This is a genomic window from Geobacter sp. AOG1, assembly GCF_019972315.1.
In the GTDB taxonomy this organism is placed as follows: Bacteria; Desulfobacterota; Desulfuromonadia; order Geobacterales; family Geobacteraceae; genus Geomobilimonas.
This window is the reverse complement of the sequence record NZ_BLIZ01000001.1, coordinates 1,148,298-1,609,670: the sequence shown is the minus strand read 5'-3', so window position 1 is coordinate 1,609,670 and position 461,373 is coordinate 1,148,298. Positions and strand designations below refer to the sequence as shown.

417 protein-coding genes, 4 tRNA genes, 1 other RNA gene, 3 pseudogenes and 1 CRISPR repeat array (2 of these 426 running past the window's edge) are annotated in these 461,373 nt (G+C 58.4%); of the genes and pseudogenes, 158 read left to right on the top strand and 267 right to left on the bottom strand.

Annotation, left to right across the window (positions count from 1 at the left end; genetic code table 11):
* A protein-coding gene (locus LDN04_RS07400; RefSeq protein WP_223908486.1) for a DUF11 domain-containing protein crosses the window boundary here: on the top strand, positions 1 to 877 show its final stretch. The gene continues 4,052 nt to the left of window position 1, outside the view; 877 of the gene's 4,929 nt are visible here — the last part of the coding sequence; its start codon lies off the left edge, out of view; its stop codon occupies positions 875 to 877.
* Positions 878 to 955: 78 nt separating this feature from the next.
* On the opposite strand, the gene LDN04_RS07395 is transcribed toward LDN04_RS07400, so the two are convergent.
* Positions 956 to 2,425: a B12-binding domain-containing radical SAM protein gene (locus tag LDN04_RS07395; protein WP_223908483.1), complete on the bottom strand. Its 1,470-nt coding sequence runs from the start codon at positions 2,423 to 2,425 to the stop codon at positions 956 to 958.
* 219 nt (positions 2,426 to 2,644) lie between these two features.
* Here LDN04_RS07395 and LDN04_RS07390 point away from each other — a divergent pair, with 219 nt between their 5' ends.
* Together LDN04_RS07390 and LDN04_RS07385 are read left to right on the top strand one after the other, a co-directional pair.
* Positions 2,645 to 3,268 (top strand): hypothetical protein, encoded by a 624-nt coding sequence (locus LDN04_RS07390; protein ID WP_223908481.1) that lies wholly within the window; start codon positions 2,645 to 2,647, stop codon positions 3,266 to 3,268.
* A 454-nt stretch (positions 3,269 to 3,722) separates the two neighbouring features.
* The gene (locus LDN04_RS07385; protein WP_223908480.1) at positions 3,723 to 4,286 is read left to right on the top strand and encodes a DUF2269 family protein; all 564 of its coding nucleotides are present in this window, start codon (positions 3,723 to 3,725) and stop codon (positions 4,284 to 4,286) included.
* On the opposite strand, the gene LDN04_RS07380 is transcribed toward LDN04_RS07385, so the two are convergent.
* Positions 4,214 to 4,678, bottom strand: a complete 465-nt coding sequence (locus tag LDN04_RS07380) for a hypothetical protein (protein WP_223908479.1) — start codon at positions 4,676 to 4,678, stop codon at positions 4,214 to 4,216. The two genes, LDN04_RS07385 and LDN04_RS07380, sit on opposite strands and share 73 nt — an antisense overlap.
* A 371-nt stretch (positions 4,679 to 5,049) precedes the next feature.
* On the opposite strand from LDN04_RS07380, the gene LDN04_RS07375 reads away from it, so the two are divergent.
* From LDN04_RS07375 to LDN04_RS07365, 3 genes are all read left to right on the top strand, one after another.
* Positions 5,050 to 6,678, top strand: a complete 1,629-nt coding sequence (locus tag LDN04_RS07375) for an ABC-F family ATP-binding cassette domain-containing protein (RefSeq protein WP_223908478.1) — start codon at positions 5,050 to 5,052, stop codon at positions 6,676 to 6,678.
* A 147-nt stretch (positions 6,679 to 6,825) separates the two neighbouring features.
* Positions 6,826 to 7,146 carry a hypothetical protein gene (locus LDN04_RS07370; RefSeq protein ID WP_223908477.1) on the top strand — a complete coding sequence of 107 codons (321 nt, stop codon included), beginning with the start codon at positions 6,826 to 6,828 and terminating at the stop codon, positions 7,144 to 7,146.
* A gap of 62 nt (positions 7,147 to 7,208) precedes the next feature.
* A complete protein-coding gene (locus tag LDN04_RS07365) occupies positions 7,209 to 7,472 on the top strand; it encodes a hypothetical protein (protein ID WP_223908474.1) in 264 nt (87 codons plus the stop codon).
* A 101-nt stretch (positions 7,473 to 7,573) separates the two neighbouring features.
* On the opposite strand, the gene LDN04_RS07360 is transcribed toward LDN04_RS07365, so the two are convergent.
* The 6 genes from LDN04_RS07360 to LDN04_RS07335 form a co-directional block, all read right to left on the bottom strand.
* Positions 7,574 to 8,305, bottom strand: a complete 732-nt coding sequence (locus tag LDN04_RS07360; protein WP_223908471.1) for an amino acid ABC transporter ATP-binding protein — start codon at positions 8,303 to 8,305, stop codon at positions 7,574 to 7,576.
* Positions 8,306 to 8,387: 82 nt separating this feature from the next.
* The gene (gene chrA / locus LDN04_RS07355; protein ID WP_223908468.1) at positions 8,388 to 9,518 is read right to left on the bottom strand and encodes a chromate efflux transporter; all 1,131 of its coding nucleotides are present in this window, start codon (positions 9,516 to 9,518) and stop codon (positions 8,388 to 8,390) included.
* On the bottom strand, positions 9,515 to 10,411 hold the full coding sequence (locus LDN04_RS07350; protein ID WP_223908465.1) for a DUF1259 domain-containing protein: 897 nt from the start codon (positions 10,409 to 10,411) through the stop codon (positions 9,515 to 9,517). The genes chrA and LDN04_RS07350 overlap by 4 nt, the downstream gene beginning before the upstream one ends.
* 45 nt (positions 10,412 to 10,456) lie before the next feature.
* Positions 10,457 to 11,071, bottom strand: coding sequence for a family 16 glycoside hydrolase (locus LDN04_RS07345; protein ID WP_223908462.1), 615 nt, complete (start codon positions 11,069 to 11,071; stop codon positions 10,457 to 10,459).
* 151 nt (positions 11,072 to 11,222) lie between these two features.
* Positions 11,223 to 12,470 carry an outer membrane beta-barrel protein gene (locus tag LDN04_RS07340; protein WP_223908459.1) on the bottom strand — a complete coding sequence of 416 codons (1,248 nt, stop codon included), beginning with the start codon at positions 12,468 to 12,470 and terminating at the stop codon, positions 11,223 to 11,225.
* Positions 12,471 to 12,576: 106 nt separating this feature from the next.
* Positions 12,577 to 13,221: a DUF3793 family protein gene (locus LDN04_RS07335; protein ID WP_223908456.1), complete on the bottom strand. Its 645-nt coding sequence runs from the start codon at positions 13,219 to 13,221 to the stop codon at positions 12,577 to 12,579.
* Positions 13,222 to 13,498: 277 nt separating this feature from the next.
* Between LDN04_RS07335 and LDN04_RS07330 the strand changes: the two genes are divergently transcribed.
* Positions 13,499 to 13,639: a hypothetical protein gene (locus LDN04_RS07330; RefSeq protein WP_223908453.1), complete on the top strand. Its 141-nt coding sequence runs from the start codon at positions 13,499 to 13,501 to the stop codon at positions 13,637 to 13,639.
* Between the two features lie 67 nt (positions 13,640 to 13,706).
* Here LDN04_RS07330 and LDN04_RS07325 read toward each other — a convergent pair whose 3' ends face one another.
* The 3 genes from LDN04_RS07325 to LDN04_RS07315 all read right to left on the bottom strand — a co-directional run bounded on the left by LDN04_RS07325 (position 13,707) and on the right by LDN04_RS07315 (position 16,428).
* Complete coding sequence (locus LDN04_RS07325) at positions 13,707 to 14,507, bottom strand: amino acid ABC transporter permease (RefSeq protein WP_223908450.1); 801 nt, start codon at positions 14,505 to 14,507, stop codon at positions 13,707 to 13,709.
* Positions 14,508 to 14,603: 96 nt separating this feature from the next.
* Positions 14,604 to 15,419 carry a transporter substrate-binding domain-containing protein gene (locus LDN04_RS07320; RefSeq protein ID WP_223908447.1) on the bottom strand — a complete coding sequence of 272 codons (816 nt, stop codon included), beginning with the start codon at positions 15,417 to 15,419 and terminating at the stop codon, positions 14,604 to 14,606.
* 136 nt (positions 15,420 to 15,555) lie between these two features.
* Positions 15,556 to 16,428: a diacylglycerol kinase family protein gene (locus LDN04_RS07315; RefSeq protein ID WP_223908443.1), complete on the bottom strand. Its 873-nt coding sequence runs from the start codon at positions 16,426 to 16,428 to the stop codon at positions 15,556 to 15,558.
* Between the two features lie 289 nt (positions 16,429 to 16,717).
* On the opposite strand from LDN04_RS07315, the gene LDN04_RS07310 reads away from it, so the two are divergent.
* On the top strand, positions 16,718 to 18,628 hold the full coding sequence (locus LDN04_RS07310; RefSeq protein WP_223908440.1) for an LTA synthase family protein: 1,911 nt from the start codon (positions 16,718 to 16,720) through the stop codon (positions 18,626 to 18,628).
* A gap of 93 nt (positions 18,629 to 18,721) precedes the next feature.
* Here the strand turns inward: LDN04_RS07310 and LDN04_RS07305 are convergent, their stop codons facing one another.
* The 3 genes from LDN04_RS07305 to xerC form a co-directional block, all read right to left on the bottom strand.
* A complete protein-coding gene (locus LDN04_RS07305; RefSeq protein WP_214175282.1) occupies positions 18,722 to 18,922 on the bottom strand; it encodes a cold-shock protein in 201 nt (66 codons plus the stop codon).
* Positions 18,923 to 19,043: 121 nt separating this feature from the next.
* Positions 19,044 to 19,502: a YaiI/YqxD family protein gene (locus LDN04_RS07300; RefSeq protein ID WP_223908437.1), complete on the bottom strand. Its 459-nt coding sequence runs from the start codon at positions 19,500 to 19,502 to the stop codon at positions 19,044 to 19,046.
* Positions 19,503 to 19,572: 70 nt separating this feature from the next.
* Positions 19,573 to 20,457 (bottom strand): tyrosine recombinase XerC, encoded by an 885-nt coding sequence (gene xerC / locus LDN04_RS07295; RefSeq protein ID WP_223908434.1) that lies wholly within the window; start codon positions 20,455 to 20,457, stop codon positions 19,573 to 19,575.
* 97 nt (positions 20,458 to 20,554) lie between these two features.
* On the opposite strand from xerC, the gene LDN04_RS07290 reads away from it, so the two are divergent.
* From LDN04_RS07290 to LDN04_RS07275, 4 genes are all read left to right on the top strand, one after another.
* On the top strand, positions 20,555 to 21,682 hold the full coding sequence (locus LDN04_RS07290; RefSeq protein WP_223908431.1) for a DUF362 domain-containing protein: 1,128 nt from the start codon (positions 20,555 to 20,557) through the stop codon (positions 21,680 to 21,682).
* A gap of 384 nt (positions 21,683 to 22,066) precedes the next feature.
* Positions 22,067 to 23,290 (top strand): efflux RND transporter periplasmic adaptor subunit, encoded by a 1,224-nt coding sequence (locus tag LDN04_RS07285; RefSeq protein ID WP_223908428.1) that lies wholly within the window; start codon positions 22,067 to 22,069, stop codon positions 23,288 to 23,290.
* Positions 23,290 to 24,015, top strand: coding sequence for an ABC transporter ATP-binding protein (locus tag LDN04_RS07280; protein WP_223908425.1), 726 nt, complete (start codon positions 23,290 to 23,292; stop codon positions 24,013 to 24,015). Before LDN04_RS07285 ends, LDN04_RS07280 begins: the two co-directional genes overlap by 1 nt.
* Positions 24,012 to 25,241 carry an ABC transporter permease gene (locus LDN04_RS07275; protein ID WP_223908423.1) on the top strand — a complete coding sequence of 410 codons (1,230 nt, stop codon included), beginning with the start codon at positions 24,012 to 24,014 and terminating at the stop codon, positions 25,239 to 25,241. Before LDN04_RS07280 ends, LDN04_RS07275 begins: the two co-directional genes overlap by 4 nt.
* A gap of 74 nt (positions 25,242 to 25,315) precedes the next feature.
* Here LDN04_RS07275 and LDN04_RS07270 read toward each other — a convergent pair whose 3' ends face one another.
* The 7 genes from LDN04_RS07270 to LDN04_RS07240 form a co-directional block, all read right to left on the bottom strand.
* Positions 25,316 to 26,506 carry a phosphatidylserine/phosphatidylglycerophosphate/cardiolipin synthase family protein gene (locus LDN04_RS07270; RefSeq protein WP_223908420.1) on the bottom strand — a complete coding sequence of 397 codons (1,191 nt, stop codon included), beginning with the start codon at positions 26,504 to 26,506 and terminating at the stop codon, positions 25,316 to 25,318.
* A 175-nt stretch (positions 26,507 to 26,681) separates the two neighbouring features.
* Complete coding sequence (locus LDN04_RS07265) at positions 26,682 to 26,882, bottom strand: hypothetical protein (protein ID WP_223908417.1); 201 nt, start codon at positions 26,880 to 26,882, stop codon at positions 26,682 to 26,684.
* A gap of 45 nt (positions 26,883 to 26,927) precedes the next feature.
* The gene (locus LDN04_RS07260; protein WP_223908414.1) at positions 26,928 to 27,149 is read right to left on the bottom strand and encodes a NifU family protein; all 222 of its coding nucleotides are present in this window, start codon (positions 27,147 to 27,149) and stop codon (positions 26,928 to 26,930) included.
* Positions 27,150 to 27,223: 74 nt separating this feature from the next.
* Positions 27,224 to 28,627, bottom strand: a complete 1,404-nt coding sequence (locus LDN04_RS07255; protein WP_223908411.1) for an aspartate ammonia-lyase — start codon at positions 28,625 to 28,627, stop codon at positions 27,224 to 27,226.
* A gap of 13 nt (positions 28,628 to 28,640) precedes the next feature.
* On the bottom strand, positions 28,641 to 29,096 hold the full coding sequence (locus tag LDN04_RS07250) for a ferritin family protein (RefSeq protein ID WP_223908408.1): 456 nt from the start codon (positions 29,094 to 29,096) through the stop codon (positions 28,641 to 28,643).
* Positions 29,096 to 29,731: an HAD family hydrolase gene (locus tag LDN04_RS07245; RefSeq protein WP_223908405.1), complete on the bottom strand. Its 636-nt coding sequence runs from the start codon at positions 29,729 to 29,731 to the stop codon at positions 29,096 to 29,098. The genes LDN04_RS07250 and LDN04_RS07245 overlap by 1 nt, the downstream gene beginning before the upstream one ends.
* A gap of 128 nt (positions 29,732 to 29,859) precedes the next feature.
* Positions 29,860 to 31,017, bottom strand: coding sequence for a class I SAM-dependent methyltransferase (locus LDN04_RS07240; RefSeq protein ID WP_223908403.1), 1,158 nt, complete (start codon positions 31,015 to 31,017; stop codon positions 29,860 to 29,862).
* A gap of 218 nt (positions 31,018 to 31,235) precedes the next feature.
* On the opposite strand from LDN04_RS07240, the gene LDN04_RS07235 reads away from it, so the two are divergent.
* The 3 genes from LDN04_RS07235 to LDN04_RS07225 all read left to right on the top strand — a co-directional run bounded on the left by LDN04_RS07235 (position 31,236) and on the right by LDN04_RS07225 (position 34,257).
* Positions 31,236 to 32,318 carry a hypothetical protein gene (locus LDN04_RS07235; RefSeq protein ID WP_223908401.1) on the top strand — a complete coding sequence of 361 codons (1,083 nt, stop codon included), beginning with the start codon at positions 31,236 to 31,238 and terminating at the stop codon, positions 32,316 to 32,318.
* A gap of 285 nt (positions 32,319 to 32,603) precedes the next feature.
* Complete coding sequence (locus LDN04_RS07230) at positions 32,604 to 33,842, top strand: hypothetical protein (RefSeq protein ID WP_223908398.1); 1,239 nt, start codon at positions 32,604 to 32,606, stop codon at positions 33,840 to 33,842.
* Positions 33,832 to 34,257: a hypothetical protein gene (locus LDN04_RS07225; RefSeq protein ID WP_223908395.1), complete on the top strand. Its 426-nt coding sequence runs from the start codon at positions 33,832 to 33,834 to the stop codon at positions 34,255 to 34,257. Before LDN04_RS07230 ends, LDN04_RS07225 begins: the two co-directional genes overlap by 11 nt.
* Positions 34,258 to 34,400: 143 nt before the next feature.
* On the opposite strand, the gene LDN04_RS07220 is transcribed toward LDN04_RS07225, so the two are convergent.
* Both LDN04_RS07220 and LDN04_RS07215 read right to left on the bottom strand, forming a co-directional pair.
* Positions 34,401 to 35,399: a YafY family protein gene (locus LDN04_RS07220; RefSeq protein WP_223908392.1), complete on the bottom strand. Its 999-nt coding sequence runs from the start codon at positions 35,397 to 35,399 to the stop codon at positions 34,401 to 34,403.
* A 131-nt stretch (positions 35,400 to 35,530) separates the two neighbouring features.
* Positions 35,531 to 36,064 carry a YbhB/YbcL family Raf kinase inhibitor-like protein gene (locus LDN04_RS07215; RefSeq protein ID WP_223908390.1) on the bottom strand — a complete coding sequence of 178 codons (534 nt, stop codon included), beginning with the start codon at positions 36,062 to 36,064 and terminating at the stop codon, positions 35,531 to 35,533.
* Positions 36,065 to 36,210: 146 nt separating this feature from the next.
* Here LDN04_RS07215 and LDN04_RS07210 point away from each other — a divergent pair, with 146 nt between their 5' ends.
* The 5 genes from LDN04_RS07210 to LDN04_RS07190 all read left to right on the top strand — a co-directional run bounded on the left by LDN04_RS07210 (position 36,211) and on the right by LDN04_RS07190 (position 41,353).
* Entirely contained in the window at positions 36,211 to 36,657 is a 447-nt protein-coding gene (locus tag LDN04_RS07210) for a hypothetical protein (RefSeq protein ID WP_223908388.1), read from the top strand.
* Positions 36,658 to 36,661: 4 nt separating this feature from the next.
* Positions 36,662 to 37,429: an NRDE family protein gene (locus tag LDN04_RS07205; RefSeq protein WP_223908386.1), complete on the top strand. Its 768-nt coding sequence runs from the start codon at positions 36,662 to 36,664 to the stop codon at positions 37,427 to 37,429.
* 96 nt (positions 37,430 to 37,525) lie between these two features.
* On the top strand, positions 37,526 to 38,896 hold the full coding sequence (locus LDN04_RS07200) for a cytochrome c3 family protein (RefSeq protein ID WP_223908382.1): 1,371 nt from the start codon (positions 37,526 to 37,528) through the stop codon (positions 38,894 to 38,896).
* A 181-nt stretch (positions 38,897 to 39,077) separates the two neighbouring features.
* On the top strand, positions 39,078 to 39,836 hold the full coding sequence (locus LDN04_RS07195; RefSeq protein ID WP_223908379.1) for a TSUP family transporter: 759 nt from the start codon (positions 39,078 to 39,080) through the stop codon (positions 39,834 to 39,836).
* A 254-nt stretch (positions 39,837 to 40,090) separates the two neighbouring features.
* Positions 40,091 to 41,353, top strand: coding sequence for a thioredoxin family protein (locus LDN04_RS07190; protein ID WP_223908378.1), 1,263 nt, complete (start codon positions 40,091 to 40,093; stop codon positions 41,351 to 41,353).
* Positions 41,354 to 41,369: 16 nt separating this feature from the next.
* On the opposite strand, the gene LDN04_RS07185 is transcribed toward LDN04_RS07190, so the two are convergent.
* From LDN04_RS07185 to rho, 46 genes are all read right to left on the bottom strand, one after another.
* On the bottom strand, positions 41,370 to 43,046 hold the full coding sequence (locus LDN04_RS07185) for a radical SAM protein (protein ID WP_223908377.1): 1,677 nt from the start codon (positions 43,044 to 43,046) through the stop codon (positions 41,370 to 41,372).
* Positions 43,047 to 43,373: 327 nt separating this feature from the next.
* The gene (gene ftsZ / locus LDN04_RS07180) at positions 43,374 to 44,531 is read right to left on the bottom strand and encodes a cell division protein FtsZ (protein WP_223908374.1); all 1,158 of its coding nucleotides are present in this window, start codon (positions 44,529 to 44,531) and stop codon (positions 43,374 to 43,376) included.
* 90 nt (positions 44,532 to 44,621) lie between these two features.
* Positions 44,622 to 45,860 carry a cell division protein FtsA gene (gene ftsA, locus LDN04_RS07175; RefSeq protein WP_223908371.1) on the bottom strand — a complete coding sequence of 413 codons (1,239 nt, stop codon included), beginning with the start codon at positions 45,858 to 45,860 and terminating at the stop codon, positions 44,622 to 44,624.
* An 11-nt stretch (positions 45,861 to 45,871) separates the two neighbouring features.
* Positions 45,872 to 46,693, bottom strand: a complete 822-nt coding sequence (locus LDN04_RS07170; protein WP_223908368.1) for a cell division protein FtsQ/DivIB — start codon at positions 46,691 to 46,693, stop codon at positions 45,872 to 45,874.
* A gap of 24 nt (positions 46,694 to 46,717) precedes the next feature.
* Complete coding sequence (locus tag LDN04_RS07165; protein WP_223908365.1) at positions 46,718 to 47,653, bottom strand: D-alanine--D-alanine ligase; 936 nt, start codon at positions 47,651 to 47,653, stop codon at positions 46,718 to 46,720.
* 22 nt (positions 47,654 to 47,675) lie between these two features.
* Positions 47,676 to 48,584: a UDP-N-acetylmuramate dehydrogenase gene (murB, locus tag LDN04_RS07160; RefSeq protein ID WP_223908362.1), complete on the bottom strand. Its 909-nt coding sequence runs from the start codon at positions 48,582 to 48,584 to the stop codon at positions 47,676 to 47,678.
* Entirely contained in the window at positions 48,581 to 49,960 is a 1,380-nt protein-coding gene (gene murC, locus LDN04_RS07155) for a UDP-N-acetylmuramate--L-alanine ligase (RefSeq protein ID WP_223908359.1), read from the bottom strand. The genes murB and murC overlap by 4 nt, the downstream gene beginning before the upstream one ends.
* Before the next feature lie 31 nt (positions 49,961 to 49,991).
* Positions 49,992 to 51,077: an undecaprenyldiphospho-muramoylpentapeptide beta-N-acetylglucosaminyltransferase gene (murG, locus tag LDN04_RS07150; RefSeq protein ID WP_223908356.1), complete on the bottom strand. Its 1,086-nt coding sequence runs from the start codon at positions 51,075 to 51,077 to the stop codon at positions 49,992 to 49,994.
* Positions 51,074 to 52,168, bottom strand: a complete 1,095-nt coding sequence (gene ftsW, locus LDN04_RS07145; RefSeq protein WP_223913350.1) for a putative lipid II flippase FtsW — start codon at positions 52,166 to 52,168, stop codon at positions 51,074 to 51,076. Before ftsW ends, murG begins: the two co-directional genes overlap by 4 nt.
* A 5-nt stretch (positions 52,169 to 52,173) precedes the next feature.
* On the bottom strand, positions 52,174 to 53,547 hold the full coding sequence (murD, locus tag LDN04_RS07140) for a UDP-N-acetylmuramoyl-L-alanine--D-glutamate ligase (protein WP_223908353.1): 1,374 nt from the start codon (positions 53,545 to 53,547) through the stop codon (positions 52,174 to 52,176).
* 4 nt (positions 53,548 to 53,551) lie between these two features.
* Entirely contained in the window at positions 53,552 to 54,628 is a 1,077-nt protein-coding gene (gene mraY, locus LDN04_RS07135; protein WP_223908350.1) for a phospho-N-acetylmuramoyl-pentapeptide-transferase, read from the bottom strand.
* Positions 54,628 to 56,031 (bottom strand): UDP-N-acetylmuramoyl-tripeptide--D-alanyl-D-alanine ligase, encoded by a 1,404-nt coding sequence (murF, locus tag LDN04_RS07130; RefSeq protein WP_223908347.1) that lies wholly within the window; start codon positions 56,029 to 56,031, stop codon positions 54,628 to 54,630. The genes mraY and murF overlap by 1 nt, the downstream gene beginning before the upstream one ends.
* 2 nt (positions 56,032 to 56,033) lie before the next feature.
* On the bottom strand, positions 56,034 to 57,557 hold the full coding sequence (locus tag LDN04_RS07125; RefSeq protein ID WP_223908343.1) for a UDP-N-acetylmuramoyl-L-alanyl-D-glutamate--2,6-diaminopimelate ligase: 1,524 nt from the start codon (positions 57,555 to 57,557) through the stop codon (positions 56,034 to 56,036).
* 51 nt (positions 57,558 to 57,608) lie between these two features.
* Complete coding sequence (locus tag LDN04_RS07120; protein WP_223908340.1) at positions 57,609 to 59,582, bottom strand: penicillin-binding protein; 1,974 nt, start codon at positions 59,580 to 59,582, stop codon at positions 57,609 to 57,611.
* Positions 59,579 to 59,914 (bottom strand): cell division protein FtsL, encoded by a 336-nt coding sequence (gene ftsL / locus LDN04_RS07115; protein WP_223908337.1) that lies wholly within the window; start codon positions 59,912 to 59,914, stop codon positions 59,579 to 59,581. The genes LDN04_RS07120 and ftsL overlap by 4 nt, the downstream gene beginning before the upstream one ends.
* Before the next feature lie 21 nt (positions 59,915 to 59,935).
* A complete protein-coding gene (gene rsmH / locus LDN04_RS07110; RefSeq protein WP_223908334.1) occupies positions 59,936 to 60,874 on the bottom strand; it encodes a 16S rRNA (cytosine(1402)-N(4))-methyltransferase RsmH in 939 nt (312 codons plus the stop codon).
* Positions 60,875 to 61,342 (bottom strand): division/cell wall cluster transcriptional repressor MraZ, encoded by a 468-nt coding sequence (mraZ, locus tag LDN04_RS07105; protein ID WP_223908331.1) that lies wholly within the window; start codon positions 61,340 to 61,342, stop codon positions 60,875 to 60,877.
* A gap of 319 nt (positions 61,343 to 61,661) precedes the next feature.
* Positions 61,662 to 62,009 carry a hypothetical protein gene (locus LDN04_RS07100; protein WP_223908329.1) on the bottom strand — a complete coding sequence of 116 codons (348 nt, stop codon included), beginning with the start codon at positions 62,007 to 62,009 and terminating at the stop codon, positions 61,662 to 61,664.
* Positions 62,009 to 62,572: a hypothetical protein gene (locus LDN04_RS07095; protein ID WP_223908327.1), complete on the bottom strand. Its 564-nt coding sequence runs from the start codon at positions 62,570 to 62,572 to the stop codon at positions 62,009 to 62,011. Before LDN04_RS07095 ends, LDN04_RS07100 begins: the two co-directional genes overlap by 1 nt.
* A 58-nt stretch (positions 62,573 to 62,630) precedes the next feature.
* Positions 62,631 to 62,999: RNase P RNA component class A (gene rnpB, locus LDN04_RS07090), an RNA gene on the bottom strand.
* A 150-nt stretch (positions 63,000 to 63,149) separates the two neighbouring features.
* Positions 63,150 to 63,869, bottom strand: coding sequence for a zinc ribbon domain-containing protein (locus LDN04_RS07085; RefSeq protein WP_223908324.1), 720 nt, complete (start codon positions 63,867 to 63,869; stop codon positions 63,150 to 63,152).
* A gap of 59 nt (positions 63,870 to 63,928) precedes the next feature.
* A complete protein-coding gene (locus LDN04_RS07080) occupies positions 63,929 to 65,047 on the bottom strand; it encodes a Nif3-like dinuclear metal center hexameric protein (protein ID WP_223908321.1) in 1,119 nt (372 codons plus the stop codon).
* 121 nt (positions 65,048 to 65,168) lie between these two features.
* Positions 65,169 to 65,245, bottom strand: a tRNA-Ile gene (locus LDN04_RS07075).
* Between the two features lie 70 nt (positions 65,246 to 65,315).
* Complete coding sequence (locus LDN04_RS07070; protein ID WP_223908319.1) at positions 65,316 to 66,488, bottom strand: class I SAM-dependent RNA methyltransferase; 1,173 nt, start codon at positions 66,486 to 66,488, stop codon at positions 65,316 to 65,318.
* Entirely contained in the window at positions 66,485 to 67,315 is an 831-nt protein-coding gene (locus LDN04_RS07065; RefSeq protein WP_223908317.1) for a Sir2 family NAD-dependent protein deacetylase, read from the bottom strand. Before LDN04_RS07065 ends, LDN04_RS07070 begins: the two co-directional genes overlap by 4 nt.
* An 11-nt stretch (positions 67,316 to 67,326) precedes the next feature.
* The gene (gene ybaK / locus LDN04_RS07060) at positions 67,327 to 67,809 is read right to left on the bottom strand and encodes a Cys-tRNA(Pro) deacylase (RefSeq protein ID WP_223908315.1); all 483 of its coding nucleotides are present in this window, start codon (positions 67,807 to 67,809) and stop codon (positions 67,327 to 67,329) included.
* Positions 67,810 to 67,822: 13 nt separating this feature from the next.
* Positions 67,823 to 68,107, bottom strand: coding sequence for a hypothetical protein (locus tag LDN04_RS07055; RefSeq protein ID WP_223908312.1), 285 nt, complete (start codon positions 68,105 to 68,107; stop codon positions 67,823 to 67,825).
* A gap of 112 nt (positions 68,108 to 68,219) precedes the next feature.
* A complete protein-coding gene (rpoD, locus tag LDN04_RS07050; protein ID WP_223908310.1) occupies positions 68,220 to 69,983 on the bottom strand; it encodes an RNA polymerase sigma factor RpoD in 1,764 nt (587 codons plus the stop codon).
* Between the two features lie 28 nt (positions 69,984 to 70,011).
* Positions 70,012 to 71,769, bottom strand: a complete 1,758-nt coding sequence (gene dnaG, locus LDN04_RS07045) for a DNA primase (protein WP_223908308.1) — start codon at positions 71,767 to 71,769, stop codon at positions 70,012 to 70,014.
* 83 nt (positions 71,770 to 71,852) lie between these two features.
* Positions 71,853 to 72,359, bottom strand: coding sequence for a CvpA family protein (locus LDN04_RS07040; protein ID WP_223908306.1), 507 nt, complete (start codon positions 72,357 to 72,359; stop codon positions 71,853 to 71,855).
* A 103-nt stretch (positions 72,360 to 72,462) separates the two neighbouring features.
* On the bottom strand, positions 72,463 to 72,912 hold the full coding sequence (locus LDN04_RS07035; protein WP_223908303.1) for a GatB/YqeY domain-containing protein: 450 nt from the start codon (positions 72,910 to 72,912) through the stop codon (positions 72,463 to 72,465).
* A gap of 11 nt (positions 72,913 to 72,923) precedes the next feature.
* Entirely contained in the window at positions 72,924 to 73,121 is a 198-nt protein-coding gene (rpsU, locus tag LDN04_RS07030) for a 30S ribosomal protein S21 (protein ID WP_214175336.1), read from the bottom strand.
* Positions 73,122 to 73,283: 162 nt separating this feature from the next.
* Positions 73,284 to 73,619, bottom strand: coding sequence for a phosphoribosyl-ATP diphosphatase (locus LDN04_RS07025; RefSeq protein WP_223908301.1), 336 nt, complete (start codon positions 73,617 to 73,619; stop codon positions 73,284 to 73,286).
* 35 nt (positions 73,620 to 73,654) lie between these two features.
* On the bottom strand, positions 73,655 to 74,416 hold the full coding sequence (hisF, locus tag LDN04_RS07020) for an imidazole glycerol phosphate synthase subunit HisF (protein ID WP_223908298.1): 762 nt from the start codon (positions 74,414 to 74,416) through the stop codon (positions 73,655 to 73,657).
* Positions 74,417 to 74,501: 85 nt separating this feature from the next.
* Complete coding sequence (hisA, locus tag LDN04_RS07015; protein ID WP_223908295.1) at positions 74,502 to 75,239, bottom strand: 1-(5-phosphoribosyl)-5-[(5-phosphoribosylamino)methylideneamino]imidazole-4-carboxamide isomerase; 738 nt, start codon at positions 75,237 to 75,239, stop codon at positions 74,502 to 74,504.
* On the bottom strand, positions 75,233 to 75,859 hold the full coding sequence (hisH, locus tag LDN04_RS07010; RefSeq protein WP_223908292.1) for an imidazole glycerol phosphate synthase subunit HisH: 627 nt from the start codon (positions 75,857 to 75,859) through the stop codon (positions 75,233 to 75,235). The genes hisA and hisH overlap by 7 nt, the downstream gene beginning before the upstream one ends.
* 93 nt (positions 75,860 to 75,952) lie before the next feature.
* Positions 75,953 to 76,540: an imidazoleglycerol-phosphate dehydratase HisB gene (gene hisB, locus LDN04_RS07005; protein WP_223908290.1), complete on the bottom strand. Its 588-nt coding sequence runs from the start codon at positions 76,538 to 76,540 to the stop codon at positions 75,953 to 75,955.
* A 15-nt stretch (positions 76,541 to 76,555) separates the two neighbouring features.
* Positions 76,556 to 77,845 carry a histidinol dehydrogenase gene (gene hisD / locus LDN04_RS07000; RefSeq protein WP_223908288.1) on the bottom strand — a complete coding sequence of 430 codons (1,290 nt, stop codon included), beginning with the start codon at positions 77,843 to 77,845 and terminating at the stop codon, positions 76,556 to 76,558.
* A 161-nt stretch (positions 77,846 to 78,006) separates the two neighbouring features.
* A complete protein-coding gene (hisG, locus tag LDN04_RS06995) occupies positions 78,007 to 78,645 on the bottom strand; it encodes an ATP phosphoribosyltransferase (RefSeq protein ID WP_223908286.1) in 639 nt (212 codons plus the stop codon).
* 147 nt (positions 78,646 to 78,792) lie between these two features.
* Positions 78,793 to 80,046, bottom strand: coding sequence for a UDP-N-acetylglucosamine 1-carboxyvinyltransferase (murA, locus tag LDN04_RS06990; protein WP_223908284.1), 1,254 nt, complete (start codon positions 80,044 to 80,046; stop codon positions 78,793 to 78,795).
* A 62-nt stretch (positions 80,047 to 80,108) separates the two neighbouring features.
* Entirely contained in the window at positions 80,109 to 80,966 is an 858-nt protein-coding gene (prmC, locus tag LDN04_RS06985) for a peptide chain release factor N(5)-glutamine methyltransferase (RefSeq protein WP_223908282.1), read from the bottom strand.
* Between the two features lie 61 nt (positions 80,967 to 81,027).
* Positions 81,028 to 82,095, bottom strand: a complete 1,068-nt coding sequence (prfA, locus tag LDN04_RS06980) for a peptide chain release factor 1 (protein WP_223908279.1) — start codon at positions 82,093 to 82,095, stop codon at positions 81,028 to 81,030.
* 74 nt (positions 82,096 to 82,169) lie between these two features.
* Positions 82,170 to 83,087, bottom strand: a complete 918-nt coding sequence (locus LDN04_RS06975) for a DUF1385 domain-containing protein (protein ID WP_223908277.1) — start codon at positions 83,085 to 83,087, stop codon at positions 82,170 to 82,172.
* Between the two features lie 184 nt (positions 83,088 to 83,271).
* The gene (thyX, locus tag LDN04_RS06970; protein ID WP_223908268.1) at positions 83,272 to 83,961 is read right to left on the bottom strand and encodes an FAD-dependent thymidylate synthase; all 690 of its coding nucleotides are present in this window, start codon (positions 83,959 to 83,961) and stop codon (positions 83,272 to 83,274) included.
* A gap of 163 nt (positions 83,962 to 84,124) precedes the next feature.
* Positions 84,125 to 84,322, bottom strand: coding sequence for a 50S ribosomal protein L31 (gene rpmE, locus LDN04_RS06965; protein WP_223908255.1), 198 nt, complete (start codon positions 84,320 to 84,322; stop codon positions 84,125 to 84,127).
* A 319-nt stretch (positions 84,323 to 84,641) separates the two neighbouring features.
* Positions 84,642 to 85,889, bottom strand: coding sequence for a transcription termination factor Rho (rho, locus tag LDN04_RS06960; RefSeq protein ID WP_214175350.1), 1,248 nt, complete (start codon positions 85,887 to 85,889; stop codon positions 84,642 to 84,644).
* Between the two features lie 507 nt (positions 85,890 to 86,396).
* Here rho and LDN04_RS06955 point away from each other — a divergent pair.
* The 17 genes from LDN04_RS06955 to nrfD all read left to right on the top strand — a co-directional run bounded on the left by LDN04_RS06955 (position 86,397) and on the right by nrfD (position 104,360).
* On the top strand, positions 86,397 to 87,086 hold the full coding sequence (locus LDN04_RS06955) for a PTS sugar transporter subunit IIA (protein ID WP_223908251.1): 690 nt from the start codon (positions 86,397 to 86,399) through the stop codon (positions 87,084 to 87,086).
* Entirely contained in the window at positions 87,083 to 89,065 is a 1,983-nt protein-coding gene (locus LDN04_RS06950; protein WP_223908247.1) for a proton-conducting transporter membrane subunit, read from the top strand. The genes LDN04_RS06955 and LDN04_RS06950 overlap by 4 nt, the downstream gene beginning before the upstream one ends.
* A 90-nt stretch (positions 89,066 to 89,155) precedes the next feature.
* Positions 89,156 to 90,064 (top strand): respiratory chain complex I subunit 1 family protein, encoded by a 909-nt coding sequence (locus LDN04_RS06945; protein WP_223908245.1) that lies wholly within the window; start codon positions 89,156 to 89,158, stop codon positions 90,062 to 90,064.
* A gap of 6 nt (positions 90,065 to 90,070) precedes the next feature.
* Positions 90,071 to 90,709 carry a hydrogenase gene (locus tag LDN04_RS06940; RefSeq protein ID WP_223908243.1) on the top strand — a complete coding sequence of 213 codons (639 nt, stop codon included), beginning with the start codon at positions 90,071 to 90,073 and terminating at the stop codon, positions 90,707 to 90,709.
* Between the two features lie 151 nt (positions 90,710 to 90,860).
* The gene (locus LDN04_RS06935; RefSeq protein ID WP_223908241.1) at positions 90,861 to 92,294 is read left to right on the top strand and encodes a proton-conducting transporter membrane subunit; all 1,434 of its coding nucleotides are present in this window, start codon (positions 90,861 to 90,863) and stop codon (positions 92,292 to 92,294) included.
* Entirely contained in the window at positions 92,291 to 93,811 is a 1,521-nt protein-coding gene (locus tag LDN04_RS06930; protein WP_223908239.1) for an NADH-quinone oxidoreductase subunit C, read from the top strand. Before LDN04_RS06935 ends, LDN04_RS06930 begins: the two co-directional genes overlap by 4 nt.
* A gap of 197 nt (positions 93,812 to 94,008) precedes the next feature.
* The gene (locus tag LDN04_RS06925; RefSeq protein WP_223908236.1) at positions 94,009 to 94,653 is read left to right on the top strand and encodes a DUF4145 domain-containing protein; all 645 of its coding nucleotides are present in this window, start codon (positions 94,009 to 94,011) and stop codon (positions 94,651 to 94,653) included.
* A 160-nt stretch (positions 94,654 to 94,813) separates the two neighbouring features.
* On the top strand, positions 94,814 to 95,725 hold the full coding sequence (locus LDN04_RS06920; protein ID WP_223908229.1) for an alpha/beta fold hydrolase: 912 nt from the start codon (positions 94,814 to 94,816) through the stop codon (positions 95,723 to 95,725).
* 135 nt (positions 95,726 to 95,860) lie between these two features.
* Positions 95,861 to 96,316 carry a putative signal transducing protein gene (locus tag LDN04_RS06915; protein ID WP_223908227.1) on the top strand — a complete coding sequence of 152 codons (456 nt, stop codon included), beginning with the start codon at positions 95,861 to 95,863 and terminating at the stop codon, positions 96,314 to 96,316.
* Positions 96,317 to 96,476: 160 nt separating this feature from the next.
* The gene (locus LDN04_RS06910; protein WP_223908225.1) at positions 96,477 to 97,295 is read left to right on the top strand and encodes an acetoacetate decarboxylase family protein; all 819 of its coding nucleotides are present in this window, start codon (positions 96,477 to 96,479) and stop codon (positions 97,293 to 97,295) included.
* Positions 97,296 to 97,380: 85 nt separating this feature from the next.
* Entirely contained in the window at positions 97,381 to 98,205 is an 825-nt protein-coding gene (gene nuoB / locus LDN04_RS06905) for an NADH-quinone oxidoreductase subunit NuoB (RefSeq protein WP_223908223.1), read from the top strand.
* Positions 98,206 to 98,350: 145 nt separating this feature from the next.
* Positions 98,351 to 98,641 (top strand): Dabb family protein, encoded by a 291-nt coding sequence (locus LDN04_RS06900; protein WP_223908221.1) that lies wholly within the window; start codon positions 98,351 to 98,353, stop codon positions 98,639 to 98,641.
* A gap of 167 nt (positions 98,642 to 98,808) precedes the next feature.
* On the top strand, positions 98,809 to 99,408 hold the full coding sequence (locus tag LDN04_RS06895; protein ID WP_223908218.1) for a carbonic anhydrase: 600 nt from the start codon (positions 98,809 to 98,811) through the stop codon (positions 99,406 to 99,408).
* Between the two features lie 354 nt (positions 99,409 to 99,762).
* The gene (locus tag LDN04_RS06890; protein WP_223908215.1) at positions 99,763 to 101,607 is read left to right on the top strand and encodes a DUF2339 domain-containing protein; all 1,845 of its coding nucleotides are present in this window, start codon (positions 99,763 to 99,765) and stop codon (positions 101,605 to 101,607) included.
* 241 nt (positions 101,608 to 101,848) lie between these two features.
* Entirely contained in the window at positions 101,849 to 102,322 is a 474-nt protein-coding gene (locus LDN04_RS06885; RefSeq protein WP_223908213.1) for a cytochrome C, read from the top strand.
* Complete coding sequence (locus tag LDN04_RS06880) at positions 102,319 to 103,104, top strand: 4Fe-4S dicluster domain-containing protein (protein WP_223908209.1); 786 nt, start codon at positions 102,319 to 102,321, stop codon at positions 103,102 to 103,104. The genes LDN04_RS06885 and LDN04_RS06880 overlap by 4 nt, the downstream gene beginning before the upstream one ends.
* Before the next feature lie 2 nt (positions 103,105 to 103,106).
* Positions 103,107 to 104,360 (top strand): NrfD/PsrC family molybdoenzyme membrane anchor subunit, encoded by a 1,254-nt coding sequence (gene nrfD / locus LDN04_RS06875; RefSeq protein ID WP_223908206.1) that lies wholly within the window; start codon positions 103,107 to 103,109, stop codon positions 104,358 to 104,360.
* A gap of 89 nt (positions 104,361 to 104,449) precedes the next feature.
* Here the strand turns inward: nrfD and LDN04_RS06870 are convergent, their stop codons facing one another.
* The 4 genes from LDN04_RS06870 to LDN04_RS06855 all read right to left on the bottom strand — a co-directional run bounded on the left by LDN04_RS06870 (position 104,450) and on the right by LDN04_RS06855 (position 107,674).
* On the bottom strand, positions 104,450 to 104,887 hold the full coding sequence (locus LDN04_RS06870) for a GSU0071 family protein (protein WP_223908197.1): 438 nt from the start codon (positions 104,885 to 104,887) through the stop codon (positions 104,450 to 104,452).
* Between the two features lie 420 nt (positions 104,888 to 105,307).
* Positions 105,308 to 105,907, bottom strand: a complete 600-nt coding sequence (locus LDN04_RS06865) for an outer membrane beta-barrel protein (RefSeq protein WP_223908194.1) — start codon at positions 105,905 to 105,907, stop codon at positions 105,308 to 105,310.
* Between the two features lie 145 nt (positions 105,908 to 106,052).
* On the bottom strand, positions 106,053 to 106,709 hold the full coding sequence (elbB, locus tag LDN04_RS06860) for an isoprenoid biosynthesis glyoxalase ElbB (protein ID WP_223908191.1): 657 nt from the start codon (positions 106,707 to 106,709) through the stop codon (positions 106,053 to 106,055).
* Positions 106,710 to 106,762: 53 nt separating this feature from the next.
* A complete protein-coding gene (locus LDN04_RS06855) occupies positions 106,763 to 107,674 on the bottom strand; it encodes an NAD(P)H-binding protein (RefSeq protein WP_223908188.1) in 912 nt (303 codons plus the stop codon).
* A 229-nt stretch (positions 107,675 to 107,903) separates the two neighbouring features.
* Between LDN04_RS06855 and LDN04_RS06850 the strand changes: the two genes are divergently transcribed.
* From LDN04_RS06850 to LDN04_RS06840, 3 genes are all read left to right on the top strand, one after another.
* Positions 107,904 to 109,415, top strand: coding sequence for an SDR family oxidoreductase (locus LDN04_RS06850; protein ID WP_223908186.1), 1,512 nt, complete (start codon positions 107,904 to 107,906; stop codon positions 109,413 to 109,415).
* Between the two features lie 137 nt (positions 109,416 to 109,552).
* Entirely contained in the window at positions 109,553 to 109,744 is a 192-nt protein-coding gene (locus LDN04_RS06845; protein WP_223908183.1) for a hypothetical protein, read from the top strand.
* Positions 109,745 to 109,780: 36 nt separating this feature from the next.
* Positions 109,781 to 110,104, top strand: a complete 324-nt coding sequence (locus tag LDN04_RS06840; RefSeq protein WP_223908181.1) for a PilZ domain-containing protein — start codon at positions 109,781 to 109,783, stop codon at positions 110,102 to 110,104.
* Between the two features lie 96 nt (positions 110,105 to 110,200).
* Here LDN04_RS06840 and LDN04_RS06835 read toward each other — a convergent pair whose 3' ends face one another.
* Positions 110,201 to 110,791: a helix-turn-helix domain-containing protein gene (locus LDN04_RS06835; protein ID WP_223908178.1), complete on the bottom strand. Its 591-nt coding sequence runs from the start codon at positions 110,789 to 110,791 to the stop codon at positions 110,201 to 110,203.
* A gap of 169 nt (positions 110,792 to 110,960) precedes the next feature.
* Between LDN04_RS06835 and LDN04_RS06830 the strand changes: the two genes are divergently transcribed.
* From LDN04_RS06830 to LDN04_RS06810, 5 genes are all read left to right on the top strand, one after another.
* Positions 110,961 to 112,388 carry a DegQ family serine endoprotease gene (locus tag LDN04_RS06830; protein ID WP_223908175.1) on the top strand — a complete coding sequence of 476 codons (1,428 nt, stop codon included), beginning with the start codon at positions 110,961 to 110,963 and terminating at the stop codon, positions 112,386 to 112,388.
* A 119-nt stretch (positions 112,389 to 112,507) separates the two neighbouring features.
* Positions 112,508 to 112,771, top strand: coding sequence for a hypothetical protein (locus LDN04_RS06825; protein WP_223908172.1), 264 nt, complete (start codon positions 112,508 to 112,510; stop codon positions 112,769 to 112,771).
* A 78-nt stretch (positions 112,772 to 112,849) separates the two neighbouring features.
* Positions 112,850 to 113,839: an RluA family pseudouridine synthase gene (locus LDN04_RS06820; RefSeq protein ID WP_223908161.1), complete on the top strand. Its 990-nt coding sequence runs from the start codon at positions 112,850 to 112,852 to the stop codon at positions 113,837 to 113,839.
* A 32-nt stretch (positions 113,840 to 113,871) separates the two neighbouring features.
* Positions 113,872 to 114,678, top strand: a complete 807-nt coding sequence (gene pgeF / locus LDN04_RS06815) for a peptidoglycan editing factor PgeF (RefSeq protein ID WP_223908158.1) — start codon at positions 113,872 to 113,874, stop codon at positions 114,676 to 114,678.
* A 3-nt stretch (positions 114,679 to 114,681) separates the two neighbouring features.
* The gene (locus LDN04_RS06810) at positions 114,682 to 115,821 is read left to right on the top strand and encodes a hypothetical protein (RefSeq protein ID WP_223908156.1); all 1,140 of its coding nucleotides are present in this window, start codon (positions 114,682 to 114,684) and stop codon (positions 115,819 to 115,821) included.
* A 100-nt stretch (positions 115,822 to 115,921) separates the two neighbouring features.
* On the opposite strand, the gene LDN04_RS06805 is transcribed toward LDN04_RS06810, so the two are convergent.
* From LDN04_RS06805 to LDN04_RS06760, 10 genes are all read right to left on the bottom strand, one after another.
* Entirely contained in the window at positions 115,922 to 116,494 is a 573-nt protein-coding gene (locus LDN04_RS06805; protein WP_223908154.1) for a hemerythrin domain-containing protein, read from the bottom strand.
* 2 nt (positions 116,495 to 116,496) lie between these two features.
* Complete coding sequence (locus tag LDN04_RS06800; protein WP_223908152.1) at positions 116,497 to 116,955, bottom strand: iron-sulfur cluster-binding oxidoreductase; 459 nt, start codon at positions 116,953 to 116,955, stop codon at positions 116,497 to 116,499.
* Positions 116,952 to 117,185, bottom strand: a complete 234-nt coding sequence (locus tag LDN04_RS06795; protein ID WP_223908150.1) for a hypothetical protein — start codon at positions 117,183 to 117,185, stop codon at positions 116,952 to 116,954. The genes LDN04_RS06800 and LDN04_RS06795 overlap by 4 nt, the downstream gene beginning before the upstream one ends.
* A 198-nt stretch (positions 117,186 to 117,383) precedes the next feature.
* Positions 117,384 to 118,616: a diguanylate cyclase gene (locus LDN04_RS06790; protein WP_223908149.1), complete on the bottom strand. Its 1,233-nt coding sequence runs from the start codon at positions 118,614 to 118,616 to the stop codon at positions 117,384 to 117,386.
* Between the two features lie 30 nt (positions 118,617 to 118,646).
* Positions 118,647 to 118,838 (bottom strand): hypothetical protein, encoded by a 192-nt coding sequence (locus LDN04_RS06785; RefSeq protein WP_223908141.1) that lies wholly within the window; start codon positions 118,836 to 118,838, stop codon positions 118,647 to 118,649.
* Positions 118,839 to 119,014: 176 nt separating this feature from the next.
* A complete protein-coding gene (locus tag LDN04_RS06780) occupies positions 119,015 to 119,497 on the bottom strand; it encodes a HyaD/HybD family hydrogenase maturation endopeptidase (protein WP_223908139.1) in 483 nt (160 codons plus the stop codon).
* 3 nt (positions 119,498 to 119,500) lie between these two features.
* A complete protein-coding gene (cybH, locus tag LDN04_RS06775; RefSeq protein ID WP_223908132.1) occupies positions 119,501 to 120,157 on the bottom strand; it encodes a Ni/Fe-hydrogenase, b-type cytochrome subunit in 657 nt (218 codons plus the stop codon).
* Positions 120,158 to 120,167: 10 nt separating this feature from the next.
* The gene (locus LDN04_RS06770; protein ID WP_223908130.1) at positions 120,168 to 121,868 is read right to left on the bottom strand and encodes a nickel-dependent hydrogenase large subunit; all 1,701 of its coding nucleotides are present in this window, start codon (positions 121,866 to 121,868) and stop codon (positions 120,168 to 120,170) included.
* Positions 121,869 to 121,870: 2 nt separating this feature from the next.
* Entirely contained in the window at positions 121,871 to 122,992 is a 1,122-nt protein-coding gene (locus LDN04_RS06765) for a hydrogenase small subunit (protein WP_223908127.1), read from the bottom strand.
* A gap of 457 nt (positions 122,993 to 123,449) precedes the next feature.
* Positions 123,450 to 125,306 (bottom strand): phosphoenolpyruvate carboxykinase (GTP), encoded by a 1,857-nt coding sequence (locus LDN04_RS06760; RefSeq protein WP_223908124.1) that lies wholly within the window; start codon positions 125,304 to 125,306, stop codon positions 123,450 to 123,452.
* Between the two features lie 317 nt (positions 125,307 to 125,623).
* Between LDN04_RS06760 and rd the strand changes: the two genes are divergently transcribed.
* A complete protein-coding gene (gene rd / locus LDN04_RS06755) occupies positions 125,624 to 125,782 on the top strand; it encodes a rubredoxin (protein ID WP_223908121.1) in 159 nt (52 codons plus the stop codon).
* Between the two features lie 30 nt (positions 125,783 to 125,812).
* On the opposite strand, the gene LDN04_RS06750 is transcribed toward rd, so the two are convergent.
* Complete coding sequence (locus LDN04_RS06750) at positions 125,813 to 125,986, bottom strand: TFIIB-type zinc ribbon-containing protein (RefSeq protein WP_223908119.1); 174 nt, start codon at positions 125,984 to 125,986, stop codon at positions 125,813 to 125,815.
* Between the two features lie 154 nt (positions 125,987 to 126,140).
* Positions 126,141 to 127,211 carry an alanine--glyoxylate aminotransferase family protein gene (locus LDN04_RS06745; protein WP_223908118.1) on the bottom strand — a complete coding sequence of 357 codons (1,071 nt, stop codon included), beginning with the start codon at positions 127,209 to 127,211 and terminating at the stop codon, positions 126,141 to 126,143.
* A gap of 336 nt (positions 127,212 to 127,547) precedes the next feature.
* On the opposite strand from LDN04_RS06745, the gene LDN04_RS06740 reads away from it, so the two are divergent.
* The gene (locus tag LDN04_RS06740; RefSeq protein ID WP_223908115.1) at positions 127,548 to 129,101 is read left to right on the top strand and encodes a NapC/NirT family cytochrome c; all 1,554 of its coding nucleotides are present in this window, start codon (positions 127,548 to 127,550) and stop codon (positions 129,099 to 129,101) included.
* 75 nt (positions 129,102 to 129,176) lie between these two features.
* Here the strand turns inward: LDN04_RS06740 and LDN04_RS06735 are convergent, their stop codons facing one another.
* The 8 genes from LDN04_RS06735 to LDN04_RS06700 all read right to left on the bottom strand — a co-directional run bounded on the left by LDN04_RS06735 (position 129,177) and on the right by LDN04_RS06700 (position 139,371).
* Entirely contained in the window at positions 129,177 to 129,332 is a 156-nt protein-coding gene (locus LDN04_RS06735; protein WP_223908113.1) for a hypothetical protein, read from the bottom strand.
* A gap of 3 nt (positions 129,333 to 129,335) precedes the next feature.
* Positions 129,336 to 130,793: a glycogen synthase GlgA gene (gene glgA / locus LDN04_RS06730; protein WP_223908110.1), complete on the bottom strand. Its 1,458-nt coding sequence runs from the start codon at positions 130,791 to 130,793 to the stop codon at positions 129,336 to 129,338.
* 75 nt (positions 130,794 to 130,868) lie between these two features.
* Entirely contained in the window at positions 130,869 to 131,894 is a 1,026-nt protein-coding gene (locus LDN04_RS06725) for a galactose-1-phosphate uridylyltransferase (protein ID WP_223908107.1), read from the bottom strand.
* Positions 131,895 to 131,905: 11 nt separating this feature from the next.
* Complete coding sequence (locus LDN04_RS06720; protein ID WP_223908104.1) at positions 131,906 to 134,110, bottom strand: glycoside hydrolase family 57 protein; 2,205 nt, start codon at positions 134,108 to 134,110, stop codon at positions 131,906 to 131,908.
* Between the two features lie 96 nt (positions 134,111 to 134,206).
* Complete coding sequence (locus LDN04_RS06715; protein ID WP_223908102.1) at positions 134,207 to 136,711, bottom strand: mannose-1-phosphate guanyltransferase; 2,505 nt, start codon at positions 136,709 to 136,711, stop codon at positions 134,207 to 134,209.
* A gap of 97 nt (positions 136,712 to 136,808) precedes the next feature.
* A complete protein-coding gene (locus tag LDN04_RS06710) occupies positions 136,809 to 137,171 on the bottom strand; it encodes a response regulator (RefSeq protein ID WP_223908099.1) in 363 nt (120 codons plus the stop codon).
* Position 137,172: 1 nt separating this feature from the next.
* Positions 137,173 to 138,792: a sensor histidine kinase gene (locus tag LDN04_RS06705; RefSeq protein WP_223908096.1), complete on the bottom strand. Its 1,620-nt coding sequence runs from the start codon at positions 138,790 to 138,792 to the stop codon at positions 137,173 to 137,175.
* A 387-nt stretch (positions 138,793 to 139,179) separates the two neighbouring features.
* The gene (locus LDN04_RS06700; protein ID WP_223908093.1) at positions 139,180 to 139,371 is read right to left on the bottom strand and encodes a twin-arginine translocase TatA/TatE family subunit; all 192 of its coding nucleotides are present in this window, start codon (positions 139,369 to 139,371) and stop codon (positions 139,180 to 139,182) included.
* A 153-nt stretch (positions 139,372 to 139,524) separates the two neighbouring features.
* On the opposite strand from LDN04_RS06700, the gene uvrB reads away from it, so the two are divergent.
* The 5 genes from uvrB to LDN04_RS06675 all read left to right on the top strand — a co-directional run bounded on the left by uvrB (position 139,525) and on the right by LDN04_RS06675 (position 144,330).
* The gene (gene uvrB / locus LDN04_RS06695; protein ID WP_223913349.1) at positions 139,525 to 141,519 is read left to right on the top strand and encodes an excinuclease ABC subunit UvrB; all 1,995 of its coding nucleotides are present in this window, start codon (positions 139,525 to 139,527) and stop codon (positions 141,517 to 141,519) included.
* A 262-nt stretch (positions 141,520 to 141,781) separates the two neighbouring features.
* Positions 141,782 to 142,000, top strand: coding sequence for a hypothetical protein (locus tag LDN04_RS06690; protein ID WP_223908091.1), 219 nt, complete (start codon positions 141,782 to 141,784; stop codon positions 141,998 to 142,000).
* 11 nt (positions 142,001 to 142,011) lie between these two features.
* Positions 142,012 to 142,311, top strand: a complete 300-nt coding sequence (locus tag LDN04_RS06685) for an MTH1187 family thiamine-binding protein (protein ID WP_223908088.1) — start codon at positions 142,012 to 142,014, stop codon at positions 142,309 to 142,311.
* Between the two features lie 38 nt (positions 142,312 to 142,349).
* Positions 142,350 to 143,585 (top strand): MFS transporter, encoded by a 1,236-nt coding sequence (locus tag LDN04_RS06680; RefSeq protein ID WP_223908085.1) that lies wholly within the window; start codon positions 142,350 to 142,352, stop codon positions 143,583 to 143,585.
* 73 nt (positions 143,586 to 143,658) lie between these two features.
* Entirely contained in the window at positions 143,659 to 144,330 is a 672-nt protein-coding gene (locus LDN04_RS06675) for an NAD(P)/FAD-dependent oxidoreductase (RefSeq protein ID WP_223908082.1), read from the top strand.
* Between the two features lie 87 nt (positions 144,331 to 144,417).
* Here LDN04_RS06675 and LDN04_RS06670 read toward each other — a convergent pair whose 3' ends face one another.
* Both LDN04_RS06670 and LDN04_RS06665 read right to left on the bottom strand, forming a co-directional pair.
* On the bottom strand, positions 144,418 to 145,083 hold the full coding sequence (locus tag LDN04_RS06670) for a LysM peptidoglycan-binding domain-containing protein (protein ID WP_223908079.1): 666 nt from the start codon (positions 145,081 to 145,083) through the stop codon (positions 144,418 to 144,420).
* 23 nt (positions 145,084 to 145,106) lie between these two features.
* On the bottom strand, positions 145,107 to 147,728 hold the full coding sequence (locus tag LDN04_RS06665) for a tetratricopeptide repeat protein (RefSeq protein WP_223908075.1): 2,622 nt from the start codon (positions 147,726 to 147,728) through the stop codon (positions 145,107 to 145,109).
* Positions 147,729 to 148,007: 279 nt separating this feature from the next.
* Between LDN04_RS06665 and uvrC the strand changes: the two genes are divergently transcribed.
* Positions 148,008 to 149,849 carry an excinuclease ABC subunit UvrC gene (gene uvrC, locus LDN04_RS06660; protein WP_223908072.1) on the top strand — a complete coding sequence of 614 codons (1,842 nt, stop codon included), beginning with the start codon at positions 148,008 to 148,010 and terminating at the stop codon, positions 149,847 to 149,849.
* Between the two features lie 46 nt (positions 149,850 to 149,895).
* Here uvrC and LDN04_RS06655 read toward each other — a convergent pair whose 3' ends face one another.
* Positions 149,896 to 150,405, bottom strand: a complete 510-nt coding sequence (locus LDN04_RS06655; protein ID WP_223908060.1) for a TlpA disulfide reductase family protein — start codon at positions 150,403 to 150,405, stop codon at positions 149,896 to 149,898.
* Positions 150,406 to 150,421: 16 nt separating this feature from the next.
* Positions 150,422 to 150,751, bottom strand: coding sequence for a thioredoxin (trxA, locus tag LDN04_RS06650; RefSeq protein WP_223908057.1), 330 nt, complete (start codon positions 150,749 to 150,751; stop codon positions 150,422 to 150,424).
* A 224-nt stretch (positions 150,752 to 150,975) separates the two neighbouring features.
* Between trxA and LDN04_RS06645 the strand changes: the two genes are divergently transcribed.
* The 7 genes from LDN04_RS06645 (at position 150,976) to LDN04_RS06615 (ending at position 159,072) form a co-directional block, all read left to right on the top strand.
* Positions 150,976 to 151,650, top strand: coding sequence for a bifunctional precorrin-2 dehydrogenase/sirohydrochlorin ferrochelatase (locus LDN04_RS06645; protein ID WP_223908054.1), 675 nt, complete (start codon positions 150,976 to 150,978; stop codon positions 151,648 to 151,650).
* A complete protein-coding gene (gene ccsB, locus LDN04_RS06640; protein ID WP_223908050.1) occupies positions 151,647 to 152,462 on the top strand; it encodes a c-type cytochrome biogenesis protein CcsB in 816 nt (271 codons plus the stop codon). The genes LDN04_RS06645 and ccsB overlap by 4 nt, the downstream gene beginning before the upstream one ends.
* Positions 152,463 to 152,475: 13 nt before the next feature.
* Positions 152,476 to 153,786 carry a glutamyl-tRNA reductase gene (gene hemA / locus LDN04_RS06635; RefSeq protein ID WP_223908047.1) on the top strand — a complete coding sequence of 437 codons (1,311 nt, stop codon included), beginning with the start codon at positions 152,476 to 152,478 and terminating at the stop codon, positions 153,784 to 153,786.
* Between the two features lie 88 nt (positions 153,787 to 153,874).
* Positions 153,875 to 154,831: a hydroxymethylbilane synthase gene (hemC, locus tag LDN04_RS06630; protein WP_223908044.1), complete on the top strand. Its 957-nt coding sequence runs from the start codon at positions 153,875 to 153,877 to the stop codon at positions 154,829 to 154,831.
* 223 nt (positions 154,832 to 155,054) lie between these two features.
* The gene (cobA, locus tag LDN04_RS06625; protein ID WP_223908041.1) at positions 155,055 to 156,596 is read left to right on the top strand and encodes a uroporphyrinogen-III C-methyltransferase; all 1,542 of its coding nucleotides are present in this window, start codon (positions 155,055 to 155,057) and stop codon (positions 156,594 to 156,596) included.
* Between the two features lie 36 nt (positions 156,597 to 156,632).
* Positions 156,633 to 157,646, top strand: a complete 1,014-nt coding sequence (gene hemB, locus LDN04_RS06620) for a porphobilinogen synthase (RefSeq protein ID WP_223908039.1) — start codon at positions 156,633 to 156,635, stop codon at positions 157,644 to 157,646.
* Positions 157,647 to 157,893: 247 nt separating this feature from the next.
* The gene (locus LDN04_RS06615; protein WP_223908036.1) at positions 157,894 to 159,072 is read left to right on the top strand and encodes an aminotransferase; all 1,179 of its coding nucleotides are present in this window, start codon (positions 157,894 to 157,896) and stop codon (positions 159,070 to 159,072) included.
* A gap of 95 nt (positions 159,073 to 159,167) precedes the next feature.
* Here LDN04_RS06615 and rdgC read toward each other — a convergent pair whose 3' ends face one another.
* A complete protein-coding gene (gene rdgC, locus LDN04_RS06610; protein ID WP_223908033.1) occupies positions 159,168 to 160,334 on the bottom strand; it encodes a recombination-associated protein RdgC in 1,167 nt (388 codons plus the stop codon).
* A gap of 201 nt (positions 160,335 to 160,535) precedes the next feature.
* Between rdgC and LDN04_RS06605 the strand changes: the two genes are divergently transcribed.
* Both LDN04_RS06605 and LDN04_RS06600 read left to right on the top strand, forming a co-directional pair.
* Positions 160,536 to 160,799: a DUF3553 domain-containing protein gene (locus tag LDN04_RS06605; RefSeq protein ID WP_223908030.1), complete on the top strand. Its 264-nt coding sequence runs from the start codon at positions 160,536 to 160,538 to the stop codon at positions 160,797 to 160,799.
* Between the two features lie 46 nt (positions 160,800 to 160,845).
* On the top strand, positions 160,846 to 161,334 hold the full coding sequence (locus LDN04_RS06600) for an adenosine-specific kinase (protein WP_223908028.1): 489 nt from the start codon (positions 160,846 to 160,848) through the stop codon (positions 161,332 to 161,334).
* Between the two features lie 158 nt (positions 161,335 to 161,492).
* Here LDN04_RS06600 and LDN04_RS06595 read toward each other — a convergent pair whose 3' ends face one another.
* Positions 161,493 to 162,053: a nitroreductase family protein gene (locus LDN04_RS06595; protein ID WP_223908025.1), complete on the bottom strand. Its 561-nt coding sequence runs from the start codon at positions 162,051 to 162,053 to the stop codon at positions 161,493 to 161,495.
* 209 nt (positions 162,054 to 162,262) lie between these two features.
* Here LDN04_RS06595 and LDN04_RS06590 point away from each other — a divergent pair, with 209 nt between their 5' ends.
* Genes LDN04_RS06590 through LDN04_RS06580 form a run of 3 tightly spaced genes read left to right on the top strand, consistent with a single transcriptional unit; the run spans position 162,263 to position 164,718 of the window.
* Positions 162,263 to 162,982, top strand: a complete 720-nt coding sequence (locus tag LDN04_RS06590) for a hypothetical protein (RefSeq protein ID WP_223908022.1) — start codon at positions 162,263 to 162,265, stop codon at positions 162,980 to 162,982.
* Positions 162,979 to 164,139 carry a M48 family metallopeptidase gene (locus LDN04_RS06585; RefSeq protein ID WP_223908018.1) on the top strand — a complete coding sequence of 387 codons (1,161 nt, stop codon included), beginning with the start codon at positions 162,979 to 162,981 and terminating at the stop codon, positions 164,137 to 164,139. Before LDN04_RS06590 ends, LDN04_RS06585 begins: the two co-directional genes overlap by 4 nt.
* A gap of 30 nt (positions 164,140 to 164,169) precedes the next feature.
* A complete protein-coding gene (locus LDN04_RS06580) occupies positions 164,170 to 164,718 on the top strand; it encodes a hypothetical protein (RefSeq protein WP_223908007.1) in 549 nt (182 codons plus the stop codon).
* A gap of 128 nt (positions 164,719 to 164,846) precedes the next feature.
* On the opposite strand, the gene LDN04_RS06575 is transcribed toward LDN04_RS06580, so the two are convergent.
* The 8 genes from LDN04_RS06575 to LDN04_RS06540 form a co-directional block, all read right to left on the bottom strand.
* The gene (locus tag LDN04_RS06575; RefSeq protein ID WP_223908005.1) at positions 164,847 to 165,167 is read right to left on the bottom strand and encodes a hypothetical protein; all 321 of its coding nucleotides are present in this window, start codon (positions 165,165 to 165,167) and stop codon (positions 164,847 to 164,849) included.
* A 32-nt stretch (positions 165,168 to 165,199) separates the two neighbouring features.
* Positions 165,200 to 165,865: a hypothetical protein gene (locus LDN04_RS06570; RefSeq protein ID WP_223908003.1), complete on the bottom strand. Its 666-nt coding sequence runs from the start codon at positions 165,863 to 165,865 to the stop codon at positions 165,200 to 165,202.
* Between the two features lie 125 nt (positions 165,866 to 165,990).
* A complete protein-coding gene (locus tag LDN04_RS06565; protein WP_223908000.1) occupies positions 165,991 to 167,691 on the bottom strand; it encodes a PAS domain S-box protein in 1,701 nt (566 codons plus the stop codon).
* 285 nt (positions 167,692 to 167,976) lie between these two features.
* The gene (locus LDN04_RS06560) at positions 167,977 to 168,561 is read right to left on the bottom strand and encodes a CAP domain-containing protein (RefSeq protein ID WP_223907997.1); all 585 of its coding nucleotides are present in this window, start codon (positions 168,559 to 168,561) and stop codon (positions 167,977 to 167,979) included.
* Positions 168,562 to 168,624: 63 nt separating this feature from the next.
* Positions 168,625 to 168,822, bottom strand: coding sequence for a hypothetical protein (locus LDN04_RS06555; RefSeq protein ID WP_223907994.1), 198 nt, complete (start codon positions 168,820 to 168,822; stop codon positions 168,625 to 168,627).
* Positions 168,823 to 168,965: 143 nt separating this feature from the next.
* Positions 168,966 to 170,297 carry a dicarboxylate/amino acid:cation symporter gene (locus LDN04_RS06550; RefSeq protein ID WP_223907990.1) on the bottom strand — a complete coding sequence of 444 codons (1,332 nt, stop codon included), beginning with the start codon at positions 170,295 to 170,297 and terminating at the stop codon, positions 168,966 to 168,968.
* A 355-nt stretch (positions 170,298 to 170,652) separates the two neighbouring features.
* A complete protein-coding gene (locus LDN04_RS06545; protein WP_223907987.1) occupies positions 170,653 to 171,363 on the bottom strand; it encodes a uracil-DNA glycosylase family protein in 711 nt (236 codons plus the stop codon).
* A gap of 7 nt (positions 171,364 to 171,370) precedes the next feature.
* Positions 171,371 to 171,568 carry an RNA-binding S4 domain-containing protein gene (locus LDN04_RS06540; protein ID WP_223907984.1) on the bottom strand — a complete coding sequence of 66 codons (198 nt, stop codon included), beginning with the start codon at positions 171,566 to 171,568 and terminating at the stop codon, positions 171,371 to 171,373.
* Positions 171,569 to 171,657: 89 nt separating this feature from the next.
* Between LDN04_RS06540 and LDN04_RS06535 the strand changes: the two genes are divergently transcribed.
* The 9 genes from LDN04_RS06535 (at position 171,658) to LDN04_RS06495 (ending at position 182,066) form a co-directional block, all read left to right on the top strand.
* Positions 171,658 to 172,221: an elongation factor P gene (locus LDN04_RS06535; RefSeq protein WP_223907982.1), complete on the top strand. Its 564-nt coding sequence runs from the start codon at positions 171,658 to 171,660 to the stop codon at positions 172,219 to 172,221.
* Positions 172,222 to 172,292: 71 nt separating this feature from the next.
* Positions 172,293 to 172,368 (top strand) — tRNA-Phe (locus tag LDN04_RS06530).
* Positions 172,369 to 173,706: 1,338 nt separating this feature from the next.
* Positions 173,707 to 174,960 carry a hypothetical protein gene (locus LDN04_RS06525; RefSeq protein WP_223907979.1) on the top strand — a complete coding sequence of 418 codons (1,254 nt, stop codon included), beginning with the start codon at positions 173,707 to 173,709 and terminating at the stop codon, positions 174,958 to 174,960.
* A 359-nt stretch (positions 174,961 to 175,319) separates the two neighbouring features.
* Complete coding sequence (locus tag LDN04_RS06520; RefSeq protein WP_223907976.1) at positions 175,320 to 175,517, top strand: hypothetical protein; 198 nt, start codon at positions 175,320 to 175,322, stop codon at positions 175,515 to 175,517.
* A gap of 229 nt (positions 175,518 to 175,746) precedes the next feature.
* Positions 175,747 to 175,971, top strand: coding sequence for an AlpA family transcriptional regulator (locus LDN04_RS06515; RefSeq protein ID WP_223907973.1), 225 nt, complete (start codon positions 175,747 to 175,749; stop codon positions 175,969 to 175,971).
* Between the two features lie 121 nt (positions 175,972 to 176,092).
* The gene (locus LDN04_RS06510) at positions 176,093 to 178,114 is read left to right on the top strand and encodes a bifunctional DNA primase/polymerase (protein WP_223907970.1); all 2,022 of its coding nucleotides are present in this window, start codon (positions 176,093 to 176,095) and stop codon (positions 178,112 to 178,114) included.
* 61 nt (positions 178,115 to 178,175) lie between these two features.
* Complete coding sequence (locus tag LDN04_RS16960) at positions 178,176 to 178,556, top strand: Bro-N domain-containing protein (protein ID WP_223907967.1); 381 nt, start codon at positions 178,176 to 178,178, stop codon at positions 178,554 to 178,556.
* Positions 178,557 to 179,764: 1,208 nt separating this feature from the next.
* On the top strand, positions 179,765 to 180,934 hold the full coding sequence (locus LDN04_RS06500) for a hypothetical protein (RefSeq protein ID WP_223907957.1): 1,170 nt from the start codon (positions 179,765 to 179,767) through the stop codon (positions 180,932 to 180,934).
* Positions 180,912 to 182,066 (top strand): hypothetical protein, encoded by a 1,155-nt coding sequence (locus LDN04_RS06495; protein WP_223907954.1) that lies wholly within the window; start codon positions 180,912 to 180,914, stop codon positions 182,064 to 182,066. The genes LDN04_RS06500 and LDN04_RS06495 overlap by 23 nt, the downstream gene beginning before the upstream one ends.
* Before the next feature lie 3 nt (positions 182,067 to 182,069).
* Here LDN04_RS06495 and LDN04_RS06490 read toward each other — a convergent pair whose 3' ends face one another.
* Genes LDN04_RS06490 through LDN04_RS06480 form a run of 3 tightly spaced genes read right to left on the bottom strand, consistent with a single transcriptional unit; the run spans position 182,070 to position 184,080 of the window.
* Positions 182,070 to 182,546 (bottom strand): hypothetical protein, encoded by a 477-nt coding sequence (locus LDN04_RS06490; protein ID WP_223907951.1) that lies wholly within the window; start codon positions 182,544 to 182,546, stop codon positions 182,070 to 182,072.
* A 2-nt stretch (positions 182,547 to 182,548) separates the two neighbouring features.
* On the bottom strand, positions 182,549 to 183,844 hold the full coding sequence (locus tag LDN04_RS06485; RefSeq protein WP_223907949.1) for a hypothetical protein: 1,296 nt from the start codon (positions 183,842 to 183,844) through the stop codon (positions 182,549 to 182,551).
* A gap of 14 nt (positions 183,845 to 183,858) precedes the next feature.
* Positions 183,859 to 184,080, bottom strand: coding sequence for a helix-turn-helix domain-containing protein (locus tag LDN04_RS06480; RefSeq protein ID WP_223907937.1), 222 nt, complete (start codon positions 184,078 to 184,080; stop codon positions 183,859 to 183,861).
* A 481-nt stretch (positions 184,081 to 184,561) separates the two neighbouring features.
* Here LDN04_RS06480 and LDN04_RS06475 point away from each other — a divergent pair, with 481 nt between their 5' ends.
* The 4 genes from LDN04_RS06475 (at position 184,562) to LDN04_RS06460 (ending at position 188,486) form a co-directional block, all read left to right on the top strand.
* A complete protein-coding gene (locus tag LDN04_RS06475) occupies positions 184,562 to 185,452 on the top strand; it encodes an ArdC family protein (protein ID WP_223907934.1) in 891 nt (296 codons plus the stop codon).
* 407 nt (positions 185,453 to 185,859) lie between these two features.
* Positions 185,860 to 186,207, top strand: a complete 348-nt coding sequence (locus LDN04_RS06470) for a hypothetical protein (RefSeq protein WP_223907922.1) — start codon at positions 185,860 to 185,862, stop codon at positions 186,205 to 186,207.
* A 445-nt stretch (positions 186,208 to 186,652) separates the two neighbouring features.
* On the top strand, positions 186,653 to 187,153 hold the full coding sequence (gene radC / locus LDN04_RS06465) for a DNA repair protein RadC (protein ID WP_223907919.1): 501 nt from the start codon (positions 186,653 to 186,655) through the stop codon (positions 187,151 to 187,153).
* 334 nt (positions 187,154 to 187,487) lie between these two features.
* Positions 187,488 to 188,486, top strand: coding sequence for a site-specific integrase (locus LDN04_RS06460; RefSeq protein ID WP_223907916.1), 999 nt, complete (start codon positions 187,488 to 187,490; stop codon positions 188,484 to 188,486).
* 321 nt (positions 188,487 to 188,807) lie between these two features.
* Here LDN04_RS06460 and LDN04_RS06455 read toward each other — a convergent pair whose 3' ends face one another.
* Together LDN04_RS06455 and LDN04_RS06450 are read right to left on the bottom strand one after the other, a co-directional pair.
* Positions 188,808 to 189,740 (bottom strand): hypothetical protein, encoded by a 933-nt coding sequence (locus LDN04_RS06455; RefSeq protein WP_223907914.1) that lies wholly within the window; start codon positions 189,738 to 189,740, stop codon positions 188,808 to 188,810.
* Positions 189,724 to 190,287, bottom strand: coding sequence for a hypothetical protein (locus LDN04_RS06450; RefSeq protein WP_223907912.1), 564 nt, complete (start codon positions 190,285 to 190,287; stop codon positions 189,724 to 189,726). Before LDN04_RS06450 ends, LDN04_RS06455 begins: the two co-directional genes overlap by 17 nt.
* A gap of 153 nt (positions 190,288 to 190,440) precedes the next feature.
* On the opposite strand from LDN04_RS06450, the gene LDN04_RS06445 reads away from it, so the two are divergent.
* Positions 190,441 to 191,109: a tetratricopeptide repeat protein gene (locus LDN04_RS06445; RefSeq protein WP_223907909.1), complete on the top strand. Its 669-nt coding sequence runs from the start codon at positions 190,441 to 190,443 to the stop codon at positions 191,107 to 191,109.
* Here LDN04_RS06445 and LDN04_RS06440 read toward each other — a convergent pair whose 3' ends face one another.
* The 4 genes from LDN04_RS06440 to LDN04_RS06425 all read right to left on the bottom strand — a co-directional run bounded on the left by LDN04_RS06440 (position 191,110) and on the right by LDN04_RS06425 (position 201,048).
* Positions 191,110 to 192,429: a rhodanese-like domain-containing protein gene (locus LDN04_RS06440; protein WP_223907906.1), complete on the bottom strand. Its 1,320-nt coding sequence runs from the start codon at positions 192,427 to 192,429 to the stop codon at positions 191,110 to 191,112.
* A 72-nt stretch (positions 192,430 to 192,501) separates the two neighbouring features.
* Positions 192,502 to 195,960 carry a CxxxxCH/CxxCH domain-containing protein gene (locus LDN04_RS06435; protein ID WP_223907904.1) on the bottom strand — a complete coding sequence of 1,153 codons (3,459 nt, stop codon included), beginning with the start codon at positions 195,958 to 195,960 and terminating at the stop codon, positions 192,502 to 192,504.
* A 28-nt stretch (positions 195,961 to 195,988) separates the two neighbouring features.
* The gene (locus LDN04_RS06430) at positions 195,989 to 200,704 is read right to left on the bottom strand and encodes a CxxxxCH/CxxCH domain-containing protein (protein WP_223907901.1); all 4,716 of its coding nucleotides are present in this window, start codon (positions 200,702 to 200,704) and stop codon (positions 195,989 to 195,991) included.
* Between the two features lie 23 nt (positions 200,705 to 200,727).
* Positions 200,728 to 201,048: a hypothetical protein gene (locus LDN04_RS06425; protein ID WP_223907898.1), complete on the bottom strand. Its 321-nt coding sequence runs from the start codon at positions 201,046 to 201,048 to the stop codon at positions 200,728 to 200,730.
* 498 nt (positions 201,049 to 201,546) lie between these two features.
* Between LDN04_RS06425 and LDN04_RS06420 the strand changes: the two genes are divergently transcribed.
* On the top strand, positions 201,547 to 202,011 hold the full coding sequence (locus tag LDN04_RS06420; RefSeq protein ID WP_223907895.1) for a pyridoxamine 5'-phosphate oxidase family protein: 465 nt from the start codon (positions 201,547 to 201,549) through the stop codon (positions 202,009 to 202,011).
* Positions 202,012 to 202,137: 126 nt separating this feature from the next.
* Here LDN04_RS06420 and LDN04_RS06415 read toward each other — a convergent pair whose 3' ends face one another.
* The 35 genes from LDN04_RS06415 to LDN04_RS06245 form a co-directional block, all read right to left on the bottom strand.
* A complete protein-coding gene (locus LDN04_RS06415; protein ID WP_223907892.1) occupies positions 202,138 to 202,950 on the bottom strand; it encodes a universal stress protein in 813 nt (270 codons plus the stop codon).
* Between the two features lie 69 nt (positions 202,951 to 203,019).
* Positions 203,020 to 204,171 carry an ABC transporter substrate-binding protein gene (locus LDN04_RS06410; RefSeq protein WP_223907888.1) on the bottom strand — a complete coding sequence of 384 codons (1,152 nt, stop codon included), beginning with the start codon at positions 204,169 to 204,171 and terminating at the stop codon, positions 203,020 to 203,022.
* 162 nt (positions 204,172 to 204,333) lie between these two features.
* A complete protein-coding gene (locus LDN04_RS06405) occupies positions 204,334 to 205,488 on the bottom strand; it encodes an ABC transporter substrate-binding protein (protein ID WP_223907885.1) in 1,155 nt (384 codons plus the stop codon).
* 51 nt (positions 205,489 to 205,539) lie between these two features.
* Positions 205,540 to 206,289 carry an ABC transporter ATP-binding protein gene (locus LDN04_RS06400; RefSeq protein WP_308464657.1) on the bottom strand — a complete coding sequence of 250 codons (750 nt, stop codon included), beginning with the start codon at positions 206,287 to 206,289 and terminating at the stop codon, positions 205,540 to 205,542.
* Positions 206,289 to 208,109 carry an ATP-binding cassette domain-containing protein gene (locus tag LDN04_RS06395; protein ID WP_223907883.1) on the bottom strand — a complete coding sequence of 607 codons (1,821 nt, stop codon included), beginning with the start codon at positions 208,107 to 208,109 and terminating at the stop codon, positions 206,289 to 206,291. The genes LDN04_RS06400 and LDN04_RS06395 overlap by 1 nt, the downstream gene beginning before the upstream one ends.
* A gap of 3 nt (positions 208,110 to 208,112) precedes the next feature.
* Positions 208,113 to 209,150 (bottom strand): branched-chain amino acid ABC transporter permease, encoded by a 1,038-nt coding sequence (locus LDN04_RS06390; RefSeq protein WP_223907881.1) that lies wholly within the window; start codon positions 209,148 to 209,150, stop codon positions 208,113 to 208,115.
* A gap of 410 nt (positions 209,151 to 209,560) precedes the next feature.
* A complete protein-coding gene (locus LDN04_RS06385) occupies positions 209,561 to 210,004 on the bottom strand; it encodes an MOSC domain-containing protein (RefSeq protein ID WP_223907878.1) in 444 nt (147 codons plus the stop codon).
* A gap of 41 nt (positions 210,005 to 210,045) precedes the next feature.
* Positions 210,046 to 211,026: a GTP 3',8-cyclase MoaA gene (moaA, locus tag LDN04_RS06380; RefSeq protein WP_223907876.1), complete on the bottom strand. Its 981-nt coding sequence runs from the start codon at positions 211,024 to 211,026 to the stop codon at positions 210,046 to 210,048.
* Positions 211,013 to 212,233: a gephyrin-like molybdotransferase Glp gene (gene glp / locus LDN04_RS06375; protein ID WP_223907874.1), complete on the bottom strand. Its 1,221-nt coding sequence runs from the start codon at positions 212,231 to 212,233 to the stop codon at positions 211,013 to 211,015. Before glp ends, moaA begins: the two co-directional genes overlap by 14 nt.
* 16 nt (positions 212,234 to 212,249) lie before the next feature.
* The gene (locus LDN04_RS06370; protein ID WP_223907872.1) at positions 212,250 to 212,792 is read right to left on the bottom strand and encodes a hypothetical protein; all 543 of its coding nucleotides are present in this window, start codon (positions 212,790 to 212,792) and stop codon (positions 212,250 to 212,252) included.
* A 337-nt stretch (positions 212,793 to 213,129) separates the two neighbouring features.
* Positions 213,130 to 215,091 (bottom strand): (Fe-S)-binding protein, encoded by a 1,962-nt coding sequence (locus tag LDN04_RS06365; protein ID WP_223907870.1) that lies wholly within the window; start codon positions 215,089 to 215,091, stop codon positions 213,130 to 213,132.
* Positions 215,092 to 215,185: 94 nt separating this feature from the next.
* On the bottom strand, positions 215,186 to 216,514 hold the full coding sequence (locus LDN04_RS06360) for an electron transfer flavoprotein subunit alpha (RefSeq protein WP_223907868.1): 1,329 nt from the start codon (positions 216,512 to 216,514) through the stop codon (positions 215,186 to 215,188).
* A gap of 12 nt (positions 216,515 to 216,526) precedes the next feature.
* A complete protein-coding gene (locus LDN04_RS06355; protein WP_223907865.1) occupies positions 216,527 to 217,342 on the bottom strand; it encodes an electron transfer flavoprotein subunit beta/FixA family protein in 816 nt (271 codons plus the stop codon).
* Positions 217,343 to 217,449: 107 nt separating this feature from the next.
* Complete coding sequence (locus LDN04_RS06350) at positions 217,450 to 218,601, bottom strand: acyl-CoA dehydrogenase family protein (RefSeq protein WP_223907862.1); 1,152 nt, start codon at positions 218,599 to 218,601, stop codon at positions 217,450 to 217,452.
* Between the two features lie 183 nt (positions 218,602 to 218,784).
* Entirely contained in the window at positions 218,785 to 219,690 is a 906-nt protein-coding gene (locus LDN04_RS06345) for an electron transfer flavoprotein subunit alpha/FixB family protein (protein WP_223907859.1), read from the bottom strand.
* A gap of 9 nt (positions 219,691 to 219,699) precedes the next feature.
* Entirely contained in the window at positions 219,700 to 220,476 is a 777-nt protein-coding gene (locus LDN04_RS06340) for an electron transfer flavoprotein subunit beta/FixA family protein (RefSeq protein WP_223907856.1), read from the bottom strand.
* 78 nt (positions 220,477 to 220,554) lie between these two features.
* Positions 220,555 to 221,010, bottom strand: coding sequence for a PaaI family thioesterase (locus LDN04_RS06335; RefSeq protein ID WP_223907853.1), 456 nt, complete (start codon positions 221,008 to 221,010; stop codon positions 220,555 to 220,557).
* Between the two features lie 20 nt (positions 221,011 to 221,030).
* Positions 221,031 to 223,022 carry a heterodisulfide reductase-related iron-sulfur binding cluster gene (locus tag LDN04_RS06330; protein WP_223907850.1) on the bottom strand — a complete coding sequence of 664 codons (1,992 nt, stop codon included), beginning with the start codon at positions 223,020 to 223,022 and terminating at the stop codon, positions 221,031 to 221,033.
* 25 nt (positions 223,023 to 223,047) lie between these two features.
* Positions 223,048 to 224,259 carry a 3-oxoadipyl-CoA thiolase gene (locus LDN04_RS06325; RefSeq protein WP_223907847.1) on the bottom strand — a complete coding sequence of 404 codons (1,212 nt, stop codon included), beginning with the start codon at positions 224,257 to 224,259 and terminating at the stop codon, positions 223,048 to 223,050.
* 18 nt (positions 224,260 to 224,277) lie between these two features.
* Entirely contained in the window at positions 224,278 to 225,804 is a 1,527-nt protein-coding gene (locus LDN04_RS06320; protein ID WP_223907844.1) for a 3-hydroxyacyl-CoA dehydrogenase, read from the bottom strand.
* Positions 225,805 to 225,806: 2 nt separating this feature from the next.
* Positions 225,807 to 226,577: an enoyl-CoA hydratase gene (locus tag LDN04_RS06315; RefSeq protein ID WP_223907840.1), complete on the bottom strand. Its 771-nt coding sequence runs from the start codon at positions 226,575 to 226,577 to the stop codon at positions 225,807 to 225,809.
* A gap of 164 nt (positions 226,578 to 226,741) precedes the next feature.
* A complete protein-coding gene (locus LDN04_RS06310) occupies positions 226,742 to 227,194 on the bottom strand; it encodes a MarR family winged helix-turn-helix transcriptional regulator (protein WP_223907837.1) in 453 nt (150 codons plus the stop codon).
* A 78-nt stretch (positions 227,195 to 227,272) separates the two neighbouring features.
* On the bottom strand, positions 227,273 to 227,467 hold the full coding sequence (locus tag LDN04_RS06305; RefSeq protein WP_223907833.1) for a DUF6290 family protein: 195 nt from the start codon (positions 227,465 to 227,467) through the stop codon (positions 227,273 to 227,275).
* Positions 227,468 to 227,536: 69 nt separating this feature from the next.
* Positions 227,537 to 228,412: a succinate--CoA ligase subunit alpha gene (gene sucD, locus LDN04_RS06300; RefSeq protein ID WP_223907830.1), complete on the bottom strand. Its 876-nt coding sequence runs from the start codon at positions 228,410 to 228,412 to the stop codon at positions 227,537 to 227,539.
* A gap of 11 nt (positions 228,413 to 228,423) precedes the next feature.
* Positions 228,424 to 229,590 (bottom strand): ADP-forming succinate--CoA ligase subunit beta, encoded by a 1,167-nt coding sequence (gene sucC / locus LDN04_RS06295; protein ID WP_223907827.1) that lies wholly within the window; start codon positions 229,588 to 229,590, stop codon positions 228,424 to 228,426.
* A gap of 152 nt (positions 229,591 to 229,742) precedes the next feature.
* The gene (locus LDN04_RS06290) at positions 229,743 to 230,579 is read right to left on the bottom strand and encodes a 4Fe-4S dicluster domain-containing protein (protein WP_223907824.1); all 837 of its coding nucleotides are present in this window, start codon (positions 230,577 to 230,579) and stop codon (positions 229,743 to 229,745) included.
* A 1-nt stretch (position 230,580) separates the two neighbouring features.
* Positions 230,581 to 233,169: a molybdopterin-dependent oxidoreductase gene (locus LDN04_RS06285; protein ID WP_223907821.1), complete on the bottom strand. Its 2,589-nt coding sequence runs from the start codon at positions 233,167 to 233,169 to the stop codon at positions 230,581 to 230,583.
* A gap of 92 nt (positions 233,170 to 233,261) precedes the next feature.
* The gene (locus LDN04_RS06280) at positions 233,262 to 235,301 is read right to left on the bottom strand and encodes an FAD-dependent oxidoreductase (protein ID WP_223907819.1); all 2,040 of its coding nucleotides are present in this window, start codon (positions 235,299 to 235,301) and stop codon (positions 233,262 to 233,264) included.
* 216 nt (positions 235,302 to 235,517) lie between these two features.
* A complete protein-coding gene (locus LDN04_RS06275; protein WP_223907816.1) occupies positions 235,518 to 236,762 on the bottom strand; it encodes a CaiB/BaiF CoA-transferase family protein in 1,245 nt (414 codons plus the stop codon).
* 67 nt (positions 236,763 to 236,829) lie between these two features.
* Positions 236,830 to 237,993 carry a thiolase family protein gene (locus tag LDN04_RS06270; RefSeq protein ID WP_223907810.1) on the bottom strand — a complete coding sequence of 388 codons (1,164 nt, stop codon included), beginning with the start codon at positions 237,991 to 237,993 and terminating at the stop codon, positions 236,830 to 236,832.
* Between the two features lie 17 nt (positions 237,994 to 238,010).
* Positions 238,011 to 238,820 carry a cobalamin-dependent protein gene (locus LDN04_RS06265; RefSeq protein ID WP_223907802.1) on the bottom strand — a complete coding sequence of 270 codons (810 nt, stop codon included), beginning with the start codon at positions 238,818 to 238,820 and terminating at the stop codon, positions 238,011 to 238,013.
* Positions 238,811 to 240,469 carry a methylmalonyl-CoA mutase gene (locus tag LDN04_RS06260; RefSeq protein ID WP_223907790.1) on the bottom strand — a complete coding sequence of 553 codons (1,659 nt, stop codon included), beginning with the start codon at positions 240,467 to 240,469 and terminating at the stop codon, positions 238,811 to 238,813. Before LDN04_RS06260 ends, LDN04_RS06265 begins: the two co-directional genes overlap by 10 nt.
* Positions 240,470 to 240,519: 50 nt before the next feature.
* Positions 240,520 to 241,866, bottom strand: coding sequence for an MmgE/PrpD family protein (locus LDN04_RS06255; RefSeq protein ID WP_223907787.1), 1,347 nt, complete (start codon positions 241,864 to 241,866; stop codon positions 240,520 to 240,522).
* 14 nt (positions 241,867 to 241,880) lie between these two features.
* Positions 241,881 to 242,522, bottom strand: coding sequence for a GntR family transcriptional regulator (locus tag LDN04_RS06250; RefSeq protein WP_223907775.1), 642 nt, complete (start codon positions 242,520 to 242,522; stop codon positions 241,881 to 241,883).
* A gap of 72 nt (positions 242,523 to 242,594) precedes the next feature.
* Complete coding sequence (locus LDN04_RS06245; protein WP_223907773.1) at positions 242,595 to 243,593, bottom strand: amidohydrolase family protein; 999 nt, start codon at positions 243,591 to 243,593, stop codon at positions 242,595 to 242,597.
* Positions 243,594 to 243,829: 236 nt separating this feature from the next.
* Here LDN04_RS06245 and LDN04_RS06240 point away from each other — a divergent pair, with 236 nt between their 5' ends.
* From LDN04_RS06240 to LDN04_RS06220, 5 genes are all read left to right on the top strand, one after another.
* Positions 243,830 to 244,114 carry a DUF6516 family protein gene (locus tag LDN04_RS06240; protein WP_223907770.1) on the top strand — a complete coding sequence of 95 codons (285 nt, stop codon included), beginning with the start codon at positions 243,830 to 243,832 and terminating at the stop codon, positions 244,112 to 244,114.
* Positions 244,115 to 244,116: 2 nt separating this feature from the next.
* Positions 244,117 to 244,479, top strand: coding sequence for a MarR family transcriptional regulator (locus LDN04_RS06235; protein ID WP_223907767.1), 363 nt, complete (start codon positions 244,117 to 244,119; stop codon positions 244,477 to 244,479).
* Positions 244,480 to 245,039: 560 nt separating this feature from the next.
* Positions 245,040 to 245,633, top strand: coding sequence for a hypothetical protein (locus LDN04_RS06230; protein ID WP_223907765.1), 594 nt, complete (start codon positions 245,040 to 245,042; stop codon positions 245,631 to 245,633).
* Positions 245,634 to 245,741: 108 nt separating this feature from the next.
* Complete coding sequence (locus LDN04_RS06225; protein WP_223907763.1) at positions 245,742 to 248,630, top strand: toll/interleukin-1 receptor domain-containing protein; 2,889 nt, start codon at positions 245,742 to 245,744, stop codon at positions 248,628 to 248,630.
* 555 nt (positions 248,631 to 249,185) lie between these two features.
* Positions 249,186 to 249,959 (top strand): hypothetical protein, encoded by a 774-nt coding sequence (locus tag LDN04_RS06220; protein WP_223907761.1) that lies wholly within the window; start codon positions 249,186 to 249,188, stop codon positions 249,957 to 249,959.
* 162 nt (positions 249,960 to 250,121) lie between these two features.
* On the opposite strand, the gene LDN04_RS06215 is transcribed toward LDN04_RS06220, so the two are convergent.
* The 18 genes from LDN04_RS06215 to LDN04_RS06130 all read right to left on the bottom strand — a co-directional run bounded on the left by LDN04_RS06215 (position 250,122) and on the right by LDN04_RS06130 (position 270,057).
* The gene (locus LDN04_RS06215) at positions 250,122 to 251,756 is read right to left on the bottom strand and encodes a B12-binding domain-containing radical SAM protein (protein WP_223907759.1); all 1,635 of its coding nucleotides are present in this window, start codon (positions 251,754 to 251,756) and stop codon (positions 250,122 to 250,124) included.
* A 129-nt stretch (positions 251,757 to 251,885) separates the two neighbouring features.
* Entirely contained in the window at positions 251,886 to 252,701 is an 816-nt protein-coding gene (locus tag LDN04_RS06210) for a 4Fe-4S dicluster domain-containing protein (protein ID WP_223907757.1), read from the bottom strand.
* A 3-nt stretch (positions 252,702 to 252,704) separates the two neighbouring features.
* Positions 252,705 to 255,317: a molybdopterin-dependent oxidoreductase gene (locus tag LDN04_RS06205; RefSeq protein ID WP_223907753.1), complete on the bottom strand. Its 2,613-nt coding sequence runs from the start codon at positions 255,315 to 255,317 to the stop codon at positions 252,705 to 252,707.
* A 159-nt stretch (positions 255,318 to 255,476) separates the two neighbouring features.
* On the bottom strand, positions 255,477 to 256,235 hold the full coding sequence (locus LDN04_RS06200; RefSeq protein ID WP_223907748.1) for an IclR family transcriptional regulator: 759 nt from the start codon (positions 256,233 to 256,235) through the stop codon (positions 255,477 to 255,479).
* A 209-nt stretch (positions 256,236 to 256,444) separates the two neighbouring features.
* Complete coding sequence (locus LDN04_RS06195; protein WP_223907744.1) at positions 256,445 to 257,644, bottom strand: aminotransferase class V-fold PLP-dependent enzyme; 1,200 nt, start codon at positions 257,642 to 257,644, stop codon at positions 256,445 to 256,447.
* 41 nt (positions 257,645 to 257,685) lie between these two features.
* A complete protein-coding gene (gene dsrP, locus LDN04_RS06190) occupies positions 257,686 to 258,837 on the bottom strand; it encodes a sulfate reduction electron transfer complex DsrMKJOP subunit DsrP (RefSeq protein ID WP_374045164.1) in 1,152 nt (383 codons plus the stop codon).
* 13 nt (positions 258,838 to 258,850) lie between these two features.
* Positions 258,851 to 259,615, bottom strand: a complete 765-nt coding sequence (dsrO, locus tag LDN04_RS06185) for a sulfate reduction electron transfer complex DsrMKJOP subunit DsrO (protein WP_223907738.1) — start codon at positions 259,613 to 259,615, stop codon at positions 258,851 to 258,853.
* Positions 259,612 to 260,037 (bottom strand): sulfate reduction electron transfer complex DsrMKJOP subunit DsrJ, encoded by a 426-nt coding sequence (gene dsrJ / locus LDN04_RS06180; RefSeq protein ID WP_223907735.1) that lies wholly within the window; start codon positions 260,035 to 260,037, stop codon positions 259,612 to 259,614. The genes dsrO and dsrJ overlap by 4 nt, the downstream gene beginning before the upstream one ends.
* Positions 260,030 to 261,649, bottom strand: coding sequence for a sulfate reduction electron transfer complex DsrMKJOP subunit DsrK (gene dsrK / locus LDN04_RS06175; protein ID WP_223907733.1), 1,620 nt, complete (start codon positions 261,647 to 261,649; stop codon positions 260,030 to 260,032). Before dsrK ends, dsrJ begins: the two co-directional genes overlap by 8 nt.
* On the bottom strand, positions 261,642 to 262,640 hold the full coding sequence (gene dsrM / locus LDN04_RS06170; protein WP_374045141.1) for a sulfate reduction electron transfer complex DsrMKJOP subunit DsrM: 999 nt from the start codon (positions 262,638 to 262,640) through the stop codon (positions 261,642 to 261,644). Before dsrM ends, dsrK begins: the two co-directional genes overlap by 8 nt.
* A 3-nt stretch (positions 262,641 to 262,643) precedes the next feature.
* Positions 262,644 to 263,099 (bottom strand): RsbRD N-terminal domain-containing protein, encoded by a 456-nt coding sequence (locus LDN04_RS06165; protein ID WP_223907727.1) that lies wholly within the window; start codon positions 263,097 to 263,099, stop codon positions 262,644 to 262,646.
* A 6-nt stretch (positions 263,100 to 263,105) separates the two neighbouring features.
* Positions 263,106 to 263,423, bottom strand: coding sequence for a TusE/DsrC/DsvC family sulfur relay protein (locus tag LDN04_RS06160; RefSeq protein WP_214173460.1), 318 nt, complete (start codon positions 263,421 to 263,423; stop codon positions 263,106 to 263,108).
* A gap of 129 nt (positions 263,424 to 263,552) precedes the next feature.
* Entirely contained in the window at positions 263,553 to 263,852 is a 300-nt protein-coding gene (locus LDN04_RS06155; RefSeq protein ID WP_223907724.1) for a hypothetical protein, read from the bottom strand.
* Between the two features lie 141 nt (positions 263,853 to 263,993).
* Positions 263,994 to 265,211 (bottom strand): multidrug effflux MFS transporter, encoded by a 1,218-nt coding sequence (locus LDN04_RS06150; RefSeq protein ID WP_223907721.1) that lies wholly within the window; start codon positions 265,209 to 265,211, stop codon positions 263,994 to 263,996.
* A gap of 185 nt (positions 265,212 to 265,396) precedes the next feature.
* Positions 265,397 to 266,746 carry a class II 3-deoxy-7-phosphoheptulonate synthase gene (locus tag LDN04_RS06145; RefSeq protein ID WP_223907718.1) on the bottom strand — a complete coding sequence of 450 codons (1,350 nt, stop codon included), beginning with the start codon at positions 266,744 to 266,746 and terminating at the stop codon, positions 265,397 to 265,399.
* A 37-nt stretch (positions 266,747 to 266,783) separates the two neighbouring features.
* Complete coding sequence (locus LDN04_RS06140; RefSeq protein WP_223907716.1) at positions 266,784 to 267,596, bottom strand: cytidylate kinase family protein; 813 nt, start codon at positions 267,594 to 267,596, stop codon at positions 266,784 to 266,786.
* Positions 267,597 to 267,598: 2 nt separating this feature from the next.
* Complete coding sequence (locus LDN04_RS06135; protein ID WP_223907714.1) at positions 267,599 to 268,891, bottom strand: OFA family MFS transporter; 1,293 nt, start codon at positions 268,889 to 268,891, stop codon at positions 267,599 to 267,601.
* Between the two features lie 5 nt (positions 268,892 to 268,896).
* Positions 268,897 to 270,057: a hypothetical protein gene (locus LDN04_RS06130; RefSeq protein WP_223907711.1), complete on the bottom strand. Its 1,161-nt coding sequence runs from the start codon at positions 270,055 to 270,057 to the stop codon at positions 268,897 to 268,899.
* 307 nt (positions 270,058 to 270,364) lie between these two features.
* On the opposite strand from LDN04_RS06130, the gene moaC reads away from it, so the two are divergent.
* The 5 genes and pseudogenes from moaC (at position 270,365) to LDN04_RS06105 (ending at position 273,577) form a co-directional block, all read left to right on the top strand.
* Positions 270,365 to 270,847 (top strand): cyclic pyranopterin monophosphate synthase MoaC, encoded by a 483-nt coding sequence (gene moaC / locus LDN04_RS06125; protein ID WP_223907706.1) that lies wholly within the window; start codon positions 270,365 to 270,367, stop codon positions 270,845 to 270,847.
* Positions 270,844 to 271,323: pseudogene (locus LDN04_RS06120) on the top strand (molybdenum cofactor biosynthesis protein B); the annotation flags it as partial. The gene moaC and the pseudogene LDN04_RS06120, both read left to right, overlap by 4 nt.
* Positions 271,324 to 271,344: 21 nt before the next feature.
* A complete protein-coding gene (mobB, locus tag LDN04_RS06115) occupies positions 271,345 to 271,869 on the top strand; it encodes a molybdopterin-guanine dinucleotide biosynthesis protein B (RefSeq protein WP_223913347.1) in 525 nt (174 codons plus the stop codon).
* 27 nt (positions 271,870 to 271,896) lie between these two features.
* Positions 271,897 to 272,301, top strand: coding sequence for a PaaI family thioesterase (locus tag LDN04_RS06110; protein WP_223907703.1), 405 nt, complete (start codon positions 271,897 to 271,899; stop codon positions 272,299 to 272,301).
* A gap of 13 nt (positions 272,302 to 272,314) precedes the next feature.
* On the top strand, positions 272,315 to 273,577 hold the full coding sequence (locus tag LDN04_RS06105; protein WP_223907700.1) for an MFS transporter: 1,263 nt from the start codon (positions 272,315 to 272,317) through the stop codon (positions 273,575 to 273,577).
* 85 nt (positions 273,578 to 273,662) lie between these two features.
* Here the strand turns inward: LDN04_RS06105 and LDN04_RS06100 are convergent, their stop codons facing one another.
* Together LDN04_RS06100 and cimA are read right to left on the bottom strand one after the other, a co-directional pair.
* Positions 273,663 to 274,580: a DMT family transporter gene (locus LDN04_RS06100; RefSeq protein WP_374045140.1), complete on the bottom strand. Its 918-nt coding sequence runs from the start codon at positions 274,578 to 274,580 to the stop codon at positions 273,663 to 273,665.
* Positions 274,580 to 276,148, bottom strand: a complete 1,569-nt coding sequence (gene cimA / locus LDN04_RS06095; RefSeq protein WP_223907694.1) for a citramalate synthase — start codon at positions 276,146 to 276,148, stop codon at positions 274,580 to 274,582. The genes LDN04_RS06100 and cimA overlap by 1 nt, the downstream gene beginning before the upstream one ends.
* A 278-nt stretch (positions 276,149 to 276,426) precedes the next feature.
* Between cimA and LDN04_RS06090 the strand changes: the two genes are divergently transcribed.
* From LDN04_RS06090 to LDN04_RS06080, 3 genes are all read left to right on the top strand, one after another.
* Positions 276,427 to 276,627, top strand: coding sequence for a hypothetical protein (locus LDN04_RS06090; protein ID WP_223907690.1), 201 nt, complete (start codon positions 276,427 to 276,429; stop codon positions 276,625 to 276,627).
* A gap of 51 nt (positions 276,628 to 276,678) precedes the next feature.
* Positions 276,679 to 276,960 (top strand): integration host factor subunit alpha, encoded by a 282-nt coding sequence (locus tag LDN04_RS06085; protein ID WP_223907687.1) that lies wholly within the window; start codon positions 276,679 to 276,681, stop codon positions 276,958 to 276,960.
* Positions 276,961 to 277,033: 73 nt separating this feature from the next.
* Positions 277,034 to 278,983 (top strand): sensor histidine kinase, encoded by a 1,950-nt coding sequence (locus tag LDN04_RS06080; protein WP_223907685.1) that lies wholly within the window; start codon positions 277,034 to 277,036, stop codon positions 278,981 to 278,983.
* A gap of 33 nt (positions 278,984 to 279,016) precedes the next feature.
* On the opposite strand, the gene LDN04_RS06075 is transcribed toward LDN04_RS06080, so the two are convergent.
* The 5 genes and pseudogenes from LDN04_RS06075 to LDN04_RS06050 all read right to left on the bottom strand — a co-directional run bounded on the left by LDN04_RS06075 (position 279,017) and on the right by LDN04_RS06050 (position 286,981).
* The gene (locus LDN04_RS06075; RefSeq protein ID WP_223907683.1) at positions 279,017 to 280,165 is read right to left on the bottom strand and encodes a Na+/H+ antiporter NhaA; all 1,149 of its coding nucleotides are present in this window, start codon (positions 280,163 to 280,165) and stop codon (positions 279,017 to 279,019) included.
* 93 nt (positions 280,166 to 280,258) lie between these two features.
* A pseudogene (locus LDN04_RS06065) lies at positions 280,259 to 284,682 on the bottom strand (efflux RND transporter permease subunit).
* 72 nt (positions 284,683 to 284,754) lie between these two features.
* Positions 284,755 to 285,192, bottom strand: a complete 438-nt coding sequence (locus LDN04_RS06060) for a DMT family transporter (protein ID WP_223907677.1) — start codon at positions 285,190 to 285,192, stop codon at positions 284,755 to 284,757.
* A complete protein-coding gene (locus tag LDN04_RS06055; protein ID WP_223907675.1) occupies positions 285,189 to 286,370 on the bottom strand; it encodes an efflux RND transporter periplasmic adaptor subunit in 1,182 nt (393 codons plus the stop codon). The genes LDN04_RS06060 and LDN04_RS06055 overlap by 4 nt, the downstream gene beginning before the upstream one ends.
* The gene (locus LDN04_RS06050; protein ID WP_223907662.1) at positions 286,367 to 286,981 is read right to left on the bottom strand and encodes a TetR/AcrR family transcriptional regulator; all 615 of its coding nucleotides are present in this window, start codon (positions 286,979 to 286,981) and stop codon (positions 286,367 to 286,369) included. Before LDN04_RS06050 ends, LDN04_RS06055 begins: the two co-directional genes overlap by 4 nt.
* 200 nt (positions 286,982 to 287,181) lie before the next feature.
* On the opposite strand from LDN04_RS06050, the gene def reads away from it, so the two are divergent.
* From def to LDN04_RS06030, 4 genes are read left to right on the top strand one after another with little or no spacing between them, the layout of a single operon-like run.
* The gene (gene def, locus LDN04_RS06045) at positions 287,182 to 287,688 is read left to right on the top strand and encodes a peptide deformylase (RefSeq protein WP_223907660.1); all 507 of its coding nucleotides are present in this window, start codon (positions 287,182 to 287,184) and stop codon (positions 287,686 to 287,688) included.
* A gap of 2 nt (positions 287,689 to 287,690) precedes the next feature.
* Positions 287,691 to 288,641 carry a methionyl-tRNA formyltransferase gene (gene fmt / locus LDN04_RS06040; RefSeq protein ID WP_374045139.1) on the top strand — a complete coding sequence of 317 codons (951 nt, stop codon included), beginning with the start codon at positions 287,691 to 287,693 and terminating at the stop codon, positions 288,639 to 288,641.
* A gap of 1 nt (position 288,642) precedes the next feature.
* A complete protein-coding gene (locus tag LDN04_RS06035) occupies positions 288,643 to 289,410 on the top strand; it encodes a DUF116 domain-containing protein (protein ID WP_223913345.1) in 768 nt (255 codons plus the stop codon).
* Positions 289,403 to 290,431: a polysaccharide deacetylase gene (locus tag LDN04_RS06030; RefSeq protein WP_223907658.1), complete on the top strand. Its 1,029-nt coding sequence runs from the start codon at positions 289,403 to 289,405 to the stop codon at positions 290,429 to 290,431. Before LDN04_RS06035 ends, LDN04_RS06030 begins: the two co-directional genes overlap by 8 nt.
* 13 nt (positions 290,432 to 290,444) lie before the next feature.
* Here the strand turns inward: LDN04_RS06030 and LDN04_RS06025 are convergent, their stop codons facing one another.
* On the bottom strand, positions 290,445 to 290,909 hold the full coding sequence (locus LDN04_RS06025; RefSeq protein ID WP_223907655.1) for a Mut7-C RNAse domain-containing protein: 465 nt from the start codon (positions 290,907 to 290,909) through the stop codon (positions 290,445 to 290,447).
* 98 nt (positions 290,910 to 291,007) lie between these two features.
* Here LDN04_RS06025 and LDN04_RS06020 point away from each other — a divergent pair, with 98 nt between their 5' ends.
* The gene (locus tag LDN04_RS06020) at positions 291,008 to 291,340 is read left to right on the top strand and encodes a DUF3147 family protein (RefSeq protein WP_223907652.1); all 333 of its coding nucleotides are present in this window, start codon (positions 291,008 to 291,010) and stop codon (positions 291,338 to 291,340) included.
* Positions 291,337 to 292,227, top strand: a complete 891-nt coding sequence (locus LDN04_RS06015) for a C40 family peptidase (protein ID WP_223907649.1) — start codon at positions 291,337 to 291,339, stop codon at positions 292,225 to 292,227. Before LDN04_RS06020 ends, LDN04_RS06015 begins: the two co-directional genes overlap by 4 nt.
* A 3-nt stretch (positions 292,228 to 292,230) precedes the next feature.
* On the opposite strand, the gene LDN04_RS06010 is transcribed toward LDN04_RS06015, so the two are convergent.
* Positions 292,231 to 293,028: a hypothetical protein gene (locus LDN04_RS06010; RefSeq protein WP_223907646.1), complete on the bottom strand. Its 798-nt coding sequence runs from the start codon at positions 293,026 to 293,028 to the stop codon at positions 292,231 to 292,233.
* Between the two features lie 103 nt (positions 293,029 to 293,131).
* A complete protein-coding gene (gene merA, locus LDN04_RS06005; RefSeq protein WP_223907643.1) occupies positions 293,132 to 294,538 on the bottom strand; it encodes a mercury(II) reductase in 1,407 nt (468 codons plus the stop codon).
* 65 nt (positions 294,539 to 294,603) lie between these two features.
* Between merA and tkt the strand changes: the two genes are divergently transcribed.
* The 3 genes from tkt to LDN04_RS05990 all read left to right on the top strand — a co-directional run bounded on the left by tkt (position 294,604) and on the right by LDN04_RS05990 (position 297,811).
* Positions 294,604 to 296,631 carry a transketolase gene (gene tkt / locus LDN04_RS06000; RefSeq protein WP_223907641.1) on the top strand — a complete coding sequence of 676 codons (2,028 nt, stop codon included), beginning with the start codon at positions 294,604 to 294,606 and terminating at the stop codon, positions 296,629 to 296,631.
* 72 nt (positions 296,632 to 296,703) lie between these two features.
* Positions 296,704 to 297,417 (top strand): Crp/Fnr family transcriptional regulator, encoded by a 714-nt coding sequence (locus tag LDN04_RS05995; protein ID WP_223907638.1) that lies wholly within the window; start codon positions 296,704 to 296,706, stop codon positions 297,415 to 297,417.
* 145 nt (positions 297,418 to 297,562) lie between these two features.
* On the top strand, positions 297,563 to 297,811 hold the full coding sequence (locus LDN04_RS05990) for a hypothetical protein (RefSeq protein ID WP_223907635.1): 249 nt from the start codon (positions 297,563 to 297,565) through the stop codon (positions 297,809 to 297,811).
* Between the two features lie 79 nt (positions 297,812 to 297,890).
* On the opposite strand, the gene LDN04_RS05985 is transcribed toward LDN04_RS05990, so the two are convergent.
* The 7 genes from LDN04_RS05985 to pcnB all read right to left on the bottom strand — a co-directional run bounded on the left by LDN04_RS05985 (position 297,891) and on the right by pcnB (position 306,599).
* Positions 297,891 to 298,964 (bottom strand): zinc-ribbon domain-containing protein, encoded by a 1,074-nt coding sequence (locus tag LDN04_RS05985; RefSeq protein ID WP_223907632.1) that lies wholly within the window; start codon positions 298,962 to 298,964, stop codon positions 297,891 to 297,893.
* Positions 298,965 to 299,048: 84 nt separating this feature from the next.
* Positions 299,049 to 299,228 carry an SAP domain-containing protein gene (locus LDN04_RS05980; RefSeq protein WP_223907628.1) on the bottom strand — a complete coding sequence of 60 codons (180 nt, stop codon included), beginning with the start codon at positions 299,226 to 299,228 and terminating at the stop codon, positions 299,049 to 299,051.
* Between the two features lie 150 nt (positions 299,229 to 299,378).
* Complete coding sequence (locus LDN04_RS05975) at positions 299,379 to 300,533, bottom strand: diguanylate cyclase (RefSeq protein WP_223907625.1); 1,155 nt, start codon at positions 300,531 to 300,533, stop codon at positions 299,379 to 299,381.
* Between the two features lie 119 nt (positions 300,534 to 300,652).
* The gene (locus LDN04_RS05970; protein WP_223907622.1) at positions 300,653 to 301,852 is read right to left on the bottom strand and encodes an HD-GYP domain-containing protein; all 1,200 of its coding nucleotides are present in this window, start codon (positions 301,850 to 301,852) and stop codon (positions 300,653 to 300,655) included.
* Positions 301,849 to 304,029 (bottom strand): HEAT repeat domain-containing protein, encoded by a 2,181-nt coding sequence (locus LDN04_RS05965; protein ID WP_223907619.1) that lies wholly within the window; start codon positions 304,027 to 304,029, stop codon positions 301,849 to 301,851. Before LDN04_RS05965 ends, LDN04_RS05970 begins: the two co-directional genes overlap by 4 nt.
* Before the next feature lie 237 nt (positions 304,030 to 304,266).
* Positions 304,267 to 305,190, bottom strand: a complete 924-nt coding sequence (locus LDN04_RS05960) for a PLP-dependent cysteine synthase family protein (protein WP_223907617.1) — start codon at positions 305,188 to 305,190, stop codon at positions 304,267 to 304,269.
* Between the two features lie 23 nt (positions 305,191 to 305,213).
* Entirely contained in the window at positions 305,214 to 306,599 is a 1,386-nt protein-coding gene (pcnB, locus tag LDN04_RS05955; protein ID WP_223907614.1) for a polynucleotide adenylyltransferase PcnB, read from the bottom strand.
* 104 nt (positions 306,600 to 306,703) lie between these two features.
* Here pcnB and LDN04_RS05950 point away from each other — a divergent pair, with 104 nt between their 5' ends.
* The 7 genes from LDN04_RS05950 (at position 306,704) to LDN04_RS05920 (ending at position 312,538) form a co-directional block, all read left to right on the top strand.
* Positions 306,704 to 307,126 (top strand): hypothetical protein, encoded by a 423-nt coding sequence (locus LDN04_RS05950; protein WP_223907611.1) that lies wholly within the window; start codon positions 306,704 to 306,706, stop codon positions 307,124 to 307,126.
* Positions 307,127 to 307,214: 88 nt separating this feature from the next.
* Positions 307,215 to 307,565, top strand: a complete 351-nt coding sequence (locus LDN04_RS05945) for a nitrous oxide-stimulated promoter family protein (protein ID WP_223907608.1) — start codon at positions 307,215 to 307,217, stop codon at positions 307,563 to 307,565.
* Between the two features lie 154 nt (positions 307,566 to 307,719).
* Complete coding sequence (locus tag LDN04_RS05940; RefSeq protein ID WP_223907605.1) at positions 307,720 to 308,457, top strand: ATP-binding protein; 738 nt, start codon at positions 307,720 to 307,722, stop codon at positions 308,455 to 308,457.
* A 168-nt stretch (positions 308,458 to 308,625) separates the two neighbouring features.
* Positions 308,626 to 309,228, top strand: a complete 603-nt coding sequence (locus tag LDN04_RS05935) for a peroxiredoxin (RefSeq protein ID WP_223907595.1) — start codon at positions 308,626 to 308,628, stop codon at positions 309,226 to 309,228.
* A gap of 69 nt (positions 309,229 to 309,297) precedes the next feature.
* A complete protein-coding gene (locus LDN04_RS05930; protein ID WP_223907592.1) occupies positions 309,298 to 311,529 on the top strand; it encodes a DNA polymerase domain-containing protein in 2,232 nt (743 codons plus the stop codon).
* 207 nt (positions 311,530 to 311,736) lie between these two features.
* The gene (locus tag LDN04_RS05925; protein ID WP_223907589.1) at positions 311,737 to 312,144 is read left to right on the top strand and encodes an exosortase system-associated protein, TIGR04073 family; all 408 of its coding nucleotides are present in this window, start codon (positions 311,737 to 311,739) and stop codon (positions 312,142 to 312,144) included.
* Position 312,145: 1 nt separating this feature from the next.
* On the top strand, positions 312,146 to 312,538 hold the full coding sequence (locus LDN04_RS05920; protein WP_223907586.1) for an exosortase system-associated protein, TIGR04073 family: 393 nt from the start codon (positions 312,146 to 312,148) through the stop codon (positions 312,536 to 312,538).
* 96 nt (positions 312,539 to 312,634) lie between these two features.
* On the opposite strand, the gene LDN04_RS05915 is transcribed toward LDN04_RS05920, so the two are convergent.
* Positions 312,635 to 312,880, bottom strand: coding sequence for a hypothetical protein (locus LDN04_RS05915; RefSeq protein ID WP_223907583.1), 246 nt, complete (start codon positions 312,878 to 312,880; stop codon positions 312,635 to 312,637).
* Between the two features lie 346 nt (positions 312,881 to 313,226).
* Between LDN04_RS05915 and LDN04_RS05910 the strand changes: the two genes are divergently transcribed.
* From LDN04_RS05910 to gpmI, 12 genes are all read left to right on the top strand, one after another.
* Entirely contained in the window at positions 313,227 to 315,740 is a 2,514-nt protein-coding gene (locus LDN04_RS05910; RefSeq protein ID WP_223907581.1) for a TIGR03960 family B12-binding radical SAM protein, read from the top strand.
* A 215-nt stretch (positions 315,741 to 315,955) separates the two neighbouring features.
* The gene (locus LDN04_RS05905; protein ID WP_223907578.1) at positions 315,956 to 317,473 is read left to right on the top strand and encodes an Rne/Rng family ribonuclease; all 1,518 of its coding nucleotides are present in this window, start codon (positions 315,956 to 315,958) and stop codon (positions 317,471 to 317,473) included.
* A 125-nt stretch (positions 317,474 to 317,598) separates the two neighbouring features.
* Positions 317,599 to 317,898 carry a Rieske (2Fe-2S) protein gene (locus LDN04_RS05900; protein ID WP_223907575.1) on the top strand — a complete coding sequence of 100 codons (300 nt, stop codon included), beginning with the start codon at positions 317,599 to 317,601 and terminating at the stop codon, positions 317,896 to 317,898.
* 89 nt (positions 317,899 to 317,987) lie between these two features.
* A complete protein-coding gene (gene rplU / locus LDN04_RS05895) occupies positions 317,988 to 318,296 on the top strand; it encodes a 50S ribosomal protein L21 (RefSeq protein ID WP_223907573.1) in 309 nt (102 codons plus the stop codon).
* Positions 318,297 to 318,325: 29 nt separating this feature from the next.
* Positions 318,326 to 318,583, top strand: a complete 258-nt coding sequence (gene rpmA / locus LDN04_RS05890) for a 50S ribosomal protein L27 (protein WP_223907571.1) — start codon at positions 318,326 to 318,328, stop codon at positions 318,581 to 318,583.
* A 107-nt stretch (positions 318,584 to 318,690) separates the two neighbouring features.
* Positions 318,691 to 319,710 carry a GTPase ObgE gene (obgE, locus tag LDN04_RS05885; protein WP_223907569.1) on the top strand — a complete coding sequence of 340 codons (1,020 nt, stop codon included), beginning with the start codon at positions 318,691 to 318,693 and terminating at the stop codon, positions 319,708 to 319,710.
* Between the two features lie 128 nt (positions 319,711 to 319,838).
* Positions 319,839 to 320,960 (top strand): glutamate 5-kinase, encoded by a 1,122-nt coding sequence (proB, locus tag LDN04_RS05880; protein WP_223907567.1) that lies wholly within the window; start codon positions 319,839 to 319,841, stop codon positions 320,958 to 320,960.
* 41 nt (positions 320,961 to 321,001) lie between these two features.
* Positions 321,002 to 322,258 carry a glutamate-5-semialdehyde dehydrogenase gene (locus tag LDN04_RS05875; RefSeq protein ID WP_223907564.1) on the top strand — a complete coding sequence of 419 codons (1,257 nt, stop codon included), beginning with the start codon at positions 321,002 to 321,004 and terminating at the stop codon, positions 322,256 to 322,258.
* Between the two features lie 188 nt (positions 322,259 to 322,446).
* Positions 322,447 to 323,088 carry a nicotinate-nucleotide adenylyltransferase gene (gene nadD, locus LDN04_RS05870; RefSeq protein ID WP_223907561.1) on the top strand — a complete coding sequence of 214 codons (642 nt, stop codon included), beginning with the start codon at positions 322,447 to 322,449 and terminating at the stop codon, positions 323,086 to 323,088.
* Positions 323,085 to 323,471 carry a ribosome silencing factor gene (gene rsfS, locus LDN04_RS05865; protein WP_223907558.1) on the top strand — a complete coding sequence of 129 codons (387 nt, stop codon included), beginning with the start codon at positions 323,085 to 323,087 and terminating at the stop codon, positions 323,469 to 323,471. Before nadD ends, rsfS begins: the two co-directional genes overlap by 4 nt.
* Complete coding sequence (locus tag LDN04_RS05860; RefSeq protein WP_223907555.1) at positions 323,468 to 323,929, top strand: 23S rRNA (pseudouridine(1915)-N(3))-methyltransferase RlmH; 462 nt, start codon at positions 323,468 to 323,470, stop codon at positions 323,927 to 323,929. Before rsfS ends, LDN04_RS05860 begins: the two co-directional genes overlap by 4 nt.
* Positions 323,930 to 323,962: 33 nt before the next feature.
* Positions 323,963 to 325,498: a 2,3-bisphosphoglycerate-independent phosphoglycerate mutase gene (gene gpmI / locus LDN04_RS05855; RefSeq protein WP_223907553.1), complete on the top strand. Its 1,536-nt coding sequence runs from the start codon at positions 323,963 to 323,965 to the stop codon at positions 325,496 to 325,498.
* Between the two features lie 124 nt (positions 325,499 to 325,622).
* On the opposite strand, the gene LDN04_RS05850 is transcribed toward gpmI, so the two are convergent.
* The 14 genes from LDN04_RS05850 to lon all read right to left on the bottom strand — a co-directional run bounded on the left by LDN04_RS05850 (position 325,623) and on the right by lon (position 339,240).
* Positions 325,623 to 326,042: a TraR/DksA family transcriptional regulator gene (locus tag LDN04_RS05850; RefSeq protein WP_223907550.1), complete on the bottom strand. Its 420-nt coding sequence runs from the start codon at positions 326,040 to 326,042 to the stop codon at positions 325,623 to 325,625.
* A 110-nt stretch (positions 326,043 to 326,152) separates the two neighbouring features.
* Positions 326,153 to 327,496: a 30S ribosomal protein S12 methylthiotransferase RimO gene (rimO, locus tag LDN04_RS05845; protein WP_223907547.1), complete on the bottom strand. Its 1,344-nt coding sequence runs from the start codon at positions 327,494 to 327,496 to the stop codon at positions 326,153 to 326,155.
* Between the two features lie 49 nt (positions 327,497 to 327,545).
* Positions 327,546 to 328,031, bottom strand: a complete 486-nt coding sequence (locus tag LDN04_RS05840) for a YajQ family cyclic di-GMP-binding protein (RefSeq protein ID WP_223907545.1) — start codon at positions 328,029 to 328,031, stop codon at positions 327,546 to 327,548.
* Positions 328,032 to 328,082: 51 nt separating this feature from the next.
* Positions 328,083 to 328,796 carry an outer membrane lipoprotein carrier protein LolA gene (locus LDN04_RS05835; protein ID WP_223907542.1) on the bottom strand — a complete coding sequence of 238 codons (714 nt, stop codon included), beginning with the start codon at positions 328,794 to 328,796 and terminating at the stop codon, positions 328,083 to 328,085.
* Between the two features lie 108 nt (positions 328,797 to 328,904).
* Positions 328,905 to 329,696, bottom strand: a complete 792-nt coding sequence (locus LDN04_RS05830; RefSeq protein ID WP_223907540.1) for an outer membrane lipoprotein carrier protein LolA — start codon at positions 329,694 to 329,696, stop codon at positions 328,905 to 328,907.
* 244 nt (positions 329,697 to 329,940) lie between these two features.
* A complete protein-coding gene (locus LDN04_RS05825; protein ID WP_223907537.1) occupies positions 329,941 to 330,429 on the bottom strand; it encodes a chemotaxis protein CheD in 489 nt (162 codons plus the stop codon).
* Positions 330,422 to 331,039 (bottom strand): chemotaxis protein CheC, encoded by a 618-nt coding sequence (locus tag LDN04_RS05820; RefSeq protein ID WP_223907534.1) that lies wholly within the window; start codon positions 331,037 to 331,039, stop codon positions 330,422 to 330,424. Before LDN04_RS05820 ends, LDN04_RS05825 begins: the two co-directional genes overlap by 8 nt.
* A 37-nt stretch (positions 331,040 to 331,076) precedes the next feature.
* Positions 331,077 to 332,705, bottom strand: a complete 1,629-nt coding sequence (locus LDN04_RS05815) for a chemotaxis protein CheA (protein ID WP_223907531.1) — start codon at positions 332,703 to 332,705, stop codon at positions 331,077 to 331,079.
* A gap of 3 nt (positions 332,706 to 332,708) precedes the next feature.
* Entirely contained in the window at positions 332,709 to 333,074 is a 366-nt protein-coding gene (locus tag LDN04_RS05810; protein WP_223907528.1) for a response regulator, read from the bottom strand.
* A 62-nt stretch (positions 333,075 to 333,136) separates the two neighbouring features.
* Positions 333,137 to 333,562: a chemotaxis protein CheW gene (locus LDN04_RS05805; protein ID WP_223907526.1), complete on the bottom strand. Its 426-nt coding sequence runs from the start codon at positions 333,560 to 333,562 to the stop codon at positions 333,137 to 333,139.
* Positions 333,559 to 334,839, bottom strand: a complete 1,281-nt coding sequence (locus LDN04_RS05800) for a methyl-accepting chemotaxis protein (protein WP_223907523.1) — start codon at positions 334,837 to 334,839, stop codon at positions 333,559 to 333,561. The genes LDN04_RS05805 and LDN04_RS05800 overlap by 4 nt, the downstream gene beginning before the upstream one ends.
* A gap of 34 nt (positions 334,840 to 334,873) precedes the next feature.
* Positions 334,874 to 335,779, bottom strand: a complete 906-nt coding sequence (locus tag LDN04_RS05795; protein WP_223907521.1) for a protein-glutamate O-methyltransferase CheR — start codon at positions 335,777 to 335,779, stop codon at positions 334,874 to 334,876.
* 6 nt (positions 335,780 to 335,785) lie between these two features.
* On the bottom strand, positions 335,786 to 336,802 hold the full coding sequence (gene thiL / locus LDN04_RS05790) for a thiamine-phosphate kinase (protein ID WP_223907519.1): 1,017 nt from the start codon (positions 336,800 to 336,802) through the stop codon (positions 335,786 to 335,788).
* Positions 336,799 to 339,240, bottom strand: a complete 2,442-nt coding sequence (lon, locus tag LDN04_RS05785) for an endopeptidase La (protein WP_223907517.1) — start codon at positions 339,238 to 339,240, stop codon at positions 336,799 to 336,801. The genes thiL and lon overlap by 4 nt, the downstream gene beginning before the upstream one ends.
* A gap of 287 nt (positions 339,241 to 339,527) precedes the next feature.
* On the opposite strand from lon, the gene LDN04_RS05780 reads away from it, so the two are divergent.
* On the top strand, positions 339,528 to 341,435 hold the full coding sequence (locus LDN04_RS05780; protein WP_223907515.1) for a tetratricopeptide repeat protein: 1,908 nt from the start codon (positions 339,528 to 339,530) through the stop codon (positions 341,433 to 341,435).
* Between the two features lie 132 nt (positions 341,436 to 341,567).
* Here LDN04_RS05780 and LDN04_RS05775 read toward each other — a convergent pair whose 3' ends face one another.
* The 3 genes from LDN04_RS05775 to mqnB form a co-directional block, all read right to left on the bottom strand.
* Positions 341,568 to 342,029 (bottom strand): septal ring lytic transglycosylase RlpA family protein, encoded by a 462-nt coding sequence (locus tag LDN04_RS05775; protein ID WP_223907512.1) that lies wholly within the window; start codon positions 342,027 to 342,029, stop codon positions 341,568 to 341,570.
* Between the two features lie 134 nt (positions 342,030 to 342,163).
* Positions 342,164 to 342,988, bottom strand: a complete 825-nt coding sequence (locus tag LDN04_RS05770; RefSeq protein ID WP_223913344.1) for a 1,4-dihydroxy-6-naphthoate synthase — start codon at positions 342,986 to 342,988, stop codon at positions 342,164 to 342,166.
* Positions 342,989 to 343,043: 55 nt separating this feature from the next.
* Complete coding sequence (mqnB, locus tag LDN04_RS05765) at positions 343,044 to 343,814, bottom strand: futalosine hydrolase (protein ID WP_223907509.1); 771 nt, start codon at positions 343,812 to 343,814, stop codon at positions 343,044 to 343,046.
* A gap of 276 nt (positions 343,815 to 344,090) precedes the next feature.
* On the opposite strand from mqnB, the gene LDN04_RS05760 reads away from it, so the two are divergent.
* The 18 genes and pseudogenes from LDN04_RS05760 (at position 344,091) to LDN04_RS05675 (ending at position 361,981) form a co-directional block, all read left to right on the top strand.
* A complete protein-coding gene (locus LDN04_RS05760) occupies positions 344,091 to 344,957 on the top strand; it encodes a type II secretion system protein N (protein WP_223907506.1) in 867 nt (288 codons plus the stop codon).
* A 73-nt stretch (positions 344,958 to 345,030) separates the two neighbouring features.
* Positions 345,031 to 346,983: a type II secretion system secretin GspD gene (gene gspD, locus LDN04_RS05755; RefSeq protein ID WP_374045138.1), complete on the top strand. Its 1,953-nt coding sequence runs from the start codon at positions 345,031 to 345,033 to the stop codon at positions 346,981 to 346,983.
* Positions 346,980 to 348,542 (top strand): type II secretion system ATPase GspE, encoded by a 1,563-nt coding sequence (gene gspE, locus LDN04_RS05750; RefSeq protein WP_223907503.1) that lies wholly within the window; start codon positions 346,980 to 346,982, stop codon positions 348,540 to 348,542. The genes gspD and gspE overlap by 4 nt, the downstream gene beginning before the upstream one ends.
* Entirely contained in the window at positions 348,523 to 349,734 is a 1,212-nt protein-coding gene (gene gspF / locus LDN04_RS05745) for a type II secretion system inner membrane protein GspF (protein ID WP_223907501.1), read from the top strand. The genes gspE and gspF overlap by 20 nt, the downstream gene beginning before the upstream one ends.
* A 69-nt stretch (positions 349,735 to 349,803) precedes the next feature.
* Positions 349,804 to 350,247 (top strand): type II secretion system major pseudopilin GspG, encoded by a 444-nt coding sequence (gspG, locus tag LDN04_RS05740; RefSeq protein WP_223907498.1) that lies wholly within the window; start codon positions 349,804 to 349,806, stop codon positions 350,245 to 350,247.
* Positions 350,248 to 350,382: 135 nt separating this feature from the next.
* Entirely contained in the window at positions 350,383 to 350,970 is a 588-nt protein-coding gene (locus LDN04_RS05735) for a prepilin-type N-terminal cleavage/methylation domain-containing protein (RefSeq protein ID WP_223907495.1), read from the top strand.
* Entirely contained in the window at positions 350,967 to 351,308 is a 342-nt protein-coding gene (locus LDN04_RS05730) for a prepilin-type N-terminal cleavage/methylation domain-containing protein (RefSeq protein ID WP_223907492.1), read from the top strand. The genes LDN04_RS05735 and LDN04_RS05730 overlap by 4 nt, the downstream gene beginning before the upstream one ends.
* 19 nt (positions 351,309 to 351,327) lie before the next feature.
* Positions 351,328 to 351,996, top strand: a complete 669-nt coding sequence (locus LDN04_RS05725) for a type II secretion system protein GspJ (RefSeq protein ID WP_223907489.1) — start codon at positions 351,328 to 351,330, stop codon at positions 351,994 to 351,996.
* Positions 351,993 to 352,919, top strand: a complete 927-nt coding sequence (gene gspK / locus LDN04_RS05720) for a type II secretion system minor pseudopilin GspK (protein ID WP_223907486.1) — start codon at positions 351,993 to 351,995, stop codon at positions 352,917 to 352,919. Before LDN04_RS05725 ends, gspK begins: the two co-directional genes overlap by 4 nt.
* Positions 352,919 to 354,244: a type II secretion system protein GspL gene (gene gspL, locus LDN04_RS05715; RefSeq protein WP_223907483.1), complete on the top strand. Its 1,326-nt coding sequence runs from the start codon at positions 352,919 to 352,921 to the stop codon at positions 354,242 to 354,244. The genes gspK and gspL overlap by 1 nt, the downstream gene beginning before the upstream one ends.
* Entirely contained in the window at positions 354,241 to 354,789 is a 549-nt protein-coding gene (locus LDN04_RS05710; protein WP_223907481.1) for a general secretion pathway protein GspM, read from the top strand. The genes gspL and LDN04_RS05710 overlap by 4 nt, the downstream gene beginning before the upstream one ends.
* The gene (gene gspN, locus LDN04_RS05705; protein ID WP_223907478.1) at positions 354,786 to 355,622 is read left to right on the top strand and encodes a type II secretion system protein GspN; all 837 of its coding nucleotides are present in this window, start codon (positions 354,786 to 354,788) and stop codon (positions 355,620 to 355,622) included. The genes LDN04_RS05710 and gspN overlap by 4 nt, the downstream gene beginning before the upstream one ends.
* A gap of 141 nt (positions 355,623 to 355,763) precedes the next feature.
* On the top strand, positions 355,764 to 356,498 hold the full coding sequence (locus LDN04_RS05700) for an amino acid ABC transporter ATP-binding protein (RefSeq protein ID WP_223907475.1): 735 nt from the start codon (positions 355,764 to 355,766) through the stop codon (positions 356,496 to 356,498).
* A 119-nt stretch (positions 356,499 to 356,617) separates the two neighbouring features.
* Entirely contained in the window at positions 356,618 to 357,442 is an 825-nt protein-coding gene (locus LDN04_RS05695) for an ABC transporter substrate-binding protein (RefSeq protein WP_223907472.1), read from the top strand.
* Between the two features lie 69 nt (positions 357,443 to 357,511).
* Positions 357,512 to 358,219 carry an amino acid ABC transporter permease gene (locus LDN04_RS05690; RefSeq protein WP_223907469.1) on the top strand — a complete coding sequence of 236 codons (708 nt, stop codon included), beginning with the start codon at positions 357,512 to 357,514 and terminating at the stop codon, positions 358,217 to 358,219.
* Between the two features lies 1 nt (position 358,220).
* Complete coding sequence (locus LDN04_RS05685) at positions 358,221 to 358,922, top strand: amino acid ABC transporter permease (RefSeq protein WP_223907466.1); 702 nt, start codon at positions 358,221 to 358,223, stop codon at positions 358,920 to 358,922.
* A 173-nt stretch (positions 358,923 to 359,095) separates the two neighbouring features.
* Positions 359,096 to 359,173: pseudogene (locus LDN04_RS16955) on the top strand (ATP-binding protein); the annotation flags it as partial.
* A 189-nt stretch (positions 359,174 to 359,362) separates the two neighbouring features.
* A complete protein-coding gene (locus LDN04_RS05675) occupies positions 359,363 to 361,981 on the top strand; it encodes a PAS domain S-box protein (protein ID WP_223907463.1) in 2,619 nt (872 codons plus the stop codon).
* A gap of 414 nt (positions 361,982 to 362,395) precedes the next feature.
* Here LDN04_RS05675 and LDN04_RS05670 read toward each other — a convergent pair whose 3' ends face one another.
* The 5 genes from LDN04_RS05670 to LDN04_RS05650 all read right to left on the bottom strand — a co-directional run bounded on the left by LDN04_RS05670 (position 362,396) and on the right by LDN04_RS05650 (position 368,337).
* Positions 362,396 to 363,643: a M48 family metallopeptidase gene (locus tag LDN04_RS05670; protein WP_223907460.1), complete on the bottom strand. Its 1,248-nt coding sequence runs from the start codon at positions 363,641 to 363,643 to the stop codon at positions 362,396 to 362,398.
* Positions 363,644 to 363,814: 171 nt separating this feature from the next.
* Positions 363,815 to 364,192, bottom strand: a complete 378-nt coding sequence (locus LDN04_RS05665) for a hypothetical protein (protein ID WP_223907457.1) — start codon at positions 364,190 to 364,192, stop codon at positions 363,815 to 363,817.
* A gap of 417 nt (positions 364,193 to 364,609) precedes the next feature.
* The gene (locus LDN04_RS05660) at positions 364,610 to 365,971 is read right to left on the bottom strand and encodes a DEAD/DEAH box helicase (RefSeq protein WP_223907454.1); all 1,362 of its coding nucleotides are present in this window, start codon (positions 365,969 to 365,971) and stop codon (positions 364,610 to 364,612) included.
* A gap of 308 nt (positions 365,972 to 366,279) precedes the next feature.
* A complete protein-coding gene (locus LDN04_RS05655) occupies positions 366,280 to 367,449 on the bottom strand; it encodes an ATP-binding protein (RefSeq protein ID WP_223907451.1) in 1,170 nt (389 codons plus the stop codon).
* Positions 367,450 to 367,542: 93 nt separating this feature from the next.
* The gene (locus LDN04_RS05650) at positions 367,543 to 368,337 is read right to left on the bottom strand and encodes a DNA-binding protein (protein ID WP_223907449.1); all 795 of its coding nucleotides are present in this window, start codon (positions 368,335 to 368,337) and stop codon (positions 367,543 to 367,545) included.
* Positions 368,338 to 368,706: 369 nt separating this feature from the next.
* On the opposite strand from LDN04_RS05650, the gene LDN04_RS05645 reads away from it, so the two are divergent.
* Entirely contained in the window at positions 368,707 to 368,973 is a 267-nt protein-coding gene (locus tag LDN04_RS05645; RefSeq protein ID WP_223907447.1) for a hypothetical protein, read from the top strand.
* Positions 368,974 to 369,039: 66 nt separating this feature from the next.
* Here LDN04_RS05645 and LDN04_RS05640 read toward each other — a convergent pair whose 3' ends face one another.
* From LDN04_RS05640 to nifV, 9 genes are all read right to left on the bottom strand, one after another.
* Positions 369,040 to 369,837, bottom strand: a complete 798-nt coding sequence (locus tag LDN04_RS05640) for an NAD(+)--dinitrogen-reductase ADP-D-ribosyltransferase (RefSeq protein WP_223907444.1) — start codon at positions 369,835 to 369,837, stop codon at positions 369,040 to 369,042.
* 73 nt (positions 369,838 to 369,910) lie between these two features.
* Positions 369,911 to 370,240, bottom strand: a complete 330-nt coding sequence (locus LDN04_RS05635) for a NifB/NifX family molybdenum-iron cluster-binding protein (RefSeq protein WP_223907440.1) — start codon at positions 370,238 to 370,240, stop codon at positions 369,911 to 369,913.
* 77 nt (positions 370,241 to 370,317) lie between these two features.
* The gene (fdxB, locus tag LDN04_RS05630; protein WP_214173572.1) at positions 370,318 to 370,581 is read right to left on the bottom strand and encodes a ferredoxin III, nif-specific; all 264 of its coding nucleotides are present in this window, start codon (positions 370,579 to 370,581) and stop codon (positions 370,318 to 370,320) included.
* A gap of 72 nt (positions 370,582 to 370,653) precedes the next feature.
* A complete protein-coding gene (nifX, locus tag LDN04_RS05625) occupies positions 370,654 to 371,043 on the bottom strand; it encodes a nitrogen fixation protein NifX (protein WP_223907435.1) in 390 nt (129 codons plus the stop codon).
* Positions 371,044 to 371,228: 185 nt separating this feature from the next.
* Positions 371,229 to 373,985, bottom strand: coding sequence for a bifunctional nitrogenase iron-molybdenum cofactor biosynthesis protein NifEN (locus LDN04_RS05620; protein WP_223907432.1), 2,757 nt, complete (start codon positions 373,983 to 373,985; stop codon positions 371,229 to 371,231).
* Positions 373,986 to 374,142: 157 nt separating this feature from the next.
* Complete coding sequence (nifK, locus tag LDN04_RS05615) at positions 374,143 to 375,612, bottom strand: nitrogenase molybdenum-iron protein subunit beta (RefSeq protein WP_223907430.1); 1,470 nt, start codon at positions 375,610 to 375,612, stop codon at positions 374,143 to 374,145.
* 183 nt (positions 375,613 to 375,795) lie between these two features.
* Positions 375,796 to 377,235 carry a nitrogenase molybdenum-iron protein alpha chain gene (gene nifD, locus LDN04_RS05610; RefSeq protein ID WP_223907428.1) on the bottom strand — a complete coding sequence of 480 codons (1,440 nt, stop codon included), beginning with the start codon at positions 377,233 to 377,235 and terminating at the stop codon, positions 375,796 to 375,798.
* Positions 377,236 to 377,308: 73 nt separating this feature from the next.
* Entirely contained in the window at positions 377,309 to 378,178 is an 870-nt protein-coding gene (gene nifH, locus LDN04_RS05605) for a nitrogenase iron protein (RefSeq protein ID WP_223907426.1), read from the bottom strand.
* A 169-nt stretch (positions 378,179 to 378,347) separates the two neighbouring features.
* A complete protein-coding gene (gene nifV / locus LDN04_RS05600) occupies positions 378,348 to 379,493 on the bottom strand; it encodes a homocitrate synthase (protein ID WP_223907424.1) in 1,146 nt (381 codons plus the stop codon).
* A gap of 830 nt (positions 379,494 to 380,323) precedes the next feature.
* Here nifV and LDN04_RS05595 point away from each other — a divergent pair.
* Complete coding sequence (locus LDN04_RS05595; RefSeq protein ID WP_223907422.1) at positions 380,324 to 381,070, top strand: DUF932 domain-containing protein; 747 nt, start codon at positions 380,324 to 380,326, stop codon at positions 381,068 to 381,070.
* A 401-nt stretch (positions 381,071 to 381,471) separates the two neighbouring features.
* Positions 381,472 to 388,279: a CRISPR direct-repeat array (repeat unit 29 nt; unit sequence CGGTTCATCCCCGCTCGTGCGGGGAACAC).
* 91 nt (positions 388,280 to 388,370) lie between these two features.
* Here LDN04_RS05595 and cas2e read toward each other — a convergent pair.
* From cas2e to larA, 27 genes are all read right to left on the bottom strand, one after another.
* Positions 388,371 to 388,679: a type I-E CRISPR-associated endoribonuclease Cas2e gene (cas2e, locus tag LDN04_RS05590; RefSeq protein ID WP_223907420.1), complete on the bottom strand. Its 309-nt coding sequence runs from the start codon at positions 388,677 to 388,679 to the stop codon at positions 388,371 to 388,373.
* On the bottom strand, positions 388,660 to 389,583 hold the full coding sequence (gene cas1e / locus LDN04_RS05585; protein ID WP_223907418.1) for a type I-E CRISPR-associated endonuclease Cas1e: 924 nt from the start codon (positions 389,581 to 389,583) through the stop codon (positions 388,660 to 388,662). Before cas1e ends, cas2e begins: the two co-directional genes overlap by 20 nt.
* Positions 389,584 to 389,791: 208 nt before the next feature.
* A complete protein-coding gene (cas6e, locus tag LDN04_RS05580; RefSeq protein WP_223907415.1) occupies positions 389,792 to 390,544 on the bottom strand; it encodes a type I-E CRISPR-associated protein Cas6/Cse3/CasE in 753 nt (250 codons plus the stop codon).
* Positions 390,529 to 391,269: a type I-E CRISPR-associated protein Cas5/CasD gene (gene cas5e, locus LDN04_RS05575; protein WP_223907411.1), complete on the bottom strand. Its 741-nt coding sequence runs from the start codon at positions 391,267 to 391,269 to the stop codon at positions 390,529 to 390,531. The genes cas6e and cas5e overlap by 16 nt, the downstream gene beginning before the upstream one ends.
* A 5-nt stretch (positions 391,270 to 391,274) precedes the next feature.
* Positions 391,275 to 392,327, bottom strand: coding sequence for a type I-E CRISPR-associated protein Cas7/Cse4/CasC (gene cas7e / locus LDN04_RS05570; RefSeq protein ID WP_223907408.1), 1,053 nt, complete (start codon positions 392,325 to 392,327; stop codon positions 391,275 to 391,277).
* A gap of 25 nt (positions 392,328 to 392,352) precedes the next feature.
* Complete coding sequence (gene casB, locus LDN04_RS05565; protein WP_223907406.1) at positions 392,353 to 392,853, bottom strand: type I-E CRISPR-associated protein Cse2/CasB; 501 nt, start codon at positions 392,851 to 392,853, stop codon at positions 392,353 to 392,355.
* Positions 392,854 to 392,877: 24 nt separating this feature from the next.
* Complete coding sequence (casA, locus tag LDN04_RS05560; RefSeq protein WP_223907403.1) at positions 392,878 to 394,488, bottom strand: type I-E CRISPR-associated protein Cse1/CasA; 1,611 nt, start codon at positions 394,486 to 394,488, stop codon at positions 392,878 to 392,880.
* Entirely contained in the window at positions 394,489 to 397,245 is a 2,757-nt protein-coding gene (gene cas3 / locus LDN04_RS05555) for a CRISPR-associated helicase Cas3' (protein WP_223907400.1), read from the bottom strand.
* A 10-nt stretch (positions 397,246 to 397,255) separates the two neighbouring features.
* Complete coding sequence (locus tag LDN04_RS05550) at positions 397,256 to 397,792, bottom strand: PolC-type DNA polymerase III (RefSeq protein ID WP_223907398.1); 537 nt, start codon at positions 397,790 to 397,792, stop codon at positions 397,256 to 397,258.
* 747 nt (positions 397,793 to 398,539) lie between these two features.
* The gene (locus LDN04_RS05545; protein ID WP_223907396.1) at positions 398,540 to 399,496 is read right to left on the bottom strand and encodes a replication initiation factor domain-containing protein; all 957 of its coding nucleotides are present in this window, start codon (positions 399,494 to 399,496) and stop codon (positions 398,540 to 398,542) included.
* A 327-nt stretch (positions 399,497 to 399,823) separates the two neighbouring features.
* Positions 399,824 to 400,732: a hypothetical protein gene (locus tag LDN04_RS05540; RefSeq protein WP_223907393.1), complete on the bottom strand. Its 909-nt coding sequence runs from the start codon at positions 400,730 to 400,732 to the stop codon at positions 399,824 to 399,826.
* Positions 400,733 to 400,829: 97 nt separating this feature from the next.
* Positions 400,830 to 402,065, bottom strand: coding sequence for an integrase arm-type DNA-binding domain-containing protein (locus tag LDN04_RS05535; RefSeq protein WP_223907390.1), 1,236 nt, complete (start codon positions 402,063 to 402,065; stop codon positions 400,830 to 400,832).
* Between the two features lie 179 nt (positions 402,066 to 402,244).
* A tRNA-Glu gene (locus LDN04_RS05530) sits at positions 402,245 to 402,322 on the bottom strand.
* A gap of 1 nt (position 402,323) precedes the next feature.
* Positions 402,324 to 402,399: transfer RNA gene (locus LDN04_RS05525), tRNA-Lys, on the bottom strand.
* A gap of 68 nt (positions 402,400 to 402,467) precedes the next feature.
* Positions 402,468 to 403,760, bottom strand: a complete 1,293-nt coding sequence (locus tag LDN04_RS05520; protein WP_223907387.1) for an adenylosuccinate synthase — start codon at positions 403,758 to 403,760, stop codon at positions 402,468 to 402,470.
* Positions 403,761 to 403,773: 13 nt separating this feature from the next.
* Positions 403,774 to 405,093 carry an ATP phosphoribosyltransferase regulatory subunit gene (locus LDN04_RS05515; protein WP_223907384.1) on the bottom strand — a complete coding sequence of 440 codons (1,320 nt, stop codon included), beginning with the start codon at positions 405,091 to 405,093 and terminating at the stop codon, positions 403,774 to 403,776.
* A gap of 184 nt (positions 405,094 to 405,277) precedes the next feature.
* The gene (locus tag LDN04_RS05510) at positions 405,278 to 406,819 is read right to left on the bottom strand and encodes a VCBS repeat-containing protein (RefSeq protein WP_223907381.1); all 1,542 of its coding nucleotides are present in this window, start codon (positions 406,817 to 406,819) and stop codon (positions 405,278 to 405,280) included.
* A gap of 175 nt (positions 406,820 to 406,994) precedes the next feature.
* Positions 406,995 to 407,264 (bottom strand): hypothetical protein, encoded by a 270-nt coding sequence (locus LDN04_RS05505; RefSeq protein ID WP_223907378.1) that lies wholly within the window; start codon positions 407,262 to 407,264, stop codon positions 406,995 to 406,997.
* Between the two features lie 110 nt (positions 407,265 to 407,374).
* Positions 407,375 to 408,808: a histidine kinase gene (locus LDN04_RS05500; RefSeq protein WP_223907374.1), complete on the bottom strand. Its 1,434-nt coding sequence runs from the start codon at positions 408,806 to 408,808 to the stop codon at positions 407,375 to 407,377.
* Positions 408,809 to 409,394: 586 nt separating this feature from the next.
* The gene (gene mce, locus LDN04_RS05495) at positions 409,395 to 409,799 is read right to left on the bottom strand and encodes a methylmalonyl-CoA epimerase (RefSeq protein ID WP_223907371.1); all 405 of its coding nucleotides are present in this window, start codon (positions 409,797 to 409,799) and stop codon (positions 409,395 to 409,397) included.
* A gap of 76 nt (positions 409,800 to 409,875) precedes the next feature.
* Complete coding sequence (locus LDN04_RS05490; RefSeq protein WP_223907368.1) at positions 409,876 to 411,528, bottom strand: methylmalonyl-CoA mutase; 1,653 nt, start codon at positions 411,526 to 411,528, stop codon at positions 409,876 to 409,878.
* Between the two features lie 80 nt (positions 411,529 to 411,608).
* Complete coding sequence (locus LDN04_RS05485) at positions 411,609 to 414,509, bottom strand: biotin carboxylase N-terminal domain-containing protein (RefSeq protein WP_223907366.1); 2,901 nt, start codon at positions 414,507 to 414,509, stop codon at positions 411,609 to 411,611.
* A 39-nt stretch (positions 414,510 to 414,548) separates the two neighbouring features.
* Complete coding sequence (locus tag LDN04_RS05480) at positions 414,549 to 416,273, bottom strand: acyl-CoA carboxylase subunit beta (protein WP_223907363.1); 1,725 nt, start codon at positions 416,271 to 416,273, stop codon at positions 414,549 to 414,551.
* A 176-nt stretch (positions 416,274 to 416,449) separates the two neighbouring features.
* Positions 416,450 to 417,013: a helix-turn-helix domain-containing protein gene (locus tag LDN04_RS05475; RefSeq protein ID WP_223907360.1), complete on the bottom strand. Its 564-nt coding sequence runs from the start codon at positions 417,011 to 417,013 to the stop codon at positions 416,450 to 416,452.
* Positions 417,014 to 417,251: 238 nt separating this feature from the next.
* Complete coding sequence (locus tag LDN04_RS05470) at positions 417,252 to 418,514, bottom strand: (Fe-S)-binding protein (protein ID WP_223907358.1); 1,263 nt, start codon at positions 418,512 to 418,514, stop codon at positions 417,252 to 417,254.
* 102 nt (positions 418,515 to 418,616) lie between these two features.
* Positions 418,617 to 419,999: an FAD-binding oxidoreductase gene (locus LDN04_RS05465; RefSeq protein ID WP_223907355.1), complete on the bottom strand. Its 1,383-nt coding sequence runs from the start codon at positions 419,997 to 419,999 to the stop codon at positions 418,617 to 418,619.
* 130 nt (positions 420,000 to 420,129) lie between these two features.
* Positions 420,130 to 421,395, bottom strand: coding sequence for a nickel-dependent lactate racemase (larA, locus tag LDN04_RS05460; RefSeq protein ID WP_223907352.1), 1,266 nt, complete (start codon positions 421,393 to 421,395; stop codon positions 420,130 to 420,132).
* A gap of 213 nt (positions 421,396 to 421,608) precedes the next feature.
* Between larA and LDN04_RS05455 the strand changes: the two genes are divergently transcribed.
* On the top strand, positions 421,609 to 423,645 hold the full coding sequence (locus tag LDN04_RS05455; protein WP_223907349.1) for a sodium-translocating pyrophosphatase: 2,037 nt from the start codon (positions 421,609 to 421,611) through the stop codon (positions 423,643 to 423,645).
* 189 nt (positions 423,646 to 423,834) lie between these two features.
* A complete protein-coding gene (locus LDN04_RS05450) occupies positions 423,835 to 424,710 on the top strand; it encodes a hypothetical protein (protein WP_223907346.1) in 876 nt (291 codons plus the stop codon).
* Positions 424,711 to 424,858: 148 nt separating this feature from the next.
* Here LDN04_RS05450 and glgA (LDN04_RS05445) read toward each other — a convergent pair whose 3' ends face one another.
* The 7 genes from glgA (LDN04_RS05445) to hypA all read right to left on the bottom strand — a co-directional run bounded on the left by glgA (LDN04_RS05445) (position 424,859) and on the right by hypA (position 432,817).
* Positions 424,859 to 426,343, bottom strand: coding sequence for a glycogen synthase GlgA (glgA, locus tag LDN04_RS05445; protein WP_223907343.1), 1,485 nt, complete (start codon positions 426,341 to 426,343; stop codon positions 424,859 to 424,861).
* Positions 426,344 to 426,413: 70 nt separating this feature from the next.
* Positions 426,414 to 427,424 carry a hydrogenase expression/formation protein HypE gene (hypE, locus tag LDN04_RS05440; protein ID WP_223907341.1) on the bottom strand — a complete coding sequence of 337 codons (1,011 nt, stop codon included), beginning with the start codon at positions 427,422 to 427,424 and terminating at the stop codon, positions 426,414 to 426,416.
* Between the two features lie 293 nt (positions 427,425 to 427,717).
* Positions 427,718 to 428,809 (bottom strand): hydrogenase formation protein HypD, encoded by a 1,092-nt coding sequence (gene hypD, locus LDN04_RS05435; protein ID WP_223907337.1) that lies wholly within the window; start codon positions 428,807 to 428,809, stop codon positions 427,718 to 427,720.
* A gap of 133 nt (positions 428,810 to 428,942) precedes the next feature.
* Positions 428,943 to 429,173, bottom strand: a complete 231-nt coding sequence (locus tag LDN04_RS05430; protein ID WP_223907334.1) for a HypC/HybG/HupF family hydrogenase formation chaperone — start codon at positions 429,171 to 429,173, stop codon at positions 428,943 to 428,945.
* Positions 429,174 to 429,322: 149 nt separating this feature from the next.
* Positions 429,323 to 431,623, bottom strand: coding sequence for a carbamoyltransferase HypF (gene hypF / locus LDN04_RS05425; RefSeq protein ID WP_223907332.1), 2,301 nt, complete (start codon positions 431,621 to 431,623; stop codon positions 429,323 to 429,325).
* A 99-nt stretch (positions 431,624 to 431,722) separates the two neighbouring features.
* Positions 431,723 to 432,481 carry a hydrogenase nickel incorporation protein HypB gene (gene hypB / locus LDN04_RS05420; protein WP_223907329.1) on the bottom strand — a complete coding sequence of 253 codons (759 nt, stop codon included), beginning with the start codon at positions 432,479 to 432,481 and terminating at the stop codon, positions 431,723 to 431,725.
* A gap of 3 nt (positions 432,482 to 432,484) precedes the next feature.
* Entirely contained in the window at positions 432,485 to 432,817 is a 333-nt protein-coding gene (hypA, locus tag LDN04_RS05415; protein WP_223913342.1) for a hydrogenase maturation nickel metallochaperone HypA, read from the bottom strand.
* Positions 432,818 to 433,013: 196 nt separating this feature from the next.
* On the opposite strand from hypA, the gene LDN04_RS05410 reads away from it, so the two are divergent.
* From LDN04_RS05410 to LDN04_RS05350, 13 genes are all read left to right on the top strand, one after another.
* Positions 433,014 to 434,432, top strand: a complete 1,419-nt coding sequence (locus LDN04_RS05410; protein ID WP_223907326.1) for an ATP-binding protein — start codon at positions 433,014 to 433,016, stop codon at positions 434,430 to 434,432.
* Positions 434,433 to 434,459: 27 nt separating this feature from the next.
* The gene (locus LDN04_RS05405) at positions 434,460 to 435,824 is read left to right on the top strand and encodes a sigma-54 dependent transcriptional regulator (protein WP_223907323.1); all 1,365 of its coding nucleotides are present in this window, start codon (positions 434,460 to 434,462) and stop codon (positions 435,822 to 435,824) included.
* A gap of 150 nt (positions 435,825 to 435,974) precedes the next feature.
* The gene (locus LDN04_RS05400; RefSeq protein WP_223907320.1) at positions 435,975 to 438,536 is read left to right on the top strand and encodes a glycosyltransferase family 1 protein; all 2,562 of its coding nucleotides are present in this window, start codon (positions 435,975 to 435,977) and stop codon (positions 438,534 to 438,536) included.
* Positions 438,537 to 438,637: 101 nt separating this feature from the next.
* The gene (locus tag LDN04_RS05395; RefSeq protein WP_223907316.1) at positions 438,638 to 439,873 is read left to right on the top strand and encodes a BamA/TamA family outer membrane protein; all 1,236 of its coding nucleotides are present in this window, start codon (positions 438,638 to 438,640) and stop codon (positions 439,871 to 439,873) included.
* 66 nt (positions 439,874 to 439,939) lie between these two features.
* Positions 439,940 to 440,944, top strand: coding sequence for an acetylserotonin O-methyltransferase (locus LDN04_RS05390; RefSeq protein WP_223907313.1), 1,005 nt, complete (start codon positions 439,940 to 439,942; stop codon positions 440,942 to 440,944).
* Between the two features lie 9 nt (positions 440,945 to 440,953).
* Positions 440,954 to 441,553, top strand: coding sequence for an arylesterase (locus LDN04_RS05385; protein ID WP_223907311.1), 600 nt, complete (start codon positions 440,954 to 440,956; stop codon positions 441,551 to 441,553).
* Positions 441,553 to 442,329, top strand: coding sequence for an acyl-[acyl-carrier-protein] thioesterase (locus LDN04_RS05380; RefSeq protein ID WP_223907308.1), 777 nt, complete (start codon positions 441,553 to 441,555; stop codon positions 442,327 to 442,329). The genes LDN04_RS05385 and LDN04_RS05380 overlap by 1 nt, the downstream gene beginning before the upstream one ends.
* 2 nt (positions 442,330 to 442,331) lie before the next feature.
* On the top strand, positions 442,332 to 443,123 hold the full coding sequence (locus LDN04_RS05375) for a zinc-dependent peptidase (protein WP_223907305.1): 792 nt from the start codon (positions 442,332 to 442,334) through the stop codon (positions 443,121 to 443,123).
* On the top strand, positions 443,120 to 443,773 hold the full coding sequence (locus LDN04_RS05370; protein ID WP_223907302.1) for a lactate utilization protein: 654 nt from the start codon (positions 443,120 to 443,122) through the stop codon (positions 443,771 to 443,773). The genes LDN04_RS05375 and LDN04_RS05370 overlap by 4 nt, the downstream gene beginning before the upstream one ends.
* Positions 443,774 to 443,781: 8 nt before the next feature.
* Entirely contained in the window at positions 443,782 to 444,498 is a 717-nt protein-coding gene (locus LDN04_RS05365) for a ComF family protein (RefSeq protein ID WP_223907300.1), read from the top strand.
* Positions 444,499 to 444,577: 79 nt separating this feature from the next.
* Entirely contained in the window at positions 444,578 to 444,844 is a 267-nt protein-coding gene (locus LDN04_RS05360) for a cytochrome c3 family protein (protein ID WP_223907298.1), read from the top strand.
* Positions 444,845 to 444,930: 86 nt separating this feature from the next.
* A complete protein-coding gene (locus LDN04_RS05355; RefSeq protein ID WP_223907295.1) occupies positions 444,931 to 445,200 on the top strand; it encodes a cytochrome c3 family protein in 270 nt (89 codons plus the stop codon).
* A 231-nt stretch (positions 445,201 to 445,431) separates the two neighbouring features.
* Positions 445,432 to 445,899: a hypothetical protein gene (locus LDN04_RS05350; RefSeq protein WP_223907292.1), complete on the top strand. Its 468-nt coding sequence runs from the start codon at positions 445,432 to 445,434 to the stop codon at positions 445,897 to 445,899.
* Here the strand turns inward: LDN04_RS05350 and LDN04_RS05345 are convergent.
* Both LDN04_RS05345 and LDN04_RS05340 read right to left on the bottom strand, forming a co-directional pair.
* The gene (locus LDN04_RS05345) at positions 445,871 to 448,396 is read right to left on the bottom strand and encodes a helicase C-terminal domain-containing protein (protein ID WP_223907289.1); all 2,526 of its coding nucleotides are present in this window, start codon (positions 448,394 to 448,396) and stop codon (positions 445,871 to 445,873) included. The two genes, LDN04_RS05350 and LDN04_RS05345, sit on opposite strands and share 29 nt — an antisense overlap.
* Positions 448,397 to 448,619: 223 nt before the next feature.
* On the bottom strand, positions 448,620 to 448,892 hold the full coding sequence (locus LDN04_RS05340; protein WP_223907286.1) for a cytochrome c7: 273 nt from the start codon (positions 448,890 to 448,892) through the stop codon (positions 448,620 to 448,622).
* Positions 448,893 to 449,071: 179 nt separating this feature from the next.
* Between LDN04_RS05340 and LDN04_RS05335 the strand changes: the two genes are divergently transcribed.
* Positions 449,072 to 449,989: a helix-turn-helix transcriptional regulator gene (locus LDN04_RS05335; protein WP_223907283.1), complete on the top strand. Its 918-nt coding sequence runs from the start codon at positions 449,072 to 449,074 to the stop codon at positions 449,987 to 449,989.
* 136 nt (positions 449,990 to 450,125) lie between these two features.
* On the opposite strand, the gene LDN04_RS05330 is transcribed toward LDN04_RS05335, so the two are convergent.
* The 12 genes from LDN04_RS05330 to LDN04_RS05275 all read right to left on the bottom strand — a co-directional run.
* On the bottom strand, positions 450,126 to 451,535 hold the full coding sequence (locus LDN04_RS05330; protein ID WP_223907280.1) for an NADH-quinone oxidoreductase subunit N: 1,410 nt from the start codon (positions 451,533 to 451,535) through the stop codon (positions 450,126 to 450,128).
* Entirely contained in the window at positions 451,532 to 453,025 is a 1,494-nt protein-coding gene (locus tag LDN04_RS05325; RefSeq protein ID WP_223907277.1) for a NuoM family protein, read from the bottom strand. The genes LDN04_RS05330 and LDN04_RS05325 overlap by 4 nt, the downstream gene beginning before the upstream one ends.
* Positions 453,026 to 453,059: 34 nt before the next feature.
* Complete coding sequence (locus LDN04_RS05320) at positions 453,060 to 453,734, bottom strand: hypothetical protein (protein WP_223907274.1); 675 nt, start codon at positions 453,732 to 453,734, stop codon at positions 453,060 to 453,062.
* Positions 453,735 to 453,875: 141 nt separating this feature from the next.
* Positions 453,876 to 455,747, bottom strand: a complete 1,872-nt coding sequence (nuoL, locus tag LDN04_RS05315) for an NADH-quinone oxidoreductase subunit L (protein WP_223907271.1) — start codon at positions 455,745 to 455,747, stop codon at positions 453,876 to 453,878.
* A complete protein-coding gene (gene nuoK / locus LDN04_RS05310) occupies positions 455,744 to 456,052 on the bottom strand; it encodes an NADH-quinone oxidoreductase subunit NuoK (protein ID WP_223907269.1) in 309 nt (102 codons plus the stop codon). Before nuoK ends, nuoL begins: the two co-directional genes overlap by 4 nt.
* Positions 456,049 to 456,534 carry an NADH-quinone oxidoreductase subunit J gene (locus LDN04_RS05305; RefSeq protein WP_223907267.1) on the bottom strand — a complete coding sequence of 162 codons (486 nt, stop codon included), beginning with the start codon at positions 456,532 to 456,534 and terminating at the stop codon, positions 456,049 to 456,051. The genes nuoK and LDN04_RS05305 overlap by 4 nt, the downstream gene beginning before the upstream one ends.
* A 95-nt stretch (positions 456,535 to 456,629) precedes the next feature.
* Positions 456,630 to 457,160, bottom strand: coding sequence for an NADH-quinone oxidoreductase subunit NuoI (nuoI, locus tag LDN04_RS05300; protein WP_223907264.1), 531 nt, complete (start codon positions 457,158 to 457,160; stop codon positions 456,630 to 456,632).
* A gap of 67 nt (positions 457,161 to 457,227) precedes the next feature.
* Positions 457,228 to 457,698 carry an ankyrin repeat domain-containing protein gene (locus LDN04_RS05295; protein WP_223907261.1) on the bottom strand — a complete coding sequence of 157 codons (471 nt, stop codon included), beginning with the start codon at positions 457,696 to 457,698 and terminating at the stop codon, positions 457,228 to 457,230.
* A 51-nt stretch (positions 457,699 to 457,749) separates the two neighbouring features.
* Positions 457,750 to 458,739 carry an NADH-quinone oxidoreductase subunit NuoH gene (gene nuoH / locus LDN04_RS05290; protein ID WP_223907258.1) on the bottom strand — a complete coding sequence of 330 codons (990 nt, stop codon included), beginning with the start codon at positions 458,737 to 458,739 and terminating at the stop codon, positions 457,750 to 457,752.
* Positions 458,732 to 460,630: a 2Fe-2S iron-sulfur cluster-binding protein gene (locus LDN04_RS05285; protein ID WP_223907255.1), complete on the bottom strand. Its 1,899-nt coding sequence runs from the start codon at positions 460,628 to 460,630 to the stop codon at positions 458,732 to 458,734. Before LDN04_RS05285 ends, nuoH begins: the two co-directional genes overlap by 8 nt.
* Positions 460,631 to 460,639: 9 nt before the next feature.
* Positions 460,640 to 461,203 carry a zinc ribbon domain-containing protein gene (locus tag LDN04_RS05280; RefSeq protein WP_223907252.1) on the bottom strand — a complete coding sequence of 188 codons (564 nt, stop codon included), beginning with the start codon at positions 461,201 to 461,203 and terminating at the stop codon, positions 460,640 to 460,642.
* Positions 461,204 to 461,228: 25 nt separating this feature from the next.
* Positions 461,229 to 461,373: the 3' end of a GGDEF domain-containing protein gene (locus LDN04_RS05275; protein WP_223907250.1), read on the bottom strand. It continues 515 nt past the right edge of the window; the window shows 145 of its 660 coding nt (coding positions 516–660); its start codon lies beyond the right edge, outside the window — the gene reads right to left on this strand; it ends in the stop codon at positions 461,229 to 461,231.

Here is a 461,373-nt window from a genome sequence, read left to right as displayed (position 1 = left end):
CACGTTAAGCACAAACGCCATCACCTCGACCAACGCGAACCCCACACCGTCCGCCCCCGTCTCTTCGAGCACCACCGCCTACCTGCCGCCGACCGTCACCAAGAGTTTCTCACCCGCCACCATCGGGATGGGAGGGAACTCCTCCCTGGTCATTACGGTGGCCAATCCCGCGGCCAACCCGGCCAACCTTACCGGTGTCAGCATTAACGATGCGTACACCGGTACACTGGCAAACAATGCCGCAGGGGGGGTGGTCTGCTCCGCCGGCAGCGGTGCAACCCTCACCGGCGGCATCAACGGGGGGACCAGCGTGGGGTTCAGCGGGGGGACCATCACGCCGGGGGGCAGCTGTACCATTACCCAGAGCGTGACCGCAACAAGCACCGTCAGCAATACCACCACGGCACCCGTGGCGACTGGTCCGGCAAATCCCTTGACAGGTACGGCCGCCTCCGCCACGCTGACCGTCTTCTCGCTGCCGAGCCTGGTCTTCGTGAAACAGGCCAGCACGGCCGCCGCCGCACCGGGACAGATAATCACCTACACCCTGCTGACCACCAACTCGGGACTCGGGATCGCCACCTCCGTGGTACTGAGTGATGCCATGAGTCCCTATATTGCCTGGGGAGTGAATTCGTTCGGGGCAAATGTGCCGTTCCAGATGATTGACGGCTCCCCGGCGGCGGGGCTCACCCTCGGTACGCCGGTCTACTCAAACGACAACGGAGCCACCTGGACCTATGTCCCCTCCTCCGGTGCAGGAGGCGCACCGGTAGGCTACGACGGCAATGTCACCAACTGGCGGATACCCATGACCGGCACCATGAACGGCAACGGGGCAAATTTCACGCTGCAGTACAAGGTCATGGTCAAGTGACCTGACGGTACCCGACGCTATGACACAAAAAAAGCCCGCGAATGCGGGCTTTTTTCATGAACGTAGGTCAAGGCAAGATTAGGAATGGGGCGGCGATTCCGCAATACCGGGAACAGAGATTGAAGCACCGCAGGGAGCGACGGCCCCGCGGGTCGCCTCGTACTCCTCCAGATAGGCCGACGGCTTCATCATCTGCTGGGTACGCCAAAGGACCCGGGCAATGTAAGGTATCTGCGACGGCCGGACCTGGCGCATCCAGTCGAGCATGCTCTTTTCACCGGAGGTATTGAGGATGGAACGGCGCCAGGTCTCGGTGTAGAGCTCGAAAAAACGCCTGACACCCAGTCGTGGCTCCCAGAGAAGGTGGTGCATGTCGAAATTCGACCAGGGCTGGGGCGCAATGCGGGATGCGACCTGATTGTAATACTCCGTCCCGGGCAGAGGGGTGCGGATGGTGAAGCCGGCCCGCTGTAGGCCATGACAGGCGATGAACTCCCACAACTCATGGAATTCGCTTTCCGTCCAGTCGGGGTCGATGAGGAAGTTGCCGTTGATCCCGTAACCATGCTCCCGGGCAATTCGCACCCCTTCGATGGTTTCCGCAACTCCCGAATCCTTGGCCAGATCAGTAAGGCCATGGTCACTGGCCGCTTCCAGGCCGAGGAAGATGTCGAAATCCTTGGCCAGCGGACGCCAGGCTGCCAGCAGTTCACTGCTCCGACAGAGGAGATCGGTGCGGGTCTGGACGAGAATCCAGCGCTTGAAGACGCCGCGTTTTTTGAGAGCCGCGGCGAGCTCCAGGCTGCGGGCGGGGTTGTGCCAGAACAGGTCGTCGGCGACGAAGATGGCGTCCCCCGCCGTGGCAAAATCCTCCACCACCGCACCGATGCTCCGTTCCCGGCAGGAGCGGTCGTAGAGCTGCCATACTGAGCAGAAAGAGCAGCGGTGGGGGCACCCCCGGGCCGTTTCGACAAGCCAGACCGGCTTGAACAGGAGGCAGTGGTAGCCGGAACGATGGTGTGCGACCAGTTCCCGCGCCGGCAATGGAACGAGGTCGAGCGAAGTCCGTTCGGCCAGGGGGGGTGTGGTCACCCAGCCGTCTCTCGTACGGAGCCGAAGCGCCGGCACATCCACAAGGGGCCTCCCCTTGTCGAGCGCTTCCGCCAGTTGGGCAACGACCTCCTCGCCGTCATCGAGACAGATGGCATCAATGTCATCACATTCCAGCGGTCCCGGAAATGCCGCCGCCGCATGGCCACCGACATGAATGAAGGCATCGGGGCTCACCCGGCGCACCTCGCGGGCCGTTTCCCGGATCCGCTCGTATTCCAGGGCATGGGGACAGGAGATGCCGACGAGTTGCGGCCGGCTACGCCTGACCCACGCGGCGGTACCGGGACGGAAGCGAAGATCGGCGATCGTCACGCGGTATCCCTTAGACAGGAGGGCCGCACCTATGTATTCGAGACCGAGGGGTTCGACGCGAAAAAACGGGCCGAGCCCGAATTTGTCGCTCCCCGGATGGGGGCGGATAAGGAGAATGTTCACGGGATTGCACCTTGGGGTTAGTCTGAAAATTCAGCCACGGAGTTCTGGAATCGGTGTGACTGCTCCCCATAGTAGCAAGTTTCACCGTCCTTTGGCCAGATTTTTCACTTCTCCCGACTCCGGTGGAAGCAAGGAAAACCTTGCACACCATTCGCCTTATTGCCATCTCCTGCTATAGTTGGTAACAGATGGCAACTACTCCACCGGGGGTACGGACGGATGGGAAAATTTATCATGATTTCTGCCTGCGCACTGGCGTTCGCCGCTGCTTCCTTTGCCACGGACGGGAAAACCACGTGGAATTTTGACAAGGACCGCGTCGGCACGGTCCCGCCGGGCTTTGCCCGTGCTGCGGGGGGGTGGAGAATTGCAGCCGATCCTACCGCCCCGTCACAACCGAATGTGCTGGCCCAGCGGGCAAAAAACACGGACCGGACCCTGAACCTTATCCAGGTCGCCGGCACCAGCTACCGGAACCTGGATATCAGCGTGAAGATTCGCGTCATTGAGGGGAAAAGTTGGCAGGGGGGCGGCCTTGTCTGGCGGGCAGTGGACGCGGGGAACTATTATGCCGCCCTCGTCAACCCGCTCGACAACAGTATCCGGCTGTACAGGGTCGCCAACAGCTGGCCGACCGAACTGGTCACCGGAGAACTGAAGCAAGTGCCAGGCTGGCACACGCTGCGGATCGTCATGACCGAAGAGCGGATGGAATGCTACTACGACGGCAAGAAGTACCTGGACCGGCGGGACGCCACCTATGGTAAAGCCGGCACCATCGGCCTCTGGACCAGGGGGGATGCGGAGACCTATTTTGACGATCTAACTGTCCTTGCCCGTTGACGTCGTCCGATATCTGCAGGGGGAAAGCCTGCTTCGGCAGGCTTTTTTCATTCCGACAAGAAGCGAGAGGAGTGCTGGCGGTGCCACGTCCGTTTCGGTCGATTCCCCGCTGCGGACCTTGACCAGCTTCCGCTCTGAGCAACTGTTACAGAGCTTCCGGCTCAAACTCCATAAGGGCTTCCGGCAGGTGTCCGCTGCCGCGCGGCCTCTTCCCTCAACTCCCGTGTCACCGCCAGCACTCCCGATCCCTCAACATGGCACGACACTGTGCCGGCCAAGACACATAATGTGTCACACATGGCCCATATTTATGGTTTTTCTCACCTCTCGTAAATCTGTATAATTGCCACTGTAGCTGTTTAACACAGAACCATCGGGTACATCGTATACGGGAACCGGAATTGCAGGGGTAATGGCAAGCGCCTCCACGGAACGGAGGCCGGGAGGTACCGCCATGCTGCAACACGCCCATCCCACAACCCGCCAGATACTTAAGTGCATCCATCTCACCGCCGCCTGCATCTGGATCGGCGGCGGACTTACCGTCCTGGTCCTGCTCCACAACGACCGCCTCACCAGGAACGGCGACGAACTGTTTGCCTTCAACCACGCCATCCGGTCTGTCGACGACTGCCTCATCAAGCCCGCCGCCGTGGTCTCCTCCGCCAGCGGGCTACTGCTCTGCGTCCTCACCAGCTGGGGACTGGCAAGACACCGCTGGATAGTCGTCAAGGGGTTCCTCACCCTGGGCGCCATCCTGTTCGGTGCCTTCTACCTCGGTCCGTGGCTGCGGGAACTCTCCGACATGACCGCCGCCAATCGTCTCGCCATTTTCGACGACGGGGACTACGCCCGCACCTACCTGCTCGGGGCAATCTCCTCCATCCTCCAGACCCTGCTCCTTTTTGGGCTCATGCTCATTTCCATCTTCAAGCCGTCATTCGATCAGAAGCGGAGCTTCTCGCGCCGGAAGACGTGGGACTCCTGCTTCGCCTTCATCTCCCGGGCGAAGTCGTAAAACAGGTTCCAATAGACTTCGTCGAGGGTAAGGTTCGCCCAGAAATCCTTGCTCTCCAGACATTTTACGGTGTAATAGCCGAACATGTAGTGGGCCAGTTCCGGCCGGATCAGCCCCGAGTTCACCTGCAGCGCCACCTCTTCCAGGAGGCCGATAAAATCCCGCTTGTCCTGAGGACTGAAATCGGCCAGTCGCGGGTCATCGTCGAACATTAGGGCACATATCTCCTTGAACACCGGATTTTCCTTCAGCCGCCGGCGGAGCATGGTGAAATGCTCGACCCGTTTCTGCGCACCCTGACGCCGGTATTCCAGCAGACCGTTGACAAAGGCGAAAATCGTCACCAGCCCCCCCACGACAATAGCGAAATCCTTCAATGCGGTGATATTCATGACCCCTCCGTTGCGTTGCAGTCCCTCCATCTCTTGTAATACCAATTTCAGATCGAGGATGAAATCAAGGCGGCGAGGATTGAGGCGACGCAAGCGTACAGACAGTACGTTGAGGAGCCGAAGACGAGCCAACGCAGATAGCGCCTTGATGTGGAATTGGTATAACCTCAAACGGTCCCCATGGCAACATAATGTTTGCGCAGGAATCAGCTGAAGAAACTGCCCCGGAGAATGGGGGAGGACTTCACGTGCCCGAGCCCCCTTGTTCGTTTGTTGGCAAAAATTATGTTGTCAATCGGGGGGTTGGCGTGCTATCAGGTTCAGTTCTCAATTATAAAGAATGTCATGTTTCAATGCCTGGAGCAGAGATTATGATTCACCTGTCGAACATCGCCAAGCAGCACGGTTCCCAGATCCTCTTCCGCGACGCCAGCTTCCAGATTCTCACCGGCAGCCGAACCGGGCTGGTAGGGCCCAACGGGGCGGGCAAGACGACCATATTCCGGATCATCACCGGCGAAGAGGAGGTGGACGCCGGCGAAATCACCTGCGCAAAAAAGACCACCATCGGCTACTTCTCCCAGGACGTGGGGGATATGGCGGGTCGTTCGGCCCTCGAGGAGGTGATGGCCGGCTCGGCGGAGACCGTCAGGCTCGCCGCCGCCTTGAAAGAGATGGAAGCGGCCATGTGCGAGCCCCAGTCCGACGACGACATGGCTGCCCTGCTGGAGCGTTACGGCGTCGCCCAGGAAGAGTTCGAGCACCGGGGGGGATACGACCTGGACACCCGCGCCCAGACGGTGCTGACCGGCCTCGGCATCGGCCCCGACCGGTTCAACCATCCTGTGGAGTCCTTCAGCGGCGGCTGGAAGATGCGCATCGCCCTGGCAAAGATCCTGACCCTGAAGCCGGATGTACTGCTCCTGGACGAGCCGACCAACCACCTGGACGTGGAGTCGATCATCTGGCTGGAGGAGTGGCTGGCGGGGGATTTCGACGGGGCGCTTCTCATGACGAGCCATGACCGGGATTTCATGAACCGCATCGTCACCCGGATCGTCGAGGTGGCCAACAGGACAGCCACCACCTACGGCGGCAACTACGACTTCTACGAACGGGAGCGGGACATCCGCAGGGAACAGCTTCTCGCGAGCCACAAGCGGCAGCAGGATATGCTCGCCAAGGAAGAGGAGTTCATCGCCCGCTTCGCCGCCCGGGCCTCCCATGCCGCCCAGGTTCAGTCACGGGTGAAGAAGCTGGACAAGATCGACCGGATCGAGATCCCCCCCGAAGAACGGACCGTACGTTTCGAGTTCAACGAACCGCCCCGGAGTGGCGATGACGTGGTAGTGATGGAGAATCTGGGAAAGGTCTGGCTCACCCCCGACGGGCAGGAAAAACCGGTATTCAGCGGCGTCTCCGGCATCATCCGCCGCCAGGAGAAGATCGCGGTGGTCGGGGTGAACGGTGCAGGAAAATCCACCTTCCTCAAGGTGCTCGCCGGCCAGACCGCCCCGACCGCTGGAAGATCAGCCCTCGGGGCCAATGTCGAGCTGGGATACTTCAGCCAGCACGCCATGGAAATACTGGATCCGCGCAAGACGGTGTTCGAGACGGTGCAGGATGTCATGCCCCTCGCCACCATCGGCGTCATCCGCAACCTCCTGGCCGCGTTCCTCTTCAGCGGAGATGCGGTGGAAAAGCGGATCGAGAACCTCTCCGGCGGAGAAAAGAGCCGGGTGGTGCTCGCCACGCTCCTGGGGCGACCGGTCAACTTTCTCGTGCTGGACGAGCCGACCAACCATCTGGACATCCGCTCCCGGGAAATCCTCCTGGATGCCCTGCAAAATTTTGCCGGTACCGTCGTGCTGGTGAGCCATGACCGCCACTTCCTCCGTTCACTTGTGAACCGGGTGTTCGAGATCGATCATGGCGAAATGCGCGTTTACGAGGGAAATTACGGTTATTACCTGCACAAGGTCCACGGCGAAGACCATTAGGGGGTTTCCGTCCCCCTCCAGTCGCTCCCGTCAGTTGGCGGCATACCGACCAGCCTTTCCTGCGTTGAAAAACGTTGACAATTTCCTGCCGTTACCGTACAAATGCGGACTGTTTGCCATACATCTCTCGAAGCGGAGCAAGAAATAATGAAAATGCTGATCATTTTACTCCTGGTGATAGCCCCCTTCGGATACGCGTACTACAACAAGCCGCTTTTACCGGCCCACAAGGAAAAAATCTATCTCGTCGCCACGGGCAGTGACAAAGTCACGGACCAGGAGATCTATTCCCAGCCCCAGTGGGACGGACTCGAATTTCGCGACTGGCTCATCGTGACGGCGACCCAGGACAAGGAGAAGCAGTCACTGGTTTCCTGGGGCTTCGTCGGCTACCTCAAGATCGTCGACACCGACTGGGCGCTCAAGGCATTCGACCTCAAGCCAAAGGATGCCGAGGGAAGCAAGTAGGCCATAAACCAGCAGAGGATGCCACGGGATCGTGTGGATGGCGTCCGAACAGAGGAGACGACATGCTCAACGATGTGGGTGCGGAAGTTTACCAGACCTGGAGTTACGAGCAACGCCACGAAGAGATCGGCAAACTGGTCCAGGGATTCCGAAATGGCCTGCCGATCGAGTTTCTCTGCCTGATGGCGACCTCAATCGCCGGCAGCGAGTCCCTCGCCAAAGAGCATCTTACCGCGCTCATCCCCTCGAAAGAACGGCAAGCCATCGTGGCAGCGGCGCAGGGTGACCGGAAAGCCCGTTCCCGGATCAAATCTTTTTTCATCTAATCACGACAAACGCCATCCCCCCAGTGTCAGCAGACCACCAGCACTCGAAAGCCCGCAAATGCGGGCTTTTTTTGTTGCAACTCCATCGGTCTGCTTTATCGCTAGTATTTCAGGATTTTCGCCAGAAATTTCCGAAGGGATTCGCTCCGGGGGTTGCCGAACATTTCCGCTGCCGGCCCCGATTCCGTCATCTTGCCGTCGCAGACGAAAAGGCATTGGTCGGCAACGGAACGGGCGAACCCCATGTGGTGAGTGGCCATGATCAGGTCACGCCCCTCCACGCGCAGCTCCTGGATGATGTCGAGCACCTCGGCGGTCATTTCCGGGTCCAGAGCGGAGGTCGGCTCGTCGAGGAGAATAAACCGGGGCTTGATGGCAAGGGCCCGGGCAAGTGCGACTCGCTGCTGCTGTCCCCCCGAAAGCTGGGCCGGCTTTTTCCGTGCATGGGGGGTGAGCTGGAAGCGCTCCAGGAGCGCATGGGCCGTCTCCCGCGCCTCGGCCGGAGAATTGCCATGGACCTTTTCCAAGGGGAGAGTGATGTTGTCCAGGGCAGAAAGATGGGGAAACAGATTGAAGGACTGGAAGACCGTCCCGATGCTCCGCCGGTGCCGAAGCAGGCTCTCCTCGGCAAAGTCGACCGTTTCGCCGTCGATCGATAGCCCCCCCGCGTCGGGGACCGCCAGTCCACCCATGACCCGGAGCAGGGTGGTCTTCCCCCCGCCGGAGGGGCCAATGATGACAAGGGCATGGAACTCCGGCAACTGCAGGGTGACGTCATCCAGGGCCGTCTGCGGGCCAAACCGCTTGGTGATGCCGGTCAACTCAAGTCGCATGGCAAATGTAATCTCCGTTACTGTTATTTACACGTTAGGTCGCTTGTGCGCTTCAATAAACCTGCTGGGACATAATGTGCTATCAAAAAAAACCCTTAGCCCATAGTCCGACAAGTGCCCCGGCAGCAACGATGGCAGGTTCAGGAACCTTCAACACCAACAAGATGAAGCTCCCAGCAGCCGTTGCAACGGTAACGGCATCGTATATGGATTGCTCTCCCAAGATGACAGAAGCACCCGCTATGGCGCCGGAGGCTGCGGCAGTGGCCCCTCGTATAAACCCCTGCAGCCTCGTATTGCCCCGATGCCTGATGATGTGCCGCCCAATGAAGAGCACGAAGAAATAGACCGGCAGAAATACTGCGGCGGCGGCAACGATGGATCCCCAGAACCCCGCCGTCAGATAGCCGACGAAGGCTGCGGTAATAACCACCGGGCCGGGAGTGATGATCCCGACGGCCACGGCATCGAGGAATTGTTGTTCCGTCAGCCAGTGATGCCCCAGCACGACCCCTTGATGAAGGAACGGCACTATCGCCAGCCCGCTGCCGAAGGTGAATGCCCCCGCCTTGAGAAAGAAGAAAAGCAGGCCGGAAAGTTTTGGTGCCGAAGCTGCGGCGCCTATCGGAAGAACTGCAGCAAGCGGTGGGAGCTGCGTTGTGTTACCTGGTTTCGACAGGAGATACCCAATAACTCCGGCGACAAGGAACAGGGCGGCGATTTCAGTGCGCGCTGCAACCGTCACCACTGCGGTAGCCGCGAAAATCATCCACATCGAAATCTGACGGTGCACCGTCTTCCATGCAAGCCGTGCGGCCGACATCGCCACAATCGCTATCACTGCCGGACCGATGCCGTAAAATAGCGCCTGTACGACCTGAAGCCCCCGGAATCGGACATAGAGCACCGATATCGCAAGAACGATGAGAAACGCAGGCAGAATGAACAGAATGCCGACGAGGGATGCACCAAGGGTGCCGTGACGTAGGAAGCCGATCCACATCGCCAACTGCGCCGCCAGCGGTCCCGGCATCATCTGGGAGAATGCCAGCCCCTCCGCGTATTCCTGGTCGGTCAGCCAACCTTTGGGGACCAGGTCCCGCTGCATGTATGCGGCAAGGGCAATGGGGCCTCCGAAACCGGTAGCTCCCAGCCGCAGAAAATAGAGTGACAGTGCGCGCAGGGTGCACTCATCGCCGTATTCACTGCTCATCGTTTACCGGCTGCCGTTTTTGCAAGCGCCCCTTTTATACCGTTTGCCAGCAGTTCTGCATTGCCGGTCCCCCAAAAATGCAGGAACATGATCCGCGGCTCCTCGTGTGTCATATGATTATGAATCGCCACGATGCCGATGCCGGCTCTGCGCAGGGTCTTCAGCACCTCCTGCAATTCCGGTTCAAGCATGGCGAAATCCCCGTCCACCACCGCTTTGCTGTCGGTCCCGGCAAAGGCAGCCCAGGTATTTATCCCCATCTCCTTTCCCACATCGTGGCCATGCATCTTTGTCGTCCTACCGATCGTGACCTTGAAGACACCGTTCTTGAATTCTCCCTTGCCGAGTATCTCTTCAAGCTTGTTCGTGGACAGTTTCGACTGTGCCGGGTCGATATCGGTCGTGGGAACCTTCCCCTTGCCACCCGCAGTATCCCGAACGGCGGCAAAGACCCTTCCCACGGCGGCAGCCAGATCCTCGTCCCTGCCGACACCTCCAATGTGCATGAACATGATGCGGGGCGTGTCGAACGTGAAGTGGTTGTGCAGTGCCGTCACCTCAAGGCCGTTATGCAACGCCGCGTCCATGACGGCATCTATCTGATCTTCGAGGAGAACAATGTCCCCCATCACCATTGTTGCATCCCCGGCCTTTATAAATGCCGCCCAGCAGGTGAGTCCCATGGGAGGAGTGATCTTCGCGCCCGCCACCTTCGCGGAAAGGTCTGACCGGGGCATCAGCACCTTGAATACCCCTTCGTTCTCGTTTGCCGTTCCCTTCAGGCCGGTAAGTTTCTCTATCACTGCCCCATCGGGAAGCCCCGCCGCCGTTGCGGATGCCGTTGCTGCAATCAGCAATACGAGCACCATACCGGCAATCCTGAGTTTTACCATTGCCGAACTCCTTTCACGGGACACGGTCAGCTAGCCCCATCGGCTTTACTCGGCAGTAACCTCGACATTGTCAAAACAGGTCACCGAATCGGCTTTGGTCCACAGCCCCACCTTGCCTGCTTTGAATACATCGTCGTTCGCCTCCACTGCCAGTTCGCCATTGAGATAACCGCGTATCCTGTTACCCTTCACTTCCACCCGCAATTCCTGCCATTGCCCGGAAAATACGGTCTTTGAGCTTTCCTTGATGACGCTACGACTTCCCCCCTGGTACCGGTAAATATTGACATTGTTCTCCAGGGCATTTGCCCGGAGAATGTAGTAGTTATCCTTGTCCTGGATACGGAAGATGATTCCCGCAGCCTGATCTTCTGTGCCGGAAATAGGCTTGAAACGGGTTGATATCATCACATCTCGGTACACCTTGTCGCTTAGAGCAAGGGCGGGATAGTGCGCCGATCCCGTCTGACAGAGGGCGTTTGGCTTGCTCGGCGCATTTGCCTCCGCGCGCACGAGCCATTTCCCGCTGAAACCATGCATCCCCGCCGGCAGTCCGCCCACGGGATCGGCATCGAATGTCCAGTAGGCCCGGCCCGTACCTGCCGATGCGACCGCAGCGAAAAGAAGAATAAACCCCGAAAAAACCAGAATATGCCGCATTTATAACCCCTTAATGTTGATTTTGAGGCTGGTGCCATTGATTTCCGTCTGGTCTTCGTTGAATGACCGGTCGTTGTAGCTGTTTGAGGTCAGAGAACCGGAAGCTTGCCTCGCCGAACAGTCTGTTCAGCGCCATGGCATTCCCGCACGGTTAGAACACAAATCCAAGAGTGACCTGAAATTTGTCGTTGTCAAGCGGGATCTCTCCGGCACTCCGATGATCGCTGTATATCTGGTAATCGGCCTTGACCACCATGGTCGGTACCGGTTTGAATGCGATGCCGAAGGTGGTGTACGTGCGATCGAACCTGCCGCTTACCAGGGAAGGGTCCATTGCGCCGCCATCCTGGGTGTTGAAAGCCGAGTAGCGGGTGAACAGTACCGCGTCCGCTTCGGACAATTTCCCCTGTTTCAGGCTCTTCGGCAAGACATGGTACGCTCCCTCTACCCAGTAGCCTGACATGTTATGACCGATGTCGGTAACGCCGAGTGCCACAGGGTTGTCCTGGTAGACACGGGCGTATTCCCCCATGATGTCGAAATCGCCGATACGGTATTTGCCGTCAAAGGCTGCGACGGTAGTATAGGCTGCAGGTTTTCCCGATGGAGCAGAATTGCCGGTATAGAAAGAGATATTGGTGTAGAGATTGGTGAATGGGCGCAGTTCGACACGACCGGTAATCGACTGATTGCGGTTGCTGTCTTTGCCGAAATTCTGACGCCCTTCCCTGATGCCGTTTTCCGCAGAAAACTGGCTGCCGTCGAGACCGGTCATGGCCAGAAGTTGGTAATCGACCCTGTCGCCAAGTTGACCATGGATGCCGGCCCCCATCTCCTGCCAGGTGCTGGGAATTATGATCTGGTCAAGCTGGGGACGGGTGGTGGAGTTGTAGTTGGTCGGCTCGTGGTAAAGGTTGACCGCTCCCACCGGTACCAGCATGACACCGGCCTTGACATTGAAAGCCCTGGTGAGCTTGAAGTCGAGGAAAGCCTGCTCGACCGACACGCCGCCGTCGGGGCCACCATCGGGAACCCCGCCATGTTCCCACTCGAGCTCGGTGTTCAGGGTGAGCCAGTCCGCCAGCCCGGAATTGACGTAGAGGACCATTCGTCGTGGTTCAAAGGTATTGCCGCCGTTGCCGTTGCCATTTTCTTTCCGGAACAGATAATCAAGTTCCCCGTACCCTCCAATCCTGGTTCTGTCCCAGGTTTTCTTCAGATAGCCATCTTCTGCTTTTGGCTCCGTGGCCTTTGTCTCCTCTTTCTCCTTCATGGTCTGCATCTGCTTATTCAGGTCGTCCACCTGTTGTTGCAGCTCTTCAAGCGAGCTGGCGTGGGCCAGGGGGACCGTGGCAGATAAGAGTGTCGTGACGGCCAGCGTGGTGAAAAGTTTTTTCATGAAACCGATTCCTCCTTTGGTTTGGCCTTGCCGGGGCAAGGAGTGTGATGTGGCAGGGATATCCCCTGTGGTTGTGGTGTACGATTAAAGAAATTGATAGTCATTTTCATATGTGGGGTAAAAAAAGAGAACGCCCGGGATACGAATTACCCGAAAGACACTCATAGGGGGACGAGCAGCACGCCAGGTCCGTTGCCATCCGGGCGCGGCAACTGCGAAAGGTTTCCGCAAGGCGGAGGCTGTTTCGGGGGTCGCCATACATCTTCCAGGGCCCCTGGCAGGTAAAGGGAATCCTTGCCAGCCCCATGAATCCGGCAACGTCCTTGAGGGGGTAGCCGAGAAACATGCCTATTTCGTGGGGGAAGACCCCAGCAGCCAGACTTTCCGTGAGTTTGTCCAAGACCCCGGTCAGGCAGAGGTCGTCGGCATACCCCTCCCGATGAAGGATGGCACGGATAGCCGGGGAGAGAAGAAGATTTTTCAGCGCCTCGGGTTGGTAGAGAAGTACCAGCACAGAATGTCCACGATCTGCCAGTTCATGCGCCTGCAAGGGAGTTGCATCCAGCACCTGCTTACCCCATGCCTTCCAGAGGCGGTACGGATTCCTGCCGCACGAATTCGTGCGGTCAGAAATGGAGAGCAGGTTGGCGGGCTTGACTCCAGCAAGCACTTCAGCTGACTCAAGGGCCACATAGGAAGCAAGGCAGTCCCGAGGGTCGCAAAAGCGCTTTGCGATGTCTTTCCAGGCCAAGCGACGTGCTCTGTCCCGCCTGTCCAAGCCGGGAACATCCGTAGCATCACTGTTGTGCGTCGACTTCAGATCTCCAGTTTTCCGTAGCGGTTGACAAGAAAATTGAGATTGGGCCATATATTTCTCTCTCCATGCATTTTTTATGAACTTATAGAAAATGATATTCATTGTCAACATTATTTTTTTAAGTCGCCGCACACGTTCGTCAGTTCTCAACCAGTACCCGACACGCAACGAAAGTGTTCGCCGCGCAGATTAAGACACTGCTGTCCACCATATGACGCAGTTAGACGCGCTGGCCGAGAAAAACTTCGCGAGCGAAGCCAAGGTCTGGGATGACATGAAAACCCACAGGCACGTCATTGCCGATGCTCTGGCGGACGGGCTTGCGAAGCAGTTCCCGAAAACGATCCGTTAAGTGGACTTGACCAGGAGAGAGGGGAAAGGGACCGGCAGCTTATTCATGAAGCAGCCCGTCACTTTTTTTACGTTTCATAGCGGAAGCTCTTCTCTAGCCACCGGGAAAGAAGCGAAATGGGGAACGTCAGGGCCATGTACCCAACCGCCAGGGGAAGGTAACTCTCCAGCGTACTGTAAGTGAAGGCGTTCACCTCCTGGGCGTTGAGGGTGAACTCGCTCACGGCGATGATGGAGAGGAGGGACGAATCCTTGATGAGGGAGGCGAACTGCCCGGCCAGGGGGGGGAGCGTTCGACGGAACGCCTGGGGAAAGACCACGTAGCGGTATATCTGCACCCGGCTAAGGCCGATGGCCTTTGCAGACTCCAGCTGGGATTCCCCGACGCTTTCGATCCCCGCCCGGATTATTTCGCAGATATAGGCTCCGGCAAAGAACGAGAGAGTAAGGATCCCCACGGCATAGCGATTGCCAACCCCGAACGCATCGGCCACCACGTAGAAAAAAACGAGTATCTGCACAAGAAGTGGGGTTCCACGGATCGCTTCGATATAGATTTTACTGAAATAGCGGAGGGGAAGAAAGCGGCTTTTCTGGGCCAGGGCAAAGAAGAGGCCGATCAGGAGGCTGAGGGAGAGGGAGGCCGCCGAGATGGCAACGGTCACGAGCCAGCCGTTGAGGAACTTCTGCCGGTAGCCATAGACTGACTCCCAACCCCACTGGTACTGAAGCTGGTGGAAGGCAAAGGAAAAAATGAGCGCCACCAGGAGGAAGGCGCTCAGAAAGCCCATCAGCCGTGCGGCACGGGAGATCGACTCTCCCGAACCGGCACGGGTGGCGAAGAAAAGACTCGTAATTTCCCTACTCATAACGGTTCCGGGAGCGGGGGACAGGCGTACGGGAAGATGCGTCGAGCACCCGCTCCCGCAGGGCAACGCAGAGATTGCGAAAAAGCCACGCTCCTCTCATAGGAAGAAGGGATATCCCAGCTTCTTGAACGCCTCCTTCTCTTCCTTCAGGTAGGTGTCCCCCAGCTTCTCGAAACCGCCCCGGGCGCGAAAATCCTTGAGGAATCCGTTTACCTGCTCCTTCAGCCGGTCATTCCCCTTGCGAATCCCCACTGCCCACGATTCCTTCTGGAATGGCACAAGCAGTGCGCGCGTCGTGTCCTGGTTCTTCCGCCAGTTCTGGTAGGTGGACATCTGGTCATAGATGAAGGCATCGGCCTTCCCCTGCACCACCTCCAAGACCGCTGCCGCCTCCTTGTCCAGGACGAGCACCTTTGCCCTGGTTATGTGCTTCTCCGCATAAACATGGCCGGTCGTCCCCTTTTTCACCGCCACGACCCGCCCCGGCTGGTCCAGATCCTTGATGGAGGTGATGGGGGATGTTTTCTTAACCAGGAGACAGAGGCCGGTTTCCAGATAGGGGGCGGAGAAATCTATGGATTTGGCCCGCTCGGTGGTGGCGGTCATGGAAGAGATAATGAGATCTATCTTGCCGGTCTTCAGGGACGGTATCAGGCCGTCGAAAGCGGTGTTCCGGATGACGACCTTCCTGCCGAGCGCCTTCCCCAGTTCGTGGGCGAGGTCGACGCTCACGCCGGTCGGCGTACCGGCCTTGTCGGTCATCTCGAAGGGGGGATAGGCCAGTTCCATGCCGACGACCAGCGTATCGTTGGCACCCGCCTGAACCGGTGTCGATGCAAAGGGTGACAAAAGTATCGCCAGCAGCGAGAGGATCGGCCACCACCACATTTTCCCCCAGTATCGTTTCATCATAATTACCCCCTTTGCATTGGCTGCAGTGGATTCGGACAGACCGAAGAACATTCTAACCCCCATCGGGCTATTGTCAACGGCCAGGGACAGGGCCAGGATGCAGGGGAACATCATCTACTGTATGCCGGTATACCGGTCAGACAAGGACCTTTACGAATTTTTCCACCGCCGTTATGCGCAGCGGCGAGCGGCCGGCATAATCGCCATCCACCTGGACCGCCTTGGGGACGGAAATCTCCAGGAGCCGCGCGGGAAACGTGATAACTCCGGGCTCCGTCGGCACCAACCCCCGGAGCAGTTCCAGGGTGAGCCTTGCGTAGGTCCGCCTCGTACACCCCTTGATGCAGACCAGCTGAAATCCCGGCGTGAAAATGTCGGCCCCCGGAGCCAGCACGAAATCACCCCCGTATCTGGCGCCGTTGCAGATGACAGCGCTGTGGCATTCCACCTCTCTTCCGTCTGCCCGTATCCGCAAGGGCTCCCGGTCCCACGCCGCCAGCCGTCTCATGGCAGAAAGGACATACGCCCCTTTGCCAACGACCCTCTTTTCCCCGAGGCGCACGTCTTCGACCACGGCACCGTCAAAACCGATGCCGGCCATGAGTGAAAAATACCTTTTCTCTTCCTGAGCTTCCAGCAGGCCGACCGCCATAGAGCGCGCCTCGCCGCCTGTGATCTTTCGGATCGCGTCCTCCAGCGACCTGATTCCCAGCTCCTTGGCCAGCACATTTGCCGTGCCGAGGGGGAGGATCGCCAGGGTGGCTTTCCCCGGTGCGAGCCCGTTCAAAACGCCGTTGATAGTCCCGTCACCACCACCGACAACGATGAACGGCTCCGCCGCCTCCGTGCAGATGCGCCGGGCGAAGAGGCTGGCATCCGCGGCACTGCCCGTGAGCAAAAGCTCGGGGACTTTTCCCCGTCGCCGCAGGGTGGCTACGATCTCTTCTATTCTCCGCGGGGAATAGCCACCCGACGTGGGGTTTACAATGAGAAAACATCGATTATTCACCAGAACGTCCCCTCCACGAAATAATCACCGCCAACAACGTCAAATCCTTTTATAGTGCAGTTACCGGCAGCATTCAATTAAGAACTTGTCCGCACATAAGCTTTCCATCCTTGCCCGACACGTTCCCCTCCGTCCTGCCTGCCACCTCCTGTCACCTGCAGTTCGCGTGTATTGTCCTCTGCTCATAACCCCTCGTTAACACGAATAATCTGTACTTCCGGCAGGTTAATACGGTATTCTGCTTGGAGTTTCAGCATACAAATCCTGGCCCTAGACGGGAAACACCACCATGTCGGCAATCAAGCGCTACCATTCATTATTCGTATTATTTTCCATCGTCATCCTATTTTCGACGGTCACCAGGACCATTCTCCTTGTCAAGGCCCTGCCGAATCTGGACTTAAATCCCCTTCTGCTCCTGAAAATATACGGCGTCGGCTTCTTCTTCGACTGTGTCACCTACTCCTATTTCGCCATCCCCTTTGCCCTTGTTGCCACCCTCCTCCCGGACAAGGTCTTCAACAGTGGATGGTTCAGGCCGGTCGTGTGGCTGGTAGGTTTCGTTCTCACCTACCTGATGTTGTTCAATGTCGTTTCGGAGTTTGTCTTTTTCGACGAATTCGGCACCAGGTACAATTTCATCGCCATAGATTACCTCATCTACACTACCGAGGTGGTGCGAAACATCCGCGAGTCCTATCCGGTCAGCTGGATTCTGGTCGCCCTGTTCCTTCTGAACATCGGGATATTCATCCTGGTGAAAAAACGGCTGAACCACTCCTTTTCCTCAACCACCACACTGGGCAAACGGCTCCGGGCCGGCCTCATCTTCGCGATACTGCCGGTTATGTCGTATCTTTGCGTCGACCTTTCCCTCTCCAGCATCTCGCCGAACAATTACGCCAATGAATTGGCGGGGAACGGTATCTACAACCTTGCGGCCGCCTTCCGAAACAACGAACTGGACTACAACCGGTTTTACGTCAGCAGAGACGACAAGCTGGTCCTGGCCCGGCTCAGAGGGCTCCTCACAGAAAAGAACAATCATCTGGCAAGCAACGATGCCCGTGACATAACACGCGTCATCCAGCATGCCGGTCAGGAACGGCACCCTAACATCATCGTTATTGTCGAAGAGAGCCTGAGCGCCGAATACCTCGGCGCATTCGGCAACACGAAAAGACTCACCCCCAACCTCGACAATCTTGCCGACAAATCGCTCTTCTTTACCCATCTCTACGCCACCGGGACGCGGACCGTCCGCGGTCTTGAAGCCATAACCCTCTCCATCCCCCCCCTCCCCGGCACCTCCATCGTGAAACGCCCCGACAATGAAAATTTTTTCTCCTGGGGTTCGGTGATGAAGGCCAAGGGGTACGATAACAAGTTCATCTATGCCGGTCATGGCTATTTCGACAACATGAACTACTTTTTCGCCAACAACGGCTTCGCGACCGTCGACCGTCTGAACTTCGCCAAGGACGAGGTGACATTTTCCAACGCGTGGGGGGTCTGCGACGAGGACCTCTTCGGCAAGGTCATCAGCGAAGCGGATAAATCCCACAAGGAGCGCCGACCCTTTTTCAGCATGGTGATGACCACGTCCAACCACCGCCCCTTTACGTATCCGGACGGCAAGATCGACATCCCCTCCAAAGCCGGCCGCGACGGCGGAGTCAAGTATGCGGATTATGCCATCGGCAGGTTACTGGCGGAAGCCAGGAAGCACCCCTGGTTCGACGACACCGTCTTCGTCATAGTTGCTGACCACTGCGCCGGAAGCGCCCGCAAAATTGCGCTCCCGGTAAAAAACTACGAAATACCCCTGTTCATCTATGCCCCAGCCCTTATCAAGCCGCAAAAAATAGACAGGATGCTTAGCCAGATCGATATAGCGCCGACAGTCCTTGGACTTCTGAACTTCAGCTACACCACCAGGTTTGCCGGCAAAGACATCATGAACATGGCTGACGGAGAGGAGCGTGCCTTTATCTCCACCTACCAGAAACTCGGTTTCATAAAGGGGGACAAACTCCTCGTCCTCGGTCCACAAAAAGAAACCGGTTTCTACAGCTTTTCCCGGCATGATGGCACGACAACCCAAATACCCCCGCAGGAAGAGCTCTTGCTGGATGGGCTCGGCTATTTTCAGGGGATGAACTACGTCTACAAAAACCGGTTGAACCGTCTGAACAACTGACCGGGCAATCCCGTTCCCAATCCTTTTTCCTGTTCACGACAAAAAAAAGCCCCGGATTTCTCCGGGGCTTTTTCCAGCTATCGAGTGTTATCGTTACACTCTGGTTACGTTAGCCGCCTGCAGGCCTTTCGGACCCTTGACCACGTCGAACGTTACCCGGTCGCCTTCGGTCAGGGATTTGAAACCGTCACCCGTAATGGCGGAGAAATGTACAAATACGTCTTCACCATTCTCTTGCTCAAGAAAACCAAACCCCTTGCCATCGTTAAACCACTTCACTGTTCCGTTTGCCATGTACCTTTTCCTCTACTTCTTGGTTATTTCATCCGGGAAAACCGCGGATGTTTTCACACCGTATCAGGTATGGTTGCGCGATGTCAAGGAATAATTAGGCGGCAGATCACCAATTTCGTAATCACAGCCGTTCCCTCAACATACGGGTAAGCATCCGGTCCAGGGAGGAGGCAAACCGCTGCCGGTCAGTGAGACTGAACTGGGCCGGCCCCCCCTGCACGAGTCCCGCGCCACGCAGCTCCTGCATCAGATCGCGCATGGAAAGACGATCCCCCACATTGTCCTCCGTATAAAGTTCCCCCCGCGGGTCGAGGGCCACGCCCCCTTTGGCAACGATGCGGGCGGCCAGAGGGATATCGGCGGTGATGACCAGGTCCTCCGGAGCAGCATTCTCGGCGATATGGTCATCCGCTGCATCGGGCCCCTCTTCAACCAGCACGGATGTTACAAGCCGGGAGTGGGCCTTTGCCATACTCTTGTTCGCTACCAGGCAGACCGGCACCTGCAGCCGCTCCGAAGCACGAAACACGATCTCCTTGATGATACGGGGACAGGCGTCTGCATCAATCCATAGTTTCATCGCACCCCTCTGTCTCCTTTCGAACATGCTTTCAATGGTTTCATTTCGTCCCGTAACCGCAGCGCGCCAATCACTTCCGCGCCTTGGGATGGGCCTTGTCGTAGACTTCCATCAAACGGTCGATGCTGACATGGGTGTACTTCTGGGTGGTGGACAGGGAGGAGTGGCCCAGCAATTCCTGGATCGCACGGAGGTCCGCCCCCCCCTCCAGCAGGTGGGTGGCAAAGGTATGGCGCAGGGTGTGGGGAGAGACCTTCTTCATGGTGGCGATGCGAATGACGTATTTATCGACGATACGGGCAACGCTTCGCCGGGTGAGCCTCCCCCCCCGGGCGTTGACGAAGAGTGGGTCCGCAGCCGCCGGGTGGTTACGGGCCGCCATGTATTCCGCCAGGGCGGATCGGGCCTTGCTGCCGAGGGGAACGATCCGCTCCTTTCCCCCCTTCCCCAGGACCCTCGCAAGCCCCTCGTCCAGGTCGATGCCCCCGACGTCGAGGCCGGTCAGTTCCGAAACACGGATGCCACAGGAGTAAAGGGTCTCCAGGATCGCCCGGTCCCGCAGGGGAAGGAGTTCCCCCTCCCGGGGAGCCTCAACCAGTGCGGTCACCTCGTCGATGGAGAGGTGGAACGGTACCTTTTTCTCACGCTTCGGTGTCGCCACCAGTTCGGCCGGATTGCGCGCCACCTCCCCTTCCCGCACCAGATAGGCAAAGAAGGCGCGCAGGGCCGCCAGCTTGCGTCCGATGGAACTCTTGCGGCACTCCTTGTGGAGAAGTGCAAGGTAGCGACGGATCATGATATGGTCAATATCCGCCACCGCCGCGTCATCCCCCCGCTCCCCCCGGACAAAAGCATGAAATTGCTCGATATCCCGCCGGTAGGCCTCAAGGGTGTGGGGAGAGACGTTGCGTTCGGTACCGAGATACCGGGTAAAATGGGCGATCTGGTCGTTCATGGGCAACATTAAATTACCAGAATACAGGCCGGTTTGCCATGGAAAACGTGCTCAAAACACTTTGACAAGCTGGCCGGAAACACCCTATAGTCGAACCATGCACACCGTTACCATCGAACGGGCGGCAAGCTATGACCGCCTCCTCGTCAAAGACGCCCTCATCCGTCTCCTGGAACCTCTGGGGGGGATGGAGACCTTCGTCCGTACCGGCGACCGGGTTCTCCTCAAGGCAAACCTCCTCACCGGCAAGGCACCGGAGAAAGCGGTCACCACCCACCCCGAAGTGGTGCGGGGGGTCATCGAACTGGTGCAGGCTGCCGGCGGTATTCCGCTCGTGGGAGATTCCCCCGGCATCGGAGGACTGAACTGGGTAGCGGAGAAAACCGGCATCCTCGCCGTTGTCGAGGCAACGGGCGCACAGTTGGTGGAGTTCGCCAACCCGCAGGAGGTGCCGGGATCCGGCATGTTCAAACGGTTTGCCGTGGCGGAGGCCTATCTGGCAGCCGACAAGGTCATCAATCTCCCCAAGCTCAAGACCCACGAAATGATGACCATGACCTGCGCCGTGAAGAACCTGTTCGGGACAGTGGTCGGAACCGCAAAGGCGGGCTGGCACCTGAAGGCGGGGGCCGACCGGGACATGTTCGCCCGCATGCTCCTGGAAATCTACCTGCTGCGACCGCCCGAACTGACCATTGTGGATGCGATCACCGCCATGGAGGGAGACGGTCCGTCATCCGGCGATCCGCTCCACGTCGGCCTGCTGCTGGCAGGAACCAACCCGGTGGCGGTGGACGTGATCGCCGCCGAAATTGCCGGTATCCCCAACAAACTCCTTTACGTGGAACGGGCTGCCCACACACTCGGTCTGGACGGCGTCGACCGCACCACCATAACCACCCGCGGCCTCCCCCTTGCGGAGGCACGGGTCAAGGCGTTCCGGCTCCCCCACATTTCCGACGTCCAGTTCGGCCTCCCCCCTTTCCTCAAGAACCGGCTTCGTCACTACCTCACCTCCCGCCCCTGCGCAATCCCCGACAAATGCCGTCTCTGCGGCATCTGCGCAGGCGCCTGTCCCCCCCACGCCATCTCCATCAAGGACGGCAAGCTCGTCTTCGACTACCACGCCTGCATCCGCTGCTTCTGCTGCCGCGAGCTCTGCCCCGACGGAGCGCTCGACGTACAGGAAGGGGCTCTGCTGGCTTTTATAAAGAAATTTCTATAAGCATATTTAATCGGCAGCCCCGTTGACAAGGAAAGGGGCAAGGATTATCATAAGTACATCCTCCGGGAATTAAAGGCGAGGGAAGGAACTTCACAGCGAAAGGAGACCTACTGAGTTATGTGGACTACAATCTATATGCTTCGCCCGGTAACCCGCTGCAAAGAAGGTTGCCCTAGTTGGCCCGCCGGCAGTTGACGGCGGGCGTCAGAAACCGGCCCCCTGCGTACGAAATGCAGGGGGCTTTTTTGTTTCGGACGGCATGAAGAGGGTGTATAGTAGCGCTTGACGCATGATTCAGACACTGAACGCCGCCTGGTACGCTACGGGTAACATGGGGAAACCAGGCCGGCGGGATCACCCAAAAAACCTGAACCGAGGTCGTGAATGAAGAAAATCCTCATCCCGACGGCCGTCATACTTGTGCTGGCGGCCGGCATCGCTTTTTTCACCCTGAAAAAGAAACCCGAGGTGACCTACAAAACCGCCAAGGTGGAACGTGGTGACATTGTTTCCACGGTCGCTGCCACCGGTAACCTGGCCGCCGTGGTGACGGTGCAGGTGGGAACCCAGGTCTCCGGCACCATCCAGAAACTTTTCGTCGATTTCAACTCCCCCGTGAAAAAGGGACAAGTCATCGCCCAGATAGACCCAGCCCTCTTCGCCGCCCAGGTGGAACAGACGCGGGGGAACTTTCTCGCCGCCCAGGCCAACCTGCTCAAGGCAAAGGCGGACCTGAACGATGCCAAACGGAGCCTGGAGAGAAACCGTCAGCTCCTTAAGGACGGCATCGTTGCCCAGAGCGATTTCGACACGGCGGAGAACCGGTATGAGCAGGCAGTTGCCACCGTCAAGGCGGCCGATGGGACCGTAGCCCAGACCCGCGGTACCTTCAGCCAGTCCGAGACCAACCTCCGCTACGCCACCATCCGCTCGCCGGTGGACGGCATCGTCGTCTCCCGCAACGTGGACGTGGGGCAGACCGTGGCTGCATCATTCCAGACCCCCACCCTTTTCACCATCGCCCAGGACCTGACCAAGATGGAAATCGACACCAGCGTGGACGAGGCCGACATCAGCCGCATCAAGGTGGGACAGCCGGTCACCTTCACCGTCGATTCCTATCCGGAAAACCGCTTCAGCGGGAAAGTTTTTCAGATCAGGAACGCCCCGGTTGTGACCCAGAACGTGGTGACGTATGTGGTGGTGGTAAGCGTCGATAACAGGGAAATGAAGCTGAAGCCGGGGATGACCGCCAACGTCAGTGTCGAGACGGCTCACAAGGAAAATGTTCTCAAGATCCCGGCAGCAGCCCTCCGGTTCAAACCAAAGGGGGACAAAGGGTCGAAATGGGCAAAGAACGCCACAGGTGCGGCTGAAAAACCGTCGAGCGGCGACCAACGCAAGAAGAAGGCCGGCGGCCAACAGGTCTATATTCTGGGCCAGGACAACAAACCGGTGCCGGTGCAGGTCACTACCGGGGTCAGCAATGATGGGCAGGTAGAACTCGCAGGGGGAGACCTCAAGGAAGGCGACGAGGTGATTGTCGAACAGATAACGACCCAGAAGAAATCGGGGGGGATGGGCGGACCCATGGGGCCGAGGTTCTGATGGATGACGTAGTAAAGGTCACGGACGTCACCAAGGTCTACACCATGGGGGACCAGCGGGTGGAAGCACTGAAGGGGATATCCTTCAGCGTCCGGCGGGGGGAGTTTGTCGCCATCATGGGGGCATCGGGAAGCGGCAAATCGACCTGCATGAACATGCTCGGCTGCCTCGACGTCCCGACCAGCGGCGAATACCGTCTTGAGGACGTCAATGTGGGGAAGCTTGCCGGTAACGAACTTGCGGAAATCAGGAACCGGAAGATCGGCTTCGTCTTCCAGGGGTTCAATCTGCTGGCCCGTACCACCGCCCGGGAAAACGTGGAACTCCCCCTGGTTTACGCCCGCATACCGGCGGCGGAACGGCGGGAAAAGGCGATAGCCGCACTGGCGCAGGTTGGACTCGCAGGCCGGGAGGACCACTACTCGAACCAGCTCTCCGGCGGCCAGCAGCAGCGGGTGGCCATCGCCCGGGCGCTGGTCAACGACCCGGCCATCATCATGGCCGACGAACCGACCGGCAACCTGGATTCGAAAACATCCGTTGAAATAATGTCCATCTTCCAGCAGCTGAACCGGCGCGGCATTACCATCCTCATGGTCACCCACGAACCGGACATTGCGGCCTATACGGGGCGGCACCTCATCTTCCGCGACGGGCTGATCATCTCCGATACCCCGAATGCCAACCCGCAAGTGGCAGAAGCTTCCCGTGAGGAGAGAATATGACGACCCTCTGGCAAAGCATGCTGATAGCATTGCGGGCGCTTCGCGTCAACAAGATGCGGGCGCTTCTGACCATGCTCGGCATTATCATCGGTATCGCCGCGGTCATCGCCATGGTTGCCATTGGTTCCGGCGCAAGCAAGATGATCTCAGACCAGATCGCCAGCATCGGAAGCAACCTGCTCCTCGTCATCCCCGGCTCCACCACCAGCGGTGGTCTTCGCACCGGTTCCGGCGGGACGCCGACCCTTACCTACGACGATGCCAAGGCAATCAGGGCCGAATGCCCCTCCGTGGCCGAGGTTGCACCAACGGTAAGGGGATCGGCCCAAGTGGTTTTCGGCAATCAGAACTGGTCGACCATCGTCATGGGGACAACGTCGGACATGCTCACCGTCCGAGACTGGCCACTGGTTTCGGGGAGAAACATCTCCCCGTCCGACGTGGATGGGGCAATCAAGAATTGCATCATCGGCCAGACCGTTGCCGAGAACCTCTTCGGCAGCGCCGACCCCATCGGCAAGATCATCCGGATCAAGAAAATACCCTTTACGGTCATCGGCATGCTGGAGCACAAGGGGCAATCCCCCCAAGGGCAGGACCAGGATGACGTCATCTACATCCCCCTGACCACCGCGCAGCGCAAAGTGTTCGGCAGCCAGTTCCCCAACTCTGTCGGCGCCATGATGATCCAGGCAAAGGATGCGGACGTGCTGAAGAAAGCCGAAGAGGAAGTGACCGCGCTCCTCGACCAGCGCCACCGCATCGGTCCTTCCCGGGAACGGGATTTCACGGTGCGCAACCTCTCCGAGATCCTCGCCGTCTCCGAGCAGTCGTCCAAGGTGATGTCGATCCTCCTCGGTGCCGTCGCCTCCATCTCCCTCATCGTCGGCGGCATCGGCATCATGAACATCATGCTCGTGTCGGTAACGGAGCGGACCCGGGAAATCGGCATCCGGATGGCCATCGGCGCCAAGCAGCGGGACATCCTCCTCCAGTTCCTCACCGAGGCGGTGCTCCTCACCACCGTCGGCGGGATCATCGGCATGGGGGTCGGGGTGATCGGTGCCATGGTGGTGTCGAAACTGATGAACTGGCCAACCCTCATCTCGTCAACGGCAATCGTCATCGCCTTTGCCTTCTCCGCCGGCGTTGGCGTCTTCTTCGGCTTTTACCCCGCCCGGAAGGCCGCCTCCCTCAACCCGATCGACGCCCTCAGATACGAATAGGAACCCAACTGTAATCAGGGTTGTTGCCTCACAACCTTGAACTTTGAACCTTGAACTACGAACGTTGAACAGGTTCAAAGAAACCAGCTGACCGGCGCACAGAGCCTTTCCATGAACTGCACCAGCCATCCCCGCCGCTCGTGCTCCGCCAACACCACCCGCCGGGAGAATGCCAGGTCGTGCTGAAACATGGCGGCGACCTGGGTGCCGAAATCGGGGCTATCAACGATGACGTTAACCTCGTAGTTGCGGTGGAAGCTCCGCTGGTCCAGGTTGGCAGAACCGATGACCGCCCAGCAGTCATCGATGAGCATCACCTTGGCGTGCAGCACCGCTCCCTGTCGTTCGTATATCTCCACCCCACCCCTGAGCAACGGGGCGTAATAGCTCCGGCTCACCAGCCTGACCAGCGGCATATCGCTCACCGCCGGGAGGATGAGCTGCACCCGCGCCCCCCGCCCTGCGGCACGCAGCAGTGACCGGACGATGCGGGGTCCCGGAATGAAGTAGGGGTTCATCACCTTCACGTTCCCGGCGGCTCCGGCAATGGCCATCCGGAAGGCGTTGTGGATGAGGGAGCGGCTGTGATGGGGACCACCGTTCACGATCATCACCTGGGCACCCCCCGCCTCGGCGTCCCAGCAGCTGAAACCGGCCAGTTCTTCGCCGCCACTTCCCCGTTCCGATTGCCAGTTTTCCCGAAAGAGGCTGAACAGTTCGCAGACGGCCGGCCCTTCGAGACCGAGCCCCACGTCCCGCCAGCGCCCGGCATCCTCCCCGTTCCCGCCGTATTCGTCACCGATGTTGAGCCCCGCGACGAAGGCGACCCGGCCATCGATGATGGCCATCTTGCGATGATCCCGCCGGTCGAACCATCCCAGCCCTCGCCGGAACGGGGGGGGGTTGAAGGGACGACAGCGCACCCCCCCCTTTTCCAGCCGTCGGAAATACGCCCCCGGGGTATCGAAACAGCCGATATAGTCGTAGAGGAGAAAGACCTTCACCCCACGGGCCGCGGCGGCCAGCAGAATGTCGGCGAAGACGCCGCCGGTTGCATCGTCGTGGATGATGTAGAACTCCAGGAAGATGGTCTGCTCGGCCTGGCGCAGGGAGTGGAAAAACGGGGGGAAAAACTCGCCACCATCCTGGTAGAACTCCAGGCGATTGCCGTGGGAGAAAACGGCATCGGTGTTGTGCCGGAACCAGCGGAAAAACCGCGGGGTCCGCACCAGATGGTATGCTCTTTTACGCCTCAGCAACGACATGTCATCCGCCCGTTCCGTCTGCGGGTGAAGCTCTCCACCCTTTTATCTTTATATTACAGTATAGCAAAAAATAAAGGCGCGGTGATATCCCGCGCCTTCGTAATGTGCTATCAATCAATGTACGACGGATGCCTGCCGTCTCCGCTCCCCGTCGCAGTGGTTTTACTGCTCACGGCTACTCTTCGTACGCGATGACCCGCACCAGTCCAATCGTCTCCCCCTTGTCGTCGGTGGTGGAGGAGTCGGCAACGGAGATCAGTTTCCTGATGCCGTTCCGGGCAACGAACTCGTTAACCATCGCGTCAAGTTGCTCAAGCTCCTGCATGGTTTTCAGCGGCCGAATTTCCATTCCGAACGATTTCACCTTGAGAGCCATAGCGCCACCTCCTTCGCCGCCTGCCGGCAGCCATTCAGAGCCCGGTTATACCGACACCACTTCCTTGACTCCCGGCACCTTCTCCTTGAGGGTCCTCTCGATCCCCATCTTCAGGGTCATGGTGGACATGGGACAGTGGCCGCACGCTCCCACCAGTTTGACCTTGACCACTCCGTCATCGGTCACTTCCACCAGTTCCACATCCCCGCCGTCCGCCTGCAGGGCAGGCCGGACCATCTCAAGCACCTTCTTCACCTCTTCGATCATGTAAAGATCCTCCTTTTATTTGTTCGACGCCACTATTTTCTGCCCGACGTTGAACCTTGAACTTTGAACCGCTTTTAAACTTTCTTACCCGGCACCCCCGGACTCGTCAGGGGGTAGGGCTCCATGATGGCTGCCAGTCGCTCCGGCTCCAGGAGCCCACGGGCCAGCACGATCTCCCTGATACTCTCGCCGGTCCGGGCGGACTCCTTGGCCACCTCGGCCGCCGCCGCGTACCCTATGTAAGGAGCCAGCACCGTAACCAGGCCAAGGGAATCGTCCAGATAGCGCCGACACCGCTCGGCATTGGCGGTGACCCCCTCGATGCACCCCTCGGCCAGCCGAAGAACCGTGTTCCGGAGGATATCCATGGCAAAGAGGAGGTTGTGGGCGATCACCGGCATCATGACATTGAGCTCCAGCTGACCCGCCTGGGCCGCCAGGGTGATGACCGTGTCGGCGCCGATGACCTGGAACCCCACCATGTCGGTCACCTCCGGCAACACCGGATTCACCTTCCCCGGCATGATGGAGGAGCCGGGCTGCAGCGCGGGAAGGGCGATCTCGTTGAAGCCGGTGCGGGGGCCGGAGGCGAGCAGGCGCAGGTCGTTGGCGATCCGCACCAGGTTGATCGCCGTCCCCTTGAGGGCCGCGCTGCAGGCCACGAAGGGGTCCATGTTCTGGGTCGTTTCCACCAGGTTTGCCGTTCCCCGCAGGGGAAACCCCGTTTCCCGGACCAGTTCCGCCACCACCAGCTCGATGTAGCGGGGTTCGGCGTTGAGACCGGTGCCGACGGCGGTGCCGCCGAGCCCTAGCTCGCACAGGCCGGGGAGCGCCCGCTCCAGTCCCGCCAGGTTCTTCTCCAGCGCCACCGCGTAGGCCTCGAACTCCTGACCGAGGCGAAGGGGCACCGCATCCTGGAGGTGGGTGCGTCCCGACTTCAGGATCGTGTCGAACTCTTTCCCTTTCTTGCGCAAAGAGGCAACCAGTCCCGCCAGGGCCGGCGCGAGGCCGGCATGGAGGCGCAGGGCGGCCAGCCGCAGGGAAGTGGGAAAGACATCGTTGGTGGACTGGGCCATGTTGACGTGGTCGTTAGGGTTCACCCGGCCATAGACGCCACGTGTTCCCCCGAGAAGCTCTTCGGCCCGGTTGGCGAGCACCTCGTTGACGTTCATGTTGTGGGAGGTGCCGGCCCCCGCCTGGAAGGGGTCCACCACGAAATCGGCATCGAACCGGCCGGCCAGGGCCTCGTCGGCGGCCTGGACGATGGCGTCGCCGATCTCCCCGGGCAGCCGCCCCGTGGCCATGTTGGCCTTGGCGGCGCACTTCTTGATGGCCAGGGTTCCCCAGACCAGCGCGGGGTGGGGACGAAGTCCGGAAATGGGGAAATTGGCCACCGCCCGCGCCGTCTGCGCCCCGTAGTAGGCATCCGCCGGCACCTCGACCGTCCCGAGGGTATCCTTTTCCGTCCGCGTGGTCATGGCATATCCCTATTTATTTCAGCTGGCTCAACTTCTCCGTGATAACCCGCAAATGCTCCCGCTCCTCGTCCAGCAAGGTCTGCAGCATCCCCTTGCCGTCCGGGTCGGTGGTCTTCCCGATGAGTTCGCCGTAGTAGGCGATCCCCTTTTTCTCGATCTCCTGGGCGATCTCCAGCGCCTCCCGGTCACCCGTATCGAATCCGACGTGCTTCTCTCCCGGCCCGTCCGGCTCCAGTTCGATGGTGGAACCGCCGTAGAACACCCAGCGTCCCCCTTCGTGAAGGGAAGTATAGAGCTCGTTGAGCTTCAGGTAATGCTCTTCCTCGGTCCGTGCCAGCCAGTGGAACACCTTCTTCCCCCCGGGGTTGAAGGTCTTCTGCTCGGCCTTCGTATAGTAGTCGAAGGTCTCCTTCTCGATCTCCATGGCCCGCATGATCGCGTCCAGCACCGCTTTCCTCTCCTCGCTCATCAGCTCTCCTCACAGGTGAATTTTATCAGGTTCAGCAGTTCTTCCACGTTCTTCGCCAGGAAGACCGCACTTCCGAGCGACGCGGGGAGGCGCAGGTCGATGTCGTAGCGGTCGCCAACGAAGAGGCACTCGATCGGCTTGCGGCCAATGGCCTGGAGTATCCCGTCCAGGGTGGGCCGGTCCGGCTTGGGACGCCAGGAATCCTCGATGGTGAAAACGTGGTTGAACATCCCGCCGACCCCGAGGGCCTTCATGATCCGGGTCGTCAGCAGCACATTGTTGTTGGTGTAAATGGCGAGCTCGAAACTCTCCCCCAGCAACCGAAGGAGTTCCACCACCCGCTCGTCCCGCTTCAGGTAGAGTTCCGGCTCGATCTCCGTCGAAAACCGCCGGTGCAGTTCGCGGACATCCCCCCCGAGCTCGATGATGGCCATGGTGAGGGGGGTATCGATGCCGCTCGCAGCAGAGAGCATCTTCTTGGTGGCCCGGATGAGCGCCGCCGCCCCCACCAGATCGATCCGCTTCAGTTCGGCGATATAGCGGCTGGCGGCCAGGTTGATTTCGCGGCCGAGGTCATTGCTGACATAGAGGGTACCATCGAGGTCGAATACAATTGCTCGCAGATCGTTCAGCACGTCGAAGCGTCCTTTCGGTTCCCCGCGGGGGGATCGGCCGGGTTTCGCGGAGAACCGGCCTGCATGAGAAAACTATCCACGACAAGCTTCGCGGATAATTTTCAAGTCTAACAGCTGGCGGGTAACTGTCAAAAGCTTTTACCCCAGTCCCGCATGCAGAGGAGCCGGGGATTCTCTACTCCCCTGGACTGAATGAGGACCTTGAAGGTGTCACCCATGCCGCCGTCGGGAAGAAGCAGCTTCTTCAGGGCCAGCCGGTGCCTGATCCGCGCCGGCTCGGTGGTGGCCTTAGCCTCCAGGGCCAGGAGCTCCTCCATCATGCCGGCCCCCATGAGAAAGCGGTACTGCTCGCCGAACCAGACCTCCTGGAGTCCCAGCTCGGCGCCTCGCAGCCCCAGGCTGGTGAAGTCCACGTGGCTCGTGATGTCCTGCGCGCCGGGGCGGATGTAGGGGTTTTCCTCGATGGTGTGGCGATGGTAGCAGAGGAGGGTGCCGTTGAGGCGATGGGAAGAGTAGAGTTCCGCGGCCGGATAGCCGTAGTCGATGGTCATGACGAAGCCGCTGACCAGAGAGCGGGCGACCCCGGCCAGCCAGTCGCCGGCCGCCAGGTTGATCTCGGCCCGCTGCCCCTCGACCAGCCGGATGCCGATCCTGGCCAGGTAGGCCTGAAGCTCCGGCGTAGAAGGGACGTCCAGCGCTTCCGCCAGTTCGCCGTCTCGGACGGTCACGTACACCTCCCGCAGGCCGTCGGCGGTCATCTCCACCAGATGGGTCGGCAGGGCGTCGATAAGTTCATTGGAAAGGATGCAGCCGGTGATGGCGAGGTTGCCGGCGGCCAGGTCGGCCGGGGTGCTCCAGGCACCCTTGGCGGCGTGCTCACCCAGCATGAGGCGCTGGGCATCGGCCAGGGACGGTTCTGCCTCGATGAATCGGTAGGTGAGACCGGCATAGAGGGTCGGGGCAAGCTCGGCGATGGCGCCAACGATATCGCTGGCCAGGCGGCCGTTCCCCGCACCGACTTCGACGATCTGGAAGCCGGCGGGGTGCCCCATAACCTCCCACATGCGGGAGATCTCCCGGCCGATCAGCCGGCCGAACACCTCGTGGACGTTGCTGCTCGTGTAGAAATCCCCCTCCGCCCCCACCTTGCGCCCCGGCGAGGTATAGTAACCGAGACCCGGCTCGTAGAGGCAGGCGGCCATGTAGTCGGCAAAGGTAAGGGGTCCCCGGGCCCCGATACGGTCGAGAATGATCTTCAACAAAGGTGTGGTCTGGTTTTCTTCCACGGCATACCCCCGAAAGTCTTATTGTATAGAGCATTAAGGGGGGTTTGTCAATGTGCGGGGGCGGGAGGAAGGGTGATTGGGGAAGTCCGTGTCATAAAGCACACCAGCTGCAAATTGCGCATGAGTAGTGGAACGGAGAATACATTTGACATTTATAACTAAATAATGCTAATCGATTTTCCCACAATAAATTGAGTATTGGAGAGGAGAATCATTGCATGAAAAAACTTATCTGCTGGTTAGTCGTCTGTACGCTTTTCCCCTTGTCCGCCCTGGCCGGGCAGTCTGTCCTGTGGTTCAAGAGCCCCTCGGGAGACTATATCGGGCAAGGCAGAGAATATTTTTTCACCCATGGTGTCGATGCAACCATAACGGCAAGCCCTTATGGCATGGCTTATTCGTTCAACGTGAACAATCAAGCCTATGTGCCGCTGCAGGATGCCAGCTGGTGGACCCTGCTTCTGGAGGCACCGAAAGGACAGCTGCTACAAGTGGGCGCCTACGAAAACGCCATGCGTTCCCCCTTTAACGATACGACTCACCCTGGAATCAGTCTCTTTGGTGACGGCCGCGGCTGCAACCAGGCAGCCGGGCGGTTCGATGTGATCGAGGTCAAGCGGGATACAAATGGTAACCTGCTGCAGTTCGCTGCCGATTTCGAACAGCGGTGCGAAATAACAGGGCCGCCCCTGTACGGTTCTATCCGCTACAACAGTGACATCCCGGTTTCGGCGCAGATACCGCCGAAGATCGAGATATCCAATGTGCTGAATGCCGACAAGTGCGTCGAGGCCTCGGGGCCAGAAGGTGCATTGGTGACATTGAATGGAGTGAGCGGACAGGCCGGAGCTCTCACGTGGTCAACAACAACCGGCTTGACCGGTACCGGCCCGGTGTTTACCATCCCGGTCAGCATGGGAAGTACGGTCGGTGCCATGTTAAGCCTCACTGATAGCAACGGCAACGTGGTTACAGCATCAAAATCCATCTGCGTTTCAGATACCACACCGCCGTCGATTCGCATTCTTTCCCCTGCAGCGGGTGAGACCTTCTTCGGCAGCAACATGCAACTTGCAGTGGAAATAACCGACACTGTTGACAAAAACATAACCAGTTATGACGTTTTCGTGGGAAATTCTCTCACGGGCAAGCTGGTTGATGGAGTGGGCAAAACGGTATTGTCCAAGCCGGTCAACGGCGATACGATTACGACAGAAATTACCGTAAAAGCCAAGGATGCCTCAGGCAACAACGCCACGAAAAGCGTGCTCGTCTACCAGGCTCGCAACAACACAAAGTAATACCTGCTACACATAAGCACAGTCCCCTGCCTCTTGTAATGGGAGGCAGGGGGCCATTTCACGCTCCTACATTCCCGCTAGTCCCCACAATTTCCCCCTGCCGGCTCCAGCAAAAGGTCCAGGTGTTACGTTAATCCATTGCAATGGCATAAAAATTGCGATATACCCCAATGCATCCACTTTAATTATTCTATTATCATGGCCTCTCAAGTTGAGGCAACAGAGCGGGCATTGAGTTTTTATCAACAAACTAAATACTCTATTTTACTTGTGGGGAGTTAAATCATGGTGAAATCGTTGTGCAAGGCAGCAGGGACAATCGTCCGTCTCTTGTTTGTAATCTGTGCATTTCATTTCAGCATCTTCTTTGCTGTCTCTGCAAACGCTGGCTTGGAGCCTATCAACTGTGGTGCAGGTCCCTGCCCGGAAGTCTTGGCCAGCGGCCAATTGTCTGGAGCAGCCATCAACTCCCTGGGCGAGGTGGTCTGGAGCCAGCAGGATGGCCAGAATCCTGATCAGATCTTTTCCTCGACCCGTGGTCAGTTGACCAACGAACCGAAGTGGCACTTTTCTCCAGCCATCAACAACCTGGGTGACATGGTCTGGGTGGAATACAGCAACGGTACCCCCTACGGCTATACCCTGCGGGGGATCATCGCCGGCCAGCCGGTCACATTGGCAGCAAGTGAGACAAACTGGATCGGCGACCCGGACATCAACGACCGCGGAGAAGTGGTATGGATTCAGCAGGACAGCCAGAATTACTACCAGCTATACTCAAATACCCGCGGGCAACTGACGAGTGGTGCTTACTACTGCGCAACTCCGCACATCAACAACCAAGGAGACGTGGTCTTCACCCGGTCTGACGGGAACGTCGGGCCCATTTCGAATCAGGTTTACAAGATTTCCGCAGGGAGCACGACGGCGGTGGCGGTGACGAGTGATGTTCTTGACTATCGAAGCACGGCCATCAACGATAGCGGCGAGATCGTCTGGTCCGAGCGGGATATAAGCAACCCCGCATCTTTCTCCCGGGTGGTCTCGAGTGTCCGTGGGGTGCTCGTGCCGCCGACAACCGAGCTCTGGGGGGTTGACCTTAACAACTGCGGTGACGTGGTGTACGTCACCAACGAAAACGGCCTGAACAAGCTCTACCGCCTGGGAAGCAGCGCACCGTGCGCGACGGCCCATCTTGGCGTTTTCCACGGTAACGGCGTGTGGTACATTGACTCGAACGGCAACGGGGCATGGGACGGCACGTCAACCGACGGCCTGTATACTTACGGCACCGGTCTCACGGGAGCCGTGCCGGTCATCGGAGACTGGACGGGCCACGGAACCAGTAAGCTCGGAGTGTACGATAACGGAGTATGGTATCTCGACTTGAGCGGCAACGGCGCATGGGACGGCACACCAACCGACGGTCGGTTTGTACATTTACGGCACCGGCCTTACGGGTGCTGTACCGGTTACCGGAGACTGGACGGGAACCGGAACCACGAAAATCGGAGTGTACCATGACGGGACATGGTATCTCGACCTGAACGGCAACGGCGTATGGGACGGCACACCAACCGACGGTTTGTACATTTACGGCACCGGCCTTACGGGTGCTGTACCGGTTACCGGAGACTGGACGGGAACCGGAACCACGAAAATCGGAGTGTACCATGACGGGACATGGTATCTCGACCTGAACGGCAACAGCGCATGGGACGGCACACCAACCGACGGTTTGTACGCTTACGGCACCGGCCTTTCGGGTGCTGTACCGGTAACAGTAGATTGGAACGGTAGCGGCACTAGTAAGATCGGAGTGTTTGCAGACGGGACATGGTATCTTAACATGGATGACAATGGAACCTGGGATTCGGCAACCAATGTCATGTTTACCTTTGGCACTCCAGGAGATAAGCCTGTGACCGGAAAATGGTAGCCGCAAGTCGCTACCCAATGACTGATTAAGGGCGCGATGATTTCCAGACACCCAGCCCTATTATGAAGTATTCCATGAACAACAATGGCGCCGTTTTTCAAACCGGCGCCATTGTTGTTTCACATCTCTACCCAGCCTGATTGTTACGCCTTGCCGTACACCCCCGCCAGCTCCGCCGCGATACTCCCCATCTCCTCCCGCAGTTCCGCCGGTTCCAGCAGTTCTGCATGGCGACCGTAGGAAAGGACCCAGGCGATGATCTCCATCCGTCCCCCCGCCTGAAAGGAGAGGGTCACGCTCCCGTCCTTTTCCTCCACCAGCCGCTGGGTCGGGTGCCAGAGCCGGTCCCGCACCATGTGGGCCACCGTGGCGTCGAACCGGACCCGGACCGGTAGCGCCGCCTCCTCCACGATGCCGAAGGCGGTCTTGAGCTGCTCCTCCGGCCGGAAATCCTCGGGCATCTCGAAGCGCTCCCGCGTCACCTCCACCTTGGTCAGCCGCTCCACGGCAAAAGTCCGGAACGCCTTGCGGTTGTGGGCATAGCCGAGGAGGTAGAGCCCCCCCTTGTAGAAGAGAAGAGTGTAGGGGTCCACCTGGTAGGAGACCGGCCGCCCCTCCCCCTTGGCCCGGTAGCCGATGGTGACCCGGTACTGGTAGAGGAGGGCATCGCGCAGGAGTTTCAGCTCTTCCGCCACCCGCCCGTAGTCCCGCGCACCCTGCAAGAGCGGCAGGGACACCCGGGCGATCCGTTCCATGTGGGCCGCGTAACGGGGGGGGAGGACGGAATTGACCTTGCGGAATACCGCCTCCATATCCTCCCGGAAAGGAGTCCCCTTGAGGAAGTCCAGCTGGGAACGGAGGAAGGAGAGGGTGAGGAGCTCCTGGAGGGTGAAGTTTATGGGGGGGACGTCCTTGAAGCGGGTGAGGAAGCGGTAGACCTTGCGCCCCTCCTCCCATTCGGAGACGAGGGGGTACCCCGCCTCCTCGATGGCGTTCAGGTCCCGGTGGATGGTGCGCCGGTTCACCCCCCCCTCTTCCGCCAGTTCCTCGATGGTGATACCGTGGCGCGCCTCGATGAGGCGGATGATGTCGTGCACCCGTCCCGCCTGGGAATACTTTTTCGCCGGTTTCCCCTTCTTCATTGTACCTCCCCGTCAACGCTGCAATTCCGTATGTTTGCGACAGAATACTACCCTGTTTCCCTCCCCGACGGAAGCAAAAAGGCCGGCAATCCTGCCGGCCTCTCCTTTTCCTGCAATGCATGTCGATGCGGTCACTTGCGCCTGTACGTCCCCATCAATTCCCCCTTGCCGATGACATGCCCCTCCATGGCCCGCTCCAGCTCGGCCTTGGTGGTGCCGGAACCGAGTTTGAGGATGGTATCGAGCGCGTAGAGCTTGAAAAAATAGCGGTGGGTACCGGAGGGAGGACAGGGACCGCCGTAACTGGTGCGTCCCCAGCTGTTCCTTCCCTGGGTAGCACCCGCTGGCACGCTGTTCTCGCCGATCTGGCCGGTGCGGGGATGGATGTTCCAGAGCACCCAGTGCACCCAGAGCCCCACCGGCGCGTCCGGGTCGTCCACAACGAGCGCCAGGGATTTCGCCCCTGCCGGCACTCTGTCGACGGCGAGCGGCGGATTCACATCTCTTCCGTCGCAGCTGTAGGTGGCGGGTATGGCGCCGCCGTTGGCAAACACGGTGCTGGTCAGTTGCAGTTCATCCATCTTGCGTACCTCCTTCGCCGGCGCGGCGCTCCATGGCAAAACCACGCAGGCCGCCAGAACCACGAGCCATTTCCCTGATTTCATGTGCACTTCCTTTCGGTCCGCAGGACGACGCCATGGATTCCATCCCTTCATGGTGTATACTAGTGTAACACCGTCGGGAATTTACGCCAGAAGGGTGTCCTTGGGTGCCTCAGCACACGGGGCGTCTCCTTCCCGGGAGGAACCAGATGTTCTATCGATTCATGGTGCTCGCCGTAACCGGTTTGCTGCTGGCTTCCTGCCACGGGTATGCGCAAACCCGCTTCGACCCGGCCCATTATCCCCGCACCTATAAGCAGTTCGACCTGACCCTCTCCTGGCGGGTGGATCGGTCCGCCACGGCATACACCGTCGAGGGGTTCGCCCGGAACACCCGCTTTGCCTCCATGCACGACCTGGAGATTACCGGCACGCTTCTGGACGGGGCGGGGAAAACACTCTCCGAGGCGACCTTTTTCTTCTTCCCCAACCAGTTGCCGATGGACGAGGCCGCCCCCTTCACCCTCAACCTGCCGCTCGCTTCGGGGGGAACTCCGGAAAAGCTCCGGTTTTTCTACCGCTACCGGGCCGTAGAGGGGGGAGATAGGGACCACAAGATCCCCTACTTCCAGTCCTTCGAGGTGGAGCCCCGCTGACACCATGTGCCTGATTCTCTTCGCCCGCGACTCCCACCCGGATTACCGGCTGGTCCTGGCCGCCAACCGGGACGAATTCCATGACCGACCCACGGCACCTGCCGCCTTCTGGGAAGACGATCCGCGCATACTGGCGGGACGGGACCTGAAGGTGGGAGGGACCTGGTTCGGCATCACCGCCACCGGCCGGCTCGCCGCCATCACCAACTACCGGGACCCCGCCGCGCACCGGCCGAATGCGCCCTCCCGCGGCCTTCTGGTGAGCGGCTTCCTGCGGGGAGCCATGCCGGCCGACGCCTACCTGGCAGAGGTGGCGGCACATGGCCCGGCCTACAACGGCTTCAATCTCATCTGCGGCACCCCGGAGGGACTCTGGCACTATTCCAACCGCGGAGGACCGCCGACCCCCATCTCCCCCGGCATCCACGGCCTGAGCAACCGGCTGCTGGACACCCCCTGGCCCAAGGTGAGCCAAGGCACGGCAGCCCTGGCGGAACTCCTGCAACATGACCGGATCGACCCGGCAGAACTGTTCGCCATCCTCGCCGACCGCACTCCGGCACCGGATCACCTCCTCCCCGATACCGGCGTCGGCCTGGAACGGGAACGGATCCTCTCTCCCCTCCATATCGCCAGCCCCGACTACGGCACCCGTTCCGCCACCGTTCTTCTCGTCGGACGGGACGGCTGGGTGGAGTTCACCGAGCAGACCTTCAATGGTGGAGCCGAACCGGTCGCAACGGTGCAGCAGCGGTTCCCGTACACTCCCTGACCAGATTCCCCCACATGCAACCGTAGATTGACCCGCCCGTATTTCATGCTAAAGTTAGTGCACATTACTCATTCGACTCTTCCCCGAGGTGTCCCTATGAAACAGCTATTCACAACAGTCACCAAAGCGTTATGCACGGCGAGCCTGTTCGTCATGACCGCCTGTGGCGGAGGTTCCTCCTCCGGCTCCGGCTCCGGCTCCGACCCCGGCACCACAGCCATTCCGGCTACCAACGCCCAGTACGTGGTATTCGCCTGGAACGATCTAGGGATGCACTGCCTGAACCCGTCCTACGACACGGCCGTCATCCTTCCCCCCTACAATACCGTCTGGGCCCAGGTGGTAAAACGGGGTAATCCTCCCCAGGTGGCAACTGCCGGCCTTACGGTGGAGTACCGCATCGTCAACAACAGCTCGTCCGCCACGAAGCGGAACTTTGGCCAGTTCTGGGACAACGTCATGGCACTGTTCGGCATCTCCCTGGCCCCGAATACGGGGCTTAACCTGGAAGACCCGACAATCCACAACGGCCTGACCGGCAGCATGGTCCTGAAGTCGGATCATTTCCAGGCGAACGGCATACCGGTTACGCCGGTGGACGACAACGGGGTCTGGAACCCCTACCAGGTTGCGGAAATCACCGTCAAGGACGCCAGTGGCAACATCCTTGCCCAGACGCGCACGACAGTCCCCACTTCCGACGAAATCAACTGCGCCAAATGCCACCTGCCAAGCGCCGCCAACAACAACAATCCGTTTCTCGACATCCTGCAGAAGCACGACAAGCTCCACCAGCCACCTGACGGGCTGCTTGTCCCCAAACAGCCGGTCCTCTGCGCCGGCTGCCACGGCTCACCCGCCCTCGGGACCACCGGCCCCGGCGACTCCGGCAAATACCTCTCCGCAGCCATCCACCGTGCCCATGCCGACCGGTTGGCACCCGACGGTTCACCGGCCGCCTGCTTCGACTGCCATCCGGGAGCCAGCACCAAGTGCAACCGCAGCTTGGCCCATACCGCCGTCACCGGTAACTGCACCAGCTGTCACGGCACCCTGCGCCAGGTAGCCTACTCCATCATCTCCAGCGCCCGGGTGCCATGGCAGAGCGAACCGAAATGCGCCTCCTGCCATGGCGCGATTGCGGGTGTCGACACCGGCACTATCCTCTACCGCAACGCCAAGGAGCATGGCGGCATCTACTGCGCCGGCTGCCATGGTAGCCCCCACGCTATGGTGCCGTCACGGGAGGCAACGGATAACTACCAGGCCCTGCAGTACCAGGGCAAGGCAAAATCCATGGGCAGCTGCGGCGTCTGCCATGCAGGCTCACGGGGCGCAGGAGCGGAAGGATTCATGGAAAAACATGGCCCCGGCGGCCAGCCAACCGCCTGCAACGTCTGCCACACCGCCGTCACGAATGCCGCCCCCGGCAGCTGGCCCCACCAGTTCCAGTGGCAGAATCGTTGATCTTACGCACCACAAGGGCGGCCGACTGGTCGCCCTTGTGGTCTCCTGCGGGCTAACGCTGCCCGCATAACTCTCCAGTCGGCGCAACCACGGCCGATGGCCAATCTCTGCTTATCAAGCCCGCACCGCTGTGCTATAGTGCCATCCGGCACTACTCCATCTCCTTCCCGGACAAGCACTCATGACTATCTCCTACTGGCTTCTGCCGCTCCTCTTCGCCACCGGCCTGGTCGCAGGGCTGGTGGATGCCATTGCCGGCGGCGGCGGACTGATCACCGTCCCGGTGCTCCTCTGGACCGGCATTCCCCCCCAGTACGCCCTCGGCACCAACAAGCTCCAGTCGACCTTCGGCTCGGGGAGCGCCATGTACCACTTCGCCGGCGCCGGCACCATCACCCTCAAGGAGAGCCTGGAAGGGATCGCCTTCACCGCCATCGGCGCCGCCGCCGGAGCGCTGACGGTGCAGCGGCTCGATCCCACGTTCCTCCGTGGCATTATCCCCTTCCTCCTCCTCGCCATCGCCCTCTATACCCTGATGACCCCCCGCCTCGGGCTGGAGGACATCCATCCCCGCCTGACCAAGCTCCCCTTCTACCTCTGCTGCGGACTTGCCCTCGGCTTCTACGACGGCTTCTTCGGCCCCGGCACCGGCTCCTTCTGGGTCATCGCCCTCATGCTCGGCCTCGGCTACAACATGACGACCGCCACCGGCTACACCAAGGTGATGAACTTCACGAGCAACATCGTCTCCCTCGCCATGTTCATCCTCGGCGGGCACGTTTATTACACCGCCGGACTGACGATGGGGGTGGGACAGCTTCTCGGCGCCCGGGTCGGCGCCGGACTCGTCCTCTCCCGGGGGGCACGGTTTGTCCGGCCGATCTTCATCACCATGTCCCTCGCCATCACCGCCAAGCTCCTCTTCGATTACTACCGGTAACGCCGCCCCTATTCCATTCCCCTTCCCGCCAGGCTGCACATTCAAGTCCCGCAAGTTCCCCTGCAGATGATACGAACCGCAGTATACTTGTTTTGGCTAACAAAAAACTGACGCACAATCCGCGCGCATCGGATTTGGCCAGCGTTTACATGCTTTTTCGGGTTGATTTTCTTTGCGTCTCCGCGCCTCTGCGTCAATAGCCTGCTCTTGTTGAATCCGCCCATTTCACACTGCTCCGGACGGGAAAGGCCTCCATGAAACGGTTGGCGTTGACAGTCGCGACGACGGTTCTGGTTCTACTGGGGTGTTTTTCTGCTGCCGGCTCCGCGGAACACGAAGCGGCGGGAAAGAATGGAGGAAAGGTCGTTCTCTCTTTTTTCTGGGGAGAGGGGTGCCCCCACTGCGCCCGGGCCAAACCGTTCCTGGCCGAACTGCAGCGCCGTTACCCGGCTCTCGTGGTAAGAGATTACGAGGTGATGGAGCACCGGGAAAACCTGCCGCTCCTGGAGGAAATGGCGAAACGTCATGGGGTAGAGGCGACCGGCGTCCCGATGATCTTCGTCGGCCACCGGGCAATTGCCGGATTTTCGAAGGAAAAGGGGGCCGAAGTGGAGGCCGCCGTGCAGGGGGAGCTGGCAGAACGAGCCACGGCAGGAGGAGCAACCGCCGGAACAGGCAGTTCGATAGACCTGCCGCTTATCGGTCGACTGGAGGGGGGCAGCATCTCCCTACCCCTCTTCACCTTCATCATCGCCGGGGCGGACAGCTTCAACCCCTGCGCCTTCTTCGTCCTCTTCTTCCTCTTAAGCCTCCTGGTCCACGCCCGCTCCCGTAGCAGGATGCTCCTCATCGGCGGGACCTTCGTCCTCTGCTCGGGGGTGGTCTATTTCCTCTTCATGGCGGCCTGGCTCAACCTCTTTCTCCTCATTGGCCAGTTGACCGCGGTGACCGTCGCGGCCGGGGTAATCGCCGTCGTCATCGCCCTCATCAACATCAAGGATTTTTTTCTGTTCCACAAAGGGGTATCCCTCACCATCCCCGATGAGGCGAAACCGAAGCTGTTCGCACGGATGCGCGCCCTCCTGCGGGCCAGTGCCCTTCCTGCCATGCTCACCGGGACGGTGGTGCTGGCACTCGCCGCCAACAGCTACGAGCTTCTCTGCACCGCCGGCTTCCCCATGGTCTACACCCGGGTCCTCACCCTCAACCCGCTTTCACCGCTCCAGCACTACCTCTATCTGGCCCTCTACAACGGGATTTATATGGTGCCCCTGGCGGTCATCGTGGCACTGTTCGTCGTGACCCTGGGGGGGAGAAAGCTCACCGAGTGGCAGGGGCGGATCCTCAAGCTCATCTCCGGCACCATGATGCTCTCCCTCGGCACCATGCTCCTTACCGCCCCGCACCTCCTCAATAACGCCCTCGCCTCCATCGCGCTCCTCATCGTCGCGATGGCAGTCGCCGGGGTGGTCATCTTCGTGACGAAACGGGTACGCCCGGACCTGGTGAGAAACTGATTCCCTGCCGGGACGGTTATGGTTCGCCGGCAAACGCGAGCCGGTACTCCCCCACGAGCCGCTCCCTGCTGCCGCCGGCGATGAAATCCCAGGGGAGCGTCTCGTCCAGAGGAATGGAGCGATGCACCCAGGTATCCGTATCGAGTTGCAGCGCCTTGGCAGCCCGCTTCCAGCTCCCCATTTCGTCCGCCTTGAGTAATAGCGCCGCCAGCCGTCGGTCCCCCCGGGAGAGGAGCGCCTGGAGATATGCTTCCCGCGGGCTTTCCATCTGCAACCGGACGTTGGAAAGCCGGTTGAATGCCTGGTGCAGGTACTTTGCCTTCTGTTCCAACGACTTCATATCTTCCATGCCGCACCACTGGAAGGGAGTGAACGGCTTGGGGACAAAGGGGTTGACGGAGAGGACCACCTCCCCCAGGCGCCGGTTTGCCTTTGCCGCGGCGATGACCCGGGTCCGGATCTTCTCCACCAGGGACACCAGCTCCTCCAGATCGGCCATGGTCTCAGTCGGAAGGCCGATGATGAAATAGAGCTTCAGGTTAAGAATGTCGCTCCCGATGAGGAGGTCGCAGGCGGCAAGTATCTGATCTTCGGTGATATCCTTCTTCACCAGGTCGCGCAGCCGCTGTGAACCTCCTTCCGGAGCCAGGGCCACGGTCTTGTGGCCGCTCGCCTTCAGGACCGCAATCATCTCCCCATCAAGTTGGTCGAGGCGCAGGGACGACACCGATACCTTCCCCCCCTCCTGGAGGATGAAGCGGCAGAGTTCGCCGATCCCCCTGAAATCGGAAACCGCCGCCCCGACGAGCCCCAGTTTGTGGCGCTCCCGGAGCCCTTTGCGTACCTGGCTCTTGATCTCCTCCAGCGAGCGCTGCCGATAGGGGTGGTAGATGAAGCCGGCGGCGCAGAAGCGGCAGCCGCGCGGACAGCCCCGGGAGAGCTCGATGAGGTACATATCGGCAAACTCGGTCTGGGGGGTGAGTATCTCGGAGGTGGTGGCGTGTCGGTCCAGATGCCGGGACCACTGCCGCTCCACCAGGAGGGGCGCATCGTTAACAGCGCGCCGCGCCCCGATCCGCAGCCCGTCATACTCAACCTCATGGAGGGAAGGGACGTAGACGCCGGGGAGCCTTGCCGCCCGACCCAGGAGCTCGCCCCTTCCCTCGCCGGAACCGCTACGGAGCAGGTCGAGAAGTGACGGCAGGAGTGGCTCCGCCTCGCCGATGCAGACCAGGTCGAGGAAATCGGCCACCGGTTCCGGATTGAGGAACAGCGCCGCCCCCCCCGCCATCACCAGGGGAAAGGAGTCGCTCCGCTCCGCCGAAAGGGGGGGAATCCCCGCCAGGCGAAAGATAGCCGGCATATTGAGGTAGTCGCTCTCGAAGGAAACGGAAAAGGCAATGATGTGGAAATCGGTGAGAGGGCGCTGGGATTCCAGGGAAAGGAGGGGCGTGCGAGACTTTTCGTACTCCTTGAGGTCGTCGGGATCGGGGAGAAAGGCCCGTTCGCAGACCACATCCGGATAGGCGTTCAGCTGGGCATGAACAGTCTGCAGGCCGAGATTGCTCATCCCCACGGCGTAGCGGTTCGGGTAGACCAGGCAGACCGTCAACTTCCCTCCCCAGCCGCGAGTCGATATGCCCTCTTCCCCGGCCAGGAGCCGGCGGTATTTTTCGATTATTTTCCAGGACATGGGAAAAACGTACCACGAATCGGAAGGGGAACAAAGGGGAAAAAGACCCGGCCCCCCATGGAGGGGGAAAAACGGAGGGCCGGGTAGGGAAAGCCTCGCCGGCGGCAGGGGGACCACCGCCGGTCAGAACGCATGGTAATTAATTACCATTTCTTACTTAACAAAGTATTACATCTTCATACAGATTTTGGGATGAACCTAAGGAACGTCAATTTTTCGTCCTGGCAAGGCTGCCAAGGGAACGCGCGGAGGCGTAGCGCGGCTACGCCGCACAAGTGTTCCCGAAGGCTTACGCAGCCAGGGCGGAAAAGTGGCGTTCCCGCTCCTTTAATCCACCGATTTCCTCAAGAATGTCGGTATATCGTACTGCTCCTCCTCATCCATGAAGAAACTGTTCTGCCGCGCAATCCCCTGCCGCTGGTGCTTCTCGCGGATGAAGGTCGGGATCTCCCGGTTGATTTCACTGACCCGGGGGGTCATGGTCGCCACATTCTCCTTCAGTTCCTGGCGGCTCTTCTGCATGTCGAACCGGTCACCGAAGCCGGTGGCGATGGCGGTCACCTTGATGGTATCGGTCAGTGACTCGTCGATGACCACACCGATGATGATGTTGGCATCCTCGTGGACCTTCTCGTGGATGATCCGGTTGACGGCATCGAAATCGTCCATAGTCATGGAGGAGGAACCGGAGATGTTGACGAGCACCCCCTTGGCGCCGGAGATATCGATATCTTCGAGGAGCGGGCTGGAGATCGCCTTGGTGGCCGCTTCCGCGGCCCGGTTGTCGCCGGTGGCAAGACCGATACCCATCATGGCCATGCCGCGCTCGCTCATGATCGCCTTGACGTCGGCAAAGTCGACGTTGATGAAGCCGGAGGCGGTGATGAGGTCGGAGATCCCCTGTACCGCCTGACGCAGCACGTCGTCGGACGGCTTGAAGGCATCGAGAATGGTCATGGACTTGCCGGCGAGCCCCAGAAGCCGGTCATTGGGGATGACAATGAGGGAGTCCACGTGCTTCTTCAGCTCCCTGATCCCCTCTTCCGCCTTGGCAAGACGCTGCTTTCCTTCACGTGAGAACGGCTTGGTCACCACGCCGACGGTCAGCGCGCCGACTTCACGGGCCACCTCGGCGATGACCGGCGCTGCGCCGGTACCGGTACCGCCACCCATGCCGGCGGCGATGAAGATCATGTCCGCCCCCTTGAGTGCTTCCACCATCCGCTCCCGGTCTTCCAGGGCCGCGTCACGCCCTACGTTGGGATTGGCGCCGGCGCCGAGCCCCTTGGTCAGCTGGCCGCCGAGCTGGATCTTGGAAGGCGCCTTGGCGTTTCTGAGCGACTGGGCGTCGGTGTTGGCGACAATGAAATCCACGCCGTTCATGCTGCAGTTGATCATGGTGTTGATTGCGTTCCCCCCGCCACCACCAATCCCGATTACCTTGATCTTCGCGCTCTGGTCAATGCTCTCATCGAATTCAAACATGTACTTCCCCCTTTCTTGTGGTGCTCCCCATTTAGATTATGATTGATAACAAAGCCGCCATGGAAACGTCGATTTTCGAGGCGTTTCCCCCTAGAAAAATTCTCCGAACCACTCCTTCATCCTCCTGCTCACCCTCCTGAACAGGTTCTCATCGGTCTGGGAGGTGGGGAACTCGCGGATCCCTATGTTCTTGCTGCCGTAGACCACGAGCCCGACGCCGGTGGCATAGACCGGCGAGTTCACCACATCCACCAGGCCGCCGATCTGCTGGGGAACGCCACGGCGCACCGGCAGGTTGAAGACCTGTTCCGCCAGTTCAGGCATCCCCTGAAGAATGGTGCTGCCGCCGGTGATCACGACGCCGGAGGCGATCAGATCCTCGAAGCCACTCTTCACGAGTTCCCGGTTGACCAGGGTGAAGATCTCCTCCACCCGCGGCTCCAGGATCTCGGACAGGAGTTGCCGCGACAGTATCCGTGGCTTGCGGCCACCCACGCTCGGCACCTCGATGGTTTCGTCCTTCCCCACGAGAGAGGCGAGGCAGCAACCGTACTTCTGCTTGATCTTCTCCGCCTCAGCCATGGGGGTTCTGAGCCCCACCGCGATGTCGTTGGTGAGGTGGTTCCCGCCCAGGGAGAGGACCGACGTATGCTTGATGGCGCCGTCCACGAAGATGGCGATGTCGGTGGTGCCACCGCCGATGTCCACCAGCGCCACCCCCAGTTCTTTTTCGTCGGCGGAGAGGACCGCCTCGGAAGAGGCGAGTTGCTCCAGGACGATGTCGGCCACGTCAAGGCCGGCCCGGTTGCATGACTTGATGATGTTCTGGGCGCTGGCCACCGCGCCGGTGACGATGTGCACCTTGGCCTCCAGCCGGACCCCGCTCATGCCGAGGGGCTCGCGGATGCCGTCCTGGTCGTCGATGATGAACTCCTGGGGGAGGATGTGGATCACTTCCCGGTCCATGGGAATGGCGATCGCCTTGGCGGCGTCGATGACCCGCTTCACGTCCTCCGGCGACACCTCGCGGTTCTTGATGGCGATGATTCCCTGGGAGTTGAACCCCTTGATGTGTCCTCCGGCGATACCGGCATACACCGACTTGATCTCGCAGCCAGCCATGAGTTCCGCTTCTTCCACCGCTTTCCTGATGGAGGCCACGGTACTCTCGATGTTGATGACCACTCCCTTGCGCAATCCCCGCGACGGACTCGTGCCGATACCGATGATGTCGAGTCCGTCCTCCGACAGGTTGCCGACGATGGCACAGATCTTGGTAGTCCCGATGTCGAGGCCTACGATAATGTTGTCCCGTCTCCCTGATGTCATATCCACCCCCCTTATCCCTTTTTCACGATGATCTTGTCGTTGTAGTCCAGGTCTATGTACTGCAGGCCGGGCAGCTGGGCCCGAAGGTCTCCGTAAATTCTCGCCAGCCGTGCCAGCTTCTCCCCGTGGGAACCATTTCCCAGCCGGACCGGCACCCCACCCTGGGCCGTGAAGAGGGTATACCCGAATCCCTTGTCGAAATGGATCTCCGACACGTCCGTCAGCCGGAACACCGACCCCTTGGCGAGCACCCCCATCAATTCGATGGCCCCCTGAAGTGCGGCCTTGCTCCCTGCGGGGTCCTTGCTCAGATCGTCCTCCGTAACACCGGTAACGACGGGATAATCCAGGCGGTCACCGACAGTGAGGGGTTTGAAGACATCGCCTCGCTTGTCCAGGTAGTAGAGAAACCCCATGTTGACCACCGCCACCGGCTCCCGCTCAACAACCTCGATGGCCAGAGTGTGGGGGAAATAGCGCCGGACCTTGACCTTCTCGACCCAGGGGTTTTTCGCCAGCATCTCACCGATGCGCCGCAACCGCAGCCCGAGCATTCCGTCGCCCGGTTTCACCCCGGCCTGGTCGATGACCTCCTCCCGTGTCAGCCGGGTGAGGGGGGAAACTTCAATCCGCTCCAGGCGGAGAAAGGTGGTCCGGGACACCACGCCGTGAACCTGGTAGACGATTACCACGACCAGCGCACCCGCCAGCACGATACCGCCGGCCCGGGACACCTTCTTGAAGATGGCCCGGAAGTTTATGGGGGGCCGGGGCGGCTTCTTCAGCCGGTTCTTCGGCGCCACCCTCGGTTTTTTTTTGTGCAGGTCACGCATAGTTTGTCACTGTAGGGGCTGTTTCTACCCGTTTATTTTCAGAGCGGCGCCGCAGGCTATCCGCTCAACCAGTTCTCCGAAAGCGATCCCTGCCTCTTTCTGGGCAATTTCCGGCAGAAGGGAGAGTGCAGTCATCCCCGGCAGGGTGTTGACTTCCAGGAGATAACACGCCCCCTCCTCGGTCACCAGGAAATCGACCCGGCTGTACCCGGAACAGCCGAGGGCACGGTGGGCCGTCTCCCCCTGTGCCAGCAGGTTACGGTATACCTCCCGGGAAAGGACCGGCGGGCAGATATGTTCCGCCATCCCCTCCGTGTACTTGGCCTCGAAATCGTAAAACTCGTTCTTCGGCACGATCTCGATGGCCCCCATGGCATGGTCGTCCAGGATGCCGACCTGGATCTCCCGCCCCTTGATGAACTGTTCCAGGAGGATTTCCCCGTCGTAGCGAAACGCCTCGGCAAGGGCCGCCGGCATGCTTTCCGCGTTTTTAACGATGCTTACCCCAACCGACGACCCCTCCTGGGAGGGCTTAACCACGAGGGGGAAGCCGAATCCAAGCCCCGCGAGGTCCGCTTTCTCCCCACGCCGCAGAACCTGGTACGAGGCCACGGTCAGGCCGCTTGCGGCAAAGACCTGCTTGGCGAATATCTTGTTCATGGCCAGGGCGCTCGCCAGGACACCGGAACCGGTATAGGGAATCCCCATCAGCTCCAGCAGACCCTGCACCGCCCCATCCTCGCCATAACGGCCGTGAAGACAGATAAACGCCACCTCCACCCGCTCCCGCTCCAGCGCCTGGGCCAGATCGCGTCCGACGTCGATGGTGACGGCATGGTACCCCCGGGACTGAAGCGCGCCATGGACGGCGGCACCGCTTTTCAGGGACACCTCACGCTCTGCGGAGAGCCCGCCGAAGAGGACGCCGATTTTCTTTGTTTTTAATTCTTCCACAGTCATAGGTTGTACCATTCCCCAGTCCCTAGTCCCCGTTTTGTCCGACGATTCGCACTTCTTCTGCAAGCTCCACCCCGCACTGTTCCTTGACCCGCACCTTGATGATCCGTGCCAGTTCGAGGAAATCTGCGGCCGTCGCCCCGCCGGTGTTGACGAGGAAATTGGTGTGGACTTCGGACACCTGCGCTCCCCCCACCCGGTACCCTCGCAATCCTGCCTGCTCGATGAGGCGCCAGGCCTGCTCGCCGGGAGGATTCTTGAAGAACGACCCCGCATTGGGAAAGCCGACGTTCTGGTGCTGGCGGCGATGGGCCAGGTAACCGTCCATCCGCTCGGCAAGGGCAGCCGGGTCTCCGGTCGCCAGTTGCAGCATTGCCCCGAGGATGATCTCGCCGGGGGCCAGTTCCAGATGGCGGTATCCGTAATTGAGGTCGGTCCGCCCCCTGGTGACGACCTTCCCCTGGCACAGGGTTGTCAGACTCACTACCAGTTCCAGGATCGCCCCGCCGTGGGCCCCCGCGTTCATGGCGAGGGCGCCGCCGACGGTCCCCGGAATGCCGGCGAGAAACTCCGCTCCGGCCAGTCCCCGTTCCCGGCAGAAGCTCACTAGCTGCCGGTTGGTAACCCCTGCCTCCACGTCGAGACGGTTGCCGGGGAGCGGTTCGAGGGCCGTCAGCCGAGCCAGGGAGATGACCACCCCGCGGATGCCGCCATCCCGCACCAGCAGGTTGTACCCACCGCCGATGAGCAGGTATGGGGTTTTCCGCTCCGAGAGGATTGCCAGCAGTGCCTGGAGGTCGTCGCGGTCCGCCGGAACGGCGAAAATATCGGCCGTCCCTCCCACCTTCAGGGAGGTATGCCGCGCCAGAAGCTCGTTTTCGAGCACCTGGCCGCGCAGCCTCTCCCGCAGGAGGCTCGCCAGCCCGCTTGTCAAAGATCTTCCTGCAACCGCTTGAGGAGCTTTTCTCCCACCTGCCAGAGATTGCCGGCACCAAGGGTGAGACAGAGGTCTCCCGGCTTCAGAACCTGCAGCAGGTGATCGCACAGCGCTTCCCGATCGGCGATATAGGTGACATCCTTCTGGCCGTGCTTTTTGATGTTAGCAACCAGCCCCTCTGCCGTAACCCCCGGGATCGGTTGCTCGCCCGCCGGATAGATGTCGGTCAGAACCAGCACGTCCGCATCGTAAAACGCCTTGACGAAATCGTCGAACAGCTCCTTGGTCCGGGTATAGCGGTGGGGCTGAAAAGCCACCACGAGGCGCCGCTCCCCCCATCCACCCTTGGCCGCCGCCAGGGTGGCACGGATCTCGGTAGGATGATGGCCGTAATCGTCCACCACCATGATCCCCTTCCCTTCCCCCTTGATCTGGAAACGCCGTCCCACCCCGCCGAAATCCCGGAACCCCTCCCGGATCACCTCGAAGGGGACGTTGAGCTCCATGGCCACGGCAATGCAGGCCAGGGCGTTGAGCACGTTGTGGGCGCCGGGCATCTTGAAGGACACTTCACCCAGCCGCTCCCCCCGGTAGTGGGCGACGAAGGAGGTGCTGTTCCCCGCCAGCCGGATGTCGCTGGCCCGGAAGTCGGCCTGACTGGAAAGCCCGTAGGTGGAGAATCGCTTCTTCACTTTGGGGATGATGTCCGCCACGTTGGTGCTGTCGAGACAGAGCACCGCCAGACCATAGAAAGGAATCTTGTTGATGAATTCCACGAAGGTATCTTTTATCTCGCCGATGCCGCTGTAAAAATCCAGATGGTCGGCATCGATATTGGTCACCACGGCGATGGTGGGGGAGAGCTTCAAAAACGAGCCGTCCGACTCGTCCGCCTCGGCCACCAGAAACTTTCCCTGTCCCAGCTTGGCGTTGCTCCCGATGGAATCGAGCCGTCCGCCGATGACGATGGTTGGATCGATCCCGGCAAAGCCGAGGATGGTGGAGACCATGGAGGTGGTGGTGGTTTTGCCGTGGGTGCCGGCGATGGCAATGCCGTACTTCATCCGCATCAGCTCGGCAAGCATCTCCGCCCGGGGAATGACCGGGATGAGCCGCTCCCGCGCTTCAACCACCTCGGGATTGTCGTCGTGGACCGCGCTGGAGATCACCACTACGTCCACGTTGGCCACGTTCTCCCGGGCATGGCCCGTGAAGATCTCGCCGCCGAGGGAGACGAGCCGGTCGGTAATCTCCGACTGCCGGAGGTCCGAGCCTGACACCTTGTACCCCAAGTTGAGGAGCACTTCGGCGATGCCGCTCATGCCGATGCCGCCGATGCCGACGAAGTGGATTTTCTCTATTTTGCCGTACATACAGAACCTCTCGTTTAACAGGGTATCCCTGTTAATTCGCCGTTGCCTTCAGCATCTCATCCACTATCACCTTCGCCGCATCGAGGCGGCTGAGGCTGCGGGCGTTTCTGCCGATTGCCGCCAGTCGTTCCCGGTCTTTGACCAGCCCGCTGATCTCCTGTGCCAGTCGCTCACCAGTGAGCTCATGCTCCAGCAACATGAAGCAGGCCCCCTCCTTGAGAAGCGCCTCGGCATTTCTGCGCTGGTGGTCGTCCGTGGCGTGGGGAAACGGTATGAAGAGACACGCTTTGCCGCAGGCCGTCACCTCGGCGATGGTGGTCGCCCCGGCCCGGCAGACAATCAGGTCCGCCCGATGATAGGCGGCGGACATGTTGTCGATGAACGGAACCACTTCGGCTGAAAACCCCGCCCTTTCATAACCTTCCTGCACCTCGACCAAATCGTTCTCGCCGGTCTGGTGAGTTATGGCCAGCTCCCCACGGAGTGCCTCCAGGTAGGGAAGGGCTGCGACGAGCGCCCGGTTGATGCTGCGAGCCCCCTGGCTCCCTCCGAACACCAGCAGGTTGAACCGTTCATCCGCGACAGCCGGTTGCTCAGATGCCACTTCGTCCAGAATCTGGCGCCGCAGGGGATTGCCGGTCAGGAGGGTCTTCCCCTCGGGGAAGAATTTCCGTGCCTCCTCCAGGGAGATGAAGGTCTTTTCGGCGACCCGGGCCAGGGCCTTGTTGGTCAATCCCGGGATGGCGTTCTGCTCGTGAATGAACCGGCGTAGCTGCATTCCCCGGGCGGCCAGGACCATGGGGGCCGAAGCGTAGCCGCCGACGCCGAGCACCAGGTCGGGGCGGTAGCTCTTGAGCAGTTGCCGCGACTGGGAATAGCCGTGCATGAACTTGGCAAGGCCGACCAGCTGGGCAATGCCGCTCTTTCCCCGCACACCGGCAGCAGAGATCAGTTCCAGCCGGTAGCCGAGACGGGGAAGCACCCGGGCCTCGATCCCCCGCTCGGTGCCGACGAACAGCACTTCGTTCGAACTATCCCGGGCCAGGAACTCCTCCGCCACCGCTATGCCGGGGAACAGATGCCCGCCGGTCCCGCCGCCGGCAATGATCAGTTTCATGGCGTCCCCCGCATCCGCGACGATACATTGAGGAGAATCCCCACCGCGAACAGGGTGACCAGCAGCGAGCTGCCGCCGTAGCTCAGGAACGGCAGCGCCAGCCCCTTGGTCGGAAGGAGTCCGGTCACCACTCCCATGTTCACGAACGCCTCGATACCCAGCAGGGTGACAATGCCGAACGCCAGATACCGGCCGAAATTGTTGTCGGTCTGAAGCGCGACCCGTACCCCCCTGCTGACGAGGAGCAGGAACATGGCGGCGATGATGAGCACGCCGATGAGCCCCAGCTCCTCCCCCACCACGGACAGGATGAAGTCGGTATGGGCTTCGGGCAGATAGAAGAGCTTCTGCTTCCCCTCGCCGAGACCCTGTCCCAGGATGCCGCCGTTGCCGAAGGCGAGCCACGACTGGATGATCTGGAAGCCGGAATCGGTGGGGTCTTCCCAGGGGTTGAGATACGCAAGTATCCTGCGGCGCCGATAGTCTACGTTCATGACGAGAAAGTAGAGGAACGGCAGCGCCAGCACCACCATGCCGAGGATGTAACGGGGCCGCGTGCCTGCGGCAAACAGCATGACAATCGCCACCATGCCGAGAGTCAGTGCCGCCCCCAGGTCGTGCTGCTTCAGGAGCAGGAGGAGCAGTCCGGCCAGGAGGACCATGTAGGGGAGGAAGCCGGCGGCAAAGAACTTTACCTTCTCCTGCCGTTTGTCCAAGGAATAGGCCATGTAGACGATGAGGGCAATCTTGGCCAGTTCCGATGGCTGGAAGTTGAAGCCCGGGAGCCGGATCCAACGCGAAGCCCCCTTGGCGGTCCCGCCGATTCCCGGTACGAATACCAGCACCAGCAGCACCAGGCACCCCAGCAGTCCCGGCACCGCCCAGCGACGCCATTTTTCATAGTCCACGGTCATCGTAAAGGCCATGATGCCGAATCCGACCAGGGCGTAAAGCCCCTGCCGCTTGAGGAAAAAGAAGCCATCGTGGAATTTTTTCGCCGCCATGATGGATGACGCGGAATAGACCATGACCACGCCGAAGCAGGTGAGGGCAACCGCCATCAGCAGGATCACCAGGTCGTAGCGCTCCATCTGCTTCAGCACCGTTTCTCCTCCAGCGCGCGAACCAGCGCCTTGTACCGCTCGGCCCGCTCCTCGTAGTCACGGAACATGTCGAAACTGGAACAGGCGGGGGAAAAGAGGACGACCCCTCCCCGTTCAGTCAACGACGCAGCCGCCTGTACCGCCTCTTCAAGGGATGACGCCATGTGCGTGTCGGTCAGGTCCCCCAGTTCCCGGGCAATCCGCTCCTTTGCCTCGCCGATCAGCACCATGTGCCGCACCCGGGACCGGACGAGTTCCGCCAGGGGCGCATAGGAGCCCCCCTTGTCCTTTCCCCCCGCGATGAGGGTGATGTTCTCGAAGCTGGCCAGCGCCTTCTCCACGCTCCCCACATTGGTCGCCTTGCTGTCTTCGTACCAGGGAACCCCGTTCACCGTCCGGACCAGTTCCATTCGGTGGGGAAGGCCGCGGAATGCGGTGATTGCAGTCTGGCAGGTAGCGGCGTCGCACCCCATGAGGAGCGCCGTCGCCAGCGCGGCCATGATATTCTCGATGTTGTGGACCCCTTGGAGAAGATAGCCAGCGGTGGGAAACCGCTCTTCCCGTCCCTCCCAGCGGAAGGTTATGACACCGTCCCGGTGGAAGAGCCCTTCCGGCAGTTCCCGCCGCTGACTCGTCGGCACCACCCGCGCCGCCAGACGATCTGCGCAGGCAGCGACCAGCGGGTCGTCCACATTGAGCACCGCAAAATCTTCGCCAGTCTGATTCATGAATATCCGCACCTTGGCGTCGATGTACTCCTGGAACGTGGCGTAGCGGTCCAGGTGGTCCTCGGTGATATTGAGAAGCACCGCCACCCGCGGCCGGAACCGCTCGATCCCCTCCAGCTGGAAGGAGGAGAGTTCCACCACCACCCGCTCATACGTATTTGTCTCTGCTTCAGGGGATGCAGGTTCCACCGCTTCGATAAGGGGGTTGCCGATGTTGCCGCCGACGAAGGTGGCAAAGCCGGCCGCCTTGAATATCTCCCCCGTCAGGGTCGTGGTGGTGGTCTTGCCGTTGGTACCGGTAATGGCCGCGATGGGAGCAGTGATGAACCGGCTCGCCAGTTCCACTTCGCTCACGATCGCCCTTCCCGCGTCACGGGCAAGCAGGAGCGGCTTGATATCCATCGGCACCCCCGGGCTCACCACGATCAGGTCGGCCGTGCGGAAACTCTCCTCGTCATGCTTACCCAGTTCCAGCACCACCGGCAGGCCGGCAAGCTTCTCCAGCCAGGAAGAGAGTTCCGCCTCTCCCTTCATGTCGGTAACGGTCACCCGTGCGCCCTGGCGGACCAGGAAGCGGACTACCGCAACACCTGTGCGGGCCAAACCGACAACAAGGATGTTTTTGCCTCTCAGATCCATAACGTTACCGCATTTTCAAGGTAGATATTGCCACCAGCGCCAGTATAATCGTGATGATCCAGAACCGGACGATGATCTTCGGCTCCGCCACCCCCTTCAGCTCGAAGTGGTGGTGGATCGGCGCCATCCGGAAAATCCGCTTGCCTCGGTATTTGTACGAACCTACCTGAAAGATGACCGACAGCGCCTCGATCACGAATACGCCGCCGACGATGACCAGGAGGATCTCCTGCTTGGTGATGACCGCCAGGGTCCCCAGGGCCCCACCCAGCGGCAGGGAACCCACGTCCCCCATGAAGACCTCGGCAGGATAGGAGTTGTACCAGAGGAACCCGAGGCCGGCCCCGACCATCGCCCCGCATAGTACCGCCAGTTCCCCGCTTCCCGCTACATAGGGGATTTGCAGATAATTGGAAAGTCGCGCGTTGCCGGCGATGTAGCAGAAGAGCATATAGGTTCCGGCATTAAGCGCCACCGGTCCAATGGCCAGGCCGTCCAATCCGTCGGTCAGGTTGACCGCATTGCTCGCCCCGACGATGACGATGGTGGCGAATGCGATGTACACTATCCCCAGGTCGGGATGGAGTCGCTTGAAGAACGGGAAATAGACCTCGCTGGAGAATCCGGGGAGCATATAGAGGATGATCCCCACTGCACCGGCAATGAGTATCTGCCAGAACATCTTCTGGCGCGGTGACAGCCCTTTCGGGTCCTTTTCCACCACCTTTTTGTAGTCGTCGACGAAACCGATCAGGCCGTAGCCGACAATAACCAGCAGGGTCAGCCAGATGAAAACGTTCCGCAGGTCTGCCCAGAGCAACGTGGGAACGATGATTGCCGTCAGGATGAGCGCCCCCCCCATGGTAGGGGTCCCTGCCTTCTTGAGGTGGGACTCGGGACCGTCGGTCCGGATTACCTGACGGGCCTGCAACGCCTCCAGCTTTCGTATGATCCATGGCCCGATGATGAAGGAGACGATCAGGGCGGTGATCATGGCGTAGATGGTCCGGAAGGTGAGGTATTTGAACACGTTGAACAGCTTGACACTGGAGGCCAGCGGATAGAGCAGATGGTAAAGCATCAGGTTGTCCCCTTCCCGTCTGCAGTTTCGAAGCTGTTCCTGATGGCGTCGGCTACCCGCTCCATGCGCATGCCGCGTGACCCCTTGACCAAAATGACATCACCGGGAAGCGTTCTCCGCGCAAGGTCGGCAATGAGCTTGTCATGGGTGGGAGCTACGATGATCTGCTCCTCGGCAAGACCTGCTGCTATGGCTCCCGACGCAACAACCTCGGCCATCCCCCCCACCAGATACAGGCGGTCGACACAACCGGCTGCCAGGCGCCCCACATCCTGATGGGACTGACCGGTATCCGTTCCAAGTTCCAGCATGTCGCCGAGCACCGCCACGGCACGCCCCTCTTCCTTCAACTCCTGCAAGGTCACGAGTGCCGCGGCCATGGAAGCAGGATTGGCATTGTAGCTGTCATCGATGAGGACGACGCCATCGACCTCTTCCACCTTGAAGCGTTTGTCGTAGGGGGTGAAGGTCTCGAGCCCTTCGCGGATCAGCGCCGGGCCGATACCCAGGGCAACGGCCGCTGCCGCTGCCGCAAGGGCATTATAAATGTTATGCCGGCCGTAAGCCCTCAGGGTGACCGTCATGGATGCTTCGGGTAGCTGGAGGACGAACTGCTGGCCATGCCGGCCGCGCCCCTCGATCTGGACGGCAGTCACGTCCGCCCCGTGCAGACCGAAGGACAGACGCGTTACGCCGGCAGGGACCGGCAGTGCGGCAATGCGGGCATCATCGGCGTTGTAAACGGCAACTGAGCCCTCCGCCAAGCCCATGAACAGCTCTCCCTTGGCGCGAGCCACCGCATCGACGCTTCCCATGGTTTCCAGGTGGGCGGGAAACGCGTTGGTAATAACCCCGACATGCGGGGCCGTGATCTCCGCCAGCCGGGCAATCTCTCCCGGCTCGCTCATCCCCATCTCCAGTACCCCCCAGCGATGGGCGGGGGTCAGCTGCAGGAGCATCTGAGGGAGGCCGATCAGGTTGTTCAGGTTGCCACTCGTCTTGAGACCTTCACCGGTAAGGGAAAGGATGGCTGCCAGCATCTCCTTTGTAGTGGTCTTGCCATTACTCCCGGTCACGCCGACCAGCGGGACGGAGAAACGCCGCCGGTAAAACGCTGCCAAATCGCCAAGAGCGCGCAGGGTATCAGCCACGGCGATGCAGCAGACTCCCGCAGGCAGCGGGTGCTCTGCCAGCCACGTCGTGTCGGCCAGCAGCACCGAACATCCCCGCTCGACCGCCGCATCCATATAATCGTGGCCGTCAAACCGTTCACCACGCAGGGGGATGAACAACTCGCCGGCCTTTACCGTCCGCGAATCGGTGGAAACGCCGAAGACTTCGACCGGCATCGATCCGTTGATGGTGCCGCCGGTAGCCCGGGCTATTTCCTCGACCTTGAACATCCCTAGTTCCCTATCTCGGCGAAGGCGTGTGCGGCCTCTTCCCGGTCATCGAAGTGGTGTTTCTTCGTACCGATGATCTGGTAATCCTCATGCCCCTTGCCCGCCAGAAGGACGATATCACGGGGACGGGCAAGCCGGACCGCCAGCTTGATAGCTTCACGGCGGTTTTCGACGGTGCAGAAGCCCTTTTCCGTAATCCCCCCCGCTACCTCGGACGGTGCGTATTCCCGCAGACCGAGCGGCAGGATTCCCTGACGCACCTCGGCAAGGATGGCAGCCGGCTCTTCGGTACGGGGATTATCGGAGGTAACGATGGCAAGATCACTGTACCGCCCGGCGATCTCCCCCATTACTGGCCGTTTCCCGCGGTCACGGTCCCCGCCGCAGCCGAAGACCGTTATGATCCGCCCTTCGGCCAGCTCCGTTATCGTGCGAAGCACGTTCTCAAGGGCGTCACCGGTATGAGCGTAATCCACGAGCAAGGCAACACCCCGGTCGTTGGCGACCCGCTCCAGTCTTCCTGGAACGCTGGCGTGCCGTTCGATGCCGTTCCTGATGGCGGTCAGCGGAAGATCGAGGGCCACCCCGGCGCCAACCGCCGCCAGGATGTTGTAGAGATTGAAGCGACCGAGCAGCGCGGACCGGAAGGTAATTTCCCCGGCCGGCGTCACGAGCGTGCCGCTGATGCCGTCGACGGTAAAGGAGATATCCCTGGCCGTCACCTGCGCAGCGGCGCCAAGACCGTAGCCGATTACCGGGCAGGCAGTCACCGCTGCCACCTGGCTGCCATAGCTGTCATCGAGGTTGACAACCGCCCGCCGTTTCGGTTTCACCTGGTCGGGAACGAGCAACTCGCCAAAGAGGCGCTGCTTGCTCGCCAGATAGGATTCCATGGTGCGATGATAATCCAGGTGATCCCGGGTAAGGTTGGTGAAGACCCCGACATCGAACCGGCATCCGTCTACCCGGCGTTGCTCCAAGGCATGGGACGAAACCTCCATCACCACGCTTTTCGCCCCCATATCCGCCACATCCCGGAGCATCCGTTGCAGGTCCACCGATTCCGGTGTCGTGTGGGAGGAAGGGATGATCCGCTCCCGGAACCGGTAGCTGATGGTGCCAAGCACGGCGGCAGGAATGTCTGCCTCGGCAAGAATCGCCTCCACCAGGTAGGTGGTGGTGGTTTTGCCGTTGGTGCCGGTGATACCTATGAGGGGAACGGCATCGGTCGGGTTGCCGTAAAAAACGGCTGCCATTCTGGCCATGGCCAGCCGGGCATCGGCCACTTTTACCCAACTCGCCCCTGCCGGTGCGAACGCTTCGTCTTCCAGCACCACAGCCGCCGCACCTGCACGCAGTGCGGTATCTATGAAGCGATGACCGTCGGATGCCACCCCCTTTAATGCGAAAAAGAGACCCCCGGGCTTTACCTGACGGGAATCATAGCACAGCCCCTGGATCTCCAGTGCCACGGTGCCGCCCGTTGCGAGCGGTGTGGTCGATGTAAGCAATTCACTCAGCAGCATTGTGGCCTCTTTCGATAACTGTTGGTACGGTTTTTCATCGTCAGCAACTCCTCAAGCCGCCGGGGCGAACTTGATCCAGACCGGTTCACTTGGCCCGACCCGGCGTCCCGGCGGTGGATTCTGCTCGGTGGCCCGGCCGCTCCCCAGCAGCTTTACGTTCAACCCCCGCTTCTCCATGGTCTGCATCACCTGCCGCATGCTCATTCCCCTGAAATTGGGCATGACCGCACCTTCGCCCGCCTCCGCGATGGTCCCTTCGGCCGCCATGGCTTGCTGCTCTTCGACAGCCGGGCTCTTCACCTCGATGCGCTCCGGCTTGTTCTTCAGCTCTTTTTCAGGCGGAATCCTCAGGTAGCAAAGAGATTGCTGCGCTATGGCCCGGAATGCCGGAGCTGCGACCACCCCACCGTAGGGGCTGGTTTTCGGCTCGTCCACGACAACCAGGATGGTCAGGCGCGGATTATCGACGGGAACGAAGCCGACAAAGGAAGCGGTCCGCTTGTCAACCGAGTAGCCGTGGGTGACGGGATCGACTTTCTGGGCGGTGCCGGTCTTCCCTGCGACGCCGTAACCGTCCACTGCCGCATTTGTGCCGGTCCCTCCGGGGAGGGTGACCCCTTCCAGCATCTTGGCAACGGTACGAGCCACTTCCGGCGATACGACCCGTTGCCGGACCTGAGGGGTCATCTGCTGGAGCACTGTGCCGTTATCGTCGCTGATCTTTTCCACTACGTACGGCTTCATCAGGACCCCGCCATTGGCGATCGCCGAGATGGCTGTGGCAATCTGCACCGCATTGGCCGAAACTCCCTGACCGAAGGAGATGGTCGCAAGGTCCACCCCAAACCACTGGGTACGGCCTCGCAGGTAGCCACTCGCCTCGCCGGGGAGGTCAAGACCACTTCGCTCGCCAAAGCCGAAATTTCGCAGGTAGTTGTAGAGACGCTCCGGACCGAGGCGCGCCCCGATCTTGGCAGCGCCGATATTACTCGAGTACTTGAGCACCTCAGCCACACTGAGCCGTCCATAACGATGGGTGTCGTGGATGGTGCGCCCGCCGATGTTGTAACTGCCGTTTTCGCAGTTGAAGCCATCACGGGGGGTAACGACCTTCTCTTCCAGGGCGGCGGCAACAAGGAAAACCTTGAAGGTGGAACCCGGCTCGAAGCTGTCGGCGACGGCCCGGTCGCGCAGTTGCTGCGGACCGAATTTAGAGTACGAGTTCGGATTGAAATTGGGGTAGTTGGCCAACGCCAGTATCTTGCCGGTCTGCGGTTCCATCACCAGGGCGATCCCCGCCTTGGCGCGGCTTTCCAGAACCGCCTTGGCCAGCTCCTTTTCCGCCAGATACTGGATGTTCTTGTCCAGGGTCAGGGTAACATTCTGCCCCTTGGACGCCTTCTTCACAACCATCCCCTTGAGCGCCACATCACGCCCCAGCGCATCCCGCTCGGTCACGAGATAGCCGGTATTGCCGAGGATGGTGGAATTGTATTTCAGTTCGACCCCCTCCAGCCCGGCGGGATCCATGCCGGTAAAGCCGATGACATGGGCGGCAATCTCCGCGTTGGGGTAAAAGCGCTTGCTCTCCTTGACGAAACCGATCCCCTCGATCTCGAGGTCGCGGACCTTCTGGGCCGTTTCCGGTGTCACCTGACGCTGCAACCAGGCAAAATTCTTGCTCCCCCGCATCTTTTTCAGCAGTTCGTCGCGACTGACTCCGAGAATGGGGGCCAGATGGGCAGCCGCAGCGGGAATATCCTCGATGCTGCGCGGTTCCGCAAAACAGGAGTCCATCTCCACCGATACCGCCAGGGGGGCCTTGTTGCGATCGTAGATATCCCCCCTACCCGGAGTAAGCTGGACAATTTTCTGGTGCTGCTTCTCCGCCAGCTTCAGAAGCTGGTCTTTCTTGACCACTTGCAGGTAGACTGCACGCGCCGAGACGATGGCAAAGGCGCCGACAAACAGGCTCCCGATGAGCCTGATGCGGACCTTTGTCCATTTTTCCCGGCGGTCCATCATTTAACGACCACCACCTGCTGTTCCGTTGGCAGCGCCATCCCCAGTTCACCCTTGGCCAGCACCTCGACCCGTGCCGGGTTTTTCAGGGAGGCGACCTCCAGCGTGAGCCGGTTCTGCTCCTGCTGCTGCTCCTTCAGGGTGCGGCTCGACTCGGCCAGCTGCAGGTTGAGGTCGATCACCTTGACCCGTGACCAGACGTGGAAGATGGCAACCAGCGTAAGGAGCACCATCACCACCATGAGGTAGGGGAAAAGGTCCCAGCGATGCGCATAGACCGCCTCCAGCTTGCGAGGGGCCGCCACCTTGCTGTAAACTGCCCGTGCGTTCGACATGAAAATTCTCCTGGGTATCTATTACAGCTTTTCCGCCGCCCTCAGCCTTGCGCTGCGGGCACGGGGATTATGGTCGACTTCCTTGTCGCCGGCCATGACCGGCTTAGTAGTCAGGATACGCAGCTGCGGGGTATGGCCGCAAACGCAAAGGGGAAGGTTTTTCGGGCAGATGCACCCCTGGGCCAGACGGCGGAAACCCTGCTTGACGATCCGGTCTTCCAGGGAATGAAACGAAATCACCACGCAACGCCCTCCGGGGTTCAGCATTTGCAGGCCGGCGGCAAGCCCCTGTTCGAGACTCGCCAGCTCTTCGTTGACGGCAATCCGCAGTGCCTGGAACGTCCGGGTGGCCGGATGAAGACGCTCCTCCCATTTGGCTTTCGGTATTGCCCCCTTGATGACATCCACCAAGTGCAGGGTCGTTTCGATGGGGGCAGCGGCGCGGGCCGTGACGATGAATTGGGCGATCCGCCGTGCCCAGCGCTCTTCCCCGTATTCCTTGATGATCCGCTCCAGTTCCCGCTCCGGCAGACCGTTCACCAGGTCGGCGGCCGTCTCCCCTGCCGTGGTGTCCATCCGCATATCCAGGGGGGCGTCCTGCTGGAAGCTGAATCCCCGCTCCGCCGTATCGAGCTGGTGGGAGGATACACCCAGGTCGAGGAGCAGACCGTCGATGCCGGTTATCTCCAACTCGGCGAGGGAGATCGCCATGTCGGAGAAATTGCGATTGACCAGATGGACCCGTTCGCCGAATCCCGCCAACCGTTCGGAAGCAACCTTCAGCGCCGCGGGATCCCGGTCGAACCCGACCAAGATGCCATCCGGCGCGGAAGCTTCCAGTATCTGCCGGGCATGGCCGGCACCACCCAGCGTGCCATCCACATATATCCCGCCGGGACGGGGGGTTAGATAGCGGAGCACCTCGATGGGCATGACCGAAATGTGCTCGAAGTCATCCACCTAAATCCCCAGCGCATTGTCAACGGGGAAGTTCTTCTCGTCCTGCTCCAGAACGCGGCGGTAGATTTCCCTGCTCCAGATATCGAAGCGGTTCCCCATGCCGACAAACAGAATCTCGCGCTCCAGCCCCGCATGGAGACGAAGGGCGGGGGTCAACAGCACCCGTCCGAGCTTGTCCGTGGCGGACTCTTCCTTTGCCCCCAGTATCTGGCGCTTGAGAATATTCAACTGGGAGGTGGGAAGCCCTCCTTCGTTGGCGTTGATCTTTCGCTCCAGTTCATTCCACTCGGAAACGGGATAAACCGATAGGCCGCGGCCGTAGGTGCCATCACCCAGATCGACGGGGGTCGCCTTGGTAATGACAAAACGCTCGTCACCAAAGACAGAAACAAGCACTTCCCTGAATTTCGCGGGAATGCTCGTTCGCCCTTTACCGTCAATCGTGCTTGGATTTTCGCCCCAGAACATGGCTCTCCCGGCACTTCTTGCCACAATTTACCACAATTTACCACCAAGTGGTCAAACTATACAAAGCAACAAGGGAGATGTCAAGGTAAAATTCGTCTAAAGAAAAAGATTTTTTCGACGTCTTTTTAAGGAGTTACCTGAACGGAGGGAGGTTGTGGGAACACCGGAAAAGGGGGTGCAAAAACGGCAGTAAAATTAGACGTCTTTATTCAACAAAAGGGGTACGTCTAAAGGGATTCCACGAGAACGCAAACGTCCCGCACCGACTCGCGTGATCATTCACGTCAAAACACAACCTACCGTAATATACCAGATTGTTTCAATTCTTCTTCCGCTCCGCCAGCGACACCACCTTGGCACCACCACCCTTTTTCGGCGACTTGCCGACAACAGCAGGGCTCGGCCTAGCGGGTGACGTCTCCTTATCCGGCGCAGCAGGCGCTACCACCTTTTCCAGGCGGACCGGCGTTCCCCCCATGGTGTAGGGAGCGCCGCTCACCTGGCTTTCGTCCAGAATCCAGGTAAAAACCTGGATCGGGACGGTGAGCACCAGCAGGCGGACCTGCCACCATCCCGGTTTCACGTCCGGAACGATATCCTCGATGCGGGCATAGAAGCCCGGCTTGTTGTCAATGTGAACCAGCACCAGATCGTTTACGGTCGCCATCAGTTCTCCCTTGCTTCCCCATTCCCCACGCCGAGAAGCGTGGCTCCCTGCCGTACCAGATCCCGCTCGCAGATGATGAGCAGACCGGCCATGAATCGCTTACCGAACAGTTTTTCGAACTCGCCGTACAGCGCGCGGAGTCGGCGCTCGGCCCCGTAGAGCCGCTCCTTCTCCGACGGTTCCATGAGTCCTTCCACCCGGTCGCAGTTGAAGATGATGCAGGCGAAGGGACGGTAGGGAGGAGCCATCTGACAGCCGTTCTCACCAAGGTAGGGGCAGAGATCATGGTCGAAACGGGGGACGACCAGTTCCCTCCCCTCCACCAGGCAGACCAGGAGGTCAACGACGGTGACGTGGTTCTTCCCCCGGGCGCAACACTCTCCCCGGCAGTCGGCGCAAATGGCGCCGACATTGACGGCGGTCACGCAGTCGTGGATTGCCAGTTTGTTCTCCCTGACTTGCGCCGCCAGTTCCGCAATCCGCTCCCGCAAAGCTGGCGGCAATGCTCCATATTCCCGCGCCAGCGCTGCAATTCCGGTGCGCCAGAGTTCCTCGTCGGTCACGTACGCTCCAAATAGTGCGGGGCGCCCGGAAGCGCCCCATCGTTACCGCAGAATTAATTGGCCGAAGCAGCCCATAAGCCGGGTTCTGTTCCCGATGCCGGTTACCCGGCGCCGGGCGATGGCCATTCCTCTAGGGCCGCCGTTGCCGACGGCCTCAAGCAGCCAACCCGGAAGCACGGACGGGCCGTCCTTAGCGCTTCCCTATTAGGCCTTGCTCCTGGTGGGGTTTACCTGGCATCCGACGTCACCGCCGGACCCGGTGAGCTCTTACCTCACCCTTTCACCCTTACCCGCCGAAACGGGCGGACTTCTCTCTGTGGCACTTTCCCTGGGGTTACCCCCGCTGGACGTTATCCAGCACCATGCCCTGTGGAGCCCGGACTTTCCTCTCCCTGTAAAACAGGCAGCGGCCATCTGGTCTACTTCGGCCAAACTCAGTGAAGCGGCCCTTTTCCGCCATCTCGGCGTTGGCCTTCAGGATTCCTTGTGCGGCGTAGCAATGCTACGCCTCCGCGTCATCCTTCGACCGCCTTGACCTGACGAAAAATTGCTCGCTTCAATTCAAAACAACCGTGTATCACCCGTTGGCGATTTCCGGGGACAGCACCAGCATACGCTGGCAATGGGGACAGGTGATGAGCTCGTCGCCGCGGAACAGCATATTGTAGAGCTGGGGAGGAAGGTTCATGTTGCAGCCGAGGCAGGAGCCGTCCTTGGCCTCCACCACCGCCAATCCTCGCCGTTGCTCCCGAACCCTGGCATAGCGGCGTACGACAGATACGGGGAGCCCTTTCACAATCGCTTCACGGGTAGCCATGTCCTTTACCATTCCCGAATCCAGGCCGGAAATCCGCTCCTCGACCTCACCCTTCTGGGCTGCAATATTCTGCTCGAGCGCCTGGAGGTTCTCCTGTTGACTGGCAATTTCTGCCTGCAACTCCTCGGCCTGGGCTCCCTTCTGCAGGATCTGCTCTTCCAGTTCGGTCGTGAGCTTTTTGGCAGTGCTGATCTCCTTGGATACGGCCTGATATTCCTTCTGGGTCTTGATTTCTTTCAGCCGCGCCTCGGAACGGGTGATGTTCTCGGTTTCCGTCACCAGGTTCTCATCCAGCGTGGTCCGTTCAGCCTCCAACGCCGCAAACTCCTCGTTCTTTACGGCAATCGCCGCCTGCGCACCGGCCACCTTCGCCTCCAGCGCGACGATCTCGGCCAGCATCGCCTCTTTCTCCCCCTGCAGTCCGTCAAGCTTCAGATCAATCCTCTGCAGTTCCCCAAGCAGTTGTAAATTCTTTTGCAAAATCCGCCTCCCCTTTCTTCCCGTTTAATATGGACTGTAATAAAAAGGGAGAGGTCCTTTCAGATGAAACTGAACGGTTCCCTCTCCCCCTCGTAAGCCATTACCGTGGACGTAAATCCTTTTTTCCCCAGCTCGATTCCCAGCAGTTCTTTGACCCCCTCCACCATGAGGCGCTCGGTGGCAAAATGACCGGCGTCCAGCAGGGCTATACCCAGATCCTCCGCCTCTCTCGCCTCATGGTACTTGACATCTCCGGTCACAAGCAGATCAGCTCCCCGGAAATGGGCCTCCCGCAGCAGTGATGCACCACTACCGCCACAGACGGCGACCTTTTTCACCGCGTGATCGGCTGCCCCGACCATCCTGACACCGGCCGCCGCCAGTCGCTCCTTGACCGCCACGGCGAATTCCCGCAGGGATATGGGTGACGCAAGCTCCCCGATCCGCCCGAGCCCATGGGATTCCCCCCTGTTGAGGAGCGGATAGAGGTCGAATGCGGGCTCTTCGTAGGGATGCGCCTTCACAAGCGCATTGAGGGCGGATGCCAGGTCTCCCTTCCGCAGCAGCACCTCCAGCCGGACTTCTTCCACCTGCTGCCGCGTCCCTATTTCGCCGATGAACGGCTTGGCCCCCTCCAGGGGACGGAAGGTGCCGGTTCCGGGCGCCTGAAACGAGCAGTCCCGGTAATTGCCGATGACGCTGCTGAACCGGGACAGGGCATCCAGCACCCGTTCCTCGTGCCCCCGGGGGACAAAAACCGCGAGTTTCACCAGTTCTTCCGTGCCGGTAACCTTGAGCGGCTGGCAGCTTACGAGTCCGAGCCGCCGTGCCAGCAGGTCGTTGACCCCGCCGGCGGCAATATCCAGGTTGGTATGCAGGGAGACCACCGCCAGGTCGTGCTTGATTGTGTGGGAAATGAGGCTGCCGAGGTGATCGTTCAGGGTGATACGCTTGAGGGGCTTGAAAATGAAGGGGTGGTGGGTGAGGAGAAGCCGGCACTGCTGGTGGATTGCAGCCTCTATCGCCTCCCGGCACGGATCGAGGGACACCATGATCCGCTCCGTCGGGGCGGTGGAGTCCCCCACCTGGAGACCGACGTTGTCCCACTCTTCCGCCGTCGCAAAAGGGGCAAATTTATTAATGATTCCGACAACATCTGATACTTTTGGGATATTCATCACGATCCAAAGAAAAAGAGTGCAACCTTACGGTGTGCACTCTTTGTTCTTTCCCTTACGGGTATTTTTGCATCTGCGCAAGCGCTTTATGGGCATCCCCACATCATCCCGATAAATTAGGTGGTGGGCCCACCAGGACTCGAACCTGGGACCGACCGGTTATGAGCCGGTAGCTCTAGCCAACTGAGCTATAGGCCCGCAAAGCGAAAGTTAACAATATGTTATTGGGCTGTGCGTGTCAAGATTTTTTTTAAGCAGTCGCGTCCCGTCAGTACAGGTCGTACTTGAGGAGGCGGCATTCCAGGGGGCCGTTGAACAGAACGATCCGTCGCGTGGCCCTGAGTCCCACGCACTTGGCGAGTTCCGCGCTCCCGGTGAAAATATAGGCGGTGTACCCTTTGCAGCGTTGCTTCATGACATCACCGAGCTGCCGGTAGAGGGGCTTGAGCGCTTCCTCTTCCCCCAGTCGCTGTCCGTAGGGGGGATTGACGAGGAGGATGCCCGGCGCCGGCGGCGGAGTGAAATCTGCCAATTCCCGCTGGGCCAGCTGGACCAGGCCGGCAACCCCGGCTCGTTCGCAGTTCTCACGGGCGGTGGCAACGGCACGTGCCGATATGTCGGATCCGACGATCGGCACCGGCAGCGTGACGAGAGCCTCATCCCGCGCCTCCCCCAGCAACCGTTGCCAGAGGGTCCGATCGAAGGTCGGCCAGCGCTCGAAACCGAACTGGCGAAAAAGCCCCGGCGCCCGCCGGCCCGCCTTGAGGGCCGCCTCGATGGGGATTGTGCCGGAGCCACACATGGGATCCACGAGAGGGACCGTGCCGTCCCACTCGGTCAGCTCCAGCAGTGCCGCCGCCAGGGTTTCCCGCAGCGGCGCCTCGGTGCGCGCCAGCCGGTAGCCGCGCCGGTCGAGCGGCGCACCAGAGGTGTCAAGACTTATGGTACAGCGGTTCTTCACTAGGTGGACGTTGACCCGCAGGTCCGGGTCCTTCGTGTCCACGCTGGGACGGCGGCCGAAATGGTCGCGTAGCCGGTCGACCATGGCATCCTTGGTCTTGAGCGCCACGAAGCCGGAGTGGGTCATGGCCGAATCCCGCAGGTTGCAGTCCACCGCCAGGGTAAGATCCGGCGTCAGCCACCGCTCCCAGGCAATGGTGCGCACCCCCTCGTAGAGCTCCTGCGGGTTCTGACAGGCAAACTCGGTCAGCGGCAGAAGAACGCGATTGGCGGTCCGGAGCCAGAGGTTGGCGCGATAGCAAGCGTCGATCCCCCCCCGGAAACGGACGCCGCCGGCCTCCTGGCTGACGTTTCCCATGCCGAGCATTACCAGCTCGCGCGCCAGCACCCCCTCCACCCCCTTGCCGGTAGTGGCAAAAAACTGCAGCTCTTCCGCCGGTGGCGACACCACCCTCTCCCTGCGCCGGATGATGACCGTCATGACGCCAGCACCCCGTCGATGCCGCGCACCCCTTCGAGGGCGCCGCAGGAAAGGGAGATGAACGGCGGGGGAACCTGGGCTTCGCGGGGGTTGATGCGGATGACCGCTCCGCCGTACCGGTTACCGAGCCGCTCGCTGAGGCTGCGGATAGTGGGGATTGCAGTGCCTGCCCCCAGTTCGACAACCGCCAGTGGTACTTCCCGGTTGTCGGTGAGGAATTCATCGAAGTGCCGCTCCTGCTGCCGGGTCCGGCCGGAAAGCCAGCTCCAGTCTCCGAACATGAGGATATTGGGACGGGCCACCCCCCCGCAGTGGATGCAGGCGGGAATGTGGCGCGCCCTCATGGTGTCGATATCGATGGGAATTGTCTCCTTGTTGTCCCAGATAGCCTCGCAGCAGGGGCGGGTGCACTGGAGATGGTGAATTGAACCGTGCACCTCCAGTACCCGCTCCTCGGCAAAGCCCGCCTTCTGGAACTGGCCGTCAACGTTGGAGGTGACGACAAAATAATCGAGACCGAACCGGTCGATCCACCCCCGAAGGAGGCCGAAGCCGGCATGGGGAACGGTCTCCCGGTAGAGGTTGGTGCGGTGGCCGTAGAACCCCCAGCCGAAGGCGGGATCGCGTTCAAAGTGTTCAGGATTGGCCGCTTCGACAAAGCTCAGGCCGAGCCGCTCGTACATTGGGTAGGCGTTCCAGAATCCCCGGTCACCGCGGAAATCGGGGAGTCCCGAATCCACCCCCATCCCGGCGCCTGCCGTTATGACCAGTGCGCGGGCTTTTCTGATCGCGGCGGCAGCCGCTTCAAGCCTTTCATCCCTTGGCACCCGAATCCTCCTTAAATCGCTACCCGTACCACTATCGACTTCAAGAGCCTTACGATCTCCCGTGGGTCGATCCCCACCAGATACCCCCGCTTCCCCCCGTTCAGGTAGATCGTGGGAAGCCCGAGGATCGTCTCCTCCAGATAAACTGGCATGGAGCGCCGGGTACCGAAGGGAGAGGTCCCCCCCACCAGATACCCGGAATGTTTCTGGGCAGTTTCCGGCGTACAGGGTGAAACACTCCTGGTCCCTATCTGCCGGGCCAGTTCACGGGTGGAAACCTGCCGGTCGCCATGCATCAGCACAATGAGCGGCTGCCTGGCATCGTCTTCCATAATGAGGGTCTTGACCACGCAGTGCTCGTCAACCCCCAGTTCCCGGGCGGAAACAGCAGTCCCCCCCTTTTCCTCATAGTGATACAGGTGATCGGTAAAGACAACGCCGGCGGCACGCAAAGCGCGGACAGCAGGAGTGACGGGGGTCTTCTCCTTCGCCATTGCACATATTCTCCTAGCGTGATGAAGGCCCGAACATGAGCCTGTCATACATGAACTCGTAATCCTGCAGCATGGCGTTCAGCCGGCGGAGTTCCTGCTCCGTGTAGACGCTCGACCCCTTGGCAATCTCCGCCTTGATCCGCCGAATTCTCTGCTGAAGGGTATCCTGTTGCGGGCCACAGTTCTCCTGGGAGAGGAGACAAAGGTCCTTCTCCCGGGAGGTGTCTTTCTGTTCCCCCCACGCCCCGAGGGGAAGAGACAATGCCAACGTAGTCAGCAGCACAATGAGTGTTCTCATGGCGTTCCTCCTTGAAAGAGACGCTGGTTGCCGTTATATAGAACGGTCACTGAAGAGAAGAAAAAGGCCGCACCGGTTGCCCGGGGCGGCCTTGTGCAATGCATGGCGGGTGCTATTCCACGAAACTCTTGAGCTTCTTGCTCCTGCTCGGATGCCGGAGCTTACGGAGCGCTTTCGCCTCGATCTGGCGAATCCTCTCGCGGGTGACCTCGAAATCCTGTCCCACCTCTTCCAGGGTGTGGTCACTTTTTTCGCCGATGCCGAACCGCATACGCAGAACCTTCTCTTCGCGGGGAGTGAGGGTGGCAAGTACCCGGGAAGTCTGCTCGGAGAGGTTGGCCTTGATGACCGCCTCCAGGGGCGACACCACCCCCTTGTCCTCGATGAAGTCGCCGAGGTGGGAATCCTCTTCCTCGCCGATGGGAGTTTCAAGTGAAATAGGTTCCTTGGCGATCTTGAGGACCTTGCGTACCTTGTCCAGCGGCAGGCTCATCCGTTCGGCAATCTCCTCCGGCGAGGGCTCCCGGCCGATCTCCTGTACCAGCTGCCGGCTGGTGCGGATCAGCTTGTTGATGGTCTCGATCATGTGGACCGGAATCCGGATGGTGCGGGCCTGATCGGCAATGGCACGGGTAATGGCCTGGCGGATCCACCAGGTGGCATAGGTGGAGAATTTGTAGCCACGCTGGTACTCGAACTTGTCCACCGCCTTCATCAGGCCGATGTTCCCCTCCTGGATCAGGTCAAGAAACTGAAGCCCCCTGTTGGTATACTTCTTGGCGATGGAGACCACGAGCCGCAGGTTCGCCTCCACCAGTTCGGACTTGGCCAGCTTGGCCTTCTCCTCACCCCGCTCGATCGCCTTGAGCGCCGTGGAAAGGTCCGTTGCCCGGAAACCGGACTCCTGCTCCACCTTCTTCAGTTTCTTTTCGGCTGCGTGCAGCCGCTTCTCCAGCTTGTTGGCATCATCCAGGGAAACACCGCCGAGCTTTTTGAGGGAGCGCTTTTCCTCGGTGGCGTTCTTGTGGAGCTTCTCGAAAACCGCCACCAACTCCGCGTGGGGCAGCTGAGTCTCCTGCTCAAGTTCGGCGATTTCAGCCATGACCTTGTCAACTTTCCAGGACAGCTCCTTGAGCCGCTGGGCAATCTTTTCGATATGGCGGTCCTTGAGGCGGAGGGATTTCAGCAATTCGGCAAGTTTCGCCTTCATCTCCTGCTGTTCGGCCGCAAGCCGGTCCCGCTCCTTTGCGGCAAGGGAGCCGCTTTCGAGGGAGTTCTGGAGCTGGTCCGCCTGGGCGTCCAGTGTGGCAATCTCGTCGATTACCGCAAGCAGGCGGATCTTCTGGACATCCTCTTCATCCTCTTCCAGCTCTTCCTCTTCGACTTCCTTGCTGATCTCAGCGGCGCTGATCTGGAATTTCTTCAGTTTGTCACCGAGAGCGATCACTTCCTTGACGGTGATCGGGGTGTTGAGGATGACGCTCGCCATGTCCCGTTCCCCATCCTCGATCCGCTTGGCGATCTCCACTTCCCCTTCGCGGGTAAGAAGCGACACCGACCCCATCTCCCGCAGATACATGCGCACCGGGTCGCTGGTCCGGCCGAGGGCTCCCGGCTCGAACTCCATGTCCTCCTGCTCCCCTTCCATTTCCTCTTCTTCCTCAAGGTCGAGCTTGACCTTGGGAATCTTGACCTTCTGGGCAGAATCGACGATTTCTATATCCATTTCGCCAAACATGCTCATTACGTCATCGATCTGCTCCGACGAGACGATATCGGGAGGAAGCAGGTCGTTCACCTCATCGTAGGTGAGAAACCCCTTTTCCTTGCCCAGGTCGATCAGCTGTTTGACTTCATCCATATTTTTTTTGGCCATTCACTTCACCCCTGAAAAATCCGTATATCTATAATAATTGCGATTTTCTATTTCGCAAGCTTTCCATTTGCTCCAGCAGCTCACGGTAGCGCGGTGAATCGGGATCCAGCTGTGACAGCTCCCGAGCCAGGGATTTCAGACCCTTGAGGGAATCCCGCTCCCGTGCCTGCAGGCACTGGTCGAATGCCTTATGGGGGTCGATCTCCTCGAGATGGGCATCGGCGACAAAGAGAGCCGCCAGTCTGCTCCGCTCCTCGGGCGACCCGATCTGCTCCAGGATACATCCCCAGTCAACGGCATTGCCCGTTTCCTGCTGGGCAAGGATGGTCTCGGCAATCGGCAAATGTGCCGGGGAAAAAAGTCCCGCCGGACCGTATTCGCTCACCCGGCCGGCAACCTCCGGGAATTTTGCCATCAGTGCCAGGAGCATTTCCTCGCTTCCGAGGCTTCCCCGCTGCTGTCCCCGAACCGGCGTCATGTCGGCCGTGGTGACCGGCCCCCTCCCGAGCTTGCGCAGGAGTGCCCGTTCTTCGATCCCGAGCACCCGGGCAATCTCCCGTACGTAGAGATCGCGCTCCACCGGATTGGAAATCTTCGCCAAAAAGGGAGTCAACTGGTCGATTACCGCCACCTTGCCCGCTACCGAGCCGGTATCGGTGTGCTGCACCAGATCGCGAAAAAAATACTCGAAGATCGGCCGCGCCGCCTTGAGTCGGCCGGCAAAGGCTTCCGCCCCCTCTTTCTTCAGGAAGCTGTCCGGATCTTCGCCTGCCGTCAGCTCAACTACGCTGGCGGGGACATTCTCGCCGAGAAAGAGCTCCATCGCCCGAAAGGTCGCCTTCTTGCCGGCGCTGTCCGAATCGAAAAGCGTGTAGAAGCGACCAGCATAGCGCTGCAGCAGCTTGAGGTGCCCCGGTGTCAGCGCAGTACCGCAGGTGGCGACCACGTTCTTCACCCCCGCCTGGAAGAGGGCCAGATGGTCAAAATACCCTTCAACGATGATCGCCGTCCCCTCGCCACGCATGGGCTGGCGGGCCAGGTCAACACCGAACAGCACCTCGCTCTTGTGGTAGATGGGCGATTCCGGTGAATTGATGTATTTCGGCAGGGAATCATCCAGCACCCGGCCGCCAAACCCGATGGGGCGCCCCTGGGGATCGGCTATGGTGAAAATGAGGCGGTTCCGAAAGATATCGTAATAGCCCCCACCCTCCCGTTGCCGGATAATGCCGAGCTTTTCAGCCTGGAGGAGGGGCACCCGCTGCTGTTGCAGGAAATGGGCCAGACCGTCCCACCGATCGGGAGCGAAACCGAGCCGGTATGCCTCGGAGGTGGCTGCGTCAACGCCACGCCGTTCCAGGTAACGCCTTCCCGCCTCACCAGCTCCATCCTCCAGCAGCACACGACGGTAAAAGCGCGCCGCCAGTTCGTTGATCCGGTAAAGCTGTTCCCGCTCGTCCTGCCGTTTCTGCTCCGGCACCGTAAGGGGACGGTCCTCGATCACCACGCCGACCCGCTTGGCCACAAATTTGACCGCTTCGGGAAAGGTGAGCCCCTCAATCTTCATAATGAAGGTGAAGACGTTTCCACCGACGCCGCAACCGAAACAGTGAAATATTTCCCGGGCCGGATTGACGTTGAATGACGGTGTTTTTTCGCCATGAAACGGGCAAATCCCCTGGAAATTCGCTCCTGACTTGCGTAGATTCACGTAGTCCGAGATCACATCGAGAATGGCGGCACGCTCACGCACCTCCCTCACCTTATCGTCTGGGATCATCGACATCGCGAATCTTATCTCCCCGCCCTGTACCACCTGTCCACAAACAGGGCGCTAAACCGTACGTTCAGCAGCTCCGGAAACGCTGGCTATTTGACGCGCCCTTGAGGTACCGCATGCCTGGAACTGTCCCAGCCTGCTACGATCTCGCGCCCCGACGCAATGAACGACTGGGCGGTCCGGGAATGCTGGAGGTACCCCTTCACCCGTTCCGGTACCGGCTTGGTGGTCGCCAGATAGAGAAGCATGCAGAGGAGAAAGGCCCCCTCCAGCAGGCCAAACAGCACCCCGCCTACCCGGTTTACCCCCCCAAGCAGCATGATCTTGAAAACAACGGTGAGGAGGTGGCCAAACAGGTAAAAGAGCAGCCCCAGGACCAGAAAAACGAGGAGGAAGGAAAGAACCAGCGCAATGTGCTGGGGAACGCGGATGACCGACCGCAACGATTCGGCAAGGTACGGATAGTATTTGAAGGCGGCCCAGCCGCCGAGCACCAGACCGAGAAGAGAACAGACTTCGCGCACCAGGCCTTTCATGAACCCTTTGATCACAAAGACCAGCAAAACAACCCAGATAAGGATGTCAATGAGGTTCATGTACCGTGCCCGATTGCAACCGTAAAGTAAAAGTAGGGGCATTCCCGTGAAATGCCCCTACTCCGCACTGCAAAAAACGACTGTCGTCAAACGAGATGCGTGGCTACACCTGGGCCAGTTTCTCCCTGACGACTTCGCTGACCATCTTCCCGTCAGCACGTCCGGCGACCTGGGATTGCAGGGCCTTCATCACCAGCCCCATATCCTTCGGCCCCTGTGCACCGCTTGCGGCGATGGCCTTGGCGACCAGTTCCCCGACTTCTTCGCGATCGAGCTGCCGGGGAAGGAATGCCAGGAGGACCTGCAACTCCTGCTCCTCCTTGGCCACCAGATCGGCCCTGCCAGCTTCGCCGAACATCCGGATCGATTCCCGGCGCTGTTTGACCAGCGAGGCGATAACCTCGTTGATCCCCTGGTCGTCCAATTCCCGCTTCTGGTCTATTTCACGGTTCTTCACCGCGGAGCGGACCAGGCGGATGACCGAGAGCCTGAGTTCATCCCTGGCCTTCATGGCCAGTTTCATCTCTTCGGTCAATTGATCCTTGAGCGACATGCCAACCTCGATTAATCCATCATTTTACGCTGCTTCTTGAGCGCACGCTTCCGTGCGGCGATCGCCTTCTTCTTCCGCTTGATACTCGGTTTCTCGAAATGCTCACGCTTACGGACTTCGGAAAGGATTCCCGCTTTTTCGCACTGCTTCTTGAATTTCTTCAGTGCAAGCTCAAAGGATTCAGTTTCTTTTACCTTTACTCCCGGCATTCATATTCCCCTCCCCCCTCTAGCAAATTTATAACAAGTGAATCAAAAGGTCAGGCCGGTATGTAATTTTTTCGGAATACGCATAGTAGCATCGCTACCCGTAAAGTCAAGAAAAATTTGCCCTTTTGGGGCTGGGTTCCATCCGGAATCGGGGCGGGCAGGCTATTTTACCGGAACGCGGGCCGCCTTTTCCGCAAGGCCGGAGAGGCCGAAGCGGCGGCGCAACTCGGCATAGATTTCATCGGGGGGGATATCGTAGTGGCCAAGAAGCACCAGGGTGTGGAAGATCAGGTCAGCGGTCTCGTAGACGATCTCGTCCCTGACGCCCCCCTTGCCGGCGATGACCAGTTCGGTCGCCTCCTCACCCAGCTTCTTGAGGATCGTATCGATTCCCTTGGCCATGAGTGACGCGGTATACGACTTCTCCGAAGGATTAGCCTTTCGCTCCTGGATAACCTGGTACACGTTCTGGATGATATCGTCGCGTGACTCGTTCATGGCATGTTCCTATCGTTTGCCGGGTGGGGGCCGAGCTACAGCCTGACAGGCACCCCTCTCCCCTTGAGATACTCTTTCGCTTCGTGGATGGTGTACTCCCGGTAGTGGAAGATGGAGGCCGCCAGACAGGCACTCGCCCCCCCCTGGGTGAAACCGTCGTAGAGATGGTCCAGATTGCCGACGCCGCCGGAGGCGATGACCGGAATGCTGACCGCATCGGCCACCGCCCGGGTCAGGGGAAGGTCGTAGCCATCCTTGGTCCCGTCCCGGTCCATACTCGTGAGGAGAATTTCACCGGAGCCGTACTCCTCCATGCGCCGGGCCCATTCCACGGCATCGATCCCGGTGGCATTGCGGCCACCGTGGGTATAGACTTCCCAGCGTTCTTCTCCCGGCACCCGGCGCGCGTCGATAGCCACCACCGTACACTGGGAACCGAACCGCTCCGCCGCCTCTCTCACGAAGTCGGGCCGGTGTATCGCCGCCGTATTGATGGAGACCTTGTCCGCTCCGGCATTAAGAAGCCGGCGGATGTCGTCCACCGACCGCACTCCACCCCCCACGGTAAGCGGCATGAAGACCCGCTCGGCGGTGCGGCGCACCACGTCGATGATGATATCCCGGGCATCGGAGGAAGCGGTGATGTCGAGGAAGGTCAGCTCGTCCGCACCCTGCCGGTCGTACATCTCGGCAATCTCCACCGGATCGCCGGCGTCCCGAAGTTCCAGGAACTGGACCCCCTTGACGACCCGGCCACCTTTCACGTCGAGACAGGGGATAATACGCTTGGTCAACATAAAGACCTCTAAAGGCAATTAACAAGAATGAGCTGGATATGCAGGATAAATCCGAATCAACCAGTCTACCCTTTGATTATCCCTGTTAATTCGGTTTATAGTTTTTGGTCAGCGCCACCGCCTCGGTCAGCCTGATGGCGCCGGTATAGATGGCCTTGCCGGTGATAACCCCGGTGACGCCGGCCGGTTCGATGGCCATGAGGTTCTCGATATCTTTGAGGGATGAAACGCCGCCGGACGCGATGACCGGAATGGTGATCGCCTCGGCCAGCGCCTTGGTGGCTTCCAGGTTCGGCCCCTGCATCATCCCGTCCCGGCTGATGTCGGTGTAGATGATGGCGGCCACGCCGTACCCCTCGAAACGTTTCGCCAGATCCACCGCGGTGACACCGGTCACTTCGGCCCACCCCTGCACCGCCACCATCCCGTTCTTTGCATCGATACCGACCACAATCCGGCCGGGGAAAAGCCTGCATGCCTCCTCCACGAGCTGAGGATTGCGCTGGGCGGCCGTGCCGAGGATCACCCGGGAGAGACCGAGGTCGAGGTACGCCCCGATGGTCTCGATGTCACGGATCCCGCCCCCAAGCTGGGTCGGAATGGAAACCGCCGAGATGATCGAAGCGATGGCGGCCCTGTTTTTCGGCACGCCGGCAAATGCCCCGTCAAGATCGACGATATGGAGCAGCTCCCCACCCTGCCGCTCCCATTCCCTGGCCTGCTCCGCCGGGTTGTCGCAGAAGACGGTGTCCTTTTCCATGAGTCCCTGTTCCAGGCGGACGCATTTCCCTTCTTTCAGATCAATGGCTGGTATGACTAGCACGTAAACTCTCCAAAATTTTTGAGCATGCGCAGCCCGGCTTCCTGGGATTTCTCCGGGTGGAACTGGGTGGCGACGATGTTGTCTTTCCAGATGGAGGCGCAGAACTCGATGCCGTACACGGAGGTTGCGGACACGACCGACTCATCGTCCGGTTTTTCGTAGTAGGAGTGGACGAAATAGACGTTGGTCCCCTCCTCGATTCCGGTGAAAATCGGTGACCGGCGACGGATGGCGAGCTGGTTCCATCCCATGTGGGGGACCTTCAACTCCTCGCCGCTCTCCACCATCCCTTCCGGAAAACGGAGCACATGCCCCGGTATGACGTTCAGTCCCTGGTAGAGGCCGAATTCGACGCTGTCTGTCATCAGGAGCTGCATGCCGACACAGATGCCGAGGAAGGGGCGCCCCTCCCGGATTACCTTGAGGATCGGCTCGACGAACCCCCCCTGCTCCAGGTTTCGCATGCAGTCGCGAAACGCTCCGACACCGGGGAGGACCACCTTCTCCGCCTCCAGCACCACCTTGGGGTCGGCGGTAACGACCGCCTCGAAACCGACCTTCTCGAACCCCTTCTGCACGGAACGGAGGTTCCCCATGCCGTAGTCTATGATTGCAATCATCTGAGAACCTCGGGGACCGGGAACCGGGAACCGGGGATCGAGCAAACTTATGAGCCTTTACTGATCCCTGGCCCCTGGTCACTGGTCCCGCCGTTATAATTTCCCTTTGGTCGACATGACCCCCGCGATCCGGGGGTCCACCTGGGTTGCCTGGTCAAGCGCCCGGGCCAGGGCCTTGAAGCAGGCTTCCAGAATGTGGTGGACATTGTCGCCGTACATGACGTTGATATGGATATTGGCCGCCAGGTGGTTAGTCAGGGCCTGGAAGAACTCCTTGGCCAGTTCCACGTCGAACTCGCCGATCTTCACCTTGGGGAGCCGCACGTTGTAAACCAGGCAGGGGCGCCCCGACAGGTCGACCGCCACGCTCGCCAGGGTCTCGTCCATGGGGACCGTTGCCTGGCCGTAGCGACGGATTCCCTGCTTGTCGCCGAGGGCCTCTTTCAGCGCCTCGCCAAGGACGATGCCGATGTCCTCCACCGTGTGGTGGAAGTCAATGTCGATGTCCCCCTTCGCCTCGACCGCCAGGTCGAACAGGCCGTGGCGGGCGAACAGGTTGAGCATGTGGTCGAGAAACGGCACCGACGTGCAGACTTTCGCTTCCCCCGTGCCGTCAAGGTCGAGGGTGAGCTTTATCTGGGTTTCCCTGGTGATGCGCTCGATGGTGGCTTTGCGGGACATGGGCACCTCCTGAAATTATTTCAAACGAATGCTGACAGATTTTCCGTGGGCTTCCAGTCCTTCCAGTTCGGCGATCCGGACGATGTCTTTCCCCAGCCGGTTGAGCCCCCCCTGGCTGAAATAGACGATGGAAGACTTCTTCACGAAATCGTCCACCGACAGGGGGGAGAAGAAGCGGGCGGTGCCACCGGTGGGGAGGGTGTGATTGGGTCCGGCCAGATAGTCACCCGCCGCCTCGGGGGTGAAGTGTCCGAGGAATATGGCTCCGGCATTCTTTATCCGGGGGAGGATGGCAAAGGGGTCGGCCACCGCCAGTTCCAGGTGCTCCGGGGCGATCCGGTTGGAAAAGGCGATTGCCTCGTCCAGACCCCCGGCAATGATGATCGCGCCAAAGCTTTCCCACGACTTCCGGGCAATGCTCTCCCGGGACAGTTCCTTCAGCTGCCGCTCCACCTCCGCTGCCACCCGCTCGCCGAAACCACGATCGGTGGTGATGAGGATGGAGGAGGCGAGTTCGTCGTGCTCCGCCTGGGAGAGGAGATCGGCGGCGATGTGGGCCGGCGTGCCGCTCCCGTCGTTGATGACCAGGATTTCGGAAGGGCCGGCGATCATGTCGATCCCCACCTGGCCGAACACCAGCTTCTTGGCGGTCGCCACGTAGATGTTGCCGGGGCCGGTGACCTTGTCCACCCGGGGAACCGTCGCCGTGCCGTAGGCCAGAGCCGCCACCGCCTGGGCCCCGCCAAGGCGGAAGACCCGGTCGACGCCGGAGAGCCGGGCCGCCACCAGGACGTGGGGATTTATCTCCCCCCCCGGAGTCGGGGCAACCATGATCACCTCGCCGACGCCGGCCACCCTGGCCGGCACCGCATTCATGATGACGCTCGACGGATAGCTCGCCTTACCGCCGGGGACGTAGATGCCGACCCGCTCCAGCGGCGTCACCATCTGGCCGAGGAGGACATCGGTCTCTTCCGTGGAGAGCCAGGTCTCCTGCTTCTGCTTTTCGTGGAAGCGTGCCACCCGCTCCACCGCCAGTTTGAGGGCCGCGATGTCGGCGACGTCGACCCGGGCGAATGCCTCGTTGAACTCGTCCTCCGTAACCTCCAGTTCAGCAACGGAACCCGCCTCCAGCCGGTCGAAACGCCGGGTGTAGTCGAGGAGCGCCCCGTCACCCTGTGCCCGGACGGCAGCGATGATGTCGAGGACGACCTGCTCCACCTCCCGCCCGGTCTCTTCCCCCCGGGCCAGGATGGCGGCAAACTGGGCGTCAAAATCGGCATCGTGAATATGGAGAAATTTCATGCCTTATCCTTTGCTGGGTTAAGAATCTCGGAATTCCAGGTTGCTCAAAAGCGGCCAGATCGTCGCACCCGCAGAAAGCCCGGAGGAGGCGTAGCAGCGCTACGCCGCACGACGCGGCGTTCGAGGACGGCGGCGAGATGGCTGCTTTTCAGCAACCTGCGTCAGACCTGCTTCTCCAGACCGTCAATGATCTCCGTGATCCGCTGGTATTTCGTCTTCATGCTCGCCCGATTGACGATGAGGCGGGTGGTGATTTCGGCGATGGTCTCCACCTCCACCAGGCCGTTCTGCTTCAGGGTCTCGCCGGTGGAAACCAGGTCGACGATCCGCTCCGAGAGCCCCACCAGGGGGGCCAGTTCGATAGAGCCGTACAGCTTTATGATCTCCACCTGCACCCCCTTGCGGGTGAAGTATTTTTCCGTGAAGTTGGGATACTTGGTGGCGATCCGGATGTTGGTCCAGCCGGCAGGATCGTCATGGCGGGAAAGCTCCGCCGGTTCCGCCACCATCATCCGGCAGTAGCCGAACTTGAGGTCGAGGGGCTCGTAGAGGTCCTTGTCCTGCTCCAGAAGCGTATCCTTGCCGACGATCCCCAGGTCGGCGCAGCCGTACTCCACGTAGGTGGGAACGTCGGTGGCCCGGACGATCATGTAGCGCATCTTCTGCACCGGATTCTCGAAGATGAGCTTGCGGGTGTCGGAGAGGAGCTCCTCGCAGTCGATCCCGATCTTCTTGAAGAGGGCCACGGATTCTTGCAGGATCCGCCCCTTGGGAATGGCAATGGTAATGTAATCGGTCATATATCCTCGTAGAGACGGACGCGGCCTTCCGACCAGATCGCCGCCGTGTCCTCGAAGCCCCGCTTCGACGTCGCGCTGCTACGCCTCAGCAAACCTTCTGCGGGCCGGCGACGATCTGGCCAAAATCTCGCTCCCGGTCGGTAAAAACTATTCTTTCACCCTCACGATATCCGCGCCGAGCCCCGCCAGCTTCTTCTCGATAGACTCATACCCCCGGTCCAGGTGGTAGATGCGGGAAACCTCGGTGGTGTTGTCCGCCGCCAGTCCCGCCAGGATGAGACAGGCAGAGGCGCGCAGGTCGGTGGCCATGACCGGGGCGCCGGAAAGCTTCTTTATCCCTTTTACCGTTGCGGTGTTCCCTTCGACGGTGATGTCGGCACCAAAGCGCATCAGCTCGGAGACGTGCATGAACCGGTTCTCGAAGATGTTTTCGCTGATGACGCTTGCGCCGTCGGCCAGGCACATGAGCGCCATAAATTGGGCCTGCATGTCGGTGGGGAAACCCGGATAGGGACGGGTCTTGATGTTGACCCCCCTGATCTTCCGCGGCCCCTTGACCCGCACCACGTTGTCCTTGTTGATGATCTCCACGCCGGCGTCCTGCAGCTTGAAGACCAGCGCATCCAGGTGCTCCAGCTGCATGTTGCGGATCCTGATGTCGCCGCCCGTGATAGCCGCCGCGATCATGAACGTCCCCGCCTCGATCCGGTCCGGCATCACCCGGTGGCTGACCGGCCCCAGTTCGTTCACCCCGGTGATCCTGATAGTGTCGGTCCCCGCCCCTTCGATCTTTGCCCCCATGTTGTTCAGGACAAGGGCCAGGTCGACGATCTCCGGTTCGCGGGCCGCATTCTCCAGGATCGTCTCCCCCTTGGCGGTGGCGGCCGCCATCATGAGGTGCTCGGTACCGCCGACCGTGGAGATGTCGAAATTGATCCGCGCCCCCTTGAGACGCTTCGCCTTTGCCTCCACGTATCCGTGGGTAAGGTTGATGTCCGCCCCCAGGGCGGCCAGCCCTTTCAGGTGGAGGTTAATCGGTCGGGCGCCGATAGCACAGCCGCCGGGAAGCGACACACGCGCCTTACCGAGCCGGGCGAGGAGAGGGCCGAGAACCAGCACGGATGCGCGCATGGTCTTGACCAGCTCGTAGGTGGCCTCGTGGTTGTTTACGTTGGTGGTGTCGATCCCGACCACGTTGCCGTTCCCTTCAACCACCGCTCCGAGGGTCTCCAGCACCTTTATGGTGGTGTTGATGTCCCGCAGGAACGGCACGTTGCTGATTTCGTTACGGCCGGGAGCCAGAATGGTGGAGACGAAAATGGGGAGCGAGGCGTTCTTCGAACCGCTCACGGTAACCTCACCGGAGAGTTTCTTGCCGCCTTTAATGATTAATTTGTCCACTGCAATACCTCTGTTTTGTTGATTCGGTGGGGTACCCCCCCGTGCGACCACGCGGGCCGCCCTTACATTAGCCTTCCCCCCACCACCCGTTCGATGTCATTCGGGTCTTTGGCGGTGAAGATATCGGTGAATGATCCGGTCTTCTGCAACAGCCCCTGTACCTGCTCCGACTGGCCAATCCCCACCTCAAGGAGGAGCCAGCCGCCGGGATTGAGGTGACTCGGCGCGGCCGGGATGATGATGCGGTAGAAATCCAGACCGTCAGTCCCGCCGTCCAGGGCCTGGCGGGGTTCGAAATCACGCACCTCCGGTTGCAGGGTCTCCAGGTCGGCAGTCGGGATATAGGGGGGATTGGAGACGATCAGGTCGAAGCGCTCCCCCGGGAACGGCTCGAACAGCGACCCTTCGAAGAGCGTCACCCGGACACCGTGGGTCTCGGCGTTCTTCTCGGCCAGGGACAGCGCCTCCGGCGACGCCTCCACCCCGATGACCTCCGCTCGGGGAAGCGCCCTGGCCAGGGCAATGGCGATACAGCCGCTCCCGACACCGATATCGAGAATCCGGCTCCCTTCACCGGCCCGTTGCATCGTCTCCGTCACCAGCACCTCGGTATCATGGCGGGGGATCAGCACCGCAGGTGTTACCGCAAAATCGATCCCCATGAACTCCTGGCTGCCGAGAATGTACTGGAGCGGTTCGCGGCGTGCCCGCCGCGCCACCATTCCCCGAAACCGGGCCAGTTCGGGCTCGGTCAGCGGTTTGTCGAAATTAAGATAGAGCCCCACCCGATCCAGGTCGAGCACCCCGCAGAGGAGCCACTCCGCCTCCAGGCGGGCGTTCTCCACCCCTTTCTCCGCCAGATACCCCTTGGTCCAGGTCAGGACCTTCAGGACCGTCCAGGTTTCGTTTTGACTTGTCATCAGGAGCTCGGAAGCGCGGAAGAACGGAAGGAAAAGTCTTTCAAGACTCCGCGCTGGGTTATTAGGCTGCTTCGCTCTGCTGTTTGAGCGCCTCCATCTGGTAGTATGCCCTGAGCCCATCGACAATTTCGCCGATATCCCCTGCCATGATGGCATCGAGCCGGTAGAGGGTCAGGCCGATGCGATGATCGGTCATTCTCCCTTGGGGGAAGTTGTAGGTGCGAATCCGCTCGCTCCGGTCACCGGACCCCACCTGCTGTTTCCGTTCGGCGGCAAGTTTGGCGTTCTGCTCCTGGCTCATGGTGTCCAGGATACGGGTCTTGAGGACCTTCATCGCTTTAGCCCGGTTCTTTATCTGGCTCCGCTCTTCCTGGCAGGCCACCACCGTTCCGGTGGGAAGGTGGGTGATACGGACCGCCGAGTCGGTGGTATTGACGTGCTGGCCGCCGGCGCCGGAGGAGCGATAGACGTCGATTTTCAGGTCGGCGGGATTGATGTCGATGTCCACATCCTCCGCTTCGGCCATGATGGCCACTGTGCAGGCGCTGGTATGGATGCGCCCCTGGGCCTCTGTTTCCGGAACCCGCTGGACCCGGTGGGTCCCCGATTCGTATTTGAGCTTGGAGTAGACGCCGTCCCCCTCCACCGAGGCGATGACCTCCTTGAAGCCCCCCTTCTCCGATTCGGATGCGGAAATCACCTCGACCCGCCAGCGGTTCGTTTCGGCAAAACGGCTGTACATGCGGAACAGGTCGCCGGCGAACAGGGCCGCCTCGTCGCCACCGGTACCGGCGCGGATTTCCAGGATGACCCCTTTGCTGTCGTTCGGATCCTTGGGGAGGAGTAGCAGCCTGATCTCCCCTTCGAGCCGTTCCCGTTCTTCCTGGAGAGAGGCCATCTCTTCCTCGGCCATCCCCTTCATGTCCGGGTCGGACAGCAGTTCACGGTTCTCGCCCAGCTCGGCCAGCACCTTCCGATAGCGACGGTAGGCCGCCACCAACTCGGTGAGGTCGGCGTGTTCCCGGGAGAACTTGCGAAACTCAGGCTGGTTGGCGATGACCGCCGGGTCGGAGAGAAGCGCTTCCAGTTCCTGGTAGCGCCGTTCCAGTTCTTCTATTTTGTCAAACATCATGAAATCCTTAACAATAACTGTAACATCGATAGGACTCATGGGACCTACGCGTCCTATGAGTCACATGATTTTCAGATCACCAGCCGGTCATCCTTGAATCCCGCATTCACCGCCAGCGCCTCTTCCATGGAGCGGATCGCCACTTCCAGCTGGCTGTCGTCCGGTTCGCGGGTGGTGAGTCGCTGCAGCCCCAACCCCGGGGCGATAAGAAGCCTGACGATGGGAGACTGGTCGTTTTTGGCGCTCCATTTCAAGAGTTCATAGGAAAGCCCCGCGATGAGGGGGAGGAGCACGATCCGGGAGCCGGCCTTAAGGTAGAAGGGCCAGAGCTTGGGAATCAGGGAAAAGACCACGATGCTCACCAGCATGACGATCAGGAGAAAGCTCGTTCCGCAGCGAGGGTGGAGGCAGCTGTACTTGCGCACATTCTCCACCGTCAGTGCATCCCCCGCTTCGAAGGCGAAGATCGATTTGTGCTCCGCACCGTGGTACTGGAAGACCCGCTGGATGTCGTTCATCCGGGAAATGGCAAAGATGTAGAGGAGGAATACCGCCACCCGGATGACGCCGTCCACAAGGTTGAAGACGATGTTGGAGGTGCCGATGATGGGGGTGAGGAGCTTGGTCACGTAGAGGGGGAGAATGAAGAAGAGAAGGATACCGAAGCCGAACGCTACCGCCATGGTCCCCGCCATGGCCCAGGACGAAAGCTCCTGCTTCTCTTCCCCCTCCTTCTCCTCTTCGACCATCGCCTCATTGGCGGAGAAGTTGAGCGCCTTGATCCCGGTTATGAGTGACGAAAAAAGGGCCACCGCCCCCCGCACGACGGGAAGCTTCACGATGGGAAAACGCTCCGACAAGGGGATGACTTCTTCCCTCTTGACGACAATGTCGCCGGTGGGGCGACGGACGGCGATGGCCAAGGAGCGGGGGGCGCGCATCATGACCCCTTCTATGACAGCCTGACCGCCGATGTTAATTTTGGACATGTCTTCCTCATGGGCACCGAGAAACGCAGCTTTTCCGCAATCTCTGCGTAAGTCTTCGGCCCTGCGTGTGCGGCGTAGCGCTGTTTATGCCCGATTTGCGGGTACTACGCCTCCGTGCAAGCCCTCGACAGCCTTGAGCTTGCGAAAAATCTACGTTTCCGTTCTAATACACTGCGATTACACGTCAAAGGGAGCGAAACCTATCTCGGACTTCCTTAATCTTCCCGCAGGTCATGGTCCCCTCCGGGCAGGGGGCCGTGAGGCAGCCGGGGCCTGCATCCCGGAAGATGGTCGGCGCAACGGCCTTCACCAGTTTTAGCATCTCCACCGCCATGGCCCGGATCTCCCACTGTGCCCGCTCGCAGCAGCGAAGCTCGAAGAAATGGAGCAGTTCCCGCCCGTTCATGGTGACCAGTATCTTGGTTTCCGTGGCGTTGGGAAGGAGGTAACGGGCGTCCTCCGCGGGGATTCCCGCCTCAACCATTTCGCCGTAAGCCTGGTGGAGCGCCTGCAGTTGGGCTTCGAACCGGATCAGCAGTTCCGGACGTTCGGCGATGGTGGGGGGGATGACCGCGCAGAATCGCTCCTTGTGGGAGACATAACGTTGCGACTGCTGGGAGTAGGAGGCGACCCGGTGGCGCACCAACTGGTGGGACGTGACACGGGATATCCCCTCGATGCCGAAGGTGAATGACGCATGCTCCAGCACCGACTGGTGGCCGAGAGACATGATCTTGTCGAGAAATGCCTCGATGTCGGCACTCCCCAGCTTCTGCTTCAGTTCGTCGATGTCCGCGGGGGAATAGCAGAGCCGGGCCGCCAGGGCCACCGTCAGTTCCGGCTCGGGGGTATGCTGCAGAAGGGCAACTTTCACGCCGACTCCTCGAAAGGATTAATGGGGCAGTATCGCATATCCTGCGGGGTCAAGACAACAGCCAAAATGGCATCCCGCCGCAAACAAGGGGGCAGAAAAAACAATAAGGGGATTTCGCCAGCGACAAAATCCCCTTACCAAACCTGTCACCCCACGGGGGTGCTTACATTCCGTAGCGCTTCTTGAATCTCTCGACGCGGCCGGCGGTGTCGATCAGCTTCTGCTTGCCGGTAAAGAACGGATGGCAGGCCGAGCAGATCTCGGTGCTGATCTCCGGCTTGGTGGAACGGGTCTGGAACGTGTTGCCGCACAGGCACTTGACGGTCACTTCTTCATACTTGGGGTGAATTCCTTCTTTCATCTCTGCCTCCTTACACCGGGCAAGTGCCGGCGGTATCATTATTCGGTCATTCGAAAGGTCTAAAAGTAGCACTATCGACTTATTTTTTCAAGACATTTTTCGCCCGTCACACCCTTGGCGGGAAATGCTCACCAGCGGGCTATTGTGCCCATCCGGAAACTCCGGATGAGACATATCGGTTTCCAATTCGGAAACGAGGAGTTTTTCGTCCTGGCAAGGAAAACGAGGGGTTGCGCGGAGGCGTACGTCGGTACGCCGCACAAGCAAACCCGATGGTTGACACCGCCAGGGCGGAAAAAAAACCGTTTCCGGATGGAAACTATTTGCTCATGGAATCGAGGAAGTCCTGGTTCCCCTTGGTCTCCGCCAGCTTGGAAAGGAGGAATTCCATACTGTCCACAACGTTCATTGGGTGGAGCACCTTGCGGAGGATCCAGATACGGTTGAGGGAGCTCTTCTCGATGAGGAGCTCTTCCTTGCGGGTACCGGACTTGTTGATATCGATTGCCGGGAAGGTCCGCTTCTCCACCAGCTTCCGATCCAGATGGACCTCCATGTTGCCGGTCCCCTTGAACTCCTCGAAGATGACCTCGTCCATCTTGCTCCCCGTGTCGATGAGGGCGGTAGCGATGATGGTGAGGGACCCCCCCTCTTCGATGTTACGGGCCGCGCCGAAGAAGCGCTTCGGCTTGTGGAGGGCGTTGGAATCGACCCCACCGGAGAGTATCTTGCCGGAAGGGGGGATAACGGTATTGTAGGCCCTGGCCAAGCGGGTGATGGAGTCGAGCAGGATCACCACGTCCCGTTTGTGCTCCACGAGCCGTTTCGCCTTCTCGATGACCATCTCCGCCACCTGCACGTGACGGGTTGCCGGTTCGTCGAAGGTGGAGGAAACCACCTCACCCTTCACCGACCGCTGCATGTCGGTCACCTCTTCCGGCCGCTCGTCGATGAGGAGGACGATGAGGTAGACTTCCGGATGGTTTTCGGCGATGGAGTTGGCAATGTTCTGAATCAGCATGGTCTTGCCGGTTCGGGGAGGAGCGACGATGAGTCCGCGCTGTCCCTTGCCGATGGGGGAGATCAGTTCCATGACCCGCATCGGCATGTTATCGGGAGCGGTTTCCAGTTTCAGCTTCTCATCGGGATAGAGCGGGGTGAGGTTATCGAAGAGAATCTTGTCCCGCGCCACCTCGGGCGGTTCGAAATTGACCGTCTCCACTTTGAGGAGGGCAAAATAGCGCTCCCCCTCCTTGGGTGGGCGTATCTGGCCGGAGACGGTGTCGCCCGTATGGAGGTTGAAGCGGCGAATCTGGCTGGGAGATACGTAGATGTCATCGGGGCCGGGAAGATAGTTATAGTCCGGCGCCCGGAGGAAACCAAAACCGTCGGGAAGGGTTTCCAGCACCCCCTCGCCGAAGATCATCCCGTTCTTCTCGGTCTGGGCATTGAGGATGGCGAAGATCATGTCCTGCTTGCGCAGACTGGATGCCCCTTCGATGTTGAGCCCTTTGGCAATTGCAGTAAGCTCGCTGATCTTCTTGTTTTTCAGTTCCTGTAGGTTCATCGGTTCTCCTGGTTGATGCAGTTGGGGCAATCTATGCTGGAAATGGGGGAAGTGGCAGTTTTTTGGATGGGCACGGCATGGCGTCCGAGGGGATATATCCTGGCATGAATGTTCACTGAAATTGTATCGTACGAAGTTCTTGGGCTCGGGTACCGTTAAAAAGGGTCGGGATGGCGATAGAATTGAATAGAAACAGCCGACATGATTTTTGCGAGGATAGTTAATCTATTAACCGCTCTTGTGTGGTTTGTCAACAGAATTTATGCGGCACAGTCCCACCGGGGGGAGCCATATGACCGGCTCCGACGAAAAGCCCCGATGACGTGTGAACTTCTAGAACTAGTGAAAAACCTTGCCATGGCATATCCGGATTAATCAGTTGACGGATGCAATGCGTCGGCATATAATCCCGTTCTATCGCGACCCTGCACTGTTCCCGCCACCCTGTTAAGCGCTGACGGGAAAATGTCTCCGTCAGACCGCACCAGTTAACCATGGGGGTTCCCAATGCTCCTCTCCGTAGCAGAAGCAGCCAGACTGCTCCAGGTGGATGAAAAAACCGTCCACAACTGGATACGGAAGGAAGGGCTCACCGCCAGCAAGATGAGCGATCAACTCCGTCTCAACCGGGTGGACCTCCTGGAATGGGCGACGGAGCACAACATCAAGGTCTCCCCCGAGATATTCGCCGCCACACTGGAAGAGGAGGGAGAGCCACTCCCCACCCTCTCCGAAGCCCTCGAGGCGGGGGGAATCCACTACGATGTTCCGGGAGGAGATCCACCGAACGTCCTCAGGGAAGTCGTCGCCCTCCTCAAACTCCCCCCCCAGGTCGATCCCGACTTTCTCCTCCAGGTCCTGCTGGCCAGGGAAGCACTCGGCACCACCGCCATCGGCAACGGCATCGCCATCCCCCATGTCCGCAACCCGATCCTTCTCCACGTAACGGCTCCCCTCGTCACCCTCTGTTTTCTTGCCCAGCCGATCGATTTCAAAGCCCTCGACTCCCTGCCGGTCCAGACCCTCTTCACCCTGGTGAGCCCCACGGTCAAGACCCACCTCCATCTCCTGGCGAAGCTCGCCTATGCCTTGCGGGACGAGCGGTTTCAGGATGTTCTGCGGCGGCGGGCCGATGCGGCCGAGATCATGGCAACTATCGCAGGGATCGAAGCCGACTTGCCGAAGGGGAACCGATGACCGCCGGCAACCTCATCATCGCCGCCATCCTGATGACCGCCCTGTCGGGGATACCGGCACTGTTTCTCCGCAACCGTACCCTTGGGCAGAACTTGGCCACCGCCATCCTTGTCCTCGGCAGCCTGATCGGCCTGGCCGGTGCCATTACCACCCTCGGCTCCGGACGTACCGAGATATACGGTATCGCCTGGAGCCTCCCCTTCGGCCCTTGCGAGATCGGCGTCGACCCCCTTGGAGCGATATTCCTCCTTGTGGTGTTCGCCATTTCCGGCTGCTGCGCCGTCTACGCCACCGGCTACTGGCCGGCGGCCGACAACCCTGCGACCGTGCACCGGATCACCTTCTTTTTCGGCCTGCTGACCGCCGCCATGGCCCTCCTCGTCACGGCCCGAAACGGCGTGCTGTTCCTCATGGCCTGGGAGGTGATGGCCCTTTCCTGCTACTTCCTGCTCAGCACGGAGGACGAAAAAGCCGACGTACGCGAAGCGGCCACCCTGTATCTGATCACCACCCATCTCGGCACCCTCTCCCTGTTCGCCATGTTTTCGCTCCTGCAGGGCGCCGCCGGTTCGTTTCTCTTCCCTCCCGCCGGTTCTCTCAATGCCGCAACCCCCCTGGCCACCGGGATATTCGTCACCGCCCTCCTCGGCTTCGGCCTCAAGGCGGGGCTCATGCCGCTCCACATCTGGCTCCCGTCGGCCCACGCCAATGCCCCGAGCCACATCTCTGCCTTCATGTCGGGGGTCCTGATCAAGATGGGCATCTACGGCCTGGTCAGGAGCCTCTCCCTGTTCCATAACATCCCGCTCTGGTGGGGAATAACCGTGCTCGTCATAGGGATCATTTCCGGCGTGGCGGGAGTCGCCTTCGCCATAGGCCAGCATGACCTGAAGCGTCTCCTTGCCTACCACAGCATCGAGAATATCGGTATCATCGCCATGGGGATCGGCGTGGCACTCATCGGCCAGGCCGTGGGAAATACGATCCTGATTCTCCTCGGCATGGCCGGGGCGCTCCTGCACGTGCTCAATCACGCGACCTTCAAGGCGCTTCTCTTTCTTGCCGCCGGCGCGGTAATCCATGCCACGGGAACCCGTGAGATTGACCTGATGGGGGGGCTTGCCCGGCGCATGCCCTACACCGCCGCCTTTTTCCTCGTGGGAGCGGTGGCGATCTGCGGGCTTCCCCCCCTGAACGGTTTTGTCAGCGAATTTCTCATCTACGTCGGGCTGTTCTCCGGTATCCTGGGTGAAGGGGGTACCGCCGTGGCGTTCCTGGCGCTGTCAGCTCCGGCCCTCGCTCTGATCGGGGGGCTGGCGGTGGCATGCTTCATCAAGGTTTACGGGGTGGCATTTCTCGGGGTACCCCGGGCGGAGGAGGCTGCCCACGGCCACGAGGCGGTGAGGGTCATGCTGGCCCCCATGGCCCTCCTGGCAACCATCTGTATGGGGATAGGGATCTTCCCCCGGATGATGGCCGGCCCGCTGGCCGGGGCGGTGCACTCATGGCAACCGGCCGTCGGCATGACGGGACCGGCTCTCACCGCCGCCGCACCTCTCGGCTGGATCACCATCATGGGACTGGTTCAGATCTGCCTTGCCGGCGGCGTTGCGGCACACTTCATCGGCCGTCTCAAGGCGGAGCCGGTCTCCGCCGGCGTCACCTGGGGTTGCGGCTACCTCCGCCCCACGCCCCGCATGCAGTACACCGCATCCTCCTTTGCGGAACTGCTGGTCAAGACCTTTGCAGGCATCCTCCACCCCCACGTGACCTCCCCGGCCATGAAAGAACCGCTCCCCGGCCCGGCCCGCTTTGCCAGCCACGTGCCGGAGACCATGCTGGAACATGTGTTCATGCCGGTCCTGCGCCTCGCCAACGACCGGCTTGCCCAACTCAGGAGGCTGCAGCATGGACAACTCCACCTCTACATCCTCTACACCTTCGTCACCCTGGTAGTGCTACTTATATGGGCGTATTAACAGCAGTCATGAGTTTTGAATTATGAATTTCGAGTTAACTGCACGACAAACTCCGTGCCTCATAAACGGCAAACGAGATGTGAGCGCTTCATGACCGACATCGTCGTCCACCTGCTCCTCATTATCCTCATGCCGCCGCTCCTGCTCGGGATCATCGCCCGGACCAAGGCGGTGTTCGCCGGGCGGACCGGTGCGCCCTACCTGCAGCCCTATTACGACATCCTTCGGCTGCTGCGCAAGGGGTCGGTGTTCAGCGGCACCACCACCTGGGTATTCCGGGCCGGGCCGGTCGTCACCCTTGCCGCAATTGCAACGGCAGCGCTTCTCATCCCCCTCGGCAACCACCCCGCCCCGCTCGCCTTCACCGGCGACATGATCCTGTTCGCTTACCTTTTCGGACTGGCACGTTTCTTCACCATGGCAGCAGCGCTGGACACCGGCTCCAGCTTCGAGGGGATGGGGGCGGCCCGGGAGGCAACCTTCTCCTGCCTGGCCGAACCGACCCTTTTCTTCGCCTTGGTTGTGTTAGCCCGGCTCACCGGCTCCCTCTCCCTCACCAACATGCTCACCCGGGCCGCCGCTGGCAACTGGCTCGGCACCGGCGCGGCCATGCTTCTGTTGACCGGCGGGTTGTTCATCATCCTGCTGGCGGAGAACTGCCGCATACCCTTCGACGACCCGAACACCCACCTGGAGCTGACCATGGTCCACGAGGTGATGGTGCTGGACCATAGCGGTCCCGCCTTCGGCTATATTCTCTATGGCGCGGCCCTCAAGCTGTTCGTACTCGGGGCCTTTTTCATCCAGGTAGCGCTACCCTTCAAGACCGGTGTCAGTCCTGTGGACTGGGTGGTCTTCATCGGTACGATGATACTTCTCGCTATAGTCATCGGAGTCGTGGAGTCGATCATGGCGCGTCTCAAGCTGATCCGCATCCCGCAGATGCTCGTGGCCGCCACTATCCTTTCCGCCTTCGCCATGCTCCTGATGTTGAGGTAAGAATTCATGAGTTCCTTTGCCGACCAACTCCTCGTGCTCGTCATGCTCATCAACTTTGCCGTCCTCGGTTCGAGTCGGATAGCCCTCGCCATCCGCGCCGTCGCGGCCCAGGGGGTGGTCCTCGGCCTCCTTCCGTGGCTTATCCACCCCTTCTCCTGGCACCTTTTGGCCATCATGGTCGGCATCATCCTCGCCAAAGGGCTTCTCATCCCCTGGCTCCTCACCGGCGCCGTCCGCAAGGCAGAGATCCGCCGGGAAACGGAGCCGTTTGTCGGCTACGTCACAACCCTCATAATTGGCGCGCTCCTGACGGCATTCGCCTTCGTTTTCGCGGAGAAGCTGCCGCTGGCGCCGGCGCACCAAGGGCTCCTGTTCGTTCCCGCATCCGTAGCCACAGTGCTGACCGGATTTCTCGTTCTCACCACCCGGCGCAAGGCAATCACCCAGGTTATCGGCTACCTTGTCCTGGAAAACGGCATCTTCATATTCGGTCTGCTCCTGACCGAAGCAATGCCGGTCATGGTGGAAGCGGGGGCGCTCCTCGACCTGCTGGTCGGCATTTTCGTCATGGGAATCATCATCAACCACATCAGCCGTGAGTTTTCGTCTATCGACACATCGCGCCTGACTACGCTGAAAGAATAGTGAAATGCGGCTTTTCCGCAATCTCTGCGTTGATCTTCGGGATTCCTTGTGCGACGTAGCGCTGCTACGTCTCCGTGTCATCCCTTGATCGCCTTGACCTTGCAAAAAATCCACATTTCAAGTAAGCACCTGAGAAATCAAGGATAAGTCAATGTTGTATTCTCTCATAATGTTACCTCTTGCAGGCGCCCTCATCGCCTGGCTCATCCCCGGCGACCGGCTGCGGCCGTTGCTGTTGCCGCTGTTCGGTGTGCTCCATACCGCCCTGACCGTCGACGCGCTGCTCCTCACTCCGCCCCCCTCACCCAACGACTGGATACACCTGGATGCGCTGGGAAAGGTGGTACTTCTCGGCATCAGTGTTCTGTTCCTGGTCTGCGCAGTCTACGCCGTCGGCTATCTTGGCTACCGCCGGGAGCGGAGCAACCGCGTGCTCTGCGCGGGGCTCCTCATCTGCCTTTCCGCCATGTCACTCGTCTGCGCGGCCCACCACCTGGGGCTCCTCTGGGTGGCCATAGAAACCACCACCGTCTCCATGGCCCCCCTCATCTACTTCAACCGGAACGCCCGTTCCATCGAGGCTACCTGGAAGTACATGCTCATCTGCTCCGTGGGGATCGCCCTCGCCCTCATGGGGCTCTTCTTTCTTGCCTACTCCACCATCGTCGCCGGCCAGGAACCGACCCTGCTCCTGGAGCCGCTCATCTCCTCGGCCCGCAAGCTCTCACCCGACTGGCTCAAGGCAGCCTTTATTTTCCTGCTGGTCGGCTTCGGCACCAAGATGGGGCTGGCGCCGCTCCATACCTGGAAGCCTGACGCCTACGGCGAGGCACCGGGACTCGTGGGAGCGCTTCTGGCGGGAGGGCTCGTGAACTGCGCCTTCATCGGCATCGCCCGGATCTACCAGATCTGCACTGCCTCCGGTAATGCCGGTTTCTTCCTCGATACCCTTCTGATCATGGGGCTCATTTCCATGGGATTCGCCGCCGTCTTCATGGTAAACCAGTCCGATTTCAAACGGATGCTCGCCTATTCCAGTGTCGAGCACGTGGGGATACTGGCCGTTGCCCTGGGATTGGGGAAGGGGGCCCTGTTCGGCGCCCTGTTCCACGTCATCAACAACGGTCTCACCAAGGGAGTGCTCTTCCTCTCGTCGGGCAACATCCACCGCTCCTACAACAGCAAGAACACCAGCCAGGTAAAAGGGGTCCTGCGGCGGCTCCCCTGGTCAGGGGGGCTGTTCCTCGCCGGATTCTTCGCCATCACCGGCTCGCCGCCGTTTTCACCGTTCCTCAGTGAATTTTCCATCGTCAGCAGCGCCTTCATCCAGGGAAGAAACGTGAGCGGCGGGTTGTTCCTCCTCTTCCTGGCGGTAATCTTCATCGGTATGGCCTCCACCGTCCTCCCTCTCGTTTCCGGAGAAGAACCTGCGGAGACGGTCCGGACCCCCTACCGGGACCGGCTCCTCACCGTTGGCCCCCCGCTGGCCACCATGCTCCTCGTGCTCATGCTCGGGCTCTGGCTCCCCGAACCGCTTCGACGACTTCTCATGGATGCCGCGGCGCTCCTGGAACTGCGGCCATGACCGAGTCCCTGCGCACCTTCCATAACGGCCAGGCCTTTCCCCTAACGGAAATTCCCTTCCTTGCCACCGACGATTTTCTGCAGAAGCTCGTCGACGCCGTCGACGGCGGCTGGCGGGTCTCCTCCTACTTCGGGGCTTCGGCCGGCGAGACGGTCAATCTCTATGCCATTCTCGCCTACAAGAAGAAAGGGCTCCTGGGGATCATGGCGACCACGGTCAAGGGCAACGCCGTCCCCTCCCTCACCCGACTCATCCCCCAACTCCACCTGTTCGAGCGGGAGATCGCCGAAGAGACAGGGCTTCTCCCCGACGGCCACCCCGGGCTCAAGCCGGTCCGTTTCCACCGCTCTTTCCGGCCGGGGCACGATGCGTGGGGACGGGAAGAGGGGGAACCGATTCTCCCGGGCGTCATGGATTTCTACCGGGTGGAGGGGGAGGAGGTCCACGAGGTGGCGGTCGGCCCGGTCCACGCCGGCATCATCGAGCCGGGACATTTTCGCTTCCAGTGCCACGGCGAGGAGGTCTTCAACCTGGAGATATCCCTCGGCTACCAGCACCGGGGAATCGAGGCGGGACTCGCGGGCGGCCCCCACCCCCGCACCCTCTACCGGATGGAAACCGTCGCCGGGGACACCACCGTCGGCCACACCCAGGCTTACTGCATGGTACTTGAAGCCCTCGGCGGCATGCCGGTGCCGGCCCGGGCCGAGGTGCTGCGCGGCATCGCTCTGGAACTGGAGCGGCTCGCCAACCACACCGGCGACCTGGGGGCGCTGGCCGGCGACGTCGGCTACCTCCCCACCGCATCCTACTGCGGCCGTATCCGGGGAGACTTCCTGAACATGAGCGCGGTCCTCTGCGGCAGCCGCTTCGGCCGGGGGCTCATCCGTCCCGGCGGGGTCGGCTTCGACTGCAGCCACACACAACAGGACGACCTTCTTGCCCGCCTCGACGCGGCCAGGAAAGATCTCACCGGCGCCGTGGATCTCCTCTGGAATTCGCCGTCGGTCATGGCCAGGTTCGAAGGGACCGGCCGGGTGGATACCGAAACGGCACGGGAGATCGGGCTGGTGGGTCCGGCCGCCCGGGCCTGTGGCCTCAACCGCGACGTGCGCCGCGACCACCCCTTCGGCATCTTCCGGATGAGCCAGATACCGGTGGTGACCGCCCCCACCGGCGACGTGTACGCCCGCACCCTGGTCCGCTGGATGGAGGCGGAAAAATCCCTTGAATTCCTCGCCGAACAGCTGCGCCAGCTCCCCGGCAAGGATATCCGCACCGACCTGAAGCCGCCGGGCGGTGGCATGGTGGCAGTGGCCCTGACCGAAGGGTGGCGGGGCGAGATCTGCCACGTCGCCATCACCGACGCGGCGGGGCGCTTCGCCCGCTACAAGGTCACCGACCCGTCGTTCCACAACTGGACCGGCCTCTCCCTGGCCCTCAGAAACGAGCAGATATCCGACTTCCCCCTCTGCAACAAGAGCTTCAACCTGTCGTACTGCGGGTTCGATCTGTAGCAGCAACGTGGCAACTGCTGGCGAAGATGTGCTGGGGGCGAGAATTCCTGCTGAATTTCTGGATGCAGAAATTACTCATATAAGTAATCAATCAGGTTACCTATAAAAGGGATAAATTACCTATAAAAGAAACAAGTTACTTTTATAGGGAAACCTACTAACAACTAGTTGGAAGTCCAAATAACACGAGGTAACAGATGAAATTTATAGCTCCAAGCATTCACCACAAGTCTTTTACGTGTCCACACTGCGGTGTACTTGCCCGCCAATACAAATGGGGCTACGAACTCGATAAGGCCAGCCAAGGCGTCTACCCCGAATCACATGTCGAAATAGCACCTTTGAGAGTTACTCGATGCGAAAACTGTGGGAGCAACTGTCTATGGGTCGGCGACACATATATTTTCCCTGACAGAGGAAATGCTCCAAGACCGAATCCTGATATGCCCGCGGAAGTACAATCAGATTATGAAGAAGCGGCTCGAATCTATACAAAGTCACCCCGTGGCGCTGCAGCCCTGCTTCGGCTTGCTATTCAAAAACTCATGGTTCATTTAGGACAAACCGGTAAAAACATCAACGAGGATATAGCTGGGCTCGTTGCTTTAGGGCTACCACAACAGATTCAGCAAGCGCTAGATGTTGTCCGCGTAACGGGAAACAACGCCGTACACCCAGGACAACTTGATGCGAACGACACTCAGGTAGCAGAGCAACTCTTCCCGTTAGTGAATGTGATTGTTGAGTACAGAATTTCCCTTCCGGCTCGGATTCAAGAGATGTATGACGCGTTGCCGGGTGGTGCCAAAACGGCTATCGAAAAACGTGATGGTGCTAAGTGAGGGAGAAGGAAGAGTTCAAAGCTCCAAATTTCAAAAAGGAAGACGATGGTTCCAACAAGACACATCGACGCCGACCGCCCGAAAAACTGGGCGGGCGGGTCATGTGCCGAGCCGTTGGGCATGAAGAATGGCGATTGGTCTATCAACAATGGGAGAGAAGATGCTCAAATTCCTTCTAGGCACGCTAGGCATACTGGTCCTGACATCGCCGGTGGCAGCACAGGTTAAGCCGTATCCACCCTCGTTCCGAACACAGGAAATCCAGACCGATGGCGCGACGCTTCACGTGCGCGTCGGCGGTAAAGGCCCAGCCGTAGTCCTTCTACACGGGTTCGGCGATACAGGCGACATGTGGGTACTGCTTGCGGCAGACCTCGCACGTGACCACACGGTTGTCGTGCCCGATTTGCGTGGCATGGGGCTCTCGTCGCTGCCAGCCGGCGGCTATGACAAGCGCACACAGGCCGCTGATATCCGCTCTGTGCTGACCACACTCGGACTCGACCGAGCTGCGATTGTCGGGCACGACATCGGCACGATGGTCGCCTACGCCTATGCGGTGCGCTACCCTGAAAAGACCGAGAAACTCGTAGTGATGGACGCACCGGTTCCCGGCATTCCACCTTGGGACTCCATCGTGCGTCTGCCTGCTTTGTGGCATTTTGATTTCGGCGGCCCGGACGCGGAGCGGCTCGTTGCCGGTCGCGAGCGCATCTATCTCGACCGCTTCTGGAACGAATTCGCGGGCGATCGCACGAAAATAGACGAAGCCACTCGGGCACACTACGCGAAGCTTTATGCGCGTGCAGGTGCCATGCATGCGGCCTTCGCTCAGTTCAACACTATCCGGCAGGATGCCGAGGACAATAAGGTCGCAATGAAAACGAAGCTCACCATCCCCGTGTTGGCTGTTGGCGGCGAAAAGTCGTTCGGCGCTAATGAAGCCGTGGTGATGCGCAACGCTGCCACGGATGTGACCGAAGTCGTTGTCAAGAATGCCGGGCACTGGTTGATGGAGGAAGCGCCATCGGCCACGATCACAGCCGTTCGAGCTTTTTTGTCGAGGCCGTAAGCGTCGAGCGGGTTTGCCCTTTGGGCTATGCTTGGCGAAAGGGATGGAGGAGAATTGACACCCAACAATCCTCCAGAGGCAACGCGGCTTCGCCGCGTGCCTCAGCTTGAACGTTGGAAGAAAAGGTAAATCGAGATGTTTTGCCCAAGATGTGGAACTGAATATCGTGACGGCTTTTCAAAATGCTCTGACTGCGACAGCAATCTTGTACATGAGCCGCCTCCACCAGAGAATGACGAGAAACCGGAGGAGCCACCAATAGCCCTCTATTCTCCTAATGATGAACTTGAGCTCTCAATGATTCGCGGCCTACTGGATGCGGACGAGATTCGCTACTTTGTGTTAAACGATTATTTTGGCTCCATGCGCGTTGGTCCGCAGATCGATCTAGTCAACAAGAAAACGATTATGGTTGCACCGGAAGATCATGATCGCACGAAAGAAATCATTTCGAATTTTCTTGAAAGCAGCATCGACGACGAGGGAGTCGAGATGCAATATACAGCAGGTCAAAAGCTGAGGATGATCATAGAGGCGCTACTATTCACATGGTTTATACCAGGGCGAAAAAGAGGAATAATCAAGAGCTGACAGGATCATCCAGCTGGAAGGAACATAGAGGGGTCAGGTCTCAACCATTAACAAGAGACAGATTCAGTCAGTATGTGTTGAGAGTTGAGCCCTGACCCCCTTATTCATGTGACCGCCCGCTGGTCAGGCTTGTGACGTTGAAACAAAAGGAGAACATAATATGCTAAGAAGACTTTTGGCCAATCTGGTTGGATTTTTCCTCTTCTCAGCCGCAACCCAGGCATGTTGTGCTGCCGATTTCAGCATGCCGCTGTTCGCGCCGGAATACGGCACTCCGCCGCGCACATACCACGATTCAAAACTGGTATCAATTACCTTCAAGACCACAGCCGAGGCTCTGCAGAAATTGGTCCCCAAGCCGTTGACGCCGAACAAGGACAATCTCGTATCACTTTACATTGGCCGCTTCAATACCCCGGACTACCAGAACGGCGAGCTACTTTTCAAGGGCGAATCGTACCTGGAGGCCGGTTTTGTCGTGCCGGTGAACTTCGAAAAACGGTCTGGCGGTTATTCGCTCGTTCTCTACCTCAACAAGACCGCGCCAGCCATCAGCGGCCGGGAGATCTGGGGCTTCCCGAAGAAGGAGGCCGACATTGCCATGGTGGAAGACCAGAGCAAGATAACGGTAACCATGGAGCGGCTTGGCGTAATGCTGCTGCAAGCGACTTTCCAAAAAGGCGAGAAGGTTGAGCCGGTTGTCCAACGCCCCCCGAGGGCCAGGTATAACCTCAAGTACATTCCGTCTGTCAGGAAGAATGACCCGCCCGATGTCATGCAGCTGACGTCGTTTATGCAGAAAACCACGCTGAAGGAGCTATACAAGGGGAAAGCAACATTGCAACTGGGCGGGTCTAGTGTCGATCCGCTGAGCAGCATTCCCGTAGTGGAGATTATGAAGGCGGAATATATGGTCATAGACGGAGCGGTGGATTATGGCGAAGTTATCTATGACTATCTGAAACAAGGGAAAAAGTAAGTTTCAACCAGGGCGGCGGCACACAGACGCTGACGCGCTGGGGCGCCCCTACGACGTCAAACACACGTATCAACAGGAACACACCATGTTCAAAGCCATCCTCGCCCGCATCCACCAGAAACACCGGACAATCAAGTACCCGGCGGAGCCGGCGGTGCTGCCGGAGATGTTCCGGGGGTATCCGCTCCTTGCGCCGGAACGCTGTCCCCCCGACTGCCGGCTCTGTGTTGATGCCTGCCCTTATGGGGCGGTAACTTCCGGGACTCGGGACTCGGGACCTGGGACCCGGAACCGGGAAGGCAATAATAACCAGGAAGGCACTCTGTCTCTGGACATGGGGAAGTGTCTGTTCTGCCCCGAATGCGCCACGGCGTGCCCCCATGGGGCGGTCTCGTTCAGCAATGAAGCCCGGCTGGCCGCCAGCCGGCGGGAGGATCTGATTGTCGCGGCAGGGATGGAGCGGAAGCTGGCCCAGAAGCTGGACGCCAAGATGCGGGGGCTCTTCGGACGGTCGCTGAAGCTGCGGGAGGTGTCGGCCGGGGGGTGCAACGCCTGCGAAGCGGATACCAACGTGCTCAGCACGGTCGGCTTCGACCTGGGACGCTTCGGCATCCAGTTCGTCGCCAGTCCGCGTCACGCCGACGGAATTTTCGTCACCGGGCCGGTTTCGGCAAACATGCGGGAGGCGCTCTTGACAACATATGCGGCGGTTCCGGAGCCGAAGCTGGTCATCGCCTGCGGCGCCTGTGCCATCAACGGCGGTCCGTTCATGGATTCACCCGAAGTTCATAACGGCGTGGATAGCCTCTTGCCGGTGGACCTCTACATCCCCGGCTGCCCACCCCACCCCATCACTATCCTCGATGGCCTGCTCCGGATGCTCGGACGACTGGAAGATAACCTTCCGTAAGGGGTGAGTGTTTCGTGGAGCGAATGTGCCCGCGTGTCCCTTACGGATTCAGGAGAAACAGCCCCATACATCGCTTGACAGTGCCGCCCCGGCCGGGGTATGGTGCGCCCGTCATACGACCAAACCAACCGTAAAGGAGTTTCCCATGATTACCCACATCGTCTTCTTCCGCCTCAAGGACCAGTCCGCCGCCAACCTGGCCGCAACGAAAGAGAAGCTTCTCAGCATGAACGGCAAGGTTCCCCAGTTGCGCCACCTGGAGGTGGGGATTGACGTCATCCGCTCGGAACGCTCCTACGACCTGGCCCTCGTGACCCGCTTCGACTCCCTGGAGGACCTGCAGGCCTACCAGGTCCACCCCTACCACGAAGGGGAAATCCTCCCCTACATGAAGAGCGTCACGGCAGCATCCGCGGCAGTCGACTACGCCGGCTGACCACAACGCCCTATTTCAGCGCCCATTTCGTAGACTCTTCGTCGGCTGGTGATTATCTGAAACCCGATTTCCTTTAAAACAACGTGCTAAATTATTGGCACCTCCCCTTGCCGCGCCTTCGTGGTGTAGTACACTTCCTTCATCACGGGCGCGCAAGGGGGTATGCCATGATTACTACCCTGCTGGAAGGGAACAAGCGGTTCGTCGCCGAGACGTTCGAGAAGGAAAAGGCATTCTTCGCCTCCCTCGCCAAGGACCAGAAGCCGACCGTCCTCTGGATCGGCTGTTCCGATTCGCGGGTGCCGGTCAACACCATCACCCAGACCAGGGCCGGAGAGGTGTTCACCCACAGAAACGTGGGGAACATCGTCGCCACCAACGATTGGAACCTGTCAGCGGTTCTGGAATTCTCCATCAATCACCTGAAGATCCCCGATATCGTCATCTGCGGCCACTATGGCTGCGGCGGGATCGCCGCCCTCGACGAAGATAACGGCGACGACAAGTACATCCCCATCTGGCTGATCAATGCCTACAAGGCCAAGGAGAGGGTGGACGAAAAACTGCGCGCCCTCCACATCGAGATACCTACGGAGAAGCGGATGGAACTGATAGTAGAAGAAAATGTCCGCCTCCAGCTGGAGCACCTCCAGGAGTATCCCTTCGTCAGAAACGCCATGAAGGGGAAAAATCTCAACCTCCACGGCTGGGTGTATGACATGCAGACGGGGGAGATCAAGATCGTCAAAACCGAGAAAAACCGTTAACGCCTGCCAGCCACAGGTAGTGACCACCACACCTCAACCCCGTCACCGGCGGCAACCACTCGCTCCGGATCGTTTCATCTCCTGCACCCCCCTCTTTTTTCCCCAACCTAAGATCCCGACCGTTCTACCCAAAATCGACATAAAACGATTTCCTAGTAGTCAAAGCAATAAAAAGATGTTATATAATAAACATGTTTAATTACGGATTGTTATGATTTTATTAATGTTAAAAACAACATATTAAATATAATAATAGATTGTGTTTTATTGCTAAAGAATTTGACAATGTAACACCACCCAGCCACAGCGACCCCCTCGTCCACTCCACGGACGGTGCACATGGAGGGAAACCAGATGGCAGACGACACGCTCGAAAAAAGGGTCGAACAGCTGGCCGCCCAGGTGCATGCTCTGACGGCAACGGTGGAGCAGTTGGCCGCCCGGTTGGCCGTGACGCCAACAACGACTCCGGTCGTTCACCCGCCCTCCTTGAAACCCGCCACCGTGACCACCCAGCCGGTCGGGCATTCGGCTGACGCCCCCGACGAAGTGACCGAGGAGATTCTCAGCTGGGCCGGCAAGACCGCTCTCCTCCCCCGCCTCTCCACACTCTGCTTCCTCCTCGTGGTGGCGCTCATCCTCCGGACCATCACCGACAACAACATCATCAACACCCTGCTCGGCTCGATTCTCGGCATGGCATACGCGACTATCCTCATGATGGTCGGCTGGTACAAATACGGCAAGGGAAGCCCACTGGCACCGGTGTTCGCCGCCTGCGGCGCAGCGCTCATGGCGCTGATCGTGGTGGAAACCCATACCCGCTTCCAGTCCCTCCCCCTGGTGCCCGCCTACCTGACACTCATGGCAACCGGCATGGCCATGGCGGTGATCAGCTACCGCTACACCGCCTTCGTCCCTATCTCGGTGGGGACCCTCGGCATGTGCCTGGCCGGCGCCGCAATCGACTACCCCAACCCGTTTTTCCCCTACCTGGCCATGATTCTCTGGACCGCCAACCTGCTCGGCTTCTTTGCCACCAGCCTGAAACGCTGCTCCTGGCTCCGCTGGATCGTTCTTGCGGTGAGCATGCTGATGCTCTATCTCTGGTCGTTCAAGCTCACGCTCCCCTTGGCACGCCACGACCAGATGCCGGAAGCACTGGCGCTCTCCTGGTTCTTCCCGGTGCTCGCCATTTTAACCGTCACCTTCGCCGGGATCGCGCTGACGGGAATCGTTCGCGCCGGTAGTGAAAAGATATCCCGATTCGATTTCTTTCTTCCCCTGATCAATGTGACACTCATGTATGCCAACTCATACTACGTGGTAAACGCGTGGGGGGGAAGCAAGCATCTGCTCGGATGGGTGGGAATCGCCACGGCGGTCGTCCAATTCTCGCTGGCGGCATGGCTGGTCAGACGGCACACGGCCGGGGGAAGGGGGGAAAACGCGTTCATTCTTGCCGGTGCGACCCTTCTGGCGTTCGCCCTTCCCGCTGCATCCGGCAGCTTTCCCTTGTCATTGCCGGCACTATCGATAGCGGGCTTCTTCCTCATGATCATTTCGGGCAAATGGCAGAATGGGGGGACCCGGGTCATTTCTTACCTGCTGCAGATCTACCCCGCCGTGGCGTTGACCATTTTCCTGACCGGCAGCCGTCCGGCAGGTGTCGATTTTCTGCTGGCCATCCCCGCAGGTCTGGCCGCCGTCTGTAGCCTGTTCCATTACCAGCTGGCCCGCAGGTCGGCTCCCTCCGCGACAGTCCCTTTCTTCTCACGCTTCGACCAACGGGACCACAGCGCGGTCGCGCTTCTGCTCGCGGCCCTGGCTACCGGATTCTTCATGCTGAGGGACGTCATCTACCAGATTATCGTCATGCTTCCGGGGGAGGTGAACAATTCATTCCGCTGCGCCCAGTCCATCCTTATTACCAGCGCGGCCGCCGGCCTCATGCTGTTTGCCGTGCGTCGCAACAACAGGGAAATCCGCAACGTCGCCATCCTGGTAACCGTCATCGGCGCGGTGAAAGTTTTCCTCTACGACCTTCTCGGCACGCACGGCATGCCGTTGGTGCTGAGCGTCTTCGCCTTCGGCCTGGCAGCGGCCATCGAATCCATCGCCCTGGGACGCTGGCAGAAGGGGGCCGCGCGGAGCGACACAACAACCACCAACGGTGGGAAAGCGGGGCAAGGAATATAACACCAATTTCAGATCAAGGATGAAATCAAGGCGGCGAGGATTGAGGCGACGCAGGCGTACGGACAGTACGTTGAGGAGCCGAAGACGAGCCAGCGCAGATAGCGCCTTGATCTGAAATTGGTATAAGATTTCCCGCAGCCGTTGTAATTGCGGCTTTAGCTGATAGATTTGTTACACCTCCTGGCTCCCGACCGGCTTTTGGGCGCGCGCACCAGGATATCTTTACAGGGGAGGTACATGCGTGAAGAGTCATGTCTGGCGGCCGCTCTACATCGTACTCGGGGTCATCGTTTTGGTAATGTTGGCCAAAGCCATCCTCGTACCAAAGGATTTCGGCATTGGCGAGCGGGGCTATATGTACGGGTGGCACCGCAAGGGGAACGAAGCCGACTGGAAAGCGGTCAAGGTAAAGTATAAGACCATGGATTACTGCAAGGAGTGCCACCAGGACAAGTATGATGACCTCCGGCAATCCCCCCACGCCGCCATCCAGTGTGAAAACTGTCATGGCCCGGCGCTGGACCATCCGGACGACCCGCCGACCCTTACTATCGACCGCCATCGGGATCTCTGCATCCGCTGTCATGCCCGCCTCCCGTACAATGGCAGCGGCAGGGGCGCAATTCGCGGCATAACCCCAGAAACCCACCACCCGGAAGCGGAATGTGTCCTCTGCCACTATCCCCACAACCCCAAACTGGAGGCGAAACGATGATCGACCGGCGCGATTTCTGTAAAAAAGCCCTCCTCATTGCGGGAGGGATGGCCATTCCCCTGTCGGCCCTGGAACTGTTCGACCCCAAAAGGCTTCTGGCGGAAAAGAACGATCCGTCTCCGACCCGTTGGGCCTTCCTGGTTGACACCCACAAATGCGTCGGATGCGGCTTCTGCGTCAAGGCGTGCAAGATCGAGAACGAAATCCCCTACGACGCCAACGTTACCCGTACCTGGGTGGAACGCTACATCGTAGCCCGGGACGGCAAGACCTACATCGATTCCCCCAAGGGGGGACGGGACGGGTTTACCACGCCGAAGATCGACCAAGGCGTGGAACACCAGACTGAGGTCCGCAACGAGGATATCGAGAAAGCCTTCTTCGTACCCAAGCTCTGCAACCAGTGCGACAATCCCCCCTGCGTCCAGGTCTGTCCGGTGGGGGCCACCTACCAGACCGCCGACGGCGTGGTACTCGTCGACCGCTCCTGGTGCATCGGCTGCGGCTATTGCATCATGGGGTGCCCCTACGGCGTCCGCTTCTTCCATCCTGTGTATCATGTGGCGGAAAAGTGCAACTTCTGTTATCACCGCATTTCCAAGGGGATGAAAACCGCCTGCGTGGATGCCTGTCCCTTCGGCGCGCGGCGTATCGGCAATCTGAAAAACCCCAATGACCCGGTGACCAAGGTCATCATGACCGAACGGGTCGGAGTCCTCAAGGAAGAGTACGGAACCAAGCCCCAGGTATTCTATGTCGGTCTTTCCAGGGAGGTGAAATAGTCATGGTGCATGGTGAAGCCTGGACCATCAAGGAGTTTTTCTGCTATCCCAACGAGTACATCTACTGGACCATCCAGATCGTCATGTACCCCTTCATGACCGGTCTCGTTGCGGGGGCCTTCGTCCTCTCCTCTCTCTATCACGTGTTCGGCGTCAAGCAGCTGAAGGAGATCGCCCGCTTTTCCCTGGTCTTTTCCTTCGCCCTCCTGCCGGTGGCGATGATGCCCCTCATGCTCCACCTCCAGCAGCCCCAGCGGGGTATCGAAGTCATGATGACCCCCCATTTCACCTCGGCTATTGCCGCCTTCGGCATCGTCTTCACCACCTACGCCCTGATCGTCGCGTCGGAGATCTGGTTCGTCTATCGTGCCTACTTCGTGGAAACCGCTACGACTCTCGGCGAAAAAAGGGAACGTGGCCTCTGGGAAGGGATTCTCTATCTCATCTACCGCATCCTCATCATGGGGGCCTGGGATATCAGTCATGAAGCCCGGGAAAAGGACGAAAAGGCGGTGAAGATCCTGGCCGGGATTGGCATCCCCGTCGCCTGCTTCCTCCACGGCTACGCCGGCTTCATCTTTGGCTCGGTCAAGGCAAACGCCCTCTGGATGACGCCGCTCATGCCGGTGATCTTCATCTGCTCGGCAGTCGTTTCCGGCATTGCCCTCTGCATCGTCACCTATACCGTCACCATGGAACTGCGGAAAATGATATCCGCCCGAAAGCGCCAGCAGAAACCCTGGCTCCCGTCTACGGACGAACTGAAGAGCGCCGAGGTTCAGGTCGTCACCATGACCAGCAAGTACCTCCTCATGTTTCTGGTCCTCGCCATTACCCTGGAAATCCTCGACCTCGTCTTCCGCGGCTATACGGCACTGAAGTCCTGGGACATCCTCCGAAGCGTCATTTACGACAAGGATTTCTTCAAGATATTCGTCCTTCAGTACGGCTGCGGCAATGCCTTGCCGTTCGTCCTGCTGCTCCTCCCCCGCCTCTCGCTCAAGAGAGTGGTGTTCTGCTCCCTGCTGGTCCTGATGGGGGTCTTCATGATGCGCTGGAACGTGGTCATCGGCGGGCAGGCATTCTCTTCATCCTTCGCCGGCTTCATGGAGTACCGTCTCCCCATCTGGCCCGAGACCATGGAACTTTTCAAGGAAGGGTTGTTCGGCGCCATGTTCGTGGCCATCACACCGTTCGTTCTCTTCTTCGGTATCACCCGAATCCTGCCGGTCTTCAACCTGAAGGATTCCCATTGACCATGTCTCTGCGGTAATGCCGGCGAGGCGACAAAAAAAGGCGGCCAGATGGTCGCCTTTTTTCCTGTTCTGCCTGTATTATTTTCCCGTCAAGCCGGAGTGGAAGCCTCGCTGTCCGCGATCTCCGCGATCTCCCGGTAGATGGCGATCATCACCCCGACATCGCTCCACTTCTTCGCCACCAGACGGATCAGCGCCCCGCCATGCACGATGGTTCCCGCAAATACGCATATTCCCAGCAACTGTTCATCATCAACACTCATGAGGTAGCAGCTGAATGCGCCTATAACCAGCATGGAAGCAAGCCACGCCATCTCCGGCCCGCGAAAGGGGTTCTCCATCACCCTGAGGAAGTCCATGTAGTAGCGGGAAAGACCGCCAACCTTTTTCATGAACTCGCGAAATTCATCCCCCCCGTGCCGCAGGTAGGCGTACGCGAGAAACCGTTCGCTCGCCTTCTGCTTCCCCTTCTCCATCCGTTCATGAACATACTTGTCAATGGCTTCGTCAATTGTCCGGGTGTCCATACCATTCACCTCGCTGTCAGCTTGTCGCTCCCTTCGCCACCTGCGAAAAAAACGTAGAGATATTTTCTCTTGTACATAAATCGTGCCGACTGAGAACAGGGGGTCACCGGTGCTTGATGCACATAATAATTATACTGCACATAAAGATTATGCACAGCACGTTGCAGCTGTTTTTCACCGACAGCAGCTCCTCGCTCCCGAAGTTACAGTCCCACGTCAACCTGTGCACAGGTTTGCACACATGCAAAACTCTGGTCAATCTTTATGCATTTCTGCAAAAGATTCATGCAGGATATTCAGGACTGCGGGATGTGCCGCGGTAAACTACGGACAATAGTCCCCCTGGATGTCATTGCAAGAGTCTCGAATATAAAAAAAGGCGGCCATGGAGGCCGCCTTGGGTGAAGGGACACAGTAGGCTCAGTTGAAGAAAAAGCGGACCCCGAAGGTGGTGGAAAAGTTCGTGGTACTGAACCGTCCCACCCGCCGGCCATTTAGATCGATATCCGCTTCCGGACCGGCGACTATTTTCGCCTCCGCGTTGAGGGCAAGGTTCTTGAGGAGGAAGTAGTCAACACCGCCGGCAACGTGGCCCGCCGCTATCGTATCCACATCGTAGCCGTCCAGATCGTTGAGCAGGACATCGAGTCCAAACCCGATGTAGGGAACGAGCTTTTCCTGGGGGATGAAGCGGTACTGTGTCCCCAGACTGATGTTGACGATGCTTGCCGAGGGGTTGCCTCCCTGGAAATGGTCCACGTCGAAACGAGTATTGGTGATGTCGAGTTCGGCAGCCCAGTTCTGGTCAAGCCCGTAGAGAAAGCCGCCACCGAAGATGACCCCGGCATTTGCCCGGTAATCGTTCAAGGTGGAATTTTGCGAAAACACCCCATCGCCCGGTATGTCAAAGCCGAGTCGTCCGGTAACCCCTACCTTCCCCTTGATGACATCGGCCATGGCAGTACCGGAGACCATCGTGAAAACAAAGACCAGGCACGCCAGCAAACAGATTTTCTTCATAGTGTAGTCCTCCTGAATTATTGAACTTTAGCTGCATGCGTTGGAAAACTTTAAACCAGTACCCTTCGTTTGACAAGTCCTAGTTCACAACCAGCCGAAATAGAAAAGGAAAAAAAGCCCTCCCTTTACCGCATCCTCGAACCCCTCAGATGAGCCCGATCACCGCCTTGACCGTCTTCTCGATCCCCTCGGCCGTCTCGGAAATCCGTTCAGCCAGCATATAGGCAGGGGTCGAAACAATTTTGTTCGCCGTGTCCACTACAAACTCGGTGACCGGACACTGCACGTGCTCGCTCCCCGTCTGCTGGATAGCCGCGGCGGTGCCGGCATCGGTGCCGATGGTCACCTTCGGCTTATACTCCTTCCCCAGGGTGGCCGCCACCAGGGCAGGGGCAATGCAGATGGCCCCGATCGGCTTCTTCGCCGCCGCCATCTCCCGCAGCAGCCGGGCCACCTCGGGGTGGATGGTCGCTTCTGCTCCCTTCATGGCAAAGTTGCAGAGGTTCTTGGCCGCCCCGAACCCGCCGGGGAATATGACCGCGTCCAGGTCGCCAGCCTTGACCTCGCCGATATTGCGGATCTTGCCGCGGGCGATCCGGGCCGATTCCACCAGCACGTTGCGCTTGGCGCCGGTCGCTTCCCCCGTCAGGTGGTTCACCTCGTCCAGCGCAAGATCGGGAGCCATGCAGACCGCCTCCGCGCCGTTCCTGTCGATGGCGAGCAGGGTAAAGACCGCCTCATGGATCTCGCTGCCGTCATACACCCCGCACCCCGAAAGCACCACACCGATCTTTTTCTTCATACGCTCCTCCTGTTCGATTGAAAGAGTGACTGGACTGATTAAGTGGAGTAATTCTAAGCGGTTTTCGCCTCTTCCGCAAGGGCAATCCTCACCGCTTCGTCGTAGGAGGTGAGCGGAAGGGGAAGAAGCTCCCTGATCCGCTCTTCCCGACAGACGACCTCGTTGCGTACCCCCTCGATGAGCGGCATGGAGATGGACGGCCTGACCGGGGTAACCAGTCCCACCCAGTAGGAGGAGAGCTTGGGGGTGAGAAAGGGGACCGGCACGATGAAACATGGTCGACCTTCGATCCGGGCAAACCGCTCCATCATCTCCCGGTAGGAGAGGATTTCCGGACCGCCGATCTCGAACGTCCCCCCGGCAGTCCGCTCATCCTTGAGGCAGCCGACCAGGTAGGCGATCACGTCCCCCACCCCAATGGGCTGGCAGAGGGTGGAGACCCAGCGCGGCGTGATCATGACCGGCAGGCGTTCCACCAGCCCCTTCACCATTTCATAGGAAGCCCCGCCAGCACCGATGATGACGGCGGCCCGGAGGAAGGTGGTCCTGAACCGTCCAGCCTGCAGGATCTGCGCAACCTCCAGACGGCTCGCCAGGTGCTCAGAAAGATTCTCTCCCCTCTCCCCCAGACCGCCGAGAAAGATGACCCGGCGCACACCGGCCCGTTCCGCGGCCGTCACGAAATTCCCCGCCGCCTCCCGGTCCCGCCGCTCGAAGCCGGCCCTGCCGCCGGCCATGGAATGAACCAGGTAGTAGACCGTGTCAATGCCTGCCAGCACAGGGCCGAGGGTCCGCCGCTCCAGCAGGTCCCCCGTCACGAGCTCGACTCCATCCGGCAGGTCCGCATCGGGACGACGCACCAGGCAGCGCACCCTGAACCCTTCGGCGACGAGTCTCCGGACCAACCGCCGGCCGATGAATCCCGTTGCGCCGGTAACGAGAACGATCCCTTCGTCTCGCTCCATCTCCCCTCCCGTAACAGCCTACCGATAATTGTACACCATCTGGCAATAACACAAGAGGGGAGGCAGGAAGCAACCGTTTCATTGCCTCTGCCATGTACTATCCCGACAAGGTGACTCATGAAGTTAGCGATTTCCCCTAATAATCGGTTACAATGTTTTTGTCGAAACAATTTGTAAATTGCGTCACACGTGACGTCAGAGTGACATTCCACTCCCACAAGGACCTTCCATGACCCTCATTGACACCCCCCCCATCATCCTGGTTACCGGAGCCACCGGCTACATCGGCGCCCGACTGATTCCCCGTCTGCTGGAGGAGGGCTACCGGGTCAGAGCTCTTGCCCGCACCCCGGCCAAAATTGACAGCCGGCCCTGGGCCGGGCATCCGCATCTGGAGATCGTGAAGGGTGACGTTCTCGACCGGGATTCCCTGGTAGCAGCGTGCCGGGGATGCAACGCGGCCTACTACCTCGTCCACTCCATGAACCACACGAACGGGGACTTTGTCCTGGCCGACCGGGAAGCCGCCTCCAACATGGCCGCCGCGGCCGAAGCCTGTGCGCTCACCCAGATCATCTATCTCGGCGGACTGGGCGAGGAAGGTGAAGCCCTGAGCGAACATCTCGGCTCACGGACGGAGGTCGCCGCCATCCTGCGCAGCGGCAAGGTGCCGGTAACGGTCCTTCGGGCCGCCATGATCATCGGTTCGGGGAGCGCCTCTTTCGAAATTCTCCGGTATATCGTGGAACGACTGCCGATAATCGTCACCCCACGCTGGGTCGATGTCCCCTGCCAGCCCATCGGCGTCCGCAACGCCCTCCGCTACCTCACCGGCTGCCTCCAATGTGAACAGGCCATCGGCGAAACCTTCGATATCGGCCAGGATCAGGTCGTTACCTACCGGCAGCTCATGGAGATCTTCGCCGAGGAGGCCGGTCTGCCGAAACGGCTGATTATTGCGCTCCCCATCCTCACCCCGCGGCTGAGTTCATTCTGGATAAACCTGCTGACGCCGGTGCCAGCGGTCCTAGCAAGGCCCTTGACCGAAGGGCTGCGCAACAAGGTTGTCTGCCAGGACTTCCGTATCCGCGAACTCATCCCGCAGGAACTGTTTGACTGCCGGCTTGCTATCCGGCTGGCACTGGAACGGGTCCGGCAACATCAGATCGAAAGCTCCTGGACCGATGCGGGGGAGGTCCCCCCCGCCGAATGGAGCACCCCCGGCGACCCGAACTGGGCGGGGGGAACCTTTTACAATGACTCCCGGCAGATACTCCTGGCCGCCTCACCGGGAGAAGTCTGGAAGGCAGTCATGAGTATCGGCGGGGAATCGGGCTGGTACTATGCCGACTGGCTCTGGAAGCTGCGCGGCTTTCTCGATCATCTTGTCGGCGGCGTGGGTTTGCACCGGGGACGACGCTGCCCCCTCGAGGTCTCTCCGGGGGATGCCCTGGATTTCTGGCGGGTGGTGAAAGTCACCAGGCTCCAGCGGCTGTTGCTCGTCGCCGAGATGAAGCTCCCCGGGGAGGCGACACTTGAATTTCGCATTGAGGAGATCGCCCCCGGGAAGACCATGCTGCAACAGGTCGCCCATTTCCTTCCACGAGGGCTCTTGGGGCTCATGTACTGGTATGCGGTCACCCCTTTCCATAACTTCATATTCGACGGCATGCTACGGGGATTTGGGAAAGCGATCTCCAAACCGGTCATCCGCGGCCCTGAACGCATGCTGGCACCATAGGATGCCCCTAAACAGCAAAGGGAGGCTCTGGTGCCAGACCATTCCCTCCAGGGGGTGAAGGCCGAAGCCATCGCCTGACTTGCATCCCCCCGGCTCCGTGCTACTATTTCTGGTGAAACGGTCCACAGGAGGCAGCCATGAAAGAATCCGAGCACATTGCCGTATGCAACCGGACTGAGCGTAAGGACGAACCGGTCCGCCTGAAAAACCTTAAGACCGGCGAAATAGGCCTTTCCTTCGGCTGCACCCTGGAAGGTGGCACTATCCAGGTGAAGCTGGAAAACGGCCAGTTGGACAGTTGGGACCCGGCCGACTGCGAAGAGCTTTAAGTCAGAGGCCAACGCTGACACAGAGGGACGGACTGCTTGGAAGAACGGACATGCAAGCGAAAGACGGTGGAAGTTGGATGCTGGCTGGTGGAGTTGGACGGCGCCTCCTGTTTCCATACCTTCGACCTGTCTGAGGGGGGAGTCTGCGTCAATACCGACGAACCGCTCCCCGTCGGACGGATCGTCACGCTCCAGTTCTTTACCCCCAAGGGGGCAGCCCCGGTCAGCATTTCGGCCGAAGTGGTCTGGAGCCGGCTGGAACCCACCGCCGGGATGGGACTCCGCTTCACTGACCTCGACCCGAAAGCCCTGCAGGTCATCAAGGAATTCACCGCCATCCTCGAACAGCGCAGGAAATAAAAAAGGGGGTGACCCACAGGCCACCCCCCTTCTGACTTTTCCAGCCCATAAAATCCCGAGTACCGGAGCACACGTCCCGGATTCCGGATCCCGGCCTCACCCCTTCGTATAGAGTACCGCCACCGCCTTCGCCCGTGTCTCACCCACCGACACATAGCCATGGGGCTCCGACGAATCGTAATAGACACTGTCCCCCGGCAGAAGGCGCATGACTTCTTTGCCAAAATGGAACTCCAGTTCGCCCTCCACGATATAGAGGAATTCCTCACCTTCGTGACGGTAAAAGTGGCTGTCATCCCAGGCAGTAAGCTCGAACTCCACGAGGAACGGCTCCATATGTTTCTGGCGGATGCCGGGGGCGAGGGTACGGTACAAGTAGCCACCGGTGACGTCGCTGTTGGGGCGGCGCGGTGTTGCAACCACCTGCTCTCCGCGGATAAGGACGTACTTCTGCCGGTCCCCCTCCTCCTCGAAGAAATAATGGATCCCCACCTTGAGCCCCTTGGCGATCCGCAGGAGAGTCGCGAGGGGAGGCATCACCTGGTCGTTTTCGATCTGGGACAGGAGCGGCTTGGAAAGTCCCGAAAGGTCGGACAGTTCCTGCAGCGTGAAGCGCCGCTCCTGGCGGAGTTTCCGGATTTTCTCCCCCAGCCTCAAATCCTTCAGTTCCGTTTTTATATCCGTCACAGCCGACTCCTTGTCTTAGGGCTTGTAGGTAGTATAGATTTTTTATATGCAAAAGGTCACGCCGCGTCAAGGGCGATTTTCGTTTCGGCAAATGCGGATTGACATCGGGACGGATTTTGGCTAACCTTGCCGACATCAACGTAACACAACGTATTCACGAGGTTTTGCCATGAATTGGTCCGGCATCCCGATCTGTCTCCTGTTGCTCGTTCTCCCCCTGTCTGCCTGCAAGAAGAAGGAGACTCCCCTCTTTTCCGAATCGTCCCGTCAGGCCGAGGCGCCGGTCAAGGAGGTACCCAAGGACATCCTGGCCTCCCAGCAGGCGTTCTCCAATGTGGTCAAGGCGGTCAATCCGGCGGTGGTCAACATCTCCACCGTCAGCAAAAAGAAGCTGGTCCAGCCTTTCTTCGAATTTTCCCCCTTCTTCGACGATTTCTTCGACGGACGCCAGCCCAAGCCCCAGTACCGCCGGGAAAACAGCCTCGGCTCCGGCTTCATCATCAACAAAGAGGGGTATATCATCACCAATGACCACGTGGTGCGCGACGCGGAAAGCATCCAGGTCAAGCTCTCCAACGAGGAGGAATACAGCGGCAAGGTCGTGGGGAGCGATCCCAAGACCGATATAGCCGTCATCAAGATCAACGCCAAGGACCCACTGCCGGCGGCAGTGCTGGGCGACTCGAGCAAGCTCCAGGTGGGGCAGTGGGCCATCGCCATCGGCAACCCGTTCGGGCTTGATCGGACCGTCACCGTCGGGGTGGTCTCCGCCACCGGCCGGTCCAACATGGGAATCGAGACCTACGAAGATTTCATCCAGACCGATGCATCCATCAATCCGGGCAATTCGGGAGGCCCCCTCCTCAACATCTACGGCGAAGTAATCGGCATCAACACCGCAATCGTGGCCGCGGGACAGGGGATCGGCTTCGCCATACCGGTCAACATGGCAAAGCAGGTGGTGGCCCAGCTCATCAAGAAGGGAAACGTGACGCGCGGCTGGCTCGGAGTGGCGATTCAGCCGGTAACCCAGGAGATCGCCCGGTCGTTCAATCTCGACAAGCCCCGCGGGGCGCTGGTCAGCGACATCATGGCCGGGAGCCCGGCCGAAAAGGCGGGGCTGCGCCGGGGCGACATCATTCTCAGCTTCGCCGGCAAGGAGATCAAGGATTCCCGCCAGCTCCAGCTGGTCGTGGCCGAGACGCCGGTCGGTCAGCAGGTGGCGGTGGAGATTTTCCGCGACGGCAAAATCGTAAAGCTCTCCCTGGCTACGGGGAATGCCGACAGTGCCGCGGCGAGCAAGCCCCGTTCGACCGAGCCTCAGGCCAGCCTGTTCGGCCTCGCGGTTGATGAACTCCCCCGCAACAGGCTGGGCAGCGGACTCAGTGGCGTCATCGTCAGCGATGTGGAAGAAGATGGCGCGGCAGCCGAGGCGGGTATCCGGCCGGGAGACATCATCACCTCCGTCAACCAGAAGAAAATCGGCAACCTTGCCGATTACGGGCGGGCCATGAAAGAGGCGGTGCAGCGCGGGAGCGCGGTTTTCCTGGTTCGCCGGGGGGATGCGAGCATATTCTTTGCCCTTCGCATCCGCTGACCGCACAGCTGGCAGGAAAAAAACTGGCGTACAGCGACGGACTTGGTGTATAATCCCCCGAACCGCCCGTTACGGGACTGATTCGAGCGCGGCTGACGTCAGCCGGGGAAAGGATGTCCATGAGTCTCATCGATAATCCGGAACAGGCACGACGCCTTGCCCGGGCCATCATCTCCGATGTCGCCATCTACAACCGGGACAAGGTGGAACAGGGGATCAAGAACGACAACATCTTCGATGTCCTGACCGATGAACTGGAAGAGGGACGTCAGCACTTCGTTTCCCGTGTCGCCCCCCAACTGGCTTCCTCCAATATTTTCGAGATCGCCGTGGTGGACGTCCTGATCAAGCGGGCTGGCAAGATCGAATCGTCCATCTGGTAATCCCCCAATAACATCCATTTCAGGGAAGGCGCGGTTAAGGGAATCGCGCCTTCTTTCATTTCAAGCCGGGACGGACCCATGGAAAAACACGAATTCATCTATCCACCGGACAGCGAGCCGGCCCGTCTCGACCAGGTGGTGGCACGACTGATCGGCGGGCTCACCCGGGCCGCGGTACAGCGGCTCATCGAGGCCGGCATGGTGACCGTTGAGGGGCTCCCCCAGAAACCCTCCGTCAAACTGAAGGGGGGCGAACGGATCGTCGTCACCATTCCCCCACCGTTGCCTGCCACCCCTGTCCCCGAAGCGATCCCCCTCACCATTCTCTACGAAGACCGGGACCTGGTGGTCGTCGACAAACCGGCCGGCATGGTGGTCCATCCCGGTGCGGGAACCAGCGGTGGCACCCTTGTCAACGCCCTCCTCGCCCATTGCAATGACCTGTCCGGCATCGGCGGGGAACTACGGCCGGGAATCGTACACCGGATCGACAAGGACACTTCGGGGGTCGTCGTCGTGGCCAAGCATGATGCGTCCCACCAGTCCCTGGCCCACCAGTTCAAGGAACACACCATCAAACGGATATATCTGGCCTTGGTCTTCGGCTCTCCCAAGACGGACAAGGGACGGATCGAATCGGTCATCGGCCGGCACCCGACGGACCGGAAAAAGATGTCCGGCAAGGCGCGCCACGGCAAGCACGCGGTGACCCACTGGCAGGTTCTGGGCCGCTACAGCGGCGTAACCCTGCTCAAGCTCCGGCTGGAGACCGGCCGAACCCACCAGATCCGGGTCCACCTCTCCGAAGCGGGCCATCCGCTGCTGGGAGACGACACCTACGGCGGTGGCGGCCGGCTCGCCGGCATCCGTGATCCACAGTTGCGGGCGCTCATTCGGGATATGGGGCGCCAGGCGCTCCATGCCAAGACTCTCGGCTTCCTCCACCCCACCAGCGGAGAATACCTGGAGTTCGATACCGATCTGCCCGAGGACATGGGCAGGATAATAGAGTATCTGGAAAATCAGGGACCAGACCCCAAAAACGGGCCTGCAGGGGGCAGGGATTAAGCCGCCCCGAGCACTTACAAGGAGTCATTCGTATGGACATGAAAAAAATCGGCAAGGTCCACTACCTGGAGCCGCTGAATCTTGCAAAAACAGGCATGGCGGTCCAGGGCTTTACTACCCGCCATGAAGGTCTTTCGCGCCCCCCCTACAACTCATTCAACCTGGGGACCAACACCCTCGACTCCCCCCACAGCGTGCAGGGAAACAGGAGCCTGCTGGCCCGGGCCTTCGGCACCCGACTGGAGCGACTGGTGACCGTTAACCAGGTCCATGGTGTGGACCTTCTGGTACTCGACACCCCCAATCCGGATTACGGCCACTTCCTCAAGCTGGAAGCGGACGGCATCATCACCAACCAGCCCGGCGTTATGATCGGCATTTGCGTTGCCGATTGTGTGCCGCTCCTTCTCCTCGATCCGGTACAGAAGGTTGTCGCGGCGCTCCATGCCGGCTGGAAGGGGACCGCCGGGCTCATCGCCCACAAGGGGGTCGAGGGGCTCGTGAAGATATTCGGCAGCCGCCCTGCCGACATCCTGGCGGCAGTCGGCCCCGGCATCGGTCCCTGCTGCTACCAGGTTGACGGACCGGTCATGGAGACCTTCAAAAAGAGTGGCGCCGGTTGGGACCTGTTCGCCACGGAGCATGAGAAGGGAAAGTGGGGGCTCGATCTGGGGGCGGCCAACCGGCGCCACCTTCTGGAGTCCGGCCTCGTCGAAGAGAACATCAGCACAGCGGCGCAGTGCGTCAGCTGCAATCACGATCTGTTCTTCTCCTACCGACGGGACGGAGGCGATACGGGGAGACAGATGGGGTTCATCATGCTGCAGGACAAGGATTAATCCATGGCCATTTCGCGCCATTTCTGGTATAAACGGCACATCAACGCCCCGGTTACCACCGCGACACTCTCCTCAGGAGGCCTGGCTGTGAACAGGATGCTGAAACTACTCCCCGTCGTTCTCATTTCCATCTTTACCTTTGGCTGTTCCCACAATTACTACAATGTCCCGAAGGACGCCTACGCGAGCAAGGTGAGAGTGCTCGGGGTGGCCCCGCTGCTGGTGGACGCCGACTCCGACATCCGCTATCCGGACAAGGGTGCCCTCGTCGATCTCGTCAGGGATGCCAACCGCAGGAGCGAAAAGGAACTGGTGGCCATGCTGAAGGATACCGGCGCCTATTTCTCGGTAAAACTCCTCCCCGACGACCCCGACCAGCTTGTCGGGAACCTGGTCTATCGCCGCGAGCGACGGGACGACGCTGGTGTGATCTATAACAAGTATTTCTTCAAGGTGCAGGAACTTCGCGATTACATCACCAGAAACGGTGTGGACGCGGTCATGGTCGTCGTGGTAAGCGGCATTACCAAAAAGGATTCGATCCGCTCCAGCAACCTTCTGTCCTATCTCGACAGCAGCTACGACTACCTGATCATGACTGCCCAGATACTGGATGCAGACGGCACTGTGCTCTGGGAGTACCCCAATTTCCGCCAGCGGCTATTATCCTTCCCTCCCCTGCTCCCCCTTCAGTATCCTGCCTTTGACGAGGCGGAGGCCAATGCCAGCGACAAGGTGGAGGTCAAATTCAAGACCATCGAGGGCATAGGCCGGGCTTTCGGCAAGATGCAAACATCCAGCCTCTCGTCCAAGACAAAAATTTCCATTCTGTACGCCGACCAGTTCGAAAAAATGGTTTCGCTTCTCACTCCCGATTCCCAGCTATTGGGCAACGGCAGCAACGGGGAGAAAAAGTCCGCAGCGCCACAACCAGAACCGCAGCCGACCTCGCGGCAATCCGCGCCGGCCGCACCCCAGCCGGCCGCTGTACAGCCGGTCACGGAAACTCCGGCACCAGCGGCATCCCAACCGGTGTCCGAACCGGTGATTGCCGTGCCCGCACCTCTGGTGGTCGAATCGGCCTCGCCGGTGGCAGCGCCGATTAAGCCGATAGGGCCGGCTGTACCGCATTCGGATAGATAGGACCTATAGGTCATATAGGACGTATAGGTCCTATTGAACGAAAAAAAGGGGAGGTCGACTGACCTCCCCTTTTGCGTTTATCATGTAATGCAGTCGCTAATTATGCCGCCCGGTCGACCACCTTCCCTTCGCAGCTGTTCACGAGTTCCTCGTACCGCGCCGCGAAACCGGTCGGCGTCCTGGCTTCCGCCGCATTGTAGGCAGCGATGATGCCATCCCGCAGGGTATCGGGAATGAGACGTTCTGCAAGTGGATAGAGGATGTCGTCCTCCTTGGCAATGTGTTCCCTGAGCAGTTCCAGGTAGCCGAGAGCATTGGCGGCGATGGCGTTGTCCTGTCCCTGTTCTCCTCGCAATGCCGCCTGGGCGGCTTCTTCCATGGCGCGGACGAATGCCCGTCCCTGGTCATGCTCCAGCAGCATCGCCGCAACCGGACTGTTCTGCCGCGGCATGCCGTTTGCCACCAGCGCCTCGAACAGCACATCCTCTTCCTTGGCGTGGTGGAAACGGTCCGCGTAATTCCTGATGAAGTCCACCGCATCGAGATAGAACCGGTAGTCCGTATACTTCCCCTCCCTCGTCAGGCTGGCGTTCCGTTCCAGGACCTCCAGCATCCGCAGAATCAGCTTGTGCTCGTTGACCAGGGTGGTCGTGATGTCCCGTTTCGTTCCCATGGTCAGTTCCTCCTCTCGCCATCCACCCCGATGATGAACGTTTCCAGGGGGATATCCTTGCCGGAAAGTCCGAGCGCCTGCTTGACCATGACATCGAGGCCGCGGCAGCAGGGGACCTCCATGATGGCAACGGTGATGCTCTTTACGCCGTTCTCCCGGAAGATAGTCGCGAGTTTCTCCACGTAACTCCCCGTTTCATCCAGCTTAGGGCAGGCGATGGCAAGTGCCTTTCCCTTCAGCAGGTCGCAGTGAAAACTTCCCAGCGCAAACGCAACACAGTCGGCCGCGACGAGGATGTCGGCCTCCCGGAAGTACGGTGCCGTTGGGGGAACAAGGTGGAGTTGGACCGGCCACTGCCGCAGTTCGGACGGCGTCTGTGCCGCGGTTTCGTTATCGTTCGTTTCGCTTCTTTCGATGACCCGCGCCATGCTGCCGGGGCAGCCGCAACCAAGATGACTCATTGTTGTTCTCCTTTTCCGTTGTCTGCCAGATACGTGTTGATTTCCGCCTCTATGTTCGCTTCATCCTCTTTGGAAAGGCCGTGGATGGAAACCACATCCTTGAGGAGACATATCCCCACCTTGCAGGTGACGCAGCCGATGTCGTAGCGGTTGAGAATGTCACCGATCGGTGGGTGGGTGGCGATGACGTCCTGGATCGCCTGATTGCCGAGATTCTGCTTGAATTCCATGGTTTCCTCCTCTGTTGATGATGTCAGCATAACGCGGCAGAGGAAAAAAGATTATGACGTGGGTCAAAAATCGGCAGGTTATAACCGAAGCAGAGTAACGCGGGGAACAGCGGATACATGTCCCCCCTCCCTTGATGGAAGGACCCGGAAGTGGGCCTAAAGGGGGAGGGTGAATGAATCCGGAGATTCGGGTGAGAGTTACGTGCAGACCTGGTTGCGCCCTTTGTGCTTGGCCCGGTAGAGGGCCTGATCGGCAGCCTTTATGACTGCTTCGGGAGTAGCAGAGCCGTCAGAGCTCTCGGCCACACCGATGCTGATGGTGACCGATACCGTCTGGTCGCCGTTGCCGGCGCCACGCTGTTTCTTCCCCTCCTGACCATCTTTGGGGCGATCGGCACTACGGATTTTCATCTGGTAGTCGGCAATACTCTTGCGCACCTCCTCCAGGTGAGGAGTGGCATCTGTCACACACCGGTGCGGGAAAAGGATGGTGAACTCCTCGCCGCCATAACGGAACGCCCTGCCCCCTCCCTTGACCCCCTGCATCCTGCTCGCCACCATCCGGAGGACCTGGTCACCCACATCGTGGCCATAGGTGTCGTTGAACCGCTTGAAATGGTCGACGTCGAGCATGGCGATAGAGTACTGCCGCCCCAGCCCCATCAGCTGTTCGTTGAGGGCACGGCGCGACGGCAATCCGGTGAGGTCGTCCCGATACGCCATGTTGTGGGAGTCCTGGACGACGCTGATGATGAGGAGCAGACCGGCTGTGCCCATGAACAGCGGCACGATGTGCTCGGTGGTAAGCCAGTTGCAGACCACAGCCGCAGCGAGCAGGGCACCGAACATGCCACTCTCGAGGGGGGCGGGGCGAACGAGCAGTTTCCCGGCGATGAGGAGCCCTCCGGCGAGGAAGAGAAACAGCGCCACCTGGGGGATGAGGAACCGCTCAAGAAAGGGGTTGACTACCAGTTCCTTGCCGACGAACTGCTGGATCTCCACATAGTTGTAGCGGACGAACCAGGCCACCATGGACGCCTGGCCGGCCAGGAAAGCGAGACGCAGCCGTCCGGCGGTCGTCAGGACTCCCCGTTCCCGGAGAAAACAGAAGAGAGTGATATTTACCGGAAGAAGGACCGCCAGGGACTGGTAGATCATGCCGGTGCGAAAGTCCACCAGCCCTTGCTGCAGGAAGGCGCGGCAGCTCCAGTAGGCAACACCGAGCAGCAGGGCGACGCAGAATACCCGGCCGCGGTTGAAGTGGAAGCTGAGGAGAAGGAGAGTGGCGAAGATGAGATAAGGAGCGGAAACCAGGTGCACCTGCCATTCGGGAGGGAACGCGGCAATACGGGGAAGGGACATGGACGCGACCGCCAGAAAGATGACCGGCAGGGCAAAAGAGACGAAGTTTTTCAGCAGAGGATGGCGCACGACGGTCTGAACTCCCTGAGCGCTGAAGTGCTAGGAGCGCTTTTGCCAGACGGTAAGGAAAAACCAGTAGATAACCAGCAGGGGGAAGGTGGACATCGCCGCCGCAAAATTGCCGAGGAAGAGCTGCATGGTGGCAAAACCGACAATCACGACAACGATCAGAATCTGCAGCACAGCGGCAATCCGTCCTAACGACCCGATCGGTTTCCGTTCCTCTACCATCCATCCCTCTCCCGTCACGCGTTCCCGACACTCCCCGGCTCTGTGTTATACACCCGCGGTATTCGGTGCGTCAACCGATATTCGCCGCAGCAGAGTCCGCTCTTCACCCAAAAAAACGCCCGGCCGGCAATCCGGCACGGGCACATAACAACCGTGGAACTATTGGGACCGGAGAACTAACCGACGATCGGCTGCCCCCCCACCCCCCATGCCGCAAGCTCGGCCAGCACCCGCTCGACGAGTTCATCGAGCTGGGCCGCCACAGGCAAGGAAAGCTCCATTCCCATCTCCAGCACCGCCGGCTGGACCCCCCAGAGAACCATCTCCCGTGGTGAAAACCCTTGCAGTTCCGCCACCGCCAGGAGATCCTGCAATCCCATCTGGTGGGGAGAGAGCTTGGTCTTGAGGGCAATGGGAAGCTCCTCCCCCACGAGCCGCACCACCGTCCCCGGCTCCCAGCCGGTTTCGACGGCATCCACCATCAGAAGCTGCCCAACCCCTTCCAGCCACGGCAAGAGGTCCAGCCCCAGAGTTCCCCCATCCAATATCTTCACCTCGGGGGGAAACCGGTACTCCCGCTGGAGGCGCTGGACAACCCGGACACCGACGCCGTCATCGGTCATGATCAGATTGCCTATGCCGAGCACGAGCGTCGACACGTGTCAATTCCTATCCCGGACCGACTTGTAGCCGCCGAACATCCCCGACATCACCCCACCCTTTTCCTTCACGTCCATGAGCCAGGCGCTGTAGACGTGATGGATCGCAAAGGCGATCAGCAGCCACATGGTCAGGTGGTGGGTCTGCCGTATCCCCTGGTTGGAAAAGAGGGCGAACATCCACCCCAGTAGCGCGTGCAGCGTCCCTTGGGGTGCATGCTCCGAATAGAGCGTGAAGCCGGTGAGAATCATGACCAGGTAGAGGAGAAAGACTACCGAGTATGCTGTGCCGGCCAGGGCGTTATGACCCGTCACATGGGGGACCTGGCGGCTCAGAAAGGTGTAGTAGCGAAAGGTATCGAACATGTGCCGGCGTCCGTCCCTGGTCAGAATGGGAAAGAATTCCTGCCAGCGGGCATAACGATTCCCCCTGAACGCCCAGTAGATGCGGCTCGCAACACTGATGGCGAAAGTATAGGCGGCGACGAAGTGGACAAAACGGATCCACCCCATGACATACCGGGAGGGGGTAAGCGCCAGGGTCTCGGGAGAACCGATATAGAAGCCTGTCAGGGACAAGGTCAGGATACAGACCACGTTCACCCAGTGGCTGGCCCGCACCGGCACTTCCCATACGTACTTTTCAGAGAGGTTTCCCATGGTCAGCCTCCTAAACCACCTTTATCTGCACCATTTCGTCCCCCTCGGCATCCATCACATGGACCGCACAGGCGAGACACGGGTCAAAGGAGTGGATGGTCCGGAGAATCTCCAGGGGCTTGCTCGGGTCAGCCAGTGGAGTCCCCACCAGCGCCGCCTCGTAGGGACCCCGCTGCCCCTTTTCGTCCCGGGGAGAGGCGTTCCAGGTGGAGGGAACCACCGCCTGGTAGTTCTCGATCTTCTGATCCTTTATCCTGATCCAGTGACTCAGGGCACCACGGGGGGCGTTATGCCAACCGGAGCCGGCGGCCTCGCGCGGCCAGCTCGAAGGGTCCCACTTCTCGCCGTTGTGGATGGCCAGGTCACCCCCTTTTACGTTGGCAACGAGCATGTCGAGCCATTTGGGGAGTTCCTGGGCCACCAGCAGGGTCTCGATCCCCCGGGCCGCCGTGCGTCCCAGGGTGGAGAAGAGCGCTTCGGGGCCGACACCGAGCTTTTTGAGCACCATGTCTACGGCACCCTTCGCCCCTGCATGTCCCGAAGCATAGGCGACGAGGATGGTGGCAAGGGGACCGGTCTCCATGGACGTGCCGTCGTAGCGGGGAGACTTGACCCAGGAGTATTTTCCGGTCGTATCGATCATGTCGTAGGGTGGCTTGGGCCCCGTGTACTTCGGCTCGGTCTGCCCATCATAGGGGTGGACGCCGGCGTCGCTCCCTTCGTACCATGAATGGGCAACGCTCTCGGTGATCTTCTTCTGGTCGATGGGATAGACCTTGGTAAGGTCCCTGTTAAGTATGATCCCGGCGGGAAACCAGAGTTTTTCCCTCTTGCCGCTGTTGTCCAGGGGATATTCGCCGCAGCTCAGATAATTTCCCACGCCGGCGCCGATCCCGGCCCATTCTTTGTAGAAGGAGGCAACGGCGAGGAGGTCGGGGATATATACCTTCTCCACGAAATCTTTCGCCTTCTTGAGCAGCTCCCCGATCTCGGCGATCTTATCGGCGTTCAGCGCATTCTGGGAAGTGGGATCGATGGGAATCGCCATCCCCCCCACCAGGAAGGTCTGGGGATGGGGGTTCTTGCTGCCGAGGATGGCGTGGATCTTGATCACCTCCCGCTGCCAGTCCAGGGCTTCCAGGTAGTGGGCCGTGGCCATGAGATTGGCTTCCGGCGGCAGCTTGTAGGCCGGGTGCCCCCAGTAGGCGTTGGCGAAGGGGCCAAGCCGCCCCTTGGCGACAAAGGCCTTGAGTTTCTCCTGGACACCTTTGAAATAGGTGGATGAGTTGAGTGGCCAATCGGAGAGGGACGCGGCCAGGGCGGCCGTCTTTACCGGGTCGGCCTTGAGCCCCGACACCACATCTACCCAGTCGAGGGCATGGAGATGATAAAAGTGGATGACGTGGTCCTGCACCACCTGGATTCCAATGATGAGGTTGCGGATCAACTCCGCGTTCAGGGGGATTCTGATGTTGAGGGCATTTTCCACCGCCCGGATGGAGGCGATAGAGTGGACCGTGGTGCAAACTCCGCAGAAACGCTGGGTGAAATACCAGGCGTCGCGCGGGTCGCGCCCCTTGAGTATCTTCTCGATCCCCCGAAACATGGTACTTGAACTCCAGGCATCGGTGATGGCACCCCCGTCCACTTCCGCCTGGATACGGAGATGCCCCTCTATTCTCGTAATCGGATCAACGACAATTTTAGCCACGGTTACCCCTCCTTTCCCCCATCGGATTCATCATCATGCCGGAACCCACTCACCACCCCGTGGGCTGCGAAGGCCGCTGCTGTCGCCACCGCCAGGCCAGTACCGATCTTGTCGGCGGTCGTCTCGATGCCGAACCCCGGCACATTGGGAAGTCGTCGGTAGAAGGGGGTCATGGTGTCCCAGAACTGGGGTTCCGAACACCCCGCACAGCCATGGCCAGACCCCACCGGCCAGTTGGTCTTCTCATTGTAGCGCTGGATGGGGCAATTGTGGAAGGTCTCCGGACCCTTGCACCCCATCTTGTAAAGGCAGTGACCGCTTCGATGGGCCTCACTACCCCACGACTCCACATACTGTCCGGCGTCGAAGTGGGGGCGACGCTCGCAGTTGTCATGAATCCGCTTGCCATAGGCAAACAGCGGACGTCCCTTACCGTCGACGGCAGGGAGCTTGCCGAAGGTGAGGAAATGAACGACAGTGGCCACCAGGTTATCGGTGTTCACGGGACAACCGGGGAGATTGATCACCGTAGCGCCCGGCACCGCTTCCTTGACGCCGACCGCGCCGGTCGGGTTGGGGGCCGCCGCCGGAATCCCCCCATAGGACGCACAGGTGCCGACCGTGATGGTGGCCAGAGCACCGCCGCACACCTCCCGGGCGATATCGAGGGCCGACTTGCCGGCAACGCAGCAGTAGATACCACCATCCTTCATGGGAATCGATCCCTCGACGACGGCGATGTACTTCCCTTTCAGCTCCTTCAGGGTCTTCATCCTGGCTTCTTCGGCCTGGTGGCCGGCGGCCGCCATGATCGTCTCGGCATAGTCGACGGAGAGCACATCGAGGACGATTTCCCCGACAGTGGGGCTGGCAGCCCGCAGCAACGCTTCCGTGTCGCCGGTACAGCTCTGGAACTCCAGCCAGATAATGGACGGACGACCGTCGCTCTCCAGCGCCTCAGCGATCCTCGGCACCAGCGTCAGCGGAAGCGCCAGGGCCGCCGACATGGCGGTACAGAACTTCATGAAGTCGCGGCGTGAGATCCCTCTTTCGGCAAAAACCCGTGGCAGGTCCGAACACTGTTCTACTAATCCTGGCTCATCCTCTTTTCCTCTGTGGGTCATGCAATAACCCTCCTTGTCCCATGGAACGTGTTAGGTCCGACCAATTAACCCTTTCAAATACAACTATCTGCAATAACAATACAACTTGCAATACCAGTACAATTAAACATTGTTTTACAAAATACCGCTGTTTTGTCAAGCAGTAAATACGCACGGCACGAAATAATCCTTACCACCACCACGATTCGATGAATATCAGCCATCAACTCCCTGACAGACATCCCCATTTTACGGTGCCGGGTCATACACCAAGCAAGATTCGGTTTTTCAAACAGTTATCAAGAGTATAGCACTGCATCACGACGCAGCAATGGGGTGAGAATGCCGCCGATTGTCCGGACACTCACCACAAAAAAACTGGGCGACATTTCCAAAATGTCGCCCAGCTCTTGTTGCATTAATGATGTGTACAACTGCCGATGCTCACCAGATGGACATCAGGCCGCAGCGTTTGTTGTTACTCGTTCCACCCCTCGGGATGGGCATCGCCGATCTGCTCCCAGTGCTCCGGCGAACGCCAGAGGCCGGACAAGATCAGTTCACGGATATGGAGAAACTCCTTGGGAAGCCGATCGTACATCTTGACAAACAACTCCTCGTGGGATAGCACCTCGTTCTGCCAGACATCCCTGTCAACGGACATAAGTTCATTGAACTTCTCACGGCTCATCTCCAGCCCTTCCCAGTCCATATCCTCGTAACGCGGCATCCAACCCAATGGCGACTCGACGGAACCGGCCTTACCCTGAACACGCTCTACGATCCACTTAAGTACCCGCATGTTGTCGCCATAACCAGGCCAGATGAACTTGCCATTGGCATCCTTGCGGAACCAGTTGACGCTGAAGATGCGGGGAGGCTTGGCGATGGAACGGCCAAACTGAAGCCAGTGGGCGAAGTAGTCGGCCATGTGATAACCGCAGAAAGGAAGCATGGCAAAGGGGTCTCGGCGGACATTGCCAGTAGCCCCGACAGCGGCGGCCGTGGTCTCGGAACCGAGGGTGGAGGCCAGATAGACACCGTAATTCCAGTTGAATGCCTGGTAGACCAGCGGCACGGTATCCTTGCGACGACCACCGAAAATAAAGGCGCTCATCGGCACCCCTTTGGGGTTTTCCCAATCCGGGTCGATACTGGGGCACTGTGATGCCGGCGAGGTAAAGCGGGCATTGGGATGGGCAGCCGGCCGGCCACAGCCGGGGGTCCACTCCTGCCCCTGCCAGTCGGTCAGCTTGGCGGGAACTTCCCCGTCAATCCCCTCCCACCAGACATCGCCGTCTTGAGTAAGGGCGACGTTAGTGAAGATGGAGTTCTTCTCGCAGGAGATCATGGCATTGGGGTTGGTCTTATAGTTGGTACCGGGAGCGACACCGAAGTAACCGTATTCCGGGTTGATGGCATAGACCTGACCATCGGCAGCAGGTTTGATCCAGGCGATGTCATCGCCGATGGTGGTGACTTTCCACCCCTTCTCCAGGAATGGTTTGGGAGGAATCAGCATGGCGAAGTTGGTCTTGCCACAGGCACTGGGGAACGCAGCCCCCACATAGGTCTTCTCGCCGGTGGGGGACTCAACGCCGAGGATCAACATGTGCTCTGCCAACCATCCCTCGTCTTTCCCCTGCTTGGAGGCAATGCGCAGGGCAAGACACTTCTTCCCGAGGAGGGCATTGCCGCCGTAACCCGAACCGTAAGACCAAATCGCCCGCTCTTCCGGGAAGTGAACGATGTATTTTTCCTTGTTACAGGGCCAGGGAACGTCTTTCTGGCCGGGCTGCAGCGGTGCACCAACGGAATGGAGACAGGGAACGAATTCGCCTTCTTTCCCGAGAACATCGAGAACGGCTTTTCCCATACGGGTCATGATCCGCATGTTAACGACAACATAGGGTGAGTCGGATATCTCCACGCCGATTTTGGCAATATTGGAACCGAGAGGTCCCATGCTGAAGGGGATGATGTACATGGTCCGCCCCTTCATGCACCCTTTGAACAGGCCGTGGAGTTTCTCCTTCATCTGCTTGGGATGCATCCAGTTGTTGGTCGGGCCGGCATCGTCTTTGGAAATACTGCAGATGAACGTACGGTCTTCAACGCGCGCAACATCGATGGGATCTGACCAAGCCAGATAGCTGTTGGGGCGCTTTTCCGGATTCAGCTGCCGGAAGGTCCCGCTTTGCACCAGCTGGTTGCACAGGCTGTCATACTCTTCCTGCGACCCGTCACACCAGTGAATCCGCTCCGGCTCACAAAGAGCCGCAACTTCCTCGACCCATTTCAGCAGTTGCTCGTTTTTCGGAACTTCGTAACTCATGCCTCGTATCCCTTCTCTATGAAAGTAATGATGCCGGTTTTTAGGCTTGCTAAAATAGCACAACATTCTGTAAATTCAAAGTAAAATTTAATATCGACTTGCCCGGCGGTTGACACGGCGCCTCCGGGTGTTACAGTGAACAAACTGATCAGTTACCTTCCCCGCAAACATGAGTCGTTCTAAGGGTGCAGAGCGAAAGCATGGGACGCAAGCATTGATTACACCACTGTTCTACTTGAGTTCGGGGAGAGGGGCAGGCGTTTGTCGCCCACCCGTTCCGAGCTAGCTAGGGACGATTTTTCACAGGGAGGAAAGGGATGCAAAGTTGGCGTTGTACCATATGTCAGTACGTGTATGACCCGGCGGCAGGAGACCCGGACAATGGCGTGGAGCCTAACGCCAGCTTCGACAACCTGCCCGCAGACTGGGTCTGCCCGGTCTGCGGTGCCGGGAAGGAGCTGTTTGAACCGATCTAAAAACGCGAGATACCGCCGGCAACCCCGTTTTTATTTCTTGGCAGGTTTGATGATGTCAATCTCGGACTTGTCACCGACCATCTTTATGCGCCAGACAAGACCGCATTTACCGCATTCTTTCACCGGTGATGCCTCGGCAGAGAATCCTCCCGAGTGAATGTCGATCTCAATGGCCTTTCTCCCTCCGCAGTTGGGGCACTTCATGGTAACCTCCTCAGCTTGACATTAAATGGTCACGGCGTACGCAGGACTCTGTCCAGCATTCGTCCATCTCGTAACTACTATAGCATCTAAATCAGAAAAAACAGGAACACCGAACACAATCAGGTCGGCAGAACTTTCTTTTCAATTAATTCAGTCAAACCGGAGAGAGGAGTTCATCTAGGACGGAAAGGAAATCCTCAAGATCGGCAAGCTGCATGTCTCCCATATGGGGGATACGAAACGTCTTCCCCTTGATTTTTCCATAACCGTCGTCAAAGGCATACCCACGCTCCCCCATCCTCTTTTTGAGTGCACCCAGGTCGTCACCACGGGTATTGGCAGCACAGGTGAGAGTCACGGAGCGGTAGGGGTTCGCCGGAAAGAACGCATATCCCCGCTTCATCACCCATCCCCGGACGTAGTCGGCCATCGCCTGGTGCCGCTCCCAGCGCGCGTCAAGCCCTTCGGCAAACATGCGGTCCAGTTGCAGGTCCATGGCATAGATCTGGGAAATGCAGGGGGTGGATGGGGTATTGTCTTTCTCATCGGCGGCGGCGAATTCGAGGAAATCGAAATAATACCCGCGCCCTTCGATCGTCCCACAGCGTTCCAGCGCCTTGTCGCTGGCGGTGAAGACCGCCAGGCCGGGGGGGAGCGCAAAAGCCTTCTGCACACCGAAGATGCAGCAGTCGATACCCAGCTCGTCCACCGGAATCCGGAAGGCACTCATGGACGAAACGGTATCGATGATCGACACCACCTCCGGATAACGGCGCAGTACGGCGGCAATCTCGGGGAGCGGCGACATGACACCGGTTGAGGTCTCGTTATGGATCAGGGTGATGGCGTCGTACCGGCCAGTGGCCAGGGTCGCATCCACCAGTTCCGGGGTAATGGGCTCTCCCCACGCCACCTTGATCGCATCCGCATCCTTGCCACAGCGGCGGGTAACGTCATGCCACTTGTCGGAAAAGGCCCCATTGCAGAAATTGGCGCAACGTTTCCCCACCAGGTTGCGGACAGCCCCCTCCATAACGCCAAAAGCACTCGATGTGGCAAGGAATACTCTCGAATCAGTCTCAAGGAGCCGCTTCAACTTCTCCTTCACCCCCCTGTGGAGGACGGCATATTCTGCCATGCGGTGGCCAACCATGGGGGTCGCCATGGCCTGCAGGATTTCCGGTGCAACCTCAACCGGACCGGGGATGAAGAGCTTTTTCCTCATGAAGGGAACTCCTTTGCGTACGTTGCCTGTGTTGCCGCGAAGCTAGCAAAAAGCGGGTGGAATGTCAAGGCGGAGAGGATGGCGGACGGTGGTATATAAGGGCGAATTATCAGAAAAACGAGGGGCAGGGACAAATTGAATGTAGCAGGTAAAATTAAAAGTTGTGAATATTAACAAATTTTTTGGTGTGAAGGCAAGAGTATTTTATCGCCGTTCAGATTTTTATGTTTGACAAAATCTGAAACAGCGTTGTAAATTGTACCAGTTTTTCGACACAATTTAGATAGTTATGGCGCGCTACTGCCAGACTGTTTTTCCACAAAGGAGACCCACTCTATGGCCATCAGAAAAACCGCAGGCTACGCCTGGAACATCATAAGCCTGATCGGCATGATCCTGGCGGTTACCGCCACCTGTGCGATCATCGTCTTTCTCTCCTATGAGGCCATTACCGGCGTCGAGAAACCGTACCTGGGACTGTTGACGTATTTCCTCTTCCCCGGGATGCTCATCTTCGGCCTTATTCTCGTGCCGATCGGTGCCTGGCGGGTCCGCAACCAGCGGCGCAAAGCGGTCATCGAAGGTATGGCGTCTCTGGATGAGGAGATCCCCCAGTATCCGCGCCTCGACCTGAACGAACCCTCACGGCGCCACCTGTTCATCTTCTTCATCGTCGCGTCCATAGTCTTTGTCCTCATCGTTTCCATCGCATCCCTCAAAGGGTTCGAGTTCACCGAATCCACTTCCTTCTGCGGCGAGCTTTGCCATACGGTCATGGAACCGGAGCATACCGCCTGGAGTAACTCCCCCCACGCCAAGGTCAAATGCGTCGAGTGCCACGTCGGCCCCGGTGCCGCCTGGTACGTAAAAGCCAAGATTTCCGGCATGCGTCAGCTCTTTGCCGTTGCCTTCCACACCTACCCGGCCCCCATCGAAACCCCCATCGAAAACCTCCGTCCAGCGCGGGACACCTGCGAACACTGCCACTGGCCGGAAAAATTCTACTCTGGACGGCAGAAGGTCTTCTACCATTATGCTCCCAACGAAACCAACATGCCGCGTGAGATCAACATGCTGATCAACATCGGCGGAACACCCAAAACACCCCATGCCAAGGGCATTCACTGGCATATCGGCACTGAGGTTAACTATATCGCCCGCGACAAGAAGCGCTTCGATATCCCCTATATCGCAGTCATGGGGAAAGATGGCAAGATCACCGAGTTCATGGACACTGAGAAGCCCCTGACCAAGGACGAAATCGCCAAAGGGGAAAAGCGTCGGATGGACTGCACCGACTGCCACAACAGGCCGACCCATATCTACCGCTCGCCGAGTCAGGAAATGGACGAAAACTTCGTCTCCGGCCACATCGACCAGTCGCTCCCCTACATCAAGAAGATTGCCGTGGAGTTATTGAGCAAACCCTACAAGACTTCCAGCGAGGCGATGACTTCCATCTCCAAGGGTATCCCCGAGTATTACGAGAAGAACTATCCTGCCGTTGCCAAGGGAAAGGCAGCAGCCGTAAAGAAAGCGACTGTCGAGGTCCAGGAAATCTACAACCGGAACTTCTTCCCCGCCATGAAGGTATCCTGGAGCACCTATCCGAACAACATCGGCCACTTCTATGCGCCGGGATGCTTCCGTTGCCATGACGGTAAACACAAGTCAGCAGAAGGCCGAATCATCTCCAAGGACTGCAACCTCTGCCACACCGTCCTTGGCCAGAAACAGGAAAACATCCCGGCCGGCACCCAGGTCAAAGAGTTCGTTCACCCGGTGGATATCGGTGACGAGCTGTATAAGACCAACTGCAGCGACTGCCACATGGCAGGTGGTCACGACGTCACGGGCGAAGGGGCCGGGGAAAGCATCCCGAAACACTGATCCCCATTGCAGACGCTGAACGCAAGAAAGCCCCCGGTCTGAATTCCGGGGGCTTTCTTTTTGATACCTTTGGCGCTACAACTCCTCCGTCACCTCCGGCCCCTCATCTTCTGCCGCCTCGTCCGGCTCGAAATCATCGTCGAGCACCCGTTCAAGAAATTTCCGGTTGTCATCGAGGAGCTTTCTGACTTCCTTCTCAAGTTCCGCAAGGTCATCCCTTACCATCGTCATGTCTCATAACCTCTTTTTTCCCAGCGCAACACGGTAGAGCCGCTCGTACTCACCAGCCGACTGCTGCCAGGAGTAATCCCTGCTCATTCCGCGCCGGACCAGTTTTTTCCAGGCATCCCGTTGCCGGTATGATTGCAACGCCCGTTGCAGTGCTTCCCACAGGGCGTCTGCCGTAAAGTCATCAAAGGTAAAGCCGTTGGGCTCCCGCGACCCGTCCCTTCCATCGAACACCGTATCCGCGAGGCCGCCGGTTTTCCTCACTACCGGCACCGCCCCATAGCGGAGAGCTATCAGCTGGCCAAGGCCGCATGGCTCATAGTGCGACGGCATGAGAAAGATATCGCTTCCGGCATAAATCTGCCGGGCGCATACGGAATCGTAACCGATGTTAAGCGAGATATTGCCGACACCTCGCGCATTGAAATCTTCAAACAGCTGATGATAGGCTTCGTCGCCGGCACCGAGCAGCACGAGCTGCACGTTCTCATCACCCTCGAGACGGGGAAGGATAGCGGTCAACAGGTCAATCCCTTTCTGGGACGCCAGCCGGGTCACCATGCCGACAAGCGGAATGTCCGGCGCCACTTCCAGCCCGAGCCGCTTTTGCAACCCTCTCTTGTTGACCGCCTTTCCCGCCGGCGCCGCTGGCGTATAGGTCTTGAAGATATGCCGATCAGTGGCAGGATCCCATTCCTCGGGGTCCAGCCCGTTAAGGACACCGTACAGGTCGTCACGACGCTGCGCCAGCACCCCCTCCAGTCCGCACCCCTGTTCAACGGACAGAATCTCGTTACAATAGGAGGGTGAGACGGTCGTGACCAAGTCAGCCGTGAGAATCCCCCCCTTCATAAGATTAACCTGGTCGTAGTACTCCAACCGGTCAATGGTGAAATATGACCAGTCGAACCCCATTTCCCCAAGTGAGGTCTTGGGAAACAACCCCTGGTAGGCAAGGTTATGAATGGTGAACAGGGTCGCCGTGCTCATAAAAAACGGGTCCTCCCGGTGCGCATACCGGAGCAGGACGGGAACCAGCGCAGTCTGCCAGTCGTGGCAATGGAGTATATCAGGACGAAAATCCATCCGTTTCAGCAGGTCGAGTACCCCCCGGCAAAAAAAGGCAAAGCGTTGATGATTGTCCGGGTAATCGCCAGCCGGCGTTCCGTACAGATGGTCGCGATGGAAAAAAAACCTGTTTTCCAAGAGGTAGACCGGTATGTCGGCGGACGTGCTCTGCCGCAGGAACCCCTTGCGGAGAGTTTCTCCCAGCGGGATTTCCACGCTCTTGCGCCCTTTGTGGATGGGAAACGGTCCTTCGCCAACGGTTTTGTAGAGGGGGAGAATAATGCGGACGTCGTGCCCCAGACGCTTGAGCGCAACGGGGAGCGAACCGGTGACATCCGCCAGCCCGCCGGTTTTGGCAAAAGGAGCCACTTCGGAAGCAACAAACAGTATCTTCATCGCACTGCCTCACATACCTGCGGGCAAGGGTCAACGTGAACTCTCCGGGGATCACCCGCATCGGGACGCCACATTTCAGACCTCTGCCTCCCGGAGAAAAGTCGCCGCATCTTCCGGAGACGTCGGATTGATGAAAAAGCCAGTCCCCCACTCGAAGCCGGCAATCTGGGTAAGCCGCGGCACCAGTTCGATGTGCCAGTGATAGTCATACTCGATGGACCCCCAGTATTCCGGCTTCCCCAGCCGGTCCTGGGTCGGAGGGGCCGTATGGAGAATGAAGTTGTATGGGGGATCCTTGAGGACCGTTTTGAGCCGGAAAAGCATCTCTTTCATGGCCACCGCCAACTCCGCCAGGTCCCCCTCTCCCAGCAGGGCGAAATCATGGGAATGGCGCTTCGGGTAAAGCCTGAGTTCGAAGGGAAAACAGGAGGCATAGGGGGTCATTATGACGTAATTTGCGAACTCCCGCACGATCCGGTCGCCACAGGAGATCTCGAAATCGATGAGGTCGCAGAAGATGCAGCGTTCCTTGGAGGCATAAAACTCCCGGCAGATCCGGAGCTCGGTCGCCGCGACCGGCGGCGTGAGTGGCACGGCGATGAGTTGGCTGTGGGCATGGGAAAGTGTCGCACCGGCTCGGGTGCCGTGATTTTTGAACAGCACCATGTAGCGAAGCCGCCTGTCCTGGCGCAAATCGAGAAGGCGGGCACGGTAAGCCTGGAGCACACCGGTGATCTCGGCGGGAGTAAGGTCCGCCAGTCCCCGGTCATGATCCGGCGTCTCGATGATGATCTCGTGGGCACCGATGCCATCCATGACGTCGTAGAGGCCGTAACCGCGACTCTTCAACTCACCCTCGACCCGCAGCGCCGGATACTTGTTCGGGACAACCCGCACCTGCCAGTTGACCGTGTTGGGTGGCCCGGAGGGACGGATAGCAAAGATTTCCCGGGGGGTCTTGTCCTCGTTTCCGTAGCAGAAGGGACAGCTGGTTTGGACGCCGGTTTCTGCCTCCACGGCGAAGTCGCGGGGGCGGCGTCCCCGTTCCGTAGCGATAATCACCCAGTGAAGCTTGAGGGGGTCCCAGCGCAGTTCTGACATTCAGCCTCCATTCATATCAGCCAATTTTCCAACTCGATATCCGGGCCCGCATACTTCAGCACCATGGGGGCGTCGGTCGGCCAGCGTCCCACCTCTTCCTGGCCCCGGACCAGGGTGAGATAGGCGAACAGTTTCCCCGCCGGCACCAGGTTGATGGCATCGATGGGGACTGCAACCTCGCAGACCCGGGCAATTTTCCAGGGGCAGGCGACGCCGGCATCTGACCATCCCGTTTCTCCCTTGCACTGCAACCTCGCTTCACCAGCTCCCATATCCATAGTGACCCGCCATTCCCGTTCGGTGAGGAGGTGGACACCGAGGCTGTCTCCGGGCTGGAGGGAACGGTCGAGGGAGGAAACCCCGTCAATCCTGAAATAGAGGTTTTTGCGGTCAAAGCCGTAGAAAAAGGACTGCAGGAGGCTTTCCGCTGCATGCATGGCCGACGCCTGCTTGGTCAGGTCGTAGAGACCGGCGGCCAGCCACTCGAAATAGTCCGTCACCAACCCGTTGATGGTGGGGGTTATGAGAGCGGCCGGCTCCCGCACGAAGCCCGCCGGGCTTTTCTGCTTGATCGGCTGGTACAGTTCACGCGGGACTTCCTTGCCAAGCAATGTGTAGACGTGGATCAGGTACTTGCGGAACAGGGCATCGAAACGGTCGCTGTGGGGAGAAAAGTGGTCATCGCCGTACCACCAGAACCAGTCGCTCCCCTCGGCGGCATAAAGAGCCCGGCAAAGCTGTTGTCGCCGGTCGTCGATCGTCGCGGTCGGGTCGAGGCCCATTGTCCCAGAGGACAAAAGGTTCGCAACTTCGCCATCCCACTCTACAACCGCTGCCCGCGCCCGTGCAAGGTAATCCCACCCCAGGTTCTCCTCCGGATGACCGACCCAGATGCCGTAGTTTGCATTGATCCAGGAGCCGGGATGAACGTGCTGCAGCACCTGCCGGGGCGCCGACCGATCGAGAGTCTCGCTGAAGGTTGCCAGCCGTAGTCCCTTTTCGCTGGCAATTGCCCCGTACAGACGGGAAAGGAACGTATGGCCGTTGTCGGGGTAGTACTCCCATGCGTTCTCGCCGTCCAGGATAACCGGCACAACCTTGGCATTGGGAGTCCGCCGATGCAAGTCCAGCAGTCTGCCGACGAAATCCTCCACCGCCCGCACGGCATCCCACTGGGAGTAGGTAAAGCCGATCAGATCGGAGAGGGCGTGGTCGCGAAAGAACAGTCCCAGCCGCCGCTCTCCCGACTGGAAGGCATAGGGATGATAGAGGTTCTCCCGTCCCGGACCAAGTCCACCGGCAAGCGTATGCACGAGCACACCTTCATCGGTGGCAGCCCACTTCAGACCGCTTTCGGCGATGATGGACAGTGCCTCGTCACTCACCGACCCTTCCGAGGGCCACATGCCAACCGGTTCGAACCCGAAGGTATCTTTGAAGTAGGCGATCCCCCCGGTCACCTGGGCACGGGCATCTTCGGGATGGCGGAAGCGTAGTGCGGGGAGGGTCGCCTTAGGCATGGCCGTCTGGGCGCTTTTCATGTCGCAGAGAAGCGGCAGGATCGGATGGAAATAGGGAGAAACCGCAAGTTCGGCTTTCCCCTCCTCGTGCAGGCGCCGGTAGAGGGGGATGATCTCGTTGAGAATCTCCCGGTGGGTCGTAAACAAGAGCGCCTTGTCCGCGGGGCTGAAATGCCTCCCCTTGTCCACCAGTCTTTGCAGGGCCGGGTAACGGCGCCGGGCGGCCTCGCCGGTCCAGGAAAGGAAAAACCAGACTTGCAGATCGAGGAGTTCCTGTTCCCGGAAATGGCGCAGTCGGTCAGAAAGCTTCGTTGCCGCGCCATCTCCCGCCAGATAGAGGAGTTCCAGATAACGCGGATAGGGTTCGATCATCCGCTGGCGATTGGCTGAAAAGAAATTTTCCAGGAGGAAGAGCCGGTCCTCGTCGGTCATATCGGCGGGAGCCATCTTTCCCCGCACCAAAAATGGGTCCACAGCAGTTCCGCCGGCATAATCCCGGATCTGCTCCAGAAGCGACGGCACCAGGTTGAACACGACTTTTGCCCCCGGCGTCTCTGCCACGATGGCGGCCATGTCGTAGTAGTCCTTGACCGCATGGAGGTAGGTCCAGGGAAGGAGATACTCCCCCCGGACCGGCTCCTTGTAGTAAGGCTGGTGCATGTGCCAGAGGAAAACTATGGAAAGGGGCTCGGCCATGACAATCCCGTTCAAGGTTCAAGGTTTAACGTTCGAGGTTCAAGGTCAGCCCGGGAAAAGGACTTGTAACGTTGAACCCGGAACATTGAACTGCGGTTAAAGTTCCTTCTTCCACTTCTCAACCTTTTTCTTGTATTCATCCAGAAGTTTCTGCGCCGCCTTCGGTTCCTTGGCCTCGACGACTATGTGCACCACCGGCAGATACTGGTCCGGCAGTACCAGTGCCCAGTCCTGTCCGAAATGCACCTTGATGCCGTCGATGAAGGAGGCCTCCTTGTCCAGGCTGTCCTCGCTCATCTTGCGCATGATCCCCCCCTTCAGTTCGAAGACGCAGGGGACGGAGGTTTGGAGGAAGGCTCGCCGGGGGACATCGGCCAGGATATGGGAAAGGGGTTTGCCAACCGCCGCCAGGAGTTCGATCGCCTTGCCGATGGCGAACATGCCGTCGAAGGCGGCCTGGAACTTGGGAAAGGCGAACCGTCCATCCATGGACCCGGCCATGACCGCTTCGGGCGAAAGGGTCGCCTCTATCATGGCCCGCTCGCTGCTCTTGGTCCTGACCACAGCGCACCCGCGCTCCTGGGCCATGATTTCCACGGTGGAAGGGGCATGAACGGGCACCGCAAAGGTCCCCTTCTCACCCGCCTTGAGCATCAGGGCAACGAACAGCTCCAACAACCCGGACCCCTCATAAATGGCGCCCTGCTCGTCAACCATGGTAATCATCTCCGCACAGGGACTGAGCCAGATGCCCGCATTTGCCTCCAGGGTGGCAACGATCTTGGCCAGCTGCTGCAGACCCAGCGGGCGCTCCTCGGTGGTCTTGGACCCCCGCTCCTCGTCGATATAGGCATTGAGGCTGATGACGTCGATCCCCAGATCGTTGAGAATAGGAGGGAACACCTGACCGGCCGGCGAGTGGTTGAAGTCGATGACGATCTTGAATTTGCCCTTGCGGATGCCTGCCTGGTCGAGCCCGCGGGTTATCCCTTCGCGGTAGAAGTCGACGACCTGCGGCAGTTCGGTGATCCGCCCCGGCTCCGTATGGTGGGCACGGCGGAAGTTTTCCTTGAAAAAGACCCGTTCGGTGTTTTTCCCCATGGAACTCGAGAAATCGAGGCCATCACTGTCGAGAAAGATGATCTCGGTGGATGCCGGGTCGTCTGCGGCCTGCCGGAAGTAGACCCCCCCCAGCTCGCCGAAAGTCTTCAGCTTGTAGCGGACGATGGGCAACGGCGTCATCAGCAGGTCCCGCACATTGACACCGGCGGAAAGGATGCCACCGATGAAGCTCCGCTTGAGCATCCGCGAGGCGAGGTAGGCATCGCGGCCGGCCAGCACGAATCCCCCCTTGGGAAACGACGTGCCGTAGGCGCATCCGAGTTTGGCCACGAACTCCGGCGTCAGCTCCACGTTGGTGAGCCCTTTGATCATCGCCCCCTCGAAAAGGGACTTCTTCCATTTCTCCCCCCAGATGAGGTTGGCGGTGACGATGGCCCCTGCCTCGATCACCTTGCGCGGCCAGACCTTGACGTCTTGCTTGATATACACTTCTTCACCGATTGAGGTCTCTTCGGCGATGATGACCCCCTCGTCGATGACGACCCCCTGGCCAATCCGGACGTTGTTGCAGATGACGCAGTCATTCAGGCGTGTCCCCTTCTTGATGTACACGTTGTCCCAGATCACGCAACGGTTCAGCTTGGCCCCCGGCTCGATGGTGCAGTTGCGGCCGATCACCGAATCCTTGATATGGGCCTCACCGAGAATCTGGGAGTTGTCGCCGATGACCACGGTCCCCTGCAGGTGGGACGGATCGGCCAGGCGGACATCCGCCCCCAGGCGCAGGTCGCGGCCGACGAAATCCTGCTTCGGCTCATCGATCCTGACATTGATCCTCCCCTTGAAGATGTCGTGATGTGCCTCGCGGTAGGAATCGGTGTTGCCGATGTCCCGCCAGTACCCCTTGGCGGTGAAGCCGAACAGGGGTTCACTGTTCTCCAGCAGTTTCGGAAAGAGGTCCTGGGAAAAGTCGAAGTTCTCCCCCGCGGGGATGTACTTGAAAATCTCCGGCTCCAGCACATAGATGCCGGTGTTGATGGTGTCGGAAATCACCTCTCCCCACCCCGGCTTTTCGAGAAACTGGGTAATACGGTGCTCCTTGTTGGTGACGACGACGCCAAACTGCAGGGGATCTTTCACCGATGTGAGGGTGATGGTCGCCAGCGCCTTGTTGTGCTCATGGAAATCCATCACCTTCTGCAGGTTGAAGTCGGTCAGCAGGTCGCCGCTGATGATGAGGAACCGGTCATCCAGGTACTTTTCGGCGCATTTAACCGCCCCGGCCGTCCCCATGTCCTCCAGGGGGGTGACGTAGGTTATCTTGACGCCGAAATCCGTACCGTCCCGGAAGAAATTCTTGATTATGTGGGGCTGGTGGTAGAGGAGCATTACCAGGTCCGTGATCTCGTACTTCTTCAGCAGTTCCACGATATGAAGCATCATGGGGCGATTGATCAGGGGGACCATGGGCTTCGGCAGGCTGTTGGTCAGGGGCTGGATGCGGGTGCCGAAGCCCCCCGCCATAATCACGGCTTTCATAGCATGTACTCCTTTGTCATATGAATATCAGGTAAAGGTATGCGTCCGCTTCGCTCACAGGTAGAGGTAAAGCAGCAAACTTGCCATTTCTTTACCTTTACCTGCTTTTCTTGGCCAGCACCTTCCTGATTTCTTCTTTCAGCTCCTGCAGGTCGCTCGATTTGACCACATAACCGTCGGCAAGCCAGGCGGAGAAATCGTCCTTGTAACAGGAAAAAGCGGTACAGAGTATGACCGGCATCTCGTGCCGCTCCTTGACGATCTTTTGCAGCAGGTCGAGGCCGCTTTCGTTCTTCAGCTTGATGTCGAGCACCACCAGATCGAACTCTCCCCCTTCCAGTTGCGCCACCGCCTCGGCGGCGTTGCCTGCGGTCACCACGTCGTACCCCGCATCGGCCAGTTCCTGGGAGTAGAGCAGCCGGATGCTGCTTTCGTCGTCCACTACGAGTAAACGTGCCATGTCACATCCCCTCCTTGATCGGCAGTCTGATGATATACTGTGTCCCCCCCTCGGGGGAACTTTCGATGATAAACGGCGACCCGTGCTTTTCCAGGATGGTTTTGCAGAGCGGCAGACCGGCGCCCGTCCCCAGATTCTGGGTTACCATGAATGGTGTGGTAAGGGTTTCCACCATCTCCGGAGAAAGCGGAGTACCGTTGTCGGAAATCTTCACTGCCACGACTCCGTCATCACGCCAGGTCCGGATGACGATCTCTCCCTCGCCGGTGATGGTTTCCAGGGAACTTGTAATGATGGTTTTTATGCAGTATGCGATCTTCCGGTAGTCGATGGATACCTTGGGAAGTTCCGGCGCCAGTTCCAGGACACAGGTGACGCCGCGCTGGGCCAGCTGTCCGGCCAGTTCATCCCTGACCCCGCTGATCAGCTGATTGATGTCCCAGGTATCCAGGGCGGGATAGAGGGATTCCGAATAGGAGAGAACCTCCTCAAGCACCCCTTCCAGTTGTTTCGCCTCGTGGACGATGGTTTCCAGGTAGTCCCGCTTGCTGTCATCCTGCTCCATGTTCTTGAGAAGCGACCTGGCGAAACCGCCGATAATCATGAGCGGATTGCGGATGGAATGGGCGATGCTGGAGGTAATCCGCCCCACCAGGGCCATCTTCTCCATCTTGACGATCAGTTCCTGCTGTTCCTTGAGCTTGATGTTGGCGACGGTAAGCTTGTCGATCTCAACTTGCAGCCGCTCATACAGCGAAGCGCGTTCCAGGGCGAAGGCCACGGGGAAGGCGAAGGTTTCCATCGACTGCAGGTCCTGATTCGTAATCGGTTTCCGGGTGATGCAGTTATCGGCGAGGATGAGTCCTATGCGGCGGTGCCGGGAGATGAGCGGCATGATGAGAAAGCTGTCCACCCCCAGGAGCTGGGCCAGGGCCGGGTCGATGTCCGGGTTGGAAAAAGCGTTCTCCACGAGGATCGGTTTCCGTTCCCGCAACGCCCGGTTGAAGACGTGCTGTTGATCGCGGAGGGGGACGCTCAGCCGTTCGAGAATGTCGTTGAACTTCACCTTCTCCGACGACAGCTTGTTCTTCTGGAACAGGCGGGCCATATCCCGCAGGGTCAGGTTGGACCGGTTGACATCCTCCCAGATATGCCACGCCTCCTCCATGGTACGCGGCCCGACCCCCAGGTAGCCGCACAGCGCCTGCCGCTCCTTGTCGGTCATCAGGAGAAAGGCCCGGTTCATGCCGAACCCCTTGCCGGCAGTAATGGCGGTCATGGCCACCGACAGCACTTCATCCAGGTCGACGGATGTCTGCAGCACCAGGCTCAATTCGTGGAGGAACTTGATCTCCCGGGTCTTGCTGGTGAGGAACCCACCCAATGACTGGAGTTGGGACTTCTGGTCGAGGAATTCGCTGACGACGATGGAAAAAATTTCGGACAGGGGGTGACCGGACTCCTTGAAGCGGAGCAGGTCATTGGCAAACAGGGGGCAATCAATGCACTTTTCCACAACCCGTCGCCGGTAGACGCTGTACAGTTCCTCTTCCCCCTCGGCAATATTGGGGCACTCCTCCGGGGCGAGTTCCTTTTTCGTCCAGCAGCACGCGAACTCCACGCAGACCTCCAGCAGCCACGGTATCGGACATCTTCCCCGGAAACGCCACCAGTACCCGGGCGTGGGGGACGAATTGTTAATTAAATTACTGCCGGCAAAACGGAAACGGGATGACGGCAGAGCGCCGTCGACAGGGACAACAAGGCAAGTATATCAGTCGCGGACAGTTTTTCAAGGCAATTCGCCAGCGCCGATGCGACGTCAGGCGCTTTCCGCGGCATTCCCCAGTCGTGCAGCCGCCTGACGGCGGGGTCGGCAGGGAACTAAATTCACATCATTTGTTAATTAATAAAATCGTCGAGGTTCCCCCACCATGGCAACCGGGGGGAATTGGGGAGAGAGAAGGGACGGGAGAAAAAATTGCAGCGAAAATGCCGGAAAAGGGAGTTACTCCTCTTTTTTCGTCTCGCCATCCTTCTTCGGCTTGATCTCGATCTCGTCCTTGCCATCCGAGGCCCGTTTGAAATTCCGGATACTCTTTCCCAACGCACCACCGATTTCCGGAAGACGCCCCGCACCAAAAACGACCAGGACAATAACAAGGATGATAATCAGTTCCGGCATCCCGAAGCCAAACATACAACCTCCGCACAACGTTCTGAATTTGCCCAGAGTATCGCACCGGTGGTGGAAAAAATCAAGCATTCCCGCACTGCAAACTATCGCCTGCACCTGCGCGAGGGAGAATATTTCCCCATGCAAAGGACCGCGGGGCATGGTACTATCCATCCCATGGACACCTTCTCACTGGTCAGTGACCATACCCCCCGTGGCGACCAGCCCCGGGCCATCGACGAACTCGTGGCCGGCATTCTCCGCGAGGATCAGCACCAGGTACTTCTTGGTGTCACCGGGTCGGGGAAAACCTTCACCATGGCCAACGTCATCGCCCGGACCAACCGCCCTGCCCTCGTCCTCGCCCCCAACAAGACCCTGGCGGCCCAGCTCTACGGGGAATTCAAGGAGCTCTTCCCCGACAACGCCGTGGAGTACTTCGTCTCCTACTACGACTACTACCAGCCCGAGGCGTACCTTCCCACCACCGACACGTTCATCGAGAAGGACTCCTCCATCAACGACGAGATCGACAAGCTCCGCCATTCCGCCACGCGCAGCCTCCTTACCCGCCGGGACGTGATCATCGTCGCGTCGGTCTCCTGCATCTACGGCATCGGCTCCCCCGCTGCATACCAGGAGATGCACATCTTCTTCCACCAGGGGGCAGACGTGGGGCGGGACGACCTGCTCAGGAAGCTCGTGGAGATTCAGTACGAGCGGAACGACATCGACTTCCACCGCGGCACCTTCCGGGTCCGGGGGGATAGTGTGGAGATCTTTCCGGCCCATGACGACGAGCGGGCGCTCCGCATCGAGTTCTTCGGCGACACGGTGGAGGCGATCAGCGAGATCGATCCCCTGCGTGGTCTGGTAATGCAACGACTCCCCAAATGCGCCATCTACCCCGCTTCGCACTACGTGGCAACCAGGGAAACCCTGGAACGGGCCATTGGGCAGATCCGCATCGAACTGGAAGAGCGGATCCGCTGGTTCAAGTCGCAAAACATGCTGATTGAGGCACAGCGCATCGAGCAGCGGACCTTCTTCGATATCGAGATGATGGAAGAGATGGGGTTCTGTCAGGGGATCGAAAACTACTCCCGCCACTTCGACGGCCGGAATGAAGGTGAGCCCCCCTACACCCTCATCGATTACTTTCCGCGGGACTTCCTCCTCTTCATCGACGAGTCCCACATCACCGTCCCCCAGGTTGGAGGCATGTACCGGGGTGACCGCTCCCGCAAGGAAACCCTCGTCAACTACGGTTTCCGCCTCCCCTCAGCCCTCGACAACCGTCCCCTCAATTTCCAGGAGTTCACCGCCAAACTCAACCAGACGGTTTACGTCTCCGCCACCCCCGCCGACTTCGAACTCAGACAGGCTGAGGGGGCCATTGTGGAGCAGGTTATTCGTCCTACCGGCTTAGTGGATCCGGAGATGGAGATCCGCCCCGCCTCCGGACAGGTGGACGACCTCCTCCATGAAGTACGTGAGACAGTGGCCAAGGGTGAACGGATCCTCGTCACTACCCTCACGAAACGGATGGCGGAAGAGCTCACCGACTACTACCGGGAGTTGGGCGTCAAGGTGAAGTACCTCCATTCCGACATCGACACTATCCAGCGAATGCAGATCATCCGCGATCTGCGGCTCGGGGAGTTTGACGTCCTGGTGGGGATAAACCTGCTCCGGGAAGGGCTCGACATCCCCGAAGTATCGCTCGTGGCGATCCTCGATGCGGACAAGGAAGGATTCCTCCGTTCCGCCCGCTCTCTCATCCAGACCTGCGGTCGGGCCGCCCGCAACGTCGCCGGCCGGGTCATCATGTACGCCGATACCACCACCGACTCCATGAAGAAATGCATCGGCGAAACAGCCAGGCGCCGCGAACTGCAACTGGCATTCAACCAGGAGCACGGCATCACCCCCCAGAGCATCAGGAAGGGCTTCAGTTCCATCCTGGAATCCCTGGAGGAACAGGACTACTACACCATTCCCGTCGCCGCTGACCCCCGGACGGAGTACGTACCCCTGCAGGACATCCCGAAACTGGTTAAGAAACTGCGTAAGGAGATGCTGGCCGCCGCGAAGGAGCTGAACTTCGAAACGGCAGCGGAACTAAGGGACCGGATCAAGAAACTGGAGGACCAGGAACTGGCCCTGCGCTAGCACCACTTCACCAGAATGGAGAGCGGGGGCTCTCCTGGAGGAAAGAATCCCGCAAGAAAATGCCATTCGTGGGTTCAAGGGAAAACCCTTGCACAAAGGTTTGGTTCATTTGGATGATGGACGGTACACTTGACTCTTTGCGGAGGGAGAGTCCCCGCTCTTCCCTTATGCTTCAATTTGGTTACGTACCCAGTTTTTGCATGGAAAACTGTACCTGATTCTGGTACTACAGAGATGATCGAATCCGGAGCGGGAGGCACTCATGGACAAGAAACGCCAGCAGGCAGCCGTGACCATCGGCAGCCACCCCGAGGTGGCGGAAAAGCTCGACCAGCTTCTCACCCGTCCCGCCGACCGTGCCTACCTGGTCTGCACGTTCCTGGCGTGCATCCAGAACGATCAGGGGGTCTGCACCATTTATACTGTTACCAACCCACCGTCGGGGTCACGGACAGGACCTTGCGAGAAATACCGCCAGTAAAGGAGGCCGACATGGCTGTTGTCGAAGTAAGCATAACCCCCCTCGGGACTGCCGATACCGGGGTCTCCCGCTACGTGGCAGGGTGCATCAGGATCGTCCGCGCGGCGGGAATCAGCCACCAGCTCACCCCCATGGGGACCATACTCGAAGGGGACCTGGACGAGATTTTTCGGGTCATCCGACAGATGCAGGAGTCGGTCTTCGCCGCCGGCGCGGTACGGGTTTCAACCCTCATCAAGATCGACGACCGGCGCGACAAGTCGCCCCATACCATGGCCGGAAAAGTCCGGTCGGTGGAGGATAAGCTGTAGGGGACGGCGCGCTGCCTCTCCTGCGGAACTAACCTTCCATGACCCGACAACAGCCAACCACCTCCCCGCGCTTTGCCCTGGCACTGCTCCTGGCAGTAAACCTCCTCAACTACATCGACCGGCAGGTGCTCTATGCCGTTTTCCCCCTGATCAAGGCCGACCTGAACCTCTCCGATACCGCTCTCGGCCTCTTGGGAAGCGCCTTCATGGTCTGCTACATGGTGGCGGCACCACTCATGGGATGGATGGGGGACCGGTGGAACCGGGTCCGGCTTGCCGCCGGAGGGCTGGCCATCTGGAGCATCGCCACCGTCGGAGCCGGTGTAGCCATCGGTTACCGGACCCTGCTGGCCGCACGCACTGCCGTGGGTATAGGAGAAGCGAGCTTCGGGACCGTATCCCCCGGACTGCTTGCCGACTACTTTCCCCGGGAGCGGCGCGGCCGGATACTTTCCTACTTCTACCTCGCAATCCCGGTCGGAAGCGCCCTCGGCTATCTCCTCGGCGGTCTCATTGGTCAGCATCTCGGGTGGAAAACCGCTTTCCTCCTCGTGGGGGTGCCGGGGATCATGCTTGCCCTGCCGGTCTGGTTCCTCAACGAGCCGGTTCGCGGCGCTACTACCACCACGCCAGGCACCGCAACCTTCGTTGAGCGGAACTACGCGGTCCTCTTTACCAACCACTCCTTTGTCACCAACACCCTGGCCATGGCAGCCATGACCTTTGCCCTCGGAGGCCTCGCCCAGTGGCTCCCCACCTTTCTCTGCCGCATGCACAACCTGGATGTGGCAAAGGCAAACACCCTCTTCGGCGGGATCACCGTCCTGGCCGGCATTACCGGGACCTTGGGGGGTGGCTGGCTCGGCGATCGCTGCCAGTCGAGAACCCCAAAAGGTTATCTGCTCGTGTCGGGATGGGGTTTCCTGCTCGGCACCCCTGTCGCCGCCTACGCCATTCTCACCCCTTCCCTCACCAGCTGCCTGGCCGCCACATTCTGCGCCGAGTTCTTCCTCTTTCTCAACACCGGCCCCCTCAACACGGTTATCGTCAATGTTACGCCCCACCCAATCCGCGCCATGGCCTTCGCCGTCAACATCTTCTTTATCCACGCTTTGGGAGACGCAGTGTCACCAACCCTGCTCGGATGGCTGTCGGACCGGTGGGGCCTGCGTAACGCCCTGCTGGTGACGCCGGCAGCGATCGCACTGGCTGCAGGTTTCTGCTTTCTCTGCACCCGTTTCATAACCACCGATACGAGCCGGATAGAAGACTGACGACTGCACATTTCCCACTAACCAACCGTCCCATTAACAGAGGCACATTACAAGAGTTTGAAAAGGAACAACCATGAAAAAGGATAGTATCGCCAAGGGGGCAATACTGCAGCGCGACCGTGAAACCTACGCCATTGCCCCCCATATCCCGGGAGGGATTACCACAACCGACGCCCTGCGCAAGATCTGCGACGTAGCCGACAAGTACGGCGTGAAGGAACTGAAGCTCACCTCGGCCCAGCGCATCGCTCTGTTCGGAGTCCGCGAGGAGGATCTCGACTCCATCTGGTCCGAACTTGACCAGCAGCCGGGGGCCGCCATCGGCCTTTGTGTCCGGAGTATAAGGATCTGCCCCGGCACCACCTGGTGCAAGCGGGGTGTCCAGGATTCCGTCTCGTTGGGGCTGAAAATCGACGCCATCTACCATGCCATGCAACTCCCCAACAAGATGAAAATGGGGGTTTCCGGCTGCATGGTTTCCTGCGCCGAAACGGCAGTCAAGGACATCGGCGTAATGGGCACCCCCAAGGGGTGGCGTATCATGGTGGGGGGTAATGCCGGCGCGCGCCCCCGTCTGGGGGATCTACTCGTAGACAACGTGCCGGGAGAGGAAGCGGTGCTGGCAATCATCGCCCGCATCATTGAGCTTTACAGGAATTGGCCGCAGGAGCAGCGTCTGGGACGGATTGTCGAGGAGATTGGCATCGAGCGGTTCCGGCTGGAGGTGCTGGGAACAGCTGGGTAAACCGGGGGTGGGCTGGTTAAGAGGAGATGCAATGACGGTGGGGCTACGGTGAAACCGCCATGACCGCCGCGGAAAGATCGGCGGACGTCAGCGTTCTGAGAGCTTCATGTAGCAGTCCGCCCGGTAAAGTGTTGCGTCGGGAGCAAGGGGAGAATCGGGATGCCGGGCCAGGAACAAGTCAAAGGCGTCCAGGGCCTCCCGGTACTCTCCCTTCTTGTAAACGGTGACAGCGCGCTGGTAGTCCGCCTGGCTCCCGGCAGTGGGAGCGGCAGCAGGAGAACCCGTGCCGGTAGCGGTAACGGCCGGCGCTGCGGTAACAGGGGTATGACGAGGAGCGGCTGCCGCCCTGTCGACTCTCTTGCGCTGCTTCTCCCTGTGTGACGTGGCCGTATGCCCGGCCTTCGTCGCTTTCGTTCCCTTCGGCGGTTGTACTGCCTTAACCGGTTTGGCAGCTGCATCGGCAGACGTCCCCCGCGCAACAGGAACCTGCAGGCTGGCCCCGGCATAGATGAGATCGGGGTTGTCGATCGTGTTAAAGGGAAGTATCTGGGGGAAATAGGAGCCCATGCCGGTATATTTCCGGGAGAGCCCCCAGAGGGTATCGCCACGCTTGATGGTGATGGTCCTGGTCAGGACACCTTCAGCCGGTGAGGAGGGAGCCTGCCCCGAGGCAACCTTGTGAGGGGTATAGAGATTATACTCGTCCGCCGCCATGGCCAGTGCCGGCGTCCCCGCCAGCAGCAACATCAGCATGAACACTCTGCGATTGGTTTCCATTAGTACCCGTTCCCCAGTGGATCTTCATAGGTTATGGTGTTCTTCACCTGGATGCTGGTACCGACCGCAATCCCCTGCTTCACCTTGAACGTCACCTTCACCACCTTCTTCTCTCCTGCACCCAGCTCCGCGAATCTCCAGAGGTAGTTCCCGTCCTGTCCCCCCGAAACGGGGGGCTCGGACGTGACCAGTTCGAGGTTTGCCGGCATGGAGCTCCGCATCTCCACCACTCGGGCCAGCAGCGACCCTCGGTTGACGCCGGTCAGTTCGAAGGACGACACATCCCCCGGCTTCAGCTTCCCACCCTTGCCCGACATGACCATTTCCACCACTGGCCGGGTAAATACCACGAGCGCATTCAGAACCGCCTGCTTGCTCCGCTCACTCTCCGGCACGAACACCAGGCCGAGGCGCGCCTCGGAACCGTCGTTCACGGTCGACGGAGTCGCCACTTCCAGGAGCAGGTAGGCCTCTTCCTTGGGAGAGAGTGAGGGAGTCCGGGTAATGGCAGGCTCATTGACCTGCCGGATCCCGTCCCGGTTCAGATCGTGAAAGAGTGTTCCCCGCAGATTCGCCGGAAGATCGAGCTTCACTTCGATATTTTCCGTAAGATTCCCTGTATTGGTCACCACCAGAGGGATGGTAACCGTCTGGCCCGGTATGGCCGCCACCTTGCCCGCCGTGGTGCGCACGGCAACGCCGCTCACTCCCTGGACGAGGGCCGCCGTGGAAATGAATGAATCCCGGGTATCGAGTTCATTGTTAACCGTGTCGCACCTGAGGAACAGTTCCTGCCTGGCTATGGCTTCATCCTTCAGCTTGAATACCAGGTTGAATTCCTTGCTCTCGCCGGAATTGATCCGCAGCGGGTCGTGCTCCAGTACACCATTGACATCCTTGCGGAAGCCGGCCCCGGCAAAATCCACCGGTTCGTACTGGGGAGGATAGTTAAGCCGCATGGTCACACTGGCTGCCGCCGAGGTGCCGATATTGAGAAGGGCAATTCGGTACGTGACTTTTTCGCCAGGAAGAACCAGCCCCTTGTCTCCCTTGATGACCGCCCGCAGGAGCGGCGCGGAAGCAACCAGCGAGACCTGGCGTGTCTGGGATACTTCCGGGGTAGCCTGCGAGTTGAGGCGGATCGGATAAGAGATCTTCTGCCCGTCTATGGCTCCCTGCGGAATGGTAATTCCCACAACGCCCCGGAAACTTTCCCCTGGCGCTAGTTGGGGGGTGCTGCCGAGGGGGACGTTCATCTCGGCGGCAGAAGCGAACTGGGCCTTGAATTCGGCAGGGAAGCCCGACTCGAATGCGAAATTGTCCACCCCGTTACCCCTGTTCGACACTTCGAACGGAATGATAACTCGTTTCCCCACCACGGAACTCTGCTCCATGGGAAGAAGGTTGAAGGTCATGGCGGACGACTGGTCTACTTCGAGGGTGAGTATCTGGGCCTTTTCTCCCGGCCGAACCGCAGGCGACGCAACGGCCGATACCGGCGGATAGACGATCCCGAAGGTTTTCAGCTTTGTTGCGGCCGAAACGGCTGCCGTGGTGCCGGGATAGCGGTCGATCACGTTCTTGTACTCGGCGATCGCCTTTTCACGCATAGCATCGGAATGTGGCGCGGGCACAACGGCCGGAGTGGTAGCTATCGGAGACACCGGTGCCGGGGGCACCGTCAGGGCAACCTTCTCGGCAGACGCCTGCGCAGCTGTCACTTGTTCAGCCGCTAGCCGATCGGCTTCTGCCTTTTGTGCCGCCAGCCGCTCCAGTTCCGTCTTCCTCGCCACCTGGCGCTCTGCCTCGGCCTTCTCTGCAGCCAACTTCTCAGCGGCTGCCTGTTCTGCAATCAGCCGGTCCGCCTCGGCCTTCTCCTGGGCAGCTTTCGCGACTACCTGGTCTGCAGCCAGCTTCGCGGCAGCCGCCTGTGCCGCTGCCGCTTGCTCAGCCGCCAGCCGGTCAGATTCAGCCTTTTGTGCCGCCAGCCGCGCCGCCTGGCGCTCTGCCTCGGCCTTCTCTGCAGCCAGTTTCTGGGCGGCTGCCTGTTCTGCAATCAGCCGGTCCGCCGCAGCCTTCTGCTGGGCAGCCTTTGCTGCTACCTGGTCCGCAGCGAGCTTTGCCGCTGCCGCCTGTGCAGTCGCAGCCTGCTCAGCCGCCAGCCGGTCGGCCTCGGCTTTCTGGGCCGTCAATCGTTCCAGTTCCGTCTTCTTCGCCGCCTGGCGCTCTGCCTCGGCCTTCTCCGCCACCAGCTTCTCGGCCGCGGCTTTATCCTGTCCCGCCGCAAGGACCGGTTCCCCCTTCTCATAACGGGCCGCGCTCTGCAGCAAAGTGTCTTCCACGGTCCCCTTGAGAGGGCTGTCGGGATATTCGCGCAGGAACTGGGCCATATACCGGGCGGCGTCCTTCTCGTTACCGGCCTTGTAATTGGCCCGCGCAAGCCAGAAGATGGCCATGTCGCGCAGCGGCGTGTCGGGGTATTTCTGGAGCACGAGGGACATCTTGTCAATGGCTCCCTGGTAATCCCTTTTCTGATACGCGTTGAAGCCAGTGATGAAAATCTGGGAATCTTCCGAATCAAGGGCGAAGACGGGATTGGCAAACAGCGAGGTTACGAGCATAACCCCCACGAGGCATCTGCAGACTGCAGCGCGGAAAATATTTAAGAAATCCACGGGGTTAACCTTTCCAATCCGGTATGGGACGAGTGGGTAGAAAATTGTTATGGATACATACCATCATAAACAGGGCTTGTCAACGGTGAATACAGGCGTGGGCGCCCCCTAACCCCACGTAAAATCACCTGAAAAACCCACCGACGGCGGGCAAGAGTCCGCCGGTGCCCGTCCTGACCAGGAAAACCCTTTGCAGCAGAAGGCTAATGCCGCTATACTTGGCAGATGCTGGACAGCGCCAGAATCAACAACCTGCCATCCGCACCCGGTGTCTACCTGATGAAGGGAAAAGACGGCCAGGTGCTCTACGTCGGCAAGGCCCGGGAACTGAAAAAGCGGGTTCGCTCCTACTTCACCGCCGCCCGCGATGCCCGGTACCACATACGTTTTCTCATGGAGCGGGTAGCGGACATCCAGGTAATCGTTACCGACACCGAAAAAGAAGCGCTTATCCTTGAAAACACCCTCATCAAGCAGTACCGCCCCCGCTACAACTTCAACCTGCGGGACGACAAGACCTACTTCTCCCTCCGCCTTGATCCGACCGAGGAATTCCCCCGCCTTGGCATCGTGCGCAAAGTCCCTCGGGATGGCGCCCGTTATTTCGGCCCCTACGCATCGGCCGCCGCTGCCCGCGAGGTACTGAAGCAGCTCTACAAGATATTCCCCCTGCGCCACTATCCGCTGGAGACATGCCGGCGGCGCCGGCGCCCCTGCCTCTTTTACCAGATCAGACAATGTTCTGCCCCCTGCCACGGGCTCATCTCTCCTCAGGATTACGCAGCGCTCGTGGACGGGGCAACGCTCTTCCTATCGGGGAGAAGTAGCGAACTGGTCCGACTGTTCCAACAAAGGATGGCGACAGCGGCGGGCAAGGAGGAATACGAGACAGCGGCTCGCTATCGCGACCTGCTCCAGGCCATCCGGGTGACCGTGGAAAAGCAGAAGATGGTTAGCCACGTCGGCGATGCGGACGTCGTGGGCTTTCACCGGGAAGGGAACCGGATGGAACTCTCTCTCCTCTTCATCCGCGGTGGCAGCCTCATCGGCAGTCGGAGCTACTCCCTTGCCTGGGAACTGGACGACGCCGAAGGGATCGCTTCCTTTCTCCGTGAGTACTACAGCGGCGAGGTCATGATTCCCGATGAACTACTCGTCCCCCTCCCCCTGCCGGAAAGCGACGCTTTTGCGGAATTCCTAGGGGAAAAGCGGGGGAAACGGGTAGCGGTCACCCACCCCCTCCGCGGCACCAAGCTGGAACTGGTGAGACTTGCGGAGAAGAACGCCATCACCTCCGCCCGGGATAAGGAGCAGCGCGCCGCCGATTCTCACACAATTCTCGCTGAGCTGCAGGAACGTCTCCATCTACCCTGCCTGCCCCGACGGATCGAATGCTATGACATATCCAATCTCCAGGGGGGGGAAGCGGTAGGAAGCGGTGTCGCCTTCGCGGACGGGAAACCGGACAAGGCAAATTACCGCCGGTATCGCATCAGAAGCGTCTCCGGTGCCGATGACTTCGCCATGCTCCATGAAGTCCTTCACCGCCGGTTCCGGCATATGCCGGAAAAGGGAGAACTCCCTGACCTCATTATCATCGACGGGGGACGCGGCCAGCTCAGCGTACTGACTGCGGTCCTTCGTGAACTCGGGATCGACGATGTGGCAGCAGCCTCGCTGGCCAAAAGCAGGGTTACCCGGGAAATGGCAGCCGCGGAGATCAGCAAGAGCGATGAGCGGGTCTTTCTCCCCGGCAGAAAGAACCCCGTTGTACTCCGCCAGAACTCCCCCACACTGCTGCTCCTGGCCCGTATCCGGGACGAAGCCCACCGTTTCGCCATCACGTACCACAAGACACTCCGCAGCAAAACATCCCTGACGTCTGAACTCGACAACATTCCGGGCATAGGTCCCGTCCGCAAAAAGTCGCTCCTCAAGCATTTCGGCAGCCTGAAGCGGATGGGAGAGGCGACGATGGAAGAACTCGCCGGCGTTCCGGGCATCACCGGCGAACTGGCACGGGCTATCCATCTCCAACTTGTGAACAACAAAAAAGGCGGCGCCTGATTCGGCACCGCCTTTTCCTTTCTTCCCGTTCCGGTATCCCCGGAACCTATTCCGCAAGCAACTTCACGATTACAGCATCCATCTTCCGGGAGATGTCCTCGTTGAATCCCTGGAAGCGTTCCGCAACAACCCCCTTCTTGCTGATGATGAAAATGGTGGGTACGGAGCGAAGGCCATACTCGATCTGCAGGTCCTCGTCGACCAAAGCGACAGGATAGTTGAGTCGTTTGCTGACGACGAACTCCTTCACGATCTTGTCTCCACCATCGTCCACACTCATGCCGAGGATCTGAAGCCCCTGCTTGCCGAATTTGCGGTTGAGTTCCACGAGATGGGGAATGGAATCGCGGCAGGGTACGCACCAGGTGGCAAAGAAATCCATGACCAGTACGTGCCCCCGGTAATTGGCGAGGGTCACCTGCTGGCCGGACGTCGTCGTTACCTTTATGGGCGGAGCCGGATCCCCCTTCTGCAGGACGGCGTTCGCCCCAACGGGCGAAAGAAGAGACGCCGTTACAAGGGCCAAGAAGAGGCTGAAAAGCTTGGGAAATTTCACGCTTACGGCCTTTCCCCTAGAGGGCTTTCTTGATGAGCGCTTCCAGTTGGGCCTTGGGGACGGCCCCCACCACCTGGTCGACCACCTTGCCATCCTTGAACAGGATCACCGTCGGGATGCCGCGGACCCCGTACTTGCCAGGAGTTGCAGGGTTGTCATCCACGTTCACCTTGCCGACCTTCACCTTCCCGTCATATTCGTCGGCAATGGCGTCGACCAAGGGTGCGATCGCCTTGCAGGGTGCGCACCAGGTCGCCCAGAAATCAACCAGAACCGGCACTCCGGCCTGGAGCACGTCAGTCTCAAAATTATCATCCCCGAACGTACACACCTTTTCGCTGGCCATGCGCTGTTTCTCCTTTAATCTCATAATATGGATTGTCTCAATATTAACCATACGGGGGAAAAATGCAAGTGGTAATTCCCCGCCACCGGCGTATGAAGAGGGCTCTACCACCCCCCGCAGCAACGGTGATAATCGGTTGACATCCCCGCACCCAAGGGTGCTATAAATGATCCAGTACCGGACCAAGAAGCAGCAGTATAACGATACCTTCAAGGAGGCTATGAATGCGGCACTATCCGGTCAATCTCGTCCTCGCCGGCCGGCGGACCGCCATCATCGGCGGAGGTGCAGTTGCCGCCCGCAAATGCGAGGGGCTCCTGGCGGCTGGAGCACGGGTGACCGTCATCGCACCTGACCTCGACCCCACACTGGAAGGCCTTTGCAGGGAAGGGCGGATCGATCATCGGTCCCGTGCATACCGTCCCGGCGACTTGGACGGCGTCCACCTGGCGTTTGCCGCCACCGGCGACGCCTCTGTCAACCGGGCCGTCGCAGAGGAGGCCGCAACCCGCGGCATTCTGGCCAACATCGTGGACGCACCTGAGCTTTCCACCTTCGCTACGCCGGCCGTGGTCCGTCGGGGCGACCTCCTCATCGCCATCTCCACGGGCGGCAAAAGCCCCGCCCTGGCCGCCCGGCTCCGGACAGAGCTGACTGAGCGATTCGGCTGGGAATACGGTGCCGCTCTGGAACTCCTTGGGGCAATCCGCGAAAAGCTATTGACGGAAAAGGGTAACACCGCATACAATAAAGAGCTTTTCAATGCCTTGCTCGACCACGACCTGCCACTACTCCTGAAAAGCCAGCCCCCAGCCGCACTGGATACCATCCTGGCGGACATCTTCGGGCCGGGCTTCACCCTGGCCGAGCTCGGGATACGGGAACGGGAGACTTCATGAACGCCTTGCTCTTCAACCTGACTATGGGGGCCTACTTTCTGGCCACCCTGACGTACCTCTTCTATCTCTTCAAGCCTCGCCCGACCCTCGGTCGCATTTCCCACTGGGTCATCTCCGGCGGATTCATCATTCACTGCATGTTCACCCTCGATCGCTACCTGGAGGCGGGGCACACCCCCATCACCAACCTCCACGAGTCCCTTTCTTTCTTCAGTCTGGCCATCGTCGGCATCTTCATCGCCTTCGAACGCAAATACAAGGTATCCATCCTCGGCTCCTTCGTCACCCCCCTGGCACTGGTCATCCTGCTCATCTCGGCCCTCTTTCCGAGCGCCATCGCGCCCCTCAACCCGGCGCTCAAGAGCAAGTGGCTGGCGGTTCACACCACCATGGCCTTTTTCGGTTATGCCACCTTTGCCGTGGCTTTTGGTGCCGCCATCATGTACCTGATCCAGGAGCATTTCCTGAAGAACAAGCGGCTCGGCCCACTGTACCAGAAGCTCCCCTCCCTTGATACCCTGGACGAGATCAACTACCGCTGCCTCACCTTCGGCTTTCCGCTCCTCACGTTCGCCATCATCTCCGGCGCCATCTGGGCCGAAACCGCGTGGGGAACCTACTGGAGCTGGGACCCCAAGGAAACATGGTCCCTCATAACCTGGTTCATCTATGCAGCCCTGCTCCACGGCCGACTCACCACCGGCTGGCGCGGCCGTCGGGCTGCCATCCTGGCAATAATTGGCTTTTTCGTCATGCTGTTCACCTTCCTCGGGGTCAATCTCCTCCTCCCCGGGCTGCACAGCTATAAGTAGAGGCAACCAACTCATGAATATCGTTGTCGTGGGACTGTCCCACAAGACCGCCACCGTCGAAATACGGGAAAAGGTGGCATTCGCTCCGACCCACATGGACAAGCCGCTTCGGGAACTGGTGGCGCTGGAAGACATCACCGAAGGGATCATCGTCTCTACCTGCAACCGGGTGGAGATCTACGCCACCACCCGGGACATCGCCGGCGGGATAGCCCGCATCAAGCGTTTCCTGACCGATTATCACCACATCCCCATGGAGGCCCTGGAACCGCACCTTTACAGTTATCACGGCGAAACGGCCATCCGTCACGTCTTTCGGGTCGCCGCCAGCCTCGATTCCATGGTCGTGGGCGAGCCCCAGATCCTGGGACAGATCAAGACTGCCTACGGCTACGCTGCCGAGTATAAGAGTTCCGGCATCATCCTCAACCGTTTCCTCCACAAGGCCTTTTCCGTGGCGAAGCGGGTCCGCACCGAAACTAAAATCGCCTCCTCCGCCGTGTCAGTATCCTTCGCCGCCGTGGAACTGGCCAAAAAGATCTTCGGCGACCTGTCGGACAAGACCGTCATGCTCATCGGCGCCGGCGAAATGTGCGAACTGGCCGCCAAGCACTTCCTCAACAACGGCGTCCGCGGCGTCATGGTTACCAACCGGACCTACGAGCGGGCCGTGAAGTTGGCCGAAGAATTCGACGGCAAGGCGGTCAACTTCGAGGAACTGTTCGACCAGCTCCACAAGGCGGATATCATCCTCTCCTCCACCGGCGCCCCCCACCACATCATCGGCCCGAAGGACGTGGAAGAGGTGATTCGCCGCCGCCGGCAGAAACCGATGTTCTTCATCGACATCGCGGTGCCGCGGGACATCGATTCCCGGGTCAACAAGGTACCCAACGTCTACCTCTACGACATGGACGACCTCCAGGGGGTGGTGGCCACCAACCTGGAGCAGCGGAACAGGGAAGCCCAGAAGGCCGAGGCCATCATCGACCAGGAGATCGGCCAGTTCTTCAAATGGCTCTCCACCCTGGACGCCACCCCGACCATCGTGGCGCTCCGGGGCAAGTTCGAGGAGGTACGCCAGGTAGAACTGGGGAAGACCCTTGCCAACTGGAAGGATATCGAACCGGAAGAGCAAAAGAGACTGGAGGCGTGCACCGCCGCCATCATCAACAAGCTCCTCCACCAGCCGACCAGCCTCCTCAAGCGGGCTGGACAGGGGGGCCGCACCGACCTTTACGTGGATGCCCTCCGCAACCTGTTCGACCTGGAAATGGCGGCACAGCAACCAGAAACTGAAGAGCTGGGAGAACTGGAAGAATAATATCGGGCACTAGACAATGGGCTATGGGCTATGGGGTTTCCCCCGAGCCTATTGTCCATTGCCTAGTGCCCTCATAAAAGGAGTTGTTATGGCACCGAAGCAGTTACGCATAGGAACCCGCGCCAGTCAGCTGGCGCTCTGGCAGGCAAACTGGGTGAAGTCCGAGCTGGAGAAACGCTACCCGGGAATGACGGTGGAATTGGTGAAGATCAAGACCATAGGAGATAAGATTCTTGACGTCCCCCTGGCCCAGGTCGGCGGCAAGGGACTGTTCGTCAAGGAGATCGAGGAGGCGATGCTGCGTGGTGACATCGACATCGCGGTCCACAGCATGAAGGACGTGCCGACCGAATTCCCCGAGGGGCTCGGCCTTTACTGCATCACCGAACGGGAAGACCCGCGCGACGCCGTGATTTCCCGCGGCGTGAAGTTCGCCGATCTGCCGAAGGGTGCGCGTATCGGCACCTCCGCGCTGCGGCGCCAGGCACAGCTTCTCAAGGTCCGACCCGACATGGAGATGGTCATCATCCGGGGAAACGTGGAAACCCGCATCAGGAAGCTGGAAGAGGACAAGCTCGATGCGGTCATCCTCGCCGCAGCGGGACTCAAGCGTCTCGGCTACACCGACAAGGTGGCCGAGTACCTGGATACCGACCTCTCCATCCCGGCCATCGGCCAGGGTGCCCTTGGCATCGAGTGCCGGCTCGACGATGAAGAGATCAAGGCGACCATCGCATTCTTCAACCATCCGGACACCAGCCACGCGGTGCGGGCCGAACGGGCACTCCTCTGGCGCTGCGAGGGGGGATGCCAGGTCCCCATCGCCGCCCACGGCGTAGTGAGCGATGGAGAACTGGTCCTGACCGGTTTCGTCGCGTCAGTGGACGGCGCGCAATCGGTGCGGGGAACCATCAGCGGCCCGGTGGAGCAGTGCGAAAAACTGGGAATCACCCTCGCCGAACAGCTCCTGAAGGACGGCGCCCACGCCATCCTGGCCGAGGTGTATCAGAGGGAAGTGTCGCGGGACAAGGAAATCCCGGTCTAGGGGAACGCCGCTTTTGCGCAACCTCGGCGTCAGGCTTCGCAGCTTCTTGTGACTCGGCCTGCTGGCCGCCCCCTGCGGGGCGCCTCCGCGGTCCAATTTTGCACGCAAAATTGTGCGACGTAGCGCTGTTTATGCCCGATGTATGGGTACTACGTCTCCGCGTCACGCCTTGCCTTCCTTGACCTTGCACAAAATCGACGTTCCCCCTGGGAAATAGCTTTACATGCAAAAATATCCTCAAACAAACGGTTTCGTCTACCTCATCGGCGCCGGTCCCGGCGATCCGGGGCTCATCACCGTCCGGGGGCGGGAGTGCATCGGCCGGGCCGAAGTAATTCTCTACGACTACCTGGCCAACGAGGAACTGCTTCGCCATGCCCGGCAAGATGCAGAGCTTATCTATGCCGGCAAAGTGGGCGGTGCGCACAACCGGGAACAGTCGCAGATTAACGATCTCCTTGTCCAGAAAGCACTGGAAGGGAAGATTGTGGCCCGCCTCAAGGGGGGGGACCCCTTCGTCTTCGGCCGCGGAGGTGAAGAGTGTGAGGCGCTGGTCGCCCATCAAATCCCCTTCGAGATCGTCCCCGGCGTCACCGCCGGCATCGGGGCCGCCGCCTACGCCGGCATCCCACTCACCCACCGCGACTTCACCACCTCCGTCGCCTTCGTCACCGGCCACGAAGGGCACGACAAGGACGTTTCCACCATAGATTGGGAACGGCTCTCCGTCGGAAGCGGCACCATCGTCTTCTATATGGGGATCAAGAACCTGCCCCAGATCACCGCAAGCCTCATGGCCCACGGCCGCCCTCCGGAGACGCCGGTGGCGCTCATTCGCTGGGGGACCAGACCGGACCAGGAGGTCCTCACCGGCACCTTGGCCGACATCGCCGAGACGGCGCGCAAAACCGGCTTCAAGGCACCGGCGATTACCGTCGTGGGAGAAGTGGTAACCCTGCGGAAGAAACTCCGTTGGTTCGACAACCGTCCCCTCTTCGGCAGGACGATTCTGGTCACCCGGGCCGCCGACCAGGCGGGGGAATTTTCCCGTTTCCTGGAAGCGCAAGGGGCACGTGTGCTGGAATGCCCAACCATCCGGATCGCTCCGCCGGAAAGCTTTGCCGGACTTGACGACGCCATTGCCCGCCTGGCGGATTTCCACTGGCTGATCTTCAGCTCCGCCAATGCGGTCGGCGCCTTTTTCAGCCGTCTCCACGCGCTGGAGCTCGACAGTCGGGCCATCGGCCCCTGTAAGGTCTGTGCCGTCGGGCCGAAAACCGCCGAACTGCTCCAGCACCACGGCATCAGGGCCGACCTGATACCGGACGACTACAAGGGAGAAGGGGTCGTTGCCGCCTTTGCAGCCCGCAATATCCGCGGTCAGCAGATCCTTTTCCCCAAAGGAGACCGGGCCCGTGAGGTGATTCCTGCCGGTCTGGCGCAGCGGGGAGCAGAAGTTACCGCGCCGGTCGCCTACCGCAATCTGGCACCGGACGCCGTCCCGCCGTCGGTGCTCACGGCACTGGAGGAGCGCCGGGTTGACTGTGTCACCTTTACCGCCTCCTCAACCGCCAGCAATCTGGCCGACCTTCTGGGAGAAAACCGCTTCCTGAACCTGCTGGAAGGAGTGACGGTTGCCTCCATCGGCCCCATAACCTCCCGTACCTGCCGCGATCTCGGTCTGGAGGTCCATATCGAGCCCCGCGAATATACCCTTGCAGCGTTGACCGCAGACATTGTAAACTACTATCGTTCCAGGATGTAACTCGCAGAATACAAGCCGTGCACAAGGAGAATCAGCATGTTCTATCCCCAGTTTCGTGCCCGCCGCATCAGGGGCAAAGAAGTGTTCCGCCGGATGGTCAGCGAGACCACCCTCTCCGCCAACGATCTGATCTATCCCATGTTCTCCGCCTTCGGCAAAGGAATCAGGAAAGAGATATCCTCCATGCCCGGCATCTACCAGCAGTCCATCGAGCACATCGTCGCCGAGGCCCAGGAGGTGCATGAACTGGGAGTGCCCGCGGTGATTCTCTTCGGCATCCCTGAAACGAAGGACGCGGTGGGAAGCGACGCCTACGCCGAGCACGGCATCATCCAGGAAACCATCCGGGCGCTGAAGAAAGAGGTACCGGGGCTGGCGGTCATCACCGACGTCTGCATGTGCGAGTACACCGACCACGGCCACTGTGGCATCATCAAGGACGGCGACGTGGACAACGACGCCACCCTGGAGCTTCTGGCAAAGGAAGCCCTGTCCCACGCCCGGGCCGGCGCCGACATGGTCGCCCCGTCTGATATGATGGACGGCCGGGTCATGGCGATCCGGGAGATTCTGGACGAGAGCGGCTTCGGCAATCTGCCGATCATGAGCTACGCCGTCAAATACGCCTCCGGCTACTACGGCCCGTTCCGCGAGGCGGCAGAATCCACCCCCGCGTTCGGCGACCGCCGCTCCTACCAGATGGACCCGGCCAATCGCCGCGAAGCGATCCGGGAGGCCCAGATGGACATCGAAGAAGGGGCCGACATCATTATGGTCAAGCCGGGGCTCCCCTACCTGGACATCGTCCGCGATCTCCGGAACGAGTTCGACCTCCCCCTGGCGGTCTACAACGTCTCCGGCGAATACAGCATGATCAAGGCTGCCGCCAACATGGGCTGGATCGACGAGGAGCGAGTGGTAATGGAGACCATGCTCGGCTTCAAGCGGGCCGGTGCCGACATCATCCTTACCTACCACGCCAAGGATGTGGCGCGGCTCGTCCGCAAGGGGTACGAGCTCGCCCTCTCCACCGGCTGCGGCTGCCCGTAGCTGGTTACCACCACAGAGACGGAAGCCCCTCTCCTCCTGCAGTTCCATCGGCAGGAGGAGAGGGGCTTTTCTGTTCCACCAGAACATCTTGTAAAATCCCCCACTATTCCCTCCCCCCTTGTGGGGGAGGGCTGGGGAGAGGGGGAATTGCCCTCATTTTTACAAAACTCTCGGCCGGATGCCGATTGACGCAGGAACGGGAATGCACTAGTCTTGAGTAAAAGATCATCCCCAACACGGAGCCGCCATGAAATTCCCCATCTCACCTCAGATCAGGAGTGTCCACTTTCCCCCCATCACCGAGGTGAAGGGGTGGCTCGCCGAGCGGCCGGCCGACCCGGATCGCCCTCTCGTCGACCTCTGCCAGGCGATTCCCGACTACCCACCGGCACGGGAGTTGACGGAGCACCTGAAGGGACTCCTCGACGACCCGCTGGTAGCGAAATACTCGCCCGACGAAGGGCTGCCCGAGGTACGGGAGGCTGTCTGTGCCCGCTACCGAAGGATCTATGGCGCCGGCCCTGTTCCGGGCCAGCTCTGCCTCACCGTCGGTGCCAGTCAGGCCTTCTGGCTCGCCATGGTGACCCTCTGCCGGGCTGGTGACGAAGTGATCGTCCAGTTGCCGGCCTACTTCGATCACCCCATGGCCCTCCAGACCCTGGGAATTACCCCGGTATACGCCCCCTTCATCGAGGCCAGGGAAGGGGTTCCGTCGGTGGAGGGAATCGCCGCCCTCATCACCCAGCGGACCCGCGCCATCCTCATCGTCTCCCCATCCAATCCGACCGGCGCGGTCACTCCCCCCGAAACGATCGAGAAGCTCCACCGCCTCGCCGCCCGGCGCGGCATCGCGCTGGTACTCGACGAGACTTACAGCGACTTCATCGCCGGTGGTACCGCGCCCCACAACCTGTTCGCCGACCCGCACTGGTGCGATCATTTCGTCCAGATCATGTCCTTCGGCAAGACCTATGCCCTGACGGGCTATCGGGCCGGGCTTCTGACCGCATCGGAGGAATTCATCCACCATGCCCTCAAGGCCCAGGATACCATGGTGGTCTGCCAACCCCGATTGACTCAGCTTGCAGTACAGTACGGCGTGGATAACCTGGACGACTGGGTCGCCGCCAACCGGCACATGATGGAACGTCGCCACGACCTGTTCCGATCCGAATTCGCCCGCCCGGGGAACCCGTTCCAGCTCGTCGCCAGCGGCACTTTCTTCGGCTGGGTGCGCCACCCTTTCCCGGGACGGACCGGCCGCGAGATAGCGCGACGCCTTGTCCGGGAAGCGGGTATCCTCTGCCTCCCCGGGGAGGTGTTCGGTCCCGAACTGGAGGGGTATCTGCGGCTCGCCTTCGGCAACATCCGGGCAGAGGAGATTCCCGGGGCGGTGGAACGGTTCCGGCAATTCCCCATCGACTGAGTCCCGACGACAAGAATACAAAAAAGCCTGCAAAAGCAGGCTTTTTTGTAGAGAGCGTCACCTCCCCTTAACGGCCGAACGCAGATCTTTTGCCCTCACTCCCCCGCCAGCCATTCCTGAATGCGGGCAGCCTCGCTCCCCCACCCCTGCGAGAGCCTGTCGGCGAGAAAGGTGGCGTAGAGGCTGTCGAACAGCTGCAAACCCTCCTCCAGGATATGCATCCGCTCGAAGAAGACCGCCTCCCGCTCGCTCGCGGCATCCACCGTGTTGTCCTTCTCGATCTGCACCGCCGGGCCCTTCAGGGAGGCAAACTGGAACATCTCCCCTTTCAGGGTGAGCCGCCAGACGTGCTCTTCCCGCTCCAGGTAGAGGGTCGCCTCCGTAATCACCTTCCCGTTCTTGAGGGCGGTGCGGACCTCGCTGAAATGGTCCTGGGGACCCGCCACCGTGATCTTCTGCACCCCGTTCTCGCCGGCGTTCTGGAGCACCAGCCGGTCGTTCAGGTAGGCGACGAAGGGGTCGTTCTCCCCCGCCGGACCGGGGCGACAAACCCTGTACTCGGAGGACTCCTCCATGGTCTTGTGGAGGAGCCAGAGGAGGAAGTCGGTTCCGAGCCACCGGTTGCTCCGGATCAGGTCGAGGGCCGCCTCGGAGGTTGCCTGGTTGGCCTTTTCCAGGACTGGCTGCAGGTCATCGCTTACCACTTCGGCCGCACGGGCATAGGGGTGGACCGCCACCAGCCGCAGTCCCTCGAAGGTTTTCTTGAACTGGGCCTCGAACAGCTCGATTATCGCCGGAGACAGAGCCGTGAAGGTCACCAGGCCGGTCCGGGTATCCCAGACAGCATCCCACGCAGTCGGCACGGGGAGGGTCCTGGAAAGGAGGGCAGCACGCACCGCTTCCCGGAGTTCCTCCCGCTTCTGCTTCGGCACCCGGGAGAGGCCCGGATTGGCGGCCAGGTGCTCGTGCTCGGCCACCTGCAGGTAGGCCTTGAGCAGGACCGCCGGGAGCTTCCGCTGGTCGCGGCGCAGGGTGAAGGTCAGGTAATGGTCGCGCCAGAAGGCGGCGGGAACGGCGAAGTCGCTCTGCCGGTTGTCGTCCAGGTGAACCCAGCCGACGGAAAGCTCCGCCGAACTCCCCTCGATGGACTGGAACCCCTGGCGGGCGAGCCGTTCGGACGCCCAGGTGAACAGGTCGCCAGGGGGGATATCCCCCGCGACCCGGAACTGGCAGATACTGGCGGTGTTGGACAGAATACCCATGGTGTATCTCCTTCTCTGAAAATTTGGACCATCACGGATACACCTTTTACGGCGCCGGCGCAAGGAAATTTTCCCGCTGGTAGTGGGCGCGCACCGGCACTAGTCAAACGGCAAAAACCCCCTTGCAAATCATAGAGAGGGGGATAAAATTAATCGCCTATAATCTTTTTTTGGTGCGGCAAGATTTGCCGGGAGAGGACAATGATTGCAAAGGGAGATCTGGTAAGGCATCCCGTACTGCCCGCGTGGGGTATCGGCAAGGTGATGAAGACATTCCAGGGAGGAAACCTGCTAGTCCGTTTCGAGGGGGCGGGAGAAAAACTCCTCCATCCCGGTTTCGCAGGGTTGGAAAAAATCGCCGACGACAACATTCTCTACCTGGTGGTCAGGGGGATCAAGGTAAGACGCGGCCGGACCGTCCCGACCGTCAGCTACATCCCGCTGGTGAAACGGGACCTGCACTGACCGGAAACCTCGACAGGGGCTGCACCTGCACAGACAAGGAGGGGACATGAACCTGGAAATCCACCCGGTGAAGATCGATATCCCCGAGGGATGCAACATCATCCTCGGCCAGACCCATTTCATAAAAACCGCCGAAGACCTCTATGAAATAATCGCCACCACCGTCCCCACCGCACGCTTCGGCATTGCGTTCACCGAGGCGTCGGGGCCGTGTCTCATCCGGACCGAAGGAAACGACGACGAACTGATCAAAGGGTGCATCACCGCACTCCAGGCCATCGGTGCGGGACACGTCTTCTGCATCCTGCTCCGGGACGCTTACCCCATTAATATCCTCAACCAGGTGAAGAGCTGCCCCGAGGTCTGCCGCGTCTTCTGCGCCACCGCCAATCCGCTCCAGGTAATCGTCGCCTCGACCAGCCAGGGATGGGGCATTCTCGGCGTAATCGACGGCTTCCCTCCCAAGGGAATTGAAACGGAGACGGACCAGAAGGAGAGGCGGGAGCTGCTCCGGAGAATCGGTTACAAGCGGTGAGTAGCGGGCAGTGACAGAGCTCGCCGACATACCGTTCACAAGACAGGAAGTCCGCGTGAGCTTTGCCCAGCGACCCAAATACTCTTGAACATAACAGTAGAGACGAAAAAGCCCGCTCGATGCGGGCTTTTTCGTGCGTTTCTGCAGGGGATTGGGGGTTATCCCTTCCATTTTCCGTAATTGACGATCTCGTCCAACGGTTTTCGCGGCGGTCCGGACTTCGGCTCCTCCTGGGAATATCCCAGGGGGAAGAGGCCGACGATGCGAACCTCCGGCGGGATATTCAGCAGGTAGCCAAGATTCCCCTCGTCGAACACCCCCACGAATACGGTCCCCAGCCCCACCGCATGGGCGGCGAGCATGAGGTTCTCCGTGGCAATCCCCACATCGGCCAGATAGTACTGCTGCCCCCGCAGATCCCCCGACTCGGTCGGCACACCGCAGGCGACGATCACCACCGGCGCTTCGGCGAGTGCCTTCCGGGAAGGATTGGACTTATATCCCTTTGGGGCGAAGTACGCCTCCACGTAGGAGAGTTCACTGATTTTCGCCTTCATCTCCGGGTCGTCCACCACGATAAACCGCCAGCACTGCATGTTCGCCCAGGAGGGGGCCATCTGTACCGCTTCCAGCACCGTCTGGAGCTTTTCCGGCTCCACCGGACGGTCCGAGAATTTGCGCACGCTTCGTCTGGTCCTGATCGCTTCGAGGGTATCCACGGTTGTACCTCCTCTTCCGTATGGTTCTGTCTACACTACCACAATTATGGTCATTCCGCTTTCCCTTCGAAGAAAAAACTTGTTGTGCATCTTACTGAAATCATAAGAAACACGAAAATATATATTGAATACATCATATTACGTTGTGCTATATAGTCGGACAGGGTACGTCTAAAGGCGTATGACATTGTTATGATCACGGAGGGGACATGACGAGAAGAGTTGCAGGAATGCTGGTGGTGCTGGTTGTTGCAATGACCGGTTGTGCGCCGACCTTGCAGAGCAATCGGGAAGAACTGGACGCCCGCGCCCATAAGATCAGGAACGTCCTGATGCTTCCCCCCGACACGAAGATCTGCGAATTGAGCGCCGGAGGGGTAAGGGAGCAGCGGGACGACTGGTGCGCAACCGGGCGAAAGAACGTGGAAAAGGCCATCATCGAAAACCTGTCCCGGTGGAACATCAATGTCAAGGTCCTTCAGGTATCTGCAGACCTGCAGAACGAAGTTGACGATATCAAGGCTCTCTACGAGGCGGTCAAGGACAGCATGTACACCCATGCCTATTACTGGAAGGGGCAGAACCCCAATTTTTTCCCCGACCGGCTGAAAAATTTCGATTACACGGTCGGCTCTCTGGAAAAACTTCTGAAGAAACAGAAAGCGGAGGGTCTTTTGCTGGTCCAGGCGGAAGACGAGATATCCTCTTCGGGGCGGAAGGCGTTACGGGTGGTACAGGCGCTCAACCCCTTCGGCACGGCGCAGAGATCGGGGACAACGGAGATCGAAATAGCCCTGACCGACCGGAAAGGGGACATCCTCTGGAACTATTACGTGTACGACAGCGGCGGCTATGACCTGCGCGACCAGGACAGCACCAGGGCGTTCGTGAAGGAGCTCCTGAACGAATTTCCACGGGAGGGCAAATGATCCGTATCATTTTTGCACTTGTTCTCCTGGCATCCCTTTCCGGTTGCGCCACCACAAGCCTGCCGCCGGTGACCTCAAAGGACTTTGTCTTTGAGGAAGATGAAAAACGGCTCTGGAATCGCTCCGAAGAGGAGGAGCAGCTCATTGCCAGGAGCGGCATGCTTTACCAGGACCGGGAACTGGATGCCTATCTCAACGGCATTGCCAGAAAACTCCAGCCTCCCGAAGCCTATCAACGGATACCGTTTCAGATTCATGTCCTGAAAAATCCCTACTGCAACGCCTTTGCCTACCCTAACGGCCAGATTTACGTCCATACCGGCTTCCTGGCCCGGATGGACAACGAGGCCCAGCTCGCAACCCTCCTCGCCCATGAAATGACCCATGCCACCCATCGCCACCAGGTGAGGGAGTTCCGGGGGATGCTCAACAAGTCGGCAATGTTCGCCTCCACCCGTTCGCTCATCGGCGACCTGCCCGGCGTCGGCGACCTGACCACCGTCCTCGGAGAGATCGGCACCAAGGCATCAATCTCAGGTCATTCGCGGGATCTGGAAACGGAAGCGGACATGGCGGGCATCGATCTTGTGGTGAAGGCCGGCTATGACCCGCGGGAAGCTCCCAAGCTCTTCCAGCACCTCAAGGACGAAATGGAGGAGGACGACCAGAAGGAGCCGTTCTTTTTCGCTAGCCACCCCCGCCTCAAGGAGCGCAGCGAAAATTACGATGACTACCTGAAGGAGCTGGGGAACCGGGCAGGCGGTGTGACCAACGCCGAAACATTCCGCAAGAAGGTGGCAGGGGTGCTTATCGACAACGCCCTGATGGATTTCCGTGCCGGCCGTTTCCCGCGGACCCAGCGGAGCGCAGAGAAGTACCTGGCGATTCGGCCCAAGGACGGACGCGGTTACTATCTTCTCGGCGAAATTGCCCGACAGAAAGGGGAAAACGGCGATCTGGCCAAGGCGAAAAAACTCTTCCAGAAATCGGTGGCCGTCGATCCGTCCTACCCCGATGCCTACAAGGGGCTCGGCCTTCTCTACTTCAAGGAAGGCAAAAAGTCCCAGGCGGAGAAAGCCTTCAGGTCATACCTCGCAAAGGCGCCCCGGGCGGCGGACAGGTCGTATATCGAGGATTATCTGGCGCAATGTAAATAACGATCCCGTTTTCACGGATGGAGGGAATAGATGAGAAAAATTGTCCTGCTTATTGCTATCACGTTTCTGCTCAACGGTTGTGCGCCATGGGTGAGAACGGGGGGTCCCTATAACGCCACGGGAGAAAACGTTTCCCTGGACCTCCCGGACGGCTGGATGCGCCTGAACACGGATGACTACTTCCTCATCACCCGGGACGGCGTGCCCCTGCAAAGCATCCTGGTACAGTGCATCAACGTGAACGACAGCCTCAAGCACACCAAAAAGAAATTCCGCAAGGGGATGCTCCCGCTGGAGGCGTCCGAGGTGATAATGGACAACATCGCTTCGAACGACAAGGTGCACGACTGCCAGGTCAAGGAGAGCAAGTCGGCCAAGGTCGCGGGGAACCCGGGGTTCAGGATCGTCTTTGCCTACAAGACCGACGACGGGTTGAAGATGAAAGGGGTGGTGTACGGCCTGATGCAGGGAGAGTGGTTTTACGTGCTGAAATTTGCCGCGCCCCAGCGACACTATTTCGACCGCGACCTCAAGACCTTCGAGCAGGTCGTGGCAAGCGCACGCCTGATCAAATCATGAGAGCCTGATCTGACCCGCAGGAACTCGGCGCACCCGGCTTCGGCGGCGTGCGGCTGTAGGAAACGCAAAATGGCCTGCTTTCGCAGGCCATTTTGCATTGTGTCATAGAGAGAGTTGTACCCTTCGCCCTACCTGCGGTACATGCCCCGCGGATAGTAGTTTCTCGGCAGGTTATACCACGGGCCGCGCCGTTCTCTCCCGTAGAACCACCCACCGTTCCAGTAATGGTAATACAACCCCCCGTAGGAGTATATGTACCTGTCCGGGTAGAGGTAAACCTCAGGAAGAGGCCTGAGAAGGTCGACATACGGTGGCGACTCGACGGCCACAACGGACGGTGCCACCGTGACCGCAAAGGGAAGCGGTTCCAGATAGGTCCCATGGGGTGTAACGACCGCCGCGCACCCCGTCGCGAGAAGAACTGCACCAATGAACACAAGACGTTTCATAGCACGCCTCCTTACTCTGTGCGCCTGCTCCGTCAGAAATAGGAAACCTGCAGCAGAGGAGCAAACTGGCCTCGATTTACCGCGGGATCCGTCGGATCGTCGATTTCGATGATCCCGGCCCCGCATAAAATTCTCACTTGAAAATCAGGCAAGCCCTGACGCTGTGCTTCCGCCATCAAAGTTGTCACATCAATGGACACCTGCTGAGCTACGTTAGCCTGAGTAACAAAGAGAGTTACCGTGGTAGTTGCCCGCGATGGCAGGATAGCACGGTCAAAATCTGTGGGTTGCAATGTTGGCGGCTGGAAGGCAACAAGATCGATGGTAAGGGGAATCGGGCCGGAGATATTGCTCGTGACGACCATGTCAAGAATCGCCGAGTTGATGAAGGCATTGATGGGGACTCCACCGGTACCACCCAGGAAAAAATCCAGAAACGCGCGGGACTCCCCGCCCGTAACCGGCGTCGGATCTATGCCTGCCAACACGCTTTGCACACGTGGGCTCAGGGTCATGCCCTGTGTCACCGTAAAAGCAGGAGGAAGAAGGGTATCCTTAAAGATATCGCCGTCATATACCGGGTCACTGAGGATCTGGGTAACGACCGGTGGTGGGGGAGGTGGGTTATCGTGGCCCCCGCACCCCGCCAAGGAAAGAATCAAGGACATCATCAGTGCTGCGAGGAACGTCTTTTTCATAGCTGTCTCCTGTTATTTCATCTGAGAATCAGGTCATTTTTGCCTGTGTCTCTAGGGAAATATTACCAGAAAATACGCAAAAGGAAAGGGCTTAATGGTCCTCAGACCGTCGTAGAGTGGGGCGACTACCGTTCCGGCGCCAGGGTAAAGTAAAAGGTCGCTCCTTTCCCCACCTCTCCCTCTGCCCAGACCCTGCCTCCATGGCGTTGAACGATCCGCTTGACCGTTGTCAATCCTATCCCATGCCCTTCATACTCCTCAGTGCTGTGCAACCGTTGAAACGCATCGAACAGTTTACCGGACTGGTTCATATTGAAACCCGCTCCGTTATCACGGACAAAATAGGTCCGCGTCCCTTCGATCACCGTCATGCCGAATTCGATGACGGCCGTTTCCTTCTTACAGGTATATTTCCAGGCGTTGCCAAGGAGATTCGCCATGACTACATGGAGAAGAGTCGCATCGCCATCGGCCATTACCCCATCAGCAAGAATGAAAGCAGCAGGGCGGTCAGGCCGATTAAGCTGGAGTTCGGCGGCTATAACCTTCACCATTTCGGAAAGATCGACCGGTTTCACCTTCAATTCACTACGGGAAATGCGGGAAAAATTCAGCAGAGCGGTTATGAGCTTGTCCATCCGGTCGGTGGCATCGCTGATGCCATGCATCAAATTCTTACACTGTTCACCCAGTTTTGCGCCGCAGGAATCCATCATCACTTGGCAGCTGAGGCTGATATTGGTCAACGGGGTACGCAGGTCGTGGGAGACGGTGTGGCTGAAGGACTCCAGCTCTCTGTTGGCGACCTCCAGCTCTGCTGCCTGGCGAGTGAGTTCGGCGTTCAAGGCGTTGATTTTTTCTTCCGCCTCCTTGCGTGCGCTGATGTCGCGGTCAATACCCCGGAATCCCGAGAACCGCCCCTCTGCGTCATACACGGGGACGCAGCTCGTCTCCAGCACGACGCGGGATCCGTCCCTGCGCAGATTCACGTTTTCGAGACCCGCGATTGGCCGCGGATCTGTTACAAATTCGTCGAAAGCCGGCTGCAGACGTGCAGCTTCATCAGGAGACATGAGATCGAAGGGAGTCTTCCCCAGCACGTCGACTGGCGCATAACCGAGCAGATCGGCAATCTTCGGGCTGACGTAAACGTAGTGCATGGTGCGATCCACTTCCCAGACCCAGTCGCTCGTATTCTCGGTGAGTTCGCGGAATCGTCGTTCGCTCTGGGACAGGGCCTGCTCAGCCTGCTTGTGCGCCGTAACATCATGGCATGAGCCGATATAGCCGGCAAATTTATCATGCTGATCGTAATACGGCCTGCCCGAGTCGACCACCCAGCGGTATTCCCCGTCGTGGCGGCGCAGGCGGTATTCCATGGCAAAGGGGTGCCGGGAGGCGAACGCGTCCCGATAGGTTTTCAGGCAGCGGTCGAGGTCTTCCGGATGGACCCCCTCCGCCCAGCCGTCACCCAGTTCCTGTTCGAGGGTGCGACCGGTAAAGGCAAGCCAGGTCTTGTTTAAATAGTCACACGTTCCGTCGGTCCCCGCACGCCAGATGGGGGAAGGAAAATCTTCGAATACCTTCAGGTAGAAATCCCGCGACCGGCTGACTTCTTTCATGGATCTGCTGATGAGAAGGAAAAGCATTACAGCCGTGACACTGATGAACAGCCATCCCTTCACGATGGACAGATGTAGTGCAGCGGCCTTGTCTTCAGCCTGCAACGCAAGAATCCTGTCGGAAAAGAAAACCCATGCCCCTCCAACCAGCAAATAGAGGCTGGAAATTCTGAAAGAGTCCGGCATCACGCGTTTTCGGAGCATCTAAAGAGCCCTTTCCCCTGCGCTGACAGATAACTGTTCCCGCGTGCCTCCAAGGGAAATGTTACCAGAAGAAGCATAAAGAGAAAGTGGATTGTTCTTCTTTTGTAAGGGGCGGGACACATTGATACACGGCAGACCATGCATCGGCTTCTGCCTCCGGTGGAGAATTTCTGGGGGGGTCGTGGATCGAGGTATCCCTTGAAACGTTGAAAGCCCGCTTGAGCGGGCTTCTCAGTGTGAGGGAAACGAGGGGGAAGGAAGTTTACAGCGGGAAAAGCGTTCGTTCTACCGTTCTTCCCTGAACCCCGCCGCAAAATCGATGGTGCACATGTTTCCGTAGCGGGGATGTGGTCCGCAGGCAACGCCGGCCGTACGGTAGGCCGGGGTAAAGATGGATTTCCGGTGCCCCCGGTCCGCCACTCCGTCGTCGATGATGAGTTGCATGACCATAGCCCGGGCCTTGTCCGGCCCGTAGCCGATACACTCACCAATGAGCCCCTGCCACTTCCCGTGCCGCTCGATCCGCTCCCGTGGCGAGCCGCTTGTATGCCCGACATGGCCGGTTTTCCCACTTTCCCCCTCATCCTCCACCAGTTCTGCGGCAGCAGCGGCAAGCCCTTCGGACCAGGTAAGCGGCGGCAGGGGTTTCTGGCGGGAGAGGACACGCATCGCTTCGTCTACCGCACGGACCCCCTCGGTCGTCCGGATGAGGATGGGCGAACCTGGCTGACGGTACTCCTTGCCCCGGAACTGGCTGCGAAACTCGCGGAGAAAGCCCACATAAGCCTTCGGATCGGTCCTGGCCAGATTGATCTCGGCCAGCACCTGGCCGGAAAGTCCCGATTCCCCATAGGCTACGGTGGTTACCAAAATAAACGCTGTACATAGCACTACCAAAAGCTTACGCATCACGCCACCTTTTCTCCTCATCTTTCAGGGAAGCTTTTCGTGGGCCATGCGCCCATGCACTCTCGCATAGGCCCTGCAGAACGGGCAGATACCCTCTTCCACCCCTTTGACAAACTGCCAGGCAAGACCCTCCGGGGTTTTCCGTGCGCTACGACAGACGGGGCACCATTCACAGACGCGAGCCAACGCCCGGTCAAATTCATCAGCAGATCGCTTTTCCATGCATTCCTCCCCTGAGAGCGGATGGAAAACCAGCTTACACCCCCCCGGCCGAAGAGGTCAAGCAAAGGAATCTGAGGTGCGTACCGCACAAAAAAAGGGCCGCACCCTGTCCGGATGCGGCCCTTGTCCTGATTGATGCCAGTTTAGGCTTGCTCAAGCACCGGCACGGCATCGTCTAACTCGTTTGCCACCAGCTCCGACTCATCGGTCTCGAACTCAGCCTCATTGTTGAGTACCCGCTGCATCCGCACCACGTCCAACTCGTTCTCCCACCGTGAAACAACGACGGTAGCCACCCCGTTACCGATCAGGTTAGTGAGCGCTCGGGCTTCCGACATGAACCGGTCGATGCCGAGAATCAGTGCAAGACCCGCCACCGGGATGGTTGGAATGGCGGCAAAGGTGGCCGCCAGCGTGACGAAGCCGCTGCCGGTAACCCCCGCCGCACCCTTGGAGGTGAGAAGCAGCACCGCCAGAATGGTCAGGGTCTGGGTCATGGTGAGGTGGGTATTGGTGGCCTGGGCAACAAAGACCGCAGCCATGGTGAGGTAGATGGAGGTGCCGTCCAGGTTGAAGGAGTATCCGGTCGGGATTACCAGGCCGACTACCGATTTTTTACAGCCCAGGTTCTCCAGTTTGGCCATCATCCGAGGGAGCGCCGACTCGGACGACGAGGTACCGAGAACGATGAGGAGCTCTTCCTTGATGTAGGATATGAATTTGAAGATGTTGAAACCGCAGGCGCGGGCGATGGTGCCGAGCACGACGAAGATGAAAATGAAGCAGGTGAGATAGAAACTCCCCATAAGCATTCCCAGCTTGGAGAGCGAACCGACCCCGAACTTGCCGATGGTGAAGGCCATGGCGCCGAAAGCGCCGACGGGAGCGGCTTTCATGATAATGCCGACAATGCCGAAGAAGACATGGGAAGCCTGGTCGACAAGGGCGTAAACCCGTTTCCCTTTGTCGCCGAGGGCAGCAAGGGCGAAGCCGAAGAGCATGGCGAAGAGGAGTACCTGGAGAATATCACCCTTGGCAAAAGCGTCCACGACACTGGACGGAATGATGTTCATGACGAAGTCGGCAACGCCCTGGGACTTGGCCTGGGTTGTATAGGCGGCGAGCGCCTTGGTGTCGAGCTTGCTCACATCGGCGTTGAAACCTGCTCCCGGTTGAATGACGCTGACGAGCAGGAGCCCGATCCCGAGCGCCAGGGTGGTGACCAACTCGAAATAGAAGAGCGACTTGACACCGACCCGCCCCACCTTCTTCATGTCCTCCATGCCGGCGATGCCGGTAACGACCGTGCAGAAGATGATCGGCGTGATGATCATCTTGATCAGCTTGATGAAACCATCCCCGAGCGGTTTCATGGCGACGCCCGTCTCCGGGTAGTAATAACCGACCATCACCCCGAGGGCAATCGCCGCCAGAACCTGGAAGTACAAATGCTGATACAGCTTTTTCCGTGCCATCCGCTGCTCCTCTCCCCTGCCCGTTACGAATGATAGTCAAAAAAACACGCGGATCACCAGCACCGGAGCCCCCCGATACACCGCGCGTTCATTCTAGTGCAACTGCGATGCCATCATGTATACATCCCATAACCGTTCAAGATCACAGTAATTAAAGCGAAGGGAAGCGTAAAAATATGGGGGTGGAAAGAGAGTAGTGGCCAATATCGGCCACGATTCCTGGCTAAAATTAGCCACCACAACGAGGAAAGAGAAACGTTATTTGCGGGGATTGCCTCTTAAACGCAATCTGGGCGGTAGGTTACGCACTATTGAGCGGAAAATTTGGGAGGGAGAGAGAATCCGCCGTTGTCGCTCAGAAGGGAACCTTTTGTTCCGCGAGTTGGCGCAAGACAATCTCTTCCCAACCCTTGTTGGCGGCGGGGTTGGCCGGGCTCGGATGGAGGATGCGCCCGACGCGGATAGTGGTACCGGCCAGGGCGCGTGCAGCCTGGTCAGCGGCAAAGTTGCCGACCCCGACAACGCAGGACGGCTGGAGAAATTCCACACCCCGGCGCAGGGTCCGGTCACAGGCCGCGTTGAGGAGTTCCCGTTCGGAAGGGCGCAGTTTGTCGGGGGTGATGTTTCGTCCGTCGGCGTCGAGGAAGAGGAGTGGACAGTAGTTGAGAACGAAGAAGCGGGCAAAGAACCGCCCGGGGGTGCCGTAGCGGCTCCGGATCAGCCCCCAGAGGCGTCGGCCGCTCACCTCGCTCCGCCGGCAGGCAAACCCCGTTACCCGCTTCTTCGGGTGCTCGTCCGCCGGCCGCTCCACGCTGCCATCGATACCGAGCCACTCCCGCACCACCGAAATCTCTCCGAAGGGAACCCCGGTCTGTGCCATCCCCCACGGCCCCGGGTTCATCCCCACGAAGACCGTCTCCTTCGGGGCGTTCCCGTATCGGCGGAGGTACTCTTCGTGGGGTTGACGGGCATAGACGAGGGGATTGTAGACGTGGGCCACCGGCGGTGTGAATCTCAGCCGATCCAGCTCCCTTACCAGTTCCCCGGTTATCTGCAGAAGGTCCATGGGGCGGTCACTCCACTTCGTAGATCCGGTCCGCCAGTTCCACCCGGTCACCCGGCCGGAGCTTCCGTCCCCGGCGGAGTTCGCGCTCGCCGTTCACCCGCACTTCACCATCGACGATCCGGATCTTCGCCTCCCCGCCCGACCCCACGGCCGCCACTGCCTTGAGGAAGCTGTCCAGCTTGATATACTCCGTATCGATCTTCATGACACTACTCCCGATCAGATTGCTTGCTGGTTGTTTTTAGCACGAATTTCTGCTAAAAAGGGGAACTTTCTGAAAAGGAGAACCGCACCATGCTGACCACATCCGACTTCAAGCGGGGGATCGTCATCCAACTCGACGGCGCCCCCTGTCTCATCATCGACGTCACCTTCCAGTCCCCCTCCGCCCGGGGGGCCAACACCATGGTTAAAACCCGCTACCGCAACCTCATCACCGGCCAGGTGCTGGACAAGACCTTCCGCTCCGGCGACAAGGTGGACGAGGCGGATTTCGAACGGCACAAAGGGCAGTTCCTCTACGCCGACAGCGGCCGGGGAGTATTCATGGACCTGGAGACCTACGAACAGTTCGAGCAGGACGAAGACGACTTCGCGGCAAATTCCCCCTTCCTGCTGGAAGGGACCGAGGTGGTGCTCGGCCTGTTCGAGGGACGGATGGTGACTATCGAACTCCCCATGACCGTGGAACTGACCGTCACCGACACGGCGCCGGCCATCAAGAACGCCACCGCCACGGCAGAAACCAAGGAAGCACTGCTGGAAACCGGTTTGAAAATCAAGGCCCCCCCCTACCTGGAGACCGGCAACAAGGTGAAAGTTGACACCCGGGACGGTCGCTTCATTTCCCGGGCCTGACGGCAGGAGCAGACGAGCTTAAAATCCTGTTGACATACAACCTGAATCAGGCTATAAATTGTAACTCTTTTGCCCAGGTAGCTCAGTCGGTAGAGCAGAGGACTGAAAATCCTCGTGTCGGCGGTTCGATTCCGTCCCTGGGCACCATTTACACAAGCCTCCGCATACCGACGCGGGGGCTTTTTCTTTGCCCACTGTTGCGAATACTGTTGCAACCTGTTGCAGCAGCCCCCCCTCTTCCCTCTGCTCTACTTGACCCTGGTATCTCTTGCTTCTCGTCAACAAGTTACCTCGTAGCAAATCCACACCAGATACATGCCACCATGTACAGCATGCTGTCATGAATGAGCTACCTGGACAAAAAGAGTACTCCTTCCTGCTACTAGAATTTCTGGTAGTGTCCCCCAAGCAACTGCGTATAAGAGATTAGAGCCATAACCGTCCGTTTTCATTATTCGATTAAATAATTGTTTATGTCTATTCTAATTTATTCAGCTAGTTAGGCACACAATTGTAGAATATTCCAGTCGACATAATGGTATTACAATATTGATGTTCAACACGTCCGCCAAATCTCGCATGTAGAAAATATTTACAACATTCATGGAGAGTTGGTTTGTGGTATGTTCCATGGGAAATCACCCAGTAAGAAAAACAGACTCCTAGACAGGATTAGTAATCTCCCTTCTTTTATCCAAAACGTGCCTTTTTATCTCCGCTTATGACCTTCCCTCCTGATCTTGCTCCGGAATGTTTCGCAATTTTCTGTTCAGATGATGAAGCTATCCGAACAGAAAAGTTGCGAGCCATAAAATCCACAACTACTTTATATTCCATCAAATTACCTCTATGGCAAAACGCCAACCGCAACATGCTTTTGCAACACCATTTGCAACACCTATTCAGTAACTAACTGATATTATTATATGTGCAGAGGATTTAGAGTACTCACCTCAAAAAAATCAAGTGAAATAAATCATGTAAGAGTAGTACCAATAAACTATTCAGGGATCGCATTTACTCGAATCGGTGGTTGTTCTCGGTACGGGTAGATATGCAGGGAGTATGAAAGGATGATTCCGGTAATGATTTCATTTTTATAAGTTAGGCCCAGGTAGAGTATTGAATATTCATATCGTAAATGAAAAGATCGGTAACCCCTAGGTCACTTTTTTCCAAGCATGACCATGATCCCCTACCCTTCCTCATAGTTATCCTTCCTGGTTATTTCAACATGTTTTTTGTTTCGCTTTTTTATGTGCAGATGAAAAGCGATCCGCACATAAAAAACCGAGTCCTCTAAAACCTTCAAACCCTTGTTGTATCAGCTTCTAATATGTGGTAAGTATCCTCCATATTGAATCAAAATTGCGTCATCATTTGCATCAATTCCTGATATAGAGCTGTAACTGGCTAATAACAATATACTATTATATTCGAGCAACGGATACCTTATCTGTTGCACTATTTTTATGAGGTATTTGCATGGAGAATACTGAACAAACAAAAGTTAAAATCAAGAGTAAGCTCAAGAAGGGACATGGCTCTTTCTGGATACCAAGCAAAGCTGTTGAGTTGCTAATCAGAGATAACAACTCTTCTGCAATGCAAATATACACCTATTTAACAATAGCTAGACATGCAGATATATCTGGATCATTCTCAACAATTGGCAAATCTGGCATATCAAAAAAGCTTGGTTTGAATAATGAACAATATAGCAGAACATGTAATTACTTAAAGAACATATCAGCCAATGGCGAAAAGTTATTATACACTAAGAGTGAGTGGCAATCTCATGCCTTTGCTATAAATGAAGAACGTGAATATTTAAATCAGTCCAACGTTGCAAATCCGAACTATATACCTAAACCATTATTAAAAACGCCGCCTCCAAATAAGGGATTTGGAAGAAAAGGATATGTGCAATGGGTACTGAACACATACGATTGTGATTCCAATGATCAAGTATGGTTTCATAATGATTTAATTGAAGATGAAAATAAAAGCAAAAAGCTTAAACATCTATTGAGATTCAAAGATAGAGAGACTTTAGCTCGCATTCTGCTTATGATGTATAACCATAATGACATCAAATTTGGGGGTGTAAGGCCATATCAAAACATATATGTTAATTATGAAATGCATAAGATCGGCAATCATAAAGGGATAGATATCTATCGTGGCAAAGAATCCGAACTATGCCAAAGCACTCATTTTAAGACGATTTTAAAGGATTTATTTAAAGACATCCCTGTCGATGATGATCGCATTAGATCAGCCATTAAGAACCTAGAAGATCTTGGATTGGTCTATAAGGCGGTAGTTGCTTTGGATAGCCCACCTGACAATAAAGATACAATGGTTCTGTATGACCTTGATGTTAAAATTAATATTGGGAATAAGCTAAATGAAAAGAGGGGTCGAAATTGCACGATAATAGAGGAGGCGTTAAAAAGTGTGGGCTATGAATCATGTAGGAAAGATAACAAGTTTTATGACGAATATACTGCGATAGCACCAGAGGGCATATGTCCGTATATTGTAGGTATCTTCAGGCTAAAATATGTTGTTTCGAATTCAAAGAATGCTCCGGTAAAGCAATCAAGAACTGAGAGAAAAGAGCAAAAGAGTATGCTTTACGAATGGTTAACAAAATTGACGGGTAGAAACTATAGCCCAGTCAAAGAAATTACCCCGCAGATGATGATAGAATACCTAGAAGAATCAGATGATTAGGTAATATATTGCTCTTAAATAGTTAAATCGTGCTTGTGCTATTTATGGAGAAGATAAGAGTTTTGACGTTAAATATAAATAGACTAAAAGAACGATTGTAGAACGGATAACGAACAAGAAAATAAAGTAGAAAAGCATTGCTATTTGTGGGGGTGGAGGGAATGAATGAAGAATAGTGCTATTCATGGGGGTGGAACACGTTAGAAAGAAGGGAGGGATAAAATGAAATAAGGGAATTGCATCCAACAAACATTCACCGCTTCAACACAACGAGACCTTCTGGATTAGATTCAGAGGGTTTTTGTGTGTCTGGGGTACGACAATCAACCATTAACCAACAATTAAAAGGAGAAAATATCATGGAAAAATTTGAAATTAGCGCAGAGGAGTATGCATATCATCAGAAACTCGTCGCCAAGGATCTGAAGGCGAAGGAACACACCCGCAAGGCCGCAGCCAAGCAGATCATCCTTCTCCAGAAGGCCAAGGAAGCAGGTATTACCGTGAGCAAGGCGGAAATCGAGGAATACCTCACTAAGCACACCATAGCAGAATAACAGTCAGACCAATTACAACCGAATATCTGAAAGACCCAGGAGGGGAGCCATGTGCTCTCCTCTTTATATTTTACAAATTAATTTTCAACTGAGTACTTATTATCAGATATGACCTCTCAGTATTGATCACTTTGAAATTCCCCTGCGTTTTTCGAAGAGGTGAGTTAATAACAGATACAAGATCAGGAATTTTCACTGGTCAAAATACAAAAGTTATCGGAGGCATCAAATGCAGGACATTACAAAGAACGAGTTTTTCAGAAATAATCCCCAAGACAGATTGATGGACCAGAAGGAAGTTGCCGACATGTTGAGAATATCGACAAAGACCTTGGAGTACTGGAGGTGGAAGGATATAGGTCCCAAGTTTTTTAAGATTGGCAGAATGGTGAGATATCGTATGTCGGACGTAATTGTTTATATCCAGGGTGAGGAGGTGGGAGCATTCAATTGATCATATAGTGGAGTATTAACCGGGAATGATCCCAGAACGTATATAAAAGGAGAAATGCCAATGGCACAAAAACAAAAAGCCCCGGCTAGAGGGCTAATTATTAAATTACGAGGTATGAAGCGTGGAAACAATAAATATAAATCTAAAGCAGGCAGCACTTGAATATGCAGGTAGCGGGATAGCAGTTTTCCCTATCAACGATAATGATAAGACCCCCAAGATCAAGGCTTGGGGTGATAATTCAACCACAGACCCTACTGTTATTAAGCAATGGTGGGATGAATGGCCTAATGCAAATATAGGTATCGTTACAGGGCAAAGGTCAGGATTTCTGGTGCTCGATGTTGACGTGAAGAATGGTGCTCTTGGCAATGAGTCTGTTGGTGCATTGGTTGGCGAGTATGGTGATTTGCCCGTTACCAGGAGACATAACACTCCCTCAGGGGGATACCATTTGCTATTCCGTTATCAGAGTAATGATATTCGAAACAGTGCAAGTAAAATAGGTTCAGGTCTCGATATTAGGTGTAATGGTGGGTATATAGTTGCTCCTCCTTCCGTGATTGACGGGAACAGATATGAAGTTGATGATCCAGGAATTTCGATTGCTGATGCTCCTGAATGGCTAGTAAAGCTGGCTAGTGAGAAGAAAGCTGCCGAGAAAAAGAGTATTCCTGTCGGTAGTAGGAATAATAAGCTGTTCCAGGTGGCAATTGAATGTAAAAGAAACCAGTTTCCACTTGAGGAAGCAGAGAAGGTAGTTGCAGAGAATAACCAGAGCTGTGACGAACCTTTGGAGGATGCTGAGTTACAGAAGATTGTAACGAGTGCCTATAGATATCAAATGAACCAGACACCCTCCGAGATAGAGGAGCTTAACGGGAAATATGCGGTTGTAATGGTAGGTGGCAAATGTAGGGTATTGAAGGAAATCAACTGTCCGGTTTTTAGCTGGCCAGATATCGAACTATCTGCACCAAAGGACTTTAAGGAGTTTTTCAGCAATAAATATATTCAGATGGAAGGCAAATCAAAAAGACTTGGGGATGCTTGGTTTAATCATCCACAGCGTAGACAATATGAAGGTTTGATATTTACCCCAGGCCATACCCCTGAAGGATACTACAACCTCTGGCGAGGATTTGCAGTTGAGCCGAAAGAAGGAGATTGCGGCCTTTACCTTAAGCATATCGAAGAAAACATCGCCAATGGCAACAAGGAAGTGTTCAACTATATTATTGCATGGATGGCTCATGCGGTGCAGCACCCTGATAATCTCGTAGGAACTGCTATTGTGTTACGGGGAGCTATGGGGGTTGGCAAGGGAGTATTCGCTAATGGGTTTGGTTCTCTGTTTGGTCGTCATTACTTGCCCATGAATCAAACTTCTCAGCTAACAGGTAAGTTTAATGCACATATGAAGGATGTTGTTGTTCTATTGGCTGACGAAGCCTTCTGGGCTGGGGATAAAGCAGCAGAGGGGGTTTTGAAGGGCTTAATTACCGAACCATACTTGACGATAGAGGGCAAGGGTGAAAATGCTTTCAAGATGAAGAACCATCTACATATGATATTTGCCACCAACAATGATTGGGCTGTACCCGCAGGGCCAGAAGAGAGAAGATTTTTTGTTCTGGATGTATCAGATAAACATAAACAGGACCATGCTTATTTCGATGCTATCGGAATGCAGATGGATAATAGTGGTAGGGAAGCATTATTACATTATCTGATAAATTACGACCTTAAAGGTATTAATCTCAGAAAATTTCCACAGACTACGGCGCTACTTGAAACAAAACTGATGAGCCTAACTCCAGCACAAAAGTTCTGGTATCACAAGCTTGAGACCGGAAGACTTAATGTTAATGGATGGAATGATGGAGAAATCACAACTGATGATCTATACAAAGACTACCTGGAATATGTGACCAATCTAGGGGTTAGGCATAAAGCGGCAGACAATGAGCTAGGAACTCAACTGAGTAAAATGATGCCAAAAGGTGAGTTTAACAAAAAGAAAAAGACTGTAGTAACCATAAGACGCAACATATATGTGTTACCTACGCTCGATAAATGTAGAGAATATTTCGAACAGTTTGTAAATCAAAAAATAGAATGGCCTACAGAAGACCATAATTAATAATACAGAAAGCATATTCCTCCTGTTGCTTCTAGTGGCAGGAGGAGTTGAGGATATAAAAATGAGAAGAATATTATGTGTAATATTTGGTTCAAGACATAAGCGTATCAGAACTCGTAGGGTTAAAGGCCAGATTGTGTGTGTAGTGCAGGACGTTTGCTCAATGCTGGGTATGTCGAAATCAAATACAACAAATCTGATTAAGCAACTCGACGATACCATGAAATGTAAAGTACATGTTCAGTCTGGCGTGAGGAAGATGCTGTGCATTAATAAGGCAGGGTTGTATGCTGTCATGTTGCACGGTAAAAAGCAAGAAGCTGTCATTTTTAGGCAATGGGTCTGTACAAAAGTTCTTGCCAAAATGAAGATCAGTAGGAAGATGTATCAATCATCGGAACAAGTAGACGAGTATTATGGAAAACAAGCTGTCAATTGGTAGGGTAAGTGTCCTGGGTGTCCTAGCTTTGAAATGAAGCTAGGACGCTGTAAATCCTTGATAGAAGCACCTCTGTCCTGGGTGTCCTAGCTGTCATAGCTATAATTGATAAAAAATAAAAAAACATAGGGGGATATATATATATCCTCCAATTTGTAATATATAAAAACAATTCACAAAAAAGCTAGGACAGCCGGGACAGCTAGGACAATCCCTTGATAGTAGGTGCTTTACACTGTCACGGCTATAGATTTGAGCTAGGACAGTAGGGTAGTTAGCTAGGACAGTTCCCCACCTTTTTCATTTTTCATTTTCAGGAGCCAGGAGGGTTTAAGATATCGGCCTCTGATATACAATTAACCGGAACCCCACATATCCCAATGCATGACATCTAAAGTGGGCGGGTAATCATGTATTCCATTTGCTGTACACAACCTAAGCCCGATTACAAAGACCTATCAAATGAGGAATACCAAGCCTTTTGTCGGTTAGTATACCTGCTGAGGAAGAAAGGGTATAAGATCGCGGAGGCTCAGGACATGGCTTATCATCGGTTACTGGCCGAGAGCATACCATTTAGTTGACCGCTCCCCACTCTTACGGGGTTTACGAGATTGATATTAGATGCTTGATGTGATATGAATAGTCGGTTTAAACTGCCTTTGTTATATCTTCAAGCCCGAGGGTTACTAATGAATAACGGTCTTTTGCGGTAAGATGCGTGTAGGACATGGGGGGCTCCTCCTGGGGTATGTGTTGGTCGCGCTTCACACACTACCAGATTTGCCTGCCATGTCCTTTGGTTAACTCACGTGGTGCACTTACGAATAGAATCTACCCTGCAAAGAAGCTATATGGTATCATTGCTGTCCGGTTAACTGAAATAACAGCAGTTTTACGGCTGTAACCGATTGAATTTGTTGCCTTTCGATTAGAAACAAAATTCAAATCGAAAAATGAACAATTGTCTGCAAATTATGCAATTACAGCATGTTATAGATGTACAATCAAATTTAGCCGGACATTAGTGATATGTTATAAAAAATATAGAAGAGTTTATAGTTTTAGGTTATCGGTTTAGACCATATAGATATCATACAGCCTGGTATTTATGGCAATCACTGAGTTAACGTGAGCGCTCTGTTTGTCTTGAGTGAAGTGTAATAGCACAGAATTAATGATAGTTTTAACTATGGAGAAAGAGGGAACTGATGAATGCTGATACCTTAAGTAAGAATCCTGAAATCGATGTATATACAGAAAATGGACAAGAGATATGGGAAGTACCTCCTTCAGCTAACACAACTTATCTAACGCACGGTTATTTTAGATATATTGGTAAATTTCCGCCTCAGATTGCTTCAAAACTTATAAATGATTTTTACGGAGGGACAGGTAAGGTCCTCGATCCAATGGTTGGAGGTGGGACAGTACTTACAGAATCAGTTGTTCGGAATATCGAATGTGTTGGATGGGACATTAACCCTGTAAGTAGATTGATATCAACATCCGTTTCACGACAGGTTGACTCAAATCAACTTAAGCAAGTATGTGAAAGTATTATAAATGCTTTAGCAAAATTAAATTCAGATTCACCACTATTTGCCACGTCATCGACATTTACTCCTTACAAATTGCGTTTATGTAAAGACTACTTTGATAACGATGCGTTAATAGAACTAAGTTGCGCTCTTTCAACACTTGATAGTTTGTCACCTCATGATGATATACGAGACTTGGTTATGATGATAATTTTATCATGTCTGAGAAAGATTAGTTTTGCTAATGTCAAGAAGATGAATCTAGAACTAGATTTAAATAAAAAAACAAAAAGCACACTACTAAAAGAATTTTCAAGTAAATCCAAAAAGGTATGCGATAGTAACAGAATTTTACCGAATCAATTTTCCAAAGATCTTGCCAAAGTTTTATGTAAAGATGCCATTAATTGGGACAGTACAGAAAAGTACAATTTCATTTCTATCCATCCGCCATATCTAACTAATACAGCTTTCTCCGAGGCTACTCAATTACAACTTGCTATACTTGATATATGTCATAAACAGATATGGCAAAAGGAACTTAAATGTAGAGGTAGTTTTTTGCACGAAACAAATGGATTAAAGAAGTATATTGTAAATTGGGGTAATATTATAAAAAATGCTGCCGAATCTCTTGAAAAAGGAGGCCATTTAGCTCTTGTTGTCGGAGATGGACAAATAGATTACATTAGAATTCCGATAGGAGCTATAACCGTTGAGCTTGGCAAAGACTATAACTTAAAACTAGCAAAACATGCTTTTCACGTTTTAAATAACCATACAGGCCAAACTCAAAACAAGAAAATGAAAGGTCAGCATGTCATTGTTTTTGAAAAATAGTAATATTGAAGTTTGGGGAGATGTTGGTACAAATAAAGATCAAAATTATCTGACTCACTCGTTATTTAGATATTTTGGTAAACTTCCACCAGTCTTGACTGCAAAGATCCTCCGTGAGTTTGTGCCGGCCACAATATCAACACCAGTTGTTGTCGACATGATGTGTGGTAGTGGAACCACTTTGGTAGAGTCAATAGTCCATGGATTTAGAAGCGTTGGTTTGGATTCAAATGGATTATCTATTATGGTCTCTAAGGTTAAGACAACGAAAATAGCCAACAGTAAGTTGGATAAGGTATATAGCGACCTTTTGTTGCGCAGTAAGGGTTGGAATAAAATATCACCATCTGATGATTATATACCGGTCATGCGTAATATTGACAAATGGTTCACAGCCGAAACTAAAGATCTTCTATCTATCTCCAGAGAAGCGTTAGATACATATAAAGACGATATTGATATTTATAATTTTCTTTTTGTTAGTTGGTTGGGAATTATTAGAAAATGCTCCAATGCTTCAGTCCGAACCGGGAGGATATTTCATGATCTACAAAAACCTCAGCAACGAGTAATAGATATATTATTTGCTAATATTGCTGCAAATGCAAAACTGATTGAGTCATTACCTTCATATGATTCTACATTAATTCCGAAACTAATGTTAGGTGATGCCAGATCCTTCAAAGTAAGTGATTCAAGAATATCTGATTTTACAATAATGCACCCTCCGTATTTTGCACTGTATAAATATAGTTCTGATGTACTTAGATTTGAACTTGAATGGGGAGGGTATAATCGAAAAGATATTCTGAAGAGAGAAGTGCGAGATGGCTTCAAGACATCAAAGAAGGAGGATGTCTTTGGTTACATTGATGATATAGTTGATTGTATTGCCAACGGTGCAAGATTAACAAAAAAACGGTCTAAGATTTGTGTTGTAATTGGAAACAGCACCTTAGCTGAAGAGCAACTTCCTGTTGTTGAATCAGTGGTCTTAAAAGCCAAAGAATTGGATATAAATTGTTCTAGAATTATTACTAGACCCATCAATCACGCACAAGCAAAATATCATAAAAGCGCTAACAGCAATATCAAATCAGATTTAGATTATATCTTAATATTTGATTCTTGATAACTAATGTTCAATATCAACCATTGGGGTTGAGCTATGAATACCTACCACGCTTCCATCTGAGATAAGGTATAAGACGTTATCTTCTAAATTACTATTGAGGTTATATGCACCGATACAGATCACAACGTTGTTGCATAGATTTAATAGATCGCACTTTGTTGTAAGCCTATCAATGATAAATTTCTTTAATTTGTCTACTGAATAGTGTGAAATTAAACTATTCAGCTTCAAAATATCTTGTTGCGATTCAGCAGTAGAACCTTTAACTTCGCATAAAAATAAGTGAGTACTGGAGCAAAATATAATATCTACATGGTATCGTTCTGCTCCTGTCTTCTTTTGAGTTGGCGATGGAAACCTTATTAAATCAGTAGTATAGCTTTTACCGCTTGGTGGATGAGCACTTATCAAGTGTAATTTCGGATCAGATGTAATGTATTTTATGATTCCATCAAATGCAATATCTTCTTGTGTCATATTTATAGTAGTTCCCCAAGTTTATCGCCTATTATAATCCCATCGTTGCAAACAATAATTGAACAATAGTGCGAAAATATACGGCCTTGCTTAGTGGAAGCGACCCAACTATGGTAAAGATCGGATGAACTTGTCGTTTGCACTAGCTTTTCTTTAAAATCTTTACCGTACCTGTCCTTGAAAAGTTGAATAAACGCTGCTTCTTTAGTTTCTTTGATTAATTGAGCACTTTTTTCATTTGAAATAGAAACTCTAGGGTAAAATAGGATTAAAGGTTTGAAACTTTTTGAAGGAAGGCAATACCTAGCAAATAAATTAACGGCTACTCCACAGTGGGGATCTGATCTCCATTTATAACCTGAAAAATAGCATAGAGATTTATTGTTCATTTGCTTCAACAAAAATAATTTATCAAGCATTGTATCTTTTATGGGATTAAATTTATATGTCTTACCCATTATGTAGACATGTTTAAAATTTGATGTTCGTAACGCGTATAATGCTAGTAACTTATCAGGCTTACCTTTATGGAAATAATCTCCCATTCTTGAAAGTACTATATGAGGATTAAGTATTATTTGTTTTGCCTCAGCGCTTGAAAGTTCAAATTTAACATCAGAAAACTTCGTATTCTTAACTCCAGACAGTCTCAGCAATTCGGCCTGATTATTCTGAAGTAACTCGTGATACTTAGATTTATTGCCACTATGATTCGAATCAAGGATAGCTACAATCAGATCACATAGGTGCTTGTAAACAGAAGTAAAATCATCCCTATTAGATAAGGTAGTTTTAATTACTTTGCCGTTTGAAGCTGTTGCCCACTCCGAATAAAGCTGATATGACCCATAATGTTTATGTAATGCGGCCATTCCTTCAAAAAAATCTGATGTCAAGCTTCTCTTCGAAAGTTTTGAAACATCTTCTGCTTTATCAAGTTCATCATCCCTTACACGAGCTAACGGTCCGAAATAAATGAATGGTACAGAATTCTCTGCGGCACTTGCAACTCTAACAAAACGTTGTAAACCATTATCTCCAGTGTATGCATGTTCTGTTAACTCGACAACAAGCAAGGGAATTCCATTACGAGCAAAAATCAGATCGGGTCTATCGTATTTAAATAATGATATTAAATTATTATATTCAGAAATCTTTATAGCAGATGGGGCTTGAGGATATACTTTTATGTTTGTACGTGGAATATTTTTAAGAATGGGAGCAATTTCTTGAAACGAAATAAATAGTTTTTGATCAGCAGGCTCATCACAATAAACAACCACATCATTGAAATACATAGCATCTCCTGTTATCATTTTTCAAATAGGTCTGAATCAAAAAACTCTCTTATTGAAACTCCCAACACTAATGCAAATCGTTGTAGGTTGATTATCGAGATATTCCTTCTTCCGTTCTCTACAGAACTTGTGTATGTTCTGTCAATGTCTGCTTCAAGAGCTAATTTTTCCTGAGAAAGGCATTTAGCTAATCTTAATTCTTTGAGTCTCATACCAACAGCTTCTCTGATCTCCATCGGATGCCCTCCCTCGTATCCGTTAAGTATCTGTATGTCGACTTTAAATCAACCGACTATGAGTCACACTGGTAATGTATTTTTATTCCATGCCCGTATTGGCACGATATCATTGATGTTTTATTTATTTATTTATGCAAAATTATGTAGATTGGTAAATTAGATGAATCGCTGACTTATTATTCCCATAATTGTAATTAAGTAAAAAGCACCGTGACTAGTCCAAAACCTTTATAGCATCCGTGTAGACAGATGAAATGATACAAGAGCAAAACTAAAAATTCGGAACCCCACGGTCCAATAAAAAGAGGCATGGTCATAACTGATCATGCCTTTTCCATTTGAAAGGAGGTGAACCAATAGAGCAGCATCCCCACCATCAATCCCACCCGTAATACCCAATCCAACTAACCAATCAAACAGCACAACCAACAGGTATCTCCGTAAAGGGATACCTATACCTAAAAAAGGAGGAATTCGTATGTCTAACGTTTACGAGATCATCAACAATCGGATTATGGAGCTATTGGAACAAGGAACTATCCCCTGGAGGAAACCATGGAATGCAGAGAACAATGATCCCAAGAACCTGATCAGCAAGAAGAGCTATAGGGGGATTAATCACTTCCTACTTTCCTGCACTCCCTACAACTCACCTTACTGGCTTACCTTTAAGCAGGTGCAAGACAAGGGAGGACACGTAAAGAGGGGAGAGAGGTCAACTCCTGTAGTATTCTGGAAGTGGTTGGACAAGAGCACAGAGGGTACTGATTTAAACAGTACCCTTTCCACCAGTAAAATTCCCCTGTTACGCTACTACAATGTCTTCAATATCGACCAGACAGAAGGGATACCAGCACCGGAACCAACGGAAGCGCATAACGACAATCATCCTCTCTTGGGACCAGAGCAGATAATCAAGAACATGCCTCTAAGACCAGAACTCCGATTCGGAGGTAACAAAGCATACTATTCTCCATCTCTCGATTACATCCAACTACCACACCTGAGCACCTTTGATACTCCAGAAGAGTATTACTCCACATTGTTCCACGAATTAACCCACGCAACAGGTCATAGTTCCAGATTATCGAGGAAGAGCGTCCTTGAACCTTCTTATTTCGGTTCACACGAGTATTCCAAGGAGGAGCTTATAGCTGAGATGGGTGCAGCATTCTTATGTGGCTATACGGGGATCAAACAGAAGACCATCGAGAACAGTGCTGCATATATCCATGGATGGCTCAAGGAGTTGAAGAATGACAAGACATTATTGATCCATGCAGCTGCCCAAGCCCAGAAGGGAGCAGACTATATCTTGAACAGGAAGGACGGTGAAGAGGTCGAATCTGTAGAAAACATCGCAGCATAATCCCACCAAAGCATTAACTCTAAAGTATTAACCCACCTAACACGACCAATCCAACCACGTACACAAATCCAGACCAATTAGCTGAGAAGCAATAGCCCGCTGCTATTGCGGTAATACATTGATCCAACAACAACAAGAAGAATCCAGGACACTCCATCTCTATCTTCTAGCACTAGGACCTCCATCATTACTTGCGGGGTATCTAGTCTATCTAGCCGATAATATTAGCCAAAGCTAGATAAAACCAGAATGAAGAGAATTGTTCTCCACCACTCTCATTCAAGTAACAGAATTCTGCCATTCTTACCCACCAGAACCATTCACCAAAGCTCCAAATTTGCGCTGTAAGACGTTCTCTTAGCTCAAGACATTAAAGTATATCAATCTGCTAATTTAAGGAGGAGAACATGACCGTAATTAAACCGGCTATCAGAAGAATGACTTTTGACGAAGCACAACAGAAAGGATTGTTTTCACAAGGATTGGTTCTGGAGCACCAGGGAAAGAGCTACCTTCTCCATGCAGGATTCAGGGACAAAGTACATGTCTTCACCAAGAGTATTTGCCTCTACGTTCTGACCATTAACAGGACTCTAGGCTACATAGGACTTGATGCCTATATGTCTTCCGAACCAGATCCGATTAACACAATATTCCTGCACTCGGAATACCAGATCACAGATGTATTGGGCCGCAAGTGGGAACATATGACCCCCAGGACAATAGCCAGCAGATTGATTGACTACCTCATCTAAAAGGAGAAACATCATGGCCTATTTTAAGTGCGATACCTGTAATCAGATATATGAGGACTACTACCCTCCAGATGACACATGCATCAAATGTAAACGCGGAATCATTAAGATAGTTGCCGAGTACATGCAATTCCACAGCAAATGTGGATAACTCTTCTGTAGCTGTGGATATGTTTCAAAAATGTAATGTTTCTACAGGTACTTTAGCTCTTTGCTCATTAGAGAGGCATGCTGTTTAACTAACTGTTTTTACGTGTCAATAGTTAATTTGTGGTGCTGCTATTTTTGCTGGACATATACCGTTAAGTCATGGAGGTGCAAAATGATATTTAAAAGTGGATAACTCAAGAATATATGTATCGAAAAATGCATAGTTACCTTCAAATTATTAGAAAAGGGCGACCACTACAGGTTGCCTTTTTTCATTTCAGAAAGGAAAACCATCATGACAGTTCAAACCCTCTTCGGCCAAGAAGAAGTATCCACCAAGACCAGAAGCATCAAGTTCAAACAGATCAAAGCCGTATATGAAACCCTCACCGTAAAAGACGAGATAACCAATTACCTCCAACCGTTGAACAGGTTCACCTCTCCAGAACAGGTATATGCAACCTTCAGCTTCCTGAGAAATGAGACCAAGGAATACTTCTTCGCCCTCCATCTGGATGGCAAGAACAGGATTGTATGCATTGATACCGTATCTGTTGGCTCTCTTAACCAGAGCATTGTTCACCCAAGGGAAACCTTCAAGACAGCACTCCTCTCCTCAGCAGCAGCAATAATACTGATCCACAATCATCCTACCGGAGATCCTACCCCTAGCAGGGAAGATATTGAGATAACCAAACGACTCAAGGAAGCAGGGGATCTCTTAGGGATCAAGATACTCGACCACATCATTATTGGTGACAAGTATCTCTCTTTTACCAACGAGGGGCTTTTATGAAATGTGAACTTTGCAACAAGACAATTCGACCAGGAGAGATAGCACATGGGATCAGGTATGGGACAGCAGATGGAGAAACGGATGTATTCCTTCCAGCAAGAGATTCAGCTTGGAGCGTGACCTGTAGTTTTTGCGGAGACATGGTCTTGAAACTGATCTATGCCAAGTTGAAAAGTAAGACCTCTATTTCTATTAATCCCGCCTTGTACAAGACCTTCACGCAGACCAGATAACCTACCAAGTAGCAACAATCAAATCCAACAACTTAACCATTTCAGGACAACAGGGGCCACTAGGCTCTTTTTTTGTGCCTGGAATCAGGAAAGGATCAAATATGTCTATCTATAAGAGGGGAAAAGTCTTTTACATGAACATCATGGTTAATGGTGTCCGCATAGCAAAATCAACTGGTAAATCTACCAAGCGAGAAGCAGTGCAATTTGCTGCCATGGAACGTCAGAAAGCACTCAATGAAGTAAAGCTTACGCCTCAGGAGAGAGCAGCAAGATTACCTTTCAAGGATGCAGTTGAAATGTGTTACGAAGCGAGGTGGAAACATTGCAAAGATGCAAAGCGGGCTTATGGCCGCGCCATGAATCTTGCGAAGATAGTGGGAGATCGGCAGATTGGAGATGTGACAGAGTATGTAGTAGCAGAGATCGTGCTTGAGTTGGAAAAACGAGGTGCTACGTCATCTACTGTAAACAGGTTCTTTGCTGCATTAAAGACCCTTCTTAGACACCACAAGCAGCCTTGGGACTTCATAAAGCTTCGGAAGGAAAGAAAGGGCCGGATCAGGACCGTGAGCAGAGAAGAGGAACAAAGAATTCTAGTACTATTACGAGAAACCACCCACAGCAAACGTAGATGGTTTTATCCTGACGTAGCTGATCTTGTGGAAGTGTTAGTGGATACTGGCTTGAGGTTATCAGAGGCACTAGCTCTCAAATATGATGATGTAAATTACGGGACTAATCTGCTAACGATATGGGTCAACAAGGGTGATCGACCAAGAAGCATACCTATGACATCTAGGGTTAAAAGAATCCTTGTTCAAAGGCAGGAAGTAAGCCGTATCCAACCATTTCCACTAAAGCCTTACCAAGCTGAGCATGCATGGCGATGGGTAAGGATGCAAATGGGACTTGATCGAGACCATGAGTTTATCCTTCATGCTCTAAGGCATACTTGCGCTTCAAGGTTGGTCAATGCAGGTATCGACCTATATGTGGTCAAAGAGTGGCTAGGTCATAGTACTATACAGGTAACAGAAAAGTATGCTCACTTGTCTCCGAACAAGTTAGCACATGCTGCTACTGTTCTTGAGATATGAGGTTTTCCCTGTTGCAAATATGTTGCGAATATTGTAGTTATAGTGCATCTGTTGCAATTTTGTTGGTTTGTAACTTATTGATATTATACATATGATAAACTCAAGTCTAACTGAAAATCCTCGTGTCGGCGGTTCGATTCCGTCCCTGGGCACCATTTAGCACCATAATAACAGGCACTTACGATACCGACCGTAAGTGCCTGTTTTTCTTTGGCGCAGATATTGACGCAGATGATAGGAAAATCAGATTAGACTTAAGCACACCCAAAATACACCGCAGGTACACCAGCCTATCGGTTGTATGTCCTGTGTTAACTTCTGTTAAACAGCTTCCTTCCGTTTCTTCCGCCCCAATAACATGCTTACTCCGGCAACAAGGATTATAAGAGCGCCTGCGAAAATAACAGGATTGCCGGGAAATGAGCTGACTTCTATTTCAACCCATTTCACAACTTCAGAAAAATAAACAACAAATCCCTCAAATTCAAGTTTTTCATCCTGCTTAAGCGTCTTCCAGTCCTGAATGGTAAGTTTGCCCCTGGTAATCATAAGGGCGATTGGCTTGTCCACATCATTGGCGACCTTGAAGTACATGCGATGCGGCAGCGCCGGGCTCCTGAAATATTCGGCATTGCCGCTTTCAGCGCTCCCCGCCTTCACAAGGGTGGAGTCCAGAACTGTACCGGATTGCGAGGCAATGACGAATTGAGGCGCGATCCCCGTTTTGAGGGCCCTTATGCGGTATGAAAAGAGATTTTGGAGATATCGCCCCCCGAAAGAACCGGCAGCCAACGGCAATACTTCCTGCTTTCCCCGGGTGGTTAGTTTGAGCACTGCCGTTGCCGGGTTTCCCCCTTCAATCTTTTCGACTTTAAACCGCAGTTTCGGATGCCATCCCCAAATCCCAGTCTCTGTCCGCTCATAGCCGGTACCCGCAAATTCCTCTCCTGGGCCAAGAGTAGTGATCCCTGTAAATGAAAAAGCGTAATTAATAAGCAGCCCCAAAAAGACAACAGAAAAGCCTAGCGGAAAAAGGACACCACTTCTGTCTCCACACGCCCGGATCAGGCGCATAAGCGATGCAAGGAACAGCAGCAGCACAAATATCTTTGTAGGGAGCAGTCCCAGAAAGTCGGCAGCGGAAAGCCCGGTCGCAGCTGTTACCGGAAGGAATACTAGCAGCAAGGATAGCAGAAGATATGAAATGACCTGCCAGGAAGAGGCCTGTCGCAACAGCTTAATACTTGAATTCATCCTTTTCCTCGGAGGCGATCTTCACAGGGTCCACATCGGCTATTTTCCAGCCGCCCTGCTGTTTGATCATATGGTACCTGAAACCGGAGCCCAGTCCTTTGACCTTCCCAGCCTGCTTCCTCTCCGCTCCTTTCCGGTACACATAGTTCCACTCTTCAAATGTCGTTACCTCCGCGGAAAAGGGAGACATAAATTTTGTTGAAACAAACTTGAGGGAGGCCATATCGTAGATGAGCACCAGTTCCTTTGCCCGCAAAAAATCGAGTTCGCGGTATATTTCATGCTTCAGAACAGTTCTGACTGGCAGGTCATCAAGCCTCATCACCTGGCCGTCACTCACGTACAGATCGGTGAACACCTTGTTGTAACGCTGGATTGTTTCTTGTATTTGGGCGCTCTCTTTGTCCCGACTTTCAAATAACCTGCTCACAAGCGGCACAAAAATCTGTTTTTGAAAAAGGCATCCCATCCCCATATAGAGTATGGCAAACAATAAAATGCCCAGTGATAAACTAATAACTGTATGTAGGGAGAAATGCTTCATCATAATCCAAAAAGTTAGAGGACTGTCCCTGCGACAAGGTTGCTGCCGAACAGGTAATAATCATCTCTATGTTTTTTGTAGGAGGCCCTATTTCTCGTCGACATGTACACAGACACGGTTGACAAGCATACACCATTACAGATACACTCCACAACCATGAAGAAAAACCATATTATAGCCCTGTCGGCAGTTATTCTCCTCATTTGCATCTTGCTTGTCACCTGGCGAAGCAGAAAGGCCAGCCAGAACGTAAGCCCCTCTCCGATCGCCGGTTTGGGCCCGACTGACCTGATTAACCGAAGCGTCGACTCGATGAAAGAGTCCGCCGCAAAGAATCCCAGCGATGCCTCGGGATATGTAAAACTCGGAAACTTCTATCTTGACCATAGTAAAAGCGATGAAGCGCTGGAGGCGTTCCAGACCGCCCTGAAGATCGATCCAAAGCATGGGCCGGCTCTTGAAAACCTCGGTTTCATCTATTACCAGAAAAAGGACTATGCAAACGCTTTGACGTACTTGAACATGGCACGCGAAATCATCCCCGACAGCCCCACTCTGCACAACACCCTGGGAGCGGTTTACCGTGAGCAGAAACAGTACGAAAAAGCCTTGGAAGAGTACCGCAAGACAGCAACACTGCAGAAGGAAGCTCCCTACTCCTGGTACAACATCGCCTTGATTTACCAGGAGATGAAAAGCCCGGAAGAGGCCACCGCCTGGGAGAAATACCTGTCGGTTGCCTCAGGGATTCCCTCCGAGGCCCGTTACGTCGAGATTGCGCGGCAGAACCTCAAAAAAATAAGCAGGTACAGACCCCAGAAATAGTCAGTGAACCTCTCCATCGCTTGAAACCGAAAGCATTCGGCCGACGTATCGTGTCCGGTACCCATTCTGCGTCAGAATATGGTAGGCAATTCTTGCCCTTCGCCCGCTACTGCAGTACACCAGGATCTCTTTCTCTTTTGGAAGCTCAGCCAACCTGAAGGGAAGCTCGTCCACCGGAATATGGGCGATGTTTTTGAGCTTTGCATCCATAAGTTCCAACCGGGAGCGGACATCGAGAAACAGCTTCGTCTTCTCGTTCGCCCGTTTTCCCCAGAGGGACTTGAACTCATCGAATAAAATCATGCCGCGGGTGGCGCGGGGTATCCCTGCGGAGTTTTTCCCGGTTTCTCCAGTTTCCACCTGCATGCCGGCCCTTCTCCAGGCCATCAGACCCCCCTCCAGCACCATTACCGGTGAATCACTTTTGTACAGGTACCCCCAGCTTGCCGCCTTCCGGGCCGCCTCCAGTGGCTCCCTGTCCGAGGCGTCGGTGCCATAGAACAAAATGGGATCAGCTGCATCATAAGCCATAAACATGTCCGGATGAAGACGACTGTTTGGAATAGTAATGGCGCTGGGAAGGTGTGCCGTTACGTAGACGCTCTCCTCCCTGGCATCTACAAGGGCCAGCGGTTGCCCGGCATTGACGATCCTATTAAGGGTATCGACCGATATGGCAACAAAATGACCATCCTTCAGCCACCCTGCCATCCCGGCCGTCAACACCCGGCTGCCGGTATACCCCATGGAAACAGCCATCTTTGCGTAGTCGTTCACGCGTTCATCAGAATCATCCGCCGAGTAAAAAACAACAGGGATATCTTTCTCCGTCTTCAGTTCATTCATCAAAGACTGCAACCCCGCTTCCCCAGATGAAGCCGGAAGTGAACGGGCACCGGGAATATGGCCGCCAGCGAACTGCCCAACGGGCCTGATATCAAGAAGCACCATCTGTTTCCCTGCGACAATCTTGTCCCACAACTCGAACGACCGGATAACCACTGCTGGATTGAATGGTTCCACCCCACGCACAAGCTCAAGATTATCGGAAACAGTAATACCGGCCAGTTCCCTGACAGGTTTCAATTTTAAGCGGTTGCCCGGTTCCAGATCCTGCAATGAGTTGAAGTTTTTGTAAGAGACTGTGTCTGACAGCAGGATGGCCCGCTCCCTTTCCCCATTCTCCTTGATGAGCAACAGGTTCTTGTAATTGATTACCAGCGAGCCTTCGATGTTCTGTGCAGATACAGCGGTTGCAAACGCGAGTATCAGAAAAACATAGAGGGCAGATTTTTTCAGCTGCAAACGGTACCTCTCCATACAGCCCTTTCTCCTATTAACAAGAAGAGGGGACTTGCGTCCCCCCTATCAGGTAACTCCATGTACTTAGCCCTAGTATTCCAACGTTCTTTTGCGGTTGGTTCCAAGACCGCTCTGTGAACCACCATGATGCGTACACCCACCAAACGAGGTCACTGCCGAAATAGTATAACAGGTGTAGGTTGTGCCGGAACCGCTTTCCCAGGAAGTGTCTGTAGCGGCAGTACCTGATGCAACTGGCGAGTATTCGGTCCATGACCCGCCACCCATGAAACGGTAGCGCTTGGTAATTCCGGTGGCGGTGTTAGACGGATTATAGGTCTCGTTGGTGCCGTGAATCATCCCGAAGTTGACTTGGGTGCCATCCCCGTTCCCGCCATGGCAGCCAAGACAGGCAAGTTCAGTCGTGCCAGTAGCGTCGACTGCACCAAGGCTAGCCTGATCATTGGTTGTAGTACCCAGGGTATTTTGGCACCTGCCGGTGCCGGCATTATGAACCACTCGGGTTGCCGTAGCGGTGTTGCCACCACCATAGGCGGTGTTCAAGTGACACCTGACGCAGTTTTCAGTGGATGAATTCGAGCCGGAGTTGGTGAAGGCGGCATCATTTCCGCTGCTGTTCTGCAGCATATAGAACGAGCTCAATGAACCATGAGCGTTCACCTCATTGAGGTGGCAGTCAGAGCAGTGGAGCCCAACGTTTTCCTTCAACGCGACCCCCTCTTTGGTCGTGGTGCTCGTGTTCCACGCCGTTGACTGGATCCCCGTCGCGGTGGCAGAGCCGACAGCTTGATCAGTGGGGACGTTAGAGTAGCGTTTCTCGAAAATGTTCAGGTTGTGATGGGATGCCCATCCCTTGCCGAAAAGGCTCTGGAAGTTGAACTGGCCGCGAACGTCGGTGACCCCCCTGCCGCTCCGCATGGTCTTGAGAGCAGCTACCCCCTCTTTTGCATTCTGCTGGGTATCTGAGGTATTGAAAGGGGTCAATTTCCTGGCAAGGTTTGTGCCCGTTACCATGCCGGTATTGGTCGCATTGACGGTAATCGTCGAGGCGCCTCCCATGTTCGCACCGGTAACCAGCTTGGTCCCCGTGCCGAGATCGGTGATCAGGCCGTTGACCGTGACATAAACCCGATCGAGCTGCTGGCTCGTGGCAAAGGTACCCGTCCGTGCTCCGGCGAGGAGGCTGTTGACCGTAGCAATGGTCCATGCAGCACCGCCATTCGGATTAGTGGCCCATGTATAGGAGTAGGGGGCGAACGAGGTTGTCAGGGTCGACGCGGTGCCCACATAGGTCGTGCCGCCGGATACGATCGCCGGATACATGGTATTTCCGGCAGCGCCACCCTTTGCCACGATGGTGACCGTCACTCCGGTGATTGCCCCGGTGACAGACGTGGAGATGTCATCGAGGGGATAGGTCCGCGTGAGGTTGGTAGCAGTGAAGTTGACGTACGCCGATGTCCCTCCCTCGGCGGCGACTGCGGCGTAGTAGTTCGCGACCCCCGTCTCCGTTCCGGCAGTATTGGTGGCAGCAGCGCCGTTGGGCTGAAGGACAACATTGCCGGAGGCCGAGGTGTCGGAATCGTGGCAGGTGATGCAGAAGCGGTCCATGTCGTTGCGCATGATGGTCTTGTTTGCAGCGGTAAGGCCGCCGATGGTCAACCGGTTCCAGACCCAGCCGGTGGTGTAGCTGTCCACGTTGCGCAGTTTGACATCGGCGTTGGCGACGTCGTTGTGGAGGGAGGTGGTCCTGCCTGTCGTGGTATCTCCTTCCCGGTGGCAGACGATGCAGTCCCAGTGCTTGACGATTTGCGTCGTCGTGCCGTTGCTGACATGTCGGGAGGCACGGACGAAATCTCCGCCGGTTGTTCCTCCGGTACCGTCTGCAGCCGTTCCGGTAGCCACGATCTGCCGGCGGCTCCCTACCCCGACGCTGTGACAGGTGAGGCAGTTCATGGAAGGGCCACCCCACGTTGCGCTTCCATGGCACCCAGCGGCAGTGCTGCAAGTGCCACCTGCGGGGATGCCACCGGTGATGGTTCCCATTGTGTAGGTTATGGTTGCAGCTTGGTTGGAAACGTCGTAGTTGCCATCCACATGGTTGGTAAAGTTGGTGATCGTCGTGCCTGTCGTCGTTGTCGCGTAGTGACATTTTTCGCAGGTGATCGAGGCATGGGCGACATGGCTGTTCGCCTTGGGAGTGCCGCTGGTGTACGCGGGACGGCCATCGGTATAGGTTGCATCCCCGTGGCAGCCGTTACAGCCGAAGGTACTCGTCCAGGTGGGGGACTGGAACGGCGCATGGTTCCCGGTGTAGGTGGAGGCGCCGGGAGCGTTCGTCATCATCGTCCCCTTGGAGTGGCAGTAGAGATTGGCGCAGGTACCGGTAGTATACGTGCCGGTGGCCTGACTGATGGCGGCGTTGCCACGTACCGCCGAAGCGAATTTCCAATCCTTCACCCCGTTGACGTGCTTCGTGTAGCCGGTGGTGGCGTTGAGGGTGGTGCTGCTCCCTGCCGCAACCGTGTCGGCATGGCACTCGGCACAGGTCAGGTTATAGGTGTCGGTGGCGATATGGTCCACATGGCTGTTCATCGGGCCGTTTGTGGTGATGTACGCGGTGGTGTTATTGCCTCCGTGGCAGGTTGTGGTGCAGTTTGAGGAGCCAGCGCCGGCCGTCCAGAGAATGTTGGTTATCGGTGCGGTAAACGGCGCGGTGGTCGAGACCCCCTTGCTGTGGCAGTAGGTCGAGGCGCAGCTCGTGGTGTAGGTCCCGCCGCTCTGGTTGAGGCCCGCAAAGGTGCCGAACTTCCAGTCACGGGCGTTGTTCACATGCTTTCCGCCGGAAACGAGCAGCGTCGCGTTGTCACTGGCGGTATCCGCATGACAGGCACCGCAGTTGTAGGCGGTGTTGAGGCCGTAGCGGTCGGTGGCCAGATGCTTGTAGTGAGCCGCGGTCAGTGCAGAGGGAGTTCCGGCTGCCGCCATGTTTGTATACGTGTTCTGCACCCGGTGACAGGTCCCGCAGTCGCCGGATACCGCCATTCCCCAGGTCGGTGTGGCATAGGTAGTGGGGGTTGCCTTGCCGTCGCTGTGGCAATAGGTGGAGCAGGTTCCGGGGGTAAAGGTGTTGTCAGCCGGAGGATTGGTGCGGCTGTAGACCCTGCCGGCCCCTTCACCGTTGAGGGGACTGACTATATCGATAATGCCGTTGGCATGTGCGTAGTTGGTTCCGTTATTGACGTGGCACCTGGTGCAGAGAAAGCCGTACTGACCGGCTGCCGTACCCGTATGGGTGCTGTGGGAACCTTGGAAACGGCCGGCGGGGGTATTGCGGGCTGTCCCGTCAACCGGCGGATTTTCGTGGCAACCGCTGCAGGTGGTAATGGTTCCCGAAGCCAGGGACTCTACCGGCCGATACAGCTCCTGGCCCATGAATAAAGAGACAAGCAGTGCAAGAGTCAGCACCGGTCTGGTTTTGGAGTACCAGTTCTTACCCGGAATAGTATTTACAATGAATTTTCCCATTAACATATTCCTCCCCTGGTATATGTGTCTACCAGGATGGTGTAGTGAAATAGTGGCAGCTTAGGTTCGCACATGTCTTCGCAGTCGTGGCCGAGGCAACACCACTCACTCCGTTGTAGAGCGGGTTCTGTGCCGGGAATGTCGTACCGAACAGCAGGCTGGTACCGGCAGTCGCTCCCCCCATCTTAAAGGTTCCATCACCGAAATTGATCGAGCGTACCGTACTGCCACCCATTGAGTGGTTCGCCGTGTCATTGGAATGGCAGGTGCCGCAGACCTTTTCCGGGTTCGTCCCCGCCAAGCCGAAGGTCTGCCCCGCCGGGTCAAGTGCCGTGGCTATGCTGAGCCGCGTCTTGATGTAATTGATATGCTTGGCGTGGGCGCCCCACCCTTCGTGTACCGTCCCATCCAGGTAGTTTTTGCCCCAGGTGCCGCCGGTCCATCTACCGGCTGAATAGGTAGCGCCAACCGTGTCATAGTCATGGCAGGAATCGCAGTTACCGGCGCCGTACAGGATACCATCGATATGGGTGGGACCGCTACCGTTATGGTTGTGACAGCCGGCGCAATCGTCGGTAATCGCGATGCCCGCGTGGAGGAACGTGGAGGGAGCCGTAGTTGGCGGTGCACCGTGGCACTTGCCGCAGTTTGTGGCGTTCTTGGCATAGGGGGTCAGATAGGCGGTATCGGTCCAAACCGGTGTCGTATCCGCCCCGCCGGCAAGCTTGGCACCGTGGCAGTAGGTGTTGGAACAGGTGCTTGCACTATACGTCGGTGTGAGGGTACCGCGGGTGCTTACCGACCCTGTCGTGCCGATGTTCTGGGCCAGGTTGCTCCAGGCAAAGTCGGTAGCCCCGTTGGCGTGTGTCCCGCTGGCCGGTATCGCGTGGCAATCGGTACAGAGGACCCGTCTGCCGGTGTAAGCATTGACGGCACGAAGGTGGGCGTCATGGGCGCCAACCTGGGCATCATTTGAAACGCCATTGGTGAAGGTGCCGGTCTGGCCGGCTATGTCGGTGCCTGTTGTGGCATAGCCGGGGGCTGCCTGCCAGGCGTTGGCGGTGCTGTAGTTGGCGATGGTTGTCGGCTTGCCGTGGCACTTGGTGCAGGTGGCATTCGCGGTATTGGCGCCCCAGACCGGAGAATTTGCGCCGTGGCACGTGGCGGTGGAGCAGGTACCGTACCCGTTACCGGGGGCTCCCCCCTTGGTGTAGCTGTCTGCCACATCGATCAACTGGTTGACGTGTGCCGCGTTGCTGTATGCTGTTGCTGTCGCACTGGTATGGCAGTTGCCGCAGTTGGTATCGAGAGCCAGATGCTGGGTGTGGCTGCCGGTTGCAAGCGTCGTAGTAGCATGGCAACTACCGCAGGCCGCCGTCCCACCCCAGGCCGGGTTCGTCCCTGCGTAGACCGGTGTTGCGCTCAGGCCGTCGGCCGATTGTCCCGAACTGTGACAGTATATGGTACCGCAACTGCCGAATCCGTTACCCGGGGGATTGACGGCGGACTGGGTATAGGTCCCGCCGTTGCCGAGGCCGCTGAATGCGACATCGATCTTGTAATCGGCGTGCTTGGCGGTCTCGTTGCCGGCACCGGAATGGCAAATGTCACAGGCATAGGAGTAGGTATTATGCTTGCTGTGGCTCCCCCCTGCCGGAGGATTTCCGTGGCAGTTGGAGGTATCGCAGGTAAGGGGTGCTGCCGTGCCCCAGACGGCCGACGTGGTCGGGGTTGCTACCGTCGTACCGGTCGCATTCTGTACCGAGCTGTGGCAGTATACCGTACAGCTGCCGTAGGGAGCAAGTGCTGCCGTGGAAGCGTTAGCAAAGGTCTTGTACGTGGCACTGGCACCGAAGCGGTTGTCGCCGGTCGCCAGATTCCATACCACCCTGCCGTTCACATGGCCGTTGTTCGTCGGGTCGGGCCCGTGACAGGTGCTGCACAACAGGGCAAGCTGGCCGGCGCCGTTCGCCGCATGACGACCGTGACTGCCGGCGGTCGGTGCGGTCGCAGCGGTCGTGCCGTGGCACGTGCCGCATGCGGCCTGGGTAGAACCGCCAGCCCAGGACGGGTTGGTTATGCTCCCGTTACTGCCGGTCCAGCCGCCGTGGCAATAGACGGTGGTGCAACGGTTGCTCCCCGTCTGGGTGACCGTCGTGGCCCCACCGTCACCGGTTACAAAGCTGTAGGGGGCTGTGGGGACAAATCCGTCATAGCTGCCGCCAGCCCTGGTGCCACTAAACCCGGGAGCATTGGTACCATTGATGGCAAAACCCATCTGGATGGTATTGCTCACCGTCGGCATGGTGTTGCCGTTGTGGCAGGTGACGCATTTCATCCCCAAAGCAATTGCGTGCTTGTCGTGGGCACCGGGGCTCGTCGCGCCGGTTGCAGTGGGTTTCCAGACGAGACCGGTGGTGGTGCTCCCGTTGTTGTCGGCGGTAGTGGGGGGATTGCCATGGCAGACGTCGCAGCCTGCGCGGAATCCGTCGTTGTGGGGATGACAGGTAGTACAGTCGCCGTTGTTCTCATGCGCCAGGCCATCAGTATTATTGGTGGTGTTGAAATTGTGGTACTTGTTCTGGCTGTGGCAGACCTCACACACATGCAGAGAGGTGGTATGACCGCCGGCATCGTTGCCGAATGAGGTCATGGAGTTGAAGACGACGGCGCTGCCGGGGAAGCTCCCCTGGGGCGCGGTAATGGTTGGCCGAATACGTTTGATATTGGAAGAGCCCGCCACATGGCAGGTACTGCAGCCGAAGGCGCCGTACTGCCCACCCGCGATCCCCCAGTTCCCCCCCCACTTGGTGGTACCGGGGAAGCGCTTGCTGTTGTGGAGCATCGTATTGTCGGCAACGGCAAGGGTAAGGGGAGCAAGCGTCTGGATCGCGGTTCCGCCGACGATCCCATCCGGGTCCTCGTAGGTCACCCGCACCGTGTAGGTTTTTCCGGTCGTGAGGCCGGTGATGGTCGTGGTGAAGGGGCTTGCGGAATGAAGTTGCGGATTCGGTGCCCAGAAAACGAAGGCGCCGGCATCCTCCTGGTACTCGACCCGGTAATAGTTGTCGCCATCGCTGTCATTGGTGTACGGCATGGAGACCGTGATGGACGTCGGGCTTGCCTGGATGGCGGTGGCGGTCCCCGCTGTCGTGCCGTTGACAGGTCCTCCCGCCACGGTGGTATAGGAGAAGGGGTAGGCAGCCGACATGGGGTTGCCGGCCGTGTCGGTAACGCCGGTCCCGACCGTAACGGCATAGGTGGTCGAATTAGCCTGGCCTGACGGCGTGAAAACCGCTTGCGAGCCTGAGCAACTGGTCTTGCTCCAGGTGACCGCAGGATTTACGGTAACGCTGGAGGTAGTGACCGTGGCACAATCGACGTTTTCGTTCCAGTTGATGGTCACGGTGCTATTAAGCGGTACCGATGTAGCGCCGGCAGCCGGTATGGTCGACGATACCGTTGGTGCTGCTCCGACGCCGCCACCCGTATGCGTGCCACTGTTGGGCGAACCTATCGTGTTGCCGGCCAGATCCTGGGCGTTTGCTACCGTTATCGTTATGTTCCCGCCGTTCACCATCTCGCCGGACAACCAGGTCAAGCGGTAGGTATTACCGGAAACCAGGGCGACGCTGGCGGGGTTGTTCGCCAATGAGCCTTTGCCCGTGCCCGACACCGTATAGTTTGCCGCTGTCGTCACTCCAGCGCCCATCGCCTCGCTGAAGGCCACGTCTACCGTCAGTCCCGATTGCACTGTCACTGTGGAAACGGTGGGCGCGGTGCCGATGCCACCACCCGTATGCGTGCCACTGTTGGGCGAGCCTATCGCGTTGCCCGCCACATCCTGGGCGTTGGCTACCGTTATCGTTATGTTCCCGCCGTTCACCATCTCTCCGGAAGCCCAAGTCAGGCGGTAGGTGCTCCCGGAAACCAGGGCTACGCTGGTGGGGTTGCTCGTCAGTGTTCCCTTGCCCGTGCCCGACACCGTATAGTTCGCCGCCGTCGTGACCCCTGTCCCCATCGCCTCGCTGAAGGTAACGTCCACGGCTAATCCTGATTGCACTGCAACTGAAGAGACTGTGGGTGCGGTAGTGTCAACGATATAGGTGATGGTCAAGGCCACATTGTCGCTGACCCTGACGACTGAAGCGGTACCGCTGTTACCCGTTGCCAGAGTACCAAGTAGTTTTATCTTTATGCTTGAGTTGGATGCCTGTAGAGCTGCCGGCACGGCAACTGCGCCGGTTGCATTTCGGGTTGCCACTGTCGTCGTTGATGCAAATAACGTCTCTGATTCAAGAGTGGTCGAATTTCCGTCCGCTGCATCAGTAATGGTAAGGTTCCCGGAACTGGAAGATGCCCCAGTAGTATAGGTAGAACATTGCCAGTCGTAGGCTCCGTCAACGGCTGTGACTGTAGCACCGGCCGGCACCCCCAGAGACTCCCACGTAATGCCGGAAACCTGCCAGCCGACATTGGCATCGGCTCTATTTCTGCCCGAAATGGTCGTTGTCAGAGTATTTGCCGAATATGCTGTGGCCGTATTCGTCCCGGTGACACCAGTCCAACCGGCAGCACCCCCCGTGAATGTGTACGAATACGTAGCAGTTGCCGCCGATGAGATAAACGGTTTATACCACCCCTGATACATAAAGACCGACATCAGCAGGGTGAGCGTGATGACAAGACTGCCTTTGGCCCACAGACTCATTCCCTGGATTTTCTTTTGGATCACTTTTCCCATTGGGCATCACCTCGGTGCGGTGGTTATCTTACTTCCATTTGTTTAACAGTCAGCGAGCCTGCGCTCTTGACGGAATTCTTCAGCGCAAATGCCGCTGAACGGAGCGCCTTGACGTGGCCGATGTAGGTTTTCAGCGAAGCGACCTCGCCAGCATAATACCTGCGCATGGGTTCCGATATCCTGCCATGCACCTCATAGGAAACCCGCCCGGACACTTTGTCGTAGCGGAGGGAATAGGTGATGCCGGAATCGAAGGTTATCAGGGCCGCCAGCAGATAGATATCCTCGATGATGGAGGTATTTTCCCCCGTTATGATAAACGGATTGAAAGCGTCCCTACCCATGCGATTATTCTCCGTACAACATGTCATTTGGCTGAGCACGTTAGCATTAAACCCAGAAATAACAAGTTCCTTTACCACCTCAATATCGTCATATAACGTAACAAGGTGACATAATGCGTGCATATCAGTCCCTCAGACATCAGCCCGGAAGAGCCGCATAGCCGACAACTACAAGAGACACTTCCTCAACCCAGTAAATTAGCAACAAGGGTGCCACAAGACAATTACGGGGAGATAACCGCACAGGAAGACACCGCGCTATGGTCATAGTCGCCGCTGCGCGACGATGCCAGCGCTACAGCCTGAAAATCCTCGTATCGGCGGTTCGCTTCCGTCTCTGTCATAAAAATCAAGGCCTTGCAATAGCGACTGCAAGGCCTTATTCTTTAACTTGTGCCTGTTCTGTGCTAGCCTTACCCGGTCACCTTTCACCGGACCCGCTCCAGCCCATGAAGTTTTGGGTAGTGCGCCGAAACGAAACCTATTGACCTATTCCCTATGAAAAAGAGACCACGCACACGCGTGCAACGCTACCTCAAGGAGCACAACGTCGCGACCCTGGCCACGGGCAACGGCACGGACATCTGGGCCGCTGCGGTGTTCTACGTCAACGATGGTTACACCCTCTATTTCCTGTCATCACCCAAAAGCCGGCATTGCATGAACCTGGCGCGCAACCCGCTGGTCGCCGTCACAATCCAGGAAGATTACACCGACTGGCTGGAGATCAAGGGGGTGCAGATAGAAGGGATGGCCAGCAAAATTTCCGGGGTTGAGGAAGAAAAGGCCCGGAAGCTCTACGGGAAGAAGTTTCCCGTCGTCGGCATGTTGGCGCAGGCCCCGGCTGCCATCGCCAAGGCCCTGACCAAGGTCTGCTGGTACAAGGTTGTCCCACGTCGCCTCTATTTCATCGACAACTCGGTCGGCTTGGGCCAGCGCGACGAGATCGACCTGAACGATTAAGCGGGTCGTGGTACCACAAAACAACAAGGGGGTCAGCTCGTCAAAGCTGACCCCCTTCATTTATTCCGCCACCGGCAGTCACACGGCTCACATCGAGGCAGATACCCACCTCATACCGGCATCTGATCAATGGGCCATAAGAACGGGAATCGTCATGAGATCCAGCATCTGGTGCGCCACCGCCCCCAGGCTCACGGTTCCTTTGCCCGAAGTGGAAGCCCCCATGACGATGAGGTCGCAACCGTTTTCCCAGGCATAGTTCATCAGGATGTTGGCAACCGGGATATTTCCGGTAACCAGCTTCTCTTCCGTCACCTTGATGCCGTGACACCGCAGATTTTCCACGATGTCTGCCTTGGGTGAGAAGCCATCCACCTCCCCCTGCCCGTCGGGCGGCCGTATTTCGAGCAGACAGACCTCGCTGGCCGCCGCGAGGAACGGCATGGCGTCGTTGACCGCCCGTGCAGCAGCTCGCCCCGGCCTCCAGGCCACGATCACCCGGCCCCCGACGGAGGCGAAACTCCCTGCGTACGGTACGACGAGAACCGGCCGACCGGCACCCAGGATGACCCGCTCGGCAAGATCGAGCGGCACACTGCTCTTGGTCTGGTCGCGGGTTGCCTGTCCGACGACGACGAGGTCCTTGGAATGGGCATAGTAATTCACCACTTCCACCACGCTGAGACCGACAACAGGCCAGTCGGCGCAGATCCAGCACCCTTCCACCTTTTCACCGGCGGTTTTCTCCAGGAACGCCTTTTCAATTTCCGCAATCGTCTGGCCCAGATGTTCCTTTTCCGGCCGGTACTGCTGGTGAACCACCACATACAACCCCGTCAGGCGGGCACCGTGCTCCTTCGCAATTCTGATTGCCAGATCGAGCCTGTTCATCGACTGCGGTGAGCTGTCGAGATGAACCAAGATGTCTTTGAATTTCATCGGGGTCTCCGTCAATTGCAGGGAACTGTCGGGGGGAACGGACGGACTGTCCGTCCCCCCGGTTCAGAACTATTTGAACTTAGCGTAATCTTCGAGCTTCCATTTTCCATTCACAATCTTCAGCATGGCGATACCGGTCACGTCCACTCCCGAGTGATCGGTCGGTGAAAAGTTGAACACCGCATACGCTCCCTTGACGTGGGCCGTTTCGATCGCATCCCGCAGTGCCTCGCGGAATTCAGGCGTACCCGGCTTTCCTTTTTTCAGCGCCTTCGGCACAGCGGTTTCGACAAGTTTCAAAGCGTCCCACATGTGGGATGCAAAGGTCGACCGGGGACCGAATTTCCCTTCGTACGCCTTGGCAAACTTGAGGGCCTCTTCCCGGTTGGGATACCCCTTCGGCAGTTGCTCGGCTACCAGGACGGGTGATGCGGACACCAGCCCACCTTCCAGCGCTTTGCCACCCACCCTGAGGAAATCGGAGTTCGCCGCTCCGTCGGACTGATAGACCTTCCCCTTGTAGCCACGCTCGTACAGTGCCGTATGGGGCATTGCCGACGGCGTTCCCGCCGCGACAACGAATACCGCATCGGGCTTGGCGCTCATGATCTTCAGTATCTGGGCCGTGGCGCTCGTGTCGGTCTTTTTGAATTTCTCGACCATGAGCACCTTGATGCCGTGTTTTGCGGTCAACTCAGCGAACGGCTTGAGCTTGGCCTCACCGTAGGGGTCATCCGTCGCGATCGCTGCCACCGTTTTCACCCCCGACTTGACCATGTGATTGACCATGGCGCCTACGGCGATTTCATCGTTGGCCGTCATCTTGAAGATCCATTTCCGCTTCTCGATGGGGACGACGATCGGTTTTCCCGACGCGAGGGAAATCATGGGGGTCTTGGCTTCCGTGGCTAACTCAACCATTGCGAGAGCGTTCGGCGTCGTGCTTGGGCCGATGAGCAGGTCAACGTTAGCTTCAGAGATGAGCCGTTTGGTGTTCTGTACCGCCGTGGTGGTATCCGAGGCATCGTCATAGACAACGAAGTTGACCTTTTGCCCCGCAATGGTCTTTGGGGCGAAGACGAGGCTGTTCTTCTCGGGGATACCGAGAGAGGCCGCAGACCCTGTCGTTGCGATGCTGACCCCGATGGTAATGTCTGCCATGGCCGCTGTTGCCGAAGAAATGACTGCGAACATACTGAGTGCTGCCGTCCATTTTTTCATGTTTTCCCCCTCTTCGTTGTTTGCTGCACCTGTTCTTCGCCACATGTTCAACGCATAAAAATCACAGTCCTGCAGTTCCTTCGTAATAGCAGTTTCCGTCCGGAATAGAGTTCCGGACGGAAACCAATCAGAGCCTCATCCGGAGGTTCCGGATGAAACCGGCTAAAATTTGGTGTGGTCTTCCAGCGCCCACTTCCCGTTCTCGATCTTGATCACGGACATGCCGAGCTGGTTCACCCCCGAATGGTCGGTCGCCGACAGGTTGAACACGGCTCCCGCACCCTTGATCCCTTTGGTGTTTTCGATTGCGGTGCGCAGCGCCTCGCGGAATTGGGGTGTCCCCGGCTTGCCAGCCTTCAGTGCCTTCGGTATAGCTACCTCCAGGACCCTAAAGGCATCCCATATGTGTGACGCAAAGGTCGAACGGGGACCGAACTTTCCTTCGTACGCCTTGGCAAACTTGAGCGCTTCATCCCTTGTGGGATACCCTTTGGGGAGTTGTTCTGCCACCAGCACGGGCGACGCAGGCATAAACGCACCTTCTACCGCTTTACCACCGACCTTGAGGAACTCGGAATTTGCCGCAGCACCGGACTGATATATCTTTCCTTTGTAACCACGCTCGACGAGCGCCAGATGCGGCATGGCTGACGGTGTCCCGATAGCGGCAATGAACACTGCGTCAGGTTTTTTGCCCATAATCTTGAGAACTTGAGCCGTTGCGCTGGTGTCGGTCCTCTTGAATTTCTCAACCATCAGCGTCTTGATACCGTGTTTTTGTGCAAGCGTCATGTACTCCTTGGTATTGGCCTCACCATAGGGGTCATCCACCGCAATCACGGCGACCGTCTTGACCCCCTTCTTTACCATGTGATCAACCATGGCCGTCGCATAGATGTCATCATTGGCCGTTACCTTGAAAATCCATTTCCTTTTTGCATCCATCGGCTTGACGATTGCGCTCGCCGAGGCAACGGCAAGCATGGGGGTTTTTGCACCAGCAGCCACGTCGATGACCGCCAGGGACGTGGGGGTCGTGCTCGGGCCGAGAATCAGGTCCACCTGATTTTCGGAAACGAGACGCTTGACGTTCTGCACCGCATTGGTGGTGTCAGAAGCATCATCATAGACGACAAACTTGACGTTCTGGCCAGCTATGGTCTTGGGAGCAAAACTGAGGGCATTCTTCTCGGGGATGCCGAGGGAAGCGGCAGGCCCCGTGGTGGACAGGTTGACGCCGATGGTGATATCCGCCATCGCCATGGTTGCAGAGAAAACTATCGTTAACATCCCTACCAGCAGTCTGATTGTTTTCATGTTTCGTACTCCCTTCGGTCGGTTTTGATATGATGCATGCTGCATGAAGCGCTACTGCCTCTCCTTCTCCTGTCCTGCGCCCCCCATGCCCAGGTAGCTCTCGATGACCTTCGGGTCGTTGGCCAGGTCCTTGCTCGCCCCCTCCATGGCAATATCGCCATTTTCCAAAACATAACCGTAATCGGAAATCTGCAGGGCGGCGCGGGCATTCTGCTCGATGAGCAGGATGCTGACGCCGGTGGAGCGGAGATTGCTGATGTTCTGGAGGATCTCCTTGACGATGAGTGGGGCCAGTCCCAGGCTCGGCTCGTCGAGCATCAACAGGGTCGGTTTGCTCATGAGGGCCCGCCCCAGGGCGAGCATCTGCCGCTCGCCGCCGGAGAGGCTGCCGGCAAGTTGGGTGCGCCGTTCCAGGAGCCGCGGGAAGAGTTCATACACCTCATCGAGACTCCGCTTTATACCTTTGTCCCTCCGGCGGTAACGGGTGAAAGCCCCCAGTTCCAGGTTGTCCGACACCGACATCTGGGCGAAAAGTTCCCGGGACTCCGGAACCAGGCACATCCCCTTGGTCACCCGCTGCTCGGTGGTGAGCCTGCCGATGTCAGTACCGCAGAATTCGATCCCCCCCTTTGACGGGAGCACCCCCATGATGGCGTTCAGCAAGGTCGTCTTGCCGGCGCCATTGGGCCCTATGACACTGACGATGGTTCCCTTGTCCACACTGATCGATGCCTGGTATATCGCCTCGACCTTCCCGTAGCGGACATTCAGGTCTCGCACCGCAAGCAAACGTTCCGACATCACACACCCCCAAGATATGCTTCGAGAACCTCCGGGTTGGAGCGGATCTCGTGCGGCAGCCCTTCGGCAAGCTTTCTCCCGAACTCCATGACCACGATACGGTCGACCAGGTTCATCAGGAACTCCATATCGTGCTCGACAATCAATACGGTCATCCCTTCACCCCGGAGCTGCTCCAGCAAGCGGGCCAGTTCCTGCTTCTCCTTGTATCTGAGGCCGGCAGCCGGCTCGTCCAGCAGGAGCAGGATCGGATCGGAACAGAGAGCCCGGGCGATCTCGACGATGCGCTGCTTACCGAGTGGCAGGCTCCCGGCGGGGACATACATGCTCTCCTCCAGCCCAACCCGTTTGAGTTGCTTCGCCGCCTCGGCACCGACCTTTTTCTCGATCGTCCGGTTCAACCGCAAGCCGGCTGAGAAGAATCCTTCGCTGGTCCGCAGATAGGCGCCGATCATGACATTTTCGATGACCGTCATGCCGGGAATAAGCTTTACGTGTTGAAAGGTCCGGCTGAGGCCACGTCGCGCTATCTTGGAGGGGCGCAGCCCGCTGATTTTTTCGGTGCCCAGGTAGACATTCCCGTCCGTACGGGGCAACTCCCCACTGATGAGATTGAATGTCGTGGATTTTCCCGCGCCGTTGGGACCGATAAGGCCGACTATCTCGCCAGCACACACATCGAAACTCACGTTCTTGACCGCCACCAGACCGCCAAACTCCTTGCGTATCCCGTCAACCCTGAGTAACGGTTCTCCCCGCTGGGGCTGTGTCCGCATCGGCAGATCCGACGTATCTCCGATAGCCTTGTTCGGCTTTGACGGAAGAAACCGCTCGAAGAACACCCATATACCACCGCGCATCCACTGGAGAACCAGGATAATCATCACCCCGAACACGATGGTTTCGAAGTTGCCGGTCTGGCCGATGAGTTTGGGGAGGATCCCCTGCAAGGCCGTCTTGAGGAAGGTTATCAGGGTAGCGCCGACCACGGACCCCCAAATGCTCCCTGCCCCACCGATGGTTATCATGAAGAGAAATTCGATGCCGGTATTGACGCCGAAAGGGGAAGGGTTGACGAAACGCTGCATGTGGGCATAGAGCCACCCCGCGAGGCAGGCGAGGATAGCGGAGTAGACGAAGACAACCATTTTGAGGCGAAGGCCACTGGCACCGAATGCCTCGGCCATGGAAAGCCCCCCCTTGAGCGCCCGGATGGCACGCCCTTCCCGAGAGTCCAGCAGGTTGACGGTCCCCCACATGGCAACAAGACAGACCAGCCAGATCAGATAGTAGTAGATGCGTTCATCGCGGAATTCCACCCCTGCAATCGCAAGCGCGGGGATATCGCTCAATCCGGTCTGCCCCCCCAGTTCCGGAAGGGAACCGAAGAGGAAAAAAAGGCTGATTCCCCACGCAATCGTCGCAAGCGGCAGGTAATGTCCTCCCATGCGCAGCGTGATCGCCCCGAGAACCAGGGCAACCCCTATGGTCAAGAGCAGAGCTATGACAAGCGCAAGCCAGGGAGACCAGGAGAGCGTGGTCGTCAGAACCGCGGTCGTGTAAGCCCCCAGCCCCATGAAGGCCGCCTGGCCAAACGATGTCAGGCCGGTCACCCCGGTCAGAAGCACCAGGCCAAGCGCCACCATGGTGTAGAGACCGATGTAGCTCCCCATGGTGACATAGAAGGGTGGGCAGAGAGGTATCATCGCCACCAACGCCAGAAAAACAATCAATCCAACCCGTCGCATAGATATCATTCCCCGTGCTTGATGAGAAGATTCGCTGGCGACAGCCACTGAAGAACCGGTATGATCACCCATGTTTTATTCCTCTTCCTCGAAATGAACACTCCTCAGCGACAGCCACAAAAGAACCGGTATGATCATGGTGAACACCACAACATCCTTGTAGGCACTCAGCCAGAATGAGGAAAATGACTCGGAAAAACCGACCAGCAGCGCCCCACCCGCTGCCAGGGGATAACTTGCCATGCCCCCGACGATCGCACTGACAAAGCCCTTGAGGCCAATGAGAAAACCGGAATCGTAATAGATTGTGGTAATGGGTCCGATCAGAATACCCGACAGGCAGCCGATCAGGGCGGCCAGCGCAAAGGCCAGCGTACCGGCCAGGCTGGGGCTGATGCCGACCAGGCGCGCGCCGTTACGATTGAAGGCAACTGCACGCAGCGCCTTGCCATACATCGTCCTGCCAAAGAAATATGCCAGAAGACCTATGAAGGCGATACTCGTTACGTAGATCCAGATGCTCTGCCCGGTGATGGTCAACACACCCAAGTTGATCTGCGCTTCGGAAAATGCTGGCGTGCGGACCCCCTCCGCCCCGAAAAAGAGGAGCCCCAACCCGACCAGGGCAAAATGGACCGCAACGGCCGCGATCAGGAGGTTAAGAATCGACGCGTCGGCGATGGGCCTGAAGGCGACCCGGTAGACGAGCGGTCCCAGCATGGTCACTATCATTATGGTCAGGAGCACCTGCAAGCCGAGATTAAGGTTGAGTGGTGCACAGACATAGCCAATGCCGGAAACGACGAGCGGCGGGATAAGTGTTTTGACAACCGCAACGGGAATCTCGCGACTCAACCCCGCCCGCTGCAACCGGAAAGCCTCCATGATCGCCGCAACCACCCCAAGCACCAGCACGAGCCAGACAGTGCCCGGAACTTTACCCATCTGCAGGGTCGCCAGGGTAAGGGCGCCGTAGGAGACAAACTCTCCCTGGGGAAGGAAGGTGATGCGCGTGACCCCGAAAATCAGGATTGTCGCCATGGCAAGAAGGATGTAGATGGCGCCGTTAGTCAATGCATCCTGGGCGAGAAGCAGAAAAATCGAAGAATCCATTACATTCTCTCCGTTAATGGTTTACGTGTTAAATTCGCATCCGATGGCACATGCTATTAGCAACGACACCACAACCACATGCTCCATCCCGCCGACCCAAACAACATGTTATCTTGCATGCAATGTTACATGCAAGATAACAGAACATTGTTTAAAGTGCAAGCAATTTTTTTCATGCGGCATGACAATTTCACCTGCGACATGACAATTTCAACCCTGCAACCATTGCCACATGATGGGCAATTAACTTGTAACTTGCTGACTAATAAGTAGTTTTAACTGGAAGGATTGTGCGAGGAGCGAAGAAACTGTTTTTAAACTGTGTTATTATAGGTTTTGTTCAACGAAATATTCCGTGCGAATCAGCCGTACTATCGCCAGCAACAGAACTCAGCACACTTACGAAAAGATCATGCCGCCTGTTCAACCTTGACGGTATCGCCCGGCTTGACCATCCCGCCGCGGATAACCTTGACGAAAATCCCCTCTTTCGGCATGACGCAATCGCCAGCCTGGTAATAGATGGCGCAGCGCGTATGGCACTCTTTGCCGATCTGCGTCACTTCAACCAGAGCCTCACCCAGATGAAGCCTGGTGCCTATCGGGAGAGAAACGAGGTCGAGTCCTCTCGTGGTGATGTTTTCCGCAAAAGCGCCGGCCGTAACGGAAAGGCCCAGACGGCGCATTTTCTCGATGCTTTCTTCGGCGAGCAGACTTACCTGCCGATGCCAGTCGCCGGCATGGGCGTCGCCGACGATGCCGTGGTCGACACGCAGTTCCCCCCCCTGGGGGACGACGGTTTTCCTCTCCCCTTTGTTCTCACTGATACAGACTGCGACGACTTCACCTTCCATGGCTGTCACCACCTTGTTCGAATTTTCCGGCATTGCCGACTCTACCCGCCTATGCACGACATGGCGATGGGCTGGCGGGAGACGGACTCATCATGTAGCGAGTGTTGACGGGGTTTTTCACTCACCATCCGGCGCAGCACCTCCTGCAACTCACCATCTCCCCCCTCCCCGAGGAAGGGTTTCAGGTTCATCACCCCGTTATCGAACAGGCAGGTCTTGAGCATGCCGCTGGAGGTAACCCGAATACGGTTGCATTCATGGCAGAAATGGCACGAAATGGGGGTTATCAGGCCGAGCTCCCCCTGGGCGCCCGCAATCCGGTAGTAAACCGCCGGGCCGTCCATCGTATCCTTTTCCACCTTCTCGACCTCGAACGCCCGGGCGAGCCTTGCCAGCAACTCCTCGCCGGGGACCATGAGCGAACGCTCCCTGCCGTCGTTCAAGGTGGGCATGTACTCGATGAACCGGATCTTGTAAGGGGTGTCCCGTGTCAGGGCGGCAAAATCGAACAACTCGTCGTCATTCACCCCCCTCATCATTACGACGTTGATCTTGATGTTCCGGATGCCGGCCCGCTCGGCCGCCTCGATCCCCCGCAACACCCGCTTGAGGTCACCCCCGCGCGTAATGCTGAAAAACCGCTCCGGTCGCAGCGAATCGAGACTGATGTTCAGGCTGCTCACCCCGGCGTTCTTCAGTCCTTCCGCCATCTCCTCCAGGAGGATGCCGTTCGTCGTCAGGACGAGCTTCTTCAGCCCCTCGATCTGTCCGAGTTTTTCAAGGAACGGCGTGATTCCGGGCCTGCACAGGGGTTCCCCCCCGGTCACCCGGACCTTTTCCACCCCGATGCCGACTGCCGCCCTGGTCAGGCGCAACAGCTCATCATACCCGAGGAGATTGTCCTTCCTGCTCTTTCGGCAGCCGGTGGCAGGGACGCAGTACAGACACTTGAGATTGCAGCTGTCGGTTATGGAGAGCCGCAGGTAGTTTATGGATCTTCCATACGAATCACGGAGCGGCATTGTCCATCCTCCTATCCGTCGCGATATCCATCAGGGTGACATCCACTACGTCGCCAGCTTCCAGGCAGGCCCCGGGCGACAACTGCACGTAACCATTCCCCGCCGTCATCGATGAGAGGCGGGAAGAACTCTGGCGACCCGTGGCCCCTACCACGTACTTCCCTTCATTCAGTGCGGCGCTGACAAAGACGACATGGGGACGTTCGCCGGCATTGCGAAACCCTTCGCTTGCCGTCGCCTTCACCACCGGACGGGATACATTCCGCACCCCCCGCATCGTGAGAAGTGCGGGCCTGACGAAGAGCTCGCCGGCAACCATGGCCGATACGGGATTGCCGGGAAGGGCGAACACCGGCTTACCTTTGAGCAGTGCGAAGGCAACCGGTTTCCCCGGCTTCATATGGACCTTCCAGAACACGATTTTCCCTCCCAGGGACTGAATCGCCTCCTTGACATGATCCCGGTCCCCCACCGACACCCCTCCGGTAGTTATTATAACATCGTACTGCAATGCTTCATCGATTTTCTCGCACACGGTTTTCCGTTCATCCGCCGCAATCCCCAGAATGTGCGGTCTGCCGCCACACGCCAGGACCTGGGCGGCAAGGCTCAAGCTGTTGCTGTTGATCGTCTTGCCCGGCACCGGTTGGGTATCGGACTCCACCAGTTCGTCTCCCGTGGCGATGATGGCAACCGACGGAACCCCGTACACGCTGACCGAGACCTTTCCCAGGGAGGCGAGCAGGCCGATCTCCTGGGGTCTGAGGGTGGTCCCGGCCTCGATCACATAGTCACCCGACCTCACGTCATCTCCGGCCTTCCGCACGTGGGTCCCGGCCTTTGCCTCTCCCCGCAGCCTGATACCTTCGACCGTCTCTTCCACCTCTTCGATTGGTACGACGGTGTCACAGCCGGGAGGAAGGGGAGCGCCGGTCATTATCCTCACCGCCTCTCCCGCGGCAAGGGGGATATCCCGTCGCTCCCCCGCCGGGAGAAATCCGACAACCCGGAGGCACTTCCCATGACCTGCGGAAGCGGAAAACGCATAGCCGTCCATGGCGGAACTGTCGGTCAGGGGGATATTCCACGGAGCGACCACATCCTCGGCAACAACGCGCCCCAACCCCTGCAGGAGAGGAACGTCTTCACTCCCGAGGAGTCCGGTATGCCGCAAAACAAGTTGTCGCGCTTCTTCGATGGGTATCATTCCGGCGTCTCCTCCCCTATGCGGGGATGTATCGTTCGACCGTCCGCCACCCGCCGTCCGGAGAGACGGCACCGTGTGCCACAAGCCATTCGTAAAGCTGCCGGTATTCTTTTTCGTTGGGGAATTCGCTGCTCGACGCGCTCCCGGGCGAGGGGAGCGCAGCACCGTTTGCCCTGCGGGAATAGAGCCCCGCAAGGGTTGAATTGAAGCGTTCCAGACTCTGTCTGCCGAACAGGGGTATGAACTCCGCACATGCGCGCATCTCGTCCATCATGACCAGTTCCTTCTGCTCGTCACTGTCGATGATGATGGAGGCATCGTCACCCACCGGGTCCCGCCGGAACGAACCACCAATGTCCATCGCATCGAAATCGTCCGATTTCCACATGATGCGCACCGCCGTTATGTAATGGGGTGCGATCGCGATGCCGAGGGTGGGCCAGGTGAGACTCGCGAGGGCAACCATCGTCTTGGCACGTGCTATGGTGACGTCATTGCCGGTCTGCTCCCGGATTACGTGATGAAATGTTGTGATCAGCTGGAGAGTGGTAGCGCTCATTATAGGTCTCCGCCTGCAAGTTGATCTGGTTTTTCTCTTGGCCGGATTCCCGAATCGGCCAGGTTCCATTGGTTCCGCAAGATATAGTTGTACTATACAACTTTATACACCGCATTTCAAGCACAAAAATTCATTTATAAAATAATGTTTGCATAAAATAAACTATTTCAGCTACAAATAATCACACCTATTAGCGTCGCAACATACTTAAATAACATTGATTTAAACCGCAGAGCATCACAATCGTACTGGCTTCACCTAGCCAAACCCCTTAAAATACATTCCGTCGTTCTATTTTAAGACATCAGCCAGGGTATCCGATTGTCATGATCCATCGTCACCGTAACGCCGCTTCCGCCAAAATCTCGGCCACGTCCCTGACCCTGACGTTTTCGGCCTTCACGTCCTTCAACCCATCCTCGAACATGGTCATGCAGTAGGGGCAGGAGACACAGATCGTATCCGGCTTTTGCTGTAATGCCTCTTCTACCCTTGCCAGGTTTATCCGCGTGCCGGCATGCTCCTCCATCCACATCCGTCCCCCTCCCGCACCACAGCAGAAGGCGTTGTCGCGGTTTCTCCCCATCTCTACGGGAGCTGTGCCGGTACCGGCCTGGATAACCTCACGGGGCGCATCGTAGACGTCGTTGTGACGCCCGAGATAGCAGGAATCGTGAAATACGGTGGCGCCGAAAGCCGCTGCCGATGTATCGAGCGCCAATCTGCCGTCCCGCACCAGGTTGCGCAGGAGCTCGGAATGGTGGATCACCTCCAGTTCCAGACCGTACTGACGGTAGTCGTTTTTCAGGGTCGAGAAGCAGTGGGGACACTGGGTGATGACCTTGGTCACTCCCCGCTCCCTGAAGAGCGCCACGTTCTCCCGGGCCATCCGGTCAAAGACGAATTCGTTCCCCAAACGGCGAACACTGTCGCCGCAGCACTTCTCATCCTTCCCCAGAATTCCCCAGGAGATACCGGCGCGGTCCATAAGCTGGGCCAACGCCACCGTCACGTGCTTGTTGCGGGAATCGAACGAGCCGGCACACCCCACGTAGAACAGGTACTCGGTGGTCTCCCGGTCGAAGGGCTTTACCTCCAGGGTGGCCGACCATTTGGCCCTCTCCGTCGGGGCTATTCCCCACGGGTTGCTGCGACCTTCCATGTTTTCGAACAGGTTGAGCAGCTCCTCGGGGAACCGGGCCTCCTCCTCCACCAGGTTACGGCGCATCTGGACGATCTTGGGCACATGCTCGATAAAGACCGGGCATACCCCCATACACGCACCGCACGTGGTGCAGGACCAGATCGCCCCTTCCGGGCAGCTCCCCTCCCCTTCGCCAATCAGGGGACGAACCGGTTTCTCGCCTCTTTTGAGAAGAGGGCCGTTTTCGAGCAGATTGACCTTGATTTCGTGCATAATCCCCCGCGGATTGAGGGGCTTACCGGTGATGCCGGCCGGGCAGGCATTCTGACAGCGGCCGCATTCGGTGCAGGAGAGGGAATCCAGCAGGTCCTTCCAGCTGAAACGGTCGACCCGCGCCACACCGAACTCGTTCCCCGATGTGAATTCTTCCCGCGGCTGGGTATTGGGCTGTTCCAGCCTCCGGAAGAAACAGTTGGGGATGGCGGTCAGGATATGGAGGTGCTTGCTGTAGGGGAGGTAGTTCATGAACAGGAGCAGAACGACGGCATGGGTCCACCAGCCGATGGCGTAGAACGAGGGGGCCGACGCAGAGGGGATGAAGGATGCCACGCGCCCCGACACCGGCAGCCAGGGAAGTGCGGCGGTCATCTCGCCGTGTGCGATACGGGACCCATTGATGCTGAAATAGGCGAGCATGAGGACCGCGATCAGTCCGAGGATGAAGAATGCCTCCATGGTGCGGGCCTCGGGATACGGCGGAGCAGCGATCCTGCGCACTGCGGCGATGCCGACAGCCGCCAGGGCCAGCAGCGAAATGATATCCAGCACCAGCAACAGGGGGAGATAGAGACTCGCCGGCAGGTTCTCCAGGCTGATGAACGGGAATACGCCGTGCAGCATGAACTCTGTATTGGCGATGAGCAAGATGAGGAACGACCAGAAAATTACGAAGTGGTTGATCCCGAAAGGGCTCGCCAGAACCCGCTTCTGGCCGAAGGCGTAAAGCAGCATTTCCCCCATGCGCCGGCCGAAGCTGTCGAAACGGTTTTCACTGGCGCCAAGGGCAACGAGGTTGAGCCTGCGCCAGCACCCCCAGGCAAAGATGCCGAGGGAAACAATCAGGAGCGGGGTGAAGATAGTCGGATTGGGTGTCATGTAAACCTCGTATCCAAGGGGCTAGGGGCTGGGGCTAGGAGTCAGGCTAGAGTGAGAGGCTGGGGTTGGTTTCACGAGTCCCTGGCCCCCGTCCCTAGTCCCTGCTTTTCTGTTGTTTCATCTCCCGGATCGTACGGGTAATAGCCGGGACAACCTGGAACAGGTCGCCGACGATGCCATAGGTGGCAACCTCGAAGATGGGGGCGTTGCGGTCGCGGTTGATGGCGATGACGATGTCCGAGTCCTGCATCCCCACCAGATGCTGTATGGCACCGGAGATACCACAGGCGATGTATATCTTGGGGCGAACGGTCTTGCCGGTCTGGCCAACCTGGCGGTCGCCCGGCATCCAGCCGGCATCGACGGCGCTACGGGAAGCGCCCACCACGCCACTCAGTTCATCGGCCAGTTCCTGGAGGATGGCGAAGTTTTCGGGGGCCATCATGCCGCGGCCGCCGGAAACGATGAAGTCGGCGCCGGTGATGTCGACCTGGCCCGTGCTCTTGGCATCCCGGATGATCTCGATGACCTTGGTGAAGATGTTCTCTTCGGGTACCGTAAAGTCGATGCGGACGGTTTCGCCATCGGCGCCTTCCCTCCGCTCGGGCATGGGCATGACGTTGGGGCGGACGGTGGCCATCTGGGGGCGGAATTTGTCGCACATGATGGTGGCCATGATGTTGCCGCCGAAGGCGGGGCGGGTCTGCATCAGATTTCGCTTGCCGTCGATGTCCAGGCCGGTGCAGTCGGCGGTGAGACCGGTGCCGACCCGGGTGGCCACGGCACCGGCCAGGTCGCGTCCCATGCCGGTGGCCCCCATGAGGATGACCTCGGGTTTGTACTGGTCGATAAGGTGACAACAGGCCTCGACGTAGGCCTCGGTCCGGTAGTTACGGAAGACCGGCGCGTCCACCTGGTAGGCCTTCCGTGCGCCGTGGGCAAAGGCTTCCGTACAAAGGTGGTCGACGTTTTCGCCGATGACCATGGCGCACAGTTCCACTCCCAGTTTGGCTGCCAGCTCTTTTCCGACGCCGAGCAGCTCCCAGGAGACCTTGGCCGGTTCCCCCTCGGTCTGTTCGATGAAGACCCATACCCCGCGGTAGGCTGCCAGCTTTTCAGCCAGGGCTGCGGCTTCTGGGTCGATCTCCTCTTCGACGGGAAGGGCCGAAGCGGCCAGCTCTTCGAGGATCTTCCGCTCTTCGGAGGTGAAGTACATCTCCAGGGCGGAGGCCGGACAGATCTTGACGCATTTTTGGCAACCGATGCATTTGGCGGTGTCGACGACCGGCTCGCCGGCGTCGTTCATGTCGACGCAGTTAACCGGGCAGACGCTCTGGCAACGGGCGCCACAAGCGATACAGGTGCCGGCGATGAGCTGGGCCACGCCACGCGGTTTCTTCAGCGGTTTCTTAGGTTCGGTCATGGATGGTTCCTTTCACAACGCCAGCAAGTCCTGACTCAGGAGCCTGCCGACAAGAAGCTGCGCCGTCCCTTCCGGGTCGCCGTAACCGTCTCCAAGGATTTCCCCCTTGGCCCGTTCGGGTGAAAATATCTTGCTGACCCAGGTGGGGGAGCCTTTCAAGCCGATGCTCTGTTCATCGAGCTTGAGCACCTGATTGTTCCAGACCTCGACGATGGCTTCCGCCGCAGCCAGTCGCATGGGGACCTTGGGATAGCGCGGACGGTTCAGTTCGCGGACGACGGTGAGCATGGCCGGCAGGGGGGTTTCCACGATTTCGTGGCGCCCTTCCAGCTTCCGGCTGACGCGGATCTTCCTCCCGACGGGGTCCAGGTTCACGATACGGTCTACGAGTGTCAATTGCCGGAAGTTGAGGCGACTGGCAATCCCCGGACCGACCTGGGCGGTATCGCCATCGATAGTCTGCTTGCCGCAGAGCACAAGGCCAACCCTGTCGAACTCGTCGTGCAGCTTGCGAATGGCCGCAGCGAGGACATTACTGGTGGCCAGGGTGTCGGCACCCCCGAAGACCCGGTCGGACAGAAGGATGGCCCGGTCGACCCCCAGAGCCAGAGCCTTCTTCAGTGTGGCCTCGGCGTTGGGCGGCCCCATGGAAAGGGCAGCGACCCTGTACCCGAACTGGTCCTTGAGCCGCAGGGCTTCCTCCAGGGCATGGGTGTCGTAGGGGTTGACGATGAACGGTATCCCCTCCCGCACCAGAGTGTTTGTCACCGGGTCTATCTGTACCTGGGTGGTATCGGGAACCTGCTTGATGCAGACGACGATAAGCATGGGCACCTCGAAAAAAGCTTGGGCGAAATATTACATTTAATATTACATGTAACACATGGCGGTAAAAAAGTATCCCCACTTGGAAGAGGAGATACTTTTCTAAGACCTCAGCTGACTTCCTTAATCATGTTGCGGGCGATGATGAGCTGCTGGATCTGGCTCGTGCCTTCATAGAGCCGGAACAGGCGCACATCGCGATAGAAGCGCTCCACGGCGTAATCGCGGATGTAGCCCGACCCACCGAGAATCTGCACGGCCCGGTCCGCGACCCTGCAGACCATTTCCGAAGCGAACAGTTTGCTGCAGGAGGATTCGGTGGAAATGTTCTTTTTCAGGTCGTACTTGCGGGCCGTCTCCAGCACCATGCTCCGTGCCGCGTAAATCTCCGACTTGCTGTCGGCAAGCATCGCCTGGATCAGCTGGAATTCGGCGATCGGTTTGTTGAACTGCTTCCGCTCAACGGCATACTTGAGGGCCTCGTCGAGAATGCGGGTCGCCGCGCCGACGCAGACTGCAGCTATGTGGGTACGGGATTTATCCAGTACCCGCATGGCTGTCTTGAAACCGACCCCTTCCTTCTCGCCGATGATGGCGGAGGCCGGCACACGGCAATTATCCAGGATCACGTCGCACACGTGCCCGCCCCACTGCCCCATCTTCTTTTCATTTTTTCCCAGGGACAGGCCGGGAGTTCCCTTTTCGACCAGAAAGGCGGAGATGCCGCCGGCCCCCTTGATTTCCGGGTTCGTCCGGGCAAATACCGTAAAGACGCTGGCTTCGGGCGCATTGGTGATAAACCGTTTCGTCCCGTTCAGCACGTAGTGGTCGCCGTCCTTCACCGCCGATGTCCGCAGGGACGCGGCATCGGAACCGGCATCCGGCTCGGTCAGGGCAAACGATCCGATAATTTCGCCGGCGGCAAGCTTCGGCAGGTATTTTTTCTTCTGCTCCTCCGTGCCGTCGATGACGATACCCAGAGCCCCGATCCCCACGTTGGTGCCGATGACGGATCTGAAGATCGGTGATGCCTGGCATAATTCCAGCACGACACTGATCTCTTCCTCGAGGGTCAGTCCCAACCCGTCGTACTCTTCGGGGATCGAGAGTCCGAACAGCCCCAGTTCCCGCATCTCATCGATTATCTCATGGGGGATCTCGTCATTTTCCGAGCACTGCTCCTCAAAGGGAATGAGTCGCTCCTTGACGAATTTCTGAACGGTTTCGATCATGACATTCAGGGTACTTTCATCTTTTATCATACGATGGCTCCTTTCGACTGCGGAACAGATTTGATGTCAGGGTACAACGGTCATTCGTTCAATGCGTGCCCATTCTCCCACTGGACCAGCCATTGGCTGTGGGAAAAAACGGGGGAGGTTCGGCAGCCTCCCCACCATTACAGTGAAAGGCGCCCATGGCGGCGATAACAACCTTTTTAACAGTTACATCTTTGCCGTCAGCGCGGGGACGAACTGGAGGACGTCGGCCACCACCAGGACGTCGGCCACCTCGCCGATGGGGGCGTCCTTGTCCTTGTTGATGGCGACGATGAAGTCCGACTTCTTCATCCCCGCCAGGTGCTGGATGGCGCCGCTCACCCCGCAGGCGATGTACAGCTTGGGGCTTACCGTCTGGCCGGTGGTCCCCACCTGGTGGCTGTGCTCTACCCACCCCGCATCCACCACCGGACGGCTCGCGCCCAGTTCTCCACCCAGCGCCTTGGCCAGGGCGGCGATGACCGGCACGTTTTCCTTTTTCCCCACTCCCCGCCCGGCGGTGACGATCACCTCGGCACGGGTCAGGTCCACGTCTTTTGCTTCGGCAGGCTCGTAGCCGCTGAAGCTGACGTTGCTCTCTACGCTTGCAGTGATCTTCTGCACCTGCGGGGTGCCACCCGGCTGCAGTCCCGGGAAGGCCCCGGCCTGGATGGTGATGACCGCTTTCGCCGTGGTCGGCTTGACGGTCCGCCGCATCTTGGCGTTGCAGCACCCCACTTCGAAGCCACCATCTGTAAGACCGATGGCTTCCGATACCTGGGCAACTTTCAGTTTCGCCGCCACCCGCGGCGCCAGGTCCCACCCGTAGGAGGAGTGGAGAAAGACCACGTAGTCGGGGTTTTCCTTCTGAACGGCATCCAGGACCAGCTGCTTGTGCAGGTCCGGGTTGTATTCCCCGCACTGGTTTGCGTCGGCCAGGTAGAGGGTGCCGCCAAATGCGGGGAGCTGGCTGTCGCTTCCGACCAGCAGCAGGGCGGTTTCCGCCCCGAGCTGCTGTGCAAAGCCGAACAGTTCGTAGCTGCTCTCCAGGAGTTTCCCTTCGCGGTATTCGCCGATGAGTAGTGCTTTCATTGTCGTCTCCTATCTCAAGACCGTCGTCTTCTCTTTGAGTATCCCCATGAGTTGGTCCACCAGTGCCCCGACTTCCCCTTCCAGGACGATGCCGCCACCCTTCTTGGCAGGGGGGTGGAAGCTTACGGTGGCGGCCAGGGGCTCTTCCTTGAGGAGTTCACTGACCGGTATGCTCTGGATCTCTTTTTTCTTGGCCTTCATGATATTGGGAAGCGTGGGATAGCGGGGGACGTTGAGGCCGAGCTGGCAGGTGACCAGGGCCGGGGTGGTCAGTTTGACGACCCCCTTGATCCCCCCTTCCAGTTCCCGTTTGGCGGTGACGGTCCCGTTATCGTAGGCGAAGCCGACCAGGGTGGTGGCGCAGGCGTAGCCCAAGTCTTCGGCGACGGTGACCCCCACCTGGGCCGAGCCCCGGTCCTGGGACTGCATGCCGGTGAAGATGAGGTCGTACCCCTGGTCCTTGGCGTAGGCGGCGATGATGGCGGCAATCTGCCAGGGGTCTTTGGTGGCGGCTGCGTCGTCCTGGACGTGGACCCCACGGTCGCACCCCATGGCCAGCGCCTTCTTGATCGCCTCCCCCACCCGGTCCGGGCCGATGGAGAGAACGGTGAGCTCACACCCTTCACCCAGCTGTTCCCGCAGCTGCACCGCCTGTTCCACGGCATATTCGTCGTATTCGTTCATCCGCCATGCCAGGTCGCTCTCGTCGTACCAGACCCCGCTGGCCGCCGGCTTGAACCGCGACTCCATGTCCGGTACCTGTTTGATGCAGACCAGTATCTTCATATGTACCTCCTGAGTAAGACTTTTCCTGGTGCCCATTGGTTTTATAAGACCTATAGGTCCTGTGGGTCTTGTGGCAAATCAGGACAGCTTGCGGGCCCTCTCCTTGCGGTAGGCCGCGCTGAAGGTCGCTGCCTTCTCACCATGGCAGTTGTAGACCAGAACTTCTCCCCGAATATCCCTGTCGGTTTCCTCGATGACTCTTCCGCTGGCACGGACCATTCCGCCCCGCACGGGGAGATGGAACCGGAGCGAAAAGGTAATGATCTCTATATCGTTCCCCACCGGCAGCTGTTTCTTTATCGCCACGGCCAAGGTCGTATGGGCAAGCGAAGCGATCGCCCCGCCGTGCATCAACCCCTTCGACTGGGCGAGCTTGACGTTGAAGGGCATGGACATTTCCGTACCACTGCGGTCTGACTTCTCGATTTTCATCCCCAGATACTCTTCAAAAGGGGCACATTCAATCTGATCCGTCAGCGGTACTGGAAACGGACCGGCCTCGTTGACCGGTATGTCGTACTGTTTTTCGTACACGTCATCCCCCTCGGCAGGCCTCAACCCTGTGCCACGATCCGTTCGGCTACGATCTCGGCCAGATCCCTGACCACGATATCCCCTTCGGCACCGCCGGTCTTGATCCCGTCCTCGAACATGGTGAGGCAGAAGGGGCAGTTGCTGACCAGAAGCGGTGCGCCGGTCTCCTGGGCCATCTTGACCCTTTTTTCGCTGATCTTGGTGCCGAGCTTTTCCTCGGCGAGGATCCGGCCACCGCCGGCGCCGCAGCAGAAGCTGTCGTACCCGCTCTTGTCCATCTCCAGGATCCTCGCGCCGGCGGCAGTGAGAACATTGCGCGGTTCAGCCACGATATCCATGTACCGCCCCAGGTAGCAGGAGTCGTGGTAGGTGGCGACGAACGGTTCCGGCTTCAGGTGCAGCCTGTCATGGGCAAGCAGGTTGTTGACGAAGGTGGTGTAGTGCTCCACCGGCACCTCCAGCCCCAGGTCTTTGTAGTCACGGCTTAAGGTGTTGAAACAGTGGGGACAGGTGGTAACGATTTTCTTCACCCCGTACCCCTTGATCAGTTCGATGTTCTCGGCGGCCACCATCTGGTAGAGGTATTCGTTCCCCAGTTTCCGGGCCGGCTCGCCGCAGCACTTCTCTTCTTTGCCCAGGATGCCGACTTTGATCCCGGCGGCGGCGCAGATGGTGACGAAGCTTTTGGCGATCTCCCGGTTGCGCTTGTCAAAGGAGGCGTAGCAGCCGACGAAGTAGAGGATGTCCACTTCTTCGCCACTCTCCATGCGGGTGACGGGGAGGTGCTCCGCCCAGTCCCCCCGGGCGGCGAAGGCGAGGCCAAAGGGGTTGCCGTTCACCTCGAGGTTGCTGATGGCGGTCCGCACCTCGTCGCCGGGGAACGCCCCTTCCATGAGGGTGAGGTTTCTGCGCATCTCCAGGATCTTGTTGACGTGCTCGATGTTGGCCGGGCAGATATCCTGGCAGGCCCGGCAGGTGGTGCAGGACCAGAGGACATCCTGGCCGACGGTTTCGCAGAGACTGGCCGACGGGTTGGTCTCGGCCACCTCCCCCACCTGCTGGACCACTTTCATGGGGGAGAGGGGCTTGTCGGTGGCGTAGGCCGGGCAGCGGTCCTGGCACCGCTTGCAGCTGGTGCAGGCGTCGGCGTCGAAGATGTCCTTCCAGGTGAGGTCGGTGACCTTGGCCGCCCCGAACTGCTCGGCGCTCTCGTCTTCCATGTTGATGGTACCGATAGTCCCCTTGGGCTCCAGGGGAGCGAAGAAAGCGTTGATGCTGGTGGTGACGATGTGGCGCAGCTTGCTGTAGGGAATGGCGCAGAAGAAGCCGAGCACCAGGGCAAAGTGGAGCCACCAGAGCACCTTGTGGGTCGTACGGATGGAGGGCTCGTCAAAGCTGGTGAAGAGCTGGGCCGCCACGTAACCGACCGGCGAATAGATGGCCAGCCCCGGATTCTGCTGCAGCTCGGTGGCCGCCATCCGGGCGCCCTCGATGAGGAAGCCGGTGACCAGGATGGCGAACAGCAACTGGTGGATGACATAGTCCTGGTTCGTTGTTTCAAGCCCTTCGGGCTTTTTGACGAAGCGACGGCAGAAAAGCCCCCCCAGCATCACCAGTGCCACGAGCCCGGCCAGGTCCAGCACCAGGGAGAACGCCTTGTAGAATTCACCGGAAAGGAGGTTGACGTGCATGAGCGGGGTGAAGAAATCGGCCTGGAACATGATTATCAGGGTGCCGACAAAGAGCGTAAGGAAGCCCCAGAAGAACAGGTTGTGGGGAAGCCCGCCGTCCTTCACCCGGGCCACCTTCCCCTGGCCGAATACCTCGTCGATCATCCGCCTCACCCGCTCGTCGTACCGGTCGAAGCGATCCAGCGGCTTGCCGAGATTATACAGGGGGAGGCGCTTCCAGAACCCCCATGCCAGCACCGCAACGGCTGCGATACTCAGGAGGTACATGGGGATCACCACCCCGTGGCCGATATTCCAGTATATTTCGCGGGTCGCTTCCATAACGTGGCCTCACTTGCCCTGCATGCTAGGTGTGCCGAACATTTTCGATGACAACTGCCAGTCCCTGCCCGACACCGATGCAGAGGCTGATGACGGCGTAACGGCCGTTGCTCCTCATCAGCTGCCGGGCTGCGGTCAGTGCCAGCCTGGCACCGGAGGCACCCAGAGGGTGACCGACGGCGATCGCCCCCCCGTTCGGATTTACCCGGCTGTCGTCAAACGGAACATCGAGCAGCTTCAGACAGCTGAGGACCTGGGAGGCGAAGGCCTCGTTGATCTCGATGACGTCCATGTCCTTGAGTGTCAGCTTTGCCCTGCCGAGCGCCTTCTGTATGGCGGTCACCGGTCCGACCCCCATGATACGGGGCTCGACGCCGACCGCCGCCGATGCGATAACCCTGGCCATCGGCTCGATCCCCTTGTTCACCCCGACAGAGCGGCTGCCGACCAGCAACATCCCGGCCCCGTCATTCACGCCGGAAGCATTGCCGGCGGTGACAACTCCCCCGTCGAAAAGTGATTTCAGGCGAGTCAGTGAGGCAAGGTCCGATTCGGGGCGGGGATGTTCGTCCGCGTCGACAATCACCGGCGTCTTCTTTCCCCCCTGGGGGACCGTAACGGGGGTCAGTTCGCCGACGAAGAATCCTTCCCCGAGCGCCTTTGCATACTTTGCCTGCGACCCTGCGGCGAAGATATCCGCATCCTCCCTGCTGATGGCGAAATCCCTGGCCACGTTGTCGCCGGTCTCGGGCATGGTATCACCGCCAAATCGGGAAATGATCTCCGGATGGGGAAAACGGGCGCCGATGGTGGAATCGAATACCCTGACATCACGGCTGTAGGCGGATTCTGCTTTTGCAAAGACGAATGGTGCCCTGCTCATGCTTTCCACGCCCCCCGCCAGGTACAGTTCTCCTTCCCCGCAGGTTATGGCGCGCGCCGCGTCGACAACCGCCGCCAGACCGCTGGAGCAGAGGCGATTGACGGTCTGGCCGGGAACCGTCACCGGCAGACCGGAAAGGAGCACCGCGTGCCGGGCTATGTTTCTGCTGTCTTCCCCCGCCTGGTTCGTGCAGCCGATGATGACATCCTCCACCTCGTCGGGCTTGAAGCTGTTTTTCTCCAGCAGCGCCTTCATGACCCCGGCTACCAGGGTATCGGGTCGGACCGACGCGAGTTTGCCGCCGTGGCGTCCGAAGGGTGTCCGCAAACCGTCATAGATATAGGCATCCAACATGGGTAGTTCCTCCTGGTCTCAGTTTTCGGGGGTGAGCAGCGATACGCCAAGTCTGGCACGCCTGGTAAGCCACGGACTCGGCCGGTAGCGCGGATCGCCGTAAAATGCCATCATCTCGTTCAAAATCCCGAGTATGTTACCCGCACCGATGCTGTCTCCCCAAGCCAGCGGGCCTTTGGGATAACCGAGTCCCAGAGTGACGGCACGATCCAGGTCACAAGGGGAGGTGACACGCTGCTGGACGATGTCGCAGGCGGTATTGACGACAACCGCCAGCACCCGTTGCGCGACAAATCCCGCGCTGTCGCGGATCACGGAAACGGGGACGCCGTCACCCCCGAACAGGCCGTGTGCCGCATACATGACATTCGGTGCGGTCAGCGGGGTCGTCATGATGGTACGATGGGTATCCAGGCCAAACAGGGTGTCGATGGCAACGGTTCTGGTCGGATCGAGATTCTCGGCCAGACATGCCGTCGTGGCGTCCGCGCCGAGGGGCATGACGATGCAGACAGAATCGGATGCGGGAATCGCCCCGTGGTCCAATTGCGCCCCCAGGCTGGTGACGAGCCCGGATATGGCAGCGTGGGCCGCAGGCCTGGCAGCACTGACCCAAACCGAGGTGGGCTGGACAGCGGGAATCTCCGCCTCGGGGATCGCTTCAGCCCCAGCCGCGGTATAGGTATAGAACCCCCGACCAACCTTCCGTCCCAACAGGCCGGCCATGAGGCGCTGTCGGGCGATGGGTGAGGGGCGCAACCGCGGCTCCTGGTAGTATTGATTATAGATCGCCTCCATCGCCGGATGGGACACATCGAGCGCCGTCAGGTCCAGCAGCTCGAACGGCCCCATTCTGAAACCGGCCCCCTGCCGGAGTATCCGGTCGACGACGTGATGCTCGGCAATCCCTTCGCCGAGAATTCGCAGCGCCTCGGTGACATAGCCGCGACCGGCATGATTGACGATGAAGCCGGGGGTGTCCTTGGCCCGCACCGGCGTATGCCCCATGCGAACGGCGAGGGCAGTGAGACTTTCTCCCACCCACGGCTCCGTCAGAATGCCGTCGATGACCTCCACGATCTTCATGAGCGGCACGGGGTTAAAGAAGTGGAACCCGCCGACCCGACCCGGCAGCCGACAACCGGCGGCAATCTCGGTCACCGACAGCGACGATGTGTTGGTGGCCAGCAGGCAGCTATCCCCCACCACCCCCTCCAGCGACTGGAACAGCTGGTGCTTTGCCTGGATGTTCTCAACAATGGCTTCGACGACGATGTCCGCGCCAGAAAAGCCCTCCAGCCCATCGACGATGGAAATCCTTCCAACCGCCGCTTCGGCAGCCTGCGCCGTTATCTTCCCCTTTTCGGCAAGCTTGGAAAGCGTGGCGTGCACCGATTTCTGGGCGTCAAGCGCCGCTCCCGGTTTGGCGTCATGCATGAGGACCGATACGCCCGCCTGGGCCGCTATCTGGGCAATGCCCCGCCCCATTACGCCGGTACCGATGATCCCCATGACGAGATCGTTTTTGCCCGCATCAAACGACATCCCTACCTCCCTTTATACACAGGCTTCCGCTTTTCGATAAATGCGTTCATCCCTTCTTTCTGGTCTTGCGTATCGAAGAGAAGCTGAAATGCCTTGCGCTCCAGCATGATGGCGGCATCCAGCGAGATATCCTGGCCAGCCAGCACAACTTCCTTTATTTGTGCAACTGCGATGGGGGGCATGGCGGCAATCGTCGACGCCATTTTCAAAGCCGCGGGCTGCACTTCGTCATCGGGCAGCACTTCGCTGCACAACCCCATGGCGAATGCCTCCCGCCCCGAAACCGGCTTGCCGGTGAGAATCATCTTCATGGCCTGAAACTTGCCGACCGCCCTGGTAAGCCGCTGCGTACCGCCCGCCCCCGGCATGATCCCGACCTTGATCTCCGGTTGGCAGAAGGAGGCGTTCTCGCCGGCAATGATGATATCGGCATGCATGGCCAGTTCGCAGCCACCGCCCCAGGCGTAGCCGTTTACCGCCGCGATTACCGGTTTCGGACAAACAGCAATTGCCTGCCACAAAAGGTGTATGTTGCGCAGCATCATGTCGATGGCGCCCTTGTCGGCCATATCCTTGATATCCGCACCGGCAGCAAAGAATTCACCACCACCGGTCAAAACGATGCACCGCACCGCTGGATCCGCACCCAAGGCACGGAAATGCTCGGCAAGCTGCTGACGTACGGCAAGGTTGAGGGCATTCTTCGCCTCCGGTCGATTGAGCCTTACCAGGGCCACTCCCTCAGCAGGGTGTTCTACTATCACTTCGCTCACGGTGATCTCCTTGCGCTTGCTTTTGCATGCAATATTACATGCAATCAAACACCGAGTCAATATCTTTTTTTGCACCACCTCTATAAAATGTCATCTAAATTATCCAGGGGGGATTGGGGATGGTGGGGCCGGCGGCTATCACGGAAGATAGCCGCCGGTACGCCCTATAAACTGCACAAATTTCCGTAGAATTTTCTCAGAACGTTCTTGCACATCTCGATCTCCGACTCGTCTATGCCGGACATCGCATTTTCCAGCACCTCCTGGACAACCTGCGTCACGTCCTGCATCATCTGGTTGCCGCGATCCGTGAGAAAAACATTTTTCTCCCGCGCATCCGTGTTACCCGGCAACCGAACGATCAACCCCGACGATTCGAGACCGGCCAGCATCCGCGTCATGGTCGTCTTGTCCTTGTTCAGACTCTCGGCCAGTGTATACTGCGGCTGTCCGTTCTGATTCCAGACATACACCAGGGTGGAGAACTGATCCGACGTTATGGGCAGGCCACGCCTCGACAGCTCCTGATTGATCCGCTTCAGGATCATCCGCGATGCCTGGCTGGTCAGGTGACCAAGGGACTCTTCAAATGAATAGGTAGTTTTACTATGTCTCATTTAGTTGCATTCTACAACTTTATATGTCCATGTCAAGAAGGTAATCGTGCCATTTCCGCAATCTTCCGGCAGGTGTCATTACATCCACTCCGAACAGCTTGAATCGGCGATCTTCCCCTTCGTTATCAGACCTGATCCGAAGAGAATTTCTCTAATAAAATTGGTCATATTTATGTTGTTTGAGGTGGCAATATCCTGGATTTTTCTTTTCTCGTCTTCGGTGACCCTGATCGAAATCACGTCGTACCTGGCATTTTCGCTATACTTTCCCATGCAATCACCCCGCTCTTGGCACATGAATCGCCCCACCGCACGTCATGCACTCACGTTGGTCCTGCGTTTTCAATTCTTGGGAGTGTAGATTTTCAGCAGCGCCTTGGCCATCTCGGCCGGGCTGGCGGCCACGCTGATGCCGCACTCTTCCAGCACCGCCACCTTTTCCGTCGCCGTTCCCTTGCCGCCGGAGATGATCGCCCCCGCATGCCCCATCCGCTTCCCCGGCGGGGCTGTGACCCCGGCTATGTACGCCGCCACCGGCTTGGTCATGTGCTCCTTGACGAACCGTGCGCCGTCTTCCTCGGAGTTGCCGCCGATTTCGCCGATCATGATCACCGCCTCGGTGTCCGGGTCTTCCTCGAACATCCGCAGGACGTCCACGTGGTTCGTGCCGTTGACCGGGTCACCGCCGATCCCGACGCAGGTGGACTGGCCCAGGCCCACGCAGGTCAACTGCCAGACCGCTTCGTAGGTCAGGGTGCCGGAGCGGGACACGACCCCCACCTTCCCCGGTTTGTGGATGTAGCCGGGCATGATGCCGATCTTGCACTCGCCGGGGGTGATGACCCCCGGACAGTTCGGCCCCACCAGCCGGGTCTGTTTCCCCTGCATGTACTGCTTCACCTTGACCATGTCGAGAACCGGTATCCCCTCGGTGATGCAGACGACCAGTTCGATCCCCGCATCAACCGCCTCCATGATGGAGTCGGCGGCAAACGGGGGGGGGACGTAGATGACCGACGCGGTGGCACCGGTCTTGTGCACCGCTTCCCGGACCGTGTCGTAGACCGGAAATCCATCGATGACCGTACCCCCCTTGCCGGGGGTGACCCCCCCCACCATCCGGGTACCGTACTCCCGGGCTCCCTGCGCATGAAAGAGACCGGTGGCGCCGAGCCCCTGGGTTATTACCTTGGTGTCTTTATTGATAAGTATGCTCATGGCTCTCTCCTTTAGGCGGCTGCAACAGCCTGGACAATTTTTTTGGCGGCGTCGGCCATGCCGTCGGCTGCGACGATGTTCAAGCCGCTCTCGGCCAGCATTTTCTTGCCGATTTCGACGTTGGTCCCTTCCAGCCGCACCACCAAAGGCACTTGGAGGGAGACCTGCTTGGCCGCTTCGATGACCCCGGTGGCTATGACGTCGCACTTCATGATGCCGCCGAAGATGTTGACCAGGATTCCTTTGACGTTCTTGTCGGAGAGTATGAGCTTGAAGGCCTCGGTGACCCGCTCGATGGTCGCCCCGCCCCCCACGTCCAGGAAGTTGGCCGGGTCACCGCCGGAATGCTTGATGATGTCCATGGTGGCCATGGCCAGGCCGGCACCGTTGACCAGGCAGCCGATGTTGCCGGTCAGGGAGACGTAGGAGAGGTCGTGCTGGGAGGCTTCGACTTCGTTGGGATCTTCTTCGTCGAAGTCGCGCATGTCGCCGATCTGGAGATGGCGGAACATGGCGTTGTCGTCGAAGCCGAACTTGGCATCCAGGGCCAGAAGGTCCCCTTCTTTAGTGACCACCAGCGGATTGATCTCCAAAAGGGAGCAGTCGCAGGCAAGGAAGGTGGTGTAGAGACCTTGCAGCAGACTGACCGCCTTGGTGGTCAGCTTGCCAGTCAGCCCCAGACTGAAGGCGAGGTTGCGGGACTGGAACGGGGTAAGCCCCACCAATGGGTCAATCGCTTCCTTGAAGATCTTCTCCGGGGTCTTGGCCGCGACTTCCTCGATATCCATCCCTCCCTCGGTGGAGGCCATGACCGCCACCTTCGAGGTGGTACGGTCTACCAGCAGGCTGACGTACAACTCCCGCTCGATGTTGCAGCCGTTTTCCACCAGTACCCGGGTGACCACCTTCCCCTCCGGCCCGGTCTGGTGGGTGCGCAGGACCATGCCGAGCATGTCCCGTGCGGTGTTGCGCACCTCGTCGGAGGTGCGGGCCAGTTTGACCCCGCCCCCCTTTCCCCGGCCGCCGGCGTGAATCTGGGCCTTCACCACCCAGGGACCGTCGCCGAGACGCTTCGCCCACTCCCGGGCGCTCGCCCCGTTGTAGCAGACGTGGCCGTCCGGTACCGGCACACCGAATTTCCTGAGAATCGCCTTTGCCTGATACTCGTGAATGTTCATCTGGTTCTCCTTGACACTCGTAGAGGAATAAATTGGTGAATTATGTACCCATGCATTGCATGTAGTTTTTCATGTAATTTAGGGAAACCAAAAACTACCGTCATGCAGCCAGAGGAGATTCCCCGGACTGCATGACGGCTTCGTGCTGCTGATCAGCGGCTCAGCTGGATCTCGCCCAGGAACGTGATCTCCTTGTCGAGAACGATCGGGGATGACTGGGTCGCATAGCCGGCCAGCTCATAGGCTATCTGACATGCCCCCCGCGGTGCATTCTTGAAGTCGAAGTCTCCGAAACAGTCGGTTGTCGCCGTTCGCTTCGCACCATCCGGTCCGGTCAGGGTGACCGTCACATCCGCCGCGCACTCGTTCCCCTCCGCCAGGCGGACGGTTCCGGAAAGGTGCGGCTTGGGGAGGCCGACATAATACACGTTCGGCTTGGTGCCGTACTCGGGGTGAAACGCTTCCGCCTGGTTCGCGGCGAGGAATTTGGATATCTTGCTCTCCGGGTCCTCCACGTCACCGAAGTACATGCAGCTCATGGGGCAGGACTGGGCGCAGCGCGGCTCCTGCCAGCCGTCGTCCACGAGATGCGCACAGAAGGTGCATTTCTGGGGAAGCCCCTTCTCTTCGTTCAGGTAGATGGAGCCGTAGGGACAGGACGCGACCAGATCCTTCTGCCCGGCCGCCTTCTCGGGATCGATGATGACGATCCCGTCCTCGCGTTTGTAAATGGCCCCGTTCTTCGCCGCCTTGGCGCAGGGTGCGTCGCCGCAGTGCTGGCAGGGCTTGGGTATATAGGTAACCTTGATGTGCGACGGGTTCCAGACCTGCTCCCGCTCCTCGATGCTGAGCCAGAACTGGCCGAAGGCGGGCTGCTCCGCGGCAACCGGCGGGAACGCGTTGTAGACGTGCTCGTCCTTGCAGGCTACCTGGCAGTTGTAGCAGCCGATGCACTTGTTCAAATCTATTGCCATTGCGTACTTTGCCATGTTAGACCTCCCCCTCTGTCCATTTTGCAATCTGAACCAGACACGAACCAGGGGCCATGCCAGCGCAGTTTTTCGACAGGAACCGTGACGACGTCAGCTGGTTGATCGTCCCCCCCTTGTCGATGGTGGTGTTGACCCCGGGCTCGCCCTGGGGATCATACCCGCCGCCGGAGCTGTAGGAGTGCACCGTCCCCTGCCGTATCCGCTCGGTGATGTTGGCGGCGCACAGTACGACACCCCGGTCGTTCCAGACCTTGACCAGGTCGTTTTCCTTTATCCCGTACTGCGCGGCATCGGCCGGATTGATCCGGATCACCCAGTAGCGGTAACCGTTGATCAGGCGGCGATGGTGGGGTATCTCGTCGTTCCAGAGAGTCTTCCCGTCATGCTGGGAATGGAAGGTGAACCGCGGATGCGGCGAGATGAGCTGCAAGGGGTAGTTCTTGAGTATTTCCGTACTCTCGGACCCCTCCCACGACGGAATATAGTGGGGAACCGGCGGCCGCTCGTCATCGTTCGGATCGAATTGCTTCAGGGTCTGGGACTCGAATTCGATCTTGCCGGTGGGAGTGGAGAGCCGTGCCAACCCATCCGGCCTGTTGGTCGGCCGGTCTGAGGACATGGGCTTGTCCGGGATGTCGATGGGACGCTGGTCGTAGAACCACCTGAGGGCCGGAGCCGGCTTCTTGTCCATCTTGGGGGGAATGATGTAGTACCCCTTCTTCTGGAACTTCTCCCAGCTGATGACCTTGGGCAGGTCGGAGACCTCGTACATCCGCTTGATCCAACTCATTTCGTCCGGATGCCCTTCGGTGAACTGCTCGCCTATTCCGAGCCGTTCGGCAAGCAGCGCGTAAATCTGGTAGTCGGGTTTCGACTGGCCGCGCGGCTGGATGCATTGCTGCTGCAGGACCACGACACGGGCGTTGGTCGGGCTCAGTTTGTTGGAGTAGCCGGAAATCTTGGCCCACTCGCCGATGTCCCACCGCTCGAAGTTGGTACAGACCGGGAAGATGATGTCGGCGAACTTCGCCTCCGGCTCGTTGTAGATGGTCTGGTTGACGACGAACTCCAGCTTCGGGTCCCGGTACATGCGGGCAAACCGGTTCGTCTCCATCATGGTGCCGATATACGACGCCCCCTGACGGTAGATCATCTTGATCTCAGAATAGCCGGGGAACGGGAAGGTGCACTCGGTGAACTGCTGCTGGGCGCTCTGCCCGTAGTAGCCGTACACGCCCCGCCAGGTATACGGCGGTTTGATGACGCATTCCGGCAGACAGGCACGGTTGATCCGCTGGCGGATCTGACTGGCCGTGGCCCGTTTCGGGAAGCCGCGCGGTCCCAGGTCCTTCGGGCCGGCGCTGCCGCCGCTGATGCCGCCGTCGGCGTAGCCGGGGAAGAAGAAATCCCAATCGGCCGGCGCCCCGCCGGTGGTGGAGTAGTAGTTGACGCCCGGCTTGCCGAGCCCCTGCATCCCCATGAGGAGAACCATGGCGCGGGACCACTCATGGCCGTAGGAAGAGCGCATGACATGTCCCATGCCGGAACGGCCGCCACCAGCCAGGGTGGTCCGCTTCTTCGCCCATTCCCGGGCCAGGGCAACGATCACGTTCGCCTCTACGCCGCTTTTCTGCTCGGCCCACTCGGGGGTTTTCGGCTGGCCGTCTTCGTTACCCATGACGTAGGATTCCCACTTGTCGAAACCGACTGTGTGGCTTGCAATGTACTCTTTGTCGTAGGTCCCCTCCTTGATCCAGGTGTAGGCAATCGCCAGGGCCATGGCCACGTCGGTGCCAGGCTTGGGCTTGATCCACTTGTCACCGTCGATGACGGAGGTGTAGTTGCAGTGGGGATCGATGAAGACGAACTTGATCCCGAGCTTCTTCATGTGGAAGCGCCAGTGATCGGTCTCGTTCCAGGCGTAGTCGCCGGAGGTGGTGTTGGGATCGGAGCTCCAGAAGACGATCATGTCGGTGTGCTCGAACGTATCCCCCAGGAGGTCGAAGGCGGGGGGCTGACCGAGACGCCAGTGGAAACCCCAGGAATGGATGGCGCCCCAGTAGGACCCCTGCCAGCTGTCCGGGTCATGGTCGATCCAGGTGCACCCCACCAGGTTCCAGAACCGCTCCAGGGCGCTCATCCGGTAGCCGATATTCCCCCAGGAGTCGTGGGAGGAGCCGGTGACGGCGATGGCGGACGGCCCGTACTGGTCCTTCACCCGCTCGGTCTCGTTGGCGACGATGGTCAGGGCCTCGTCCCAGGTGATCGGCTCGTACCCGGAAACGCCACGGTTCTGCGGGTTCCGCTCCCCGTTCGGATCAAAATCGACCCTTTTCAGGGGGGTGAGCAGGCGGTCCTTGGAGTAGATCTGCTGCTTGCTCCCCTGCACCCAGCAGGCGATGCCGGCCTTGTTCGGCCGGACGAACGTTTCGCCCCGCGCCGTTATGGACCAGGGCTTGGCGTCGTCTTCCTGGGTGTACTCCAGCGGCAGGATACGTACGATCTTCTTGTCCTTGACAAAGACCCTGACCGGTCCGCTGAGGGTACAGTTCACATATTGCTGCTCATCCTTCGTCGAATACTTCATACGCTCCTCCTCAAGTTCGTTCTGCCCATAGCGTTGCCTGACTGTTTCCCTTCGCGCTCAAAGCCGTATCAGGGCTCTTCGATCCCCTGCCGTCATATCGTGACGGCAACCTTGAACGCCGATTCGATCGCCTTCATCGCGTTGCCGACCTTTGCACCGTCACCCACCTGGTACAGTTCCTTGACCTTGCCTTCCAGCGCCTTGGCAAGGGTCTTGTTGGAGCGCTCGCCGACGCTTACGATCACGCTGTCCGCATCCAGGAGGAACTCGACGCCGGCCTTCTCGATCAGGACGCCGTTTTCGTTGATCTCTTTCACCTTGGCGCTGGTGCAAACCCTGACGTTGGCCGGGTAGAACCGCTTGATCAGGTAGTTGCGCGAAGTGTACCCCATGCCGGGGACGACGTTCTCGCGCTCGGTGACGATGCTGACCAGTTTCCCCTGGGAGGCCAGGTACTCGGCCGTATCGACCGCGGCATAGCCGGCACAGCAGGCGTAGCTGTACTTGGAATGGGTCCCGGTCGGGTCCCCCTCGATGGGGGCGGGCTTGGCGCCGCAGGTGTAGCTGCACTGGTAGCTGCAGGTCCAGATGACGACTTTTTCGCCCACGGTCGCTTTGCCGCTCATGATGTCACGGGCATCGACAATGTTCCTGCCGTCGACACCGGGGGTTTTTGCCGGGACTGCCGGGTCCGTACCGACCGCCAGAACCGCCACATCGGGCTTGACCTGCTCCACCAGGTCGGGGGTGACGTCGGTATTCAGGACCAGCTTGACCCCCGCCTTTGGCAATGCATGCTCGAAGAACGTGAAGAGGCGCTCGGTCTCCGCCTTGGTGGGGGACGTGGACGCAAGGCGGTAGGCGCCGCCGATCCTTGCGGACCGTTCATAGAGGGTCACCTCATGGCCGCGCCGGGCAGCAATGAGGGCCGCTTCCAGGCCGGCCGGGCCACCACCGACCACCATGACTTTTTTCTTCTCGGACGCGGCTCCGTACTGGTCGAGGGACTTTTCGTCGAGCAGACCTGCCGCCGGATTGGTCAGGCAGGTGGTCGGATAGAGCATCCAGAGCACGTCGAAGCATCCCTGGCAGCACCAGATGCAGGGGAGGATGTCCTCCGCGTTGCCGCTGAGGATCTTTTTCGCATAGTCGGGATCGGATATCTGGGGACGGCCGATACAGACGAAGTCGGCCTGGTTCTTCTCCAGGATACCTTCCACCATGTCCTCGGAGATTCTCTTGGCGACGGCGACCGGAATCTTCACCGTCTTCTTGATCCCCTCCGCCATGTAGACCCACGAACCCCGCGGCGATGCCATGGTCTGGTCGTGCAGACGATGATTGGATTCGCGCAGTCCGGAGGAAACGTTGATCATGTCGGCGCCGGCCTTTTCCAGGGCGACGGATATCATCCGGGAATCGACGTGGGTCACCCCGCCGGCCGGATAGTAATCGTCGCCATTGATCCGGCAGATCACCGGATAGTCGTCGCCGCAGGTCCGCTTGATCTCCTGGATCACCTCGCTGCAGAACTTGAGCCCCCCCTCCATCCCGCCGTACTCGTCGGTACGCTTGTTGATGAAGGAGGAAAGGAATGAACTGAGCATGTAGCCGTGGGCAAAGTGGGCTTCTACCGCATCGTAGCCGGCCTGCTTCGCCCGTAGGGCACCTTCGCCGAACTGCCGCAGCGTCTTCTTGCATTCATACAGCGTCATCTCCCGTGGCGTGGCATAGCCGAGCGCTTCGGCGCTGCCGAAGGAGGAACAGGAAAGTGGCTGCGTACCGGCCGTCTCCGTGGAGGTCTGCCGGCCGGAATGCATGATCTGCAGGGCGATCTTGGCCCCCCCGGCATGGACGCTGTCGGTCAGCTTCTTGTGGCTGGCGATGTAGGAGTCGTCGGAGATGGCGCAGTTGATGACCGAGCGGCCGATGGGATAGTCGATGGCCGCCGCCTCGATGATGATGAGGCCGACCCCCCCCTGGGCACGGAGCCCGTAGTAATGGCATGCCGCATCGGTAAAATGACCGTTGCGGGTATAATTGGTGCACATGGCCGGCATGATCAGCCTGTTTTTGAGCTCCATCGTGCCTATCTTGCCGGGCTTGGCCAATAGTTCGGGTATCTTTGACATAGGGGTCCTCCGCATCGGGATAGTTGCACTATACAACTATTGTACTAACAATGCAACAGTTTTTTATAGTGCCGAATTTGGGTGTCGAAAATCGCTGCTGACTGCTCAATCGCCCATGGCTGCTGCACAACCACGCGGGGGAGTTCATCCCTGATACATCCCCGCGCGGGGTCGCGTGGTGCCACAGGCATATTACTAAACCTGCGTTCTACATCATCAGATGATACCGTCTGCCTTGAATTTGACCAGGTCGTCCTTGGAGTAACCGAGGATGCCGCACAACACCTCCTCGTTCTGCGCTCCCAGGTACCCCCCCGGCAGTTCGAAACCGATTTCGGCCTCGGTGAAGCGGAAGGGGAAATCGTGGCCGACCGCACCCGTTACCTTGCCGAACTCCGGATGATAGAGATCGGTGATCATGCCGCGATGCTTGAGCTGCGGATCGTCCAGGACCTCGGGGATGGTCGCCACTTCGCCGGAGGCGACCCCGGCGGCGCGGACCTTGGCAACGACCTCCTTCTTGGTCAGGGTCTTGGTCCAGGCCTCCACCGTCTCGTCGACGAAGTCGGCGTGCTGCTGCCGGTAGTCGAGCTTCTCGCAGCGCGGGTCCTTGATCAGCTCTTCGCGCCCCATCGCCTTGCAGAGGCCGACCCAGTGGCTGTCGGCCGCGCTGCAGATCACGGCATAGCCGTCCTTGCACTGGTAGGAGTTGAAGGGGGTGAGACGCAGGCGCCGGTTGCCGGTGCGGATCGGGATGTTGTTGTCGAGGAAGACGTCGAGGCTCTCTTCCATGAGGAAGGAGAAGAGGGAGTCGAGCATGGAGACATCGACGTGCTGCCCCTTGCCGGTCTGGTCGCGAAAGCGCAGCGCAGCCTGCAGGCCGATGGCGAGATAGAGGGCCGAGATCAAATCTCCGCCGGCGACCCCGAGGCGCACCGGAGCGTTCTCCGCATAACCGGTAACCTCCATGACCCCGCTCATCGCCTCGACGACCGGATCGAAGGCGGCCAGATTCTTGTAGGGGCCGTCCTGGCCGAAACCGGAGCAGGACCCGAGGATGATGTCGGACTTGATCTTCTTCAGATCCTCATACCCGAAGCCGAGCTTCTCCATGGTCCCCGGCAGGAAGTTCTCCGCCACCACGTCGGCGGTGGCGATCAGCTTGCGCAGGATATCCTTCCCCTCCTCCGACTTGAGGTTGAGGGAGACGCTCTTCTTGCCCCGGGAGCGCTTGAGGATGCAGAGGGAGATGTCGCGCGGGTCGGTGCGCTTGAGGGTGATGCCGTTGGGTCCGAAGTAGGGACCGTTGCTGCGGACGGCGTCGCCGCCGTCGTGCTTTTCGATCTTGATCACCTCCGCGCCGAGGTGCGCCATGATTTCCGTGGTGTACGGCCCGGAGAGCCAGGCCGTCAGGTCTACAATTCTAATGCCTTCCAATGGTTTCTTGATCTGATTTCCCATATCTGTCTCCTCAATGTGTGTAGTGCTTTTTTCCCGGTGATTCTTGCGTTGTGCGAATAGTAAGGGGTTACTCCCCTTTAAGAATATTGACCGCGACCACGGCGGTCTCTCCCGCCATGTTGCCGCCACCGTTTTCCGTCATGCCGACGTTCGGCGGGGGTGAAATCTGGCGACCTCCCGCCTCGCCCCGCATCTGCCAGGTGACTTCGGCAAGCTGGGCAATCCCCGTCGCCCCCGCGGGATGCCCCTTGGCCGTCAGGCCACCTGAGGTATTGACCGGCAGTTTCCCGTCATAGCGGGTCGCCCCGTCGTCGATCATGCGGCCACTGCCACCCGGCTCGCAGAAACCGAGCTCCTCGTAGAGATAGAGCTCGATAGGTGCGACGGCGTCATGGATCTCCGCGACCTGGATATCCTTGGCGGTTACCCCTGCTTCGGCATAGGCCTTCCGCGAGGTACGTGCCGCGATGGACAGCTCTTCGCGACCGCTGATGTCGAAGCTCCCGAGCATGCTCGACCCCACCTTGATGGGCCGTTTCCCCATCCGCTCCGCCATCTCTTTCGTTCCGACGAGCAGGGCCGCGGCGCCATCCCCCAGCGGGCAGGTCATGAGCAGGGTGATCGGGTCGGCAATCGTCCGTGATTCCAGGATCTCTTCCACGGAATAGGGTTTGCGGTACTGGGAATGGGGGTTCAGCGAACCATGGAAGTGGTTCTTTGCCGCGACCTTCGCCAGTTGCTCCCGGGTGACGCCGTATTTAGCCATGTAGCTCCGGAAGCGCATGGCGTAGATCCCGGCGAAGAGCATCCCCATCTGCCCCTCTATCCCCACGTCCGTGGAGGTCGAGAGCGCCTTGAGGCTCGTGGGAGTGTCGCCGCAGAAAAGCTTTTCCACTCCAACGGCCAGGGCCAGTTCGGCCTGCCCCGCGGCAACGGCGCGGTGGGCGAGGTAAAATGCCGTAGACCCCGACGCGCAGGCGTTTTCCACGTTGATGATCGGAATGCCGGTGATCCCCGCTTCGCGCATGATCACCTGCCCCCGCACCGACTCCTGCCCCTGCAGGACGCCGCCATAGGCATTGCCGACAAAGGCGATGTCGATGTCGTGGGGATCGATTTTGGAGTCGCGGATCGCGTCCCATATCGGGTCATAGGCAAGATCCTTCAGACTTTTGTCCAGGTGCTTGCCGAAATTGCTCATTCCCACACCGAGTACGTATGTATCTCTCACGACGGATTCTCCTCCCGTTAAACCGGCTTGAACCGGTAACCGATGATCGGCTCGTTGTTCTCATCCCGACGGGTTTCGACGCACGTCAAACCCATGGTACAACCTGTCTGCAATTGGCTCTCGTCATACTCCGTGAGGAGCGTGAAGAGCGTCGGCCCGTTGTCGCCGAGGGTCACGTATCCCTGGGCGTGGGGGACGGAATAGCCGGGGGGAGCCGCCTTGGTGACGACAAAACTCTGCAGCTTCCCGGTCCGGCTCAGCTCGACCTCCTTCACATGGGCATCGTCCAGGCAGTGAGGACAATTGCGACGCTTCGGGAAATAGGTGCGGTTGCAGCCGGAACATTCCGTGCCGACCAGGTACATCTGCTGAAGGGTCTTTCCCTTCAGGGTTCCCGGCACGGCGCACTTCCACTCCTTCTCCGTTACCAGTGAAAAAACGTATTCGGCGATCTCCTTCACCTCCGTGCCGGTGGGATATATCTTCTGGACCCCCATGGCGTACAGCTGATCGTAATCGTCCCGCGGGATGATCCCGCCGATGGTTATGGGGATATCGAGGGCATCCAGCTTTTCCAGCTCGGCTCTCAGCTTCTTGACGATGGCAAGATGGGCCCCGACCATGGAGGAGATGCCGATCACGTCCACGTCTTCCTGTACGGCAGCCTTCGCCACCGTCGAGGCGGTCTGACGCAGGCCGGTGTAGATAACCTCGACCCCCTGGAGACTGAGGCCGTGGGCTACGACGTAGGCGCCGCGATTGTGGCCGTCCAGGCCGATCTTCCCTATCAACGCCCGCGGTCTGCGGGTTGGTTTCGCTACATCCATGATGACCCCTCCTTGTAATATCCCCATACTCCACCGAGGACCTTGCACATCTCCCCGATGGTGGCGTAGGCCTTGACGCAGTCGATCAGGGCCGGGACAGTATTTTTGCCGGCCCGCACATCCTCTTCCAGCTTCTTCAGGCAACGGGCGACCTCACCGTTGTCCCGGTCCGCCTTGACCTGCTGCATCTTGGCGATGATCCGCTCCTGAATCCCCTCTTCGGACTTGAAGCTCTCGGCGTCGACCACGTCATCGGCATCCTGGAATTTGTTCAGCCCGACGATGACCCGCTCCCCGCTTTCTATCTGCTGCTGGTATTCGCTGGCGGACTTCCGGCAGTGGGACTGGTACGTCCCCTCCTCGATGGCTTTCTGGGCGCCCCCCTTGGCGGCGATCTCTTCCATGATGGCCAGCGCATTCTTCTCCAGCTCATTGGTCAGGGACTCGATGTAATAGGACCCTCCCAGCGGGTCCGCCACGTCGGCGATGCCGGTCTCGTTGGCAAGGATGTGCTGCGTCATGAGTGCTACCTTGGCGGCCTTTTCGGTCGGTATGGAGATGACCTCGTCCATGGCATTGGCGGAGAGGCTCTGTACCCCGCCGAGAATGGCTGCCAGACATTCCATGGTCACCCGCACGATGTTGTTCATCGGCTGCTGGGCCGTCATTGTATAGCCGGTGGTGTAGACGCGGATCACGCATTTCATGCTCTCTTCTTTTTGCGCATGGTAGCGCTCTTTCATCATGCGCGCCCACATCCGCCGGAACGCCCGGTACTTGCAGATCTCCTCGAACAGGTTCATGGGGACCGATAGCTGGCACTCCAGAAGCGGTGCGAAATCATCGATATGCAGGCCGCGGCTCAACGCCTCATCGATATAGGCCTGGGCGTTGGCAAGGGTGAACGCGATCTCCTGGGCGGCGGTGGCACCCCCCTGGCGCATGTGGGAACCGCAGATGCAGATCGGCTTGAACTTGGGATGGTGCTTCGTGCAGTACTCGATGGCATCGACGGCGAATTTCAGGGAGGGGGTCGGCGGGAAGACATAGGCCCCGCGGGCCACGTACTCCTTGAGGATATCGTTCTGCAGTACCACGACATACTCGGACGGATCGACCTCCTGCTTGTCCCCCGTCGCAAGGAAGAGGGCCAGCATGATCGGGCCGATGGCATTGGCGGTGGTGAAGATCTGGCGCGTGGTATTCAGGGGGATGCCGTCGAACAGTGCCTCCATATCCTTGAGGCTGTTGATCGCCACTCCCGCTTTCCCCACTTCCCCGTCCGCCAGTTCATCGTCGGACTCGACCCCCAGCTGAGTCGGAAGATCCAGCGCAACGGCCAGGGCGGTCTGCCCCTTGGACATCAGGTACTTGTACCTCAGGTTGGTAGCTTCCGGGTTTCCGAATCCGGCGTATTGCCCCATCGCCCAGAAATCGGCACGGTACATGGAGGGATATATCCCCCGGGTATACGGATACTGGCCCGGCAAAGAGATGTCCCTTTCAGCCTCGAAGCCGGCCGCCTTGAGATCGTCCTGATCATAGACGTCATTCAGTTCGATCTTGGACTCGGAGTAATACACCGGCTTCCTGCGCCCACGCTTTGCGTAATCCGCCTCAAGAGACTTCTTCCATTCATCGCTTTTCATAGGGATCTCCGGTCTGCCATGTTCTTTTGTATGTATTTTTACATGTAATGCTAGCGGTTACAAAAAAGGCGCCTCGACAGCACTTCGCAAATATCGGGTCCCGCAGGTTCGCCCGAACGCCCTTCCATGCGGCGAAGGATATCGGCACGCTCGCCATCGGACAGGTACCCGTCCGTGCAGCTGACGAATTTATCCCGGGTAACCGCCAGGGAGAGGGGGGCTTCCGGCTCACCCAGCGGATAGCTGACGCTGTGGGAGAAGGTTCTGCCGTCGGCCAGTTCGACCTCCACGCGGGACCCGCGCTGCCCGGGATAACGGGATTCGATGTCGGGATCGACACACTCGGTGACGAGGCGGGTCATCCGCACGATATCGGGATCGGCAAAGTGTTTCTCGTCAAAGGAATCGTAGGTGGCAGCTCCGAGAACGGCCCGGGCGGCGATGGCATAGGGGATGTTGAAATAGGCGTCGCCACGTTTCTTCACGTTCTTGATGCCGGTCTCCAGGGCAATCCGGTAGGTCCCCACCCGGACGGCCGTGATCTCCCCATGCCCGACCCCGTGCCGTTCGACGATGGTACTGAACGCCTCCAGGGAGGCATGCATATGGCGACATCCCGGATACGGCTTCAGATAACACCCTTCGATGGCATACTCTTTCTCGAGCGGCGCCATGACCGATTCGTGCAGACCCTTTTCCAGGTATGCCGGGAAGAATCCCTCTTCCAGGACATTCCCGTACCCCCCATGCCCTTTTTCCGCGAGCAGGGCGGCGTCAACGCCGTTTCGCACGCCCCAGCCGACCTGCAGCGGCTGGGTGCTGCCGTTCTTGAATGCCGCCATCAGGCCCGAACCACCCAGGGCGGCAAGACAGAGGGCTTGGCTGGTGGTCGCCAGATCATAACCCCGCAGTTGCGCCAGCGTTGCCGCGGCACCGAAGGGGGCCGTGACCGCCGTGCCATGGAACCCCTTGCGCGCAAAATGCGGATTACCCGCCCGGGCCAGGCGGATCATGACGTCGTATCCCGCGACCATGGCCCGGTCGATGGTTTCCGGTGATTTCCCCTCGCCAAAGGCGAGAATGACCGGCACCACAACAGCCGCCGGATGGCAGGCCCCCTCCCGGGAGCCGTCCTCGGACACGGAGCCGTTGATGGCAAAGGCCCAGGCCATGGCGCTGTCCTCTCCCCGGGGAAGAACCCCACCCCACTTGGGGAGGATGCCGGCCGCGATGTCAGCGAAGACCGCGCTCCGACAGCCGATGAATGCCGATGCCATCCCGTCGAGGAGGTGCTGCCGGACCTTGCGGACCGCATCATCGCTCAGGGTGGCGGTGCGAATCTCGATGACACGCTGCGCGAGGGAGAGTGCCAGGTTATGTTCGCCGGAAGTCGACATGGATCAAGCTCCGATCAATCGAAGATGAACGAATAGATGTACTGCTTGCCGCTCTCAATGTGCTCCGCCACGATCCGCTTCGCCCTTTCCACGTCACGCTGGCCGATCGCCTCCACCAGTTCGTGGTGCTCGGCGGGAACCTGCACCACCCGCTCCCCCTTCAGGGGGCGGATCCGGTGCCGGAGGAATATCCGCTGGTACACCTCGCGGAAATACTCGGCCAGATAATAGTTCCCCGACATCTCGACGATGTAGGCATGGAACTCCTCGTCAAGGCTGAATCTGCCCCTGCTCTGCTTTTCATCCACCGACTGCTTGAACAGGCGCTCCCGCTTCTCCAGCTCTTTGAATTTCGCCGGGGTCAGATTCTGGATGGTCTTTTCGATGGCGCCGAGTTCCAGTATCGTCCTCAGTTCGTACAACTGGTCCGCCTCTTCCTTGGTAATCTGGTGGACCGTATACCCCTGGTTGGGGGTAAAATCCAGAAACCCCTCCTTGTTGAGGAGGCTCAGGGCGTTGTTGACCGGGGTGCGACTCACCCCGAGCTTTTCCGCCAGATCCGCAAACGTCAGGCGCTGCCCCGGAGTAATTTCGTAATCGAGCATCATCTGTTTAATCTTCTGGTAGACAACATTATTCAGATTTCTCTCGCCCATAGTCACCAATCCTTTGAAGTGGACCGCGGTGGGGCGGGGTTGCCCGTAGGACAACCCCGCCCCACCACCATGTCACTTCACCCATTTTTTGTATTTTTTAGGCACTTCGATGTTCAGGAGCTTCGCCAGATTTATCCCCAGCATGTTCGCCCGATCCTGGTCCGTGATGGGAGGATATCCCCACCCTTCCTGCAGATCCTTCGGAATCTTGAGGTTGAGGATCGCCTGGACCTGCAGATCGGCGGGAGCGGCCGGCCAGTCGGTGCCGAACACGATTTTTTCGCTGCCGAGCATCATGTTCATGATGCTGCCGACCATGTGGGCAAGCTTGACCGGCGCGTAGTAGAGCGGTCCGAGCATGCCGCTCATCCCGATATAAAGATTCTTGTGCTTCCAGGCAAGGGCGTTCAGCGTTTCGTGTTCGGGCCAGCCGAAGTGGTAGGCGACGATCTTGAGCTCCGGAAACGCTAAACATATATCATCAAGTTGCATCGGTCTGCAATAGTCAGAATGCCCTCCGACGGCGAGGCCGGTATGGATGAACACCACAACGCCCAGCTCCTGGCACCTTTCGTAAAAAGGCATCATATCCTTGTGGTTGATCGGCCCGCCGTCTTCCGGCGAATAGACCTTGGTGCACTTGAAACCGTACTCCGTGTGGAGGATCTCCAGCTCCTTGATGGCATTCTTGACGCCGCGGTTGAGGTGCGGGCCGACGTTGGAGCAGCCGATGATCCGGTTCGGATACTGCTCCATTGCCTCGATGACATGGTAGTTGGTGGAGCAGGGAACGCCGTTGTAGGAAAGGCCGAGGAACGACTCACGCAGCATGCAGGCCATGTCGATGCCCGCAGTGTCCATGTCGGCAATCAGCCCTTCCTTGGTCCAGTCGGCCGGCTTTTCACGCCGCTCGCCCGTAACGGGATTGGTGCACCACCATCTCCCCGTCGGCGATTCTTCGGGTTTGGAAAAATAGCGCGTGCCAGGGTAGTAGTTGATATGCTTCCTGAAGTCGAGAGGCATGGTATGCGCCTCACAATCAATGATTAAGAAGTCTTTCGCCGTCGCCATTTTCCCTTCCCCCTTTTCACCATGATTGGTTGCACGATTAAGTATCGCGGTTTGTTTTCATGCAATATTACATGTAATGTTGCATTTGTCAACAAATATTTTTTCAGGAACGTGCGGTGCGGAATTTACGCGAAAGGCGCGGGAAAGAGCGCAGGAGTTATTCTGCCACATTCCCCGCCCCTGCTCTTGAATATTTATTCTTGCCCTGCCGTCTTATTGATGGCATATTACACCATATGGCCGCGAAACTTCTTCATCGCTCCAGATTTGTTTATGACGACGGCTCTCTGCGAGAAATGGTTCTCTGGCAGGTGCCGAGCACGATTCATCATCCGGATGGCCTGAAATACCGGCTCTACTACGGGGATAGCGAGGGGAATTGCCTGGTGCGGTACGACAACGAACGGGGCAAGGGGGATCACCGACACGGAATCGATGGGGAACAACCCTATCGTTTTACGGATGTCGATGCACTCGTCGCTGATTTTCTGGCTGACATCAAGCGTATTCGAGGAGAGTAGGGATGGACAAAAACATACGGGTTGAAATCAGGGATGCGGAAGACTCTGCCCAGGAGTTCGTCAAGGCCTGGCGGCGGGCCGAAGCTGGCGAGCCGGTTGAAGAGCCGGTTGAACGGCTCTACTTCCAGGATCTCGGCGTACTGCTCCAGGCGCTGACGCCGCGCCGGCTCGAACTCCTCAGGCGGCTGCACGATGACGGGCCGGAAAGCGTGCGCGCTCTCGCCAAAAAACTGTCGCGGGATTACAAGAACGTCTACAACGATGTTCAGGCGCTGGAGCGCGTGGGGCTGATTATACGCACTGCCGACAAGCGTCTGTCGGCGCCATGGGATCGGGTGATTGCGGAGATCCGACTGGCGGCGTGAGGGGAATCCCTCTAAATTCCTTCCAAGGCCCCTTCACCCGAAGGGGCCTTTTTTTCGGCAAGAACGGCCGGGGCTCACGCGACGGCGCAACGAGCGCGACGGGAATCCACACCGATGGCTGATTCTAACGACCCCATCGCGTAGTCGCCCATACTACGGGGATGCAGGGGCAAAAACTTCCTTGACACCCGCCGTCGAGAGGATTACAACCGTCTAATCGACACAACGCTGCAGCCACAGGGGACGAATCGCCATGAAACTGCCCAATCTCTTCAATCAGAACGCCCGCACAGGCTCAGAACCGGCCGGGCGTTTTGCGTCAATACATTATCGATTCGCAATGGCAGTACGACTGAACGGAATTGTAAAAGCATATAGACCGCCGCCGTAGCAATTGTCGTCATTTCTCGCGCTATTGGGTTTATTTTGCGTAAAGGGAACTCAAAGAGACGGCAATAAACACAGCACTTTGCCAGAGGTTCTCAGTGAAAAATATGATTGGTTTTTTTGTCGTGCATGAATTTCATATGTTGAAAGATTTCTGCAATTTTATAGAATCTTTGATCGACCAAGAAGTTAAGAGGCTAAATGAAGAATACGAATTAAAATTAAAAAATGTAGATGACGGTGTAAAGTACTCTATGGGGGAATATTATGGAAGCATGATGTACCAAATTGGGGAAGAATTCTCTGACATTCATTGGAATTCAATATACTGCACAGCTTATAACTTATTTGAAGTAAAGCTAAGTGATATTTGTAAGCATCTTCAAGTATATACGAAGAATAAGATAACTTTAAAGGATATTGCTGGTAGCGGAATAGAACAATGCAAGATTTATTTGAGTAAAGTTTATGAAATATCAACGCCATTTGCTACAGATGAGTGGAAACATATTTCAAACTTCTGCAAAATAAGAAACGTTATAGTCCATACCGGTGGATTTCTAGACCTGGACAACAAAAACCACAAAGTTGTTTATGATTATTGTAAAGCGTCATACAGAGGTGAAACTGAGTTATCTGAGACAACCATTAACAACAAGACAACAGGAACAATGAAATTAAAGGCACCTCTCGTTTATCGTGCTCTGGATAATTACGGCAAATTTTTTGATGAATTATTGAAGACCTTGAGTGCGTACGGATATTAATATACGACGAAAACACCATAACCAGCGATCAGACCATGACCGGGTACGAGGCGCCCGGCAGGTCAAGCGCAGCCCCGTTGGTCACAATGAAATAAATAAGGAATTATTATGAACAAAACAAAGATATTCCTCTCTTACAGTTGGGACTCAGAGACTCACAAAGAATGGGTTCGGAAGCTAGCCGACGCGCTGGAAGAATTTAAAGAGCTACACGTCGTTTGGGATGGATACGACTTAGATGCTCTCACAGACAAAAATAAATTTATGGAAGCGGGCATCTACGAATCAGACTACATTATTGTTACCGCGACAAAGAAGTATAAAGAAAAAGCCGACAATCGTTTAGGCGGTGTAGGCATTGAGACATATCTTGCTTCAGCCGTTCATTGGGATGGGCTCCAGAAGCAGGACAAAACTAAGGTAATTGTTGCTCTGCGAGAACCCGACTCCGTTCCCAATTACTTGAAGGGCCACCTACACATCGATTTTACAGTCGACGAAAGATACAATGAGTCCGAGGCCATCCTTCTGCAATACTTAAGAAATGAGTCAACAGTTTCACGTCCACAAAAACGCCGTAGTCTTACATCAGATGAGCACATTTACACGTTCACCAAAGTAGAAGATCTCATAAGAATTGGTCACACGAATCGACGGCCTATCGTTAACAAAGAGCAGGGGACAAATTTTTCAGGCTCGAATCGTATCAAGTATGAGCTATGGGAAACGAAATCGCCAGCCCTCGCCTATTATCTTGCGCTCGCCAGTAACATCAATATTACTCAAACAGTGAACCACGCAATTGAACAATTCAAAATATCTGGAATTCGGCCTACCGACCTTACGGTACTTCGGCCTCGATCTGGACGCGTTGAACAGGCGTTAATCCCAGGGTTATTCAGTCAGGCTGGCATTCGTACACAAATTCATGAGCTCACATATAAGGACTATATATGGAAGTTCTGCATCGATGAAAGTTTGAAGGGCTCTGATCCCCCTTCTGAGATTGCCAACTACACTGATCAAAGTCTCAACTATGAGAATGACCAACGTGATCTGGTTGTTGCACCTTCTGCAAGGGATTTGCTCGTTAACCAACTGCAACAACCATCGTCTACGAGCGCTCATCTAGTTATTGCTTCAGGCGGGATGGGCAAGACATCACTTTGTCTTGCTGTTGCCGCAACTCTTCACAATAGGCAAGACCTGCACTCATCAGTAATTCTGGTCCAGGCAGAGTCTATCAAGAGATACGTTGCGGAGAACGGTGTGCTGGGTGCTCGAATTGATTCGGTCTTTCAGTTATACGAACTTTATGCACGGCACCATCATTTCGACCAAGTATTCGATCGCAACACGTTTGAACTAGCATTTCTTAGTGGCAACCTAGTTGTCATCATTGATGGTCTAGACGAGTTTGTATCGCTATTCCCAGACACTTTTAATCTAGATGTCTTCCTCGCCTCACTCGCTCAATTCCATGGCGAACTGGGGAGTAGCGCTGTCCTCCTGACAACACGAAACAGCCAGCTTGTTGAACAGGCTAGACTTGAGGAGCTTTCGATTGAAAGATACGATTTGCTCGGCTTCGACAGGTCGACCTGTGAAGCATACCTGAATCGTCGTTTCAAAAAGTACTCCGACGGTAAAGTTATTGTCGCAAAGGTTCTGTCACAGATCGACAAGGTCCAACTGCACGATCAAGACGGAAGGGTTGTTCCTTTCTTCGCTGATATTGCAGCTACGGTCGTTGAAGACGGGCTGAAAGATAACAGGTCGGAAGAACTAGAAATCAGTGAGGACCCCACTCCCTACCCCTCCAACAATGATCTTACTGACCACATCATTCACTCAGTGATGCGTCGGGAAGAAGTTCGACATGGCCTAGATTTGTCTGTCGGTGATGTTGTTCAGCTTCTCTCGGGTCTGGTGGCGGACTTTTCAAAACGCTGGCCAATTTCAGAGATGCTCGAAAGGCTCACACTCCTTTACGATAACAGAGGGCCTGTGCTTAATGCAAAGATTGGACTGAACCCACTTCTTGTTCAAACCGAAGACAGCATTGAGTTGCGCTACAGCTTTCTGGCGTCATACTTCGAGGTCGTACACCTGCTTGATGGATTATATCGCCATAGCCTTGAGCGGGAATTCATAAGATCTCTTGCCCGTCTTAGCATAGAAGCCAACGAGTTCCGTGAACTCAAACGATACTTTTCAACGCGCAGAGACGAACTCATTCAGTCGGCAGCAACTCTAATATCACGCCTTCGAAAAAACGCGGAACAGCAAGACCCCGCTCGTCAGACTGATGTAGAACTGACTCGTCGTGCAATTGCGTCACTCCTCAACTTAGCGGCTCAAGTTGTCGGAGGCTCCGCTCAGCACATAACCGAAACTGTCCTCAGGCTTTACGGCATGAATCCAATGATTGGTTCATCGGTAACAATATCTGGCCTTCACTTGCGAGGCGAATTTCCAACGATGGATTTCTCTAATCTGACGGTTACCAATTCTCGCTTTACTGGATATAAAAAGTTACTTGCCTGCAAATTTCAGAATACGCGATTCATGTACTGTTCGTTCGATCTTTGTTTCGATCAGTCAATACAGACGTCCTCTCTTGATCCTCAGTCGCTCGATCAAACTTGCGAACTAGGAGACCTGCGTGAATTTCTGACACTCGCGCGTGCTGGAAAACAGGCTGAAAATCGTATGGTTGAGGCAGAAGCAAGAAAGTTCTTACACAGTTTTTTCAAAGGAGATCGCTTTACAGACAACAAGAAGGCTCATATTAAATTCTCAACGAAGGTGCCGGGACTTGCCGACAAAAAGTTTGATCGAATTGTTAGCGCTGGTTACGTTACATTAAAGCGCGAAAAGGAGATCGATAACTTTTATGAAATTGCCGATGGGTTCAGGCCTAGCGTGAGGAGGCTATTAACCGACAACTATACAGATTCAACCATGCGGAAATTCCTCGCTTTCCTGCGTGGTTGAGCTAAGGAAAGGCTTATGCGACGTTCTGTAGTTCAGGAGAAGTCAGTGGGGCGTACATAAATGGAATAAATGAATAAATAGTGTAATAATGCAGGAATAAATAGGAATAAATAGGGACACTTCCCTATTTTTCGGCTTCGATCCTTTAGTTATTGAAACAAAAAGCACAAAAAAAAGAACAAAAAGGGGGACAGATTTATTTTCTGTCCCCCTTAGGGATAAATAGGGACACTTCCCATATTTGACCATTAAATTGGGAAGTGTCCCTATTTTTCAAACTGGAAAAACATCGTTAATAATTCAAGTCTTAATGAGCAACACTGGCTGTTGTTATACGAAGCTATTGGACAGGGATGGCTCACCCCATCTAGGCGCAATGACCCAGCACTTGCTGACCCCTTCTTCAATCACCTGCGTACACAAGGAGTCACTTTCTATGATTCTACGGTTACACTCGATATTCCAGAACCTCCCGGGCCAGGAACATATTAAGTAACCTCCCAAAATATAGGATATTAGAGAAGAGAGATCTTCCAATTACGAGTTGGACCGAAAATGAAAAAGTGCCCTCTCTGCGAAAAAGATACAACAACACTCCACCGTAGGAGCCATCTGCTTCCTGAGTGGATGTACAGCGAGGTGTATGACAGCCGCCACAAGCTGATTAACGTCAAAGTTGACAGGCGTCACGTAAACAAAAAACAGAAGGGATATTACGAAACTATCATCTGCGAAACCTGTGAAATTGAATCTCAGGTTTATGACCGGTATGGCAGCTTAATCCTCGGAAATAAGAATGCTCAGGCTCCTGAGGTTGCTTCAATTGTGGTTGCACAACGCTCCGGCCATACAAGTACAGGTGATCAGCATTATAGCCACTGGCAGAACGTTGATTTTTGTAAATTGCAGAAGTTTGTCTATGCCTGCGTGTTGCGGAGTCACTTGGCGGAACAGAAAGAAGGAAATTATCTTCTTGTGGACAAGCATTTCAAAAGGATGAGAGAACTTTACCGAAACCCACAATGCAAGGATGACTCTACCTACCCAGTACAAGTAGTTAAGTTTATTGATGCTGACACTACGAAAAACCTGATTTATTTGCCTTTTCGAAACAAAATAGACGGGCACTCTGTCGTCGAGTTTGCAGGTGGTGGATACATGTTTCGGGTGTTCGTTTCCAGCCACAGAAAACCCAGCCATGTTACTGAGGTTATGTTGAATGCATCAGGCAGCCTGTACATGCTACATTTCTCAATAAAAGATGTCGGAACTTTTAAATCAACGTTGCCGGTACTTGTTGAATTGGCAAAGAAATTTCCAGATCCCTAGGCCCAACCCGCGGCGGCACACGGTCTTCGCTGCGCTCCGCCGGTGCGCCTTGTGACGTTCAAGCCACAGCCCCCCTCGCCACAGACAACAAAAACGCCGTGCGTCCCTTGATTCAAGGACTGCACGGCGTTTCCCATTCTGCTTCACTTCCGCCTTCCGCACCTATTGAAGAAACGACTCCACCGGCCGATTGAGAAAGTGCTCGTGCTTGAGCTTCAGCGCCGCCACGGCGGCTTCCCGCTCCGCCCCCTCCCCCATCGTCATGATCCGGTTTATCTCCGCAACCACCTCCCGGTCCAGGACGGTCCGTATCCGCTCGGCAAGGGCCTGCTTGTAATCATAGAGGCCGGACTTCTCCCGCTGCTCGGTGGAGAACCGCACGGTGTCGAGAATGAGATCCACCAGCGTGGCATTGTCCATGAGCTCGGTCTCGTAGTTAAGCCACTGGTGCCAGGAGGGCTGGGAGAGGCCGCCGACGTACTCTTCGAGATTTTTGTAGAGGAGCTTGTAGCCGTGCTTCTCCGGATCGTCGAACGCCGGGGAGCCGGGATCGAGGACGATGGGGCCGACAATGGGGCCACCCAGCGGGACGTCGACCATGCCGGCCGCCTGGGAAGAGCGGTCGATGGCGGTGAGCTTCTCCCATATCTCCCAGGTCTTCTTCACGTCATCGGCGGTTTCTCCCGCCAACCCCACGGAGAAGAAGGTGGTGACCGGCAGGCGGTACTTGTGGCAGAGCTCGACGGTCCGGAGCAGTTCTTCGTTGGAGTAGGGACGCCCCAGCCTCCGGCGCACCTCGTCCGAGCCGGTGTCCGGGCAGAGATGCATCACCACCTGCCGGCCGATCTTGGACGCCTCCCGGATGAATTCCTCGTCCGCCGGGACGAGCAGGTCCAGGGAGAGCCGCTCGATCTCCACTTTTTCCTTGGCAAGGCCGGACAGGAGCTCCCGCCAGTACTTCCTCCCCCCCATGCGGGGGTCCTGGTAGAGGCCGATGAAGTGGACCCCCTGGTCGTTGAGCTTCTTGATGTCGGTGATGATCTTCGCCGGGCTCCGGAAGGCGGGCTTCCCCATCCCCAGGTGGGTCTTGTAGGTGTAAGCCGAGCCGCCGCAGATGGCGCAGTTGTAGATGCAGCCGCGGCAGACCGTCAGACTCCAGCGGGGGGGTGCATTGGGGGGATAGACCGAGGTCCCCGGCTCCAGGAGGTCGAAGCGGGTGAACTCGAAGTCGTCCAGGTCGGTGCTGGCCGGCATGAGGGGGGTTACCCGCACCTCCCCCTCCCCGGTCCGGTAGGTCAGGTTGGGGGTGTCGGTGATCCGGCCGTGCTGCTCATAGGCCCGCACGAACTGCAGCAGTGCTTTCTCCCCCTCGGCCCGGATGACGGCATCGACGAAGTCGTACTTGCGGATGATTTCTTCGTGGAAACGGGTGGCGGTCAGCCCCCCCATGACGACGACGGAGCCGGGGTGAAACTTCTTGCAGAGCCGCGCCACCTCCAGCGCCCCCTGGGCATGTTGCTGGAAATGGAGACCGATGGCGATGATCGGGGCCGACAGGTTTCTGAGATGCTCATCGGCATCGAAGGTGGGGCTGGCAACCATCCGGTCCCCCAGATTGTCCACCTTCGCCCGGTAGCCGTGCCGGTCCAGGTACTCGGCCATGCTGAGCATGCCGATGGGGACCTTGTTGAACTGCACCTGTTCCACCGAGGCGCCCAGGGCACCGGGGAAGAGGGGCTTCTTGCGAAAATCGTAGACCGCCGGCGGATGTATGATAATGACGTCGTGGCTGCTCATGCTGACGGTCCTCTTGTAACGCTGAAAATCCGGACAGAATCGTTGGGGTAAACGCGGGAGAATTCCCGCCGGTTAAAACGAAACCGGGGCACAAGGCCCCGGTTTCTGTACGGATCGGCCTGGTGAAAACTACACCAGTTTCATCGGTATGTCACCCAGATTTACCGCGTTTGTCGCGTCGATCGTATCGATCACTTGCGTTTTGCCGCTTTTCTCGATGGTCAACGAGTACTCCCGTTTTTCACCGGGCAGGTCATTGAACCAGAAGTCACCGAAGTTGTCGGTTTCCACCGTAAGGGTCTGATCGCCGGCCTTGTCCTTCAGAGTGCAGACCGCGCCAATCACGACCTCTTTCTCGACCGGGTCATAGATGGTTCCGGCGACAAAATCCTTGGGTGCGTTCAGATAGTAAACCCGTCCTTTGCAGCTATTGGCCTTGAGCGGCTCGGCTTTGGCGATCTGCTCCGCGAAATCGGACTCTTCGCCGAATTTCAGGGCTCCGGTCGGGCAGGAATCAACGCAACGGGGAACATCCCAGTTATCGTCGATCAGATGGGCGCAACCGGTACACTTCTGGGAGATATTGAGGTCCTCGTTGAAATAGATCATGCCGTTCGGGCAGGTATCCGGGCACAGCTTGCAGCCGGTACATTTCTGCGGATCTATGACAATCAGGCCGTCCGGGCGCCGGTAGATCGCCCCCGATTTGCACTGGGCCATGCATTTGGCATCGTCGCAGTGCAAGCACATATTCGGGGTATAGGCCATCTTGACCTTTGGCACGCTGCCTCTGATCGTCTCCTGAACCTTGATCCAGAACTGGCCGGTATCGGGCTGCGGCTTGGCGTAAGGGGTCCAGTCGTTTGCCACGTGCTCATCCTTGCAGCCAATCTGGCAGCAGTAACATCCGTTGCATATTGAAAGATCAACGATAAAAGCTTTCATGTTCTACACCTCCCTGTCGTTAATGACCCACGCGTCAAAACGGAGTCCCGCGGCGGAATCATACGTTCTCTCGAAGGCCGCCGGGTTTTCGCTTCTCCACTCTGCCCACTCTTCGGGCAAAACCTTGCCGACCTGCACCAGGTATCCGCTGGTAGCCTGACCAACGCAGTTCTCGGAGGTGATGCCGTCGGGAGAAATGGTGTTGATCGCGCCGCCCCGGTCTACTTTCCCCGGTATGATCGGGTCGATGCGGGCCCCGTGGTCGATGTAGGCGACGCCCGGCATCAGCCGCTCCGTCACGTATGCGCCGACCAGAACGATGCCGCGCTCGTTGAATACCTTGATGACGTCGCCGTGCTTGATGCCACGTTTCGCGGCTTCCGACGTATGCAGCCAGAGCGGCTCGTACTTGTAGCCATCGAACCCGGTGATCTTGCAGGTCGGTGCCTCCCTGGTCCAGGTAATGTCGTCGCACTGCGAATGTACCCGCCACCTGCCATGGTTGGACATGAGGAGCAGCGGATAGTCCTTCGTCCTGACGCTCGACAATCTCTCGTCATGCATGTCGCTTTTTTCGATCCACTGCGGGCTGGGGGGCCGTTCCTTGTCATCGGGGAAGTGCTTGGCCAGCCGCTCCGAGTAGAACTCAAGCTTCCGCGAGGGGGTTCCGAGCGGACTTTTTTCCGGATTCTCCGCAAACCGGCTGAATCCGGCGGGATCGCTCTCCCAGTCCTTGGCAGCGGAGTAGAGATAATATCCCTTCTCGCTGAACTCCTCCCAGGTGGTCAGTTTGTCCAGGTTCATGTACTCGAACACCTTCTTCTGGATCTCTTCGGTGGTTGCCCCCTCGGAAACCTGCTCTCCGTAGCCGAGTTTTTTGGCGACCTCGAGCACGATTTCAAAGTCGCTCTTTGACTCCCCTACCGGCTCCACTGCCTTGTGGCAGAGCATGACGTCGGCAAACTGCCCTCCCTGCCGTATGTTCGTAACGATGTCCTCAACTTCCATGTGGGTGTTGGCCGGCAAAATGATATCGGCAAACAGGCAGTCGTTCTCCAGCCAGGGGTGCTGGGCCAGGATGCATTCGACCTCGGGGCTGCGCAGCGCTTCCTCGGTCTCGTTGCCGCCGTTCCAGCAGGTAGTCCTGCAGGGGGTGTCCGTCCACATCATCCGTATTCTCGTTTCCGGCTCCGTTACAAGGGGGAAACTGTGTTCCTTGAACTGGGAGGCGACGGACCCTTCGATGGCGCCGGTACCCATGAACTTCAGCGGCTCCGTCGACTTGTTCGCCAGGGCTTTATGGACAAGGGTCTTCGGCAGCGCCGATTCCTGCCAGTTGGCAACCGACGACAGCACGGGCAGTGCCAGCCTTTCCATGATCTCCGGGTTCCAGAAGGAGGTGCCGGTAAGACCTTCCATGCGGGGCATGCCGAAGTAAGAGAGCTGGTGCTGGTGAACACCCGGCTTGCCCAAGCCCTGCATCCCCAACAGACAGATTTCCAATCGTGCCGGCTCGTGGGACCACGGACCGCGGATGTACCCGCCACCGAAGTAGTGGGCGATGGAGGTCACCTTGCGGGCGAATTCCCTGGCCAGTGCCTTGATGGTCCATTCAGGCACGCCGCACTTGCCCGACGCCCATTCGGGAGTATGAACAACGCCGTCAACTTTACCGAGTACGTAGTCGGAAAACTTATCGAAGCCGACGACATGTGTTTCCACGTATTCCTTGTCGTAGAGGCCTTCGGTGATCCAGATATAGGCAATCGCCAACTGCAGGGCCGCATCGGTATTAGGCAGGACCGGAATCCACTTGTCGGCATGGATCGCGGCGCCGTAGTTCAGATCGGGACAGATGTAAACCTGCTTGATGCCGATATCTTTCCAGTAATACATCAGGCTGCTGGTAAACTGGCCGGTAAATCCCCACGGGGTCGTCTCCGGATCGCACCCCCAGAACAGCACCATTTCCGAGTGTTCGGTGGAGTCCTTGACTATGTTGTGGGCCGGCCAGTACATGCCTTGGACACCTTGCCCCCACACATGCTTCGCTCCCCAGTACCACCCTTCCCAGCTGTCGGCATTGCGCACCTGGAGGGTAAAACCACCCATGTGGTCGAGCAGGATGCCGGGCTGGCCATGGGGCGTATTGATGGTCTTGCACTCGCCGTGACCGTCCCCCTGCATGAGAATGGCATTGACGCCGTACTTCCCATGGATGCGGGTAATCTCGTTGGCAATGATCGTGGTCACATCATCCCACGAAATCCGCCGGTACTTGCTCTTGCCGCGGTTCTGGGGGTTTCTTTCGCCATTGGGGTCCCAGTCGACCCGTATGAGCGGATACTTGATCCGGTTGGGTGAATACACCCGCTTCTTGTAGGCCAGGGAGAAGGGGGACGGCATCGACTTCCAGGTCGGTTCCAGCGTCTTGCCGTTCTTTTCGAACTTCCAGGTCCGGATCGACTCCCGGTCATACTTGTAGTCGAAGCGGAACGGCCTGACCCGCAGAATCTTTCCGTCCTTGACATCGACCATCCCCTCCGCGCCACCGCCGTAAAAACCGCCAAGCCCGAGGGATCTGAATACTGTCTTGTCGCCTTTTGTATCTGACATGCGTTGTGGACCTCCTTCCGTCGTTGTGTGTAACAAATACCCAGCAGCTGCAATATTGCATAAAATATTACATGCAATACATGCGACAACACTCATAATCCCGAACAACGCTCCGCACGCCCCCGCGTATCTCAACCATGGGGGAATTCCAGCCGAAAATCATGTCGTGTAGTACCCCATCTTCCGGGATATCTCGGCCGCCGTATGCAGCAGGTCATCCGCCAGCGTATCCTTGTTCTTTCCCAGCAGGTTTGCCGGGGTATCGGAAAGGCTGATACCGCCGACCACCCGCCGCGACCTGCCGAATACCGGTGCCCCGAGGGCGGCAAGACCGGGTATCATCTCTTCACTCGAAATCGCATACCCCCGTTCCCTGGTCTGCTCCATGTCATGACGGAGTTCTTCGGGATTCAGGATGGTCGCTCGGGCGTGCCGGACAAAATCGAGGTCGCGCAGATAGCTATCTACCTCTTCCGGATCCAGGAAGGGGAGCACCGCCTTTCCTATGCCAGAACAGTAGGCGGGGACCCGGGGACCCAGCTGGTGCGAGAGGTTGTCTTCCGACTTGGGGAGCGCCACCAGCGTTATGAGGATGGAACCGCTGTCCCATACCCCGACGCGGGTAACGACGCCGGTGCGATTGGCAAGCCCCTGCGCCAGGCGCGACGACTTGGCATTGATCTCCAGGTTGCTGAAGTACACCATCCCCAGTTCGAAGAGCTTCGAACCGATGCCGTACTTGAGCGTCTCGGGATCCTGCTGCAGAAACCCCTGCTTTTCCAGGGTGGTCACGAGGCCCCAGGCGGTCGCCTTGTTCAGCCCCAGGGCCGCAGCGATCTGGGTGATCCCGAGCGCCGGCTGGGACGAGGAAAAGAGGGAGATGATGTCGGTTGCTCTTTTAACGGATTGAATCGCCATATGTATGACCATTCCATATCTTTTATTACATTATCAAACTGAGGCAATAATAACCGAACTTTTTTCCCCTGTCAATTAAATAAATCATTGTTTTACGCATCGGGGAATTTATTTCGGAGATGACCTGAATAAGCCCCATCTCTCCAGTTACAAAGGGCTATGGCTGTCTTTCAACCCCAGTGCTAAACGTGTGCCGCAGGTGTGACCGCCTACGCCGTGCCCCGCCTTCTTCGCTCGGCACTCCAGCGGGCGATTGCCGTGACCGCGCCGATGGCCACATCCACCTGCTCGTCGGTATTGAACGCACCTACGGAGAAGCGGACACCACCGTGGATGTCGACCGTCCCAAGCTGGGTGTGGACGAGGGGGGCGCAGTGGAGGCCGGTGCGCGTCGCGATGTTGTGGTCCACATCGAGCATCATCCCCACATCCCCCGCGTCCAGCCCGTCGATGTTGATCATGAAGGTCGACAGGTGGTTCTCCAGGCTGTCGCAGCAGTAGAAACGCACCCCCTCGATCCGACGCAGGCCTTCCACAAGTTTCTTCGCAAGCACCATCTCCCGGGCGTGGATGTTTTCCACCCCCTGCTCGTCGAGCCAATCCTGTCCCGCCCAGAGGGATGCCACCCCGAGCATGTTGGGGGTGCCGAACTCCATCCGCCAGGGGTACTCTTCCAGGTGATAGGGATAAATGGATTCCACCCCCGTTCCGCCGGCCCGGGTCTGCCGCAAGAGGAGGTGCTTCCTGATGCAGAGGCCGCCGATGCCGGTAGTTCCCATGAGCGCCTTATGGCCGGTGAACGCCAGCGCATCCACGTTCATCTCTTTCATGTCGATCGGGACGATACCCGCGGTCTGGGTCGTGTCGATGACAAACGTCACCCCCCGTTCGCGGCAGATGCGGCCGATCTCCTTCACCGGCTGGATGGTGCCGATGACGTTGGAACCGTGATTGACGATGACGAGCTTCGTCGCCGGACGGATCGCTTTCGCGATGTCGTCGGGATCGACGAACCCCGCCCCGTCGAAGGGGATGAAGGTCGCCTCCACACCGCCGTCCCGGACCAGGTGGTTGATGGGGCGGATCACGGAGTTGTGTTCCAGGTTGGTGGTGATGACGTGATCGCCCCGCTCAAGTACGCCGCCGATGATGAGATTCAGGGCATCGGTGGCGTTGTAGCCGAAGCAGAGACGCTCGGGCGTATCCTCGTCGCCGCCGAAGAACCGGGTCAGCCGCAGACGCAGGCGATCGAGGAGGGAGCCCGCCTCGATGGCGAGGTCGAACCCGCTTCGCCCCGGGTTGACACCGGTCGCCCGGTAGAACTCCATCATGAAGCTGTAGACATGCTCCGGCTTCGGCCACGACGTGGCGGCATTATCGAAATAGATGAGGTCTTTTGAATGTTCCATGGTCTACCTCCCCCCCACTCCTCGGCAACGGTTCCACACCGTCAGTCGGCCTCGCGGACCGACACCGTGATCTTGTAGAACAGGGTCAGCATCAGCGCCCCCACGGCCCATACCCCACCCACGATCCCCCACTCCGGCGCAGTCGGTGCATAAGAGGTCACCGTCCGGAGCGGCGACGGCACGAAGCCGGCGACGATGAGCCCCATCCCCTTTTCCAGCCAGAGGGAAACGAAGACCGCCAGGGAAGCCAGCGCCAGTACCCGTTCGTTCCGGCGGAAGCGGGGAACCAGGAGCGCCAGAAGCGCGGCCAGCGCAAGCACCACCGACAGCCACATGACCGGCACCAGCCCGTTCTTGCCGTCAATCCCGAAGAAGAGGTACGCGAACGGCTCGGCATGGTCGGGCATGCCGCTGTAGAGCGCCGTGAACAGTTCCAGGAAAAGGAAGAAGACATTCACCGTCATGGCATAGGCGACGATCACCCCCAGCCTGCGGATCGCCTCATGTCCCGCATCGAAGGTCGTGAGCCGCCGCAGCGCCAGGCAGAGCAGGATGAGGAGCGCGGGGCCCGAGGCAAACGCCGATGCCAGGAAACGGGGGGCGAGGATTGCCGTGAACCAGAGCGGGCGGCCGGGGAGTCCGTTGTAGAGGAATGCCGTGACGGTGTGGATGCTGACCGCCCAGGGGATGGAAAGGATGATCACCGGTTTGATCCAGTGGGGGGCCGGGACCCCCTTCTGCTCGGCGGCCAGCATGACGTAGGCGATGACCAAGTTGAGCACCAGGTAGCCGGAGAGGGAGACCATGTCCCAGAACATCATGGAATGGGGGGTCGGATAGAGGAGCACGTTGAGAACGCGCGCCGGCTGCCCCATGTCCACGAAGATGAACAGCATGCACATGGTGACGGCCGCGACCGCCAGCAGTTCCCCCAGGATGGTGATCCTGGCGAACTGCTGCACATTGTGGAGGTAGTAGGGGAGGACCACCATGACCGCCGATGCGGCGACCCCGACGAAGAAGGTGAACTGGGCGATATAGATCCCCCAGCTCACGTCGCGGGAGAGGCCGGTTATCCCCAGGCCGTACTCGAGCTGCCGGAGGTAGCAGGCGAAGCCGACGGCAATCAGGACCAGGAGAAAGGCAATCCACCCCCAGTACCTGCCGCTTCCCGTAAATGCCTTGTCGAGCATGATCATAACCGCCTCAGACCAGGTAGAAGATGGACGGCCCGCACCCAAGTTCCGGCTGGCGCTGCACGGCGTAGCGACCGCTCAGCAGCTGCCGGATGGGTGAGTTACCGTCGTTCAGATCGCCGAAGACCATGGCATTGCGCGGACACGCCTCCACGCACGCCGGCTGCTTGCCGTCGGCCAGCCGTTCCTCGCAGAAGTTGCATTTCTCCACCACGCCGGTCGTGCGGGTGGGAAAGTCGGGATTGGGCGTGCCGAGGTAGGGCCGGGGATCGACATAATTGAAACTGCGCGAGCCGTAGGGACAGGCCGCCATGCAGTAGCGGCATCCGATGCAGCGGTGGTAGTCCATCATCACGACTCCGTCCGTCCGTTTCCAGGTGGCCTGGGTGGGACAGACGCGGACGCAGGCTGGATTGGTGCAGTGGTTGCAGAGAATCGGCACGGTTTCGCCCAGCGCCTGGCGCGTGTAGTCGTTCTGCTGGAAGGGGAACACCTTGTCGTGACGCTCGTTCCAGAGCCACTTCACCTCATGGGCCCGGTCGGGAATCTGCGGGACGTTGTGTGTCCGATGACAGGCGCGGCTGCACAGGTCGCACCCCTTTTCCTCGCGGCACTTCCGCAGGTCGACCGCCATCCCCCAGCGTTTTTTCCCGACCGTCGACCCGGCCGACTCCTTGTCGTTGGCGGAGCCGACGGCATGCACCAGTGTGCCGGCGCCGACCGCTACCGCGGAGCCGGCCAGAACGCGCAGGAAATCCTTCCTCGTGAGCTTCATCGCATCCCCCCTGCGGCTACGGCGGCCACCCCGCCCGGCTCTGCCGGCGGTGATGTGTGACAGCCCCAGCAATTCGGTGCAGAGACCCCTGCGTACTCATGGCAGCGATCGCAGAACTTCTCCTTGCTGCCATGGCACTGGGTCAGACAGGTACCGGTCAGGCTGACGTTGTACACCGTGCCGTCAGCGGCAGTGTAGTGCCGTTCATGCTTGCGCACCTTGCCGTCCCGCCACGCCATGAGCAGTTCCATGTGCGCCTCGCGCATGTAGGCGCGCGGAGCCACGCACTGTTTCTTATGGGCAGGCGCCTTCAGCTCCGGCCCGACGGTGGAACTCTGTGCCGCTATCCCCTGCCAGACGGGGAGGGTGACCAGCGCCACGAACAGGAAGAGTCCGGCATAGATCAATGGCCGGTCACCCATGGGGCACCTCCTCAGGCGGCGTTTCGGGAACGGCGGGCTGCAGGGGCTCGCCGCGCAGGTTCGTCGTCCGTTCCTTCTCCCCCGTCATGACCAGCGCGTTCCCCAGAAGTTCGTGGACCCCCGCCACCTCCACGCCGGGAACCCAGTAATCCATGAGGGTTGGCATGGTGGCCTTGTCGATGGCGCAGATGCAGGCGAGCAGGTTGACCCCCTGCTTTTCCCGGACATGCCGGACGGCATTGGCACGCGGGAAACCGCCGCGCAGGCGCATCTCCAGGTTCTCGTCCGTGCCGAGCCCCGAACCGCTCCCGCAGCAGAAGGTCTGCTCGCGGATCGTATTCTCCGGCATCTCGTGGAACTGGTTGCAGGCCCGTTTCAGGACGTAGCGCGGCTCCTCCAGAAGCCCCATGCCGCGGGCTGGATTGCAGGAGTCGTGGTAGGTGACCACCCATTTGTCGTTCCGCTTCGGGTCAAGCTTGAGCTTGTCATGGTAAAGGAGGTCGGCGGTGAATTCGCAGATGTGCACCATGCTCGTGGAGCGCGCATGGTCGAACCGGGTCCCGGTGACCGGTGAGACCGGCGCCTCCAGGAAGTCGGCAGGACCGTTCATGGTCTCCATATACTGGTGGAGCACCCGCCACATATGGCCGCACTCCCCCCCCAGTATCCATTTCACCCCCAGGCGGCGCGCCTCGTCGTAGATCTTGGCGTTCAGGCGCTTCATCATCTCGTGGGAGCTGAAGAGGCCGAAATTGCCACCTTCCGAGGCGTAGGCACTGTAGGTGAAGTCGAGGCCAATCTCATGGAAGAGCGACATATAGCCGAGCAGGGTGTAGTAGTGGGGGGTGGCGAAATAGTCGGCCGAGGGCATGACGAACAGGACTTCGGCCCCCTTCCGGTTGATCGGTATGTCCACCTTGATGCCGGTGACCTCTTCCAGTTCGTCGGCGGCGAACTCCAGGCTGTCCTTGAAGGCATGGGGCTGGATGCCGAGATGGTTCCCGACCCGGAAGCAATCGGCCGCCGGCTTGGTGACCCAGTTGATGTTGCAGCCGATCAGGTTCAGCAGTTCCCGGCCGATCATGGTGATCTCGGCCGTATCGATGCCGAAGGGGCAAAAGACTGAGCAGCGGCGACACTCGCTGCACTGGTAGAAGTAGTAGAACCACTCCTTGATCACCTCTTCCGTCAGCTCGCGGCCACCGGCCAGGGAGCCGAAGACGCGTCCCGCCGGGGTGAAGTAACGGCGATACACGGAGCGGATCAGTTCGGCCCGCACCATCGGCATGTTCTTCGGATCGCTGGAACCCAGGTAGTAATGGCACTTGTCGGCACAGGCCCCGCAGCGGACGCAGACATCCATGAACAGCTTGAAGGAGCGGTATTTTTCGAGGCGCTCCGCCATCCCATCCAGAATGATCTGCTTCCAGTCGGGAGGGAGTTTCCAGTCGGCATCGGCAGGATTCCAGTCGCGGGGATTGGGGAGGCCGAGCGCCTCCACGTACTTGGCACCCGCGCTGTGGCAATAGGTCCCCTTGCGGAATTCGACCGCCGGGTCCCGCCAGTCCGACCGTGGCGGCTTCTGCTCAATCTGGTGGCGATCGTCAGTCATTTTTTGCCTCGTCGAGCGGAATCCCCGCCATCGTGAGCTTGTCCCGGAACTCCTCCTCCCACTCCGCGTAGGTATGGGTCTTCACGGGATAGTTCCACGGATTGACGTGCCGCTTCATCCGGCTGTTATTGGCAAGGTTGCGCGTGGGGCTCAGGAATACCCCCCCCATGTGCATGAGTTTGCTGAACGGGAAATAGGCGGCCAGCGTGCTGACCAGGAGCACGTGGACCGGGAAGACGAGCCCCAAGCCCGCCGGTATCACCGGCTGAAAGGTCGCCAGGCCGATCGCCAGCTGTTTTACCGCCACCACGTCCACCCTCGTCCCGTAGCGCATGAGAACACCGGAGAGGGCGATGCCGAGAAGCAGGAAAAGGGCGAAATAATCGGAGAACTGGCAGATGTAGCGGAGGCGCAGGTCCCACAACCGCCGCAGCATCAGATACATCAGGGCGCAGAGAACGATGACGTTGGAGAGGTAGAGTGCCGGGGCGCCGATCTGGAAGAAGCTGTCCACCTTCCCCAGGGCAAGCACGCACGCCGGCACCGGCTGCACAAAAAGCCGCAGATGGCGCAGCACGATGACCAGCAGCGACCAGTGGAACGCCAGCGCCCCCAGCCAGAGCCACTTGCTGTCACCGAAAACGTAGCGCTGGCCATACATCTCGGCACGATTGTTCCGGAACAGGGAGCGGAACAGCAACACTTCGAGCGCCATCCGCCCGACCGCGCCGGTGCCGGTGGAGGGGTTGTCCAGGGTGGCACTTTTTATCCAGGGAAGCGATTTCTGCTGGCCGCAGGTAGTCGGGATGCGGAAGGGGACGGGGGAACGGGCCCAGCCGACGACCCGCCAGCAGAGCCCGACGATAAAAATGGCAAACGCCGCATAGGGAATGCCGACGAGCAACACCCCCTGCCCTCCCCCTGCCACGCCAGCCAGGAGTGGGACCGCGACCAGTGCAGCCATGATGAGAAAAGAGGATAAAAGGTCCATTCGCTACGACCCCACTCGCGCCATTGCGGCCGGAACCGACAGCGCGCGTCTGCTCTCGTTCAGCCGGATCTCGTACAGTTTTTCACGACAGCGGACATACTCGTCGAAGGCCATGAGTGCCAACTGATCGACCTTCTGGCCGATGGAGAGCACATCATGCTCCGGCGCAAACTCGCCCACAACTGACCTCAACATGAAAATGAACCCCACCGCCTGGGTGGCCGTAAAGTCCTGCACCGCCCGCACCCGGATGATCGCCTCTAGCGCCGGCTTCGTACGGGATAACTCCATGCCGCCGAGAAGCTCCCGAAGGAGAACCTCCAGGTTCTCCCTCAGGATATGCCCGACAGGATTGCGGAACTGGTCCCTTTCCGTGGTGAGAAACAGCACCGTTTCTCCGGGATAGGCTTCCACCGTCCGTGCAAACCATCGCTCAAGTATGGCGTCTTCCGTGCTCATCGCACACTACACGCAGCCGGTAGGCTTGGGCAGGCCGGCTACTTTGCAAACCCCTTTGGCCGGGCCGGACGGGAACATTTCGTAGATTTTCTGGAGCTCGAAACCGGTCTCCTTACACACCTTGCGCACCATGGGGGCAATACCATACTGAACGAAGTACCAGCGGACAAAATTGATGAGCTTCCAGTGGTCCTCATTCAGCTCGGCAATATTCTCCGTCAGGGCAAAATCCTTGGCGACTTCTTCGGTCCAGAGCTCAGGCTCCTGCAAAAATCCCTCTTCATCCACCTCATACGACCTGTCTTCCACCTTGTACTCTAGCATGGTCATCCTCCTGTACGTTGTTGTTTGCTGCATCACTCCGATGAAATACTACAATGTCATACTGCTTATCGCCATATTGGCCAATCAATAAAACATTGTGTCATTAAAATATTTTGCGCAAAAAAAAGATCAGTTCTCTCCTTCGCGCTCCGACCGTGCATGTCGCCGTGCTTCGCGGCGGCGGCTGATGAGCTCCGTCACCCCCCTGGCACACGGTCTCACCCCTTTGCCATGGACGCCGAAATTGGCGCACTGGCCATGGCAGAGATAGCAGGCAGTGCTTATATCCTGCTCCTCATAGAAGGTTTCGCCAACCGTTTCTCCCTCTACGAACTCCCCCGCTGCCTCTTCCAGCCTTAAGAGGGGCTGCAGCGAAAACCGGTCGCCATCGACGTCGGACACTGCATTGCTAACCAGAACGTCTGCCATCGTATGCCCCTTCCTGCTGAACCAAGCATGTATTACATTGTCATACTCTATATTGTATTATCATATTACCGAAACAGCGTTTCCTTGTCAATAAAAAAACTAATGGCGTTTTGTTTTATCAATTACCTGAATCCGTGCGTATCAGTTCTGCGCCTCGGATGCGCACACCGGCACCTTGGCGCGCTTCGCCTGATACACCTCCAGGAGGCCGAGGACAATGAGCCCCGCCGTGCCGAATCCGGCCATGATTCCGAGCATTCCCTTGACAGTCCCTGGCAGAAGGTACCCCGACAGGGAGGCGCCAAAACTTGCCATGGTGAAATAGAGGAAGCCGATCACGGCGGAGGCCGCGCCGGCATACTGGGGAAGGGGGACCATTGCGGCGGCAATGGCATTGGGATTGGTCATCCCCAGAGCGAACGCGTAGAGTGCGATCGCCAGCAGCAGGGCATAGATATTCACCTCCCAGATGGCGAACAGAGCGATCAGCAGCGTGGCAACGACGGTTATCCCCCCCCCTACGCGGACCAACCTGACCGGGTTGATCCGAAGCGCCAGCGAGCGGTTGAGGAGAGAGCCGGCAAGCTGGCCGAGGGCGACAATGGCGAACATCCAGCTGAACCCCTGAGGTGAAATCTTCAGGGTCCGGATGAAAACCGTCGAGGAATCGGCAATGAAGACGAACAGCCCCCCGAAAATGAACGCGGCGACAAAGGCGTTGCCTAACATGATCGGCTCCTGCAATACCAGCACGTAGGAATGGAGCACCCCCACCCGCTTTTCGGTCGTCACCGGCCTGGTCTCCGGGATGATGAGCAGGGAAAGAATCAACACCATCGCACCCACCGTGGGAAGGAGAGCAAAGACTCCTCGCCAGCCGGTTATACCGAGCAACCATGCCCCCACGATGGGGGCGATGAGCATCGCCAGGGTGGTGACGACGGTCAGGATCGACTGCTTGGCCGCGGCGGCCTGGCGGTCGTAGACATCACGGATGATGGCGCGCGCGATGACGGCACCGGCACACGCACTCAACCCCTGCAGAAACCGCATGGAGACGAGCACCTGGATGGAAGGTGCCAGGGCACAGGCGATACCGGTGATGACATAGCCCGCCAGTCCCCAGAGCAGGACCGGTCGGCGGCCGATCCGGTCGGAAAGCGGCCCGAGAAAGAGCTGCCCTCCCGCGAAGCCGAGCACGAAGAGCGACAGTGTCCATTGCGCCGCGGCGCTCCCTGCCGACAGGGCGGCAGTCATGGCCGGGAGGGTCGGAAGGCTCATATCGATGGAAAGTGCCGCCAGGGCAGTGATTCCACCCAACAGTGCGGAAAATGGGGCCGTACCGGTCTTGATCTTCATGACTCACCTACCAGGGCCGCAGCTACCGTAAACAAAGAACTATCGCCCAGTTTCATAAATAACTCCTCTTCATCAATCGCATATTGCGTGCAATATTACATGCAATCTTACATTTAGCAAGACATATTTGATGATAGGACATATAGGTCATAGAGGACCTATACGTCCCATACTCCCCCTACATCCTAGCTGCGCCCCCTGAACATCCCGGCCAGCTCGAACGCGAGCTCTACGCTCTGTTCGGCATTCAGCCGCGGATCGCACGTGGTCTGGTAGTTCTGTCCGAGATGCTCGTCGAGCAGTTGCCGGCTGCCCCCCGTGCACTCAGTCACGTTGTCACCCGTCAGCTCCAGATGGACACCGCCGGAGATGCTCCCTTCGGCGCGGTGGATATCGAAGAATGCCCGTATTTCGCCCAGGATATCGCTGAAATTCCTGCTTTTCTGCCCGAAATCGTTCTGGTAGGTATTGCCGTGCATCGGATCGCAACTCCAGACCACCTTCAACCCTTCCCGCTGAATCTCCCTGACAAGCGGAGGGAGGAAGCGATCGATCTTCTCCGTTCCGAACCGGGTAATGAGGGTAAGTCGCCCCGGTTCGTTGGCCGGGTTGAGGATGTGCGCCAGCCGCTTGATGTCGTCGATCTCATGGGCAGGACCGACCTTCACGCCGAGCGGATTGCGCACCCCCCTGAGGAATTCCACGTGGGCGCCGTCAATCTGCCGCGTCCGGTCGCCGATCCAGAGCATGTGGGCACTGCAGTCGTACCAGTCGCCGGTCGTAGAATCCATACGGGTCATGGCCTCTTCGTAACCGAGGAGCAGTGCCTCGTGGGAGGTGAACAGGGTCACCTGACCCATGATGGGATTATGGCTGTCGAGCCCGATGGCGCTCAGGAAGTTGATGGTCTTCCCGATCTCCCGAGCGAGCTGTTCGTACTTCTCCGACGAGGGGAGCGCGTCGAGGGACTGCCGGTGCCATTCCCGGACGTGATCCAGCGCTGCATACCCCCCCGCAGTGAATGCCCGTGCAAGGTTGAGGGTGGCGGCCGCCCGGAAATACCCCTCCTGCATTCTTCGCGGATCGGGAGTCCTGGCCTCCAGCGTCGGCTCGGGATTGTTGACCATGTCCCCACGGTAGCTCGGGATTTCCACTCCGTCCACCAGTTCCGTGTCTGATGAACGGGGCTTGGCGTACTGGCCTGCCATCCTGCCGATCTTGACGACACGCCGCTCCCCCGCGTAGGCGAGGATGACCGACATCTGCAGGATAACCTTCAGCATCTCTCTGATGGCCGGCCCGGTGCAGCGAGAAAAGTCCTCGGCGCAATCACCGCACTGCAGCACGAAGGCCTTCCCCTCTCCCGCCTGCGCCAATTGCTCACGGAGGGTCCTCACTTCCCCGGCAAACACGAGCGGGGGAAGCTCCGCCATCTCACTCAGAACCCCCTCGTACGCATTCCGGTCGGGCCAGTTCGGCTGCTGCCGGGCCGGATACGAACGCCAGGCCGATTTATTCCATTCATGCCCACTCATCTTCTGACCTCCTCCATACGTTCTCTCTCGGCGTACGTCACCAGTACCAGTGGGAACCGACCCCGACTTCGCACATCACGGTACCGACACCCTTTACCCGTCGGGCCACGTCCGGAATTGCCCGCACCACCTGCTCCGAACCGGCACTCCCCGTGATGACGACCTGGCCGTTCTGCGCCTCGACACGCACATCTGCCGATTGCGTATCAGGGTTCAGGTGGAGTTCCGCCCAGACCAGGCTCTCCAACAGCAGGTCATCAAAGGCCTGCCGCGTCGCTTCGTCCGGCTGGAAGCTCCCCAGGCCGGTCATCCGCACCAGTGTCTGCACCGCATCGTCGATGCTTATCCGTTCAATGTTCAGAACAATGTCGTAGAGGGTGGGGTCCTGCCAGTCGACGCCATACAGGTACCTGGACCAATAGACGCTTTGCTTGTCCCGACGCCTGATTCTGGCGATAGCCTGTTCACGGGTCGCCGCGTGCCGCCGCATGGCTGCATCGATACGGTACTCCATACTGGCGATCACCCGGACCCGCAGGACATGAAAGGCCCCCCCCAGAAGCAGGTGCCCCGCAAACCCATGATACACCAGATTGCCGTCGTGTGACAGCTTCAACAGTGCAGCCCTGATTACGTTGAGAATCGCCGTTCTTTTGCCGGGTGACAAGCGGAGAATACTGGGGGGTTTGATCAGTGCGGCATTGATCTCGGATTCAGGGACACCGAAGTCCTTGGCCGCAGAGAATATGTTTTCCTGGCTGACACAGGGGTAACCAAGCTCCCGTGCAAGTTGTTCGGCAATTGTTTTTGCCCCGCTGTAGGTACCCCGTGATATCGTCACTATCGCCATGGTCAGCCCCTTTCCGTCTGGCCGCTGCGCGAGAAAGCAGAATAATGACTCAGAAGAGCCAACAGGGCAGCAATCCCCATCATTCCCATGATCAGGACATACGACATGTCCAGATTCCCGGTCATATCCTTGATCAACCCGTTCAACAGCGGCATGACCAGACCGGCCAGGCCGAAAGCCGTGAAGAGACAGCCATAGTTGAGACCAAAATAGCGAATCCCGAACTGATCCTTACAGGCCGCCGGGAAAATGGCCAGATTTGCCCCATAATTGAGCCCGACGCAGAAGAGAACCGCGAGAATAACAAGCCCGTTCCCCGTCGCCTGCTTTGACACCCAGAAGAGTGCGCCGATCATCCCCCCCTGGAACAAAAACTCGGCAAACAACGTGAGGTGCCGGCCGATCTTGTCGGAAATCGCCCCGGCGATTACGCGGCCGAGCGTATTGCCAAGGGAAAGCACCACAACCGCCAGGAAGGCAAGTTCTCCCAGGGTCTGCCGGCCAAGGTCGGCGGCAACGCTGATGAACGTCAAACCGGCCGAGGCACCGGCAAAATACATCAGATACATCAGCCAGAACTGGGGTGTCCGTACCATCCGCTGCCAGCTTGTTTCCTGTAGGGTGAATGTCCGCCGGTCATGGGTGCCCGGTACGGCGGCAAACCCCAGGGGGGGGTTTTCGATGACCCAAAAGAGGGCTCCCACCACGAGCCATATGAGCACCCCCAGGGCAATCATGGCCTGGGACACCCCCTGTTTGACAATCCCCGTAGCGGCGGTCACCGCGAACCTGTTGAGCAGCCAACTTGTCAGGGGGGCGAGAAACACCGGCGCCAATCCGCTCCCCGCGACGACGATACCGGCAATCAGACCGGTATTTTGGGGGGGGAACCATTTGATCGCCGCGGGGGTCAGGGCGGAATAGCCGAATCCGACCCCGATACCGGTGAACACCCCGAAACCGATGACATACGCAAGCTTCGAACCATCCCCCACCCCGGCGATAACGCACCCCAGGCCGGCAAGCGCCCCTCCCAGAAGAACCACCCAGCGTGGTCCGAAGCGGTCCTGCAGACGACCGGCCGGCACCATGATCAACGCAAACATGATGCACATGACCGAATAGGGCAATGCCTTGTCGGCATTGGACCAGCCCCAGGCCTCGGGGATTCCGGCCTTGACGACGCTCCAGCTGTACAGGATGCCGAACACAATCCCCATGGCAACTGCCGCGGCGACAACCAGCCACCCGCGGAACAGCGAGATCGTAATATGTGTGGGAGTGCGCTCTATCAACGAATTCACAACTTACCATGCCCTACCGCATGGTCATAGATCTTTTCCAGGTCTTTCATTCTTTCCAGAAGATTCGTGGGGCAGGTGACCGCATGCATCCACCGGTCGCACCACTTGCAGGTGCCACACCCGTTCTGGGTCTTCACGCAGGGAACCGACCCCTCGATGAACGGCTCGATAAATCCGTCCAGGTCCCGGTTGTTGACCCTGAACCGGCACGGCTCCAGCTTCCTGCCGGCAGCAGTTTCCCACTCCGGACGGATGGAGCCCGGCTTCTCGATGAACTCCCAGATGTCCCCCTCATAACTTCCGTACGCGTACGCCCGGCACATGCGGAGAATCCAGTCGGAACTTTCCGTTCGCCCGGCGAGTTTCATGAGGCTCGCTCCGGCATCGAAGAGATAGTGGATGTCTTCCGGCCGCACCCAGGGAGCCTTGAGTGAATAGACGGGGTTCTTCATCTTCGCCGTGGTACAGAGTATCCTGCACAGGTCCGGCGCATGGTAACCGCTTCCCAGCCGCGATGAATGGGCCGTATGCTCCTGGTGGTAGGCCTGGAGCGAACAGTCCGGCAGGCAGGCCTCATTCACCAGGACAATGATGGGATGCTGGGGGTATTTCCGGTGTACCTTCTTGATGAGTCCGACGTTCCGGCTGTGCCTGTTGTCGAGCATGATCCTGTCGATATCGGTGTACTCGATAAGCTGCTTTACCCTTTCAACGGAATCCAGATGATTGTTCACGCTCGACGTGACGGTTATGCCGGGGAACCACTTCTTGAACTTCAGGCAGAGAAGCGTATTGGTGACGGTGAAGCTGTCCACCCCCGCATCGACGAGTTTTTTCGATTCCCCATACAGCCGTTCCTGGAACGTGGTATCCCATTCGTTCCCCCCCATCGTTATCGCGTTCCAGATATATTCGAACTTTATATTGTGGCGGTGGGCCTCTTCTATGTACGCTTCAAGGGGGAGCGTCCTTTCATGCACCGTATTGGAGGTACGTCCCGACCCCATCACCGAAAATTTATCGGCTGCATAAACTTCCATTATCGGGAACAGGGTCCGGCTGGCGGCATTGATTTTCGCCATCTCCCCAAACAGGTCGATGTCCCAGTTAAAGGGGACCTTCAGCCCCCTTTTCTGCTGCTTCTGTCCCTTGATCATACCGCACTCCTTCCGCCCGCCGCAACTTTTAGTTGCAAAATACAACTATTCACTCAAAAAAACATGTCGCGGATTCCCATCCGCCACATTACATTTATAGTTGCATAATACAACTTGTTGCGGTAAAGTCAAGGAGAATCCGCCGTAATCAAAACTGCGTTTTCGCGGTCCAGACCCACGAACGGACCGTGAATATTCAGCTGGTTCCACCTAGTACTCGACATACGGTCAGGCACTGTGTACTATTACATGCAACAAAACATGTAAACGATGTTTGAGCCGCTTACCTCAATTCAGGGAGACACCCATGGAATTCAACCACTTTGACGAGTCGGGCCAGGCGATCATGGTCGATGTGAGCCACAAGCAGCCCACCATGAGGATTGCAGTCGCCGCCGCCACGGTGCTCCTCTCGCCCCCCATCGTGACGGCTATCGAGGAGAAGCGGACCAGCAAGGGGGATGTGCTGGCCGTGGCACGCCTGGCAGGCATCGCGGCAGCCAAGAAAACCGCCGACCTTATTCCCCTCTCCCACCCCCTGGCCCTCCATCACGTGACGGTCGATTTCACCGTGGACCGGAATGCGGGGCGCATCGGGATAACGGCCACGGTCAAGGCCCTGGAACGGACCGGTGTCGAGATGGAGGCGATGACCGCAGCGGCGGTAACGGCGCTCACCGTCTACGATATGTGCAAGGGGACGGACAAGGGGATTACCATCGGCGACATCAGGCTCCTCTACAAGGAAGGGGGAAAGAGTGGCGTCTACCGGCGGGAGGAGATGCCATGAAAGCGGCCATTCTTATCCTGAGCGACAAGGGGGCACGGGGGGAGCGGGTGGACGGCAGCGGGCCGGCGCTTGAGGAATGGCTCTCCGGGCATGAGGTGGCGATCGTGCGGAGGGCGATAATCCCCGACGAGGCAGGACTGATCGAGTCAACCCTCCGGGAGTGGGCCGACAGCGGCAGCATCGACCTGATCGTCACCTGCGGCGGAACCGGCGTATCACCGCGGGACGTCACCCCTGAAGCGACCAGGAGGGTGCTGGACCGGGAGATACCCGGACTGGGGGAGGAGATGCGCAGAGCAAGCGCCGCCATCACCCCCCACGCCATTCTCTCCCGTGCCATTGCGGGGATTCGGAAGTCGGCCATGATCGTCAACCTCCCCGGCAGCCCCAAGGGTGCCATCGAGAACCTGGCCGCCATCTGGGCCGCTATCCCCCACGGCGTCGCCAAGATTCAGGGGGACCCCGCCGACTGTGCCGATTCCCGCCCCGCACCACCCATCGGCGTTCCCGCCGTCTCCTTCGTCGCCACCTCGGGCACCGGCAAGACCACCCTGCTGGAGAAGGTGATCCCCCTCCTGAAGGAGCGGGGTTGGCGGGTGGGGGTGGTCAAGCACGATGCCCACCGGTTCGACATCGACCACCCCGGCAAGGACTCCCACCGCCTTACCGTCGCCGGCGCCGACACCATGCTCATTTGTTCGCCGGAGAAACTGGCCCTGATCAAGCGGCACGGGGCCGCCCCCTCGATCCGGGAACTGCTCGCCACCTACTGCACCGACGTGGATATCGTCCTCACCGAAGGGTTCAAGCAGAGCGACCTCCCGAAGATCGAGGTGAACCGCAGGGAGCGGAGCGAAACGCTGCTCTGCCGGGGGGAGGTCGATGATCCGACCCTCATCGCCGTTGCCAGTGACCGGGAACTGGAACTGGATGTCCCGTGCTTCCCTATCGACGATGCGCCGGGAATCGCCTCCTTCATCGAGAAGCGCTTCCTTAACCCACGCCATTCCCACGGGAAATAGCACCTTGCTTCAATACCGAGGAAACCGATGGACCTTCACCACACCCCCGACAGCATAGCACCCAATGGATTCCGCCAGACAATCGACCTCCGGACAACGGAACTGGGCGCCGGCCACGCCGTTATGGAACTGACCATCGACTCCCGGCACATCAACAGCCAGGGGAGCATCCATGGCGGGGTACTGGCGACCATGATCGACAACACGGGAGGACTGGCAGGCTGTTACTGCCCCACCTCGAAGAACACCCGAAAGGCGGTGACCCTCTCCCTCACCACGAGCTTCCTCGCGCCCGCTTCTTCCGGAACCATCAGGGCGATCGGGCGCAAACGCTCCGGTGGCCGACGGATATTCGTCGCCACCGTCGACATAACCGACGAAAAGGGGACCCTCATCGCCATCGGCGAAGCCACCTATCGGTACTTCGATTGAGGCGGATTCAGCCGTGACGGAAAGATGGAAAGTATTCGCCACCCTGGCCCTCATGTTCCTGGTCGGCTTTTTCTACCGCATCTCCATGGCGGTGGTATCCCGTGACCTCGTTACCGATCTCGGTCTCACCGCGGCCCAGCTCGGGATAGTATCGGGGATTTTCTTCTACATCTTCGCCGTTGCCCAGATCCCCCTCGGACCGCTCATCGACCGCATCGGCGGCAGGCTGATGATTTCCGCCATGGGAATCGTCACCACGGCCGGGTCGCTGGTATTCGCCCTGGCTTCGGGGGAGCTCTCCGCAGCAGCGGGCCGGGCGCTCCTCGGCCTGGGAACCGCCTGCGTGCTGATGGGGTCCCTGAAGATCTTTACCCACTGGTTTTCGCCCCAGGAGTTCCCCAAGGTCTCGGGATTCATGATTGCCGCAGGGAACCTGGGGAGTGTCATCGCCACCGCACCGCTCGCCTATGCCATCACTGTTTTCACCTGGCGCCCCACCTTCCTGGCGATGGCCTTTGTCCAGGCCCTGGTTACGCTGTCCGTATTCCTGTTCGTCCGCGACACACCGACAGATGGCGCTAAGCCGTTTCCCCCGCTACCGGATCAAGCCGAAGAAGGGGACAGCTCTGTTTTCGCGGTCTGGAAGGGACTCCTCTCCTCCACCGACTACTGGATGACGTCACTCATCGCCTTCTTCTGGTATGCCAACTACATGGTGCTCATGGCGCTCTGGGGGGGGCCCTACCTGATAGAAACCGTGGGAATGACCCGCTCCCAGTCCGGTACCATCCTGCTCTGCACGTCGCTCGGCTACATCATCGGCTCGCTTATGGTGGGAAAGGTAGTCGACTGGTTCGGCGGCTCCCTGGAAAAGACCATACTTTGCGGCCAGACCATCCTGCTCGTGACCATGACCGCCATGCTGGGGCCGGCTGACCATGCCTCACGGCCTGTTCTGGCGGCTATTTTCTTCACGGTCGGCCTGGCTTCGGCCTCGGGGGTGATCATCTACCCCCTGGCGCGAAGGCTGGTCCCCTTTCGGTATGCCGCCACCGCCATGACCGGCGTGAATTTCTTTCTCCTCATGGGAGCGGCGGTGATGCAGCATGTCATGGGCCACTACATCCATTCGTTCCCCCGCGGTCCCGTCGGACACCCCCCGGCGGCCTACCATGGCGCCTTTCTCATCCCCATCTGCGGCCTGGCCTGCACCCTCGCCCTGTTCGCCATCCGGCATCGGCGCTCCACAGTACTGACGAAACCTGGAAACAGATAAGTATCCTCAACGGGACTGTTGTCGGGAACAGTATTTCGACCGGGCGGACTTCCGTCGACGAGCGGTTTAGCGATCGCAGCCTGGATCAGGCAGCATTCCGGCGGGACAGGGTCGGTTTGCTCACCAGGGTCAATCCGGCGAGCACCAGGATGGCTCCCACGGCGAAGAAGATATCGATGGATTCGTGCAGCAGGAGCACACCGAAGGAGACGCCGAACAGGGGGGCAAGAAAGAGGTAGACGGAGAGCTGGGAGGCATTGTAGCGGCGCAGGATGGAAAACCAGACGAGATAGACGGCAAAGGTGATCACGATACCCTGAAACAGCACGCTACCCCACGCCAGGGGGGTTGGGGAAAACTTCGTCTGGCCGGTACCGACGGCATAACCGAGCAGCAGGACGAAAGCGGCAACCAGCTGATACAGCAGGGTCTTGGTCGCCGGCGCGTCGGCCAGTCGGGTACACCGTATGAGGACCGTCGTGCTCGCCCAGAATATCCCCCCCAGAAGCGCCAGAATATCCCCATGCAGAAGCCGGGCATTGAAGCCGGAGTCAAGGATCCCCCCCGCGAAGGCCGCCACGATGCCGCAAAACGCCAGGCCGATGCCTATCCATTGGTGGCGGTGGAGCCGTTCCGCCGGCAGGAACCGGTGCAGGGTCAGGGAGGTAAAGATGGGGGCCGTGTAGAGGAAGACGGACATGTGGGAGGCGGTGGTGAAGCGGAGCCCCTCCGCCACGAACATGAACTCCACCGAAAACGCGGTACCGACCAGAAGACCGGGGAGCAGCGTCCCGTCCCGCAAGGTGAACCCTTCCCGCCGCCAGGCGATGAGAAGTGCTATGAGCAGGGCGCTCAGGCCGGAGCGGAGTGCTATTTGCAGGACCGGCGCCATGTCCGGAGCTGCCATCTTGATGACCACCTGGTGCAGGCCGAGAAACACGCAGAGCACGACCATGATCGTCACGCCGGTTCCGTCCATGGGTTTGCGTGTCACGTCCACCATCACTTGTCGTCACTGTGCAGCTTGTAGTCGATGCTGTCGATGAGGGCAAGGTAGGACGCATCGATGATGTTGTCCGATACCCCCACCGTTCCCCACCGCGCCTGCCGGTCTCCCGACTCTATCAGCACCCGTGTCGAAGAGGCAGTGCCGTTGCCGCTTGGCAGCACGCGCACCTTGTAGTCATGCAGTTTCAAATCCCTGAGTTTCGGGTAGAACTTCTCCAGCGCCTTGCGGATGGCATTGTCGAGGGCGTTGACGGGGCCGTTGCCGAGGGCCGCCGTATGTTCGGTCTTCCCCCCTACCTTGACCAGCACCGTCGCCTCGGATGACGGTCGCTGGTCATCGGTTCGCTTCTCGTCCACGACCCGGAAACCGAGCACGGAGAAGTAGTTCCGGTGGGTGCCGAGGGACTTTTTCATGAGCAACTCGAATGAGGCCTCGGCCCCCTCGAACTGATAACCGCAATGCTCCATATTCTTGATCTTTTCCAGAATCTCCTGGGTCACCGGGTCCTTGCTGTTGATGTCGATCTTGAATTCTTCGGCCTTGGCAAGAATGTTCGACTTCCCGGACAGGTCGGACACGAGCACCCTCGTGGCATTCCCCACCACCTCCGGCCTGATGTGCTCGTAGGTTTCCGTATTGCGCAGGATGGCGCTCACATGTACCCCCCCCTTGTGGGCGAAGGCCGAATTTCCCACGTACGCCTGGTGCTTTTCGGGGGCGATGTTCGCCAGTTCGTACACATACCGGGAGACTTCGCGCAGGCGGCGCAGCTGCTCGTCGGAGATGCACTCCTTATTCAGCTTGAGCCGGATACCCGGCAGGATGGAACAGAGGTTGGCGTTCCCGCACCGCTCTCCGAAACCGTTTATCGTTCCCTGGACATGGACGACCCCCTGCCTGACGGCATGCAGGGTATTGGCGACGGCACACTCGCTGTCGTTGTGGGTGTGGATCCCCAGGGGGGTCGTGATCTGCTTCTGGACCGTTTTGATGATCTCCGTGATCTCGTAGGGCATGTTGCCGCCATTGGTATCGCACAGGACGATGCAGTCGGCCTTCGCCGCCTCCGCCGCCTGCAGGGTCTTGATGGCATACGACGGATTCGCCTTGTACCCGTCGAAAAAATGCTCCGCGTCGTAGATGACCTCGCCGACATTCTCCTTCAGGAAGGCAAGGGAATCGTTGATGAGTTCCAGGTTTTCCTCCAGGGAGATGCGCAACGCCTCGCGGACGTGGAAGTCCCATGTCTTGCCGAAGATGGTGATGACGTCCGGCTTCGCCGCCACGAGGGTCCTGATGTTGTGGTCCTTGTCGGGGGTGATCTTGGCCCGGCGGGTGGAACCGAAGGCCGCAATCTTTGCCTGCGACAGCGTCTCCTTCTTGATCTCCTTGAAAAAGGCGATGTCCTTGGGGTTGCTTCCCGGCCACCCCCCCTCGATGTAATGGATGCCGAGCTCGTCAAGCCTGTGGGCAATGCTGATCTTGTCTTTGACCTGGAATGATACGTCCTCACCCTGGGTACCATCCCGTAGCGTCGTGTCGTAAATCTTTATGAGCCCCATAACACCCTCCTCCAGCCAACGTAGCCCGTATATTTTTTCATGCAATTTTACATGTAATTTATATGCAGTAATCGCATTCTGTCAATTGATAATTTCATCGCCGGAAATCTTTCGGTGAACCCGGTGCCCAGATGGAGTAAAGCATGATGGTGCTATAATCAGCTCCATCCCGCCATACAACGGAATCGACTGCTCCATACCACCATCTGAACGACAGCGTCTCCCTCTTCTCCCGATGTCGGGGACAGAGTTATCCGCAACCTGAACTTCGCTGTCCCATGGCACATGCCGCCGCCAGCCGTCCAAACCTGCCAGCCATGGGCTTTCCTGGCCTCACTATCGCCATCTTGGCACCGCCTTTTCCTCCCGATACGACAGAGTCGCCCCGGCCGGCAAGGATATTGCAAAAATTTCGCGGTCGATTGAAAAAACTGTTGAATTCCACTACATTAATACTGGTCTGCAATGATGTTTTGTGATACGAACATATCAAATCAGCATACCGACAATTCTCCCTGACGAGGTATTCCATGACCAAAGCCTGCATCGCCGAAAAGATCCATGTCACCACCGGTTTTTCCCTGAAAGAGTCCGCCGACATACTGGAGACGGCCTTCAGCATCATCAAGAGCACCCTTGAGGCGGGCGAGAACATCAGAATCACCGGATTCGGCAATTTCGAGGTGAAACAGAAACTTGACCGCCGGGGGAGAAACCCCCATACGGGGGAAGCAATCAGGATATCCGCCCGCAAGGTCCTGACGTTCAAGCCGAGCACTATTTTGAGGCACGCCATAAACCGGCAGCCGTGACCCAACCCGCGGTCCGCCCACACGATCCTTGCCAAAGTGCTGTCAGAAGGTGAGTGGCACAGGAATTCTGCAGATGAAGCGTTTTTTATCGTTGCCCATACGTATCCAACTGGCTACCCTCGCCCTGCTGCTGGCTCTCCCGACCATCGGCATCATTATCTATTCGGGGCTGGATCAACGCCAGGACGCCCTTAATACCGCGACGAAAAACATCCAGGAACTGGCCAACAATATCGGCCTCGCGCAGGACCAGTTCCTGAACAGTACCCAGCAGCTCCTGGAGACCGTGGCGCGACTCGACCGTGTCAAGAGCAGGGACAGGGCGAAGGTCAGTCAGCTCTTAAGCGAAATCAGCCAGCGCAATCCCCAAATCAGACACCTGGCACTCGCAGACACCAGCGGGAAAATATGGGCGGCAGCGACCCCCCCTCTGAACGACAATGAATCCATCGCAGACCAGCGGCAGTTCGTGAACGCCCTGTCAACGGGCCGCCTTTCTTCGGGGGAATACCGTCCTGCGACGGAAGACCGGGATTTCGCCCTCGATTTCGCACTCCCCATCAAGGACAAGAGCGGCTCCATCACATGGGTGTTCAATTTTGCCGTCGATCTGGGGAATTTCAGGAAGATACTCCTCAACACAGGCCTTCCTGCTGCCACATCCTATATCATCCTCGACCACAGAGGGACCATCCTCTTCAGCGGCCGCGAACCCAAGCTGGTGGGGAAGACTGACAAGAAGGAGTATTTCGCGCAGATGCAGGGGACCGAAGGGATCGGCTCTTTCCGGGGGGTGGCGCACGACGGCCTGGAGCGACTCATCGTCTTCAGAAAACAGCGCCTGGAACACGAAGAGACCCCCTACATGTACATCCGCACCGGCATCCCCTACGGTGATGCGGTGGCCGAGGCAAACAGCGCCCTTGTCCGCGACATCGTACTTCTGACCCCCTTTCTGATCGTATCGTTCATGGTTGTCCTCTACCTTGGCCGACGTTCCATCGTCGACCGGGTCACCACTCTTAAGAACACTGTCGACACCATGGCTCAGGGGAATCTTGATGTCAGGGTTGCCGACCATGTGGCGGGGGGAGAGCTGGGGGAACTGGGAAGGGCCTTCGACACCATGGCCCGGAAGCTGGAGGAGCGGGAACGGGAGCGACAAGCGGCCCAGGATGGACTGGTAGTAAAGCAATTGCAGCTGGAGGGGTTGAACGCAACTCTGGAGCAGAGGGTCGCCGAAGAGGTGGAGAAAAACAACCGCAAGGAACGGATCATGTACCAGCAGGCCCGCCAGGCCTCCATGGGAGAGATGATCAACTTCATAGGCCACCAGTGGAGCCAACCCCTGACCACTATCGGGCTCCGGTTCCAGTACCTGCAGCAGGCGTACCACGACAAAGAACTCACCCCCGAGATATTCGACCGGGAAGTGGAAGCCTGCCTGGACAAGCTCGACTACCTGGCCGACACCATTACCGACTTTCGGAACTTTTTCCGTCCGGAACGAACTCCCTACCAGTTCAGCCTCGACAAGGCAATCGAGCGGAGCGTCATCTTCGTCCAGTCATACTTTGCCCAGAATGCCATCGACCTCCGCTTCGTGAACCATGCCCCCGACATCCTGGTTAACGGCTATCCCAACGAATTTTCCCACGCACTCCTGAACATCCTTTACAATTCCAGGGATGTCCTGCTCGACCGCGCCGTTGCGCACCCCTCCGTGGAGATTTGCTGCCGCCAGGAGGGCGATATGGCAGTCATAACCGTAAAAGACAACGGTGGAGGGGTCAGGGCCGGTGATATCGACAGGATTTTCGAACTCTATTTCACCTCCAAAGACAAGGGAAAGGGGACCGGTATCGGGCTCTACATGTCGAAAATGATCGTTGAAAAAAACATGGGGGGGAACATCGCGGTTCGGAATACGCCGGAGGGAGCGGAGTTCATTATCAAACTTCCGGCGGAGAGGTCTATCCCCGGTGACGGGAAAGAGCCAGGGAAACAACCCATGTCAAGCTGAACAGGAACTGCCGTTGCGTTTCCCCGTGCTTTCCTACGGCACCTTCCTGATCCCCAGCAGTTTCGCAACCAGAAAGGCCAGGAGCGCAATAACGATACTCAGCATCGCCCCCATCTTGGCGGCACCCTGCACCAGTGGGTCGGCGAATGCCTCCCCCGCCACGAACAGGGCCACGGTGAAGCCGATGCCGGCAATCATCCCTGCCACCAGAAGGTGGCGCGTTCCCATCCCCGACGGCAGAGGAAATCCGAGCCCCCTCCCCAGAAGACCACAGCCGAAAACCCCCAAGGTTTTCCCCACCAGGAGCGCCACCAGGACCAGCCAGGTGACCGGACCGGCGGCGGAGAATTCCACCCCCCCATTGGCCAGACCGAAGGTAAAAAGACCAAAATCGACGAGCACCTTCCACTCGTGCTCGAAGTTAGCCAGAGGGGAAACATCACGGATATCCTCCTCGAACAGGTGCTTCTTCTCCCGAGGTGAAGAGGGGAGGAACGGGACGATGAAGACGAGGGCCAGGGCGGGATGGAGGTGAGCATAATGAAGCCCGAGCCAGCTTGGCACTCCTCCGGCGACGAGGTAGGGCCAGTAGCTTCCGATCCCGCAGCGGCGCATGAGCCAGGCGACGATCATCCCCGCCACCGTCAGCCCGAGCCAGACTGGTGCCACGGGAAAAGCGGGATCAGGGTAAAAGACGGCGATGATGGCAAGGCCGATGGCATCGTCGGCAATGGCAAGGAGAAGAAGGAAGGAGATGACCGGATGGTTGGCGCCGAACACCAGCCGCGCCACCAGCCAGGCCAGGGCGATGTCCGTGGCAGTGGGAATCCCCCAGCCGTTGGTGAGTGCCGGAGAGCCGATGACGCCGTTGAGCAGATGGTAGACCGCAACCGGCCCCAACACCCCCCCTAGGGTCGCCAGAAGGGGATTGACCGCCTTGCGCGGCGGGTTGAGGTCTCCCCCCGGCAGGCAACTCTGGGTGATCTCCACCGCCGCGATGCCGAAGAAGAACACCATGAACAGTTCGTTGGAGATGAAGTGGAAGCTGAGAGGGCCGACCAGTGGAGCGTGGACGAAGCGGTGGTACCCCGGAGGATCGAGGTTCGCCCAGAAGAGCGCCATCACCACCCCGGCGATGAGGGGAATGGAAAACTCCCTGAGCATGTTTATCCGTTTGAGCATGAAACCATTCTCCCGCGCAGGAGTCATCCTGCCGCCGCCCCAGTATAGTCAACCGGCGGCGTTTTGCAACAGCAGTCCGACGAAATGGGAAAATCAGGGGGACGCTGAAACATCCCCTTCGCCGAGGACCCCCGTCGTCCATTTCAGGTTGACAAGGGCCGCCAGATAATCGCGCCGTGCGAGGGCAAGGTTTCCCCTGGCCTGGTTGAGGTTCAGTTCGGCATCGTCGACTTCCAGCCGGATCTTCACTCCCAGTTCATACCCCTTCTCCGCCATGGCCAGGAGCCGCTCCGCCTGTGCCACCGTTCCGGTCAGGGCGGTGACGATCTCCCGCGCCTCCCGCACGTGGTTGAGGGCATCGCGGATCTCCAGGGAAATGGCGTCGGTCTGCTTCGCTTCGTCGATCTCCAGGGCGTGCCGCTCGCTTTCCGCCTGCGCCACCTTGCCGCGCGTCTTCAGTCCGTCGAAGAAGGGAAATGAAAGGTAGAGGCCGACGTTCCAGGCCTGGCCATCACCCCGGGCGTCTCCCGCCTCCAGCCGCCTCCAGCCGTATCCCCCCTTGATGTCGAGGCGGGGCTTGTCGTCGGCATTGGCAATGGTCACGAGCTCGCCGGCGATCTCCTTACGGCGTCTCAGCTCCTCCAGCTCCGGCCGGCGCTTGCGGGCCACCGCCAACGATTCTTCATAGGAGGGAACCGGTTCCGGCGCTGCATCAAGTCCTCCGACCACGTCCAAATCCTCCTCCAGGGCAAGCAGGAAACGAAGCCGGTCGCCGGTGCTCCGGAGCTGGTTTCCGGTCCGGATCAGGTCGGGACGGGCATTCTGCACCGAAACCTCCGCCGCCAGGACGTCGTAGTCGGTGGCGACGCCGGCCGCGTACTTGCGCTGGGCCTCGTCCAGATGGCGGCTCTTCTGTTCCAGGTTCTGCCGGGAGATGACGTGCAGTTCCCTGGCCAGCAATATGTCGTAGAAGGCGGTGGAGACATCGCGGTACGTCCCCTGGCGGGCCATGCGCAGACGCTCGTCGGCGGTCCGGAAGCCGATGTCGGCGGCGCGGATGGCGGCCCCCACCTTCCCCCAGGAGTAGATCACCTGGGAAAGACCCAGTTCCGCCACCCCCGTGTCCTGGCGGGTGGGAATCAGCCCCCCCGTCAGAACCTTCTGGCTGTCATCCTGCTGCCGGGAAAGCTGTCCGGTGAGGGTGAGCTGGGGAAGAGCAGCGGACCGCTCCTCCACGTATTTACCCTGTACCTGATTATAGAACTCCCGTGCCCTGAGGATGTCCCGGTTGCGGTCAACGGCAATTTTCAGGGCCTGGTCCAGGGTGAGAGTGCGGACCTCGGCAGCGCGGGAAATCTGCGAAGAACAGATCATAGCCAGTAAAAAGCAGATGCACGTAACGCAGAGTACTTTCATGCCACCTTCCCCTTCCCCCCGAACTTCCGCTTCACCCACCCCCCCAGGTCGTCCATGTAGGTGTACATGACCGGCACCACCAAGAGGGTCAAAAGCGTCGAGGTCAGAAGCCCCCCCACCACCGCCCGGGCCATGGGGGCGCGCCCTTCGCCGCCGGCGCCGATCCCGAGAAAGAGCGGCAGCATGCCGAAAATCATGGCCAGTGAGGTCATGATGATCGGTCGCAGCCGCGTCCGTCCCGCCTGGATGATCGCCTCGCGCCGGGGGATGCCGTCCCGCCGCCTGAGCACCTTGGTGTAGTCCACCAGCAGAATGGCATTCTTGGTCACCAGCCCCATCAGCATGATCAGGCCGATCAGCGCCATGATGTTCACCGTGTCGCCGGTCAGTTTGAGCATCCCCGCCATCCCGACGATGGAGAGGGGGAGCGACAGCATGATCGCCAGCGGTTCGAAGAACGACTCGAACTGGGCCGCCAGGATCAGATAGACAAAGATGATCGCCAGCAGCAGTGACTCGGCCATGTAGCCGAAGGACTCGGCCATGTCTTCCGCCTCCCCCGACATGCTGATACTGTACCCCGGCGGCATGTTGATCCGTTTGGCCGCCGCCTCCACATGCTTGACCGCCGTGCCGATGGGGAGGTTGTCCAGGTTGGCGGAGACCGTCACCTGGCGGGCCAGGTCGCGGCGGTTAATCTCGGTCGGGCTGGTGGCAACGCGGGTGCTGACTAGGCTTGCCAGCGGCACCAGCTTGCTGCCGCCGGAGGCGGCCGGCACCGAAATCTTCAGATCGGCAACCTGCCCCGGATTGCGCCGCAGGGACTCGGGCAGCCGCACCCGCACGTCGACCGCGTCCCCGTCCTCGTCTTCGTAGGTTGAGATAGCCTCCCCCCCCACCAGGCGGGAGAGCGCGGCTACCACGTCATTGGTGGTGACCCCCGCGGAAAACGCCTTTTCCCGATCCACCTTCATCCGGTACTCGGGGATGTCATGCTCCAGGGTGACAGAAAGGTCCTCGATCCCCGGCACCGTGTACAGCTCTTCCTTGAGACGCTGTCCCAGCTGCTTCAGGGTCGCCAGGTCGTCCCCCTTCAGGTTCACGTTGAGCGGTTTCTGGGCGCCCCCCATCTGCCCCACCTCCTCGATGGAGAAGGTGATACCGGCAATCCTCTGGAGGCGGCGGCGTACATCGCGCTGCAGCTCGAACTGGTTCCGTTTGCGCTCCTTGCGCTCCTTCAGCTTGACATAGAGCAGGCCGTCCCGGACGGTACCGCTGTCGCCGGCGCCGATGGTGGCGTAGGTGTGGTCGATCTCCGGAATCGCCCTGACAGTCGCGAGCACGGCGTTCAGCCTGTCCTCGGTCTCGGCAAGCGCCGCGTCGGGAGAGGTTTTGAAGGATATCTGGAACTCTCCCTTGTCCTCCTTGGACATGAAGGAGGATTCCAGGGTGCCGAAGATGACGATCCCGCCGATGAACGCAGCGACGGCCGAGAGCATCACCGTTTTGCGATGGTCAAGGGCCCAGCCGATGGCCCTGCGGTACTTGTCCGCCGTCAGGTCGAACCAGTCGTTGAAGCGCTCCAGCCATCGCGCCAGCCCCTTCCGCCGCCCCTGCAGGTGAATGGACGGATCGTGCCAGCGGGACGACAGCATCGGGTCGAGAGTAAAAGAGACGAACAGGGAGACCAGCACGGCGAAGGCGACACTGATACCGAACTGGAAGAAGAAGCGCCCCACGATGCCGCGCATGTAGGCAACCGGGATGAAGACGGCAACGATGGACATGGAGGTGGCGAAGACCGCCAGGCCGATCTCGCTGGTGCCGAAACGGGACGCCTCCATGTGGTCCTTCCCCATCTCCAGGTGGCGGACGATATTCTCCCGCACCACGATGGCATCGTCGATCAGGAGCCCGATGGCCAGCGACAGCGCCATCAGGGTCATGACATTGAGGGTCATCCCCATGACATTCATGATGATAAAGGACGACATGACCGAGATGGGGAGGGTCACGCCAGTGATGACCGTGGAACGCCAGGAGTTGATGAAGCAGAAGACAATGAGCACCGTCAGGATGCCGCCGATGATCAGGGTCTCCTTTACGTCGGCCAGGGACTCGCGGGTCATGATGGTGCCGTCGCGCACCATTGTCAGGATAACCCCCGGCGGCAATTCCTTCTGGACCCTGGCCATGTTTTTCTTGACCGTGTCCACCAGCTCCACCTCGTTCCCCCCCGACTGTTTGTAGATGTCGAGACCGATGGCCGGCTGGCCATTGACCAGCGCCAGCTTGCGTCGTTCCTCGGTGCCGTCGGCAACGGCCGCCACTTCTCCCAGGGGGATGGGACGCCCCCCCCTCTGGGTGACGGCCATGCGGCGGTATTCCTCGGCCCGGTCCGGCTTCCCTTCGATGCGCATGGGATATTCGGCCGTCCCCCTGGTCAGCCGCCCCAGCGGAGTGTTGGTGTTCTCGGAGCGGATACCGTTAACCACATCGTTGACGCCGAGCCCCAGGCTGTCGAGCCGTACCGGGTCGATCTCCACACTGATCTCGCGCTTCTGGCCGCCGACCATCTCCACCTTGCCGACCCCGGCCACGCTCTCGAACCGTTTCTTGATCCGCTTCTCCACCAGAGTCGTCAGTTCCCGGGGAGAGAGGGTGTTGGACTGCACCGCCAGGGACGCTACCGGCGCGGCGTTGAAGTCGAGCTTCTGAATGATCGGCTCCTCGATCCCCTGGGGAAGAATGCCGCGGATGGAGCCGATCTTGGCCCGCACCTCCTGGGCGCAGTCGTTCACCTTCTGTTCCAGCTGGAACTGGATGGTTACCGTGGAAACCCCTTCACGGGAGGTGGAGAATACATGCTTCACCCCGGCGATCTGGTTCACCGATTCCTCGATCCGCTTGGATATCTCCCGTTCCACCGTCTCCGGCGAGGCGCCGGGAAAGGTGGTAACCACCGAAACCAGCGGAAATTCCACGTTGGGAAACATCTCGACGGCAAGACGCTTGTAGGAGAAGAGGCCGAGGGTGACAAGCGCCAGGATCATCACCGCGGCGAAGATGGGGCGCTTGATGGATAGGTCGGAAAGAATCATGTAAACTCCGAAAATAGGGTGTCCGGCGGGGTCTGTGCCATGTCGGTCACTGCTCCATGCTGTGAAGTGTTGCTACCTTCTGACGACCAGCGCCGTTCCTGCCATCAGCAGCGCTATGCCGAAAGCCCGCTTGCCGTCCAGGGGGATTTCCCGGAAACCGAACATCCCGAAGTGGTCGAGCAGGACGCCGGTCGCCAGCTGGGCCGCTATGACTGAGGCCATGGCGGCGGTCGTACCGATGCGCGGGACAGCGACAATCGTCATGGTGACGAAGAAGGCGCCGAGCAGGCCACCGCTCAGTTCCCACCATGTGGCACTGCCAATCCCCCTCAAATCACCCTTCCCGACAAGGAAGACCAGTATCAGCAAGGCCAAGGCCCCCACCGAAAAGGAGATGCAGGAACTCTCCAGGACCCCGGTCTTCTGGGCCAGCCGTCCGTTGATGGAGGGCTGAAACGCGACGGCAGCCCCTCCGCAGAACATGAGAAAAAGCAGCAGCATCTGGTTCATCGTACGGTTCCTCCATTGCTCGGCCCCACGGCCATCGTCACCCGGTCCCCGTCCCTAAGGGTAAAGCCGCCCCGCGTCACGTACCGCTCCCCCCCCTTGAGCCCGGCGGTCACCTCCACCTGCTCGCCGTTTACCGTCCCGGTGGTGACGGGACGGAGCCGTGCAGTGCCGTTCTCCACCACAAAGACGTTTGCCTTCCGGGCCGTTGTGTCCCACGCCGCCAAAGCATTCCGGGGAACCTGGATGACCCCCTTGCGCATACCGAGAAGGATTCTCCCCTTGACGAACAGTCCCCCCTTGAGAAGCTCGCCGTCGTTTCTGACCTCGGCAATGACCTTGAGGGAACGGTCAGTCGCGGACAGTTCGGGATTGACGAACATCACCCGGCCGGTAAAGGTCCTTCCCGGAATGGCATCCACCGTGAATTCCAGTGGCTGCCCGATTTTCACCCGGGCCGAATCGGCGGAAGAAACGGTGACTGTCAGGTTGAGAATGCGGTTATCCACGATGCGAAACACCGGCTTGACGGCAGCAGCATCACCCGCCAGATCCCCCACGTTCACATCGCGCAGGGCGACCACGCCGTCCATGGGGGAAGTGACGAGCCCCTTGCGGAGCCGTACCCGGGCCTGACGCACCTCCTCTTCGGCAGCCCGGATCTGGGCCCGGGCCGCCTCCACCCGGGCCGTGGTAGCGGCGACCTCGGTGCGGGCATCGTCCACCGCCTGCTGGGTGGCAAGGCCAGATTCCTTCAGCTTGAGCATCCTCGCCAGTTCACGTTCGGAGCGGGTCAATTGCACCTGAGCCTGGGCCAACCCGGCTTTTGCCGATTCTACCCCCGCTTCCGTACGTTTGACCTGTGCTTCCGTTTCTCCCACGTCGATGCTGGCCAGGGGTTGCCCCTTTCTCACCCGCACCCATTCCGTCACGTAAACCTGCTTCACGAGGCCGGGAATCTGGGTCTTCACGTCGGCCGAGAACTTCGGCTCAAGACTCCCGGTCACTTCCATCCCCTCGGACAGATCAGTTGCCCCAGCCACGGCAACTTCCACGGCAACCGGCTGCTTGGCCGCCGTCCCCCCCTCACCCTTTTCACCGCTTTTTTTCGTGCAGCCGCCGGCAATGGACGCGCAGACCAGAGCTGCCGTGACGAGCAGCAACGCCCCTGTTTTTTTCATGGTTTCACTCCTTGGGAAAATCCGTTGAGGATCAGATTGAGTATCCGCACCAGCCCCTGCCGGTCGATGCGGGGGGGAGTGTGACACAACTGCTCTTCCATGACGGTATTGAGACAGGAGATAATGGCCCAGGTGGCATCCTTTTCGTCCACCGCCACCAGTTCCCCCGCGGCAATCCCGTCCCGCACGAAGCCGGCCAGGATCGCCAGCATCCGGTCGAACGGCTCCTCGTAGGGAAAGGGAGGCGCCCCCTGGGATGGGCCGAAATAGATGGAATAGATGAGCCGCACCACCTGGACATGCTCCACGAACCCGTCGAAGCAACCGGTGCAGAAGGCGATGAGACGCTCCCGCACCGAACCCTGGCAGGCGGCAAGGAGATCAAGGCGTTTTGCGAACAAGGCATAGGTGTCGTTCATCAGTTCGAGGTAGATACCCTCTTTGCTCCCGAAGTAATAGTAGAGGACCGGCTTGGTAACGCCGGCCGCAGCCACGACCTCCCGGACTGACGTCGCGGCGTACCCCTTCCGGGTAAAACTATCCAGTGCCGCCGCCAAAAGCCGCTGCCGCACCGCCGCGTCGACCCGCTCCCCCTTGATCTGCTGTCCCATGTTTCCTCCGCATGTGTAACGCCAAACGCAATTTACCTAACGGTAGGTACATCCATGAAATAAAAATGTCAAGGGGGAATGTGCCTGCCGGAAAAGAGAGGAAACCCGTAGTGGGAACTGAAACAGCAACGAGGAATGATTTGCTTTTTTCTCGGCAAGTTTATATATTAATGGGATGCATTAACCCGAAAAGGCACGCTATGATACGAACGATACTCCACTTTCCCGACCCGGAACTGAAGAAGAAATCCACGCCGGTGACGGTGATCAACGACGCAACCCGCGCCCTGGTGCGGGACATGGCGGAGACCATGTACGCCGCCCCCGGCGTCGGGCTGGCAGCCCCCCAGATCGGAGTCCATCAGCGGATCGTCGTCATCGACGTCTCCGCCAAGGACGAGCAGCCCGATCTCATCGTCGCCATCAATCCAGTCATTATTCACGCCGACGGCGAATCCTACGAAGAAGAGGGGTGCCTCTCCGTCCCCAAGTATGCGGCCAACGTCCGCCGCCACGCCCGTGTAGTGGTAAAGGCTCTCGATCTGGACGGCAACGAGGTCACCCACAAGGCTGACGAACTGCTGGCCATCGCCTTCCAGCATGAAATAGACCACCTGGACGGCATCCTGTTCGTGGACCACCTCTCCCCCCTCAAACGGGAAATGTTCCGCAAGCGCTACCGCCGTTCCCGGGAAGAGGAAGAGTAATCATGCCCCTCCGCATCGTATTCATGGGGACACCGGAGTTCGCCTGTCCCACGCTGCAGATGCTGTTCGACCGGGGTGAGGAGGTCATTGCCGTGGTCACCCAGCCCGACCGCCCCAAGGGGCGCGGCCAGAAGCTGACCCCGCCGCCGGTGAAGGTTCTCGCCGAGCAGCACGGCGTGCCGGTGCTGCAACCACTGAAGGTACGCGCCCCGGAAGTCATCGATGCCCTCCGTGAACTCCGCCCCGACCTCATCGTGGTGATCGCCTTCGGCCAGATCCTCCCCAAAGCGCTCCTGGACATCCCCCCCAAGGGATGCATCAACGTCCACGCCTCGCTCCTCCCCCGCTACCGCGGCGCAGCCCCCCTCAACTGGTGCATCGTCAACGGTGAGACCGAAACGGGTGTCACCACCATGCTCATGGACGTGGGGCTCGATACGGGAGACATGCTGGTGAAAAAGGCCCTCCCCATCGACTCGGACGAGGATGCCCAGTCGCTCCACGACCGGCTGGCAGTGCTCGGTGCCACAGCCATGGCCGAGACCCTCGACCTTCTTGTCGCCGGACGGCTCGTGCCGGAAAAACAGGACGACAGCCTCTCCAACTACGCGCCGATGCTGAAAAAGGAAGACGGCCTCATCGACTGGACAAAGGAACCCCCGGTCGTCAAGAACCTGGTGCGGGGTCTTACCCCCTGGCCGGGCGCATTCACGACCCTGGAGGACAAGGCCCTCAAGGTGTGCCGGGTCCGGACGGGTGACGGACACGGCGAGCCGGGGACCGTGCTGGGGGCCGACAAGAGCGGACTGGAAGTCGCCTGCGGCAGCGGCAGCTTGTTCATTGAGGAACTGCAGCTGGAAGGGCGCAAGCGCCTCCCGGTCCAGGAATTCCTGGCCGGCGTCAAAATCGCCCCGGGCACCATCCTGGGCTCCAAGGAAACAGTACGTGGCTGACATGAACGACACGCCGGCGCCGCCGCGCAAACGGCTTTTCATCGCCCTCATGGGGGTGACCTGTATCATCATCGTGGGGCTCATCTACCTCATGTGGTGGATACCGACCCGGGGCCTGGCCAACATCCACCCCAACCTCCCCCACATCGTCGGCATCCTCACCGGCATCCTCTCCGGCCTCGCCCTCTGCGGCACCGCCCTGCTGGTCCTGACCACCGCCCTGGGGAAGGATATCCTCTTTACCCGCTTCATGCGCCTGGTGGTGATCAAGTTCCTCCTCCCCGTGATCGAAGCGATGGGAAAACTGCTCGGCATCTCCAAGGACACCATCCGCCAGTCGTTCATCGCCATGAACAACAGCCTGGTCCAGTCCCAGCGCCTGCTGGTGCCGGCTGACCGGATACTGATCCTGCTCCCCCACTGCCTCCAGCTGTTCGACTGCGAGATCAAGGTGACCGGGGACATCAACAAGTGCGTCCGTTGCGGCCGCTGCGACATCATGGGCCTTGCGGAACTGGCCCGGAAATACCAGGTGGACATCTCCGTCGCCACCGGCGGCACCCTGGCCCGCAAGGTGATCATCGAAAAGCGCCCCAAACTCGTCGTGGCGGTCGCTTGCGAGCGGGACCTCACCTCGGGGATCAAGGACTGCTACCCCCTCCCGGTCATCGGGGTCCTCAACGACCGCCCCTTCGGCCCCTGCTTCAACACCAGGGTGGACACGGAAAAGATCGACGCCGCCATCGCGTCGGTGCTGACCTATGCCTGACAGGCTTCACCCCAGAGGGACGCGAGTAAAACCGAAAAAACGGGACACGGGAGCGAAACGCCCCGACAAGCGGGGATCGACTCTCCTCCTCATCCTTCTCCTCACGGCATCGTTTCTCCTTATTCATGCGCCCTGGGCAACCGCCGCCACGATCACCGGCTACACCCCCATCTTTCGTGCCGGCCACGACACGACCGGCACCCTCCAGATCGCCATCCGCCGGTTCCGGCAGAACGGCCTCCCCCGGCTCCTCATCGTCAACCCGGCGACCCTCGCCACCGCCACGGCAAAGGAGTCCGATCTGGACTTCGGCAAGCCGGTCGATTCTGCAACCCTCAAGGCAACCCCCTACCTCCGGGCTCTCGACCGCCATACCTCACCCCCGTACCATCTGCAGAACGATGGCGCCCGCCATGCAGACCAGCCGGTTGACGGCGCCTTTCTGACGGTAGACATGTGCCCGTCGGTACGCCCCTTCGAACGGGAATTTTTTGCCGCTGTAGGCCGGCTCCCCCAGGGGAAGGGGGGACCGGTGCCGGTGGCCGTCGCCATGACCGGCCGCTGGCTTGAGCAGCACCCGAAGGAGTTGGCCTGGCTGAAGGAACAGGCAACAGACGGCCGGCTCGCCATCACCTGGGTCAATCACTCCTTCAACCACCCCTACGATCCCCGGGTCCCCCTGGAACGGACCTTCCTCCTCACGCCGGGAACCGACCTGGAACGGGAGGTCCTCGCCACTGAGGTACTCCTCCTGGAGAACGGCCTCACCCCCTCCCCCTATTTCCGCTTCCCCGGTCTGGTGGCCGACGGTACCCTCATCCGAAAGCTACGGGAGCTCGGCCTCATCCCCTTGGGTGCGGACGCCTGGCTCGCCAAGGGAGAAACACCGGAGAAAGGAAGCTTCATCCTCGTCCACGGCAACGGCAACGAGCCGCCGGGCATAAAAAAAGCCCTGACGCTCTTCACGTCGGGCCATCTCCACCTCCTGCCGCTGGCCCGGGCCTTCACCACCTCCCCCTGAACCGACTATCCCGTTACTTCCTCAGCAGTTTTTCCAGCTCCGCCACCATCCGCTCCCGGTGGGTGCCTCCCCAGTAGAGCCGGCCGCAGGCCGGGCATTCCCGGAACAGCTCCCGGGTGTCATGGACATAGGGGGGCACCCGGTCCGCCACCTCCACCCGCGCCACATCCCGCAGCGGCTCGTTGCACTCCAGGCAACGGGTGAGGAAACGTCGGAACGGGTCGATATCAAAGGCCGTGACAACCTGGCGCAGCTGGTCACGCCAGTGGTCCCCCACGACGAAGAAGTGGTGCTCCCGTGCCCAGCGGCGGCGGATCAACAGGGTATCACGGGTCAGGATCAGCCGCCCCTCCTCCCGCGCCCGCGCCACCAGCCCGGCGTCGTCCAGCGCCGGGGCATAGGCGACGTCACAGCCGACGACCCTGAGCCAGCGGGCCAGCTTCCCGAGCATCGTATCGGCGAAAAATCTCTGCTCCATGGCTATCAGTATACCGCACCCGCCATGCAGCTCCTTCCTTTCCCGACCCTTTTCTGCTATAGTCCCGCGTGAAATCCCCGCACCACGCAGAGGCCCCCATGCCCTTTCTCTTCAAACTCATCGTCACCAACGCCGTCATCATCGGCTGTGCCCAGCTCGGCAAACGGCTCCCCTCAACGAGCGGCCTCATCGCCACCATGCCGCTCACCTCGCTGCTGGTGCTCCTCTGGCTTGCTGCCGACAATCCCGGCGATTACCGGCTCTTAACCGCCTATACCCGCGGCGTTCTCTGGGGGATCATTCCCACCATTCTTTTCTTCATGGCGGTCTGGCTCTGCTTTCGCCGTCAGACAACCCTTCCTCTCGCCCTCTCCGCCGGTTTCGGCGTCTGGCTGACGGGGGCGCTCGTCCACCAGTGGTTGGTGAAATGAAACTGCGGACATTCTTCATTCTCCTTATTGTCCTTCCCCTGCCCGTTCTCGCAGGAGAACCCAGTCCCCGCTACGTCGTCGCCCGGCAACCGACGCCGGTCCTCAATACCCCCGCGTTCGCCTCTGTCTTCGGCGGGAAAGACGGCGCCACCCTGAAACTCGACCGCTGCGGCCAGATCCGGGAACTGGAGTTCATCGCCCTCCCCGGCACCCCCTTCCGGATCGAAGCGGTAGTCCCCCAGGGGACGGCCACCATCTACCGGGTAACGAGCAGCGATTATCCCTATCCATCCACTGCCGGTTATTACATCGACAGCCGCTTCGTTTCGACCAGCCTGGAGCCGCCACCGGAACGGACGCGCCAATTGCCACGGCAAGGGGAAATCGCTGCCCGGCTGCTGGCCGCCCGTGGAAAGGGCTACGTCTGGGGGGGAAACGTCAGCGGAGGGGTACCGGAAATGTGGGAGCTGTACCCACCGACGCCCGGTGTGCCGCATTCCGCACGGCTTGACCAGCAGTGGGAACTCGCCGGACTGGACTGCTCCGGCCTCCTCTACGAGGCGACCGACGGCTTCACCCCCCGCAACACCAGCGCCCTGGTCAATTATGGCAGGGGCATTCCAATCGCCGGACTCACCCCCGGCGAGATTGTACAGAAGGTGGAACCCCTCGACCTCATCGTCTGGGGGGGACATGTGCAGATCGTGCTGGACCGGGAGCGGCTCATTGAAAGCCGGCTGGAGTGCGGCGGCAAAGGGGGAGTTACGGTGAGGCCGCTTCGGGAGGCGATTACCGACCTCGTACGGCACCGGAAGCCGCTCGATGATTACGGCACCGGCAAGGGGAAGGGGTTCGTCCTTCGCCGCTGGTATCCGGCGGAACGGTAGGACCTACCCATGTCCGCGCCGCTTCAGTTCGTCCGTGACCAGCTTTTTCTGGGCAGGTGTGAGGCGGCGGGAGGCGATGATCCCCTGGAGATCGGCAACGCCGAAATGGGAGAGGAAGAGGTTGAACCAGACCGCCGGAGTGCGGGGATTCTTGAGGATGGCAAGCTGAAGGTTAGGGCGTCCCTTCCAGCGGGGATGGCGGGCCACCATGGAGATGGTCTCCGCCGTCGACTTCGAGCTGTTGAGAAACTGGAATATCGTAGACTCCTTGAGCCGCGGGTTATCAAGGCAGGGTTCCACGAGCCGCGAATCCCCCTCCCGGAGCAGGGCCTCCACCACGGTCGATGTCCCGCGGCGGGCCAGGGTCAGCTTGTTGCCAAGGGGAGTGGTGGGGAGTCGCTGGACGATGGCACGCTCGGCGGCCAGCTTCTGATCGGGAGTCCCGCCGGCAAGAAAACAGATGTCAACCAGTTCGAACAGGTAGAGGTGGGGAAGGAGCGCAAGAATTATCTGTCCCGGCGTGCCGGGATTGTGCACCATGGCAACCTTCAGTCCATGGCTTTCTGCGACAAACCGGTTTCGGTAGAGGGCCTTGAGGAAATCTTCCGAAAGGTCCCGCCGCTTCAACAAGGCCAGCAGATGGTTCTCGGCCAGGCTGGGATTTCTGACAGCCGCCTGGAGCACTTCCATGGAGGGGTCGAGGAGCACCTCGTACAGCTCATCCTTGCTGGCGGTCAGTGCCCGGTGGAGGCGACGTGACAAATCCGGGTCCAGGCTTGCAAATTTTGCGGGGCCTTCCATGGCAAATCCTCTGCTGTCATCTCAGAAAATCGCTTACGCTCCACCGACGTCGAGTACCAGACGACGGGAAAAATCCAGGTTTATTGCGGATTTCCGGAGGATTTCATTCTGCGCAGCAGGAAAGCATGCTCACATCCCGGTCGAACCCCTGGGCACAGAGCCGCAGTCCTTCCCCCATTGTCGGGTAAACATGCAAGCTGTTTGCCAGATTGGCTACCGTCAACCGGAACTGGACGGCCAGGGCCGCCTCGTTGATGATATCCGCTCCACGGTGGCATGCCAGATGGGCACCCAGTATCCGTCCGGTGGCGGCATCGGCCACCAGCTTGATCACACCGGCCGTCTGCCCGGTGACATGGGCCTTGGGGATGGCGGACACCGGCAGGATGTTGCTCACTACCTCGTAGCCTGCCTCCCGTGCCGTGGTCTCCGTATGGCCGACCAGCCCCACCTCCGGATCGGTGAAGATCGCCATGGGGGTCACGAGATGGTCCATGGTGCAACCACACCCCGGAGTGAACATGTCGTCAACCGCCACTATCCCCTCCCGAGCCCCTGCCGTCGCAATCATCATTCCGCCGATCGCGTCGCCGGCAGCCCAGATACCAGACGCCGAGGTGCGCAGCCGTTCATCGACCCGCACGAACCCCTTCGGGTCAATCTCCACCCCCGCCCGGTCCAAACCGATGTCGGCCGTGGCCGGCGCGGTTCCGACCGCCACAAGGAGCCGCTCGGCGACAAATTCCACCGGCCCACCCCCCTGCTCGCACTGCACGATCGTTGCGCCATTCCGGCGGGTCACTCCGCAGACCGTCACATCCAGCACGATATCCATCCCCTCGCAGCGTAGCGCCTCCTGCACCGCCAGGGCCACGTCACTATCCACCGTCGGCAGAACCCGGTACCCGTGTTCCAGAACCGTCACACGGGTACCGAGGCGCCGGTACATCTGTCCCATTTCCAGGGCGATGACCCCCCCGCCGATGATGACCAGCGATCGGGGGAGTTCCCTGAGGAGGAGGGCGGTCCGGCTGGTGAGGAATCCTCCATCTGTAAGGCCGGGAATGGCGGGAATGCGGGGGTAGCCGCCGGTGGCTATCAGGAATTTCTCCCCCCGGACCTGCTGATCCCCCACCTCCAGCGTCCGGGGGTCGAGGAAACGACCGGTCCCCCTGAGAAGGGTCAATCCCGGTACATTCTTAAGGACATCCAGGTAGCGGGTCTGGCGGAGGTGCCCGACCACCAGCTCCTTGTGGTCCGTAAGCCGGGCGAAATCCACCCCTTCCTCCCGGAGGCCGAGTCCGACCCTTGCCCCGAGACGGCCATCCTGGTAGAATTGTGCGGCGTGGATGAGGGTCTTGCTCGGAATGCATCCCCAGTTGACACAAGTCCCCCCCAGCACGCTCTTTTCAATCATGAGCACACGGGCGCCATGGGACTGGGCCCGGAGCGCCGCAGCAAATGCGGTGGAGCCGGAGCCGAGGATTACCAGGTCCTGTTTGTCAGCCATTGGTCTGCCTCCTGTTTCCAGTGTACCGTAACCGCACCGTCTTCGCACCATGAAAGGGAAAACCCATGGAACATGCCACGTTGACCGACCGTGAGGCCCGTCTGGGCGCAGATACCCTGCGCATGCTGGCGGTGGACGGGGTAGAGCAGGCCAATTCGGGGCACCCTGGCCTCCCCATGGGAGCCGCCGACTACGCCTTCCCCCTCTGGCACAACCGGCTCCGCTTCAACCCGGCAGATCCGGCCTGGCCCGACCGGGACCGTTTCATTCTCTCGGCTGGGCACGGCTCCATGCTCCTCTATGGCCTCCTTCACCTGTTCGGCTACGATCTTCCCCTGACAGAGTTAGAGAGATTCCGCCAGTGGGGGAGCAGGACGCCCGGGCATCCAGAGTACGGCGTAACACCGGGGGTGGAGGTTACCACCGGCCCGCTGGGACAGGGATTTGCCAACGGTGTGGGGATGGCCCTGGCAACACGGATGGCGGCCGACCGCTTCAACGACGACCTCTTTTCCCCCATCGCCCACCGGGTCTACGCCCTGGTGAGCGACGGCGACCTGATGGAGGGGATCAGCCAGGAGGCGGCTTCCCTGGCCGGTCATCTGAAGCTGGGAAACCTTATTTACATCTACGACGACAACCGGATCACCATCGAGGGGAGTACCGACCTCGCCTTTTCCGAGGATGTGGCGGGGCGGTTCACGGCCTGCGGCTGGCATGTCCAGAAAATAGACGGCCACGATTTTGCCCGGATCGACGCCGCCCTTGCCGCAGCCCAGGAGGAAGAAGAGCGGCCATCACTCATCATTGCCCGCACCCATATCGCCCAAGGGAGCCCCGGCAAACATGATTCATCGTCCGCCCACGGTTCCCCCCTCGGAGCGGAGGAGGTGGCCGCCACCCGCCATAACCTGAACTGGCCGGCCGAGCCTTTTCATGTCCCGACAGAGGTGAGGGATATCTGTGCACGGCGGCGCGAAACGCTTGAAGAGGAATACGGAAGATGGCAGGACGGTTTCAGGAAGTGGCGGCGGCGCAATCCGGAACGGGCCAGGCTCTGGGACGGCATGTGGCGGCAAAAGCAGCCGGCTGACCTCGTGCAGCGACTCCTGGCCGCCGTCGGCGATGCGGACGGCGCCACCCGTGCCCTCTCCGGCAAGGTCATCCAGGCAGCGGCAGCGGCTTTCCCGGCACTGGTCGGAGGCTCCGCCGACCTGGAACCTTCCACCAACAGCTGGATAAAGGGTTCGCAGGGAATCGCCGCCGGCACCTACGATGGCCGCAACATCCATTTCGGGGTACGGGAACACGCCATGGCCGCCATGATGAACGGCATGGCCCGCTATGGTTGCTTCATCCCCTTCGGCGCCACTTTCCTCGTCTTTTCCGACTATTGCCGTCCGGCCATCCGACTCGCCGCCCTCATGGAACAGCAGACGATCTACCTCTTCACCCACGACTCCCTCTTCGTCGGCGAGGACGGCCCGACTCACCAGCCGGTGGAACAACTCTCCGCACTTCGCCTCATTCCTAACCTGGCCGTGTTCCGGCCAGCCGACGGCGTGGAGACGGCCCTGGCCTGGACCGCGGCGCTACGCCGCTCCACCGGCCCGTCTGCCCTCATACTGACCCGTCAGAAACTCCCCTCCCTTGCGAGGGAGCCGGCTTTTACCCCGGATATGGTCCTGCGGGGAGGATACGTGCTGGAGGCGGGGGGAAAGCAGCCAGACGTAATCCTCCTCGCCAGCGGCTCGGAAGTCTCCCTGGCAGTGACAGCAGCTGCCTCCCTGCGGGAGCAGCAGATTGCCGTCCGTGTTGTCTCAGTCCCCTCGCTGGAGACTTTTCAGAACCAGCCGGCCAGCTACCTCCGCAAGATCATCCCTCCACGGGTACCCCGTGTGGCCGTGGAGGCAGGACGGGGAGAACTCTGGTGGCGCCTGCTGGGAGTGCGCGGCCTGTTCATCGGTGTGGAAAATTTCGGTGCCTCGGCTCCGGCGGAGGTCCTTGCAGAGAAGTACGGGTTGACCCCCAGCCAGGTTGCTGAGCGGGTTATACAGCATCTTCGGACCAGAAGGAAACTGTTCATTGCATAAAACCGTCGGTTAAGGTTATTCTTGCGCATTGAGTCTTGGACACCAGCTAAAATTCACGGGGGAGAATCCTGCATGGACAACAAGGAAAGCCTGAAAAAATCCCTTCTCTTCTCCGGCCTGGACGACGGGCACCTGGCAGAAGTAGCGGCCATCGTCTCTCGCCGGAGCTTCGCCAAGGGGGAAACCCTCTTTGCGGAAGGGGATACGGCCAACGGTTTCTATCTCCTCGTCTCCGGCAGCATGAAACTCTGCAAGGTTTCCCCCGACGGCAAGGAAAAGGTCCTCCACTTCGTGCACCCCGGCGAGACCTTTGCCGAGGCGGCCTTCTTTGGCGATGGCCGCTATCCCGCCGAGGCCCGGGCGCTGGAAAAGGGAGAGGCGCTTTTTTTCCCCCGGGAAGCGTTCATGGGTCTCCTGGAACGCAATCCCCGCTTTTCCCTCAACCTGATCGTTTCCCTGTCGCTCCTCCTTCGCCGCTTCGCCCGCCAGATCGAGGAACTCTCCTTCGCCGAGGTCCCTGCCCGCCTGGCCACCTACCTGATCGAGCTGGCCGAACGGAAATCGACCACCTTCCAGGGGAAGACCTATCTCGACCTGGACATGAAAAAGGGGGAGTTGGCATCCCGTCTCGGTACGGTCAGCGAAACGCTTTCCCGGACCTTCAGGAAGCTGAAGGAGGAAGGGATTATCGACGTTGAGGGGAGCAGGGTGCTGATTCACAGCATGGACCGGCTGAACGGACTGGCCGGCAGACCGCATACCGCAAATGGGGCAAGGGTGGGATGATTTAAGGACGCCGTTCACCGGTCAGCAAGTCACACGCCTAAAATTGTCCTTTATATACAGCTTATTACAAATATCAAGCAAACTGGCACGCTCCCTGCTAAATGTAAATCAGCAGCACCAATTAACCAACAAAGAGAGGTCCACCATGAAAAAAGTTCTGTCCGCCATCGTTACCGCCCTCGTAGCAATTTCCTTCGCCGGCCTGGTCTGCGCCGCCGAACCCGCTCCGGCTGCTCCGGCTGCCCAGCCTGCTCTCCCCGCCGGCCACCCGCCGATCAAGAAGGAAGAGAAAAAAGCTGTCAAAAAGGCCAAAAAAGCCAAGAAGGCCGTGAAGAAAGCTGCCGACAAGCCCGCCGAGGCCCCGGCTGCTCCGACCGCACCGGCTGCGAAGTAATTCAGGTCGCACCAGTAAAAAAAGGCCGCATCCTCCCCGGATGCGGCCTTTTTTGTCATGCAACCGGCAGAAGGAACATTCAGTGCACGGCAAAATGTCTAAGCAGAGCCATGCCGAGCAGCCCGAATAATGCCAGGTGGCCGAGCACCCCCACCCCCAATGGGATGTTTTTGTCCTTGCCCGTCGTCGCCACCTCAACCTCCCCCCGTATCTCCCGAAGTTCCGCGTAGATGAGGTAGTGATAGATCATGCTGAATGGTATGAACAGGAGCGACAGGAACGAACCTGCAATCGGTATCATTCCTGCGGCCACTGAAATGAGCCACAGCACAAATACCCGGAAGAACACGTCGAGCCAACGCCCCCTCACGTACTCCTTGCTTTTGAGGAGCGCCGCCATCCCCCGGTCCCCCTCGACTACCAGAACGAACTGTCCGAAAAAAAACCAGATGTAGAAGATGACTCCCGGCACTATGAAGAGAAGGAAGCCGCCAACAATGATGAAACCGGAAAGGGAATAGAGCCAGATGAATGAGCCGAGCCGCTCCCACCCCTTCACTAGTGAATCACGTATCCCCAGGGTCTCGTCAGCCACGGCGAAGACCAGAGCAGCGGCTCCCCAGTAGGCAGCGCACAGGCCGATGACCCCGCCGGTAAAACCCCCGCCAATCAGCAGGGGAACTCGCCCCTCCGGCATAACCAGGGAGATGAGAAAGCCGGCGCCGAGGAACAGGCCGACCGGAACGAGTACACAGGCAATGATGATCAGGTAGAGAACGAGAAGTATCCCGATCCGGTTCTTGAACACCTCCCACGATTTGCCAAAGAGGTCGCCAAGGCCCGAGAGTTCCCGTCGGGGAGGTAATTTTCTGCCGTTCCCTCCCGAAGCCCCTTGGTCGGTGCCGGTGGGGTACGGAGAAGAAATGGGTGGGGGTGAGGAAGTGCCGGCGCCAGAAGACGCAAGCGGTTCTGGTGGCGGAGGAGTTAGCAAGGGAGGCGGGTCGGTCACGGCTGCAACCGGCGCATCAGTTTCGAGAGGGAATGATTCCTTGCAGCGGGGGCAGGTTACCCGGACCGCTCCTTCCGGAACAACCCCTACCGCTACCTCTTTAGAAAAGCCGCAGTGGGAACAGGTAATGGTGACGGTTGCCATGCAGTCTTACCTCGCGGGAAAGTTTCGCTCGACTTTACCACACTGGTCAGGCTTGGCAACCAGTTTCTCCGCACAAGGTCCTGCCTAGCGGCAGTCCTCCCGCCAGAGACAGACATTCTGGCCGCACTGGTCCGCCGTTCCGCTCTCGAAACAGGCAGGGTTCCCTTCCGCGGCCTGGATCGCCCTGACGAGGTCCGCTTTCTTCATCTTACCTGCTTTTATCCCCTGTTTCCGGGCGATCTCCTTGATCTCATCGAGCTTCATTTCCTCCCTCCTTCCTCGGTAAATGTTTGTCCCTTACCGTCACGGCACAAACAGGTTGTCAGGAGTATACTACTATGATTAAATTTTTCAAACATTATTCTGTTATTGCGCCGAACCCGGCGCTGTCCCGGAAATGACGGTTCATCCCCGTCACCCTTCTTCCACCCTGTTTCGCCCCCCCTGTTTGGCCCGATAAAGCGCCATATCCGCCCTTTTCATGAGAGTCTCGCTTCCCCTGTCACCCGGTTTGGAGAGAGCAAAGCCGGCACTGAGGGTGATGGTGACGTCTTTCTCTCCATCCCCCATCGGTTCCTGGCTGACCGTGGTCCGCAACCGCTCCGCGAGATGCAACGCTTCTTCGGCATTCGTGCCAGGGGAGATGACGAGGAACTCCTCGCCACCAATCCGTCCGATGGTGTCATAACGACGTGTTGCCTCCTGCAGACGCTTGGCCACACGCTTGAGGACGAGATCGCCAAAGGGGTGGCCATGGGTATCGTTGATTCGCTTGAAATGGTCGATGTCAAGGATGATGAGACAAAGGGTTTCCTGCAGCCTGCCAGCCCGCTCGAATTCCTCTTCGAGCCGCTTCATGATGTGCCGCCGGTTCTTGAGCCCGGTCAGTTCGTCGGTGGAAGCGAGCTTCTTGAGCCGCTTCTGCACTTCATCGAGCTTGATGACAAGCCGCCAGGTGAGAATGTAGATGAGCGTCACCAGGAGACCGATGGTCAGTACCGCAGCGACAACAATAAGTATTTTGTTCGCGCGGGCTTCCCGGACAAGGGTGGTCATGGGGATGGAGATACTTATCGCACCGATGACGTCACCAACCTTGTAACCCTGGGTGGTATGGCACTCAAGGCAGCTCTGCTCCACAAAGAGCGGCTTCAGGTAACGAAATGAAGGATTATCCCCTTTTTGCTGAAAATGCGATTCACGCTCCCCCCGGGCAAACTGGTCGAACGCCGCCGTTTCCAGCTTGTCCGGCACGTTGGCCGGGTCGATGGGCTTGAGACTGACGATGCGGAACCTCACCCCGTCCTGCTTTTCGCTGCGGTGGGATATCTCCTCAATCATGATGGCGTGGTTGCGGATGGTGAATGTTCGCCCCCCCGCCACCTTCACATCGGGGTTCACGCCGAGTTGCCGGAGATAGGCATTGGAATCGACCCCGCGACGCTTTTCTACGTAGACACCGCCGTAGTCGTAGTTCCACATCTTGGTATGCATGATCAGATCGGCATAGGTTGCCGCCTGCTCCCGAACCCGTTCGTACATGAGGGTGTTGGTACGGGTATAGAGCACCGCGAAGATACCGGCGACGATGAAGGCGACGAGCGCGCCGAGAGTGATAACGAACAGCTTGACATGCTCGAAGTAATTGAACGGCTTGGGCCAGAGACGGAGTGTGAGGGGAAAAAGCTTCAGCGCGGTGCTCCTTCCTGTCGCGACGGATTGGCAGGGTTGGTCTGGGCACCCGTTAGCCGGCGCAGGACCTTGAGAAAATTCCTGGTCAGGAGCGGATGGAGTTCGTTCCCCGCCTGTCCCAGCATGATGTCGGAAATTTCGTCGTATTCGAGGGCTCCTCGATAGGCCCGATTGCTGCGCAGGGCATCGAAGCAGTCGGATACCGTCGTCATCTGGCTGCAAAGGTTCTGCCGCCACCCGGGAGTGACGGCGGGATAGCCGGTACCATTGAATCTCATATGGTGCTCGAAAGCGGTCACCACCGCAAGCCGCGGCACACCAGGGGTATCGAGCAGGTATTGAGCCCCCTTGAGAGGGTGCTCCCGGACCAGTTTCCACTCATCGTCTTCCAGCTGGCCCGCCTTTTTGAGGATTTCTTCGGGGATGAACAGCTTGCCAATATCGTGAAGCATGGCCGCTATCCCTATGTCGTGCAAGAGCGGTCCGTCGATGCCGAGCGCCATGGCCTGCCCCAGGTTGAGAATGCAGACATTGGTTGAATGGGTAAAGGTATATTCATCCAGTGCCCGCAACGGCGCCAGAGCCAGGAACGGATTCCCCACCTGCTGGAACGCATCCACGAAGCCGGCCACGATCTCGGAAATACCGACCACATGGAGCTTCCGATGCCGGCGCACCCCCTGGTAGATATCCATGAAGCGGGCCACCTCTTCGGCGGGGATCTCCTCCAGAGAAGGGACAGGGCGTTCGCCGACCTCGTCCCACGTTGTCGCGCTGTCGGCGAAGGGACTTGCGGTAAGAACTTCAAGACGCCCGAACCGGACGTGATCGGTGGAGCGGACTCCCCCGCCAGCCCCCATCTGCCTGGAAAGGCAGCCGACCAGAAGCTTCAATTCCTGATGGGTGACCCCCCGAAGCAACCGGAGATGACCGACGCCACGGCTTTTCAGGGCACGGGAAAAACGGTTGACATACATGTTGCTGTCGAGCGGGGAGTCGGCAAAGACCAGTTCTTCATCGACGAGGAGCAGCGCTACCTCCTCTCCATCACCCATGGCCCCCAGTAGATCGGACAGGGCCGTCTCGCAGAGACGCGCTACCTGCTGGTGCTCCAGATTATAGAGAGAGGCATTGGATACCGCCGTCATCAGATGACGGATGCAGCTTTGCAGGTTTGTACGCCGGTCGCCGCTCATGCGCCCCTCACTGACAACTGTTGCCGTACATCTGACGCCGCCTTGGCGAGTTCCTGGTTGTCCCCCCGGCACAACTCGTCGAGCAGGTAGCTAACCCAGGCCGGAGGGTAATGCGCCAGGGAATGCACTATCTTCACCTTGAGAAGGGCATGCTTCTGCGGATGGAGAAGATTCCGGGAACGGAGCAGTGTCACCAGTTCCGGTAGCGCGTCCACATTCCCCATCTCCCCGAGGGTCTTCACCACGGCACTCTTGAGCCCAAACTCGTAATCGGCAATGCCTCCCTTCGCCAGAAACGCCAGGAGCATGGTTACAACCTGCGGGTTGCGACTCTGTGCCGCCAACTGAACCCCCATCAGTCGCTGCTCACGATCTTTGCCGGTCAGATAGCGGTGCAGAAGCCGATCGGACTCAGGGTCCTGATAATGGAGGAGGGTCTTGAGCAGTTCCTGGCGAACCTTCGGATGGGGATGGGAGAGGAGGAGCTTTATATGGCGCACCACCGTAGGGTCATCAAGGTCGCGGAGAAGCACAAGGAGATTACGGACGAAATACCAGCGGCTGTCACGCAGCCTGGCCAGGGCGGCATCCCGCGCGATTGCTCCCATCTTCTGCAGACAGTCCATGTAAAAATGGCGCAGGGACATGCGTTGTTCCTGCGCCAAGGCATCCAGAAGTGGCCCCGCAAAGGGGGCGCCAACCCGCAGAATTAGTCGTTGAATCTCGCCATACTTGGCCTTACCCCAGAAAACAAGCCCCTGCACCACCTCCGCCACGAATTCGGGCCGGGCGAACACCGCCAGCACTTCACCAAAGAGCCCTGCCGTCCTCATCTCCATGGCAGGATGTATACTCTCCAGGCGGTCGTACATGGTAGCAAGTGAAGCGAAATCCCCCATTTCGAGGAAATAGCCACTGAGATCGAGGAGATTTCGTTGCAGCACGTGCGTCGGGCAATCATCGGGGAGTTCTTTGAGGATCTCCAGGATAACCGCATTTACCTCTGTCTCCACGCAGTGGTTGGTAAGGGTCTCCTTCAACTCCGCAATTTCATCCTCTTCCAGGGCGGATACCCCTTCGATGGCCACGATGGTGCGAAGCTTTTCCTGGTAAGCCGCGGGAAGAAAGTGGTCGCCGTTGTCCTCACGGAAGATCATCGCCAGATCGTCCCGCAGCTCCCGTTCGGTCGGTTGCTGCAGCTTCGCTACCTGGCTCTTCGCCTCCCCCAGCGGTGCATGCGCCGCCAGTTTCTTTACCAGATCCAGGACGACCGGCGAAAGGGAAGAGTTGGAGACACTGATGTCTTCCAGGGCGTCCAGAATGACCTCCGGCGGAAAGCGTTTCACCAGCTCCTCGGCCATCTCCTGTCGTGCCGGGAGGGAAGAGAAGGCACTGAGGAGAAACTGACGGCGCACCTCCGGATTGAGCTGGTTGATGCAGGCCGCCAGCTTGTCGATGGTCTCACTGCCCCCCCCCCTGGCACGCTGCCGGTCCATGTTCCGCAGGAAATCGGTGACCGCCTGTTCGTAGCTGGCCATACTCTTGGCCGGGGTCAACGCAAGCTGCCGATTCAGGGCCTGGGCCATCATTTCCGGCGTGATCGCATCCCACTCGGCAGCCCGTTCCCCCCAAGGGGCAAGAGTCCCCTCGAGCAGGCCGTGGATGAACTGTTCCCAGAGTTCAACTGTCTCCCGCTCCGGTTGCGTCAGCACCACTTCGTCGGTGGCATGGAAAGAGCTGTAGTCAATTGCCTGAACCTGCAGATGGGTGATGCCAGCGGCGGCGACCACTGCCTCTATCCCACCCCGCCCCCGGACTTCTTCCTTTTTCAGACAGAGTATTTCATTGAAACGCTGCAGCTCCTCCGGAGGCAGGTCGCCACTGAAGCTTATGGAGGCAATGCCATGGCCGAAGAGTGCCCGCGCCAAATCGCGGTACAAGGGGTTATTCCTGTCAAGAAAACCCTCACCGATTATAAGGGTGTCACGAGCGATGCCAATGGTAAGAACGGGTTGAACTTCGAGGAGTCGTTGCAGCAGCCGCAGGACCTTGCCGGCAGATGCCACGATGATAGGGTGGTTGGAGGGATAGGCGGTAACATGGCGGCGTGAGATATTCAGCTCGCAGATAAAATCCGACAGCAGTCTGGTATCCAACCCAAGTTCAGATTTTTCCATGACATCGGTGGACACGCGAGCCCCTGTCTCCATGACAGCGCCTTACCTGCGCACGCACGGTGCTGGCTTGATTTATAGGTGAATGCCATGGCAAAGAGCGGTGGCCACGGCAAGAAGCGCAAGAGAAGGAGGAAAAGAGATGGGCCGCATCCCGGCGGTTCCGTCGTGCCATCATTTTAGTATAGATGATGACACTTTACAAGCATCGATGCGGACGAAGGAAGGGGCTGATGGTGGCTAGGGGGGGCAGCAGCCGCAGACCGAGCGGAACAGGGTGGTGCTGAGATAGCGGTCGCCGCGGTCGGGAAGAATGGTCACGATGGTGCCGCTGTCGAGGTTTTTTGCGGCCTCGATGGCTCCGGCCACGGCAGCGCCGCTCGACATGCCGACGAACAGCCCTTCTCGCCGGGCCAGTTCCCGGGCCATGGCAAAAGCCTCCTCGTCAACGACGGTGCATTTCCCGTGAAGGGCCGATGGCTGATAGATTTCCGGCACGATCGCCTCTTCCATGTTCTTCAGCCCCTGAATGGCGTGTCCCAAAGGTGGCTCCACACCGATCACTCTGACCCGCGGGTTGTGCCGGCGAAAGTACTCCGCCACCCCCATGAGAGTGCCGGTGGTTCCCATCCCCGCTACGAACAGGTCGATCTCGCCGCCGGTCTGCCGCTGGATCTCGGGACCGGTCGTCTCCACATGGGCCAGGACGTTGCAGGGGTTGGCGTACTGGTTGGGCATGTAGTAGCGGTTCGGCTCAGCGGCGAGAATGCGATGCGCCATCCGGATCGCTCCGTCCGTTGCCTCTCCGGCGGGAGAAAGCACCACTTCGGCTCCGTAGGCTTCCAGGACACTGCGCCGCTCCTGGCTCACGCAGGCAGGCATCACCAGCTTGACCCGGTATCCCTTGGACGTGCCGAGCATCGCCAGGGCGATCCCCGTATTGCCGGAGGTCGGCTCCAGGATTATCTTCCCATGGGAAAGCGCCCCGTTCTCCTCGGCCCTGGTCAGCATATAAAGGGCCGGCCGGTCCTTGATGGACCCGCCGGGGTTGTTCCCCTCCAGCTTGGCCAGGATACGAACCCGCGGGTTCGGCGAGAAGGAAGTCAATTCGATGAGCGGCGTGTTGCCGATGGCTGCGGCGAGGCTGAACGGTTTGTGGTTCATGGGGGCTCCCGGACGGAAAAAGGTTATCGTGGTGCCGGCGCACTGGTACGTGGCTTACGCCGCCTTCGCCGGCGGCGTTTTCCGGCCGGTGGTGCACCTTCGTGTGTGGCAGTGTCAACGGAGGGACGGTCGACGACATTCTCGCGGCTGTAACGGTCCCACCAGCTCCAGATATCCTGACCCCCGTTACCCATCTCCGCCTGCAGGCGGAGATATGCCAACGCAGTAGGAAAACCGGGACGGCCGAGAAACGACTGGGGGCGCTTTCCCGGCATTTTGCCGAACCGTTGCTGGCTGGAGAGGATATCGCGGACTTGCATCCCTACCCGGTTCGGGACAAGAACCGTCGGCGCCAGCTCGCCAAGCCACTCGGCAACCGCCTGGTTCAGTGCCTCCTGGGGAGGAGTACCTCCCTGCCGAAACGCAGCCGCCGATTCTTCCAGATACTCGCCGAACATCAGTGCCAGGAAAAGCGGCGGCACCACGGTCTCCCCCTGCTGAACCAAAGCATCAACGCGGTCAAGGGCTTGGCTCACCCGGGTATGGGGAAAACCGTCCGTCTCCGTGTCAAGCCAGACATTGAAGCGGGGGAACAGAGGTGCGAACAGGCCGGTCCGGCGCAGCATCTGGTAACTCTTCTCCCCCTCCCCGAGCAGAAACAGCTTGAGCATCTCCTCGAACAGACGGGGTGGGGTGGCCCGGTTGATGGTAGGCGCCAGATCCAGGATTGCCTGCCAGGTATCCTGTTCCACATCAAGGCCAAGCATGGCGGCAAAGCGAACCGCCCGCAGCATCCGCACCGGGTCCTCGGTGAAGCGTACCAAAGGGTCACCGATGGTCCGGATAACGCCGGCTTCCAGGTCTGCCATCCCGCCGGCATAGTCGATAAGGGAGAAATCGGCAATATTGTAGAAAAGGGCATTGACCGTGAAATCGCGGCGCAGGGCATCTTCCCGGGGGTTGCCGAAGACATTGTCCCGCAGCACCATCCCCTCGTCGCTCTTGAGGTGGCGCGGCGACCTGGGCGCAGGCTCGGCGTCGGAAGAAGGGGATGACTTCTCTCCTGCCTCGGCTTTCTCTGCCGCGTCATCCTCAGCCTGCAGGGCGCGGAAGGTAGCGACCTCGATCAGTTCGTCCTGAAAATGGATGTGGGCGAGCCGGAAGCGACGGCCGACGAGGCGACAGTTGCGGAACAGCCGCTTGAGCTGGCCCGGCGTCGCGTCGGTCACCACGTCGAAATCCTTCGGTTCGCGCCCCAAAAGAAGGTCACGTACGCACCCCCCCACCAGGTAGGCGATAAATCCTTGGTCCCGCAGACGATACAGGACCCGCAGGGCATTGGGGCTCACCATGCTGCGGGAAATGGGGTGGGCTGACCGGGGAATGACTAGGGGCGTTATGGTTTCCATAGGAGCCTCATTACTACCACAGACGGTAGAGAAATGCAAAGAACCGTAGGTGATAACATCCATTCCTGCTATACTCTATCGTAATTTCCCCTTACGAGGTGCGGATGTTCGGCTGGTTCAAAAAAAAGGACGATCCCCCGCTGGTCTTTCCCGACAACCGGGCGGCCTTCGACTATGCAATCTCCCATATGGATTACCCGCTTTTGCTCGGGGCGGTCATACCCGCACTCGTCGAGGAAGAAGGAAAGGCTGGCGCAGAGGGTGAACGCTATTACCTGCTCCGGCTGGCGACCAGGGGAGGCGATCGGACAGTATGGGGCTGCACACTCAAGGAGGGAACCGATTTCCCGAATATCGGAGACCTTGTCGGTTTCCGCATCGTCACCATCGCCTCAGACCTCCCTGCCAACATGAACCTCATCGGCTACATCGCCTGCCAGTTCGCGCCGGTGCTGGTGAAGGAGAAGGGATGGCGCATCGCACGGAATCTCACTCCGGCAGGCATCAAGCCGGAACTCCATATGTGACGGTACGGTAATCTCCCCACTGCGACAAACGGCGCTTTTTTGACCTGCGTCATGGGGAATCCCCCTTGATTCAGCTACGCTCACTCCCATGGAACAATTCACTCCCGATCAGAAAAAAGACCTGAAGGTACTCGTCGACTTCGTGCGGATTTTTTGTGCGGCAAGACACGAAGGACAGTCAGCATTCCACATCCCGACCGAACTTTCAGGGATGTTTCGCACGGGAGTCGCACTCTGTCCCGACTGCGCGGCGCTCCTCGACTATTCCCTTCTCAAGCGCCGCAACTGCCCCCTCGACCCGAAACCGTCCTGCAAGCACTGCCGCATCCACTGTTACAGTAAGGAACACCGCACACAGATCCGCCAGATCATGGCCTTCTCCGGGCGGAGGATGATTATGAGGGGGAGGCTTGACTACCTCTGGCACTACTTTTTTTAGGAAACGGGCCTTTTCCGCAATCTCTGCGTAAGTCTTCGGGGCGGCTTGTGCGGCGTAGCGCTGCTACGCCTCCGCGCCACCCCTCGACAGCCTTGATCTTGCGAAAAAATCTCGTTTCCGCGACAACGGTTATCCAACAAGAAAGGAAGCATACATGATCAGAAAAATCGTCCAGATCGATGCGGAGAAGTGCAACGGCTGCGGGGAGTGCGTCCCAGCCTGCGCCGAAGGGGCCATCCGGATCGTGAACGGCAAAGCGGTTCTTTCCGCCGACAACCTCTGCGACGGGCTCGGTGCCTGCCTGGGAGAGTGTCCCCAGGACGCCATCCACATCATCGAGCGGGACGCGGATGAGTTCGACGAACAGGCGGTGGCCCACCACCTGGCACAGGCCCTTCCCGAGTCCGGCCACGCCGCCCCGCAGCCTGCTCAGCAGCATACTCCCCACGGCGGCTGCCCCGGCTCCCGGGCCATGACCCTGGCGCCACCCATTTCGCCGGCAAACCCTGCAGAGACGGCAAGCCAGACGAGCCAGCTCGGCCAGTGGCCAGTCCAACTCCATCTGGTTCCGACCTCCGCCCCCTATTTCCAGAACGCCGACCTCCTCATCGCCGCGGACTGTGTACCCTTCGCCTACGCCGATTTCCATCGGGATTTCCTGGCAGGCAAGGCGTTGGTAATCGGCTGTCCCAAACTTGACGACAACAACTTTTATGAAGAAAAGCTTGCCGAACTGTTTCGGGTCTCCAGCATCAAGAGCATCACTGTCCTCCGGATGGAAGTCCCCTGCTGCGGAGGTATCGTCATGGCTGCACGGCGAGCTCTGTCGGCGAGCGGCAAGGATATTCCGTTCAAGGAAGTCACCATCGGCATCCGTGGTGAGGTGAAGTAGGGGCGATCCTCGCGATCGCCCTCTTCGGGAATCAGAGAATTTCACTCGCAAAGAGGTGCACAAGACAAAAAGGACTTTTTTTATCTTTTTACATTGACAACCGTTCGTGGGGCTGTTAAGGTTTCTCCACATCACATTAATTCCCCCTGAGAAAGGAGTTTCACCCCCATGAGCGTTTGTACCCTCGTAACCCAGGAAGCCCCCGATTTTATAGCCGATGCGGTGATGCCGGACAATACCTTCGGCCAGATCCAGCTCTCCAGCTTTCGCGGCAAATACACGGTCCTCTTCTTCTACCCCCTGGATTTCACCTTCGTCTGCCCGTCGGAGATACTCGCCTTCAATCAGCGACTTGCCGACTTCAAGGCAAAGAACTGCGAAGTGATCGGCGTTTCCGTCGACTCCAAGTTTACCCACCTGGCCTGGAAGAACACCCCTGTGGAGAACGGCGGCATCGGCGACATCCAGTATCCATTGGTGGCCGACATCAAGAAAGAGATCGCCAGGGCCTACGGCATCCTCTTCGGAGACGCAGTTGCCCTTCGGGGGCTGTTTCTCATCGACACCAAGGGAATCGTCCGGCACGCCGTCATCAATGACCTGCCACTGGGAAGGAGTGTCAATGAGGCCCTGCGGATGGTTGATGCCCTCCAGTTCGTGGAAACCCACGGCGATCAGGTCTGTCCCGCCAACTGGCAGGAAGGCCAGGAGGCGATGAAACCGACGGCGGCAGGGGTGGCAGACTACCTGGCCAAGCACGCCAAGAAGTGATTACTGCCGGAATGGCAAACGGCGCGGCTTTGGCCGCGTCGTTTTTTGTGCAGAAAGAGTATGGTTGCCATGGACGCACCCCGTTTCGAGGAGAGCACCCTTCTGTTCGGCCGGGACCGGTCGGAGCGGATCGTGGCAGCCGAACTGGCCGGCCGCTTCATCCGCCTCTTCTACCGCACACCTGACGGCGTATATTTCCACGATGACCCTTTCCATCCCTTCATCATCCTGACCAATGCCCACCTTCTGTCGGGCTTTCCCCGCCCAACGACCATCAGAACGCTGGCCGGCAGCGGCGAATTTCGTCACCTGGCCCTCTTCAACGACTGGCGCACCTGCCTGGATGCCCGGGATTACCTGGTTCGGACCACCAGCAAAACGCCGTCGGCCGCTGCCGCCCCTTACCTCTTTTTTTCGGACCCAATCCACCAGCACCTGCTCCTGACCGGCAAGACCCTCTTCAAGCAGATCGAGTTCCCGGAGATCAGGCGGCTGGCCCTCGATATCGAGACCTGGTGCGCGCCGGGGTTCGAATTTTCCAACCCCCTGCGGGAAGAGGACCGGATCATTTCCGTCGCGGTGCTCGACAGTGAGGGGTACGAAGAGGTGCTGTCCGGCCACAACCTGGACGAACCTGCCATGCTGGAGCGTCTAAACCGGATACTGCAGGAACGGGACCCGGACGTCATCGAGGGGCACAACATCTTTCGCTTCGACCTGGAGTACCTCCGCATCCGGGCCGCCCGTCACGGCATCAGGCTCGCCTGGGGGAGAGACGGCAGCGAACCGCGGGTTCACCCCTCCCGCTTCACCGTCGCCGAACGGATCGTCGATTACCCCCGCTGGAACGTCTACGGCCGGCATATCATCGACACTTACTTCCTCCTCCTCGTCTATGACGTGGGGAACAGGGACCTGGAGAGCTATGGGCTCAAGGCGGCAGCCCGCCATTTCGGGCTGGCCCGCCCCAACCGGGTCTACCTGGAAGGGTCGGCTATCGCACGCACTTTCCTTGAAGACCCCCAGGCTCTGGCGGATTACAACCTGGACGATGTCCGCGAGACCCTTGCCCTGTCTCGCCTTTTGTCCTACCCCTACTTCCTGCAGACCCGCATGTTCCCTTACTCTTACCAGAACTGCCCTATCCGCGGTAACGCCACAAAGATCAACGCCCTCTTCCTGCGCGAGTACCTGCACCGGGAAACGGCCATTCCCCGCCCTTCGGGTGATGGCGAACTAGAGGGGGGTTACAACAATCTGTTCGTCACCGGTGTGGTGGGACCGGTTGCCCACTGCGATGTGGCATCTCTTTACCCGTCCATACTCCTTGCCTATCGGTTGCAGCCTGACCGGGAGCGTCTCGGTCTGTTCCTCCCCCTTCTCGACGAATTGCGGACCTTCCGGCTCCGGGCAAAGAAGATGGCTCGTGAAACCCCCGATCCCCACCTGCGGGACTATTACCAGGCGCTCCAGCAGGCCTTCAAGGTACTCATCAACTCCTTCTATGGCTACCTCGGTACCACTATCCACAATTTTGCCGACATGGCGCTGGCTGCCGAGGTGACCCTGCGCGGCCGGGAAATCATCCAGCGGATGCTTGACTGGCTGGCAGCACAGGGCGCCAGGCCGGTTGAAGTCGACACCGACGGCATCTATTTCATCCCTCCCGCCGGGGTGACGGCCCTGGGAAAAGCAGCAGAACTGATCGGGGAGCTTTCAACAACACTCCCCGCCGGCATCGATGTGGAAATGGACGGCTGGTACCGTGCAATGTTCTCCTACAAGATGAAAAACTATGCCCTGCTCGACGACGCAGGAAGGATGACCATCAAGGGGAGCGGCCTGAAATCGCGGGGGACCGAGAAGTATCTGCGGGATTTCACCTCCGAAGTGGTACGGCTCCTCCTGCATGGTGAGGGAGATCGCATCGATGCGGTTTACCAGGAATACCTGCAGAGGCTGCGCGACCACGCCATCCCCATCGATCGGCTGGAAAAAACCGAAACGCTCAACGAATCCCCTGCCAGCTATCAGCAGAAAGTGCAGCAAGGAAAGCGGCTCCCTGCGGCAGCCTTTGAACTTGCCCTCCAGTCAGAGCGTGACTACCAGGCCGGAGACCAGATCAGTTACTACGTCACCGGACACGCGAAAGGAGTGGCCGCCTACGAAAACTGCCGCCCCGTCGGCAGCTACGATCCGACCAAGCCCGACGAAAACGTTGAATACTACAAGAAAAAACTGCGCCTCCTCCACCGGAAGTTCATCCCTTTCCTCCCCGCCGAAAAATCACTGTTCGAGTGATAACAGTATCAGGCGTGCACACGTGCCTGAGCGCACTATCGCTGGGACTTCTGTACACGGGAAGTCCTCCCTGCAGGAAAGACGAGGAAAAGCCGCTATAAAATTGGAAGAATGATGCCTCTGCACTGACACAAGCTTGCCACGCCGCACTAATTGTGTTAAAAGACAATTACATTCAATATGTTCGTGTTTTTGAAAGGAGATTATATGCGGATTCTCACCAGAACTCTCCCCCTCCTGCTCCTGCTTTGCCTTGCCAGTCCGGTCCTCGCCCAGGATTCCCCGAAACCGGAAACCATTGTGGACAAGATGGCCTTCAAATTTGTCCGCGGCGTGACAAATGTGGCAACGTCCATCGCGGAGGTCCCCAAGCAGACCTACCTTAATGTGCGGGACCGGGGGAAGGTCGGTTACGTGGTCGGACCACTTGCGGGTATTGGTATGACTGTCTACAGAGCAGTGATGGGAGCCGCCGAGACGGTGTTCTTCATGGTCCCCCAACCGGGTTATTTCGACCCCATGGTCGATCCCGAGTATGTCTGGCAGGGGTGGGAAGAGATGCGAAATGAGCCCATTAATCAGGCCGATGCGGGACAGCCGGCGCCGGCGAAATGATATGGAACGGAACACACTGAAAAAGATGGCGGGCATGGCACTGCTGTGCGCGGGACTTCTCTGTGGAGAAGTGAACCCTGTCCATGCCGGTGCCGACAACTTCCAGACCCCGGAAAATTCGTCTCCCCAGCAACTGGTGGAAGGCATGTCGGGCAAGATGGTCAGGGGGGTCACCAACGTTGCGACCGGCTGGCTGGAATTCCCCATGCAGATATATCTGACCATCAAGAACGAGGGAGTCACGAAGGGACTGACCGTCGGCCCACTGAAAGGGCTCGGCATGACCCTGGTCAGGACGGTAACGGGAGCCGCCGAAACCACGACCTTCTTCCTCGCCTATCCCGGTTTTTACGACCCCTATTTTGAGCCTGAGTTTGCCTGGGAAGAAGAGTAGGAAACAAACAGAGGGGCTGCCGTTTCTACCCGCATTGCAGACAAAAAAAAGCCGCATCCGAAGAGGCGGCTTTTTTCATGTGCTGTGAATCTCGAATTACTTCGCGGCCGGAGCAGCAGGAGCAGCAGGAGCAGCAGCTTCTTCTTTTTTCACGGCTTTCTTGGCTTTCTTGGCTTTCTTGGCTTTCTTGGCCGGTTTCTTCTCTTCTTTCTTCACTTCGGCAGCCGGAGCAGCCGGAGCAGCCGGAGCAGCAGCAGGCTTGGCGGGCTCAGCGGCGCACACGATACCAGCGAAAGAAACGGCAACAAGAGCAGCAACGATGGTGGACAGAACTTTTTTCATTTGTACTTCCTCCTAAAAATGGTTTGTGCCTATCTCATTAGCACTACTCATGCCAACCTTATGACAACATGTAATTACAGCAGGTTATACGATATATACCCTTATAACCAGCACCACATCCATATACGGTAACCGGAAATCGTCCAGTCAAAACCTCATTTGCGGTATATGGTGCAGTCAAGTCGACACGGCATCTCTCTTGCTAAAAACATTAAATTGTACTATGTTGGCAAATAGATAGGTCGTGGCGGTAGCCCCCGCCGGGACCTTTTTTTTTCGGCTGCCATCAGTTCTCCCCGGCAACCCGCACCTCTACGGTTAATGACTACAGTTCCGGAGTATCGCCTTGCTGAATGATGACTTGCTTAGAATCGAAAAACCTGCCCGCTACATGGGGGGCGAAATGGGGGGAGTGCGCAAGGAACGGCCGGAAATCCGCTTTGTCCTCGCATTTCCCGATGTTTATGAAGTGGGGATGAGCCATCTGGGACTGCAGATTCTCTACGGAATTCTGAACAGCGTACAGTGGCTCGCCGCTGAACGTGCTTACACCCCCTGGCCCGACCGGGAAGAGCAGCTCCGTCACGAAATGACTCCCCTTGCCACCCTGGAAAGCGGCACTCCACTCGCACGGGCAGATATTGTCGGCTTTACGCTCCAGTACGAGCTTTCCTACACCAACATCCTCAACATGCTGGAACTGGCAGGCATTCCCCTCCTTGCAACCGAGCGGGACGCATCCTGGCCGCTCGTCATAGCCGGCGGCCCGTGTGCCGGAAACCCGGAGCCCCTGGCCGATTTTTTTGACGCCGTCCTGCTGGGGGACGGGGAAGAGGCATCCATTGAGATTGCTGAAACCGTTCGTCGATGGAAGCTTGAAGGAAGCGGCAACAAAGCGGCTCTTCTGACGGAACTGTCGAAAATCGAAGGGGTGTATGTCCCCTCCTTCTTCACCATCAGCTACGGGGAGAACGGGCAGATCGCGGTCATCGATCCCCTCAAGCCGGGCTATGATCGAGTGAAGCGGCGAATCCTTGCCAACCTGGAGGATGCCCCCTACCCTACCGCACCGGTCATTCCCTTCCTGAAAACCGTCCACGATCGGGTAAGCCTGGAGATCGCCCGCGGCTGCACCCGCGGCTGCCGCTTCTGCCAGGCTGGCTACATCTACCGCCCGGTGCGGGAACGTTCGCCACAGCGGATACTGGATCTGGTCGAGGCGACCCTCCGCAATACCGGCTACGATGAGATTTCTCTTCTCTCCCTATCCACGGGGGATTACAGCTGCATCGCACCACTTCTCAAGGAACTCATGGCGAGGTATGCGGAGCAAAGGATCGCCGTTTCCTTTCCGTCGCTCCGGGTTGGCTCACTCACCCAGGAACTGGTGGACGAGGTAAAGAAAGTGCGCAAGACCGGCTTTACTCTTGCCCCGGAGGCGGGGAGCGAGCGACTCCGGCTGGTGATCAACAAGGGGATAACGGAAGACGACCTGCTGCAGAATGCCGCGGAGGTCTACCGGGCCGGCTGGCGGCTCATTAAGCTCTACTTCATGATCGGCCTTCCGACCGAAACCATGGACGACGTGCTCGGCATCGCCGACCTGGCAAGAAAGGTCAAACAGCAGGGAAAGCTGTCGGGGCACGGCGGCGAGGTGAACGTGGCGGTCTCCAGCTTCGTCCCCAAACCGAACACCCCCTTCCAGTGGGAACCCCAGATCAGTTACGAGGAGATCCTCACCAAGCAGGAATTCCTCCGGACGGAACTGAAGAAACGCAAGCTCAACTTCAAATGGCAGGACGCACCGCTGTCGGTCATGGAAGGGGTCTTTGCCCGCGGCGACCGCCGCCTCGGCAAGGTGTTGCTGGAAGCCCGTCGCCTCGGCTGCCGCTTCGACGGCTGGGGTGAGCATTTCAGCTTCTCCCGCTGGCAGGAGGCGTTCAAAAACTGCGGCATCGACCCGCGTTTCTACCTCCGCGGCCGGAATCCTGCGGAAATCCTCCCTTGGGACCACCTGGAATGCGGGGTAACCAAGGAGTTCCTGCTGCGCGAACTCGCCAACGCAACGGCCGATGATGCCGCCTATACTCCCGACTGCCGTACCGGCGCCTGTACCGGTTGCGGGGTCTGTGACTTCGGCAATATCAGGATGCGGCTGAGCGCTCCCGACTTAAAGGAACCCACTGCCGCTGCTCCACCAACCGAGATACCACTGCCCACAACAACACCGACACGCATCCGCATCCGCTTCAGCAAAACCGGCCCCATGCGCTTTCTGAGCCACCTGGAGATGATCACGCTCTTCACCCGTGCAGTTGGGAAGAGCCGGGTGCCGATCCGCTACTCCCAGGGATTTCATCCCCACCCCAAATTCTCCTTCGCCACTGCCCTGTCGGTAGGGGTTGAATCGTGGGCCGAATACCTGGACATGGAACTGGCCGAACCCTGGAGCGCCGACAGGGTGAAGGATGCCCTCAATTCGGTCCTCCCCGCAGGGGTTGAAATTCTCGAAAGTGCAGAAATCCCGTTGAACAGTACCTCCCTGTCGGTTATCATGGATAAGGTGCGCTACCGGGTCACCCTTCCTGCCGGACTCGACCTCGACCTGCCGGCGCGGGCGGTGTCCTTTCTCGCCCTGGAAAGCCATCCGTACCACCGGGAGAAAAAGGGAAAGATCCAGGATTTCGACCTGCGCATGGAACTTCAGGACCTCCGGGTTTCCGGCGGCGAGTTGGAGATGGTCGTCGGCCGCGGCAAGCCCCTTGAATTCGCCGCCGCCATAACCGGCCTCTCCCTGGAAGAACTGACGGGCGCACAGGTCGAAAAACTCGACGTGATTTTCAAAGATTTACCTTCTTGAAAGATATTAATAACAATTAAATAGTTAAGAAACGTGGATATTTGCCCTGGCAAACCGGGAGAATGCGCGAAACCGCAATTAGTGCCATGCCGCCCAACTTTGCTTGCAAATTGGGCCGCGAAGGCGCCCCGAAGGGGGCCGCCAATGGCCGAGCCACAAGCAAACCCGATGACTCACACAGTCAGGATGAAAAAGCCGCGTTTCCGGAGGAACAGATGGGCAACGAACTGGTCATAAACACCGCCTCCCACGAAACCCGCATCGCGCTCATAGAGAACGGCACCATCGCCGAACTCTACATTGAGCGGAGCCGGGTCAAGGGGATCGTCGGCAATATTTACAAAGGACGGGTCATCCGGGTGCTTCCCGGCATGCAGGCCGCCTTCGTGGACATCGGCCTGGAGAAGGCCGCCTTCCTCTACGTTGCCGACGTCTTCGACGCCATGGACGAATACGAGTCGTTCATGGACGGCAACGGCAAGAAGGAAGAGCAACCTGAAGGCGAGGGGGAAGGTGCTGTGCTGCATCCGCTCCACCCCATCGAAGAACTCCTCCAGGAGGGGCAGGAGCTCCTGGTGCAGATTTCCAAGGAGCCCCTCGGCACCAAGGGGGCACGTATCACCGCCCACATCTCCCTCCCCGGCCGGCACCTTGTCTACATGCCGACCGTTGACCATGTGGGGGTATCACGCCGCATCGAGGAGGAGGTGGAGCGGGAGCGGCTCAAGGAGATCGTCGAACGGATCAAGCCTGCAAACGGCGGCTTCATCGTCCGTACCGTCTCGGAAGGGAAAAGCGAGGAGGACCTGGTCGCCGACCTGAACTACCTGACCAAACTCTGGGGTGAGGTGGTCAAGAAGAACGAGAAGGCCCACGCCCCCAGCCTCATCCATTCCGACCTGGACGTAACCCAGAAGGTGGTACGGGACATTCTCACCGAAGCGGTGGACCGGATCGTGGTCGATTCCAAGCCGGAGCACGACCGGATCGTCCAGTTCATCACCACCTTCATGCCGAAAATGAAATACTCCATCGAGCTCTACGACGAGGAAGAGCCTATCTTCGACCACTTCGGTCTGGAGGTGGAAATCAGCCGCGCCCTGGGGCGGAAGGTCTGGCTAAAATCGGGCGGCTACATCATCATCGAACAGACCGAGGCACTCACCGCCATTGACGTTAACACCGGCCGCTTCGTGGGAAAGCACAATCTGGAAGACACCATCCTCAAGACCAACCTGGAGGCGGTCAAGGAAATCGCCTACCAGTTGCGCCTCAGGAATATCGGTGGCATCATCATCATCGACTTCATCGACATGGAAAAGGAGGTCAATCGGGACAAGGTCTTCACCGCCTTGGAGGAGGCGCTTAAAAGCGACAAATCCAAGACCAATATCCTCAAGATCTCCGAATTGGGGCTGGTGGAGATGACCCGCAAACGGGTGCGGGAGAGCATCGGCAGGATGCTCTGCGAGCCCTGTCCCTACTGCGAGGGGCGCGGCTATGTCAAGTCCAAGACCACCGTCTGCCACGAGATATTCCGGGAGCTCAGGAGGGAGATGCTCGACATCCGCGGCACCAAGGTGATGCTCACCGTCCACCCTCAGGTGGCCGACCTCCTCTACGACGAAGAGCGGCGCGGCCTGGAGGAACTGGAAAAGAAGTTCAAGAAGCGGATCACGGTACGGGCAAAGCCGGGTTTTCACCAGGAACAGTTCGAGATCACCATTAGCTAGCTCCAGCAGTTCAGCCTCAGAAGGACTGGGGAGGATGACCTCCCCCCCTTCCACCATCATGAACATCACCATGTGATCGATTGATGCCTGACCCCCGGCTGACCAACGACCCAAGGAGGAACTAAATGGTATTCGCCGCAAAGGTTTCCGAGGTTCCCCTCTGGGGGAAAAAGGTTGTCACCATGAACGGCCAGGAGATTCTGCTGGTCAACAGCAAAGGAACCATCTACGCCTGCGAAACCGAATGTCCCCATCAGGGGGCACCCCTCTCCGGGGCACTTCTCAAGGATGCCGACATTATCACCTGCCAGCGCCACGGTTACCGTTTCAACCTGCAGAGCGGTGAATGTAAAGAGTTCCCGGAGTATACCCTGAAAACCTATCCCGTCCAGATGGTGGGAGACGAAATCCACGTTGAAATCTGATTCCCTCGAAATATTTGCCTTGACATGGCGATATATTTCCGATATTTTTTAGCGCTCACGCTAAAAATCGGTAAAGGTGGTGAAACTCAATGTACGCAGTAGTTAAAACCGGAGGGAAGCAATACAAAGTTTCCGAAGGCGATCTGTTGAAGATCGAGAAACTCGAGGGGGCCGTCGGTGACACCGTCGAACTCAGCGAAGTCCTGATGGTTGGCGGCGATACGGTCAAAATCGGAACACCGTTAGTGCCCAGTGCCTCTGTGGTCGGCAAGATCGTCGAGCAGGGGAAAGACAAGAAAATCCTTGTCTTCAAGTCGAAACGGAGAAAAAACTCCAGGAAACTTAACGGGCACCGTCAACCGAGAACCATTCTGAAGATCGAAAAGATTAACGCCTAAAAGTTTTACCTGATCAAGGAGATAGCACCATGGCACACAAGAAAGCCGGCGGAAGTTCGCGTAACGGCCGCGACTCGGAAAGCAAACGCCTCGGCTGCAAGAAGTTCGGCGGCGAAGCCGTCACAGCCGGCAACATCATCTACCGTCAGCGCGGTACCCAGATTCATCCGGGAACCAACGTCGGATGTGGCAGGGATTACACCCTCTACGCCCTGATCGACGGCGTTGTCAAGTTCGAACGGCTCGGCCGGGACCGCAAGAAGGTTTCCGTCTACCCCGCAAACTAGGGAGCCAACCACAAACAACGCAAAAGCCTGGGACTGCAGAGTTCCGGGCTTTTGTTGTTTGAACGGAGAGGGATCAACCTCCCCTCTGCAAGTCCAGAAGGATCACCATGAGCTTCATCGACGAAGTAAAGATACACCTGAAGTCCGGTGACGGCGGGGCCGGCTGCGTCTCGTTCCGGCGGGAAAAATTCATCCCCTACGGCGGCCCGGACGGCGGCGACGGCGGCAAGGGAGGGGACGTCATCATCCAGGCCTCTTCCGGCCTTTCCACTCTCCTCGACCTGCGCCAGCGCCCCCACCAGAAGGCCAAACGCGGGGGGAACGGCATGGGGAAGGACCGTCACGGAGCGTACGGAGACAGTTTGAAGATTCTGGTCCCCGTCGGTACCGTCATCAAGGATGCGGAGACCGACGAAATACTGGCCGACCTGACCGAGCCGGAACAAACGGTCGTCCTCCTCAAAGGGGGCCGCGGCGGCCAGGGGAATGCCCGTTTCGCAACCTCCACCAACAAGGCCCCCAAATTCGCCCAACCCGGCGAGCCGGGGGAAGAACGCTGGGTCCGGCTGGAACTGAAACTCATGGCCGACGTGGGTCTCCTCGGTTTCCCGAGTGTGGGGAAATCGTCCTTCATCGCCAAGGTCTCCGCCGCTCGTCCAAAGATTGCCGACTACCCCTTTACCACTCTTGTCCCCAACCTGGGGGTGGTGGCATACAAGAATTACCGCTCCTTTGTCATCGCCGATATACCTGGGCTCATTGAAGACGCCCATGTGGGAGCAGGGCTCGGCCACCGCTTTCTCAAACACCTGGAGCGGACCGGCCTACTCCTTCACATCCTGGATATTTCCTGGATGCCGGAGCGCGACCCGATCCAGGAGTACGAAGCACTCAACCGGGAACTATCCCTCTTCAATCCCGAACTGGCGGAAAAGACGCAGATCATCGTCATCAACAAAATCGACCTCCCCCAGGTGAAGGAAAACATTCCCCAGGTCCTCCCCTGGTTCACCGGGCGTGGGCTCAAGGTATTCCCCATCTCCACCGTCACCGGCCAGGGAATCCCGGAACTGCTGGACGAGATCGCCCGCAACCTCTGGGGAGAGCCTGCCACCGAGGAGTGGTAACGTTTGCCATGCCCGGGCAAACATGGTATGTAATGTCATATCCTTAGTAACTGCGGCACATTTACGGAGGTCCTCGGCGGAAACGCTCATTCAGCGCGTCGGGACATCAGCGAAAAAACAGGCACGCCATGCGCGAAGAAATTCTCCACAAGGTCAAACGGCTCGTCATCAAAATCGGCAGCCGGGTCCTCACCTGCACCGACAACGGTCTCGACCTGGCGACCATCGGCCGTCTCGCCGCCGAGATCACCGATCTGCGCAGCCGTGGCTTTGAGGTCATCATGGTCTCCTCAGGGGCCGGAGCGGCCGGGCGCAAGGAGCTCGGGCTGGACGACCGCCCCCGAACCATCCCCCAGAAGCAAGCCGCGGCGGCCATTGGCCAACCACGGCTCATGCGCGCCTACGAAGAGGCGTTTGCCGCCCACGGACACAAGGTGGCCCAGCTTCTCCTCACGCGGCACGACCTGATGGACCGGCAGCGCTTTCTCAACGCCCGCGCCACCCTCGACACCCTCCTACACTTCGGCGTCATCCCGATCATCAACGAGAACGACACCGTCGTGGTGGATGAAATCAAGTTTGGCGACAACGACAACCTGTCGGCCCTGGTGACCAACCTGACCGAAGCCCAGCTTCTGGTGATCCTGACCGACATAGACGGTTTTTACGATGCCGACCCCCGGGGAAACCCCGACGCCCGGCTGGTGCCGCTGGTACGGGCCATCACCAAGGACGTGGAGAAGGCGGGAGGAAGCTCCGGTTCTACCGTTGGCACCGGTGGCATGGCCACTAAGTTGGCGGCCGCGAAAAAGGCGGGGCAGTTCGGCGTAGCGACGATCATGATCAACGGCATGACCGCCGGCAACCTCACCCGAATTATGGCGGGAGAAGAGGTGGGGACCCTGTTCCTGCCGGCGCGGACGGTGCTGAACCGGCGCAAGCACTGGATCGCCTACACCCTGCGACCCCGCGGCAGGATCATTGTCGACGAAGGGGCACGCAAGGTGCTTGCCCAGCATGGCAGAAGCCTCCTCCCCTCCGGCATCGTCGGTATCGAAGGGGAATTCGAACGGGGGTCCTGCGTGCGGGTCTGCGGCCCGGACGGCACGGAGTTCGCCCGCGGCATCGTCGACTACGCGAGCCAGGAACTCGGCAAGATCCTCGGTCACAAAAGCGGCGAGATCGAGCAGATTCTTGGTTACCGGTACGGGGACGAGATCATTCACCGGGACAACCTGGTGGTGCTCTGAAGTGCAACATCGTCCGATTACTTAATGCGGAGGGACCCAGCATGACCATAGCCGAACAGATCAGAAAAATCGCCACTGATGCACGTCAGGCCTCGCACGTGATGGCCCGCCTCTCTTCCGGGGCGAAAAACGGGCTGCTCCTCGCCATGGCCGATGCCCTTGTCGCCAATACAGCCATACTCGTGGGTGAAAACAAAAAAGACCTGTCGGCGGGTGAACAGAAAGGGCTCTCCAGTGCCATGCTCGACCGCCTCATGCTCGATGAAACGCGGGTTAGGGCGATGGCAGACGGTCTGCGGGAAGTGGCCACTCTCCCCGACCCGGTCGGCGAGGTAACCAGGATGTGGAAACGCCCCAACGACCTGCAGGTGGGCAAGATGCGCATCCCTCTGGGGGTCATCGGCATCATCTACGAAGCACGTCCCAACGTCACTGCCGATGCGGCGGCCCTCTGCCTCAAGGCTGGGAATGGCGTGATACTGCGTGGCGGCTCCGAGGCGATCCACTCAAACCTGGCCATTGCCCGTATTCTTCAGGCTGAGATGAACAAGGCCGGCATCCCGGCAGCGGCCCTCGCTGTCGTTCCCTTTGCTGAGAGGGAGGGGGTACTGGAACTGCTCAAGCAGGAGGAATTCATCGACCTCATCATCCCCCGTGGCGGCGAAAGCCTCATCCGCTTCGTGGTGGAGCACTCCAAGATTCCGGTCATCAAGCATTACAAAGGGGTCTGTCATGTATTCGTCGATGCCACAGCCGACTTCGACATGGCTGAGAGGATCATCATCAACGCCAAGACTCAGCGTCCCGGCGTCTGCAACGCCCTGGAAACCCTTCTCGTGCACAAAGATGTGGCCGAGACCTTCATCCCCCGCATCGCCACAACCCTCACAGGCCTCAAGGTAGAACTGCGGGGCGATGACTGCTTCCGCCAGTTCGCCCCCCAGGCCAAACCCGCGACGGAAGAGGACTGGCATGCCGAGTACCTGGAGTTGATCCTTGCGGCCCGGGTGGTGGACGGTCTGGACGAGGCGATCGACCACATCAACCGGTACGGCTCGCTCCACACCGAGGCAATCGTCACCAGCGACTACGCCACCGCCCAGCGATTCATCAGAGAGGTAAACTCGAGCTGCGTACTGGTCAACGCCTCGACCCGTTTCGCCGACGGTAACCAGTTGGGACTCGGCGCGGAGATCGGCATCTCAACCACCAAGCTCCACTCCTTCGGCCCCATGGGACTGGAGGATCTGACGACGACCAAGTTCATCGTCTACGGTGACGGACAAATACGACAATAAGGAACGCGCCTTTTACGCAATCTCTGCGTTGATCTTCGGGGATTCCTTGTGCGGCGTAGCGCTGCTACGCCTCCGCGTCACCCCTTGATCGCCTTGACCTTGCGAAAAAATCACATTCCTGAGTAGTGATTGATGACGAATCGTTTCATCCCGATTCCTGTGCTGTTAAAAATGATTCCGGGGTCTTTGTGAAAGTAGGCATTATCGGCGGCACCTTCAATCCAATTCATTTGGCTCATCTGCGCATCGCAGAGGAGGTGCGGGACAGTCTTGAGCTGGCACGGGTGGTCTTCATCCCGGCGTCGTCGCCACCCCACAAGCCGCTGGCAGGAGAGATTCCTTTTGCGCACCGGCTTGCCATGGTGCAGCTGGCGGTACAGGACAACCCAGCCTTCAGCGTGTCGGACATGGAGGGAAAGCGGGGGGGAAGGTCCTATTCGATCGATACCCTGCGGACCCTGCGTAACGACCATCCCAACGACGAATTCTTTTTCATCATTGGCAGCGACTCCTTCCTGGAAATCGGCAGCTGGCATGAATTTGACGCCATATTTGCCTGCTGCAACCTGGTGGTAGTGGAACGCCCTGGCGCCGCTATTACCGACTTGGAGACAGTCCTCCCCACCGCCATTGCCGGGGAATTCGATTATTTACCCGAGGAACACCGCCTCGTCCACCGCTCAGGCTACTCGGTCCATTACCTGCGCGGGATTCCCTTCGACATCTCATCCAGCGCCATCCGGGAACAGGCCCGGCAGGGGCACTCGCTCAGATACCTCGTACCGTCAACGGTCGAGCATTACATAAAGGAACAGAGGTTGTACCTATGAGTACTAAACAGATTATGGAGGCCCAGGAACGGGCCATCAAATCCGCCGCCCTGGCACTCGACAAGAAGGCCCTCGACGTTCGGGTCCTGGAAATACGGAAGCTTTCCTCCATCGCCGATTACCTGGTACTGGCATCCGGCCGTTCGGACAAGCAGGTCCAGGCCATCGCCGATTCGGTCCGGCAGGGGCTGAAGAAATTCGGCAAATTCCTGGATATCGAGGGGGAGAAGGAAGGGAACTGGATCGTCATCGATTACGGTGACGTGATCGTCCATGTCTTTCAGGAGGAACTGCGCCACCGCTACGACCTGGATGAACTTTGGAGCGCCGCGCCGGAAGTGGAAATCCCCGCCGAATACCGCTGGGAAGACAGGGAACTGTGAAGATCAGGGTCGTCTGGGTCGGCAAGACCCAGGAGGCATGGGTAAAGGCCGGTATCGAGGAGTACGCAGGCCGCATCCGGCGCTATACACCCCTGGAAATTTCAGAGGCAAAAGAGGAAAAGGGGATCCAGCATGAAATGGGGCGTGCTGCAGAGTGCGCACGACTCGGGAAACTCCTGCCGAAAAACGCCTGTCTGGTCCTTCTCGACGAACGGGGAGATGAACTGGACTCCCGCCAGCTGGCAACCTTCATCGAAAAGCAACGTGACAGCGCCATTCCCGAACTGGTGTTCGCCATCGGCGGGGCCTACGGCTTCAGCGACGAGTTCCGCCGCCAGGCACAACGCACCATTGCCCTGTCACGCCTCACCTTCACCCACCAGATGGTGCGGCTTTTCCTGCTGGAACAGATTTACCGGGGATTCACCATTCTCAACAACGAACCGTACCACCATTGAACCGGTGAAACGTGAAGAGTGAGGAGAACCAATATGCCGAAACAACCATTGCTGCTGATGATTCTCGACGGCTGGGGGCTGAACCCCCACCCTGAACACAACGCCATCGCCCAGGCCCGGACACCGAACATGACCGGGCTCTGCCGAGAGTACCCCTGTACCGACATCGGCACTTCCGGCATGTCGGTGGGCCTCCCCGACGGCCAGATGGGAAATTCGGAAGTGGGACACCTGAACATCGGTGCCGGCAGGACCGTTTACCAGGACCTGACTCGCATCTCCAAATCGATCAATGACGGCGATTTCTTCGACAATCCGGTGCTCCTCGACTGCATCCGCAAGGCCAAGGCCGCCGGCGGCCGGCTCCATCTGGCCGGCCTTCTCTCCGACGGCGGAGTGCATTCTCACAACACCCACCTCTATGGACTCCTGGAACTTGCCCGCAGGGAAGGGGTAGAGACATTCGTCCACTGCCTCATGGATGGCCGGGACACCCCCCCCAAGAGCGGTGCCGGCTATCTCGCCCAACTGGGAGTTGAAATAGGAAAGATCGGCGCGGGAAAGATTGCCACGGTTATCGGCCGCTACTACGCCATGGACAGGGACAACCGGTGGGAGCGGGTCGAGCAGGCCTACAACGCCATCGTTCGCGGTACTGGAGAGTCAAGGAAAAGTGCCGCGGAAGCCATCGATGCAAGCTACGCCGCGGGGGTGAACGACGAGTTCGTGAAGCCGGCGGTGATCGTCGCCAACGGCCAGCCGGTGGGAACAGTACGGGACGGCGACGGCTTTATCTTCTTCAACTTCCGCTCCGACCGGGCCCGTGAAATCACCCGGGCGTTGGCACTGGATGACTGTCCCGGCTTTGTCCGGCAGGACCGGCCGCGGCTCTCCGCCTACGTCTGCATGACCGAATACGACGCCACCTTCGGCCTCCCCCTTGCCTTCGGTCCGGAGTCTCTTACCAACATCCTCGGCGAAGTACTGGGAAAGCATGGCCTTACGCAACTCCGGATTGCCGAAACGGAGAAATATGCCCACGTCACCTTTTTCTTCAATGGAGGCGTGGAGGAACCGTTTCCCGGTGAGGAGCGCTGCCTCATCCCCTCGCCCAAGGAGGTCGCCACCTATGACCAGAAGCCGGAAATGAGTGCCTATCTGGTCACCGACGAACTGATGAAGCGCCTCGACACGGGGAACTACGACGTCATTGTCCTCAACTTCGCCAACGCCGACATGGTGGGGCACACCGGCATCATGCCGGCCGCCATACGGGCCATCGAGACGGTTGACGACTGCGTCGGCCGACTGGTGACAAAAGTGCGCGAGATGGGAGGGACGGCCATCATCACCGCCGATCACGGCAATGCAGAAGTCATGGTGGACGAAACCGGCGGCCCCCACACCGCCCACACCACCGACCGGGTGCCGCTCATACTTGTTAACGATACGTGTAAGGGGAAAACGTTGCGGCCCGGTATACTGGCCGACATCGCACCGACCATGCTGCACCTCCTCGGCATCCCGCAGCCCAAGGAAATGACCGGTAAAAGCCTGCTCGCGGAGTAATTTCTCAACTGACATGCATTGGCCACCGAGGTCACTGAGCACAAGAAAAGACGGCCCGCAGGATGCGGGCCGCCTTTTGTATCTTGACAGTAAGGGAGTGCCAGCGGCAATCCCTTTTGTTTTCTCAGGCCTCTTCCTCTTCCCCTAGGGCGATCTCCCTGTAGGCCCGCTCTTCCTCGAAACGCTTGGTCTGTGCCTGCTGCTTCTCGATGTCGGCCTTGCACTTGACGCAGTACCGGGCAAAGGGCATGACTTTGAGCCGGCCGAGGGGGATCTCCTCCTCGCACTCCTCACAGATACCGTACTCGCCGTCCTCAATCTTGAGGAGGGCCTCGTCGATGTTGTGGAGCTTTTCCCGCTCCCGGTCATTCAGCAGCAGACCCAGTTCCCGGTCCCGTTCCGATGAAGCCTGGTCGTAAATATCTCCGCTCGGCTCGCCGGTGGAGAGGCTGGAGCCGCTTTTGACCGCCTTGTTTATCTCCGTAAGCGTATCGTCCTTCATTCTCAGGAGGATCGCCTTCATCTCGTCCATCTTTTCAACCATTACACCCACGCTCCATCTTGAAATGTCCCCCTTCGAGGCGTCGCAATAATACAGTAATTTCCCCTTTTGTCAAGGAAAAAGCCGGGAGGCGGAAACCCCGCGCCGCGGCTTCAGGCAACGATTTCCCCGATAAGATCATAGTCCGAGGAGTCGGTAATCCGCAGATTGACGATATCCCCCACATTGGCATTACCGGCGGTGATATAAACCTGTCCGTCGATGTCGGGTGCCTGGCGGGCCGAGCGCCCCCGCAGCAGCAGTTCGGTCTCCTCGCTGTACCCTTCGACGATGACCTGTTCCACCGTATCGATCAGCTGGCGGTTGCGCCGAAAGGAGAGTCGCGCCTGAGCCCGCATCAGCTTCTTGTAGCGTTCCCGCTTGACCCGCTCCGAAACCTGCTCCGGCATCTCCGCCGCCGGCGTCCCCTCTTCCCGCGAGTAGCAGAAGACCCCGAGCCGGTCGAACTGAGCCTCCTCCACAAACCGGAGAAGCTTCTTGAAATCGTCATCGGTTTCGCCGGGAAAACCGACGATGAGGGAAGTACGCAGGGCAACACCGGGAATCTCTTCCCGCAACCGGTTTATGAGTGCCCGGATCTCCGCTTCCGAACTGCGGCGATTCATCTTCTTGAGAATGGGATCACTGATGTGCTGGAGAGGAATATCAAGATATTTGCAGACCTTGGATTCGGTCCTGATGACCTCGATGAGACTCTCCCGTATGCCGTCGGGATAGGCGTAGAGAAGCCTGATCCAGGCAAGTCCCTCGATCTTCGCCAATTCCCGTATGAGTTCCTCCAAGGTCGGCCGCTCCGGCAGATCCTGGCCGTAGCCGGTGATGTCCTGGGCAATCAGGTTGATTTCCTTCACCCCACCCGCCACCAGGGTGCGAGCTTCCTCAAGGAGCCGAGCCTTGGGACGGGAGCGGAAGGAACCACGCAGAGACGGAATGACGCAGTAGGAGCAGCAGTTGGAGCACCCCTCGGCGATCTTCAGGTAGGCAGTGTAGGCCGGAGACGATTTGAGGCGGGGGAGGTTCTCGTCATAGATGAGGTTGGGATCGCCAACATAGCGGAGTTGCTCATCGGTCCCCTCCTTTTCCGCAATGATCTCGGCGATACGCGGGTAATCGCCGGTCCCGACGAAGATGTCCACCTCCGGAAGGTCCTGGGCCAGTTCCTCCTGGTAGCGCTGGGGAAGGCAGCCGGTGACGATGAGAAGCCGGCAGCGGGCGTCATGCTTGCGGTCGGCCAGGTCGAGAATGGTGTCAATGCTCTCTTGCTTCGCCTCTTTTATGAACGAACAGGTATTGACGATGATGATATCGGCATCCCGTTCGTCGGTCGTGATCTCGTACTTCTCATTGGACAGATAGCCGAGCATCACCTCGGCGTCCACCAGATTCTTCGGACAGCCGAGGCTGACCAGGCTGACTTTTTCTTTAGCTGTGCTCAATATGACCTCGTGAAAACGTTTTGTAGGGGCACCCTCGAAGGATACCGAATTACGACCTGAAATTTATGAATTGCATCTCGACATCCAGATTCTTCCCCTTCAGAATCCTGATGACCTCCTGGAGGTCATCGATGTTCTTGCCGGTCACCCGCACCTGGTCGTCCTGAATCTGGCTCTGCACCTTGAGCTTGGTCTCCTTGATGACAGCGTTGATCTCCTTCCCCTTTTCTTTGGAGATCCCCTGCTGGATGGTGATTATCTGCCGCACCATGCTGCCGGAGGCGGACTCTGCCTTCCCGTACTGAAGCGCTTTTACGGATATCCCCCGCTTGATGAACTTGGACTGAAGAATGTCGATGATCGACTTCAGCCGGAAATCATCGTCCGCCAGTACTTTGATGCTCTCCTTTTCCTGGGTCACCTCGCACTTGCTCCCTTTGAAGTCGTAACGCTGGGCAATCTCCTTAACGGTCTGGTTGACCGCGTTATCCACCTCCTGCATATCTACCTTGGAAACGATGTCGAATGACGGCATCTCACAACCTCCTTAATAAATCAGGTAGAGGTATTCTTCGCTATCGACCTCTTACCTGTTCCTTATGATTTCCACTCCGTCGGGCACCTTGAAGGTGAAACGATTCCCCCCGATACCGCGATTCACCTTGACCCGGGTGTAGTCGATGGCGGTCTTGTTGCCTAACTGGTCGTACACCACTGATGCGAGGATGGGAAACGGCACTTCCGGCTTGTGATCCACCAGAAAGCGATCCACGGCCGTTGCGGCGATGGTCAGTTGAAGCCTGGCAAGAGCCTGGCTCGGTTTCTTCGGCACGAGATCGAGAACATAGTTCCCCTTCTTGTCCCGACCATCGCCGGCGAAGCTGATGGTGAAATCGCGCGACACGCTCCCCATCCCCGTCAGATAGTTAAGCGCTACCCCGTTACCCCCCTGGAACATGGCCGCCATCTCCATCACCATGACCTGCTTGTTGTCGGGGAGGTAGTACCAGACCGTCTTGCCGTTGGAGATAATCTGCTGCTTCGGCTTTGAGTAATTGAAACGGAACATGGCGTTTGCCCCCGACGGCTTCTTCATGAGCAGTTCGCCGCCACCACGCTCCTCCCGCTTCAGGGAGGCAATGGTGGTGCGCTGGGTGAAGTCGGCCTGCAGGTCAGTAAGAACGCGGTAGCCCTGCTCAAGGGTGTCGACCACATCCTTCAGTTCGGCTGCGGTAGCCCCCTGAATCATGATTGCCACCAGCACAAGCGAAGAAAGCAACCTCAACATATATGTTTTCATAACCTCTGTCCTGTACCGGAATAGCCGGCTAAATGTTCAAAGGCGACATTAATAATGCATGTCGCCTTTGCAAAACCGCGGTACCCTGGCGTCCGGTCCCTGCCGGTCTTACCGGCCAGATGGCGGACGCACAACCTGGACGCCTGCCGGAACGGTAAAGGTGAACATGTTGTCCATCAGCCGCGAGTTTGTCCTGGCATTGCTGAACTCCATGATAGTCGTGTTACCTTGAGGATCTATGACGGTGGAAGAGAGGAGGGGAAAGGCAAACTCCGGCCGCCGGGGGTCGTTGATTATCTTGGTGATATCCCGGTTGTTCTCCACGTAAGAAAGCACCGCATCCCGATTGATTACCAGATACATCTTTGTGATGGTAACAGAGGAACGGCGTGGGGTGAGTTCAAGGACATAGTTACCCGCCATATCCTGCCGCTGGGACGAAAAGACCGTCTGGAAATCCTTGGAAAACCGCCCCATCCCCTGGAGAAAATTAACCGGCTGGTTACTGTACTGGCCGGCACTGAAGGGACTGAAGAAAAAACTGACGTCACTCTGGATCACCTGGCGGTTCTCTGGCAGGTACATCCACATGGTCCTGCCGTCGCAGACGATTTCCTGGGTCAGGGGGCGGAAGTAGTCAAAGCGGAACATGAGCGGACTGGAGGAGGTGGGTGGTTTGAGAAACATCTGCCCGTCGGCACGCATCTCCCGCTTTGAGGACGCCAGGGTCGAACGCTGGAAGAAATCTGCGGTCACATCGTTCAGGGAACGGTACGATTTCTCCAGGGTGTCGATGACATCATTGAGTCCCACATTGACCCGCTGAATGGTTGCGGCCTCGGCGGAACCGGTGGTCAACGCCAACAACAGAGCCGCAGCCACCATGCAGAACCTTTTCATAATGCCTCCTCCCAGGGAGAACCCCGTCCTGGCAAACTAACAACAAGCACCACCATTCTGGGCTAAATAATGTCCATCCGGAAACTCCGGATGAGACACTACTGGTTTCCAGATTGGAAACGAGGGATTTTTCGTCCTGGCAAGGAAATCAAGGGATTGCGCGGAGGCGTACGTCGGTACGCCGCACAAGCAAGACCGCAGATTGACACCGCCAGGGCGGAAAAGAACCGTTTCCGGATGGAAACTAAATAGTTTTGCTCGGTTTCTGTATGGCCTTTATGAGCATCAACCCGCTACTGGTATGGAATTCGACGGTGCGTCCATAATCACCGCCCGAATCCTCGGCCAGGAGCGGTATTCCGTGACCGGCTAGTGTTTTTTTGGCGGAATCGACGTTTCGCTGGCCGATATCTCCCCGAAACGACCGATATTGCGAGTCAAACATGCTGGCGCCGCCGGCTAATTTTGCCACAAGTCGTTCTTTGGCGCAACCACTTTTCACCAGCTCTTCAACCATGATATCGATGGCAAGATCGGTGAATTTGGCCGATTTAACCGTGGACTGGGTACCCTCGTGGCTGACCGGAAGCAGGGTATGGGCCAACGATCCCATGCGCAGTTCCGGGTCGTAGAGAGCAATGCCGATACAGGAACCGAGCCCGTATGTCATCAGAACGCCCGGAGAAGAGGCAAATCCGTACTCTGACAGCCCTATGATGGTCAACTCAGCCATGGAGGACACCAATCGACTCGAGTATGATCTGCAGGGAAGGGGGGTCGGGAAGGAGGAAAAAATGTCCTTTCACCTGTTCTTCATCCTCGAAAAACTCGGTTTCAACCATGAGCGACAGATCCCCGACCTCTGCCAGATCAACAAGGACGTAGTCTACCACTGCACCTGCCATATCGAAGGAGAGTACCGGCACTGAGGGGATGAGCGTCATCTTCAACATGGCGCCAAGCGCATTCAGGTAGGCCGAGGCAAGAATGTTTCCCACTTCCTTGAGCGCGGAAACCTCCAGTTCGCTCAACAACCCGCCCCGGGTATTCTCCCTGCTGAGAAGCTTATCCAGCATCCTGATGGCATTTTCCCGCGGGAAAATCATGAGGATATTTCCCCGGGCACTGCCGAGAACCTGGAGGTAGATGCCGACCACCATCTTTTCCGCACCGCCGAGCAATTCGGGCACCTTTGAGATGTCGGTGATCAATACCTGTGGCACTTGCAGATGAACGGTTTTCCCGAGCAGCTGCGAGAGCGCCGTGGCGGCATGTCCCATGCCGATATTGCTTACCTCTCGCAGCGCATCTATTTGGGCCTCATTCAGATTAGCAATCCGCATAAACATTCCTTTCGGGATCAAGAATCACAGCGATTGATTACAGAACATTGGCAACATCGAGGATGAAGACGACTTCACCGTTCCCGAGCACCGCCCCTCCTCCCAACCCCTTCATGCTCGCCAGGGGGCGCCCCAGTGGCTTGACAAATATCTCTTGCTGACCGATAAATTCATCCACCACGAGCCCGACACGACGCCCCTTCAGCTCACTCACGAAAAGGGGGAGCAGTTCGCCGGCATGGCTGTGGGGAAGGCCGAGAATCCGGTTCAAACTCAAGAGAGGTAACGCTTCGCCGTCAAAATCGAATACTTTCTGCTTGCCACGGCTGTAGATGAGGTCGCGCCTGAGTTCCACTGTTCGCTGAACACTGGTGATGGGAATCGCCAGCGCAACCCTGGCAAGTCTCACCAGCAGAACATTGATGATGGCGATGGTCAGGGGGAGGCGAAGGATGAAGCGGCTCCCCTTCCCCAGTTCCGACTCGATGGTCAGATTGCCACCAAGGGTCTGGATGGTGGAGCGAACCGCATCCATCCCCACACCACGGCCCGACACATCGGTCACTTCCCGGGCGGTCGAGAAGCCGGGGATACAGGTGAGCATGAAGGCCTCCCGGGCTGACATGAGCCGACCGGCCTCCGGGCTGACGAGTCTCTTCTCAATAGCCGAGGCAATCAGCAGCGCAGGGTCCATCCCCCTGCCGTCGTCCTCGACCACAACCACGACCTGGTCCTTTTCCCGGCGGGCAGCAAGCCGGATTCTCCCGTGGAGAGGCTTTCCGCACGCCCGACGTTCGTCGGGCAACTCCAGACCATGATCCACGGCATTGCGCAGAATGTGGGTGAGTGGATCGGAAAGCCCCTCCAGAATCCCCCGATCCAGTTCGATCCCCTTTCCATCGACTTCGAAGACAACCTCTTTGCCGACCTTCTTTGCCAGGTCACGCACGACGCGGGGGAACCGGTCGGCAATCGTAGAGAATGGGATGAGGCGAACCAGCAGCACCTCGGTATGCAGGTCACGCAACAGCCGGGAAAGTTCCACCGTCGCCTCGTCAAGCGGCTGTGAAGCCAACTCTTTCCCGACGGTCATAAGCCGATGCTTGTTGGTGATCAACTCGCCGGTGATATTGATGAGGTGATCGAGCACCTCAGTTCGGACTCGTACCGTCTGCGATGCGTCACCGTGCCGGTCCGGTTCCCCGTGGAGCAGGTCAGCAGGCGACTGCCTGTCCGATGGTGCACCACCCGCAACATCCCCTCCATCTGCCGTCCCAGCAGTTCCCGTGGCGGGCCGGTAGGCGACAAGCCGCTGCACCAGATCTCCGATGTCTCTGACGGCCTGTACCTCATTCGCCACATCGGTGATCATCACCTCCAGCAGGTCCGCCCCCTCCAAGAGAAGATCGGCAATCCCCGCGTCAAAAACCAACTCTTCCTTCCGGACCCGGTCCATCAGGTCTTCGATTCTGTGTGACAGTTCGGCGATCTCGCCGTACCCCATGGAGGCGGCCATCCCCTTGAGGGAGTGGGCTGCCCGAAACAGGGCATCCATATCCTTCCGACTGCCTGCCTCCTGTTCCACCTTGACGATCAGTTCGCTGACCGCACGGAGATGTTCCCGGGACTCGGAGATAAACAGATCCCGGTACGGGGACATGTCCATGGGTCAGGCTCCCGCCACCCGCTTGATGACCTCCCTGACCCGCTCCGGATTGAATGGTTTTATGATGAAGTCGCATGCACCGGCTTCATGGGCAGCATTTACGAGCGATTCCTGCCCGACCGCGCTGCACATGACAACACAGGCTTTGGCATCAAGGATCCGAATCTCGCGCAGTGCCTCAATGCCGTTTTTAACCGGCATGACAATATCCATCGTGGTGACATCGGGGCGGAACTCTCGGTACTTCCGCACCGCATCCATGCCGTCCACTGCCTCGGCAACGATCTCGTACCCCTCTCCCTCGAGGATACCACGCAGCATATTGCGCATGAATAGCGAATCGTCAACCAGCAAAACCGTGAGCCCCATGTTTCCTCCGGTGTCAATCTGGGTGTAGCGGCAAGTCCTGGCTTGCCACTAATCTGCCCGAATTATCGTTTGAGTGTTTCTTCTACTCTGTTCACTATACGGTCAAGAGCCAGAATCCTGATGGTGCCGGTGCCACTCCGCACTTCCCTGGCAATCAATTCATCGGCGGGAGAATCTGTGCCTAGCTCCCCCTCTTCCGCAACAAACCCCTCCACACTATCCACCCACAGGGCAAGATTGGCGATCCTGCGGTCGAGGACGAGGAACTTGCCGGCGGGCGCCGCCTCGCCACAAGCGAGCAACCGGGCCAGATCGAGGATCGTCACCAAACTGCCGTGGACGTTGATAACCCCCCGGATAAACTCGGGAGCACGCGGTACCGGAACCGGCCGTGACGGGTCGATGACCTCCAGCACATCCTGAAGAGAAAGGCCATACCTCTCTCCCTGCAGGGTAAACACGAGCAATCCGCGGGACGAGGCCTTCATAACACCGGCGCTTCGTCCAGATTTACCTTGAAGCGCTGCACAACCACCAGAAGTTCATCGGCCAGCTTGGCCATTTCCTGGGCCGCATGGGCCATCTCCTGCATGGCCGCCGACTGCTCTTCCGTCGCCGCGGATACCTGCTGGGTCGAGGCAGCATTGTCTTCGGCAACCCTGGCAATCTCATCCACCGCCCGAACCATCTTTTCAGCGCCGTCCGTCTGCATGTGTGACAGATCGGCGATGCTGTTTGCCTTATTCTCCGTTTCGATGACCGTGTCGAGGATTTCCCTGAACGATGCAGCAGTGGTGTCGATGTTCTTTTTCCCAACGACGATCAGGCGGGAACTTTCCACAATCGTTTCATGGACCTTGCCGCTCTCTTCCTTGAGCATGGCGATCAGTTCGACAATCTCGCCGGCATACTTGCTGGTACCGTCGGAGAGCTTGCGTACCTCCTCGGCGACCACCGAGAACCCCTTGCCGTATTCTCCCGCACGGGCCGCTTCAATGGAAGCATTCAGTGCCAGCATGTTGGTCTGCCGAGCAATCTCGCCGATGAAATCGGCAATTCTACCCACTTGCTGGAGTTTGCCATTCAAGGCTATGAAGCGCCGTCCCATCGTCTCCGCGTTGTCGAAAAATTCCTTCATCCTTGCCAGGGAATCACTGGCCAGTTCGTCCCCACGCTGCGCGGTCATGCTGGTGTCTCGGGCCGCCTGTGCCGCTTCACGCGCACGCTTTGCGACCAATTCAACGGAAACCGCCGTTTCGCGGATAAGGGCTGAGGTCTTGCCGACCAACTCAACCTGACTGTCCGCCCCACGGGAGATCTGCTCCATGGCCTGGGCAACTTCTTCGGTGGAAGCGTTGATTTCAAGGGCCGACGAAGAGAGCGTACGCGCCGACTCGGATACCCGCTCCGACGTCTCCCGTATATGCCGGACCAGATCCCGCAGACTTTCCACCATCTGATTGATGGAGCTCTCCAAGTCGTGGGTCTCATCGGGGAAACGGGATTCCTTCAGGGTAACATCCCGTGTCAGGTCCCCCTGGCTGATTGCTTCAGCCGACTGGGTGAGACGGGAAATGTTGCGGGTAAAACCCCGGGAAAATATCCAGCCAAGCACCAGCCCGATGGTAAGAGCCACCAGATAGGAGAAAACACTGGTAATTTCAGGAGCATATCCAAGCTGGCGCACCAGATCCGGAGCAAAAGCCACCGCCCCGACCACCATCACAAATCCCATGATAAACTTGTATCCTATGGGAACATACATAAAAAAAATCCTCTCTTTTCCTGGCAAGCTTCTTTCACACTCTCCGATATATCCGTTCTACAGGACAGATGGTTTGGAACCGGCTACGCACGTCCCCAACCAGTGATTCCGATTTGCCGAGAATGAGCACCCCTCCCGGATGCAGCTTGTCGGCAAACCCGTGAAGAATCGCCTCCTGCTGTGAACGTTCGAAATAGATGAAAACGTTGCGGCAGAGGATCAGGTCGCATTCAGGGAATGTATCCAGATGGCCAAGATCCGCCTGCCGGAACTCAACGAGCGATTTGATCTCCGGCACCACCTGGTATCTGCCATCCCGCTGCACGAAATATTTCCGCCGCAACTCGGCGGAAACTTCCACCAGTCGTTCTTCTCCGAATATTCCCTCCCGTGCAGCTTCCAGAATGGCCGCATCCACGTCGGTGGCAAGGATGGTCGCCCCAATCCGGCCCAATTCAGACGCAAAAAAATGCCTGAGGAGCAGTGCCACCGTGTAGGGTTCCTCCCCGCTGGCACAACCGACGCTCCAGACAGTCAGCCCCCCCGTCACGTTTATCTCGGGGAGCGTAAAGAGAAAAGGAAAGATTTCCTGGCGCAGTTTTTCGAACATGGGGGGATTGCGAAAGAACTGACTGACATGGATGGTCAGCACCTTCAGAAGTCGGTCCACCTCCTCTTCGTCCCGCAGCAGGAGGTCGCAGTATTCTTCCGCAGTGATACAGTTGGTCGCCCGAACCCGGAGCGCAATCCGTCGTTTGATGCATTTATCCTTGTAACTGTCCAGGTTGACGCCACAGGCATTCTTCATTATCCGCCGGATAACCTCGAAAGCTTCCGGAGAAATGTCGGGGAAATTCTTGAGTTCAAGGTATGTTTGAGTGACAGCCGATGTCATGTGGAGAGGGTCGCACCATCCTTTGAGATATGCAGTCCGTGTCACACCACTTCAGGAAGCGGGCTGGGGGCCGGTGTTTCGGATGGTTCCGAAATGGTTGTACCCTTGCCGTTCCGGGTGGTAGGGGTTACCGGCAGGATCGGTCAACGACAACCCTCTGTCGGCGGTAATCTCCCCGATGACGGTTACCGGCACGCCGCAGTCGGCCAGCTCCGAACGGACCAACGCCTCCCGTTCCGGCAAAGCCGTGAAGAGGAGTTCGTAGTCCTCACCACCGGCGAGAGGAAGGGCAAAGGGGTCTTTCCTGTCAACGGAAACATGGTGCCGGCACTCCTCGGATAGGGGAAGTCGGGCCAGGTCGAGGCGCGCGCCAACACCGGACAAATCGAGGATATGGCCGAGGTCGGCCAACAGACCGTCACTCACATCGATCATGGCGGTTGCCAGGCACGCTTCGGCAAGCCGGAGGCCGGCCGCTACCCGGGGAAGGGGGTCAAGATGGCGTTCCACCGCCCTCCCGGAGCGAATATCCTGCCTGAGAAACTCCAGGCCGAGTGCCGAATCCCCCAGGCTCCCCGTGACCAGCACCAGGTCTCCGGCGCAAGCCGTTGACCGGCGCACCACCAAGTCGGGGCACTGCTCCCCCAGGGCGGTGACAGATATGACCAGGCCTCCCCTGGAGGCACAGGTATCACCCCCCACCAGCGCAACCTGGAACTCGTCGGCCAACGCGAGGAAGCCGCGGGTGAATTCATCGAGGAACTCCACGGGAAGGGCAGGCGGAATGGCCAGAGAGAGAAGGGCATGCCGTGGCTGCGCGCCCATTGCGGCAAGATCGGATAGATTGACCGCAAGAGACTTCCGCCCCAGGGTAAAGGGGTCGGTAAGGGCGAGATCGAAATGGATCCCTTCCACGAGCATGTCCGACGTGGCAAGGGTTACCTTGCTCGCCGTCGGTGCCAGTATGGCCGCATCGTCGCCGATGCCAAGCATCACTCCGGGCCTTGCCTTGACCTGCCCGGCGAGCCGGTCGATAAAACCGAATTCGCCCAGCTCTTCAAGTTTCACGCAACCACACCCTTGCGTGGTTTTACCAGAACCCGCGGCGGGGGAACTTTCCCCTTGACCGCCGGAGCTTTTCCCTGGCGGGACGGTGGCGGAGGATACGTTTCGAGCGCCACCTTGAGAACTTCGTCAATGGTCCTGGCGGTGACAACCTTCACCTTCTTAAGGATATGGCGAGGGACCTCTTCCAGGTCCTTCTTGTTCTGTTCAGGAATCACAATAGTTTTCACGCCGGCACGGATGGCGGCCAGCATTTTCTCCTTCAGCCCTCCGATGGGGAGGACTTTCCCCCGTAGGGTAATCTCGCCGGTCATGGCAACATCTTTCCGGACGGGAATCTTCGTCAGGGCCGACACGAGGGCCGTGGCCATGGTGACACCTGCCGACGGGCCGTCCTTGGGGATGGCACCGGCCGGGACATGGACATGAATCTCCATGTTATGGAAGAAATCGGTGGGAAGGTTGAGTTCCGCCTCCTTGGAACGGATATAGGAAAGGGCCGCCTGCACCGATTCCTTCATGACATCGCCGAGCTGACCCGTCAGGGTGAGTCCACCCTTCCCCTGCATGATGGTCGCCTCGACAAAGAGCACTTCCCCACCGACGGGTGTCCAGGCGAGCCCCGTTACCACTCCCACCTCGTTGTGCTCCATTTCCTCTTCACGGAGGAACTTGGGAGGGCCGAGGTATTTTGCCACTGCCGCTGCATTGACCGTGAAATGCCTCTTCTCACCCTCCGCCACCTTGCGGGCCACCTTGCGGCAGATGGAGCCGATCTCCCGCTCCAGGTTACGCAACCCCGCTTCCCGGGTATACTTGGCGATGATCGTCTTGATCGCCTCGTCGGAAACGGTGAGAGTCTTTTCCGTAATGCCATTTTCCTTGATCTGGCGCGGCACGAGGTAGCGCTTGGCGATCTGCAGCTTTTCCTCCTCGGTGTAGCCGGCCAGGTTGATCACTTCCATTCGGTCCTGCAGAGGCCCGGGAACCGGATCGATCTGGTTGGCCGTCGCGATGAACATGACATTGGAAAGATTGTAGGGGAGGTTGATGTAGTGATCCGAAAACGCATGGTTCTGTTCCGGATCGAGCACCTCCAGAAGGGCCGACGAGGGGTCGCCGCGGAAATCGGCACCGATCTTGTCCAGTTCGTCGAGCATGAAGACCGGGTTGTTGGCGCCGGCCTGCTTGAGCCCCTGAACTATCCGTCCCGGCAGGGCGCCCACATACGTGCGGCGGTGGCCCCGGATTTCCGCCTCGTCACGGACTCCGCCCAGGGAAATGCGCACGAACTTGCGTCCCATGGCCCGGGCGATGGATTTGCCGAGCGACGTCTTCCCCACTCCCGGAGGCCCGACAAAGCAGAGAATCGGTCCCTTCATTTTTTTCTTCAGCTTGCGCACCGCGAGGAACTCAAGAATCCGCTCCTTGACCTTATCCAGGTAAAAATGATCCTCGTCTAGAATCTCCTTTGCCCTCTTGATATCCAGAGAATCCTTGGTTGACTTGCTCCAGGGGATCTCCACCATCCAGTCCAGGTAGGTCCGAAGCATCCCCGATTCGGCGGCATCCGGGTGCATCTGCTCCAGGCGTCCCAGCTGCTTGAGGGCCTCCTTCTCCACAGTCGACGGCATCTTGGCCTGCTCGATCGCCTTGCGCAGTTCGGCGATCTCCTCGGCGCGAGCATCCGTCTCCCCCAGCTCCTGCTGGATCGCCCGCAACTGCTCGCGCAGGAAGTATTCCCGCTGGCTCTTCCCCATCTCCTCCTTGGCGGCGGACTGGATACGTGCTTGCATGTTGAGAAGCTCGTACTCCTTATTAAGGAGTTCGTTGACACGGCCCAGCCTCTCAAGCGGGTCTGCGATCTCCAGCAGACGCTGGGCATCTTCAACCTTGAGGCCGATATTGCTGGCAACAAGATCGGCAAGACTCCCCGGCTCCTGCATGTTTTCGACGATCACCATCACTTCGGGGGAGATGACCTTGCCGAGGGAAATGACCTTGCCGAGCTGTTCCTTGACCGTACGCATGAGCGCTTCGGTCTCAAGGGAGTTCTCCGCGATCTGGGGATCGGCAACTCGTTCGATCCGTACCGAATAGAACGGTTTCTCCGCAAGGTACTCGGTAATCCGCCCTTTTGAGAGCCCCTGCACCAGGATTTTGACTCGACCGTCGGGAAGCTTCAGCATCCTCATGATCATGGCTACAGTCCCGACGCTGTAGATCGTGTCCGGGGTCGGTTCTTCCTCCCCAACCTCCCGCTGGGTAGCCAGGAAGATCAGGCGGTCCTGGGAAAGGGCATGATCCACCGCAGCTATGGAGATTTCCCGCCCCACAAAAAGGGGAAGTATCATATAGGGGTAGACCACCACGTCCCGCACCGGCAACAGGGGCAGGACATCCGGTATCTTCAATTCTTCGTTGTCCGGTTTGACTTCCATCTCCAACTCCTTCTTCTCACGGGGCGTCCCGTACAATAAATACGTTCAAATCCAGCGTCCAACCCGCTTTCAGAGCGGATTGATTTACATGATTTAACCATCTTTGGGTCGAAAGTCAAGGTAATCTGGCCTTGTGGCGCGGAGAAGCGCCTCTGGCAAGGGCAATATTCGCCAATATCCGCGCAAATGACTGTGAAGAGCCATTTTGCACTGTTATGAATTGAACTTTACATCCCCCCTGTGTATAATTCGCCATTCTTTAAATCCCAGCGACCCATGAGGAACCGATGAGAAACTATCTGCTGCTGATCGCCCTGCTCATGCTCCCCCAGCTTACCTGGGGATTTGACTGGGGATTCGGACCGACGGACAAATGTCGCCAAGCGCGGGAAATGCTGGCGGAACTTACGGAAACCAAAGACAATGCGGCGCGGGTAGCGCTGGAAACCAAGATACTCAATCTCTGCCCCGACGGGGCCGTAGGTCACTTTGTGCAGGGACTCCAGCAGGAATCGGGGGGAAATGCGGACCGGGCTGTCCGCGAGTATCAGGAAGCCCTCAAGGAAGATCCCGCCTTTCACCAGGCCAGTGGCAACCTGGGTCTTATCTACCTGCAGAAGGGAATGCTCGATGAGGCGTCACTCGAACTGACCAAGGCCGTAAAGGGTGCGCCCGACCCCCGTTACCAACGGGGACTGGCCCAGGTTTTCAGCGAACGCAAGCTCTATACCCTCGCCACTCACCATTACAACGAGGCTCTCAAGGCATTCCCGTCAGACCCCGCCCTCCATTCCGGACTCGCCGATGTCTACGTCGGCATGGGGCAGGCAGACAATGCGGAAGATGCATACACAAAGGCACTTGAGCTGGATGCAGGGTATGAACCAGCGCAGGTCGGTCTTGCCAGACTTCTGCTCGGGAAGAATCAGCCAGACCGTGCATTGGATATCTTGAAAAAAGCGGCAACGGCCAATCCCCAAAACAAGGAAATCCACCGTCTCATGGCGGATGCCTACACGAAGAAAGGGGACCAGAAAGGGGCCGAATACGAAGCCGTCCTGGGAGGCATAAGCACGGCAGCGGGCCAGTTCGATGAACACATCCTCAAGGGGGATGAGTACTTTCAGGCGAAGAATTACGACAAGGCCGCCACCGAGTACCTAGCCGCCCTTAAGGAAAAGCCCGAACGACCGGTCGTCTTCCAGAAGCTGGGGGACGCCTACCTGGCTGCCGACCGGGACGACGACGCCGCTGCTGCCTACCGTGAAGCAGTGCGACTCAACGGAGGAAGCGCCGCGATCCATTACAGCCTGGGCTCCATCTTCGAAAAAAAGGGGCTCCTGGATGAAGCGGTCGTGGAGTACCGGCAGGCCCTCAAATACAACAACGACTTCGGCGATGCCCGACGGCGCCTGGCGGATATCTATTCCCTGAGGGGGAGCTTTTCTCAGGCCATCGAACAGTACCAGGAACTCCTCAAGAACCGAAAGGACAACCCGCTCATCCACTTCAAACTTGCCCGGGTCTACGTGAAAACCAAGAATTACAAGGAAGCGGTAGCAGCGTACGCAGAAGCGATCCGGCTGGATGCGGATAACCTGGAGGCCCACCGGGAACTGGCGGCCCTCTACAAACGAAACAACCAGATGGAGGAGGCGGAAAAACAGTACCGTGAGGTGCTCCGCCTGAAAAAGGACGACATCGACACCCGCACCGCCCTCACCGCCATCTACGTCAAGAACAAGAACTACGATGAATTGGTCAAGCTTCTCAAGGAAAACGTGGACCTTGCCCCCAAGGATCCCAATGCCCACTACAAGCTGGGGATTATCTACGAATTCAAGAAGGAGTATGAAAATGCCATCCCCGCCTACAAGGCGGCGGTCGAACTGAAGGCCGACCACGCCAAGGCCCTCAACGCCCTCGGGCGTGTCTACATGAAGACCGGTAACATCAAGGAGGCCAAGGAAGCCCTGGAAGCGGCGAAAAAAGCCGATCCGGCCTTGGAGGAAACTGCAGTCCTCCTCAACAATATCCGTGACGAGCTTTCGCCTGAACCGAGGCATAAGGGGAAAAAAGTTACGAAAGGGAAAAAAGGAAAGAAAGTAAAAAAAGGGAAAGGCTCGAAGAAGGGGAGCAAGAAGAGCAGCGGAAAGACTGGCGCCAAGAAGACGACCAAGAAGTCCAACCAGTAGCCACCCTCAATCACCCGTCACCATGTCAGGACAGGCCGGAGTCATCCCCGGCCTGTTTTTTTATTCAAAAAATGCGAAGAGGCCGGGGGTTTCCTCCCGGCCTCTTCCGTTTCGCCCAAACATAAAATTGTGTCAGCTCGATTCTTCTTCCCCGTCCTCCAGGACGACGATCCTGACCCGGGCAGTCCCCTTGCCGAGAAACCCAAGCTCTCTGGCCGCCGCGCGGGACAGGTCGATGAACGGCTTGTTCCGTCTGCGGCAGCGGTCATTGACCGTAACCACGACCTCTTTGTCGTTGGCGAGGTTTATCACCTTCACCCTGGTACCATGGGGGAGATCCTGATGAGCTGCCGTCAGCTTTTCCGGATTGTAGCGTGCCCCCGAATTCGTTTTTCTGCCGTTGTAGCGTTTGGCGTAGTAGGAAGCGATCCCTACCATCCCGTCGTCTGCCCCTTTAACCGGGGCAGCGATCTCTGCCTGGTTGCTGTCGGTTTTCGTTTCGTCAGCCTGCAGGGGAAGTGTGTGGACCAGGAGAGCCAGTTGGCAGAGGAAAACAATCAGCGCCAACCTGCCCCTCGGGTTCGGTGTTGCCATGCGCACCTCCTTCTTGGGCGAGGGGACCTTATAGCACAGACATATTGCCCAGGTCAAGAAAAAGGCAGCAAAAACGGGCGAATTTTTTTATTTTTCAAGTAGTTACTGCAACTTAACGGAAGCGTGCAGGGGGATCAGGGGAGGAACAGGTTGCGGGTGGAGGTGGGTATGAGCCCGACCCTTTCGGCACGCTCCATAAGGGTCGCAACAGCCGATTCACCCTCTGGCCCGAGGGCAAGGGAGAAAGGATTGACGTAGAGGTTGATGTGGGCAGCGCACACCTCGTCGCTCAGTTCCTGGGAATGGGCATGTACGTAGCCGCTGGCTGCGTCGGGATGGGCGAAGGCGTATTGGACGCTTGCCCGGAGTGCCCGCTCGACGGTGGCGGCAGCTTCGGTGCCGAGCTCACGCCGCATGACGATCCCCCCCAAGGGGATAGGGCAGCCCGAATCCTGTTCCCACCACGCACCCAGGTCCAGAAGCCGGGTAAGACCATAGCTGGTAAAGGTAAAGCGTGATTCGTGGATGATGACCCCCGCCGCCACCTCTCCCCGCCCGACAGCCCCCATGATCTCGTGAAACGGCATGAAGACCAGGTTGTCGAGGGCCGGATCGAACAGGCGGAGCAGCAGGCAGGCGGTGGTGTACCGGCCGGGAACGGCGATCGGCGCTCCACGCAGGGCTTCGAGGGGGAGCGGCTGTCGGGCAACCAGAAGGGGACCGCACCCCCGTCCGAGCGCACCGCCGGAGCGGAGCAGCACGTAGTCATCCCGGATGAACCCGAGGAGATGATAGGATATCTTGCTGATGTCGAGGGCGCCGGCCAGAACGAGACGGTTGAGGGTTTCCACATCCTCCAACTGCTCCCGGAAGCGATAGCCGCCACAAGCCACCAGTCCGTGAATCAGGGCATTGAAGATGAAGGTGTCGTTGGGACAGGGAGAAAAGCCCAACGACAGTTCCCTGTCTTCCCCTGCATCGACTACACGCGACGGGAGGTGGGACGCGGAATGATCACTCACGAGACCCGAACTCCTTGGGGGCAAGACTTTGAATGTATTTCAGGACGAACCGCTGGGCGTTCTCCACGGCGCGGGGGATATTCCAGCGGGAAAGGTCGCGGTCCTCTACCAGGTTGCTGATCCCCCGCACCTCCATGCAGTCGATGCCATACATGAGCGACACGTGGGCCACCGCTGCACCCTCCATGTTCTCGCAGAGGGAATCGAACCGATCTGCCAGCTCCCGACCACGGGATGCGCTGCCGCTGCAGGTGGAAACGGTGACAAAACGCCCCCGTTTCACGGAAATGCCGAGGGCTGCCGCCAGCTGCATAGCCTTTTCACTGGCCGAGAAGGAGAGGGGAAATTCGTTGAAATAACGACGCCCCTTCAGCTCCAACAGGGGGATGCCGATAAGGTCCAGGGGCTCCCAACCGGCGGGGCTGATCACGCCGTCATCTCCATAAACCTCAACACTGGCCACTGCTAGGTCGCCAACCTCGAGACCGCTCCCCTCATAGGCACCGGCACAGCCGGTATTGATAACGAGTCGCGGCCGATAACGCTCCACGAGAAGGGTCAAGACCGAAGCGGCATTGACCTTTCCCATGCCGGTGACCGCCAGCACCACCGACACACCGTCAATCGCCCCCGTATGTACCTCGCGAAACAGGAGGCTATCCTGCCGGCCCGGACCGATTGCCCTGAACAGATGGTCGAGTTCCTGAAGGGTGGCAGCAGTGACGAGCACCGGCGCGCCGTTGTTCGGTGTCAATGTCTCCATGGTGGGGCGATGGTAGCACAAGGGACATGATGAATTCAAGACTGGTCGTAAACGACACCTTTTCATCGAACGGCAAGCAGACGCAGAGACCACCTTGCATCTGACCCGACATGAAGCATACTTAGGAGGAATTCCGGACCACGTTCATCCTTCACAGCTGGAACCACCACGGGCGGAACATCGCAAACGGCCGATGCGCCTTCTTTCCCCTTGCATCTAACGGGTACATCTACTATATTTTCCTGGTTTCAATGACCTCGGCAAAGGGTAGCCAGCATGCAGAAATGGGTCTTCCCCCTTAACATCGCTCTCACGCTCCTCATCCTTTCGGTCGTTGCCCTGATCGCTTCCGATCTTGTCTCATTCCGCCTTGGAAAACTGTTCCCCAGCGGCACAAAAACTCAGGCCCTCACCATTCCCCCCCCCGCCACCGACGATCTCATGTCGTTCGCGCCGATCCTCACCAAGGGACTGTTCGGCAAGGCGACCCAGGGACAGCTGACCCCCATCACCGCCGCTTCCTCCGCAAAACAGGGGGGTGGGACCTCCCAGAGCGACCTGCTCCTCCTCGGCACCGCCCGCGGTTCGTTTCGGGAGACGTTCGCCCTGATCCAGAAGATTTCCACCAAAGAGGAACGGGTTTTCCGGCTCGGCGATCAGGTGTACGGCATGGGGCCACTGGTGGCGGTCCAGAAGGAAAGCGCCGAAATCCTGGCCGGCGGCCAAAAGGTCAAGATACTCACCCCGACAGCAGTTGCCACCGAAGCCGCTTCCAGCCAGCCTCCGGCACCGGGTAGCGGCGGACTCGCTGCACAGGTGGGAACGGGAAACTACGTCATCGACCAACGCGCCCTCAACGCGGCGCTTGACAATATCGGCCAGGCCATGACCGATGCCCGGCTCCTTCCGAGCGTGAAGGATGGCAAGGTTGAGGGGTTCAGGGTCTCGGAAGTCCGGCAGGGAGGGATATTCGGCACCGTCGGGATGAAAAACGGCGATGTGCTCCTCCGGATCAATGAGTTTCCCATCGATTCGCCGGAAAAAGCCATCCAGTCCCTGGCATCCCTCAAGGGTCAGAGCCGCATCAAACTCGACCTTGTCCGGGACGGGCAACCGACGACATTCAATTACGACATACGATGAGGCAGGGAAAGGTAGCGGCTACGGTTGAGAAAACACCCCTACCTCATCCCACGTACCTCTTGTGGAGGCATCCTTGACTAGGCACATTTCACGCAGTATCACCACAGGTCTCCTTCTGTTCCTCCTGACGCTGCCGGCAGCAGTCCACGCCAAAGGGGTCGTACTGAACTTCAACGAGGTGGACATCTCCACTATGGCCAAGTTCATCAGCGACCTGACGGGAAAAAACTTCGTCATGGACGATCGGGTCAAGGGGAAGATATCGGTCTTCTCCCCCGCCAAGCTCTCCACGGACGAAGCTTTCAACGTCTTCACGTCGGTACTGGAACTGAAGGGGTTCACCATCGTCCAGGCCGGGCGGGTCTACAAGATCGTCCCCATCTCCGCGGCCAAGCAGTCGGGGATGAAGATACTCAGCGACCAGGAGCGGGGGGCGGTGAACGAGGCATACGTCGCCCGGGTCATTTCACTTGAAAACATCTCCAGCCAGGAAGCGGTCACCTTTCTCCAGCCGGTGGTTTCCAAGGACGGCTACATCTCCGCCTTCGGCCCCGCCAACATGTTGCTGATGGTGGATTCCTCTCTCAACATCGAGAAGATCCTCGGCATCCTGAAGCTGATCGACACGGGCCAGCGCCGCGAAAAGGGTGAAGTGATCTTCCTCAAGAACGCATCGGCCGACAGCGCCGCCAACGTGGCCCGCGAATGGCTCGGCAACCGGGAAAAGGCCGCTCCGGCAACACCACGTGGCACCGGGCAGAGCGTGAGTTCGGGAACGGGGACCATCATTGTCCCCGACACCCGGCTGAACGCCCTCATCGTCTTCGGCAGCGACAAGGACAAAGAGGACATCAAGAAGCTCGTCGCCCTCATCGACGTGGTCCCTCCCACCTCCAGCAGCAAGGTGAACGTCTACTCCCTGGAAAATGCCGATGCCACCGAGGTGGCCAAGGTCCTGGACGGGGTAGTAAAGGGAGTGACCGCTGCTGCCGGCACAGCACAGGGCGCGGCAGCGGCTGCACCGCAACAGTCCCCCTTCGAGGGAGGAAAGATCACCGTCACCCCTGACAAGGCAACCAACTCCCTCGTCATCATGGCCTCCCCCAACGACTACCAGAACCTCCTCCAGGTGATTCAGAAACTTGATCGACGGCGGCGACAGGTCTTTGTTCAGGCCCTCATTGCCGAGGTTTCTCTGGACAAGCTGAAGGAGTTCGGAGCACAGCTGGGGGCAACAGGAGGGGGAGTCACCGGTAATACCGCTGCTGCAGGTGCCTTCGATCCCTTCAACTTCATCGGTGCCACCGATCCGGCCCAGGCACTTATCACCGCTTTTCTGAAGGGTGTTGCCGGAAGCACCAACCTCCAGCTTGCCGGTAATCTTAAGGCACTCTTCTCAGACGGCACGGTGAATGTCCTTTCCACCCCCAATGTTCTTACTTCCGACAACAAGGAAGCAGAGATCTTCGTCGGCGAAAACGTACCGTTCCTCACCTCAAGCACTTCATACAGTACCGGTGTGGCGCAGACATCCAACGTGGAACGAAAGGACACGGGCATCACCCTTAAGATCACCCCCCAGATCAGCGAAGGGGAGTACGTCAAGCTCGACATCTACCAGGAGATATCCGCCGTGAAGGACGCTCTCAACAAGGGTGCCGCCGCCGACATTACCACCACAAAACGTTCGGCTAAGACTTCGGTTGTCGTCAAGGACAAGGATACCGTGGTGATAGGCGGGCTCATCCAGGACCAGGAAACGGAGAACATCAACAAGATCCCGCTCTTGGGAGACATCCCGCTACTCGGCTGGCTCTTCAAGACCAAGAGCAAGGAACGGAAAAAAACCAATCTCATGATCGTCCTAACCCCCCGCATTGTCAGAGGGTCAGAAGAAATGGCCGAGGTCATGACCCAGCAAAAACAGCGCTTCAATGACGCCAGCACCGGCGACCGCTGGCTCGACATCAACGAACAGCTGCAAAAATTCGGCAAGAAAGCCGAGGAGACCCAACCGAAGCAATGACCATGACCGCGGAACTGGAAAATCTCGCTGCCCGGTTCGGCCTCCCCTGCCAGGCGGAGATCGACGACAGCCAAGTGGATACGGCTCTTCTGGGAAAATTGCCCCTCGCCTTCGCCCGCGCCAACCTTCTCCTTCCCCTGCGTGAGGAGGAAGGCCGGCTCCTGGTGGCCATCGGCGACCCAGCCAACCTCCTCCCCCTGGACGAGCTGCGAGGCCTGTTCGCCATACAGCCGGCCGCCGTGTTGGTGCCGCGACAGGTGCTTCTGGACGCCATAAACCGCCTCTATTCCCGGCTCTCCGGGTCGGCCCAAGAGGTTGTGGAAGAGTTGCAAGGGGAAGACCTCTCCACCATCGCCACCGAGCTGGCCGAGCCGAAGGACCTCCTCGATCTCGCCGACGAGGCGCCGGTCATCCGGCTCCTCAACTCCATCCTTTTCCAGGCGGTGAAAGAGCGGGCCAGCGATATTCATATCGAGCCTTACGAGCGTGAGCTAGAGGTTCGTTTCCGGATCGACGGCATCCTCTACAAGATGCTTGCTCCCCCCAAGGTGGTCCAGGAAGCCCTTATCTCCCGGGTCAAGATCATGGCCTCCCTCAACATCGCCGAAAAACGGCTCCCCCAGGACGGGCGGATACGGGTCATCGTCGCCGGCCGGGACGTGGACATCCGCGTCTCCATCATCCCCACTTTCTTCGGCGAACGGGTGGTGCTGCGCCTCCTCGACAAGCAGAAGGGGATCATCTCCCTCTCCCACCTGGGGTTCACGGATGCGGCGGTGCAGGGGTTCGAACGGTTCCTGAAGCGGACCAGCGGCATCATCCTCGTCACCGGCCCCACCGGCAGCGGCAAGTCCACCACCCTCTATGCCGCCCTCAACTACCTGAACTCCCCCGAAAAAAACATCATCACCATCGAGGACCCGGTGGAATACCAGCTGAAGGGGGTCGGCCAGATCCAGGTCAATCCCAAGATCGATCTCACCTTCGCCAGCGGCCTCCGCTCCATCCTGCGCCAGGACCCGGACATCATCATGGTCGGCGAAATCCGGGACGCGGAGACCGCGGAAATCGCCATGCAGGCATCTCTCACCGGCCACCTGGTCCTCTCCACCCTCCACACCAACGACTCGGCCACTGCGGTGTCACGGCTCATCGACATGGGAATCGAGCCATTCATGGTCGCCTCGTCCCTGGCGGCGGTCATGGCCCAGCGACTCGTCAGAAAAATATGCCCCTACTGTCGCGAATCGTACACCCCGGACCGCCAGTATCAGGGAGTCGAACTGCCACCGACCCTTTACCGTGGCAAGGGGTGCGACCACTGTTTCGGCATCGGCATGACGGGCCGTGTCGGTATTTACGAATCCCTCCCCGTGGACGCGGAGCTCTGCTCCATGATCATCCGGCGCTGTTCGGCGGGTGAGATCAAGGAATACGCCATCGGCAAGGGGATGAAGACCCTCCGGGACGACGGCATGGCCAAGGTGGCCGCCGGCATCACTACCATCGAAGAGGTCCTGCGGGTAACCCAGGAGGACTATGCCGACCTTTCGCTATAGCGCATTCAAGGCGGCAGGTTCCGAGGTGACTGGCACCATCGATGCTGAGAGCCTGCGGGATGCCCGGCTGCGCCTGAAGAACCAGGGGCTGTACCCGAAAGAACTTGTCCCCGACACGGAACTCTCCGGCGGCACGCAGAGGCGGAGTTGGCGGCGGCGGGTCGGCAGCGCCGACCTCTCCCTCATGACCCGCCGGCTCGCCACCCTTATCGGATCGGCAGTGCCGGTGTTTGAGGCGGTCACCACCCTCTACGAACAGGAGCGTCCGGGAGAACTGAAAAACATCCTCAACCGGATTCGGGACCGGCTGGCTGAAGGGTCTACGCTGGCCAAGGCCCTCGGCAGCGAGCCCCATGTCTTCAGCGAAAGCTACATCAGCATGGTGGCGGCCGGCGAGGCGAGCGGGGCGCTGGAAATCGTCCTGGAAAAACTCGCCGGATTCCAGGAAGACCAGGAAGCGGTCCGGAGCAAGGTAGTCACCTCCCTCGCCTATCCGGCCTTGATGCTCGTGGTCGGCAGCGGGGTGATGCTGTTCCTGCTCGCCTTCGTAGTACCGAAGATCATCACCGTCTTCCAGGAGAGCAAGGCGACCCTCCCTCTCATCACCATCATACTCATCAAGGTGAGCACGCTGCTCCAGAAGGGGTGGTGGCTCCTGGTGCTGGCCGGCTGCGGTGCGCTGCTCGGCTACGACCGGCTCCGGCGCAGGGAAAGCGTGCGACAGCGGCAAGACCGCTGGCTGCTCCGCCTCCCCCTCGTGGGGCCGCTCATGCAGCGCCTGATACTCTCTCGCTTTGCCAAGGTGCTCGGGCTTCTCCTTGCCAGCGGGGTGCCGGTCACCCGGGCCATGGAGATCACCGGCGATGTCGTTGTAAACAGGGAATACCGCACCTGCCTGGCCCTGGTGCGGGAAGAATTGATGCAGGGTGGCACCCTGGCGGCCGGTCTCGGTAAGAACCCCCTCTTCCCCCCCCTCCTCGTCCACATGGTGGCGGTGGGGGAAAAGGGGGGAGAGTTGGAACAGATGCTCGCCAAGGCCGGGGCGGCCTTCGAAAAGGAGTTCGATACTGCCGTTACCCGCTCCATGGCCCTGCTGGAGCCCCTTCTCGTACTGGGGATGGGAATCTGCGTCGGGTTCGTGGTCATCGCCGTGCTGCTCCCGATTTTCCAGCTGAACCAGTTGATCAAATAAGGTTCAACGTTCCCTGTTACCCACAACCTTTAACTTTGAACGTTTAACCCGTCAGAGGAGGATTTATCCATGCACAACACCTTACGCGACAGCCGTGGCTTCACCCTCATCGAGATCATGGTGGTAATCGTCATTCTCGCCCTGCTGGCAGCCCTGGTCGCACCCAAGATCATGGGACGAAGCGATGACGCCAAGATATCCGTGGCCAAAAACCAGATCAGAAATATCGAGAGCGCCCTCAAGCTCTACAAGCTGGACAACGGCACCTACCCCACCACCGAACAGGGACTGGCGGCCCTCATCACCAAGCCGACCGTGGGGGTAATCCCGAAGAACTACAAGACCGAAGGATACCTGGAGAGCAAACAGGTTCCCCAGGACCCGTGGAAGACCGACTACGTCTACATCTCCCCCGGTGAGCACGGTGACTACGACCTCTGCTCCCTGGGCGCCGACAGCGTCAAGGGGGGAGAAGGGAAGAACGCGGACATCTGCAACTATGACATGAAATAGGGAACGCGCCTTTTCCGCAATCTCGGCGTTGGTCTTCGGAATTCCTTGTGCGGCGTAGCTATGCTACGCCTCCGCGTCATCCCTCGACCGCCTTGACCTTGCGAAAAAATCGCGTTCCCGACCGGACCGTGTTTTATGTTCGAACACCTAGATCGTTGTGTTGTGGTGACAAAAACTCAAAACTCAAAATTCTTCAGGCCAGCAGTTTGGGTCAAAATTCAAAACTGCCTTTCCGGCGGTTTTACCCTCATCGAACTGGTGGTGGTGCTGGCTATCCTTGCGATGGTGGCACTCCTTGTCTTCCCCCGACTCCCGTCCACCAGTGCCGCCAACCTGCGCAGTTCGGCGCGCACCCTGGCCGCCACGATCCGTTACATGGGGGACAAGGCAGTCACCTCCAAGAACGCCTACCGGCTCCGGGTCAACCTGACCGACACCAGGCTGGCGGTGGTAAAAATGGTGAATGGTGAAGAAAGCACCGACACCGACCCCTTCTTCAGCCGCCAGATACTGGCGGACGGAGTAACCATCGAGGACGTGACCATCCCCCGCCTCGGAAAGGTCACCGCCGGCGAGGTGGCCGTCAACTTCGGCCCGGCAGGGCTGGAGGACTTCGCGATCATCCACCTGAAGGGGAGCCGCGACACCCATTTCACCGTGACCGCTTACCCCCAGAACGGCAAGGTCAAGGTCGAGGAAGGATACCAGGAGGTGGGGCCATGAAGGGGTTTACCCTGCTGGAGGTGATGGTCGCCCTGGCCATCCTTGCCGGTGTGATACTCACGGTCATCACCTCCTATAACTATCACCTGGGGATCGTCACACGGGACAAGGAGGAGACTGAGGCCATGCTGCTGGCCCGGGCCAAACTGGACGAGCCCAACTTCCTGCAACAGGGACAGACATCAGGAAACTTCGCCCCCCGGCATCCCGACATAACCTGGAAAGTGGAGAGGGCCGCCGCCGAGATACCGGGGGTTGACCGACTGACCTTCACGGTTGCCTGGGATGGTGAACGGCACAAGCTGACCCTGGCGAAATACCTGGAACGGGCCCTCTGACCGTGAGGAGTCCGGCCCCATGAGAAACGCGACAACCAGGACGGTTTACCACACGAAACCGCAGAGACGAAACGGGGGGTTCACCCTGCTGGAACTGCTGGTAGCCCTGGCACTTCTTACCGTACTGTTCGCAGCCCTTTACGGCACCTTTTTTGCCCTGACCCGCGGCCGTGACGCGGCAACCTCCGGCATGGAAACCCGCCGCGAGCTGCGCACCACCCTGGACCAGGTGCGGCGGGAGTTGTCGGGAGCGTTCATCCGCGGGCCGGCCCCACTGGGGGTGAAACCGCTGGTCCCGTTCGTGGTGGAAGACCGTGACTCCTTCGGCAAGCCGGCTTCGACCCTGACCTTCACCACCTTCGTTCCGCCCCGCAGCGACAGCGCTCCCACATCGGACCAGGTGACGGTGCGCTACCGGATAGTGGAGCATGAGAAACGGCTGGAATTGACCCGTGAGGCCCAGGACCGCTACCTGGCCGGCACTCCTGTCCCCTACCCGCAGATGGAGGATGTGGAAGGTTTTCTGGTGGAGTGCTACGACGGCAGTAAATGGGTCAGGAGCTGGGACACCACCCCCGGCCTCAACTCTGGGCTCCCGAAGGCCGTTCGGGTGACCATACGGCTCAAAGAGGGTGAGGAGATCAACGAATTCTCCACCATCGCCACGCCGCGGGTGACCGGCAAGTGAAGGGCGAAAGGGGGTTTGCCCTGGTCATAACCCTCGTGGTGAGCGCCCTGCTGGTGGCGCTGGTCGCCGAGTTCATCAACGAGGTCTACGTGGATACCAGCTCCCGGCAGAACTTCGTCGATGGGCAGCAGGCGAGTCTTCTTGCCGAATCCGGCGTGGCCGGCGGAATCAAGGTGCTCCAGTTCACCATGGCGAGCCAGGGATTCACCTCCCTCCTGGACCCGTGGGCCAAGCCGCTGAAGCTCGACGACGAGCAGGGCTCCATAGAGGTAACCATCGAGGACGAGGCCGCCAAGATCAACCTCAACTCCATAGCCGGGTCGAACGGAAATTTTATCGATGCATATTATCCCATAGCAACCCGTTTCCTGAAGAAAGCCGGTCTCTCCCCGGACCTGTGCGACGGCATTGCCGACTGGGTGGACACCAACGATGAACCCAAGCCGGCCGGGGCGGAAGCAACCTACTACCGTTCATTGCAGCCACCTTACAATGCGAAGAACGCCTGGTTCGATACTGTGGATGAACTGCGACTCGTCAAAGGATTCGATGCAAAGACGATGGAGCGACTGCGCCCCTTCATTACCGTCTTTGCCAATTCCCTTCCGGGTTCACCGGCACCGATCAACATTAACACTGCCCCCCCGGAGATACTGGCAGCCTTGGATGAAGGGCTGAGCGACGACCTGGTGGCACGGATCGTGGACTACCGGAAAACCACGCCGTTCAAATCACCCGCGGATATCCTCAAGATTGCCGGTCTGGACAAAATCGGAATCGCCCTGCAAACCAGGATCCAGACCAGAAGCACCGTCTACCGCCTGGTCTCACGAGGACAGGTGCATGAAACAGCGAGGATTATAGAAGCCGTGGTGAGAATCAATGGCAACCAGGCAACGATGCTCTACTGGAGAGAATACTGATGACGTACCTGATCGTACAGTTGACCCGTAACGAAGTGCTCTGGGGGCGCTTTCAGCGCCAGCGCGGCGAGCTTGCGTTCCTGGGGGGTGGCCGTCACCCCCTCGCCGGCGAACCGACCTTCGACGACCTTCTGAAGGAACTGGCCGGCACCCGTCGAGAAGAGGAAAAGGTGGTGCTGACCCTTCCCCCCTCCAGCCTCTTTCTGCGGGAGCTGGATCTCCCCCTCACCGACCGCCGCAAGGCACGCCAGGTACTCCCCCTGGAGCTCAAAGGTGAAACGGCCATCGATACCGACGAACTGGTATTCGATGCAATCCTCCTGGCTGACGGCAAGACCCTGGCGGTATGGACCCGGCGAACCGGGGTGGCCGATCTGATACGGACCATGACCGAAGCCGGCCTCGAACCGGAAACGGTAAGCGCCGCACCCCTCCACTGGCCCGAACTGTTTGCGCCGTCCGACACGACGGAGCCTGTTGCCATTACCGACGGTGAGGCACTGGTCGTTGCCCTGGCGGGGCGACTCCTGTTTTGCCGCCCCCTCGGGGGTGGCGACCCCTTCGCAGACGTGGCGCGAACCCTGGCGGCGCTGGAGCTCGGCAAAAATATAGCGGTACGAGAGGTGCTCCTCCACGGCGACCTGGCCCGTCAGCCCCTCCCGACAACGACGTCCGGCCTGACATTCCGGCCGCTTCCCCTCGCCGATGCAACGGCCCGGGCATTTGCCGGCGATGCAGGGGCAGCCCGGGACCTCGCCTCCACCTACGCCGTCGCGGCAGCCTGTGGCTCCGGAGCGGCGGTGAACTTCAGAAGCGGCACCCTGGCCTACACCGCCGGTAACGCGCTCGCGCGCCGCAAATTCAGGCTCCCCCTGGTCCTTGCGGCAATCCTTGTCGTCGCACTCATCGCCGAGACAACTGTTCGCTACTACCTGGTGCGGCGGGACCTGAACTCCCTCGACACCTCGATCTTCACCATCTACCGGCAGGTGTTCCCGAGCAGGAAAAAACCGGTGGATGCCGTCGGGGAACTGAAGGGGGAAATCAGGCGCCTCTCCGGCAGGGCGGCGACCGGCAACGTCCTGGCCGCCCTGACCAAAGCGGCGGAGCTCAAGGGTGATGACATCACCGGCATCTACGAGGCGGAATTCGACAGCGGACAGCTCCGGCTCAAGGGAGATGCCCGCTCCACCCAGGGGGTGAATGATTTCAAGACCCGGACAGCTGCTGCATTCAGCGACGGGGAAGTGAGCGAGATAAAATCAAAACCAGATGGAACTGTCAGCTTCCTGTTCCGCGGCACCTTCAAGGAGGAGAAGAAATGACCTATCTGCGCCTCCTGGCCGAACAGTACCGAAATCTTGACAGCACCACCCGCCTCCGCTGGGGCGTGGGCATCGCCATCGTCCTCGCCCTGGCCGTACTTTTCTCCGCCGCCAACACCAGGATCGCCTATCTCTCCAAGCTGCGCACTGCCCGGGAAAGGGATGTCGCGGAAATGCTCATCCTCAGGCAGCGCTATCAGATTGCCAACGCCGGCGCCCAGAAACTGGCGAACCGCCTTGCCGCAACCCGCCCCGACGATTCCCCGGCCAAGCTCATTGACGAGATCGGCATCAAAGGGAAGAACAGCCAGATCAAGCCGGTCAAGGGAGACGAGCAGCCCGGCTTCGTCGAGGACGCCGCCGAAGTCAAGCTGGACGGGCTCACCGCCAACGAGACGGTCAACCTTCTTTACCGGCTGGAAAAAGGGAGCAAGCCCGTCATTATCAAGAAGGCACTCCTCAAGGCCCGCTTCGATGATCCGTCGCGTCTGGACCTCACCCTCACCATCGCCCTCCTCAAGGCCGCGCCGACGGGTCCGCGATGAAACCGCGCCGCTGGTTCTATCTGGTCGTCGGTGTCCCGGCGGCACTTTTCATTTTCCTCGTCCTGACTGTCTGCTTCATCCCTGCCCGGGAGCTGCAAGGATTAGTCGTTCGCGGGCTGGCCAGCGAAGGGTACACCTTTCGCGCCACCAGCTTCGGCAAGGCATTCCCCCTCGGCCTTACCGCCCGCGCCATGGAGATCGGCGACGAGCGTGGCCCGCTTTTTCGCGCTGACAGGGTAACGGTCCGACTTCAACTCCTGCCCCTCTTCCTGGGGGATATCAAGGTTACCGGCCGAGCCCGCATCGGCAGCGGACAGATCGACGGAGCATGGTCCCGCCGCAGCGGGGGGGGGCTGCATGCCAGCGGTATCCGGCTGGAGGACATCCCCTTCTTCTCCACGGTAACCGGCGCCGCCGCCAAAGGGGTGATGCAGGTGGATGCAAATCTGCGGGGGAGTCAGAGCACCCGCCGAGGAGAGATAAAACTGGACGTCAAGGGGGCGGAACTCGCCGGTATCAAGATCGGCGGAACCCCCCTGCCGGACGCTGGCTACCGGCAGATCCAGGGTATGCTGAGACTCTCCGGCAACAAGGCAAACCTGGAGAGCTTCTCCCTGGAAGGGGAAGGGCTCTACGTACGGCTCAGGGGAGACTTCCCCATCATCTCCCCTCTGGCCAAAGCCCCCCTCAACCTGACCCTGGAATTGATGCCTAAACCGGAATTTTTGGAGCGGCAAAAGTTCGTCTTTCTCCTCCTGACAAAGTACCTGACGTCCCCGGGTCGCTACGAAATCCCGGTCAAGGGAATGCTCTCCCGGCCTGCCCTTCCCTAACGCACGTTCAATAAGCGTTTTTAATTGCAAAACGGCAGTTTGGGATTGATTTTTTTACCGTTGTGGCTACAATTGGGAGGATTTTCGCCCGCCTTGGGCGAACCGCAATTTCATCTCCCCCGACCCGCCAGGAGCAAGGCAATGATCCAGTTTTCAGGTGTCCATAAGTGGTTCAAACAACTCCACGTACTGAACGATATCAACCTCCGGATCACGCCGGGTGAGGTGCTGGTTGTCTGCGGACCGTCCGGTTCCGGCAAGTCCACCCTCATCCGTACCATCAACCAGCTGGAGCCGATCAACGAAGGGAAGCTGGTCGTTGACGGGATGGATCTCCTGGACAAAAAAACCGATATCAACAAGCTGCGCGCCGAAATCGGCTTCGTCTTCCAGCAGTTCAACCTCTACCCCCACCTGTCCGTTCTCAGCAACATCACCCTGGCCCCCCTCAAGATCCGCAAGATGCAGAAAAAGGAGGCGGAGGAGCAGGCCATGACACTGCTGGCGCGGGTCGGTCTGGCCGAAAAGCGGGACGCCTATCCATCCCAGCTCTCCGGCGGGCAGCAGCAACGGGTAGCCATTGCCCGGGCCCTGGCCATGAAACCGAAGATCATGCTCTTCGACGAGCCGACCTCGGCACTCGACCCGGAGATGATCGGCGAGGTGCTGGCGGTCATGCAGGGTCTGGCGGGGACCGGCATCACCATGGTAGTGGTGACCCACGAGATGGGCTTTGCCCGGGAGGTCGCCCATCGGGTCGCCTTCATGGACCACGGGGTGGTGCTTGAGGAGGCGAAACCGGAGGAGTTCTTCCGCAACCCGCAACACGAGCGGGCACAGCAGTTCCTGAAGCAGCTCCTCTCCCCCATGCACTAGGGGGAAAACGATGCTTTTCCTTGGCTCTAAGTTTTCCCTTGAACCAGCGAAAAGTCCTCGTTCCCCGTATATTCGCAGGATGGAATGAGCAGGCACAATTCTTTAAGGAGGAACATGGCATGAAGAAACTGGTTACCGTTGCAATCGCCCTGACGCTGGTTGGACTCCTCGGCAAGGCTGCCCTGGCGGCTCCCCCCGCCGACACCCTGGCTGAAGTCAAGAAAAAAGGTGTCCTCGTGGCAGGGGTGAAGGACTCCCTCCCTCCCTTCGGCTACATCGACGAAAAGAGCCGCACCATCGTCGGCTATGACATCGACTTCATCCATGCCATCGCCAAGAAACTCGGCGTCAAGGTCGAGCTTAAACCGGTCACCTCGGCCAGCCGGATGCCCCAGCTCCAGGAAGGAAACATCGACATCATCGCCGCCACCATGACCAAGAACCCAGAACGGGCAAAGCAGATCGACTTCAGCCACACCTACTTCTTCACCGGCCAGAAGTTCATCACCAAGAAGGGAACCGTTCACACCACGAAGGACCTGGAAGGGAAGAAGATCGGTACCGCCAAGGGTTCCACCTCGGAGCAGAACGTGAAAAAGGCCATTCCGTCGGCAACCGTTCTCTCCTTCGACGATTATCCCCAGGCCTTCCTGGCTCTGCAGCAGGGTAAAGTCGCTGCCGTCACCACCGACGAGGCAATCCTGGCCGGTATCCTCGCCAAGGCCCCCAACAAGGCCCAATTCGAGATTCCCAACGTTCAGATCTCCGACGAGCCCTACGGCCTCGGTATGCGCAAGGGTGACAAGCACTTCGTCGACTTCGTGAACAAGACCATCCTGGACATGGAGAAGAGCGGCGAAGCGAAGAAGATCTTCGAAAAATGGTTCGGCCCGAACACCCAGTTCCACCTGCAGCGGACGTTCAAGATAACCGCTGATAAATAACGCAAAAAGCGAGGCATGAGGAGCCTCTACTCTTCACGCCTCGCTTCTCCTCCTTCACGGAAAGTTCACATGCTCACGTATCAGTTTGACTGGTCGGTCGTCACATCCGGTAAATATTTCGAGTGGCTGGTTTCCGGTTTTAAGGTCACTCTCCAACTCTCCGTAGTCGGGATCGTCCTGGCGTTTATCGTCGGCCTCCTCATCGCGGTCATGCGGATGAGCAATTTCCGGCCGGTGCGCTGGTTCGCCCTGGCGTACCTGGAGTTTTTCCGAAATACCCCCCTCCTCGTGCAGATATTTTTCTGGTACTTCGGCTCTTACAAAATCCTTCCCACTGCGGTCAACGACTGGCTGAACAGCACGAACTTCGAATTTGCCGCAGCGGTCATCGCGCTGACCATCTATACCTCCGCGTTCATCGCCGAGGACATCCGCTCCGGCGTCCTCTCCATCCCCAGGGAGCAGATGGAGGCGGCCCGCAGCGCAGGATTCTCGTACCTCCGTTCCATGCAATACATCATTCTCCCCCAGGCGGTCCGGATTACCGTCCCGCCACTCGTGAACCAGTTCCTCAATCTGGCCAAGAACTCGTCCCTGGCCATGACCATCGGCGTCATGGAACTCACCTACCAGGCGCGCCAGGTGGAGAGTTACACCTTCAAGGGATTCGAGGCGTTCACCGCAGCAACCGTCGTCTACCTGGTACTCTCGACCAGCATTACCGCGCTGGTCCATATCTACGACAAACGGGTCCTGAACCCGAACCGGGCGGTTTGACATGGACGGACTCTTTAATTTTCACGTCATCACGGACAATTTCACCTACTTCATGATCGGCCGGTTCCCCCACGGACCGCTCGGGGGACTGGGACTCACCATTTACCTAGCAGTGGTATCCTGCATCCTTTCCTTCTTCGGTGGCCTTGTGCTGGGGCTTTTGAGCCTGGTTCGCAACCCGTTCATAAGCTATCCCGTCAACCTGTTCATCAATGCAGTCCGCGGCTTACCGCTCCTCATGGTCATCTTCTGGATGTACTTCCTCCTCCCTGCCCTCATGGGGCGAACCGTCCCGGAGAGCCAGACCGTCATCATGGGACTTACCCTCTTTACCTCCGCCTACATGTCCCAGATCGTCCGCGCCGGCATCGAAGGCATCCCCGCGGGACAGACCGAGGCGGCCATCTCCACCGGTCTGAAGCACTGGCAGGTGATGCTCTACATCGTGCTTCCCCAAGGGCTGCGCAACATGATCCCTTCCTTCGTCAACCAGTTCGTCTCCCTCATCAAGGACACCTCCCTCGCCTTCATCGTCGGAGTTTCAGAACTGACCCACGTCGCCACCCAGGTCAACAACCGGACCATGGCCTACCCCACCGAGATATTCATCTTCATCGCAGTAATCTATTTCTTCCTCTGCTACGCTTTCACCAGCCTCTCCCGCTGGCTGGAAGAGCGGCTCGCCTGGCGCAAAGCCATCTGACCGGAGAAGCAGCAAGCTTAACGGAGTCCATCTTGATGCTCGCTACATGGAGGGTTCTTCTCTATGGACGTCAGGAAAGAGCAGAGAAGGTTGATGTCAGCACTAGATGCAGCTTTCACCCGTCAATTCAGAATGGCTGCCCCTCCGTAAGTTGCCCTCCTAATTGACCGTATCCGGGAGACGTATCTCTCTCCCACAACGGTGTCCACTTCCTTGACGAACTCTCAAAGCTCAAATATTTAGGTACTTAGCAAAGTTAAAGCCCCACGAACATGCCTCACTTGCATTCGCGGGCAGTTTTCCTGTAATGAACAGATCATTGCAAGCAGGACAGGGCTTGGCAGAGTCTTTTGACAGATTGTATAACTGTTGAAAGATGCTATGCTTTTTTGGGGTTAGTGCGCCTACGCTTCGCACCGTCGCTAGACATTGGAGAACCCATGTCCACAACCGACCTTGAGAAGAACTTAACCGATGCGGTCATCAACAGTATGCCGGGTATCTTCTATGTCTTTGATAACGAGGAGCAGCTGGTCCGATGGAACCAGAAGCTTGAGGAGTTCTCTGGGCGTTCACCGGAAGGGATGTCCACCCTGCGTCCTCATGATTTTGTGGCGGAAGAAAACCATAGGCTGCTGGAGTCGAAGCTGACGGAGGTTTTTGTCGAACACCGGAACGCCGACGTCGAGCTACTCCTCATGGACAGAGAGGGGAGAAAAATCCCTTTCTACTGTACCGGCACTCCCTTGACCGTCGGTGACAAGACCTATCTCGTCGGCATTGGGATCGACATCACCGAGCGCAGGCGGGCTGAGGAGGCTCTGCAGGAGGAGAAAGAAAAATTCTCCCTGGCCTTCCAGACCGTGCCGGCGCTCCTTTCCATCAGCAGCCTGGCGGACGGGAGATATATCGAGGTCAACGAGGCGCTCGAAAAGACCCTCGGCTACCGCAGGGAGAAGGTCATCGGCCGCACCGCCGCCGAGATCAACATCTGGGAAAACCCGGCTGGCCGCGACCAGTTGGTCCGGCTGTTGAGGGAAGGCACCAGGATCCGTGACGTGGAAGTCCGTTTGAGGAGCGTAACGGGAGAAGTAATTATCGGTTCATTATCAGCGGAGATCATCAACGTGCAGGGGGAAGAGTGCATCATTGCTCTGACGCGTGATGTTACCGCGTTCAAGCAAGCGGAGGAAAAACTCCGCAAAAGAGAACAACAGCTTGCCGAGGCTCAAAGAGTTGCCCACCTCGGCAGCTGGGAGTGGAATATTGGCGCCGATTCACTTACTATTTCGGCAGAACTGTACCGGATTTTCGGCCTATCTCCGAAAGAGTTGGACGCAAGCTATGCGGGTATCCTAAAGATGGTTCATCCTGAGGATCGGGAAACATACGAGAAGGAGATTCAGAACGCCCTCGCCAAACGGAGATCCTTCGACAATTTGCACCGCATCATCCGGCCGGACGGGACGGTACGCACTCTGCACAGCCGGGGCACCGTATCAGTGGACGAGACGGGAGTGCCGACGTCCATATTAGGCACCTGCCAGGATGTCACCGAACGCATGCGGGCGGAGGATGCCCTGCGGGAGAGCGAAAAGCTTTTCCGGGCCACCTTTAACCAGGCTGCGGTCGGCATCGCACATACAGGCCTGAATGGCAGATGGTTACGGGTCAATCAGAAATTCTGTGAAATACTCGGATACTCGGAAGAAGAGCTGATGGGGCTGGATATTAAAACCATTACCCATCCCGATGATTTGGAAACAAGCGCCAAGTACCTCCAGCTCATGTTGGACGGGAAGCTCGGGAGTTACTCCCTTGAGAAACGCTATCTGCGCAAGGACGGTTCCACCGTCTGGGTAAATATCACCGTGTCGATGGTGCACGACCACGATGGACGTAACCTGTTTCACGTGGGGGTGGTAGAAGACATCTCCGCCCGCAAGAAGATCGAGGCAGAACTGCGGGAAAGCGAAGGGCGCTATCGCTCCCTGTTTGAAAACATGTTGGAGGGATTCGCCTACTGTAAGATGCTATTAGATGACCAAGGCCGTCCGGAAGATTTTATCTTTCTCGATGTCAACAAAGCATTCATTCGGCTGACCGACTTGGAGAACGTGGTTGGCAAGAAAGCCACCGAGGCGATTCCAGGGATCAAAGAAGCACATCCGGAGTTGTTTGAGGTTTACGGCCGGGTCGCGTTGACAGGAATCCCGGAGACGTTCGAAATTGAGTTCGAACCTTTGGGAATATGGTTGTTCGTCACTGCCTACAGTATGCAGCGGGAATACTTTGTTGCGGTGTTTGATAACATCACCGAGCGCAAACAAGCGGCGGAGGAGGTCGAAAAACTGAACACCGACCTAGCTGCACGGGCCGCCGAGCTGGAATCAACCAACCGGGAACTGGAGACGTTCAGTTATTCGGCCTCTCACGACCTGCGCAAGCCCCTGACGGTCATCAGCGGCTACTGCCAGGTCATCCAAGAGTTATGCGGCAACCACCTGAATGAACAATGCCTCGGGTTTCTGCAGGAGGTCCAGAACGGGGCCGTGCGCATGAGCAATCTCATAGACGCCCTGCTCAAGCTCTCCTGTTTTACCCGCAGCGAACTGAATCGGGAAATGATCGACCTCAGCGTGATCGCACATGCGGTGGCCGCAGAACTGGTTTTTACCGAACCGGAGCGGCGGGCCATATTCCAAATAACCGACGGGATCTCAGCCAACGGTGATGCGAAGCTGCTGCAGGTGGTGCTGGAAAACCTCCTCGGCAATGCATGGAAATACACCGCCACACAGGAAGAGGCGGTCATCGAGTTTGGCGAGACGGAGATCGACGGAAGGCTGGCCTACTTCGTCCGGGACAACGGGGCCGGCTTCGCCATGGCCGACGCCGACAAGCTCTTCATTCCCTTCCTGCGGCTTCCTGGCGCCGACGAATTCAAGGGGCACGGCATCGGCCTCGCCACGGTGGAAAGGATCATCCGGCGCCACGGTGGTCGAATCTGGGCTGAAGGGGAACCGGGCAAGGGGGCAACCTTCTATTTCAACCTTTAGTCTCACGGGGGTAAAACAGAGTGGAATAATAAAGCGTAACCGGTGGTAAGGAAGGAGCGCTGATCGTGGCTATTTCGGCGGTTAGCAGAACAAACAAGTTCTTCCATTGGTTCCCAGATTTGTCCGCGCTGGAGAGCCATACAAGACTCGAACCTTCAAAATGCCTTATCCCTCTTCTCGCAACGTGGTCGTATATTCGTGCATTCGGTCGCAAGTACCCAATTGACAGCTCTTTTAAGGAGCGCACAATGATGACGTCAGTGGCCCCGGATGTCGGGGCCATTTCCGTAACTTTAAACAGCCCCTCAAATGCGTATAGCTTGTGGGGCTGTTTTTTTCATTCGGTGTAGTTTTCCTGCACGAGTTGTTCTTTGCGAGCTTTGCGCCTTTGCATGAGTAAATGCCGTTATTGATTCATTCGACCGGTGTGGGTGCATCCCGCAGCCGCTGCACCCGCTCCACTACCGGGGGATGGGAATAGTAGAACCAGGCGAAGATGGGATGGGGATGGAGGTTGGCGAGGTTTTCCGCGGACAGCTTGATGAGGGCGGAGGCGAGCGCCTCCGGTCGGCCGGAGAGCTCCATGGCGTACCGGTCCGCCTCCCATTCGTGGCGACGGGAGAGCCAGCTGAAGAAGGGGGTAAGGGGAAAGGCAGCCGGCGACCCGAGGAAGGCAAGGATCGTCAGCTGGGCTGCAAATGAGCCGCCATCCATGCCGAGCAGACCGGGGAGACCACCCCACCCCAGCAGCCACCACGCCACGTAACAGACAAGGAGTGCCCCCACCTCGGTCATCACCAGCTGTTTCCAGATGTGTCCCTTCTTCCAGTGGCCGATCTCGTGGGCGAGCACTGCCAGGATCTCCTGGTGGGTCATCTGCCGGATGAGGGTGTCGTAGAGCACTATCCGCTTCACCCGGCCAATGCCGGTGAAGTAGGCGTTGGAATGCTGGCTCCTCTTCGATGCGTCCACCTGCATGACTCGGCTCACCGTGAGTCCGGCCCGTTCTGCCATGGCGCGGATTTCATCTTCCAGTCCCGCCTCCTTCACCGGCTCGAACTTGTTGAACAACGGCTCGATGACGTAGGGAGAGAGGTACATGAGGAAGAGGGACACGGCGGCAAGAAACCCCCAGACCAAGAGCCACCACCACGCAGGGCTCCAGCGGACCAGGGCCAGCGCTCCTGCTGCCAGGCCGCCGAGCAGAATCACGGTGATGGCAGCCCCTTTCAAGAGATCGGCGAACCAGAGACGAGGAGTGGTGGTGTTGAATCCGTAGCGGGCTTCGAGCCGGAAGGTCCGGTAGAGATCGAAGGGGATGCCCAGCAGGGTCTGGGCAAGGGTAATCAGAAGGAAGAAGAGGACTCCGCCGCCGATGAACGAAGGGGCAAGTGAAGCGACCCATCGGTCATAAAGGGGAAGGAGCCCCCCGAACAGGAAGAGGAGCAGCAAGAGGTTGTCAATAATCGATTCCAGCAGCCCGACCCGGCTCTGGTCCAGAGTATAGGCGACGGTCCGGCGCAGTGTCTCACCGTCGATGATTCCCTCGAAGCCAGGGGGAATCTGGTTGCCGTGGGCACGCAGGTGCCGCAGGTTGAGGGCGCGGAGGAGGTAACCGCTGGCGGTGATCAGCAGAAAGGCAATCAGGATGAAGACAGTCATGCCGGCATCATACACGAAACGGCATTCCGCGCAAAGTGCGATTGTACGGCTTGATTCGACATAGCGGGCAGTGGAGGAGAGATCAGGGGGGGGGAAAGGATCCGAGAGATACCACGTCAGGTTGTGAGATAGTTCATGCGGCACTACGTTGTGGTGTGCAAGCGCTTCGTTTCACGGATAGTCCGAGTCGTTCCTCCGGCTCTCCTGCGCCCCGGCGAGTAGTGCGGTGATCTTCTGGGCAAACAGTGATTCGACAAAGGCCAGCATCAGCGAGATGACTGCATAGACCGCCGTGACCTGGGACAGCCGTGGCGCCCCTTCAGCAAGGGGGGTGCCTTCGACGACCTTCGCCATCACGAGGGCAAGGACGGCAAAGCAAAAATGTCGATGCATCCAGAGCTTTTTGTCAGCCAGCAGTTCCCGGAGCGGCTCCCTCTCCCCCATTTCCAGATGGTTCTGAAACGACAGCCAATCTCCATAGATCCGCGGAAATGACAGGGAGAGCAAAATGACTGTTATCACGAGCATCATGGCAGACAAAAAATCCATGGCAACCTCCGAAAATTGCGCACGTCGTTGTTCTCCACCAAAATGCATAACAAAAGCCAGACACGACCTTCATTAAAATTATAATCTCCTAAAACAAAAACAGCTGTAATTTTGACATATTGCACAATTAGTCATAATTCATATTAATATATATTTAAACTGCAATGCTATCGCGTGCTTTCAGTCGGCAATACTGCGCGAAATAACCGTTAGCAATTAACTCGCATAACGATCAACAGGCGGTATATTATGTTTTATCGGCGGGTTATACGTACCCTGCAACATGACGAGAAATTCGATATATACGCTAAATAACCAAACACAGCATCCGACCAAACAGCCAACGTGTACAAAAAAAACGCCCCCTCCCGTTCGGAAGGGGGCGCCAATGAGTCACATCAGGGTTGTGCGTGCTAACTAGATGACCCGCCGGCCAGAACGACCGGAGCCACTGCCCCGATGCTCCACCACTACCGGTGACTGTTCGCGGCGCGGGGCACCCCATTTCTTAATGCGGGACTTGCCTGCAGCCTCGCCCTTTCCCTGCTCGCTACGCTGACCACCTGCGGAAAACTTGCCCGGTTTCCGGCCAGGACCGCGCGAGTCGCCGCGGGGACCATTGCCGGTCCGGGCACGCAGCGGCCGGGTCGGCTCAAGGCCGGGGATGACGTGCTGGGGGAGCGATTTGCCGATGAAGCGCTCGATCTTTTCCAGGTAGTGGATCTCGTTGAGAGAGGCAAAGGAGATGGCGATGCCGCTGGCGCCTGCCCGGCCGGTACGACCGATGCGATGGACGTAGTCTTCGGCAAATTTCGGCAGGTCGAAATTGATGACATGGCTGACCCCCGTAACATCCAGTCCCCGCGCCGCCACGTCGGTGGCAACCAGCAGTCGGACCTTGCCCCGCTTCATGTTGGTAATGGTGCGATTGCGCGCCCCCTGGGTCATGTCGCCGTGGAGGGCGGCAGTAGAATGCCCCTGGGCATGGAGCTCGCTTGCCAGTTGGTCGGCCGCAACCTTGGTGGCAGAGAAGATGATCGCCCGAGTGAGGTCCGGATCGGAGATGAGATGCTGGAGCAGGCGGTTCTTATGCTGCAGACTGTCAGCAACGTGGAGCCGCTGCTCTATGGTGTCGTGGGTGATCTGCTTGGGAGCGATCTCGATCCGCACCGGTTCGCGCAAAAGACGCTGGGCCAGACCTGCCATGGTCTTGTCCATGGTCGCCGTGAAGAGGAGGGTCTGACGATCGGCGGGGGCAGCGGCGGCAATCCGGTCAACGTCCTCGCTGAACCCCATGTCGAGCATCCGGTCCGCCTCATCGAGCACCAGCACCTCAAGCCGGTTCAGGGTAATGCTCCCCCGCTCCAGGTGGTCGATGAGCCGACCTGGTGTTGCCACTACGATGTCGAGGGGCTGGGAGAGAAGGCGGAGTTGCTCACGATAGGGCATCCCGCCGAGGATGGCGGCACTCCTGACGCGCATGAATTTGCCATAGGTGCGGACCGCGTCGGTAACCTGGTTGGCCAGCTCACGGGTCGGTGTCAGGACCAGTATCCGGGGCCCACGCCCCTTAAGCAAGGAAGGCTCGGACAGGCGATTGAGGGCAGGAAGCACGAAGGCCGCCGTTTTCCCGGTACCCGTCTGGGCAGTGGCCATGAGGTCGTGACCGGCAAGGGCCTTGGGAATGGCCTGCTCCTGGATCGGAGTAGGGTCGGTGTAACCGCACGAGGTAACGGCCTTGAGAATGGCGGAAGAAAGCTGCAGATCTGCAAACGACATGGATATCCTTTTCATTGGCTGGCGGAGGCATGCGAGGGCCGTGGGACCAAACGGATGATCCACAGACGTAAACGGCGACAACACAGGGACGACCGACTTTGATTCATCGTCGCCAACCGTGTGTCGTACGCTGTTTCAGGGGAGATAGCCGAAAACAGAGAGGGGGGTTAGTGAGCGATGCAGCGGGGGCGGCATGGTGACTGCAAGCCGCCGGGCTGGAAACAAGCAAGCTTCGTACTATAGAGGCATTTCTTTACGATTGCAAGCTTTTTATTCTGGAGGTGCGCCGAAACGGTTAGCCCTGCTCATCATGACAGGGAATGTTCCTTCGGGAGGGTGAGACAAAAGGTGGTGCCATAGGGCTCGCGGCTGGAAAAATGGACCTTCCCTCCCAGGTAGCGCTCGCCGAACAGCTTGATGCTGTAAGTGCCGATCCCACGCCCCACTTCAGCCTTGGTGCTGAAGGAACGCTGGAATATCTGCAACTGCGTTTCCTGGGGAATGACCCCCGGGTTATGCACACAGAGCGTTATGGTGTCGGGTCCCGTCTCTGCGGAAATCGTCACGTCCTCCCCCGCAGCGGTCGCCTCCAGGGCATTTTTCACCATATTGCCGAGGATTCGGCGCAGGATGGCCCTGTCGCTGACGATGTGACATTCCGGCACCGTCCCGAGCAGCAGGTTCCTCCCCGATGCAATGTCATGGTTGACATAGAGGGTCTGGATCTCGCGCAACAGTTCCGGCACCGACAGGACCTTGAGAGTCGGGCGGAACTCCCCCTTTTCCGCAGCCACCAGTTCCTGCTGGTGGGTGATCTCATCCACCAGCTGCTGCGCCAGATTCACCATCCAGCGACGGTATTCGCCATCCTGCTCGGGGGTGAGAATGTCCCCCCGGGCGAGAACTTCGGCCAGACCGCGAATGCCACCGGCAGTATTGATGATGTCGTGGAAAAAGACCCGCTCCAGCACATCACGCCGCTTCTCGGCACTGATGTCCCGCATTGAAAATACGGTCAGCCGCATGTCCCCAACCTGCAGGGGTGTTGCCGTCACCTCCAGATCAAGGCTGGCGGACCTTTCGGCATCCATGGTAATCCGGCACTCCTGGGTCGAGGAATGCTCCTGCTGCTGGCTTTGCAGGATGGCCATTACCGCGCCGCACCCTGCACAATGCCTCCCCGTGCCGCATCCTCCCGGCCCTTCATCTGCGTGGATACAGTTTATCGCCTCTCCCGGCCGCTTGCCGACCAAGGCGTCCGGGTCGTTGATGCCGAAGGCGGCCAGCAGCCTGCCATTGACGGCCAGCACCTGCCGCTCCTCGTTGAGGACAACTCCATAGGCAGGCATCGTTTCCAGAATAAGAGAAATGGTCTCTTCCACGAGTATCCGGGACCGGGCACCCCGCACCTCTTCAGGGAGAGCCCTCCGTACCGGGGCAAACGGGATTGCTGCCGTTTTCTCAGACGTGGTAAACATCAACTACTCCTGTCACGCTCAATTCGGGAAGTTCCGCGGATGGGGCCCGACACCCTCGAAAGCAGACACGAAGTCCACACGGGGAAACCCCGATTATTTCTGGATCGTCGCTTCTTCCATAATTACGTCGTACTTGTAGCCGCTGCCAAAATCCTTATCCTTGTAAAGGGTACCCTGCATGGTCACCACATCCCCCACCCCAGGCAACTCCTGGGAAGTGATCACAAGGTTGTGGGTCCCCTTTTTCCGACTGCCACTACCGTCCTGCAGATGGATCCAGTTTTTCCCCATGATGCCGCCCGACACCTTGACCACCTTGCCCCTCACCACGACCTTCTTTCTGTCCAGTTTTGCCTTGTTCTTGTAGATATCGCCAACGGTGTACGCATTGGCGCCGGCAGCTTTCTCCACCTTGACCGTTTCGGCCGAACCGACTATCGCCCCTTTGCTCCCGGGAGATTTATCTCCGATACCTGTGTCGCCACCTTTCTTGTCCAGCTGGGTGTTGCAGAAAACAATCCGGTCGAAGCTCCGCTTGAGGGTCTTGCTGGTGAAGTTCCCCATCTCCGTACCCGATGCACAGCTAACCTCCTGGCCGACCTTTACGGGGGTTTCCGGCACGGCGACCCAAGTTTTCGTCCCGTTGCTTTCCAGATTAATATAAGTATACCCGCCGCTGTTCATGGTTTCGACGATCTTCCCCGAGACGGCGCCATCCCCTTTGCCTTCCGGAGCGGGGTGGCCCGCCGCTGGCGCAACCGAAGCCGGACCAGAGGCTGCAGGCTGGGGGGCGGCTATGCCGGTCGGGACATTACCCTCGGCCGCCACTCCCAGAGTGGGTAGAACCAGCAACCAGGCAAAGGAAATGGATTTCAGAAACTGTTTCATCGCATGACTCCTGTAAACGTAAAGTAATGTGCTACACGGCGCCAACCTTGAGTCGGCGTTACGAGACTACCCTTTTTTCGAAAAATGTACAAGCATGATTGGCGTATGACGGGCCGCTTTGTCACCGGCTGTGTTACGGGAAAGAGTCAGTCCGGATACTGGGGCAACGTTACGTCCAGCCCCTCCAAAAGTGGCGAACTTGCGGAGAAACGATGTGACGTATGCTCTTCCCCTAGACACCACTGGTGATTAATCAGGCAGCGAAAGGGCAAAACCACTGTCATGGCGGCCGAAGACACGGCCTGCAAGCTGTTTCAGGTGCTGGCATGTTCCGTGTAAGGAATTTATAGCATGTTAAAGGAGACGGTTATGGCACGAGTAATTGACGGAGTAGCATACCTGACGGTTGACGAAGCGGCGGAAAGGCTTGCAACGACACCCACCCGGCTGTTGATGCTGATGAAGGGAAAGTTTGTCAGCGGCGTACTGGCGGAGGGAGAATGGCTGGTCACCGCCGATTCCGTTGCCAACTGGGCCGTCAGCGGACATGAAATGAAGCTGGAGAAGGGGTGCGCCGGCTGCCGCTCCTCGTCAGAGGGGTGCGCATGCCCTGGCGACGCGCCGGACCGGCAGTGACCACCCTGCCGGGAAAGAGCCCGTAAGAGGTCGTTTCCGGCAACAGAGCGACGTTCACGAATCCAATCAAACGGTGCACATGACCCGCCGCACCCGATACTCTCCGCCGATCACCAGAAATTCCCCTTCGCCCTTCAGGATGCTGTTGGGGAGGAGTCCATTGAAGAAGAATATCTTGGCCAGCGGCGCCTTGATCTCCCAGACGGTATCGCCGAACTCCCAGGCCCGTTCCTCGTCCGAGGTGAACGACACCAGGTTGTTCAGCCGGACGATCTGCAGCCGCCTCCCCTCATTTTCCAGGAGTTCGTAATCATCGGCATCATTGGTGCCGCGGTAAAGGGTTATGTGCCCATCAGCCGGATAGAGGCTGGCGAGTTCGAACTGACAGTATTCGTAGAGGAGATCGAGCTGGGAGTTGATGGCATTGGTACGGGCGCTTCCCTTCATCCGGTCGTAGGCGAAAAGCTGGTATTCTTCGCTCAAGATGCCGGGAATCCGCACCTTGTGAAACGTCGGCGGCAGACCGAGCCGGCTTTCCACCCATCCCTTGAGCACGGCCCCTTCGACGGAGTTGGCATCCATCATCCACCCCCGGAGAAACCGGAGATAGCTGTTCCTGATGCTCTTGCGGGCGGTTGCCGTCCCCTGACATTCCCACTGATGGAGCTGGAACTTGACCGACATGTAGTCGTTGAAGATTTCGGCACGCTGCTCCAGGGTTGGGACGGAAACCAGCTTCTCGAAAAGAAAGCGGTTCGCCTGGCGAACTCCCTGAATTTCCAGCGGTTGCGGGTGATCGTTGAAGTGGCGCGAGGCAATGACCCACGGGGGAAGGTTACAAAGGTTGAATGGGGAAGTGGTCATGGGCCATCACCTCGTTGTGATCACGTAGGTACAGCTGTGTGCGCCCTTGTCGTGTAAATCCAGGTGTCTGCTCCTACAGAATTTTCGACAATTCCAGCAGCGTCGTTCTGATGGACCCGTCGGCCACGAAGGTGTCGAGGCCGAGCCGCTCCATCTCCATCTGTGGCCCCTGGCCGATCTGGGCGCAGACCAGCGCCCGGCATCCCTTCAGGGCATCGGCAATCTCCTGGAGGATGTGGGCACGCAGGGGATGATCCTGGTCATAGGTACAGTAGCGCTGCACCTTCCGTTCATCCACCAGCTTCGCGTCACTCCCCTCGACCTCGTAAATCAGGAACCGTTCGGCATGGCCGAAATGCTGGTTGATCTCTTTTCCATCTTTGGAAGCAACTGCAATCAGCATGGAATACCTCCTTTAACAGGGACCGGGGACCGGGGAAAATCTTCCAAAATACCGGTCCCTGGTCCCCGGTTCCGGCTTTACAATACCACCGGTTCGAAGGTGAAGCACTTCTTCGAGCACGTCCTTCCGCATGCCTGGCAACCGATGCAGTTGCCGGGGTTCTCCACTTTCATGAACATCTTTGCCGAATCATCCTCGTCCAGTTCCTCGAACGCCAGCACGTCATGGACGCAGACCTTGAAGCAGCGGCCACAGCCGATACAGGTTTCCTCATCGATCGCCACGATGAACTGGGGAGTGTACTCGGTCTTGTCTCTTCTCAATCCGGTAATGTAAGCCATGGTTCTATCCTCCGTTGTTAGTGGGGGCGGGAGACGGGGGCCGGAAAACAGCCCGTGCCCCCGGACACCCGTTTAATCTTCTTCGTCAAACGCCGGGGTGGTGCCTTTATGCATCGCCTTCCGCAGCCACGGCGGCGGGTTCCCCTTCAGCACTTCCTGCAACTTGCCGACGATCTCGGCCACCGGTACCTCGGCGTTGGTCTTCATCGGGTGGATTTTCTGTGCCACCAGCTTTGCCGCCGCCGGCCCGCCGATAGCCATGGTATAGACGATGGCGCAGCCGCCGAGGATATGCGCCCGCGCGGCGATCTTGTCCTCCTCGTCCTGGCCATGCGCTCCCACCTTGAGCACCTCCTGGAAGCTCGCCTCATCCGGCCCGATCTCCCAGATGTGAAACTCCGTCGACATGCCGAAGTGCTGGTCGATCATCTCGCCGGTCTTGCTGGTAAATGCAATTCTCATGATCTCATCCACCTTTCTCGAAACGTAAGAAAGCAAATAACTACAGAGTACTCAGAGGTTCACAAAAGAGGCATGTGCAGACCGGAAGGACAACTGATTTCAGGAAGGCATCAACATTAGCAGGTCACTGACTTGCTTCCCTTTGAAATCCTCTGTGCCCTCTGTGGTAAAAAAAGATTTTACGTTCAGTTGTGCGCCAGTTTCTGCGCTTCCTTCGCATTGGCCTGGAAAATAGTGGCCAGTTCGAAAACCAGGTTCATGGTCCCCTGGTATCCCACCCACATCTTCTGGTGGGCACCGAGACGGTCGAACACCGGCAGGCCGGTGCGCAGGTGCGCCTTGATCCCCAGTTTTGCCGCCGCCTGTCTTCCGTTGGAATTGGCCACCAACAGGTCGGCGCCCTGTGCGACATCCTCCAGGTCCTCCAGATCGCCGACGAAGAGGTTATCCACCGGCAGCTGGTCCAGCCCCCGGGTCCGGGTGGCGGCAATGGCGGCCTGGATATGGCAGCCGAGACCGGCGAGAAAAGTGGTCATCCCCTTCAGGTGATCGGCCTCCAGTGCCAGGGAGACCTTCTTCAGGCCGAACTGGTAGTGACAGTCGACCATGGCATCCATAAGGCGGCTCCGCCAGCGGCGGAAGCGTTCCGGTACCGGCCTGCCGGAGATGGCGGCAAGGACCGTCATCAGCAGGTCGCACTCGGCCAGGCCAGTGATGGAGGTAAAACCGTAGGCCGGAATGGCGAATTTCTTCTGCAGCTCCCCCGCCGCCTCGGCCAGGGAATCGCCGAAGTAGAGGGTCGCTACGCTCCGCCCCGCAAGGCGAATCCGTTCCACCGACACGCCCCCCACGGAGAGGGCCGATACGGTTTCGTCGATATGACCGTCCAGTGCGTTGGATATGTCCGGAATCACCAGTGGATCGAGCCCGAAGGCCTCGCAACTCTCCTTGATCTCCTCCACCTCGGCCGGGGTCAGCTGGCAGCCGGGGATAATGGTGATCTGATTGGCGATGGTCTCCCCACCCTCGGGAACGGCGGAAACGATCGCCGTCACCGCCGCCGCGTATCCTTCCTGCATGGAGCCGCAGTAGTCGGGGGTCGATGCCCAGATTACCGGCACCCCGTCATGCTCCGGATGCTCCTGGCGGAACTGGACGATGGCGCTTCGCACGTCGTCCCCCATGGTCTCGGTGAGCCCCGAGGTCATGACGCCGACCACCCGGGGCCTGAATTTTTCCATGACCCGGCCAAGCCCCTTCTTCAGGTTTTCCCAGCCGCCGAAGATGGCGGTATCCTCGCTCATGCTCGTGGAGTTAAGCGCGATGGACTCCTTGAAGTGCCGGGAAAGCTGCAGCCGGATAAAGGTGGAACATCCCTGGGCACCATGGAGCAACCCGAGCATCTGGTCGATTCCCAGGTAAGCCAGGGTGGCACCCAAGGCCGGGGAGTTCTTCTGCGGGTTCACCGTGGCGTTTTTGACCGGCACCTTGACCCGGGAGACCCTCGTATCCTCCGTATCGAGCCGTGCCGCCAACCCTGCCGTCCGGAGGATATCCGCTTCCCGCGCATGCTCGCTCTTTTCCCACGGCGCCTTGCCGTTGAGCACCGGCCAGATGGGATTGTTCACCGTCAAATCCAGCTGTTTCGCAAAGGTGACCATCCCTTCGTACCCCGCGTAGGGGTGAGAACGGCCATGGTTGATGTCGAGAAACGGTGTCCTGGTCTTCAGCGCCAGAAACTTCGTCTTGCCGCCGGCCACGATCAGGTCCGGCATCTTGTCGTACATGACCGTCAGGAGCCCGGCGGTGCTGGTATCCTCTATGATCCGGGCATCCTGGTGCATCAGCGACTTCATCCGGTAGAAGTCTTCCAGGGTCGAATTCTGGGTGCCGGCGGCGAGGATCTCCACCCCCAGCTCGGCCAGGGCGTTGACCATGGACCAGGTCTTGACCCCGCCGGTGAAGAGTACCGCCCGCTTTCCGGCCAGCCGCGCCCTGTAGGGGGCAAGCCGTTCCCGGCAGCGGGGCTCTTCTTCTTCCAGCAGCTTCTCAACCCGATCCTGCATCACCCGCTTTTCCAGCCCTCCGACGATATCGTCCAGCTCCCGGGCGATATCCCGCAGCGCCTTGGCGGTGTCGGTCATGCCGTAGAACGACCCCTCCAGATAAGGCATGCCATAGGTCTTCTGCATCTTCTTGGCAAGATTGGTAAGGCTCTTGGAGCAGATGATCACGTTCAGCTTGGCCCGGTGGGCGTAGCGTAGATCATCGAACCTGGCGTCGCCGCTGAAGCAGGAGAGAATGCGGATCCCGAGCTTGTCGAAGAGCGGCAACATCCCCCACAGGTCACCGGCGATGTTGTACTCGCCGATCAGGTTGATATCGTAATCGGTGGTGAATGCCGGCTCGGCAGTGCCGATGACGTGCTTGAACAGTACTTCGCCTGCCAGCCGGTTGCCGATGTTCTTGTCGCCGATGAAGCCGGGGGTGTTGACCGGGATCACCGGGATGGATACCTTCTGCGCCGCCGCCTTGCAGACCGCTTCGATGTCGTCGCCGGTCATGGCGGTCACGCAGGTTGCGTAAACGAAAATTGCCTTCGCCTCGGGATAGCGCCCCGCCAGTTCCTGGATCGCCTTGTAGAGCTTCTTTTCGCCGCCGAAGATCACGTCGTTCTGCAGCATTTCGGTAGTAAAGCCGCGGCGGTAAAGCTGGGAATCGCTGGAACGGGCGCCCCGGTTGTCCCAGGAGTTGCCGGCGCAGGCAATGGGGCCGTGCACCAGGTGGATGACATCGGTAATCGGCATCAGCACCACGCGGGCGCCGTCATAGGCACAGGAGCGCTCGGTCCCTTCTCCCGGCTCCGATTTCTTGCAGAATTTGGGGGCACCGGCGTCGTGGGTTTCACAATCGGTTGTATCGTACCAGTCGGGCTTCGCCATGGGGCACCTCGATTCGGTTCAGGGAAAAAGTGGATTACATGGGACATCGCTGCCGCCATGTAATCCCATTGGAAGGAGGTCCAACATTTCTGCAGCATGGGGAACCGACCCAGACTACACCTTGAAAAACGCTCCGCGGGGCAGGGCCGCACGGAGATCAGCGCATCATCTCGAAGAACCGATCTTCACAAGTCTCATCCGTAATATCGATGAACTTGTTGCAGATGGTCGAGAGCATGTTGGTCACGCCCTGGTAGCCGACCAGCGGAACACGGTGGAGATTGACCCGGTCGAAGACCGGAAAGCCGAAGCGGAAAAGCGGAATCTTGGCATCGCGGGCCGCGAACTTGCCGTGGGTCTCGCCGATCATGGCGTCCACAGGATCGGTCATGATGAGGCTCCGCAGGTGCCAGAGGTCCTTGTTCATGTAGATTTTGCCTTCCTTGCCGTACATGGAGGCATCGAGCAGGGCCTGGATCTCCTTCTCCAGCTTCTTGGTCCCCTTGGAGCAGAGGATGTGATAGGGAACAGCCCCCATCTCCAGGAGGAAGGAAACGTAACCCAGCAGGTAGTCAGGGTCACCGTAGACAGCGAACTTCTTGCCGTGGATGTACTGGTGGGCATCGGTCATGAGGTCTAGTGCCCGGCCCCGCTCTGCCTTGAGCGACTCGGGAACCGGCTTGCCAAAGAGCTCGGAGATCTTCATCAGGAATGCGTCGGTCTTGGTGATACCGAACGGGGTCGGCATTGCCACATGCTTGCCGGCATAGTTATCCTTGATCCAAGTGAAGGTCTTGGCCGTTGCATAGGGACCCAGGGTAATGGTCGCCTTGCCGTTGATGGAATCAGCCGCGTCGTCCAGTTTGGTGCCGCCGGGATAGATCCGGTAATGACCGTCCAAAGGGGAGTCGAAGGTTTCGGAGATATCAGCCAGCAAGGTATAGGGTATGCCGAACTCTTTCAGTATCCGCTTGTACTCGCGGTAGTTGCCGGTGTTGGCGTCGAAACCGGCGATCAGGTTCAATTTACCGGTACAACGCCCTTCAACCGCTTTCCCTTCCGTCAGGGTCTGCAGGATGGAGAGAAGCATGGCATCATACCCGTGGATATGGGAACCGTTGAAGCTCGGGGTGTTGGCGTAAGGAAGCGGAAAGTCCTGTGGCACGCACCCCTTGTTCTTGGCATTTTTGATGAAAGCGGTAAGGTCGTCGCCGATGATCTCCGGCATGCAGGAGGTGAAGATCGGCATCATCTTCGGCTTGTAGAGCGCATAGGCGTTTTCCAGGGCCTCGTGCAGGTTGTTCTGACCACCGAACACCGCACCGTCCTCGGTCATGGAATCGGAGACTGCCGGGGCCGGTTCACGGAAGTGACGGTTCATGGTGGAACGGTAGTAGGAGGCACACCCTTGTGAACCATGCACAAAGGGGAGGCTCCCTTCGAAGCCGTGGGCGGCCAGCTCGGCGCCGAGCGGCTGACAGGCATGGGCCGGGTTGATGACAAGTGAGGTCCGGGCAAAGTTCTTGTCCTTGTATTCTTCGGTGTTGATCCAGGCCGCGACCCGCTCGACCTCCTCCACGGGGGTCTCGGTCACCGGCTTCACTGCAAGGCCTAAGTTGTTAGCCATGATATTTCTCCTTTGGGCGAGAGACTCATCCGTCACATCGCCTAATTTTGTTGTACCTTTCGGCGTCCGATTTTGAGGTCAGGTCGGTGGCTTCCGAGGAAGAGCGTGGAGGCTAGCAGCGCTAGGCCGCACAAGCGATGACGAAGGAAACACCGAGATGGCCCAAAAGCGGGCGCCGTCTACCTAGAACGGTGCCTTGACCAGAGACCAGGTCGGGCTATTGATCGCCATATCCACATCTCTGGCAAACGTCGGGAACCCCTTGTAACCATGGTACGGACCGGAGTAATCCCAGCTGTGCATCTGCCGGAAAGGGATCCCCATCTTCTGGAACAGGTACTTTTCCTTGATGCCGCTGCCGATCAGGTCGGGCTTCAGGGTGTCGGCAAACTGTTCGAATTCGTACTCGGTGATGTCATCGTAAATGACGGTAGCCTCCGGCATTTCCGGGGAGGTCCGCTCATAATCGTCGCCATGGGCAAACTCGTAGCCGGAGCCGACCACTGCCATCCCCAGGTCCTCGTAGGCATTGACCGTGTGCCGGGGGCGCAGCCCGCCGACGTAGAGCATGACCTTCTTCCTCTCCAGACGCGGCTTGTACTCGTCGATCACCGCCTGCATGAGCGGATCGTACTTGGCAATGACCGCCTCCACTTTCTCCTTGATGGTGTCGTCGAACAGCTCGGCCAGCTTGCGCAGGCTGTTGCGGATCTTGGTCGGACCGAAGAAATTGAGCTCGATCCAGGGGATGCCGTACTTCTCTTCCATCACCTTGCACATATAGTTCATGGAGCGGTAGCAATGGATGACGTTGAGTTTTACCTGATGGGTGGCGGCGATTTTCTCCATCTCGCCATCCCCGGTCCAGACAGACTTGACGTTGAAACCGCACTCTTCCAGCAGCGGTTTCGTCGACCAGGCGTCGCCGCCGATGTTGTACTCGCCGATCAGTGCGATGTCGTACGGCCCGATCGGTTCGGGGAACTCGCGGGTCTCGATGATGTAGTCACGAATCGTATCGTTACTGATGTGATGACCGAGCGACTGGGAAACGCCGCGAAAGCCTTCGCAGTTGCAGGGGATGATCGGGATGTCGAGCTCCTTGGCAGAGGCCTTGGCCACCGAATTGATATCGTCGCCGATCAGACCAACCGGGCATTCGGAGAGGACCGAGATCCCCTTGGCGAGCGGGAAGAGTTCCTTGGCTTCCTGGAGCAACGTCTTGAGCTTCTTGTCGCCGCCGTAGACGATATCCTTTTCCTGGAAGTCGGAAGTGAACTGCATGGCGAACTGATCCACCCCGTTGATCCCGGACATCAGGTTACGCCGGGTCCCCCATGAGTAATAGCCGCAGCCGACCGGTCCGTGGGAAACATGCACCATGTCGCGGATAGGGCCCCAAACGACCCCTTTGGCACCGGCATAGGCGCAACCGCGGGCGCTCATCACGCCGGGGATGGTCTTACGGTTGGACTTGACGCAGGCCCCTTCGCCTTCATTGGGGGCCAGGTGGGGTACCCGCTTCTTCTTGGCCTTGTCCGGGTAAATCTCCAGGGCCCTGTCGATCATCTCCTGGGTCGATTCCTTGGTAATTCCTTCTACTTTCTTTATCTCAGTGGACATAATTCGCTCCTTGGATTTCTTATAGGCCTCATAGGTCCTATAGGTTCGTATAGGACCTATGAAGCCGAAGTTCTCATCTCGCTGCAGCTTCCGCTACGCCGACGACCGCTTCATCCTCCGCCTCCATGATGCCGTATTCCATCAGGAGGTCTTCCAGCTCTTCCATCTCCAGCGGGGTCGGCACCACCAGCATCTTGTTGTTCTGGATCTTTTCCGCCAGGGTGCGGTATTCCTGTGCCTGCGGATGCTCGGGCGAGTATTCGATAACGGTCATTCTGCGCATTTCGGCGCGCTGGACCTGATTGTCGCGAGGGACGAAGTGGATCATCTGGGTGCCGAGCTTCGCGGCCAGGGCGCTGACCAGTTCGAACTCCTTGTCAGTCTTGCGGGCGTTGCAGATCAGGCCGCCGAGACGGACCTTGCCAGAAGAGGCGTACTTGAGGATACCCTTAGCGATGTTATTGGCCGCGTACATGGCCATCATCTCGCCGGAACAGACGATGTAGATCTCCTCCGCCTTCCCTTCGCGGATCGGCATGGCGAACCCGCCGCAGACGACGTCACCGAGAACGTCGTAGAAGACGAAATCGAGGTCATCGGTATAGGCACCGTTTTCTTCCAGGAAGTTGATGGCGGTGATGACGCCGCGGCCAGCGCAGCCAACACCCGGCTCCGGGCCACCGGACTCGACGCACTTGGTGTCGCCGTAACCGACCTTCAAAACGTCCTCCAGTTCCAGGTCCTCGACGGTACCACGCTCGCGCACCAGGTCCATAACCGTGGACTGCGCCTTGGCGTGAAGGATCAAGCGAGTGGAGTCGGCCTTTGGGTCACAGCCGACGATCATGACCTTCTTGCCGAGGTATGCGAGTCCCGCCACCGTGTTCTGGGTTGTGGTTGATTTGCCGATGCCGCCTTTGCCGTAAATCGCGATCTGTCTCATTGTCCTGCTCCTTTCGTCCACCAATCCGTGGACCGCACGTGAATTTTCGGGGCACCCCAAAGATGCCCCCTGTGATTATTGGCGGCGCCTTTGCCGGTGAAGTCTGCTCCCGATAGTCGGTGGGAAGCTTTTTGTGTCTCCGTCTGCGGAGAGAGCCAGTTGCGATACGTCAAACCGCGAGAGAAAAGGTGGAAGTGCCTGCATAGAGCCGGAAAAGGTCGCGGTCGCTGAGCGCTCTCTTGTTGTTCTGGGCGATGGTACGAACGTGGGAGAGAAGCCGTTCGGCCTCCCCGCGGGCAACCGTGATCCCCATCTTCCGGTACCGTTCGATCAGGCCATGCACCCCCGAGTGTTTCCCCACCACGATATGGCGGGACAACCCCACCTCGCCCGGATCGAACCCTTCATAATTTCGGGGATCCTTGAGCACGCCGTCGGCATGGAGCCCCGACTCATGGGAAAAGACCTTTTCCCCCACAACTGCCTTCCAGTCGGGGACCGGCCGATGGGAAGCGCGGCCGACCAAACGGGAAATTTCCCGAAACCGGTGCGTGTCGATTCCCGGATCGATACCGCATGCGAGCTTGAGCCCCATCACCACCTCTTCCAATGCAGCATTGCCGGCCCGTTCTCCCAAACCGTTGACCGTGGTGTTGACGAAACGGGCACCCCCCTTTATTCCCGCGATGGCGTTGGCGGTTGCCATCCCCAGATCGTTATGGGTGTGCACTTCAATCGCGAGTTCCGGCACCTCCTGCCGGAGGGACCTCACCTTTTCGTACATGGTAAACGGTTCGAGGATGCCGAGGGTGTCGCAGAAGCGGAAGCGATCGGCTCCATGTTCCCGGGCGATGTGCATCAATTCCATGAGAAACTCCATGTCGGCACGACTTGCATCCTCTCCACCGATCGACACGTAGAGCCCGTGCTTCTTGGCAAACCCGAGGGAAGTTACCAGCTGTTCCTTGACCCACTCCCGGTTCTTGCGTAACTTGTGTTCGATCATGATATCCGACACTGACAGCGAAATGTCTACCGCCTCCACGCCACAGGCCAGACTCGCTTCAATATCGGCCTTGACTGCCCGATTCCAGGTGATCAGCCGTGCGTTCAGTCCAAGGTCGACCAATGCCCGGATTGAACTCTGTTCATCCGCCCCCATCGCCGGAATGCCGCACTCCAGTTCCTGGACTCCCATTCCATCGAGCATCCGAGCGATGGCAATTTTTTCTGCCCTACTGAACACCACGCCAGCTGTCTGCTCGCCATCCCGCAAGGTCGTATCGTCAATGATGATGTCGGTTCCGATGTCCATGGTTTTCTCCCGTCACAAAAAAAACGCCCAAGGGATCATTCCCAAGGGCGTCATTGCCATTTGCGAGGTTGCTATACCATCTTTAAGCACAAGTTGTGCCACACCATATCACTCTGTATTTACACGTAAAAATTTGGTGCACAGGCAAATATGCCTATTTTGTCAGCAACAACAGAGAAAGCGTGCCGGAAATTTCGTCTGAACCAACGGACAGGTAATTATTGACTCCAAAATTGGCAGTCCATGGCAAAGCGGGATGGGCACGAAACCATGCAGGAAGAGCGACGGGGTGAATTGCAGAGACAAAAAAGCCCTTCCGCATGAGCGGAAGGGCTGCATTTTGTGGCCCCTACCGACTTTTAACAACATATATAAAACTTATTATTATAGCTAGTTACATTTACCAGAAATAAGTAATGCCCCCAAATAGGCCCCTAAAACTACTTATCAGCACACCGGCCAGAGAAAGTTTATGGCTAATCTCTGGTAAGTAGTGGAATGGGAATTAAGCATAAACCTAACGACATTAACTACGTAATTGGTCTTACATTACAGCATGTTACAATAAAATAGTTAACTATTATCTGACGATGTTCTTACTACAACTAAAGGTTTAACTTGCATTTAACCACCTCTCCATAACACTTCGATATTATATGAGTTTTACATCAGTTTTTGTTGGGGTCCTTTCCTATTGGGGCAGAATTGTTCTGTTCCGGTTCACGAAAGGAGATAGCATGAACGCTGCCTACCACATACCAAGGACTCTTACTGAAACCGATTTGCACAGACTTGCACCATCCATCTTCGCTGAGGCCCCATACCAAGGAATGTCCGAACGTTATAGCTTCATCCCCACTATCGAGGTCGTGCGCAACCTGAAGGGAAAGGGGTGGCTCCCTGTTAGAGCAACAGAACAGCGAACCCGTATAGAAGAGAAGGTCGGTTTCACAAAACACATGATTCGCTTGCGCCAGTCCGACGCCCCGATCATTGTTGGCGAAGTTATCCCGGAAGTTGTCATCATCAACGCCCACGATGGCGGAGCCGCCTATCAGGCAATGGCTGGCCTCTTCCGCCTCATTTGCTCCAATGGCCTAATGGTGGATGAAGGGACCATCGAGAAGGTCAGTGTCCGTCATTCTGGCGACGTAATCCGAGAGGTAGCCTATGCCGCGAAATATATTGCCAAGGAAGTGCCGAGACTTGCCAAGAACGTAAAGCGGATGCAGGATATCATCCTCACTCCCGACCAGCAAAGAGTCTTCGCGACGGCCGCTCTGGATATTCGCTACGAGCGCAACGATGAAGGTCGCAGCACCGCTCCCATTGAACCCACCAGACTCCTCATTCCCCGCCGCTACGAGGACAGAAAGAGCAACTTATGGACGACCTTCAACACCATTCAGGAGAACCTCATAAAAGGTGGTATCCGGGGTTATTCTCGGAGTGAAACAAACCGCAGAATATCAACACGCGAGGTAAAATCGGTCTCCGAGGATGTCCGGCTCAACCGAGCACTCTGGACTCTAGCAACGGAAATGACCAAACTCACCAAGCGCCGTAAGGCAGCATGATGAATTGACTACCTACCAATATTAAGGGGGCAACCAGTATGAAGGAAATGCCGATAGCAACTACGACGTTAGATATTTTCTGCAAAGGCGTTCCCCTTTACGACGCCAAGGACACATGCCATGTCGATTCTTGCACGGATTCAATTCACGACACAACTGGGGGCTACGGGATACCGGTCTTTCTTGGGGAAAGGGAAATCGGGAGGGCTGTAAATCTTGCCAAAGTGACTGAGAGTGGGATTCCCCTCATGAAGTACACGGTAGCTCTGGCAGCGGGAGTTGAAACAAAAACACTCGTGCCTGTTGGCGACGGATTCGCAGGGACTATCAAGGGAAGTATGTGGGTCCACGGCCTCTATCCACAGGAGGTCCAGCTTGGTCGGTCAATGCCTATTTCATCGCAGTTCATCCCCGCTCGTGCGGGGAACACGCAAGCGTCTTCCCCTTCAAATCTTCAAATTTCGGTTCATCCCCGCTCGTGCGGGGAACACTCCAGGATGAGTCCGCTCCACCAGGGGTCGGCCGGTTCATCCCCGCTCGTGCGGGGAACACATGGGCGTATTACAACCTGCCGTTTGCTGCTACGGTTCATCCCCGCTCGTGCGGGGAACACCTGTCGCAAAGCTCGAATACCGAGAAATTGAGCGGTTCATCCCCGCTCGTGCGGGGAACACGTGTGAAGGCCTGCCGACGATCTGGATCATCACGGTTCATCCCCGCTCGTGCGGGGAACACAATAAGCAGGACCTTGTTCAATGATGCCATGTCGGTTCATCCCCGCTCGTGCGGGGAACACCTTGACAAATGCGTGTATTGATTTCAGCCCTTCGGTTCATCCCCGCTCGTGCGGGGAACACGGGAGCGCCCCCGGCGTTGGCGGTAATGCTGACGGTTCATCCCCGCTCGTGCGGGGAACACTTCCCCTTGATCTTGAGCCGGCCCACGTTGTCCGGTTCATCCCCGCTCGTGCGGGGAACACATCCGTAAAGTCTATTTGGATACTCCGCGGACCGGTTCATCCCCGCTCGTGCGGGGAACACTTGAAGGTTAACCGCCCCCCATTCCCATGCCTCGGTTCATCCCCGCTCGTGCGGGGAACACCGCTCCTCGTTGAACGTTACCTCCTGATAGATCGGTTCATCCCCGCTCGTGCGGGGAACACAACCACCAGCGCCAGCCCCTTGATTTTCAGCCCGGTTCATCCCCGCTCGTGCGGGGAACACCGACCGCGGTGGTATCTGTCTGTTCCATGGCTCGGTTCATCCCCGCTCGTGCGGGGAACACTATCTCAACAATCCGTTGCTGATGGGGGGGTTCGGTTCATCCCCGCTCGTGCGGGGAACACCGGTGAGTGGATAATGACAGCACGCAAGGCAACGGTTCATCCCCGCTCGTGCGGGGAACACCGCCGCCATCACCACCCACCCCACAGGGACGTGGGTTCATCCCCGCTCGTGCGGGGAACACGCGTCATATGTATGCCCATCTCCTTGCTTATCCGGTTCATCCCCGCTCGTGCGGGGAACACGTGGAAAAGGTGTACGGCACGAAGCTGCACGGCGGTTCATCCCCGCTCGTGCGGGGAACACGCGCTGCCGCCGAATAGGCCGCTCAGTATGTCCGGTTCATCCCCGCTCGTGCGGGGAACACCTTGTCGAGTCGCGCTACCTCTGCATCGTGGGCGGTTCATCCCCGCTCGTGCGGGGAACACCTGCGGTGCGCTGATCTGCTTCAATGTCACGGCGGTTCATCCCCGCTCGTGCGGGGAACACTTCTTCAAGAATAATCGTGCTTCTGGTTCGGCCGGTTCATCCCCGCTCGTGCGGGGAACACAACTTGAATACCCCTCACCCGAATAATGCCATCGGTTCATCCCCGCTCGTGCGGGGAACACAACTTGAATACCCCTCACCCGAATAATGCCATCGGTTCATCCCCGCTCGTGCGGGGAACACGTCTTGCCCTTTTGCAGATACTCCCCGGCGACGGTTCATCCCCGCTCGTGCGGGGAACACTGAGCCAGCCTTGCCTTATCCCTACATGTCAGCGGTTCATCCCCGCTCGTGCGGGGAACACACTGTGACTACATCGTGGAATGACACTCCCGGCGGTTCATCCCCGCTCGTGCGGGGAACACCGTCCTTGAATACGTCGACGCGCAGGTTGGCCCGGTTCATCCCCGCTCGTGCGGGGAACACATTGTGTAGCCCTGCATGTATTTGCCGACCATCGGTTCATCCCCGCTCGTGCGGGGAACACTCTTTACCCGTATGGTTGGCATGGTTGCGCTCCGGTTCATCCCCGCTCGTGCGGGGAACACACGGAAAGCTGCTGCTCGTCGCCAACGGCAACCGGTTCATCCCCGCTCGTGCGGGGAACACTAGATCGGTTTTTGTCGGGCGGCCCTTATTACCGGTTCATCCCCGCTCGTGCGGGGAACACGCCGCCCACGATGATCTTTTCTTCTGTTTCGACGGTTCATCCCCGCTCGTGCGGGGAACACGAACGACGCGCCCGCATTGTAGGTGCCGATTACGGTTCATCCCCGCTCGTGCGGGGAACACGCACAGGCCGGGCCGAGCAGGGCGGGTTGCACCGGTTCATCCCCGCTCGTGCGGGGAACACGCGTAAGTTTACGTTTCACTTTTTACTGATTACGGTTCATCCCCGCTCGTGCGGGGAACACGGAAGAGCCGGAAAACGAACCTCTGGAAGCAGCGGTTCATCCCCGCTCGTGCGGGGAACACCAGCTCGGCGGCGGCGATGGCGTCCTGGTTGGCGGTTCATCCCCGCTCGTGCGGGGAACACAGATCATTAAACAGGGCGTTATCAAAATGTTCCGGTTCATCCCCGCTCGTGCGGGGAACACTGGCAGTCCTATGCACGGGGCATGGCTACCGCCGGTTCATCCCCGCTCGTGCGGGGAACACGTATAGTTCGGGGGTCGCCCCCGGTTCCAGTCCGGTTCATCCCCGCTCGTGCGGGGAACACGAGTTGATGAGCAAGTCAAGCACCATTGACAGCGGTTCATCCCCGCTCGTGCGGGGAACACTTTTGTGCTCGCCCTAACTGATGCTCCCCTGTCGGTTCATCCCCGCTCGTGCGGGGAACACTAGTTGGGGCCCCGCGTTCCAGATCGCGCCGCCGGTTCATCCCCGCTCGTGCGGGGAACACCCCATAAAACAACATCCTACCAGGCGGGTTAACGGTTCATCCCCGCTCGTGCGGGGAACACGCAGCGCTGGTCCCCCCCGCTGCCGTCCAGTACGGTTCATCCCCGCTCGTGCGGGGAACACTAAGGAGCCGACATGTTCAGCGAGCCGATCACCGGTTCATCCCCGCTCGTGCGGGGAACACGTGCTTTTACCTGTGCCGATATCTGGGGGTATCGGTTCATCCCCGCTCGTGCGGGGAACACTGACGGCGGGTTGTGAAGCTTAGATAATCAACCGGTTCATCCCCGCTCGTGCGGGGAACACATCATCCTTGGTATCGTTGTGGGCGTGAAGCTCGGTTCATCCCCGCTCGTGCGGGGAACACTTCCGCCGCAAGTTTTGCAGCATCATCTGCAGCGGTTCATCCCCGCTCGTGCGGGGAACACTAACAATTTTCAGCAAGCCGGGAAGTATAGAGCGGTTCATCCCCGCTCGTGCGGGGAACACAAAGCAACTGGCCGAACAGCAACCGCTCGTCGCGGTTCATCCCCGCTCGTGCGGGGAACACGGTCCCAATCCCATACCGCGCAACTCATCCTTCGGTTCATCCCCGCTCGTGCGGGGAACACGTGCGCTCCTCACCGCTGCCAGCAAACAACTCCGGTTCATCCCCGCTCGTGCGGGGAACACGGCTAGGCTATGTCACCCCTTGCCCAAAATATCGGTTCATCCCCGCTCGTGCGGGGAACACATCGACAGCGAGGAACGGAAACTCATCGTGAACGGTTCATCCCCGCTCGTGCGGGGAACACGAATTGTGTGGGCAGAGCAGCGAAAGCCTGATCGGTTCATCCCCGCTCGTGCGGGGAACACCTACCATTGGGAGTGTCCATGATAACCAAAGCCGGTTGCAGCGGTTCATCCCCGCTCGTGCGGGGAACACTGATTATATTTTCAATGGTTCTCATATTGTGCCGGTTCATCCCCGCTCGTGCGGGGAACACGTGCCGGCGCCGGTCCCCTTGGTGTAGACCATCGGTTCATCCCCGCTCGTGCGGGGAACACTACAGCGTAATCCTGCAGACGAATTCCCGTGTCGGTTCATCCCCGCTCGTGCGGGGAACACAACGGGGCTGTCGTACAGGGTGAAATCCACTACGGTTCATCCCCGCTCGTGCGGGGAACACGACAGCTGTTCGTTGATGATATGGGTCAGCGCCGGTTCATCCCCGCTCGTGCGGGGAACACTCTATCGCCACCAGCCCCGCACCGACAGGAGGCGGTTCATCCCCGCTCGTGCGGGGAACACAACCAGAGGGCGCTGTTCAGGAGAATCTGGGTCGGTTCATCCCCGCTCGTGCGGGGAACACGACCGCCAAGCTCGTCAAGCGCGAGGCGAAGGGGGTTCATCCCCGCTCGTGCGGGGAACACCTGGAGATCTCTACGGAGCAGAGCCCGGCCGACGGTTCATCCCCGCTCGTGCGGGGAACACAAGGCCGGAGCGTGCGCCTGCGAGTCCAGCGCCGGTTCATCCCCGCTCGTGCGGGGAACACTTCGACTCGTAGGGGCTCACCGCCAGGTAGTCCGGTTCATCCCCGCTCGTGCGGGGAACACGAGCGGAGTTTCTTAATCGTTGCTGACTGCCCCGGTTCATCCCCGCTCGTGCGGGGAACACTCGGCAACATTCCAGACAATCACGCCGCCAGGCGGTTCATCCCCGCTCGTGCGGGGAACACGCATATGTCGGGACAGGATAGCTGCATTGGACGGTTCATCCCCGCTCGTGCGGGGAACACTACTAGCGGCTACCGCTGCCAACACAGAGGAACGGTTCATCCCCGCTCGTGCGGGGAACACATTACGTGGAGATCGCAGGGCTGTTCTTTGTGCGGTTCATCCCCGCTCGTGCGGGGAACACGCGGATACCCCGGAAATGAGGAAAATAATCTACGGTTCATCCCCGCTCGTGCGGGGAACACCGGGGCGAGTTCGATATGGCGAAGTACGCAGGGGGTTCATCCCCGCTCGTGCGGGGAACACCCGTGGACATGCTGCTCAACGCCCAGCCGAACAGGTTCATCCCCGCTCGTGCGGGGAACACTATGGCAATGACCCCCCTTGACGAACTTCTGGCGGTTCATCCCCGCTCGTGCGGGGAACACTCATCCTCGGCTAATGGGTAGAGGATCGTTTCCGGTTCATCCCCGCTCGTGCGGGGAACACTTATCCATGCACCAAGCCATAAGCGGCACGGGCGGTTCATCCCCGCTCGTGCGGGGAACACGCGCTTCTCGCGCTCATCCTCGCCGTTCAGTTCGGTTCATCCCCGCTCGTGCGGGGAACACTGTATCCATATCGAAACCGCAGGCCCCAGCGCCGGTTCATCCCCGCTCGTGCGGGGAACACCTTCTCTTCCGTTTCGGCCTGCGGCAACACTGCGGTTCATCCCCGCTCGTGCGGGGAACACGACATGTAACCGCCTAATTATTGCCCCCGGATCGGTTCATCCCCGCTCGTGCGGGGAACACCTGAGGCGGACGGGATTCATCCGAATAATCTCCGGTTCATCCCCGCTCGTGCGGGGAACACGCGGTCCATTGAAGGATGAGGCCGTTCCCCAGCGGTTCATCCCCGCTCGTGCGGGGAACACACCCCCACCACCTGGCGGGCCGATCTGATCGGCGGTTCATCCCCGCTCGTGCGGGGAACACGGATCCGGGCCGAGCTGGTTGCCTTCGACCGCCGGTTCATCCCCGCTCGTGCGGGGAACACGCGGTTCCGGTTCTATTGCGATAACGGTCATTCGGTTCATCCCCGCTCGTGCGGGGAACACGAAACCTTTGTCATGTTCGTGCCGGCCTTCGCCGGTTCATCCCCGCTCGTGCGGGGAACACAGGGCTTCGACTTCCAATTCGGCGATGCCATCCGGTTCATCCCCGCTCGTGCGGGGAACACGGGTCGATGCCCGTAAGTGGGTAGCTGCCAAGCGGTTCATCCCCGCTCGTGCGGGGAACACACCGTGACCAGGTGGCAGTCATAGGCCTGTTCCGGTTCATCCCCGCTCGTGCGGGGAACACATGCTCGCCTGTTCGGTGGTAATCCCCAGGGTCGGTTCATCCCCGCTCGTGCGGGGAACACTTCCTGACCCAGCCCGAACCCCACGCCATTACCGGTTCATCCCCGCTCGTGCGGGGAACACCTTGTTCTGATCGGCCGGGATGATCTTTTCCCCGGTTCATCCCCGCTCGTGCGGGGAACACACCTGGTACGCCACCGGTGCGCCCAGTTCATCCGGTTCATCCCCGCTCGTGCGGGGAACACGGGTGGAGTTCTCCCTGTTTGAGGATGTTCCCCGGTTCATCCCCGCTCGTGCGGGGAACACAACATGCAGCCGCCTGATTATCGCCTCCGGGTCGGTTCATCCCCGCTCGTGCGGGGAACACTTGCGCCAGCAACACCGGGTTCAGTTCTGAGCCGGTTCATCCCCGCTCGTGCGGGGAACACCGAACTGCAACCTTGTGCCTGTGGACCCGTATCGGTTCATCCCCGCTCGTGCGGGGAACACAGTAGCGCAATTCAATGTTGTCGTTGGTGTTGCGGTTCATCCCCGCTCGTGCGGGGAACACGGCCCCTCTTTTTTATCCTCGCTTCGCCAACTCGGTTCATCCCCGCTCGTGCGGGGAACACTGTACGTGGGGAGCACTAAAGAACTGCATTTCCGGTTCATCCCCGCTCGTGCGGGGAACACGCTTTCGTCCGACAGGGACATATCCCCGATAGCGGTTCATCCCCGCTCGTGCGGGGAACACGTTACCGATGACAACGCCATCAAGAGGCTTTCCGGTTCATCCCCGCTCGTGCGGGGAACACACTGGCAGCAATCAGTGCGTCAATGTCTGCTGCGGTTCATCCCCGCTCGTGCGGGGAACACCGGAAGGACGAGGCAGTATGCGCCGGGGCGTTCGGTTCATCCCCGCTCGTGCGGGGAACACTGCCGACGCGGACATTGTGGGTGAGTATCAGCTTGGTTCATCCCCGCTCGTGCGGGGAACACACTTCTTCTACTCCCTCAAAATAATTGAAGATATTCAGTCGCAAATAATCTACCAACTAAGCCCACCTGTAACACCTCTCAAATCAAGCCATCACAGACCATTCCTACCTTGCGCTGGCATCTGCTCTGCCAGGAATGATACCAGCTTAATCCCATTCATCTCTATCGGTATCCGTCGGTTTGCACCGAGGGTCAGAAAATCGAAACCCGACTCGTTATTGGTCTGCCACGCCATCACTGCATTGCCGTCATCAATGCCCTTCTCGATATTCTGCCAAATCATTTCCCGTACCCGGCGTGAGACCTTTCCGACATACACGCCGGCCCGCACTTCAACGAGCCAGAGTCCCAAGCGCCCCCGCAGGCGGGATGGTGCATTCTCAACCACGATGACCAGCATCGCCAAGCCCCTCCTTATTGGGAATTGCCGGCGCCACCGCTTCTTCGTGCGCCTTCGGCACCTCAAACCCACCAGCAGCAAGCACCTGCTCGATGGTTGGGATAATTCTATCCAGTAAATGGCTCTGACGGAATGCGTCCCGGCATGCCAGCCGCACCTCCCGTTCAGGGTTGTGTGGTTTCTTCCCCGCCACGCGGAACGCCACCGGTACCACGGTATCGAACTTGAAGATGTCGGCAATGTCATAGACAAACGACTGGGGCTTGCCGGTATGAATGAAACCGACTGCCGGGGCATACCCCGCAGCCAGGATGGCCGCCTCGCAGATACCGTAGATACAGGCGGTAGCTGACGAAAGACATCGGTTCGGCACGTCTCCGCTTTCCCACTGGCTATGGTCATAGTTGCGGCGTCTCCACTCAACACCATACTGATGGGCAAGAAGCTCATACATCTTCCTCACCCGCACCCCTTCTATGCCTCGCAACTGCTCCACGCTACGCCGCTCCGGCGGCTCCTCCTTGAAACGAAGCGCATACATCTTTCGCACCACCTTGAGCCGCGCTGCATCGTCCAGGGCCAGTTTGGCCTGATACAAAAGTCGGTCCGACCGCGCTCCGCCTGGCTGGCCGGCAGCATAAAGCCGTACCCCGGCCTCGCCAATCCAGACCAGCAAACATCCCACCCTCGCCGCCAGAACTACGGCGGAATGGGAAACTCGCGCACCTGGCTCCAGCATCAGACAGGCCACCGTGCCGATGGGGATATGGGTGCGGACACCGGAGACATCCACCACCACAAAGGCACCGTCCAGCACGTCGAGATTGCCCCGCTCCACATAGACCACAGAGATGCGATCCTTGATGGGAATGGGCTTCAATGGAGGGAGGATCAGTTCAGTCATTTCTTTTTACCCTGTCGCATTTCTAGTGCCTTTCGACCTTATCGATCTCCTTAACAAGATTCATTCCGTAGGGGCGCTGCTCGCCGCGCCCGCCTTTGATGATTTTCACAGGTACGACAAGGGATGTACTGATTCTAACCGTACTAACCCCTCGAAAGAGGGTGACATTGCCACCTGCTTTTCAACTATTCAGGGTTTTTTGAATAATTCAAACCCGCCGGACGAGCATCAAGCCGCAGCCGAAGCCTTTAGCCGGGCCAATGCCGTTAAAGAGGCATTTCTCAAGAAAAATGCCTGGCTCCGTTACCGTCAGCACCCCGTCAAATTCCAGCGTGCTGAATGTAACCGGTTTTGCGCTTTTGCTTTTATAAAGCCTGTGCTGACAATAACCATCAGCTCTTGTACCTGATTGCACAACCGAAAAACCATACTCTTCTTCCCGTGATTTAAGCCATTCAAGGCCGGCATCCTGAATAAGCGTCGCAACGTGAGGTCGCTTTTCTTCTGGTAAATTTTTGAAGTCGATTTTTGTTTTTGCTTCCATCACCACGTCATGGCGGACAACTTTTTCCGTCCATTTATTTTGTTTAAATCCGCGCTCAGCCCTGCTCTTTTGCCATGCCTCAAGCTCCTCGACGGTACGTTCTTGCTTTGAAGATTGAATCGGATTTGCCCGGAGTTTGAATGCAAGTCGCTCGCCCTGTACAAGCTTTGGCAGGTATGGCTTTGTGCTAATATCCCATAATCCCGTCGAATCATCAGGTTGACGCTCCGATATCGTGTAGTATGTCGGAAAGCCATTTAACTTTTCAAAACGGTAAAGGAAGTCGCGTTTCCGGTCAGGGCCATCGCTAAAAATGTCCCATACCATTTTGTGAAGTCGGTAGCCGTCACTCCGGCCCAAAGAAACAATATCCGTTGGTGACAGGTCACGCCGTAGGCGTATCAAGCTGAAGTACATGGCGTTTCCTCCTCTCTAAGCACCGTGGCGAAATTCTCTTTTCGCTCGCTGAACTGCCATCGCTTGCGGCTCAGCGGCTCATCGCGACGGGTTATTACCTGTTCGCGTTCGTATCCTCCCTGCTCCCCTTCCCAATAGACCAAGCTAGGTTTCTCATGAATCAAGTCGTGCAACTCCTCCGGCACATGAGCCTTGGCCATGGTTTCCTTTACCGACTCGGCAGTAATGACCAGTGGCGAAAGAGGAAACGCCAGCGGACAGGATTTTCGCCCCAGATATAGCGTAAAAACCGGCTTGCGTAGGGCCTCTGCAAGATCCTTCACACTGCAAGGTGCATCGTCCCGAAGTGTGACAGCCACGGTATAGACGGCGTCACAGCGGTAATCCCGGCTGGAAAGGATCGTGTTCAAATCGCTATCGGCAAGCTCGGCTTTTCTGGTGTGAAATGTTTTGGGATTACGCACTGTGCCGGAAGACGGAACCTGGATCGTGTGATAATCACGCAACAGGGTTCCCATGGCGTCCACGCGGACGGCATAGGAACAAGCTTCAGCAAAGCTTTTCTGCTGCGCATCTTCATCACGCCGGATGCCAAGAGCAGCGGCAAGTAGGCCGATAATTGCCGACTTGGAAGGGTGGGCAAAGCTCGGACGATACTCCCCGACGGCAACGTCACCCCATGCGGCCATCGGGCCGTATAGGTGGAAAACGAGATAGTCAGCCATAGCCATTACTCCGTCACAAAGGTTAAGATGTCACCAAGGCTACCCATACCGGTTTCAGCGTTCATGGTCTTGAAGCCGTCGGCACAGGGGCCATAGACCTTGTCAAAATTTTCTCGACGTCTTTCCAACTCTTTGATGGACTGTGCAAGAATATCTTCCCCACGAACCGGCTTCAGAAAGGCCACCGAGAGAGAACGTGGTTGGTCGCTACCTTTCTCGGCCAACAGGTAGGACGTGCGGGCACGGGAGGCAAAGCTATTCTGCTTGCCGGTGGGAGATACCTTGGCGGATGACTCCAGCAATGCAGTAAGCGCTTTGTTGGCAAGCGTCTTGTCTCCCAGATTATCCTGCAATAGATCGCGGTCGATGCAGACATAAAGATAGAAAAGCCCTGCACCAAATTCTGTTTCGCCAATGTGTGCCGCGCCAAGGTCATCCTCGTCGTTATTCAAATCGTCCACTGCAGTGAAGTAATCATCCTCTACAGCCACATCATGAACTGTCACCGCGTGAGCTACCTGCACAGCAGCCTCTGTATTGAATGCAGGCGAGCTGGCCAGCATCCTGCCAAACATGGCAATATCCGCTGCAGTATGATCTTTCTGAAGCAGTTTAAGATCATCTGCAGTTGGCGCCGTATTACTTGCGGCCAGTTTATCAACCAGCGCGAAGATGGAAGTTTTTTCTTCTGGGCTGAAATGTGCCAGTTGCTCAATTTCCAGTTCTTCAAGTGGCTTTGCTGCATTTGCTTTCTTGGCCTTACCGAAAACCTCCGCTATCTGTTTCGCCCAGTTTTTTGCATTTCCTTCCGCTACCCCCTTTACTTTCAGGGCTTCGTAGACGTCAACTCCCATGGCTTTGGTACGAGTACCAACATGTCCTTTCATAGCCTTGGTGAAGATTTCAGAAGTTCTCCAAGCCCGCTTCAGGCTCTGGGAAGACACTCGCAAGCGGGTTTTCCCGCCCATGATGGCGGTCTTAGGACGGCCCAGATCGTCGCGATTCAGGTTTGACGGCGGATAAGAAGTCAGCAGATGCAGTTGGATAAAAGTACTCATGTTAAGATTCTCCTTTTTGAGTGAGTTATTGTTCTGACGGTGATTTCGTGTAGTATTCAAACGCCCACTGCTTGCGGGTTCTATCGTTCCAGTAATAAACGCTATCGGCGAGGCTTTGCAGATTGACAGCACCACCCAACAGAGCAATAACTCGCCCCATTGCGGTAAACAGATCTTCTCTCTCCTTGACCTTCAACAAACGTCGGAATCGCAAGCCGCTCACCCTTGCAGAGCCGTCTGCTTTGCCAGTTGCCATCTGCTCCGCCAGGGTATTACCTGCAATACTGCTTTTCACCCGTGCCGCCAGACCTGCCACCAATGCAAGAGAGTCGGCATTCACTGCGCCAAACTTAATGAGGTCAAGACGCAACCGGTGATACGCCGATGTGAAGGCGACCTCAGCTAATGTTGAACAGCGGCGTAATTCTGCCCGGTCGCCCCGATTGTCATTCAACGCCAGCCACCACCTTGACAGTGCCAGCGTTTCCGGTGAATCATGTTCAAACTTCAGATATGATGTGCTCATGCAGCCTCCTTTCAGTTATTGATTTCAGAATGTAAGCTCCGCCTGTTTCGCTTCTTTCTTGCCCTTAGTCTTTTTATCTGTTCCTGACTGATCAACCGGAATACCAAGCAATCCTTTGATTTTCTTGCCATGGTTATATTGCTCCAACTCCTTGCGAGCCACTACCACCCGCTTGGGATCGGCATCTTCGATCGGAGCTTCCATCGCATAATCATCAAACAATTTCAGCGATAGCTTACAAAGCTCAAAAAGCCATTGACGGCCGATTGTCTCCTTTTCGTCACTGCTCTCAAGCATTGGACTTAATGCTTTCAGACCCTCATAAAAAGCTGGTTCGGTAGAATGCCAAAAGCCGTTATCAACAAACGAAACATCACCTTTGGCATCAACTGGTCGCTTAAACCATGCCTTTTTCACTGCACTTCTTGTGTTACTAGCAACTTCTGCGGCAGCTCTAACCATGCCGACAACGTAATGTTCATATTCTTCCCGCAACTGAGCATCAACAAGAAGCAATGGCATCTGCGACTCGTACCAACAACGAGCCTTGTTTTGGCCTGGAACAAAGTCATACCCAAAAGCCCATAATTGAAGCGGCCAGTCGTCTTTTTTACGTTGCTGAATGTATTCATGAATCACTCTAGCAGGCTCGCTATTCCCTTCATTATCGGCAAATATCAATCCGAGCCAATGCCGATAACTAACCCCTCCAGATTGAGTAAGAACTGCCTTGGTTGAATTGCCGTTAAATGCTGACAATGGGTGCTTCATCGGTTCCTGATATTTTGATCCGTTCGGCTTTTCTTTGAAGTGTGAAATCAAGTCATCACTGTGGCATGAGCAGACGTTGCAGTTACCAGATGAATGTTCTAAATCCAGCCTCAACCGTCTTGGCATTGCCCAGTAATAGTGCGATGGGTGCATATCCTGCTCAGAAATGAGTTCCTTCATTTTCGACATCCAAGGAAACTTATTTGCCTCTTCGTTCCGCTGTGAGTTCGCAAGATTTTGAAATCTTGTATTTTCAAGTATATTCAGCCAAATGGTGTGCCAGAGAAGATCATGCTTGCCCATACCTTTAATCAGTGTTGTCAACGGCCCTCCGCCACGTAATGAAGTCATATAGCCACGACCACCAGCTGGAGCATTAGTTTGCAAGGTAAACAAGGCAATAGCGCTGCAGGAAGGACACATAGCAAAGCGGAAATCTTTTCTCTTCACAAAGAAATCAGTGTTGTTTTTAAGCGCATTTTCCCCTGGCTCGTCAATCAACAGTGAATCGATAGTTCCTGATTGTCCTTCCAGCTTCTCAAAGTCCTGCATAAACCGCGGCCCGTCCCCGCCAAGCTCAAAGGCATGGCGAACCGTTGCAAACTTTTCCAGCAACTCTTCCGGTGTCGGCGGCTCAACAAGCTTTTCCCGCCATTCCAACGCGCTTTGCGGAGCCACGACTGTCTGCACCAGCCCGATCAGGAACTGAATCAACGCCCCGTTAAAGTCCGGACGAGGGGCATTGAGAGACACCACCGGATTTTCGGCGAAGCCTTTCGTCACCTCGTACGGCGCGATCCAGTCAGGAGTCCCGTCCCTCCGCAATACCGGAATCCATCGTTTCTCAATCAAGTTGAACTCCATCTAACCCTCCTTTTTCGTAACTGTTGCCCCGGTCTGTCGATCATATTTCACTTCCATGATTTCTTGTCTTTTGTTTAGCGCCTCGCCCCGCCAGTGCCCATCTTCACTTAGTTGGAGCGGAACCAGCACCGACCATTTACCCTTGTCAGGCAGCAGCTCTTTCAAACGGGTTATTTTATCTCCCAGAGAACCAGTATAAGCCACTTCAGAATCCACCAATCCGCTACGGATACTTACCTGGCTCATGTCCCACGGGAATTTTTCATGCAGATGCCAGGGCAGAAGCGTCGTGCCGTCCCACGTGGCAAGGCGCACCGTGGTATCCATCCCGCCCAGACGGGTCGGTGTTTTCATGTCTTCCCGCCATTGGTTTATCGTAGGCTCATAGCCTTCATCCAGCTTGAGCATGTTGATATGAGCAAGCGATCTATCGGTTTGCCATTGCGAGCTTGCCTGCTGGTCACGCTGCTGGAGAGGGTCGGGTATTTTGTCGGCACTCTCGGAAAAGGCAGCCTCTATCAACTCCCTTGCGTCATCCGGCATTTTCAGTTCATTATTATCAGACAACAGTCGCGCCGTCAGCCAAAGACAACCATGACTCGGATAGACAAATGATGCCTTGGGAAATACCGCCTTAAACCAGTCTCCCGCAGCATTATCTTCCGGCAGCGGGCCGTAAACAATCATACAGGGTGGCTCCCGCCTGTCAGTACCATTCAGCAATGGGTTTCCATGCTCATCGCGCGGGTGCCGATGCAAGCGCCCGGCTCTCTGAATCAACAAGTCCATGGGTGCAAGGTCGGTAATCAGCAGGTCAAAATCCAGATCAAGAGACTGCTCCACAACCTGGGTTGCTATCAGCACCTTACCAGAACGCTCTTGAGCCGTGCTTTTCCTGCCGAAGATTTTCGTCACCGTTTCCTCAATGTCGAGACGGTCCCCCATGGCAAACCGGGCATGAAACAACAGCAGATTCTCTTCGGATATGGACTCTGTCAGACTAGCAAAACCTGCCAAAGCATCATGCACAGTATTTCTTATCCAGCAAACGCACCTCCCTTTGTTTGCCGTCTCAACAATCTGCCGCACCACTTCCTTTTCGTCAGCAATCAGTTCAACAGCTACTTTGCATTGCCGCTGCATTGTGGCTTCCACAGCGGTTTCCCGCACTCCGTCTGCCATGCAATATGCCGTTGCCAGCGGATAGTCCCGGCTTTGCAGCTCCGGCTTTCGTTGGTCGCCGCAGCCATTGGCAAAAGCGGCAATGAAGTCGCGCCGGATATGAGTCGGTAACGTAGCTGAAATAAGTATTGCACTGCCGCCAAGAGCGGCATGAAAGGAGAGCAGATTTTGCAGTAGCTTGTTCATGTAGGGATCATAGGCATGAACTTCATCTACGATCAGAATGTGACTAGATAAGCCGAAAAGCCGTAAGGACTGAAACCGGGCAGGTAGGATAGCCAACAATGCTTGATCAAGCGTCCCTACTCCGACATCCGCCAACAACGCCTTTTTGCGGTTATCCGCCAGCCACGATGAACATTGGGCTGTTGCCGTTTCTCCGTCTGGGCCATGGTCTGTTTTCCTTGCGACAGACGCCATGAAGGTTTCGGAAAGATGGCGTGCGCCGTGAGCCAAAACAAGGGACGGCGTAGAGTCAGGCGTAAAAAGCTTTTGGTAGCTATCGATCAAACGGTCATACATGGCATTTGAAGTTGCCATGGTTGGCAGCGCCACAAACAATCCCTTACCGCAGCCGGCAGACATCAAGCGGCTAGCCAACAACAGTGCCGCCTCGGTCTTGCCAGAACCAGTGACGTCTTCAAGAATAAACAGTTGCGGTGTGCTTCCTATCGGACACTGATCGACAAATTTCTGTAATGGCGTCGGTGTAGTAATATGCGGGAACAGTCCGAAAAAATCGGACAGTTCGTTTAATGGTATACCGGCATTGATCCCTGCTTCCCGGATTGCCTTGTTCGCCTGTGGAAGTGCGTGTTTCTCCCAATATTCACCCAGATTTATTGACTCCTTGCATAGCGGAAACCATCGGCTATTAGAGCCGACCCAATCACACAACACAACAAAACCTGCCATCAGCCAGGAGGCTTTTTTCATCAACGATTCAAGCTCAACTGGGGGCGGGAGAAAGATTTCATTCCCATCTCTACAAACCAAAGTGCTGACTGATTCTGTGAATTGACGCGCCGCTGAACTATTTTCCTCAGAGAAGAAATTAGCGGTGCGCAACGGTATGTTATTATCCCCCTGAATACTTGGAGGAACGCCGTGATGCCCGGTAAATGGACGCACCATGGTCATCACAACATCCTGCCATTCTTCATATGATAGCTCTGGCGGCACGTTCAGCTCTCCACTTTCAAGAGCAGATTTTAAAAACAGATTGCCGAGCCTGTCATGCCTGACGGAATACTGCCTTCTGCTGGTGATTCCTTGTAATTGCGCCAGCAAATCAGTCCGCAGATTTTGAAAACTCTCAGAGAACTTGCCGATGTCGTGAAGGGCAAGAAGCAGCACGAGCCACCGACAAACCACTGATTCATGAAGACCGGTAATGGACGTAAACTTCTTCCGTAATGCCGCATCACCGGACAACAGAACATGACCCACCGCCGCCACATCTAAACAATGATACGGCAAGAGGTGATAACCATCCCCGTCCCTCTCCGCCTTCCCCCAATACCGAAAATACTCCGTCATCAAATCCCCCAAAACCTTCTCAATCAGGGCGAACACAAGATTCGCCCTACGACACCAACTCCACCCACACCCGAGCCGCCATACGCGCATCATCAAGCGCCCGATGCCGCCTAACACTATCAGGCAAGCCCCCGAACAGATGCCGATAAACAGTCGCCAGTCGATGATCGGGCAATTGCGGTAACCGCCAGCGCGACAACTCCAACGTGCAGACATAGCGGTTGGGCAGGCCGAAACCAAGCCGCCCAAATTCGTACCGTAAGAAAGACATGTCAAAAGCCGCATTGTGGGCCGCCAACACACCATCACCAAAAAAGTCACGCACCGCAGGGAACACTTCCTCAGGCAACGGTTGCCCGGCTAGCATGTCGTTAGTGATGCCATGTACCCGTGTCGCCTGCCACGGAATCATTCGCGGCACCTGTATGAGGCTGGAGAATTCGGACGTTATCTTGCCGTTCTCAACGGCAACCGCGCCGATCTCAATCACCCTGTCCCCACGATGGGGAGTAAAACCGGTCGTCTCCAGATCGAGCACTACATGTTGTCCTGACACTGTTTTTTGTCCAAAATCATCCATCATGCCCCATCCACAATTAATGGTTACTTGCGACAGAATAATTCACAATCTCAACCTCATTTTTTTTAAAATGAAAAATCCGTTTTATAAGCTTGATGCCCATAAAACGGATTACTCAACTTTAACACGCGTGTTGTCACTATTCGCCCCTTCCGGGCTTCGCATTTAAATCATTTCATTTAAGTACACCTACAAAGGCTGGAGTGTCAAGATTAGAAACCAATTACCTGTAATTTGAGAACGGCAAATAAAGTTTTGAACAACGTTCTGGGGATTCGATGTCTTGAGCCACGCTCATAGTGGACATGAAAAGTCACTTTTTCGTGGCACGAAGGGTTATAACTATACATCTTCAGAATTCACTCTTCTAACGTAACATTGCAAAATATGGACGGAATATCACCAAGAGCCATTTTAACCATAAGTAACGTTTTCGGCGCAATTTCGGCATTCTCGCAGCGTATCCGTAAAAGCCTTTTCCTTACAGCAGGCTGTGAGATACCAAGTTCCCTCGCCAACGCAGACTGGTTAAATTTCAGTTCCCTCCATCGAGACCAAAATGAATAATCATCGCTATAGCTATACTTCCGTCGCCGGTCTTCTTCACGCGGCTTAACACGGCGTCGCTTATCAAGGCCATAAGTGCGCCGAAACTCCATTAACTCAATCTTGGAAGTACGGAGAAGAGCGTTAAATTCTTTGCGGGTCAAAGGCATTATTTCCCTCTAAATTTCCTCGAATTATGCGGGCTCAAACCTTGAGATTTATCATAACCACATCAGGCGGTCTCAGCTCGGTCTCTTTTGAGCCTGAATACCTTCTGTTGGTGTTGAGTATTGGCGCAATGATATTAGTTGATTTCGTACATAACCATTCTGGGACTTTCATGACTGACTGCCTGACATCTATGAACTTAAGTTTCAACCGCTCGACGGTTCCAAGGAACTCATTCCACCAGGAAGATACAGGCCAACGCGCCTTGTTGGAATCCGTTGCTGGTTCAATGAAATTTAAATAACTTTTGAGAACATTGCTAATAATTGACCCAATATTGTCAGATTCAAGGATGTAATTTGCAAGAGTATTTGCTCTTTCATGGCGGCACTGAATTTCCGTGCGAATCCACACCCCACCTACATTCTGTTCTACCGCCTTATCATAAATCCGTATTTGAACAGCGCTTTTAGGACTGCCAAAATAAAGAGTTTTGCCGTCCTTTTCTCTTGCATCACTGAAGTTGTAACTTGTTGTTTCTTGACCTTTCTTGAACCGTGAACGAACTTCACGTCGCTGCATTTTATCCTGAGCTTCAGCAATAGAGAAATGCCCTTCTCGGTCATCTATGGCAAAATCTAAACGAGTAAAATGACCGCCAACAATAAATATCTTTGAAATCAATTTATGCCACTGTCCAGACTTCATTTCAAACTCCCTGCAAGCTTGCCCAGTCATTTCGACATGAATTCCCATTCCAGACATCCCGTCAGATAAAATAACTGCGTTGCCGCATCTTCTCTGGGCTTTATAACCGAATTTCCCCCATTGGTATTTCACTCTCTCCAAAATGGAGAAACCATTTAAGGAGAGCACTTCATCCAGTGCCTTCTGGTCAGGAAGCGTAAACGATAGCCAATCTATCAAGACCTCCATTGAAGGTTTCGGCTGTGTATTTTGTGCCCCCCTGTTTAGAGGTTCAGAACTTATCATCTCTCACCTCCAAGACGTTCAATAAGTTCAAGAATCTTTTGCACAGGCCATGCGGAAGTGCGTTCGGAAAGTTTCACGGGGGGAGGATAGATGCCTTTTTGAATGCCATCGTACCATTTGCTTCGACAAACAGGTATAAGGGCGGGAATGCCCCTTTTTCGGTCGCCGATTATGTCTGGTAATCTAAGGAATCCAGTAGACGGGATTTGTCGCTGCTTTTCCATTGGGAAACACCTCCGTTTTTTAGTGAATTACTGCGTTCACTATTTCACAGGGTGTTTCCTTGAAACTAAGATGAGGGAAACTTGCAGGTCAGTTAGAGGGAAACTATTTTTTAGAGTAGAGAGGAAATTCTCCTCGATGTTCACTACGTAATTCAGAGAGGCGTTTGCCTACATCATTGCGGGTATACCACTTGCTTTCAGGGGTCTTCTTGTTTCTTACATTCCGTGGGTTTTGCATTAGCATACATTCGTCAGAGGTATTGATTTTTACGTCTTTGACCAATTCACCATAGGTCTGGTTACTATCCTTCATTTTATCGTCATCATGTATTCGTTTTTTTAAAGATTTTAGGAATGCTATTGTTTGGCCTGGCTTTAAAACTTCAATGTTTCCTTCTTCAATGAGTTGAAAAAACAAGGAATCAATGGCCTTAGTGAAATCTGCCTTTTTACGTCGTTTCGATTCTGGTACGACCTTGCCTTTTCGGTCGGGAAGATTACTTGTTTTCCTGGAAGGCTCATTCGGGCAGGCAATGAGTTGCGCTTCTTTTGGAAACCAGAATTTCGGTAATGTTTCTCCTTCGCCAAGACACCACTCCCTAAAATCTTCCCTACGTATGGCGAACAATGAGAGGTGTTTCTTTATTTCCTCGGTAGGCTCAGGTGGGCACGCAGCAGAGTTAAAAAATGCTTCGGCAGCGATATATTCAGGGGTACGATATGCGGTGCGATATCTCGACTCTCTCCCCTTCAACTCTTCCAAACGAGGAGCGTTCTCCTTTTTAACCATTTCACTGGCTATGTAAATGGTGGATTCGTTAATTTCACCTTTCGGTGAGATATATGCCGTAGGCCAAACAAGTAGTGAAGGAACAGGGCACGGAGTTGGGTGAGGATATTGGTAGGTTGCATGGTGTCTCATGATTTGTACTACACCCATGATGGGTCGTCTCATTTCTTCAGCCCACTGCTCAGCGACTTGCCAGAATGTCAAGTAAGGTGTTGGTTCCATATCACCGCGTCTCCTGCTACGCCCTGGACTGATTATCGCGGGAAACCGCCCCAGGAAAGGCAGCTTGTCGTCTGGCCGGACTATCCCGCGAACCTGCTCATTCAGCGCGACGAAGGGAAAGTACCTTCGCGCCGGCTTTCAGTCCTTCTAAGTAATCTGCCCACAACTGCATCATTTTTCGCCGTTCGGCAAGATGCGCAGTGCGGTTATAGGCTCTCCCGTTTGGGTCTTTAACTGCATGTGCAAGCTGGTGGTCTATGAAATCGGGGCGGACCTGTAAAACCTCGTCTAGGATCGTCCGCGCCATCGCCCTAAAGCCGTGGGTTGTCATTTCATCCTTGTCGAATCCCATCCGGCGAAAAGCTGCAAGCATGGCAACATTACTCATTGGGCGCTTGTCGGAACGAAGGGAAGGGAAAAGGTACTGACTGGTACCGGTCAGCTTATGAAGATCACGGAGTATGGCAATGGCCTGTTTCGCTAGTGGTACAAGATGGGGTTGCTTCGTTTTCATCCTCGTTGCCGGGATGTTCCATTCAGCAACTTCAAGATCAATTTCAGCCCATTCTGCTTTCTGTAACTCTCCAGGACGGACAAACACCAGCGGGGCAAGCTGTAGAGCACATTTCACGACATAGGTACCGGTATAGACATCTATCGCCCTCAGAAGTTCGGCAACCTGTTTCGGATCGGTTAACGCGGCGTGGTGCTTCTCCTCCACCTTAACGAGAATATCTCCCGTCTTGAGATCACTCGTCGGATTGTTTTCTATCCATCCATTATTGAGGGCATAACGGAATATCTGTCCACAGTAGATTTTTATCCGTTTGGCCGTCTCGATCTTCCCCCGTGCCTCGATTCCCTTGAGAAGTGAAATAATCTCTAAACGTTTAACCTCTGCAATGGGGCGGTTGCCGATAACCGGAAATATGTCCCGTTCCAGGCGACTCTTGACCGTTTTTATGTGGCTTGCACTCCATACCGGCTCATTCTTGGCAAACCATTCGCGGGCCACAACTTCAAAGGTTCTTTGATCGGCGGCAAGTTCTTCCTTCTGGGCCTTCTTGATCTCGCCAGGATCAACGCCATTACCCAGGAGCTTCTTGGCATCCTCGCGCCGTTGTCGGGCATCGGCAAGGGAAATTGCCGGATAGACACCGAAGGTGAGTTTCTTCTCTTTTCCCGCAAAGTGGTATTTAAAGCGCCATAGCTTACCGCCAGTGGGCGTAACCAGCAGGAACAGCCCCCCACCATCGAACAATTTAAATTCTTTGGGGACCGGTTTCGCGTTCTTCACCTGAAGTTCAGTCAACGGCAGAATCCGCTTTGGCATGAGCTTAACCTCCTTTTGGGGGCCTGCCGAAATGAGGTATGGGGGCCTGCCCCTAAATCGGCCCCCAAACTTCCTGGATTTCAGCATATCAAAGCGGATGTTATTGGACAACACAAAAAGAAAAGGCCTTGATTTCTCAAGGCCTTTTGATTGAATCCGGATATTACCGGATGCTTGCTTGGCGTCCCCTACCGGATTTGAACCGGTGTCGCCGCCGTGAAAGGGCGGTGTCCTGGGCCGGGCTAGACGAAGGGGACATGGTGAGCCGCGTTGGGATCGAACCAACGACCACCTGATTAAAAGTCAGGTGCTCTACCAACTGAGCTAGCGGCTCGTTGCGACAAGAATAAGCTTTATACTACATTACACTTCCATGGTCAAGATTTTTTTTGCCCTGCATTTTCAGTCAAACGGGTTACGCAGGATGATGGTTTCATCCCGCCGCGGTCCGACCGAAACCATGACTATCTGACAACCGGACAGTTGCTCGAGTCGCTTTACGTAGTTCCGGGCATTCTCCGGCAGGTCGGCAAAGTTTCGTATCTTACTGATGTCCGATTGCCATCCCGGCAACTCCTCATAAACTGGCCTGCATTTTTCGAACAGATCGAGGTTGGACGGCAGTTCGTCGAGGATTTCACCGTTACAGGAGTAGGCGGTGCAGACCTTGATCGTGGCAAATTCATCGAGCACATCGAGCTTGGTCAGGGCGATGCCGGTCAGCCCGTTGACCCGCACCGCATATTTTGCCACCAAGGCATCGAACCAGCCGCAACGGCGCGGCCGGCCAGTGGTGGCGCCGAATTCGTGGCCGGTGGCACGAAGTTGCTCGCCAGTGTCATCAAGGAGTTCAGTCGGAAACGGTCCGCTGCCGACCCGCGTGATATACGCCTTGGAAATGCCGACGATTTCATGGATGTCCCTCGGGCTTACCCCCGTACCGGTGCAAGCACCTCCGGCACAGGTGGATGACGAGGTCACAAAGGGATAGGTCCCATGGTCCACGTCGAGCATGGTCCCCTGGGCACCTTCGAACAGAATCTTTTTGCCTCCCCGCACATCCCGGTGGAGCACAAGGGTGGTGTCGGCGACATAACGGCGGAGAATGTCCGCATAGACGTTATACTGCTCGAAAATCTCCTCAAAGGTAAGGGGGGACTCCCCCAGCAGTTTTTCCAGGATGAAGTTCTTCTCCGGCAGTTGCTCCTTCAGCTTGCGGGCAAACTGATCCTTGTTGATGAGATCCATCAACCGGATGCCGCGGCGGCCGATCTTGTCCTCGTAGGTAGGCCCGATTCCCCGACCGGTGGTGCCGATCTTCTTATCACCGCTCTGCGCCTCCCGGGCGATGTCGATCCTTTTGTGGTAGGGCATGATGACATGGAGCGATTCACTGAGGAGCAGACAGCTGTCGTCCTGGAGCCGGCCGGCGGCCTTGAGGTTGGTGATCTCCCGGATGAAAACTTCCGGGTCAAGAACCACACCGTTGCCGATGATGCACCGCTTGCCGGCATGGAGGACCCCCGACGGGATGAGGTGGAGAACGACCTTTTCTTCCCCGACTACCAAGGTGTGGCCGGCGTTGTTCCCTCCCTGATACCGTACCACGTCGTCGGCAAACTCAGTGTATATGTCAACGACCTTCCCTTTTCCTTCATCGCCCCACTGGGCGCCTACTACCACGACATTCGCCATTGCCCTCTCCTTGTCAGGACTTACTCGATTCTTGATCAAAATCCAGAGCCAGTTCCGTGCGGAACAGGTCCGACTTCTTTAGCTTGAGCCCTTTGCCATCCGCTACCCGGACGATGAGGACCTCGTCTTCGGCGCAGGCATCCCCACCCAGCACCAGCATGCGGAGTATGTTCATACGCCGGGCGTAGGCCAGGGAATCTTCGAAACCGCGCCGGATGATGTCCCGTGCGGTGGAAAACCCCTTGCTCCGCAACGCCTGGGCAATCTCCAGCGCCTCGCGTCGGTCTTCCTTCAGATTGAAAAGCAGAAAATCACGGTTCGTGCTCGCCTGAACGTCCGGCCGCCGCTCCAGTGCATTAAGAATGGAAAGGATGTTGAACGCAAAGCCGGTGGCCGGGGCGGACATGCCATAGTTTGCCGTCAGGGTGTCATAGCGACCGCCACTGCAGACTGCCTCTCCCAGACCAGCCACAAAACCCTCGAAGGTCAGGCCGGTATGATAATCGAGTCCGCGTATCTCCCCGAGGTCAATGGTGAGATATTCGGTCACGCCGTGGATGGCCAGAATATCGAGTACCTGGGAGACATTGTCGAGAGCCTGCAGGGAACGGTCATTGGTCGCCACCCGGGCTGCCGCGTCGAGCACGTCCCGGCCGCCAAAAAGTCGCGGCAGCGCCGCCAGTGCTTCCTTGCTCCGGTCGTCGAGGGGCTCGGCATCGAGCAGTTCGCGTACGGCAGAAACATCTTTCTTGCTGATCGCCTGCTGCAGCCCTCGTCCGGCAGACGCAGTGAGCCCTGCGGTTGCCATGATCCCGCGGAAAAACTCCAGCTGGCCAATGTCAATCTTGAAATCGTCGAAGCCTAACCCCTGCAGCACCTCGACCGCCATGGCAATCATTTCCGCATCCGCTTCGGGTGAATCGAGGCCGATCAGTTCGACTCCGGCCTGGAAAATCTCCCGGCTACGGCCCGACTGGAGTTCTGCGTGGCGTAACACCCGGCCGTTATAGCAGAGGCGATGGGGGAGAGGATACCCCTGCATGCGCGTGGCGACCATCCGGGCAACCTGGGGCGTTATATCCGGAGGGATGGCAAGCAGGCGGCCGGTGTGCCGGTCGTCGAAGCGGAAGGTCTTTTCCTTCAACTCTTCTCCCAGACCGAGAGCCATGACATCCTGGAATTCGAGGAGTGGAGGGATGATCCGCCGAAATCCCCACAACTCGAACACCCGCCGGATCTTTGCTTCAATGTAACCGATCTTCCCTGCCTTCTCGGGCAGGAAATCGGTCACCCCTTTGGGCAGAGGGGCTTCTATGGTGATGGGATTGGTCACTTCGACGTATCTTTCCGACAGGAATGTTGTGTATGAAACGTGGTCAGGATGCTGCCCGAATCGCTGCAAAACGCCTGAAATGCTAGCAATATACCGTTGGAAAGTCAACGATTAAATCCCCTGATGGAAACGGGGATGCCCTCCAGGGCATCCCCGCTGAACCAGTCGGAACGGCTAGAACATCTTACTCCACTTTCTTGATGTAGAGCGCACTCGCACCTTTGTCCAGAAGCCCCTCTTTCTTCACGACTTCCATCAGAACGAGTTCCTTGCGCGCTTCATCGAACGCGTAATCGGCCAGGTAGTTCTGACCCTGCCGGGTTCGCCATCTCTCTTCCAGCGATGAACCGTCCCAGGCGAACGCAACTACCGCACTCTTCCCGTAGGACCGGCTATTGCCGATAACCCAAAAGCCGCCGTTCTGGGGAACGACAATCTCCCCATCGCCGGTGACCACGATACGCTGCTGGAGGAATATCCAGCGCATGGTATCGCCGGTCGTCCTGAAATTGCTCATGTCGGGCCGCTGGAAATAGAGCTCGGACCCTCCGTACTTGTCGTTGCTTCGCCACAACTCGTCACGAGCGGCGGAATAGACCAGCAGGTAGCCATCGGGATGGAGCACCACGAAATCTGTTTTCCCCTCCCGGTCCTTGAACTGGTTGAAGTTGTAGAGAAAGGCGAACCGGGGGAGTTTGAGGGGATTCTTCATCTCATAGCGGTCGCCGCTTTTGACAAGCTCATAGACATCGCCATAAAAATCCGCGTCGGTCGACATCTGCTGGACGTAAATTTTCTTCTTTCCACCCGCCAGCGCCATTCCTCGCATGAAGTACGGAAGATTTTCGGCAATCTTTTTCAGGCCGGTGCCGTCTGCCAGATAGACCCGCGAAACCAGGGTCTCGCCGCTCAGCACCGTCAGATAGACTTCTTGCACGCCGTCGCCATCCAGATCGGCCGTGTCAACGCCGAGAATCTTCTCGTCGCCACTGGTCCCGACCTCGGCGATGAGCTTCAGCCCCTCCCCCATCCGGTAGTATTTCAGCGTCCGGTTCCCGGCGATGAAAACCTCCCGCTCGCCATTGTCCAGGGTTCTTCCCAGGGCAATACCGCTCATGACACCGGTCAGGCGCTGACTTACCCACCCACCACCAGCGGATTTCACAACTGGTGTCGGCCGTATGATTTCCGATGTTGTTGCAGTGTCCGCAGAAGTTGCCGCAGGAGATGGCTTCTGGATCTCCGCAGGTCTGACGATATCCGCTGGAGGGGCGACAACCGGCACCGTTGCGACACCTGCCGCTGTCGCAGCCGGTTGCGAAGAGGCTGTCAGTCCGTAGTTCTTTGCGATGCCTTCAGCCAACACCTGTGCCAGTTTACCGATAGCAGCAATAAGTTCATCCTGACTCTCACCCTGAACAAAAGAGCGCGTCACGACATCCCCTCTGCCATTCCTGGCAACGGCATCAATGCTGAATACCTTGCCGATCTGCAGGTAACTCCCGCTGACAATAACTTCGGCCCCGGTTTTGTTGTCGAGGGTTGTGACCGCATCGCTGGCGAGCCTCGTTGTAAGCAGAGTCTGCAGTATCCCTTTCAGCTCATCCTTGTTCTGCCCACCCGTAACGCTAAATTCACTAACATAGGCCTTAATAACGGCAGCCTCACCAACAGTCACATAGACAAACGACAGTAGCAGGATCAGACATGCAGCGATCTTTCTCATTGCAACTCCTCAAGGATGGTTTCATGGACGGTGCGATTATGGCAAAGGGGACCCGGCTTGTCAAAGTATTTGCAGGAATTCCGACAGACAGTCACGACCCGGACGGGACTCCGACTGTCCTGACAAAAAAAGGGGGAGAGTCGCCTCTCCCCCTTAAAACCACACCTACCGCAAATTACCTGGTCTGCAGGTCGTCAAGCATTTTTTCCGCTTCTTTCAGCTTGTCCTGAAGCTTCTTCAGCTCGTCAGCGGAATACACTTTGGTGCCCTTCTTGATTTCGGCGTTCAGCTTCTTCATCTTCTTCTGAATGCTGTCAACCTCCGTCATGCAGCTCTTGGAAGCGAGCAGGCACTGGTCCTTCTCTTCCTTCGTCATCTGGGCAAAAGCCGGCACCGTCGCCGACATCATGAATGCTGCCATCACCATAACCGCAACTTTCTTCATGGCTTAACCTCCGTTCGCGGAATTCTTACATATGAAGTAATTAGAGCAGTTTTTTCCGCCCTGTCAATCGTGCAAATGGAGCCGGGGATACCCCGGCTCCATTTCCTTACTTAGAAGGAGTAGTTCACCTGCAGCTTGGTGGTGTAGGGGTTTACCGGCCAGGAGCCACTTGCGGGCTTGAAGTAGTCGCCGAGGACCATGTAGGCAGCCTGGACACTGGTGGTCAGATTGTCGAACAGCTTGTAGCCGACCTCGGTATTGATCTCGGTGCCGAGATAGTCGCCTTTGTGAGTACCGGTGGTATCCCGCGCAACAGCACCAAAGCCCACGTTGCTGTTCACAAAGAACTTGTCGATGGCGAGGTCATAGCCGACGAAACCACCGAGGAGGCCCTGGCCGCTGTTGTTCAGATCCATCACGACAGCCCGGTCGGAGGTCATGTTGAACTTGTTGCGGAGCATGATCTGCATCTCGCTGGGATAGAAGGCATGGGCCGGCGTGTCTGCACTGCGCTCGTCGATGGTCTGGAAGTCATGCCGGGTGCTCCCCGAAGTTGACCTTTCACCGGAGAGGTAGAGGGCATTGGCGCGCAGCGTGCCAGGGCCCAGTTTCGCCTTGGCGCCAACGTTGGCGGCAAGTGAGCTGAGTTTCTGGGCATTGCCAGGGAATGCGGTAGTTCCGAGCTTGCCGGTCTGGTAAAGCACGAAACCGTCGATGGTGACAGGTCCAGCCACCGCTTCGGCGTTCACACCAAACATGTTGATGGCGGTCTTGTCTTGGCTCTGGCGAAGAACGTCACTGTAGAGGAGGTAATAGTCGGCGCCAACCTTGACGGCCTTGGAAATATTTATCTTGGCATTCAGGTTGACCATATCACGGGTCAGGTAACCGGGGGTGGAGTTCTGAATTACGCTGCCGGCTGTGGTTGAAGAGGCAGGCACACCCAAGTAGCTGTTGGTGAAACTGGCCGGTGCGGTCGCTGTCGCGGCAGCGCCGGTACCGGTAGTGGCATCGTCAAACCGGAAGTAAGCGCCACCGAGGGAGCCGAAACTCATCTTCGCCTTGGCAACCAGGCCAGCGCCGTCGTTGTTAAAAATGACCCCTTTATAGCCGTCGTCGAACCCTTGGATACCGAGCTTCACGTTCAGCGGCGTGGAGGGGATGTTGAAGTCCAGATAGATATTCTTTGTTTCCAGGTTAGTCTGGTCAGCGCCGATGGCCCCGCCATTGTTCCGGGTGGTGCCGTTGGAACCATAGGAGTTGTCACCCCAGCGGGAGTCAATCTCGAAGTGGGTCACCAACTTCAGGTCATCGTTCGCCTTGGCGATGTACATGAGGCGCGCCCGCTGCTCGATGTAATTGCTCGTGGGGGAACTAACGGAAGGCGTAAATTTCCCACCGGTGCCATTGTTGAAGTTGTCGATGATCCCCCGGAGCCGGAACAGGCCGTGGAACTCGTTTTCCAGCGCCAGCGCCGGCACCGCCGTTGCGACGGTCAGGGCCGATACTGCTGCGACAGCCAAAAGTCTCTTTTTCATACTCATCTGTTACCTCCTTCGTTGTTGATTAACAATCAAAATTAAAATTCAATCACATGATGCATACTGTTTTTCTCCTTCGGGATATCACCACCTTTCATAGATAAAGTGCCGATCTGCTCGGGTCTGTTTAAATCCCCCTCCAAAAGAAAAGCCCCGCTCCGCTTCCCGACATTACGGGCAGACGAAACAGGGCTCTGGACAATCTTGTCCCACGGGACGCAAGACGCGGGTCTTCCCGTTGTACTTTTGTTTGCATGTGTTCATACGTGTAAGGTCCATTCTTATCCTTGCCCGATGAAGCTGGGTTAATATAACCCCTTGACTGCCGGATGTCAACAGTTGCAAGCAACCCGTGACCCCTGAGTGCGAACATATTCACATTACCGGCAATGCAACATACTCTTTTAACAGGGCTTTTGCACTGTCGGCAACCAGTGTAAACCGTATTTGCACAAACGTTGTTTTAAAATTTATGAAACAATATAGTGACATTCAAACAAAAGTCAAGAAAAAATTTCCCCCCATTGCCCGACGGTGCTCTTGTATTTCCGACAGGACAGATAGTTACCTGCCGGGCGATCTCTCCGAATCAGTGGTCCATCTGACAGAGTTCGGTGAGAACACCGTTACTGCTCTTGGGATGAATAAAGGCAATCCGGGCACCATGGGCACCGCTCCGTGGAACGGTGTCGATCATGCGGGCGCCATCCTTCACGAGCTTTTCGATTGCGGCCTCAATATCCGCCACTTCGTAGGCAACATGGTGGATTCCCGGACCGTTCTTCGCCAGAAACCCGGCAAGGGGACTATCATCAGCCGTCGGTTCCAGAAGCTCGATCTTCGATTCTCCTATCTGGAAAAAGGCAACGCGGACCTTCTGCTCCGCCACCTCCTCGATCCCCTTGAAACCCATGCCAAGACTGTTCCGATAAAAGGGAATCGCCTCATCGAGCGATCGGACCGCCACGCCGACATGATTTATTTTTTCAAGCATTCATTTAACTCCGCCACTATAGATGGTCATTGTGTCATCAGTGTCACGAGGCGATTGATTTTCAGCAACAATCGGCTCAGAGCACCACCGTTTCCTTATGGGTACCGAAGACGTCGCGGAAGACGTTGGCAATTTCGCCCAGGGTGGCATAGGCCTTGACTGCCGTGAGGATGTGCGGCATGAGATTGTCGCTCCCCTTGGCGGCTGATTCGAGATTTTTCAGCGCACTCTGTACCTTGGCCTGATCCCGCTGTGCCTTCATGCCGGCAAGGGATTTTTTCTGGGAAATCTCCACCTCCTCCTTCACTTTCAGCAGACCGGTGGGAGGGGGTTCGGCAACCGTAAACTTGTTGACTCCGACGATTATCAGGTCCTCGGTCTCGATTCCCCGCTGGTAGGCATAGGCGGAATCCTGAATCTCTTTTTGCTGGAAGCCGCGGGAAATTGCCTCCACGGCACCCCCGAGCTTGTCGATCTTCTCGATGTAGTCCATGGCGGCCTTCTCGATCTGATCGGTCAGTGATTCCACGAGGAATGACCCTGCGAGTGGATCGATGGAATCGGCCACACCCGATTCGCAGGCAATGACCTGCTGGGTACGGAGGGCGATCCGGACCGAATCCTCCGTGGGGAGAGCCAGAGCCTCGTCGCGTGAATTGGTATGGAGCGACTGGGTACCACCGAGTACTGCCGCAAGCGCCTGTATGGTGACCCGCATGATGTTGTTGTCCGGCTGCTGGGCGGTGAGGGTACAGCCCGCCGTCTGGGTATGGAAGCGGAGCATCTGGGACTTGGGGTCTTTGGCCTTGAAGCGCTCCTTCATGATGCGGGCCCACATGCGGCGTGCGGCGCGGAACTTGGCCACCTCTTCCAGCAGGTTGTTGTGGGCGTTGAAGAAGAATGCGAGGCGAGGGGCGAACTCGTCCACGTCCAGACCAGCCTTTATGGCCGCCTCCACGTAGGCGATACCGTCGGCAAGCGTGAACGCCACTTCCTGCACCGCACTGGAGCCGGCCTCACGGATGTGGTAGCCGGAGATGGAGATGGTGTTCCACTTGGGCACATGGTCCTTGCAGTAGGCAAAGATGTCGGTGATGATCCGCATCGACTCTTTGGGGGGGTAGATATAGGTGCCCCGGGCCATGTACTCCTTGAGAATGTCGTTCTGGATGGTTCCGGAGATCTTGTCCGCCGAGACCCCTTGCTTTTCCGCCACCGCTATGTACATGGCGAGCAGGATGGCCGCCGTCGAGTTGATGGTCATGGAGGTGGATACCTTGTCAAGGGGAATACCATCAAAAAGGATTTCCATGTCCGCCAGGGAGTCGATGGCAACCCCCACCTTCCCGACTTCCCCCAGGCTCATTGAGGCATCGGAGTCATAGCCCATCTGTGTGGGGAGGTCAAATGCCACCGACAGGCCGGTCTGACCCGCGGAAAGAAGGTACTTGTACCGCTCGTTGGATTCCTTCGCCGTGCCGAACCCGGCGTACTGGCGCATGGTCCAGAAGCGGCCACGGTACATGGTCGGCTGCACACCCCGGGTAAAGGGATACTGGCCGGGGAAACCAAGCTGCTCTTCGTATACGGGCAGATCGAAATCCGGCGTAAAGCAGCGTTCCATTTCAATATTGGATGTTGTGTAAAACCTCTTTTTCCGTTCCGGGGACTTGGCCAGTCCCTTCTCTGCCCGTTCCTGCCACGACTGCTTGCTCTCCTGGATGCTCATGATTTCACTCTCCATATGCAGATGTAGGGGCGACCAGCCGGTCGCCCCTACGGATTATCGCTTCATTTCCGCGCTGACGGCTAGAGCACCGCCTTGAGATACTCCATGGTCCGCTCCCGCTTGGCCTTTTCGACCACCTTGGGATCCACCTCGACGAACTTCTCGTCGGGGGTGATCTTGAAGAGCGGTTGCCCCTTGTGCACGATTGTGCCGTCTCCCCCCTCCATCAGGATCTTGTCGATGGTGCCGGAGAAGGGGGCCCGAATGGTGTTGAACATCTTCATGACTTCGATGATGTAAAGGGGCTGGTCCTTTTCGAAGTGCATCCCTTCGGTGATAAAGGGGGGCAGACCCGGCGCTTCCTGGCCATAGTACATGCCGCCACAGACCGCAACGATTTCGTCGGCCTTGGTGGCCGGCGGTGGGACCAGTATCTTTTTCATCCGGGCCTGGAGGTCGAGGTCGGTGAGGTAATCGGGGATAACCACTTCCAGGTCATCCTGAACGCACATATCCCAGAACTTGGTGTTGCCACCGATCAGGAACAGCATGCCCAGCAGTTCCAGGCCGCACTCGTAACCATAATGGGCCGAGCGAATCCGGTCCCACGTCTCGGCATCAAAACCCCCTTGCGGCTTCTCCTTGTTCAGCAGATCGTTGAGTTTAAAATACTCATCCCGCTCGAAACCGAATTTTTCCCGCAGGGTACGGTAGAAATGCAGCGACTGCTGGAGCAGCTCGTTGTCGTGATCCCAGATGATTTCCGCCGCCGGCTTGTGTGGCCGATAGCTCATGTGGAGGTATTCGTAGGTCTCGTTCAGCACCCCAAGCGGGTTACGCAGCCAGACCACTTTCCCCTTGTCGACACGGAAATTCTTGGTGTTCATGGAGAGCCAGCCGGAGAGCAGGTGGGGATCAGTCAGCAGGCGTTCCATGGGTCGGGTGAGCAGGGTCCCCTTGCGATCCAGTATGGCTGAGATATTTTTCAGTTCCTTGGCGCACATGTCCGGCTGGTCGGCATACTGCTCAGCAACCAGTTTGGCGTAGTGCTTTTTCATCTGGATGAAGGCATAGACCACATCCAGTTTGTTTGCCTCTTCTTTCAGGGTTCCCACCAGGGTCAGGTAGGGAACCACGAAGCGAGTGGTGGGCTTGGCGTTGACGTTGCGCCCCAGGAACCAGTTGACAAGGCCATAGTGGAACTCCAGATTGGTGGCCAGGGAACTCCCCCGCAGGGTCGTGCTGCGCAGAACCTCGGAAAGACGCTCGTAGCTGCGCAGGCGGTCCTCCCCCTTGGTAAGCAGCAGGGCGATGTTGGAGTCATAGGCACCGGCCACCTTGTACTTCATGAACAGGCCGGTGTCGGGATTCAGCATGCTGATTCCCTGGTCGTCCCGCACCTCACCCTTGATCGGCTTTGACCAGTAACGGATCATGCCACCGGCATGGGGAGACAGGGAGGCGTCGGTAGCGTTCAGACGGGCCTCGACAGAAGCATTGAAACGGACCACCCGTTCCGGCTTGGGCAGCCGCTTCTTGTGGCGAGCCAGAAGTGCCATGGCTTCGACCAATGACTCGACGATGAAGAAATCGTTCTTGTCCTTGGGATTGGTGAATTTGAGGGAATAGCAAAGTTCGGTCACCCGGTGCTCCACCTGGATACGGGTATTGACCTCCATGAAGTAGTGTCGGTCCCGGTCCACGATGCACTCGAAGGTGGAGGCGGAATCCAGCCCGACCGCTTCCCCGAACCGTGCCGATTCCTCTTCCATCCGCTTGAGGACCTTCAGGTCGCTTTCGAGGGCCTTGACCTCTTCCTTCCTGCCGGCAGCCTTGGCTCTTTCGATGGCGGCCATCAGCCCTTCCTGGGTGACGGAGACCTCCAGCAGCTTCTGCTCGTGCATCTGCAGGGAGCAGTCGCGCCCCCCCAGCGAAACGCACCACTCACCGTTCCCCAGGAGCTGGATCTCATTGTGGCGGGTCTGTTCGATGTTCAGCTCGATCAGAACGTTTTTGTTGTCGCCAACTCCGTTAGCTTTCACTTCGTTAAGGACTTCTCGCACAAGGGTCGGGGCTTCGGCGGCGGCCTTGGCAATCAGTTTCTCGTCGGCATTCTTGGCAGCCAGAAGCGATGCCCCCAGAATACGCTGTCCCTTGCCTCCCCCGCCACCGATGGCCTTCAGCCGGAAACGGCTTTTGGGGTGTTTGCGAAACAGCTCGGCCACTTCGATCTGCACCTGGGCGGAGAGCTCCTCGATACTGTAGAGATCGATCCCTTTGGCGTAGGAGGCCATCAGGATATGATCGGCCAGGGTCTCCAGGGGAAGTTTGGTATCCTTCAGTACCTTACTGTCACAGGACAGCTCTTCGGCCTTGACCAGCGCCAGCAGTTGCTCCCGTGTCGGGTGCTTTCTCAGCAGAGTGCGGGCCGTGACGTTATCCACACCCGGGGTGACGCTGACATTCACCGACAGGGCGGTCCGCTTGGCCTCGTCCTTTTTGCCGGCCCGGGCCTGGGTAGCGGCACAGGGGCCAATGAAGGAGAGTCCGGCCGCTTCGATAGCCGCCACGAACTCCTCATCCTCGGCCATGAAGCCGTAACCGGCAAAAATGGAGTCATAGCCGTTATCCTTGGCGATCTGGATGATCTGGTTGATCCGCTCCACCCGCTCTTCCTTGCTGGCGCCGGTATAGTCGGGCACCCGGTGGACGCGGCGGGAGTCGGTCAACTGGCGCAGTTCGGGGGCCAGGGCGTTGGGGTAGACAATGGAGTCCTTTTCGGAAAGGAGAATCCCGAAATGGGAAATCCCCATTTCGTGATAGACGTCCATCGCCTCCTTGCGGATAGGTCCGCGGCAAACGATCAGCGGCTTCAGGTCTTCACAGGAGAAGGAACGCACCCACTCGGAAGTGGATTTGGCAAGGCGGCGCTCCCGGTGGATCAGCGGGTTGTGCAAGTAGTAATCGGCGGCTTGTGGCATGAGTAGGTATCTCCAATTCGTCGAATTAGTAATAGATAATTAGTGGAACTCGCGCTGGATTGCCTGCATCGGCCCCGGCTTGTAGTGCCTGAGCAGGAAATTCATGTTTTCACCCAGGACCTTGCGCAGGTCGGTGGGCATGACCAGCGACGAAATGGAGCCCAGCGCCAGACCTTCCTTCGGATTCATAAGCTCTTTTTCATAGCGCAGATTCAATGCAGCCTCTTCGATCTTCAGCCACTCTGCGACATCCTTTTCGGCATCTTTTCTCGCCTCGCCGGGATCCATCCCTGCCGCCACCCGCTCCTGGGTCCCCTGCTTGACCCGTTCGGTGGCCGCGCCACGGACCTTGCGCAACTCGTCCTTGTACACAAATTCCTTGCCGGCCGGTCCCATGACCGCCAGACGGGTGGTGGGAAGGGCCAGAACCAGATCTGCGCCGGTCGGATAGTTGTTGTAGGAGGCATAGGCCCCGCCGTAAGCATTCCGGATAATCAGCAGGATGCGGGGGGTACGGATATCGACGATGGAGTCCAGCATGGCCCGGCCGGCCTGGACGATGCCGCGACACTCCTGTTCGCGTCCCGGCAGGAAGCCGGTGGTATCTTCCATGAAGATGATCGGAATATTGTAGATGTTGCAGAACCGGTTGAAGCGGGCGATCTTGTAGGCGGAATCCACCGATATCTGGCCGGAAGAAACCGCACTGTTGTTGGCCACAAAACCGACCACGTTGCCACCCAGGCGGCCAAAAGCGGTCACCGCTTCACGGGCGCGATCGGGCTGGAGTTCAAAATAGTCGCCATGATCGCAGATCTGCTGGATCATGATCGATACGTCAAAGGGTGTATTGAAGCCGGTCGGCGAGTTGAATGCCTTCTTCAGCAGGGTATTGATTTCCCAGGTTTTGCGGTCCAGGGGATCGCTGGTCTTCTGGAAGGGGGCCATGACACCGTTGTTGTCGGGGATGTAATTCAGGAGCTGAATAGCGGCGCGCAGGGCACCCACCTCGTCTTCCACCGTCAAGTCCGCAACCCCGGAGGCACCATGGACCTTGGGACCACCCAGATCTTCAGGGGTAACGTCCTCTCCCAGAACCGACTTGACCACGCCGGGTCCTGTCAGGCCGAAAAAGGTGTCGTTTGGCTGGATGACGAAGCTCCCCTGGCGGGGGAGATAGGAGCCACCCCCCGCATTGAAACCGAACATGCACATGATGGAAGGAACTACGCCGCTGATCTTGCGCAGCGCCGTAAATGCCTCGGCATAGCCGTCAAGACCACCCACCCCTGCCGGCACGAAGGCACCGGCCGAGTCGTTCATTCCAATGACCGGGATCCCTTTTTGGCCAGCCATCTGAAAGAGCAGTGCCAGCTTGCGGCCGTTGGTGGCGTCAATGGAGCCGGCTCGCACCGTAAAGTCGTGACCGTAGAGGGCCACGTCACGGCCGTTGATGGTGAGGATGCCGGTGACCAGCGAGGCACCATCCAGATTCTTGCCCCAGTTCTGGAAGAGGATGTTGGGCTCTTTCTCGGTGAGCACCCGAATCCGTTCCCAGACAGTCATCCGCTTCTTGAAATGCTGCTTTTCGATCTGGGCAATGCTGACTGACTTGATCGGACGCTCGATCAGGTCATGCCCTTCCTTCATTGCCTCCTCGTAACCACCCTTCTTGCCCGGAATTTCACCCGGGATGGTGAAATCAACGACTTTCTCGGGCGCAAAGGGGTTCTTCAATGATGGTTGTATCGCTTTTTTAGACATCTCAGCCATCCTTCCGGTACGTGGGATAAATAAACTCCAAAAATATGGATCAGTTCAAAGGTCTAAGTGGTGACGACAATCCGTAGCTTCTCGCAGGGGGGGCAATCCTGAGGCTGTGGCATGGGTTCTCAACATGGAAATGTCGAACGTCGAAACTTCGAATTTGTGTACGTGTACTATCGCGTAACAACCGCCAGCACCTGCACCTCCGAGCCATCCCTGGAAAGGAGGCGGTGCTTCATGGATGAGTCGAAATAGACGCAGTCCCCTTCCTCCAGCGCTATCCGTTCGTCGTCAAGCAGCAGTTCGGCTATCCCCTTCATGATAAAGAGGAACTCCTCGCCATCATGGCTGTAGGTATTTTCCTCGGCAGTCTTTTCCGTCACGGTGAGGAGAAACGGTTCCATCTTCTTGTTCTGCTTGCGAAACGAAAGCGATTCGTAGGAGTACCCCTGGCTAGTCCCGGCGCGGGAAATCACCCGGGGGATGACTTTTCGCTCACCCCTGCGCACCACCTCGTAGCGGCACTCTTCCTCGTCCTCGTTGAAAAACAGCCCGATCTTGACGTCAAAAAACTTGGCGATCTTTGACAGGGTGGCTATGGGAGGGGAGACGTTATTGTTCTCGATTTGCGAGATCAGGGCCGGCGAAAAACCGGTTTCCCTGGCCACTGCCTGGAGGGTCATTTTCTTTGCCAGCCGAAGTTTCTTGATCTTGGCGCCGATGTTGTAATCGGTCATTTAGGCTCCACGTATAAACGATAAAATAAAACTAGTTTCTATTTTACCCGGCAATAGATAAACTATTTTAACTTCTAATGTCAATAAAAATTTTTTATCGAACATAAATTCCGCAGAGCAAAACAACCTGTATTTACGGGATATTTTTGCTTCATTTAGCGGCTTTTGCGCCCATGCAGGCGGGGGGTGATGCGGAAAACAAAACAGCTTGTCAAATTACGCACGGTGAACCGCAGAGCTAGTGGAGCTTGCGCGCAAGTATTTCCAGGGTATGCATCACCTTGGTTCGTGCGCCGGCCTGCTTGAGACCGTCGGACAACTGCATCATGCAGCCGGGACAGCCGGTCACCACCGCCTCGGCGCCCGTCTTAAGTATGGCTTCGCTCTTGCCGGCATTGATTTTGAGGGACGTATCGTAGTGGTAGACATTGAAAGTTCCCCCAAGGCCACAGCACTTGTCGGCCCCCTCCATCTCAGTCAGTTCCACCCCTGGCGCCCCCTGGAGGAGCTCCCGCGGTTGTCGGGTGATTCCCCGGGTGCGCAGGTGGCACGGGTCGTGGTAGGTTATGGTGAGCTTTTCACCGGCGCCGGTCTCCGCCGGGTGCAGGCCGAGCTGCTGCAGGAGTTGGGCAGCATCGACAGTCTTCTCGGCAATGGCCTTGAGTCGCGCCATAAGCTCAGGGTTCCTCTTCCCCACCACAAGCGGATAGAACTTGTGGAGCGCCCCACCACAGGTGGCGCAGGCGGTCATGATGTAGTCGGCCTCGTATTTTTCCAGGGCCGCCAGGTTCTTCTCCGCCAGCTCCCGCACCGTCGCCAAATCCCCTCCCGACATCCCCGGCAGGCCACAGCATTGCTGATCCTTCGGAATGATGACCGTGCACCCCAGGTGCCGGAAGAGGGCCAGGGCCGCCTCCCCCACCTCGGTGTAGACAAAGTTGGTCATGCAGCCGACAAAAAAGACGATGCGCGGCTTCCCCGGCTCTCCCGGAATCACCTCGGGATGCCGGTTGAGAAACGGCTTCTTCGCCAGCTGGGGAATATGGCGTTTCCCCCCCACGAAGGGGAGGGGAAAGCGAAGCCTGAGTCCCGACGTGGCCGGAACCTTGCGAAAGAAGAGGGGACCCAGGATGGCAGCCGCAAAGGCACCGAAGTTCATCAGCTTGCGGTTCCGTATGACCCGACCGACCGCCTTGTGGAAGGTGGTCAGCCCCCGCCTTTGCGCCAGCGCCTCCCGCGCCGCGATGACGATCTCATCGGTCGGCACCTCGTTGGGACACTTCTCCACGCAGCTGCCGCAGAGGAGGCACTTGGACATGGCCAGATAGGTCTGGTCGTCCAGGGTGATGTCCTGCTTCATCAGGTGCTGGGCTAGGGCCACCTTCCCCCGGGCCGCCGCCGGCTCCCGCTGCCAGGCGGCGAACGCCGGGCAGTGAGCCCGGCAGGCCCCGCACTTTACGCACTTCTTCAGTTCTTTTTCGACATGTTTCAACGGATCCAAAATCTGTACCTTTCGCTTACCAACCTATATAGGACCTATGGGACAGATGAGACATTGGGACACAGTTTTCAATATGTCCTATTCGTCCCCTGCGTCCCAATTTTAACCAACAGGAAACATCTTGCCCGGATTGAGAATATTATTGGGATCGAGCGCCTTCTTGATCGCCTGCATGGTTGCGATCTGGGTCGGCGACAGTTCCAGCGGGATGAACGGCTGCTTGGAAAGGCCAACGCCGTGCTCACCCGACATGGTCCCCCCCAGATCGAGGGCTGCCCTGAAGACCTCGGCGATCGCCTCGTGGGCCTTCTCCTCCATCCCCGGCACCGCCTTGTCGATCATGATGTTGACGTGGATGTTGCCGTCCCCCGCATGACCAAAATTGACAATGGGGATGTCGTATTTCTTCTGGATCTGCTCGATGCGCCTGATGACGTCGGGGACTTTGCTCCGGGGAACGACGATATCCTCATTGTACTTGTCCGGGTTCACGTCGCGCAGGGACGGGGAAACGAGCCGTCGCACCTTCCAGAGCGCCTCGGACTCGGCGGCATCCTTCGCCACCTTGAACTCCACGAGCCCCAGGGGTTTGATCACCTCGTGGATCTTTGCCGCCTGTTTTTCGATCAGTTCCCGGTCGCCGTCCACCTCGATGAGGAGTACCGCCCGCGCCTCAACCGGCAATCCCAGGTTGAACCGCCGGTCGACGCACTGGAGTGTGGCATAGTCCATGAATTCCAGGGTCGTGGGAATGATCTTGTTCCCGATGATGGTGGAAACCGCCCGGGCCGCACCGTCGATGGAGTCGAAGGTGGTAAGCATGGTCTTCTTTGCCTCCGGATAGGGGAGGAGTTTGAAGATGATCTTGGTGACCACCCCCAGGGTCCCCTCGGAGCCGACGAGGAGGCGGGTGAGATCGTACCCCACGACCCCCTTGTAGGTTTCGCCGCCGGTCCGGATGATCTCTCCCGTGGGAAGGACCACCTCCAGCCCCATGACGAAATCGCGGGTGACGCCGTATTTGACGGCCCGGGGGCCGCCGGCGTTCTCGGACACGTTCCCTCCCAGGGTGGAGAATTTGAGGGAAGCTGGATCGGGGGGATAGAAGAGGCCGAGCTTCTCCACTTCCAACTGGAAATGCTCTGTCACCACTCCCGGCTCCACCTCCGCCAGAAGGTTCTCCTGGTCGATGCGGAGGATGCGATTGAGGCGGGTGGTGACGAGGGAGATCCCTCCCCCCTTGGCCAGACTGCCGCCGGAAAACCCGCTCCCCGCACCCCGGGGGAAGACCGGAATAGATTCCCCGTTGGCAAGCATGAGGACCCGGGAGATTTCCTCAGTGTTCCCCGGATAGACCACCACATCGGGGAGAAACTCCATCTGGGTGGCGTCGTAGGAGTAGCAGAGGAGATCCTGGGTTTCGGTGGCCACATTCTCCGCACCGACGATTTCTTTCAGGGCATCGATTATTCGTGATTCGAGCATGGAATTTTCCTTTTAGGCAATGGGCAATGGGCAATGGGCAATGGGCAATGGGCAATGGGCAATGGGCAATGGGCAATAGGCAATAGGCAATAGGCAACGGAGAATTCCCCCTAGCCTATTGCCTCTCGCCTCAAGCCCGATTTATAACCGGCAGCACCGTCCCGCCTTGCGGAATGACATACGCCGTATAGTCCTGCGGCAACATCGTCTCCGCCTTGACAAGCGCTTCGTCCAGCGACGCCGCGGGGGTCATCCCCATGGACCGCACCTCTTCGGGAGGAAGGCCGGAAACGAGAATGACCCGGTAACGTTGTGCCTTGTACAGGGTAGAATAGGCGGTCTGGCCGTTGATCTCGTAGTGGCGCCGAAGCGCCGCCTCGAAATCCGGCAGTTCCTTGTAGCGGAACCAGTCGAAAAAGGTGCCGTTGCCGTATCCGTCCCGGCATTCGGCCAGGAGAACGAGAACGCCCCCCTCCCGCAGCGCCTGGCACCCGTACTCCATGGACTTGTGGGCCTGGATGAAATTGATATCCTTGGGAAACCCGCCGCAGGAGACCACCACCAGGTCCGCCGGTACGGCGAGACGGCAGGTGAAATGCTCGGCATAGTAGCGGCAGCCGGCAGCAAAGGCGTCACGCCAGTCGCCGGCAAAGGCGGCTACAATTCGCTTGTCGGGGGAAAGCACCGTGTTGAGGATGAAGGCAGGCCGCACCATGGCGCACGCCTCGTCCATCGCCTGATGGACCGGGTTCCCCTCCAGGTTGCCGGTTGTCGCCCGGGGGTTCTTGCCGCTCCCCTCTCCCGGATTGAGGACGGCAAAGTGACTGGCCATGCATGCCTGCCTGCTTGCCACGCCGGGCAAAATGGCCTTCCGGCCGCCGCCGAAGCCGGCGAAATAATGAAACCCGATGGTGCCGGTCAGGATCACCCGATCCGCCTCGGCGATGCGCCGGTTGACCTCGACCCCTACCCCGTTGACGGTCTTCCCGAGGTAGACCAGCTTCCCCGGATCGTCGCAGTCATGGTCTGTGACACGGATTCTGCCGTAGAGAGTACCCACTATTTTTTTATGTTCGGCGTCGGTCTGCTTCCGGTGGATACCGAGGGCGATAACGATCTCGATGTCGCTCTCCTTGATGCCCACCCGGTTTAGACGTTCAACAAGGAGCGGCAGGTAGACCTCGCTCCCCGTATGGCGGGTAATGTCCGATGTGACGATCACCACTCGCTCGCCCCGCTGGAACAGTGCCAGATACTCTTCGCAGGCATCAAGCGCGGCAGTCACCAACTGTTCCGGCTCCGCAGCAGGCTCAGGCACCTCCGCGCGTATGATCCCTGCCAGTCGCCCGCCGGACAGACCACATGCAAAGGACATATCTCCATATTTCAATAGCATGATGTGCCCATAATACCCCTTGGACGACAAGAGCGCAAGATGTAAGACGTCATCCGCTCCCGCACGGGATGTTGTTTCGCGGGGCATTTTTCTTCGACAGAATCACCACTTTAGTATTGACAATCATCCGCTTTTCCTCGTAGAATTCTGCGTTTTTCCCATTCGTTACCACGCCTTTCCAGAGGCACAACTATACAGAGGAGGATGTTTTCAATGGAACAGTATGCAGTGCTCTTTGCCCTGGTCTGTGCCGTGGCAGCCGTCGCCTACGGACTGATCTCGGCCCAGTGGATCCTGGGGCTTCCCCAGGGAAATGAGCGGATGAAACAGATCGCCGCGGCGATCCAGGAAGGTGCCGGCGCCTACATGAAACGCCAGTACACGATCATCGCCGTGGTTGGTGCCATCATGTTCGTGGCACTTTTTGCCACTCTCGGCTACAAGACCGCCATCGGCTTCGCCATCGGCGCCATCTTTTCCGGTCTGACCGGCTTCATCGGCATGTTCGTTTCGGTCCGGGCTAACGTACGGACCACCGAAGCAGCAAAATCGGGTATCGTCAAGGCCCTGAACGTCGCATTTAAGGGTGGGGCCATCACCGGCATGCTGGTAGTAGGCCTTGGCCTTCTCGGCGTTGCCGGTTACTACCTGATCCTGCAGAAGCTCATGCCGGGCGCTCCCGTCAAGGATATCGTCAGCCAGCTGGTCGGTCTCGGCTTCGGCGGCTCGCTCATCTCCATCTTCGCCCGTCTCGGCGGGGGCATCTTTACCAAGGGGGCTGACGTCGGTGCCGACCTGGTTGGAAAAGTCGAAGCGGGCATTCCCGAGGACGACCCGCGCAACCCGGCAGTCATCGCCGACAACGTGGGTGACAACGTGGGTGACTGTGCCGGCATGGCAGCCGACCTGTTCGAAACCTACGCGGTGACCCTGATCGCCTCCATGCTTTTGGGGGCCATAACCTTCAACAACTTCGCCGGCGCCGTCAGCTACCCGCTGATCCTCGGCGGTATCTCCATCATCGCCTCCATCATCGGCACCTTCTTCGTCAAGCTCGGCGCCAGTCAGAAGATCATGCCGGCACTCTACAAGGGGCTGATCGCCTCTGCCGTCATCGCCTGCATCGCCTTCTACTTCGTTACCGTTATCATGTTCCCTGCCGGCAATCCCACCGGTTACTCCGCCACCAATATCTTCATCTCGGCCATCGTCGGCCTGGTGGTGACCGGTGCCATTTTCTGGATTACCGAATACTACACCGCCACCGAGTACGGGCCGGTCAGGCACATCGCCGAAGCATCCACCACCGGTCACGGCACCAACGTCATCGCCGGTCTCGGCATCTCGATGAAGTCCACTGCCCTACCGGTGATCGTCATCGCCGCCGGCATCATCATTTCCTTCAACGCAGCCGGTGTCTACGGCATTGCCATCGCCGCCGTCTCCATGCTCTCCCTTACCGGCATCGTCGTCGCCATGGACGCCTATGGGCCGATCACCGATAACGCCGGGGGTATCGCCGAGATGGCCGAACTGGACGACTCGGTCCGCGCCGTCACCGACCCGCTCGATGCCGTCGGCAACACCACCAAGGCAGTCACCAAGGGATACGCCATCGGTTCCGCCGGTCTGGCTGCGGTCATTCTCTTCACTTCATATGTGCAGGAACTGACCATCGCCAACAAGACCTTCGACCTGTCCGACCCCTACATCATCGTCGGCCTGTTCATCGGCGGCATGCTCCCCTACTACTTTGCGGCCCTCTGCATGGAAGCGGTCGGCAAGGCGGGTGGAGCGGTAGTCGTCGAGGTGCGGCGCCAGTTCCGCGAGATCAAGGGAATCATGGAAGGAACCGGCAAGCCGGACTACGCGTCCTGCGTCGACATCGTCACCAAGACCGCTCTGAAGGAGATGGTCATCCCCGGACTCATCCCCATCGCCGCACCGGTCATCGTCGGCTTCACCCTCGGCCCCAAGGCCCTGGGGGGCGTCATCGTCGGCACTATCGTCACCGGCATCTTCGTCGCCATCTCCATGACCACCGGGGGCGGCGCCTGGGATAACGCCAAGAAGTACATCGAAGACGGCCACTTTGGGGGCAAGGGGGGTGATGCCCACAAGGCCGCCGTCACCGGCGACACCGTCGGCGACCCCTACAAGGACACTGCCGGCCCGGCCGTCAACCCGATGATCAAGATCATCAACATCGTGTCCCTGCTCATCGTTCCCCTTCTCAATCGCATGGGGTAGCACGGACGGTATTGACTCAAAAGAGTGGCGGCTTCCGGGCCGCCACTCTTTTTTCGATCTGCTGCTTTCGCCGCGCTATGCAACTCACAAAATCTGTGGCAATCATCCCGAAAACCTGCTAAATGTTAACATTGGTTAAGTTTCCAACTAAAGGACCGCCCTTCGCTTGTCCTTTCCCCGGAGGTACTCTTGTCTGGCATTCACAACATTCAGCGGGCAGTCATCGCCCTGCTCTTCCTCCTGACTTGTCTTGCTGGTCCGTTATCGCCAGTGGCACGAGCACAGGGGGATCAGTTCCTCGTCAGTGCCTTTACCCCTCCCTTCCCCATCAAGAGTATCGACGTCGAACCTTTCAACCGGAATGACTGTCTGGTGAAAATAGTCACGCAGCAAATCATCAAGGGTGGGATGCTCGATGACTATTCCAGCACCCTCCTCTTCCGGGGAATCAGCATCTACGGCGCCACCTTTTACGGCCCTTTCGATGGCAACCGCTCGACGGTAGATGCCACCATTACCATGACCCGGAAAGTCGCAGGCAATGCGGACGCCGTGGACATATCCACCAGCGCAGTGAAAACCATCGTGGGGGACAGGCCAGTCCCGCCCCTCTTCGTCAACGAAAAAGAGCTGATCATCCCCGTGGAAGGGGACTTTGGCCGAAAGTGGCAGCGACTGACCATCATGCCGGATCGGGAGCCTGTCCACGGAGAGTCGAAAGCCGGCCGCTACCCCGGCGCACGACTGCGGCAGGCGGAAACGCCTGCGGAGGGGCAGGGGGATCGGAAACGGCTGGTTTACGCAGCCCGGGCACCCCTTGCCGACGTTCGCGATTACTATGTGAAAACCCTCAAGGAACTCCACCCCATCGTCACCACCGCCGGCAACCCTGCAGACCCTCCCACACCAACCGGCTTGTTCGGCATCAGGACCCTCGCCCGCCAAATTACGGTAGCTGGCTACACCTACAGCAACCGGGTGATGTACTATACGGAAGTGACCCTGAAGCAGGGGGGGGGCCCGAATCTGTCCGACTATGTGGAAATCGAGGTCCTGGAAAACTGACGAATAGCTGTCGACAGGAGGGGTCGGGGGCTCTCGTAAAAGGTGAGGCTTGACTCTTTTGGAAGGGAGAGTGCCCGACCCCTCCTGACAATTCTCGGATTACCTGTAGCACTGTAAAATCGATCAGCGCCGCAACGTAGTTAGCCCCTCACACACCTGCCTCTCTCCCCCGCCTGACCATCGCCTTGACATAGAGTTCTTCATACCCTCGGGCCGATTCATCCCAGGTGAAACGCCGCGCCATGGCATTCCGGACGAGCGCCCCCATGGCATCCCTGCGGTGGTACCAGGTGTGAACGGCCCACCCAACGGTGTCGAACAGCGCACCGGCATTGAGGTCCCAGAACTTGAAGCCGGTTCCGGTGAGAGAGCGTTCGTCGAAGTTCTCCACGCTGTCGTCGAGACCACCGGTGGCTCGAACGATGGGGAGAGTGCCGTAGCGGAGGCTGTACATCTGGTTCAAGCCGCACGGCTCGAAGGCGGAGGGCATGAGGAAAAAATCGGCCCCCGCCTCGATCCGGTGGGCAAGGGGGTTGTCGTAGCCGATGATGCAGCGGAATGTGTCGGGGTATGCGACCTGGATGTCGCCGAAGTAGAAATGGGCCCACGGCTCGCCGGCACCGAGCATGACAAACTGAAGATCGAGTCCCAGGATACGGGGGATCGCCTCGGCCAGGACATCGATCCCCTTCTGTTTGACGAGCCGTGACACCATGCCGATGAGGGGGACGTCATCCCGCTCGGGAAGCCCCATGGCCTGCTGCAACTCCCGCTTGCAGATTTTCTTCCCGCCCAGATCGCCGGACGTGTAGCTGGCCGGAATGAGGGGGTCGGTCTCCGGGCTCCATTCGGCATAGTCAACCCCGTTGAGAATGCCGGAAAGATCGGCGCCCCGTTCCCGCACCACCCCCTCCAGACCCCAGCCATACTCCGGGGTCTGGATCTCCCGGGCATACCCCTCGCTCACGGTATTGATGAGGGTGGCGTGGTAGAGCCCCCCCTTGAGCAGGTTGACCTGGTTGTCCTTCTCCAGCCCGAGGAAGGTGAAGTGCTCCCAGCCGATGCCGAGCACATCCATAGCCCCCTCGTAAAACGTCCCCTGGTGCTGCATGTTGTGGATAGTGAGGAGCGATGCAGCCGCGCCGACATACGGATCGACGCGGTAGAGGGTATTGAGAAGAACCGGAACCGCCGCCGTATGCCAGTCGTGGGCATGGACCACGTCGGGTCGGAAGTCGAGCATCTTGCAGAGTTCCAGTGCCGCCTTGGAGAGAAAGATGAAGCGGTTGTCGTTGTCCAGGTACCCCTCGTTGTCCTCCTCGTAGAGGCGGTCCCGGCCGTAGAACTCTTCATGCTCCAGGAAATAGACCGGCACGTCGCTGTCGGGAAGGCGCCCCTCGTAGACACCGCAGTGCATGTCACCTATAATCCCCATGGGAACCGCGATCACGCCGGGAAGGAGTTTCAGTCCGTACCGTTCCCGGTCAACCTTGTAGTAGCGGGGCATCACCACCCGCACGTCGTGACCACGGATGGCCAGCGCCCGAGGAAGCGCACCGACCACATCGGCCAGCCCTCCCTCCTTGGCAAAAGGCACCGCCTCCGAAGCGGCCATCAGAATCTTCATTCCCATGCAGAACCTCGTCGTATCTAAAATGCGGCAACTACATTCTCCGGTTCAGAGCGCATGAACCGTGGCATTTCTAGCATATCCGCGGCAGCTGCTCCCCCGCCAGCATTTCCACCCCGCGCACCCCCCCCACGGAGGTCTCCAACTGCACCCGGCCATCGGAGGCACCGGTCACTTCGCCGATGATGGCGGCATCGCTGCCGAGGGGATGCCTGCGCATCCGGGCAAGGGCGGCGTCGGCCCGGTCCGGTGCGACAATCGCCAGGAGCTTCCCCTCGTTGGCCACGTAAAGAGGATCGAGACCGAGAATGGAACAGACACCCCTGACGCCGCTCTTCAGGGGAAGAGCCTCCTCCCGCAGGGTTATGGTCACACCGGACTGAATGGCGATCTCCTTGAGAGTGGTCGCCACCCCCCCACGGGTCGGATCCCGCAGCACGTGGAGCGCCTCCCCGTCCTGGAGCAGCTCGGTCACCAGTCCGTTCAGGGCAGCGCAGTCGCTCTCGATGTCGGTGGCCAGCTCCAGCCCCTCCCGGGCCGCCAGCACCGCGATGCCGTGGTCGCCGATGGTGCCGTTGATGATGACCCGGTCTCCCACCTGGGCCTTGCAGCCGTTGATCTCCACCCCGTTTTCCACCACGCCGACCCCGGAGGTATTGATGAAGAGCCGGTCCGCCTTCCCCCGGGGGACCACCTTGGTATCGCCGGTGACAATGGCGACCCCCGCCCTGTCCGCCGCCTCCCGCATGGCGGCAAGGATTATGGCCAGTTCCCGACGGCTCATCCCCTCTTCCAGAATGAGGCCGACGCTCATGAAGAGCGGCCGCGCCCCCATCATGGCCAGGTCGTTGACCGTCCCGTTCACCGCCAGGCTGCCGATATTACCGCCGGGGAAGAAGATCGGGTCGACCACGTAGGAGTCGGTGGTAAAGGCGAGCCGTTGGCCGTTGTGCTCCACCACCGCCGCGTCGTTTTGCCCCGCCACCGGAACCCCCGACAGGGTCGGAATAATCAGTTCGTCCAGGAGCTGGTGGGAAAGCTTTCCACCGCTGCCATGGCCCAACAATATGAGGTCTTTATCCACTTCTCCTCCTGAAAGGGATGCGCCTTTTCCGCAATCTCGGCGTTGGGCGGCGGATTCGTTTGTGCGGCGTAGCGCTGCTACGCCTCCGCCCAAATCCTTGCCCGCCTTGACCTTGCGAAAAAATCACAGCCCAATGGTTTACCCTCTAAAAAGCAACTCTACATAAAAAACAGGAATGTCGATTTTTCGTCCTGGCAAGGCTGTCGAGGAATCGCGTGTGCGGCGTACCGGAGGTACGCCGCACACGCGATTCCGAAGACTTACGCAGCCAGGGCGGAAAAGCGGCATTCCCCCTAACGGCCGTATTTGTAGGCCGCCGCGCAGGTCCCCTCACTCGACACCATACACGCCCCCACCGGCGCCTCCGGCGTACAGGTGGTGGCGAAGAGCGGGCAGTCGAAGGGGCTCACCTTCCCCTTGAGTATCTCGCCGCAGAGGCACCCCCGGTGTTCCTGCAACTCCTCCACCGCCACGGGTATGGCCCGTTCCGCGTCGTAGCGGGCATAGGGCTCTGCGATCCTGAGGCCGCTGCCGGGAATCACCCCAATGCCGCGCCACTCAACATCGCAGGGGGTGAATACCTGGGCCAGCACCGCCTGGGCCCGTGCATTTCCCTCCGCAGTTACCACCCGCCGGTACTGGTTTTCGACCCGGCTTTCTCCGGCAAGCACTTGTCGGACCAGCATCTCCACTCCCTGCATCACGTCAGTCGGCTCGAACCCGGTAACTACGCAGGGGACTCCCTGCTCCTCGGCCAAGGGGCGGTAGGCGTTGGCGCCGATGATGGCGCTCACGTGGGCCGGGCAGAGGTAGCCGTCGATGGAAAGCTCCGGATCCGCGGCCAAGATCTGCATCGGCACCGGGATGGTCTTGTGGGCGGTCAGGACGAAATAATTGGCAAGTCCCCGCTGTTCCGCCGCCAGGATGCTCCCCGCAATGGCCGGAGCGGTGGTCTCGAAGCCGACCCCGAGGAAGATCACCTGCAGCTGGGGGTTTCTGGCCGCCAAGGCGACGGCGTCCAGAGGAGAATAGACAATGCGGATATCCGCACCCCGCGCCCGCTCCTCCATGAGGGAGGTACTGGAGCCGGGGACCCGGACCATGTCGCCGAAGGTGGCGATGACCGTTCCGGGGAGGCGGGCCAGGGCGATGGCCCGGTCCACGTAACCGTTGGGGGTCACGCAGACCGGGCAACCGGGGCCGGAGATGAGCCGCACTTCCGCCGGCAGAAGTGAGCGGATGCCGTACTGATAGATGGCCATGGTGTGGGTGCCGCAGATCTCCATGAAAGTCATGGGGGTGCTCCGCCCGGTGACCAACCCTCTGATGCGCTCCGCAAAGCCGAGCACCACCTGGCGGTCACGGAATTCATCCAGATAATTCATTTCCACCTCAGTTCTTTGAAACGCGGATTTTTTGTAAGATCAAGGCGCTCAAGGGATGACGCGGAGACGTAGCAGGGCTACGTCGCACAAGGAATCCCGACGAGCAACGCAGAGATTGCGAAAAAGCAGCGTTTCATCGCATATCCTCGGGCTTGAACACTTCCCTCATCATCTCCAGCGTCTCTCTGGCCTCGTCTTCATCCAATTTGGAGATGGCAAAGCCGGCATGGACGATGACATAATCCCCCACTCGCAGCTCATCTGCCATGAGCATGAGGCTCGCATCCCGCTTCACCCCGTCGATCTCTGCCACCGCATCGGTGCCGTCAATGCTGATTATACGCATCGGTACCCCTACACACATATCGCCTCCGGGAAACGGGCACTTTTCCGCCCCGGCTGCGTAAGTCTTCGGGACTGTTTGTGCGGCGTACTTCCAGTACACCTCCGCGCACTCCCTCGACAGCCTTGCCAGAACGAAAAATTGTCCGTTTTTAAGTTTAGTCTCGTGGTTTAGTCCTGTATTGAAATTAAATTATTGCCGACGTTGCTCCACCCCGCGATGACCGCCTGACCTAACGCTATCCCTCCATCGTTTGGGGGAACGAGGCGGTGGGTGTGGACTTCGAATCCCCGTACGCGAAGCAGCATCACCATCTCTTCGATCAGGAGCCGGTTCTGGAACACTCCGCCGGAAAGGGCGACGCGATTGACCCCGGAGTTCTTTCGGACCTCGTCGCAAACCGATGCCGCAGCCAGGGCAACGGTGGCATGAAACCGGCGCGCAAGTCCGGCACGGCACCCTCCTGCAAGCAGCTCATCCGTCATCGCCTTGAACAGAGGGGCAAAGTCCAGCACCTGCCTGTCATCTTCATAGGAAAGAGCAAAGGGGAACGGCTCCCCCGCCGCTCCCGCTTCCGCCAACGCCTCCAGTTCGATGGCTGCCTGCCCCTCGTAGCTGATCCGGGACCGAACTCCCAGAATGGCAGCAGCGGCATCGAAGAGACGGCCACAGCTGGAGGTCGGGGGTGAATTGATCCCCCGTTCCAGCATCCGGAGCAGAATGCCACGCTCCGTCTCCCCCACGTCCGCCAGGAAGGGGAGGGGAAGCGCAAAGAGCGTCGCACCATACGCCCGGTGAAGCCAGGAGATGGCCATCCGGTAAGGCTCCCGCACCGCCGCGTCGCCGCCGGGGAGAGGAACATAGCGAAACTGTCCGACGCGCCGGAATCCCCGGTAGTCGCCGAGAAGGAACTCTCCCCCCCAGATGGCGCCGTCCAAGCCGTAGCCGGTGCCATCGAAGATCACGCCGACGGTTTCGCCCTCCAGGCCGTTTTCCGCCATGCAGGCGGCCAGGTGGGCATGGTGGTGCTGCACCGCCAGGGCAGGGAGATCGGCGATGCCCCCTGCGTAGGCCGTAGAGAGATAGTCGGGATGGAGATCGTGGGCCACCATCTCCGGCTGCACATCCAGGAGCCGTTGCAGGTGGGCGACGGATTCATCCATGGAGACAAGGGTCGCGGCATTCTGCAGATCGCCGATATGCTGGCTGAGAAACGCCTGGTTCCCCCGGGTGAGACAGACGGCGGCCTTCAGTTCGGCCCCCACCGCCAGGACACTTTTTTGCGAGGCAGGGAGAAGCACTCCACGAGGAACGTACCCCCGCGAGCGGCGCAGAAAGAGGGGGTTCCCCTGGAAAAGCCGCAGCACCGAATCATCCACCCGGGTGTGGATCTCCCGGTCGTGGCTCAGGAAGGCATCGGCGATGCCGGCAAGCCGGTTCCGCGCCTCCTCGTCCCGAAAGGCGATCGGCTCATCGGTCACGTTGCCGCTCGTCATGACGAGGGCATCGAATGTCTCCCGCAGGAGGAGATGGTGGAGGGGAGTGGAGGGAAGCATCACCCCGAAATAGCCGTTGGCGGGTGCCACCGACGGAGCGATGGCATTTGCTTCCTTCTTTCTGAGAATCACGATGGGACGCTCGGTCCCGCTCAACAGGCGGGCCTCCGTTTCGTCAACCAGGGCAAAATCGGCAATAGCTGCCAGGTGGGGAACCATGAGGGCGAACGGCTTTTCGTCCCGCTGTTTGCGCCGGCGCAGTTCTCGCACCCCTTCCTCGTTGCCGGCATCTACCGCCAGATGGTAGCCGCCAACCCCCTTGACCGCCAGGATGCGCCCTTCCCGAAGCAAACGGATCGCTCCGTCAAGGGGGTCACCGGCGACATCGTCTCCCGCCGCCGTGGTGAGGCGGAGGCGCGGCCCACAGGCCGGACAGGCGTTGGGCTGGGCATGGAACCGGCGGCTGGCGGGATTCTCGTATTCTGCCCGGCAGGCGGAGCACATGGCAAAGGAGGCCATGGTAGTGAGGGGGCGGTCATAGGGTGTGCCGGTGATGATGGAGTACCGGGGACCACAATTGGTGCAGTTGATGAAGGGATAGCGGTAGCGCCGGTCAGTGGGGTCGAACAGCTCTGCCAGGCAATCGGGGCAGACGTCGCAGTCGGGGGAGACCATCGCCCGGCTTTCGCCATCGCCGCTGGCAAGGATGGCGAACCCTGCCTCCCCCGTCGGACTGAGTTCCATGCAGCGGAGTGCGGTTATGACCGCCAGCGGCGGGGCTTCCGAAGAGATTGCCGCCAGAAATGGCTCCAGGTCTGCCGATTCCCCTTCCGCCTCGACCAGGACGCCGCGGCCGGTATTGCGCACCCATCCCCGCAGGCGATGCCTGTCGGCTAGCCGGTAGATAAAGGGACGAAACCCCACTCCCTGGACGATACCTTCTATTTCGATCCTGATCCTTTTGATCAGCCCCACATGTTACCCCAACATCTCTGCTAACTTACACATAAGCAAAATAGTGAAAAGTGAATGGTGAACAACCGCAAGACAAGAGGCAACCCGCGTCTTTTCCTTTCACTTTTCACCTTTCACATTCTTCCGCAGCCAGCCGTACCACGCCGCCATCCCCTCCCCGCTCCGGCTGGAAACCTCGAAGATGGTGATGGCCGGGTTGACCCGGCGGGCCATCTCCCGGCACTTGGCCACGTCAAAATCCACGTGGGGGAGGAGGTCCACCTTGTTGAGAAGCATGACATCGGCGGCATGGAACATCTGGGGGTACTTGAGCGGCTTGTCCTCCCCCTCGGTTACGGAGAGGACCACCACCTTGTGGTGCTCCCCCAGGTCGAAGGAAGCTGGACAGACCAGGTTCCCCACATTCTCGATGAAGAGGAGGTCCAGGTTGGTGAGGTCGAAATGATCGACGGCATGGCCGACCATGTGGGCATCCAGGTGGCAGCCGGCACCGGTGTTTATCTGCTGCACCGGAACCCCGGCCGCCGCGATCCGCCGGGCGTCGTTGTCAGTCTGCTGGTCACCCTCAATGACGGCGCTCCGTATTTCTCCCGCAAGGTCCCGCAGGGTCCGTTCCAGGATGGTGGTCTTGCCGGATCCGGGGGAGCTGACCAGGTTCAGCACGAACAGTTCCCTGGCAGCGAAGAGCTGCCGGTTCCCTTCGGCAAAGTGGCGATTCTTCGCCAGCAGATCGGTCTCCACCGCGATACGGGTGCCGGCCTCGGGGCGGGACTCCCCTTCATGGTGGTGATGATGGTGCCCCTCGCCATGATCGTGGTCGTGATGTTCGTCGGGGCCGCAGCCGCACGTGGTACACATACGTTACTCTACCTCCAGTTCTTTGACCCTCAGTTCCTCGCCGGAGATGACGGCATGGCTGAAACCGCCGCAGGACGGGCAGGGGTCGAAATAAGTGCCAAGGGAAAACTCGGCCCTGCAGTCGTGACACACTCCACGGGCCGGAATCCGTTCAATGACGAGGCGCGCCCCTTCAAGCAGGGTCCCCCGACTGCAGGCGTCGAAACAGAATTCGACGGCATCGGGAACGACACCGGAAAGGTCGCCGATCTCCAGCACCACGACGGTTACCCGCTTTCCCTCCCCGTGCTGGAGACAGATATCGACGATGCTCTGGGTCAGGGAAAGTTCGTGCAACGAATACTCCACCGGGGGTAAAATGGTCAAACCGCTTTAAGCAATTTATAGTAACAAATCCCTTCGGAGAAGAGAAGTTGTATACAGCATGACGGCCGATAAAACCGCAGCACGGAGTAACTCCTTGTTTTCGCCGGCACCGCTGGTGTATAATTTCGCGGATTAACGCTCCCCGGTGCGTAAAAGGACTCGTTATATGAAGCTCAATACTAAACTGGTGATCATCATGATGTCGCTCCTGGTCATCGCCATCCTGACCCTGTTCGCGATGAACCAGTATAGCCAGAACGACCTGGTTCACGAGATCCAGGAAAGCTCCACCGAGGTTTCCAAGGCGATCCAGCTCTCCGTGGAAGACCTGACATCCGAGTCGGAAGACCAGTCCTCACGCCTGTCGGAATACCTGAAGGGGGCACGGGACAAAGGTATCAACGAGATCAACATCATTGACAACGAGGGGGAGATCATCAACTCTTCCGACCCGGCAAAGGTCGGCAAAAAACGGGAAATACGAAAACTGGGAAAAGGCCTCCGGGCTTCCCCCCTTCGGGGCGTTACCGGCCCCTCCTCCACGCGCCCCTACGACCTGGTAGTGCCGGTCATCGTCGGCGACGAGCAGCTCGGCTATGTTCAGATCAACCTCCTCCTCGACAACATCAGCAATATCCAGCATGCCAACTTTCTTCGCCGCCTGGTGGCGACGTCACTGGTATTCATGCTCGGCATCTTTCTCACTTTTTATCTGGCCCGCCGCTACACCCGGCCGATCCATCGCCTGGCGGAGAATGTCAAACGGGTTTCCGCCGGCGATTTGTCGGTCACTTTCCCGGTGGAGAGCGGCGACGAAATTGGCGACCTGGCGGAAAGTTTCAACGAGATGGTGGGGAAACTCCGCGAGAGAGAAACCCTGGAAAAACGACTTTATGAGGCGGAGCACCTCTCCAAGGTCGGGCAGCTCGCCTCCGGCATCGCCCACGAGATACGCAACCCCCTGAACTACATCAGCCTCGCCATCGATCATCTGAAGAGCGAGATTCTGCCCGAATGTACCGAACAGCGCCGCAGGGAGGCGGAAAACCTCACCAACAAGATTAAGGAAGAGGTCCGGCGGGCCAACTACATGGTGCTCAACTTCATGAATTACGGTCGCCCCCTCAAGCTCCGCCTCACCCGCTTTGCCTACCCGGAATTGGTAGCCAAGGCGCTGCCGCTCCTCAAGGACAAGCTCGATGAACAAAAAATTGAGATCGTGACGGACATCCCCGACGACCTCCCCCCCATGCAGGCAGACCAGGAATTGCTGCGCAACTGCCTGTTCAATTTCATCACCAATGCAGCCCAGGCCATGCACGACGGCGGCCGGATCACGCTGGGCGCACGTTACGACCGGGAGCTCAACGTTTTTCGTCTCACCTGCGCGGACCAGGGAATGGGCATCGAGCCGGACGAACTGGACAAGATATTCCAGCCCTACTTTACCACGAAAGAAGCAGGGATCGGCCTCGGACTTGCCATTACGGAACGGATCATCAAGGAACATGGCGGTGAAATCACCGTAACAAGCAACCTGGAGGAAGGGACCACCTTCACCATGGTCCTGCCGCAGAAAATCTAGGCAGAGGTAGCGGTAGAAGGGAGACCTATGACGGGCAGCATTCTGGTTGTAGACGATGAAAAGGGACAACGCGAGATTCTCCAGGCGATTCTGACTCGGGAAGGATACCGGGTCACGACCGTCCCGGGGGGTAAAGAAGCCATGTCCAAGCTGGACGAGGAAGAATTCGACCTTCTTCTGACCGATCTGAAGATGCAGGGGATGTCCGGCATGGAGCTCATGGAGCAGGCGCTGGCCGCCAACCAACGGCAGTGCGTAGTGATCATGACCGCCCACGGCACAGTGGACTCTGCAGTAGAGGCGATGAAGAAGGGAGCCTTCGACTATCTGGAGAAACCGATCGAGCGGGAAGACCTGCTCCTCACACTGCAGCGGGCCTTCGAGCATATCGGACTCCTTCGGGAAAACCAGGTGCTCCAAAGGAAACTGGCCGAGACCATGACGGTCCCCAATATGATCGGCGAGCACCCGAAAATCAGGGAAGTCTTCCGCGTCATCAACAAGATCGCCCCCACCACTTCGACGGTTCTCGTCTACGGTGAATCGGGAACCGGCAAGGAACTGGTCGCAAGAGCCATCCACGACGGCAGCCCCCGCAAGGAAAAGCCGTTCTTCGCCATCAACTGCGCCGCCATTCCCGACACCCTCATCGAATCGGAACTGTTTGGCCATGAAAAGGGCTCCTTCACCGGCGCCGGCAGCCGGGAAATCGGCATTTTCGAAGCGGCCAACGGTGGGACCGTTTTTCTCGACGAGATCGGCGAGATGAATGTGGGGATGCAGGCCAAACTGCTTCGCGCCATCCAGGAGAAGGAGATCCGCCGTGTGGGGGGAAAGGTAAACGTCCCGGTGGACGTGCGGATAATATCCGCCACCAACAAGGACCTGGAAGCGGAAATCAAGCGGGGACAGTTCCGTGAAGACCTCTTCTACCGCCTCAACGTCATCCGTATCAGCCTTCCCCCCCTGCGGGAGCGGGGAAGCGATATTGCCGCCCTGGCCGATTTCTTCGTCCGGAAGTACAGTTCCGCAGCGGGTATCCCGCTCAAAGGAATCGCCAAACCGGCCCTGAAACTCCTCCTCAACTACAGCTGGCCCGGCAACGTCCGCCAACTGGAATCGGTCATCGAGCGGGGGGTGCTGATGACCGAGAGCGATTACATCGAACCGGAAGACCTGCCGGTCGAGATCCACGAGGACGGAACGCCGGCCGCTCGGCTCCCCTTCGAGTTCCCCGCCGAAGGGATATCAATCGAAACCCTGGAAAGGGACCTCATCGTCAAGGCGATGGACCGTGCGGGATGGGTCATCAGCAAGGCCGCCCCCCTCCTCGGCATGAGCTACAAGACCCTCCAGTACCGCCTGGAGAAGTTCGGTATCGAAAAACCGTAGCCTTCTCATTCTTGTGGACGGTGCTCCATCTGATATCATGGAAGAATCGTTCTCCCCTGCGGCATCGTCACCCCGACCATGCATGGGGACTTAGCAGGTCTCGTACAAACCCCGCTTATTCCGACTTTCGCTCGACGAAGGAGTAGTTCAATGGATTTCACCAAAATGCTCCACCGTTTCACGGTGGTCCCCTCCCTGCCGGAAGAACTGGCAGCGCTCCACAGGATCGCCTACAACCTCTGTTGGACCTGGGAGCCGGAAGCGATCGAACTCTTCAAACGCCTCGACCAGGAACTCTGGAAAGAGACCCGCCACAACCCGGTGGAAATGCTCGGCATCCTCCAGCAGGCCACCCTGGAAAACCTCAAACACGACGACGGCTTCATGTCCCACCTGGCCCGGGTCGAGGAAAAAATCAACGACTACCTCTCCGCCAGAACTTGGTACGAAAGGCTGCGCAAGGAAAAGGGGGTACAGTTCGCCTACTTTTCCATGGAATTCGGTATCCACGAATCCCTCCCGATTTACTCCGGCGGTCTCGGCATCCTGGCAGGCGACCACCTGAAATCGGCCAGCGACCTGGGGATTCCCCTCTGCGGCGTAGGGCTCCTTTACCGGCAGGGGTATTTCCGCCAGTACCTGAACATCGAGGGATGGCAGCAGGAATATTATCCGGAGAACGACTTTTACAACCTCCCCCTCAGCCAGGAACGGGACACGGAGGGGAATCCCGTCAACTTCGATCTGGACATGGCAGGGCGGCGGGTCCGGGTTCACATCTGGCGGGTCCAGGTCGGGCGGGTCCCCCTCTATCTTCTCGATACCAATCTGGATGAAAACGCTCCGGAAGACCGGGAAATCACAACCCGCCTCTACGGCGGCGACCAGGACATGCGCATCCGTCAGGAAATACTCCTCGGCATCGGCGGGGTACGGGCGCTGCGCGCCCTCGGCATCGACCCCCAGGTCTGCCACATGAACGAGGGGCACGCCGCTTTCCTTGCCCTGGAGCGGATTCGACTCATAATGGAAGGGAAAAAACTCAAATTCAGTGAAGCGCGGGAAGCGGTCAAGGCGGGCAACGTCTTTACCACCCACACACCGGTGGAAGCGGGAATCGACCACTTCCAGCCCGACCTGCTGGAAAAGTACCTGGGGCGCTATTACCGAAGCATGGGGCTTTCCCGCGAAGAATTCCTCGGCCTCGGCCGGCAAAATCCCAAAAATCCCTATGAAAATTTCTGCATGGCGGTGCTGGCCCTTAAACTGGCCGACTTCAGCAACGGGGTAAGCGAACTCCATGGCGACGTCTCACGCAAGATGTGGAAAAACATCTGGCCCGAACTCCCCGAGGAACAGCTCCCTCTTGCATCCGTCACCAACGGCGTCCATATGAAAACCTGGATTGCGACCGAAAAGGCCGGTCTTCTCATCCGCTACCTGGGGACCCGCTGGCTCGAAGACTCCACCGACCACAACCTGTGGCGCAAGGTGAACCGCATTCCCGATGCCGAACTGTGGCGGACCCACAACCGCTGCCGCGAGAAACTGGTGGATTTTTCCCGGCGACGGCTCAAGGAACAGCTCACCAAGGTGGGTGCCACTGCCAAGGAGATCGTCGTTGCGGACGAGGTATTCGACCCGGACATCCTCACCATCGGCTTTGCGCGCCGTTTCGCCACCTACAAGCGCGGCACCCTGCTGTTGCGTGACCTGGACCGACTGGAGCGGCTTCTCAACGACCCGGCACGTCCGATACAGATCATCTTCGCCGGCAAGGCCCATCCGGCTGACCACCAGGGAAAGGAACTTATCCGCGAAATCATCCAGCTATCCCACCAGGAACGATTCCGGCACCGCATCGTCTTCATCGAGGACTACGACATGGCCGTGGCACGCCATCTGGTGCAGGGGGTGGACGTCTGGCTCAATACCCCGCGCCGTCCCATGGAGGCGAGCGGTACGAGCGGCATGAAGGTCGCCTTCAACGGTGGGCTCAACATGAGCATCCTCGACGGTTGGTGGTGCGAGGGATACAAGGGAAACAACGGCTGGGCCATCGGCAGTGGCGAGGTCTACGACGACATCGAGTACCAGAACGAGGTGGAAAGCCGGGCCATGTACGACCTCCTGGAAAAGGAGATCGTGCCGCTCTTTTACGACCGGGGGGTCGATGGCATACCCCGTGGTTGGACCGCCTGCATGAAGGCTTCCCTGCAAACCCTCTGCCCGGTCTTTTCCACCGACCGCATGGTATGCGAATACACCGAGCGTTTTTACGTCCCCGCCAGAAAGCAGTCCCAGGTTCTTGAAACCGAAGAATTTGCCCTCTCCATCGACCTTGCGGCATGGAAGGAAAAAGTACACCGGCACTGGCACCAGGTAAGAATCAACGAAGTCGAAGCGGACGGCACACAGGAAGTGAGCGTCGGCGACCGCATTCCGGTCAGCGCCACCATCAACTGTGGCGAAATTCCCATCGAAGAGGTATCCGTTGAAGCCTACTTCGGCGTCCTCGATTCCCGTGGCGCCATCGTCGGCGGCGAGCTTATCCCCCTGGAATCGGTTGCCCCCCTCGGGCAGGGCAATTACCGGTTAAGCGGCGAGATGGAGTGTCGCTTCTGCGGTCGTCACGGGTTCCTGGTCCGGGTCATGCCGAAACACCCCACATTCGGGTCAGTCTACGAACCGGGACTTCTGATCTGGGGGTAGGCGCCGTAAGGTTTTGGTTGAACTGAATGGGGAAAAAGGGTATCCTTCCTTCGCTTTTTACCCCGTGATATTCGAAAGATGGCCGAATGTGCTGTAACGTCATGATGCGCTTAACCCTGTTCGTGCTGCTCGTGGGCCTCTCGGCCTGCACCAGCATGGTCCCCCGCAAGGACCTCCCCTACCCTCTGAGCAACCGGGAATCCGGCGACCCGGTAAAGGTCGTCAGCATTCCTCTCCCGGTCATCGCTTCGAGCCCCAACGAGGGGGTCACCTCCGGCGCCCTGACCGCCTTCCTCATTCACGACAAACATGACGAAATCAATACCCTCCTGGCCCCGCAGCTAAACTACAATCCCAACTTCGGCACCACCGCCACCCTTTACGGGGCCTTCTATCCCACGGCGGATCTTTTCTGGGAGTTCAACCTCGCCAAATCATCCAAGATCAATGACGATGTGGAAGTACGGTTTCGCGACACCACCTTTTTCAGTCACGATCTGGAACTGAACAGCTTCGTCTTCTACCTAACCGACGGCTCAGCCCGCTTTTTTGGCTTCCAGTCCAACAGCACCAAACTGGGCGAAACCAATTACGCCGACCAGGAATTCGGCTTCAACGTAAGCGCCGGCTACAAGATCGGCAAATACTACCAGGTGGTTTTCGGCGAACGCCTCAAAGGGGTCAACATCATGCGGGGGGCCTTCTCCTCTATCCCCTTCATCCGCGACCGCTACGCGACACAGGACGTTCCCGGCATCGACGGCTTCACCGCCCATGCCCAGAGGCTCGCCTTGGTCTACAGCACCCTCAACTCCCCCATCATGCCGACCTTCGGCGGTTACGCAAAGGTGTCGGTGGAAAACAGCTCGGAGATCCTCGGCAGCACCGCCGACTATCGCCACTATGAGGTGGAAGCCAAGGGGTTCATCCCCGTGGACGATGCACGCTACGTCAGCGCCTTTCGTCTCATTTACAACCAGACCCTGGGGGCCAGCGTCCCCTTCCTGGAGCGCAGCATCCTGGGGGGAGAGACCACCCTGCGGGGATACGGCCGCAACCGCTTCATCGACAACAGTTATCTCCTTCTCAACCTGGAGGAGAGGATACGCCTGTTCCGGTGGGAGGTCTTCGGTGTCACCGCCGACTGGGAAGTGGCCCCGTTCGTCGACCTCGGGTCGGTCATGAAGTCCCTCGCCGAATTCAAATCCAGCAGTTTCGAGTTCAATCCCGGTCTCGGTGTCCGGGCAGTGGTCCGCCCCAACCTCATCGGTAGAGTGGATATCGGTTGGGGCAATGACGGGCCGGCGGTGTTCGTCGGGCTTGGCTATCCGTTCTGAAGACCGTCAAATTTTCATCCCCAATGAAATAACCTCTTTGGAGCAGACGAGCACAAGGAGAATGCCATGGAAAACAAGACTTGGACCGTGCCTGACCTGTTGCAGTTCTCCGGGGGGTACTGGAACATCTGCACCCTTCACGCCGGGGTGAAGCTGGATATTTTCACCCCCCTGGCGGAGGGAGAGACAACCGCTCCAGAACTGGCAGGCCGACTGCAGCTTGACCCCCGGGGGCTTGCCATGCTCCTGAACGCCCTGGCAGCAATGGGGCTCGTCGAAAAGCGGGGGGAGAGCTACGCAGCCACCCCCTTCGCCGTTGAGTACCTGTCTAAATCGTCCCCCGCCTATCTGGGCCACATCGTCATGCACCATCATCACCTGATGGAGAGCTGGATCCACCTCGACAAGGCTGTAGCCAGCGGCGCGCCGGTCCGGGAGCGGGTCTCCCACGCTGCCGACGAAGAGGCCCGGGAGAGCTTCGAGATGGGGATGTTCAACCTGGCCATGCAGATGGCCCCCTGCATCGTCCCCCGTATCGATCTCACTGGCCGCCGGCGGCTCCTCGACCTGGGCGGAGGCCCCGGCACCTATGCCATCCATTTCTGCCTCCACAATCCGGAGCTCACGGCAGTGGTAGTGGATCTCCCCACCACGCGCCCTTTCGCGGAAAAAACCATCGCCCGCTTCGGCCTGTCCGACCGGATCGCCTTCACCGACGGTGACTTCATCGCCCGGGAAATTGAGGGGCGCTATGATGTCGCTTGGCTCTCCCACATCCTCCACGGCGAAGGACCGGAAGGGTGCGCCGTAATGCTCCGAAGAGCCGTAACTGCCCTGGAGCCGGGGGGACTTCTCCTGGTGCAGGAATTCATCCTGGACGATACCCTGGACGGCCCCCTGTTCCCCGCCCTCTTCTCCCTCAACATGCTCGTGGGGACCCCCCATGGGCAGGCCTATGCCGAAGGAGAACTGAAAGAGATGCTGACTGCCGCAGGTCTCACGGATGTGCGGCGCATTCCCCTTGAGCTTCCCAATGGTGCCGGGGTTATGGCCGGAACGGTACGGGGATAGGGGGAAACGATGCGTTTTCTTGCCGCCATTGCGGTTCTGGTGCTCCTGACCGGTTGCCCGTCCCGTCCCAAGGTTCCCCCCATCCCGCCAGGAGGGGTGGTGCTCGCCTTCGGAGACAGCATCACCCACGGCACCGGCGCCACCCCGGAAGAGAGCTACCCGACGGTTCTTGCCCGGGAAACCGGCTTCCGGGTAGTGAACGCCGGGGTACCGGGGGAGGTGACCGCCGAGGGTCTGGCCAGGCTTCCCGAGGTGCTCGACCGGGAGCGACCGGCACTCATGATTCTCTGCCTTGGCGGGAACGACATTATTCGCCACCTGGACAGCCAGCAGACGGCTAGCAATCTGCGCGCCATGATCCGGATGGCACGGGAGCGGGGGATCTCCGTAGTCCTCGTAGGAGTGCCCGCCTTCAGCCTCACCATGGACCCCCCCTCATACTACGGCGAGATTGCCGGTGAGTTCGGCATCCCCTACGACGGCAAATCCCTTCCCCGCATCCTGGGATCACGTGCCCTCAAGGCAGACTACATCCACCCCAACGGCACCGGCTACCGGCAGCTGGCCATGGCCCTGACCCGACTGCTCCACAAAAGCGGGGCCTTCTGATGAACCTCCCGACCGATCTCATCTACGAGAAACAGTTCCGGGTCCGAACCTATGAAGTGGACCTGGCGCGAAAACTCCGCCCGACTGCGCTCCTCAACTATCTGCAGGACGTGGCGGGAGATCATGCCCGTCAACTGGGTGTTTCGGTCGGCGATCTCATGGCGCACAACCTTACCTGGGTCATTTCCCGTTACCACCTGCTGTTCGTGGGGGATGTGGGGACCGGTGCGGTGGTCCGCATCCGCAGCTGGCCCTCCAGCAGGGAAGGTCTCTTTTCCTGCCGCGAGTTCGAGGTACTGGCAGCCGACGATACGCCGCTGGCGCTCGCCACCAGTTCCTGGGCGGTGGTTGACCTGGCGACCCGAAAGCCGGTGCGCCTTGCCGACCACCTCCCCGATTATCCCCTCCTTCCGCGGCGGGTCATGGACGACGATTTCGGGCCGCTCCCCCGGCTGAAGAAAGCGGTGAGCGAGATGCCATTCCGGGTGCGCCGCTCCGATCTCGACCTGAACCGTCACGTGAACAACGTGGTCTATGCCGAGTGGGCGCTGGAAACGGTCCCCCCACCGGTGGCCGACGGCTTCCGCCTGGCTGAGCTGGAAATTGCCTTCCGGGCGGAGGCGCTCTACGGCGACTGGGTCATCTCCCGTTGCGCACCGGCGGGAGAGGAGGCGAACCACTGCTTCGTCCACCAACTAGTGAACGAGCAGGATGGTCGGGAACTGACCCGGCTCGTCAGCCGCTGGCAAGCGTTCCCCACCGACCGAGGTGAGTGACCATGCTCCTCATCACCGCTTCACGTCGCAAACGCCTCCGGAGCCAGCCGTTCCCCCACGACTGGGAACGGATACTGGAGCGGGAGGTCCCCATTTACGACTCGTTGCCAACCGCCGACCGGCAGGAACTCAAGGGGCACATCCAGGTCTTCCTGGCCGAGAAGCAGTTCGAAGGTGCGGGAGGCCTCTCCATGACCGACGCGATTCGGGTGATTATCGCTGCCCAGGCCTGCCTGCTGCTGCTTCACCGGGAGACCGATTACTATCCCGGGCTCTCCTCCATCGTCGTCTATCCGGACGAGTACCTGGCTCCCTTCGAGGAGATGGACGAGTCGGGGGTGGTGACGACGGGAACCGACCGGCGCAGCGGCGAATCATGGGAGCAGGGAACCCTCGTGCTATCGTGGGAAGATGTGCAAATGGCCGGGGTAGACGGTGAAGGTGCCTACAACGTGGTGCTCCATGAGTTCGCCCACCAGCTGGACGCCGAAGACGGCATCACGGACGCGGCACCCTTTTTCCCCCGGCGTGCCGTCCGGAAGCACTGGCAGCGAACCCTTGAGGCTGAATACGAGCGTTTGAAGAAGGAAGTCGACCGGGGGGGTATCCTGGTGCTCGACCCCTACGGCGCCGAAAGCCCGGCGGAGTTCTTTGCCGTGGCAACGGAGGCGTTCTTCGAGAACCCTGGAGGGCTTAAAGAGCATCATCTGGCTCTCTACGAGGAACTGAGCCGTTACTACCGGCAGGACCCGGCAGCTTGGCCGGCAATTATTTCCAACGGAGGCGAAGCATGACACAAACTCAGGAACTGGTGGCATGGACCCACCAGCAGAAGTGTGAAAAAGCAGTGGAATCCCTCGGCAAGAACGGCTTTGACGCCGTCTACTGCCCGACTGCTGCGTTCGCGCGGGACTACATCTTCAAGGAAGCGGCAGCCGCCCAGACGGTCGGATTCGGCGGCTCCCTGTCGGTTGCGGACCTGCAGGTCATCGAGGAACTCCGCGGGCAGGGGAAGGAGCTGCTCATCCATAGCGTGCCGGGACTCTCCCCGGAAGAAAGGATCGCCATCATGCGCCGCCAGCTGACCTGCGACCTGTTCCTGACCGGCTGCAACGCCGTGACCCTGTCCGGCATTCTCGTCAACATCGACGGCGTCGGCAACCGGGCCGCTTCCATGTTCTTCGGCCCCCGGCAGGTGATCGTGGTTGTCGGTCGGAACAAGCTGGTGGACGGCGACGTTAACGCAGCCATCAAGCGGGTAAAGGACTGGGCCTCCCCCCCCAACGCCAAACGGCTCAACTACAACACCCCCTGCGCCAAGACTGGTTTCTGCTCCGATTGCAATTCGCCGGACCGGATCTGCCGCATTACCACCGTCATCGAGCGGAAGCCCCGCCTGACCGACGTGCGGGTGGTGGTGGTGAACGAAGACCTGGGCCTCTGAGCCAGCGGGTGCTGCGGGCCTTTCTCGATATTCTCTTTCCTCCCCTTTGCCACGTTTGCCGCACCTTTATCCCGGCGGCTGGCCCGCTCCACATCTGTGCCAACTGCCGGGATGCCATCACCCCTATCTCCTCTCCCCTCTGTGAACTCTGCGGGAAGCCGTTCGGAACCATCGGCGGCTCCGACCACCGCTGCGGCGCCTGCTCCCTATCTCCCCCCCGCTTCGACGCCGCCCGGGCCGCTGCTCAATTCGACGGCCCGATCCGGGACATGATCCATCGCTTCAAATATGACCGGCGGGTCCAGCTTGTTCGTCCCCTCGGTTTGATTGCCGCCGAAACTCTCGCCCCCTGGGCCGCTGTTTCTGCTGCCGACCTGGTGGTACCGGTGCCACTTCACGTCCGGCGCCTGCGCCAGCGCGGGTTCAACCAGGCGGTGCTGCTCGGCCAGGTGCTGGCCAGCCAATTGCGACTGCCCCTTGACCGCACCTGCCTGCGCCGCATCCGCTGGACCGAACCCCAGGTCAACCTTGCCGCTACTGAGCGTGCGGCCAATGTGCGCGGGGCGTTCGCCGTCAGAGCTCCGTCCCGGGTAGAGGGAAGGCGGATTATCCTGGTAGACGACGTCTTTACTACGGGAAGCACGGTGGCCGAGTGCGCCCGAATGCTGAAAGGGGCGGGCGCAGCGGAAGTCCGGGCGGTTACCGTGGCCAGGGCCGTGGCGTGAGGGAGGTAAACGCTTGACAAGCTTTCATTACGAGAATACATTTAGCCAGCATTAACAATTCTCATGCGGAGGCAGATCCATGAAGAGAATTCTGACTGGTGCAGTGATGGTTGCATGTGTCGCAACAATGGCAGTGGCTGCCGATACGGTCGTCATGCCGGCGAAAAACGGAAATGTCACCTTTAACCATGCAGCGCACAATGCCCGGCTCGAATGCAAGGTTTGCCATGGCGGAGGGAAACCCGGCAAGATCGACATCAACAAAGCCACGGCCCACAGACTCTGCAAGGGGTGTCACGAGACGAAGCACGGGCCGACCAAGTGCGAAGCCTGCCACCGGAAATAGATGCACGACACCGAAACGACTTGACAAGTTATCAATGCGCAACTACATTAGACACGATTTAACAAAAACCATTTAGGAGGCGGAATATGAAAAGGATTTTGGCTGGTGTATTGATGGTCGCTTTTGCCGCGACGACGGCGGCTGCTGCCGATACGGTGACCATGAAGGCGAAGAACGGCGATGTTACCTTCAACCACAAGGGGCACAGCGCAGCCATGGAATGCAAGGAGTGCCACGGTGCAGGGAATCCGGGGAAGCTTACTCTCGGCAAGGATGCGGCACACAAGCTCTGTAAGGGGTGCCATGAAACGAAGAAGCAGGGACCGACGAAGTGCGGTGAGTGTCACAAAAAATAGAATGCTTCTTCAATAGCCTGACAAAGGGGTGGTCGAAAGACCGCCCCTTTTTCGTGTACGGAGGTGATTATGGGAAAGGGAGCGGAGACAGGCTGGGCACCCAGAGGAATTTCTCCCGGCTTGGGAAGAAGTCCAGAGAACGTGCATTCTTTTACTTGTAAAACGCTATTTGATTTGTTATGGTATGCCCTGCATGCAGTTGAATAACATCCTGTTAATTCTGGAGAAACCATGGCAAAAAGCTTTGATTTTAAACGGTTGCGGCGGTTGACCACCATCTATCTGGTGGTGCAGGTGTTCCTCGTGATTCTCCTCGTCTACATGGCGATGAATTTCCAAACCATCCTGCAGGCGGAGGGGCGCCCCCAGCGCTTTCTCCACAGCGTCGTTGTGACGCTGCTCATTCAGCTTGCTTTATTCTACCCTCTCAACAAGCTTGCCGGTCGGGATGCAGAACGGGAGGTGGACTCCTGTGCCGATGGTCTTTCCGTCGAGGAACTGAAGGTGCTCCGCACCAAGCGGATCATTGGCGAGAGCATCAAGACGGCCGTCTTCATCTTCTTCATCACCTTCATCTTCAAGGCGCCCCAGGACCGGTTCATCTTGAGCGTCATCTACTTTTCCTTCATCCTGACGATCCTATCCTACTTCCAGTGCTACAACTTCGCCGCTAAGCGCCTGATGCGGGAGAAGGGGTGAAAAAGGCAGCCATCCGCGCCAGTACCTCCTCCCGTTTTTCCCTGACCGGCTCCACCCCGGCCAGTGCCTGGAGGAAATAGCGTCCGTAATTCTTGGAGAGCACCCGGCTGTCCAGGATCAGAACCGCCCCCCGATCGTCCCGGCTCCGGATGAGCCGTCCGAATCCCTGCTTGAACTTGATCACCGCCTGGGGAACTGTGTACTCGATGAACGGGTCCCCCCCCATCCGGGTGATATGCTCAGCCCGCGCCTCCAGGATCGGTTCGGTCGGAACCCGGAAGGGAAGCCGGGTGATCACCACGAGTTCCAGCGCCCTCCCCTGAACGTCCACCCCCTCCCAGAACGAATCGGTACCGAACAGCACGGCATTCTGCTCTTTTTTGAACCGGGAGAGGAGGAGGTGCCGATTGAGTTCCCCCTGCCGGAGCGGTGTCAGCCCCCTGGCCACAAGAGGGGACGACAATCGCCCATGGACCCTGCTCAGCAGGTCGTAGGAAGTGAAGAGGACGAAGGCGCGCCCCTGGGATATGGTCAGTCCCTCCAGCAGTACCTCGCCGAGGGCTGCTTCGAAGGCGGGGGAGGTCGGCTCCGGCAGGTCGGCGGGGATGCCGACGAAGGCCTGGCGACCGTAATCGAAGGGAGAGGCAAGGAGCAGTTCCGTAACCCGTTCCCGGGGGAGAAGACTGATGCCGGTCCGCCGCTCCAGGTAGTCGAACTTCTCCCCCACCGCCAGGGTGGCGGAGGTAACGACCACCGTCCGGAATTTGTCCAGCACCACCTTTTTGAGTGATTCAGCCACTTCCAGGGGGGACGAGCAGAGGCGCACCATCATCCCCCGCTGTCCCCGGCTCACCTCGAACCAGCGGCAGAAACCCTCCTCACGCCCCGCGAAAAAAAGAAGCTGTTCCACCACCCCTTCCAGGCGCCCCGCGACCCCCTTCAGATCGATGAGACTTCCCGCAAGCTTTTCCGCCGCCTTGTCCGGGAGTTTCCCGCATGCCTTGAGGAATCCCCGCAGTGCCGCCGTGTAATCGGCCAGCTCCCGGGCCAGTTCCCGGACCCGGTCTTCCGTCTCCTGCCAGAAGGGGGTAGCATAGAGCGCCGGGGTGACGCGGAGCTTCTGCTCCCCCACTTTGTCGCCGGTCCGTTTCATATGCGTAAGGAGGGCAAGACCGATGGCGTCCAGGGTACCGGATGCCCGTTCCACCAGCGTGGCGCGGCGGGGGATGAGGCGGCTTTCCAGGATGGCGGCGATCTCCATGTAGAGATCGTCCAGCGCCTCCGGGACTTCCCGTGAAAGCTGCAGGGAAAGCTGGGAAAGGAGCCCGCGCTGGGGCTTGCGGGGGTGCTGAAGCTTGCCGAACAGCTTCACGAGCCCCTGGCGGGTCACCTGGTTCGAAAGATAACTGGTTGCCACGTCCTCCAAGTGATGCCCCTCGTCGACGATGAGCCGCTCGAAGGGGGGAAGTATGGCCGTGGAGGAGTAGCCGGTCTCCTGGCGCACCGCCACATCGGCCATGAGAAGGGAATGGTTGACCACGAGGAGGTCAGCGCTGGCGGCGGCACGGCGGGCGGTATAGAAGAAACAGCGGGCATAGTGGGGGCATTTGACCCGGCCGCACTGGTCCGCCTCGCAGCAGAGTTCCTCCCAGGTATCGTCCCGGGGGATGAACGTGAGGTCGCTCCTGCAGCCGTCCCGGGTTATGTCGCTCCAGGCCAGGATTGCATCCAGTTCCTCGGCAGCCTCGTCCTTGAAAAGGGCCGGCTCGCTCTTGACCGTCGCCAATTTCCGGAGACAGAGGTAATTGCTCCGCCCCTTGACGAGGACGGCCCTGAACTCCAGGCCACCGTGGCTCTGCAGAAAGGGAATGTCCTTCCGGGTGAGCTGTTCCTGGAGGTTGATGGTATTGGTGGAGATGACCACCCGCTCTTTGTTGCGGGTGGCCCAGAGGGCAGCGGGGAGAAGGTATGCGAGGGACTTGCCGGTGCCGGTCCCTGCTTCGATTACCGCCACCTTCTCCCCGTTGAAGGCTTCGGCAACGGCAAAGGCCATGCGGGTCTGCTCCTCCCGGTATTCGTAGCCGGGGAGACCGGCAGCAAGGGGACCGTCGGAAGCATAGAACCGCTCCACCTCGGGAAACGCAAGATGTTCCACCGCTTTGCGGGCAAAGGGGGCCACCGCCTGGTAGCAACGTTCGGCACGGTTGTCGATGATATAGAACCCGACACCCTGGTTCCCCAAGATGGAGGCAATCTCCAGATCGGCCTGGGAGGGAGTAAGGTGACCGGTGGGGTGATTGTGGATGACCACATCGCCAAAGGAGGTGGCGATCATGATGGCGGCCACGGCATCCCGGTTCCCCCGGGCGAGAGGTTCGACTTCGATCACCAGCCTGGTCTCGTCGGTCCGGCCGAGGAAGAAGACCTCGTTCCCGCCGGCATCGTCAATCGACTCCCGCAACTGGAGGAGGGAGTTATCGGAAAAATAGCGCTTCATGAGGCCATGAAGATACTATCTTTACCCCCCCGTCGCAACAGAAAAGGGGCGGTCGTTCGACCACCCCTTTTTGATTTTTCCTCGTGCCGAAGGCACGCTACGGCACAGTAAAAAGCTTCAGCTGCAAGGCGCTTGACCCTTGAGGAATGAGGCGTACTCTAGGTACGCCGCAGTGACGAACGGGGCAGGCAACGCCGCAGATGGACTTTTGACGAAGCCGTACTTATTTTTTGTGGCATTCCCCGCACTTCGTCGGTCCCTGCTTCTTCGTCTCATGACACCCCTTGCAGGTCTTGTGGGCGAAATCCTTGCCGAATCCTTCGATTTTTCCCGGCCCCTTTTCATGGCAGACCTTGCAGTCTTTCAGAAGTTCCTGGTGTTTCTTGTGGGGGAAGGTGATGTTGCCGTTCTTGGCCGGCAGGGTGATGGTGTCGGCGGCAAGGGCCAGGCCGGCACTGAACAGGGTGAGTGCTACTGCTGCGATGATTCTTTTCATGATTTGTTTCCTTTCGTAAAAAAAGTTGGATGGGCCATCCATTGCGATAAAAAATACCACGCTTTTCCCCACTCCGCCACCGACATCTGGTTATTTGCGACCCGATGTCGGGTTCCGACCAGGCATGCAATCAGTAAAAAAAAGAAGGAATTCGCCCTATTTCTGCTAGAATGGGGACCATGAACGAAAACACCGACAAGCCGGAAAAAAGCCTCGCCCAAGCCGTTGCCGTCGACGGAAGCAGCGTCAGAAGCATCCGGGAGATGAAAAAACTGACCCAGCTCTACGTGGCAAACGTGGTCGGGGTGACAACCGACACCATTTCCCGCTGGGAAAACAACCGCTACCCCACCATAAAACGGGACAACGCGGAAAAACTGGCCGCCGCCCTCGAGGTTACTCTCGAAGAAATTCTGCGCCGGGAGGAAGAACCACCACCGGAAGAAGAGCCCTCCCTACCACCACCGACTCACCGACGTCATTGGCTGCTGCTCCTCCTGCTGGCAACCGTGGTCCTGGTAGCGGCCCTGCTGCTGACCCGCCCGATCGCCACGGCTCCGGCTGCGGTCCGCTGGCTTCCCACGTTCGGAGCACCGGGGGAAATCATCCCGGTTCAGATCAAGGTGCTGCGCCGGGAAGCCGGGACGGGTGGAATCATCGTCAGATCCCAGCTTCCCGCCGGCTGGCAGCTGGTAAACGCGACACCGCAGCCGTCAGCAGGTCAACCATCGAGCGGCGAGGTGAAATGGCTTCTCCCCGGTGGCAGTGATACCGTCACCATTTCCTGCACGGTAAAGATTTCCCCCGACACCCCTCTCGATTCGGCGGCATCGTTTTCCGGCAAGGTGGTGCTGCAGAGTGGTGACTCGACCCGCACGGAGGCCATCGGTGGGCCAAGCAAGGTGACAATCAACGGCCGGCATTGGGCAGACGCCAATGGGGACGGCAGGATCGACGACAATGAGATCATGCCCGCCTACTACCTGACCGAGGAGATGAAAGGGCTCGGCCTTGACTGGAAGACCATCGAGGCAATCTGGAGCGGCAAGGGATACACGTGGGACCGGGCACGGCAGGAGTTCGTGGTGATCAGGTGAAATAATGACGGTATATGAGAGACAGCACGAGGCGGGGAGCGATCCCCGCCTTTTCTTTTTGATTATCTGCCGCCTGGCGGCGGGAGGAGCGTCCCCTTCCGCCGTTACCGGCCTTAAAAAAACAGATCATCCAAGATCAGTTAAGGGCCGCTTCGATAATCGCCATAAGGGGTGCGGGATAGATGCCGAGCACGAGGATGACGAGGGAGGTGGCGGCGAGTGGGACGATCTCGGCCGGGGTCGGCCGATTGGCAGTAGTCTCTGCCAGCGCGGGGCTGAGGTAGAGATTGACTACCACCCGCAGGTAGAAGTAGACCGATACCGCGGCGGTGAGGATGCCGAGAACCGCCAGGAGCGGTTCACCCCCTCGAAGGGCGGCGGCGAAGATAAAGAATTTGCCCATAAAACCGGCGGTAGGGGGAATCCCCGCCAGGGCGAAGAGGGCGAGAGCCAGGACGCCGGCGGTAAAGGGCCGTGCATAGCCGAGGCCGCGGTACTCCTCGATGGTTTCCAGGTCGTCCTTGCCACTCAGGGAGGCGATGGCGCCGAAGGCGGACAGGTTCATGGCGGTGTAGAGCACCACGTAGAAAGCCGCCGCCCCGTACCCTTCCCGACTGCCGGTGAGGAGCGCCAGGGCAACGTACCCCATCTGGGCGATGGAGGAATAGGCCAGGAGCCGCTTGATGCTCTGCTGGCGAAGTGCCGCCAGATTCCCCACCGCCATGGAGAGAAGGGCGAGCCACCAGAGGGGGGTATGCAGCGCCGGAATGAGGCCGGCCGGCTGGAGAAGGGCAATGAGGAAGAGGACGGCCGCCCCCTTGGAACCGGTGGAGAGGAAGGCGACCACCGGTGGGGGTCCTCCCTGGTAGACATCCGGGGTCCAGAGGTGGGCCGGCACCAGGGATATCTTGAAGGCGGCCCCCGCCAGGATGAGCCCCCAGCCGGCAAGTGCCAGAGGGCGGCCGGCAACGCTCCGTGCCGCCCCCGCCATGGCCGGCACTATCTCCAACGTACCGGTGGCAGCGTAGATAAGGGCGATGCCGAAGGCGAGGAAGGCGGCGGAGATGGCGCCAAGAAGCAGGTACTTGAGACCCGCCTCGGCCGCCCTGTTGCTGTCGGTGTCCATGGCTACCAGAATATAGAAAGCAAAGGTGAGCGCCTCCAGACCGAGGAAGAGGGTGAGGAGCGTGGTAGCGGCGGCAAGCACCGCCATGCCGAACAGGGCGAAGAGGATGGTAGCCGGGTACTCCTCACCCCGGATGCCGCGTCGTTCGTTGAAGTCGCGGGAAAGGAGGAGCGTGGCCGCCCCGGCAAGGGCGAAAAGGACCGTGAAGATGCGCGCCAGCGAAGTCAGAGCCACCCCGAGCTGGGGGGCAGCCGCCACGGGAGGAAACTGCACTGTCCAGAGGGCGGCGCCGAGACAGGTGGTTACCGCCACCGTGGTCAGATGACGCCCTGGCGCAACAGCCCCTATGAGCAGCACCAGCACGCTGCCGCAGGCGACAATCAGAAGCGGCATTACGGTCCAGAGCTCGGTGACCGTCATGGCAGCCCTCCCGTCAGCAGCGCCACCGACACCTTGAGCAGGCCGAGGAGCGGCGCAGGATGGACCCCCAGGTAGACGGCTGTCAGCGCCAGCACCGCAAGGATCGCCCCCTCCCGGAGCGAAAGGTCGGGGAGGGTAAGGGGACGGCGCTCTTCCACAAAAAGCAGCTGCTGCACCAGCCGGACAGTATAGATGAGTGGCAAGACGATGCCGACGAAGGCGATTACCACCGCCACGGGGGTGACCCGGAAGGCCCCGGCCAGGATGAGGAACTCGCCGACGAAGTTGTTGAGTCCCGGCAGCCCCGCCGACGCCATGGAGAAGAGGAGAAAGAAGAAGGCGAGCAGCGGAACCTTACCCCAGAGCCCACCATAGGCAGAAATCTCCCGGGTGTCGGTCCGCTCGTCAAGCATCCCCACCAGGGCGAAGAGGGCGCCGGTGGTTATGCCGTGGTTCACCATCTGCAATACGGCGCCGGAGAGCGCCACGGGGGACCAGACGGCGATACCGAGGGCCACGAATCCCATGTGGCCGACGCTGGAATAGGCGACGAGCCGCTTCATGTCTTCCTGGGCATAGGCGACCCAGGAACCGTAGACGATGCCGATGACGGCCAGGGTCAGGAGGAGCGGGGTCACCGCCTTGGCCGCCGTGGGAAAGAGGGGGTAGCCGAAACGGATCAGACCGTAGGCACCGGTCTTCAGGAGCAGCCCGGCCAGGATCACGCTGCCGGCGGTGGGAGCATCGGTATGGGCGTCGGGAAGCCAGGTGTGGAGAGGGAACACGGGCACCTTGATGGCGAAGGCAAAGAGGAAGGCGGCGAAGAGCCAGAGAGCGGTGCCGGGATCAAGGGGGGTGCCGATGAGGTCGTGGAGGGCAAAGGTGTAGTTCCCCCCTCGGGCGCCGTGGATGAGGTAGATGCCGATGATGGCAAGGAGCATGAGGAGGGAGCCGGCCATGGTATAGATGAAGAACTTGACCGCCGAGTAGATGCGCCGGCCGTGCCCCCAGATGCCGATGAGGAAGAACATGGGGATCAGCATCACCTCCCAGAAGAGGTAGAAAAGGAACAGGTCCTGGGCCAGGAAGACCCCCATGATGCCGCTCTCCATGACGAGGAGCATGAGGTAGTGGAGCGGCACCCGTTCCCTGATCCCCCGCCAGGAGACGAGCATGGCGAGGAGGGTGATAAAGGCGGTGAGCGCCACCATGAGAAGACTGATACCGTCCATCCCCAGGGTGTAGCGGATGCCGAACCGCTCGATCCAGACATGATCCTCCCAGAGGAAGTACCCCCCCGGCGCACCTGAAGCCGCCGGCAGTCCCGCTGCAGCGAACAGGAGCCGTCCCGCCAGCGCAAGCTCAACCACGGCGCAGCCCATGGCAATCCCCTTCGCCCACCGCTCCCGCCGCCAGAACGGCACCAGGGCGAGGGCCCCCGCCAGGGGAAGGAAGATGAGGATCGTGAGAATGGGGTAGTTCATCGCCATGGGTTACCTTCGTTGTTCATGGTCAGTCGCTCTTTCACAGGATGTTCACCGCCCGTGCCGCAAGAAGAGCAATCACCAGCAGGGAGATGAGCGACTGCAGCATCATCAGAACTTTCGCCCAACGGGTCAGGACCGGAACATCCGTCGGGGAGAAGGCCGTGGAGGTATTGAAGGCCAGAAAGAGGTAATCCACGAAATTTGGTGACCACTCCTGAAAGCCCGCCCCATGCTTCTTGTCCGGCGCCAGTGTCATCTGGGGAAAAAGGAAAGCCCCCCTTGTGTGGCCTGCCCGTTGCGCCCGTTTATGGGGTCCACCCGCATCGAGCCGCCAGTACCACGAGGCGAAAACCAGAATATTGGCCAGCCAGAGCGCCGCTGCAGATTGCAGTAGCTCCTGCGGCTTTTCCAGATGCAGAGGCAGCGCTCGTATCAGCAGTGCCAGTGACGCTATCATTGCTGCCGTTACCACGCCGTTCAGGACATAGCCCAGGACCTGGTTCGCTGTGTGAGCCCCTTTGTAGTGGCTGACCAACGCAGGGACGATAAGCACCGAAACCACCGCCAAAAGCAGCCAGCGCGAACCGCCGATAAGCAGGGAAGAGGGCAGTGCCGCATACAGCCCCCCGAGAGCCAGCAACGCAAAGATCGCCGGCCAGCGGGCTCCGGCAGCCTTCGTGGCGTTTGTCCATGTTTCAACCAACTTTGTCATGACTCACCCAGCTCCTACACTTCAGTGTTCCAGGATTTCATTGCGTCTGCCCCGTCACGCAACCGTCCCCGAAAAGCCCGCTGACCAGGTAGAAGCGGGGGATGAGCAAGTCGTCATCTTCCGCAATGGCCCTCTCCTTGTTCAGAACACCACCCATGCCAGCCACCCCAGGATCAGCGCCAACCCCGCCGCGAAGCACGTGATATAGAGCGATACCCGGCCCGTGGTCCAGCTGCCAAGCCCCTGGCCGGTCCTGCCGAAACCGTCCGCCAGCCGGTCGAGGGAGTCGTCGATCACCCCTTCGTCCACCCGTACCCAGAGGAAGCGGGAAAGGGCCTCGTAGGGGCGGATGAAGAGATGCCGGTAGAGATCGTCCAGGTACCAGCCGTTGAGGAGGAACGCCGTTACTCCCGCCGGCTCCGCTTCCGCCGCCGCAAGCCGCTCGGCACGCCGAGCTCCGCCGTACCGGTAACGGGCCGCGGCGAGGCCGGCCAGCGCCACCAGCGCCGCTATTCCTTGGAGAATCAGTTCCTCACCGTGGGAAACCGTTGCGCCCCCCTGCCGGAAGGCCGTCGCAAGGAATTCCCCGAGCCACCCCCTCCCCGCATATTCCGGCAAGTTGAGAAGACCGCCGAAAAGCCCGAGCAGGGCAAGGGGGATGAGCATTGGCTCCATGACCCGCGGCAGGGGGTGGGGATGCGCCCCCTCCCCTCCGAACACCAGGTAAACCATCCGGAAGGTGTAGATGGAGGTGAGGAGTGCGGTGAGGAGTCCCAGCAGGTAGAGCCCGCCATAGAGGAGCCCCCCCTTCGCCCAGGCCGTCATGAGGATGGCGTCCTTGCTGAAGAAGCCCCCCGTGAGGGGGACTCCGGCGAGGCAGAGGGCGCCGGCCAGGAACGGCCAGTAGGTGCGCGGTAGGCTCGTGCGCAGCCCTCCCATCCGGAAGATGTCCTGTTCGTGGTGGAGGGCGGTGATGACGCAGCCGGCCCCCAGGAAGAGGAGCGCCTTGAAGAAGGCGTGGACCAGCAGGTGGAAGGTGGCGGCGGTGATGGCGCCGCAGCCGACCCCGAGCATCATGAAGCCGATCTGACTGATGGTCGAATATGCCAGCACCCGTTTCAGGTCCCGCTGGGCCAGGGCGCAGGTGGCGGCATAGAAGGCGGTGAGGCCGCCGGTCAAGGCGATGGCCGCCTGGACCGTGGCCGACGTGCCGATGAGGGGAAACATCCGGGCGAGGAGATAGACCCCGGCGGTCACCATGGTGGCGGCGTGGATCTGGGCGGAGACCGGCGTGGGGCCGGCCATGGCATCCGGGAGCCAGACGGTGAGGGGGAGCTGGGCCGATTTCCCCATGGCGCCCACGAGGAGGAGCAGGCCGAGGCCGGTGATCACCCCGGCAGGCACGGGGACCCCCATGCCGTTCAGTTCGGTGATGGAGACCGTGTTGAAGAGCTGGAACATCCAGACGATGGCGATGCCGAAGGCGGTGTCGCCGATCCTCGTCACGATGAACGCCTTGCGGCCAGCGGTGGCGTTCTTCTCCTCCCGGTACCAGAAGCCGATGAGGGCGTAGGAGCAGAAGCCTACTCCCTCCCATCCAAGGTAGAGGAGCGGCAGGTTTTCCGACAGCACCAGCACGAGCATGGCGAAGACGAACAGGTTGAGGAGCGCGAAGAAGCGGGCGTAGCCGGGATCGCCGGCCATGTAGCCGACGGCGTAGACGTGGATCAGGCCGCAGACGAAGGTGATCATCAGGACCATCACCAGCGACAAGGGGTCGAGATAGAGGGTAATGGGAGCCCGGAAGTCGAATGCCGCCAGCCAAGAAGCGAGCTCTACCGTCACCGGTCCCTGGTAGGCGGTAAAGGCCGCAACCCCGCAGCCGAACGCCCCCCACACCACGCCGCAGGCGAGGGCTTCCCCCAGGCGGCGCGGCAGCCTGCGGCCGAAGAGGGCGTTCACCGTCCCCCCGAGGAGGGGGAGGATGAGTATGAGGGCGAGGTAGAGTTTCATCCTTTCATCTCATTGAACTCATCCACATTCACCGTCTTCTTCCGGCGGTGCAGGTAGACCACGAGCGCCAGTGCCAGTGACACCTCGGCGGAGGTCATGGCCATGATCATGAGAGCAAATACCTGGCCCGATGCCTCCCCCCACGATGCCGCACCCCCCACAAAGGCAAGCATGGCGGCATTGAGCATGATCTCGATGCCAATGAGGAGCATGATGACGTTCGACCGCCAGACCATGACGCAGACGAGCCCCAGGGCAAAGAGGATGGCGGCGAGGATGAGCACGTGGGTCAGGGGGACTATCATCGCCGTCTCCCCAAGTAAAGAGCTCCGACCAGCGCAAACAGCAACTGCATGGAGATGATCTCCACGGCGATGCCGTACTTCTGGAACAGGGCACGGCCGAACTCCTGCACGCCGATGACGGGAACATCCCCCGTTGCTGTGGCCGGACGGGTCGCTGCCAGGGCGATGACCGCACCGGCAATAACTGCTGCCAAGACGAGGGCCGGCCACCAGTCACCCACGCCGGGACGGACGGCCTTTTCCGGATGTCCCAGATCGAGCATCATGATGACGAAAAGGAACAGGACCATGATGGCGCCGGCGTAGATGATTACCTCGAACACCGCCACCAGCGGCGCGCCGAGCAGGTAAAAGACCACCGCCAGGGCGAAGAAGGAGGTGACCAGATAGACGATGGCATGCACCGGGTGCTTCTCCGTGATGGCGAAGATGGTGGCGATCACTGCCACGGCGGCCAGTATGTAGAAGAGTATCTGTTCCATGATTAATCCAGGCAATGGGCGATGGGCACTAGGTTATGTATAACCGGATTTCATGCCTTTCCTATTGCCTCGTTCCCATTGCCTTGCGCCTGTCGTTAGGGCATCAATCCCCGCACATCCACGGTTGGTTCCTCGTCCAGGTTCCCCCCCCGCGGGTTCACCACGCCAATCCCTGTGTGGCGGTAGAAGTTGTAGGCGGAATCCTTGCCGCAGCCGTCGATGAGGAGGTCCTCCTTCTCGTAGACCAGCTCCATGATGTCCCGTTTGCAGATCTCGTAATCGGGGGTCATCTGGATCGCCATGGTGGGGCACGCCTCGGCGCAGAGGCCGCAGAAGATGCAGCGGGAGAAGTTGATCCGGAACCAGGCGGCATAGCGGCGGCCGTTTTCTCCTTCGGTGGCCTGCATGGAGATGCAGTCCACGGGGCAGGCGGCCGAACAGAGGTAGCAGGCGACGCAGCGCTCCCCCCCATCCGGGTCGCGGGTCAATACGATGCGGGCGCGATAACGGGGAAAGGGGATTCGCTTCTCTTCCGGATACTGGACCGTGACCGGCCGGCGGAACATATGCTTCCCGGTGGTCCAGAAGCCGGTGACGAGGGCTTTGATGTCGGTGAGGAGAGGCATGGGAGACGCTCCGTGCTTGACGCAAAAAGGGGCGGGATGCCCGCCCCTTTCCGGAACATTGTGCGGGCTACGCTGTCGCTTCTTTCGCCCGTTGGGCTTTTTTCAAAAGGGCGTGGGCAAGGGGGTGATCGTTGTTCTCGGCGTAGATCATGGCGGTGGTACCGGCAAGGGTCTTGGCGTTGACATCGGCCCCGTTGTTGACGAGGGCCTGGACAGTGTGGTTGCATCCGTAGATCGCGGCAAGCATCAGGGGGGTATGCCAGTCCCGGTCACGGGCGTTCAAGTCGGCACCGCTGGCCATCAGGAGATTGACCACCTCGACCTTGCCGTTGGCGGCTGCATAGTGGAGGGCCGTTTTACCTTTCGAACTCTTCGCTTCCACCTCGGCCCCGCGGTGGAGTAGGTCCTTGACAGCTTCCACGTCTCCTTCCTTTGCCGCATCCATCAGAGGTGTGTGTCCGTTTTTGTTGACCACATTGACGTTCTGCATAGCACTGTCCCCCTTTCTGTTCATGCTGCCCGTTGCGATCTCTGTCATAGCCCCGTCCTCCTTATGGTGACATCTTCAGCAAGAGATGGGTAAACCTGTTCAACGGAGCATCAGCCACCAGCCGGTAACAAGTATATTGAGCAATGCCAGGGGCGTCAACACTTTCCAACCAAAATGCATTAATTGATCGTATCTCAGCCGCGGCAGGGTGCCCCGCATCCAGATAAAGAAAAAGGCGAAGGCGAGTACCTTCAGGGAAAACCAGACGACGGGGGGGAGAAGGGGGCCGTGCCAGCCGCCAAGGAAGAGGGTCGCCGCCAATCCTCCCAGGACAATGATGTTGATATACTCGCCGACGAAGAAGAGACCGAAGCGCATCCCCGAGTACTCGGTATGGAAGCCGGCCACCAGCTCCCCTTCCGCCTCGGGGATGTCGAAGGGGATCCGCTTGCACTCGGCGGCGATGCTGGCGAGGAAAATGACGAAGGCGACGGGCTGGTAGAGGATGAACCAGCAGCCGGCCTGGGCGTTGACGATGTCGGTGAGGCGGAAGGAGCGGGCGAGCATCACCACCGGCACGAGGGAGAGCCCCATGGAGAGCTCGTAGGAAATGAGCTGGGCCAGGCCGCGGATGGAGCCGAGGAGAGCGTACTTGGAGTTGGACGCCCAGCCGCCGATGGCTACGCCGTAGACCGCGATGGAGGAGAGGGCCATGAAGAAGAGGAGCCCCACGTTCAGGTCGCTCACCACCATCGGTATCACCCGCCCCAAGATAGGGACCGGCGCACCGAAGGGTATGACGGCGAAGATCAGGATGGCCGGGATAGCGGCCATGGCGGGGGCCAGGTAGAAGAGCCACTTGTCGGCACCGGCCGGCCGGACATCCTCCTTGGCCAGCATCTTGATCAGGTCGGCCAACGGTTGGAGGAGCCCCAGCGGCCCGACCCGGTTCGGCCCCTTCCGGTCCTGTATCCAGGCCAGAATACGCCGTTCGGCAAAGACCAGGTAGGCAGCAAGGGTCAGGATGACGAAAAAGACCAAGCCGAGTTTGGCGGCCAGTAGCAGCAGGTCGAGGGTCACGTCAGTCATGGATGAGCATCCCCTCCCCTTCCGGATCGAGGTCGCGCAGCTTCTCCCACCGACCGCTGAGTGGCTCTTCGATTTTCTCTCCGCCGAGCCGCTCTATGAGTTCGGCGATTACCCGCCAGGCGGGGAGGATGTCACCCCCCGGCGGCATGACACGATGGACCCGGGGGGGATGACCGGCCGGGTCCATCCCTTTGATGGGGAGCCCCGGCTGCATCACCTGCCTGAACCGTTGGGCCCGTCCCTCGTTGTTGACGAAGGTCCCGTCCATCTCCACCCAGGACGTGGTGGGAAGGACGATCTGGGCCTGTCGGACGACAGCGGTCGGCAACCAATCGGCGGCGACAACAAAGGGAACTCCGGCCAGCAGCTCCGCCGGGATATCCGCCTCAAGGGCGATGATTCCCTTCACCCTTCCCGTTGCCACCCCTTCCGCCAGGGAACCGGCGCCGTGCTCCCGGGAAAGGAGGGCCGCAGCGAAGGCATTGGGACCGGGGAGGGTATAGACTACCTTTATCCCAGCAGCGACTGCGGCTTCGATGGTGGCGAGCTCAGCCGTGGCGGCGCTGCAAATGACAACCGGCTGCCGGAACTGGTCGAGTGGCACCGCGGCGATGGTGTCCAGTGCGGTGATCTCCACGCCGACCGTTTTCGCCAGCGCTACTCCCCCGTCACCCCCCACCATGAAGAGCCGTCCCCCTTTTCGCCACGCCTGGCGCACGGCCAGCGCCAGCATGGGCCCTTCCGTCAGGAGATCGCACGCCATCATGACAACGGCGTCGGCCCCCCGCACGTCAGCCTGGGAAGCGGCATTTTCTTTTGTCAGCAGGCTGACCGCTGCAGCCGTCCGGTCCCCCTCCCCTTCGTCGGCAAAGTACGAGAGGAACCCCGCATCGGCACAGGCGGCGAGAATCGGCAGGAGCACGCTCCCTTCCAGGGCCAGCCGGGGCGAACCGACCACCGCCACACTCCCCTCCCCGTAGAGGTCGAGTAGCTCGCCGAGGCGGATAACGAGGGCATCCATCGCCTCGTCCCATCCCACGTCAACACCGTCCACCCGTGGGGAGCGCGGACGAATCGGATCGTTCACCGGCGCGTTGCTGAAGCGTCCCCGGTCGCAGATGAACCAGCCGTTCACCGCGCCGTTCCTCCGCCCCATGGTCTTGAGTAGTTCCCGGTAACGGGCGGCAGGGGTGATGGCACATCCCAGGGAGCAGTGGGGACAGACCGACGGGGCCATGTCGTAGTCCCAGTAGCGGGCCCGGAAGCGGGAGGTCTTGTCGGTGAAGACCCCCGTGGGACAGATGTCCACCAGATTGCCGGCGAATGGTGATTCCAGAGGCCCCGACCCAAACCGGCCGAAGTAGACCCGCGAGGCACTCCCCATGACGCCGAAATCGCTCCCGCCGGCAAACTCCTGATAGAAGCGGGCACAGCGGTAGCACTGGATGCAGCGGTTCATCTCGTGCTCGATGTGGAGGCCGAGATACTGGTTGACGTGGGTCCGCTTCTTCCCCCCGTAGCGACGAATGCCGTGCCCCCCTGCAATGGTGTAGTCCTGGAGGAGGCATTCTCCCCCTTCGTCGCAGACCGGGCAGTCATGGGGATGGTTGAGCATCAGCCATTCGATGACATGGCGACGCATCTCCTGGGCCTCGGCATCGGTGGTGGAGACCACCATTCCTTCCTGGGCCGGCAGCATGCATGACATCTGGAGCCCCTTCACCGGCCCGTCGAGGCATTTCACCGCGCAGACCCGACACGCCCCCACGCTCCCCAAGGCGGGGTGGTAGCAGAAATGGGGTATCCATATACCCACCCGCTTGGCCGCCTCCAGGACGGTGGTGCCGGCGGGGACGTCAACCGGTATGTTGTCGATGGTCAGTTTCGGCATAGAGCTTTCTTACAGGATAATTACCCGGGGAGTCTTGTCGTACTGCAGCGCCATGACCAGACTTCCCCAGCCGAGGGTGATGATGATGCCGATCCCGAAGAGCAGCGCCCCTACAGAAATAAAGATGCCGCCGATGAGCACCGCCAGGAGCCAGCCGACCAAGTCCCCCTGGATCTGTTGGAGGCTCCAGCGGAAGGCGTCCATGAACTTCATCTTCCGATCGATGATTCCGAACATGCCGGGGGCCACCACCACCGACAGGACGAACCCCGCCAGTTGACCAAGGAGCGGCAGGTGGTTCACGGCAAACTGGGCCACGATCACGAGCAGCAGGTAGACGAGGAGATCGCCGAAACAATCCCAGGCCCGGAAAAGGTCGCCGACCTCCGTCTTCTCTCCCCGGGCGACCTTCAGGACCGCCCGGAAATAGCCGGCCACGAACGCCACATTGGCAACCGGTATCCAGACAACCAGGAGAAACACGAAGCTGATCAGGACAAGGGTGCCAAAATTACCCTTCCATAAGCTTGTCGCACGGTTGATAATCGTGCCGAAATCGACGTCGTTTGACATTGTTCCCTCTCGTGTTGGGGTGCGCTCAGCGGAGCCGTGCTTCCCGGTCTTCCTTCATGCGCTGTTCTGCCAGATGGCGAGCTTCACCAAGGGTCCCCGGGCGGTCGGCTGTCGCCATTCCGATGGAGATGCCGAGTATCGGCCCATTGTCCTCCCGGTTCTTTTCGATC

Coding starts and splice junctions, on each gene's coding strand:
- LDN04_RS07390 (WP_223908481.1), top strand. CDS start 2,645: ATGGGAAAATTTATCATGATTTCTGCCTGCGCACTGGCGTTCGCCGCT.
- LDN04_RS07385 (WP_223908480.1), top strand. CDS start 3,723: ATGCTGCAACACGCCCATCCCACAACCCGCCAGATACTTAAGTGCATC.
- LDN04_RS07380 (WP_223908479.1), bottom strand. CDS start 4,678: ATGAATATCACCGCATTGAAGGATTTCGCTATTGTCGTGGGGGGGCTG.
- LDN04_RS07375 (WP_223908478.1), top strand. CDS start 5,050: ATGATTCACCTGTCGAACATCGCCAAGCAGCACGGTTCCCAGATCCTC.
- LDN04_RS07370 (WP_223908477.1), top strand. CDS start 6,826: ATGAAAATGCTGATCATTTTACTCCTGGTGATAGCCCCCTTCGGATAC.
- LDN04_RS07365 (WP_223908474.1), top strand. CDS start 7,209: ATGCTCAACGATGTGGGTGCGGAAGTTTACCAGACCTGGAGTTACGAG.
- LDN04_RS07360 (WP_223908471.1), bottom strand. CDS start 8,305: ATGCGACTTGAGTTGACCGGCATCACCAAGCGGTTTGGCCCGCAGACG.
- chrA (WP_223908468.1), bottom strand. CDS start 9,518: ATGAGCAGTGAATACGGCGATGAGTGCACCCTGCGCGCACTGTCACTC.
- LDN04_RS07350 (WP_223908465.1), bottom strand. CDS start 10,411: ATGGTAAAACTCAGGATTGCCGGTATGGTGCTCGTATTGCTGATTGCA.
- LDN04_RS07345 (WP_223908462.1), bottom strand. CDS start 11,071: ATGCGGCATATTCTGGTTTTTTCGGGGTTTATTCTTCTTTTCGCTGCG.
- LDN04_RS07340 (WP_223908459.1), bottom strand. CDS start 12,470: ATGAAAAAACTTTTCACCACGCTGGCCGTCACGACACTCTTATCTGCC.
- LDN04_RS07330 (WP_223908453.1), top strand. CDS start 13,499: ATGACGCAGTTAGACGCGCTGGCCGAGAAAAACTTCGCGAGCGAAGCC.
- LDN04_RS07325 (WP_223908450.1), bottom strand. CDS start 14,507: ATGAGTAGGGAAATTACGAGTCTTTTCTTCGCCACCCGTGCCGGTTCG.
- LDN04_RS07320 (WP_223908447.1), bottom strand. CDS start 15,419: ATGATGAAACGATACTGGGGGAAAATGTGGTGGTGGCCGATCCTCTCG.
- LDN04_RS07310 (WP_223908440.1), top strand. CDS start 16,718: ATGTCGGCAATCAAGCGCTACCATTCATTATTCGTATTATTTTCCATC.
- LDN04_RS07305 (WP_214175282.1), bottom strand. CDS start 18,922: ATGGCAAACGGAACAGTGAAGTGGTTTAACGATGGCAAGGGGTTTGGT.
- LDN04_RS07300 (WP_223908437.1), bottom strand. CDS start 19,502: ATGAAACTATGGATTGATGCAGACGCCTGTCCCCGTATCATCAAGGAG.
- xerC (WP_223908434.1), bottom strand. CDS start 20,457: ATGAACGACCAGATCGCCCATTTTACCCGGTATCTCGGTACCGAACGC.
- LDN04_RS07290 (WP_223908431.1), top strand. CDS start 20,555: ATGCACACCGTTACCATCGAACGGGCGGCAAGCTATGACCGCCTCCTC.
- LDN04_RS07285 (WP_223908428.1), top strand. CDS start 22,067: ATGAAGAAAATCCTCATCCCGACGGCCGTCATACTTGTGCTGGCGGCC.
- LDN04_RS07280 (WP_223908425.1), top strand. CDS start 23,290: ATGGATGACGTAGTAAAGGTCACGGACGTCACCAAGGTCTACACCATG.
- LDN04_RS07275 (WP_223908423.1), top strand. CDS start 24,012: ATGACGACCCTCTGGCAAAGCATGCTGATAGCATTGCGGGCGCTTCGC.
- LDN04_RS07270 (WP_223908420.1), bottom strand. CDS start 26,506: ATGTCGTTGCTGAGGCGTAAAAGAGCATACCATCTGGTGCGGACCCCG.
- LDN04_RS07265 (WP_223908417.1), bottom strand. CDS start 26,882: ATGGCTCTCAAGGTGAAATCGTTCGGAATGGAAATTCGGCCGCTGAAA.
- LDN04_RS07260 (WP_223908414.1), bottom strand. CDS start 27,149: ATGATCGAAGAGGTGAAGAAGGTGCTTGAGATGGTCCGGCCTGCCCTG.
- LDN04_RS07255 (WP_223908411.1), bottom strand. CDS start 28,627: ATGACCACGCGGACGGAAAAGGATACCCTCGGGACGGTCGAGGTGCCG.
- LDN04_RS07250 (WP_223908408.1), bottom strand. CDS start 29,096: ATGAGCGAGGAGAGGAAAGCGGTGCTGGACGCGATCATGCGGGCCATG.
- LDN04_RS07235 (WP_223908401.1), top strand. CDS start 31,236: ATGAAAAAACTTATCTGCTGGTTAGTCGTCTGTACGCTTTTCCCCTTG.
- LDN04_RS07230 (WP_223908398.1), top strand. CDS start 32,604: ATGGTGAAATCGTTGTGCAAGGCAGCAGGGACAATCGTCCGTCTCTTG.
- LDN04_RS07220 (WP_223908392.1), bottom strand. CDS start 35,399: ATGAAGAAGGGGAAACCGGCGAAAAAGTATTCCCAGGCGGGACGGGTG.
- LDN04_RS07215 (WP_223908390.1), bottom strand. CDS start 36,064: ATGAAATCAGGGAAATGGCTCGTGGTTCTGGCGGCCTGCGTGGTTTTG.
- LDN04_RS07210 (WP_223908388.1), top strand. CDS start 36,211: ATGTTCTATCGATTCATGGTGCTCGCCGTAACCGGTTTGCTGCTGGCT.
- LDN04_RS07205 (WP_223908386.1), top strand. CDS start 36,662: ATGTGCCTGATTCTCTTCGCCCGCGACTCCCACCCGGATTACCGGCTG.
- LDN04_RS07200 (WP_223908382.1), top strand. CDS start 37,526: ATGAAACAGCTATTCACAACAGTCACCAAAGCGTTATGCACGGCGAGC.
- LDN04_RS07195 (WP_223908379.1), top strand. CDS start 39,078: ATGACTATCTCCTACTGGCTTCTGCCGCTCCTCTTCGCCACCGGCCTG.
- LDN04_RS07190 (WP_223908378.1), top strand. CDS start 40,091: ATGAAACGGTTGGCGTTGACAGTCGCGACGACGGTTCTGGTTCTACTG.
- LDN04_RS07185 (WP_223908377.1), bottom strand. CDS start 43,046: ATGTCCTGGAAAATAATCGAAAAATACCGCCGGCTCCTGGCCGGGGAA.
- ftsZ (WP_223908374.1), bottom strand. CDS start 44,531: ATGTTTGAATTCGATGAGAGCATTGACCAGAGCGCGAAGATCAAGGTA.
- ftsA (WP_223908371.1), bottom strand. CDS start 45,860: ATGACATCAGGGAGACGGGACAACATTATCGTAGGCCTCGACATCGGG.
- LDN04_RS07170 (WP_223908368.1), bottom strand. CDS start 46,693: ATGCGTGACCTGCACAAAAAAAAACCGAGGGTGGCGCCGAAGAACCGG.
- LDN04_RS07165 (WP_223908365.1), bottom strand. CDS start 47,653: ATGACTGTGGAAGAATTAAAAACAAAGAAAATCGGCGTCCTCTTCGGC.
- murC (WP_223908359.1), bottom strand. CDS start 49,960: ATGTACGGCAAAATAGAGAAAATCCACTTCGTCGGCATCGGCGGCATC.
- murG (WP_223908356.1), bottom strand. CDS start 51,077: ATGAAACTGATCATTGCCGGCGGCGGGACCGGCGGGCATCTGTTCCCC.
- ftsW (WP_223913350.1), bottom strand. CDS start 52,168: ATGGAGCGCTACGACCTGGTGATCCTGCTGATGGCGGTTGCCCTCACC.
- murD (WP_223908353.1), bottom strand. CDS start 53,547: ATGGATCTGAGAGGCAAAAACATCCTTGTTGTCGGTTTGGCCCGCACA.
- mraY (WP_223908350.1), bottom strand. CDS start 54,628: ATGCTTTACCATCTGCTCTATCCGCTGGCCTCCAGTGTCAAGCTGTTC.
- murF (WP_223908347.1), bottom strand. CDS start 56,031: ATGTTCAAGGTCGAGGAAATAGCCCGGGCTACCGGCGGCACCATCAAC.
- LDN04_RS07125 (WP_223908343.1), bottom strand. CDS start 57,557: ATGCTGCTGAGTGAATTGCTTACATCGACCACACCGCTCGCAACGGGC.
- LDN04_RS07120 (WP_223908340.1), bottom strand. CDS start 59,582: ATGATGGACCGCCGGGAAAAATGGACAAAGGTCCGCATCAGGCTCATC.
- ftsL (WP_223908337.1), bottom strand. CDS start 59,914: ATGTCGAACGCACGGGCAGTTTACAGCAAGGTGGCGGCCCCTCGCAAG.
- mraZ (WP_223908331.1), bottom strand. CDS start 61,342: ATGTTCTGGGGCGAAAATCCAAGCACGATTGACGGTAAAGGGCGAACG.
- LDN04_RS07100 (WP_223908329.1), bottom strand. CDS start 62,009: ATGGCGACCGTAAACGATCTGGTGCTGGTTCACATTGACAACAAGCCG.
- LDN04_RS07080 (WP_223908321.1), bottom strand. CDS start 65,047: ATGAATATCCCAAAAGTATCAGATGTTGTCGGAATCATTAATAAATTT.
- LDN04_RS07070 (WP_223908319.1), bottom strand. CDS start 66,488: ATGACGGTCATCATCCGGCGCAGGGAGAGGGTGGTGTCGCCACCGGCG.
- ybaK (WP_223908315.1), bottom strand. CDS start 67,809: ATGGCGAAGGAGAAGACCCCCGTCACTCCTGCTGTCCGCGCTTTGCGT.
- LDN04_RS07055 (WP_223908312.1), bottom strand. CDS start 68,107: ATGAGAACACTCATTGTGCTGCTGACTACGTTGGCATTGTCTCTTCCC.
- rpoD (WP_223908310.1), bottom strand. CDS start 69,983: ATGGCCAAAAAAAATATGGATGAAGTCAAACAGCTGATCGACCTGGGC.
- dnaG (WP_223908308.1), bottom strand. CDS start 71,769: ATGTCGATGATCCCAGACGATAAGGTGAGGGAGGTGCGTGAGCGTGCC.
- LDN04_RS07040 (WP_223908306.1), bottom strand. CDS start 72,359: ATGAACCTCATTGACATCCTTATCTGGGTTGTTTTGCTGGTCTTTGTG.
- LDN04_RS07035 (WP_223908303.1), bottom strand. CDS start 72,912: ATGTCGCTCAAGGATCAATTGACCGAAGAGATGAAACTGGCCATGAAG.
- rpsU (WP_214175336.1), bottom strand. CDS start 73,121: ATGCCGGGAGTAAAGGTAAAAGAAACTGAATCCTTTGAGCTTGCACTG.
- LDN04_RS07025 (WP_223908301.1), bottom strand. CDS start 73,619: ATGAACGAGTCACGCGACGATATCATCCAGAACGTGTACCAGGTTATC.
- hisF (WP_223908298.1), bottom strand. CDS start 74,416: ATGTTGACCAAGCGTATTATCCCCTGTCTCGACGTGAAAGGTGGCCGG.
- hisH (WP_223908292.1), bottom strand. CDS start 75,859: ATGATTGCAATCATAGACTACGGCATGGGGAACCTCCGTTCCGTGCAG.
- hisB (WP_223908290.1), bottom strand. CDS start 76,540: ATGTCCCGCAAAGCCACCATCGAGCGCATCACCAGGGAAACCCAGATA.
- hisD (WP_223908288.1), bottom strand. CDS start 77,845: ATGAAATTTCTCCATATTCACGATGCCGATTTTGACGCCCAGTTTGCC.
- hisG (WP_223908286.1), bottom strand. CDS start 78,645: ATGACCGATTACATTACCATTGCCATTCCCAAGGGGCGGATCCTGCAA.
- prmC (WP_223908282.1), bottom strand. CDS start 80,966: ATGACAAGTCAAAACGAAACCTGGACGGTCCTGAAGGTCCTGACCTGG.
- prfA (WP_223908279.1), bottom strand. CDS start 82,095: ATGTTTGACAAAATAGAAGAACTGGAACGGCGCTACCAGGAACTGGAA.
- LDN04_RS06975 (WP_223908277.1), bottom strand. CDS start 83,087: ATGTCCAAAATTAACATCGGCGGTCAGGCTGTCATAGAAGGGGTCATG.
- rpmE (WP_223908255.1), bottom strand. CDS start 84,322: ATGAAAGAAGGAATTCACCCCAAGTATGAAGAAGTGACCGTCAAGTGC.
- rho (WP_214175350.1), bottom strand. CDS start 85,889: ATGAACCTACAGGAACTGAAAAACAAGAAGATCAGCGAGCTTACTGCA.
- LDN04_RS06955 (WP_223908251.1), top strand. CDS start 86,397: ATGCTCCTCTCCGTAGCAGAAGCAGCCAGACTGCTCCAGGTGGATGAA.
- LDN04_RS06950 (WP_223908247.1), top strand. CDS start 87,083: ATGACCGCCGGCAACCTCATCATCGCCGCCATCCTGATGACCGCCCTG.
- LDN04_RS06945 (WP_223908245.1), top strand. CDS start 89,156: ATGACCGACATCGTCGTCCACCTGCTCCTCATTATCCTCATGCCGCCG.
- LDN04_RS06940 (WP_223908243.1), top strand. CDS start 90,071: ATGAGTTCCTTTGCCGACCAACTCCTCGTGCTCGTCATGCTCATCAAC.
- LDN04_RS06935 (WP_223908241.1), top strand. CDS start 90,861: ATGTTGTATTCTCTCATAATGTTACCTCTTGCAGGCGCCCTCATCGCC.
- LDN04_RS06930 (WP_223908239.1), top strand. CDS start 92,291: ATGACCGAGTCCCTGCGCACCTTCCATAACGGCCAGGCCTTTCCCCTA.
- LDN04_RS06925 (WP_223908236.1), top strand. CDS start 94,009: ATGAAATTTATAGCTCCAAGCATTCACCACAAGTCTTTTACGTGTCCA.
- LDN04_RS06920 (WP_223908229.1), top strand. CDS start 94,814: ATGCTCAAATTCCTTCTAGGCACGCTAGGCATACTGGTCCTGACATCG.
- LDN04_RS06915 (WP_223908227.1), top strand. CDS start 95,861: ATGTTTTGCCCAAGATGTGGAACTGAATATCGTGACGGCTTTTCAAAA.
- LDN04_RS06910 (WP_223908225.1), top strand. CDS start 96,477: ATGCTAAGAAGACTTTTGGCCAATCTGGTTGGATTTTTCCTCTTCTCA.
- nuoB (WP_223908223.1), top strand. CDS start 97,381: ATGTTCAAAGCCATCCTCGCCCGCATCCACCAGAAACACCGGACAATC.
- LDN04_RS06900 (WP_223908221.1), top strand. CDS start 98,351: ATGATTACCCACATCGTCTTCTTCCGCCTCAAGGACCAGTCCGCCGCC.
- LDN04_RS06895 (WP_223908218.1), top strand. CDS start 98,809: ATGATTACTACCCTGCTGGAAGGGAACAAGCGGTTCGTCGCCGAGACG.
- LDN04_RS06890 (WP_223908215.1), top strand. CDS start 99,763: ATGGCAGACGACACGCTCGAAAAAAGGGTCGAACAGCTGGCCGCCCAG.
- LDN04_RS06880 (WP_223908209.1), top strand. CDS start 102,319: ATGATCGACCGGCGCGATTTCTGTAAAAAAGCCCTCCTCATTGCGGGA.
- nrfD (WP_223908206.1), top strand. CDS start 103,107: ATGGTGCATGGTGAAGCCTGGACCATCAAGGAGTTTTTCTGCTATCCC.
- LDN04_RS06870 (WP_223908197.1), bottom strand. CDS start 104,887: ATGGACACCCGGACAATTGACGAAGCCATTGACAAGTATGTTCATGAA.
- LDN04_RS06865 (WP_223908194.1), bottom strand. CDS start 105,907: ATGAAGAAAATCTGTTTGCTGGCGTGCCTGGTCTTTGTTTTCACGATG.
- elbB (WP_223908191.1), bottom strand. CDS start 106,709: ATGAAGAAAAAGATCGGTGTGGTGCTTTCGGGGTGCGGGGTGTATGAC.
- LDN04_RS06855 (WP_223908188.1), bottom strand. CDS start 107,674: ATGGAGCGAGACGAAGGGATCGTTCTCGTTACCGGCGCAACGGGATTC.
- LDN04_RS06850 (WP_223908186.1), top strand. CDS start 107,904: ATGACCCTCATTGACACCCCCCCCATCATCCTGGTTACCGGAGCCACC.
- LDN04_RS06845 (WP_223908183.1), top strand. CDS start 109,553: ATGAAAGAATCCGAGCACATTGCCGTATGCAACCGGACTGAGCGTAAG.
- LDN04_RS06830 (WP_223908175.1), top strand. CDS start 110,961: ATGAATTGGTCCGGCATCCCGATCTGTCTCCTGTTGCTCGTTCTCCCC.
- LDN04_RS06825 (WP_223908172.1), top strand. CDS start 112,508: ATGAGTCTCATCGATAATCCGGAACAGGCACGACGCCTTGCCCGGGCC.
- LDN04_RS06820 (WP_223908161.1), top strand. CDS start 112,850: ATGGAAAAACACGAATTCATCTATCCACCGGACAGCGAGCCGGCCCGT.
- pgeF (WP_223908158.1), top strand. CDS start 113,872: ATGGACATGAAAAAAATCGGCAAGGTCCACTACCTGGAGCCGCTGAAT.
- LDN04_RS06810 (WP_223908156.1), top strand. CDS start 114,682: ATGGCCATTTCGCGCCATTTCTGGTATAAACGGCACATCAACGCCCCG.
- LDN04_RS06805 (WP_223908154.1), bottom strand. CDS start 116,494: ATGGGAACGAAACGGGACATCACGACCACCCTGGTCAACGAGCACAAG.
- LDN04_RS06800 (WP_223908152.1), bottom strand. CDS start 116,955: ATGAGTCATCTTGGTTGCGGCTGCCCCGGCAGCATGGCGCGGGTCATC.
- LDN04_RS06795 (WP_223908150.1), bottom strand. CDS start 117,185: ATGGAATTCAAGCAGAATCTCGGCAATCAGGCGATCCAGGACGTCATC.
- LDN04_RS06785 (WP_223908141.1), bottom strand. CDS start 118,838: ATGGTAGAGGAACGGAAACCGATCGGGTCGTTAGGACGGATTGCCGCT.
- cybH (WP_223908132.1), bottom strand. CDS start 120,157: ATGGGAAACCTCTCTGAAAAGTACGTATGGGAAGTGCCGGTGCGGGCC.
- LDN04_RS06765 (WP_223908127.1), bottom strand. CDS start 122,992: ATGACCCACAGAGGAAAAGAGGATGAGCCAGGATTAGTAGAACAGTGT.
- LDN04_RS06760 (WP_223908124.1), bottom strand. CDS start 125,306: ATGAGTTACGAAGTTCCGAAAAACGAGCAACTGCTGAAATGGGTCGAG.
- rd (WP_223908121.1), top strand. CDS start 125,624: ATGCAAAGTTGGCGTTGTACCATATGTCAGTACGTGTATGACCCGGCG.
- LDN04_RS06750 (WP_223908119.1), bottom strand. CDS start 125,986: ATGAAGTGCCCCAACTGCGGAGGGAGAAAGGCCATTGAGATCGACATT.
- LDN04_RS06745 (WP_223908118.1), bottom strand. CDS start 127,211: ATGAGGAAAAAGCTCTTCATCCCCGGTCCGGTTGAGGTTGCACCGGAA.
- LDN04_RS06740 (WP_223908115.1), top strand. CDS start 127,548: ATGGCCATCAGAAAAACCGCAGGCTACGCCTGGAACATCATAAGCCTG.
- LDN04_RS06735 (WP_223908113.1), bottom strand. CDS start 129,332: ATGACGATGGTAAGGGATGACCTTGCGGAACTTGAGAAGGAAGTCAGA.
- glgA (WP_223908110.1), bottom strand. CDS start 130,793: ATGAAGATACTGTTTGTTGCTTCCGAAGTGGCTCCTTTTGCCAAAACC.
- LDN04_RS06725 (WP_223908107.1), bottom strand. CDS start 131,894: ATGTCAGAACTGCGCTGGGACCCCCTCAAGCTTCACTGGGTGATTATC.
- LDN04_RS06720 (WP_223908104.1), bottom strand. CDS start 134,110: ATGGCCGAGCCCCTTTCCATAGTTTTCCTCTGGCACATGCACCAGCCT.
- LDN04_RS06715 (WP_223908102.1), bottom strand. CDS start 136,711: ATGAAAGCCGTGATTATGGCGGGGGGCTTCGGCACCCGCATCCAGCCC.
- LDN04_RS06710 (WP_223908099.1), bottom strand. CDS start 137,171: ATGGCACGTTTACTCGTAGTGGACGACGAAAGCAGCATCCGGCTGCTC.
- LDN04_RS06700 (WP_223908093.1), bottom strand. CDS start 139,371: ATGTTTGGCTTCGGGATGCCGGAACTGATTATCATCCTTGTTATTGTC.
- uvrB (WP_223913349.1), top strand. CDS start 139,525: ATGGACACCTTCTCACTGGTCAGTGACCATACCCCCCGTGGCGACCAG.
- LDN04_RS06690 (WP_223908091.1), top strand. CDS start 141,782: ATGGACAAGAAACGCCAGCAGGCAGCCGTGACCATCGGCAGCCACCCC.
- LDN04_RS06685 (WP_223908088.1), top strand. CDS start 142,012: ATGGCTGTTGTCGAAGTAAGCATAACCCCCCTCGGGACTGCCGATACC.
- LDN04_RS06680 (WP_223908085.1), top strand. CDS start 142,350: ATGACCCGACAACAGCCAACCACCTCCCCGCGCTTTGCCCTGGCACTG.
- LDN04_RS06675 (WP_223908082.1), top strand. CDS start 143,659: ATGAAAAAGGATAGTATCGCCAAGGGGGCAATACTGCAGCGCGACCGT.
- LDN04_RS06670 (WP_223908079.1), bottom strand. CDS start 145,083: ATGCTGATGTTGCTGCTGGCGGGGACGCCGGCACTGGCCATGGCGGCG.
- LDN04_RS06665 (WP_223908075.1), bottom strand. CDS start 147,728: ATGCTCGTAACCTCGCTGTTTGCCAATCCCGTCTTCGCCCTTGATTCG.
- uvrC (WP_223908072.1), top strand. CDS start 148,008: ATGCTGGACAGCGCCAGAATCAACAACCTGCCATCCGCACCCGGTGTC.
- trxA (WP_223908057.1), bottom strand. CDS start 150,751: ATGGCCAGCGAAAAGGTGTGTACGTTCGGGGATGATAATTTTGAGACT.
- LDN04_RS06645 (WP_223908054.1), top strand. CDS start 150,976: ATGCGGCACTATCCGGTCAATCTCGTCCTCGCCGGCCGGCGGACCGCC.
- ccsB (WP_223908050.1), top strand. CDS start 151,647: ATGAACGCCTTGCTCTTCAACCTGACTATGGGGGCCTACTTTCTGGCC.
- hemA (WP_223908047.1), top strand. CDS start 152,476: ATGAATATCGTTGTCGTGGGACTGTCCCACAAGACCGCCACCGTCGAA.
- hemC (WP_223908044.1), top strand. CDS start 153,875: ATGGCACCGAAGCAGTTACGCATAGGAACCCGCGCCAGTCAGCTGGCG.
- cobA (WP_223908041.1), top strand. CDS start 155,055: ATGCAAAAATATCCTCAAACAAACGGTTTCGTCTACCTCATCGGCGCC.
- hemB (WP_223908039.1), top strand. CDS start 156,633: ATGTTCTATCCCCAGTTTCGTGCCCGCCGCATCAGGGGCAAAGAAGTG.
- LDN04_RS06615 (WP_223908036.1), top strand. CDS start 157,894: ATGAAATTCCCCATCTCACCTCAGATCAGGAGTGTCCACTTTCCCCCC.
- rdgC (WP_223908033.1), bottom strand. CDS start 160,334: ATGGGTATTCTGTCCAACACCGCCAGTATCTGCCAGTTCCGGGTCGCG.
- LDN04_RS06605 (WP_223908030.1), top strand. CDS start 160,536: ATGATTGCAAAGGGAGATCTGGTAAGGCATCCCGTACTGCCCGCGTGG.
- LDN04_RS06600 (WP_223908028.1), top strand. CDS start 160,846: ATGAACCTGGAAATCCACCCGGTGAAGATCGATATCCCCGAGGGATGC.
- LDN04_RS06590 (WP_223908022.1), top strand. CDS start 162,263: ATGACGAGAAGAGTTGCAGGAATGCTGGTGGTGCTGGTTGTTGCAATG.
- LDN04_RS06585 (WP_223908018.1), top strand. CDS start 162,979: ATGATCCGTATCATTTTTGCACTTGTTCTCCTGGCATCCCTTTCCGGT.
- LDN04_RS06580 (WP_223908007.1), top strand. CDS start 164,170: ATGAGAAAAATTGTCCTGCTTATTGCTATCACGTTTCTGCTCAACGGT.
- LDN04_RS06575 (WP_223908005.1), bottom strand. CDS start 165,167: ATGAAACGTCTTGTGTTCATTGGTGCAGTTCTTCTCGCGACGGGGTGC.
- LDN04_RS06570 (WP_223908003.1), bottom strand. CDS start 165,865: ATGAAAAAGACGTTCCTCGCAGCACTGATGATGTCCTTGATTCTTTCC.
- LDN04_RS06565 (WP_223908000.1), bottom strand. CDS start 167,691: ATGCTCCGAAAACGCGTGATGCCGGACTCTTTCAGAATTTCCAGCCTC.
- LDN04_RS06555 (WP_223907994.1), bottom strand. CDS start 168,822: ATGGAAAAGCGATCTGCTGATGAATTTGACCGGGCGTTGGCTCGCGTC.
- LDN04_RS06550 (WP_223907990.1), bottom strand. CDS start 170,297: ATGGCACGGAAAAAGCTGTATCAGCATTTGTACTTCCAGGTTCTGGCG.
- LDN04_RS06545 (WP_223907987.1), bottom strand. CDS start 171,363: ATGGACCTTCTGCAGATAACCGGGGAACTGGTAAGGGAGCTGGATCGG.
- LDN04_RS06540 (WP_223907984.1), bottom strand. CDS start 171,568: ATGAAGATCGATACGGAGTATATCAAGCTGGACAGCTTCCTCAAGGCA.
- LDN04_RS06535 (WP_223907982.1), top strand. CDS start 171,658: ATGCTGACCACATCCGACTTCAAGCGGGGGATCGTCATCCAACTCGAC.
- LDN04_RS06525 (WP_223907979.1), top strand. CDS start 173,707: ATGGAGAATACTGAACAAACAAAAGTTAAAATCAAGAGTAAGCTCAAG.
- LDN04_RS06520 (WP_223907976.1), top strand. CDS start 175,320: ATGGAAAAATTTGAAATTAGCGCAGAGGAGTATGCATATCATCAGAAA.
- LDN04_RS06515 (WP_223907973.1), top strand. CDS start 175,747: ATGCAGGACATTACAAAGAACGAGTTTTTCAGAAATAATCCCCAAGAC.
- LDN04_RS16960 (WP_223907967.1), top strand. CDS start 178,176: ATGAGAAGAATATTATGTGTAATATTTGGTTCAAGACATAAGCGTATC.
- LDN04_RS06500 (WP_223907957.1), top strand. CDS start 179,765: ATGAATGCTGATACCTTAAGTAAGAATCCTGAAATCGATGTATATACA.
- LDN04_RS06495 (WP_223907954.1), top strand. CDS start 180,912: ATGTCATTGTTTTTGAAAAATAGTAATATTGAAGTTTGGGGAGATGTT.
- LDN04_RS06490 (WP_223907951.1), bottom strand. CDS start 182,546: ATGACACAAGAAGATATTGCATTTGATGGAATCATAAAATACATTACA.
- LDN04_RS06485 (WP_223907949.1), bottom strand. CDS start 183,844: ATGTATTTCAATGATGTGGTTGTTTATTGTGATGAGCCTGCTGATCAA.
- LDN04_RS06480 (WP_223907937.1), bottom strand. CDS start 184,080: ATGGAGATCAGAGAAGCTGTTGGTATGAGACTCAAAGAATTAAGATTA.
- LDN04_RS06475 (WP_223907934.1), top strand. CDS start 184,562: ATGTCTAACGTTTACGAGATCATCAACAATCGGATTATGGAGCTATTG.
- LDN04_RS06470 (WP_223907922.1), top strand. CDS start 185,860: ATGACCGTAATTAAACCGGCTATCAGAAGAATGACTTTTGACGAAGCA.
- radC (WP_223907919.1), top strand. CDS start 186,653: ATGACAGTTCAAACCCTCTTCGGCCAAGAAGAAGTATCCACCAAGACC.
- LDN04_RS06460 (WP_223907916.1), top strand. CDS start 187,488: ATGTCTATCTATAAGAGGGGAAAAGTCTTTTACATGAACATCATGGTT.
- LDN04_RS06455 (WP_223907914.1), bottom strand. CDS start 189,740: ATGAATTCAAGTATTAAGCTGTTGCGACAGGCCTCTTCCTGGCAGGTC.
- LDN04_RS06450 (WP_223907912.1), bottom strand. CDS start 190,287: ATGATGAAGCATTTCTCCCTACATACAGTTATTAGTTTATCACTGGGC.
- LDN04_RS06445 (WP_223907909.1), top strand. CDS start 190,441: ATGAAGAAAAACCATATTATAGCCCTGTCGGCAGTTATTCTCCTCATT.
- LDN04_RS06440 (WP_223907906.1), bottom strand. CDS start 192,429: ATGGAGAGGTACCGTTTGCAGCTGAAAAAATCTGCCCTCTATGTTTTT.
- LDN04_RS06435 (WP_223907904.1), bottom strand. CDS start 195,960: ATGGGAAAATTCATTGTAAATACTATTCCGGGTAAGAACTGGTACTCC.
- LDN04_RS06430 (WP_223907901.1), bottom strand. CDS start 200,704: ATGGGAAAAGTGATCCAAAAGAAAATCCAGGGAATGAGTCTGTGGGCC.
- LDN04_RS06425 (WP_223907898.1), bottom strand. CDS start 201,048: ATGGGTAGGGACGCTTTCAATCCGTTTATCATAACGGGGGAAAATACC.
- LDN04_RS06420 (WP_223907895.1), top strand. CDS start 201,547: ATGAAAAAGAGACCACGCACACGCGTGCAACGCTACCTCAAGGAGCAC.
- LDN04_RS06415 (WP_223907892.1), bottom strand. CDS start 202,950: ATGAAATTCAAAGACATCTTGGTTCATCTCGACAGCTCACCGCAGTCG.
- LDN04_RS06410 (WP_223907888.1), bottom strand. CDS start 204,171: ATGAAAAAATGGACGGCAGCACTCAGTATGTTCGCAGTCATTTCTTCG.
- LDN04_RS06405 (WP_223907885.1), bottom strand. CDS start 205,488: ATGAAAACAATCAGACTGCTGGTAGGGATGTTAACGATAGTTTTCTCT.
- LDN04_RS06400 (WP_308464657.1), bottom strand. CDS start 206,289: ATGTCGGAACGTTTGCTTGCGGTGCGAGACCTGAATGTCCGCTACGGG.
- LDN04_RS06395 (WP_223907883.1), bottom strand. CDS start 208,109: ATGGGTGATCATACCGGTTCTTCAGTGGCTGTCGCCAGCGAATCTTCT.
- LDN04_RS06390 (WP_223907881.1), bottom strand. CDS start 209,150: ATGGATTCTTCGATTTTTCTGCTTCTCGCCCAGGATGCATTGACTAAC.
- LDN04_RS06385 (WP_223907878.1), bottom strand. CDS start 210,004: ATGGAAGGTGAAGTCGTCGCAGTCTGTATCAGTGAGAACAAAGGGGAG.
- moaA (WP_223907876.1), bottom strand. CDS start 211,026: ATGCCGCTCCGTGATTCGTATGGAAGATCCATAAACTACCTGCGGCTC.
- glp (WP_223907874.1), bottom strand. CDS start 212,233: ATGATACCCATCGAAGAAGCGCGACAACTTGTTTTGCGGCATACCGGA.
- LDN04_RS06370 (WP_223907872.1), bottom strand. CDS start 212,792: ATGAGCGCTACCACTCTCCAGCTGATCACAACATTTCATCACGTAATC.
- LDN04_RS06365 (WP_223907870.1), bottom strand. CDS start 215,091: ATGACACCCAATCCGACTATCTTCACCCCGCTCCTGATTGTTTCCCTC.
- LDN04_RS06360 (WP_223907868.1), bottom strand. CDS start 216,514: ATGACCGAACCTAAGAAACCGCTGAAGAAACCGCGTGGCGTGGCCCAG.
- LDN04_RS06355 (WP_223907865.1), bottom strand. CDS start 217,342: ATGCTTATCGTCGTCTGCATCAAGCAGGTTCCCGATACCACCCAGGTA.
- LDN04_RS06350 (WP_223907862.1), bottom strand. CDS start 218,601: ATGATAAAAGATGAAAGTACCCTGAATGTCATGATCGAAACCGTTCAG.
- LDN04_RS06345 (WP_223907859.1), bottom strand. CDS start 219,690: ATGAAAGCACTACTCATCGGCGAATACCGCGAAGGGAAACTCCTGGAG.
- LDN04_RS06340 (WP_223907856.1), bottom strand. CDS start 220,476: ATGAAGATACTGGTCTGCATCAAACAGGTACCGGACATGGAGTCGCGG.
- LDN04_RS06330 (WP_223907850.1), bottom strand. CDS start 223,022: ATGGAAGCGACCCGCGAAATATACTGGAATATCGGCCACGGGGTGGTG.
- LDN04_RS06325 (WP_223907847.1), bottom strand. CDS start 224,259: ATGTTGGATGCCTATATCTATGACGGTTTGCGGACACCCTTCGGACGC.
- LDN04_RS06320 (WP_223907844.1), bottom strand. CDS start 225,804: ATGTCGTTTGATGCGGGCAAAAACGATCTCGTCATGGGGATCATCGGT.
- LDN04_RS06310 (WP_223907837.1), bottom strand. CDS start 227,194: ATGAGACATAGTAAAACTACCTATTCATTTGAAGAGTCCCTTGGTCAC.
- LDN04_RS06305 (WP_223907833.1), bottom strand. CDS start 227,467: ATGGGAAAGTATAGCGAAAATGCCAGGTACGACGTGATTTCGATCAGG.
- sucD (WP_223907830.1), bottom strand. CDS start 228,412: ATGAGCATACTTATCAATAAAGACACCAAGGTAATAACCCAGGGGCTC.
- sucC (WP_223907827.1), bottom strand. CDS start 229,590: ATGAACATTCACGAGTATCAGGCAAAGGCGATTCTCAGGAAATTCGGT.
- LDN04_RS06290 (WP_223907824.1), bottom strand. CDS start 230,579: ATGGCAAAGTACGCAATGGCAATAGATTTGAACAAGTGCATCGGCTGC.
- LDN04_RS06285 (WP_223907821.1), bottom strand. CDS start 233,169: ATGAAGTATTCGACGAAGGATGAGCAGCAATATGTGAACTGTACCCTC.
- LDN04_RS06280 (WP_223907819.1), bottom strand. CDS start 235,301: ATGTCAAAGATACCCGAACTATTGGCCAAGCCCGGCAAGATAGGCACG.
- LDN04_RS06275 (WP_223907816.1), bottom strand. CDS start 236,762: ATGGGAAATCAGATCAAGAAACCATTGGAAGGCATTAGAATTGTAGAC.
- LDN04_RS06265 (WP_223907802.1), bottom strand. CDS start 238,820: ATGGATGTAGCGAAACCAACCCGCAGACCGCGGGCGTTGATAGGGAAG.
- LDN04_RS06260 (WP_223907790.1), bottom strand. CDS start 240,469: ATGAAAAGCGATGAATGGAAGAAGTCTCTTGAGGCGGATTACGCAAAG.
- LDN04_RS06255 (WP_223907787.1), bottom strand. CDS start 241,866: ATGTCGACTTCCGGCGAACATAACCTGGCACTCTCCCTCGCGCAGCGT.
- LDN04_RS06250 (WP_223907775.1), bottom strand. CDS start 242,522: ATGGGCGAGAGAAATCTGAATAATGTTGTCTACCAGAAGATTAAACAG.
- LDN04_RS06245 (WP_223907773.1), bottom strand. CDS start 243,593: ATGGCGACGGCGAAAGACTTCTTAATCATTGATTGTGAGGCGCATACC.
- LDN04_RS06240 (WP_223907770.1), top strand. CDS start 243,830: ATGGCCGCGAAACTTCTTCATCGCTCCAGATTTGTTTATGACGACGGC.
- LDN04_RS06235 (WP_223907767.1), top strand. CDS start 244,117: ATGGACAAAAACATACGGGTTGAAATCAGGGATGCGGAAGACTCTGCC.
- LDN04_RS06225 (WP_223907763.1), top strand. CDS start 245,742: ATGAACAAAACAAAGATATTCCTCTCTTACAGTTGGGACTCAGAGACT.
- LDN04_RS06220 (WP_223907761.1), top strand. CDS start 249,186: ATGAAAAAGTGCCCTCTCTGCGAAAAAGATACAACAACACTCCACCGT.
- LDN04_RS06215 (WP_223907759.1), bottom strand. CDS start 251,756: ATGAGCAGCCACGACGTCATTATCATACATCCGCCGGCGGTCTACGAT.
- LDN04_RS06210 (WP_223907757.1), bottom strand. CDS start 252,701: ATGAAAGCTTTTATCGTTGATCTTTCAATATGCAACGGATGTTACTGC.
- LDN04_RS06205 (WP_223907753.1), bottom strand. CDS start 255,317: ATGTCAGATACAAAAGGCGACAAGACAGTATTCAGATCCCTCGGGCTT.
- LDN04_RS06200 (WP_223907748.1), bottom strand. CDS start 256,235: ATGGCGATTCAATCCGTTAAAAGAGCAACCGACATCATCTCCCTCTTT.
- LDN04_RS06195 (WP_223907744.1), bottom strand. CDS start 257,644: ATGGAACATTCAAAAGACCTCATCTATTTCGATAATGCCGCCACGTCG.
- dsrP (WP_374045164.1), bottom strand. CDS start 258,837: ATGCTCGACAAGGCATTTACGGGAAGCGGCAGGTACTGGGGGTGGATT.
- dsrO (WP_223907738.1), bottom strand. CDS start 259,615: ATGAAGCTCACGAGGAAGGATTTCCTGCGCGTTCTGGCCGGCTCCGCG.
- dsrJ (WP_223907735.1), bottom strand. CDS start 260,037: ATGGGTGACCGGCCATTGATCTATGCCGGACTCTTCCTGTTCGTGGCG.
- dsrK (WP_223907733.1), bottom strand. CDS start 261,649: ATGACTGACGATCGCCACCAGATTGAGCAGAAGCCGCCACGGTCGGAC.
- dsrM (WP_374045141.1), bottom strand. CDS start 262,640: ATGGACCTTTTATCCTCTTTTCTCATCATGGCTGCACTGGTCGCGGTC.
- LDN04_RS06165 (WP_223907727.1), bottom strand. CDS start 263,099: ATGAGCACGGAAGACGCCATACTTGAGCGATGGTTTGCACGGACGGTG.
- LDN04_RS06160 (WP_214173460.1), bottom strand. CDS start 263,423: ATGCTAGAGTACAAGGTGGAAGACAGGTCGTATGAGGTGGATGAAGAG.
- LDN04_RS06155 (WP_223907724.1), bottom strand. CDS start 263,852: ATGGCAGACGTTCTGGTTAGCAATGCAGTGTCCGACGTCGATGGCGAC.
- LDN04_RS06150 (WP_223907721.1), bottom strand. CDS start 265,211: ATGAAGATCAAGACCGGTACGGCCCCATTTTCCGCACTGTTGGGTGGA.
- LDN04_RS06145 (WP_223907718.1), bottom strand. CDS start 266,746: ATGAGTGGGCATGAATGGAATAAATCGGCCTGGCGTTCGTATCCGGCC.
- LDN04_RS06140 (WP_223907716.1), bottom strand. CDS start 267,596: ATGGCGATAGTGACGATATCACGGGGTACCTACAGCGGGGCAAAAACA.
- LDN04_RS06130 (WP_223907711.1), bottom strand. CDS start 270,057: ATGATCAAGGGACAGAAGCAGCAGAAAAGGGGGCTGAAGGTCCCCTTT.
- moaC (WP_223907706.1), top strand. CDS start 270,365: ATGGAATTCAACCACTTTGACGAGTCGGGCCAGGCGATCATGGTCGAT.
- LDN04_RS06110 (WP_223907703.1), top strand. CDS start 271,897: ATGGACCTTCACCACACCCCCGACAGCATAGCACCCAATGGATTCCGC.
- LDN04_RS06100 (WP_374045140.1), bottom strand. CDS start 274,580: ATGGTGGACGTGACACGCAAACCCATGGACGGAACCGGCGTGACGATC.
- cimA (WP_223907694.1), bottom strand. CDS start 276,148: ATGGGGCTCATAAAGATTTACGACACGACGCTACGGGATGGTACCCAG.
- LDN04_RS06090 (WP_223907690.1), top strand. CDS start 276,427: ATGGCACATGCCGCCGCCAGCCGTCCAAACCTGCCAGCCATGGGCTTT.
- LDN04_RS06085 (WP_223907687.1), top strand. CDS start 276,679: ATGACCAAAGCCTGCATCGCCGAAAAGATCCATGTCACCACCGGTTTT.
- LDN04_RS06080 (WP_223907685.1), top strand. CDS start 277,034: ATGAAGCGTTTTTTATCGTTGCCCATACGTATCCAACTGGCTACCCTC.
- LDN04_RS06075 (WP_223907683.1), bottom strand. CDS start 280,165: ATGCTCAAACGGATAAACATGCTCAGGGAGTTTTCCATTCCCCTCATC.
- LDN04_RS06060 (WP_223907677.1), bottom strand. CDS start 285,192: ATGAACCAGATGCTGCTGCTTTTTCTCATGTTCTGCGGAGGGGCTGCC.
- LDN04_RS06055 (WP_223907675.1), bottom strand. CDS start 286,370: ATGAAAAAAACAGGGGCGTTGCTGCTCGTCACGGCAGCTCTGGTCTGC.
- LDN04_RS06050 (WP_223907662.1), bottom strand. CDS start 286,981: ATGGGACAGCAGATCAAGGGGGAGCGGGTCGACGCGGCGGTGCGGCAG.
- def (WP_223907660.1), top strand. CDS start 287,182: ATGATACGAACGATACTCCACTTTCCCGACCCGGAACTGAAGAAGAAA.
- fmt (WP_374045139.1), top strand. CDS start 287,691: ATGCCCCTCCGCATCGTATTCATGGGGACACCGGAGTTCGCCTGTCCC.
- LDN04_RS06035 (WP_223913345.1), top strand. CDS start 288,643: ATGAACGACACGCCGGCGCCGCCGCGCAAACGGCTTTTCATCGCCCTC.
- LDN04_RS06030 (WP_223907658.1), top strand. CDS start 289,403: ATGCCTGACAGGCTTCACCCCAGAGGGACGCGAGTAAAACCGAAAAAA.
- LDN04_RS06025 (WP_223907655.1), bottom strand. CDS start 290,909: ATGGAGCAGAGATTTTTCGCCGATACGATGCTCGGGAAGCTGGCCCGC.
- LDN04_RS06020 (WP_223907652.1), top strand. CDS start 291,008: ATGCCCTTTCTCTTCAAACTCATCGTCACCAACGCCGTCATCATCGGC.
- LDN04_RS06015 (WP_223907649.1), top strand. CDS start 291,337: ATGAAACTGCGGACATTCTTCATTCTCCTTATTGTCCTTCCCCTGCCC.
- LDN04_RS06010 (WP_223907646.1), bottom strand. CDS start 293,028: ATGGAAGGCCCCGCAAAATTTGCAAGCCTGGACCCGGATTTGTCACGT.
- merA (WP_223907643.1), bottom strand. CDS start 294,538: ATGGCTGACAAACAGGACCTGGTAATCCTCGGCTCCGGCTCCACCGCA.
- tkt (WP_223907641.1), top strand. CDS start 294,604: ATGGAACATGCCACGTTGACCGACCGTGAGGCCCGTCTGGGCGCAGAT.
- LDN04_RS05995 (WP_223907638.1), top strand. CDS start 296,704: ATGGACAACAAGGAAAGCCTGAAAAAATCCCTTCTCTTCTCCGGCCTG.
- LDN04_RS05990 (WP_223907635.1), top strand. CDS start 297,563: ATGAAAAAAGTTCTGTCCGCCATCGTTACCGCCCTCGTAGCAATTTCC.
- LDN04_RS05985 (WP_223907632.1), bottom strand. CDS start 298,964: ATGGCAACCGTCACCATTACCTGTTCCCACTGCGGCTTTTCTAAAGAG.
- LDN04_RS05980 (WP_223907628.1), bottom strand. CDS start 299,228: ATGAAGCTCGATGAGATCAAGGAGATCGCCCGGAAACAGGGGATAAAA.
- LDN04_RS05970 (WP_223907622.1), bottom strand. CDS start 301,852: ATGAGCGGCGACCGGCGTACAAACCTGCAAAGCTGCATCCGTCATCTG.
- LDN04_RS05965 (WP_223907619.1), bottom strand. CDS start 304,029: ATGGAAAAATCTGAACTTGGGTTGGATACCAGACTGCTGTCGGATTTT.
- LDN04_RS05960 (WP_223907617.1), bottom strand. CDS start 305,190: ATGAACCACAAACCGTTCAGCCTCGCCGCAGCCATCGGCAACACGCCG.
- pcnB (WP_223907614.1), bottom strand. CDS start 306,599: ATGGAAACCATAACGCCCCTAGTCATTCCCCGGTCAGCCCACCCCATT.
- LDN04_RS05950 (WP_223907611.1), top strand. CDS start 306,704: ATGTTCGGCTGGTTCAAAAAAAAGGACGATCCCCCGCTGGTCTTTCCC.
- LDN04_RS05945 (WP_223907608.1), top strand. CDS start 307,215: ATGGAACAATTCACTCCCGATCAGAAAAAAGACCTGAAGGTACTCGTC.
- LDN04_RS05940 (WP_223907605.1), top strand. CDS start 307,720: ATGATCAGAAAAATCGTCCAGATCGATGCGGAGAAGTGCAACGGCTGC.
- LDN04_RS05935 (WP_223907595.1), top strand. CDS start 308,626: ATGAGCGTTTGTACCCTCGTAACCCAGGAAGCCCCCGATTTTATAGCC.
- LDN04_RS05930 (WP_223907592.1), top strand. CDS start 309,298: ATGGACGCACCCCGTTTCGAGGAGAGCACCCTTCTGTTCGGCCGGGAC.
- LDN04_RS05925 (WP_223907589.1), top strand. CDS start 311,737: ATGCGGATTCTCACCAGAACTCTCCCCCTCCTGCTCCTGCTTTGCCTT.
- LDN04_RS05920 (WP_223907586.1), top strand. CDS start 312,146: ATGGAACGGAACACACTGAAAAAGATGGCGGGCATGGCACTGCTGTGC.
- LDN04_RS05915 (WP_223907583.1), bottom strand. CDS start 312,880: ATGAAAAAAGTTCTGTCCACCATCGTTGCTGCTCTTGTTGCCGTTTCT.
- LDN04_RS05905 (WP_223907578.1), top strand. CDS start 315,956: ATGGGCAACGAACTGGTCATAAACACCGCCTCCCACGAAACCCGCATC.
- LDN04_RS05900 (WP_223907575.1), top strand. CDS start 317,599: ATGGTATTCGCCGCAAAGGTTTCCGAGGTTCCCCTCTGGGGGAAAAAG.
- rplU (WP_223907573.1), top strand. CDS start 317,988: ATGTACGCAGTAGTTAAAACCGGAGGGAAGCAATACAAAGTTTCCGAA.
- rpmA (WP_223907571.1), top strand. CDS start 318,326: ATGGCACACAAGAAAGCCGGCGGAAGTTCGCGTAACGGCCGCGACTCG.
- obgE (WP_223907569.1), top strand. CDS start 318,691: ATGAGCTTCATCGACGAAGTAAAGATACACCTGAAGTCCGGTGACGGC.
- proB (WP_223907567.1), top strand. CDS start 319,839: ATGCGCGAAGAAATTCTCCACAAGGTCAAACGGCTCGTCATCAAAATC.
- LDN04_RS05875 (WP_223907564.1), top strand. CDS start 321,002: ATGACCATAGCCGAACAGATCAGAAAAATCGCCACTGATGCACGTCAG.
- rsfS (WP_223907558.1), top strand. CDS start 323,085: ATGAGTACTAAACAGATTATGGAGGCCCAGGAACGGGCCATCAAATCC.
- gpmI (WP_223907553.1), top strand. CDS start 323,963: ATGCCGAAACAACCATTGCTGCTGATGATTCTCGACGGCTGGGGGCTG.
- LDN04_RS05850 (WP_223907550.1), bottom strand. CDS start 326,042: ATGGTTGAAAAGATGGACGAGATGAAGGCGATCCTCCTGAGAATGAAG.
- LDN04_RS05840 (WP_223907545.1), bottom strand. CDS start 328,031: ATGCCGTCATTCGACATCGTTTCCAAGGTAGATATGCAGGAGGTGGAT.
- LDN04_RS05835 (WP_223907542.1), bottom strand. CDS start 328,796: ATGAAAACATATATGTTGAGGTTGCTTTCTTCGCTTGTGCTGGTGGCA.
- LDN04_RS05830 (WP_223907540.1), bottom strand. CDS start 329,696: ATGAAAAGGTTCTGCATGGTGGCTGCGGCTCTGTTGTTGGCGTTGACC.
- LDN04_RS05825 (WP_223907537.1), bottom strand. CDS start 330,429: ATGGCTGAGTTGACCATCATAGGGCTGTCAGAGTACGGATTTGCCTCT.
- LDN04_RS05820 (WP_223907534.1), bottom strand. CDS start 331,039: ATGCGGATTGCTAATCTGAATGAGGCCCAAATAGATGCGCTGCGAGAG.
- LDN04_RS05815 (WP_223907531.1), bottom strand. CDS start 332,705: ATGGACATGTCCCCGTACCGGGATCTGTTTATCTCCGAGTCCCGGGAA.
- LDN04_RS05810 (WP_223907528.1), bottom strand. CDS start 333,074: ATGGGGCTCACGGTTTTGCTGGTTGACGATTCGCTATTCATGCGCAAT.
- LDN04_RS05805 (WP_223907526.1), bottom strand. CDS start 333,562: ATGAAGGCCTCGTCCCGCGGATTGCTCGTGTTTACCCTGCAGGGAGAG.
- LDN04_RS05800 (WP_223907523.1), bottom strand. CDS start 334,839: ATGTATGTTCCCATAGGATACAAGTTTATCATGGGATTTGTGATGGTG.
- lon (WP_223907517.1), bottom strand. CDS start 339,240: ATGGAAGTCAAACCGGACAACGAAGAATTGAAGATACCGGATGTCCTG.
- LDN04_RS05780 (WP_223907515.1), top strand. CDS start 339,528: ATGAGAAACTATCTGCTGCTGATCGCCCTGCTCATGCTCCCCCAGCTT.
- LDN04_RS05775 (WP_223907512.1), bottom strand. CDS start 342,029: ATGGCAACACCGAACCCGAGGGGCAGGTTGGCGCTGATTGTTTTCCTC.
- mqnB (WP_223907509.1), bottom strand. CDS start 343,814: ATGGAGACATTGACACCGAACAACGGCGCGCCGGTGCTCGTCACTGCT.
- LDN04_RS05760 (WP_223907506.1), top strand. CDS start 344,091: ATGCAGAAATGGGTCTTCCCCCTTAACATCGCTCTCACGCTCCTCATC.
- gspE (WP_223907503.1), top strand. CDS start 346,980: ATGACCATGACCGCGGAACTGGAAAATCTCGCTGCCCGGTTCGGCCTC.
- gspF (WP_223907501.1), top strand. CDS start 348,523: ATGCCGACCTTTCGCTATAGCGCATTCAAGGCGGCAGGTTCCGAGGTG.
- gspG (WP_223907498.1), top strand. CDS start 349,804: ATGCACAACACCTTACGCGACAGCCGTGGCTTCACCCTCATCGAGATC.
- LDN04_RS05735 (WP_223907495.1), top strand. CDS start 350,383: ATGTTCGAACACCTAGATCGTTGTGTTGTGGTGACAAAAACTCAAAAC.
- LDN04_RS05730 (WP_223907492.1), top strand. CDS start 350,967: ATGAAGGGGTTTACCCTGCTGGAGGTGATGGTCGCCCTGGCCATCCTT.
- LDN04_RS05725 (WP_223907489.1), top strand. CDS start 351,328: ATGAGAAACGCGACAACCAGGACGGTTTACCACACGAAACCGCAGAGA.
- gspL (WP_223907483.1), top strand. CDS start 352,919: ATGACGTACCTGATCGTACAGTTGACCCGTAACGAAGTGCTCTGGGGG.
- LDN04_RS05710 (WP_223907481.1), top strand. CDS start 354,241: ATGACCTATCTGCGCCTCCTGGCCGAACAGTACCGAAATCTTGACAGC.
- gspN (WP_223907478.1), top strand. CDS start 354,786: ATGAAACCGCGCCGCTGGTTCTATCTGGTCGTCGGTGTCCCGGCGGCA.
- LDN04_RS05700 (WP_223907475.1), top strand. CDS start 355,764: ATGATCCAGTTTTCAGGTGTCCATAAGTGGTTCAAACAACTCCACGTA.
- LDN04_RS05695 (WP_223907472.1), top strand. CDS start 356,618: ATGAAGAAACTGGTTACCGTTGCAATCGCCCTGACGCTGGTTGGACTC.
- LDN04_RS05690 (WP_223907469.1), top strand. CDS start 357,512: ATGCTCACGTATCAGTTTGACTGGTCGGTCGTCACATCCGGTAAATAT.
- LDN04_RS05685 (WP_223907466.1), top strand. CDS start 358,221: ATGGACGGACTCTTTAATTTTCACGTCATCACGGACAATTTCACCTAC.
- LDN04_RS05675 (WP_223907463.1), top strand. CDS start 359,363: ATGTCCACAACCGACCTTGAGAAGAACTTAACCGATGCGGTCATCAAC.
- LDN04_RS05670 (WP_223907460.1), bottom strand. CDS start 363,643: ATGACTGTCTTCATCCTGATTGCCTTTCTGCTGATCACCGCCAGCGGT.
- LDN04_RS05665 (WP_223907457.1), bottom strand. CDS start 364,192: ATGGATTTTTTGTCTGCCATGATGCTCGTGATAACAGTCATTTTGCTC.
- LDN04_RS05660 (WP_223907454.1), bottom strand. CDS start 365,971: ATGTCGTTTGCAGATCTGCAGCTTTCTTCCGCCATTCTCAAGGCCGTT.
- LDN04_RS05655 (WP_223907451.1), bottom strand. CDS start 367,449: ATGTTTACCACGTCTGAGAAAACGGCAGCAATCCCGTTTGCCCCGGTA.
- LDN04_RS05650 (WP_223907449.1), bottom strand. CDS start 368,337: ATGAAACAGTTTCTGAAATCCATTTCCTTTGCCTGGTTGCTGGTTCTA.
- LDN04_RS05645 (WP_223907447.1), top strand. CDS start 368,707: ATGGCACGAGTAATTGACGGAGTAGCATACCTGACGGTTGACGAAGCG.
- LDN04_RS05640 (WP_223907444.1), bottom strand. CDS start 369,837: ATGACCACTTCCCCATTCAACCTTTGTAACCTTCCCCCGTGGGTCATT.
- LDN04_RS05635 (WP_223907440.1), bottom strand. CDS start 370,240: ATGCTGATTGCAGTTGCTTCCAAAGATGGAAAAGAGATCAACCAGCAT.
- fdxB (WP_214173572.1), bottom strand. CDS start 370,581: ATGGCTTACATTACCGGATTGAGAAGAGACAAGACCGAGTACACTCCC.
- nifX (WP_223907435.1), bottom strand. CDS start 371,043: ATGAGAATTGCATTTACCAGCAAGACCGGCGAGATGATCGACCAGCAC.
- LDN04_RS05620 (WP_223907432.1), bottom strand. CDS start 373,985: ATGGCGAAGCCCGACTGGTACGATACAACCGATTGTGAAACCCACGAC.
- nifK (WP_223907430.1), bottom strand. CDS start 375,612: ATGGCTAACAACTTAGGCCTTGCAGTGAAGCCGGTGACCGAGACCCCC.
- nifD (WP_223907428.1), bottom strand. CDS start 377,235: ATGTCCACTGAGATAAAGAAAGTAGAAGGAATTACCAAGGAATCGACC.
- nifH (WP_223907426.1), bottom strand. CDS start 378,178: ATGAGACAGATCGCGATTTACGGCAAAGGCGGCATCGGCAAATCAACC.
- nifV (WP_223907424.1), bottom strand. CDS start 379,493: ATGGACATCGGAACCGACATCATCATTGACGATACGACCTTGCGGGAT.
- LDN04_RS05595 (WP_223907422.1), top strand. CDS start 380,324: ATGTCCGAACGTTATAGCTTCATCCCCACTATCGAGGTCGTGCGCAAC.
- cas2e (WP_223907420.1), bottom strand. CDS start 388,679: ATGCTGGTCATCGTGGTTGAGAATGCACCATCCCGCCTGCGGGGGCGC.
- cas1e (WP_223907418.1), bottom strand. CDS start 389,583: ATGACTGAACTGATCCTCCCTCCATTGAAGCCCATTCCCATCAAGGAT.
- cas6e (WP_223907415.1), bottom strand. CDS start 390,544: ATGTACTTCAGCTTGATACGCCTACGGCGTGACCTGTCACCAACGGAT.
- cas5e (WP_223907411.1), bottom strand. CDS start 391,269: ATGGCTGACTATCTCGTTTTCCACCTATACGGCCCGATGGCCGCATGG.
- cas7e (WP_223907408.1), bottom strand. CDS start 392,327: ATGAGTACTTTTATCCAACTGCATCTGCTGACTTCTTATCCGCCGTCA.
- casB (WP_223907406.1), bottom strand. CDS start 392,853: ATGAGCACATCATATCTGAAGTTTGAACATGATTCACCGGAAACGCTG.
- casA (WP_223907403.1), bottom strand. CDS start 394,488: ATGGAGTTCAACTTGATTGAGAAACGATGGATTCCGGTATTGCGGAGG.
- LDN04_RS05550 (WP_223907398.1), bottom strand. CDS start 397,792: ATGATGGATGATTTTGGACAAAAAACAGTGTCAGGACAACATGTAGTG.
- LDN04_RS05545 (WP_223907396.1), bottom strand. CDS start 399,496: ATGATAAGTTCTGAACCTCTAAACAGGGGGGCACAAAATACACAGCCG.
- LDN04_RS05540 (WP_223907393.1), bottom strand. CDS start 400,732: ATGGAACCAACACCTTACTTGACATTCTGGCAAGTCGCTGAGCAGTGG.
- LDN04_RS05535 (WP_223907390.1), bottom strand. CDS start 402,065: ATGCCAAAGCGGATTCTGCCGTTGACTGAACTTCAGGTGAAGAACGCG.
- LDN04_RS05520 (WP_223907387.1), bottom strand. CDS start 403,760: ATGGCGAATGTCGTGGTAGTAGGCGCCCAGTGGGGCGATGAAGGAAAA.
- LDN04_RS05510 (WP_223907381.1), bottom strand. CDS start 406,819: ATGAGAAAGATCGCTGCATGTCTGATCCTGCTACTGTCGTTTGTCTAT.
- LDN04_RS05505 (WP_223907378.1), bottom strand. CDS start 407,264: ATGAAGAAAGTTGCGGTTATGGTGATGGCAGCATTCATGATGTCGGCG.
- LDN04_RS05500 (WP_223907374.1), bottom strand. CDS start 408,808: ATGAGTATGAAAAAGAGACTTTTGGCTGTCGCAGCAGTATCGGCCCTG.
- mce (WP_223907371.1), bottom strand. CDS start 409,799: ATGCTTGAAAAAATAAATCATGTCGGCGTGGCGGTCCGATCGCTCGAT.
- LDN04_RS05490 (WP_223907368.1), bottom strand. CDS start 411,528: ATGAGCATCCAGGAGAGCAAGCAGTCGTGGCAGGAACGGGCAGAGAAG.
- LDN04_RS05485 (WP_223907366.1), bottom strand. CDS start 414,509: ATGCCACAAGCCGCCGATTACTACTTGCACAACCCGCTGATCCACCGG.
- LDN04_RS05480 (WP_223907363.1), bottom strand. CDS start 416,273: ATGTCTAAAAAAGCGATACAACCATCATTGAAGAACCCCTTTGCGCCC.
- LDN04_RS05475 (WP_223907360.1), bottom strand. CDS start 417,013: ATGACCGATTACAACATCGGCGCCAAGATCAAGAAACTTCGGCTGGCA.
- LDN04_RS05465 (WP_223907355.1), bottom strand. CDS start 419,999: ATGCTCGAATCACGAATAATCGATGCCCTGAAAGAAATCGTCGGTGCG.
- larA (WP_223907352.1), bottom strand. CDS start 421,395: ATGCTATTGAAATATGGAGATATGTCCTTTGCATGTGGTCTGTCCGGC.
- LDN04_RS05455 (WP_223907349.1), top strand. CDS start 421,609: ATGGAACAGTATGCAGTGCTCTTTGCCCTGGTCTGTGCCGTGGCAGCC.
- glgA (WP_223907343.1), bottom strand. CDS start 426,343: ATGGGAATGAAGATTCTGATGGCCGCTTCGGAGGCGGTGCCTTTTGCC.
- hypD (WP_223907337.1), bottom strand. CDS start 428,809: ATGAATTATCTGGATGAATTCCGTGACCGCCAGGTGGTGCTCGGCTTT.
- LDN04_RS05430 (WP_223907334.1), bottom strand. CDS start 429,173: ATGTGTGTAGGGGTACCGATGCGTATAATCAGCATTGACGGCACCGAT.
- hypB (WP_223907329.1), bottom strand. CDS start 432,481: ATGTGTACCACGTGCGGCTGCGGCCCCGACGAACATCACGACCACGAT.
- LDN04_RS05410 (WP_223907326.1), top strand. CDS start 433,014: ATGAAGCTCAATACTAAACTGGTGATCATCATGATGTCGCTCCTGGTC.
- LDN04_RS05405 (WP_223907323.1), top strand. CDS start 434,460: ATGACGGGCAGCATTCTGGTTGTAGACGATGAAAAGGGACAACGCGAG.
- LDN04_RS05400 (WP_223907320.1), top strand. CDS start 435,975: ATGGATTTCACCAAAATGCTCCACCGTTTCACGGTGGTCCCCTCCCTG.
- LDN04_RS05395 (WP_223907316.1), top strand. CDS start 438,638: ATGATGCGCTTAACCCTGTTCGTGCTGCTCGTGGGCCTCTCGGCCTGC.
- LDN04_RS05390 (WP_223907313.1), top strand. CDS start 439,940: ATGGAAAACAAGACTTGGACCGTGCCTGACCTGTTGCAGTTCTCCGGG.
- LDN04_RS05385 (WP_223907311.1), top strand. CDS start 440,954: ATGCGTTTTCTTGCCGCCATTGCGGTTCTGGTGCTCCTGACCGGTTGC.
- LDN04_RS05380 (WP_223907308.1), top strand. CDS start 441,553: ATGAACCTCCCGACCGATCTCATCTACGAGAAACAGTTCCGGGTCCGA.
- LDN04_RS05375 (WP_223907305.1), top strand. CDS start 442,332: ATGCTCCTCATCACCGCTTCACGTCGCAAACGCCTCCGGAGCCAGCCG.
- LDN04_RS05370 (WP_223907302.1), top strand. CDS start 443,120: ATGACACAAACTCAGGAACTGGTGGCATGGACCCACCAGCAGAAGTGT.
- LDN04_RS05360 (WP_223907298.1), top strand. CDS start 444,578: ATGAAGAGAATTCTGACTGGTGCAGTGATGGTTGCATGTGTCGCAACA.
- LDN04_RS05355 (WP_223907295.1), top strand. CDS start 444,931: ATGAAAAGGATTTTGGCTGGTGTATTGATGGTCGCTTTTGCCGCGACG.
- LDN04_RS05350 (WP_223907292.1), top strand. CDS start 445,432: ATGGCAAAAAGCTTTGATTTTAAACGGTTGCGGCGGTTGACCACCATC.
- LDN04_RS05345 (WP_223907289.1), bottom strand. CDS start 448,396: ATGAAGCGCTATTTTTCCGATAACTCCCTCCTCCAGTTGCGGGAGTCG.
- LDN04_RS05340 (WP_223907286.1), bottom strand. CDS start 448,892: ATGAAAAGAATCATCGCAGCAGTAGCACTCACCCTGTTCAGTGCCGGC.
- LDN04_RS05335 (WP_223907283.1), top strand. CDS start 449,072: ATGAACGAAAACACCGACAAGCCGGAAAAAAGCCTCGCCCAAGCCGTT.
- LDN04_RS05330 (WP_223907280.1), bottom strand. CDS start 451,535: ATGACGGTCACCGAGCTCTGGACCGTAATGCCGCTTCTGATTGTCGCC.
- LDN04_RS05325 (WP_223907277.1), bottom strand. CDS start 453,025: ATGGCGATGAACTACCCCATTCTCACGATCCTCATCTTCCTTCCCCTG.
- LDN04_RS05320 (WP_223907274.1), bottom strand. CDS start 453,734: ATGACAAAGTTGGTTGAAACATGGACAAACGCCACGAAGGCTGCCGGA.
- nuoL (WP_223907271.1), bottom strand. CDS start 455,747: ATGAAACTCTACCTCGCCCTCATACTCATCCTCCCCCTCCTCGGGGGG.
- nuoK (WP_223907269.1), bottom strand. CDS start 456,052: ATGATAGTCCCCCTGACCCACGTGCTCATCCTCGCCGCCATCCTCTTT.
- LDN04_RS05305 (WP_223907267.1), bottom strand. CDS start 456,534: ATGGAACAGATACTCTTCTACATACTGGCCGCCGTGGCAGTGATCGCC.
- nuoI (WP_223907264.1), bottom strand. CDS start 457,160: ATGCCTCTCCTCACCGACATCAAAGCCCTCGTCACCGGCTTCTGGACC.
- LDN04_RS05295 (WP_223907261.1), bottom strand. CDS start 457,698: ATGACAGAGATCGCAACGGGCAGCATGAACAGAAAGGGGGACAGTGCT.
- nuoH (WP_223907258.1), bottom strand. CDS start 458,739: ATGACTGACGTGACCCTCGACCTGCTGCTACTGGCCGCCAAACTCGGC.
- LDN04_RS05285 (WP_223907255.1), bottom strand. CDS start 460,630: ATGCCGAAACTGACCATCGACAACATACCGGTTGACGTCCCCGCCGGC.
- LDN04_RS05280 (WP_223907252.1), bottom strand. CDS start 461,203: ATGTCAAACGACGTCGATTTCGGCACGATTATCAACCGTGCGACAAGC.